At 67.7% G+C, this 360,845-nt stretch carries 332 protein-coding genes, 4 tRNA genes, 1 other RNA gene, 1 pseudogene and 1 riboswitch (1 of these 339 only partly in view); of the genes and pseudogenes, 158 read left to right on the forward strand and 180 right to left on the reverse strand.

The features are described 5' to 3' along the window. Positions 1-1,505, reverse strand: partial view of a chloride channel protein gene (locus ACZ50J_RS20040; RefSeq protein ID WP_464298919.1) — the 5' portion only. Its footprint begins 328 nt before the window's first position; the window shows 1,505 of its 1,833 coding nt (coding positions 1-1,505); the start codon lies at positions 1,503-1,505; its stop codon lies off the left edge, out of view. A gap of 101 nt (positions 1,506-1,606) precedes the next feature. On the opposite strand from ACZ50J_RS20040, the gene ACZ50J_RS20045 reads away from it, so the two are divergent. The 7 genes from ACZ50J_RS20045 to ACZ50J_RS20075 all read left to right on the forward strand — a co-directional run bounded on the left by ACZ50J_RS20045 (position 1,607) and on the right by ACZ50J_RS20075 (position 11,221). Then, the gene (locus tag ACZ50J_RS20045; protein ID WP_464298920.1) at positions 1,607-2,026 is read left to right on the forward strand and encodes a MarR family winged helix-turn-helix transcriptional regulator; all 420 of its coding nucleotides are present in this window, start codon (positions 1,607-1,609) and stop codon (positions 2,024-2,026) included. A gap of 135 nt (positions 2,027-2,161) precedes the next feature. Further along, on the forward strand, positions 2,162-4,789 hold the full coding sequence (gene lanKC / locus ACZ50J_RS20050; protein ID WP_464298921.1) for a class III lanthionine synthetase LanKC: 2,628 nt from the start codon (positions 2,162-2,164) through the stop codon (positions 4,787-4,789). 1 nt (position 4,790) lies between these two features. Continuing rightward, complete coding sequence (locus ACZ50J_RS20055) at positions 4,791-6,569, forward strand: ABC transporter ATP-binding protein (RefSeq protein ID WP_464298922.1); 1,779 nt, start codon at positions 4,791-4,793, stop codon at positions 6,567-6,569. A gap of 19 nt (positions 6,570-6,588) precedes the next feature. Then, positions 6,589-6,723, forward strand: coding sequence for a hypothetical protein (locus ACZ50J_RS20060; protein WP_464298923.1), 135 nt, complete (start codon positions 6,589-6,591; stop codon positions 6,721-6,723). 280 nt (positions 6,724-7,003) lie between these two features. After that, positions 7,004-7,918, forward strand: coding sequence for a D-alanyl-D-alanine carboxypeptidase family protein (locus ACZ50J_RS20065; RefSeq protein ID WP_464298924.1), 915 nt, complete (start codon positions 7,004-7,006; stop codon positions 7,916-7,918). A gap of 269 nt (positions 7,919-8,187) precedes the next feature. Continuing rightward, positions 8,188-9,867 (forward strand): HAD family acid phosphatase, encoded by a 1,680-nt coding sequence (locus ACZ50J_RS20070; protein WP_464298925.1) that lies wholly within the window; start codon positions 8,188-8,190, stop codon positions 9,865-9,867. Positions 9,868-10,057: 190 nt separating this feature from the next. Beyond that, positions 10,058-11,221: a calcium:cation antiporter gene (locus ACZ50J_RS20075; RefSeq protein WP_464298926.1), complete on the forward strand. Its 1,164-nt coding sequence runs from the start codon at positions 10,058-10,060 to the stop codon at positions 11,219-11,221. Positions 11,222-11,395: 174 nt separating this feature from the next. Here ACZ50J_RS20075 and ACZ50J_RS20080 read toward each other — a convergent pair whose 3' ends face one another. The 6 genes from ACZ50J_RS20080 to ACZ50J_RS20105 all read right to left on the reverse strand — a co-directional run bounded on the left by ACZ50J_RS20080 (position 11,396) and on the right by ACZ50J_RS20105 (position 18,574). After that, positions 11,396-12,547: a magnesium and cobalt transport protein CorA gene (locus ACZ50J_RS20080; protein ID WP_464298927.1), complete on the reverse strand. Its 1,152-nt coding sequence runs from the start codon at positions 12,545-12,547 to the stop codon at positions 11,396-11,398. Positions 12,548-12,624: 77 nt separating this feature from the next. After that, the gene (locus ACZ50J_RS20085; protein WP_464298928.1) at positions 12,625-14,037 is read right to left on the reverse strand and encodes a class II fumarate hydratase; all 1,413 of its coding nucleotides are present in this window, start codon (positions 14,035-14,037) and stop codon (positions 12,625-12,627) included. A gap of 130 nt (positions 14,038-14,167) precedes the next feature. Beyond that, on the reverse strand, positions 14,168-16,546 hold the full coding sequence (locus ACZ50J_RS20090; protein ID WP_464298929.1) for a glycoside hydrolase family 65 protein: 2,379 nt from the start codon (positions 16,544-16,546) through the stop codon (positions 14,168-14,170). Positions 16,547-16,549: 3 nt separating this feature from the next. Next, positions 16,550-17,284, reverse strand: a complete 735-nt coding sequence (locus ACZ50J_RS20095; protein ID WP_464298930.1) for an HAD family hydrolase — start codon at positions 17,282-17,284, stop codon at positions 16,550-16,552. 173 nt (positions 17,285-17,457) lie between these two features. Then, positions 17,458-18,288, reverse strand: coding sequence for a Clp protease N-terminal domain-containing protein (locus ACZ50J_RS20100; RefSeq protein ID WP_464298931.1), 831 nt, complete (start codon positions 18,286-18,288; stop codon positions 17,458-17,460). 82 nt (positions 18,289-18,370) lie between these two features. Beyond that, entirely contained in the window at positions 18,371-18,574 is a 204-nt protein-coding gene (locus ACZ50J_RS20105; RefSeq protein ID WP_325551857.1) for an RNA polymerase subunit sigma-70, read from the reverse strand. 167 nt (positions 18,575-18,741) lie between these two features. Between ACZ50J_RS20105 and ACZ50J_RS20110 the strand changes: the two genes are divergently transcribed. After that, on the forward strand, positions 18,742-19,578 hold the full coding sequence (locus ACZ50J_RS20110) for an aldo/keto reductase (RefSeq protein WP_464298932.1): 837 nt from the start codon (positions 18,742-18,744) through the stop codon (positions 19,576-19,578). Positions 19,579-19,640: 62 nt separating this feature from the next. Here the strand turns inward: ACZ50J_RS20110 and ACZ50J_RS20115 are convergent, their stop codons facing one another. From ACZ50J_RS20115 to ACZ50J_RS20130, 4 genes are read right to left on the reverse strand one after another with little or no spacing between them, the layout of a single operon-like run. Continuing rightward, positions 19,641-20,507 carry an ECF transporter S component gene (locus ACZ50J_RS20115; RefSeq protein WP_464298933.1) on the reverse strand — a complete coding sequence of 289 codons (867 nt, stop codon included), beginning with the start codon at positions 20,505-20,507 and terminating at the stop codon, positions 19,641-19,643. Next, positions 20,504-22,099, reverse strand: coding sequence for an ABC transporter ATP-binding protein (locus tag ACZ50J_RS20120; RefSeq protein ID WP_464298934.1), 1,596 nt, complete (start codon positions 22,097-22,099; stop codon positions 20,504-20,506). The genes ACZ50J_RS20115 and ACZ50J_RS20120 overlap by 4 nt, the downstream gene beginning before the upstream one ends. Then, the gene (locus tag ACZ50J_RS20125; RefSeq protein ID WP_464298935.1) at positions 22,096-23,226 is read right to left on the reverse strand and encodes an energy-coupling factor transporter transmembrane component T; all 1,131 of its coding nucleotides are present in this window, start codon (positions 23,224-23,226) and stop codon (positions 22,096-22,098) included. Before ACZ50J_RS20125 ends, ACZ50J_RS20120 begins: the two co-directional genes overlap by 4 nt. Then, the gene (locus tag ACZ50J_RS20130; protein ID WP_464298936.1) at positions 23,223-24,224 is read right to left on the reverse strand and encodes a hypothetical protein; all 1,002 of its coding nucleotides are present in this window, start codon (positions 24,222-24,224) and stop codon (positions 23,223-23,225) included. The genes ACZ50J_RS20125 and ACZ50J_RS20130 overlap by 4 nt, the downstream gene beginning before the upstream one ends. A 75-nt stretch (positions 24,225-24,299) precedes the next feature. Next, a riboswitch (cobalamin riboswitch) is annotated at positions 24,300-24,437 on the reverse strand. Positions 24,438-24,477: 40 nt separating this feature from the next. Between ACZ50J_RS20130 and ACZ50J_RS20135 the strand changes: the two genes are divergently transcribed. The 4 genes from ACZ50J_RS20135 to ACZ50J_RS20150 all read left to right on the forward strand — a co-directional run bounded on the left by ACZ50J_RS20135 (position 24,478) and on the right by ACZ50J_RS20150 (position 27,626). Next, positions 24,478-25,155, forward strand: coding sequence for a nucleoside/nucleotide kinase family protein (locus ACZ50J_RS20135; RefSeq protein ID WP_464298937.1), 678 nt, complete (start codon positions 24,478-24,480; stop codon positions 25,153-25,155). 297 nt (positions 25,156-25,452) lie between these two features. Next, on the forward strand, positions 25,453-25,968 hold the full coding sequence (locus tag ACZ50J_RS20140; protein ID WP_464298938.1) for an RNA polymerase sigma factor: 516 nt from the start codon (positions 25,453-25,455) through the stop codon (positions 25,966-25,968). After that, positions 25,955-26,821 (forward strand): hypothetical protein, encoded by an 867-nt coding sequence (locus ACZ50J_RS20145; protein WP_464298939.1) that lies wholly within the window; start codon positions 25,955-25,957, stop codon positions 26,819-26,821. The genes ACZ50J_RS20140 and ACZ50J_RS20145 overlap by 14 nt, the downstream gene beginning before the upstream one ends. A 154-nt stretch (positions 26,822-26,975) precedes the next feature. Beyond that, entirely contained in the window at positions 26,976-27,626 is a 651-nt protein-coding gene (locus ACZ50J_RS20150) for an FMN-dependent NADH-azoreductase (protein ID WP_464298940.1), read from the forward strand. A gap of 23 nt (positions 27,627-27,649) precedes the next feature. Here ACZ50J_RS20150 and ACZ50J_RS20155 read toward each other — a convergent pair whose 3' ends face one another. Genes ACZ50J_RS20155 through ACZ50J_RS20165 form a run of 3 tightly spaced genes read right to left on the reverse strand, consistent with a single transcriptional unit; the run spans position 27,650 to position 30,401 of the window. Next, entirely contained in the window at positions 27,650-28,051 is a 402-nt protein-coding gene (locus ACZ50J_RS20155) for a winged helix-turn-helix transcriptional regulator (RefSeq protein ID WP_464298941.1), read from the reverse strand. 57 nt (positions 28,052-28,108) lie between these two features. Continuing rightward, the gene (gene glpK, locus ACZ50J_RS20160) at positions 28,109-29,614 is read right to left on the reverse strand and encodes a glycerol kinase GlpK (protein ID WP_464298942.1); all 1,506 of its coding nucleotides are present in this window, start codon (positions 29,612-29,614) and stop codon (positions 28,109-28,111) included. A 4-nt stretch (positions 29,615-29,618) separates the two neighbouring features. Continuing rightward, a complete protein-coding gene (locus tag ACZ50J_RS20165; protein ID WP_464298943.1) occupies positions 29,619-30,401 on the reverse strand; it encodes an IclR family transcriptional regulator in 783 nt (260 codons plus the stop codon). A gap of 177 nt (positions 30,402-30,578) precedes the next feature. Here ACZ50J_RS20165 and ACZ50J_RS20170 point away from each other — a divergent pair, with 177 nt between their 5' ends. The 3 genes from ACZ50J_RS20170 (at position 30,579) to ACZ50J_RS20180 (ending at position 34,987) form a co-directional block, all read left to right on the forward strand. After that, positions 30,579-31,532, forward strand: coding sequence for an MIP/aquaporin family protein (locus ACZ50J_RS20170; protein WP_464298944.1), 954 nt, complete (start codon positions 30,579-30,581; stop codon positions 31,530-31,532). Between the two features lie 57 nt (positions 31,533-31,589). Next, entirely contained in the window at positions 31,590-33,107 is a 1,518-nt protein-coding gene (glpK, locus tag ACZ50J_RS20175) for a glycerol kinase GlpK (RefSeq protein ID WP_464298945.1), read from the forward strand. Between the two features lie 152 nt (positions 33,108-33,259). Further along, positions 33,260-34,987, forward strand: coding sequence for a glycerol-3-phosphate dehydrogenase/oxidase (locus tag ACZ50J_RS20180; RefSeq protein WP_464298946.1), 1,728 nt, complete (start codon positions 33,260-33,262; stop codon positions 34,985-34,987). An 89-nt stretch (positions 34,988-35,076) separates the two neighbouring features. On the opposite strand, the gene ACZ50J_RS20185 is transcribed toward ACZ50J_RS20180, so the two are convergent. Then, positions 35,077-36,207 carry a PQQ-dependent sugar dehydrogenase gene (locus tag ACZ50J_RS20185; RefSeq protein WP_464298947.1) on the reverse strand — a complete coding sequence of 377 codons (1,131 nt, stop codon included), beginning with the start codon at positions 36,205-36,207 and terminating at the stop codon, positions 35,077-35,079. 138 nt (positions 36,208-36,345) lie between these two features. On the opposite strand from ACZ50J_RS20185, the gene ACZ50J_RS20190 reads away from it, so the two are divergent. From ACZ50J_RS20190 to ACZ50J_RS20200, 3 genes are read left to right on the forward strand one after another with little or no spacing between them, the layout of a single operon-like run. Beyond that, positions 36,346-37,068 (forward strand): response regulator transcription factor, encoded by a 723-nt coding sequence (locus ACZ50J_RS20190; protein WP_464298948.1) that lies wholly within the window; start codon positions 36,346-36,348, stop codon positions 37,066-37,068. 29 nt (positions 37,069-37,097) lie between these two features. Continuing rightward, positions 37,098-38,675 carry a sensor histidine kinase gene (locus ACZ50J_RS20195; RefSeq protein ID WP_464298949.1) on the forward strand — a complete coding sequence of 526 codons (1,578 nt, stop codon included), beginning with the start codon at positions 37,098-37,100 and terminating at the stop codon, positions 38,673-38,675. Then, positions 38,672-39,103, forward strand: a complete 432-nt coding sequence (locus tag ACZ50J_RS20200) for a GtrA family protein (RefSeq protein ID WP_464298950.1) — start codon at positions 38,672-38,674, stop codon at positions 39,101-39,103. The genes ACZ50J_RS20195 and ACZ50J_RS20200 overlap by 4 nt, the downstream gene beginning before the upstream one ends. Before the next feature lie 265 nt (positions 39,104-39,368). Here ACZ50J_RS20200 and ACZ50J_RS20205 read toward each other — a convergent pair. Then, positions 39,369-39,459 (reverse strand) — tRNA-Ser (locus tag ACZ50J_RS20205). Between the two features lie 204 nt (positions 39,460-39,663). Between ACZ50J_RS20205 and ACZ50J_RS20210 the strand changes: the two genes are divergently transcribed. Both ACZ50J_RS20210 and ACZ50J_RS20215 read left to right on the forward strand, forming a co-directional pair. After that, on the forward strand, positions 39,664-41,307 hold the full coding sequence (locus tag ACZ50J_RS20210; protein ID WP_464298951.1) for an LCP family protein: 1,644 nt from the start codon (positions 39,664-39,666) through the stop codon (positions 41,305-41,307). A 69-nt stretch (positions 41,308-41,376) separates the two neighbouring features. Then, a complete protein-coding gene (locus ACZ50J_RS20215) occupies positions 41,377-43,287 on the forward strand; it encodes a penicillin-binding transpeptidase domain-containing protein (protein ID WP_464298952.1) in 1,911 nt (636 codons plus the stop codon). A gap of 228 nt (positions 43,288-43,515) precedes the next feature. Here the strand turns inward: ACZ50J_RS20215 and ACZ50J_RS20220 are convergent, their stop codons facing one another. Further along, positions 43,516-43,719, reverse strand: coding sequence for a cold-shock protein (locus tag ACZ50J_RS20220; RefSeq protein WP_325551828.1), 204 nt, complete (start codon positions 43,717-43,719; stop codon positions 43,516-43,518). A 316-nt stretch (positions 43,720-44,035) separates the two neighbouring features. Beyond that, positions 44,036-45,739, reverse strand: a complete 1,704-nt coding sequence (locus ACZ50J_RS20225) for an AMP-binding protein (RefSeq protein ID WP_464298953.1) — start codon at positions 45,737-45,739, stop codon at positions 44,036-44,038. 176 nt (positions 45,740-45,915) lie between these two features. Here ACZ50J_RS20225 and ACZ50J_RS20230 point away from each other — a divergent pair, with 176 nt between their 5' ends. Then, positions 45,916-46,614 carry a helical backbone metal receptor gene (locus tag ACZ50J_RS20230; RefSeq protein WP_464298954.1) on the forward strand — a complete coding sequence of 233 codons (699 nt, stop codon included), beginning with the start codon at positions 45,916-45,918 and terminating at the stop codon, positions 46,612-46,614. Here ACZ50J_RS20230 and icmF read toward each other — a convergent pair whose 3' ends face one another. Next, positions 46,615-49,845 carry a fused isobutyryl-CoA mutase/GTPase IcmF gene (icmF, locus tag ACZ50J_RS20235; protein ID WP_464298955.1) on the reverse strand — a complete coding sequence of 1,077 codons (3,231 nt, stop codon included), beginning with the start codon at positions 49,843-49,845 and terminating at the stop codon, positions 46,615-46,617. A gap of 109 nt (positions 49,846-49,954) precedes the next feature. Next, entirely contained in the window at positions 49,955-50,455 is a 501-nt protein-coding gene (locus ACZ50J_RS20240) for a MarR family winged helix-turn-helix transcriptional regulator (protein WP_464298956.1), read from the reverse strand. 71 nt (positions 50,456-50,526) lie between these two features. On the opposite strand from ACZ50J_RS20240, the gene ACZ50J_RS20245 reads away from it, so the two are divergent. Then, positions 50,527-51,984 (forward strand): MFS transporter, encoded by a 1,458-nt coding sequence (locus tag ACZ50J_RS20245; RefSeq protein WP_464298957.1) that lies wholly within the window; start codon positions 50,527-50,529, stop codon positions 51,982-51,984. Between the two features lie 11 nt (positions 51,985-51,995). Here ACZ50J_RS20245 and selB read toward each other — a convergent pair whose 3' ends face one another. The 3 genes from selB to ACZ50J_RS20260 all read right to left on the reverse strand — a co-directional run bounded on the left by selB (position 51,996) and on the right by ACZ50J_RS20260 (position 55,304). Beyond that, complete coding sequence (gene selB, locus ACZ50J_RS20250; RefSeq protein ID WP_464298958.1) at positions 51,996-53,798, reverse strand: selenocysteine-specific translation elongation factor; 1,803 nt, start codon at positions 53,796-53,798, stop codon at positions 51,996-51,998. A 1-nt stretch (position 53,799) separates the two neighbouring features. Continuing rightward, positions 53,800-55,155: an L-seryl-tRNA(Sec) selenium transferase gene (gene selA, locus ACZ50J_RS20255; RefSeq protein ID WP_464298959.1), complete on the reverse strand. Its 1,356-nt coding sequence runs from the start codon at positions 55,153-55,155 to the stop codon at positions 53,800-53,802. A gap of 53 nt (positions 55,156-55,208) precedes the next feature. After that, positions 55,209-55,304, reverse strand: a tRNA-Sec gene (locus ACZ50J_RS20260). 156 nt (positions 55,305-55,460) lie between these two features. On the opposite strand from ACZ50J_RS20260, the gene selD reads away from it, so the two are divergent. Beyond that, positions 55,461-56,450 carry a selenide, water dikinase SelD gene (gene selD / locus ACZ50J_RS20265; RefSeq protein ID WP_464298960.1) on the forward strand — a complete coding sequence of 330 codons (990 nt, stop codon included), beginning with the start codon at positions 55,461-55,463 and terminating at the stop codon, positions 56,448-56,450. A gap of 113 nt (positions 56,451-56,563) precedes the next feature. Here the strand turns inward: selD and nrfD are convergent, their stop codons facing one another. From nrfD to ACZ50J_RS20300, 7 genes are read right to left on the reverse strand one after another with little or no spacing between them, the layout of a single operon-like run. Further along, the gene (gene nrfD / locus ACZ50J_RS20270; protein WP_464298961.1) at positions 56,564-57,658 is read right to left on the reverse strand and encodes an NrfD/PsrC family molybdoenzyme membrane anchor subunit; all 1,095 of its coding nucleotides are present in this window, start codon (positions 57,656-57,658) and stop codon (positions 56,564-56,566) included. After that, positions 57,655-58,743: a 4Fe-4S dicluster domain-containing protein gene (locus ACZ50J_RS20275; RefSeq protein ID WP_464298962.1), complete on the reverse strand. Its 1,089-nt coding sequence runs from the start codon at positions 58,741-58,743 to the stop codon at positions 57,655-57,657. Before ACZ50J_RS20275 ends, nrfD begins: the two co-directional genes overlap by 4 nt. Continuing rightward, on the reverse strand, positions 58,736-62,005 hold the full coding sequence (gene fdh, locus ACZ50J_RS20280) for a formate dehydrogenase (protein WP_464298963.1): 3,270 nt from the start codon (positions 62,003-62,005) through the stop codon (positions 58,736-58,738). Before fdh ends, ACZ50J_RS20275 begins: the two co-directional genes overlap by 8 nt. 45 nt (positions 62,006-62,050) lie before the next feature. Beyond that, a complete protein-coding gene (locus ACZ50J_RS20285; RefSeq protein WP_464298964.1) occupies positions 62,051-63,421 on the reverse strand; it encodes a hypothetical protein in 1,371 nt (456 codons plus the stop codon). After that, positions 63,418-64,767 (reverse strand): hypothetical protein, encoded by a 1,350-nt coding sequence (locus ACZ50J_RS20290; protein ID WP_464298965.1) that lies wholly within the window; start codon positions 64,765-64,767, stop codon positions 63,418-63,420. The genes ACZ50J_RS20285 and ACZ50J_RS20290 overlap by 4 nt, the downstream gene beginning before the upstream one ends. Before the next feature lie 5 nt (positions 64,768-64,772). Continuing rightward, positions 64,773-65,597 (reverse strand): ABC transporter permease, encoded by an 825-nt coding sequence (locus ACZ50J_RS20295; RefSeq protein ID WP_464298966.1) that lies wholly within the window; start codon positions 65,595-65,597, stop codon positions 64,773-64,775. Continuing rightward, complete coding sequence (locus tag ACZ50J_RS20300) at positions 65,594-66,559, reverse strand: ATP-binding cassette domain-containing protein (RefSeq protein WP_464298967.1); 966 nt, start codon at positions 66,557-66,559, stop codon at positions 65,594-65,596. Before ACZ50J_RS20300 ends, ACZ50J_RS20295 begins: the two co-directional genes overlap by 4 nt. Positions 66,560-66,680: 121 nt before the next feature. On the opposite strand from ACZ50J_RS20300, the gene ACZ50J_RS20305 reads away from it, so the two are divergent. The 3 genes from ACZ50J_RS20305 to ACZ50J_RS20315 all read left to right on the forward strand — a co-directional run bounded on the left by ACZ50J_RS20305 (position 66,681) and on the right by ACZ50J_RS20315 (position 70,793). Beyond that, positions 66,681-67,946 (forward strand): glycosyltransferase, encoded by a 1,266-nt coding sequence (locus tag ACZ50J_RS20305; RefSeq protein ID WP_464298968.1) that lies wholly within the window; start codon positions 66,681-66,683, stop codon positions 67,944-67,946. Between the two features lie 145 nt (positions 67,947-68,091). Further along, positions 68,092-69,468, forward strand: coding sequence for a condensation domain-containing protein (locus tag ACZ50J_RS20310; protein ID WP_464298969.1), 1,377 nt, complete (start codon positions 68,092-68,094; stop codon positions 69,466-69,468). Beyond that, positions 69,468-70,793, forward strand: coding sequence for a condensation domain-containing protein (locus ACZ50J_RS20315; RefSeq protein WP_464298970.1), 1,326 nt, complete (start codon positions 69,468-69,470; stop codon positions 70,791-70,793). The genes ACZ50J_RS20310 and ACZ50J_RS20315 overlap by 1 nt, the downstream gene beginning before the upstream one ends. Positions 70,794-70,831: 38 nt before the next feature. Here ACZ50J_RS20315 and ACZ50J_RS20320 read toward each other — a convergent pair whose 3' ends face one another. Further along, complete coding sequence (locus ACZ50J_RS20320; protein WP_464301376.1) at positions 70,832-72,298, reverse strand: condensation domain-containing protein; 1,467 nt, start codon at positions 72,296-72,298, stop codon at positions 70,832-70,834. Between the two features lie 70 nt (positions 72,299-72,368). Beyond that, complete coding sequence (locus ACZ50J_RS20325; RefSeq protein ID WP_464298971.1) at positions 72,369-73,154, reverse strand: LmeA family phospholipid-binding protein; 786 nt, start codon at positions 73,152-73,154, stop codon at positions 72,369-72,371. A 179-nt stretch (positions 73,155-73,333) separates the two neighbouring features. On the opposite strand from ACZ50J_RS20325, the gene ACZ50J_RS20330 reads away from it, so the two are divergent. Next, the gene (locus tag ACZ50J_RS20330) at positions 73,334-74,845 is read left to right on the forward strand and encodes a purine-cytosine permease family protein (RefSeq protein ID WP_464298972.1); all 1,512 of its coding nucleotides are present in this window, start codon (positions 73,334-73,336) and stop codon (positions 74,843-74,845) included. Between the two features lie 4 nt (positions 74,846-74,849). Next, on the forward strand, positions 74,850-75,395 hold the full coding sequence (locus ACZ50J_RS20335) for a cysteine hydrolase family protein (RefSeq protein ID WP_464298973.1): 546 nt from the start codon (positions 74,850-74,852) through the stop codon (positions 75,393-75,395). 3 nt (positions 75,396-75,398) lie between these two features. Here the strand turns inward: ACZ50J_RS20335 and ACZ50J_RS20340 are convergent, their stop codons facing one another. The 8 genes from ACZ50J_RS20340 to ACZ50J_RS20375 form a co-directional block, all read right to left on the reverse strand. Continuing rightward, complete coding sequence (locus ACZ50J_RS20340; protein WP_464298974.1) at positions 75,399-76,784, reverse strand: alpha-hydroxy-acid oxidizing protein; 1,386 nt, start codon at positions 76,782-76,784, stop codon at positions 75,399-75,401. Next, the gene (locus ACZ50J_RS20345; RefSeq protein WP_464298975.1) at positions 76,784-78,313 is read right to left on the reverse strand and encodes an AMP-binding protein; all 1,530 of its coding nucleotides are present in this window, start codon (positions 78,311-78,313) and stop codon (positions 76,784-76,786) included. The genes ACZ50J_RS20340 and ACZ50J_RS20345 overlap by 1 nt, the downstream gene beginning before the upstream one ends. Positions 78,314-78,591: 278 nt before the next feature. Further along, entirely contained in the window at positions 78,592-79,560 is a 969-nt protein-coding gene (locus tag ACZ50J_RS20350; protein WP_464298976.1) for a DUF2332 family protein, read from the reverse strand. Positions 79,561-79,753: 193 nt separating this feature from the next. Continuing rightward, positions 79,754-80,536: an amino acid ABC transporter ATP-binding protein gene (locus ACZ50J_RS20355; RefSeq protein ID WP_464298977.1), complete on the reverse strand. Its 783-nt coding sequence runs from the start codon at positions 80,534-80,536 to the stop codon at positions 79,754-79,756. After that, positions 80,533-82,002 (reverse strand): ABC transporter substrate-binding protein/permease, encoded by a 1,470-nt coding sequence (locus tag ACZ50J_RS20360; protein ID WP_464298978.1) that lies wholly within the window; start codon positions 82,000-82,002, stop codon positions 80,533-80,535. The genes ACZ50J_RS20355 and ACZ50J_RS20360 overlap by 4 nt, the downstream gene beginning before the upstream one ends. Positions 82,003-82,171: 169 nt before the next feature. Then, complete coding sequence (locus ACZ50J_RS20365) at positions 82,172-83,236, reverse strand: aspartate-semialdehyde dehydrogenase (protein WP_464298979.1); 1,065 nt, start codon at positions 83,234-83,236, stop codon at positions 82,172-82,174. 4 nt (positions 83,237-83,240) lie between these two features. Beyond that, positions 83,241-84,296, reverse strand: coding sequence for an aspartate-semialdehyde dehydrogenase (locus ACZ50J_RS20370; protein WP_464298980.1), 1,056 nt, complete (start codon positions 84,294-84,296; stop codon positions 83,241-83,243). Beyond that, positions 84,293-85,561 (reverse strand): aspartate kinase, encoded by a 1,269-nt coding sequence (locus tag ACZ50J_RS20375; RefSeq protein WP_464298981.1) that lies wholly within the window; start codon positions 85,559-85,561, stop codon positions 84,293-84,295. Before ACZ50J_RS20375 ends, ACZ50J_RS20370 begins: the two co-directional genes overlap by 4 nt. A gap of 219 nt (positions 85,562-85,780) precedes the next feature. Between ACZ50J_RS20375 and ACZ50J_RS20380 the strand changes: the two genes are divergently transcribed. Further along, positions 85,781-86,713 (forward strand): phosphatase PAP2 family protein, encoded by a 933-nt coding sequence (locus tag ACZ50J_RS20380; RefSeq protein WP_464298982.1) that lies wholly within the window; start codon positions 85,781-85,783, stop codon positions 86,711-86,713. 135 nt (positions 86,714-86,848) lie between these two features. Here ACZ50J_RS20380 and ACZ50J_RS20385 read toward each other — a convergent pair whose 3' ends face one another. From ACZ50J_RS20385 to ACZ50J_RS20405, 5 genes are all read right to left on the reverse strand, one after another. Continuing rightward, positions 86,849-87,424: a DUF5063 domain-containing protein gene (locus tag ACZ50J_RS20385; protein ID WP_464298983.1), complete on the reverse strand. Its 576-nt coding sequence runs from the start codon at positions 87,422-87,424 to the stop codon at positions 86,849-86,851. Beyond that, positions 87,417-88,016 carry a recombination mediator RecR gene (gene recR / locus ACZ50J_RS20390; protein WP_325549429.1) on the reverse strand — a complete coding sequence of 200 codons (600 nt, stop codon included), beginning with the start codon at positions 88,014-88,016 and terminating at the stop codon, positions 87,417-87,419. The genes ACZ50J_RS20385 and recR overlap by 8 nt, the downstream gene beginning before the upstream one ends. 90 nt (positions 88,017-88,106) lie before the next feature. Next, on the reverse strand, positions 88,107-88,700 hold the full coding sequence (locus tag ACZ50J_RS20395; protein ID WP_464298984.1) for a hypothetical protein: 594 nt from the start codon (positions 88,698-88,700) through the stop codon (positions 88,107-88,109). A 53-nt stretch (positions 88,701-88,753) separates the two neighbouring features. Beyond that, on the reverse strand, positions 88,754-89,419 hold the full coding sequence (locus ACZ50J_RS20400; protein WP_464298985.1) for a lysophospholipid acyltransferase family protein: 666 nt from the start codon (positions 89,417-89,419) through the stop codon (positions 88,754-88,756). Next, on the reverse strand, positions 89,419-91,761 hold the full coding sequence (locus ACZ50J_RS20405; RefSeq protein ID WP_464298986.1) for a DNA polymerase III subunit gamma and tau: 2,343 nt from the start codon (positions 91,759-91,761) through the stop codon (positions 89,419-89,421). Before ACZ50J_RS20405 ends, ACZ50J_RS20400 begins: the two co-directional genes overlap by 1 nt. Positions 91,762-91,984: 223 nt before the next feature. Between ACZ50J_RS20405 and ACZ50J_RS20410 the strand changes: the two genes are divergently transcribed. After that, positions 91,985-93,598 (forward strand): hypothetical protein, encoded by a 1,614-nt coding sequence (locus tag ACZ50J_RS20410; protein ID WP_464298987.1) that lies wholly within the window; start codon positions 91,985-91,987, stop codon positions 93,596-93,598. 132 nt (positions 93,599-93,730) lie between these two features. Here the strand turns inward: ACZ50J_RS20410 and ffs are convergent. Then, positions 93,731-93,825: signal recognition particle sRNA small type (ffs, locus tag ACZ50J_RS20415), an RNA gene on the reverse strand. A gap of 97 nt (positions 93,826-93,922) precedes the next feature. Here ffs and ACZ50J_RS20420 point away from each other — a divergent pair. The 3 genes from ACZ50J_RS20420 to ACZ50J_RS20430 all read left to right on the forward strand — a co-directional run bounded on the left by ACZ50J_RS20420 (position 93,923) and on the right by ACZ50J_RS20430 (position 96,768). Next, positions 93,923-94,010, forward strand: a tRNA-Ser gene (locus ACZ50J_RS20420). 182 nt (positions 94,011-94,192) lie between these two features. Further along, the gene (locus ACZ50J_RS20425) at positions 94,193-95,821 is read left to right on the forward strand and encodes a purple acid phosphatase family protein (protein WP_464298988.1); all 1,629 of its coding nucleotides are present in this window, start codon (positions 94,193-94,195) and stop codon (positions 95,819-95,821) included. Positions 95,822-95,946: 125 nt separating this feature from the next. Continuing rightward, entirely contained in the window at positions 95,947-96,768 is an 822-nt protein-coding gene (locus tag ACZ50J_RS20430; RefSeq protein ID WP_464298989.1) for a LytR C-terminal domain-containing protein, read from the forward strand. A gap of 3 nt (positions 96,769-96,771) precedes the next feature. On the opposite strand, the gene ACZ50J_RS20435 is transcribed toward ACZ50J_RS20430, so the two are convergent. Next, the gene (locus ACZ50J_RS20435) at positions 96,772-98,331 is read right to left on the reverse strand and encodes a helicase HerA-like domain-containing protein (RefSeq protein ID WP_464298990.1); all 1,560 of its coding nucleotides are present in this window, start codon (positions 98,329-98,331) and stop codon (positions 96,772-96,774) included. Positions 98,332-98,402: 71 nt separating this feature from the next. Between ACZ50J_RS20435 and ACZ50J_RS20440 the strand changes: the two genes are divergently transcribed. From ACZ50J_RS20440 to ACZ50J_RS20460, 5 genes are all read left to right on the forward strand, one after another. Then, the gene (locus tag ACZ50J_RS20440) at positions 98,403-98,696 is read left to right on the forward strand and encodes a type II toxin-antitoxin system VapB family antitoxin (RefSeq protein WP_464298991.1); all 294 of its coding nucleotides are present in this window, start codon (positions 98,403-98,405) and stop codon (positions 98,694-98,696) included. Continuing rightward, entirely contained in the window at positions 98,693-99,217 is a 525-nt protein-coding gene (locus tag ACZ50J_RS20445) for a LytR C-terminal domain-containing protein (RefSeq protein ID WP_464298992.1), read from the forward strand. Before ACZ50J_RS20440 ends, ACZ50J_RS20445 begins: the two co-directional genes overlap by 4 nt. Positions 99,218-99,450: 233 nt before the next feature. Continuing rightward, positions 99,451-99,540: transfer RNA gene (locus tag ACZ50J_RS20450), tRNA-Ser, on the forward strand. 146 nt (positions 99,541-99,686) lie between these two features. After that, on the forward strand, positions 99,687-100,130 hold the full coding sequence (locus ACZ50J_RS20455) for a nitroreductase family deazaflavin-dependent oxidoreductase (protein WP_464298993.1): 444 nt from the start codon (positions 99,687-99,689) through the stop codon (positions 100,128-100,130). Between the two features lie 47 nt (positions 100,131-100,177). Further along, positions 100,178-100,558 carry a thiol-disulfide oxidoreductase DCC family protein gene (locus ACZ50J_RS20460; protein ID WP_464298994.1) on the forward strand — a complete coding sequence of 127 codons (381 nt, stop codon included), beginning with the start codon at positions 100,178-100,180 and terminating at the stop codon, positions 100,556-100,558. Positions 100,559-100,569: 11 nt separating this feature from the next. Here the strand turns inward: ACZ50J_RS20460 and ACZ50J_RS20465 are convergent, their stop codons facing one another. Together ACZ50J_RS20465 and ACZ50J_RS20470 are read right to left on the reverse strand one after the other, a co-directional pair. Next, positions 100,570-101,259, reverse strand: coding sequence for a DUF4232 domain-containing protein (locus tag ACZ50J_RS20465; RefSeq protein WP_464298995.1), 690 nt, complete (start codon positions 101,257-101,259; stop codon positions 100,570-100,572). 140 nt (positions 101,260-101,399) lie between these two features. Further along, positions 101,400-101,924: a mycothiol transferase gene (locus tag ACZ50J_RS20470; protein ID WP_464298996.1), complete on the reverse strand. Its 525-nt coding sequence runs from the start codon at positions 101,922-101,924 to the stop codon at positions 101,400-101,402. A 125-nt stretch (positions 101,925-102,049) separates the two neighbouring features. Here ACZ50J_RS20470 and ACZ50J_RS20475 point away from each other — a divergent pair, with 125 nt between their 5' ends. Continuing rightward, on the forward strand, positions 102,050-103,048 hold the full coding sequence (locus ACZ50J_RS20475) for a family 43 glycosylhydrolase (protein ID WP_464298997.1): 999 nt from the start codon (positions 102,050-102,052) through the stop codon (positions 103,046-103,048). Positions 103,049-103,112: 64 nt separating this feature from the next. Here the strand turns inward: ACZ50J_RS20475 and ACZ50J_RS20480 are convergent, their stop codons facing one another. Next, positions 103,113-104,132, reverse strand: a complete 1,020-nt coding sequence (locus ACZ50J_RS20480) for an SAM-dependent methyltransferase (protein ID WP_464298998.1) — start codon at positions 104,130-104,132, stop codon at positions 103,113-103,115. 171 nt (positions 104,133-104,303) lie between these two features. Between ACZ50J_RS20480 and ACZ50J_RS20485 the strand changes: the two genes are divergently transcribed. The 3 genes from ACZ50J_RS20485 (at position 104,304) to ACZ50J_RS20495 (ending at position 108,096) form a co-directional block, all read left to right on the forward strand. After that, positions 104,304-106,439, forward strand: a complete 2,136-nt coding sequence (locus ACZ50J_RS20485) for an MMPL family transporter (RefSeq protein ID WP_464298999.1) — start codon at positions 104,304-104,306, stop codon at positions 106,437-106,439. Between the two features lie 153 nt (positions 106,440-106,592). Continuing rightward, positions 106,593-107,306: a hypothetical protein gene (locus tag ACZ50J_RS20490; protein WP_464299000.1), complete on the forward strand. Its 714-nt coding sequence runs from the start codon at positions 106,593-106,595 to the stop codon at positions 107,304-107,306. Further along, positions 107,287-108,096 (forward strand): hypothetical protein, encoded by an 810-nt coding sequence (locus tag ACZ50J_RS20495; RefSeq protein WP_464299001.1) that lies wholly within the window; start codon positions 107,287-107,289, stop codon positions 108,094-108,096. Before ACZ50J_RS20490 ends, ACZ50J_RS20495 begins: the two co-directional genes overlap by 20 nt. A 4-nt stretch (positions 108,097-108,100) precedes the next feature. Here ACZ50J_RS20495 and ACZ50J_RS20500 read toward each other — a convergent pair whose 3' ends face one another. Beyond that, positions 108,101-109,399, reverse strand: coding sequence for an MFS transporter (locus ACZ50J_RS20500; protein WP_464299002.1), 1,299 nt, complete (start codon positions 109,397-109,399; stop codon positions 108,101-108,103). 140 nt (positions 109,400-109,539) lie between these two features. On the opposite strand from ACZ50J_RS20500, the gene ACZ50J_RS20505 reads away from it, so the two are divergent. Beyond that, positions 109,540-110,979: a protein kinase domain-containing protein gene (locus tag ACZ50J_RS20505; RefSeq protein ID WP_464299003.1), complete on the forward strand. Its 1,440-nt coding sequence runs from the start codon at positions 109,540-109,542 to the stop codon at positions 110,977-110,979. 149 nt (positions 110,980-111,128) lie between these two features. Here ACZ50J_RS20505 and ACZ50J_RS20510 read toward each other — a convergent pair whose 3' ends face one another. Further along, entirely contained in the window at positions 111,129-113,369 is a 2,241-nt protein-coding gene (locus tag ACZ50J_RS20510) for a heavy metal translocating P-type ATPase (RefSeq protein ID WP_464299004.1), read from the reverse strand. A gap of 94 nt (positions 113,370-113,463) precedes the next feature. Here ACZ50J_RS20510 and ACZ50J_RS20515 point away from each other — a divergent pair, with 94 nt between their 5' ends. After that, positions 113,464-114,276 (forward strand): thioesterase family protein, encoded by an 813-nt coding sequence (locus ACZ50J_RS20515; RefSeq protein WP_464299005.1) that lies wholly within the window; start codon positions 113,464-113,466, stop codon positions 114,274-114,276. Here the strand turns inward: ACZ50J_RS20515 and ACZ50J_RS20520 are convergent. After that, positions 114,199-115,293, reverse strand: coding sequence for a phosphatase PAP2 family protein (locus tag ACZ50J_RS20520; RefSeq protein ID WP_464299006.1), 1,095 nt, complete (start codon positions 115,291-115,293; stop codon positions 114,199-114,201). The genes ACZ50J_RS20515 and ACZ50J_RS20520 overlap by 78 nt on opposite strands. Before the next feature lie 168 nt (positions 115,294-115,461). Here ACZ50J_RS20520 and ACZ50J_RS20525 point away from each other — a divergent pair, with 168 nt between their 5' ends. Next, on the forward strand, positions 115,462-115,788 hold the full coding sequence (locus tag ACZ50J_RS20525) for a DUF4235 domain-containing protein (RefSeq protein WP_464299007.1): 327 nt from the start codon (positions 115,462-115,464) through the stop codon (positions 115,786-115,788). A gap of 55 nt (positions 115,789-115,843) precedes the next feature. Then, on the forward strand, positions 115,844-116,227 hold the full coding sequence (locus ACZ50J_RS20530; protein ID WP_464299008.1) for an ankyrin repeat domain-containing protein: 384 nt from the start codon (positions 115,844-115,846) through the stop codon (positions 116,225-116,227). Between the two features lie 7 nt (positions 116,228-116,234). On the opposite strand, the gene ACZ50J_RS20535 is transcribed toward ACZ50J_RS20530, so the two are convergent. After that, complete coding sequence (locus tag ACZ50J_RS20535; RefSeq protein ID WP_464299009.1) at positions 116,235-117,764, reverse strand: APC family permease; 1,530 nt, start codon at positions 117,762-117,764, stop codon at positions 116,235-116,237. A gap of 74 nt (positions 117,765-117,838) precedes the next feature. Further along, the gene (locus tag ACZ50J_RS20540; protein WP_464299010.1) at positions 117,839-118,357 is read right to left on the reverse strand and encodes an Lrp/AsnC family transcriptional regulator; all 519 of its coding nucleotides are present in this window, start codon (positions 118,355-118,357) and stop codon (positions 117,839-117,841) included. 78 nt (positions 118,358-118,435) lie between these two features. Between ACZ50J_RS20540 and ACZ50J_RS20545 the strand changes: the two genes are divergently transcribed. The 7 genes from ACZ50J_RS20545 to ACZ50J_RS20575 all read left to right on the forward strand — a co-directional run bounded on the left by ACZ50J_RS20545 (position 118,436) and on the right by ACZ50J_RS20575 (position 124,834). Next, positions 118,436-119,548, forward strand: a complete 1,113-nt coding sequence (locus ACZ50J_RS20545) for a thiamine pyrophosphate-dependent dehydrogenase E1 component subunit alpha (RefSeq protein ID WP_464299011.1) — start codon at positions 118,436-118,438, stop codon at positions 119,546-119,548. A 1-nt stretch (position 119,549) separates the two neighbouring features. After that, positions 119,550-120,563: an alpha-ketoacid dehydrogenase subunit beta gene (locus ACZ50J_RS20550; protein ID WP_464299012.1), complete on the forward strand. Its 1,014-nt coding sequence runs from the start codon at positions 119,550-119,552 to the stop codon at positions 120,561-120,563. Next, the gene (locus ACZ50J_RS20555) at positions 120,556-121,995 is read left to right on the forward strand and encodes a dihydrolipoamide acetyltransferase family protein (protein ID WP_464299013.1); all 1,440 of its coding nucleotides are present in this window, start codon (positions 120,556-120,558) and stop codon (positions 121,993-121,995) included. Before ACZ50J_RS20550 ends, ACZ50J_RS20555 begins: the two co-directional genes overlap by 8 nt. 88 nt (positions 121,996-122,083) lie before the next feature. Beyond that, positions 122,084-122,392, forward strand: a complete 309-nt coding sequence (locus ACZ50J_RS20560) for a DUF4333 domain-containing protein (protein WP_464299014.1) — start codon at positions 122,084-122,086, stop codon at positions 122,390-122,392. Continuing rightward, positions 122,389-123,366 carry a magnesium transporter CorA family protein gene (locus tag ACZ50J_RS20565; RefSeq protein ID WP_464299015.1) on the forward strand — a complete coding sequence of 326 codons (978 nt, stop codon included), beginning with the start codon at positions 122,389-122,391 and terminating at the stop codon, positions 123,364-123,366. Before ACZ50J_RS20560 ends, ACZ50J_RS20565 begins: the two co-directional genes overlap by 4 nt. 35 nt (positions 123,367-123,401) lie before the next feature. Further along, positions 123,402-124,097 (forward strand): hypothetical protein, encoded by a 696-nt coding sequence (locus tag ACZ50J_RS20570; RefSeq protein ID WP_464299016.1) that lies wholly within the window; start codon positions 123,402-123,404, stop codon positions 124,095-124,097. A 38-nt stretch (positions 124,098-124,135) separates the two neighbouring features. Further along, a complete protein-coding gene (locus tag ACZ50J_RS20575) occupies positions 124,136-124,834 on the forward strand; it encodes a hypothetical protein (RefSeq protein ID WP_464299017.1) in 699 nt (232 codons plus the stop codon). Here ACZ50J_RS20575 and hutI read toward each other — a convergent pair. The 6 genes from hutI to hutH all read right to left on the reverse strand — a co-directional run bounded on the left by hutI (position 124,767) and on the right by hutH (position 133,316). Then, entirely contained in the window at positions 124,767-126,038 is a 1,272-nt protein-coding gene (hutI, locus tag ACZ50J_RS20580) for an imidazolonepropionase (RefSeq protein ID WP_464299018.1), read from the reverse strand. The genes ACZ50J_RS20575 and hutI overlap by 68 nt on opposite strands. Beyond that, entirely contained in the window at positions 126,035-127,363 is a 1,329-nt protein-coding gene (locus tag ACZ50J_RS20585) for a formimidoylglutamate deiminase (protein ID WP_464299019.1), read from the reverse strand. The genes hutI and ACZ50J_RS20585 overlap by 4 nt, the downstream gene beginning before the upstream one ends. After that, on the reverse strand, positions 127,360-128,541 hold the full coding sequence (locus ACZ50J_RS20590) for an allantoate amidohydrolase (protein WP_464301377.1): 1,182 nt from the start codon (positions 128,539-128,541) through the stop codon (positions 127,360-127,362). The genes ACZ50J_RS20585 and ACZ50J_RS20590 overlap by 4 nt, the downstream gene beginning before the upstream one ends. Before the next feature lie 68 nt (positions 128,542-128,609). Beyond that, positions 128,610-130,028: a purine-cytosine permease family protein gene (locus ACZ50J_RS20595; RefSeq protein WP_464299020.1), complete on the reverse strand. Its 1,419-nt coding sequence runs from the start codon at positions 130,026-130,028 to the stop codon at positions 128,610-128,612. A gap of 4 nt (positions 130,029-130,032) precedes the next feature. Then, a complete protein-coding gene (gene hutU, locus ACZ50J_RS20600) occupies positions 130,033-131,688 on the reverse strand; it encodes a urocanate hydratase (protein ID WP_464299021.1) in 1,656 nt (551 codons plus the stop codon). A gap of 86 nt (positions 131,689-131,774) precedes the next feature. Continuing rightward, on the reverse strand, positions 131,775-133,316 hold the full coding sequence (hutH, locus tag ACZ50J_RS20605) for a histidine ammonia-lyase (RefSeq protein WP_464299022.1): 1,542 nt from the start codon (positions 133,314-133,316) through the stop codon (positions 131,775-131,777). Between the two features lie 81 nt (positions 133,317-133,397). Here hutH and ACZ50J_RS20610 point away from each other — a divergent pair, with 81 nt between their 5' ends. Continuing rightward, positions 133,398-134,168, forward strand: a complete 771-nt coding sequence (locus tag ACZ50J_RS20610; RefSeq protein WP_464299023.1) for an IclR family transcriptional regulator — start codon at positions 133,398-133,400, stop codon at positions 134,166-134,168. Positions 134,169-134,322: 154 nt separating this feature from the next. On the opposite strand, the gene ACZ50J_RS20615 is transcribed toward ACZ50J_RS20610, so the two are convergent. Continuing rightward, positions 134,323-135,417, reverse strand: coding sequence for a flavin-containing monooxygenase (locus ACZ50J_RS20615; RefSeq protein ID WP_464299024.1), 1,095 nt, complete (start codon positions 135,415-135,417; stop codon positions 134,323-134,325). Between the two features lie 104 nt (positions 135,418-135,521). Between ACZ50J_RS20615 and ACZ50J_RS20620 the strand changes: the two genes are divergently transcribed. Genes ACZ50J_RS20620 through ACZ50J_RS20635 form a run of 4 tightly spaced genes read left to right on the forward strand, consistent with a single transcriptional unit; the run spans position 135,522 to position 138,917 of the window. Then, on the forward strand, positions 135,522-136,151 hold the full coding sequence (locus tag ACZ50J_RS20620) for a class I SAM-dependent methyltransferase (protein WP_464299025.1): 630 nt from the start codon (positions 135,522-135,524) through the stop codon (positions 136,149-136,151). 10 nt (positions 136,152-136,161) lie between these two features. Then, on the forward strand, positions 136,162-137,130 hold the full coding sequence (locus ACZ50J_RS20625) for an NAD(P)H-quinone oxidoreductase (RefSeq protein WP_464299026.1): 969 nt from the start codon (positions 136,162-136,164) through the stop codon (positions 137,128-137,130). A gap of 45 nt (positions 137,131-137,175) precedes the next feature. After that, positions 137,176-137,742 (forward strand): bacterial proteasome activator family protein, encoded by a 567-nt coding sequence (locus ACZ50J_RS20630; protein WP_464299027.1) that lies wholly within the window; start codon positions 137,176-137,178, stop codon positions 137,740-137,742. 8 nt (positions 137,743-137,750) lie between these two features. Next, positions 137,751-138,917 (forward strand): hypothetical protein, encoded by a 1,167-nt coding sequence (locus ACZ50J_RS20635; protein WP_464299028.1) that lies wholly within the window; start codon positions 137,751-137,753, stop codon positions 138,915-138,917. A gap of 15 nt (positions 138,918-138,932) precedes the next feature. Here ACZ50J_RS20635 and ACZ50J_RS20640 read toward each other — a convergent pair whose 3' ends face one another. Genes ACZ50J_RS20640 through arsM form a run of 4 tightly spaced genes read right to left on the reverse strand, consistent with a single transcriptional unit; the run spans position 138,933 to position 142,078 of the window. Next, positions 138,933-139,688, reverse strand: a complete 756-nt coding sequence (locus tag ACZ50J_RS20640) for a class I SAM-dependent methyltransferase (protein ID WP_464299029.1) — start codon at positions 139,686-139,688, stop codon at positions 138,933-138,935. A 47-nt stretch (positions 139,689-139,735) separates the two neighbouring features. Further along, positions 139,736-140,143: an arsenate reductase ArsC gene (locus ACZ50J_RS20645; RefSeq protein WP_464299030.1), complete on the reverse strand. Its 408-nt coding sequence runs from the start codon at positions 140,141-140,143 to the stop codon at positions 139,736-139,738. Further along, positions 140,140-141,210, reverse strand: coding sequence for an ACR3 family arsenite efflux transporter (arsB, locus tag ACZ50J_RS20650; protein ID WP_464301378.1), 1,071 nt, complete (start codon positions 141,208-141,210; stop codon positions 140,140-140,142). The genes ACZ50J_RS20645 and arsB overlap by 4 nt, the downstream gene beginning before the upstream one ends. Positions 141,211-141,268: 58 nt before the next feature. After that, entirely contained in the window at positions 141,269-142,078 is an 810-nt protein-coding gene (arsM, locus tag ACZ50J_RS20655) for an arsenite methyltransferase (RefSeq protein WP_464299031.1), read from the reverse strand. Between the two features lie 84 nt (positions 142,079-142,162). On the opposite strand from arsM, the gene ACZ50J_RS20660 reads away from it, so the two are divergent. After that, complete coding sequence (locus tag ACZ50J_RS20660; protein WP_464299032.1) at positions 142,163-142,528, forward strand: ArsR/SmtB family transcription factor; 366 nt, start codon at positions 142,163-142,165, stop codon at positions 142,526-142,528. Positions 142,529-142,543: 15 nt separating this feature from the next. Here ACZ50J_RS20660 and mraY read toward each other — a convergent pair whose 3' ends face one another. After that, the gene (gene mraY / locus ACZ50J_RS20665; RefSeq protein WP_464299033.1) at positions 142,544-143,641 is read right to left on the reverse strand and encodes a phospho-N-acetylmuramoyl-pentapeptide-transferase; all 1,098 of its coding nucleotides are present in this window, start codon (positions 143,639-143,641) and stop codon (positions 142,544-142,546) included. A 247-nt stretch (positions 143,642-143,888) separates the two neighbouring features. Here mraY and ACZ50J_RS20670 point away from each other — a divergent pair, with 247 nt between their 5' ends. After that, complete coding sequence (locus ACZ50J_RS20670; protein WP_464299034.1) at positions 143,889-144,563, forward strand: GOLPH3/VPS74 family protein; 675 nt, start codon at positions 143,889-143,891, stop codon at positions 144,561-144,563. Positions 144,564-144,598: 35 nt separating this feature from the next. Further along, positions 144,599-145,393, forward strand: a complete 795-nt coding sequence (locus ACZ50J_RS20675) for an alpha/beta fold hydrolase (protein WP_464299035.1) — start codon at positions 144,599-144,601, stop codon at positions 145,391-145,393. On the opposite strand, the gene ACZ50J_RS20680 is transcribed toward ACZ50J_RS20675, so the two are convergent. Next, on the reverse strand, positions 145,381-146,037 hold the full coding sequence (locus ACZ50J_RS20680) for a maleylpyruvate isomerase N-terminal domain-containing protein (protein WP_464299036.1): 657 nt from the start codon (positions 146,035-146,037) through the stop codon (positions 145,381-145,383). The two genes, ACZ50J_RS20675 and ACZ50J_RS20680, sit on opposite strands and share 13 nt — an antisense overlap. Positions 146,038-146,727: 690 nt before the next feature. Between ACZ50J_RS20680 and ACZ50J_RS20685 the strand changes: the two genes are divergently transcribed. After that, positions 146,728-147,330, forward strand: a complete 603-nt coding sequence (locus tag ACZ50J_RS20685) for a histidine phosphatase family protein (RefSeq protein ID WP_464299037.1) — start codon at positions 146,728-146,730, stop codon at positions 147,328-147,330. A gap of 119 nt (positions 147,331-147,449) precedes the next feature. On the opposite strand, the gene ACZ50J_RS20690 is transcribed toward ACZ50J_RS20685, so the two are convergent. Beyond that, positions 147,450-147,965 (reverse strand): NUDIX hydrolase, encoded by a 516-nt coding sequence (locus tag ACZ50J_RS20690; protein ID WP_464299038.1) that lies wholly within the window; start codon positions 147,963-147,965, stop codon positions 147,450-147,452. Beyond that, a complete protein-coding gene (locus tag ACZ50J_RS20695; RefSeq protein WP_464299039.1) occupies positions 147,965-149,632 on the reverse strand; it encodes an FAD-binding dehydrogenase in 1,668 nt (555 codons plus the stop codon). Before ACZ50J_RS20695 ends, ACZ50J_RS20690 begins: the two co-directional genes overlap by 1 nt. 105 nt (positions 149,633-149,737) lie before the next feature. Between ACZ50J_RS20695 and ACZ50J_RS20700 the strand changes: the two genes are divergently transcribed. After that, positions 149,738-150,601, forward strand: coding sequence for a hypothetical protein (locus ACZ50J_RS20700; RefSeq protein ID WP_464299040.1), 864 nt, complete (start codon positions 149,738-149,740; stop codon positions 150,599-150,601). On the opposite strand, the gene ACZ50J_RS20705 is transcribed toward ACZ50J_RS20700, so the two are convergent. The 4 genes from ACZ50J_RS20705 to ACZ50J_RS20720 form a co-directional block, all read right to left on the reverse strand. Beyond that, complete coding sequence (locus tag ACZ50J_RS20705; RefSeq protein WP_464299041.1) at positions 150,588-151,214, reverse strand: hypothetical protein; 627 nt, start codon at positions 151,212-151,214, stop codon at positions 150,588-150,590. The two genes, ACZ50J_RS20700 and ACZ50J_RS20705, sit on opposite strands and share 14 nt — an antisense overlap. 51 nt (positions 151,215-151,265) lie before the next feature. Then, positions 151,266-152,201, reverse strand: coding sequence for an alpha/beta fold hydrolase (locus ACZ50J_RS20710; protein ID WP_464299042.1), 936 nt, complete (start codon positions 152,199-152,201; stop codon positions 151,266-151,268). 76 nt (positions 152,202-152,277) lie between these two features. After that, a complete protein-coding gene (locus tag ACZ50J_RS20715; RefSeq protein ID WP_464299043.1) occupies positions 152,278-152,682 on the reverse strand; it encodes a VOC family protein in 405 nt (134 codons plus the stop codon). A 22-nt stretch (positions 152,683-152,704) separates the two neighbouring features. Beyond that, on the reverse strand, positions 152,705-153,922 hold the full coding sequence (locus ACZ50J_RS20720; RefSeq protein ID WP_464299044.1) for a PucR family transcriptional regulator: 1,218 nt from the start codon (positions 153,920-153,922) through the stop codon (positions 152,705-152,707). 93 nt (positions 153,923-154,015) lie between these two features. On the opposite strand from ACZ50J_RS20720, the gene ACZ50J_RS20725 reads away from it, so the two are divergent. From ACZ50J_RS20725 to ACZ50J_RS20740, 4 genes are all read left to right on the forward strand, one after another. Continuing rightward, complete coding sequence (locus ACZ50J_RS20725) at positions 154,016-155,071, forward strand: ferredoxin reductase (RefSeq protein WP_464299045.1); 1,056 nt, start codon at positions 154,016-154,018, stop codon at positions 155,069-155,071. 19 nt (positions 155,072-155,090) lie between these two features. Beyond that, positions 155,091-156,356: a fatty acid desaturase family protein gene (locus ACZ50J_RS20730; protein WP_464299046.1), complete on the forward strand. Its 1,266-nt coding sequence runs from the start codon at positions 155,091-155,093 to the stop codon at positions 156,354-156,356. Positions 156,357-156,448: 92 nt separating this feature from the next. Continuing rightward, positions 156,449-156,739: a hypothetical protein gene (locus tag ACZ50J_RS20735; protein WP_464299047.1), complete on the forward strand. Its 291-nt coding sequence runs from the start codon at positions 156,449-156,451 to the stop codon at positions 156,737-156,739. A gap of 60 nt (positions 156,740-156,799) precedes the next feature. Then, positions 156,800-157,543 (forward strand): histidine phosphatase family protein, encoded by a 744-nt coding sequence (locus ACZ50J_RS20740; protein WP_464299048.1) that lies wholly within the window; start codon positions 156,800-156,802, stop codon positions 157,541-157,543. A gap of 174 nt (positions 157,544-157,717) precedes the next feature. On the opposite strand, the gene ACZ50J_RS20745 is transcribed toward ACZ50J_RS20740, so the two are convergent. Then, positions 157,718-159,511 carry a long-chain-acyl-CoA synthetase gene (locus tag ACZ50J_RS20745; RefSeq protein WP_464299049.1) on the reverse strand — a complete coding sequence of 598 codons (1,794 nt, stop codon included), beginning with the start codon at positions 159,509-159,511 and terminating at the stop codon, positions 157,718-157,720. Between the two features lie 219 nt (positions 159,512-159,730). On the opposite strand from ACZ50J_RS20745, the gene ACZ50J_RS20750 reads away from it, so the two are divergent. The 5 genes from ACZ50J_RS20750 (at position 159,731) to ACZ50J_RS20770 (ending at position 163,834) form a co-directional block, all read left to right on the forward strand. Next, positions 159,731-161,311 carry an ABC-F family ATP-binding cassette domain-containing protein gene (locus tag ACZ50J_RS20750; RefSeq protein WP_464299050.1) on the forward strand — a complete coding sequence of 527 codons (1,581 nt, stop codon included), beginning with the start codon at positions 159,731-159,733 and terminating at the stop codon, positions 161,309-161,311. Positions 161,312-161,470: 159 nt separating this feature from the next. After that, on the forward strand, positions 161,471-161,899 hold the full coding sequence (locus ACZ50J_RS20755; RefSeq protein ID WP_464299051.1) for an SRPBCC family protein: 429 nt from the start codon (positions 161,471-161,473) through the stop codon (positions 161,897-161,899). Further along, positions 161,896-162,228 (forward strand): ArsR/SmtB family transcription factor, encoded by a 333-nt coding sequence (locus ACZ50J_RS20760; protein ID WP_464299052.1) that lies wholly within the window; start codon positions 161,896-161,898, stop codon positions 162,226-162,228. The genes ACZ50J_RS20755 and ACZ50J_RS20760 overlap by 4 nt, the downstream gene beginning before the upstream one ends. 9 nt (positions 162,229-162,237) lie before the next feature. Further along, the gene (ligD, locus tag ACZ50J_RS20765; RefSeq protein WP_464299053.1) at positions 162,238-163,206 is read left to right on the forward strand and encodes a non-homologous end-joining DNA ligase; all 969 of its coding nucleotides are present in this window, start codon (positions 162,238-162,240) and stop codon (positions 163,204-163,206) included. A 13-nt stretch (positions 163,207-163,219) separates the two neighbouring features. Further along, entirely contained in the window at positions 163,220-163,834 is a 615-nt protein-coding gene (locus tag ACZ50J_RS20770) for a hypothetical protein (protein ID WP_464299054.1), read from the forward strand. Between the two features lie 40 nt (positions 163,835-163,874). Here ACZ50J_RS20770 and ACZ50J_RS20775 read toward each other — a convergent pair whose 3' ends face one another. Further along, complete coding sequence (locus ACZ50J_RS20775) at positions 163,875-164,744, reverse strand: dolichyl-phosphate beta-glucosyltransferase (protein WP_464299055.1); 870 nt, start codon at positions 164,742-164,744, stop codon at positions 163,875-163,877. A gap of 11 nt (positions 164,745-164,755) precedes the next feature. Then, positions 164,756-166,906 (reverse strand): ArnT family glycosyltransferase, encoded by a 2,151-nt coding sequence (locus ACZ50J_RS20780; protein ID WP_464299056.1) that lies wholly within the window; start codon positions 166,904-166,906, stop codon positions 164,756-164,758. A 180-nt stretch (positions 166,907-167,086) separates the two neighbouring features. Here ACZ50J_RS20780 and ACZ50J_RS20785 point away from each other — a divergent pair, with 180 nt between their 5' ends. Next, positions 167,087-167,482: a hypothetical protein gene (locus ACZ50J_RS20785; RefSeq protein WP_464299057.1), complete on the forward strand. Its 396-nt coding sequence runs from the start codon at positions 167,087-167,089 to the stop codon at positions 167,480-167,482. Here ACZ50J_RS20785 and ACZ50J_RS20790 read toward each other — a convergent pair whose 3' ends face one another. Continuing rightward, positions 167,483-168,052 (reverse strand): TetR/AcrR family transcriptional regulator, encoded by a 570-nt coding sequence (locus tag ACZ50J_RS20790; protein WP_464299058.1) that lies wholly within the window; start codon positions 168,050-168,052, stop codon positions 167,483-167,485. It abuts the gene before it with no gap. Between the two features lie 101 nt (positions 168,053-168,153). On the opposite strand from ACZ50J_RS20790, the gene ACZ50J_RS20795 reads away from it, so the two are divergent. Next, positions 168,154-169,050 (forward strand): SDR family oxidoreductase, encoded by an 897-nt coding sequence (locus tag ACZ50J_RS20795; protein WP_464299059.1) that lies wholly within the window; start codon positions 168,154-168,156, stop codon positions 169,048-169,050. Between the two features lie 65 nt (positions 169,051-169,115). Here the strand turns inward: ACZ50J_RS20795 and ACZ50J_RS20800 are convergent, their stop codons facing one another. From ACZ50J_RS20800 to ACZ50J_RS20810, 3 genes are read right to left on the reverse strand one after another with little or no spacing between them, the layout of a single operon-like run. Further along, entirely contained in the window at positions 169,116-169,790 is a 675-nt protein-coding gene (locus ACZ50J_RS20800) for an NAD(P)H-binding protein (protein WP_464299060.1), read from the reverse strand. 8 nt (positions 169,791-169,798) lie between these two features. Beyond that, positions 169,799-170,674, reverse strand: coding sequence for an SDR family NAD(P)-dependent oxidoreductase (locus ACZ50J_RS20805; RefSeq protein WP_464299061.1), 876 nt, complete (start codon positions 170,672-170,674; stop codon positions 169,799-169,801). Positions 170,675-170,719: 45 nt separating this feature from the next. After that, complete coding sequence (locus ACZ50J_RS20810) at positions 170,720-173,953, reverse strand: DEAD/DEAH box helicase (RefSeq protein WP_464299062.1); 3,234 nt, start codon at positions 173,951-173,953, stop codon at positions 170,720-170,722. Between the two features lie 185 nt (positions 173,954-174,138). On the opposite strand from ACZ50J_RS20810, the gene ACZ50J_RS20815 reads away from it, so the two are divergent. Continuing rightward, positions 174,139-174,618, forward strand: a complete 480-nt coding sequence (locus ACZ50J_RS20815) for a hypothetical protein (RefSeq protein WP_464299063.1) — start codon at positions 174,139-174,141, stop codon at positions 174,616-174,618. Between the two features lie 62 nt (positions 174,619-174,680). Here ACZ50J_RS20815 and ACZ50J_RS20820 read toward each other — a convergent pair whose 3' ends face one another. Then, positions 174,681-176,723: an NAD(+) synthase gene (locus ACZ50J_RS20820; RefSeq protein WP_464299064.1), complete on the reverse strand. Its 2,043-nt coding sequence runs from the start codon at positions 176,721-176,723 to the stop codon at positions 174,681-174,683. Between the two features lie 96 nt (positions 176,724-176,819). On the opposite strand from ACZ50J_RS20820, the gene ACZ50J_RS20825 reads away from it, so the two are divergent. Further along, entirely contained in the window at positions 176,820-178,007 is a 1,188-nt protein-coding gene (locus ACZ50J_RS20825; protein ID WP_464299065.1) for an MFS transporter, read from the forward strand. Between the two features lie 9 nt (positions 178,008-178,016). After that, complete coding sequence (locus ACZ50J_RS20830) at positions 178,017-178,835, forward strand: alpha/beta fold hydrolase (RefSeq protein WP_464299066.1); 819 nt, start codon at positions 178,017-178,019, stop codon at positions 178,833-178,835. Between the two features lie 8 nt (positions 178,836-178,843). On the opposite strand, the gene ACZ50J_RS20835 is transcribed toward ACZ50J_RS20830, so the two are convergent. From ACZ50J_RS20835 to ACZ50J_RS20845, 3 genes are all read right to left on the reverse strand, one after another. Beyond that, entirely contained in the window at positions 178,844-179,635 is a 792-nt protein-coding gene (locus ACZ50J_RS20835) for a crotonase/enoyl-CoA hydratase family protein (RefSeq protein ID WP_464299067.1), read from the reverse strand. 22 nt (positions 179,636-179,657) lie between these two features. Then, the gene (locus tag ACZ50J_RS20840) at positions 179,658-180,926 is read right to left on the reverse strand and encodes a low temperature requirement protein A (protein ID WP_464299068.1); all 1,269 of its coding nucleotides are present in this window, start codon (positions 180,924-180,926) and stop codon (positions 179,658-179,660) included. Between the two features lie 108 nt (positions 180,927-181,034). Next, the gene (locus ACZ50J_RS20845; protein WP_464299069.1) at positions 181,035-181,490 is read right to left on the reverse strand and encodes a cysteine dioxygenase; all 456 of its coding nucleotides are present in this window, start codon (positions 181,488-181,490) and stop codon (positions 181,035-181,037) included. 346 nt (positions 181,491-181,836) lie between these two features. On the opposite strand from ACZ50J_RS20845, the gene trxA (ACZ50J_RS20850) reads away from it, so the two are divergent. Beyond that, a complete protein-coding gene (trxA, locus tag ACZ50J_RS20850; protein WP_464299070.1) occupies positions 181,837-182,235 on the forward strand; it encodes a thioredoxin in 399 nt (132 codons plus the stop codon). Positions 182,236-182,381: 146 nt separating this feature from the next. On the opposite strand, the gene ACZ50J_RS20855 is transcribed toward trxA (ACZ50J_RS20850), so the two are convergent. The 9 genes from ACZ50J_RS20855 to ACZ50J_RS20895 all read right to left on the reverse strand — a co-directional run bounded on the left by ACZ50J_RS20855 (position 182,382) and on the right by ACZ50J_RS20895 (position 191,171). Then, a complete protein-coding gene (locus tag ACZ50J_RS20855; RefSeq protein ID WP_464299071.1) occupies positions 182,382-182,909 on the reverse strand; it encodes a DUF2599 domain-containing protein in 528 nt (175 codons plus the stop codon). Positions 182,910-182,955: 46 nt separating this feature from the next. Continuing rightward, complete coding sequence (locus ACZ50J_RS20860; RefSeq protein WP_464299072.1) at positions 182,956-183,576, reverse strand: class I SAM-dependent methyltransferase; 621 nt, start codon at positions 183,574-183,576, stop codon at positions 182,956-182,958. Continuing rightward, complete coding sequence (locus ACZ50J_RS20865; RefSeq protein ID WP_464299073.1) at positions 183,576-184,619, reverse strand: glucosidase family protein; 1,044 nt, start codon at positions 184,617-184,619, stop codon at positions 183,576-183,578. The genes ACZ50J_RS20860 and ACZ50J_RS20865 overlap by 1 nt, the downstream gene beginning before the upstream one ends. Before the next feature lie 53 nt (positions 184,620-184,672). Then, complete coding sequence (locus tag ACZ50J_RS20870; RefSeq protein WP_464299074.1) at positions 184,673-185,398, reverse strand: class I SAM-dependent methyltransferase; 726 nt, start codon at positions 185,396-185,398, stop codon at positions 184,673-184,675. Further along, on the reverse strand, positions 185,395-186,660 hold the full coding sequence (locus ACZ50J_RS20875) for a glycosyltransferase family 4 protein (RefSeq protein WP_464299075.1): 1,266 nt from the start codon (positions 186,658-186,660) through the stop codon (positions 185,395-185,397). Before ACZ50J_RS20875 ends, ACZ50J_RS20870 begins: the two co-directional genes overlap by 4 nt. 4 nt (positions 186,661-186,664) lie before the next feature. Next, positions 186,665-188,173, reverse strand: a complete 1,509-nt coding sequence (locus ACZ50J_RS20880; protein WP_464299076.1) for a flavin-containing monooxygenase — start codon at positions 188,171-188,173, stop codon at positions 186,665-186,667. Between the two features lie 105 nt (positions 188,174-188,278). Beyond that, positions 188,279-188,929 carry a LutC/YkgG family protein gene (locus ACZ50J_RS20885; RefSeq protein WP_464299077.1) on the reverse strand — a complete coding sequence of 217 codons (651 nt, stop codon included), beginning with the start codon at positions 188,927-188,929 and terminating at the stop codon, positions 188,279-188,281. Further along, a complete protein-coding gene (locus ACZ50J_RS20890; RefSeq protein ID WP_464299078.1) occupies positions 188,926-190,407 on the reverse strand; it encodes a LutB/LldF family L-lactate oxidation iron-sulfur protein in 1,482 nt (493 codons plus the stop codon). Before ACZ50J_RS20890 ends, ACZ50J_RS20885 begins: the two co-directional genes overlap by 4 nt. Then, entirely contained in the window at positions 190,404-191,171 is a 768-nt protein-coding gene (locus tag ACZ50J_RS20895) for a (Fe-S)-binding protein (protein ID WP_464299079.1), read from the reverse strand. The genes ACZ50J_RS20890 and ACZ50J_RS20895 overlap by 4 nt, the downstream gene beginning before the upstream one ends. Before the next feature lie 124 nt (positions 191,172-191,295). Here ACZ50J_RS20895 and ACZ50J_RS20900 point away from each other — a divergent pair, with 124 nt between their 5' ends. Then, entirely contained in the window at positions 191,296-192,012 is a 717-nt protein-coding gene (locus ACZ50J_RS20900) for a FadR/GntR family transcriptional regulator (protein ID WP_464299080.1), read from the forward strand. Then, positions 192,009-193,163, forward strand: a complete 1,155-nt coding sequence (locus ACZ50J_RS20905) for a geranylgeranyl reductase family protein (protein ID WP_464299081.1) — start codon at positions 192,009-192,011, stop codon at positions 193,161-193,163. The genes ACZ50J_RS20900 and ACZ50J_RS20905 overlap by 4 nt, the downstream gene beginning before the upstream one ends. A 40-nt stretch (positions 193,164-193,203) precedes the next feature. Here ACZ50J_RS20905 and ACZ50J_RS20910 read toward each other — a convergent pair whose 3' ends face one another. After that, entirely contained in the window at positions 193,204-193,782 is a 579-nt protein-coding gene (locus tag ACZ50J_RS20910) for a DUF4190 domain-containing protein (RefSeq protein ID WP_464299082.1), read from the reverse strand. Between the two features lie 5 nt (positions 193,783-193,787). Next, complete coding sequence (locus tag ACZ50J_RS20915) at positions 193,788-195,233, reverse strand: glucose-6-phosphate dehydrogenase (RefSeq protein ID WP_464299083.1); 1,446 nt, start codon at positions 195,231-195,233, stop codon at positions 193,788-193,790. 234 nt (positions 195,234-195,467) lie between these two features. Here ACZ50J_RS20915 and ACZ50J_RS20920 point away from each other — a divergent pair, with 234 nt between their 5' ends. Both ACZ50J_RS20920 and ACZ50J_RS20925 read left to right on the forward strand, forming a co-directional pair. Beyond that, positions 195,468-195,941 (forward strand): cysteine dioxygenase, encoded by a 474-nt coding sequence (locus ACZ50J_RS20920; protein ID WP_464299084.1) that lies wholly within the window; start codon positions 195,468-195,470, stop codon positions 195,939-195,941. After that, positions 195,938-196,417: a rhodanese-like domain-containing protein gene (locus ACZ50J_RS20925; protein ID WP_464299085.1), complete on the forward strand. Its 480-nt coding sequence runs from the start codon at positions 195,938-195,940 to the stop codon at positions 196,415-196,417. The genes ACZ50J_RS20920 and ACZ50J_RS20925 overlap by 4 nt, the downstream gene beginning before the upstream one ends. 3 nt (positions 196,418-196,420) lie before the next feature. On the opposite strand, the gene ACZ50J_RS20930 is transcribed toward ACZ50J_RS20925, so the two are convergent. Continuing rightward, positions 196,421-196,906: an OsmC family protein gene (locus ACZ50J_RS20930; RefSeq protein WP_464299086.1), complete on the reverse strand. Its 486-nt coding sequence runs from the start codon at positions 196,904-196,906 to the stop codon at positions 196,421-196,423. A 99-nt stretch (positions 196,907-197,005) separates the two neighbouring features. Between ACZ50J_RS20930 and ACZ50J_RS20935 the strand changes: the two genes are divergently transcribed. Beyond that, positions 197,006-197,986 (forward strand): ArsR/SmtB family transcription factor, encoded by a 981-nt coding sequence (locus tag ACZ50J_RS20935; RefSeq protein WP_464299087.1) that lies wholly within the window; start codon positions 197,006-197,008, stop codon positions 197,984-197,986. Between the two features lie 16 nt (positions 197,987-198,002). Here the strand turns inward: ACZ50J_RS20935 and ACZ50J_RS20940 are convergent, their stop codons facing one another. Together ACZ50J_RS20940 and ACZ50J_RS20945 are read right to left on the reverse strand one after the other, a co-directional pair. Beyond that, positions 198,003-198,827 (reverse strand): alpha/beta fold hydrolase, encoded by an 825-nt coding sequence (locus ACZ50J_RS20940; RefSeq protein ID WP_464299088.1) that lies wholly within the window; start codon positions 198,825-198,827, stop codon positions 198,003-198,005. A gap of 247 nt (positions 198,828-199,074) precedes the next feature. Continuing rightward, a complete protein-coding gene (locus ACZ50J_RS20945) occupies positions 199,075-199,584 on the reverse strand; it encodes an 8-oxo-dGTP diphosphatase (protein WP_464299089.1) in 510 nt (169 codons plus the stop codon). Positions 199,585-199,730: 146 nt separating this feature from the next. Between ACZ50J_RS20945 and ACZ50J_RS20950 the strand changes: the two genes are divergently transcribed. Further along, positions 199,731-200,753, forward strand: coding sequence for an ATP-dependent 6-phosphofructokinase (locus ACZ50J_RS20950; protein ID WP_464301379.1), 1,023 nt, complete (start codon positions 199,731-199,733; stop codon positions 200,751-200,753). Positions 200,754-200,987: 234 nt separating this feature from the next. Here ACZ50J_RS20950 and ACZ50J_RS20955 read toward each other — a convergent pair whose 3' ends face one another. After that, positions 200,988-201,407, reverse strand: a complete 420-nt coding sequence (locus ACZ50J_RS20955) for a hypothetical protein (RefSeq protein ID WP_464299090.1) — start codon at positions 201,405-201,407, stop codon at positions 200,988-200,990. Positions 201,408-201,495: 88 nt separating this feature from the next. Between ACZ50J_RS20955 and ACZ50J_RS20960 the strand changes: the two genes are divergently transcribed. The 3 genes from ACZ50J_RS20960 to ACZ50J_RS20970 all read left to right on the forward strand — a co-directional run bounded on the left by ACZ50J_RS20960 (position 201,496) and on the right by ACZ50J_RS20970 (position 205,248). Then, complete coding sequence (locus ACZ50J_RS20960) at positions 201,496-202,890, forward strand: MFS transporter (protein ID WP_464299091.1); 1,395 nt, start codon at positions 201,496-201,498, stop codon at positions 202,888-202,890. Further along, positions 202,887-203,450, forward strand: coding sequence for a dienelactone hydrolase family protein (locus ACZ50J_RS20965; RefSeq protein ID WP_464299092.1), 564 nt, complete (start codon positions 202,887-202,889; stop codon positions 203,448-203,450). The genes ACZ50J_RS20960 and ACZ50J_RS20965 overlap by 4 nt, the downstream gene beginning before the upstream one ends. A 214-nt stretch (positions 203,451-203,664) precedes the next feature. Continuing rightward, positions 203,665-205,248, forward strand: a complete 1,584-nt coding sequence (locus tag ACZ50J_RS20970) for a DHA2 family efflux MFS transporter permease subunit (RefSeq protein ID WP_464299093.1) — start codon at positions 203,665-203,667, stop codon at positions 205,246-205,248. 82 nt (positions 205,249-205,330) lie between these two features. Here the strand turns inward: ACZ50J_RS20970 and ACZ50J_RS20975 are convergent, their stop codons facing one another. Beyond that, positions 205,331-205,798: a PPOX class F420-dependent oxidoreductase gene (locus ACZ50J_RS20975; protein WP_464299094.1), complete on the reverse strand. Its 468-nt coding sequence runs from the start codon at positions 205,796-205,798 to the stop codon at positions 205,331-205,333. A 95-nt stretch (positions 205,799-205,893) separates the two neighbouring features. Here ACZ50J_RS20975 and ACZ50J_RS20980 point away from each other — a divergent pair, with 95 nt between their 5' ends. The 3 genes from ACZ50J_RS20980 (at position 205,894) to ACZ50J_RS20990 (ending at position 209,109) form a co-directional block, all read left to right on the forward strand. Then, complete coding sequence (locus ACZ50J_RS20980) at positions 205,894-206,982, forward strand: OmpA family protein (RefSeq protein WP_464299095.1); 1,089 nt, start codon at positions 205,894-205,896, stop codon at positions 206,980-206,982. Between the two features lie 361 nt (positions 206,983-207,343). Continuing rightward, complete coding sequence (locus ACZ50J_RS20985; protein ID WP_464299096.1) at positions 207,344-207,655, forward strand: hypothetical protein; 312 nt, start codon at positions 207,344-207,346, stop codon at positions 207,653-207,655. Between the two features lie 167 nt (positions 207,656-207,822). Further along, the gene (locus ACZ50J_RS20990) at positions 207,823-209,109 is read left to right on the forward strand and encodes an aminoacyl--tRNA ligase-related protein (RefSeq protein WP_464299097.1); all 1,287 of its coding nucleotides are present in this window, start codon (positions 207,823-207,825) and stop codon (positions 209,107-209,109) included. 92 nt (positions 209,110-209,201) lie between these two features. Here ACZ50J_RS20990 and ACZ50J_RS20995 read toward each other — a convergent pair whose 3' ends face one another. Together ACZ50J_RS20995 and ACZ50J_RS21000 are read right to left on the reverse strand one after the other, a co-directional pair. Then, positions 209,202-209,921, reverse strand: a complete 720-nt coding sequence (locus ACZ50J_RS20995; protein ID WP_464299098.1) for an ABC transporter ATP-binding protein — start codon at positions 209,919-209,921, stop codon at positions 209,202-209,204. Between the two features lie 32 nt (positions 209,922-209,953). Next, positions 209,954-211,021, reverse strand: coding sequence for an ABC transporter permease (locus ACZ50J_RS21000; protein WP_464299099.1), 1,068 nt, complete (start codon positions 211,019-211,021; stop codon positions 209,954-209,956). 180 nt (positions 211,022-211,201) lie between these two features. On the opposite strand from ACZ50J_RS21000, the gene ACZ50J_RS21005 reads away from it, so the two are divergent. The 3 genes from ACZ50J_RS21005 (at position 211,202) to ACZ50J_RS21015 (ending at position 213,692) form a co-directional block, all read left to right on the forward strand. Continuing rightward, complete coding sequence (locus tag ACZ50J_RS21005; protein ID WP_464299100.1) at positions 211,202-212,416, forward strand: sensor histidine kinase; 1,215 nt, start codon at positions 211,202-211,204, stop codon at positions 212,414-212,416. After that, positions 212,413-213,033 carry a response regulator gene (locus tag ACZ50J_RS21010; RefSeq protein WP_464299101.1) on the forward strand — a complete coding sequence of 207 codons (621 nt, stop codon included), beginning with the start codon at positions 212,413-212,415 and terminating at the stop codon, positions 213,031-213,033. The genes ACZ50J_RS21005 and ACZ50J_RS21010 overlap by 4 nt, the downstream gene beginning before the upstream one ends. Positions 213,034-213,119: 86 nt before the next feature. Beyond that, positions 213,120-213,692, forward strand: coding sequence for a GNAT family N-acetyltransferase (locus ACZ50J_RS21015; protein WP_464299102.1), 573 nt, complete (start codon positions 213,120-213,122; stop codon positions 213,690-213,692). Between the two features lie 6 nt (positions 213,693-213,698). Here the strand turns inward: ACZ50J_RS21015 and ACZ50J_RS21020 are convergent, their stop codons facing one another. The 4 genes from ACZ50J_RS21020 to recC all read right to left on the reverse strand — a co-directional run bounded on the left by ACZ50J_RS21020 (position 213,699) and on the right by recC (position 222,711). Beyond that, positions 213,699-214,100, reverse strand: coding sequence for an MmcQ/YjbR family DNA-binding protein (locus tag ACZ50J_RS21020; RefSeq protein WP_464299103.1), 402 nt, complete (start codon positions 214,098-214,100; stop codon positions 213,699-213,701). Positions 214,101-214,211: 111 nt separating this feature from the next. Further along, positions 214,212-216,023, reverse strand: coding sequence for an exodeoxyribonuclease V subunit alpha (gene recD, locus ACZ50J_RS21025; RefSeq protein WP_464299104.1), 1,812 nt, complete (start codon positions 216,021-216,023; stop codon positions 214,212-214,214). Continuing rightward, on the reverse strand, positions 216,020-219,343 hold the full coding sequence (locus tag ACZ50J_RS21030; protein WP_464299105.1) for a UvrD-helicase domain-containing protein: 3,324 nt from the start codon (positions 219,341-219,343) through the stop codon (positions 216,020-216,022). Before ACZ50J_RS21030 ends, recD begins: the two co-directional genes overlap by 4 nt. After that, the gene (recC, locus tag ACZ50J_RS21035) at positions 219,343-222,711 is read right to left on the reverse strand and encodes an exodeoxyribonuclease V subunit gamma (protein ID WP_464299106.1); all 3,369 of its coding nucleotides are present in this window, start codon (positions 222,709-222,711) and stop codon (positions 219,343-219,345) included. Before recC ends, ACZ50J_RS21030 begins: the two co-directional genes overlap by 1 nt. Before the next feature lie 119 nt (positions 222,712-222,830). Between recC and ACZ50J_RS21040 the strand changes: the two genes are divergently transcribed. Together ACZ50J_RS21040 and ACZ50J_RS21045 are read left to right on the forward strand one after the other, a co-directional pair. Next, positions 222,831-223,130 (forward strand): Rv0909 family putative TA system antitoxin, encoded by a 300-nt coding sequence (locus tag ACZ50J_RS21040; protein WP_464299107.1) that lies wholly within the window; start codon positions 222,831-222,833, stop codon positions 223,128-223,130. Between the two features lie 168 nt (positions 223,131-223,298). Further along, complete coding sequence (locus ACZ50J_RS21045; RefSeq protein ID WP_464299108.1) at positions 223,299-224,819, forward strand: MFS transporter; 1,521 nt, start codon at positions 223,299-223,301, stop codon at positions 224,817-224,819. Here ACZ50J_RS21045 and ACZ50J_RS21050 read toward each other — a convergent pair. Continuing rightward, positions 224,769-225,290, reverse strand: a complete 522-nt coding sequence (locus ACZ50J_RS21050; RefSeq protein WP_464299109.1) for a hypothetical protein — start codon at positions 225,288-225,290, stop codon at positions 224,769-224,771. The genes ACZ50J_RS21045 and ACZ50J_RS21050 overlap by 51 nt on opposite strands. Positions 225,291-225,493: 203 nt before the next feature. On the opposite strand from ACZ50J_RS21050, the gene ACZ50J_RS21055 reads away from it, so the two are divergent. After that, on the forward strand, positions 225,494-226,174 hold the full coding sequence (locus tag ACZ50J_RS21055) for a class I SAM-dependent methyltransferase (protein ID WP_464299110.1): 681 nt from the start codon (positions 225,494-225,496) through the stop codon (positions 226,172-226,174). Between the two features lie 101 nt (positions 226,175-226,275). Here the strand turns inward: ACZ50J_RS21055 and ACZ50J_RS21060 are convergent, their stop codons facing one another. Continuing rightward, positions 226,276-227,784 carry a M1 family aminopeptidase gene (locus tag ACZ50J_RS21060; protein ID WP_464299111.1) on the reverse strand — a complete coding sequence of 503 codons (1,509 nt, stop codon included), beginning with the start codon at positions 227,782-227,784 and terminating at the stop codon, positions 226,276-226,278. A 113-nt stretch (positions 227,785-227,897) separates the two neighbouring features. On the opposite strand from ACZ50J_RS21060, the gene ACZ50J_RS21065 reads away from it, so the two are divergent. After that, positions 227,898-228,278, forward strand: coding sequence for a DUF1304 domain-containing protein (locus ACZ50J_RS21065; protein ID WP_464299112.1), 381 nt, complete (start codon positions 227,898-227,900; stop codon positions 228,276-228,278). 24 nt (positions 228,279-228,302) lie between these two features. Here the strand turns inward: ACZ50J_RS21065 and ald are convergent, their stop codons facing one another. The 6 genes from ald to ACZ50J_RS21095 form a co-directional block, all read right to left on the reverse strand. Then, entirely contained in the window at positions 228,303-229,418 is a 1,116-nt protein-coding gene (gene ald, locus ACZ50J_RS21070) for an alanine dehydrogenase (protein WP_464299113.1), read from the reverse strand. 89 nt (positions 229,419-229,507) lie between these two features. After that, positions 229,508-230,296, reverse strand: coding sequence for an ABC transporter permease (locus tag ACZ50J_RS21075; RefSeq protein WP_464299114.1), 789 nt, complete (start codon positions 230,294-230,296; stop codon positions 229,508-229,510). Continuing rightward, a complete protein-coding gene (locus ACZ50J_RS21080; RefSeq protein ID WP_464299115.1) occupies positions 230,293-231,030 on the reverse strand; it encodes an ABC transporter ATP-binding protein in 738 nt (245 codons plus the stop codon). Before ACZ50J_RS21080 ends, ACZ50J_RS21075 begins: the two co-directional genes overlap by 4 nt. 211 nt (positions 231,031-231,241) lie before the next feature. Then, a complete protein-coding gene (locus tag ACZ50J_RS21085; protein ID WP_464299116.1) occupies positions 231,242-231,898 on the reverse strand; it encodes a response regulator transcription factor in 657 nt (218 codons plus the stop codon). Then, on the reverse strand, positions 231,895-233,049 hold the full coding sequence (locus ACZ50J_RS21090) for a sensor histidine kinase (RefSeq protein WP_464299117.1): 1,155 nt from the start codon (positions 233,047-233,049) through the stop codon (positions 231,895-231,897). Before ACZ50J_RS21090 ends, ACZ50J_RS21085 begins: the two co-directional genes overlap by 4 nt. Positions 233,050-233,161: 112 nt before the next feature. Further along, positions 233,162-234,085 carry a MurR/RpiR family transcriptional regulator gene (locus ACZ50J_RS21095; protein WP_464299118.1) on the reverse strand — a complete coding sequence of 308 codons (924 nt, stop codon included), beginning with the start codon at positions 234,083-234,085 and terminating at the stop codon, positions 233,162-233,164. Positions 234,086-234,144: 59 nt separating this feature from the next. On the opposite strand from ACZ50J_RS21095, the gene ACZ50J_RS21100 reads away from it, so the two are divergent. Continuing rightward, positions 234,145-234,891, forward strand: coding sequence for a glucosamine-6-phosphate deaminase (locus tag ACZ50J_RS21100; RefSeq protein WP_464299119.1), 747 nt, complete (start codon positions 234,145-234,147; stop codon positions 234,889-234,891). Between the two features lie 20 nt (positions 234,892-234,911). Here ACZ50J_RS21100 and ACZ50J_RS21105 read toward each other — a convergent pair whose 3' ends face one another. Further along, positions 234,912-236,264: a lipase family protein gene (locus tag ACZ50J_RS21105; RefSeq protein WP_464299120.1), complete on the reverse strand. Its 1,353-nt coding sequence runs from the start codon at positions 236,262-236,264 to the stop codon at positions 234,912-234,914. A 283-nt stretch (positions 236,265-236,547) separates the two neighbouring features. Here ACZ50J_RS21105 and ACZ50J_RS21110 point away from each other — a divergent pair, with 283 nt between their 5' ends. Together ACZ50J_RS21110 and ACZ50J_RS21115 are read left to right on the forward strand one after the other, a co-directional pair. Then, on the forward strand, positions 236,548-237,021 hold the full coding sequence (locus ACZ50J_RS21110; protein WP_464299121.1) for an aminoacyl-tRNA deacylase: 474 nt from the start codon (positions 236,548-236,550) through the stop codon (positions 237,019-237,021). 82 nt (positions 237,022-237,103) lie between these two features. After that, positions 237,104-237,760, forward strand: coding sequence for a class I SAM-dependent methyltransferase (locus ACZ50J_RS21115; RefSeq protein WP_464299122.1), 657 nt, complete (start codon positions 237,104-237,106; stop codon positions 237,758-237,760). Between the two features lie 14 nt (positions 237,761-237,774). Here the strand turns inward: ACZ50J_RS21115 and ACZ50J_RS21120 are convergent, their stop codons facing one another. Continuing rightward, entirely contained in the window at positions 237,775-238,761 is a 987-nt protein-coding gene (locus ACZ50J_RS21120; RefSeq protein ID WP_464299123.1) for a GNAT family N-acetyltransferase, read from the reverse strand. 154 nt (positions 238,762-238,915) lie between these two features. Here ACZ50J_RS21120 and ACZ50J_RS21125 point away from each other — a divergent pair, with 154 nt between their 5' ends. From ACZ50J_RS21125 to ACZ50J_RS21155, 7 genes are all read left to right on the forward strand, one after another. Beyond that, positions 238,916-239,326 (forward strand): hypothetical protein, encoded by a 411-nt coding sequence (locus ACZ50J_RS21125; RefSeq protein ID WP_464299124.1) that lies wholly within the window; start codon positions 238,916-238,918, stop codon positions 239,324-239,326. A 141-nt stretch (positions 239,327-239,467) separates the two neighbouring features. Beyond that, positions 239,468-240,241, forward strand: a complete 774-nt coding sequence (locus ACZ50J_RS21130) for a hypothetical protein (RefSeq protein WP_464299125.1) — start codon at positions 239,468-239,470, stop codon at positions 240,239-240,241. A 78-nt stretch (positions 240,242-240,319) separates the two neighbouring features. Further along, positions 240,320-241,000, forward strand: a complete 681-nt coding sequence (locus ACZ50J_RS21135) for a class F sortase (protein ID WP_464299126.1) — start codon at positions 240,320-240,322, stop codon at positions 240,998-241,000. 13 nt (positions 241,001-241,013) lie between these two features. Continuing rightward, positions 241,014-241,688, forward strand: coding sequence for a hypothetical protein (locus ACZ50J_RS21140; RefSeq protein WP_464299127.1), 675 nt, complete (start codon positions 241,014-241,016; stop codon positions 241,686-241,688). A 55-nt stretch (positions 241,689-241,743) separates the two neighbouring features. Beyond that, a complete protein-coding gene (locus tag ACZ50J_RS21145) occupies positions 241,744-243,417 on the forward strand; it encodes a long-chain fatty acid--CoA ligase (RefSeq protein WP_464299128.1) in 1,674 nt (557 codons plus the stop codon). A 77-nt stretch (positions 243,418-243,494) separates the two neighbouring features. Then, the gene (locus ACZ50J_RS21150) at positions 243,495-244,688 is read left to right on the forward strand and encodes an MFS transporter (RefSeq protein ID WP_464299129.1); all 1,194 of its coding nucleotides are present in this window, start codon (positions 243,495-243,497) and stop codon (positions 244,686-244,688) included. Positions 244,689-244,774: 86 nt separating this feature from the next. Beyond that, positions 244,775-246,175 (forward strand): glycoside hydrolase family 3 N-terminal domain-containing protein, encoded by a 1,401-nt coding sequence (locus ACZ50J_RS21155; protein ID WP_464299130.1) that lies wholly within the window; start codon positions 244,775-244,777, stop codon positions 246,173-246,175. A gap of 67 nt (positions 246,176-246,242) precedes the next feature. Here ACZ50J_RS21155 and ACZ50J_RS21160 read toward each other — a convergent pair whose 3' ends face one another. Further along, positions 246,243-247,088: a PhzF family phenazine biosynthesis protein gene (locus ACZ50J_RS21160; RefSeq protein ID WP_464299131.1), complete on the reverse strand. Its 846-nt coding sequence runs from the start codon at positions 247,086-247,088 to the stop codon at positions 246,243-246,245. Between the two features lie 87 nt (positions 247,089-247,175). Here ACZ50J_RS21160 and ACZ50J_RS21165 point away from each other — a divergent pair, with 87 nt between their 5' ends. Beyond that, the gene (locus ACZ50J_RS21165; protein ID WP_464299132.1) at positions 247,176-247,895 is read left to right on the forward strand and encodes a nucleotidyltransferase domain-containing protein; all 720 of its coding nucleotides are present in this window, start codon (positions 247,176-247,178) and stop codon (positions 247,893-247,895) included. A 77-nt stretch (positions 247,896-247,972) separates the two neighbouring features. Then, positions 247,973-249,814: an AMP-dependent synthetase/ligase gene (locus tag ACZ50J_RS21170; RefSeq protein WP_464299133.1), complete on the forward strand. Its 1,842-nt coding sequence runs from the start codon at positions 247,973-247,975 to the stop codon at positions 249,812-249,814. 32 nt (positions 249,815-249,846) lie between these two features. On the opposite strand, the gene ACZ50J_RS21175 is transcribed toward ACZ50J_RS21170, so the two are convergent. Beyond that, positions 249,847-250,995, reverse strand: coding sequence for a lactonase family protein (locus ACZ50J_RS21175; RefSeq protein WP_464299134.1), 1,149 nt, complete (start codon positions 250,993-250,995; stop codon positions 249,847-249,849). A 170-nt stretch (positions 250,996-251,165) separates the two neighbouring features. After that, positions 251,166-251,609: an NUDIX hydrolase gene (locus ACZ50J_RS21180; protein ID WP_464299135.1), complete on the reverse strand. Its 444-nt coding sequence runs from the start codon at positions 251,607-251,609 to the stop codon at positions 251,166-251,168. 182 nt (positions 251,610-251,791) lie between these two features. Between ACZ50J_RS21180 and ACZ50J_RS21185 the strand changes: the two genes are divergently transcribed. The 3 genes from ACZ50J_RS21185 (at position 251,792) to ACZ50J_RS21195 (ending at position 255,422) form a co-directional block, all read left to right on the forward strand. After that, entirely contained in the window at positions 251,792-253,108 is a 1,317-nt protein-coding gene (locus ACZ50J_RS21185) for an HNH endonuclease signature motif containing protein (protein WP_464299136.1), read from the forward strand. A gap of 188 nt (positions 253,109-253,296) precedes the next feature. Next, on the forward strand, positions 253,297-253,992 hold the full coding sequence (locus ACZ50J_RS21190) for a response regulator transcription factor (RefSeq protein ID WP_464299137.1): 696 nt from the start codon (positions 253,297-253,299) through the stop codon (positions 253,990-253,992). Then, a complete protein-coding gene (locus ACZ50J_RS21195; protein ID WP_464299138.1) occupies positions 253,989-255,422 on the forward strand; it encodes a sensor histidine kinase in 1,434 nt (477 codons plus the stop codon). The genes ACZ50J_RS21190 and ACZ50J_RS21195 overlap by 4 nt, the downstream gene beginning before the upstream one ends. Here the strand turns inward: ACZ50J_RS21195 and ACZ50J_RS21200 are convergent. The 4 genes from ACZ50J_RS21200 to ACZ50J_RS21215 all read right to left on the reverse strand — a co-directional run bounded on the left by ACZ50J_RS21200 (position 255,386) and on the right by ACZ50J_RS21215 (position 258,373). Continuing rightward, positions 255,386-255,901 (reverse strand): hypothetical protein, encoded by a 516-nt coding sequence (locus tag ACZ50J_RS21200; protein WP_464299139.1) that lies wholly within the window; start codon positions 255,899-255,901, stop codon positions 255,386-255,388. The genes ACZ50J_RS21195 and ACZ50J_RS21200 overlap by 37 nt on opposite strands. 132 nt (positions 255,902-256,033) lie before the next feature. After that, entirely contained in the window at positions 256,034-256,399 is a 366-nt protein-coding gene (locus tag ACZ50J_RS21205; RefSeq protein ID WP_464299140.1) for a hypothetical protein, read from the reverse strand. 75 nt (positions 256,400-256,474) lie between these two features. After that, on the reverse strand, positions 256,475-257,770 hold the full coding sequence (gene ilvA, locus ACZ50J_RS21210) for a threonine ammonia-lyase IlvA (protein WP_464299141.1): 1,296 nt from the start codon (positions 257,768-257,770) through the stop codon (positions 256,475-256,477). A gap of 105 nt (positions 257,771-257,875) precedes the next feature. Then, complete coding sequence (locus tag ACZ50J_RS21215) at positions 257,876-258,373, reverse strand: pyridoxamine 5'-phosphate oxidase family protein (protein WP_464299142.1); 498 nt, start codon at positions 258,371-258,373, stop codon at positions 257,876-257,878. Between the two features lie 207 nt (positions 258,374-258,580). Here ACZ50J_RS21215 and ACZ50J_RS21220 point away from each other — a divergent pair, with 207 nt between their 5' ends. Both ACZ50J_RS21220 and ACZ50J_RS21225 read left to right on the forward strand, forming a co-directional pair. Next, a complete protein-coding gene (locus ACZ50J_RS21220) occupies positions 258,581-259,231 on the forward strand; it encodes an MBL fold metallo-hydrolase (protein ID WP_464299143.1) in 651 nt (216 codons plus the stop codon). After that, positions 259,228-259,671: a MarR family winged helix-turn-helix transcriptional regulator gene (locus tag ACZ50J_RS21225; RefSeq protein WP_464299144.1), complete on the forward strand. Its 444-nt coding sequence runs from the start codon at positions 259,228-259,230 to the stop codon at positions 259,669-259,671. The genes ACZ50J_RS21220 and ACZ50J_RS21225 overlap by 4 nt, the downstream gene beginning before the upstream one ends. Before the next feature lie 16 nt (positions 259,672-259,687). On the opposite strand, the gene ACZ50J_RS21230 is transcribed toward ACZ50J_RS21225, so the two are convergent. From ACZ50J_RS21230 to ACZ50J_RS21245, 4 genes are all read right to left on the reverse strand, one after another. Next, complete coding sequence (locus ACZ50J_RS21230; protein ID WP_464299145.1) at positions 259,688-260,824, reverse strand: glycoside hydrolase family 3 N-terminal domain-containing protein; 1,137 nt, start codon at positions 260,822-260,824, stop codon at positions 259,688-259,690. An 82-nt stretch (positions 260,825-260,906) separates the two neighbouring features. After that, positions 260,907-261,659: a PhzF family phenazine biosynthesis protein gene (locus ACZ50J_RS21235; protein ID WP_464299146.1), complete on the reverse strand. Its 753-nt coding sequence runs from the start codon at positions 261,657-261,659 to the stop codon at positions 260,907-260,909. Positions 261,660-261,727: 68 nt separating this feature from the next. After that, a complete protein-coding gene (locus ACZ50J_RS21240; RefSeq protein ID WP_464301380.1) occupies positions 261,728-262,453 on the reverse strand; it encodes a GTP pyrophosphokinase in 726 nt (241 codons plus the stop codon). Between the two features lie 136 nt (positions 262,454-262,589). Continuing rightward, a complete protein-coding gene (locus ACZ50J_RS21245) occupies positions 262,590-263,042 on the reverse strand; it encodes a winged helix-turn-helix transcriptional regulator (RefSeq protein ID WP_464299147.1) in 453 nt (150 codons plus the stop codon). Positions 263,043-263,133: 91 nt separating this feature from the next. Between ACZ50J_RS21245 and ACZ50J_RS21250 the strand changes: the two genes are divergently transcribed. The 4 genes from ACZ50J_RS21250 to ACZ50J_RS21265 all read left to right on the forward strand — a co-directional run bounded on the left by ACZ50J_RS21250 (position 263,134) and on the right by ACZ50J_RS21265 (position 265,770). Then, entirely contained in the window at positions 263,134-263,691 is a 558-nt protein-coding gene (locus ACZ50J_RS21250; protein ID WP_464299148.1) for a dihydrofolate reductase family protein, read from the forward strand. An 11-nt stretch (positions 263,692-263,702) separates the two neighbouring features. Next, positions 263,703-263,852 (forward strand): hypothetical protein, encoded by a 150-nt coding sequence (locus ACZ50J_RS21255; RefSeq protein ID WP_464299149.1) that lies wholly within the window; start codon positions 263,703-263,705, stop codon positions 263,850-263,852. Between the two features lie 151 nt (positions 263,853-264,003). Next, positions 264,004-265,509: an amino acid permease gene (locus ACZ50J_RS21260; RefSeq protein ID WP_464299150.1), complete on the forward strand. Its 1,506-nt coding sequence runs from the start codon at positions 264,004-264,006 to the stop codon at positions 265,507-265,509. A 21-nt stretch (positions 265,510-265,530) separates the two neighbouring features. Further along, positions 265,531-265,770: an RNA-binding S4 domain-containing protein gene (locus ACZ50J_RS21265; RefSeq protein ID WP_464299151.1), complete on the forward strand. Its 240-nt coding sequence runs from the start codon at positions 265,531-265,533 to the stop codon at positions 265,768-265,770. 5 nt (positions 265,771-265,775) lie between these two features. On the opposite strand, the gene ACZ50J_RS21270 is transcribed toward ACZ50J_RS21265, so the two are convergent. The 6 genes from ACZ50J_RS21270 to ACZ50J_RS21295 form a co-directional block, all read right to left on the reverse strand. Continuing rightward, complete coding sequence (locus ACZ50J_RS21270; RefSeq protein WP_464299152.1) at positions 265,776-266,168, reverse strand: Rid family detoxifying hydrolase; 393 nt, start codon at positions 266,166-266,168, stop codon at positions 265,776-265,778. Positions 266,169-266,224: 56 nt separating this feature from the next. After that, positions 266,225-266,509, reverse strand: coding sequence for a DUF952 domain-containing protein (locus tag ACZ50J_RS21275; RefSeq protein WP_464299153.1), 285 nt, complete (start codon positions 266,507-266,509; stop codon positions 266,225-266,227). Between the two features lie 61 nt (positions 266,510-266,570). Next, on the reverse strand, positions 266,571-266,768 hold the full coding sequence (locus tag ACZ50J_RS21280) for a DUF7489 domain-containing protein (RefSeq protein ID WP_464299154.1): 198 nt from the start codon (positions 266,766-266,768) through the stop codon (positions 266,571-266,573). Between the two features lie 170 nt (positions 266,769-266,938). Next, positions 266,939-268,231 carry an SGNH/GDSL hydrolase family protein gene (locus ACZ50J_RS21285; protein WP_464299155.1) on the reverse strand — a complete coding sequence of 431 codons (1,293 nt, stop codon included), beginning with the start codon at positions 268,229-268,231 and terminating at the stop codon, positions 266,939-266,941. Between the two features lie 255 nt (positions 268,232-268,486). Next, positions 268,487-269,062, reverse strand: coding sequence for a hypothetical protein (locus ACZ50J_RS21290; protein WP_464299156.1), 576 nt, complete (start codon positions 269,060-269,062; stop codon positions 268,487-268,489). 410 nt (positions 269,063-269,472) lie between these two features. Next, on the reverse strand, positions 269,473-270,756 hold the full coding sequence (locus ACZ50J_RS21295; protein ID WP_464299157.1) for an NADH:flavin oxidoreductase/NADH oxidase family protein: 1,284 nt from the start codon (positions 270,754-270,756) through the stop codon (positions 269,473-269,475). Positions 270,757-270,851: 95 nt separating this feature from the next. On the opposite strand from ACZ50J_RS21295, the gene ACZ50J_RS21300 reads away from it, so the two are divergent. Then, complete coding sequence (locus ACZ50J_RS21300; RefSeq protein ID WP_464299158.1) at positions 270,852-271,436, forward strand: TetR/AcrR family transcriptional regulator; 585 nt, start codon at positions 270,852-270,854, stop codon at positions 271,434-271,436. Between the two features lie 49 nt (positions 271,437-271,485). Here ACZ50J_RS21300 and ACZ50J_RS21305 read toward each other — a convergent pair whose 3' ends face one another. The 8 genes from ACZ50J_RS21305 to ACZ50J_RS21340 form a co-directional block, all read right to left on the reverse strand. Continuing rightward, positions 271,486-273,078, reverse strand: a complete 1,593-nt coding sequence (locus ACZ50J_RS21305; RefSeq protein WP_464299159.1) for a succinic semialdehyde dehydrogenase — start codon at positions 273,076-273,078, stop codon at positions 271,486-271,488. A gap of 11 nt (positions 273,079-273,089) precedes the next feature. Beyond that, on the reverse strand, positions 273,090-274,088 hold the full coding sequence (locus tag ACZ50J_RS21310; protein WP_464299160.1) for an NAD(P)H-quinone oxidoreductase: 999 nt from the start codon (positions 274,086-274,088) through the stop codon (positions 273,090-273,092). Continuing rightward, positions 274,085-274,567: an SRPBCC family protein gene (locus tag ACZ50J_RS21315; RefSeq protein ID WP_464299161.1), complete on the reverse strand. Its 483-nt coding sequence runs from the start codon at positions 274,565-274,567 to the stop codon at positions 274,085-274,087. Before ACZ50J_RS21315 ends, ACZ50J_RS21310 begins: the two co-directional genes overlap by 4 nt. Then, positions 274,564-275,364, reverse strand: a complete 801-nt coding sequence (locus tag ACZ50J_RS21320; RefSeq protein ID WP_464299162.1) for an SDR family NAD(P)-dependent oxidoreductase — start codon at positions 275,362-275,364, stop codon at positions 274,564-274,566. The genes ACZ50J_RS21315 and ACZ50J_RS21320 overlap by 4 nt, the downstream gene beginning before the upstream one ends. Positions 275,365-275,445: 81 nt before the next feature. Next, complete coding sequence (locus ACZ50J_RS21325) at positions 275,446-276,438, reverse strand: alpha/beta hydrolase (RefSeq protein WP_464299163.1); 993 nt, start codon at positions 276,436-276,438, stop codon at positions 275,446-275,448. Between the two features lie 53 nt (positions 276,439-276,491). Beyond that, the gene (locus ACZ50J_RS21330) at positions 276,492-277,205 is read right to left on the reverse strand and encodes a type 1 glutamine amidotransferase domain-containing protein (protein WP_464299164.1); all 714 of its coding nucleotides are present in this window, start codon (positions 277,203-277,205) and stop codon (positions 276,492-276,494) included. A gap of 29 nt (positions 277,206-277,234) precedes the next feature. Then, complete coding sequence (locus ACZ50J_RS21335) at positions 277,235-278,143, reverse strand: acetoacetate decarboxylase family protein (RefSeq protein WP_464299165.1); 909 nt, start codon at positions 278,141-278,143, stop codon at positions 277,235-277,237. Between the two features lie 109 nt (positions 278,144-278,252). Next, positions 278,253-279,185 (reverse strand): NAD-dependent epimerase/dehydratase family protein, encoded by a 933-nt coding sequence (locus tag ACZ50J_RS21340; protein WP_464299166.1) that lies wholly within the window; start codon positions 279,183-279,185, stop codon positions 278,253-278,255. Between the two features lie 632 nt (positions 279,186-279,817). On the opposite strand from ACZ50J_RS21340, the gene ACZ50J_RS21345 reads away from it, so the two are divergent. Next, positions 279,818-280,543, forward strand: a complete 726-nt coding sequence (locus ACZ50J_RS21345; RefSeq protein ID WP_464299167.1) for a GlxA family transcriptional regulator — start codon at positions 279,818-279,820, stop codon at positions 280,541-280,543. A gap of 277 nt (positions 280,544-280,820) precedes the next feature. Here the strand turns inward: ACZ50J_RS21345 and ACZ50J_RS21350 are convergent, their stop codons facing one another. Beyond that, positions 280,821-281,711: an alpha/beta fold hydrolase gene (locus ACZ50J_RS21350; RefSeq protein ID WP_464299168.1), complete on the reverse strand. Its 891-nt coding sequence runs from the start codon at positions 281,709-281,711 to the stop codon at positions 280,821-280,823. 86 nt (positions 281,712-281,797) lie between these two features. On the opposite strand from ACZ50J_RS21350, the gene ACZ50J_RS21355 reads away from it, so the two are divergent. After that, positions 281,798-281,971 (forward strand): hypothetical protein, encoded by a 174-nt coding sequence (locus ACZ50J_RS21355; RefSeq protein WP_464299169.1) that lies wholly within the window; start codon positions 281,798-281,800, stop codon positions 281,969-281,971. Positions 281,972-282,159: 188 nt separating this feature from the next. Here ACZ50J_RS21355 and ACZ50J_RS21360 read toward each other — a convergent pair whose 3' ends face one another. Both ACZ50J_RS21360 and ACZ50J_RS21365 read right to left on the reverse strand, forming a co-directional pair. Further along, positions 282,160-282,681, reverse strand: a complete 522-nt coding sequence (locus ACZ50J_RS21360) for a hypothetical protein (RefSeq protein ID WP_464299170.1) — start codon at positions 282,679-282,681, stop codon at positions 282,160-282,162. Between the two features lie 126 nt (positions 282,682-282,807). Beyond that, entirely contained in the window at positions 282,808-283,563 is a 756-nt protein-coding gene (locus ACZ50J_RS21365; RefSeq protein WP_464299171.1) for a cobalamin B12-binding domain-containing protein, read from the reverse strand. Between the two features lie 420 nt (positions 283,564-283,983). Between ACZ50J_RS21365 and ACZ50J_RS21370 the strand changes: the two genes are divergently transcribed. Beyond that, positions 283,984-284,130 carry a hypothetical protein gene (locus tag ACZ50J_RS21370; RefSeq protein ID WP_464299172.1) on the forward strand — a complete coding sequence of 49 codons (147 nt, stop codon included), beginning with the start codon at positions 283,984-283,986 and terminating at the stop codon, positions 284,128-284,130. Positions 284,131-284,433: 303 nt separating this feature from the next. Here the strand turns inward: ACZ50J_RS21370 and ACZ50J_RS21375 are convergent, their stop codons facing one another. Continuing rightward, positions 284,434-284,994 (reverse strand): TetR/AcrR family transcriptional regulator, encoded by a 561-nt coding sequence (locus ACZ50J_RS21375; RefSeq protein ID WP_464299173.1) that lies wholly within the window; start codon positions 284,992-284,994, stop codon positions 284,434-284,436. A gap of 92 nt (positions 284,995-285,086) precedes the next feature. Between ACZ50J_RS21375 and ACZ50J_RS21380 the strand changes: the two genes are divergently transcribed. Continuing rightward, a complete protein-coding gene (locus ACZ50J_RS21380) occupies positions 285,087-286,502 on the forward strand; it encodes an MFS transporter (RefSeq protein ID WP_464299174.1) in 1,416 nt (471 codons plus the stop codon). Positions 286,503-287,336: 834 nt separating this feature from the next. Further along, on the forward strand, positions 287,337-288,188 hold the full coding sequence (locus ACZ50J_RS21385; protein ID WP_464299175.1) for a DUF2971 domain-containing protein: 852 nt from the start codon (positions 287,337-287,339) through the stop codon (positions 288,186-288,188). A 150-nt stretch (positions 288,189-288,338) separates the two neighbouring features. Here ACZ50J_RS21385 and ACZ50J_RS21390 read toward each other — a convergent pair whose 3' ends face one another. Next, positions 288,339-288,758, reverse strand: a complete 420-nt coding sequence (locus ACZ50J_RS21390; protein WP_464299176.1) for a hypothetical protein — start codon at positions 288,756-288,758, stop codon at positions 288,339-288,341. A 580-nt stretch (positions 288,759-289,338) separates the two neighbouring features. Between ACZ50J_RS21390 and ACZ50J_RS21395 the strand changes: the two genes are divergently transcribed. Together ACZ50J_RS21395 and ACZ50J_RS21400 are read left to right on the forward strand one after the other, a co-directional pair. Then, positions 289,339-290,010 (forward strand): hypothetical protein, encoded by a 672-nt coding sequence (locus ACZ50J_RS21395; RefSeq protein WP_464299177.1) that lies wholly within the window; start codon positions 289,339-289,341, stop codon positions 290,008-290,010. Positions 290,011-290,181: 171 nt separating this feature from the next. Beyond that, the gene (locus tag ACZ50J_RS21400; RefSeq protein WP_464299178.1) at positions 290,182-290,796 is read left to right on the forward strand and encodes a hypothetical protein; all 615 of its coding nucleotides are present in this window, start codon (positions 290,182-290,184) and stop codon (positions 290,794-290,796) included. A gap of 847 nt (positions 290,797-291,643) precedes the next feature. Here the strand turns inward: ACZ50J_RS21400 and dnaB are convergent. Next, the gene (gene dnaB, locus ACZ50J_RS21405; RefSeq protein ID WP_464299179.1) at positions 291,644-293,017 is read right to left on the reverse strand and encodes a replicative DNA helicase; all 1,374 of its coding nucleotides are present in this window, start codon (positions 293,015-293,017) and stop codon (positions 291,644-291,646) included. A gap of 496 nt (positions 293,018-293,513) precedes the next feature. Here dnaB and ACZ50J_RS21410 point away from each other — a divergent pair, with 496 nt between their 5' ends. Continuing rightward, entirely contained in the window at positions 293,514-293,915 is a 402-nt protein-coding gene (locus ACZ50J_RS21410; protein ID WP_464299180.1) for a tautomerase family protein, read from the forward strand. A gap of 33 nt (positions 293,916-293,948) precedes the next feature. Here ACZ50J_RS21410 and ACZ50J_RS21415 read toward each other — a convergent pair whose 3' ends face one another. Together ACZ50J_RS21415 and ACZ50J_RS21420 are read right to left on the reverse strand one after the other, a co-directional pair. Beyond that, positions 293,949-294,392 carry a hypothetical protein gene (locus ACZ50J_RS21415; RefSeq protein ID WP_464299181.1) on the reverse strand — a complete coding sequence of 148 codons (444 nt, stop codon included), beginning with the start codon at positions 294,390-294,392 and terminating at the stop codon, positions 293,949-293,951. A 460-nt stretch (positions 294,393-294,852) separates the two neighbouring features. After that, positions 294,853-295,368: a DUF6318 family protein gene (locus ACZ50J_RS21420; protein ID WP_464301381.1), complete on the reverse strand. Its 516-nt coding sequence runs from the start codon at positions 295,366-295,368 to the stop codon at positions 294,853-294,855. Between ACZ50J_RS21420 and ACZ50J_RS21425 the strand changes: the two genes are divergently transcribed. Continuing rightward, entirely contained in the window at positions 295,289-295,579 is a 291-nt protein-coding gene (locus ACZ50J_RS21425; protein ID WP_464301393.1) for a hypothetical protein, read from the forward strand. The two genes, ACZ50J_RS21420 and ACZ50J_RS21425, sit on opposite strands and share 80 nt — an antisense overlap. A gap of 531 nt (positions 295,580-296,110) precedes the next feature. Here ACZ50J_RS21425 and ACZ50J_RS21430 read toward each other — a convergent pair. Next, positions 296,111-297,175 (reverse strand): C40 family peptidase, encoded by a 1,065-nt coding sequence (locus ACZ50J_RS21430; RefSeq protein WP_464299182.1) that lies wholly within the window; start codon positions 297,173-297,175, stop codon positions 296,111-296,113. 589 nt (positions 297,176-297,764) lie between these two features. Then, positions 297,765-298,541: a C40 family peptidase gene (locus tag ACZ50J_RS21435; RefSeq protein ID WP_464299183.1), complete on the reverse strand. Its 777-nt coding sequence runs from the start codon at positions 298,539-298,541 to the stop codon at positions 297,765-297,767. 425 nt (positions 298,542-298,966) lie between these two features. On the opposite strand from ACZ50J_RS21435, the gene ACZ50J_RS21440 reads away from it, so the two are divergent. Then, on the forward strand, positions 298,967-300,328 hold the full coding sequence (locus ACZ50J_RS21440) for an MATE family efflux transporter (RefSeq protein WP_464299184.1): 1,362 nt from the start codon (positions 298,967-298,969) through the stop codon (positions 300,326-300,328). Between the two features lie 118 nt (positions 300,329-300,446). Here ACZ50J_RS21440 and rplI read toward each other — a convergent pair whose 3' ends face one another. The 6 genes from rplI to ACZ50J_RS21470 all read right to left on the reverse strand — a co-directional run bounded on the left by rplI (position 300,447) and on the right by ACZ50J_RS21470 (position 306,075). Beyond that, positions 300,447-300,896, reverse strand: a complete 450-nt coding sequence (gene rplI, locus ACZ50J_RS21445; RefSeq protein WP_464299185.1) for a 50S ribosomal protein L9 — start codon at positions 300,894-300,896, stop codon at positions 300,447-300,449. Positions 300,897-300,909: 13 nt separating this feature from the next. Beyond that, positions 300,910-301,146 carry a 30S ribosomal protein S18 gene (gene rpsR / locus ACZ50J_RS21450; RefSeq protein WP_123272507.1) on the reverse strand — a complete coding sequence of 79 codons (237 nt, stop codon included), beginning with the start codon at positions 301,144-301,146 and terminating at the stop codon, positions 300,910-300,912. A gap of 126 nt (positions 301,147-301,272) precedes the next feature. Next, positions 301,273-301,878, reverse strand: a complete 606-nt coding sequence (locus ACZ50J_RS21455) for a single-stranded DNA-binding protein (RefSeq protein WP_464299186.1) — start codon at positions 301,876-301,878, stop codon at positions 301,273-301,275. Positions 301,879-301,907: 29 nt separating this feature from the next. Further along, positions 301,908-302,195, reverse strand: coding sequence for a 30S ribosomal protein S6 (gene rpsF, locus ACZ50J_RS21460; RefSeq protein WP_464299187.1), 288 nt, complete (start codon positions 302,193-302,195; stop codon positions 301,908-301,910). 163 nt (positions 302,196-302,358) lie between these two features. After that, on the reverse strand, positions 302,359-303,720 hold the full coding sequence (locus ACZ50J_RS21465; protein WP_464299188.1) for a glycosyltransferase 87 family protein: 1,362 nt from the start codon (positions 303,718-303,720) through the stop codon (positions 302,359-302,361). Between the two features lie 60 nt (positions 303,721-303,780). Then, complete coding sequence (locus ACZ50J_RS21470; protein WP_464299189.1) at positions 303,781-306,075, reverse strand: transglycosylase domain-containing protein; 2,295 nt, start codon at positions 306,073-306,075, stop codon at positions 303,781-303,783. 153 nt (positions 306,076-306,228) lie between these two features. Here ACZ50J_RS21470 and ACZ50J_RS21475 point away from each other — a divergent pair, with 153 nt between their 5' ends. Both ACZ50J_RS21475 and ACZ50J_RS21480 read left to right on the forward strand, forming a co-directional pair. Beyond that, a complete protein-coding gene (locus tag ACZ50J_RS21475) occupies positions 306,229-306,900 on the forward strand; it encodes a PadR family transcriptional regulator (protein ID WP_464299190.1) in 672 nt (223 codons plus the stop codon). A gap of 3 nt (positions 306,901-306,903) precedes the next feature. Beyond that, entirely contained in the window at positions 306,904-307,995 is a 1,092-nt protein-coding gene (locus tag ACZ50J_RS21480) for an inositol-3-phosphate synthase (RefSeq protein ID WP_464299191.1), read from the forward strand. A 232-nt stretch (positions 307,996-308,227) separates the two neighbouring features. Here the strand turns inward: ACZ50J_RS21480 and ACZ50J_RS21485 are convergent, their stop codons facing one another. The 4 genes from ACZ50J_RS21485 to ACZ50J_RS21500 all read right to left on the reverse strand — a co-directional run bounded on the left by ACZ50J_RS21485 (position 308,228) and on the right by ACZ50J_RS21500 (position 311,637). Then, positions 308,228-309,106 (reverse strand): SDR family NAD(P)-dependent oxidoreductase, encoded by an 879-nt coding sequence (locus ACZ50J_RS21485; RefSeq protein ID WP_464299192.1) that lies wholly within the window; start codon positions 309,104-309,106, stop codon positions 308,228-308,230. Continuing rightward, positions 309,103-309,585: a hypothetical protein gene (locus tag ACZ50J_RS21490; protein ID WP_464299193.1), complete on the reverse strand. Its 483-nt coding sequence runs from the start codon at positions 309,583-309,585 to the stop codon at positions 309,103-309,105. The genes ACZ50J_RS21485 and ACZ50J_RS21490 overlap by 4 nt, the downstream gene beginning before the upstream one ends. Positions 309,586-309,667: 82 nt before the next feature. Beyond that, on the reverse strand, positions 309,668-310,465 hold the full coding sequence (locus tag ACZ50J_RS21495; RefSeq protein ID WP_464299194.1) for an SGNH/GDSL hydrolase family protein: 798 nt from the start codon (positions 310,463-310,465) through the stop codon (positions 309,668-309,670). Between the two features lie 203 nt (positions 310,466-310,668). Next, positions 310,669-311,637 (reverse strand): serine hydrolase domain-containing protein, encoded by a 969-nt coding sequence (locus tag ACZ50J_RS21500; protein ID WP_464299195.1) that lies wholly within the window; start codon positions 311,635-311,637, stop codon positions 310,669-310,671. Between the two features lie 85 nt (positions 311,638-311,722). Between ACZ50J_RS21500 and ACZ50J_RS21505 the strand changes: the two genes are divergently transcribed. From ACZ50J_RS21505 to ACZ50J_RS21515, 3 genes and pseudogenes are all read left to right on the forward strand, one after another. Further along, positions 311,723-312,136 carry a Rid family hydrolase gene (locus tag ACZ50J_RS21505; protein WP_464299196.1) on the forward strand — a complete coding sequence of 138 codons (414 nt, stop codon included), beginning with the start codon at positions 311,723-311,725 and terminating at the stop codon, positions 312,134-312,136. Between the two features lie 185 nt (positions 312,137-312,321). After that, positions 312,322-313,410, forward strand: a complete 1,089-nt coding sequence (locus ACZ50J_RS21510; RefSeq protein ID WP_464301382.1) for a PLP-dependent cysteine synthase family protein — start codon at positions 312,322-312,324, stop codon at positions 313,408-313,410. A 138-nt stretch (positions 313,411-313,548) separates the two neighbouring features. Further along, positions 313,549-313,977 (forward strand): annotated as a pseudogene (locus tag ACZ50J_RS21515) (NYN domain-containing protein); the annotation flags it as partial. On the opposite strand, the gene ACZ50J_RS21520 reads toward ACZ50J_RS21515, so the two are convergent. After that, positions 313,965-314,174, reverse strand: coding sequence for a hypothetical protein (locus tag ACZ50J_RS21520; protein ID WP_464301394.1), 210 nt, complete (start codon positions 314,172-314,174; stop codon positions 313,965-313,967). The pseudogene ACZ50J_RS21515 and the gene ACZ50J_RS21520 sit on opposite strands and share 13 nt — an antisense overlap. Before the next feature lie 78 nt (positions 314,175-314,252). Between ACZ50J_RS21520 and ACZ50J_RS21525 the strand changes: the two genes are divergently transcribed. Then, the gene (locus ACZ50J_RS21525; RefSeq protein ID WP_464301395.1) at positions 314,253-314,387 is read left to right on the forward strand and encodes an OST-HTH/LOTUS domain-containing protein; all 135 of its coding nucleotides are present in this window, start codon (positions 314,253-314,255) and stop codon (positions 314,385-314,387) included. An 11-nt stretch (positions 314,388-314,398) separates the two neighbouring features. On the opposite strand, the gene ACZ50J_RS21530 is transcribed toward ACZ50J_RS21525, so the two are convergent. Both ACZ50J_RS21530 and ACZ50J_RS21535 read right to left on the reverse strand, forming a co-directional pair. Then, positions 314,399-315,145: a methyltransferase family protein gene (locus tag ACZ50J_RS21530; RefSeq protein ID WP_464299197.1), complete on the reverse strand. Its 747-nt coding sequence runs from the start codon at positions 315,143-315,145 to the stop codon at positions 314,399-314,401. A 48-nt stretch (positions 315,146-315,193) separates the two neighbouring features. Continuing rightward, positions 315,194-316,237 (reverse strand): alpha/beta fold hydrolase, encoded by a 1,044-nt coding sequence (locus tag ACZ50J_RS21535; RefSeq protein ID WP_464299198.1) that lies wholly within the window; start codon positions 316,235-316,237, stop codon positions 315,194-315,196. Positions 316,238-316,319: 82 nt separating this feature from the next. On the opposite strand from ACZ50J_RS21535, the gene ACZ50J_RS21540 reads away from it, so the two are divergent. Next, positions 316,320-316,802 carry a hotdog fold thioesterase gene (locus tag ACZ50J_RS21540; protein WP_464299199.1) on the forward strand — a complete coding sequence of 161 codons (483 nt, stop codon included), beginning with the start codon at positions 316,320-316,322 and terminating at the stop codon, positions 316,800-316,802. Between the two features lie 53 nt (positions 316,803-316,855). Here the strand turns inward: ACZ50J_RS21540 and ACZ50J_RS21545 are convergent, their stop codons facing one another. The 4 genes from ACZ50J_RS21545 to ACZ50J_RS21560 form a co-directional block, all read right to left on the reverse strand. Next, the gene (locus tag ACZ50J_RS21545; protein WP_464299200.1) at positions 316,856-317,548 is read right to left on the reverse strand and encodes a hypothetical protein; all 693 of its coding nucleotides are present in this window, start codon (positions 317,546-317,548) and stop codon (positions 316,856-316,858) included. Positions 317,549-317,737: 189 nt separating this feature from the next. Then, positions 317,738-318,634 carry an ATP-binding cassette domain-containing protein gene (locus ACZ50J_RS21550; protein ID WP_464299201.1) on the reverse strand — a complete coding sequence of 299 codons (897 nt, stop codon included), beginning with the start codon at positions 318,632-318,634 and terminating at the stop codon, positions 317,738-317,740. Then, complete coding sequence (locus ACZ50J_RS21555; RefSeq protein WP_464299202.1) at positions 318,631-319,680, reverse strand: ABC transporter permease; 1,050 nt, start codon at positions 319,678-319,680, stop codon at positions 318,631-318,633. The genes ACZ50J_RS21550 and ACZ50J_RS21555 overlap by 4 nt, the downstream gene beginning before the upstream one ends. Continuing rightward, positions 319,680-320,672, reverse strand: coding sequence for a substrate-binding domain-containing protein (locus tag ACZ50J_RS21560; protein WP_464299203.1), 993 nt, complete (start codon positions 320,670-320,672; stop codon positions 319,680-319,682). Before ACZ50J_RS21560 ends, ACZ50J_RS21555 begins: the two co-directional genes overlap by 1 nt. A gap of 227 nt (positions 320,673-320,899) precedes the next feature. Between ACZ50J_RS21560 and ACZ50J_RS21565 the strand changes: the two genes are divergently transcribed. Both ACZ50J_RS21565 and ACZ50J_RS21570 read left to right on the forward strand, forming a co-directional pair. Beyond that, positions 320,900-321,691 carry an aminotransferase class IV gene (locus ACZ50J_RS21565; protein WP_464299204.1) on the forward strand — a complete coding sequence of 264 codons (792 nt, stop codon included), beginning with the start codon at positions 320,900-320,902 and terminating at the stop codon, positions 321,689-321,691. An 88-nt stretch (positions 321,692-321,779) separates the two neighbouring features. After that, on the forward strand, positions 321,780-323,822 hold the full coding sequence (locus ACZ50J_RS21570) for a chorismate-binding protein (protein WP_464299205.1): 2,043 nt from the start codon (positions 321,780-321,782) through the stop codon (positions 323,820-323,822). Between the two features lie 81 nt (positions 323,823-323,903). Here the strand turns inward: ACZ50J_RS21570 and ACZ50J_RS21575 are convergent, their stop codons facing one another. Continuing rightward, positions 323,904-324,584 carry a TetR/AcrR family transcriptional regulator gene (locus tag ACZ50J_RS21575; RefSeq protein WP_464299206.1) on the reverse strand — a complete coding sequence of 227 codons (681 nt, stop codon included), beginning with the start codon at positions 324,582-324,584 and terminating at the stop codon, positions 323,904-323,906. Positions 324,585-324,707: 123 nt separating this feature from the next. Between ACZ50J_RS21575 and ACZ50J_RS21580 the strand changes: the two genes are divergently transcribed. The 5 genes from ACZ50J_RS21580 to ACZ50J_RS21600 all read left to right on the forward strand — a co-directional run bounded on the left by ACZ50J_RS21580 (position 324,708) and on the right by ACZ50J_RS21600 (position 330,928). Further along, entirely contained in the window at positions 324,708-326,255 is a 1,548-nt protein-coding gene (locus ACZ50J_RS21580; RefSeq protein WP_464299207.1) for an MFS transporter, read from the forward strand. A gap of 272 nt (positions 326,256-326,527) precedes the next feature. Beyond that, the gene (locus ACZ50J_RS21585; protein WP_464299208.1) at positions 326,528-327,304 is read left to right on the forward strand and encodes an SDR family NAD(P)-dependent oxidoreductase; all 777 of its coding nucleotides are present in this window, start codon (positions 326,528-326,530) and stop codon (positions 327,302-327,304) included. Next, entirely contained in the window at positions 327,304-328,206 is a 903-nt protein-coding gene (locus tag ACZ50J_RS21590; protein ID WP_464299209.1) for a DMT family transporter, read from the forward strand. The genes ACZ50J_RS21585 and ACZ50J_RS21590 overlap by 1 nt, the downstream gene beginning before the upstream one ends. 6 nt (positions 328,207-328,212) lie before the next feature. Continuing rightward, positions 328,213-328,878 carry a DUF3159 domain-containing protein gene (locus ACZ50J_RS21595; RefSeq protein ID WP_464299210.1) on the forward strand — a complete coding sequence of 222 codons (666 nt, stop codon included), beginning with the start codon at positions 328,213-328,215 and terminating at the stop codon, positions 328,876-328,878. A gap of 46 nt (positions 328,879-328,924) precedes the next feature. Next, entirely contained in the window at positions 328,925-330,928 is a 2,004-nt protein-coding gene (locus ACZ50J_RS21600) for a bifunctional phosphatase PAP2/O-acyltransferase family protein (protein WP_464299211.1), read from the forward strand. A gap of 5 nt (positions 330,929-330,933) precedes the next feature. Here the strand turns inward: ACZ50J_RS21600 and ACZ50J_RS21605 are convergent, their stop codons facing one another. Further along, positions 330,934-332,148: a PucR family transcriptional regulator gene (locus ACZ50J_RS21605; RefSeq protein ID WP_464299212.1), complete on the reverse strand. Its 1,215-nt coding sequence runs from the start codon at positions 332,146-332,148 to the stop codon at positions 330,934-330,936. A 95-nt stretch (positions 332,149-332,243) separates the two neighbouring features. Between ACZ50J_RS21605 and ACZ50J_RS21610 the strand changes: the two genes are divergently transcribed. The 7 genes from ACZ50J_RS21610 to ACZ50J_RS21640 are packed head-to-tail and all read left to right on the forward strand — an operon-like array spanning position 332,244 to position 342,803. Then, on the forward strand, positions 332,244-333,101 hold the full coding sequence (locus ACZ50J_RS21610) for a squalene/phytoene synthase family protein (protein ID WP_464299213.1): 858 nt from the start codon (positions 332,244-332,246) through the stop codon (positions 333,099-333,101). 1 nt (position 333,102) lies between these two features. Beyond that, on the forward strand, positions 333,103-333,963 hold the full coding sequence (gene hpnD, locus ACZ50J_RS21615; protein WP_464299214.1) for a presqualene diphosphate synthase HpnD: 861 nt from the start codon (positions 333,103-333,105) through the stop codon (positions 333,961-333,963). Further along, complete coding sequence (gene hpnE / locus ACZ50J_RS21620) at positions 333,960-336,428, forward strand: hydroxysqualene dehydroxylase HpnE (RefSeq protein WP_464299215.1); 2,469 nt, start codon at positions 333,960-333,962, stop codon at positions 336,426-336,428. The genes hpnD and hpnE overlap by 4 nt, the downstream gene beginning before the upstream one ends. Positions 336,429-336,431: 3 nt before the next feature. Then, the gene (gene shc, locus ACZ50J_RS21625; RefSeq protein ID WP_464299216.1) at positions 336,432-338,522 is read left to right on the forward strand and encodes a squalene--hopene cyclase; all 2,091 of its coding nucleotides are present in this window, start codon (positions 336,432-336,434) and stop codon (positions 338,520-338,522) included. Further along, on the forward strand, positions 338,519-339,985 hold the full coding sequence (ispH, locus tag ACZ50J_RS21630; RefSeq protein ID WP_464299217.1) for a 4-hydroxy-3-methylbut-2-enyl diphosphate reductase: 1,467 nt from the start codon (positions 338,519-338,521) through the stop codon (positions 339,983-339,985). Before shc ends, ispH begins: the two co-directional genes overlap by 4 nt. An 11-nt stretch (positions 339,986-339,996) precedes the next feature. After that, positions 339,997-340,992, forward strand: coding sequence for an adenosyl-hopene transferase HpnH (gene hpnH / locus ACZ50J_RS21635; RefSeq protein ID WP_464299218.1), 996 nt, complete (start codon positions 339,997-339,999; stop codon positions 340,990-340,992). Then, positions 340,896-342,803, forward strand: a complete 1,908-nt coding sequence (locus ACZ50J_RS21640) for a 1-deoxy-D-xylulose-5-phosphate synthase (RefSeq protein ID WP_464299219.1) — start codon at positions 340,896-340,898, stop codon at positions 342,801-342,803. The genes hpnH and ACZ50J_RS21640 overlap by 97 nt, the downstream gene beginning before the upstream one ends. Here the strand turns inward: ACZ50J_RS21640 and ACZ50J_RS21645 are convergent, their stop codons facing one another. Further along, positions 342,804-344,339, reverse strand: a complete 1,536-nt coding sequence (locus ACZ50J_RS21645; protein WP_464299220.1) for a CCA tRNA nucleotidyltransferase — start codon at positions 344,337-344,339, stop codon at positions 342,804-342,806. It abuts the gene before it with no gap. A gap of 71 nt (positions 344,340-344,410) precedes the next feature. Between ACZ50J_RS21645 and ACZ50J_RS21650 the strand changes: the two genes are divergently transcribed. From ACZ50J_RS21650 to trxA (ACZ50J_RS21685), 8 genes are all read left to right on the forward strand, one after another. Beyond that, on the forward strand, positions 344,411-344,896 hold the full coding sequence (locus tag ACZ50J_RS21650) for an NUDIX hydrolase (protein ID WP_464299221.1): 486 nt from the start codon (positions 344,411-344,413) through the stop codon (positions 344,894-344,896). Next, entirely contained in the window at positions 344,844-347,333 is a 2,490-nt protein-coding gene (locus tag ACZ50J_RS21655) for a DUF6049 family protein (protein WP_464299222.1), read from the forward strand. The genes ACZ50J_RS21650 and ACZ50J_RS21655 overlap by 53 nt, the downstream gene beginning before the upstream one ends. After that, the gene (gene murJ / locus ACZ50J_RS21660) at positions 347,326-349,173 is read left to right on the forward strand and encodes a murein biosynthesis integral membrane protein MurJ (protein ID WP_464299223.1); all 1,848 of its coding nucleotides are present in this window, start codon (positions 347,326-347,328) and stop codon (positions 349,171-349,173) included. Before ACZ50J_RS21655 ends, murJ begins: the two co-directional genes overlap by 8 nt. Before the next feature lie 181 nt (positions 349,174-349,354). Then, complete coding sequence (locus ACZ50J_RS21665) at positions 349,355-351,169, forward strand: protein kinase family protein (protein ID WP_464299224.1); 1,815 nt, start codon at positions 349,355-349,357, stop codon at positions 351,167-351,169. After that, positions 351,166-351,723, forward strand: coding sequence for an RNA polymerase sigma factor SigM (sigM, locus tag ACZ50J_RS21670; RefSeq protein ID WP_464299225.1), 558 nt, complete (start codon positions 351,166-351,168; stop codon positions 351,721-351,723). The genes ACZ50J_RS21665 and sigM overlap by 4 nt, the downstream gene beginning before the upstream one ends. 142 nt (positions 351,724-351,865) lie before the next feature. Then, positions 351,866-352,582 carry a hypothetical protein gene (locus ACZ50J_RS21675; protein ID WP_464299226.1) on the forward strand — a complete coding sequence of 239 codons (717 nt, stop codon included), beginning with the start codon at positions 351,866-351,868 and terminating at the stop codon, positions 352,580-352,582. Positions 352,583-352,734: 152 nt separating this feature from the next. After that, positions 352,735-353,712 carry a thioredoxin-disulfide reductase gene (gene trxB / locus ACZ50J_RS21680; protein WP_464299227.1) on the forward strand — a complete coding sequence of 326 codons (978 nt, stop codon included), beginning with the start codon at positions 352,735-352,737 and terminating at the stop codon, positions 353,710-353,712. A 59-nt stretch (positions 353,713-353,771) separates the two neighbouring features. After that, positions 353,772-354,101, forward strand: a complete 330-nt coding sequence (trxA, locus tag ACZ50J_RS21685) for a thioredoxin (RefSeq protein ID WP_440282988.1) — start codon at positions 353,772-353,774, stop codon at positions 354,099-354,101. Positions 354,102-354,819: 718 nt separating this feature from the next. On the opposite strand, the gene ACZ50J_RS21690 is transcribed toward trxA (ACZ50J_RS21685), so the two are convergent. The 8 genes from ACZ50J_RS21690 to rpmH all read right to left on the reverse strand — a co-directional run bounded on the left by ACZ50J_RS21690 (position 354,820) and on the right by rpmH (position 360,466). Further along, on the reverse strand, positions 354,820-355,950 hold the full coding sequence (locus ACZ50J_RS21690; RefSeq protein WP_464299228.1) for a ParB/RepB/Spo0J family partition protein: 1,131 nt from the start codon (positions 355,948-355,950) through the stop codon (positions 354,820-354,822). Next, the gene (locus ACZ50J_RS21695) at positions 355,947-357,146 is read right to left on the reverse strand and encodes a ParA family protein (RefSeq protein WP_464301383.1); all 1,200 of its coding nucleotides are present in this window, start codon (positions 357,144-357,146) and stop codon (positions 355,947-355,949) included. The genes ACZ50J_RS21690 and ACZ50J_RS21695 overlap by 4 nt, the downstream gene beginning before the upstream one ends. A 43-nt stretch (positions 357,147-357,189) precedes the next feature. Next, positions 357,190-357,963, reverse strand: a complete 774-nt coding sequence (gene rsmG, locus ACZ50J_RS21700; RefSeq protein ID WP_464299229.1) for a 16S rRNA (guanine(527)-N(7))-methyltransferase RsmG — start codon at positions 357,961-357,963, stop codon at positions 357,190-357,192. 10 nt (positions 357,964-357,973) lie between these two features. Continuing rightward, entirely contained in the window at positions 357,974-358,504 is a 531-nt protein-coding gene (locus ACZ50J_RS21705; protein ID WP_464299230.1) for a Jag family protein, read from the reverse strand. A 100-nt stretch (positions 358,505-358,604) separates the two neighbouring features. Continuing rightward, positions 358,605-359,597 (reverse strand): membrane protein insertase YidC, encoded by a 993-nt coding sequence (gene yidC, locus ACZ50J_RS21710; RefSeq protein WP_464301384.1) that lies wholly within the window; start codon positions 359,595-359,597, stop codon positions 358,605-358,607. 68 nt (positions 359,598-359,665) lie between these two features. Then, positions 359,666-359,944: a membrane protein insertion efficiency factor YidD gene (gene yidD / locus ACZ50J_RS21715; RefSeq protein ID WP_464299231.1), complete on the reverse strand. Its 279-nt coding sequence runs from the start codon at positions 359,942-359,944 to the stop codon at positions 359,666-359,668. A gap of 4 nt (positions 359,945-359,948) precedes the next feature. Then, positions 359,949-360,296, reverse strand: coding sequence for a ribonuclease P protein component (rnpA, locus tag ACZ50J_RS21720; RefSeq protein WP_464299232.1), 348 nt, complete (start codon positions 360,294-360,296; stop codon positions 359,949-359,951). A gap of 32 nt (positions 360,297-360,328) precedes the next feature. Then, positions 360,329-360,466 carry a 50S ribosomal protein L34 gene (rpmH, locus tag ACZ50J_RS21725; protein WP_325549961.1) on the reverse strand — a complete coding sequence of 46 codons (138 nt, stop codon included), beginning with the start codon at positions 360,464-360,466 and terminating at the stop codon, positions 360,329-360,331. Positions 360,467-360,845 lie beyond the last annotated feature (379 nt).

Here is a 360,845-nt window from a genome sequence, read left to right on the forward strand (position 1 = left end):
CCCTCGATGACCGGGTAGAGCATCTGCCGCCGCGTCTCGACGGTCGCCGGCTCGTTGCCGGAGATGACATCGAGCGCCTCGGCCGCCGACAGGTCGCTCTCGTAACTGAGGATGTCGCGGGACATCACCTCGCCGACGAAGTAGATCTCGAGCGGGTCGACGTCATACTCCCGAGTGAGGTGGTAGCCGCGTCGCGCGATCTTCTCGGTCAGCACCGAGCGCTTCAGCATCAGGCTGGAGATCGCGAATGCCGTTGAGGCACCGATGATCAGCGGCAGTATGGCGTCGAAGCGACCGGTCAGCTCCATCGCGAAGATGACACCCGTGAACGGCGAACGCATCACCCCGCCGAGGACTCCCGCGAGCGCGACCAGTGCCCAGAAGCCGGGACCGACGTGCGGGAAGATGTTCGACTCGAGCGCACCGAGCGCGCCACCGATCATGAACATCGGCGCGAGCACACCGCCGGAGGTGCCGGACCCGAGCGACAGCGACCAGATGAGGGTCTTGACGATGAGGATGCCGACGACCAGCCCCAGCGAGATGCTGCCGTCGAGTTCGGCGCCGATGATGTTGTAGCCGACACCGAGTGCCTCCGGCACGATCATGCCGCCGATGCCGATGATCACGCCGCCGATGGCCGGCCACCACATCCAGTGCACGGGCAGCCGCCGGAAACCGTCCTCCGCCGCGTAGACCAGGACCGTCGCCACGATGGCCAGCAGGCCGGCGACGATGCCGGTGACGACACACAACAGATCCGCGACCGGCGTCACGTGCAGCGCGCCGTGCACCGGGAACAGCACACCATTACCCAGCATCGGATGCCGGATGACGGTGGCGACGCACACCGCGGTGGCGACCGGCACGTAGCTGCGCGGCCGCCATTCGAAGAGCAACAGCTCGACGGCCAGCATGACGGCGGCGAAGGGAGTGTTGAAGGTGGCCGCCATACCGGCTGCGGAGCCGGCGACGAGCAGCGTCTTGCGTTCGTCGGCGGTCAGTCGCAGGAACTGCGCGAAGAGCGACCCGATCGCACCGCCGGTCATGATGATCGGACCCTCGGCACCGAACGGCCCACCGGTGCCGATCGCGATCGCCGACGACACCGGTTTGAGCACCGCGACGCGCGGCTGGACCTTGCTGCCTCCGAGCAGGATCGCCTCGATCGCCTCGGGCATGCCGTGGCCGCGGATCTTCTCCGAGCCGTAGCGCGCCATGACCCCGATGACGAGCCCGCCGACGATCGGCGCGAGCAGCACGATGTACCAGTGGGCATGACCGCCGCCCGGCGCGACGATCTCGGTGCTCACCCGCTGATAGAAGACTGCGTTGGTGATCAACCCGATGAGTTTGAGCAGCGCCCAGGCGACCACTGCGGCGACGGCCCCGACCGGGACCGCCAGAGCGGCGATGACGAGCAGGCGCGGGGTGGCGCGGAAGTCACCGAGGTGATGGACATCGCGCGGGACGTCGTGGGGCGCGATGGGCTGGGTGGTGCTCAAGAGGTCACTCGCTTGTCGTTGCGTTTATGTCGTAACACGACTATGTCGTGCGGCGACATGTTATAGGGTTTGACCACCTCTCGCCGAAAGGGTCTCAGCCTGTGGCCACCCGCCCACGCGTCACCAACGCCGACTACGCCCGCCTGCTCCGATTGCGCACGCGGCTGCGACAGTTCGAGCACTGGAGTGCCGAGCAGGCGGCGGCGATGGGTCTGACCTCGAGCCAGCATCAGCTGTTGCTCGCCATTCGCGGTCATGGCGGTCACGAGGGCCCGACGATCGGCGACGTGGCCAGCTATCTCCTGGTGCGGCACAACACCGCGGTCGAGCTGGTCAACCGCACCCAGGAGCTCGGACTCATCGAGCGGCACCGCGACGGCACGGACCAGCGCGTCGTGCGACTGGCGCTGACCGACGAGGGCAGCAAGCGGCTCAACGCGTTGTCGGCCGATCACCTCGAGGAGCTCGCACAGCTCGCCACCGTCGTCGACGAGCTCTTCGCCACCCTGCACACCGCCTGACCCGAGCGCCGGCCCGCACCGTATGGCGGCTGTTCGGGCTTGTTCGGGCTGCTCGCCCTGGCTCGGCCCTCTTGCTCTCATGGGGTTCAGACGTCACCGAAACGTCTGTGGTGGGTGGGAACTCGGAGGGGCACCATGGCAGAGCTGGCATTTCAGGTTGCGCATGCAGACCTGTACCTCCCCTCATACGAGGCGGCGACCGACGAAGCGCCATACCTCCCGAGTGCGACGCTCCCCGGCTGGGAACGGAAGCGCCACGGGGAGTGGACGTCGTGGTCGCCCGCCGGCTTCGACCCGGGGCGCCTGATCGGATCGGGGTGGAAGATCCACGTCAGCTCGACGTATGACGCTGCGCAAGCGACCCTCGACAGCACGGCGCAGGCGTGCCGCGACCATGGTGTCGCGTTCAAGCACCTCGCGGATCCGCTGCAGTTCCTGTTGCTGCATCACAAGCACGGCCCGCGCGTGCAGTCCGGCAAGTTCTGCACCCTGTATCCCGTCGACGTGGACCAGGCGCGTGCCGTCATGGAGCGAATGGCCGAGGACCTCGCCACCAGGACCGGCCCCTATGTCCTCACCGACCGTCGGTACGCACCGAACAGCGTCATCTCCTATCGGTACGGCGCGCGCGTCGGAACCGGGCGGGTCGAGTTGGACGGCACGACGACGCAACTGACGATCGACGAACACGGCGAGCAGGTACCCGACGCTCGGGAGCCCCGGTTCCACCTACCCAAGGGAGTTGCCGACCCGTTCGCCCGCCCCGAAGCAGCGAGCGAGGCCGACGACGACGGCCTGCTGAACGGCCGCTACCGGGTGCTGAGCGTGGTGCAGCACAGCAACGCCGGGGGTGCCTACATCGCGCTCGACGCGACCAGCGGACAGAAGGTCTTGCTCAAAGAGGCGCGGCGCCACAACGGGCTACACCCCGATGGGACCGACGCCTGCGCACGCTTGGCGCACGAGTACCGGATGCTGCGCACCATTCACGCCGCCGACCCTGGGCTGTGCCCCGAACCGATCGAACACTTCACGGTCTGGGAGAACGACTTCCTGGCGATGGAGCTGGTGCCCGGAGTGCCGCTTGTCTCGTGGTACTCCCACAACGGCGTCCTTCAGCGACTCGATGCATCGCCCGCCGAATGCGCCGACTACCTCGACAAGGTCCAGCTGATCCTGACCAGCATCCGCGGCAACCTGGACCGACTGCACGCACTTGGCATCGGCTTCGGCGACGTCAGTCACGGCAACATCCTGGTGGGTGCCGACGACCGCACGACGCGGCTGATCGACTTCGAATCCAGCGGCACCCTCACGACGCTCGCGACCAGCCCCGGCACGCCATGGTTCCGGGCGCCCGGCGGCACAGCGGAAACCCTTGCCAGTCATGACGATTACGGCTACTCGACGTGCGCTCAGCTCTTGTTGTTCCCACTGATGGGCCCTCTCGACCGCGACCCGGCAGGCCGTCTACCGCTGTTACGCCGAGACCTGGAGGCCGTCATACCGGTGCCGGAAGGACTGTGGCGCGAGGCCACCCGTTTCCTGGCACAGGTGCCCACACACAACCCGCTGCTGCCGAGCTGCTCGGAGCTCGACGAGACACCTTCCGACGCGCTCTGCCGGATGACCGGGATGCTCCGCGACGGGCTCCTGTCGATGGCCCGACCGGACCGCGACGACTGGATGTTCCCGCTGCACCCGGACGGCTACCGCCGTGGAAGCCTCGGCCGGGCGTACGGAGCGGCCGGCGTACTGGACGCGCTGCGTCAGGTCGATACGCCCGAGGACCAACTCGCGCAGTACTGGGACCGCTTGGAGCTCGAGACGGTCGCGGCGCTCGGCGATGCTCCGGCGCCGCTTCCGCCGGGCCTGCGGTCCGGGTTGGCCGGCATCGCGTGGGCGCTGGCTGATGCCGGACGGACCGAGGCAGCTGCCGGACTGATGCAGCGCGTGCATGAGCACCCGCTCACGCGGCAACTCCGGCGGATCGCAGCCGATAGGGGGCGACCCGTCGAGCAGCGCTTCACCGCGTGGGCCGATCTCGGCGACGGACTGGCAGGCATCGGCATGGCGCAACTGGGCGTCTGCCGTGCGGACCCGTCGGCGGACAGCGGTGCGGCGGTGGAGATCGGTGACCTGCTGTGCGCGCAGGTGGACCGACTGGCCGCCGCCCGTCGAACTCCCGGCCTGACATGCGGCCTCAGCGGTCTCGCGCTCTTCCTGCTCAGCCTCGCGGACACGACCGGGAAGATGCGCTACCGGGACGTCGCCAACGCTTTGCTCACAGCCGAACTCGCACTCGGCACCGTGGACCCCGACGGCACGATCCGCTTCCACGATCTCGGCGGCCGGCGCACGATCGCCTACCTGGGTTCCGGATCGGCGGGCGTCGCCTGCGCCCTCTCCCGGGCCGTCGCGCAAGGCGGTGACCCTGCCCTGTCGGATGCGCTGCCACACGTGCTCGACGGGATGCGCATGCACCTGTCGGTGCAGCCGGGTCTGGACGCCGGTGTCGGCAGCTGGGTCTACGCATTCGTCGAGCACTCCCGATGGGCCGGGACGGACGACGATCTGCATACCGCGCAACGGATCGCCACGTCGATCACGAAACATCTCGTCCCGTGGGGCGCCGGCCTCGTCCCCCTCGGTTCGCTGGACGCGCGGCTGCATGCCGACCTGACCAGCGGAGCGGCGGGCGTCCTGCTCGCGCTGGCCAAGTCGACCTCACACCCCGAGGCGCGCGCCTGGACGGTGGACTGAAGTGTCCGGACAAGAGCGCACCGACGCGTCGATCGTTCGATTGCTGTGGCCGTGGATACGGCCGAACGCGCGGGTGCTGGGCATCGCCCAACTGATCGGACTGCTCGGAGCCGCTGCCGGCCTGGCCAGTCCACTCGCGACGAAGTCCGTGGTGGACGGTTGGTCCGACCGGCCCTCCCTGAACGGTCCGGTCGGAGTGCTGCTCGGTCTGCTCGCAACGAGCCTGGTTCTCAGCGTCGCGCAACAGATGGTGCTCGCGTGGGTCGGGACACACACCGTCGAGCGGGCCAGGACGCTGGTGGCCGACAGTCTGGTGCGGGTCAAAATGTCCGAGCTGACCGGTCGTCCGCGCGGCGAGCTGGTCTCCCGGATCACCGCCGATCCGCCGTTGCTTCGTGAGGCGACCAGCACCGGGGTCGTCGGCATCCTCACCTCGGTGTGCACGGTCGTCGGGTCGGTCGTGCTGATGGCACGGCTCGATGCGGTCCTCCTGCTGGTGGCATTGCTCGCGATCACCGCGATCGCCGTCCTGATCGCGCTCATCCAGCGACCCGCTGCGCGTTCCTTCGAGCAGACGCAGGTCGCGGTCGCCCGGATCGGCGCCACCTTGGACGGCATCATCGGTGCCTTGCGCACGGTCAAGACGTCGAACGCACAGGACCGCAACGCGGCGCTGATGCGCGATCACGCCAAGGCAGCGACCAAGCACTCGTTCCGCGCCACTCTCGCCGAGTCTGCAGGCGCGGCAGTCGCTTCCGCCGGAATCCAGTTGGCGATACTCGCGGTTCTCGGCGTGGGAGCGCTGCGGGTGGGCGCCGGCGACCTGACCACTGCGACGCTCGTGGCCTTCCTCCTCTACCTCGTGCTCCTGGTCCCGCCGGCCAGCGACCTGGCGCGCAACATCGTCGGTCTGCAGGCGGGGGCAGCGGCGGCCCGCCGGATCAACGCGATCCTGACGCTCGAGCCGGAACGTCGGACGGGCGAGATCGCCCCGTCATCCGGCGTACTGCGGGTGGCGAACGCGAGCCTGACGTACCCGGGCGCCACCGGTCCCGCGCTGCGCGAGCTGTCGCTCGCATTCCCCGAGCGCGGCCACTGCGCCATCGTCGGACCGTCCGGTGCGGGGAAGACGAGCGTGTTGTCGCTCCTTCTCGGCCTCGTCGACCCGGACGACGGCGCGGTCCTGATCGGATCCCGTGACCTCCGCGAACTGTCGTTGACGAGCGTGCGCGATCAGATCGGGTATGTCGAACAGGCCGCGCCGCTGCTGGCCGGGACCGTGCGAGACAACTTGTCCATCCGCCATCCCGGAGCCACCGACGACGAACTCTGGACGGCGTTGGCAGCCGTGGGACTCGCCGACCGGCTACGGATGCTGCCCCAGGGTCTCGACTCCCCGATCGCCGCAGATCTCCTCTCCGGCGGGGAGTCTCAACGGATCGCGTTGGCACGCATGATGATTCGGCCACCGCGAATCTCGATTCTCGACGAAGCGACCGCGCAACTCGACGCCGTGACCGAGCTCGTCGCCGCCGATGTTGTCCACCGCGCGGCACGCCACGGGTTGGTCATCACGGTCGCACACCGTCTGTCGACGGTCCTCGACGCGGATCGCATCTTCGTCATGGAGCACGGTCGACTCCTGGCAGCCGGCCGTCATCTCGAGTTGATGTCGACCTGTGCGCTCTACGTCGATCTCGTGCAGGCCCTCCGGATCGGACCGGACGCGTCCGCGCCCGACACGACTTCCCTGTCGATCAGGGTTGGTTCACACAGATGATGGAAGGAAGGGAACTCAGATGAAGACAGTCATCGAACTCCAGGTCCTCGACACCGAGGATGTCGACAGGCCCGATGAGCTCTTCGGTGCGGGGAGCTGGTTCAGCATCTCGTCCGATTGCCGGATGCCCTACGACCACCGATGCCCGGCCTGACGGAAGGAATGATCATGCAAACGATCTTGGACCTGCAAGCCATGGAGACCGACGAACCCGAAGCGCTCTTCGGCCTGAACAGCTGGATCAGCGTCGACGGCGCCTGCTGGACGCGCCGCCACTGCCAGTACTGACCGCTACTCGTGTCCGGCCGCTCGCATGGCGGGCGGTCGGACACGGCGTGTTTCGCGTGTTGTTCGACATCGGCGACGTCGAACGTCACATCGGCACCACCGGACTCTGGTGAAATGGGAGCGTGATCGCAAAGGGAGGGGCGACCGTGACCACCACACATTCCGACTCTGCGCAGCTCGGGGCCGACGCCGGCGCAGTTGCGCGCTTCGTCGCTCCGGGCATCGACAGCCTGAACGTCCGGATGGGACCGAGCACGGCATACCCGGCGGTCGGCCTGCTGATGCCGGACGCTCGGGTCGTCGGCATCGTGTATGCCGGGTGGCTGCAGATCACCGAGGGACCGCTGGTCGGCGGCTGCGTGAGCACCGACTACCTGATCGCTGATCAGCCGACGACCGCGCCGTCGACCCCGTGCCCCCGCATCATCGGGCGGGTCACCACCGACAACCAGTTCGCCAACATCCGCTCGGGTCCGGACTTCTGTCATCCGATCATCGGCCGGTATGCCAGTCATGAGCAGGTGCACGGGGCGCTGGTCGACGACGGCCCGTGGATCCGCACCGATCGTGGCTACGTCAATGGCGGCACGATCGCGGTCTACGCGACCGACCCGCGGGTGCTCAACGGATGCATCCCGACGCACCTGCTGTCGCCGATCCCGTTGTGCTACAACGCCGAATCCACCTTCGAACCCGGTTACACCCCGAGCACGCCGCGCTATCTGAACGGCTCCGCGCTGGACGCGCTGCACCGTCTGCAGGCCGCGTTCAAACGCAGCTTCGGCCACTACGCGGCGATCGACCTCACCTATCGCTCGTACGACGAGCAGCTCTACTGGCACGAGAAGTTCGGCACTCCCCGCGCTGCCCGCCCAGGAACGTCCAACCACGGACTCGGTCTCGCGATCGACTTCGAGGAACGCGACGACCCGTGGATCTACTCGTGGGGCGAAGTCGCCAACCGGTGGCTGCTCACCCATCAGGCCGACTTCGGCTTCGACAACCCGTTCGCCCCGACACTGCAAGAGGGCGAGGACTACCACTTCAACTTCGTCGGCTGAGTTCTCGGCTCCGACTCCTCGCGGGACTGGGGGTGGCGCCCGCCGAACGAGTTCGGCGGCGCCACCCCCAGTTCCGGTCGTCGTCTCCGCGGCCGTCCCCGTGCCGTCCTGCCGAGTTCGAAAGCTCCACCCCCGGTCCCGGTCGTCGTCTCCGCGGCCGTCCGCTGCCGTCCCTGTGCCGTCGTGCCGTTCTGCCGAGTTCGGCCCACCGGCCGCCGTACGGCAGTAGTGTCGGTGCGCCCGTTCCGCCACATCTTCGGAGATGAAACATGCATCGTCGTGCAGCAACGCTCGCCGCGATCACGGTCGCAGCAGCAGCGCCCGCCTTCGCCCTCTCGCCCGCGGCCGTCGCCGATCCGGGCCATTCGTCCCCGACGACGCAGCTGTCCCACCAGCGGTCCGTCAAGTCTCTGTCGTCGCGGACGGACAAGCACCTGACGCCGCGAACGCACTTCACCATGGCACCCGACGGATCCAGCGGGACCACGGCCGGTGGCGCGGGCATCCCGAACATCGACTCGGTGAAGTCCACGATCCGCACCTACTACAACGCCGACTCCAGCGGTATCGCGAGCAAGACCTCCTCGCCATACATCTCCGAGATGACGTCGATCCTGGCGAAGGAGACCAAGAAGCTGAAGGGTCTCTACCAGCAGAGCCGGGCACACGGTAAGACGCCCGCGATCGTGTTCGACGCCGACGACACGACGCTGATGACCTATGACATGGAAGACGGCGCCATGCACTTCAACTTCAACCCGGCGCTGCAGGACACCTGGGTGCAGGACGAGAAGTTCCCGGCGACGCCCGCGATGGTCACCTTCGTGAAGGCGGCGCAGGACGCCGGCTTCACCATCTTCGGCCTCACCGGTCGCAACGACGACCAGAAGACCGCCACCGTCGACAACCTGAAGAAGGTCGGCTACACCGGCTTCACGAGCGACCGGTTCTACACCAAGTGGACCGGCAAGGGTGACAGTCAGCAGCCGTCATACATCACGTGCGCGACCTCGTCGTGCACGACCGTGGAGTACAAGGCCGGCACCCGCAAGCACATCGAGTCGATGGGCTACGACATCGCGCTCAACGTCGGCGACCAGTTCTCCGACCTGCAGGGCGGGTATGCCGACAACACTCTGAAGCTGCCGAACCCGACCTACTACCTGCCCTCCCCCGACCTGCCCGGCATGAACGAACCGAAGCTGGCGCCGCGCACCCACTTCACCATGAACGCCGACGGGTCGAGCGGGAAAACCCAAGGCGGAGAGGGTATTCCGAACATCGACTCGGTGAAGTCGACGATCCGCACGTACTACGGCGCGGGCTCGGACGGCATCGCGAACAAGACGGCCTCGCCGTACATCAGCGAGATGAAGCGCCTCACCTCCAGCATCACGCCGGTGCTCTCGGCGGCCTGCACGGTCGGCAGCATCTTCGGCGCCAAGCCGGCCATCGTGCTCGACGCGGACGACACGACGCTGATGACCTATGACATGGAGGACGGAGCGATGAAGTTCAACTTCGATCCGGTCCTGCAGGACCAGTGGGTGCAGGACCAGCGGTTCCCGGCCACGCCCGGGATGGTCAGCCTGGTGAACGCCGCGAAGAAGTCCGGGTGCACCCTCATCGGCCTGACCGGCCGCAACGACGACCAGAAGGCCGCGACCATCGGTAACCTCGCCAAGGTCGGTTACACCGGCTTCACCACGCCGAACTACTACACGAAGTGGACCGGCAAGGGAGACAGCCAGCAGCCGTCGTACATCAAGTGCGCGACCGCCAAGTGCACGACGATCGAGTACAAGTCGCAGACCCGGGCGCACGTCGAGTCGCGCTCCGGCGGTGACTACAACATCATCGCCAACTTCGGTGACCAGTTCAGCGACCTGATCGGCGGGCACGCTCTGGTGCCGGTCAAGCTGCCGAACCCGACGTACTACCTGCCGTAAACCGCTGACCCGCGGGTCGAGTGCCCGCAGGAGCGAAGCGGCGGCGGACGTATCGAGACCGCCGAAGAGGCACGGAACACGCTGAGAGGACACGTGGAACGACCCGGTCGGGTCGATCCACGTGCCCTCTCGGTCGTTGTGTTGTCCGCTCGGCGACAAGGCGGCGGTCCGACCCGGGATAATGGCGCAGGTGAACCCGACTCGACTGCGCACCGTACTGGCCCGCTGGACCGTCTGGGCTCCTGTCCTGGCACTGCTCCCGCTCCCGTTCACCTTCGGCAGACACGTCGGCGCCGCCTGGATCGTCATCGTCGCCGTGCTGCTCGGCGCATCCGTGCTGGCCGCCGTCCACCATGCCGAGGTGGTCGCGCACCGGGTGGGTGAACCGTTCGGGTCGTTGGTGCTGGCCGTCGCGGTCACCGTCATCGAGGTCGCGTTGATCGTCACGCTGATGGTCAGCGGCGGTTCCGACGCCAACACACTGGCCCGGGACACCGTCTTCTCCGCGGCGATGCTGACCTGCAACGGCATCGTCGGCGTCTCCTTGCTGGTCGGCGCGATGCGGCACAACACCGTCACGTTCAACGCCGAGGGGACGGGCGCGGCACTCGCCTGCGTGCTGACCCTCGCGACCGTGTGCCTGGTGCTGCCGAACTTCACCTCGAGCGTCTCCGGACCGGAGTTCTCCGGGTCGCAACTGACCTTCGCGGCCATCGCCTCGCTCGCGCTCTACGGCCTCTTCGTCGTCACCCAGACCGTGCGGCACCGCGACTTCTTCCTGCCGGTGCACCGCGACGACTACCAGCCACTCGCTCGCGGCAGCGAGCCGGAAAGGGCTGCTCTCGTTGACGATCCGGCGACACAGGAGTCCGAGGGCGAGCACGCCGAACCGCCCAGCAACCGTGCCGCGGTGCAGAGCCTGGTGCTGCTCTTCGTCTCGCTGGTCGCGGTCGTCGGCCTGGCGAAGGTCGAGTCGAAGCCCATCGAGGACGGCGTCCGGTCACTCGGCCTGCCGCACTCCTTCGTCGGCGTGATCATCGCGGTGCTCGTCCTCGCTCCGGAGACGCTCGCCGCGGTCAACGCCGCACGCCGGGACCGTGTGCAGATCAGCCTGAACCTCGGCTACGGGTCCGCGATGGCCTCGATCGGCCTGACCATCCCGGTCATCGCGGTCGCGTCGATCTGGCTGCCCACCGACCTGCACCTCGGCCTCGGGAACACCCAGATCGTGCTGCTCGGGATCACCGCGGCCGTCGGCATCCTCACCGTCGTGCCGGGTCGTGCCACGCGGCTGCAGGGCGGCATACATCTGCTGTTGATGGCGGCGTTCATCTTCCTCGCCGCGAACCCCTGACGTCGGTCGAGTAGCGATGGAGGAGCGAGTCGGGGTCCCCGCGAAGTATCGGAGGAGCGGAGCGGGGGAGAACTTCGTGGGGTGACGGAGCGGGGGAATCGCGTATCGAGACCTTGCAAGGGTCTCGATAGACCTCCTCCGCTGCGCTCCCCCGGCACTCGACCGACGTGGTGGTCAGAGCCACTTCCGTTTACGGAAGACGACGAAGAGCACACTGCACACGATGAGCATGAGCAGGATCGCGAAGGGATAGCCGACCCGCCAGGCCAACTCGGGCATCTGGTGGAAGTTCATGCCGTAGATGCCACTGATCAGCGACGGCGCGAAGAGGATGGCGGCCCACGCGGAGATCTTCTTGACCTCGTCGTTCTGGTCCATCCCCGCCTCGGCGAGGCGGCGCATCTCCTCGTTCTGGGTCTGGGCGACGAGCGTCGCATTCAGGGTGAGTATGTCGGCGAGCGTGCTGCGGAAACCGTCCACGCGCTCGACGACGCCGGTGACGTGGTCCTGCACATCTCGCAGATTCCGCTGCAGTTCCTCGTCCGTGCCGTACTTGTCGAACCCGGCCTCCAGGTCCCGCATCATCTGCAGCAGCGGCTTGGTCGCACGCTGCAGCTCGGCGACCTCACGGGAGAGCTCGTAGATGCGACGGGACACGGCCGGGTCGGACTCGAAGACCTGGTTCTCGATCTCGTCGATGTCGTTCTCCAGCCCGGCGACGACGGGTGCGTACCGGTCGACGACGAAGTCGATCATCGCGTAGAGCACCGCCTCCGGGCCGCGGGCGAGCAGCTCCGGGTCGCCCTCGAGGCGCTCCCGGACCGGTGCCAGCTTCGGCCGGTCGGTATGCCGGACGGTCAGCACGAAATCCGGGCCGATGAAGATGTGCAGCTCGCCGATCTGCACCGTCTCCGACTCGTCCAGGTAGATGGCTGGGCGCAGCACCGCGAAGAGCGTGTCGTCATACCGTTCGAGCTTGGGGCGTTGATGCGCGACGATCGCGTCCTCGACGGCCAACGGGTGCAGGTTGAAAACCGTTGCGATGTCGTTGATCTGGTCTTCGGTCGGGTGATAGAGACCGATCCAGGCCATCGGCTTGTCGGGCTCGTGCAGCCGGTGCATGGCCTCACGCAGCGACCGCGGGGCCTCCACCCGGCGACCGTTGCAGTAGAGCGCCTTCTCGACGACCGACTCCTCGACGGGCACCGGGTCCTGGTCACGACGAGGCTGCAGCACACGTTCGGGCGCGTCCTCGCTCGGCGACGGGCGACGGCGGGTGCCCAGCACGTCCGTCGGGCGGAAGGCGCGGTTCCTCCAGTTCGGCACCATCCGAGCGTAGTGCCGAGTGACGCACGTGCCATCGACCGACGCACGTGCACGTGCGTCAGTCGGCGTGAACTGCGTCAGTCGGCGGGGCGGGTCATCGCCAGTACGTCGAGCACCCGGCCAAGGTCGGCCTCGCTGATCGCGCCGCTCTGCACGTGTCCGCGTTCGACGACGACCTCGCGGATCGTCCTGCCCTCCTTGAGGGACTGCTTGGCGATCGCGGCGGCCTCGTCATACCCGACGTAGTGGTTGAGCGGAGTCACGATGGACGGTGAGGACTCGGCGAACTCACGGCACCGGTCGACGTTGGCGGTGATGCCGTCGATGCACCGATCGGCGAAGAGCACGCTGACGTTCGACAGGATCTCGATCGACTGCAGCAGGTTGTCGGCGATGACCGGCAGCATCACATTGAGCTCGAAATTGCCGGCGGCGCCACCCCACGCGACCGCCGCGTCATTGCCGACGACCTGTGCTGCGACCTGGCACACCGCTTCTGCCAGCACCGGATTGACCTTGCCGGGCATGATCGAGCTGCCGGGCTGCAGGTCCGGCAGGAATATCTCGGTCAGCCCGGTCCGCGGGCCGGACCCCATCCAGCGGATGTCGTTGGCGATCTTCGTCATGCTGGTCGCGATCGTCCGCAGCACTCCGGACAGTTCCACGGGCGCATCGCGCGCACCCTGTGCCTCGAAGTGGTCCGCGGCCTCCGTGAGCGGCAGGCCCATGTCGTCTGCCAGGCGTGAAATCACTTCACCAGCAAGGCCTTTCGGTGCATTGATGCCGGTGCCGACCGCGGTGCCGCCGAGTGGGAGTGACCCCACCCGCGGGAGTGCGTCCTGCAGGCGTGCGACGCCGAGCCGGATCTGCGCGGCATATCCGCCGAACTCCTGACCGAGGGTGACCGGCGTCGCATCCATCAGGTGCGTCCGCCCCGACTTCACCACGTCGGCGAACTCGGTCGCCTTCCGCTCCAATGCGTCGGCGAAGTGCTCCAACGCCGGGATCAGCGTGCGGACGACCGCGCGCGTCGCGGCGATGTGTATGGCGGCAGGGAACTGGTCGTTGGACGAGAACGGATCGTTGACGTCGTCGTTGGGATGCACCGGTTCACCCAGCGACTCCTGGGCCAGCGTCGCGATGACCTCGTTGGCGTTCATGTTCGAGGACGTGCCCGAGCCGGTCTGGAAGACGTCGATCGGGAACTGCGCATCCCAGTCCCCGCGGGCGACCTCCGCCGCCGCGTCGTGGATCGCCTGTGCCTTGCGCTTGTCGAGCATGCCGCGCTCGCCACGGACGAAGGCGGAGCAGCCCTTGATCGACGCGAGTGCCCCGATCAGCTCCCGCTCGATCCGCCGGCCGGACACCGGGAAGTTCTCCACCGCGCGCTGGGTCTGCGCACGCCACTTGGCATCGACCGGTACCTCGATGTCGCCCATCGAGTCGCGCTCGGTGCGCGTCGCGGAGGTTGAATCACCTTGTGCTGACATAGCTTTCGGCTCCCGTCATGAACGTATGCCGAAGCGTCGATCAGCAGGCCCCGGCCCGTCGACCAGTCTGCCACTCCGTCAGCAGCGCTGGCCGAGGGGCCCATGAGGGACGGGCGGGAGTCTCGAGGTCTCAGCCACCCGACCCGGCCTTGATCGGCGCACGGCCGACGGGCTGCTCCGGTCGAGGCGTGAGTGGCTTGGGTGCCTTCGTCGCGCGAGAGGCCGGCTTCCCGGACCGCAGGATGAACTTGCGGCCGTAGTGCTTGATCGTCGTGTGCGCGTCCGGACCGTCCTCGAGTTGATAGGTCGTCCGCTCGTGCGTGATCTCGACCCGGATCTTGCAGCCCTGCCAGCGGATGGTGAACGCGAGCCGCTCGATGCCCTCGGGCAATGCCGGTGCGAAGCTCAACTGGCCGTGGTGATCGCGCATCCCACCGAAGCCGCAGACCAGGGCCAACCAGGCGCCGGCGAGCGATGCGACGTGCACGCCGTCCTTGGTGTTGTGCTCCAGGTCGTGCAGGTCCATCAGCGCGGCCTCGGTCGCATAGTCGTGCGCGAGGTCGACGTGACCGACCTCCGCCGCGATGACCGCTTGGGTACAGGCCGACAGCGAGGAGTCGCGGGTGGTGAGCGGCTCGTAGTACGCGAACGCACGTGCCTTCTGCTCAGTGGTGAATTCGTCGCCGCACCAATGCATTGCGAGGATCAGATCGGCCTGCTTGATGACCTGGCGCGGGTAGATGTCGACATACGGGTAGTGCAGCAGGAGCGGGTAGCTCTGGCTGTCGTGCGTCTCCTGGAAGTCCCACACCCGATGGTTGGTGAAGTCGGCGTCCTGCATGTGAACGTCGAGCTCGTCGTCATACGGGACGGCGATGGTCTCCACCGCCGCCCACCACTCGGCGCGTTCGGCCTCGGTGACCTTGAGTTCCTTGGCGACCTTCGGCCAGCGCTCAGCGGCTTCCGCGGCGTACCGCATGTTCCGCGCGGCCATCAGATTCGTGTAGACGTTGTCGTCGACGATCGCGCTGTATTCGTCCGGTCCGGTGACCCCGTCGATGTGGAAGCGACCGTCGTTGCCGTGATAACCAATGCCGGCCCACAGCCGTGCGGTGCGCACCAGCAACGGAAGCGCGACCTCGCGGTCGAACTCCTCGTCCAGTGTCCAATGGACGTAGCGTGCCGCGGCCGTCGCGACAGCCGAATTGATATGGAAAGCAGCGGTCCCGGCCGGCCAGTATGCCGAGCACTCCTGGCCTCGGATGGTGCGCCATGGGAAGGCAACACCCTTGAGTTTCAACGTGTTCGCGCGTTCTTCTGCAAGATCTGCGATGGACAACCGCCAGATCAGCGCGTCGCGCGCGGCCTGCGGTGCGGTCGCGGTCAGCACCGGCAGGACGTACATCTCGCTGTCCCAGAAGCAGTGTCCGTCATACCCCGGACCGGTCAGGCCCTTCGCCGGTATGGCGCGACCCTCCGCCCGGGCACCCGACTGCAGCACGTGCCAGAGACCGAAACGCACCGCCTGCTGGATGACCGGGTCACCGTCGACCTCGACGTCGGCGCCGTCCCAGAACTCGTCGAGGTAGGTGCGCTGCTCGGCGACCAGGTTGTCCCATCCGGTGTGCAGCACCGCGGACAACGCGGCGTCCACCTGGTCCCGCAATGCCGGCAGGGTGCGCTGCGAACTCCAGCCGTAGGCAACGTATTTCGTCATACCGACGCTCTCGCCGGGCTCGAGCTCGGTGCCGAGGGTGGTGCGCGTCCAGTCGGGCTGAACGTAGGTGTTGCTGTGGAACTCGGTTCCGTCGTCGCCGTGGATCTCATGGTCGCAGGCGACGGCCACGCGCAGCTTGCTCTTCTTCGTGCGATGGATCAGCAGCGACCGGTTCTCGGTGTTCGAGGCCTCCTCCGGCTTCAGCGGATCCTTCAGCGCAGCCGCCACTCGTGGGTCCTTGGACGCGACCGCGAGCTTCTCATTGGCGACCATCTCCGACTGCATGACGATGCGCACCGGTTTGTTGACGGCCTCGACCGTGTAGCGGATAGCGAGGATCGCGCGCTGGGTGAACGACACCAGGCGGGTGGAGCGGATGCGGACCTGCGTCCCTGCGGTGGTCTCCCAGGTCAGGTCGCGGTGCAGCAGTCCCTCACGCAGGTCGAGCGTGCGCTCCTGGTGTCGCACCACGCCATACCGGAGGTCGAGCGGCTGGTCGTCGACGAGCAGCCGGATGATCTTGCCGTCCGTGACATTGACGATCGTCTGCCCTTCCTCGGGGTATCCGTAGCCCGCCTCGGCATACGGCAGCGGGCGTTCCTCGTAGAAGGAGTTGAGGTAGGTCCCGAGCAGACCGTTCGGCGTGGACTCGTCGTAGTTCCCGCGCACGCCGATGTGTCCGTTGGAGAGGGCGAAGACCGACTCCGACTGCGCGAGATTGCCCGGATGGACACCGAGTTCGCGGACGCGCCATGGCTCGACGGTGAATTCGCTCTTGGCGTTGTCGGTCATCGTTCAGCCCTTACGTTCGATCAGTTCGGCGAGATCCTGCACCACGACATCGGCACCGTTGTCCTTCAACGCATCCGCGTGCCCCACGCGGTCCACGCCGACGACGTAGCCGAAGTTGCCCGCGCGGCCGGCGGCCACTCCCGAGGTCGCGTCCTCGAAGACGACCGCCTGCTCGGGCGATGCGCCGGCGAGTTTCGCGCCGGCGAGGAACGAGTCCGGTGCCGGCTTGCCCTTGATGTGCTGTTCCGACAACGTGACACCGTCGATGCGGCCCTCGATGTACTGCTCGAGGCCGGTGACCTCGAGGACCATCTTGGTGTTGGCGCTCGAGGAGACCACGATCCGGCGCAGGCCCTGCTCCTGTGCCAATTGCAGGTAGCGCCGACTCCCCTCGTAGACCTTGACGCCGTTGCGCTTGATCTCGTCCTGGACCTTGTCGTTCTTCCGATTGCCCAGGCCCCAGACGGTTTCGGCGTCACCACCGTCGTCCGGCGATCCGTCCGGCAGCTGTATGTCGCGGGACTTCAGGAAGTCGCGGACGCCGTCCTGACGCGGCTTGCCGTCGACATACTTGTTGTAGTCGTCATCGGTGAACGGCTGAAATCCCTTGCCGTCCTTGGCTTCCAGGTAGGCATCGAACATCTGCTTCCACGCCGTGCGATGCACGCTGGCGGTGTCCGTGAGGACACCGTCGAGGTCGAAGAGGCAGGTGGTGATCGAGTCCGGCAGTCCAAGCATCGAACGTTCCTCAGTTCCGTCGGCAGTTGGCTCGTCGTGGTCGCACACCTTGTGGGCTCTTTGGCAGATTAGACCCGAACCGGTCGTCGTCAAGGAGATTCGGCGCAGTGTTCGGACACGCGCAACGGCCCGGTCACGTGCAGCAGCACGCGACCGGGCCGAGGCGGCGGCGATCAGGTGGTGGCGTGGCCGGCCAGCGCATCGACCGCTGCGCGCAGCGAGTCGGGATTGTCGGCCGCCTCGACGATGGCGTCCACCGCCGGGTCACCGCACGCGACGATCGCCGCGAGGACGATGCCCGCGGGAGGAGTCCGATCGCGGTCGTTCCCCTGCGCCATGTGCGCGGCCCGCAGCTCACCGCGAAGACCGTGCAGCATGCGCCGCATGCTCGCGGTCACCCGCTCGAACCGGCCGCGTCGCGGGCCCCGGCGACCGCGGCCGCCCGGGCCGAATCCGGCGAAACCTTCACCGAACCCGTCGAATTCCCCGCCCCACGGGCCTCGGCCGTGCGGACCGCCGTGCCACTGGCCACCGCGCCGGTCCTCACGGTCCGCCCGCTCGTCGTCGCGGCCTCGACGGTCATGATCGGAGCGGTCTCCGCGCTCACGGCGCTCACCGCGCCGGCCGCGTCCGCCGCGGTCACGACGCTGACCCCAGCGGTCGGTGATGTCCTCACCGAAAGCCTCCCGGACGGCGTCGCGGACCTTGTCCAGGTCGATACCGATGGCTTTCAGCGCCTCCCGATCCTCGTCGAGGCTGTCCGCCGAGTCGGTCGGCTGCTCGACGTCGTCGTCCTGGCGCCGGTCGTCGTGCTTCTCCGCCACCACCCGACGTGCCCAGTCGTAGGTGACTCCCTGCCCGGCCAGCACTTCGTATGCCGAGCCGCGCACGTTGGCCAGCAGGCCGAGCAGCAGGTGGTCGGGTCCGAGCAGGTCGTGACCGAGCTCGCGGCGCTCCTCGGTGGCCTGGAGCATTGCTATCCGAATCTCAGGATCTCTGAACATGGTGGTCTCTCCTTGAAGTGTGTTGGTTCCCAGTGCGTTTCACGCCTGGGGTGCACGGCTGAGGGCGTCATACAACAGCCCCTCAGGAGTGCTTCTGATGAACGGCCTGCCGGCTGACCTGCAGGACATCGGCGATGGCCTGCCAGCTCCAGCCGCGCTCCCGGGCGTTGCGCACCTGCACGTCCTCCAACCGGTCGGCGAGGACCCGGAGCGCGCGAACCGCCGCCAACCCCTGCGCGGGGTTCGTACTCGCAGCGGCCTCGGTGAGCTTGAGTTCGTCGTTCATGTGTCAATAAAACCTGACAAGAATCGCCTTGTCAACTAAACCTGACACACCCCTGATGCCGAATGACGGCTTCTTCGGCGAGTGACGGCCCGATCCGACCGTCAGTCGCCGAGGAAGCCGTCACTCGCGATGGAGGTGGCCGGGACGGGACGCGTAGCGTGGTGCCGGTGAGCATTCCGACATACACACTCCAGGACGGCACGACGCTCCCGGCGATCGGTTTCGGGACCTACCCGCTCAAGGGCACCGACGGCGTGACCGCCATCGGGTCCGCACTCGCCGCCGGCTACCGATTGCTCGACACCGCAGTCAATTACGAGAACGAAGCCGAAGTCGGCGAAGCCCTGCGCCGATCCGGCATCCCGCGCGACGACGTCCGCATCCAGACCAAGATCCCCGGCCGGCATCATGCGTATGACGACGCGCTCGCGTCGATCCGCACGTCTCTCGAGACTCTCGGCATCGACCGCATCGACGTGCAGCTCATCCATTGGCCCAACCCGAGCGTGGATAAGTTCGTCGAGGCATGGAAGGCGCTGGTGACCGCGCAGCAGGACGGCCTCGTCAGCACCATCGGCGTCTCGAACTTCACCGCCGAGCATCTCGCGCGGATCATCGAAGCGACCGGAGTCACGCCGGCGGTCAATCAGATCGAACTGCACCCCTACTTTCCCCAGGTCGAGATGCGAAAGACCCACGCGGACCTCGGGATTCGCACCGAGGCCTGGAGCCCGATGGGCAAGCGTCAGGCTCCGTTCGACGAGGCACCCGTCGCCGATGCGGCCCGGGCACACGACGTCACGCCGGGTCAGGTCATCCTGCGCTGGCACCACCAGCTCGGCTCACTGCCGCTGCCGAAATCCGCCACGCCGGAGCGACAGCAGGCCAACCTCGACGTCTTCGGTTTCGAGCTGTCCGACGCGGAGATGGCGGCCATCACCGGCCTGGGTCGCGAGGACGGGCGTCTCTTCGGCGGCGACCCGAACACCCACGAGGAAATGTGACAGGGGCCCGGATCTCGATACGCTCGCTCGTCCCTCACGAGCTACTCGGCCACCTCGGGGTGTCAGTTGTCGCTGCGCACCGGGTCGTATGACGCACGCCGCGCGGCCCGGCGCAGCACCACCAGCACCGGCCGACCCAGCAGGGCGATCGCCAACGCATTCGTGATCGCACGTCCGGTGTCCCAGCCACCTGTCGACGTGACCAGCGTGTAGACGCCGAAGCGGTGCAGGTTGTCCAACAGCGAATCCCCTGGCACATAGGCGAGATTCGCGTGCCCGGAGATGTCGGTGCCGGCGAGGAAAGGCCACCCGTAGAGGTTCATCAACGCGCCGAAGAGGTATGCCGCCAGCACGCCATACGCGATGAGCATCACGATCTCGCGCGTGCCACGGACCCGGCGCGGCAGCAGCCCCGCTCCCAGCCCGATCCATGCGGAACAGAGCATCTGGAAGGGCAGCCACGGACCCACGCCAGCAGTGATGAGCGCGGACGCGAAGAGCGACGTACAGCCGAGGACGAAGCCGAAGCCAGGACCGAACACGCGACCCGCGAGAATCAGCAGGAAGAAGACGGTCTCGACACCACCAGTGCCGCCACCCATCGGTCGCAGCGCTGCATCAACGGCAGACAGCACACCGAGCATCGCGAGCGCCTTGGAATCCATTCCGCCGTCGGCGAATTCAGCCAGAACGACGAAGACGAGCAGCGGCAGCGTGGCCGCGAAGATGATCGGTGCGTCGGTGACGTGGGCGCTGCCGGACACGTCGTTGTGCGTCAGCAGTGGCCAGCAGAACATCGCCAGACCGGCGACGCTGATCAGCGCGAGGACGAGTGCCGACCGAGCGCGCAGCGGGACAGCGTGACTGCCCAGCGTCGTCACCAGGTCCGGCCGGCTGCCGGGCGCACCCGGTGTCACCGTCTGATTCACGACGATTTCCCCAAAGAGATTGCGACGTCGTCGACCGTGAGGAACTCGTGCGGCGCGAGGACCTTGGCGACCTGCGGTGCGAAGACCGGCGAGGACGCCACGACCTCCGCCGTCGGGCCGTCGGCGATCACGTCGCCGTCGGCCAGCACGACGACCCGATCTGCTGCCCCGGCGACGAACTCCACGTCATGGGTCGCCACGAGCACGGCATGCCCGTCACGCGCGAGCGCATCCAGTTGTCTCGACAGCAGCGCCTTCGCTGTGTAGTCCAGCCCGCGCGTCGGCTCATCCAGCAGCAGCACGCGCGGACGTCCTGCCAGTTGGATCGCCAGGACGAGCGAAAGACGTTGTCCTTCGGACAGATCGCGGGGGTGCTGGCTCCCGTCGATGCCCGGCGCGAGCTCGTCGAGGAGTTCGCGCGCTGCTGGTCCGGCAGCCGCGCACTCCTCGTCGACGCTCTCCAGATAGAGCAGGTCGGCCGCGCTCTGCGGAACCAGACCGATCCGCGTCGCGGCGTCAGCTGCGTCCCGCCGCTTACCGTCCTTGGCTGCAGTCTCGATGCCGTCCACCAAGACCGAGCCGGAACTACGTGCGCCGCTGCCCTGCAACGCCCACATCAAGGAAGACTTGCCCGACCCGTTGCGACCCATCAGTGCTGTCACCGTGCCGGACGCGAGCTCGAGATCGACCTCTCGTACGGCCACCCGCCGGCCGTAGCGCACCGTCACGCCACCCGCCCGGAGCACGGTCTCCCCCGCCGCCCGGCTTCGCACGGTCGGTGCTTCGAGCTTCTCCCGCAACGGTCGCGCCGCTCGACGAGCGTCCCTGACGGACAACGGGATCGGCGTCCAGGAGCACAGTCTCCCGAGTTCCACCACCGGCGGGGCGACCGGCGCATCGATCATCATCGTCGCCGGATCGCCACTGCGGACGACGCCGCCACCGGGCAGGGTGATCACCGAATCGGCATACTGCACAGCCCTTTCCAGTCGGTGCTCGGCCATCACGACCGTCGTCCCGAGGTCATGCACGAGTCGGGTGATCGCCGCCAGCACCTCCTCGGCGGACCCCGGGTCCAACGCGGACGTCGGCTCGTCCAGGACGAGCACCTTGGGTGCTGTCACCAGCGCCGCACCGATCGCGACGCGTTGCTGCTGCCCGCCGGACAACGTGGTCAGGGATCGAGCCCGCAGCGCAGCGATCCCCAGCAGGTCCAGCGTCTCTTCGGCCCGCTTGCGCATGGTGGCCGGCGAGACCCCCAATTGCTCCATTCCATAGGCAAGTTCATCTTCGACGGTGTCCGCGACGAATCCCGCGAGCGGGTCCTGGCCGACGCGGCCGACGACGTCGGCCATTTCACGCGGCGGGTGGTCCCGAGTGTCCATGCCGGCGACCGTCACGGTCCCGGACAGTCGCCCGCCGGTGAAGTGCGGCACGAGCCCGTTGATCGTGCCGAGCAGGGTGGACTTGCCGACACCGGTGCGTCCCACGACCAGTGCGAGCTCACCCTCTTCGACCGAGAGATCGACGTGCGCCAACTCCGGTGCCCGGTCGTCGGCATACCTCACCGACACGTCACGCAACTCGATCATGCGGGCACCTCCTCGTCCTCGGCCGAGTCCTGCATCGAATCCTGACCCGAATCGCGTATGACGCCGGGTGGCGACACCGCCGCCGCGACCAAGCCGACCACCGCCGCCACCAAGGGAAGCAGGTCCACCACCGGCCACTCCACCGGCGAGGTCGACGGATCCAAGTGGTCCGGCGTCACATGCGTGGCAAGGAGCATCAGCACGCCCGACGCCAGCCCCGCAGCGGCGACCGCGGCAGCGATCACGTCGAACGACTCGGGTCGATATCTGGTCACGGTGCGCTCCCGCGAGGAGAAGGCGAGGCTGCCGGCCGCGAGCACGACACCGACGACGAAGGCGGGCCACCGGAAAAGGGACGGTGCGCGATCGTCGAGCACACCGAAGATGCCGACACACACCGCGATCAGCCCGACAACCGTCACCACTCCGAGGATCCGTCGGGTCCGCACCGGGGTCGGTCCGCGCCGACCGTAACCACGCGAATCCATCGCAGCGGCAAGCAGAAGCGAGCGATCGAGCGCGTCGGCCAACACCGGCACGATCATCCGTCGCACCACGTGCCATTTCTTGCCGTCCCGATCCGGACGCAGCTGCTGTGCTCGTCGCACGCGGCGGAGACTGTCCGCGATCTGTGGGAAGACGGACACGGCAACCACGACGACCGTGCCGATGTCGTAGAGCCCGATCGGCACCACCTTGAGCAGCCGCTTCGGATTCGCCAGCGAGTTGGCCGCGCCGATGCAGATGATCATCGCCGCGAGCCGGAGTCCGTCATACAGGCCGGCGAGCAGATCCGACAGGTGCACCGGCCCGAGCAGGCTGACGCCGGCTGCCCACTCCGGCAACGGGATCGACGGCAGGTCCAGGAGGACCGTGCCACCGCTGGACTCCCCGAGGAGGCACCGGAATGCCACCCGCACCACGACGATGAAGAGCCCGAGCAGCAGGTAGAGCCGCAGCGAGCGCGACCACGGCGCGTTGCCGCGGCGCAGCACCACGACGAAGCAAGCAACGCCGATCAGGAGCAACAACAACAGCGGGTTGGTCGTGAACGACGCCGCCACGGCCAGGCCGATCGCCCACAACCACCAGGCGACCGGATGGACCGACCCAGGCAGCCGACTCACCCGAGGTTGCGCCGGCGGACGATCGCGATGGCGCCGCCGCCGACGACGAGTGCCGCCAGGACGATGCCACCGACGACGGTTGTTGCGTTGACACCGGACGACTTCTTGGAGTCCTTGATCAGGTCGTCACTGTTGGCCATGGCCGCATTCTCCGCGTCGCCCCTCGAACCTCCGGCCGCCCCGGCGGACGAGCTCGACGACGCCGTGCCGTGCTTCGCCTTCGCGGCGCTGCTCGCCGACGCGGAACGGCTGGCCTTCGCCTTCTTCGCGGCAGCCTTCTGCTTCGCTGCCTTCGATGCCTTGGCCGCCTTCGACGCCTTGGCCGCCTTCGTCTGTGCGGCGGCGGTCGTCGACTCCGGCTGCGATCCACCGCCGTCACCTGTGCCCGGCGTCGAACCGCTCTTGCTCGTGGTGGTCTTCGTGCCGTTCGGCGCGGTCGAGCTCGTATGACGCGGCGGTGCCGGCGGCTGCGTGGTGTGTGTCGCCGGCGGTGGCTTCGGCGCGCTCGCCGGACGGGACGGCGCGGCGCCGGGCGCGACATTGGTCGACCCCTGAGTGAACGACCAGCCCTCGAAACCGCCGGGTATGACGGTGCGGTTCGTCAGCCCGTCGGAGCTGTAGGTCCACGAACCACCGTTGGCCGCGTGCCAGTAGCTCCAGTACGCATCCGCCGGAGGCATGCGCGGGCAGGAGCGGTCCGGCTTGCCGTACAACGTGCACACGACGCTGTCGCCATACATGCCCGTGCCGGTCATCGGGATCCCGGCCGCGCGCAGCGCATCGAGCCCGTTGGCGCCGGCACCGACCGGAGCGCAGCGGATCGCGACCCCACCACCGAGTCCACGGAAGTCCACGACGACCGTCACGCCGGAGCTGGTCTTGCAGTAGCCGTTGTAACCGGCCGCCTGTGCGGGCGCGGCCGATCCGACATACGCGAAGGTGGTGGCCGAAGTGGCGAGTGCGAGGGCTGCGGCCGATCGCACCGTGCGGCTGGGCATGCGGGCGGTGTCCTTTCGTGTCGCGACTTCCCGCGCGCGACAGACTCTCGCCCGCGACTGCAGTCCTCGACAGTCGATCCGGTGTTGGGCGCTGCAGGTATTCCGACTCGCGACCGACCGGCCACTCACGGCTGCGGGACAGCGCCGGACTCGCACCGGCTTCCCCTGCTCACACCCCGGCGCCCGACACGGACGCCGTCCCACAGATTAGCAGCGCTTGTGCATGGGACCGGAATGCCGCAGAGTCACGCGGGTGACCTCCGGACCCACCCTCGACACTGCTACCGCTGTCGACGCCATCGCCGAGCTGGCCGGCCGGAACGACCGCGTCGTCGTCGGGCTGACCGGGCCACCCGCGACCGGCAAGTCGACCGCCGCCGACGTGCTCGCCCGCGGGTGTCGCGAGCGCGGCCTCCGCACGGTGATCGCCCCGATGGACGGCTTCCACCTGGCGCAGGCCGTCCTCGACGAACGAGGCTGGAGGCCGGTCAAGGGAGCACCGCACACGTTCGACGCCGTCGGGTATGTCGAACTGCTCGCCCGGATTCGACGCGGCGGCGAGCAGACCGGCAAGCACATCGGCGACGACATCGGGCAGGACACCGTGTGGGCGCCCGCCTTCGACCGGTCGCTGGAGGAGCCGATCGCCGGCTCGATCCCGATCGCCCCGGACACGCAGGTCGTGCTGACCGAGGGCAACTATCTGCTGCTCGCGGACCGGCCCTGGCGCGAGGTGCCAGGTTTGCTGGACGCCATTTGGTATGTCGAGACCCCCGACGAACTGCGCCGCGAGCGACTCATCGAACGACACCGCAGCTACGGCCGCAGCGTGGCGGAGGCGACGCAGCGAGCGCTGGGTTCGGACGAGCGGAACGCGGTGCTGGTGCGGTCGACGCGGGAGCGTGCGGACGCCATACTCCTGCTGCCGTGAGGACCGGCACTCTGTGACCGATCGCACGCGCACGCGGTATATCGCCGAGCGCGCCGAGGCAACCTGACCGCCGGTCGTGCGTCTACCCACCGTGAGGTGCGACGCGATGATCGCTGGACGGCAGCCGGTTCCCGGCCTGCCGCGGTGCGGCGTTCCCTTCCACCACGACGACTGGTTAGGGTCTGGGCGAGGGGTCGGGACGTCATGACACTGACCGCGCCCGCCGTGTATGCCGAAAGGCCGTATCGCTTGGGAGGTCGGGTCCATGACCGTGGCTCACTCCCTCGCCCTGCCACGATGACCGCGGACGAACCGGTCGATCTGGCCGAGCTCTACCGCACGCACCACCTGCAGATGGTGCGGCTCGCGCGCCTGCTGGTCGACGACACCGCGAGCGCCGAGGACGTCGTCCAGGAAGCGTTCCTCGGGATGCACCGCAACCGGGCCGCGCTGCGTGATTCCCGGGCCGCGGTCGGCTACCTGCGGCAGGCGGTCGTCAACCAGTCCAGGTCGATGTTGCGGCGGCGCCGGACCGTGCGCGCCCACCTCAAGGTCGCCGAGCCGGAGATCGCGCCGCCCGCCGACACCGACGTGATCCTCGCCGAGGAGCACCAGGAGGTGCTGCGGGCGGTCGACCAATTGCCGCCGCGGCAGCGCGAGGTGCTGGTGCTGCGCTACTGGTCCGACATGTCCGAGGCGGACATCGCCGACGCGCTCGGCATCAGCAAGGGCACCGTCAAATCACAGGCAAGCAGGGCCATGGCCACACTCACCAAGATCATGCAAGGAGGCGTACCCGATGAATCCGTCTGAGCAACACGACCAGGAGGACCTGGAACGCCGCCTGCGCGACGCGTTCGCCGCGAAGGCGTTGCAGGTCTCCGACGCAGACCTGGACCGGGATCGCGAGGAGCAGTTCGCCGCGGCACTGAACAGCCGACGGCGGACCAGCCCGATGACCCGGATCTTCGCCGGCGTCGGCGCGGCGGCTGCCGCGGCAGCGATCGTCGGCGTCACCGTGGTCGCACTGCACGACGGCGGCAAGCACGAGGTCGTCAACGGACTGTCGCCGGCGATGAGCTCGAGCTCGGCCAGTCCGTCACCCAGCACGACCGGCAGTCCCGCATCGACCGGCGGTTCGAGGACACCGGCGCTGAACGAGCCCGTCACCCCACGCAGCGGGCTGAGCACACAGCTGCCGTCCTCCGACGGCAGCAGCGCCAAATCCTCGGCGGCCAGGTCCGGGACGACGACCTCGTCAGCCAGCGGTCCGTCTGCGCTGACCGGTCCGTCCACCGCACGGTCCGACTCGACCTCCACGAAGCTGTCCGCTGCAGCCGACCAGCCCCCGGCCATGTCACCGAGCCTGCCCCAGGCGAGTCCGCTGAGTGATCAGGAGTACGCCGGCGCGGTGCCGCTGGAGAGCCCGTCCGGCGGACCCCGGATGCTCGCCATGCCGTCGGACCTGACCTGGCAGCGAACGGCCGAGAGCGACAACAGCCTGACGGTCCGGATCACCTACCTGCCGACCGACCTCGAGGCCTACTGGCAACAGACGCTGCCCGGTGAGGGCTGGATCGAGGACGGCTCGGGTTGGAGCTACCCCGGCACGTCATACACGGTGAGCGCGATCAGCGACAAGGGCAGCTTCACCGTCACCTGGTGATCGGCAGCGCGAGCGCTCGCGCGCTGTAGTGCGTTGCGGCGCTTGACGATCGGCCGTCCGACGCGAACATCGAAGTGCCTTTTGTAAGGCCCCTCCGACAGACCCATCATGGCGTTACGAACAAATTGTTCGTATGCCGTGAGAGGAGAACTTCATGTCGTTGCTTCGAGTCGATGCCAGCCTCCGGGTGGAGGGTTCGTACAGCCGGGAGCTGGGTGACATCGTCGAACAGGCCTGGCGGGCCGACCGCCCGAACGGCCACGTCGTGCGGCGTGACGTCGGGCTGTCCCCGTTGCGGGCGACCGCACTCGGTGACGCCATCAGTGCCGGACCACTCGAGCCCGCGCAGCGGACGCCGGACCAGCAGCAGGCGGTCGACCTGGCCGAGACCCTGGGCCAGGAACTTCTCGACGCCGGCGCATTGCTGCTCGCCGTGCCGTTCTACAACTTCGGGGTCTCGCAGCACATCAAGTCGTGGATCGACCTGATCTTCACCCATCCGGCCTTCTACCCGGGCGGCCCGTCGCCGATCGCCGGCAAGCCCGCCGTGCTCGCGGTCGCTCGCGGCGGCGCGTACGGCCCGGGCACCCCACGGGACGGCTGGGATCACGGAACTCCGTGGATCCGCCGCATCCTCGAGGACGTATGGCGGATGGACCTCAACGTCGTCGAGATCGAGTTCACCCTCGCCGGGGTGAGCCCCGGCCTCGACGAGTTCACCGAACTGGCCGCCGAACTGCGCACCTCCGCGCACGAGCGTGCACGGGACCACGGCAAGCTCCTCGCCCGCGGGACGGCGGCATGACCGGGCCCCGGCCGGGTCCGCCGCTACGCCTTCGCGCGACCGACCCCGCTCTTCTCGTGCGCGCGACGACGTTCGGCGATCTCGCCATGGTGGGCCACCGCCCAGCCGGCCAGCGCCATGACGGCGTCCAGTAGTGACGTCCCCAGGTCCGTGAGCTCGTAGACGACCCGCGGCGGCACCTCGGCGTAGGCGGTCCGCGTCAGCAGGCCGTCGCGTTCCAACTCCTTCAGGGTCAGGGTCAGCATCCGCTGCGAGATGCCCGGAACGCTCGCCTGCAGATCGGAGTAGCGCAGCGCGCCCTCGCCGAGTGTGCTGATCACCAGCACCGACCACTTGTCACCGATGCGATCGAGCACCTCGCGGATGAAGGCACTGTCCTCCGGCCATGTGGTGCACGGCCCCGCCACCTGCCGGATGCGTGTCATCGAACTCCCTGATTCCTACGTATTGGCTGTAACCACACCAATGGTAAGCACCTCAGGTCAGCCCCGGTCCGCGCCGAGCGTGCGACTGATCCCTGCGCGCCAGGCGGCATGCTGCGCCTCGCGGACCTGCGGGCTGATCTGCGGGTCCCATTGGCCGGCGCGGTGCCAGTTGCGGCGCAGCACCTTGATGTCCGACCAGTAGTCGACCGCAAGGCCTGCGAGGTATGCCGCGCCGAGGCTCACGGTCTCGCTGATGGTCGGCCGCACCACCGACACGTCCAGCACGTCGGCGACCATCTGCATCATCAGATGGTTGGCCGTCATACCGCCGTCGACGCGCAGCGACTTCAACGGCACGCCGGCGTCCGCCGCCATGGCCTCGACGACGTCGCTGGTCTGCCAGGCGCACGACTCGAGCACCGCCCGCGCGAGGTGCCCGGCGGTGACGAAGCTGGTCAGTCCGGAGATGACACCGCGAGCGCCGGAAGACCAATAGGGAGAGAACAATCCGGTGAACGCCGGCACCACGACGCATCCGCCGCTGTCGTCCACTGTGCGGGCGAGCGTCTCGATCTCCGGAGCCGTCTTGATCAGCCCGAGTCCGTCGCGCACCCACTGCACGAGGCCTCCTGCGACGGCGATCGACCCCTCCAGCGCATAGGCCGTCGACCCGTCCGCGAGCTGATAGGCGACGGTCGACAGCATCCCGTGCGTGGAGCGCACGATCTCGTCACCGGTGTTCATCAGCAGGAAGGCGCCGGTGCCGTAGGTGCACTTGACCTCGCCCGCTTCGAAACAGGTTTGGCCGAACAACGCGCTCTGCTGGTCACCGACGGCGGCGGCCACCGGGACGCCGGCCAGGGCACCGGTCGCGGTGCCGACGACCGCGGACGAGGGCACGATCCGCGGCAGGATCGCCTCGGGCACGTCGAAGAACTCCAACAGCTCCGGATCCCATTGCAACGACTCGAGATTCATCATCAACGTGCGACTCGCGTTCGTCACATCGGTGACATGTATGCCGCCGCTCGGCCCGCCCGTGAGGTTCCAGATCAGCCAGGTCTCCATCGTGCCGAGCAGCAGGTCGCCGCGTCGGGCGCGGTCGCGCAGTTCGGGACGGCTGTCCATCAGCCAGGACAGCCGAGGCGCCGTGAAGTAGGACGCCGGCGGGATCCCGGCCCGCTTCCGGAAGAAGTCGGCACCGGGGTCCTCGAGCAGTCGGTCGGCGATCGACCGGGTGCGCGTGTCCTGCCAGACGATCGCCGGACACACCGGCCGACCGGTCCGGCGCTCCCACAGCACGAGCGTCTCCCGTTGGTTGGCGATGCCGACCGCGGCCACGTCCGAAACCGAGATGCCGAGGTCGGCCAGCGCCTCCGGTATGACGCGACGGGTGTTGTGCCAGATCTCGGCAGCGTCGTGCTCGACCCATCCCGGGTGCGGGAAGATCTGCCGGTGCTCGCGCTGGCCCATGCCGGCGAGCCGGCCGTGCTGGTCGAACAGCATTGCCCGGGTGGACGTGGTCCCCTGGTCGATGCTGAGGACATAGCGCGCGGTGGTCACCGCCCTACCACCGTTTCGCCATGAGGGCGTGGCTGGTGCCGCGCGCGGCTTCGTGCAACGACGAGAGCACGTCGTCGCGGGCAGCGCGGCCGGGCGAGAGCACCTGCGAGACCGTCCCGCGCACTCCGAGTGCAGCGACCACCATCCCGCCGTGGCTGCGCACGGGCACCGCGAGCCCGGCCTGGTCAGGCCGGGACGCAGCGACGTTGACGGCGAAGCCGCGGCGCCGCGTGAGCACTGCTTCGGCGCGCAACCGCTCCAGGGTCTGCTCCGCTCGTATGTCGTCGGCGTCGGGCCGGAGTCCCTCCAGGACGCGGGTGCCGATCGGACTGAGCGCCAGCAACACCTTGCCCTCGGCGGTCGCCGCGAGGTCGACCGGATCACCGATCTCGACCCGCTGCGGAGCCGGCGACGCACTGAAGACGTGATGGGCGGTCACGCCCTCGCCGATCTCGGCGGCCGGGGCGTCCGGCAGGACGACGAGCCGTGCCGACAGTCGGGTTCGTGCGGCCAACGCGTCCACCCAGTTGGTCGCGCGTGACCGCATTTCGTTGATATCCATGGGTTTCAGCCGCGCCGCCAGCACTTCGCCGGCCAGCAGATAGTCGCCGCTGCTCGGGTCCTGCTCGACGAAACCCACCTCGACGAGGGTTCGAACGATGCCGTGCACGGTGCTCTTGCTGAGGCCGAGAGCACCGGAGAGTTCGCCCAGTGGACGGCCGTGTCCGCCGGCGAGCAGTCGCATGATCGCCGCCGCACGTTCGACCGATTGCACACTGCCCGGCATACGTCCCGAGGGTAATCGCTGGCACCCCTTCGACAATGTCAAACGGCTGCATCCCCCGGCATCGGCAATGGATCTACGTTGACGTCGCGCACCGCATTTGTGATGCGGCTCACACTCCTGGAGAGGTACGCATGCCATGAGAAATCCAGCCATCCCGCCCCATGAGGTGGACGCCCGATGAGCGCCGTCACCGCACCGATGAAACACGGCCTCGGGCTCAAGCAGTTGGGCGGAGTCTGGGGTGAGTGCGCGGCCGAGTTCCTCGGCACCTGCGTGCTGATCCTCTTCGGCGACGGCGTCGTCGCGATGGCCGTCGCGGCCCTGCCCGGGTCGGGCCGCGCCGAGAACGCCACGACGATCTTCCTCGCTTCGGGCGACTGGCTCCTCATCACCTGGGGCTGGGCGTTCGCGGTCTGTTTCGGCGTCTACATCGCCGGCGGTGTCACCGGCGCCCACCTGAACCCCGCCGTGACACTGGCGTTCGCGGTACGGCGCAAGTTCCCGTGGCGCAAGGTGGCGCCGTACTGGATCAGTCAGATCGTCGGCGCGTTCGTCGGCGCCGCCCTGGTCTGGTGGAACTACCACGACTCGATCAATGCCTACGACCATGCGGCCGCCAAGGGCGGCGCAACGTTGGTCCACGGGCACACCAACGCGACGTTCTCGATCTTCGCGACCTTCCCGTCACCGGTCTTCAACGGCTCGATGTGGGGACCGCTGCTCGACCAGATCATCGGCACCGCACTGCTGCTGCTGTGCATCGCCGCCGTGGTCGACGCACGCAACACCATCGTCAAGGCCAACCTCGGTCCCGTGGTCATCGGTTTCGTCGTCGCCGCGATCGGCATGAGCTTCGGCGCCAACGCCGGGTATGCGATCAACCCGGCACGTGACCTCGGCCCGCGCATCCTCGCCTACTTCGCCGGATTCGGTGAACTCGCACTACCCGGAACCGTCCACGGCCCAGGCGGATTCAGCGGATACATGTGGGTGCCCATAGTCGGGCCACTGATCGGTGGCGTGATCGGCATCTTCATCTACGACCTGTTCATCGGCAAGGTGCTCGATGCCCGAGCGGCGCTGGGAGTCCCGGAGGACGCGCCCGAGCAAGTGATCGAGGACGACGAATGAGTAGTCGACTCCTGATCACCAACAGCGACAACACTTTTCACTTCTGCAGGAGAAACAATGGCTGATTTCGTAGGAGCCCTGGACCAGGGCACGACGAGCACTCGATTCATGATCTTCGACCACGGCGGCAACGAGATCGCCAAGCGTCAGCTCGAGCACGAGCAGATCATGCCGCAGGCCGGCTGGGTCGAGCACAGCCCGCTGGAGATCATCGACCGGACCCGCACCGTCATGGGCAGTGCGTTGGCGAACGCCAATCTGCAGGCCAGTGACCTGGATTCGATCGGCGTCACCAACCAGCGTGAGACGACCGTCGTCTGGAACAAGAAGACGGGGCGCCCCTACTACAACGCGATCGTGTGGCAGGACACCCGAACCGACCGGATCGCTTCCGCGCTGGAGCGGGACGGCAAGGGCGACGTCATCCGGCAGAAGGCGGGCATCCCGCCGGCGACGTACTTCTCGGCCGGCAAGATCCAGTGGATGTTGGAGAACGTCGACGGGCTGCGCGAGGCCGCGCAGAACGGCGATGCGATCTTCGGCAACACCGACAGCTGGGTGCTGTGGAATCTCACCGGCGGCACCGACGGCGGTGTGCACGTCACCGATGTGACCAACGCCAGCCGGACGATGCTGATGAACCTCGAGACGCTGGACTGGGACGACGAACTGTTGTCGTTCTTCGACATACCGCGTTCGATGCTGCCGGAGATCCGACCCAGTTCGGACCCGAACTTCTACGGCACCACGTTGCGCAGCGGGCCGATCGGCGGCGAGGTCCCGCTCGCCGGCGACCTCGGCGATCAGCAGGCTGCCACCGTCGGCCAGGTGTGTTTCGCCCCCGGCGAGGCGAAGAACACCTACGGCACCGGCAACTTCCTGCTGATGAACACCGGCGAGGAGATCGTCCGCAGCAAGAGCGGGTTGCTGACCACACCGGCCTACAAGTTCGGCGACAGTCCCGCCGTCTACGCGCTCGAGGGTTCGATCGCGGTGACCGGTAGCGCCGTCCAGTGGCTGCGCGACCAGCTCGGCATCATCTCCGGTGCCGCCGAGACCGAGCAGCTCGCCCGACAGGTCGATGACACCGGCGGCATGTACTTCGTGCCGGCCTTCTCCGGCCTCTTCGCGCCCTACTGGCGCTCGGACGCACGCGGCGCGATCGTCGGTATGTCGCGGTTCAACACCAACGCCCACCTGGCCCGGGCAACGCTCGAATCCATTTGCTACCAGAGCAAAGACGTCGCCGACGCGATGGAGAAGGACTCGGGCGTGAAGCTCGACGTGCTCAAGGTCGACGGCGGGGTCACCGCCAACAGCCTGTGCATGCAGTTGCAGGCCGACATCCTCGGCGTCCCCGTGTCACGCCCGGTCGTCGCCGAGACGACCGCGCTGGGTGCGGCATACGCAGCGGGTCTGGCGACCGGGTTCTGGAACAACACCGACGAGTTGCGTGCCAATTGGAACGAGGACCAGCGCTGGTCGCCGGAGTGGAACGACGAGCAGCGCGCCACCGGATATGCCGGCTGGCAGAAGTCCGTGCAGCGCACGCTCGACTGGGTCGACGTGGAGTGAGGTCGCCGTCGACCCGCATCGCGGGGCCGGTTCGGTGGGCTGGATCACATCCACTGCCGACCGAACCGGCCGCGCGAGGCGCACGCCGGACCGGTACCTAGAGTGGAAGACAGCCATCGTCGTCAGGCGATCGGCAGCCAGGAGGAACTTTCATGGTGATGCAGCCCAACAGCGCCCGACTCGGGCCCGAAGAGCGCGTGCAGGCGTGGAAAGACCTGCAGGAGCGCGAGTTCGACGTCCTCGTCATCGGTGGCGGGGTGACCGGATCGGGAGCCGCCCTCGACGCGGCGACCCGTGGACTACGCACCGCGCTGGTCGAGTCACGCGACTTCGCCAGCGGCACGTCGTCGCGCAGCAGCAAACTCTTCCACGGCGGGCTGCGCTACCTGGAGCAGATGAACTTCGGCCTGGTCGCCGAGGCGTTGCGTGAGCGCGAGCTCATGCTGACCACGATCGCGCCGCACCTGGTGCATCCGGTGTCGTTCCTCTACCCGCTGTCCCACCGCGGTTGGGAACGCCCTTATGTCGCAACGGGTTTGGCGATGTACGACCAGATGGGTGGTGCCCGTTCGGTGCCTCGCCAGAAGCACCTCACCCGCGGCGGCGCGCTGAAGCTCTTCCCCAGTCTGAAGGCGGACTCGCTGGTCGGCGCGGTCCGCTACTACGACGCGCAGGCCGACGACGCGCGTCACACGATGACGGTCGCGCGCACCGCTGCGCACTACGGCGCCGTGGTGCGCAGCTCGTCCGAAGTCGTCGAGATCGTGCGCGAGGCGGACCGGGTGGTCGGTGCCGTCGTCCGGGACGTCGAGACCGACGAGCGGATCACGGTCCGCGCGAAGGTCGTTGTCAACGCGACGGGCGTGTGGACCGACGACGTGCAGCGAATGAGCGGCGGACGCGGACGGTTCCGGGTCCGCGCGTCCAAGGGCGTGCACATCCTGGTCCCGCGCGACCGGATCGCCGGCGAGGTCGGGTTGATCCTGCGCACCGAGAAGTCGGTGCTGTTCGTCATACCGTGGGGTCAGCAGTGGCTGATCGGCACGACCGACACCGACTGGACCCTCGACCTGGCGCACCCCGCGGCGACGGCGTCGGACATCGAATACCTTCTGGAACATGCGAATTCGGTGCTTGCGACGCCGATCACCAAGGAGGACATCCTCGGCGTGTATGCCGGGCTCCGCCCGCTGCTCGCCGGCGAGAGCGAGGACACCAGCCAGTTGTCGCGCGAGCACGCGGTCGCCCGCCCGCAGCCCGGACTGGTGTCGATCGCCGGTGGGAAATACACGACCTACCGAGTGATGGCCAAGGATGCGATCGACATCGCCGGCAAGGATCTCGGCGAGATCAAGGAGTCGGTCACCGACCGCGTTCCGCTCGTCGGCGCCGACGGGTATGCCGCGATGGTCAACCTCACCCGCGAGCTCTCGGACCAGACCGGCCTGCCGCCGTGGCGGATCGAGCACCTCCTGGGCCGCTACGGATCGAAGCTGGACGAACTCCTCGCGCTGACCGCTGAGGACGAATCCCTTTTGGAACCGGTCACCTCCGCCGAGACCTACCTGCGAGTGGAGCTGAAGTACGCGGTCACCCACGAGGGTGCACTGCATGTCGCCGACGTGCTCTCCCGACGCACCCGTATGTCGATCGAGACCAAGCACCGTGGCGTCGACGCCGCGCAGGAGACCGCCGACATCATGGCGCCGCTGCTCGGTTGGACCGAGGAGCAGAAGCGCCAGGAGGTCGAGACCTACCGCGAGCGCGTCGCCGCCGAACGCGCCTCGCAGGAGCTCGACACCGACTCCGAGAGCGACGCGGCCCGGCTGCGCGCCCCAGAGATGCGCCAGGGTCTGCGGCAGGTCACCGCCACGAAGTAGCGGGCTCCCCGCGACCGCACACATCGCCACTGTCGTGACTTGTTCGCCGTTTTCGCTTGATTTCGGCGAGTAAGTCACGACAGTAGCGATCACGTCGTCGTGAGTTGTTCCGGATCGACCCGCAGGATCCGGTCGTCACCGGGCCGCGGGTCGCCCCGGGTGTCGGTGTTGTTGGTCAGCACCCACAGCGACTTGTCGGGAGCGACCACCACGTCACGTAGCCGACCGTAGGTCCGCACGAAGTACTGCTTCGACGTCGACGGCCGTGCCACCGGAACCACGATCAACCGCTGTCCGCCGAGTGCCGCGATGTAGATGGTGTTCCCCAGGATCGCCATACCGCTGGGGCTGGCTTCGGAGGTCGGCCATTGCTGCACCGGATTCCGATATCTGGCGGATTGAGTGTCGTGAGGGACGAGCGACGTATCGAAATCCGTCTTCGCGCGGCCCTCGTACACCGGCCACCCGTAGTTATCACCGGGCACGATGACGTTGAGTTCGTCCCAGGTGTTCTCGCCGAACTCCACGGCGAACATCGTGCGGTCCGCGGCCCACGCCATCCCCTGGACGTTGCGGTGACCCATCGACCACACCCGACTGCCGGAGAACGGATTGTCGTCCGGCACAGCGCCGTCGGGCTCCATCCGCAGGATCTTGCCCGCCAAACTGCTTCTGTCCTGGGCCAATTCGCGGCGAGTGCTGTCGCCGGTCGAGATGTACAGCTTTCCGTCCGGACCGAATTCGACGCGGCCACCGTTGTGCACGACCCCGGCCGGTATGCCGTCGAGGATCTGCTGACGCCCGGACAGTCGGACCGAGCCGCCACGTCGGGACCAGCGGTAGCGGACCACCTGATTGGTCTCGTCCTCGGCGGTGAAATAGACGACCAGCCAACCGCCGGAGACCGCCATACCGAGCAGGCCGCCTTCGCCGCCGTGCTTGACGCCCGGCACCGTGAAGACGTCGCGCAGCCGGCCGTCGACCAGTTGCCGGATGTGGGCGTCGTCGCGTTGGCTGATCAACGCCGCCCCGTCCGCCCAGACGACCGACCAGGGCGCCTGCAACCCCGTGACGACGTCGGTTACGCCCGGCCCGGATGTCGCCGACCCGGACGGCGCGGTCGACGGATCACCATCGGCGCCAGTGCTTTTCGACGTGCACCCAGCCATGGCCACGAGCGATGACACGCCCGCCGCGGCCAGCACTGCTCGCCGACTCACGATCGGATCCCGACTCATCGTCAACCACCACCCGACTCCATCGTGCCGCGCGACGACTTTCGCCATACAGGGGACGCACAGGATCGTCATAGACTTGGCCATGGCAGCGCACAGTCAGCCGGAAGAGGGTGGACCACCATGAGCAACACATCTGGCCTCAAGCGACCCGACGGGTCCCCCGTGCGCGTCCTCGTCGTCGACGACGAGAGCAATCTGACCGAACTCCTCTCCATGGCACTGCGCTACGAGGGGTGGGAGATCAAGAGCGCGGGCACCGGGACGAGCGCGGTCCGCACGGCCAAGGAGTTCCGGCCCGACGCGGTCGTGCTCGACATGATGCTGCCCGACTTCGACGGCATGGAGGTGCTGCGGCGACTGCGTGACGAGGACCCGACGCTGCCGGTGCTCTTCCTGACCGCGCGCGACGCCGTCGAGGACCGCGTCGCAGGCCTCACCGCCGGCGGCGACGACTACGTCACCAAGCCGTTCTCCCTGGAGGAAGTGGTCGCGCGGGTGCGCGCGCTGCTGCGGCGCTCCGTCGCGATGACAGAGGACTCCTCGTCGACGCTGGTCGTCGGCGATCTGCGACTCGACGAGGACAGCCACGAGGTCTTCCGCGGAGACACCGAGATCAGCCTGACCGCAACGGAATTCGAGCTGTTGCGCTACCTGATGCGCAACCCGAAGCGGGTGCTGTCCAAGGCGCAGATCCTGGACCGGGTGTGGCACTACGACTTCGGCGGCCAGGCGAACGTCGTGGAGCTCTACATCTCCTACCTGCGCAAGAAGATCGACGCCGGTCGTGACCCGATGATCCACACCATGCGGGGCGCCGGTTACGTCCTGAAGCCCGCCAGTTGAGCGGGGCTCACCCACCGACCGGTTCCGCGATGACCACTCACCCGTCCTGGCGCCCCAGCCGGTGGACGCTGCGCACCAAACTCGTCGCGTGGATGCTGCTGCTGTTCATCGTGGTCACCGCCGCGGTCGGTGCGCTCACCGTGTGGCAGCTCAGCCGGACATTGGGCGGCCAGATGGACAACCAGCTCAACCAATCGGCAGCACGGTTCAACGGCCAGTACAGCGACACCATCGGCGGACCGCCGCCGGTCGCGGGTGAGTCCGTCCGGGTGACCCTGCTCAGCTCCACCGGACAGCTCGCGCCATTAGCGGTGCGCTATCGCGACGGAAGCACCGGTGTCGAGACCGACAACTCCGTCTACGGTTTCAAGACACCACGCGGCCTCAGCACGAAGCAGATCGGCATCCTGCAGAAGGCGGGCATCGGCACGTCGCCGAAAACGGTCGAGCTCGGCGGCTATCTGGGCGAATACCGCATGATCGCGGTTCACTCGGAGGCCGGGGTCGGGGTGGGACCGACACTGCACAACGCCGGAGTCACGACCATCATCGGTCTGCCGATGGATCCGAATCGGTCGACCGTCGTGAAGACCGCTCTCGCGATCGGGCTGCTCAGCGGATCGGGCGTGATCCTCGTGGCGCTGGCAGCGACCTACATCATCCGGCGCAACCTGGAGCCGCTGCGCCGCGTCGCGGCGACGGCGACGCGTGTCTCGAAACTCCCACTGTCCTCCGGCGAGGTCGTCATGTCCGAACGGGTCGAACCGCGCGACACCGACGAGCGCACCGAGGTCGGCCAGGTCGGCGCGTCGCTCAACGACATGCTCGATCACATCGACAACGCACTCACCGCCCGGCAGGCGAGCGAGACACAGGTGCGGCAGTTCGTCGCCGACGCCTCGCACGAACTGCGCACTCCGCTCGCCTCCATCCGCGGGTATGCCGAGCTGTCCCGGCGCGAGACCGAACCGGTGCCGCAAGGTGTGACGCACGCGCTCGGGCGCATCGAGTCCGAGGCCGACCGGATGACCACTCTCGTCGAGGACCTGTTGCTGCTCGCCCGACTCGACTCCGGCCGCCCGCTCAACTTCGAGCCGGTCGAGTTGCCGCTCATCGCGATCGAGACGGTGAGCGATGCACGCGCAGCCGGGCCTGACCACCGCTGGGGCCTCGACCTGCCCGAGGAGAGCATCGAGATCGAGGCCGATGAGGCACGCATCCGGCAGATCCTGATCAACCTGCTCGGCAACGCGCGCAAGCACACGCCCGAGGGCACCACGGTCGTCGCGGTCGTCCGACCGCACAACGGAGGCGCACTGCTGCAGGTGCGGGACAACGGGCCCGGCATACCTCCGGAGCTGGTGCCGCACATCTTCGAACGCTTCACCCGCGGCGATGTGGCACGCACCCGGACCGAGGGATCGACCGGCCTCGGCCTGTCCATCGTCTCCGCCGTCGTCGCCGCCCACCACGGCACGGTGGACGTGACATCGCGTCCGGGTGAGACGGTCTTCTCCATCTGGTTGCCGCGTCGGCAGCCCGCCTCGAACGCGCCGGCGACGAACCCGACCGCGCCGAATCCGACCGCACCAAGAGTGCCGGTATGACGAGTGCGCCCCGCCATACCCGACTGAAACACCAGCTGAGCAGCTTCGCGGTCATCGGCATCGCGAGCACCATCGCGAATGTCGTCCTGTTCTACGTGCTCAACCTCACGATGAACGCGCAGGTCGCGAACGCGCTCTCGCTGATCGTCACCACGGTTCTGAACACCGCCGCGAACCGACGCTTCACGTTCGGCGTCCGGTCCCGTGAGGGTGCCGGTCGCGCCCAGCTGCAGGGACTGGTGCTCTGGTTGGTCATGTGGGCCGCGACCGCACTCGCGCTGTTCCTGCTGCTGCACGCGAACCCGGACGCCTCACACACGTCGCAATCGGTGGTCCAGCTGGCAGGGAACGTCGTGGCGACGATCATCCGATTCGTCATGCTGCGGCGCTGGTTCGCGCCGAAACCCGCTGTCGCCATACAGGATTGACGCCCGGACCCAGAGGTGGCCGAGGAACTCGTGAGGCACGAGCGAGTGTCTCGAGGTCCCGACTCCCAGTGGTGACCGAGGAACTCGTGAGGCACGAGCGAGTGTCTCGAGGTCCCGACCGTGTCGCGCTCGTGGAGGCGGAGGGAACCGTCGCGCTCGAGCCCGCTCGTCCCTCGCGGGATCGAGCGCTCCTCCCAAATCCCCCGTGCCCAATAATCGAAGAAGGACCCCGACGAAAAGCATGTCGGGATCCTTCTTCGATGTGCGGAGGCGGAGGGATTTGAACCCTCGATGGGGTTTTATCCCCAAACCCGCTTAGCAGGCGGGCGCCATAGACCAGACTAGGCGACGCCTCCAGTGCCTCACTCGTGGTGAAGCGTGGCAAGGCTACCCAAGAGGCAGTCCCCGTTCAAAACGGGGTGGCCCGACCGGCAACCGAGGACAAAGGTACGGCGTCTACTGTGACGGGGCTTGATTTGTGATCGGCACGATCCGTCGGTCACACTCGTTCATCGACAATGATCACGGAACGATAACGAACTCCAGGTGAAGGCAGGCGAATGACGGGCAACGTCGGGGGCGTCGGTGGACGACGCCATGTACCGGACCATGACCCGGACGAGACCATCATCGCCACCCGGCGAGAGCTCGTCCGACGTCAGGCCGCGGCACGCCCGGCAGCCGGCTCACGTGCGGATCTCCGCATCGCCCGGGCTCGCGACGTACGCCGTGCTCTCGGCCTGACCGCACTGTCCGTGCTGCTGCCCGGGCTCGGCCTGCTGTGGACCAAGCGCCGGATGATCGGCTACGCCATGATCGGCGTCACGGTGATCGGGGCGATCTGCCTGGGCATCATCGTGTCCAGCGGTGGGCTGATCCACGGCACGGCACAGCTGCTCACCAAGAAGGGCCTGGTGCTGCTGCTCTTCTGCACGATCGGCGGCGGACTCCTCTGGATCGCCGGCATCGTGCTGACCGCCCTGACGACCAGCGGTCGACGCTGGCCGGACCAGACGCGCTGGATGCACCGGATCTTCGCGACCGTGATGTGCCTCGTGGTCGCCGCACCCGCTGCGTATGCCGCGCATGACGTGTGGATCACCCGCAACGCGTTCAACAACATCTTCCACGACCGCTACACCACCAACACCAACGCCGCCACCCCCGGCAGCGGCAGCGACCCGTGGAAGGACACGCCTCGGGTCAACATCCTGCTGTTCGGTTCCGACGCGGGAGCCGACCGCATCAATCAGCGACCCGACTCGCTGATCGTCGCCAGCATCGACACGAAGACCGGCGACACCGTGCTGGTGAGCGTGCCGCGGAACATGGGTCACGCCCCGTTCCCCGCGAGCGACCCGCTGCACAAGCTCTACCCCGACGGCTACACGAAGCTGCCCGGTGAGACCGACAACGCGGCCGGCCTGATGGAGGGTGTCTGGCTGCTCGGCAACGACCACAAGGACCTGTTCCCCAAGGACGACCCCAACCCCGGTCTCACCGCCACCAAGGACGCCGTCACCGGCATCACCGGCCTCGGCATCGACTACACGGCCACCATCGACATGGCCGGCTTCGAGCAGCTGGTCAACGCCATGGGCGGCGTCTACGTCAACGTCAAGGCCGACCCGGGCTCGACGTTCGACCCCAGCAAGGGCATCCCGATCGGTGGTGAGATCGAGAACGGTGCGATCAAGCCCGGTTCCATCACCGGATGGATCAAGCCCGGCTATCAGAAGCTCAACGGCCATGACGCGCTGTGGTACTCGCGCAGCCGGGTCGGATCCGCCAGCGGTGACGACAACCGCATGCGCCGGCAGCGCTGCATGATCAACGATCTGATTTCGCAGGTCAATCCGTTCCAGATGGTCCAGAAGTTCCCGTCGATCATGCAGGTCGCATCCGACAACATCCGGATCGACATCAAGCAGGACGATCTGCCGGCCTGGGCGACACTCGCGCAGAAGATGAAGGGCGGCAACATGCGGACCGTCGACATCTCGGACCCGAAGAGCAACTGGGACCCGGACTACACGAAGATCCACGCACGGATCCAGGCGGCGCTCAAGGCCGGGCACAACAAGAAGGCCGCAACGCCGAACAAGAGCAAGAAGGCCGCCCGCAGCACCACCGCGTCCAGTACGCCGGCCACGCCGTCGTCGACCACCGAGAGCGCGTTCAGCAGCACTGCCGACTCCTGCTGAGCAGCCGAGCGACTCCGTGAGCAACTCCCGCCCCACTGCCGCGTCAGCGCGATGGGGTTGGATGTTGCCATGAGTTCACGGACTGTGTTGGGAGTCACGGCGGGAGCCCTGATCGTCGCGGGCGGCGTCGGCGGCTACATGTACTGGCAGCAGACCGACAGCGTGAACAAGCAGGACTCTGCAGCCAAATCGGCGGCGACCGAGTTCGCGCACGACTGGTCGACCCGTCAGCTCGGAGCGGCGTCATACATCGGCACGAGCGGTGAGGGCGCCGCGGCCAACTTCGCGACGGCGACGGCGGCCCTGGGCAAGGGGCCGATCACGGTCGACGTCGCGAAGTTCAACCGCGACGGCGACACCGCGACGGCGACGCTGCACGTGGCGTGGACGCTCGCCAACAAGCGCACCTTCAGCTGGGACGACCCGATCGACCTGGCCAAACAGGGTCAGGTGTGGGGCGTCAAGGTCGACTCTTCCACGTCCCTCTGGCACCCGAAGCTGCAGGCATCCGACGCGTTCGTGGTGCATCAGGACAACGGCCTGCGAGGAGAGATCAGGGGTGCCGACGACAGCGGCATCATGATCAACCAGAAGGTCTACGACATCTCGATCGACCCGACCAAGGGCACCGACGCCTCGATCGGACAACTCCAGAACGTCCTGAACATCACCGGTCTGGTCGACAAGCTGCACGCGGCGAAGAAGGCACATTCGCAGGCGCTGATCCCGGTGATCACCTACCGGCAGGACGACTACATCATTTATCAGAACAGTGTTCAGGGTCTGGCCGGCGTCGTGGTCACGAGTCGCAAGCAGCCGTTGGCGGCCACCCGGACATTCGCACAGCCGCTGCTCGGCGGAGTCGGTCCGGTCACCGCCGACATGATCAAGAAACACCCGAACACCTACCGTGAGGGACAGGTCGCCGGCTTGTCCGGCCTCCAGGCGCAGTATGACGCGACGCTGCGGTCCACCCCCGGCTTCACCATCACGCCACGGTCCAACACCTCCCAAGTGCTGTTCGGCAGCAAGGCCAAGAACGGCACCAACATCTCGGTCACGCTGGACCCGCGTGTCCAGAACGCCGCGGAGAAGGCGCTGGAGTCGCAGAAGAACAAGCCCGCCGCGATCGTGGCGATCAACGTCAAGACCGGCAATGTGAGCGCGGTGGCCAACTCACCGTCATACGGCATCAACCGGGCGATCTCCGGTCGCTACGCACCGGGTTCACAGATGAAGATCGCGACGACCTACGCACTGCTGACGCATGGTTTCGATCCGAACAAGGTCGTGCCATGCCCGAAGTCCGTGTTCGTCAACGGCTACCGCATCGGCAACTTCGAGGGCGAGACGGCCGGGCGCCCGAAGTTCACCGAGGACTTCGCCAAGTCGTGCAACACCGCGTTCGTGAAGGCCTCGTCCGACTTCAGCGACACCGAGTTGCAGCAGGCCGCCAATACGCTCGGTTTCGGCGTCGACTGGAGCAAACAGGTCGGGGTCGACGGTGCTTTCGCCGGCAACGTTCCGACCGCGAACGGCCCTACGGACAAAGCGGTTTCGGTCTTCGGACAAGGTCGCGTGCAGGGCTCACCGTTGTCCATCGCGGTGATGGCAGGTTCGGTGGCACGCGGGTCGATGATCCCGCCGGCGCTGGTCACCTCGCCGGCACCGAAGGGGTCGCGGACTCCAAAACCGTTGGACAAGAACGCAGTTCGGGAGCTCAAGTCGCTGATGCGCAACACGGTCACCCACGGGACGGCCACGGCCGTCAAGAAAGTGCCGGGTGGCCCGGTCTACGCCAAGACCGGCACGTCGGAGTGGGCCGAGGGTGGCAAGACGGGCGTCAACGGCTGGCTGACCGGCTGGCAGGGCGACACGGCGTTCTGCGTGCTGGTCGAGGACGTGCCCAAGGGCAAGAGCGGTGGCGACACCGCCGCACCCGTCGCCGCGAAATTCCTCACCACCCTTGCCAACAGCTGACTTTCGCTGACGGCCTGGTGCCGTGACGCCGTACCCAAGTCTCCCCAGGGTCAAGCTCGGACCAGTCCCAGGCTCCTTGCTGTACCCAACTCTCCCCAGGGTCGAGATCGGACCGGGCCAACACAGAACGCCCCGGCGGCGCTGCTGCGCTGCCGGGGCGTTCTGCTGGTCGGACTCAGTGCCCGGCCATGGATCGTGCTAAATCTGGGGTGCTACCTCGGTCGTCGATCAGACCGGGTTGACGTTGGCCGCCTGCGGGCCCTTGTCACCCTGGGTGATCTCGAACTCGACGCGCTGTGCCTCTTCGAGGCTGCGGTAACCCTGAGACTGGATCGCGGTGAAGTGGACGAAGACGTCCGGGCCGCCGCCATCCTGGGCGATGAAGCCAAAGCCCTTTTCAGCGTTGAACCACTTGACGGTTCCCTGTGCCATTGGGGGTAACTCTCAATCTATTGTTCTTCGTTGCGCGTGACCACGCACTTTACGAGGCCACAAGACCGCCGAGGCATCCCCCCAATGGGTGAACCGTCCGCTCACAAACTCAGCGCCCAACACACGAAGTCGGGCGCCGCACCAACGAGGAACTGCAACTGCAGTCGAGCAATGACCGTAGCACGCGGAAGGTGCACGGCAGGTGTCCGACAGCTGACCGATCTCACCGGATGAACGGCGGCGTTCCCGGCCGGTTCGGACGGATGGTTTCGCCGTATGCCGGCAGGCTCCCAGCGTCCGTCCGATGCGACTCGGGTCAGGAGCCTTTCAGCTCCGGGAAGTCGTCGTCGCGCCATTCGGGCACCGACCGGTCACCGGCGATCTGCTCCTCCCGACCCCGCAATTCCACGCGGCGGATCTTGCCGGAGATCGTCTTGGGCAACTCGTAGAACTCCACTCGCCGCACCCGTTGGTATGGCGCGAGGTGCTCGCGCGCGAACTTCAGGATCTCGAACGCGGTCTGCTCGGTCGGTTCATGTCCGGGCGCGAGAGCGACATAGGCCTTCGGCACGGCCAACCGCACCGGATCCGGCGCGGGCACGATCGCGGCCTCAGCCACGGCCGGGTGCTCGATCAGCACGGACTCCAGCTCGAACGGGCTGATCTTGTAGTCGGACGCCTTGAACACGTCGTCGGTCCGACCGATGTAGGTGTAGTAGCCGTCGCCGTCACGGGAGGCGACGTCGCCGGTGTGATAGACGCCGTGCGCCATGACGGCGGCGTTGCGTTCCGGGTCGGCCTGGTAGCCGGTCATCAGCCCGACCGGGTGCCGGCTCAGGTCGAGGCAGATCTCGCCCTCGTCCGCGTCGGGCGGCAGCAGCTCACCGGTGACGGGGTCGGCGAGTCCGGACGGCACACCCGGCAGCGGGCGGCCCATCGAGCCCGGCTTCACCGTCGACCCGGGAGTGTTCGCGATCTGCACGCTGGTCTCGGTCTGGCCATAACCGTCCCGGATCGTCACGCCCCAGGACTTCTCGATCTGCCGAATCACCTCTGGATTCAACGGTTCTCCGGCCCCGACCACCTCACGCAGGGCATTCGGCTTGGCACCGAGATCGGCGTTGATCAGCATGCGCCATACGGTCGGAGGCGCGCAGAAGCTGGTCACCCCCTCGGTGCGCAGTTGCTCCAGCAGAGCGGGCGCGTCGAAGCGGGAGTAGTTGTAGATGAAGATCGTTGCCTCCGCGATCCACGGCGCGAAGAAGTTGGACCAGGCGTGCTTGGCCCAACCCGGCGAGGACACGTTGAGGTGAACATCGCCCGGCCGCAGGCCGATCCAGTACATGGTCGACAGGTGGCCGACCGGGTAGGAGACCTGCGTGTGCTCGACCAGTTTCGGCTTGGACGTCGTGCCCGAGGTGAAGTAGAGCAGCAGGCGGTCCTGCGGCGCCGTGCCCGGATGCGGGACGGCGCGCCACTCGGCCCGGAACGCGTCGTCGAACTGCCGCCAGCCCTCGGCCGCACCGACACTCAGTCGCAGGTAGTCACCCGGCACCTCGGCGAACTTGCCCACGTCAGCTGCGTTGCACAGCACCGCCTTCGCAGCGGTCCGCTCGAGGCGGTCGATCAGGTCGCTCGGTCCCGCCGCGGTCGTCGTCGGGACGATGACGGCGCCCAACTTCATGACGCCGAGCATCGTCTCCCAGAGCTCGACCTGATTGTTGAGCATCAGGATCACGGCGTCGCCCTTGCCGATGCCCAATCCGGCCAGCCAGTTCGCGACCTGATCGGAGCGTCGGGACATGTCCTGGAAGCTGCGGCTCGTGCGAGAACCGTCCTGCTCGACGATCACCAGCGCGGGGCGGTCGTTGCCCGCCGCGATCGCGTCGAACCAGTCGACGGCCCAGTTGAATCGCTCGCCGAGCTCCGGCCAGCGGAACTCGGCGACGGCTCGGTCGTAGTCATCGGAGTGCCGCAGCAGGAAGTCCCGTGTCGCCCGGTATGCCGTGGTCGCGTCCATGTTCGTCATCATGGCACTGAGCTCCGGCGCGCGCTCGTGCCTCACCCCGGTTGCCCTGATCTCCGCGAGTGACGGCTTCTTCGCCGAGTGACGGCGGGATCCGACCGTCACTCGGCGAGGAAGCCGTCACTCGGCAAGATGGTGCGGGTCGAGGCCACGGATGAAAGGATTTCACGATGCCCGCTCGCCGTGTCGTGTCTCTCGTGCCGTCGATCACCGAGGCTCTGGCGGCCAGTCGTCCGGAGGCATTGGTCGGCGCGACGGACTGGTGCACCCACCCGGCCGACCTCGACGTGACGCGGGTTCGCGGGACGAAGAACCCGAACCTGGACACGATCCGCTCGTTGCGGCCCGACGTGGTGGTCGCCAACAAGGAGGAGAACCGCGAGCTCGACGTACGCCGGCTGCGGGACTCCGGAGTCAACGTCTGGGTCAGCGAGATCGAAACGGTGCCAGGTGCTTTCGCGGCATACGACGAACTCTTCGACGACGTCATGAGCTGGGAGCGGCCGGCCTGGCTGGAGGAAGCGCGTCGCCTGTGGTCGGGTGCCGTGCCGCCGGTGCATACCCGCGTCGCGGTGCCGATCTGGCGCGACCCCTGGATGGTCGTCGGCTCACGGACGTTCACCGGAGACCTGTTGCGCCGCCTGGGTATGGCGAATGTGTATGCCGACGCCGACGGCCGCTATCCGAAGGTGGAGCTCGCCGACTTGGACGCGCACGGAGCGGACGTCATAGTCCTGCCGGACGAGCCGTACGTCTTCACCGCCGACGACGGTCCGGAGGCGTTCCGCACGCCGACCCGGCTGATCAGCGGTCGGCTGATCACGTGGTACGGCCCGTCGATGATCGAGGCCGCGACGCTGGTCGAGTGATCAGACGTTGCGGCGGTACTGCCCGCCCACCTCGAAGAACGCCTCGGTGACCTGCCCCAACGAGCAGACTCGAGCAGCATCCATCAGCACGGCAAAGACGTTCTCTCCCTTGGTCGCCGCCTCCCGCAGGCGCGCCAACGCAGCCTGTGCCTCGTCCCGGTGCTCCTGCTGGAACTCCTGGACACGGGTGAGCTGTGACTCCTTCTCCTGCTCGGAGGCGCGGGCCAGTTCCACCTTCTGCGGCGTCTCACCCTCGTGCGGGTTGCGGAACGTGTTGACGCCGACGATCGGCAGCGAGCCGTCGTGCTTGCGGTGCTCGTAGAGCATCGACTCGTCCTGGATCTTGCCGCGCTGGTAGCCGGTCTCCATCGCGCCGAGCACGCCGCCGCGCTCCGCGATGCGGTCGAACTCCAGCAGCACGGCTTCCTCGACCAGGTCGGTCAGCTCGTCGATGATGAACGAACCCTGCAACGGGTTCTCGTTCATCGCCAGCCCCCACTCACGATTGATGATCAGCTGTATGGCGAGCGCGCGACGCACCGACTCCTCCGACGGCGTCGTGACCGCTTCGTCAAAAGCGTTGGTGTGCAACGAGTTCGCGTTGTCATAGATCGCGATCAGCGCCTGCAGCGTGGTGCGTATGTCGTTGAAGTTCATCTCCTGGGCGTGCAACGACCGGCCGGAGGTCTGCACGTGGTACTTCAACTTCTGGCTACGGGCGTTGGCGCCGTACTTGTCCCGCATCGCGACCGCCCAGATGCGGCGGGCGACGCGGCCAATCACGGAGTACTCCGGGTCCATGCCGTTGGAGAAGAAGAACGACAAGTTGGGTGCGAAGTCGTCGATGTCCATGCCGCGTGCCAGGTAGGCCTCGACGTAGGTGAAGCCGTTGGCGAGCGTGAAAGCCAACTGGCTCAACGGGTTCGCGCCGGCCTCGGCGATGTGGTAACCGCTGATCGAGACGGAGTAGAAGTTCCGGACGGCGTTCTGGATGAACCATTCCTGGATGTCCGCCATCATCCGCAGCGAGAACTCCGTGGAGAACAGGCAGGTGTTCTGGCCCTGGTCCTCCTTGAGGATGTCGGCCTGCACCGTGCCACGGACCGTCGCCAGCGCACGGGCTCGGATCTGTTGCGCTTCCTCGTCGTTCGGCTCTCGTCCCTGCTCGTCGGTGAACTTCGCCAGCTCCTGGTCGATCACCGTGTTGAGGAAGAAGGCGAGGATCGTCGGCGCCGGTCCGTTGATCGTCATCGAGACACTGGTGCTGGGCGCGGTCAGGTCGAACCCGCCGTACAGCACCTTCATGTCGTCCAGGGTCGCGACGGAAACGCCTGAAGTACCGACCTTTCCGTAGATGTCCGGCCGCAGGTCGGGGTCGCGACCGTAGAGCGTCACCGAGTCGAACGCGGTCGACAGCCGCGTCGCCGGCTGTCCCTCCGACAGCAGCTTGAAGCGCCGGTTGGTCCGGAACGGGTCGCCCTCGCCCGCGAACATCCGCGCAGGGTCCTCGTTGTCCCGCTTGAACGGGAAAACGCCTGCGGTGTATGGGAAGTAGCCCGGCAGGTTCTCCCGGCGCAGGAACGAAAGCAGCTCACCGTCGTCCTGGTACCGAGGCAGGGCGACACGGCGGATCTTGTTTCCGGACAGCGACTCTCGTGCGAGCGTCGTGTGGATCTCCTTGTCCCGGATCGTCACCACCTGCTCGTCACCGCTGTACGACTCAACGACCTGCGGCCACTCGGTCAGGAGTCGCGTGACGGCGCCCGGCACGGGCTCGCCGGCCTCGTCGATCAGCGCGTTCAGCGCCTCGGGAGCCTTGTCCGCCAACGCATCCCGTGCCGCTGTCAGGTGCTGGACGCGGCGTGCTGCCTCGGCATACTTCGCCGTGTCGGCGTGGTAGCCGCGCACCGTCTCGCTGATCTCGGCGAGGTAGCGGACCCGCTGCGGCGGCACGACCTGGCGCAGCACCGACGAGTGCCGCACCGAGACCGGCTCGAGCGCGCCCTGCGGCAGGTCGAGGCCCTTCCGGCCGAGCTCGGCGGTCAGCTCCTGGTAGAGCGCCGTCACGCCGTCATCGTTGAAGGTCGCGGCCGAGGTGCCGAACACCGGCATGTCCTCGGGCTTCTTGCCGAACGCCTCACGGTTGCGGACCATCTGGCGGCCGACATCGCGCAGCGCGTCCATCGCCCCGCGACGCTCGAACTTGTTGATCGCGACGACGTCGGCGAAGTCGAGCATGTCGATCTTCTCGAGCTGGGACTGCGCACCGAACTCCGGCGTCATGACGTAGAGGTTCACGTCGGCGAAGTCGACGATGGCAGCGTCACCCTGGCCGATGCCGGGTGTCTCCACGATGATCAGGTCGTATGCCGCCGCGCGCAGCGCCGTGAGCACCTCGGTGAGCTCCTCGGGCAGCTCGCGGCCTCCGCGCGTCGCCAGCGAGCGGAAGTAGATGCGTTCTCCGTCAAGGGAATTCATCCGGATGCGGTCGCCCAGCAGCGCACCGCCGCCACGTCGGCGGGTCGGGTCGATGGCGACGCACGCGACGCGCAGCTTGTCCTGCTGGTCCATCCGGAACCGCCGGACCAGCTCGTCCGTCAGGCTCGACTTGCCGGAGCCACCGGTGCCGGTGATGCCGAGGACGGGCGTATGACGGTCGGCGCCCGCGGCGCGAAGCTCTTCCAGCAAGGCCGGGTCGAGCGCGCCCTGCTCAGCGCCACTGATCGTGCGCGCGACCGCAGTTCGGTCACCGGAGATGACGGCGTGCGCATCCGGCTTCGCGAGCTCGTAGGTGTTGAAGTCACAGTCCTTGATGACCTGGTTGATCATGCCGACGAGGCCGAGTCGCTGTCCGTCCTGCGGGCTGAAGATCGTCACACCGGACGCGCGCAGCCGGTCGATCTCCTCGGGGACGATGACGCCACCGCCGCCGCCGACCACCTTGATGTGGTCCGCACCCGCGTCGCGCAGCAGTTGCACGAGATATTCGAAGTACTCGACGTGCCCGCCCTGGTAGGAACTGACCGCGATCCCCTGCGCGTCCTCCTCGATGGCCGCGTCGACGACCTCCTGGACGCTGCGGTTGTGTCCGAGGTGGATCACCTCCGCACCCTGGCTCTGCATGATGCGGCGCATGATGTTGATCGACGCGTCATGCCCGTCGAACAGGCTGGACGCAGTGACGATGCGCACCGGGTTCACCGGGACGTGCAGCGCGGGTGCCTCGGACATGGGGTCTCCACTCATCGGGCTCGAGATACGTCTCAATGGTAGGATGTCCAAGTAATTGGGTCCAATCGTCGCACCACCGCCCACCACCCCTCCCGAGAGAGTCGGTGCGCTAGCGGGGCGGGCGCGCCGTCGCGAGCGCCTCGCGGTAGGCGACGACGAAGGTCGCGAGCGACTCCAGGAACTGTTGTTGGTCCGGACCCAGCGCCGACAGCGCGGTGCCCATGATGTCCAGCAACGCCTCGACGTCGCCCTCGTAACGCTGCCGACCACTCGCGGTCGCGGACAACATCGCCGGGCCGGCCTCGGCACCATCGCGGTCCAGATGCCCGGCCCGCAATGCGGCGTTGACCTGACGGTTGACCGTGGACTGCTCGAGGTTCAGCTCAGTCGCGATGTCCCGCTGCGTGCGCGGCCGACCGTCGGAAAGCAGCCACAGCAAACGCAATTCGGCAGCAGTGAGGCTCGTCGCCGCTTCCACCACCCGGCGGTCGACATCGAACGCGTGGAACATCGCGGCGGCGCGGCGCTCCGGTGGGAGCTGCTCGTCGCGGGCGAGGGCGGCGAGATCCCCGGCGACGTCGCCCGCGGCCGGCGCGTCATCTGTCGTCATACCCGAAGTTTGACATGCGCGTCAGTATGCATGCAACATACATAAATACCGAGAAACGTGAGGATCCGATGATGACTCCAGCTGACACACCACCAGCCCCGACAGCGGTCAAACCACAACTGATCGTCGCGGTGCTCTGCTTCGGCGCCCTGTCCGCGGCCCTGATGCAGACCCTCGTTCTGCCCATCCAGATCGAGCTCCCCCAACTGCTGCACGCGGCCGCGAGCGACACGTCCTGGATCGTCACCGCGACCCTGCTGGGCGGTGCCGTCGCCATGCCGGTCGCCGGCCGCCTCGGCGACATCGTCGGCAAGCAACGCGTGCTCGTCGGGTCGTCACTCATCCTCGTCGCCGGGTCCGTGGTCTGTGCGCTGTCCACCAGCGTGTGGCCGATGATCGGCGGACGTTTCCTGCAGGGCATCGCCATGGGATTCATCCCGGTGGCGATCAGCATGGTGCGCGAGGTCGTCCCGCCGCGGATGGCCTCGACCGCGATCGCGACGTTGAGCGCGACCATGGGCGTCGGCGGCGCCATCGGCCTGCCGCTGTCCGCGTGGATCGCGCAGAACTACAACTGGCACGTCCTGTTCTGGGCGTCCGCGGGTCTCGCCGCACTGATGGCGTTCGCAACCGCGTTCCTGGTCCCGAACGTCTCCGACCGCAACCCGGCGGCGATCGACGTCGTCGGTGCGATCGGCCTCGCGATCGGCCTGGTCGCGACCCTGGTCGGGGTCTCCAAGGGCAACGAATGGGGCTGGGCGTCCGGGCGCACACTCGCCACCGTCCTCGGCGGAGTCGTCGTCCTGTTGCTCTGGGGCGCCTACGAATTGCGCCAGCAGGAGCCGCTCGTCGACCTGCGCACCACCGCGCGCCGGCCGGTGCTGCTGACCAACCTGGCCGCGGTCCTCATCGGCTTCGGGATGATGGCGCAGTCCATCGTGCTGCCGCAGTTGCTCGAGATGCCGTCGGCGACCGGATACGGACTCGGCCAGTCGATCCTGGAGGCCGGCCTCTGGATGGCGCCGGGCGGCCTGATGATGATGTTCCTCGCGCCGGTCTCCAGCCGCCTCATGACGACGGTCGGCGCTCGCATCACGCTCGCCATCGGCGCCGGGGTCATCGGCATCGGCTACCTGTTGGCCCTCTTCCTGATGAATGCACCATGGCAGTTGCTGATCGCCAGCTGCATCAGCTGTGCCGGCGTCGGCATCGGGTATGCCGCCATGCCCACGCTCATCCTGGAGAACGTGCCGCAGGCGGAGGCCGGCTCCGGCGTGGGCATCAACACGGTCATGCGGTCCATCGGTACGACGGTCGCCGGCGCGGTCATGGCCAGCCTGCTCACCAGCCAGACCATCACTCTCAAGCCCGGCACTCCCGCCATACCGTCGGCGGACGCGTTCAAGTTGTGTTTCCTGGTGGGCGCCGTCGCCGCCTTCGTCGGTGGCGCGATCGCGCTGACGATCTCCGGACGTCGGCCGAAGGACGCCGCACCCGCGACGGACGACCTCGCGCTGGCGGAGGCCTGAGGGGATTCAGCTCAGTCGTCGTCGACGCCGGACCGCACCACGGTGCGGTGTCCGGCGTCGATGCGTCTGGTCCAGCCCCGCTCGTCCAGGTGCTCCAGCAGCGGTATGGCGACCCGGCGCGTCGTGTTCAGTGCCTTTCGAGCCTCGCTGGTGGTGAATACCTCTGGCAATCGGGACAACTCACGCATCGCCAGGGCAGGGGCCGTCGGCAACAGGATGATGTCGTCGCGCAGCCGTAGGAGACGACCCACGCGCGCCGCGGCCGCCAACTCTCGCGGCCCGAGTCCGAGATCGACCAACTCGTGGGCTTCCGGTGCGTCGAACGGCGCGCTGCGCAGCCGCGCCTCCACGGTCGCGACGACGCTCTCCGCCGGCCCGAGATCGTCTGTCGACCCGTCCGGCACCACCACCGAGCCCCGGATCGACAGACCCGCACGCCCGGCCACGGGCTCGAGCAACGATGCATCGGGCAGTCCGAGCACGGCGGCAGCAGCACCGCGAGAAAGCCCGGCGGACAACGGGTTTCGTGCCCTGTCCTTCTCGACGGCGTCCCGCAGCATCGCCGCCCATTCATCGAGCGCGGCCTCATCGATCCACCATTCGCCATGCCCGGACACGCCCGACGGCGGCAGCTCCGGAACGTGCAGCCCCAGTCGGACCAGCTGCTCACGCGCGACCGCTCGTCGCCGTGTCACCTCGGCCCGCACCTCGCCGTCTGCGGGCCGTTCGGCGAGCTCCTCGGCGCGCCGCCGGCCGGCACCACGGCGCCGCAACGCCGGAGGCTCGACATCCAGCACCCGCACCCCGGAAAAGGCGCGAGATCCACTGTCCCGCAGGATCATCCGATCTCCGAGAGTCAGCGGAACCGCATGGTCGAGCGTCACCCTGGCGGTCTCGTCGTCGAACGGCCGGAGCCGGGCCGGTGCCGCGAGCGTGCCGAGATGCGCAACCAGATGCTCGGGCAGCTCGGTCAAGGACGGCCCGCTCTGCCGTCGTACATCGAAGGTGGTGGTGAGCTGCCACAGGTCGGGGTCGGCCAACGCGTCACCGCGGTGGATCTCGTCGACCCCGACCCCGCGCAGGTTGACGGCGACCCGGCTGATCGGGCGCACGCTGTCGACGGCTCCGCCGTGTTGCTGCAACCCGCGCACGGTGACCTCGACCGGCTCGCCCGCGCGGTGGAGCGTCAACCGATCTCCGACGGCGAGCGAGCTGCCGGCAAGTGTTCCGGTCACTATCGTGCCGGCGCCCTTGATGGTGAACGCTCGGTCGATCCAGAGCCGGAATCGACTGTCACGCATCGGTTTCGGGGTTCCTTCGAGCACCCTGTCCAGCGCACGCAGCACTTCGGGGAGGCCGTCACCTGTCTGCGCGGAGGCGGGCACAACGGGTGCGTCGTGCAGTCCGGTGTCGGCCAGCTCGCGGCGCACCTGCTCGGTGACGGTCGGCACCGCGTCCGGGGCGAGGTCGGTGCGCGTGATGACCACGACGCCGTGTTCGATGCCGAGCGCGCGGACGGCATCACGGTGTTCGGTCGACTGCGCCTGCCAGCCCTCGTCAGCGGCGACGACGAAGCAGACCACCGGCACCGGTCCGATCCCGGCGAGCATGTTGCCGAGGAAACGTTCGTGCCCGGGAACGTCGACGAACGCAATCTCTGCACCGGATTCCGTTGTGGTCCAAGCGAATCCAAGATCGATGGTCAGGCCGCGTCGTTTCTCCTCGGCCCAGCGATCAGGCTCGATGCCGGTCAGCGCGCGGATCAGTGTGCTCTTGCCGTGATCGACATGACCGGCGGTCGCGACGACATACATCTCAGTGGCGACCTCGAGACGGACGCTCGTCTCTCACGACCTCCTCGGCCAACCGTGGTCGGCCAAGTGCGACACGCACTGCTGCGATCACCCGGTCGTCGTCGGATTCCGGCACGCAGCGCAGGTCGACCAGACATTGCCCGCCGTGCACCCGCGGCAGAATCGCGGGGTCACCGACGCGCAGGTCTCGAGCCACAGTCTCCGGCAGCGCGACCGCCCAGCCCGCGAGGGGTACACCCGGAGCTCCGCCTCCGCCGACCCGTCCGTCGTGAGGAACAACCTCTCCCCCGACGGTTGCCGCCAACGCCGCTGCGCGCTGCCGGAGCCGCTCCGGGTCCGCATGCAGGGCCGTGGTCACGGGCGCCTCCGGCCCCGCCAGCGTCGCCTCCAGCGCGGCGAGCACGAGCTTGTCCGCACGGACCGCGCGAGCCAAGGGGTGTTTCGCCATACGGTCGACGATGTCCTTGCGGCCCAACACGATTCCCGCCTGCGGGCCGCCGAGCAGCTTGTCCCCGCTGGCGGTGATCACGTCTGCGCCGTCGGTCAGCGTGGTGCGGGCGTCGGGCTCCTCGGGCACGAGCGGGTCCGGGGCGAGGAGACCGCTGCCCAGGTCCACGACCAACGGGATGTTGTGCTCGGCACCGAGCGAATGCAGGTCGGCAACCGACACCGACGAGGTGAATCCGTCGACTCGGAAGTTGCTCGGATGCACCTTGAGGAGCACGCCCGTGTCCGGCCCGATCGCGTCCGCGTAATCCTTGAGATGTGTGCGGTTCGTGGTGCCGACCTCACGCAGCCGAGCGCCGGTCGACGCAATCAGGTCGGGCAGCCGGAAGCCGGCGCCGATCTCGATGAGTTCGCCTCTGCTGATGATGATCTCGCGTCCTTGCGCGAGCGCGGTGGTTGCCAACACCAGCGCGGCAGCGCCGTTGTTGACCACGAGCGCTTCCTCTGCCGCGGGACACGCGCTCAGCAGGGCCGCACGGGCGGCGACACCGCGTTTCGACCGGGCTCCCGAGTCCAGGTCGAGTTCGACATCGACATACTGCGCTGCGGATGCGAGCGCGTCGATCGCCGCTCCGGACAACGGCGCACGCCCGAGGTTGGTGTGTATGACGACGCCGGTGGCATTCAGGACCGGGCGCAGTTGCGTCGTGCGCCCCTGCTGCAGCGAGGCCTCGAGTTCGGTCTCCACCTGCTCCGGCGCGATCTCGCCGCGGCGGGCACGGTCCTGCGCTGCACCGATCAGTCGGCGTACGACATCCGGTCCGAGCCGGGACGACGCCGCGTCCACCGCCGGGGACGCGAGGAGGACGTCCGTGCGCGGAATGCGGCTGCGGGGGTCCTGCGACGACATCGGCACCTCCGGACGGCGGTTGGTCTGCGCCCATTTTCTCGAGACTTCACGTTTGGCGGAGACGGACGGGAATCGAACCCGCCAGACCGAGATGCTCGGCCTCACCGGTTTTGAAGACCGGGGGGCCCACCAGGAACCCTGACGCCTCCACCGGCCAACCTACCCGCGCCCCTCCACCCACCGCCCTCACCCCGCGAATGACGGCTTCTTCGGCGAGTGACGGCGGGCTCCGACCGTCACTCGCCGAGGAAGCCGTCATTCGGCATGGGTGTCGGTGGGTTGGGAGCGGGGTTAGGGTCGATCAGGTGACCAGCATCGACGCCATCCGTCTGACCGGCTACGCACACGGCGGCGGCTGTGCGTGCAAGATCCCTGCGGGCGAGCTCGAGGACGCCGTGCGCGGCCTCACCGGCCAGGCGGGTCCGGATGTTCTCGTCGGCGTGGACGACGGCGACGACGCGGCGGCAGTCCGGGTACGGGACGACCTGGCCGTGCTCTCGACGGCGGACTTCTTCACGCCTGTCGTGGACGACCCCTACGACTTCGGACGTATCGCGGCCGCGAACGCGCTGTCCGACATCTACGCAATGGGCGGGCGGCCGGTGGTCGCGATCAACCTGGTGGGCTGGCCGCGGGACGTGCTTCCGATGGAGCTGATGACCGAGGTGCTGCGCGGTGGCCTGGACGTCGGGAAGCAGGCGGGTTGCCCGGTCATCGGCGGGCACACGATCGACGACCCCGAACCGAAATACGGTATGGCGGTGACCGGCGTTGCCGATCCGAATCGCTTGCTGCGCAACGATGCCGGTGTCGCCGGTATGCCGTTGACGCTGACCAAGCCGATCGGCGTCGGGCTGCTGAACAACCGACACAAGCAGACCGGTGAGGTTTTCGATGCGGCCATCGCCTCGATGACTGCACTCAACGACGTTGCGGCGAATGACGCTCTGAATGCCGGTGTTTCGGCTGCGACGGACGTGACAGGCTTCGGGCTGCTCGGGCATCTGCACAAGCTGTGCCGCGCATCGGGAATCGGCGCGGTGCTCGACCGGGCTGCCGTCCCCGCCGTCGATGGTGCCTTGGATGCGCTCGCCGAGGGGTACATCTCCGGCGGCACACGACGGAACCTGGAGTGGGTGCGTCCCCACCTGCGTTCTTCGGGGTCGATCAGCGAGGACGACCTGCTGTTCCTCGCCGACGCCCAGACGTCGGGTGGTCTGCTGGTGGTCGGCGAGGTGCCGGGATATCCGATCATCGGCCACACCGTCGCCGAGTCCGGCATCGAGATCCGCTGAATCCGGATCTGTCCCGGGCTCAAACCTCGACCGTCGAAGGTTAGGCACGCACGGACGCCGACTTTCCGTACCCAAACCTCGACCGTCGAAGGTTCGGCACGCGCGGACGTGGGTCAGCGGGCTGTGGTGATGGAGTCGTCGACGATGCCGGCGGCCTGACGCTTCGCGAGCCGGTTGCGTTGCGGCACAACGGTGTAGCGCGGATCCTTGGCGGACTCGAGCCCGGCTTCGAGGATGCCGAAGCGGGTACACGCCGACGCTCCCAACAGGGCAACACCGGACATGGCCGCCAGAACCCGATGGCGGCCGAGCAGCAGGGTGCCCACTCCGCCTGCTACCGCGAGGCGTTCGCTCCACCGCAACAGCTGACCGGGCCGCCCCTGGTGCAACGGCTCGGCCGCGACCGGGTCCATCCGGCTCTCCATGTAGCGCGTCGCGACGAGATCGCCCACGACACCCATGACGGCAAATGCCCTGGCAGGTCCCGTTTCTCGCGTCGGAGTGGTGACCATGGCGAGTCCGCCCGCGGCGAGACTCGCGGAGCTCACGAACACGAACGGCAGGTCGCGGTGCGCGGCATTCCAGGTCGGGTTCGCAGTGTCCGAGAGCAGCACCGCGGTGTAGACCGCCAGCGGCGCGGCAAACGCAGCACTGGCCGCACCTGCAGCCGACTCGATCCGGGTGAGCACCCGACGCAGTGGCCCCAGCGGGAGGCGCCCCCCGGCCAGCCTGTCGACCTCCGACGCGACGGTCACCCCAAGTCCCCCGCTGTATGCCGTGAGGATCCACGAGCCGAGGCTCATCGGAGACGTCAACTTGATCGTGCGCAGCATGTTGTAGAAGCGATCCGGCCGACCCAGGTCTTTGACGAGCGCGGCACCACCAATGGAGACTGCGACCATCGCACCGAGACGAGCGTTGCGGCACAACAGTTTTCGGCCGGTGAGCTGCGCACCATAGGCGAGCAGCCCGGAGCCACCGGCGACCCCACCGAGGAAGAGATAGGCGGCGATCTCCGGGCCCCACGGCGGTGGCTTGACGATCGGATGACCGTAGTAGGAGGTGAATTCCGCCTCGGGCACCATCAGCATCTCCGCAGTGCCGTCGGTACGGCCCTTGCGCTTCGGGCGACGCAGCTTGCCGAAGCGGCGGCCGCCCTTGCGCTCGGGCTCCGGCGGGCGGAACTGGTCGAAGTCGGAGACGGTCACCGGCCGCCTCCCACGAACGCGATGGCCGCGGCGGCGAGCATCCCCGCTGCCGCCATACCGGCGCGGCGGAACATCACCGGCAGATCGGCCGTGGGCACGCGCGGGTCCGGCGGCAGGCCATAGGTCTCCGGCTCGTCCAGCAGCAGGAACATCGCTCCCGTCCCACCGACGCCGTCCAGCTCGTTGACGCCGTACAACCGAGCCTCAGTGAGTCCCTGGTCGTGCAACTTTCGCACCCGATCACGAGCGGTATCAACCAGATCGGGCCGATCGCCGAACTTGATGGACGTGGTCGGACACGTTTGGGCGCAGGCGGGAGTGTCGCCCTCGACCAGCCGGTCGTAGCAGAGCGTGCACTTCTGCGCGACGCCACGCTTGGGAACGTCGGGTTGCTCGCCCTTCTTCTCACCACGGCCGGTCGTGGGTGCCGCAGTGCCATCGCTCCGGCGCTCCACGACGCCGAACGGGCATCCGGCGACACAGGTCCCGCACCCGTTGCAGACGTCGTCCTGCACCACGACGGACCCGAACTCGGTGCGCATCAACGCGCCCGTCGGGCAGACGTCCAGGCAGCCCGCGTGCGTGCAGTGCTTGCACACGTCGGAGGCCATCAGCCAACGGAACTCGGGAGTGTCGGGTGGCGTGGTGTCCTGGTCTCGATACGCGCCCGATCTCGATACGCTCCCTCGTCCCTCGGTCGCTACTCGATCCACTTCCTCACGAGGGCGGAGCGTCGGCATACCGAGATCGACCAGCCGGCGCCCGGATTCGCGTGCCTGCTCGATCTGGGTGCGATCCTGCTCGATGAACGCGACGTGCCGCCAGGTGCTCGCGCCGAGGCTCTGGGTGTTGTCGTAGGACCAGCCGGTGAGTTCGAGATCCCCGTCTCGGGGGTTGTGGTTCCACTCCTTGCAGGCGACCTCGCAGGCCTTGCACCCGATGCAGATCGACGTGTCGGTGAAGAACCCCTTGCGCACCGGTCCTGTCGGCCAGTGCGCATCGGCCACCGGGTCGGTCGGACCGGAGAACTGGTGCGAGACGCCCTGCGCATATCCCGAAACTGATTGAGTGCTCTGGCTACTCATCACTCAGACCCTCCTCGCGCACGTCGGTGACTCGCTGGTTGTCAGTCTGCACCGTCACCCCCGCGCGTTCGTTGTATGACGCGAGCAGCGCATCCGCAGCACGGCCGCGCGGTCTGCGTCCGGCGATCACGTCACACGAACCCACCTTCGACTCCTGGATCTGCACGTTCGGGTCGAGCGCCACCCCGATCAGGTCGTTCGCGGAGTCGCCGGTCACCAGAGCATGATCGCCGACGCCCCAGTGGTAGGGCAGGCCGACCTGATGCACGACTCGCCCACCGATGGTCAGCGGCTTCATCCGCTCGGTGACGAGCACGCGAGCCTCGATGACCGCTCTGGGCGAGACGATCGTGGCCCAACCCTCGTTGACCAGCCCCCGCTCGGCCGCGAGCTGTGGCGACACCTCGCAGAACATCTCCGGCTGGAGTTCGGACAGGTAAGGAAGCCAGCGGCTCATCCCGCCGGCGGTGTGGTGCTCGGTCAGCCGATAGGTGGTGAAGACGAAGGGGTAGATGTCCACGCCTGTTTCGTCGCCGCTCGGTGCCGCCAGGTTGTCCGTGCGCGGGAAGACCAACCTCGCCGGGTTCTGCTGCTGCGGATAGAGGCCGTTGCGGACCGGTGACTCCTGCGCCTCGTAGTGCGTCGGCAGCGGCCCGTCGACAAGACCCTTCGGCGCGAAAAGCCATGCCTTGCCATCGGATTGCATGATGAACGGGTCATCCCCAGTGAGCGCGTCCGGCCCTCCCAAGGCGGGGTCGGGTCTGCTGTGCGGCGCCCGGTCGACCGGGAAATCGGGCACGTCGTCCCCGACCCACTTCTGCTCGCTGTCGTCCCACCACACGTACTTCTTGCGATCACTCCACGGCCTGCCGTCCGGGTCGGCGGATGCGCGGTTGTAGAGGATGCGGCGGTCCGCCGGCCAGGCCCAGCCCCACTGCGACTGACTGACACCGGACCCGCCGTGCGGCGTACGCCGTGCTGCCTTGTTCTGATCGCCCGCGAACACGCCGGAATAGATCCAGCACCCGGATGACGTGGAGCCGTCTGCGGTGAGTTCCGTGTAACCGGAGAGCAATTCACGCTCCCCTGTCTCGGTCGTGCGGTAACCGTTGATCTCACGCAGGACTGACTCCGGGTCGGGGTTGCCCTCGTCGTCGACCGGGTAGTCCCACGTCATGTCCAGCAGCGGCCGGTCACTGTCCTCGCCCGACTCGGCTACCAGCGCCCGGATGCGTCGCCCGAGCTCGTAGAAGAAGTCCAACTCGCTCTGGCACTCGCCCGGCGGCTGCACCGCCTGGTGCCGCCACTGCAACATCCGCTGTGTCTGGGTGAACGAGCCGGCCTTCTCGACATGGGAGGCCGCAGGCATGAAGAAGACTTCGGTGTCGATGTCCTCGGTGCGCACCTCACCGGCCTGGACCTCCGGCGAGTCCTTCCACCATGTCGCGCTCTCGATGAGACTGAGGTCGCGCACCACCATCCACTTCAGGTGTCGCATGGCGTCGCGCTGCAGCTTGCCGTTGGCCGATCCAACAGCGGGGTTCTGGCCGAGGACGAAGTAGCCCTCGACCTCGTCCGCGAGCATGCTCATCGCGGTCTCGTAGGTGCCGTGTGCTCCCGTCATACGAGGCAATCTGTCGAAGTACCAGTTGTTCTCGGCGGTTGCTGCATCACCGAAGTAGGCCTTCATCAGGCTGACGAAGTAGGCGTCGGAGTTGGCCCAGAAGCCCTTCTGCTCCTTGGTGCCCACGGAGTTCAGGTAGTCCTGCAGGTTGTCGTGGCGGCCGGCCATCGGCATCGGCAGATAGCCGGGCAGCAAGTTGAAAAGCGTTGGTATGTCGGTGGATCCCTGGATGCTGGCGTGTCCGCGCAGCGCCATGATGCCGCCGCCGGGGCGGCCCACATTGCCCAGCAGCAGTTGCAATATCGCTGCGGTGCGGATGAATTGGGCACCCAGGGTGTGCTGCGTCCAACCCGTCGCATAGGCGAAGCAGGTCGTCCGGTCGCGACCGGAGTTCTCGGTCACCGCACGGGCGAGGTAGTCGAAGTCCTCTGCACCGATCCCACACATCTCCTGCACCATCTCCGGCGTGTAGCGGGAGTAGTGCCGCTTCAGGATCTGGAAGACCGTGCGCGGGTCCTGCAGCGTCTCGTCACGGTCCACATCGGTCTGCGGCAAGGGCGGTCCGCCACTGCCGAGGGTGTCGCCCGGCGCGGAGTCCGGGTGCCCGTGATGGCCGCCGCTCTCGTGTCCGGCATACGCCCAGGAGGACGGGTCGTACTTCCCCGTCTCCGGGTCGAAGCCGGAGAACAACCCGCCCAGGTCCTCCGTGTCACGGAAGTCGTCACCGACCAAGGTCGCCGCATTGGTATAGGCGACGACATACTCCTTGAACCACAGGTCGTGCGTGAGGACATGGTTGATCAGCGCACCGAGCAGCGCGACGTCGGAGCCGGCCCGGATGGCGATGTGCTTGTCAGCGACCGCCGAGGTGCGCGTGAATCGCGGGTCGACGTGAATCACCTTGGCACCACGGGCTTTTGCCTCGGACACCCATTGGAAGCCGACCGGGTGCGCCTCGGCCATGTTGCCGCCCTGCAGCACGATGCAATCGGCGTTGGCCATGTCCTGGAGCGTTTGGGTGGCGCCGCCGCGCCCGAAGGAGGATCCCAGACTGGGAACCGTGGCGGAGTGTCAAATACGCGCCTGGTTCTCGATCTGTATGGCGCCCGCCGCCGTGAAGAGCTTCTTGATCAGATAGTTCTCTTCGTTGTCCAACGTCGCGCCGCCGAGCGAGGCGATCCCCATGGTGCGTCGCAGGATGCGGCCCCGCTCGTCCCGTTCCTGCCAGGTGTCGCGCCGCGACCGCACGAATCGTTCGGCGATCATGTCGATCGCTGTGTCCCGGTCGAGGCGCTGCCACTCGGTGGCACGCGGCGCCCGGTAGAGGACCTCCTGCCGCCGGCCCGGCGCGTTGACGAGCTGCTCGCTGGCGGAACCCTTCGGGCACAGCCGGCCGCGCGACACCGGCGAGTCCGGGTCGCCCTCGATCTGGACGACCTTCTCGTCCTTGACGAACACCCGCTGCCCGCAGCCGACGGCGCAATAGGGACAGATGCTCCGGACGACGCGATCAGCGGTCGCGGTGCGTGGCTGGGTCGCTCGGGTCTTCGCGGAGGTGACCGCAGGACCGCGCCCGAGGTAGTCCCCGGAGCGGAACTGCCGGAAGACCGGCCACTCCAACGCGCTGAATCGACCCACGCGCCAACCCTAGCCCCGACCGCTGGGCGATTTCGAGGGCTCCGGTCACCAGTTCCCGAGGGGCTGCAGGTCCCAGCGCGCCAGCTCGTCAGCGACCAAGACAGCCAGGCGGTGCCGGTCCGGGATGCGATCGGGGTCGAGCGCCTCCACCGTCAGTGTCACGCGGTCGCCGAACTCCTGGAACCACGTCGTCACCCCTCCGCCCGCTGCGCGCAGCAGATCCGGAGTGATGTTCCGGTGCACACCGCGGCACATCATCGACAGGGCCGGCGGACCCCCGAGCCCGCCACCCGCGGCCGACATACGCCCGACATTGGAGACCGACACCAGCGCCGCGGGCATGTCCTCGACGAGTTTTCGGATGACGGGCCGCGGCAGCAGGCGGGCGACCGGTTCGAGTCGTTCCAGCACGGATGCCTGCGCGGGATCAGCGACCTTCTGCAGCGCGGTCTTGGTCGCCGTGCGGACGCCGCGCAGGTCGGTGTATCGGTCGGCCGTCGCGTGCACGGGGACGGACGCTCCACCGAGCATGTTCGAGCGGTAGTCGTTCTCACCGCGCCGGCGGACCGGCATGGCAACGGGAATTGTGTCGCCCTCCTGCGCGAGGCCTGCCGCGACCGCCAGCCCGGCGGACACCATCAGCAGCAGACTGTTGGCGGTCCCGCCACGACGCTCCGCTGCTGCCCGCCATCCATCCGCCGCGATGTCGAACGCGACGAACGGTGGCACGTATGACGATTCGGGGTCCGCTCGTAAGGAACTGCGAGCCCTCTCCTGCGCTGCCGGGCCTTCATCGGGCCGCGCAGCAGAACCCGAATCACGCACCGCCCGAACTGCATCTGCCAGACTCCGCCCGGCCGCCAGATATTGCCGCACGGCATCCCGCAGGTCGTCCCGCAGCCGCACGGCACCGGCTTCCGGCCGGTCGTCGGGCACCCGAGGCAACCGGGCTCCGGTCACCGCGGCATCGACGGCCTGCACGATCAGTCCGCCGTCACCGATCGTATGGCGAGTGACGAGCGACACCAGTTGACCGCTGCCGGTGACCGGAGTGGCCGACAGCCACCAACTCGGGCCACGCCGCGGATCGATGGGAGCGCTCAATTGCTCGTCACACCAAGCCATCAGCCGCTCGGGAGCGATGGGATCGGACTCGACGCTCAACCAGTCGCCGGCGGGCGCAGGGACCCACCTGCGGCGCGCTCCCGGCACCCGGGACTCCACGGCGAGGCGGCTCAACGGCCCGCGGTGCAGTCCGCGGTGGATCGATCGCAACGTGTCAGCCGAGAGAGGCGTGGGCAGCCACCAGGTGTGTTGTGATGCGACCGGGATCTTCAGCAGGTCCTCGCCGAGGAAGTAGGCGTCGTCTCCGAACGTGAACCGATTGTCGTGCGCCGCCACTGTTGCCTGCCTCACCAGAATGTCGGTTTCAGAGACCATTTCGCCGATTCGGCACTGATCGCGCGCTGCACCGCGGCGCGATCCGGCCACAGGTCCGGGTCCATGCTGAGGACGCTCAGCATGGCCGCTCCGGCGGAGATGGACAGCCACACGGTGAGGCCACCCCTGGCAGCGCGGAGCTGCTCCGCGTCGGCGTTCTGTACCGCCATACGAACGGCGACCGAAGCGGGTGCGACACCACCGAGTGTCGCGACATCCGTCGGGAGCTCCCCGAGATTGGAGCAGGTCAGCACAGCCGCTGGCTGACGTAACGCTATTGACCGCAACACTTTTCGCGGTAGCAAACGGATGACCGGGGTCACCAGGCGCAGCATGTCGTGCTTGTCGCGTTCCGGGTCCGTCGCACGCGCGAGGGCGGCCCGGGCTGCACTCCGGATCGGTCGCAGGTCGTCGTACCGGGCTCGGCCCGTGCCGATCGTCATCGTCGAACCGATCGTCGCGATCGCGCGCCGGTCACCGGGGGTTCGCACGGCGACCGGCATGGACACCGGGATCTCGGCCACGTCGTCGATTCGACCGGCTGATTGCAGCAAGCCGACACCGAAGGCTGTGAGAAGCGAATTCGTCGATCCGCCAGCGAGTTCCGCTGTTCGCTGCCACGCGTCCGCCGGGAAGGCGGCCACCGCGTGTGCGGACGGCTCGACGTTCGACAAAGGCACGACGTCCGGACGCTGCGGCTGCGGTGGTGGCGCGAACCTGGCCGGCGTATCGCGCGTCCGGCGGTTCCGCACCGCCATACGGACCGCGGCCGTCATACCGACGATCGCGGCACGCACCTGACGCAGACCGTCGCACAGATCGTCCAGCGGGCGAGGTGGCGCAGCCTCGTCATCCGGCAGCACGCCGAGGTGCTGTCCGGTGACCGCCGCCTCGAAGGCCGCGTTGACGCCGGTGCCGTCGGAGAGCGTGTGTGGTGCGGTGAACGCCACGACGTGACCACCATCGAGCAGCGGTGCAGCCGAAACAGTCCACGGCGCACCGCTGTCCGACCGGAATGGTCGTCGGACATCGACGTCCGCCCACTCGAGCAACCGGTCCCGATCGATCGGTTCATCGACGCGCAGCACGGGTGCGGATCGCGGTGCCGCGACCCAGGTCGCGCGTGCGAACGGGGCCCGAGCGCGGCGCAGTCGCCTGGTCAACGGCCCATCGCGCAGCTGGTCCACGATCGGCTCCAGCCGCCGGACGTCCAACGGGGTGTCGAACCGCCAGATCATCTGATTGATCACCGGCAGGCCGAGCACCTGCTCGGCGAGCACGAACGTCTCCTCGGCCGAGGTGAGGCGGTTCCTGTCGGTCATCGGCGTCACGTCTTCCGGATGTAGGCGCGCACCGCGATCGGCGCCATGACCAGCATGATCAGCGTCGCGCCGACGAGGGACCAGAGGATGTCCATCCCGACACTGCCGTGACCGGCGAGTTGACGCACCGCAGAGACCAGATGGGACACCGGGTTGATGTCGGCGAGCCACTTGATCCACGACGGCATGTTGGTCGTCGGGACGAGCGCGTTGGAGATGAAGGTCATCGGCATCAGCACGAACATCGAAGCCCCTTGCACCGCAGGCGCGCTCGGCATCCGCACGCCGAGGAACGCGAAGACCCAGCTGAGCGCGAATGCCGTGTAGACGACCAAGAGGCCACCCAACAGCAGCCCGGCCCAGCTGTGCGGCTGGTAGCCCATGAGAGTGCCGACCAGGATCACCATCAGCACTGCGACCACGTAGCGCACCACGTCCGCGGTCAACGCCCCGATCAATGGCGCGATGCGTGCGATCGGCATCGACCGGAAGCGATCGAACACTCCTTGGTCGACGTCCTCGCAGAGTTGGACCCCCGTGTTGACGGCCGCGGTGACGGTGACCTGGACCAGGACTCCCGGCACGAGGTCAGGCAGGTAGGTGCTGACGCTGCCTGCGATCGCCCCGCCGAAGATCCCGGCGAACATCGCGGTGAAGACGATCGGTAGCGCCACGACGTCGAAGAGCCGGAAGGGGTTGTGCCGGATCTTCAGCAGACCCCGCCCTGCCAGGGTGAGCGACGCGGCCGCCGTGGCGGAAATGGTTGGCCTACCGACGGATTGGCGACGCCGCCGGTACTGCGAGCGGGTCGGAGCGGCTGCCTGCGTCATACCGACTCTTCCCGAGGACTTCCGGTCAGCTGGAAGAACACCTCGTCCAGTGTGGGCTTGTGGACGCCGACGTCCGCGATCTCGATGCCGTGATCCCGCAGACCGAGCAGCACATCCGTCACCAGGGCCGCATCATCGACGGGAACGACCAGCGCACCGTCGCTCTCCGTCTCGACATGGTGACGGCTCACCCGACCCATCACCGATGCTGCAACGGTCCGATCCGCCTGATCCCGCAGTTGCAAACGGAGCGTGCCGGAGCCGACCGAGGACTTGAGGTCTGCCGCGGTGCCCTCGGCGACGACCTTGCCGTGGTCGATGACCACGATGTTGTCGGCGAGCTGGTCTGCCTCCTCGAGGTATTGGGTCGTGAGAACCACGGTCGAGCCGTTGCCCACCAACCGTCGGACCGTCCCCCACATCTGCTGGCGAGTGCGCGGGTCGAGTCCGGTGGTGGGTTCGTCGAGGAAGATCAGAGGAGGCTCCGCAATCAGGCTGGTCGCCAGGTCGAGGCGTCGGCGCATTCCACCCGAGAAGTTCTTCAGTGCCCTCCCGGCAGCGTCGGTCAGGGAGAACTCCTCGAGCAACTCGTCACATCGTCTCCGAGCGCCGGCACGGGTGTAGCGCAGGAGTCGCGCAAAGATCAGCAGATTTTCGCGTGCCGTCAACTCTTCGTCGACAGAAGCGTATTGGCCCGTGACGCCGATCACGGAACGCACCCCGTGCGGATCGCGACGAACGTCGTGCCCGAAGATGCTGGCGCTGCCACCGGAGGCGGGCAGCAGGGTCGCCAGCACCCGCACGATGGTGGTCTTTCCGGCGCCGTTCGGCCCGAGCAGGCCGAGCACCGATCCCGTCGGCACGGTGAAGCTGACGCCGTCGACCGCGACGAAATCGCCGAACCGGACGGTCAGATCTCGCACGTCGACCGCTGTTCCACGGTCGGTGATTGTGGGAGACATGGCGGCCATGGTGCCTCATGCGGCAGGCCGACATCACCTTCGATCGGTGCGACGATAATCACCTTTCCTGCGAGCCCGCGATCCTCATGCGGTTGTGCTCATTCGTGATTCGCTACACGGCATGCGCATTCTCATGCCGTTCCTCGGCAGCCGCGGCGACGTCCAGCCCGGGATCGCTCTCGCGCTGGAGTTGCGTCGTCGCGGGCACGACGTGCAACTCGGCGTTCCCCCGAATCTGCGGGATCTCGCGCGACGAGCCGGGATCGACGCACTGACAACGGGTCCCGACTCGGCAGCACTGCTGAAATCAGATCTGGTGCAACACCGCATCAAGTCGGCGAATCCCCGAACCCGGTGGCGCGGCCTCTCCGAACTCGGAACGTTCGGCTGGACCGAACTCGCGCTGAGCCTCGACGACACAGCAGCTGAATCCGACCTGATCGTCACCTGTTTCCTCGGCCAGGAAGTCGCACGCGCCCTGGCCGACAAGCACCGGATCGCACAGGTCGCGATGCACTACTACCCGATCCGCCGCTCGGAATCGGTTCACCTGCTACCGGATCCACCGATCGCTGCAGAGGCGGTACACGGGCTCAGTTGGTGGCTCGCGGACCGTTCGTGGCGGTTGATGACCCGACGTGGCGAGGACGCCATGCGCGCACACCTCGGCCTCGGCCCTTCGCGTACCTCACTCGCGCACCGTATGGCGGGAACGGGTTCGCCAGAACTGCAGGCCGTCGACCCCGCACTGTTCCCGGACCTCGGTCAGGAGTGGGGCGTCCAGCGACCGCTCGTCGGGTTCCTCGACCTCCCCGCGGACACGCGCGCCACACTCGACGGCGAGCAGGACACCACGGAGTTGGACGCCTGGTTGGACGAGGACCGCTGCATCTATTGGGGTTTCGGCAGCATGCCGGTCTCGTCGCCGGACGAGACGCTACAGATGGTGCGCGCCGTGTCCCGTCGCCTCGGTTGCCGGGCACTCGTCGCCGCGGGGTGGTCGACGATGACGGACACGAGTGAGGACGACCTGCGGATCGTGCCGGCTGTCGACCACCGTCATGTCCTGCCGCGGTGCGTCGCTGCTGTTCATCACGGCGGCGCGGGCACCACCGCGGCCGCGCTGCGCGCGGGCATACCTTCGCTGATCACCTGGTTCAACGCCGATCAGCCGCTGTGGGGGCGGCGCCTCGAGGCACTCGGTGTCGGCGCTCACCGCAAGTTCCGCGGGCTGACCGCCGAGGACTGTGTGCTCGCTCTCACCCCGCTGCTGACGAACACGACGCAGGACCGCGCGAAAGCGTTGGCGCACCAGCTGATCAGCCCCGCGACGGCGGTGAACAATGCCGCCGATCTGGTCGAACTCCAAGGCGCGGACACCACCTGAACCGAGGTTGTGCCGAACGGTTACCGTGCCGTAACCTGCGGCGCCGACCCCACCATCCCCACATCGTTCCCGCGCATCGCACCACCTCGGCGCACAGCCTGCATGCCCCGCCTGTGCCGCACCACCGCACGAAGGGAGTCCCGTCGTGGAATACACCGAGCTCGCCGATTACCAGGTGTACGCCGGTTCCGTGGCCCTCTGGCGGGCGACCTCCACGACTCCGCGCATCGATGCCGCCGATGACCGACCACTGTCACCGCAGCACGAGAAACACGTTCGACAGGCGGGTGGCCCGTCCGAACCATCCTGGATCGGAACGGTTTTCGAGATCAGTCGCGAGTTCGACGCGGAGGCCGTGCGGCGCACTCTGCTTGCGTGGCACGCCAAGCACGAGTCGTTCCGCACCATGGTCGCTCGCGACGAGAACGGCCTGCGCCGGTTCACCTACCGACCGGAGAGCCTGCAACTGGCGGCCCGAGACGCCGGCACACACGATTCGGTGGAGCGGGTCTACGACGTCGTGTCACGCTTCTTCGACCACACGGTCCGTGCTGACACCTGGCCGCACCTGGTCGCCGCGACCGTCGTACCCTCCGACCAGGCCGACGGGCCTCGTTTCCTGCTCGCGTTCGCCGCCGACCACTCGGTGATGGACGCCTACTCCCAGCTCATCGCCGTCTCCGAGCTGGACCAGCTGTATGCCGCCGCGCTTGCCGGGGAGCCGCTGGTGACCGAACCCGCGCCCAGCTACGTCGATTTCAGCGTCGCCGAACGTTCCCGGGCAGTCGTCGACCATGCCCACGAGACCACCCTCAGGTGGGAGAAGTTTCTCGAGCCGCAGGAGCCGCGCTTCCCCGCGTTTCCCCTGCCGAACGATTCGGTTGGCGACCTGACTCTCCCCCAACGCAGCATCTCCCGGTGGCTGGCGCCGGCCGAGGTGAGTGACGGGATCCATCGGCGCACGAGGTCACTGGGCCACGGGATGCAGTCCGCCGTGCTGGTCGCTCTCGCCACGGCCATGCAGCGTGTCACCGGCACCGACGGTCCGGTGAAGTTCGTCATGCCGATGCATACCCGAACCCCCGAATACACAACATCCATGGGATGGTTCGTCGGAATCAGTCCCCTGGTGCTCGACCTCTCCGGCGCAACCGACCTGCCCGAGCAGTTGCAGCGTGCCGACGCGGCGTCGGCGCACATCCGGTCCGATGCACAGACACCGTTCGCCTCCATCGCCGACCTGCTGGACATCCGGTCGGCGCCCCGCTTCGTGGTGTCCTTCGTCGACGTCCGCCACCTGCCCGGCGCCGCCCAGTTCGACGCCGCCCGGGCTCGCGCACTGCGGAGCATCCGCTACTCCGACGACGAGTTCTACTTCTGGGTGGTGCGAACCGCCGGCGGGATCAATGTCTCCGTGCGCCACCCGAACAACCCGACCGCGACCCAGAGCGTCGAGCGTTATCTCGATGAATTCACCACTGTCCTCATGCAATTCGCTGATCAGCCGCAGCTGACAGCCTGATGCGCCTGACAACCGCGGCTCGACTCCGGCCGCCTGCGGGCCGCCTGTTGGTGTGCTCCACGAAACCCACCGCATCCGCACGTCCGGTGCTCGACGCACCTCCGTCGTTCAACCAGGTCAATCACGCCCTGGCCCGTGGGGACACGGGAGGCTGGCTGTGCGTGACGCTGCGGCTGCGCGAACCGTCGAACGGAGCTGCGCTAGCCACCGCTTTGCGCGGTCTGCTGGACCGCCATGAGGCGTTGCGCACCGTTGTCGACCTCCGCGGACCCCGCCCGGCCACACTCCGCTTCGATGGCGAATTCGACTGCATTGTCGAGGAAATCGTCTTGCCGGAGGAATCCGGCAGCCGGCACGCCCAGTTGCTGGCGCTGATCGATGCCGCAACACATGCAACCGGTGGGCCAGGGATCTTCTGCGCCCTCGGCGAGGACGACGGTGACAGTCTGCTCGTGCTCGCCGTCGACCACGGTGTCGCGGACGCCGTGTCGATGCCGTTGCTCGGCCGCGACTTCGTCCAGCTGTATGGCGCCGCCCGCCGCGGACACGTGCCCGACCTCCCCGTGGTGGGCTCGTTCCTCGATGCCTGCCGCGCGGAGCACTCGACGAACACCAACCCGCACGACCCGCGCATCGCCGAATGGCATCAGGCCTTCGGCCGCAATTCCGATGGGCTGTCACGCTTTCCGCTGCCGAATGCTGCGCGGCATACCGATGAAGACGCCGCGGTCGAGCTGCGCCATACGCTCACCGCAGCACAGACCGCGGCGGTCGAGCACTGGGCGGGCGGGCACGGCGCCCGCCTGCCGGCCCGTCTGCTCGCGGTATGTGCCCGTTCATGCCACGAACTCGGCCTGGGCGATGAATTTTCGACGCTGATACCGGTGGGCACCCGTAGCCGGCCGGAGTGGGCTGAGGCCGTCGGGTGGTTCGTGAGCAACGGACCGGTCACGATCCCCGGCGACCTACCGCTCGAACGTTGCGTCCTCCGGGCGCAGCAGCAGGTCGAGGCCGCGCAACGGCTGGCAGCAATGCGGCTGGGTGACGTGATCGCCTCGTACACACCAGGATTCGCACACTCCGGCGACGTCGGGATGGTCTCCTATGTCGACTATCGGCGGGTGCCCGGCCACGAACTGCACGACTCGTTGCGGATGACCCAGGCGAGTCCGGACGCGCCGACCACTGACGTTCAGCTGTGGTGGGTGCGCGACGACTCCGGACTGGCGCTGCGCTGCCGACTCCCCGACACCGCCGTGTCTCGGAGCATCGTCGGTAACTGGCTCGACGGGGTCGAGTCCGCCCTGCGCCGACTCACCGGCTGACCGGGACCGACCGACCGGGTCGGGTGGGCTCGGGCAGGTCAGGCTATTGCCGGATGCTCCAGATCCATTGCGATACGTGCGGTTTCGATGCCGACCGACTCCCCGGCGGCGACGGCACGGATCAGCTCGGTGATCGCCCGGAAGTAGCTGTCGATGCTCGCTGCCGCGACTGGGTTGTCCGGATAACTCATCAGCGCGTAGGTGCGATCGGTGCGCCGGTTGATCCACACGGACACGTCGCCGGTCGTGCCGGGCCCGCCGAGCGCATGAGCGTCGTCGACGCCCGGCAACTCGGCTCCGGGCAGGCGCCGCATGTCGAGGTAGGACACCATCGGCGGCACGGCGGTTGCGCCGACCTTCACCCCGCCGAATTTCGCTGCGTAGTCGACGATCGCTCGTGCAGGGACGTCGGTCGCCGCCTTGGAGCGGCGCATCGACTTCTGTGCCTTGCCGACGAGGTCGTCGAACGAGGCACCTCCCGGGACGCGGAAAGCGATCGGCACCAAATTGATGAACCAGCCCTGAGCCATCGCATAGCGCGCGTCCGAGCGCGTCGCGATCGTGTTGAGGACGAGATAGCTTGGCCGTCCGGTCAGCGCGACGTCGATCAGCGCGAGAATGCCGAACAGTCCCGCACTGACGCCGCCGCCGTGAGCCTTGCAGCGTCGTTCGAACGCCTCCATGGTCTGCGCGTCCGCGATGGTGCGGTTCATGCGGGTCGACGGCGCCGTCCGCCCCGGCTCGAGGCCGATGTCCAGCGGCGTGCTGGGCAGTTTGTTGCGCACGGACAGCAGCGCCCGCGCCCACACCCGGACCGCGGGAGTGCGCCAGGTCAGCCGTTCCGACCGGACGCGTTCCTGCTCGCTGAAGTCGACGTAGCTGCCGACGGCCACCGGCGGTGCGCCCTCACCGTGCGCCTCGAATTGATAGGTGCGGAAGATGTCATCGACACCGAGCGCGATCGAGACACCGTCGCTGAACGAGTGGTCGACGCCGTAGAACACGGTGAATCCTTCGTCACCGTGGTCGATCGCTCCGGCAGCGAAGGACGGCCACACGAGCGGGCTCGTCGTCGCCGCGAAGCGTTCGGTGATCGCGGCGCGGGCAGCGTCGGTGTCGGCTGCGGTCCCGGCATCGACCAACTCCAGCTCGACGTCCTCGGCGGCGAGCGCGCGACGGCTGAAGGTGGTTCTGTCGTCGATCTGCTCGTCGTCCGGCTCGAACCAGCTCAGCAGTGCCCCGTGCCGTGTCACGAACCGTTGCATGGTGCGACGGAAGGCATCCCGGTCAAGTCGCTGCGGGACATGGAAGGCGAAGGCGAGCCAGGGCGACCACGGCACACCCTTCGCACGCCGATCCGCGGCAGTCCGGATGTGCGACTCCTGCAGCAGCGACGGCCGCGCCGGCGACACGGCCGCGGAACGGGTGGCGGCCAGCGTTCGCTCGGTGGGTCGGACCTCGAGGACTTCACCGGGTCGCGGGTGCCACGACTCGATCGGGGTCATCTCCACGACAGCCACCCTTCCACGTGCGCCGAGTACGCCCTCTGTTGCGGGTCAATGGTTTTCAGCGGTCTCACCTTCCCGTGCACTTCAGTGGCTGCTTGCCCCGAGGCAAGGTGGTGGGCTGTCCGTGGAAGCGGGTCTCGAGGCCGGAGCCGGTGACCTTCGCAGCCGTCGCCCGGAGGCCGAGCGGCATTCGCGCGAAGCCCGTGCCCGTGCCCGTGCCCGAGTCCGCACCCAGCAGCCGCTGCACCTGTGCCGGCGGCACACGGCGTCCGGCGAAAGACGCGGACACGACGGTGAAACCGAGCTTCCCACCGGTCAGCTTCGGCCGCGCCTGCACACGGGCGAGTCCGCCCAGACCGACGAGCCGCACGCTGTCGGTCGCCGGGTCCAACGTCGCCGTGACGTTCTTCGCGCTCGTCGACGTCGCCAGCAGATCGTTCAGCGCCCGCCTGCTCAACGTGAGTGTGAGGTTCGAATCGCCGATGCGGCCACCGGACGGGGAGGTCGAGACATCGCGGACATCCGCCTGCAGGGAGACGTCATGCACCTCGCACACGGTCGCCCGTTGCGCCGCCAGCGACACCTGATCGATCCGTCCGCGGCTCACGTCGAGCAATGCCGGCGACGAACCGATGCCGACATCCACCGACGAAGTGTGCAGGCCGTCGGCCATCGCGTCCGAGACACTGCTGCGCAACTGATGTCGCGCGAAGAGCTCCCCGCCGGCGACCAGCACGGCCAGCGCCAGGACTGCGGCCACGCCGATCAGCAGGGGTCGACGACGTCGGCGACGTCGTTCCTGCGAGGCCACCGCCGAGGGCGACGGCAAGGCACCATGCGACTGCTCGGTCATCGGTCATCACTCCGGTTTCCCGTTGCGGGCAGGGCAGGTTCACTGTACCTACCGATCGGTAACCATCAAATCCACCGACCACGGACCGACCACCCCCGGCATACCTGCCGCCCTACCCCGCTTGCATACCCGGCCGAATTCGCGGTGCGGAGCATTGCCGTTCTGCCATGATCCCGAGCATGAGCGAAAGCCAGCAGGACGTACGTCGCCTCGGCGTCGAGACGACCGGCATCGAGATCATCGAGGAGTCCGAACGGACCGCGCAGCCGCGGGACCTCTTCTGGCCGTGGTTCGCCGCGAACGTGTCCGTCTTCGGGATCTCCTACGCAGCATTCGTGCTGGGGTTCGGCATCTCGTTCTGGCAGTCGGTCGTCGTGGTGGCCATCGGCGTCGTGCTCAGCTTCGCGCTCTGCGGCATCATCGCGCTGGCCGGCAAACGCGGTTCGGCACCCACGATGATCCTGTCGCGAGCGGCGTTCGGCGTGACCGGTCAGAAGGTCCCGGGCGTGATCAGCTGGCTCACCTCGATCGGTTGGGAGACGTTCCTCACGATCAATGCCACGCTCGCCACCGCGACAGTGATGCGCAAGCTCGGGTGGGGCGGTGGCACGGCGACCAAGATCATCGCGTGCATCGTCGTGGCCGCGCTCGTCGTGCTCGCCTCGGTCGCCGGTTATCACATCATCATGCGGCTGCAGTCCTGGCTGACCTGGATCACCGGCATCATCACCATCGTCTTCATGATCGTCGCCGCGTCGCACATCGAGTGGTCCAAGGTCACCGAGTTGCCGTCGGGCAGCTGGCAGCAGATGGTCGGCTCACTGGTCATGGTGATGACCGGATTCGGCCTGGGCTGGATCAACATCGCGGCCGACTGGTCGCGCTACCAGCGACGGGACTCCTCCGGCGGGCAGATCGTCGCGTGGAACACCTTCGGTGGCGCCGTCGCACCCGTCGTGCTGGTGATCTTCGGACTGCTGCTCGCCGGATCGGACAAGAAGGTCGCGAGCGGGATCCTGGACAACCCGATCGGCGCACTCGCCGAGATCCTGCCCACCTGGTTCCTCGTGCCGTTCCTGATCGCCGCGATCCTGTCGCTGGTCAGCGGCGCCGTGCTCGGCATCTACTCCTCAGGACTCACCTTGCTGTCGCTGGGAGTACGGATCCCGCGTCCGACGGCGGCCCTGGTCGACGGCGTGATCCTCACTCTCGGAACGATTTACGTCGTTTTCGTGGCGGAGAGTTTCGCCAGCCCCTTCCAGTCGTTCCTCATCACGCTGGGCGTGCCGCTGGCGTCGTGGGCGGGTGTCATGATCGCCGACATCGCGCTGCGCAAGCAGTCGTATGCCGATGACGATCTCTTCGATCCGAAGGGCCGCTACGGCGCCTGGGACAGGACCTCGATCGGCATCCTTGTGGTCACCTCGGTGATCGGTTGGGGCCTGGTTGTCAACAACTACGCCCAGGACGCGTCCTGGAACAACTGGCAGGGCTATCTGCTGCACCCGCTCGGGATGGGCACGTATGACGCGAAAACCGCGTCGTGGAGCGGGAACTGGGCCTACGCCAACCTCGGTGTGCTGGTCGCCCTGGTGCTGTCGTTCGGCGCGGCATACCTGCTGAGGCGCGGGACAGTGGCCCGGCAGGAGTCGGTCCCGGCCGCCGAGCCCGCCGCCCTGGTGAAGGACTGATCGCATGTCGCCACAGCGGGATTCGCCCGATCAGGACTGGCTCGTCGTCATCGATGCGCAGGTCATTTTCGCGGATCCGGGCACTTCACCCTGGGGCTCGCCGATGTGGGCGGACGTGGTGCCACGCATCCGCCGGGCCGTCGAGCGGTATGACGGCCGGATCGTCCTCACCAGGTTCGTCGCGGACCCGGCACCGCAGGGCTCCTGGGTGGACTACTACGCGCAGTGGCGCTTCGCCCAGGTCCCGGACACGGACCCGCTCTACGCACTTGTGCCGGAGCTCGCCGAGTTCGCCACGGACGTGCCGATCGTCACCATGCCCACCTTCGGCAAATGGCCGGGACTGGCCGAGATCGTCGATCCCACAGCACGTTTGACGCTCGCCGGGGTGTCCACCGACTGCTGCGTCCTGTCCACCGCGCTCGCGGCCGCCGACGCCGGGGCGGAGGTGCGAGTCGCTGCCGCACTGTGCGCCGGATCGACGCCGGAGAACCACGACCGGGCACTGGCTGCGATGGAGCTCTACGGCCCGCAGATCACCCTTGTCTGAACGTCACCGCGCGAGGCAGTCGCGGGTGATCTGATCGAGTGACGCGACCCCGGAGAGCCCCATCGTCAGGTCGAGCTCGGCGAGCAGGCGCTCCATCACCACTCGCGCGCCGGCCGCGCCGTCCAGGGCGAGGCCGTAGAGCCACGGCCGGCCGACCAGCACCGCGGACGCACCGAGGGCGAGGGCCTTGAAGATGTCCGCACCACTGCGGATGCCGCTGTCGAAGAGCACCGGGACCCGGCCGTCGACCACCGGCGCGATCCCCGCCAACGCGTCGAGCGACGCCACCGCACCGTCGACCTGCCGGCCACCGTGGTTGGAGACCACTATCCCGTCCACACCGTGCTCGATAGCGAGGCGGGCATCGTCCACCGACTGAATTCCCTTCAGTACGACGGGAAGTCGCGTCCACTCGCGCAGCTTCGCCAGGTCGTCCCAGGTGAGCGCGGGGCACGGGAAGACGTCGAGGAACGTCTCGACGGCAGCCCGTGGCAGAGGCGAGCGCAGATTGTCACGGAACGTCCCCGGGTAGTGCCGGGTGATCGATGCGAGGGTACGTATGGCGGTCAGTGTTGGCCGCTCCTCAGGGAGGTCCCTTCGAGACGCCCGCTCGTCCCTCGCGGACTCCTCAGGGAACTCCGCCGACGCCCGCTCGTCCCTCACGGGCTCCTCAGGGAGCTCCACACGTTTGTGGACGAATTCTTGGAACACCGGGTCGGTGACGTACTGCGCGATGCCCTCGCCGCGAGCGAACGGCAGGTAACCCAGGTCGAGGTCCTTGGTGCGCCAGCCGAGCAGATGCGTGTCGAGGGTGACGACGATGGCCTGTGCACCAGCAGCCTCCGCGCGACGCACCAGCGATCGCGCCAGGTCGTCGTTGTTGCTCCAATACAGCTGGTACCACATCAGATTCGCGCCGAGCGCTTCTGCCGTTCGCTCCATCGGCACCGAGCCCTGCGTCGACAGCACCATGGGCAGACCGAGGGCAGACGCTGCCTCGGCCACCGCGAGCTCGGCCTTCCGGTGTGCCATCTCCAGCACCCCGATCGGCGCGAACAGCACCGGCGCCGGAAGATCGTGTCCGAGGAGAGTGACCTCCATCGACCGCTCACCGACGTCCCGCAGCATTCGCGGCACGATCGGATAGCGTTCGAACGCAGCGGTGTTCGCGGCATCGGTGCGCTGCATCCCGGCACTGCCCGCGACGTACGACCAGGCCTGCGGACTCATCCGGCGCCGGGCTGCGTCATACAGGGCGGCCGGCTCGACCGGGACCTTCGGCTTGTGGCCGTAGGCACCAGCTGCATAGATCGCCCCTTGCACGGCGCGGCCGATACCCGCAAAGCGACCGGGACGCGCCAGACGCGGTTCCTCCTCGACCGATGTCATCAATTGACCTGCTTGCCCTCGTCGGACCAGAACGGTTGCCGCAGTTTGAATTTCTGCAGCTTGCCGGTCGCCGTCCGGGCGAGCTCGTCGCGGAACTCGATGCGCTTGGGAGCCTTGTATCCCGCGAGCGACTTCTTCGCGTGCTCGATCAGGTCCTGCTCGGTCACCTCGCCGTCGGCGACGACGAGGGCGGTCACCAGCTCACCCCACTTCTCATCGGGTATGCCGATCACCGCCACCTCCCGCACCGCGGGATGCGACATGAGCACGTCCTCCACTTCGATGGACGAGACGTTCTCGCCGCCGGAGATGATGACGTCCTTCTTCCGGTCGAGGATGACCAGTGCTCCGTCGTCGATCGCGCCACCGTCGCCGGTGTGGAACCAGTTGTCCGCCAACGCTGTTGACGTCGCCTCGGGGTTGTTCCAGTAGGCCTCGAGGTTGTGATTGCTCTGGAAGAGCGCCTCGCCACTGTCGTCGACCGTCATCCGCACGCCGACCGCGGGATAGCCGGCACGGCCCAGTTTGCGGGCCTGCTCCGTAGGTGGCAGGTCCTCCCACTCCGAGCGCATCCGGCTCATCGTGAGCAGCGGTGCCGTCTCGGTGAGCCCGTAGATCTGGATGAACTCCCAGCCCAGCTCCTCCCGGACCCGCTCGATCGTGCGCGTCGGCGGTGGAGCGCCGGCGACCAGGATGCGCGTCCGGTCCCTTCCAGGGATCGGACCGTCCCAGTCCCGCGCTCCGTCCAGCGCGGCAGCCACCACTGCGGGTGCGGCACACATCAGCGTGACGCCGTGCTCCTGCACTCGGCGCAGGATCTCGGTGCCGTCGACCTTCCGCAGCACGACGTGCTTGCCGCCCATGCCCGTGACCGCGAACGGCATACCCCAGCCGTTCGCGTGGAACATCGGCAACGTGTGCAGGTAGACGTCGGCGTCGGAAACCGTTGCCTGCCAACCGAAGACGGTCGCATTGAGCCAGTTGTTCCGATGCGTCAGCTGCACGCCCTTCGGGCGGGCCGTCGTGCCGGACGTGTAGTTGATCGTCGCGGTCGCCCGCTCATCGCCTTCCCACGGCCGTGGTTCTTCGGTCGACCCGAAGACCTCGTCGTCCGACTCGCCGAGGACGAACTTCCGCTCGCAGTCCACTTCGTCCAGCAGGTGCTGCAGCTCCGGGTCGACCAGCAGCACCTCGGCTCCGGAGTGCTGCACGATGTACTGCACCTCGGGCACGGACAGTCGGAAGTTCACCGGCACCAGAATGCGGCCGTAGCCACTCACGCCGTAGAACGACGTCAGCAGTCGCGCACTGTTGTGGGAGACGACTGCGACGCGCCCACCGACAGGGACGCCCATCGCATCGAGTCCCGCCGCCTGGCCGCGGGCGAGCTGCGCCATCCGTCGGTAGGTGATGGAGCCGCCGTCGAACGGCGGTGCCGGCTGGTCCGGCTCGTCGACGACCGCCACCCGGTCGCCGTAGACGGTCTCCGCCCGCTCGAGGAAATCGCGGACGATCAACGGGAATTCCATCAGCTGCCTCCTACACGTCGGTCCCAGCATTCTGGCAACTACAGCTGTATGCCGCCGGGAAATCTCACACCGAAGGTTGTCGAGCGTCGTCCCGAGGAGCCCGCGAGCCGCGCCTTGAGGAGCCCGCGAGGTACGAGCGGGCGTCTCGAAGGGGAACGAGCGGGCGTCTCGATGCCCGGTCTCGATACACCTCCTCCGCTGCGCTCCCCCGGCACTCGACCCGCTTGGTGTTGGCTACTCGACCCGCTTGGTGTTGGCTACTCGACCGGCTTCGGTGACTAGTCGGACTGGATGACCTCGGCGAGCAATTCACCGGCTCGGTAGTGAGCCAGTCGCACCGCGCGGTCCGTCGGCTCGGCGTCGCGCAGCGGGGCAGCGTCGCTGACCGACCGCAACACCCCGACGGCCTCCTCCGAGACCCAGATGCCCTCGGCATGCCGGGCGCGCATCAGGTCGTCCATCTTCCGCCGATCGTCGATCATGCACAGGAACGACGAGCCGAAAACCACTGGCAGTCGGCCGAATCCGAAACCTTCCGCGGCAACGACATCGAACGCGTCACGCCGTGACACCACAATGTCCCGTTCGTCGACCAGCCGCACCGCCCGCTGCACGCGCTTCTGCGCCGCAACCTGCTCCGGCTCGAGTTGGGAGAGCATCCGATCCAAGGTGTCGCTCTCCTGCGGGTGCAGCGGATGTATGTCGAAACCCCGCCGGGACGCAATGTGTTGTCCGGCCAGCAGATCCGGCTCGAACTCGTCGGCGACCAGCTCCAGACCGGCGGCGGCGCCGACAGCGACGAGGTCGATGATCACCGGCTCGGCATACACCGACTGCAGGTGTTCGGTCACCAGCCGCAACATCCGCACGCCGGCCTGCGGGTCGTTCAGCGGCAGCGGCCGCTCCTGCAGGCGTCGCCCGATCGGCCCGCGCCGGTCGCGCAGCAACTCGGTCCACAGCTGATAGGAACGTCCGTCCGGCGGGAGCGTGCCGTTCAACACCGGGAAGTATCCCGCCAGCGGGCGCTGCGGACCGAGGTGGCGCAACTCCTCGCTGGTCGCCCGCAGCAGGCGCTGCGCCGCCTGCCAGCCCCCGAAGTCCAGCCCGTATGACGCAAAGGCCGTGAACGTCCTGTCGTCCGCGGCGATCTCGGCGGCCGCCGTGCTGCACCAGTACCGATAGAGCGGACCGGAGAACTTCGTCGCGGCAGCGGCGAATGCTGCGCGGCGGTCGTCGATATCGCTCAAGGGGTCCCCGCGAAGTATCGGAGCGAGGGACGAGCGGAGAACTTTGTGGGGTGTTCGCTCATGGTCCGGCCAATGTAAACCGTGAGACCGCGCGACGCGGCTCGTGCCCCTTCGAGACGCCCGCTCGTCCCTCACGGGCTCCTCAGGGCACAGCTCACGGGCTCCTCGGGGCGAAGCTCGGCCACCTCTCCCGTCATACCTCCAGCAAGCGGTGCAGGAATGTTCGCGTGCGCTCCTGCTGTGGGTGGTCGAGCACGTCCTGCGGGCGGCCGCTCTCGACGACGACACCACCGTCGATGAAGAGCACATTGTCGGCGACGTCGCGCGCGAACCGGATCTCGTGGGTCACGATCACCATCGTCCGGCCCTCGTCGGCCAGCGCTCGTATGACGTCGAGGACCTCGCCGACCAGTTCCGGGTCGAGCGCGGAGGTCGGCTCGTCGAAGAGCAGCAGGTCGGGTTCGAGCGCGAGCGCCCGCGCGATGCCGACGCGCTGCTGCTGACCACCGGACAGTTGGTAGGGGTACTTGCCGGCGTGCTCGGCGAGGCCGACCTTCGCCAGCAGCGCGCCCGCCTTCTCGTTCGCCTCAGCAGCGGGTTGGCCCTGCACGACGATCGGGCCTTCGGTGACGTTCTGCAACGCGGTCCGATGCGGGAAGAGGTTGTGGCCTTGGAAGACCATGCCGCTGCGGGCCTGGTACCGCCGGATCAGCTCCCGGTCCGCTCCGCGCAAGCGACCACGCCTCGACGCGTGCACGGTCGCGAAATCGACTGTCACGTCACCGATTCGGACGACGCCGGCGTCCGGTCGCTCCAGGGCGTTGAGTCCGCGCAACAGGGTGGTCTTGCCCGACCCGGACGGTCCGATGATGACCGTGACCGAACCCTTCGCGACGGTGAACGACACGTCCTTGATGACCTCGTGGTCACCGAACTTCTTGGCCACCGCAGTGGCCTCGACCAAGATGTTGCTCATAGCGACACATACCTGTTCAGCTGGTTCTCGAGGCGGCCCTGTGCTGCGTTCAGCACGAAACAGATCACCCAGTAATAGACGGCGGCTGCGCAGTAGAGCGCCAGATAGCTGTATGTCGGAGCCGCCGCGTCCTGCGCCTTCTGGAACAGCTCGGGCACCAGGATGATCGAGGTGAGCGAGGTGTCCTTGACCAGCGACACCAGCGTGTTGCCGAGCGGCGGGACCGCGATGCGGGCTGCCTGCGGCAGGACGATCCGTCGCAGGGAGGTGCCGTAACGCATCCCGATCGTCTCGGCGGCCTCCCATTGCCCCTTGGGCACCGACGAGATCGCCGAGCGGACGACCTCGGCGCCATACCCGCCGACGTTGAGGCTCAGCGCGATCACAGCCGACCAGAACGAGCTGAACTTCACGCCGGCCTGCGGCAATGCGTAGAAGACGATGACCAGCTGCACCAGTAGCGGCGTCCCTCGGATGATCGAGATGTAGACCCTGGCCAGCCAGGACAGCACCAACACCGTCGAGCGGCGCATCAGCGCGACGCCGACCGCCAGCAGCAGTCCGAGGACGAAGCTGATCGCGGTCAGCGGGATCGTCGTCTTGAGGGTGGCCTGCAGCATCGGCCAGGCGTTGTCCTTGACCAGCTGCCAATCGCTGGTGGTCGATTTCTTCTCGGCCTTCGCGCCGAAGTATTTGTCGTAGACCTGCTGCAGCGACCCGTCCGCCCGCATGGCGGAGATCTCCTTGTTGATCGCCGGCATATAGCCGCTGCCCTTGCGGGCCGCGAAGACGGACTCGCTCTTGTCGTCGGTCGTGGCGACGATCTTCACGCCCTTGTTGCCGGTGGTGTTGAGGTAGTTCTTCACCGCCAGCTGGTCGTTGACCATGGCGTCGACGCGACCGTCGGTCAGCGCTGCGACCGCCTTGTCCATCGCCGTCACCGACACCACCTGGGCGCCTGCCTTCTTGGCCGTCGCTGCCCAGTTGCTGGTGGTGTTCTCGGCCGCCTTCTTGCCCTTCAGGTCGGCCAGACCCTTGATGGAGTCGTTGGACGACTTGACCACCACCACCCCGGTCGTCGTGATGTATGGCGCGGACAGGTCGTACTTCGCCTTGCGCTCCGGATTCGCAGTGACCTCGTTTGCGACCAGGTCGATCCGCTTCGCCTGCAGCGCCGAGAACATCGAATCCCATGGCGTCTGGACGAACTGGATCTTCACACCGAGGCGTTTGCCGATCTCTTTGATGAGGTCGACGTCATACCCGGTGAGCGTCCCGGACGAGTCGTGATAGCTGAACGGCGGATAGACCCCCTCGGTGCCGAGCCGCAACGTCGACGGCAGCCCGGCCGGTCGCGCCTTGTCCGGTGCGGCGTGGGCAGGCGGGGCGAGGAACACACCGCCGAGCACGAGGAGCGTCGCCAGCAGCGCAGCGACGCGAGTCAGAGATAACCGAACCTTATGCACCCGAAAAAGTGTAGAGGGAGCCGTATCGCACTTAAGAATCACAACAACGAAATCGGGGTCCCCGCGAAGTATCGGAGGAGCGTGTCGGGGTCCCCGCGAAGTATCGGAGGAGCGAAGCGGAGGAGAACTTCGTGGGGTGACGGAGCGGGGGAGAACTTCGTGGGGTGACCTAATGGACGGCGAGTTCGGCGATCTGCAGCGCGTTGAGCGCCGAGCCCTTGCGCAGGTTGTCCGCACAGATGAACAACTCGATCGCGTTCGGGAAACCGTCGATCCGCCGGACCCGGCCGGCGAAGATCGGGTCGGCGCCGACGACGTCCACCGGGGTCGGCCATGCGTCGTCCAGCGACGCGGCCGAATCATCAAGAACCACAACGGAGTTGGACGACTCGGTCAGCACCCGGACCGCATCGTTGCGGTCGGTGTCGGTCGCGAAGGTGGCGTGGATGGACACTGAGTGGGTCCGCACCACGGGGACCTGCACGCAGGTCACGGCGACCGGTAGATGGGCAACCCGTAGGAGCGTGCGCAATTCCTCGCGCACGGTCACTTCGGACACGGTCGCGCCGTCGTCGGCCTCGCCGCCCACCCACGGAATGACGTTGAAGGCGACCGGTGCCGGGAACGGTGACTCGCCCAGGTCGGACAGCATCCGTCGGACGTCCCCCGGCGACTGGCCAACACTCTGGTTGCCGGCGAGCTCCATCGTTTCGTCATACAACCGCAGGGCGCCGGAGACACCGGCGTCGGTGACGGCCTGGAAGGTCGTCGCGACGACCGACGTGAGCTGCCACGAACTGTGCAGCGAGTGCAATGCGCCGACCATCATCAGAGTGGCCGCGCTCGGGCTGGCGATGATGCCGGCCGGGGGGTGACGCGCGGAGTCGGGGTTGATCTCCGGCACGACGAGAGGCACGTCGGGCTGGGCGACGAAGTGGCCAGAGTTGTCGATGACGATCGCACCGGCGCCGACCGCGACCGGGGTCCACTGTGCCGACACGTCAGCCGGCACGGCCATCACGACGACGTCGACGCCGTCGAACGCGGTGGCGTTCAGCTCACGGACCACGGCTTCCCGGCCCAGGATCGACACCCGCCGCCCGACGGAACGCCCTGACGCGATGGGTCGGATCTCGCCCCAGAGGTCGTCGCGCGTCGGCAACAGCGAGAGCAACGACAATCCGACGACGCCCGTCGCTCCGACCACCGCCAGGGTGGGCTTGTCCCCGATCATCACGTCACCGCCCTGCGGCTATGACCTCGGCGATCTGAATCGTGTTGAGGGCAGCACCCTTTCGCAGGTTGTCGCTGGAGACGAAGAGCACCAGGCCCTTGCCGTCCGGCACCGACTGGTCCTGCCGGATGCGTCCGACGTATGACGGATCCTGCCCGGCCGCCTCGAGCGGCGTCGGCACGTCCGTGACCACGACACCCGGTGCGTCGGCGAGCACTGCACGTGCTTCGTCCGGCGTGATGGCCTTGTCGAACTCGGCGTGGATGGCCAGCGAGTGACCGGAGAACACCGGCACCCGCACGCAGGTGCCGGCCACGGCGAGGTCGGGGAGTTCGAGGATCTTGCGCGATTCGTTGCGCAGCTTCTGCTCCTCGTCGGTCTCCTCGCTGCCGTCACCGACGATCGAGCCGGCCATCGGCAGCACGTTGTAGGCGATGGGGGCGACATACTTCTTCGCCGGGCCGAGCTCGACGGCCGAACCGTCGTGCGTCAGCGCCTCGAGATTGCCCTCGACGCCCTGGCGGATCTGGCCGGCCAGCTCCTCCACGCCGGCGAGCCCGGAACCGGACACCGCCTGGTAGGTCGCCACGACCAGCCGGCGCAGACCGGCCGCGTCGGTCAGCGGCTTGAGCACCGGCATCGCGGCCATCGTGGTGCAGTTGGGGTTGGCGATGATGCCCTTGGGCGGGTTCGCGATCCGCTCCGGGTTGACCTCCGAGACGACCAGCGGGACCTCGGGGTCCTTGCGCCAGGCGGAGGAGTTGTCGATCACCGTCACGCCCGCCGCGGCGAACCGCGGGGCCTGGGTGCGGGAGGTCCCGCCACCGGCGGAGAAGATCGCGATGTCGAGCCCGGTCGGGTCGGCGGTCGCGGCGTCTTCGACGACCAATCGCTGTCCCTGCCAGTCGATCTCGCGACCCGCGGACCGCGCCGAGGCGAAGAGTCGCAGCTCGGCCACCGGGAAGTTGCGCTCGGCGAGCAGTCGCAGCACGACGCCCCCGACCTGACCGGTCGCGCCGACGACGCCGATCTTCAGGCCCGCTTCATCGAACACGCTCATCGGCCGGTACCTCCGTAAACGACTGCTTCTCCGTCACTGGAATCCAGCCCGAACGCCGTGTGGACGGCGCGGACTGCGTCATCCAGCAGATCACCCTTGGTGACGACCGAGACCCGGATCTCCGAGGTCGTGATCATCTCGATATTGATCCCGGCGTCGGCGAGCGCCTGGAAGAGCGTCGCGGAGACACCGGGGTGGCTGCGCATGCCGGAGCCGACCAGCGAGAGCTTGCCGATCTGGTCGTCATACTGCAGCGACTCGAAGCCGAGCGCGGCCTTGGCATCCTGCAGCGCCTGCACGGCGCGCTGTCCGTCGGACTTCGGCAGCGTGAACGACACGTCGGTCGTGCCCGTGGCGACGGCCGAGACGTTCTGGACGATCATGTCGATGTTGACCTGCTGCGCCGAGATCAGGTTGAAGATCGCCGCGGCGCTGCCCGGCGTGTCCTTGACACCGACGACCGTGATCTTGGCCTCGCTGCGGTCGTGGGCGACGCCGGCGATGATCGGGGCTTCCACGTCTTCTTCTCCTTCTGCTGGGTGGACCCAGGTGCCCTCGCGATAGCTGAACGAGGAACGCACGTGGATCGGCAGGTTGAACCGTCGGGCGTATTCGACGCAGCGCAACATCAGGACCTTGGCGCCCGACGCGGCCATCTCCTGCATCTCTTCGTTGCTGATGCGGTCGATCTTGTGGGCCGTCGGCACGATGCGCGGGTCGGCGGTGAAGATGCCGTCGACGTCCGTGTAGATCTCACAGACGTCGGCGTTCAGCGCGGCGGCGAGCGCGACCGCGGTCGTGTCGGAGCCACCGCGGCCGAGCGTGGTGATCTCCTTGGTGTTCTGGCTGACGCCCTGGAAGCCGGCGACGATGACGATGTGCCCGTCGCCGAGGGCCTCGGTGATGCGGCCGGGAGTCACGTCGATGATGCGTGCCTTGCCGTGCGCGTCGTCGGTGATCACACCGGCCTGCGAACCGGTGAACGACAGGGCGGAGTCGCCGAGGTTGGCGATCGCCATCGAGACGAGCGCCATCGACATACGCTCACCGGCGGTGAGCAGCATGTCGAGCTCACGCTCGGGCGGCGCGGGCGAGACGGCGTCGGCGAGCTCGAGGAGCTCGTCGGTCGTGTCACCCATCGCCGAGACCACGACGCAGACCTGGTTGCCGGCCTTGCGCGTGTCCACGATGCGCCTGGCAACCCGCTTGATGCTTTCGGCGTCGGCGAGCGATGAGCCGCCATACTTCTGGACCACAAGAGGCACGGTCGAGCTTCCCTTCACGGGTCGACGAACACTGGGACGAACACTGCAGCGGTGCCCCGAGTCTACCGAGCGACCGCAGCCACCCCGGGGTCGCCCGTATGGCGGAACCCGCCGCCGCCTGCCGCTACGGTGCCGCGCACGCCCGCCGCGTGATAACACGAACACTCCGTGAACGGAGGGTGATTTCGGCCCGTGAGAGATCAGTGACAGAATTGAGGCGTGTCGCGTCTTTCGGGCGGGGTCGACGACCTCAACAGCAACGAGCGCCGAGTCGAATCCGGCCCGGCGCTGCTTCCGTTACGGTGGCGCGCCTACCGACCGCCACGCTGGTGGTTCGAGATCGTCGTGCTCGTCGTACTCGACATGGTCTACGAGCACCTGCGCAACCTCGTGCCGACGCGCGAGGGCGAGGCGCTGGCGCGTGGCTGGGATCTCTTCGACTTCGAGCAACGCATCGGGCTCGACATCGAGCTGACCCTGAACCACTTCGTGATGCGTCACGAATGGCTCGCCCAGATCGCCAACTACGACTACTCGTTCTTCCACCTGCCGATCACCGGCGGTGTGCTGATCTGGCTCTTCTGGATGCACCGGCGCGTCTACAAGACCGCCCGGACCGTGCTGGTCTTCACGACCGTCCTCGGCCTGATCGGTTTCTGGATCTTCCCGATGGCGCCGCCCCGGTTGCTCCAGGGCAGCGGTTTCACCGACACGGTCGTCTACTTCAACACCTTCGGGTCGTGGGGCAGCCCGACCGTCGCCGACCACTCCAACCTGTATGCCGCCATGCCCAGCCTGCACTGCGCCTGGGCGATGTGGGTCGGCCTGTCGGTGTTCTTCGTCGCACGCCACAAGGCGATCCGGATCCTCGGTCTGCTCTACGGCTGCTGGACGGTGTTCGTGGTGATGGCGACCGCCAACCACTTCATCTTCGACGCCTTCGCCGGCTACGGCTGCCTGGCGGTGTCGGTCCTGGCCGTGTGGCTGCTCTTCGGGCACAACCCGTGGCGGCCGGCACGTGACAAGGAGGAGCTCGTCGCGAACGAGCTGCGCAAGCAGTCCGCCGCGGCCGACGAGGAAGCGTCCGACCGCGCGAGCGCGAGCGAGGACGTCGAGCAGGACTCCGAGTCGTCCTCGAAGACCTCCGTCTGACCTTCCTCTCCCGGGTGGTTGCCGCGCTGCGCTGCACGGTGTGGAAGTAGCTACTGTTACTCGCCCGAACCGGCCGTTTACGGTGGGCAAACCACGACAGTCGTCACGTACTCGTCCCTGCACGGCGTGTGCCGGTCAGGGGTGCAACGCCTCGAACTCCGCGTCGGCGACCGTCTCGTCGTCGGCGTCCAGCCGCAGGTGCGCGAGGATCGTCTGGACCACGCGCAACGCGGCCGACGACCGCACGCCCCACTGCGACAGGTAGCTGAACTGCCACCACCACAGCGCTTCACTCAACCGGCCGTGGTCGAAGTGCACCAGCCCGTGCTCGAGCGCGCCGACGATGTCGGCCAGATCATCGGACAACGCGCCGCGGGCGGGCTCGACCGAGGTGAGCGGGTCGACCACGTCGGCATAGTCGTCGATGCCGTCCAGCATGTTGGCCAGGCCCATTCGCAGCGCGTCCAGGTTGCTCTCCGGGCCGGGATCGGCCTCGAAGCGCTCCTCCGGCACGACATCCTGTATGGCGCCCAGCCGGGCGCCCGCGACCTGCAACTGCGACAACATCAGCAGCATCAGGGGCAGGGCGGCATCCGGTGCGGAACCGGCGGCCAGCTGGCGCACCGACTCACAGAAGGCACGCGCGTCCTGCGCGGTCTCCGCGGCAAGTGCACCGATCTGCAGGGCTTCGGTGTCAGGTGTCTCAGGCATCGACAACTCTCCGTCCTTCGAATGCGCGGCCGAGCGTCACCTCGTCGGCATACTCCAAGTCTCCACCGACCGGCAGCCCGGAGGCCAGCCGTGTCACCCGCAGCCCCATGGTGCGCAGCAGCCGGGACAGGTAGGTCGCGGTCGCTTCGCCGTTGAGGTTGGGGTTCGTCGCCAGGATGATCTCCTCGATCGGCTCCTCGCCGAGGCGACGCACCAACTCGGTGATCTTCAGGTCGTCCGGTCCGATGCCGTCGATCGGGCTGATGGCACCGCCGAGCACGGCATACCGGCCGCGGAACTCACGGGTCCGCTCGACGGCGACGACGTCCTTGGGCTCCTCGACGACGCAGAGCAGCTTCTCGTCGCGGCGCGGGTCCTGGCAGATGCGGCACAGGGTGTCCTCGGCGACGTTGAAACAGCGCTCGCAGAAGCGGACCTTCTCGCGCACGGTCGTCAGCACTTCGGTCAGCCGCGTGACGTCGGCGGGGTCGGCCTGCAGCAGGTGGAACGCGATGCGCTGCGCGGACTTGGGACCGACGCCGGGAAGCTTGCCGAGCTCGTCGATCAGGTCCTGGACCACACCTTCATACACAGTGGTCGAGCCTAATCCTCGGGCGTGACACCACCCGCATCGACGCACCCGCCCTACCCAAACCTCGACCGTCGAAGGTTGTGCACGCGCTCAGCGGTAGAAGGGCGGCTCCACGTCCGGGTCGTCGCGCACGATGTCGAGACCCTCGATGCCGAGCACCGCATCGATCGCCGCAGCGGTGCCGGCGATGGTCGCGAAGTGCGGGTCGACGTCCCCGGTCACGCACCACGCGTGATCGGCCGGCCAGACGTATGCCGGGGTCGGTAGCTCGTCGCCGTACTTGTCCGGCCATTGCGGCGCACGCCAGGTCTGAAAGTCGGCGGATTCACCTTGCAGCAGCACGAATTCACGGTTCGGCAGCGACCACTTCGACACGTCGAGCTCCGACACCCCGGACGGCCAGCCGTCCCAGATCGCGAAGTGGAGCTCGTCGGCCGTTCGGGTGTGCGGGAGCAGCGCGCTGACGGCCCGCTGCAGGCTCTCCTGCTCGTCCGGCAGGTCGTCCTCCGTCTCGAAGTCGTTCTCCGACATACCCTCGTATGCCGGGTCCGGGATGAACCGCAACCGGGCATACGACTCGAAGCCCAGCGGTCCCCGAGTCACCAGCCGCCACCAGTCCTGCCGGCGCAGCTCGTCGGAGATCCACCGAGCACCGGAGAAGTCCGACGCGAGTTGCAGTGTCATGGCGTCATCGTGACGGCGAAGCGGCCGGCGATGCGACCGAATTTTGCGCCGAGTCAGCCCGGCGGCCGCTCGTTGTATGACGCAGCCCGCTCCTGCCCGGACAGCTCCGCGATGGCGTCCATGATCCGGTCCGTCGCCTGGCGGCGGGCCTTGCCGGCCGGCAAGGCCTTGTAGTCGTCACCGAAGCGCAGCGGCTCGCCGAACTTCACCGTGACCTTCGCCAGTCGCGGGATGTTGGAGCCGATCGGTTGCACGTCCGGAGTCCCGATCAGTCCGACGGGGACGACAGGGACGCCGGCCTCCATCGCCAAGTGGGCGACGCCGACGCGACCGCGGTAGAGGCGGCCGTCCCGCGAGCGCGTCCCCTCCGGGTAGATGCCGAACGCCTCCCCGTCGCGCAGCACACGAAGCGCCTGGTCGAGCGAGTTGACCGCGGCACGCGAGTCGTCGCGTTCGACCGGGATCATGCCCATCGCGTTGAACCAGGTGCGGGACGCGAGGCCTTTGGGGCCCTTCCCCGTGAAGTATTCGGCCTTGGCCAGGAACACCACCTTGCGCGGCGCGACGAGCGGTATGACGACGCTGTCGATGAACGAACGGTGGTTGCTCGCGATGAGCACGCCACCGGTGCGGGGGACGTTCTCCCGGCCCTCCACCTGGGGGCGCCAGATGGCACGCAACAACGGCGCAACGGTCATCCGCGACAACGGGTAGAGCATCAGTCGACCTGCTCGTCGATGACGGTGGCGCCGAGCACCGCCTGCATCACCGGCAGACCGACCTGGCCCGGGTCGTCGACGTCCTCGTCGTCCATCGACTCGGTGATCTCTTCGTCCTTGGGTTTGGTCGGCTCCGCGGACTTGACTGGTGCTGCTGGGTTTTCGGCAGTCGCCCATTCCGGCGGCGGTGCATTGACCGAACCCCAACCACCGCCTGTGTCGTTGCCGACGGACGCCGACGCCAGACCCGCCTGCGCCAGCGCCTCGGCGGCACGGGAGCGACGGGCCGCCTGCGGTGCCGCGTCGGACGACTGCTGAGCAGACGGCTGCTGCGGCCCGGGCGCCTGCGGAGCACTCGGCTCCGTCGCCCGGTCGGTCGGCGGAGCAGGCTGCGTCTGCCGGGTCGGCTGCGGTGGCGCGTCGTATGACGGACCGGACGCCGGTGGCCCGTCGGCCGGCGGCAGGTCTGCGGGCGGCGCATCGGCGGGCGGCGGCCCGGAATCACCGCCGGGACCGTCCGACTCCGGCGGCAGATTGGGCGACGGAGCTCCGGCGTCGGCCCGGGCGGTCACCCGGGCGCGCACGCCGATCGCGTCATAGAGCGCGGCGGAGACGACGTCGGGGTGCGGCGCGCGCTCGACCGCGGCTGCGAGTCCCGGGCTGCTGGTGCCGAGCGTCAGTGTCTCGCCGTCGAAGTCGGCCACGTGCGCGTGCTGGCTGAGCAGCGCCCAGGTCACCCGCTTACTGCGGGCGATGCGGTCCAGGACGTCCGGCCAGGCACGGCGTACGGCGTCGGTCGTCACTGCGCCCGTGGGTGCTGCGGCCGGCTGTGCCGACTCCGGCGCTGCAGGCTCCGGCTCCGCAGGCGTCGGGCGCTGCACGGGCTCGGGTTGCGGCTGGGACTGCGCCGGTGGCTGCGGCGAATCCTGTTGCGGCGCAGGGGTTTCGTATGTCGGCTCCGGGGCCTCGATACGCGGCTCGTCCCTCACCGCTACTCGACCAGCTTGTGGAGTGACCGGGGTCTGGATACGCGGCTCGGGGTCTCGATACGCTCCCCCGCTGTGTCCTTGGCTCGACTCCTCGCGGCCCTGCAGCCGGGGCGCGCTCGCGAGCTCGCTGCGCCCGGCCGCAGAACCGATCGTCGTCTCGCGTTGCTCCTCCGCTGCTCGACCGGCTTGCGGTGCGATGTCCATGCGGCGCTCGAGGCGGTCCAGGCGGGCGGCATACCCCTGCTCGCCGGAGACGGCGGGCAGCAGCACACGGGCGCAGATCAGCTCGAGCTGCAGCCGCGGCCCGGTGGCGCCGGTCATCTCGGACAGGCCGGTGTTGACGATGTCGGCGGCGCGGGACAACTCCCCCGGACCGAACGACGCTGCCTGCTGACGCATCCGCTCCAACTGGTCGTCGGGGACACCGCGCAGCACCTGCGCGGCGCCGTCCGGCACGGCGGCGATGACGATCAGGTCCCGCAGTCGCTCCAGCAGATCCTCGATGAATCGCCTTGGGTCGTGGCCGGATTCGACGACGCGGTCGATCTGCCGGAAGACGGCGCCACTGTCGCGAGCGCCGAGCGCGTCGACGGTCGCGTCGAGCAGCTCGCCGTCGGTGAAGCCGAGCAGGGCGGCCGCCCCGGCATACGTGAGCCCCTCATCCCCCGAACCGGCGATCAGCTGGTCGAGCACCGACAACGAGTCACGCACCGACCCGGCACCCGCCCGTGTCACGAACGACAGGACGCCCGGCTCGACGGCGACACCCTCGGCATCGCACAACTGCTGCAGGTAGTCGGTGAGCCGAGCCGGTGGCACGAGCCGGAACGGGTAGTGGTGGGTGCGCGATCGGATGGTGCCGATGACCTTCTCCGGCTCGGTCGTCGCGAAGACGAACTTCACGTGCTCCGGCGGCTCCTCGACGATCTTCAGCAGTGCGTTGAAGCCCTGCGGCGTCACCATGTGCGCCTCGTCGATGATGTAGATCTTGTAGCGCGACTGCGCCGGCCCGTATGACGCCCGTTCGCGCAGATCACGCGCGTCGTCGACACCGCCGTGGCTGGCCGCGTCGATCTCGATGACGTCAACAGTGCCCGAGCCACCGCGGGCCAGCGCGACGCAGGACTCGCACACACCGCACGGAGTCGGCGTCGGACCCTGCTCGCAGTTGAGGCAGCGCGCGAGGATCCGCGCGGAGGTGGTCTTGCCGCAGCCGCGCGGGCCGCTGAACAGGTAGGCGTGGTTGACCCGGCCGGTCCGCAGCGCCTGCATCAGCGGCTCGGTCACGTGCTCCTGGCCGATGACATCGGCGAAGGTCTCGGGCCGGTAGCGACGGTAGAGCGCGGTGGTCATCCGAAAACTCTATGCGCCTTCACCCACACGCGTTGCGGGTCCGTGGCCCTCATCGCCATACCCGCCGGCCCGACCCCGAAACGAAGCGGCGCGACAGGGCCGTGCAGTGCGATCATGGAGGCGGCCGCCGACCGGTGGCCCACCGTGTCCACGCGTGGCGTTCGCCCCGGGATCTCGGGCTTCTACAGGGGATCGTCAGGTGGCGAAAGGTACGGTGGACGTCATGCTCTCGTCGCGTCGGCTGCGCTCGCCGACGGCGCTGGCGATCGGCTGCGCGGTGGTCTTCGCACTGCTCTACATCATCTGGACCCCACAGGTCCCGGACCTCGCAGCACAGGTCGCTCGCGCGAAGGTTGCCCGCGTCGGCGGCGCTCCGGTCTGGTGGGGCGGCTGGTTCGGTGGCATCACCCTGCCGAGCTACAGCGCGATCGTCCCGTTCTCGATGGCGACCTTCGGGATCCGCCTCACCGGTGTCGCCGCGGTCATCCTCAGTGCGTATGGCGGAGCACTTCTCGTCGAGAAGGCGCCGCGTCCGCGCGCCGGTGCTGTCGCCATCACCCTCGCGCAGGCGGCCGACCTGCTCAACGGCCGCGTGACGTTCACGGTCGGCGCCGCGCTGGGCATCTGGGCGCTGGTCGCGTTGCGTGCACACCGCGAGAAGACCACTGTGCTGATCGCGCTGCTGTCCTTCCTGAGCTCTCCACTGGCCGGCTTCTTCGTCGGCATCATCGCCGTCGTCGTCGCCATACTGCGGCCGGACTATCGGCGTACGGCGGGAATCTGCGCGGCCGCCCTGTTCGTCGGCGGCGTCGCGATGTCGATCCTCTTCCCCGGCACCGGCGAGATGCCGTTCCCGATCAGCGATGCCGCACCGGCGATGCTCGCCTGCATCGTGGTCATCGGGGTGTGCCATCACAAGCTGATCCGGGCGACGGCCGCAGTGCTCGCCGTGTCCTTCCTGCCGTTGCTGATCGTGCCGCTCGCGATCGGCACGAACGCGACCCGGCTCGCCTGGCTCGCGGCCGTGCCGGTGATCGTCGCGTATGCCGAGGTCCGTGACTCGCTGACCTGGTTGTGTGCGCTGATCGTCGCCATCTGGCCGGTCAGCGACCTGGTCAACCAGTTGCATCTGGCCGGGCAGCCGTCCAGCAGCTACGTCTTCTACCAGCCGTTGGCGACCGCGCTGAAGGCCGACCAGAAGAAGCTGGGGCCGGCGGCCATGGGTCGCCGGGTGGAGGTCGTCGACACCAAGAACCACTGGGGTTCGGTCTATCTCGCGTCGTTCTCGATAGCGCGCGGCTGGGACCGGCAGGCCGACCAGGCGGACAACTCGATCTTCTACCGCAAGGGTTTGCTGAACCCGGTCAGCTACCGGCAATGGCTGGATTCACTTGCCGTCGGCTGGGTGGCGGTGCCCAAGGCGCCGATCGACTATGCGTCCCGGGACGAGGCGAAGCTGGTCCTCGGTGGGCTGCCGTATCTGAAGCAGGCGTGGAGCAATTCGGACTGGCAGCTCTTCCGCGTAATCAATCCCGCTCCCCTCGCGACCGGCGGCAAGGTCATCAAGATCGACTCGCACGGCGTCACGCTGAACGCGACCGCGAACAAGCCGATCGACCTGAAGGTGCGCTACTCGACCTACATAGGCGCCGTCAGTCCGACGACCAAGGATCAGTTGACGGCCTGCATCGTCAACAACGACGGATGGTTGCGAGTGACCATGCCGGTCAGCGGCAGGATCCGGTTGACCAGTGACTTCAAGCCGGTCCGCTCCCGTCCGGCGGGTTGTGTGGCGCCGGGCGAGACGCCGTCGCCGACACCGAGCGGTACGAACTAACGGAAACGAAGGACCGGGGCCCCCGCGAAGTATTCGGAGGAGCGCAGCGGGGGAGAAACCTCGTGGGCGCTCTCACCGGGGCCCCCGCGAAGTATTCGGAGGAGCGTAGCGGGGGAGAAACTTCGTGGGGTGTAAAGAACCCCCCGCACACCTGGAAGAGCTCTCCTACCCTTGCTGCATTCCTGCCCTGGGGGAGTTCGGAGAGGTACCACCGCACGAGGGGTCCGGCGCCAACTGTAGATCACCGCGGCCGCGGATACGCAATCGAGGGCGCCGCCGGATCCCGATTCGGTGTCCGAGCGATCAGCAGGTATTCTCCTCGGCGGAGGATTCGCATAGTGGCCTAGTGCGCACGCTTGGAAAGCGTGTTGAGTGAAAGCTCTCAGGGGTTCGAATCCCCTATCCTCCGCCACACGCAGAGAAGGACCGCCCACGCTTTTCGGGCGGTCCTTCTCTGCGTTCCGACGAGGACGTCGCTTCGCAGCAGAAGGGCGTCATCTCACCGGTGGCGCCTTTCGTCGTTCCGCCACGCTCCGCCGCCGGTTCACCTGTATGCCGTGCCCCGGCCAGACCGGCTGGGCAGGGTCGCCATACGTGAGCGATGACCAGACGACAGCAGGTTTCCACGACGCGTCGGATGCGGCACTCTTCGGCAAGCGACTGGGCCGCCGGCAGGTGGTCGCGGGTCTGACGACCGGCGCAGCCGTGGCGGCTGCCGACTTCTTCGAGTCCGGCGCCGCGAGCGCCGCGGCAGCCCCGACGGTCGAACCGTCCGCGAAGCAGCCCCACGAGCCGGGCGCGGCGACACCACCGGTCGCGGGCCTGCACACGCAGTTCGGTTCCGACGCGCGACGCGAGGTCGTCGTCTCCTGGCACACCCTGCAGCCGGTGCGGGGCGCCCGTGTCCTGCTCGGGACCGAGTACGGCTACCGCAAGACGTTCGCAGCGCGAACCCGCAGCTACGTCGACGACAAGTCGGGCACGACCGTCTACGCGCACCACGCGACGATGACCGGGCTGAACGCCGACTCGGACTACCTCTACCTCGCGCTGCACACCGGCGCGGCAGCGGAAGGCGGCACCTTCCGGACTGCACCGAACGGGCGAAAGGCCTTCACCTTCACCAGTTTCGGTGACCAGGGCACGCCGACGGTCGGCAAGCAGGTCAAGAACTCCGACGGCACCGCGGTGATGGCCAACGACAACCTCGGCTCCTTCGCCGCCGGCGACACCACCCTCGGCGTGGAGCAGCTCAAGCCGCTCTTCCACCTCTTCAACGGCGACCTCTGCTACGCCAACTTGGCAACGGACCGGGTCCGCAGCTGGTGGGACTTCTGGGCCAACAACAGCCGCAGCGCCCGGCACCGCCCGTGGATGCCGTCCGCCGGCAACCACGAGAACGAGCTCGGCAACGGGCCGATCGGCTACGCGGCATACCAGACGTACTTCGAGCTGCCGAAGTCCTCGGGGCAGACCGACACCACCCGCGGTCTCTGGTACTCCTTCTCGGTCGGCTCGGTCCGCGTCATCTCGATCGCCAACGACGATGTCTGCTACCAGGACGGCGGCGACAGCTACGTGCGCGGCTACTCCAAGGGTGCGCAGAAGCGTTGGCTGGAGTCGGCGCTGCGCGACGCGAACCGCGACAAGGGCGTCGACTGGATCGTCATCTGCATGCACCAGGTCGCCATCTCGACGGCGGACCAGTTCAACGGGGCCGACCTGGGGGTGCGCGAGGAATGGCTGCCGCTCTTCGACAAGTACGGCGTGGACCTCGTCGTCTGCGGCCACGAGCACCACTACGAGCGGTCGCACCCGATCCGCGGCCAGCGGGACAACGAGACCCGCACGCCCATCCCCCGCGCCACCGAGACCCAGGTCGTCGACACCACCAAGGGCACCGTCCACATGGTGATCGGCGGGGGCGGCACGTCCGCACCGTCGAACGGCCTCTTCTACAACCCGCCGGCGTGCCGGGTCATCACCTCCGTCGGCGCGAAGGGCAGCAACGGCAAGCGGACGCCGCACTACGTGCAGGAGGACGCACCGTGGTCCGCGGTCCGCAACCCCGCGCACTCCTACGGTTTCGCCTCCTTCGCGGTCGATCCCGGCTGGCACGGCGGCAAGACGTCGATCACGGTGACCTACTACGACGTGACCGGTGTCGGTGGGCAGCTCACGGCATACGAGACCTTCCGGCTGGAGCGTCCGCGCCGGCACTGAGTGCCGGATCGTGACCGACCCGCCACCCGGGGTGCTCGGCATACACAGCAGAACGACTCATACTGTGTGCACAAAGATCGTTCGGGGCGCACAGGGCGGGAACCATGGGGCTGACCGGTAGGCGCGTGGCGGGGGCCACCGCCGCCATCGCATTGGCACTACCGCTGCTCGCGGCATGCACCAGCACCAACAAGTCCGGCTCCGTCGGCACGGATGCATGCCTCGACGCACCGGCGACGCCGACGATGAAGGTCGCTCTCAACTCGATCCACGCCAACATCTGGAACGCCGGTGGCAAGACCGGGCAGGCGGCGAGCGTCGCCTCCCAGCTGTCCTGGCGGGGCATCAAGATCATCGACACCGGCAACGACCCGGCGGCCGGCGGGCCCCCGAAGTATGCCGAGATCCGTTACGGCCCCAACGGCAAGCAGATCGCGCTCACCCTCGCCCAGCAGGTCAAGGGTGCGACGCTCGAGGAGGACGACCGGACCAACCCGAGCGTGGACCTGGTGATCGGTTCGAAGTTCGCGCTGACACCCGTTCCGCCGCCGGCGCCGTCCAAGATCACCGTCAACGTCTACAACGCCTACGTGTTGCCGGGCACCGCGTCGTCGCTGGCCACCGAGTTGCGCAAGCGTGGCTTCAAGGTCGACCACGTCGGCAACGACCCGGAGCGCGGCTACTACCCGACGAGCGCGGTCGCCATACGGTATGGATTGCAGGGCGAACCTGCCGCGCGCCGTGCTGCCCTGCAGTTCAAGGGCCCGGTCAAGATGCTCCAGATCCACCGCAACAACAACCAGGTCGACATCGCGATCGGCAGCAAGTGGGTCGACGGCACGCTCCTGTCCGCCAGCAAGGCGACGCCGGCTCCGACCCCGAAGCCGACGACGCCCAGTTGCCGGCCGACCGCCTCCACGTCCAGCGGTTCGGCCACCTCGAAGTAGTGCTCAGCGCCCGCGGCGGGCGGTCCCGAAGATGCCGCGGGTGATCTCCCGGCCGAGCACGGTGCCCGCCGATCGCAGCGCCGACTTGAACGCCGACGACTTGATGACCTGCTCGACCATGCCGGGCTCTTCCTTCTTCTTCGGCTCGGCCTTCTTGGCCTCCGCCGGTGCCGGCGCCTTTCCGTCGGCGCCCTCGGCGGGCGCGTCGGCGAGCTTCTTGTTGAGCATCTCGTATGCCGACTCGCGGTCGACCGCCTCCGAATACTTCGGCGCGAGAGGCGACTTGGCGATGATGCCGTCCATCGTCTCGGCGGACGACGGCGCCATCAACGACTGCGGGGCACGCATCCGGGTCCAGGCGACCGGCGTCGGCGCGCCCTTTTCGGAGAGGACGGTGATGACTGCCTCCCCGGTGCCGAGCGCGGTCAGCAGCTTCTCCAGGTCGTAGTCGCTGGTCGGGAAGGTCTGCACCGTCGCCTTGAGCGCCTTGGCGTCGTCCGGGGTGAACGCGCGCAGCGCATGCTGCACGCGGTTGCCGAGCTGGGAGAGCACGTCGTTCGGGACGTCCTTCGGCGTCTGGGTGACGAAGAAGATACCGACTCCCTTGGAGCGGATCAGCTTCACGGTCTGCTCGATGGCCTGCAGGAACGCCGGCGAGGCGTCGCTGAAGAGCAGGTGCGCCTCGTCGAAGAAGAAGACCAGTTTCGGCTTGTCGGCATCACCGACCTCCGGCAGGTCGTGGAAGAGGTCGGCGAGCAACCACATCAGGAAGGTCGAGAACAGCGCGGGCTTGTCCTGCACACCGGGCAGTTCGAGACAGGTGACGATGCCGCGGCCGTCGTCCGCCGTACGGGTGAGGTCCTTGGTGTCGAACTCCGGCTCACCGAAGAACGCGTCGGCGCCCTGGTCGGAGAACGCGATCAGGTTGCGCAGTATGACGCCGGCCGTCGACGCCGACAGTCCGCCGAGCCCCTTCAGGTCCTCCTTGCCCTCGTCGGAGGTGAGGAACTGGATGACCGCGGTGAGGTCCTTGAGATCCAGCAGGCTCAGGCCGCGCTTGTCGGCATAGTGGAAGACCAGTCCGAGCGACGACTCCTGGGTGTCGTTCAGACCGAGGACCTTGGACAGCAGGGTGGGCCCGAAGGACGTGATGGTGGCGCGGATCGGGACGCCTTTGCCCTGGCCGCCGAGGGAGAGGAACTCGGTCGGGAAGCCGGTCCCCTGCCACTGCTGGCCGACGTCCTTGGCGCGAGCCTCGATCTTGTCGCCGCCCTCACCCGGTGAGGCGATGCCGGACACGTCGCCCTTGATGTCGGCCAGGAACACCGGGACGCCCGCCGTCGACAGCTGTTCGGCCATCAATTGGAGGGTCTTGGTCTTGCCGGTGCCGGTCGCCCCGGCGACCAGTCCGTGCCGGTTCATCATCGAGATGGGCAGTCGGATGGGCGTGTCGGCGTGCGCGGTGTCGTCGATGACCGCAGCGCCGAGCTCGATCACCGAACCCTCGAAGGAGTAGCCGTTCTTGATCTGGTCGAGTTGTCCGCCAGCAGTGGATTCAGTCACATTCACCGAGAATAGTCACGCCACGCCGATGCCCGAAGGGTTCTGCGGCAGCGCGCCGTTAGGCTGACCGGGTGATCTTCAAGGCAGTGGGCGAGGGGCGCCCGTACCCGGATCACGGCCTGGTGAGTTCGAAGGACTGGCGCACGGTCACCCCACGCGTCGTACGGCTGGACGAACTGGTCACGATCAAACGCACGCTCGACCTCGACACGTTGCTGTCGGAGGACTCCACGTTCTACGGCGACATCTTCGCGCACGTGGTGGCATGGCAGGGGGATCTCTATCTTGAAGACGGACTGCACCGCGCACTACGCGCAGCGCTGCAACAACGACCTGTGCTGCACGCACGGGTCCTAGTGCTGTGAGCTACGTCCGCGAGGACGGCGGCCTCGCACAGGCCCGGCGCCGCCGACACCGTCGCTCGATGATCGTCATCGCCGTCGCGGCGGCCATGGTGCTCGGCGCCTTCTTGTATGCCGTGACCTACATGGACCGGCACGGCCAGGCGGCCCCGACCGCGTCGTCGTCGTGTGATGTGACACAGACTCCGCCGCCGCAGTCGATCTTCGTGCTGAACATCTACAACGCCTCCGACCGCAGTCAGGCGAAGGAGACCAGCATCGCGATGAAGTCGCACGGCTTCAACGTCGGCACGATCAGCAACGACCCGTACAAGGAGCACCTGACCGGCGTCGGACAGGTGCGGTTCGGCCCCAAGGGCAAGAAGAACGCCACCGAGTACGTCAAGAAATACGCCGCGGGCGCGACACTCGTCGAGGACGGCCGCACCGACGATTCGGTCGACCTGGTCCTCGGCGACCAGGCACCGACGCTGAAGTCCGCGCCCCCGACGACGAACACCCCGCCGCCCGGCTGCCCGTCCTGAAGCCGGTCGAGTAGCGGTCCTCAAGCTGGTCGAGTAGCGGTCCTCAAGCTGGTCGAGTAGCGGCGAGCCGCTAGGTGAGGCGCGTATCGAGACCACCGAACGGTCGGAAAAGGCGAGGAACGAGCCCATCCGAGGTGGTCGAGTAGGGCGAGGAACGAGCCCGTATCGAGACCTCGGCTGACACGCTGGACCTCGTTTTGGCGTCCGGCGCACCGTCAGGTAGCCTCTTCGGCGGTGGCGTGTCCGAGCGGCCGAAGGTGCAACACTCGAAATGTTGTGTGGGGGCAACTCCACCGTGGGTTCAAATCCCACCGCCACCGCCAAAAAAGTTAGGACCCCGATAGTTTTTTGTCGGGGTCCTAACTTTTTTATTGGAGACAGCGGGATTTGGGAGAAGCGCTCAAACTCGCGAGGTACGAGCGGGTTCGAGCGCGACGGCTCCCATCGCACCGGTCTGCATACTGGGGGTATGGCTCGTCGATACGTCCTGGGACGCGGCCGCAAGGCTGTCAATGCTGTGGCCCGACCACTCCTCACTCTTGGCCTCGGGCCGAAGTCGACATACCTGCTGACCACGGTCGGGCGGCGAACCGGCCAGCAACGCACGACGCCCGTCACGCTGGTGGAAGACGGCGAAGAACGGTGGCTGGTCGCGCCGTACGGCGCGGTGTCGTGGGTCCATAACGTGCGCCGTACGCCCACTGTCGAGCTCCGCCGAGGGCGCCGCCGAATCACCCTGCTCGCCCACGAGGTCGATGCGGCCGCAGCCGGGCCGATCCTGCGTCGCTACGTCAAGCACGTCGCAGTCACCAGACCGTATTTTGACGCGTCGCCCACAGATGATGTGGCAGCGTTCGTGTCCGAAGCCGACCAGCATCCAGTCTTCCTGTTGAGCCCAGCCGCTGCGCAGTAGCTGACTGAGTCGACGGGCGAAAACGAGAGCCGGGTAGCGTTCCAGACATGCGACCCACGCTGCTGTATGACGCCGACTGTGGCTTCTGCACACGGGCTGCCGGGAAGGTGCCGGCATTGCGCTTGGATGTCGACGTCGCCACTCTGCAATCGGTCGATGTCGACGCACTCGATGTGTCGGCCGAGCGTGCCCTGTCAGAGATGCCGTTCATCGGTGCCGATGGTTCGGTCGTCTACGGCCACCGTGCCGTCGCCGCCGCCCTGCGAACCGGCCCGGCGCCACTGCGCGTGGCCGGGCGGCTCATCACGCTGCCCGGCGTCGGCCCGATCGCGCAACTCGTCTACGGCTGGGTCGCGCGACACCGCCACCAGTTGCCCGGCGGGACGGCGGCGTGCGCCATACCGACGTCGCCGCAGCGCGGCGAATAGGGCGGCCGGCCTCAGACGCCGGTGTTGTCCGCGTCGGGCAGGATCGGACCGACCTTGAGGTAGGGTCCGCCGGTCGTGCAGGTCACCTCCGGCAACGCCACGAACGCCGCCTGGTAGGAGTCCGGCGGATAGACACGTATGCCGCGCGCCGTCGCCTGGGCGCACGCACTCTTGCGCGGCGCCGACGAGATGAAGAGCCCCGCAGCCGCAGTTTGGTTGGGAATCAACACGATCGGCTGATGTCCGACGATCCGTTGGGCCGGTTTGCCGAGCTGATGACCGTTGCTGCCGCCGACGTAGGACACCCCGGGAGCACCGGTGAGCTTGCAGACCGTGTTGCTGATGTTCGTGAAGCGCAGCGGTCGGTGCGATCCCTGCATGTCGGCATTGCCCGATCCCAGGGTGATGCGCAGCTGTTTCACGCTGCAGAGCGCGACCGGTTTGTCACCCGCGGACGTGGTGCTCGACGGCTTCGCGGCCGGCGGCGCTGCGGTGGTGGTCTTACCGTGACCTGTCGTGCGCGCCGACGACTTCGCCTGGGACGACGTCGTGTTCGACGAATCCGCTGCGGCCGAGCTGGACGCCTCGGACTCGGCCCCGGTGGAGCTCGCTGTGGAGCCGCCAGCGGCCGGCGACAGCGATGCGGAGTTCGCGGCGGAGTCCGACCCGTTCGAGCCACAGCCCGCGAGCAGCAGCGTCATACCGACGCCGGTTGCGGTGAGAGCGGTAGTTACGGATGTGCGATTCATCGTGGTCACCCCGGCTCACGGTCGATCGCTCGCCGATCGGCCTGTCACTGGGTAGGACGTGTCGGCCGTGGCCGGGGTTGTTAAAGGATTGGTCAGCGTTGCTCCAACAATCCGCGCACGTAGGCGAGCTGACCCCAGTGCTGCGTGATGTCGCCGATGACCGACGTGATGCGCACTGCGGCGGTCACCGGCGGGTCCCAGCGCTCATCGACGACACGGTCGTAGTCGGCGCGAGTCCGCAGTGTTTGCAACACTTTCAGTGTCATCTCGTGCACATCAGCGTAGTAGCCGGCGAGCAACTCGGTGTCACCCACGGAGAAGGCGCCGACCTCGTCGCTCGATTGCCCGTAGCCGATCGCCGACTCGTCATACGGCAGTGCGAACCGCGTGGCCCAGTCACCCGTCCAGACCTGCTCGACCCCGCCGACACCGGCCATGTGGTCGTCCTGGACACGCGCCAAGTGCCAGGCCAGCCAGCCGATCGAATTGGCGTTCGGCGCCGGTCGCCAGAGGACCTGCTCGGCGGTCAACCCCTCGAGCTGCGCGGGCAGCCCCTCCCGGACCCGGTCGAAGGCGTCGGTCAGGATCTCGGTCGTCACATCGGTGGTGTCAGCCATGTCATCCACCCAACCACTCGCCTCCGACATGCGGGTGAGTGCCACCGCAGCGCGATCGCAGTGGAATCGCAGCGCGTGTTCCTACCTTCGGGATCGTCAACGATCACAGCTCCCGAGGGGACGACATGCGAATCACGAACACTCTGCGTGCCGGCGCCGCGATCGCCGTCGTGGCGGCGGTCGGCGCCGCTGCCGTCGGCACGGGCGACGCACACGCAGCCGGCCGGCCCAGCCACGTGTCCCAGGTGATCAGCAAGAACTTCCCGGACCCTGGTTTCGCCAAGTTCGGGTCGACCTACTACCTGTACTCCACCGGTGACGGCTTCCCGGTTGCGACGTCCTCGACGCCGCAGGGCAAGTACGCGAGCAAGGGCTTCACCTCGCCCACCGGCGACTACCCCGCCAGCTGGAACGGCACGGCGCCGCAGTTCGGCCGCCACCACTGGGCACCGCACGTCTTCCGCGTCACCAGAAGCGGAAAGCCGCTCTACGTCATGTATTTCACCGCATGGAACAAGCAGGGCGGCTGGAACAACGACTGCATCGGGATCGCGACATCAACGTCTCCGACCAAGGGATTCACGTATGCCGGCACCCGTGTCTGCACCGCCAAGGGCTACGAAGCGATCGACCCGACGATGTATCTGGCCAAGAACGGCAAGCGCTACCTGGTCTACAAGAAGGGCAAGTACGGCACGCACCCGTTCTTCAGCATCGTCTCGGTCCCGGTCGATGCCGGCACCGGCACCAAGGTGATCGCCGGCGAGCGCAAGAGTCTGGCCTCGACGACGAGTTCCGAGACGATGGAAGCGCCCACGTTCGTCGCGCACGGCGGCAAGATGTGGATGTTCGTCTCCCGTGGCAGCTTCGCGGGCAATGCCTACCGCACCGAGGCCTGGTCGGCGCCGACCTTCCAGGACCCCGGCGGCTTCCACTTCGTCAAGCGTATGACGATGAACAACAGCAAAGGCCAGCCCTTCATCAGCCCAGGTGGCGCCGAGGTGCTGCAGGACGGCGCCACCACCCGCGTCGCCTTCCACGCCACGTTGTCGGGCACCAGCACCCGTCAGGCGTATGTCGGGATCCTCAAGTGGGACTCCGCCGGCAATCCCTACCTCTACTGACCTGGAGTACCGAGGCGAGCATCCCGTCATGCCCGAAGCGCGGCGGTGGCCCCAAGAGGTGGGGTCATCGCCGCGTTGCCACCACGGTCACTTCGTGCCGATTGTGCTGCAGCTGCCGCATGAAGCTCGGATCGTATGCCGCCACAAGCACTTCCAGCGCATCGTCGATCTGCTTCTCGGGGTTGTTGGTGCCCAGTTTCAGCGTGATGACCGCCTGGCCGCCGGGACGCAGCAACCGCGCCGCGTCCACCATCGTGTGCGCCGTCAACTGCGGCACCATGCGCATGTCGTTGACGATCAGGTCGACGGCGTCGCCGTCGTACTCCTTGACGAAGTCGCCTGCCGTCTGCCGGTGATGTACGACGCCGTCGAGTGTCAGGACCCGTTCGTCGAGCGCCGCAGGGTCCACCGCGTGCACTTGCCGAAAACCTTGCGAATGCACGATTCTCGTCCACCCGCCCGGGCTCGCGCCGAAGTCCACCGCGATGTCCCCGGTGGGTGCGTCGACATACGAGAAGAGCTCCTCGAGCTTGAACTCCGCGCGTGAGACCTGCTCGGACAAGGTCGCCAGGCGGATCCGGCCACCGGCCCAGTCACACAAGGACGCGTCGCTCGGATTGACCCCGGCAACGATCCGGTCGGTGCCAATGCACAGGCTGCCGACCGTGTCGGCGCCGCTGGTGACGACGCGAATCCCGTTGTCCATCAACAATTCCAGCAGCGAGCGCCGCACCTTGCCCGGAGCGAAGGCCGCATCGCCGCTGTCCCAGGTGTGCAGGCTGATCTCGTCCCCTACCTCCAGCGACGCCAGCAGGACACTCGCGGCCCACTCGGCGAGCTCGGCCGGGGTGTCGAAGCTGCCGGCGCCGCGGATCGCGTCCGCCCGTGCCAGGTGCCGGACCATCGGGATCTCACCGCCCCAGCACGCATCCGCTGCGTCCTGCAGGGTGCCCGAACCCAGGTGCACCACACCGGCATCCGGACCGACCCGCTGTGCCTTGGTCACATCCAGTGCAGCGCGCAGCTCCGCGACGGCGAAGCGGTAGTAGTCGGGTGCGACGGAGAAGAGGACTGGTGGTTCCACGGGGCCATCGTGTCAGGTCCGTCCGCCGACCCGGTTCGCCGATCTCATACTCAAGACGGAGTGGGTATAGCCATTGGTCCGATGCCCCGCCCTCGGTGGAGCGGCATGATCGAGAGGGAGCCGTTCGCGTCGCGGCCCGTCACCCACATGCGCCCACAGCAGGAGAGAGCAATGTTCGCCAGCCTCGGCCGGTATGTCGTCAAACATCCGTGGCAGATCATCGCGGGCTGGATCGTGGCTGCCGTCGCGATCGTGGCCTTCGCGCCGGCGCTGCCCAACAGCAGCAACGAGAGCGACTTCCTGCCCCGTCACTACGAGTCGATCAAGGCCGGCGACCTGCAGAAGGAGGCCTTCCCGGCCGCATTCACGCCGTCGATGATCGGTGTCTTCCAACGCGACGACGGCAAGCCGCTGACCGCCGCCGATCAGGCGAAGGTGAAGTCGTTCGCCGGTGACCTCACGGCCAAGAAGATCAAGAACGTCCAGCAGGTCATCCCTGCCCCGGCGTCGCCGAAGAAGCTCGTGCAGACGCTGCTGGTCAAGACGCCCGAGCAGTCCAACGGCAACTACAAGGAGCTGAACGACACCGCCAAGGACGTCCGCGATCAGCTGCATGCGATGGTCAAGGGCACCGATCTGAAGGTCGGTACGACAGGGTCGATCGCGCAGAGCCTGGACCAGCAGGAGGCGTCCGGCAACTCCGACGCCATCATCGGTATCGCGACCATTCTGTTGATCATCGTGCTGCTGCTGGTGATCTTCCGCAGTCCGATCATCGCCTTCCTGCCGATCGTGCTCATCGGCATCGTCAGCCAGGTCGCGAACGGTCTGATCGGCTTCGCTGCCAAGGGTTTCGGGCTCAAGGCGGACAGCTCGATCAACCAGTTGTTGATCGTCGTCCTGTTCGGCGTCGGCACCGACTACATCCTCTTCCTGATGTTCCGCTACCGAGAACGGCTGCGTGCGGGTGAGGACCCGAAGCAGGCAATGGTGACCGCGGTGACCCGTGTCGGCGAGGCGATCGCGTCGGCTGCGGGTGTCGTGATCATCGCGTTCCTCGCGATGGCGCTGTCCTCACTCGGGATGCTGCGCGCCATGGGCCCGTCGCTGGCGATCGCCGTCGCGGTCACGCTCGTCGCCGGACTGACGCTCGTCCCGGCCGTCGTATCGCTGCTCGGCACGAAGGTGTTCTGGCCGAGCAAGGCGTGGCAGAAGGAGCCGACCGGCGCCCGGTATGCCGCCATCGGTCGCTCCCTCGGCAAGCGTCCGGCCGTCTTCGCAGCCGTCTCCGGCGTGATCATGCTGGCCCTGGCGGTCAGCGCGCTCGGCTTCAAGCCGACGTTCGACCTGGCCGGTTCGTCGATGCCCAAGACCGCCGAGTCCGTCGTCGCGCTGCACGATCTCGAGCGCGACATGCCGGCCGGCGCCACCGAGCCGACCGACGTCTACGTCCAGTCGAGTTCGCCGCTCGACAAGTCCGCCATGGCGTCATACAAGGCGAAGTTGGCGAAGGTCGACGGCGTGGGATCGGTCGCGTCCCCGACATACAGCAAGGACGGCAGGACGGCCGACTTCTCGGTGATCCTGTCCGACAGCCCGGAGTCCGACCAGGCGCTCGACACCGTGGCCGGTCCGTTGCGGGACGCCGCCCACCAGAACGCTCCCCCGAACTCCACGGCGTATGTCGGAGGCATCACCTCGGTCTACGTCGACATCAAGGCGGCGATGAACCGCGACTACGCGCTGGTCTTCCCGGTCGCCGCGATCCTCATCATGATCGTGCTCGGCCTGTTGCTGCGCAGCCTCGTGGCGCCGTGGTACCTCATGGTGTCGGTGGGCCTGGGGTTCCTGGCCACGCTCGGCGCGACCACGCTGATCTTCCAGGGCATCCAGGGCCAGAGCGGACTGATGTTCATGCTGCCGCTGATCATGTACATGTTCGTGGTGGCGCTGGGCACCGACTACAACATCCTGATGGTGTCCCGATTGCGGGAAGAGGCACAGCAAGGGCTGTCGCCGCGGGAGGCGGCGTCGGTCGCCATCCGGCACGCCGGCCCGACGATCGGCGCGGCGGGTCTGATCCTGGCCGGCTCGTTCGGTTCGCTGATGCTGGCCGGCAACTCGCTGCTGTCGTCGATGGGCTTCGCGCTCTCGTGCGGCATCGTGATGGCGGCGTTCCTGATGGCGACGATCTTCACGCCGGCACTGACCGCGCTCATCGGGCACCTCGCCTGGTGGCCCGGTCACGCGGACGAGCAGGCCCCGCCGGCCGAGTCCGCGGAGGAACAGCTCGTGTCGACCTCCTGATCGACCGGCACGGAACCGCATCGAGCGGCGGGAAGTCCACCAGGATTTCCTGCCGCTCAGTGCATTTCCATGCCGCTCGGTCAGGGGTTGGCGCGGTGGCGGTGTCGCATATGGTGCTTTACAGATAACGTCCTGAAGAGGACCATGTCTGTTATGTCCACGCGGTTCGAGAACGACTACGTCAAGGTTGAGGAAGCTGCCCGCCTGCTCAACGTGACGAAGCGCCACGTCGCCCGACTCGGCGCGCTCGAAGAGATTCGGTACGCCAGCCGCGGCGTGGTTGAGCGCGCCTCCATAGACGCATACCTCCATGAACGCCGGTTCTCACGTACGAGGGCCTGGGACGAAGAGACAGCATGGGCAGCCATCGCCCTCTTATCCGGTCTCAGAGTTGACTGGTTGGGTCAAGTGCAGACGTCCAGGCTGCGAAGCCGACTGCGGCGACTCGCCGCCAATGAGGACGGACCGCTGGAGTTGATCGGTCGTGCACGGAACCGAGCCGTGGTCCGGACATACGATTCGTACGAGTTCCTCGCGCCCAAACTGCGCGAATCACTTGTGATGGTCGACGGTCGACGGCTGGGATTGGTCGATCGCGCGAAGGACCAGATCGACGGGTACCTCGAAGGGACTGCTCTGGCAGTTCTGGAGAAACGGTACGGGCTGCAGAGAAATGACCGCGGCGCCATGACGCTCCGAGCCTCTACTTTCGACATCCGATCCATCAAGCACATCGCGGCCGAAGGGAACGGAGTACTCGCAGCCATGGACGCGGCGACTTCGATGGACGCGCGCGAGCACGGTGTCGGCGTACGGGCGCTTGCCGCCTACCTTGAGGAGTTTGCGCGTGGTCGAGCCTCCGAGTGACCTGGTCAGACGTCCCACCTACAACGTGAAAGCTCCTGCCGGAGGCTGGGGCTACCCCTGGCCAAATGTCGCAGAACTCGCTCGTGTTCTGCCCACCGATCGTTGGACCCTGATCGGCGGCTTGATGACTCAGCTCCACGCGATCCACGCAGGCATCAACGCTGTCAGACCTACGAACGACGTCGACATCGCACTTCATATCGAGACGGCCAGAGGGACTCCGAACAAGACAGCCGATGCCCTCGAGTCGCTCGGCTACGCCCTCAAGCAGAACATCGACCCTCGCAACAACACCGGCCACAGGTTCATCCGCGGAACGGCACGGGTCGACGTTGTCAGCAGCGACCCTGCCGAAGAGGACGTTGTCGATGTCGTCGTCGCGGATCACTCGGCCCCGAGGGTCGAGGAGCAGATGCGTCGTATGGACATGGTCAAGGTCCCCGGTGGGACACAAGCGCTCCGACGAACGGCGAACTATCGGCTCAAGCTCAGCAAGGGTGAGGTCACCACACTCTCGGTGCCGCGGCCGTTCGGGGCTCTAATACTGAAAGTCGCTGCCTACGTCGCTGACAGCCGCGACTCCGACCGCCATCTGCAGAATGCTGCCGTCCTCTTGGCTTGTATCGACGATCCGATCACCGAACTCGATCAACTGGCGGGATCGGACCGAAGCCGACTCGCCGCCCTGAAGCGCAGGCTCGTCGAAACACACAACGCGTGGCGGTTGATGCCGACAGAGGCTTCGGCACGCGGGCAAGCCGTCCTGCGGGTTCTGTGCCCACCTGAATAGGAGCTCAGGGGGTGTGCGCCGGTGCGGGCGTGGTCGGTCGCACCACGCGGTACCGCACGAAGACGGGTATGGCGACAGCCGCCACCACGACGAGCACGATCACCAGCACGCCACCGCCGGCGGCGGCGACCGACGTGCCGACCACTGCGGCGGCGCCACCGTGCACCACGTCGGCGACCCGCGGGCCGCCCGCGACGACGACGGTGAAGACGCCCTGCAGCCGGCCGCGAACGTCATCCGTCGCGGATTCCTGCAGCATCGTGGAGCGGAACGCGGCGGACGCCATGTCGGCCGCGCCACCGATCACCAGACCGACGAGCGCGAACACCAGGAACGCGTCGGCGTGCCCGTCGGCCAGCCCGACGCCGACACCGAAGAGGACCATCGCCGCACCCCAGGCCACAATCGCCCAGATCACGGCGAGGCCCTGACGCTCCACACGGGACACCCAGCCGGAGAAGATCCCGCCCACCACGGCACCTGCGGGTATGGCGGCGAACAGCAACGCGAAGGCCAGGCCGCCGTCCGTCGGACCACCGAAGCTCTCGTGCGCGACCTCGGGGAAGAGCGCCCGCGGCATACCGAAGACCATCGCGATGATGTCGACGAGGAACGACATCAGCAGCACCTTGTGACCGCGTAGATAGATGAATCCGTCGATGACGGAACGCAATCCGGCTTTGGAGGACACCTCGTGCGTCGGCGGCATCGCGGGCAGCGTGACCACCGCCCACAGCGTCGCGAACAGACAGATCGTGTCGGTCAGGTAGAGCCACTGGAAGCCCAGCACCGGGATCAGTGCGCCACCCACGAGCGGCCCGGCGATCGCACCGAACTGCATGACCGTCATGTTGAGCGAGTTCGCCGCGGGCAACTGCTCGAGCGGGATCAGTCGCGGCAGGATCGCCGACCGCGTCGGCTGATTCACCGCGAAGAACGCCTGCTGCACGGCGAAGAGGCACAGGATCAGCCAGACGTTGTCGACGTGTGTCAGGGCCTGCAACCAGAAGAGTGCGCTGCAGCCGATCAGGCCGACGGTCGAGATCATGAGCAATCGCCGACGGTCCATGACGTCGGCGAGCGCCCCGCCATACAGGCCGAAGATGACAAGCGGCACGAGGCCGAAGATCCCGGTCAGGCCGACGTATGCCGAGCTGTGCGTCTCGGCGTAGATCTGGGCCGGCACGGCGACGACGGTCAGCTGGGCGCCGATGACGGTGATGATGTTGGCGCTCCAGAGCCGCCGATAAGCGGGGACCTGCAGGGGCCGGGTATCTGCGAACATCCCGCGCAGATTGCTCACTCTTCTCCTCGTTCGATGCCGAACATTTCGGCCTCCAATGTATGTCGGACCACCGACCGGATGGAACGCGTGCACACCTGATGGACGTCGTTAGGCTGCACACCACAACGCGCGGAGGGGGTCCGGAGGTGACTCGAGGGATGCAACGCACCGACGGCACGGAGGTCGGCGGCCGCTACGTGCTGTCCTCGCGCATCGCGGGCGGCGGCATGGGAGAGGTATGGCGCGGCACCGACTCGGTGCTGGAGCGACCGGTCGCGATCAAGCTGCTGCGTACCAACCTGACCGACGACCCGGAGTTCGTCGCGCGCTTCCGCATCGAGGCGCGCAACGCGGCCAAGCTGAGCCACGGCAACATCGCGCAGGTCTACGACTACGGCGAGGACGACGGCACGGCGTTCCTGGTGCTCGAACTGGTCGACGGTGAGCCGCTGTCGAAGCTGATCGCGCAGACCGCACCGATGCCGGAGGACGACGCGGTGCACCTGCTGGTGCAGGCCGCCAACGCGTTGCACGCAGCACACGCCAAGGGCATCGTGCACCGCGACGTGAAGCCCGCGAACATCGTGGTCGACGACGAATCCGTCGCCAAACTCACCGATTTCGGCATCGCCCGCGCACTCGACGCATCCTCGATGACGCGTGCGGGTGAGGTGATGGGGACACCGCAGTACCTCGCGCCCGAGGCCGCGATGGGCAAGGAGGCGACGGCCCAGTCGGACCTCTACTCGCTCGGCGTCGTGGCGTTCCAGATGCTCACCGGGCACTTGCCGTTCCAGGCCGACACGGCGGTCGGTTTCGCGCTGGCCCACGTCCAACAGCCGGTCCCGACGCTGCCCGACTCGGTGTCCGAGCCGCTGCGTCAGGTGGTGCACGCGACGCTCGCCAAGGATCCCGACGCCCGGCCGCACGGCGCGGTCGAGCTGGCCGAGCAGTTGCAGGCCGCGATCGGGTCGCCGCCGACTCTCACCCATCGGATCTCGCCGGTCCGGGTCGCACACCTGCCCGAATCGGCACCGACGACACCGGTCCCGCAAACCACGTCGCGCCCGCGGCAGGCGGTGTTCACCCTGTCCCGCGGGCAGAACGCCCCGCTCACCGGCTCGTCGCTCTCGCTGCGGATCGAGTCCGCCGGCGACGCCAGCGTGGACCTGATCGCCTGCGAACTCGGTGCCGACGACCGCGCGCTCGGCGACGAGAGCCTGGTGTTCTTCAACAACCGCACGTCTGCGGATGGCGTTGTGCGGCTGTCGGATTCGGGCCGCATCGAGGTCGACACCGCTGCACTCGGAGCCGACGTGCACGCCGTCGTCCTCGGTATGGCGGTCGACCAGCCGGCGACGCTCGGCGAGCTGCCCGACCTGCGCACCACTCTGTATGCCGAAGGCCCGGAGCACCGTGAGGAGTTCCACCTGCCTGCCGAGCTCGGCACGGAACGCGCCGCCGTCCTCGCCCGCATCTACCGACGCGGTGACACCTGGAAGGTCCGCAACGTCTCCGCCGGCTGGGAGTCCGGGCTCTCCGCACTCGTCGACGCCCTCGGCCTCGCAGTCAGCTCCCCCGCCGAGCCGGTCGAATAGTCCAAAAGGGGGTCGTCGAGTAGCAGCCGAGGGACGAGGCTGCCTGAGATGGCCGAGGAGTTCGTGAGGGACGAGCGAACGTCTCGAGGTCCCCTGGTCGCGACCTCGAGACGCTCGTTCCTCGCTCCTCGGCCAGCTCAACAGAGGACTCAGTCCAGCGGCTGAAAACTACGCAACCGCAACGAGTTGAGCACGACGAAGACCGACGAGAACGCCATCGCGAACCCGGCGACCATCGGGCCGAGCCGGCCGCTCATGGCCAGCGGGATCGCAGCGACGTTGTAGCCGAATGCCCACACCAGGTTGGACTTGATCACCCGAAGAGTGCTGCGGGACAGGCGGATCGCGTCCGCCGCGCCACGCAGGTCACCGCGCACCAGAGTCAGGTCACTCGCCTCGATCGCGACGTCCGTGCCGGTGCCCATCGCGATGCCGAGGTCCGACTGCGCAAGCGCGGCAGCGTCGTTGACCCCGTCACCGACCATTGCCACGACCCGACCATCGGCCAGCAGGTCGCGCACCACGGTCGCCTTGTCGGCAGGAAGCACGCCCGCGATCACCTCATCGATGCCCACGCTCGCGGCCACCGCGTGCGCCACCGCCTCGTGGTCGCCGGTCAACAGGACCGGACGCAGCCCGAGCTCACGCAGGTGCGCGACCGCCCGGGCCGAGGTCGGCTTGATCTCGTCGGCGACAGCGATCAGGCCGCGCGGCATACCGTCCCACCCGACAGCGACGATCGTCTCGCCGCCGCGTTGTGCCTCCGCCATGGCGGCAGCGAGCTCATCGGTCAGCTGAATGCCGTTGTCCTGCAACAAGGTCGGACGCCCAACGACGACATCGTGCCCGTCGACTGCACCGGTGACTCCCAGGCCGCCCACGTCCGCCATACGGTCGACCGTTGCCAGCGAACCGCGTTCGGCCGCGGCATCCGCGATCGCCTGAGCGATCGGGTGCGACGAGCCGTGCTCCAGCGAACCTGCGAGCGCCAGCACCTCATCTGCCGACTCCCCCGCCGCTGGTATGACGTGAGACATCCGCATCACACCCGTGGTGACCGTGCCGGTCTTGTCCAGCAACACCGTGTCGATCGTGCGCGTGCTCTCCAGGACCTCCGGGCCCTTGATCAGCAGGCCGAGCTGGGCGCCACGGCCACTGCCGACCAATAGTGCTGTCGGAGTTGCCAATCCGAGGGCGCAGGGGCAGGCGATGACCAGCACCGCGACCGCCGCCGTGAACGCCGTGACCGTCGAGCCGCCGAGGATCAACCAGCCGAGGAACGTCAGCAGCGCCAGCCCGAGGACCACCGGCACGAAGACCGCGGAGACCCGGTCGGCGAGCCGTTGCACCTGCGCCTTCCCGGTCTGCGCCTGCTCGACCAGCCGGCCCAACTGGGCGAGTGCAGTGTCTGCGCCTATCCGGGTCGCGCGGATGACGAGCTTGCCGCCGGCGTTGACCGCCGATCCGGTGACCGCCGACCCGACGCTGACCTCGACCGGGACCGACTCACCGGTCATCGCGGAGTTGTCGACCGCCGAGATGCCCTCGACGACCTCGCCGTCGGTGGCGATCTTCTCCCCGGATCGGGTCACGAAGAGGTCGCCGACCGCGAGTTCCTCGACAGGTACGGTGAATTCGCGCCCGTCGCGCAATACGGTCACCTGTTTCGCGCCGAGCTCGAGCAATGCTCGCAGGGCCGCGCCGGCGGACCGCTTGGAGCGGGCCTCGAGATAACGCCCGGTGAGCAGGAACGCCGTCACCCCGGCAGCCGCCTCGAGGTAGATCGTGCTCGCGCCCTCGCCCGCCGGAGTGGTCAGCGAGAAGCCGTGCCGCATGCCCGGCATACCGGCATCGCCGATGAAGAGTGTGTAGAGGGACCAGCCGAACGCCGCGATCGTGCCGATGCTGACGAGGGTGTCCATCGTGGTCGTACGGTGCCGCAACCCGTTCCAGGTCGCGCGATGGAACGGCAGCCCGCCCCACACCACGACCGGTGCGGCAAGGACCAGTGACAGCCATTGCCAGTTGCGGAACTGGAACGCCGGCACCATCGCCAGGACGATCACCGGTGCGGCGAGCAGCCAGCTGATCAGCATCCGGTGGCGTAGCCCCGCCGTCTCGTCGACCGGCTCCGCCGATTCGCCGTCGGCCGAGGAATGCGGTGGTTCGGGCACCGAGGCGTCATACCCGGCGGCCTGTATGACGCCCACCAGCTCATCGGTGGACACGCCCTCCGGGTAGGCGACCTTGGCCTTCTCGGTGGCGAAGTTGACCGTGGCCTCGACCCCGTCGATCTTGCGCAGCTTCTTCTCGATGCGCATCGCGCACGAGGCGCACGTCATGCCGGTGATGCCCAGCTCGACCTCGTGCGGAGAACTCTCGGTAGTCATCTCTCAACCTCCACTGGCTCCAACTATACCCCCCATGGGTATATTCCGAACCGGGCCGTCGTCCCTGTGTTCCCTCCCTTTACGCTGCTGTCCCGTGACCGACGTGAACACCACCGCCGACCCGGAGACCCCCCTCGCCTACTACGTCCCGGTCGGTCCCGGCGTCTACCGCCCGACCGTCCACGTGCAGGGCGCCTGGCAGGAGACCGAGCAGCACATGGCGCCGATCAGCGGTCTCATCGCGCACGAACTGGCGATCCACGATCAACGGGACGACATGCAGATCGGCCGCATCTGTTTCGAGATCCTCGGGATGATTCCGTTGCAGGAGAGCACGATCCACGTGGAGACGATCCGCCCCGGCCGCACCATCGAGCTGCTCGAGGCGACGCTGACCATCGGCGGCCGCACCATCATCCGGGCCCGCGCCTGGCGACTGGCGGTCGCGGACATGAGCGAGCTGGCCGGCAACGAACTGCCGGCCATGCCGAGCCCGGACGGGACCGAGGAGATCGACGGCACCCTCGAGTGGCCGGGCGGTTACATCCGCTCCCTGCAGCTCCAGGCGGTCCCCGGCGGTCGCGAGGGCCGGCGGCAGGTGTGGATCCGCACCGACTGCGCGCTCATCGACGGAGTCGAGGCGGCACCGATCGCGGCATACACGATGCTGGTGGACACCGCCAACGGCATCGCCACCCGCGTGCGACCGACCGAGCTGATGTTCCCGAACGTCGACCTGACGCTGCACTTCGTGCGTGAGCCGGACCCGGCACTCATCGGCCTCGACACCAGCGTGACCTTCGGGTCCACCGGCCTCGGCCTGACGTCCTCAGTGCTGAACGACGTCCACGGGCCGGTCGGTCGGGTCGAGCAGTGCCTGACGGTGCGGCACTTTCCAACTCGCTAGGACGCCGCGGCCGCCGAGCGTGCGCGGCAGGTGCAGCGGCCTGCGGCGCAGTACCCGCCAGGCCGCCAGCAGTACGAGCGCGTAGACCACGCCGGCGAGTTCGTCGATGACGTAGTGCTCGCCGGAGTAGACGAGCGAGAACGCCATCAGGGCCGGGTAGAGCAGCAGCAGCGGGCGCACCCAGCGATGGACGCCGAACCAGAAGAAGCCGACGACCAATGTCGCGGTCGCCATGTGCAGCGACGGCATCGCCGCGACCGGATTGGATCGGCTCTGTCCGTCGCCGAGCACCTGCGCCGCGCCGTGGAAGTCGAGCCAGGACCAGCCCTGCCCGGAGATGCGGAACACCTGGGTGCCGTCGATGTAGCCCTGCTGGGAGGCGAGCCAGGGCGGGCTCATCGGGAAGAGGAAGTAGGTCGCGATCCCGGCGACCGCCAGCGCGACCAGCAGCGCGGCCCAGGCCCGGAAGCGTTCGCGGGACCGGATCCAGAGCACCGCCGCGACGACGGGCGACACCACGAAATGGCTGCAGTAGCAGAGGGTTACGAAGACCGACCACCACGGCGCCTGCTGCACGGCGCCACTCAGGTGCTCCTGCAGCCACTGGTTGGGCAGGTTGCCACCGAACATCCACCGATCGACATCGATCGGGAACATCACGTGCAGCGGCATACCGACGCCGTTGTGGGCGCCCTCCTGCGGGAAGCCGTTGATGAGGCCGCCGGTGAAATGGGACGCGGCACCGTAGCTGTAGTCGTAGGCCAGCAGAATCCCTTGGAACGGCAGCCAGTCCAGCATCATCCGGCCCCAGGCGTGCCAGCCCTTGCCGATGCAGACCGCACTCAGTCCGGCAACGATCCACAGCGTGAGTCCGACGCGATCCAACGGGACGCCCCAGGTCGCGCAGAAGGCCGCCAGGACGACGACATACAGCCCGATGACCCCCCAGCGGACGGTGTCCCAAGACATCCGGGAGGAGAACGATGTGGGGACGTTGTTCTCCCCCGATGCAACCATTGTTCACATAGTAAACAAACGTTCCGGTCCGAGACCGCCGGTCGCCGAAGCCCGTATGCCGCAGGACGGTCGCGTCTCGCCGCAGATGTGCAGGATGTGGCAGGCTCGGTGCAGGAACAGCGCGGTGCACGACGACCGCGCCGGCTGACGAACGGAGATTGCAAGACTATGGCTGGGATCGCGTACAAAGTGCTTCTCACGGTGTCCGGCATCGCCGCGGGCAAGGCCGCGAAGAAGGCGACCACGGCGACCTGGAAGACCGCGACCGGCGGGACTCCGCCCGTCGACAAGCACGACCCGGAGTACTCCGCGATGCAGGTGGCGGTCTTCGCGGTCGTCTCCTCCGCGATCGCCGGTGGCTTCCGCGCCTACGCTCAGCGCAAGGCGTCGGACTACTACACCAAAACCTCCGGACACGTGCCGCCGCCGGTCGTGAAGGCCCAGCAGAAGAAGGCTGCCCAGCTGAAGGCCGACAAGAAGGTCGGCAAGGCCTGACCCGCGCCGTTCTCGACGGCTTATGCGCACGCCGCGGGTGGGTTAGGGTCACCTTATGAATGACGCGAACCCGGCCGACGCGACAACGGCGGACCACGCCGCTGCCTGTGGTGACCTCGTGCGCGGCGGCGACCTGGACACCCTGCTCGCCAGGCTCGACGGCGGTATGCCGGTCGACCTCGCCGACTCCGGCGGCAACACCCTGCTGATGCTGGCCGCCTATCACGGGCAGGCCGCCGTTGTTTCCGCGCTGCTCGAGCGCGGCGCCGACGTCAACCGGCTCAACGACCGCGGTCAGTCGCCGCTGGCCGGCGCGGTCTTCAAGGGCGAGGACACCATCGTCTGGTTGCTGCTGGAAGCCGGCGCCGATGTCGACGCCGGCTCCCCGTCGGCCGCTGCCACGGCCGAGCTCTTCGGCCGCGGCGACCTCTTGCGCTGAGTCGCCGTCAGCCGCGACCTTCGTCCGCGGTCTTGCCGAGCTCGAGCCCCGGCTTCTTGCCTCGACTACCGCGGGCCAGCGTCGAGTGCTTGCGGCCGTAGGCGAAGTAGACGACCAGGCCGATCGCCAGCCACACCAGGAAGCGCGCCCAGGTCTCGACCGCCAGGCTTGCCATCAGCGCGAAGCAGCACAGCGCGGTGATGATCGGCAGCAGCGGAACCTGGGGCGTGCGGAACGGACGGTCCATGCGCGGCTTGGTCCGCCGCAGCACCGCCACCGCGATCGCCACGACGACGAAGGCGAAGAGCGTTCCGATGCTCACCATCTCGGCCAGTGTCGCGAGCTTGACGAAGGCCGCGATCACGGCGACGACCGCCGTGACGACCAGCGTCAGGACGAACGGTGTCTTGTACTTCGGGTGCGCCCGCCCGACACCCTCGGGCAGCAGACCGTCACGGGACAGCGCGAAACCGATCCGGCCCATCGCCACGATGTCGACCAGGATCACCGAACTCAGGCCACACACGGCCGCGAGTCCGATGAGGAATCCGGCGATCCCGATGTGCGGTTTGAACGCCTCGGAGATCGGCGCGCCCTCGTCCAGGTTGGTGTACTTCACCATGCCGGTGATGACGAAGCACACGGCGAGGTAGAGGAAGGTGCAGATGACGAGGGTGCCGATCAAGCCACGCGGCATGTCCTTGCCCGGGTTCTTGGTCTCCTCACCGAGGTTGGCGACCGCTTCGAAACCGCTGTATGCGAAGAAGACCACGGCTGCCGCGACGAGCACGCCGGCGATGCCGAACGACGAGGGCGAGATGCCGGAAATCCACTGCCAGAGCGGTTGCTTCAGCTCATCGCCGCCGCCGTGCGCCGGGACCGCCTTCGGGAAGAACGGCGTCAGGTTCGACGCCTTGAGGAAGAACAGACCGGCCACGATCACGAAGATGCAGACCGTGACCTTGATGACGACAAGCGCGTTGGTGACCCACTTGGCCTCCTTGATGCCGACCGCCGCGACGGTGCCGAGGACCAGCACGATGAACACGGCGCCGAGGTTGACCGTCGAACCCTCACCCATGATGTGGTCCCAGAACCCCCCGTGCAGGCCGAGCGAACTCTGCAGGTAACCGGACCAGCCACGGGCGACCACTGCCGCGCCCAGGCTGAACTCCAGCACCAGGTCCCACGCGATGATCCAGGCGAAGATCTCGCCGATCGTCGTATAGGCGTAGGTGTAGGAACTGCCGGCGGTCGGCACGGCGGCGGCAACTTCGGCATAACAGAGCGCGGCCAGCATGGCGATGACACCGGCGATGGCGAAGGACACCACGATCGCCGGGCCGGCCTGGTTCTTGGCCTCGACACCGGTGAGGGTGAAGATGCCGGTGCCGATGACGATCCCGATGCCGAAGCCCATCAGGTCCCTCGACGACAGGTTCTTGGCGAGTCCCTCACCACCGGTCTCGGACTCGTCATTCTGATGTATGACGGTGTCGACGTCCTTGGTTCGGACGAGCGTTCGCAACAGTCCCATCGCGGCAGACTACGAGCAACCACGCGGGCGGCGCGGGATCCGGGCCGCAGTGTTCGGGGACCGAGACCGGCCCGTTATCCAGCCCAGGGCGCCCCGGCGCCGCGGATCTCCTCGAAGGCCAGCCAGGTCCGCGTTCCGATGACACCGGGGATCGCCTGTATCCGCTCGAGCACCAGCGCCCGCAACGACTGGTTGTCGGGTGCGTGCGCGAGGGCGAGCACGTCGAACTCGGACCCCAGCAGCGAGATCGAGTCGATGTAGTCGAGCTTCGCCAGCGCCGCGGACACCGAGCGCCAGGTGTTCTGCTCGATCTGCAGGGCGATGTATGCCGTCGTCTGCAGCCCCGCCAGGTGCGGCACGACCCGGGCGGCGAAGCCCTCGATCACGCCGTCGTCCAGCAGCCGTTGCAGCCGGGCGTAGGTCGCGGCACGGGACAGGTGCAGCCGCTCCGCCAGCGCACGCACCGACAGGCGCGCGTCCCGCTCGAGCGCACCGATGATCTGCCGGTCCACCTCGTCGAGGACGCGGTGCTCCGCCGACTGTCCGGTGACACCGCGTTGACGCGCACCGCTTGTGGACGTTCGCTTCGCCATACCAGCAGTATGGCGCCATACGTCTTGTATGACGGCAGCAATCGATGCAATTTGCCCGGCCGGCGTGACAATTGTGTGATGGAGACCACAGCCGAGGCGATGACGGCTGCGCTGCTGCCGTCGCCCAACCCGGTGCAATTGATCGACCCGACCGGCGCGGAGGTCGAGCAGGCCGGCGCACGTCGTGACTACCCGATGCCGAGCGCTGCCCGGCTGCGCGCGATGTGGCACGCGATGGTCGTCGGGCGCCGTTTCGACATCCAGGCGACGGCGCTGACCAAACAGGGACGCCTCGCGGTCTACCCGAGCTCCCGCGGCCAGGAGGCTTGCCAGGTCGGTGCGACGATCTCGATCGGCAGTGGTGACTGGCTCTTCCCGACCTACCGCGAGTCGATGGCCCTCGTGACCCGCGGCATCGACCCGATCGAGGTGCTCTCCCTGCTGCGCGGCGACAGCCATTGCGGCTACGACCCGATCGCGACCAGGACCGCAGCGCAGTGCACGCCGTTGTCGACACAGCTGGTGCATGCGGCCGGTGCGGCATACGGGGAGAAGCGGCGCGGCACCGACAACGTCGCGCTCGCGTTCATCGGCGACGGCGCCACCAGCGAGGGCGACTTCCACGAAGCGCTCAACTTCGCGGCCGTCTTCGAGGCACCGGTCATCTTCTTCGTGCAGAACAACGAGTACGCCATCAGCGTCCCGCTCTCCAAGCAGACCAAGGCACCATCGTTGGCCTACAAGGGAATCGGGTATGGCGTCCCCGCCGAACAGGTCGACGGCAACGACCCGGCCGCGGTGCTCGCGGTCATGGATGTCGCGCTCGAGCACTGCCGCAGTGGCAAGGGTCCGTTCCTCATCGAGGCGCACACCTACCGGATGGACGCGCACACCAACGCCGACGACGCCACCCGCTACCGCTCCTCCGACGAGGTCACCGCGTGGCTGGACCGTGACCCGATCGCGCGCATCGAGGCGTGGCTGCGCGCCCGAGGTGAGCTCAACGACGACATGGTCGCCGCGACGAACGCAGAGGCCGAGGCGAAGGCCGCCGACCTGCGTGAGCGGATGAATGCCGACCCGAGCGTCGACCCGATGTCGTTGTTCGACAACGTCTTTGCCGCATCCACACCCCAGCTGGACGAAGCACGCGAGATGGTCCGCGCCGAGCTCGACGCCGAGGAGGCCTGACATGACAGTCACCATGGGCGGCGCCCTCAACACCGCGCTGCGCGACGCACTGACCGCGGACGACGACGTGCTGGTGTTCGGCGAGGACGTCGGCACCCTCGGCGGCGTCTTCCGCATCACCGACGGCCTCACGCAGGAGTTCGGTGAGCAGCGGTGCTTCGACACACCGCTGGCCGAGTCCGGCATCGTCGGCTTCGCAATCGGTATGTGCCTCACCGGTTTTCGCCCGGTCGTCGAGATGCAGTTCGATGCCTTCGCCTACCCGGCATTCGAGCAGATCACCTCGCACGTCGCCAAGATGCGCAACCGCACCTCGGGTGCCGTCGGGTTGCCGATGGTCATCCGCGTCCCGTGTGCCGGGGGCATCGGCGGCGTCGAGCACCACTGCGATTCGAGCGAGGGCTACTACGCGCACACCCCCGGCCTGAAGGTCGTGACGCCGTCCGACGCAGCCGACGCCTACAGCCTGCTGCGCGAGGCGATCGACGATCCCGATCCGGTGATCTTCATGGAGCCCAAGGCGCTCTACTGGTCGAAGCAGGAGATCGAACTCCCTTCCAAACAACCGGGATTCGGCAAGGCGAAAGTCCGTCGCGACGGCGACGACGTCACGATCGTCACCTACGGGCCGTCCGTGCCGACCGTGCTCAAGGCGGCCGAAGCGGCCGCCGAGGAGGGCTGGAGCGTCGAGGTCATCGACCTGCGCACGATCGTGCCGTTCGACGACGAGACCGTGGTGGAGTCGGTGCGTCGTACCGGCCGTTGCGTGGTCGTCGCCGAGGCGCAGGGCTTCGCGGGCGTCTCCGGCGAGGTTGCCGCTCGGGTCACCGAGCGCTGCTTCCACTCGCTGCACGCACCCGTCGCGCGGGTGAGCGGATTGCCCACGCCATACCCGGCGCCGATGCTGGAGAAGACGTATCTGCCTGGTGTGGAACGCATTCTGGACGCGATCTCCCGGTTGCAGTGGGACGACCAGCCCGACCTGACGTTCGCAGGAGTGGGTGCGCGTGGCTGAGCAGACCTTCAACCTGCCGGACCTCGGCGAGGGCCTCACCGAGGCCGATCTCGTCGAGTGGCTGGTCGCCGACGGCGACGAGGTCGCCATCGACCAGCACGTGGTGGTGGTCGAGACCGCCAAGGCCACCGTCGAGGTGCCGTGCCCGTATGCCGGTCGCGTGCACACCCGGCACGGCGCCGAGGGCGACACCATCGCCGTCGGATCCGCCCTGCTGACAGTCGAATCCGGCGTCTCGGGTGATACGCCGGCCGACGGTGCACAGGACGGCTCGGGTGCCGTACTCGTCGGCTACGGCACGACCGACGTCGGCGGGTCCGGATCGTCCGGCCGCCGCGCCGCCCGCCGTCGCCAGCGCACCGCCGCCACCACACCATCCCGAATGACGGCTTCCTCGGCGACCGACGGTCCGATCTCGCCGTCACTCGGCGAGGAAGCCGTCATTCGGCAGGGTGGTGTGCCGAAGGTCCACAGCGCACCGAAGGTCATCTCGCCGATCGTGCGCAAGCTTGCTGCGGACCGCGGGCTCGATCTGCGCACCGTCGCTCCCGGTCCGGACGGCATCATCCGTCGCAGCGACGTGGATGCGGTCCTACAAGCGGGTCGAGTGCCGGAGGAGCGCAGCGGGGGAGGTGTATCGAGACCTACGGCGGCAACCGTGGAACAAGGTCTCGATACGGGCTCGCCCTTGGGGGCTCCCCCTACTCGACCCGCTTCCGTCGGCACCCCCGGCACTCGACCCGCTTCCGTCGGCGACGAACGCGTGCCGTTGACCGGCATCCGGCGCATGGTCGCGGACAAGCTGACCACCTCCCGACGCGAGATCCCCGACGCCACCACCTGGGTGGACGCCGATGCGACCGGCCTGGTGGAGGCACGCCGCGCGATCGGCCTCGAACGCGGCGGGCTGCTGGCGCTGCTGGGTCGCATCTGCGTCGCCGGCCTCGGCAAGTACCCGGAGCTGAACGCCTCCGTCGACACGGAGCGCCAGGAGATCGTGCGCCACGGCGCCATACACCTGGGGTTCGCGGCCGACTCTCCGCGCGGCCTCGTCGTCCCGGTGGTGCACGATGCCGACCGTATGACGACCCGGCAGCTCGCCGAGCGGATGGTCCAGCTGGTCGATGCCGCCCGTGCGGGCACGCTGGCGCCGGCCGAGCTGACCGGTGGCACGTTCACGCTGAACAACTACGGCGTGTTCGGTGTCGACGGCAGCACGCCGATCCTCAACCACCCCGAGGCCGCCATGATCGGCGTCGGCCGGATCATCGACCGCCCGTGGGTGGTCGACGGTCAGCTCGCCGTGCGGAAGGTCGCGCAGCTCGGTCTCACCTTCGACCACCGGGTGTGCGACGGCGGGGTGGCGGGCGGCTTCCTGCGGTTCGTCGCCGATGCCGTCGAACGGCCGCTGCAGCTGCTCGGCGATGTATGACGGCAGCGTGGTTCACGAGTGACCTACCCGTTCCGGTGGGGCAGCACGTAAACTCGCGCCCGTGATGCGCATGACAGCTGGAGGGTCCATGAAGAACTCTGTCCGCCGCGGTGCGGCCGGTCTCGCCGCAGGCGTCGCGGTCATCGGGCTGCTCGCCGGCTGTGGCGACAAGGTCGTCAAGAAGGGTGACCTGCAGTCGCAGATCAAGGAGAAGGTCAGCGCCGCGGCGACCGGCTCCAAGGTCGGCGACGTCAAGTGCGACGACAACCTGAAGGCCAAGGTCAAGGCGACCACCGATTGCACCGTCGAGATCGACGGCAAGCAGCAGAAGATCACCGCGGTCGTCGACAAGGTCGACGGCGACAAGGTGAGCTACAGCATCAAGCGCAAGGGATGACCTGCGAGCGCCGGACCCGCGTATGGCGGTCCGGCGAGCTGGACCGCAGCGATGTCTCGCTGTCCGACCTGCCGCAGCTGCTGTCGGCGGAGGACACCTTGACGTGGGTCGATCTGGTCGACCCCGAGCACACGGACGTGCGCGAGCTGGCTGCGGCGATCGACCTCGACGAGCACACGGTCGAGGATGCGCTGACGCAGCACGAGCGGCCCAAGGCCGTGCGCTTCGAGTCCTACTTCTTCATCACCTGCTTCACGGTGTCCCAGCTGGCCGATGACAGTGACCTGCACCGAATGTCGATCATCGTGCTCCCCCGAGCCGTCGTCACGGTGCGCCTCGGCGACAACTTCCCGGTGAGCGACGTCGAGGACGCGCTGTCGGACAACCCGGACCTGGTCCGACTCGGCGCCAAGGCGCTGCTGCACACCATCCTGGACACCGTCGTGGACGACTACTTCGACGTCACGACCCGCATCGACGACCAGGTCGACGAACTGGAGGATCGCCTCTTCGCCGAGCAGCACGCCGGACCGCAGATCGCCCGGGAAGCGTTCAGCCTGCACAAGCGGATCGGCCGGATGCGCCGGGTTGCCCTGCCGATGCGCGAGGTCGTCACGACGATCCTGCGACGCATCGGCGGCGAGGACCAACAGCACGATCTCCTGCCGTTCTATGAGGACCTCTACGACCACACCATGCGCGTCGCCGAGTGGACCGAGTCGCTCCGGGACACCATGGAGACAGTGCAGGACACGAATCTCGCGCTCGGTGACGCCGCGCTGAACAACATCATGAAGAAGCTGACCTCGTGGGCGGCGATCATCGCGGTCCCGACGCTGATCACCGGGTGGTACGGCCAGAACGTGCCCTACCCGGGCTTCAACCAGCACTGGGGGTTCTGGTTCAGCACGATGCTGATGGTCGTCCTCGCGGTCGGCCTGTATGCCGTGTTCAAACGCCGAAACTGGTTGTGACTCAGTCGCTTCGATCCACGGTAGGGTCGGGCGCCATGGGGACGAGGGGAGGCCGCGGCGCGGCCGGGATCATCACTGCCGCACTGGTGGCCGGAGCACTCGGCGGCTGCACCAGCGGAGCACCAGAGGTGAGCGCGACGTCGGCAACGTCATCGCGCGCGGTGCCGTCGAGGGCGAGCACGACACCACCGACCGGATCCCCTTCGTCGGGGACGACGGGCAATCAGCAGGATCTCGAGGCGAAGATCGTCGCGGGCGCCCCACCGAAGGATCTGACCTGGCGCTATCCCCGTCCGCCGGCGTCCTGGAAGAAACTGAAGACCGATCGCGGCACCATGCAGTGGCAGGTCGCGGGCCGCTGCGTCATCACGCTGGGACAGCCCGCCGGCCTCGGCACTGCGGCAACGCCGGACTCCCGGGACGTCCTCGAGCACACCGCCGAACAGAACTCCACGGCCTTCCCCGGCAAGCCACAGCCGACCTACCACGGTCGACGGACGCGCCTGGTGACGAACTTCGTCGACGGGCTGCAGGGAACGTCGCAGGTGACCATGCAGGAGTCGTTGGTCCACTACGGCAGGTCCGGCCGGTCCCGGATCGTCGCCTATCGGAGCGGGGACTTCGCGCTCACCGCGGTGAGCGTCTGTGGCACGCGACAACTCTTCGCGTCGGCCTCGAAGTCCGAACTCGACCCGTTCATCAACAAACTGCAGGTGCGCACCACCTACTGATCGCACGTCGCATGACGACGAGGAAGGACCGAGATCCCATGCACAAGAACGTCATTGCCGGCGTCACTGCCGGCGTCGGTGTCCTGCTCGCCGCGTCGGTCACGGGATGTCAGGACGGTGCGTCGAGCACCGTCACGACCCCGTCGGCCACCGTTGCCGGCACGCGCACGGCCGAAGCGGCCGTCCCGACGGCGTCCGCTCCAGCAGCGACAACCGACGATGGGTCGGAGCAGACGCGGGTCCGGGCCTCCCATGATGCGCACAAAGCACCGATCGACCTCATCTGGCGCCTGCCGAAGGACCCCTCGACGTGGACGAAGCTGCCGAAGAAGCAGGACGGGCTGCAGCAGTGGTTCGTCAAACCCGGCTGTTACGTCCGGCTGTGGCAACTCGACGGGGCCGGGGGTGCACACCCGATGACGAACCGGGATGTACTCGAGAAGATCGCCGTCGACAATTCGTCGCTCTTCCCCGGCCATCCCAAACCTGCCTATCGCAGCAGGACGACGACGAAGCTCAACGCCTTCGTAGCCGGCCTCAGCGACGTCGGGCACGTCACCATGGCCGACTCCACCGTCGACTACGGCAAGGCCCGGGCCCGGATCATCGCCTATCGCGACGGCGATCTCGCTCTCGCGTACACCGGTTACTGCCGTACGGCGGCGGACTTCACCAAGGTGGCAACCTCCGACTTCGATCCCTGGCTGCAGGATCTCGCGGAGGAGAGCACCTACTGAGGCCTCTGGTGAGGCGACCGCTCAGTCCGTGGTCAGCGATTTTCGCGATCGGCACGCCCGGCCGGTAGGGGATGTGCAGGTAGGAAGGCGCATCGAGCACGGTCAGATCCGTGCGGGCACCAACGCGTATGACGCCGATGTCGTTGCGGCGCAGTGACTTCGCCGCACCGGATGTTGCAGCGAGCAACGCCTCCGCGGGCGTCATACCCATGTCCCGGACGGCGACCGCAATCGCGAACGGGATCGAGCTGGAGTAGCAGGTCCCCGGGTTGCAGTCGCTCGCCAACGCGACGCTCACGCCGGCGTCGATCAACCGACGCGCATCGGGGTATGGCGACTTCGTCGAGAACTCCACACCTGGCAACAGTGTTGCCACCGTTGACGATCCGGCCAATGCGTCGACATCGGCGTCGCTGAGGAAGGTGCAGTGGTCGACACTTGCCGCGCCGAGCTGGACCGCGAGACCGACACCGGGTCCGTGTCCGAGCTGGTTGCCGTGCACGCGGAGCTCGAGACCGGCATCGGCGCCGGCTCTCAGCACGCGCTCGGACTCCTCACCAGTGAAGGCGAAGGCGCTGTTGGGTTCGCAGAACACGTCGATCCACCGGGCGTATGGCGCACAGGCCGCGAGCATGTCGCCGCAGACCAGGGCGAGGTAATCACTGCGTCCGGAGTCGCCGTCGCGGAACTCCGGCGGGACAACGTGGGCGCCGAGGAACGTTGTCTCATCGGTGAATTCAGACGCGATCCGAAGTGCACGTGCCTCGTTGTCGATGTCGAGCCCGTAGCCGCTCTTGATCTCGACGACACCGGTCCCCTGCGCGCGCATCTCGGCGATCCGGCGCGCAAGCAGAACGCGCAGCTCGTCGTCGGTGGCGGCCCGAGTCGCCTTCATCGAGACCGCGATGCCACCGCCGTCATACGGCTCACCGGTCATCCGAGCGGCGAACTCCGCCGACCTGTCGCCGGCGAACACCAGGTGGCTGTGGCTGTCCACGAAGGAAGGGATCACCGCACAGCCACCGAGGTCGCTGCGCTCATCGGTGGCCGAGACGGCGGACGAGCGGCCGACCCATGCCACCTTCCCGCCCTCGACGACCACTGCCGCATCACGGATCAGACCGAGCGGCGAACCGTCGCCCTCCGGGTGCGTCGGGTCGTTGGTGACCAGCTCGCCGATGTTGGTCAGTGCAGTGGCGGTCATCGGTCCTCCCACAAGGTGTCGATGGCTTCGTTCAGCAGGTGCCCGACGTCACCGAGCCGATGCTGTCGGTCGGCGACCACCACCTCGCCGTCGCGGATCACGTCGGTGACGTCCGCAGCCGTTGCCGCAGTGTGCACGAATTCCGCTGGCACGCCTGCGGTTCGGGGAGAGGTGAGATCGACGGCCACCAGGTCGGCCTTGGCACCCACGCGCAGCGCTCCGGCCTCCGCCCACCCGATCGTGTCGTGGGCCGTGGCTGCCGCGAGCAGCTCGCCCTGGCCGATCCGGCCACGGTGCAGGCTGCGCAGCCGCTCGTGCGACTCCAGACCGCGGATCTCCTCGAACGGGTCGATGACCGCGTGCTGGTCGGAGCCCAGACTGAGACGCGCACCGGCGTCCAGCAGCTCGCGCGCCGGGCCGATGCCGTCCGCGAGATCCCGCTCGGTCGTCGGACAGAACGCGGCGGTGGCGTGCGCACCACCCAGGACGGCGATGTCCGCGTCGGTCAAGTGCGTGGCGTGCACCGCGGTGAACTCGCCGTCGACGGCGCCGGCCTCGGCGAGCAACTGCACCGGCGTCATCCCGTAAAACGCTTGGCACGCCTCATTTTCCGCCGGCTGCTCCGAGACGTGCGCGTGCATCGTCTGCCAGGTCTGCCCGAAGTGCGTGTATTGCACGAAGTCTCGCAACTGCTCGCGGGGCACAGCGCGCACCGAGTGGATGGCGGTGCCGACACGGCTCGTGGCGTCGTCCCACAACCGGGAGACCCGCTCGGCCCACCGCGAGACGTCCCCATCGCCGAACCGGCGCTGCTCGGTTGCGAGCGGCTGGTGCCCGTCAGCGGTCAATCCCCCTGCGAGATAACAGGTGTCGAGCAGGGTGAGCCGCACACCGGCCTCCCGGGCCGCCTGCTGCAGCGCCTCACCCATCGCGTTGGGATTGTCGTAAGGCGTGCCGTCGGGAGCGTGGTGCACGTAGTGGAACTCCCCCACGCTCGTCACCCCGGCCAATGCCATCTCGGCATAAGTCGCCCGGGCAAGAGCCAGGTAGTTGTCCGGGTCGAGACGCCGTGCTGCGTCATACATCCGGGACCGCCAGGTCCAGAAGGTGCCACCCTCGGAGTGTGTGCGGCCGCGCAGCGCGCGATGGAACGCGTGACTGTGCGTGTTGGCCAGACCGGGCAGGACGACTCCGGGCAGCCGGTGCGAATCGCCCTGCGGCTGCCCGGTCTCGATCCGGTCGAAGACATCACCTTCGATGTGGAAGGCAACGTCTCGCGCCAAACCACCTGGGAGTATGGCGAATTCGGCCCAGTAGGTCGTCATGAGGACAATTCCTGCACCACCGTGGTCAGCGCCTCAACTCCCTGCAGGCAGTCGTCCCGCTCCGCGAACTCCTCGGGCGAGTGCGACACACCGGTCGGGTTGCGGACGAAGAGCATCGACGTCGAGACCCCGGCCGTCGCCAGCACACCCGCATCGTGACCCGCACCGGTGCCGAGCATCGGCGTCTGCTCGCCGAGGATCTGCCGCAGCCGCCCAGACAGGTCGTCGTCGAACCGGGTCGTCTCGGTCCAGGACTCCTCGGTCATCGTTCCGCCACAACGTTCGGCGGCCTGCTCAACCGCGGAAACCGTTGCCCGCACGGCATTCTGGTCCGCGCCGCGAGCGTCCAGCCACAGCCGGACGTGCGAGGGTATGGCGTTCACCCCGCCCGGCTCCACCGCGATCTTCCCGGTGGTCGCGACGCAACCGTTCCTGGTCGCCGCTTCGCGGGCCGCAAGGACGACCTGCGCCGCGGACAGCATCGCATCGTGCCGATCCGCCAATGCCGTGGTGCCCGCGTGATTTGCCGTGCCGGGCAGGTCGATCCGCCACCGGCCGTGCGGCCAGATGTCGGTGCCGATCGCGACCGCCGACGTCGCCGGGTCGAGGTCGGCGAGAGCTCGACCCTGCTCCACGTGCAGCTCGACGAACTGGCCGATGCGGCGCAGCGCCTCGGGGTCCGGGCCGATCGCTGCAGGGTCGCGCCCCGCTCTGCGCAACGCCTCCGCCATGGAGATGCCGTCCGCGTCCGTCAGGCCGAGGGCTCGCTCCGCGGTCATGGCTCCGGTGATCACCCGTGATCCGGCGCAGGCGACGCCGAACCGCGCGCCCTCCTCGTCGCCGAAGTTGACGACCGCGAGAGGCCGTTTCGGAGTGAATCCCTTGTCCCGCAAGGCGTCCAGCGCTGCGAGCGCGGACACGACACCGAGCGGACCGTCATACGCTCCGCCGTCGGGGACCGAGTCCAGGTGCGAGCCGATGACGATTCCGGGGCCGTCGGCGTCCGGGTCTCCCCACCACGCCCACTGGTTGCCCATCCGGTCCTCGACCAGGTCGAGGCCGCGCCCTGCGCACTCTCCCGCGAACCACTCACGCAGCGTGTGGTCCTCGGCGGTCCAGGCGAAGCGCCGGTAGCCGCCGGACTGCGCACGGCCGACCGGGTCGAGGTCGCCCCACATCCGGTCGAACCCCAAGCTGGTCGAGTAGGGCGAGCCGCTAGGCGAGCCCGTATCGAGACCCTTGTCACTCATACGAGCTCCTCCTCGAGATCCGCCGGCAGGATCGAATGCTCGGGTGGCCGTGAGGTGGCACGCGCCCACGGGTAGTAGACCGCAGCCGTGATGACCAGGCCGACGATCCACGAAACGTCAGCACCATCAATCGCTTTCGCGATCGGCCCGGTGTAGAGACTCTGCGACAGGAACGGAATCTGCACGACGATGCCGATCAGGTAGGTCACCAGCCCGCAGACGTTGTAGCGGCCGTAGCGACCGTTCTCGTCATACAGCGCGGGGACGTCGACACGTTCCTTGGAGACCAAGTAGTAGTCGACCAGGTTGATCGCGCTCCAGGGGATGAAGACCGTCAACAGCAGCAGCACGAAGTTCTTGAAGTTGTCCAGGAAGTTCGCCGAGCCGGCCAGTGCGACCACGACCGAGCAGGCGAGGAAGCCGAAGACGAACGCGATCCGGGCCGCGGGTCGCACTGTGTCTCGGCGAGTGAATGCCGTTGTGGTCGTGAGCATCGTCATCGATCCGCCGTACGCGTTGAGCGTGTTGACGGTCAGTTTGCCGACCACGATGACGATGTAGATCACGAACGCGATGGCGCCGCCGCCGGCCAGGTCGCCGACGAAGCCGACCTGGTTGTCCAGGAACGTCGACTTCGGGATCGAGGCGATCAGCGCGCCGAGAGTCATCGACCACATCGAGCCGATCACGCTGCCCCCGAGGGTCGCCCAGAAGGTGCTGGCGATGGTGGTGTCGCGCGGCAGATAGCGGGAGTAGTCGGCGACATACGGGCCGAACGTGAGCTGCCAGCCGGCGCCGAGCGCGATGGCCAACAGGAACGGTGCGGCGTCGAAGTGCGGCGTACCGAACAGCGTGTGCGCACTGTTCTCGTGGAAGACCCGGAAGGTCAGCCAGGCGAAGCCGAGGAAGCCGAGCACGGTGGCCAGTCGCCCCAGCTTGTGGATCCACCGATAGCCGAAGGCCGCCACGACGAAGGTGAGGATCCCGAAGATGATGATGCCCACGGGTTTCGCGTCGATGTGCAGGATCTTGTTGATCGCCTGTCCGGAGAGGACGGTTCCGGTGGCCGCGAAGCCGAGGTACATGACGATCACGAGGACCAACGGCAGCGCAGCGCCGAAGACACCGAACTGCGCGCGGCTGCTGATCATCTGCGGCAGACCCAGGTGCGGGCCCTGCGCGGAGTGCAGCGCCATGACCGCACCGCCGAGCAGGTTGCCGATCAGCAGTCCGATGATCGCCCACATCGCGTCCGCGCCGAACACGACCGCGAGGGCGCCGTCGACGACCGCAGTGATCTGCATGTTCGCCCCGAACCACAGCGTGAACTGATTGATCGGTGAGCCGTGCCGTTCATGGCCGGGCACGACCTCGATGCTGCGCTTCTCGATCTGCGTTGCGCCGCCGACGGCCATCGCCTCACTCCTCCCGCATCGGAACGCGCACGCCGCGCTCGGTCGCCACGTCCTCGGCCCGGTCATAACCGGCGTCGACGTGCCGGATGACGCCCATGCCCGGGTCGTTGGTCAGCACGCGGGCCAGCTTCTGCGCGGCCAGCGGGGTGCCGTCGGCGAGGGAGACCTGGCCGGCGTGAATCGAGCGGCCGATGCCGACGCCGCCGCCGTGGTGGATCGACACCCAGCTCGCGCCGGAGCTGGTGTTGACCAGTGCGTTCAGCAGTGGCCAGTCGGCGATCGCATCGGATCCGTCTGCCATTGCTTCGGTTTCGCGGTATGGCGAGGCGACCGAACCACAGTCGAGGTGGTCGCGGCCGATCACGATCGGTGCGCTGACCTCGCCACGAGCGACCAGGTCGTTGAAGGCCAGACCGGCCTTGTCGCGTTCGCCGTAGCCGAGCCAGCAGATGCGGGCCGGCAGACCCTGGAAGGCGATCTTCTCCTTGGCACCACGCATCCACTTCTGGAGGCGGTCGTTGTCGGGGAAGAGGTCCATCACGGCCTTGTCGGTGGCGTAGATGTCCTTCGGGTCCCCGGACAGCGCCGCCCAGCGGAACGGGCCCTTGCCCTCGCAGAACAGCGGGCGGATGTATGCCGGGACGAAGCCCGGGAACTCAAACGCTCGCTCGTAGCCACCCTTGCGGGCCTCGTCGCGGATCGAGTTGCCGTAGTCAAAGACCTCGGCTCCGGCGTCCTGGAACTCGACCATCGCCTGCACGTGCTTGGCCATCGAAGCACGCGACCGGTCGGTGAACTCCTCGGGCTTCTTCGTGGCGTAGTCGTGCCAGTCCTCCGGCGAAATGTCTTCCGGTAGATAGGAAAGCGGGTCGTGTGCGCTGGTCTGGTCGGTGACGATGTCGATCGGCACGCCACGACGCAGCAGCTCGGGGAAGATCTCGGCGGCATTGCCGACGACGCCGACGGACCACGCACGGCGGTCGTTCTTGGCGGCGACGGCCTTCTCGATGGCGTCGTCCAGGTTGTCGGCGACCTCGTCGAGGTAGCGGTGCTCGACACGACGCCGCAGGCGGGACTCGTCCACGTCGACGATCAGGCAGGCACCGTCGTTCAGCGTGACGGCGAGCGGCTGGGCGCCACCCATGCCACCGCAGCCTGCGGTCAGCGTGAGGGTTCCGGCAAGGGTGCCGTTGAAGCGCTTCTCGGCGACGGCGGCGAAGGTCTCGTAGGTGCCCTGCACGATGCCCTGGGTGCCGATGTAGATCCACGAACCGGCGGTCATCTGGCCGTACATCGTCAGGCCGAGCTGCTCCAGACGACGGAACTCCGGCCAATTCGCCCAGTCCGGAACGAGATTGGAGTTCGCGATGAGCACACGTGGCGCCCACTCGTGCGTCTGCATGACACCCACCGGGCGTCCGGACTGCACGAGCATGGTCTCGTCGGCCTTCAGCTTCTCCAGCGTCCGGACCATCGCATCGAAGGATCGCCAGTCGCGTGCGGCGCGTCCGGTGCCGCCATACACGACGAGCTCGTCGGGGTGCTCCGCCACCTCGGGGTCGAGGTTGTTCATGAGCATGCGCATCGGGGCTTCGGCGGCCCAGGACTGCGCCGTGAGGTTCGTTCCGCGCGGGGCGCGTACCGGTCGTGCACCTTCCATGATCGTCAGATCCTTTCGTTGTCAGTCAATTTCGTTTGCTGGTCGAGTAGCCCGTGAGGAACGAGCGGGCGTATCGAGACCCGACGTCAGCGCAGCGCGCCGGTGACCCTCTCGGCAGCCGCAAGAGCTGCACCGGAGGCGACGAACTCGACGGCCTCCTCGATCTCGGGTGCGAGGTAACGGTCGGGTCCGGGGACGCCGACGTTCGGCAGCGCCGTGAGGACGGCGCCCGTCGCCGCGGACGGCTGCAGCGGCGTACGCAGCCGGATACCGCGCGCGGCGGTCAGCAGCTCGATCGACAGGACCCGGCGCAGACCGTCCACCGAGCGGCGCAGCTTGCGGGCACCGGACCAGCCCATCGAGACGTGGTCCTCCTGCATCGCGCTCGACGGGATGGAGTCGACCGAAGCCGGGTTTGCGAGCCGTTTGAGCTCGGAAACGATTGCTGCCTGGGTGTATTGGGCGATCATGTGCCCCGAGTCGACGCCCGGGTCGTCGGCCAGGAACGGCGGCAGGCCGTTATTGCGGGCGACGTCGAGGAAGCGGTCGGTGCGCCGCTCGCTGATGCTCGCGAGATCCGCGGTCACGATTGCGAGGAAGTCCAGGACGTAGGCGACCGGGGCACCGTGGAAGTTGCCGTTGGACTCGACTCGGCCGTCCTTGGTGACGACCGGGTTGTCGACGGCCGCGGCCAGCTCGGCGTTCGCCACGCTCGTGGCATGCGCGATTGTGTCCCGCACACCGCCGGCGACCTGCGGCGAACAGCGCAGCGAGTAGGCGTCCTGCACACGGGTGCACGCGGCGGGGTCGCGGTGACTCTCGCGGATCTCGCTGTCCTTCAAAAGGATCCGCAGGTTCGCGGCGCTGTCGGCCTGGCCGTGCTGCGGGCGCAGCTCGTGCAGGTCGGCGGCGAAGACGTCGTCGGTGCCGAGCAGGCCCTCGACGGACATGGCGGCCGTGATGTCGGCGACCTTGGTCAGCTCGGCCAGGTCGGTGATCGCCAGGCAGAGCATCCCGAGCATGCCGTCGGTGCCGTTGATGAGGGCCAGGCCCTCCTTCTCCCGGAGCTCGACCGGCGTCAGGCCGGCGGCGGCGAGCGCGTCCGCCGCGGACTGCTGCACGCCGTCCGCGTTGCGCACCTCACCCTCGCCCATCAGCGCCAGCGCACAGTGGGCCAGCGGCGCGAGGTCACCGGAGCAGCCGAGCGATCCGTATTCGCGGACGCACGGGGTGATGCCGGCGTTGAGCATGCCGACATACGTCTGCAGCACCTCGGGACGGACACCGGTGCGACCGGTCGCCAGTGTGCTGATGCGCAGCAGCATCAGTGCACGGACGACCTCACGCTCGACCTCGGGGCCGGAGCCGGCGGCGTGGGACCGGACCAGGGAGCGCTGCAGTTGAGCGCGCGACTCGACGGGGATGTGCTTGGTCGCGAGCGCGCCGAAACCGGTGGACACGCCGTAGTGCGGGATCGGGTCGTCGGCCAGCCGCTCGATGATCGCGCGGCTGCGCTCGACCTCCGCCAGGGACTCCGCGGAGATCTCGACCGCGGCGTCATGGCGGGCGACGGCGACGACATCGGCGATGGAGACGGCACCAATCCCTACGACAACTGTTTCGCTCATGTGACCCATTGCATACCCGCCCCCGGATCGGCGGTAGCGCCTGACGACTCTTACCGTCTCGGATCTGAGACACTGCGAGGTATGGCGAACGCACCCGCCGCGGCCTCCGCCGTCGCCCTGCTGCAGTTGCTGGCACGCCATGCCGAACCGATGCCGGCCGCGGCGATCGCGCGCGAGCTGGATCTCCCGCGATCCTCGACCTACCACCTGCTGGCCGTGCTCGCCGACTCCGGATTCGTGACGCACCTGTCGGACGACCGCCGATGGGGCCTCGGCGTCGCCGCGTTCGAGCTGGGCACGGCATACGTCCGACAGGCGCCGTTGCAACGGATCGCGCGGCCGGTGCTGACCCGCCTGGTGGAGGCGACCACGCACAACGCGCACCTGGCAGTGCTGCACGGGCGGGATGTGTTCTACGTGATCGAGGAGCGCGCCCCGCGCCGGCCGTCACTCGTCACCGACGTCGGTGTGCGCCTGCCGGCCTCCGTCACGGCGTCCGGGCTCGCCATGCTGGCGGCGCTCCCTGCGTCGCAACTGCGCGCGCTCTACCCGGATCGGGCGTCCTTCGTGCAACGCAACGGTCTCGGACCGACCTCGCTGACCGTCCTCAACTCGGAGCTGGCGCAGGTACGACGTCGTGGGTATGCCGTCGAATCGGGTTCGGTGTCAAAGGGTTTCGCGTCCGTCGCGGTCGCCGCCCTGGACCACAACGGTGGACCGGCCGCCGGAATCGCGGTGACCTACCCGGCCGAGGACCCACCACCGGCCGGGCCCCTCGTCGCGGCGGTGCGCTCCGCCGCGGCAGAGCTCAGCCGCCGCCTCGGCCACCGCCCACAGATGCTGGTCGAGTAGTCCGAGCCCCTGGGCAAGGACGTATCGAGACCGCCAACCTTCCCGAATGACGGCTTCTTCGGCGAGTGACGGCCCTATACGACCGTCATTCGCCGAGAGAGCCGTCATTCGGCGTGAAGGGGGTTGTGCGCCGGCACTCGTCAGCTCGGCCGGATCAGGCCGCGGCGCGGTCGGCGACGACCCGCAGTGCGCCGCGTGCTGCGCGGCGGCCGGCGCGGGTCGCGCCGAGCGTCGAGGCGCTGGGGCCGTAGCCCACGACGAACAGCCGCGGCTCCTTGATCACCGACACGTCGTCGTCGGCGACGAGCAGCCCGCCGCCGGGTTCGCGCAGCTTCAGCGGCGTCAGGTGACCCAGCGAGGGTCGGAAGCCCGTCGCCCACAGGATCGCGTCCACGTCCTCGTGACTGCCGTCGGTGAAGTCCACGCCGCGCTCGGTGAGCCGGTCGATCCCGCCACGACTGACGAGGGTCCCGCGCGCGATGCCGGCGTCGTACTCAGGGCGCCGCAGGAGTCCGGTGTTGGAGACAACGGAACCGGCCGGCAGTCCGGCCCGGGTCTTGGCCGCCACGCGCCGCTCGACCTCGGCGCCCCATCGCGGGCCGACCGGCCGGTCGATCCATTCGGGCGGGCGGCGCGTCGACCAGAGGGTGGCGACGTCATACCGCTCGAGCAGCAGGAGGAACTGCACGGCCGATGCTCCGCCGCCGACGACGAGGACGCGCTTCCCGAGGAAGTCCTCCGGGGCGTGGAAATCCTTGGTCGTCAATTGGATCCCACCGAATCGCCCCGGGTATGACGGCACGTACGGCCGGTCCCAGGTGCCCGTAGCGCTGATGACCGCGTCGGCGACGTACCGCCGTTGCTCACCGTCCTGTTCGGCACGGACAACCAGCGGGTCGCCCGCACTCTCGACAGTGCTGACCCGCCAGGGTCGCTGCACCCGCAGGCCCTCGTGCTGCTCGTAGGCGCCGTAGTAACGCTTGACCACCTCGCGCGCCGGCTCGGTCGGATCGGGAGCGCCGAGAGGGAAATCCGGCAGATCGTGGATGCCGTGCACGGTGCCCAGCGTGAGCGCGTCCCAGCGATGGCTCCACGCCCCGCCCGGCGTCGGGTTGGCGTCGAGCACATCGAAGTCGACACCCGGCTGCAAACCCGCCTTGCGCAGGAAGTGGCCCGCGGACAGCCCGGCCTGGCCGGCACCGATGACCACCACGTCCCGTCGTAGCGTCGGCACGGGTGCGGAGGTCATACCGAGGTGAACGATGGCGCGGAAGCGCTCATTCCCGCGGTGACGGGACCTCGAGACGCTCCTTCGTCGCTCCTCGGCCACCTCTGCCTGGAAGGATGCACACCATGCCGACCAGCCGCGCCGAACGCGAAGCCGACCTGCGCACCTACTACGACAACGAAGCGCGCGACCGCCGCGCCAACGAACTCCCCACCGAACGCGTGCAGCGTCGCGACGACTTCATCCGGCTGGTGCAGCACGAAGGTCGCACGTCCGTGACCGAGATCGGCACCGGCCCGGGTCGCGATTCGATCGCCTTCCGGGATGCGGGTCTCACCTTCCGCGGCCTCGACCTCGCACCCGAGAGCGTTGCCCTGTGCCGACAGGCCGGACTCGATGTCCAGGTCGGATCCGCGCTCGAACTACCTTTCGACACAGCCGAATTCGATGCGGCATACACGGCCAGCACGCTGCTGCACGTCGCCAACGAGGACCTCGACACCGCCGTCGCCGAGCTGGCCCGTGTCGTGCGGCCCGGCTCGCCCGTCGCGATCGGCGTGTGGGGTGCACCGGCAAGCCGCGAAGAGCGCTGGGGCAGCTCGGCATACGGGCCGCCGCGCTTCTTCTCGCTCCGGTCCGACGACGATCTGCGGACAACGCTCGCCCGGCACGGCACGGTCGAGACCTTCGAGACGTGGCCGGCCGGCGACGACTCCGACCTGCACTATCAATGGGCGGTCCTGCGCACCGACTAACGTCGGTCCCATGCGTGCGATCACCCTGCCGAGCTTCGGCGACGAGTCCGTGTTGACGCTCTCCGACATACCCACACCGACGATCGGCGACGACGAGGTGCTCGTCGACGTCGCCGCTGCGGGCGTCAACCGCGCGGATCTGATGCAACGCCAAGGGTTCTACCCGCCACCCAAGGGCGAGTCCGAGATCCCCGGCCTCGAGGTCAGCGGCACGATCAGCGCCGTCGGCTCGGCGGTCACCGGGTGGTCCGGCGGCGACCAGGTGTGTGCATTACTGGCCGGCGGCGGGTATGCCGAGCAGGTCGCCGTCCCCGTCGGGCAGCTGCTGCCCGTGCCCGCCGGCATCGAGCTCGTCGACGCCGCGGCTCTGCCGGAGGTCGTCTGCACCGTGTGGTCCAACGTCTTCATGACCGCACGCCTGCAGCCCGGCGAGTTGTTGCTCGCGCACGGCGGGTCCAGCGGCATCGGGACGATGGCCATCCAGCTCGCCAAGGCGTTCGGTTCACGGGTCGCGGTGACCGCCGGATCCGCCGAAAAGCTCGACCGCTGCGCGGAACTCGGCGCCGACATACTCATCAACTACCGCGAGCAGGACTTCGTCGAGGTCATGTCCGCCGAGGGCGGTGCGGACGTCATCCTCGACGTGGTCGGCGCGAAGTATCTGGCCCGCAATGTTGCCGCCCTCGCCAAGGACGGCCGGCTGGACATCATCGGCATGCAGGGTGGCCGCACCGGCGAGCTCGACATCGCGGCTCTGCTGGCCAAGCGTGGTTCGGTGATCGCGACCGGCCTGCGGGCACGGGACCGCGCCGACAAGGCGCGGGTGGTCACGAGCGTCCGCGAACACGTGTGGCCGCTGTTGGAGAGCGGCGCCGTGCGCCCTGTCGTGCAGGAGACTCTGCCGCTGGACCGTGCCGCCGATGCCCACCGGGCACTCGCCGAGTCGCAGCACATCGGCAAGCTGCTGCTCACTCCCTGAAGCGGCCGGGGACCGGATGGATCTCGGTTTGGCACTATGGGTGCCATGACGCCGGACGAGAACCAGGACGAACAACAGCGCATCGTCGTCGTGACCCAGGACGGCATGGGGGTCGCCTCGCCACCGAGCGATGCCAAGGACGACGACGGCGACGCCGCAGCGACCGAGGCCACGGTCGAGGAGAACCCGGCCGACCTGGTCGAGCGTCCCGCGAAGGTCATGCGGATCGGCTCGATGATCAAGCAGTTGCTGGAGGAAGTGCGCAACGCACCGTTGGACGACGCGGGGCGGAAACGGCTGGCCGACATACATCACCGGTCGATCGCCGAGCTCAAGGAAGGCTTGGCACCCGAACTCGTCGAGGAACTGGACCGGATCGCCCTGCCGTTCAGCGAGGAAGCTCCCAGCGACGCCGAGTTGCGCATCGCCCAGGCACAGCTGGTCGGCTGGCTCGAGGGGCTCTTCCACGGCATACAGACCGCGATCGTGGCGCAACAGATGGCATCGCAGGCACAACTGCAGGCGATGCGCCGCGGGCTGCCGCCGGGCCACGGGGTCGACCCCGCGCACGACGGTTCCGGGCCGGCGGGCCCGACCGGGCAGTACCTCTGAGTCTCGCGGTGCCGCTCCGCCGTTCCCGCTGGGCGGGTCCGGCGACGCGGTCCTGGCTGCTCGGGTTCGCCGCGTTCGTGGTGGCGCGAGTGGTCGGCCTCTGCTGGCTGCTGTATGTCGGACATCGCAATGACAAGTCGCTGCACTCCATGCTCGCGGCCTGGGACGGCCAGTGGATGCTGGCGCTCGCCGGTCGGGGCTACGACCACATCCCGGTGGACCTCACGGACGCGCACGGCCGGCTGACCTCCGACACGTCATACGCGTTCTTCCCCGGATACCCGATGGTCGTTCGTGCCGTCGGTGCACTCCCCGGAATGAGCACGTATGCCGCCGCGATCCTGACCAGTGTCGTCGCCGGCGCCGCCGCGACCGTTGCGGCATACCGGATCGGTCGCTGGTGCGCGCTGCACAGGTGGCCGGAGGACGAACGCCGCGGCGACCTGGCGGGAGTCATCATGGCGCTGCTCTTCGCGGCGACCCCGATGAGTGTGGTCCTCACGATGGCCTACACGGAGGCGATCTACTGCGCCTTCGCCGGCTGGGCACTGTGGATGATCCTCGAAAAGCGTTGGATCGCAGCGGGATTGCTTACGATGTGCGCCGGGCTCACCCGAACGACCGCGGTGGCGCTGATCGCCGTGCTGGTGATCGCGGCGTTCATCTCCCGGCGCGACGGTTGGCGACCCTGGGTCGGTGCTGCGCTCGCTCCACTGGGCTGGCTGTTCTGGATGGTGTTCGTCGGGTTCCACGTCGGCGCGCCGACCGGGTGGTTCCGGGTGCAGAGCAACGGTTGGGGCACGCGCTTCGATGCCGGCGCGGCCACCGTGCGGTATCTGGTCGACACGCTGTCGCTCAACCAGACCGCCGGGGATGTCATCACGGCGTGGGTGATCCTGGCGACCGTCGTGCTGATCGCATTGACCTTCGTCACCCGATTGCCTTGGCAGGTCAGCTTTTACGGTGCCCTCGCCGCCTCGACCGTGTTGCTGTCGACCGGCCTGATGAACTCCCGGGTGCGGCTGCTGTTGCCGGCCTTCGTGCTGCTGACACCCGTCGCCCTCGCCCTGGCGCAGCGCTCCCGCACCACGCAGGTGACGGTGGGCGCCGCGGCTACCGTCACCAGCGCGTGGTTCGGCGCCTACATGCTCGGGATCTACCCCTACGCGATCTGACGCATCGGGCCGCGCTCACACCCGGCGAGCCAGGTGCACGGTGATGTCCGCACGCAACTCGACCACATCCGGCAGAACCTTCGCGATCGCGGCGAGCGCGGCTGCGCGCTCATCCTCGCTCAGCACGAGGTATGCCGAGACGGTCGACAGCAGTCCGACATACTCCGTCGACGTCAGCTCGAAGAGCTGCTCCACCACCGTCTCGCGCACATCGGTGAACCTCGCATCATCCACGAGTTCCGTTGCCGGCCAATGCAGGTCGCTGTCCGGTGCATGCCCCATGTGCGGCGCGGAATCATCGGCGAGCCACGGTTGATGCGCCAGCCGAACCGCCTCGACCAGACCTTCGTCAGCGAGCTCGGGCTGACCACCGAAATTCGCGAACACCCCACCCGGTGTCAACAGCCCGGCGATCCGATCCCACCGGCCGGCCGGCTCGGTCCAGTGCAGCGCGGCCGCGACGAAAACCAGATCGAAGGGTCCGAGCACCGGCAGTTCCTCGAGCGAGGCGTGGACAGTCGCGACCTCGGGCAGCCTGCGGTGCAGCGCGTTTAACATGCCGCCATCCGGCTCACTCGCCGTCACTGAAACTCCGCGCCGCACAAAGATGCTGGTCGCCTTGCCGGTGCCGGCTCCGAGCTCCAGCGCAGTCCGGACGGGGCCTTCGGCATACTCCACCACCAGCGCCGCGACCTGATCCGGGTACTCCGGCCGATACCGGTCATAGGCCGCAGCCGCCGCGCCGAAGCTGCGGGATCGCTCTGTGCTCACCCGATGACTATCGTCGCGAGGCACCGCAACGGGCAACCGAGTTTCCCTCAGTCCGGGAGGAGTTCGGCCACCAGCAGTCCCACTCTGTCGCGGATGTCGTCCCGCACCCGGCGGACGACCGAGAGCGGCCGGCCGGCCGGGTCGGTGAGCGGCCAGTCCTCGTAGCGCTTACCCGGGAAGTAGGGGCAGGTGTCCCCGCAACCCATGGTGATCACGACGTCGACACCTTGGACGAGCTCGGGGGTGAGCAGGCGCGGCTGCGCCGCGGTGATGTCGATGCCGACCTCTGCCATGGCCTCCACCGCGACAGGATTGATGCCGTCGGCCGGCTCGGTTCCCGCGGAATAGATGTCGATCCGGTCATCGGCGAGTTGGCGCAGCCAACCGGCGGCCATCTGCGACCGGCCTGCGTTGTGGACACAGACGAACAGCACGCCCGGCTTGCCCGCGCTCATGCGATCTCCTCCCCGGTGACGGCCACCGGCTGGGTGTTGTTGGAGTAGAAGCGGTTTCGCACGGCGAGCGCGGCATACACGAGCGCGACCAGCACCGGCACCTCGATCAACGGCCCGACGACTCCGGCCAGCGCCTGTCCCGAGGTGGCGCCGAAGACACCGATGCACACGGCGATCGCGAGCTCGAAGTTGTTGCCCGCGGCCGTGAACGCAACCGTGACGGCCTTGGCGTAACCGAGCCGCAGCCGATGCCCGAGCGCGAAGCTGGCGGTGAACATGACTGCGAAATAAGCCAATAGCGGTATGGCGATGCGCACGACGTTCCATGGCTGCGTGGTGATCGTGTGCCCCTGCAGGGCGAAGAGGACGACGATGGTGAAGAGCAGCCCGTAGAGCGCGACCGGTCCGATCCTCGGCAGGAAGCGCTGTTCATACCAGGCGTCGCCCTTGGCGCGTTCGCCGATCGTGCGGGTGAGGAAGCCCGCCACCAGGGGTATGCCGAGAAAGACGAGCACCGACACCACGATCGTGCCGATGGAGAACGCCGCGTCCACCCGGTCCAGGCCGAGCCACCCGGGAAGGAGCTGCAGGTAGAACCACCCGAGGAGACCGAACGCGAGGATCTGGAAGACCGCGTTGATCGCGACGAGCACCGCGGCCGCCTGCCGGTCACCGCAGGCGAGGTCGTTCCAGATCAGCACCATCGCGATGCAGCGCGCCAGACCGACGATGATCAGCCCGGTCCGGTATGCCGGCAGGTCGGGCAGGAACACCCAGGCGAGCACGAACATCAGCGCCGGCCCGATCAGCCAGTTCAGCACCAGGGACGTCACCAGCATCCGCCGGTCGGCGGTGACCCGGCCGAGCCGGTCGTACCGCACCTTCGCCAGGACCGGGTACATCATCAGCAACAGACCGACCGCGATCGGCAGGCTGACCGATCCGACCTGCACCCCGTCCAGCCGGTCTGCGAGCGACGGGACGACCCGTCCGAGGACGAGGCCGAGCGCCATGGCCGCGATGATCCAGATGGGGAGGAACCGGTCCAGGATCGACAGTTTCGCCATGACCGGCTCGCCCCCGGCAGGCGTCGAGGTATGGCGCAGAGCGGTATCCGGCACCGCGTCAGACCTGCCCGGGCTTGCTGGCTCGGACCAGCGCGGAGTGCATCCCCGGTGCGGCCTCATGGGTGAAGGTGACCTCGGCGTCGACGAATCCGGCGGCGGCCAACCCGTCGAGGTACTCGGAGCGGGACAGGGCTCCGGCGATGCAGCCGACATACGACCCTCGCTCGGCGCGATCGGCGGGGCTCAGGTGGTCCTCGGCGACGACGTCGGACACACCGATGCGACCGCCGGGCGTGAGGACCCGGAACATCTCGGCCAGCACGGCCGGCTTGTCGGTCGACAGGTTGATCACGCAGTTGGAGATCACCACGTCGACCGCACCGTCCGGCAGCGGAACGTCCTCGATGGTGCCCTTCAGGAACTCCACGTTGGTGGCCCCCGCCTTCGCCTTGTTGGCGTTCGCGAGATCCAGCATCTCGTCGGTCATGTCGACGCCGTAGGCGTGACCGGTGGGTCCGACGCGTCGCGCCGACAGCAGGACGTCGATGCCGCCTCCCGAGCCCAGGTCGAGCACCTTCTCACCCTCGTGCAACTCGGCCACGGCCATCGGATTGCCGCAGCCCAGGGAGGCGGCGATGGCCTCGGCCGGCAGTTCGCCCTGCTCGTCCGCGGAGTAGAGGGCGGCGCCGAATGCGTCGTCCACCTCGCCGGAACCTCCGCAGCAGGAGGCGTTCTCCGTGGGACCGCAACACGATTGGTCGGCATCGACCACGGCCAGTGCGTCTCGGTTGCCGCGTGTGACGGCGTTGGCGGCAGCGGCATACCGCGTCCGGACCTGCTCCCGGACCTCGTTGTTCGTGTCAGTCACAGCAACCTCCGATTGATGAATGTCGATATGAGCATCGTGCCTCACATATCGACGATCGTCAATGCATGGGCGTAGGGTGGTGGCATGGCCACCAGGACCGAGCTGCCGATCACACCCGTGGGCATCGCCGCGTGCTGTTCCCCCTTGACCGGTGGTGCAATGGACGAAGCTGCTGCCCAGCAGTTGGCGCGCGTCTTCAAGGCACTCGGCGATCCGACCCGGGTCCGGCTCATCTCGCTGATCGCGGCGGCCGACGATGCCGAGGCGTGCATCTGCGACCTGACCGATCCGGTCGGACTGAGTCAGCCGACGGTGTCCCATCACATGAAGCTGCTCGCCGAGGCGGGGCTCGTCACGCGCGAACAGCGCGGCAAATGGGCCTACTACCGCATCGTCGACGACACCTTCGACGAGCTCCGGCGGGCCGTCAGCCTGGACCGCCGGCCGTAGCCGACAAGCCCTCCGTCATACGCCGACGACCCACTCGGCGTAGAAGACGCCGATTCCGGCGGCCACGCAAATGCCGCAGATGATCCAGAACCGCACGGTGATGGTGACCTCGGCCCAGCCCAGCAGCACGAAGTGGTTGTGGATCGGCGACATCCGGAAGAGCCGCTTGCCGACCCCGCCGTTCTTGCGCTTCGTCGCCTTGAAATAGCCGACCTGCAACATCACCGACACCGTCTCCAGCACGAAGAGTCCGCCGAGGATGATCATCAGCAGCTCGGTTCGCGTCATGATCGCCAGACCGGCCAGTGCTGCGCCGAGCCCGAGCGAACCGGTGTCGCCCATGAAGATCTTGGCGGGCGAGGCGTTCCACCACAGGAAGCCGAAACAGGCACCCATGACACACGCGGCGACGACGGCCAGGTCGAGCGGGTCGCGCACGTCGTAGCACTGCGAGGAGGTCACCCACTGGCAGTTCTGGTTGAACTGCCACACGCTGATCAGCACGTAGGCGCCGAAGACCATCACGCACGCACCGGCCGCCTGACCGTCCAGTCCGTCGGTGAGGTTCACGCCGTTGCTGGCGCCCGCGATCATGACGTTGGCCCAGAGCACGAAGAGGATGACGCCGATGACCGTCCCGGCGAACGCCAGGTTGATCCAGGTGTCGCGGACGAACGAGATGCGGTAGCTCGCCGGGGCGATCCCGCCCCTGCCGAAGCGGGTGGCCAGGACGGCGAACACGACCGACACCACGGTCTGCCCGATGAGCTTCTGCACCGACGTCAGGCCGAGCGAGCGTTCGTGGGTGATCTTGGTCCAGTCGTCCAGGAAGCCGACGAAACCGATGCCGACCATCAGGAAGAGCACGAGCAGCCCGGATGCGGTCGGCGCGTCCCAGGTCAGCAGGTGCGCGAGCAGATAGCCGACGACCGCACCGCCGAGGATCACGATGCCGCCCATCTGGGGCGTGCCGCGCTTGGTGTGGTGGCTGGTCGGTCCGTCGTCCCGGATGAACTGACCCCAGCCCTGCCGCTTGGCGAGCTCGATGAAGTATCGGGTGCCGATCAGGCCGACGAGGAGCGCGACGAGGGCTCCGATGAGGACGAGCTTCACCGGAGCGCTTCCGGTGGCAGTTGTGGCGTCGCCGGTGCGACCGAGGTCCTACGCATGCGTCGGTCCATCTTCTTGCTGAGACTCCACCTTGTGTCGACCGTGATCCGGCCCGTCCGGGCAGCGCGGATCACACCATCACTCCAGATGTATGACGCCCGGCGGCGCCCCGGGTTGCATCACGACCTCACGCTCTTGGCCGGAGATCGGCACGGATCGCCCATCGAGGCCGCCGCGTAGGCTCGACGACATGCTGATCTCGGAGGAATTCCTGCTGTTGGTCACCACCGACGAGGGCAAATGGCTGGCGAGCAGCCAGGCGGTGCCGATCGCACTGGCCGGCGGCCTGCTCGCGGAACTCGCGGCCAACGGCCGCGCAGCAGTCGACGACCGCGGGCGGCTCGCACCGCCGCCGACACCCGCGCCGCTCGGCGACCCGACGCTCGACCGTGCGCTGATCACCTTTCAGCAGAAGCTCGGCAAGAAGCCGAAGGACGTCCTCGGCAAGGTCGCCAAGGGGCTCGGGGACGAGCTGTACGACCGCCTCGCCGCGGCGGGGATCGTCGAATGCCAGCGCGGCCGTTTCCTGCGGCCGAACCGTTTCCCGGTCCGCAATCCCGCCATACGCAAGCAGACCTGGAACGACGTCGCCGCGGTCCTATCCGGCACCTCGACGCCGGACATGCGCACCGGCACGTTGCTCGGGCTGACGCTCGCGGCCGGAGCCGTCCCCGGCGTCTTCCCGCATGAACAGTTCGGTATGACGAAGAGGGACCTGACCCGACGGGCGAAGCAGATCACCGACGGCGACTGGGCTTCGGGCGCTGTCGGCCGCGCGGTGCATGACGCGCAGGCTGCCGCCATGGCGGCGACGATGGCCGCCGTCACCGCAGCGACCGCGGCGAGCACGGTCACGACCAACTGACCCGCGCCGGCGCCCGAGGTGCTGGACTGGCCGGTGTGAGCCTGCACATCGATCATCAGGGCGACGGCGAACCGCTGGTCGTACTCCCGGCCTTCGGCCTCGACCACGGGGCCATGGCTGCTGCGGTCGAGCCGGCCTTCGCCGCGGACAGCACCTGGCGGCGCTGGTATGTCGACCTTCCCGGCACCGGGCGCTCTCCTTCGGGTGAGCCTTCATCGGATGCGGTGCTCGACGAGTTGGTCGCAACCATCGAGGACCGACTCGGCACGGATCGCTTCGCCCTCCTCGGCTGGTCCTACGGCGCGTACCTCGGAGCCGGCCTGATCCGGCGTCGGTCGGAGCGCATCCTCGGCATGATGATGGTCTGCGCCGGCTTCAAGATCCGGCCCGCAGACCGCGATCTGACTGGCACACTGCGCTCGCGCCCCGAACCCGATTGGCTGTCGGCAGTGCCGCCATACCTGCACGAACACTTCGAGGAGGCGATCGGTCACCAGACTGTCGCGGCCGCCCGCCGTACGTCTGCCGCAATCCTTGCCAACGGCCCCTCCGATGATGCCTACCTGGACGCGCTGCGCGGCAACGGTTTCGCCCTGTCCGACGAGGAGGAACCCACCACACTCGACGCGCCGGCCTGCCTGGTCACCGGTCGACGCGATCGAATCGCGGGCTACCGCGACGCGATGCTCGGCGCGCCGTATCTGCCGCAGGCGGACTATGTCACTCTCGCGGACGCCGGCCATTACCTACCGTTCGAGCAGCCGGAGGTCTTCGCGATGCTCGTCCGGACCTGGCTCAGCCGGTGCCGGCCGAGCGATCAACCGAGGTAACGGGGAATCTTGGCGACCTGCGCGCCGAGTGCGTCGGCCTCGGCATCGGTCGCCACCCGTCGTCCGGTGCCGACGAGCAGTGCGTCCGCGTCGGAGAACGACAGCGGGAATGCCATGCCGAGGATCTTCTCGAGCATCGCTCGCGACTGCGCGAGCCCGTCCGCCGGTGGCTCGGGTGCGTTCGGCAGTTGGGCGATCAGGTCGAGGTGATGCAGCGTCCACTCCAGAACGTATGCCGTGAGGTAGTCGGCCGCCGTGAGGACCTGCCCCTGCGTGCTGACCACGGCTTCGGGATCGGCGAGCACGGCGGCGCGTCCCGCTGCCGAACCGAGGTCGTCGAGGTGGAAGGTGAGCAGTGACGGCTGCTCGTACGCGGCGGCAAGGCGGACGATCAACGCATCCAGCGGGTCGTCGCCGGTCGGCGGCTCGGCGGCGACGGCCCAGTAGGTCAACGCGTCGTGCGTCGGCGGACCATCGGCCGGCGTTGCGAGCGTGATGAGTACGTCTTGCGCGTCAATCACCAAGTGGCACACAAGATCTCGCACCAACCACCCGGCGCAGCCGGACGGCTGCGCGAAGTCCTCGTCCGCGAGCGAGGCGACCGCGCCGCGCAGAGCGGCCCACGACGTCGTGAAGGGTTCCACCGTCGCAACGTAACAGGATTCCGTCGCGGCGAAGCGATGGCCCGGGGCTGCCTGCGGGTCGGGATCGAGCAGAGCCACGGCACGCCATTTCATAATTTTGCTCGCTGAATCTACAGCCATTGGTGATCTTCGCCAGTAGGCAGTCAGTAGACGAAACAGCAAGCAGGGCAGGGTGATCCGCACCATCGTCACCGATCCAGTCATGTTAATGACACCACCGCCGAGCCGAGGAAACGAGTTCAGGCCTCACCGGCACCGATGCTGGCGGCTCAGCATCGGCTGGTTCCGGCGATCCGGTGCGGGATGAACGCTCCCCCGGCAAACGCCGCGTCGACGCACTCATGGACCTCATCGACGCGGAGCTGCCCGCCGCCTGGCCTGCACCGCAGATCTGATCCCTGTCGTCCTCGGCGGACCCAGCGAACCCCTCGATGTCGGACGCCGAGAACGATTCACCGCAACGGCTACACCGCGCTGGTCCGTCCCGACAGCGTGCACTGGAACCTCACACCCAGCCGCATGCCGGGCCACCACACCGCCGCAGCCTGAAAAGACATCAACCTCAGCAATATTCATCTCGCAGGGTTACTGAGAAGGTCGCAACGTAGTCACCCGGGCGCGGCCGCAACCCCGAGCCTGTCAGGCCACCAAACACGGAGTGATCTCATCCGCGCTGGCTACGGTGCATGTATGACGTCGAAAGCGATCACGACACGCGTGCTCCTGGCCCGGCATGCGGAGGCGGCATACGAATCCGACGGCAGCGGAGACAGCGGCGGCAGCCTGACTGCGCCGGGCCGGAGCCAGGCACGCCGCCTCGGCGAGCGGCTCGCAGCCCATCATCCGACAGCCGTCCTCTGCTCCGAACTGTCCCGCGCGGTGCAGACGGCAGAGATCGCAGCGAGCGTGCTGTCACTACCCGTCGAAGTCCGAGTCGGGTTGCAGGAGTACGACGTTGGCGATGAGCGCGGGCGCCCGTACAACCCGGCGGTGTTCGAGCCGGTGCAGCTGCACTGGCTGCGCGGCGAGCTGTCGGCCGGCATACCCGGCGGCGAAGACGGCCACGCAGTCGCGCGGCGCATGTTCGCAGTGCTGGAGACGATCTGCGCACACGCGCCCGGCGAGACCGTCGCCGTGGTGAGCCACGGGGGCGCGATCATCTCGGTGCTCGGGAGCATCGCCGCCGGGCATCCCGACCTGCCGGCCGACGGCAACGACATGCCCGGTTGCGACCTGTACATCCTGGAGTACGACGGCGATCGGTGGCGACTGACCCGCCGGGACCGCCCCTGAGGACCCGGACGGCGGCCCGCTCACCAAATCGTCCCGAGTGACGGCTTCTTCGCCGACTGACGGCGCGATCTGACCGTCAGTCGCCGAGGGAGCCGTCATTCGGCAATGCCTGGTCCGCGTCAGTCGCCGCTCGACGGGCCGAGCACCGACCCGAACCGCGGCTCGTGGTGCACGGCACGGACGGCATGCAGCACGCGCGCGGTCGCCTTGTCGATATCCGTCCACTCATCAAGCGGCAACCACTCGAAACCTGTCGCCTCGCTGGCGACCCGGACGTCGGGCTCCTTTTCGCAGACGACCCGGAAGAGCACGTCGATGTGCCGCAGTTTGGTCTCGTATGTCGTGGCGATGACGTCACCGGGATCGATGCGCAGCCCGGTCTCCTCCATCACTTCCCGCGCGACGCTCTGCGTCGGGTGCTCGCCCTTCTCGACCAGGCCTCCGGGCAGGCTCACCCCGTTGCGATGAGTTTGCCTGAGCGCCAACAGCTTTCCGTCATACTCGATCAGCGCGACGGCGCCGACCGTGAACGTCGGCGACGCGACCCGGATGAACGGCCACAGCACCTTCGCCGGCGTCAGCCGGAAGAGTGCAAGCCCGAGACGCCGCAGGGAACCCGGCCGGTCGTGGGACATCAGCCCACCTGCGCGGCCGCGGCTCGTCCGGCGGCACGACCGGAGAAGATGCAACCACCGAGGAAGGTGCCCTCCAGCGAGTTGTAGCCGTGCACGCCACCTCCGCCGAAGCCGGCCGCCTCACCCGCAGCGAAGAGACCCTCGATCGGCTCCCCCGTCGCGTCCAGCACACGCGACTGCAGGTCGGTCTGCAAGCCGCCCAACGACTTTCGGGTCAGCACGTGCAGCTTCACACCGATCAGCGGACCGGCCGCCGGGTCGAGGATGCGGTGCGGCTTCGCGACCCGGATCAACCGGTCCCCGCGATACCGCCGCGCTCCCTGGATGGCGGTCATCTGCGCATCCTTGCTGAACGGATTGGCGACCTCCCGGTCCCGTTCCCGGATCTGCTTCTCGATCGACTGCGCGTCCAGCAACGGCTCCGGCGTCAACGCGTTCATCCGATCGACGAGCGTCGAAACATCATCCGCGACAACGAAATCCGCGCCCTTCTGCTTGAAGGCCTCAACCGGACCCGGCGCACCCTTGCGCACCCGCGACGCGAGCAGCTTCAGGTCCTTGTTCGTAATGTCGGGGTTCTGCTCGGATCCCGAGAGCGCGAACTCCTTCTCGATGATCTTCTGCGTCACCACGAACCACGAGTGGTCGTATGGCGCGAGCTCCGGCGTGGTTCGCAGGTAACGCAGGGTGCCCAGCGTGTCGAACCCGGGCAGGTACGGGTGCGGCAGTCTCCGACCGAGGGCGTCGAACCAGAGCGGCGACGGCCCGGGCAGGATCCGGATCGCGTGCTGCGGCCACACCGGAGCCCAGTTCCTAATGCCCTCAACGTAATGCCACATGCGGTCGCGGTTGACGGTGCGCGCGCCGGCCTGCTCGGCGATGTCGATCATCCGGCCGTCGACGTATGCCGGCACCCCCGTGATCATGTCCCGTGGCGCGGCGCCCAACCGTTGCGGCCACCACTTGCGCACCAGCTCATGGTTGCCGCCGATGCCGCCGCTGCTGACGACCACGGCCTGCGCGGTCAACTCGAAGTCCCCGACCTCATCCCGTGACGACTGCTCTCCACGAGGGGCATTGTCGTCCTTGAGGATTCGACCACGCACGCCAGTCACTGCGGCGCCGTCGCGAACCAGCTCGTCGACCCGGCGCCGATGCAGGAAGCGCACCTGCCCGGTCTCCGCGGCGGCGAGTGCCGCGTCGACGAAGGGTTTGACCACGCCGGTGCCGGTGCCCCAGGTGACGTGAAAACGCGGCACGGAGTTGCCGTGTCCGCCCGCGCGACCGTCACCGCGCTCGGCCCAGCCGACAATGCCCAGCCAGCCCATGCCGCGCTCCTTCAACCAGGAACGTTTCTCCCCGGCGGCGAACTCGACATACGCCCGCGCCCACTTGCTGGCCCAGCTGTCCTCGTCGTCCAGACGGTCGAACGCCGCACTGCCCTGCCAGTCCTGCCAGGCGAGGTCGACCGAGTCCTTGATGCCCATGCGGCGCTGCTCGGGCGAATCGACGAAGAAGAGTCCGCCGAAGGACCACCACGCCTGGCCACCGAGATTCGCGGCGCTCTCCTGGTCGACGATCACGACCTTCTTGCCGGCGGCGATGAGTTCGCCGGCCGCGACGAGCCCGGCCAGGCCGGCTCCGACGACGATGACGTCAGCGTCCATGAGTGCACCTTTCGAAGTCGCGAAGCACCAAACCTACCCGCCGGTACTCGCGGCGGTCGCGCGCGACTCCAGCGAACCTGCCCACCGGTGCTGTTGACTGTGACCATGCCCGCCGACGAATTCGAGCGAACCGTCGAGCAACTGTATGCCGGGCCGCCCGACCAGTTCATCGCCCAGCGCGACGCTGCGGTGAAGCAGGCCCGCGCCGCCGGGGACAGGGAGCTGGCCGATCAGCTCAAGGCATTGCGCCGCCCGACCGTCGCGGCCGCGCTCCTCAATCAGCTGCACCGCCGGGACGACCACGGCGGGTTGGACGAGCTGCTCGCACTCGGTGAGAAGCTGCGCGCGGCTCAGAGCACACTGGACGTCGCCTCGATGAGATCGCTGAGCACAGAGCGGAATTCGCTGGTCTCACGCCTCGTCTCACAGATCGCGGAAACGGCCGACGAGCCGCCGTCGTCCGCCGTGCAGGAGCAACTGTCCGACACCTTGGTCGCGGCCGTGGCCGACGCCGAGGCCGGGCGCGCGGTCGGCAGCGGTCGTCTGGTCAGCGGCCTGCGCTACAGCGGTTTCGGCGATGTGGACCTGCAGGACGCCGTCGCCATACCGCTGCGCTCGACCTCGGGGTCGACTGCGGAGACGGACGGAAACGAGACCGCGGGGACAACGCCGGAGCCGGGGCAGGACACCGGGCCGAGCAGCGAGGCGGACGCCGAACGTCGACTGGCCGAGCGGCGCGCTGCCGCCGAGCAGCGACTCGCCGAGGCATCGGCGGCGCTGGAGGCCGCTCGTCGCGCGGAATCCTCGGCACAGCAGTCCGCTGCACTCGCCGAGCGGGCACTCGACGCTGCGCGTCATACGGCGCGCAGCACCCGAGCCCGCGCGGAGCAGGCCGCCGCAGCGCGATCGGCCGCCGAACAGGCGGTCGCAGCAGCAGAACAGGACGCGGCGAGTACTACCCGGTCGTGAGGACCTTCTGGCAGAAGCTGCGCAGCGTCTCGGAGTCCGAGTTGTACTTCGACGGGTCGACCGTCTTGCCGGCGAAGCGATCCGTGGCCATCTGGTCCAGGTCGGCGGCGACCGCCTTGACGCGCACCGTGAAGCTCTTGTTGCCGGCCTTGGCGGGCAACTTGCGCAAGGCGCCGGAGACGGTGCGGAAGTTGTGCGCAGCGGAGTCCAGCTTGCTCTTGGACTGCGAACTGACCGCACTGTTCCACTGACTGATCGCCTGGTTGCTCTTGCTGTTGGCGGTCTTGCACGCGGCGACCGGGTCCGGCTTCGGGGTCGCCTTGGTGCTCTTGCTCGCCGGCGCGCTGCTCGACTTCGTGGCGGAGGACTTCGCGCCGGACGACTTCGACGACGTGGCCGCCTTCGAGGACGAGCTCGCGGCGGAGCTGCTCGTGGCGCTCGTCGACGGCGAGCTGCTGGTCGAGGTGGCCGTCGGCAGGGTGCTCGAGGCGGTGCCGGCGGACGATGCGGAGTCCGAGGAGCTGCCGCCGGAGCAAGCGCTCAATCCGAGGAGACCGCATGCTGCGACCGCGACGACACTCAGACGGCGGGCGTGTACCTGGGTAGTGCTCATCGATCCAGAATGCCCGGGGCGTCGGCGAGTCTCCAAATCGCGTGACGACCGTCACGCACCGGCGGACAGCGCTCCACGGCTGCTCAGGGCCGGGTGCGCATCGACCCAGCTGAGCACTTGATCGGCCACCCACTCGGGGTAGTCCAGCATCGGCGTGTGTCCCTGATCGGCACCCTCGACGTAGCTCCAGTGCGGGTTCGCCGCCGCGAGCGCGCGCGCCGTCCGGACGTGCACCAACCGGTCGTGCGCGCCGTGCAGCAACAGCACCGGCTGAATGATCCGGTGCATCGTCCGGGCGTATCGACCACGCCGAAAGAGTTGCCAGAGAAGCGATTTCGTCGCCGCAAGGTATTGCGCGTCGGCGTTCCCGACCCGTTCCGGGCGCTGTATGGCGTCCTCCAGGTGCAGCTTGTAGAGCTCCGGGCTGATGCGATCGAAGTTGGAGGTGACCAGCCGCATCGTGAAGTCGACCTGCTTCTCGATCGACACGCGCTTGCCCTGGCCGGCGAGCGCCCGCGGCCCGACGACCGGCAGCGAGCTGACGCCGAATCCGACGAGCACCATCGGCTCCGGTCGGCTCACCGGCGTCGGAGGTATGGCGGGATCGATCAACACGGCGCCCGCGACAACGCGCTTGTCGAGCGCGGCGAGCTGGCCGGCCAGGAATCCGCCCATGGAGTTGCCGACGACGATCGCCGGGCGTCCGTCGCAGGTGCTCTGGACGAAGCGCTGCAGCAGCTTCAGGTTCGCCGAGACCGTCGACTGCTCGGGCGTCGCCTGGGTGAGTCCGTGGCCACCGAGGTCGAGTGCGACGACGCGGCCGTGCTCGGCGAGCAGCGGCATCACGTCGGCCCAGTTGGCCCAGGACCCGCCCAACCCGTGCACCAGCACGAATCGCGGACCGTCCTTGGGGCCGTCCTCGGTCACGTAATGGACGCGGATGCCGTCGAGTTCGACATACCGCTCACGCAGCTTCGCAGTCGTCACCCGCACAACTTACGAGATGGAAGGTTCCGGTGGACGGGATCCAGGGTCACAGTGCCGTCACGGGGGGTCTCCGGCGTCAGCGATCACGCGCACTGAGCACACAGAACTCGTTCCCCTCGGGATCGGCCAGGACGGTCCACGGCAGCTCGTCGCTCTGGCCGATGTCCGCATGCGTCGCTCCCAGGTCGAGCAGCCGGGCGATCTCGGCGTCCCGGTCGTCGGACAGGTGCGGTGCCAGGTCGAGGTGCAACCGGTTCTTGACCTGCTTGCCCTCGGGCGCGGTCCCGAACACCAGGACCGGCCCGAGCTGTTGCCAGTCCGTCGTCGACAACGGGCCGGAACCGACCGCGTGCGGCGGTGCGATGACGGCATCGTCGTGGGATTCCTGCACGACCTGCCAGCCGAGCACCTCGGCCCACCAGCGCGCGAGCGTCCACGGGTCGCGGCAGTCCACGACCACACTGTCCCAGCGCAACGACATCGGGCTCCTCCTTACCTCTCGGTCACTCGGCGTCCGGGCGATGGCCGGCGCGCAGCACCAGCTCCAGCTCGAACCGCCGGTCGGCATCATCCAGGTCGTCGGCGAAGACATCGCGCAGTTGCCCGAGGCGGTAACCGACGGTCTGCGGGTGCACGTGCAGTTCGGTTGCGATACGACCACGCTCACCGCGGTGCTTCAGCCAGACCAGCAGGGTCTCCGCCAGTCGATCGCGTTGTTCCGGGCGCAGCTGAGCCATCGGCCCCAGGCAGCGGGCCGCCAGATCGGTCATCACCAACGGATCGGCGTGCAGCGCGATCGCCGTGAGATGGTCCTCGACCCAGCGGACACCAGGGCCGTCATACGCCAGAGACGGCGTCGCTGCGGCCACCGCCGCCATCCGATAGGACTCCTCGGCCTTGTCCCACGTACGCACCGGACCGACCCAGGCCGGTCGATCACCGAGGGTCGCCGCGAGCTTTCCGCGGTCGGCGTCGGTCTCCGGCGCGCGCACCAGGACGACGACCTCACCGGTGCGACCGCTGACGAGCGCGTCCTCGCCGACCGCCGCACGCAGCCCCTCACCGTGCTCGGTCGGCACCACGACGGCGACGAGACGGGCCGGGATGGTCCAGCCCGCCCGGCCGGCGAGCCGGCGGCCCTCGACCTCCGGCAGGTTGCCGGCCAGCATCCGCCGCAGCAACGACTCACGACGCCGGTCCCGCTCCCCGACCTGCCGCGACTGCTCCTCGGTGAACCCCTCGATGCTGGCCGCCGAGATCTCGTCGATGTAGACGAAGATCGACTCACCGAGCGGCAGCATCAGCCGCGGCTCGAGCCCGACCCGGTCGGCGATCGCCGACACCGCGCGGAACGTGACGCGGGCGCCCAGCCGGTATGCCGACAGGAGCGCCTCGAGCGACCGACCGGTGCGCGCCTCGCCCACCCCGATCTGCCGATAGACGGCTCGGGTGTCCGGCATCAGCGCCGGCTCGTCGCGGCCGGGCAGGTCGATGAACAGCCTGCCGAGGGCTATCTCCACGCCGCGGCGGACGGCCGTGCCGAAATCGCCCTCCAGCGGCCGGGAGTACTCGGGGACCTCCTGCGGGATCCGTGACACGATCTCCTCGACGAGCTCCGGCAGCGAGTCCTGCAGCAGCGTGCTGACATCCCGCGGCAGCTCGGCCCACGGCAGTTCGGAGCCGATCATGGTGGCCTTGGCGGGTCGCGCAGCGCTCGTCATACCAGACCCTTTGTTGTCGGACGATAAAATGATGCTCTCCATTGTAGGCGTGAGGCGGATGAATGAGCGTCGCGAGCCAATTACAGTGGACACATGGGTTTGAAGTCGGTTGCGCTGCGCGCTGCCTCGGTGTTCACGCATCCCGCGCCGCCGCATGATTTTCTCGCGCTGATCAACCCGCTCTCCTCGTCCCGGCAACTGCGCGGTGTCGTCACCGCGGTCCGCCCGGAAACCGCGCAGTCGACCACGATCGCGTTCCGTCCCGGCGACGGCTGGTCACCGCACGACGCCGGCCAGTGGGCCCGGATCGGTGTGGAGATCGACGGTGTCCGGCAGTGGCGTTCCTACTCGCTGTCCGCTCCCGCCGGCGGCGACCCGGAGATCACCGTGACCGCCTGCGGCAAGGTCTCCTCGCACCTGGCTCACGAGACACGGGTCGGCGACATCTTCTTCCTGGCGCCGCCGCAGGGCGAGTTCGTGCTGCCGACCGGACCCCGACCGTTGCTGATGCTCACCGGTGGCAGCGGCATCACCCCGGTGATGTCGATGATCCGCACGCTGCTGCCGAAGCGGTCGGACGCCGACGTGGTCCTGATCCACTCGGCACGCGACGCCGAATCCGCTTTGTTCAGTGAGGAGCTCGCCGAGCTCACCGCCGAACACGGCGGCTTCCACGTCATACACCGCTACACCGCGGACGAAGGCCGGATCGACTTCGGCTCGATCGACGACCTCGACGCACTGTGCCCCGACTGGCGCAGCCGCAAGACCTACGTCTGCGGTCCGACCGCCATGTTGGACGACGCCGAGCGCCTGTGGCGCGGCGCGAACCTTCCGGACAGCCTGACCGTTGAACGCTTCGAGACCGCCAAGCTCACCGAAGTCTCAGGCAACGGTGGCACGGTGATTTTCGAGAAGTCCGACCGCGAGGTAGTAGCCGACGCGAGCACCCCCTTGCTCGAGGTCGGCGAGGAGGCCGGTGTGTTGATGCCGAGTGGTTGCCGGATGGGCATCTGCCGCACCTGCCTGACCCCCCTCCTGTCCGGCCAGGTGCGTGACCTGCGCACCGGAGAGATCAACGACACCGAAGGCGACCTCATCCAAACCTGCATCTCGGCCGCCGCCGGGACCTGCCACCTCGATATCTGATCAAGGATCCTGAAAGATCGTGACTCTGACATCCGAACTGACCACCGAAACCACCGCGACCCCTGCCGCGCCGAAGAAGCGCACCGGCGTCCTGCCGACGACCGGTGCACCATTGGCCAGGCCCGACGCAGCGGCACATCTGACGGATGAGCAGGTGCACCAACTCGGTGTCGAGTTGGACGCGATCCGCGACGAGGTCATCGCCGACCGTGGCGCCGCGGACGCGGCATACATCCGCCGGGTGATCCGCGTCGCCCGCGGGCTGGACGCCGGCGGCCGCATCACGCTCGCCTTCAGCAAGAGCAAGCTCGGCTGGACGCTGGGCACCGGAGCGATCGCGCTGTGCAAGGTCCTGGAGAACATGGAGATCGGGCACAACGTGCTGCACGGTCAGTGGGACTGGATGCGCGACCCGGACATCCACTCCACGACGTGGGAGTGGGACTTCGTGGCGCCGGCCCGCGGCTGGCAGCACACCCACAACGACATCCACCACACCTGGACCAACGTCCTCGGCAAGGACCGCGACGTCGGCTACAACATCCTGCGCGTGAGCGACGACCAGCCGTGGCAGCCGCGCGACGTCTTCAACCCGATCGTCAATGCTGCGCTGTCGCCGCTGTTCGAGTGGGGCATCGCGTCCTACGACCTCGAGTGGGACATGGTCAAGGCCGGGCTGAAGACCAAGGAGGAGTTCGACAGCGACCTCTCGGCGCTGAAGAAGAAGGCCATCCGGATGGTCGCCAAGGACTACATCGCGACCCCGGCGGCCGGTCTGCTGGCCGGCAACTCCTTCAAGCGCGGCCTGGCCGGCACCGTCGCCGCCAACTGCATCCGCAACGTGTGGGCGCACGCAGTCATCTTCTGCGGGCACTTCCCGGACGGTGTCGACGTCTTCACCGAGGACATGATCGACGGTGAGACGCGCGGCGACTGGTACATCCGGCAGATGCTCGGCTCGGCGAACCTCTCCGGGTCCAAGCTCTTCCACATCCTGACCGGCAACCTGTCGCACCAAATCGAGCACCACTGCTTCCCGGACCTGCCGTCCAACCGCTACATCGAGGTCGCGCCCAAGCTGCGCGAGGTATGCCGCAAGTACGGCCTGCCCTACACCACGGGTCCGCTGCCCAAGCAGCTCTTCCAGACCTGGAAGAAGATCTGCCAGCTGGCGCTTCCGGACGAAAACCGTTGGGAGACCATCAAAGCCGTCTACTCCCCCAACAAGGAGAAGCGGCGTCGGGCTCGACTCGCCCTGCCGAAGCCGGTCGAGCGCACCGCCTGATCCTTCGTGTGCCGGGCTCTGTGCTGATGCCCATCGCATCGGCATAGAGCTCACACAGGATGGCCATACCGGCCGGCGGTTGAGTGGTCCCCATGAACACCACCACCGCACTCCTTCACTCAGAGGCAGATCAGGGTTCCGGATTCCTGCGCCGGGCAGGGCGCACCCTGCTCGGCAGCGCAGCGATCCTCATCGTCGGCACGGGTGCCATTCCGGCTGCCAGCGCCACCGCAGCCGGTGTCAGCACCGGGCTGAAGCACACCTCCGCCCAGCACGCGACGCACGACGCGGGCGTCAGCCCCAGTGCCCTGCCGAGCGAGAACCGAGCGTCCGCGGCCCGGTTCCGCGTCGACGCGGACGGCACGTTGACCCGCCTCGACTGAGCCGGCGGCCGTCCGGTCCCGGACGTGTGGGCGTCTCTCCCGGACCACTAGATTGATGCCATGACCCGCTCGATCCTGCTCGTGCGCCACGGTCAAGCATCGTTCGGCAAGAGCGACTACGACCAACTCAGCGAGCTCGGCCGCACCCAGACGCGACTGCTCGGGCAGTTCCTGAGCACCCGTGGGGCGACCCCGGACCGGATCGTCAGCGGCAGTCTCAACCGGCAACGCCAGACCGCCGCCGGCATCTGTGTCGCGGCCGGCTGGGTCACCCCCACCGACGTCGACGACGCCTGGAACGAGCTGGACCACGTCGAGATCATCAACACCTTCAAGCCGGCATACAAGAACATGCTCGTGCTCAAGGCCGACATGGTCCGCACGTTGCGGCCGCGTGCTGCGTTCGAGGACATGTTCACCCAGGCGATCGCGCGCTGGGCGAGCGGCGAGCACGACGAGGACTACACCGAGACCTTCTCCTCCTTCGACCACCGGGTGCGCACCGCGATGTCGGCCCTGCTGGAGCACGAGGCCGAGCGCACGCTGGTGGTCTCCAGCGTCGGGCTGATCTCCTGGATCGTCGCGCGGATCCTGGTGCGCGAACCATGGGACCGCGACGTGCGCGACCCGGACCGGCCGGACACCAACGACCTGGCGATCGAGAGCATCTGGCGGGAGACCTCGATGGCCGGCTACAACACCGGCATCACGCGCCTGCAGCTGGACAAGGAAGGCCTGCCGCAACTGCTGACCTACAACGAGATCGGGCACCTGCCCGAAGCCAAGCTCGTTACCGCGCGCTGATCGCGGACAGAGGTGGCCGAGGAGCGACGAAGGAGCGTCTCGAGGTCCCTCACGCGACCCTTCGAGACGTCCGCTCGTGCCCCTTCGAGACGTCCGCTCGTGCCCCTTCGAGACGTCCGCTCGTGCCTCACGGACTCCTCAGGGCGCGGCTCACGCGCTCCTCAGGGAGCTCGGTCAAACGCGGGGGTACTTCCCGGAGATCACGTCGTCCGCGTAGCCGTCGTACAGCGGCACGTAACCGCCCACCTGGTCGGTCAGCACGTAGACCGCATCGTCGCCGGCCTTCCGGAAGCCCTGGTTGCGCAGTTCGATCTTGCGGCTCTTGAACGTCGACGTGTGCTCCAGCGAGTCGGTGACCCGGACGAACAACGGCAGCGCGTATACCGGGAGCGATGACGCCAGCGACGCGGCCAGCCCGGGTCCGTCGAACTCCTGGCCCTCGTGCAGGACGACGGCCGCCATACCGGCCTTGCCGTCGGTGCCGGGCACCTCGACGCCGTAGACGGTCACGTCGTCGACACAGGGGAATTCGCTGACCGCGCCCTCGACCTCGGTCGTCGCGACGTTCTCACCCTTCCATCGGAAGGTGTCGCCCAGCCGGTCGACGAAGGCCACATGGGTGAAGCCCTGGTCGCGGACCAGGTCTCCAGTGTTGAACCAGACGTCACCGTCCTTGAACCCGTTGCGCAGCAGCTTCGCCTCGGTGGCGTCGTCGTCGGTGTAGCCGTCGAACGGCGCGCGGTTGGTGACCTTGGCCAGCAGCAGGCCGACCTCGCCCTTCTTGACCTTGCTCAGCCGGCCCTTGCCGTCGCGGGTGGCCGCGCCGGTCTCGACGTCATACGCGACGACCGAGTAGGGCAGCGGGCAGGTGCCGGCGGTCTGGTCCAGGTTGTAGGCGTTGATGAACGCGATGTTGCACTCGCTCGCGCCGTAGAACTCCGCGATGCGCGCGATGCCGAACCGGCTCTGGAAGTCCGCCCAGATGTCCGGCCGCAGGCCGTTCCCGACGATCACCCGCACCTTGTGCTGGCGGTCGATCGGCTTGGCGGGCTGGGCGAGGAGGTAACGACACAGTTCGCCGATGTAGACGAAAGCCGTGGCGTCATACCGGATGCAGTCGTCCCAGAACTTGCTGGCGCTGAACTTCGGTGCGATCGCCATCGACGCCCCGCTGACCAGCACCGAGCTGAGCGCGACCGTGACCGCGTTGTTGTGGTAGAGCGGCAGCGCGCAGTACATCGTGTCGCTCGACTTCAGCCGCACCCCGAGCGCGCCGAGTCCGCTGTAGGACTTCAGCCAGCGGAAGTGGCTCATGACCGAGGCCTTCGGCATACCGGTCGTGCCGGAGGTGAAGATGTAGAAGGCCTTCTCGTGGGCGACCGTCTGCGCGCAGGCCGCCGGGTTGTCATCGCTCTGGGCAGTGGCGGCGTCCGCCAGCTCCGAGAAGGTCAGCATCTGCTGCGCGTCGGCAGCGTCCCCGGCGGTCGCGAAGCCTTCGGTGCAGGAGTCCTCGACGACCACGACGCGCGCACCGAGCACACCCAGGCTGTGCGCGAGCACGTCGGACCGCTGGTTGTAATTGAGCAGGCCGGCCACGGCGCCGAGCTTCACGGTCGCCAACATCACCAGCAGGTTGTCGATGCCGTTGTGCGCCATCAGCCCCACGACGTCGCCCCGCTGGACGCCTTGGACCTGCAGCACGTGGGCATAGCGGTTGACGATGGAATTGGCCTCTCCGTAGGTGAGGGTGCGGACGTTGCCGTCGTCGCCCTCGCCCTTGACGAAGTCCCGGTCCGGGTGGCGGGCGGCGTTGTTCTGGAAGATCAGACCCAGCGAGTTCTTGGCGGTGGGTTTGCGCAACAGCAGCCCCGGCGCCTCCTTGGCCAGCAACGGCAGGTCGGGCAGGATGCCGAGTGCACCCTTGCCGAGGTCGAGCAGGCTCACGCGCTGACGGGTCTGTGGACTCATTGAAACTCCTTGTTGCTGGTGCCACGGCTCCCGGGACTGCTCCACGATACCCACGAGTAACCTCACGTTTGCCCGATCGCATCGATTAATCGGATTGCCCCGTCCGCGGCCTCCCTGTCAGGCTATCCCCGCCATGAAGAACTGAGACCGCCACCTGCTCGCGTCCGTGGAAATCTGCCCGGCGAGCTCTTCCCATGCCCTGTGGAACGGATCTCTCGCATGTCTCTTCAGATCACCGATCTCGTCTTCTCGTATGCCGACCGGCGCGTGCTGGACGGTGTCAGCCTCTCCGTCATACCCGGCGCGACCGTGGGTCTGGTCGGCGAGAACGGCTCCGGCAAGTCGACCCTGCTGCAGATCGCGGCCGGCCTGCGTGAACCCGATGGCGGAGGCGTGCGGCGGCCGGACGACGTCGGCTACTTCAGTCAGGACTCGGGGCTTGACCCGGCGGCGACCCTCGCTCAGGTCATGTACGACGCCCTCGCGCCGTTGCACCACGGCGTCGAGCACCTGGCGGCCCTCGCCGCACAGCTCGACGACCGCCCGGAACTCGCCGACGACTACTCCCGGCTGCTCGAGTGGGCGACGGCGCACGATGCGTGGGACGCCGACCGTCGCGCCGAGGTGGCCGCGCATCGACTCGGCCTGGGCGCACTGGACCCGTCGCGGACGGTGCGCTCGATGTCGGGTGGGGAACGATCGCGACTCGCACTCGCTGCGTTGCTCACCCGACGCCCGGAGGTCCTGTTGTTGGACGAACCGACCAATCACTTGGACGACGAAGCGTTGGATTTCCTTGAGCACGAAGTGAATTCGATGGAGAGCGCCACCTTGGTCGCCTCGCACGACCGTGTCTTCCTGGACCGGGTGTGCACCGCGATCGTCGATCTCGACCCGTCGCACTTCGGCACGGACGGACGCGGTGGGCGGCTCTTCTCCGGCAACTTCACGGACTACCTGGCGGCCAAGAACGCGTCACGGCAGCGGTGGCAGGAGGAGTTCGAGGCGCAGCAGGACGAGCTGACCGAGCTGCGCGCGGCGGCCCGGACCACCAACCTGGACATCGCCCATGACCGAGGACCCCGGGACAACGACAAGTTCATCTACGGGTTCAAGGGGCAGCGCGTCCAGGCCACGGTGAGCCGGCGACGGCGCAACGCCGAGCAGCGGATCGAGCTTCTCGAGCGCGAGCGAATCCCGAAACCGCCTGCAGTGATGCAGTTTTCGGGTTCATTCGACCGGCAGCCGATCGCGGCGGTTTCGGTCCGGGACGCACGCGTGCGTGGTCGGCTGCGCTGTGACCGACTGGACGTCACACCCGGCGAACACGTGCTGGTGACCGGCGTCAACGGTGCCGGCAAGTCGACACTGCTCGACCTGATCGCCGGCCGTCGCATGCCGGACACCGGGCAGGCCGACGTGCGGGCGAGACAGATCGGGCTGCTCACCCAGGACGTGTCCCTGCCCGATCCGGAAGCGTCGGCCAGCCGGCTCTTCGATCAGTCCGATGGCCGAATCTCGTTGTCGTCATTGGGTTTGTTGCATCCGCGCGATCATGGTCGACCGCTCCGCGAGCTCAGCCTCGGCCAACAACGACGGGTCGAGTTGGCGTTGCTCATCGCGCGGCAACCGGACCTGCTGTTGTTGGACGAGCCGACCAATCACCTGTCCCTGGCCCTGGTGGACGAACTGGAGAACGCGCTCGCCGCCAGTCCGGTCACCGTCATACTCGCCAGCCATGACCGGTGGATCCGGAAACGCTGGGAGGGCCGCGCCATACGGCTGCAGCCTGCGGGATGAGCACCGGCCCCCGCTGACAAGTCCCTACCGTTGGGAGTTGTTGACACCCATCGCCCGCAGCGAGTGTCGAATCCGAGACAAATGCAACCCTGGGGTTGCGTTTGTCTCATCCGATGTGCAACCGTTGAGTTACACCACCGAGACAGCCAAGGAGCCGCCATGACCGAGAAGACGCAGTTGCCGGACCGCATCGAGAACGTCGTCGAGATCCAGGCACCACTGGACCGGGTCTGGACGCTGGTGAGCGCCCCCGGCTGGTGGCTGGGGGACGGACCGGACGGCATACAGGCCCCGCCGGCGGCGACGCGTGAGTGCTATCCCGTGCGGGCCGTCGACAGCCAGCCGCAGGACTACTGCTCGTTCCGCTGGGCCCCGACGACGCCGGACACTCCGCTCACCGACGACAATTCGACGCTCATCGAGTTCTTCCTGGCCGAATCCGACGACGTGGTCACTGTGCGCGTCCTGGAGACCGGGTTCGCCGCACTGGCCGTCAGCGAGGAGACGCGGATTGCCGGCCATCGGGACAACACCGAGGGTTGGCAGACCCAACTCGGCGCGCTCCGGGAAGCGGCTGAAGTTGCGTGAGTGCCGAGGACGTCGCCACGAAGGTCTTCGCCGCACTGACCGACCCGAGTCGTCGTGCGGTGCTGACGGTCGTGGCGCGGCAGGGCGGCGGGTCGGCGAGCGACGTTGCCCGCGTTCTACCGATCAGCCGCCAAGCTGTGATGAAACACTTTGCGGTGCTTGAGGATTCGGGGCTGGTACGACGCGAGCGGGTCGGCCGCGCCATACGGTATGTCGCGGTGGCTGATGCTCTGTATGCCGCATCGACGTGGCTCCGCGACCTGGCCGGGTCCTGGGACGACCGGCTCGCGGCGCTCCGGACGGCAGCGGAGGACGACACCGCCCACTAGGTTTGCGATATGGCAGCCAAGGGCAGCACACCGGCGATCGAGCTCGAGGCCGGCGAGCACACGGTGCGGATCTCCAACCCCGACCGGGTCTACTTCCCCGAGCGGGGCGAGACCAAGCTCGATCTGGCGCACTACTACCTGTCGGTCGGCGACGGGATCGTCCAGGCGCTGCGGGACCGACCCTGCATGTTGCACCGCTTTCCGACCGGCGTCACCGGAGAGAAGGTGCATCAGAAGCGAGTGCCTCGCGGTGCGCCGGATTGGCTGGAAACAGTCAACATTCACTTCCCCCGGTGGAACCGCACGGCCGACGAGCTCTGCGTCACCGAGATCGGCGCCGTGATCTGGGCCGTCCAGATGTCGACCGTCGAGTTCCACCCGTGGAACTCCCGGCGGTTCGACGTGGAGCGCCCCGACGAATGGCGCATCGATCTCGACCCGATGCCGGAAGCGGGGTTCGACCGGGTGCGTCGTACGGCACGGGTCGCACACGAACTGCTCGACGAGCTCGGCATCACCGGCTATCCGAAGACCTCGGGTGGCTCCGGGCTGCACGTCTACGTCCGGATCGAGTCGGAATGGGGATTCCAGGACGTTCGCCGGGCGGCGCTGGCCTTCGCGCGGGAGGTCGAGCGCCGCGCACCCGAGGACGTCACCACGACGTGGTGGCGCAAGAATCGCGACCCGCGAATGGTCTTCGTCGACTACAACCAGAACACCCGGGACCACACGATCGCCGCCGCCTACTCGGTGCGTGGCAACGCCGCAGGCACCGTGTCGACTCCGTTCACCTGGGACGAACTCGATGACATCGAGCCGCAGGCCTGCACCATCGCCACCGTCCCCCAGAGGTATGCCGAGCGCGGCGACCCCGCTGCAGGCATCGACGACGAGGCATTCCGCCTCGACACGCTCCTCGACTGGGCCGAACGCGACGAACACGCAGGGGCCGAAGACCCACCCGAACCGGCCGAGTAGGCACACTGGAGGCATGGGGCGCCGAGGGGGAACAACCAGACTGGATCTGGACGCGCTGCCCGAGGATCTGCGCGCATCGCTCACAGCCGCGATGGACGGCGCCGAGATCACCGTGGTCAGCGGCGACCGCGAGCTCGGTCAACTGCTGTTCCGGCCCTCGGTCCTCGAAGGTGTTGTCCTCCCGGAGTCTCGCACCTCGGCGCCCGAGGTCGAGACGCCGGAGGGCGTCACTGTCGTGGCGACGGCGATGAAACTCTCGGACGTCGCGCGCCGTCGCCTGTCTGACGAATTCGGCTCGGAATACATCGTTCTCGACCTCCACGACGCACCGCCGACCGCGGACGTGCTCCTCGTCAACCCGGTGAGTCCGCAGTTGCTGAACATCTTGCGCGGCTCCTTCCCGGACGCCCGCCTGATCGTCACCGAGATCGAGGACGACGAGCTCGAGATCAGCTATCCAGGTCCGGTCAGCCGACTACTCGACGCCGGCGCGTCGGCATACCTGCCACCGCGTCCGGTCGCAGAGATCGCCACAGCTGTCGACGCCTACCTGACACAGGAGAACGCGCCGGCGCTCGAAGCACCGGCGCGCTCAGCCCCGCAGTTGCCCGCGTCGGATCGGGACTGATCTCTCCCGACGTATGGCGGGCTGCAATCCACATTCGCCGTCAGTCGGCGAGTTGCACCTCGGGAACCCTGTGGTCTGACAATGCCGACGTGTCGATCCCCAACCGCCCCAGTGCTTTCCGCAGTTCCTGGATCTGCGGATCGGCCTCGCCCCGCGACCAGCGAAGGCGCCATACACCGCGCAGGTCGTCGCAGGCGGTGCTGGTGATGTGCACTCGACTGTCCGGGTCGTCATACCAATCGACCGGGACCTCGTGGATCCGCAGCCGACAGCGCTCGGCGAGCACCAGCAGCTCGGTGTCGAAGAACCACGTCTCATCCTCGACGAGTGGCAACAGCGCCCGGGCGACGTCGCTGCGTATCGCCTTGAAGCCGCACTGGGCATCGGTGAATCCGGTGCGCAACGACCACCGCAGGATGAAGTTGTAGCTGCGAGAGATGAATTCGCGCTTCGGACCCCGCACCACGTGCGACCCGCGAGCCAACCGAGACCCGATGGCGACATCGGAATGACCGGACAACAGCGGCGCCACGAGCGGGAACAGCCCGCCGAGATCGGTGGACAGGTCGACGTCCATGTAGGCAAGCACGAGGGCGTCCGAAGCGAGCCAGGCGTGCTTGAGGGCCAGCCCACGCCCCTTGCGATCCATCACCTGCACCCGCACCTCGGCCAGCCTCGACGCCAACCGGCGAGCCACCAGCAGCGTGCCGTCGGTCGAGGCACTGTCGGCGATGGTGATGCGGAACGGGTAGGGAAACTCCGCATGCAGCAGGTGCCACACGGTGTCGACGCTCGCTTCGAGGATGTGCTGTTCGTTGTGCACCGGGATGACGACATCGAGCACCACCTGCGGTGATCCTGCGTGGTCCCGGGTCAGCGAATCATTGTCTTCCGGAATGGTTTTCATCATCCGTTTCCTTGTCAGCCGTTCGACGACGAGCCGGAGGTGCTGGTCGGTTGGGTCAGGTCGTAGAAGGTCGATCCCCCGATCGTCACCTTCTTGTAGTGCGCCGCGACCCAGGTGGAGATCTGTTGCGCGACGTTCGAGCCACCCGACTGGCCGCCACCTCCGACGCCACCGGCGACGAAGTAGTGGATCTTGCCGGACGCCACATAACTCTTGAACTGCGCGAGGGTCGGCGACGGATCGCTCCCATTGAAACCACCGATCGGCATCACCGGCTGACCGGTCGCGAGCTGCAGCCCTGCGGCATTGTTGCTGCCGATCGCGGCGGCAACCCAGGTGTAGCTGCCGGCGTTCGACTGGAGCGCACTGACGATCGCCGTGCTCGGCGTGCTGGCGTCCAGCAGGCCGCCCATGCCACCGCCGGTGGTCCCGCGACCGGTGGTCGTGCCCTGCCCGGTCGCTGCACCCTGTCCGGCCGCCGTGCCCTGTCCGCCACGAGCGGCTCCGGTGGTTCCCTGCCCGGGCATGCCCCCGCGAGTTCCAGTGGTGCCACCGGGCGGCGTGCCGCCCATGCCGCCACCGCCAGGTGCCCCACCTCCACCGAACCCACCGCTACCGGCAGGTCCAGCGGTCGGGATCGAGCCGGTGTGGGCCGAGTTCACCGTGCTCCAGGTGTATGCCGCCGGCCCGGCCAGACCGGCCGCGATCGCTCCCGTGAGAACCAGTGGAATCGCCTTGCGGTGCAACCAGTTCAGCGCCAACAGCAAGAATGCTGCCGCCATACCGACCGCGAGAATCGAGCCGCGCAACCAGTCGCCGTACGCAGTGACCCGGGTGAGCAGGATGAAGGACCAGGTCGCTGCCGCTGCAGTCGCCACGGCCAGCGTGATCGATCCGATCGCGTCGTGTCTACGGTCCCACGCCTCCTTCGCACCCATGCCGACCACCGCGGCGATCGCCGGAGCGAGGGCGACCGTGTAGTACTGATGGAAGATGCCGGCCATGAAGGAGAAGGTCAGCCCGGTCACGAGCAACCAACCGCCCCAGACGAGGTAGGCCGCCCGCCGACCGTCCGTGCGGGGCCGCCGACCACGGAGGGCGACGCCGACACCGAGCAGGATCAGCGCGGTCGGCAGCAGCCAGGAGATCTGACTCCCGACCTCGGAGCCGAACATCCGGGTGATGCCGGTGACGCCCCACATGCCACCGCCGTTGCCGCCGCCGGGCCCGCCACCACCACCGACCGAACCGGTCTCGTTACCGCTCAACCGGCCGAAGCCGTTGTAGCCGAAAGTGAGGTTCCAGAACGAATTGTCCTGGCTGCCACCGATGTAGGGGCGCGCACTGGCGGGCACCAGTTGCACGATCAGCACCCACCACCCACCGGCGACGACCATCGCGCCGAGGCCGGCAAGCAGCCCGATGATCCGGCGGCGGAGGCTGGTGCGCGCCGCGACGAGATACGCGATCCCGAAGAACGGTATGACGAGGAAGACCTGGAACGTCTTGGTCAGGAACCCGAAGCCGAGGAACACGCCGACCAGTGCCATCCACCGGACGGAGCCCTTCTCGATGGCCCGCTGGGTTCCCCAGGCGCCGAGCGTCATCAACAGGACGAGCAACGCGTCGGGGTTGTTGAAGCGGAACATCAACGCTGCCACCGGAGTCAGGGCGAGCACCGCTCCGGAGAGCAGGCCGGCGCCGGCACCGAAATGCCGCCGAACCATCGAGTAGACCAAGCCGACGGTGGCCACGCCCATCAGGACTTCCGGCATCAACATTGCGAACGAGTTGAGTCCGAAGATCCGGACGGAGAGAGCCATCATCCACAGCGCGGCCGGCGGCTTGTCGACCGTGATGGAGTTCGCGGCGTCCGAGGAGCCGAAGAAGAATGCCTCCCAATTGACCGAACCGGCCTGTGCTGCAGCGGAATAGAACGAGTTCGCCCAACCGCTCGCAGTCAGGTTGTAGAAGTAGAGGACGGCCGTTGCGACGAGCAGGCCGAACATCGCCGGCCGGGCCCACGCCGGGTCGTGCGGATGTCCCCGCCACAGGTGCGCGAGTCGGCCGCCGCCCGCAGCAGCACCGGGGCGCGTGGCGTCGCCCGGGCTTTCCCTACGGACAGCCTGATCTGAGGTCCGCAAGTGTGCGGTCGCTGAATCCATGAGATGAACCGTGCCGACCACGTTTATGGCAATCCTGTGGAGGTCACCTGGTCCGCCCGTGAACGGTCAGGCGATGTTCAGGCTTTGCCAGGATTCGCAGCGGCGCCGCAAAGGACGGGCACAGCCGTCCGCGCAATCTTCGTGTCCGACAACGCATCTCGGCACGAAGGACGCATAACCATGACGCAAGAGAACCCAGGACTCCCCACGCCGCCGGACCCCCGGCACGACACGACCGCTCCGGTCCTGCGGCAGCCGCGTTGGTCCGGCAAGAAGACCGCCGTGGTCGCCGCACTCGCCATCGGACTGTCCTCGGCGGGTGCGATCACCGCATCGGCAGCTGTCGCCAGCGGCACCGGTGGCGGCGACGGACGGTTCGGCGGTGGCATGCGCAACATGCGGACCTTCGAAGGCGGATTCGGTTCCCAGCAAGGCAACGGGACGACGGGATCCTCTGGTACGACTGGCAATTCACAACAGAACGGTTCGAAGAGCAACGCACCGGGCGGCTCCGTCCCGGGTGGTGCACCCAACGGGGCGCCCGGCTCGGGCGGGCGGCCGGGCTCCCGATCCTGATCAGCCGGTGGCCGTCAGCGCCGCCATCGCGTCGAGACGCTCCCGGGCGATCTCGGACATGCTGCGTTCTTCTCCACTCGAGATCCATTGCTGGAAGGACAGGTGGAAGATCGTCACGCCCGTCTCCGCCGCCAGTGTCGCTGTCGGGTCGGCGATGCCGCGCCGGAGGAGCAACTCACCGAGCCGAACCTTCAGCGTCGCCAGCTTTGCCAACTCACGCTCCTTCAGGGCAGGCTCCGCGTCGATGATCGACGCACGCACTCGAGCGAACGCCCGGCGCTCGTCCGGGAAGAACTCGCCCGCGGCAGCCAGCGAGCGGGTGATGAGTTCGTATGCCGCCGTGCCCGCCGGTGCCGTCTCGATCGGGTCGGTGAACAACTGCAGGAAGTCGTCCTGGCCGGCGAAGAGCACTTCCCGCTTGTCCGCGAAGTGCCGGAAGAAGGTCCGCTCGGTCAGCTCGGCAGTACGGGCTATCTCGGCAACGGTCGTCTGCTCGAATCCCTGATCCGCGAAGAGCCGCAGGGCGACCTCCTGCAGTCGCTCCCGTGCTCCCGGTTGCCATCGCGCCATACCGACGATCCTACTGATGACAGTCACTGACATCCAGGTGTACGGTGAGTGATGTCAGTCAGTGACATCACTGATTTCCCCGCTTTCCGGAAGGACACACCATGCGCGTATTCGTCACCGGAGCCACCGGCTGGATCGGCTCCGCAACCGTCGACGACCTGCTGCAGGCCGGACACCGCGTCACCGGCCTCGCCCGCTCGGACTCATCCGCAGCGCAACTGGAGTCGAAAGGTGCCGCGGTCCTACGTGGCGACCTGGACGATCTCGACTCCATCCGCAAGGGTGCCGATGACGCAGAGGGCGTCATACACCTTGCGAACAAACACGATTGGACGAACCCGGCCAACTCGAACGCTGCCGAACGGGCTTCGATCGAGGCCATCGGAGAGGTGCTGGCCGGCAGCGACCGGCCCTTCGTCTTCGCTTCGGGCGTGGCCGGCCTGGCCGCCGACCGACCCGCGACCGAGGACGACGCCAGCCCCCATGTCGGCCCGGACTCGCTGCGCGGTGGCGGGGAGAACCGTGCGCTCGACTTCGTCGATCAGGGGGTCCGCGCCATTGCCGCCCGGTTCGCCCCGACCGTCCACGGTGTCGGCGACCACGGTTTCATCGCGCTCATCGTTGCCGCGGCACGCAAGGCCGGCGTCTCGGGCTATGTCGGCGACGGCAGCAACAGCTGGGCTGCGGTCGCCCGCAGTGACGCTGCCCGCCTGGTACGGCTCGGACTCGAGAACGCCCCGGCCGGAGCACGGCTGCACGCCACGGGTGAGACCGGCGTCCCGACGAAGGCCATCGCCGAGGCGATCGGCGCCGGACTCGGACTGCCCGTGACATCGATCGACCCGGACGACGCCATCGAGCACTTCGGTTTCATCGGCGGCTTCTTCGGTATGCCGGGCGCGGCGTCATCCGACGCCACTCGGGCCATGCTCGGGTGGGAGCCCACCGGTCCGACGCTGCTCGAGGACATCGCGGCAGGCGCGTACTTCGAGGCCTGAGTCGGTATCGAGACGCGCGGTTTCGATACGCTCCGCCGCTCCGCTCCCCCGCTACTCAACCCGCTTTATTCGACCCGCGTAATGGCCGTGATGGCGTCCGCGATCGGGGTGGCGCCGTTGTTGAACTGCACGAACGCGCCGACGGAGTTCTCGGCCGGGAGCAGTGCCGCGACGACGGCCGCGACATCGGCCCGCGAGACCGATCCGGACGCCAGGTCGTCGCCGTCCTGACCCTTGACCTCGATGCGCCCGGTCGGCTCGTCGTCGGTGAGCCGGCTGGGTGCGGCGATGGTCCACTTGAGGCCGGTGCCGCGCAGGTATTCGTCGGCAGCGGCCTTCGCTTCGGCATACGCGAAGAACGAATTGTCCTCGGGCACACCGTGATCCGTCGACGCGCCGAAGTAGGACACCATGATGTAGCGCTCGATGCCGAGCTCGGCGGTGGCGTTCATGCTGCGGATGGCGGCGTCGCGGTCGACGGCGTAGGTGCGTGCCGGACTGCCACCGCCTGCACCGGCCGACCACACCACGGCATCGACCCCGCTGAGGAGGTCGGAGAGGGAGGGGACGTCGAGGTTCTCGACGTCGGCCACGACCGGTGTCGCGCCGGTCGCGGCGACCTCGGATGCGTGGTCCTCGTTGCGGAACAGGGATCGCACCTGATGCCCCTGCTCCACCAGCTGCTTCGCGAGCAACAGGGCGACCTTCCCGTGCCCACCGATGATGGCGACCGAGCTCATGCCGGACCTCACTTCCTCTTCGCGCCGAGGGCCTGCAGCTTCTCGACGATCTTCGGTGTCGCTGTCTTGCCGGTGCCGACCTGCTTGCCGGCGGCCTTCATCGCCCGGTCGTAGACGGGACGCGCGTAGCGCTTGGCGGCATACGCGATATGCCCGTCACGGTCGGTCAGGATGATGTGCTTGCCGGCTTTCATACCCGAGAATGCAACGGCGGCAACCTGATCCGCCGACCTGGGCGCCTTGTTGATCATGTCGACACCGTTGGCCTCCATGTCGACGTCCTTGCCGCCGAACGACGAGGCGAGATTGGTGCGGAAGAACGACGGGCAGATCACCGACACGTCGATGTTGTATGGCGCGAGCTCCGACCGCAGCGTCTCGCTGATCGCGACGACGCCCGCCTTTACCGCGTTGTATGACGCCATCGCAGGTGCGTGGACCAGCCCGGCGAGCGAGGCGGTGTTGACGATCTGCCCACCGGCCTGCTGCTTCATCATCGGCACGAAGGTGTGGCAACCGCGGGCGACGCCGATCAGGTTGATGTCGGTGATGCGGCGCCATTCGTCCATGTCGGCGACGTCGATCCGGCCGCCCGCCGCGATGCCGGCATTGTTGATCAGCAGGTCGAGCCCGCCGTAGTTGCCCTCGACCCAGTTGCGCGCGTTGTCCCAGTCCTCGTCGCGGCTGACGTCCAGCCGCAGGTAGTCCACGCCGTCCGGCAGCGAGCCCTCCGGCGCGATCTCGTGCACGTCGCCGACGAGCACGCGCGCGCCGTCGGCGACCAGCAGCTTGACCAGGGCCTGGCCCAGGCCGGAACAGCCTCCGGTGACGAGGCACCGCGCTGCGGCATACGACCGGGTGGGCTTGGTGGAGAGAATGCGCATAACGCCACCCTAGACATTCCTACTGTCAGGTAACCAGCTTCGGGGTCACTCCAGGAGTGCCCGGATGTCGTCCGGCGTGATGGCGCCGCCGACGCCGCCGTCCCCGTCGACGACCTTCTCGAACAGCTCGCGCTTGCGCTCCTGCAGCGCGACGACCTTCTCCTCGATGGTGCCGGCGCTGACCAGGCGGTAGACCATCACCGGTTTGTCCTGCCCGATGCGATGCGCCCGGTCGATCGCCTGCGCCTCGGTGGCGGGGTTCCACCACGGGTCGAGCACGAAGACGTAGTCGGCCTCGGTCAGCGTGAGCCCGACGCCGCCGGCCTTGAGTGAGATCAGGAATGCCGGGTCGTCGCCGGTCTTGAAGCCGTCGATCACCTTCTGCCGATCGCGGGTTCGCCCGTCGAGGTATGACGAGGACAGCCCGGCCTTGTCGAGCGCGTCCCGGGCGAGCCCCAGGAACGACGTGAACTGGCTGAAGACGAGCGCCCGGTGTCCTTCCGCGGCGAGTTCGCCGATCTGCTCGACGAGGAGGGTGATCTTCGCGGAGTTGTCGGCGACGCCCGGGATGTCGTCGACCAGCCGCGGGTCGAGCGCCAACTGCCGCAGCCGGGTGAGGGCGGCCAGGATCGCGACGCGGTTGCCGTCCGGGTCCTCGAGCAGGCCCAGCACCCGCTGGCGTTCGCGTTGCAGGTGCCGGTCGTAGGTCTGCCGATGCTTGGCGCCCAGCTCCACGGCCTGCACCTGGACCTGCTTGGGCGGGAGGTCGCTCGCCACCTGCTCCTTGGTGCGACGCAGCATCAACGGCCGGATCCGGCGCCGCAGCTGGTCCAACAGCTCCGGTGCCTCACCGCGCTCGATCGGCTTGCGGTAGCGCTGCCCGAACGCCTCGGGGCGCGGGTAGAGGCCGGGGGCGGCGAGCGCGAGCATGGACCAGAGGTCCATCAGGGAGTTCTCCAGCGGGGTGCCCGTGACCGCGAGCGTGAACGGCGCACCGATGCGCTTGGCCGCCTGGAACGTCTTGGAGGCGTGGTTCTTGACCCACTGGGCTTCGTCGAGCACCAAGCCGTTCCAAGCTGTTTCGGCGAACTGATCGGCGTCCAGCCGCAACACGGCGTATGACGTGACGACCACGTGTGCATCGCCGATGGCCTCCCGCACGGTATTGCCCCGCCGCTTGCTGGTCTCGGTGAGCGCGACCACACGCAGGTCCGGCGTGAACCGGGCCGCCTCGCCGACCCAGGTGCCCACGACGGAGCTGGGCGCGACCACGAGCACCGGCACGTCCAGCTCACCCTCCTCGCGGGCACGGGCCAGCAGCGCCAGGGTCTGCAGCGTCTTACCGAGACCCATGTCGTCGGCGAGGATGCCGCCGAGCGCGCAGTCCCACAGGGCGGCGAGCCAGGTGAATCCTTCGAGCTGATAGCTGCGCAGCGTCGCGTGCAGCGACTCCGGCACGGTCGGCGCCGAGAACCGGTCGAGCGCTCGCACCCGCTCCAGCTGGCGGGTCCATCGCTCGCTCTGCTGGTCGACGACGCCGAGTTCTTCCAGCTCCTCCCAGAGGCCGACGTGAAACCGGTTGATCGACAGGCCTTCTCGCTGCTTGTCGGCGATCTCACGCGCCTCCGCGATGAGGCGCTCGAGCTGGATCAACTCCGGGCGGTCCAGCGAGAACCACGTGCCGGAGGCCAGCAGCATCGCGTCGTCCTCGCGTGCCAGTGCCGCGAAGAGCTCGGCGAACGGCACCTCCTCGCCGTCGATCGTCACGGTGACATGCAGGTCGAGCCAGTCGTTGTCCTCGGAATCGGCGGCGCCGATCGTGATCAGCGGCGCGACCGTGCTCTCCTCGAAGGTCGGCAGCTCGCCGTCGACGACGATCTCGATGTCGTCGTTGTCGGACAGCTCGTCCATCGCCTCCGCGAACCGGACCGCCGGCCAGCCGCGGAGGATGCTGTCGGACACCGGCCACCAGCCGAGCCCGCCGATCAGCTCCATCAGGCCCAGCTCTCGCAGCGCCGGGTCGATCCGGCCGACCAGCTCGTGCTCGCCGACGCGGTCGCGAGTGCGGTCGTAGACGTCGAGGGCGACCGGCTTGGGATGCTTGCCGGCATACAGCATCCGGGCGGTGACCTGGATCGCCTGCGACTCCGGCGAACTGACGACCAGCCGCAGGCGCAGCGGGTCGGGCACGGTGATCCCGTCGCTGGAGACCAGCCGCAGTTGGCGGGTCAGTCGCGGGTAGTAGAGATCGCGGAACTCCTCGGCGTCCTCCGGCGGCACGGTGAGCGGACCATCGAGCAGCAGCGCCCGCGTCGCCGGGCTGAGTGCGGTCTCGAGCTGTGCGAGCGTGATGCTGCCGTCGTGTCCGACCATTGCGAGCCCGTGGCCGGGGTCGCCGAACAGCACGATCTCACCGGGAGGGGCGCTGAGCCCGACGACGTTCGCGGTGCCGAGCAGGGACCCGTCGTCCTGCTCACCGAAGTCGGCGGCCACCTGCAGCGGGTCGGGCAGCAGCCGGATCTGCTCACGGCTGGTGTATGCCGGCAGCAGCTCCACACCGGTCGCGATGCAGTCCCGCAGGGCCGACCAGACGCCGGCTCCGGCCTCGTCGAGGTGCAGCTCCGAGGGCGCCAGGGCGTATTGGTGGGTGCGACCGACGATGACGTCGCGCAGCGCACTGATCGCGTCGGCCTGCGCGAGGTTGAAGCGTCGTCGCACCCGGTTGAGCGCGATCTCGTCCCAGGACGACGTCTTGGACCAGTTCCTGGTCTTGGTGAGGTGCGCGGGCCGGACCGACACCCGGGTCACCCGCCGCCTGCCGCGCAGTTCCTTGCTCGCCTCGACCCGCAGCCCGAGGCGGACCCCGTCATCGGTGTGATCGACCGGCGGATCCTCCAACTGCTCCTGCACGAACCTGCGCCACGCGGGCAGCTCCGGTGCGCTGCCACCGAGATGGTCACGCGCGGTCAACAGGGTCGCGGCGACGTGTTTGCACTCGGTCGCGACCGGACAGGAGCACCGCGAGTGCCAGTCGGGCAGCCCGTCGCGGTCCTCGACCCGCGTGATCATCACCGTGTAGGGGCGGGCCCGGTTGCCCTCGACCGTGGCCAGGAGCAAGCGGCCCTGGTCGCCGGTGTTGATCGTCTGCACCCGCTCGGAGTCGACATACAGCTCGGCGCGGGCAAGCGTCAGCTCGCCCAACCTCGCCGCGAGCTGCTCGGGCCCGACGCGCCGCACCCACTCGGCGCCTCTCAGCTGATGCTCGGGCGGGTTGATCACGCTTCGACGGTAGCCGCCGGGGCCGACACTGGCGAACACCACGTCAGCCCCTGTGTATGACGCACCGCCGGGGCCCGGGATGTGGGCGGTCGACAGCTGTCAGTAGGGGCTGCGGATGCTGCGACGCGGGTACGAATCCTGGACTCGACTTCACGAAAGCACCCTGTCCGACGAATACTCGGACCATGCGTCGGATTCAGAGCATCGTCGGACTTGGCCTGGCGATCATCGTCCTGGCGGGGGTTCTCGGGCTCTGGCTGTGGGGCAAGCCCCGTGAGACGGTTGCCCGCCCCGACGCGACCACGTCACCGGCCGGCGTCGTCCGAACCTTCGCCACGGCGCTGAACGACCGCGACTACTCCGCCGCCAAGGCAGTGGTCGTCGGCGACCGCGTCGGCGTCGACGCGGGATGGTGGAGCCTGCACGGTCCCCGGGTGGAGGATTTGCGCATCCTCCGGACCGGACCGGTCACCACCGGCGCCCAGTGCGAGGCGCGGGAGGCGACCAAGTGGAAGAAGTGCGTCCAGGTCGACACCTCGGCGACCTTCCGGCACGTGAAGGGCATGACCAAGGGCGGTAAGCCCGACCACGAGGCCTGGTCCTATTACCTGGTACGGAACAACGGCTCCGAGAGCTGGCGGATCCTCGACTGGGGCAAGGGGTGAGCCGGCGGGGTCTCGATACACCCTCCCCCGCTCCGCTCCTCCGGCCACTCGACCAGCTTTGGCTACTTCTTCGGGACGTTGCGGTCCAGCTCACGCAGCCAGACGTCCGCGTTGCCGTCGCTGGGCGCCCGCCAGTCGCCGCGAGGTGACAGTGCGCCGCCGGCGACGACCTTCGGGCCGTTGGGCAGTGCGGACCGCTTGAACTGGCTGAAACCGAAGAACCGCTTGATGAAGAGTTCCAGCCAGTCGTGGATCTCGGCGAGCGAGTACGCGTTCCGGCGGTCGTCCGGGTAGCCCGGCGGCCATTCGCCCGAGTCCGCGTCGTGCCAGCCGTGCCAGGCCAGGAAGGCGATGCGGCTCGGTCGCATGCCGTGCCGCAGTGTGTGGAACAGGTTGAAGTCCTGCAGCGCGTAGGGGCCGATCGTGTCCTCGGTGGACTGCGGCTTCTCATCCGCGCCGGCCGGCACCAGCTCGGGACTGATCTCGGCGTCGAGGATGGTCTGGAGCGTGCGCGATGCCGCCTCGTCGAAGTGGCCGTCGCCGATGACCCACCGGATCAGGTGCTGGATCAGCGTCTTCGGGATGCCGGCGTTGACGTTGTAGTGCGACATCTGGTCGCCGACGCCATACGTGCACCAGCCGAGCGCGAGTTCGGACAGGTCCCCCGTGCCGAGGACGATGCCGTTCTCCTTGTTGGCGATTCGGAAGAGGTAGTCGTAGCGCAGGCCGGCCTGGACGTTCTCGAACGTCACGTCGTAGACCGGCTCCCCGTCTCCGGCGGGGTGCCCCATGTCCTTCAGCATCTGGGTCGCGGCAGGGCGAATGTCCAGCTCCTGGAACGAAACTCCCATGGCCTGCGCCAGGTCTGTCGCGGCCGACTTGCTCGCGCTGCCGGTCGCGAAACCCGGCATCGTGTAGGCGAGTATGTCGGTGCGCGGCCGCCCCAGCTCGTCCATGGCGCGCGCCGCGACGAGCAGGGCGTGCGTCGAGTCGAGACCGCCGGAGACACCGATGACGATCTTGGGCCCGCCGATCGCGGTCAGCCGCTGCTTCAACGCGGTCACCTGGATCGTGTAGGCCTCGAAGCAGTCCTGCGCCAGGTGCTGCGCGTCGTCCGGGACGAACGGGAAACGCTGGATCTTGCGGAGCAGACCGATGTCGTCCCGTGGCGGGTCGAGCAGGAAGTCGATGGTGCGGAATGCACTGGCCTCGTTGAAGGTTCGTGCGTTGTCGGCCAGCGAACCGTCCCGCAGCCGCTCCTGCCGGATGCGGTCCAGATCGACGTCGACGACGGTGCGCGCTGCGGCGCTCGGGAAGCGCTCGCCCTGGCCGAGCAGGCTTCCGCACTCGTGCACCATCGTCTGGCCGTCCCACGAGAGGTCGGTGGTCGACTCGCCATACCCCGAGGCGGCATAGACGTATGCCGCAAGGCATCTCGAGCTCTGCGCCTTCGTCAGCGACCGGCGCTCGGCGGCGCGTCCGACGGTGATGGGGCTGCCGGAAATGTTGACCAGGACGTTCGCACCGGCGAGCGCCGCGACCGAGGACGGCGGGATCGGCACCCACATGTCCTCGCACACCTCGACGTGCACGGCGAGCGAGGGCAGGTCCTGCGCAGCGAAGATCAGATCCGGGCCGAACGGCACGGTCGCGCCACCGACCGTGATCGACTCCCCGCGCTGGTCGTCGCCGGGTGCGAAGTAGCGCTTGTCGTAGAACTCCCGGTAGTTGGGCAGGTAGCTCTTCGGCGCCACGCCGAGCACGACGCCGCGATGCATCACGACGGCGCAGTTGTAGAGCCGCAGTCCCTTCCGCAGCGGAGCACCGACGATCACCATGGGTAGCAGATCCGCTGTCGCTGCTGCGATTTCACCGAGCGCGGCCTCGACGTCCTCGAGCACGGCATCCTGCAGGACCAGGTCGTCGATCGCGTATCCGGTCAGGCTCATCTCCGGAAACGCTGCCACCGCAACCGCGTCCGCGGCGCACGCACGCACCTGCTCGATGATCGTCGCGGCGTTGGCCCGTGGGTCGGCGATCGCGGTCGGGACGGTGCACGCCGCAACGCGCGCGAAGCCCTGGTCGTATGCCGAGAAGAAGTTCATGTCAGCCAGTGTCTCAGCCGGACCGGAATACCTGTCGGTCCAGGCCACACGACACTTCGGGGCAGCCCGAAACGACGTGCTGCGATGATTCTCGGTGTGACGATTCCGCCGTGGTCCCGTGTCGCCGCCGGAATGTTCGTGGTGGGCTGGGGCGCCAACCAATTCACTCCGCTACTGCTGGTCTACCGCGCCACCGACCACTTCTCGCAGACGCTGGTCACGGCGATGTTCGCGGCATACGCGCTGGGGCTGATCCCGGCGCTGCTCGTGTCGGCCGAACTGGGCAGCCGCTTCGGGCACCGCGCCGTGCTGCGGCCGGTGATGATCCTGGCCGGCCTGTCATCGCTGCTGCTCGCCGTGGGTGAGTCGTCGCCGACGCTGCTGTTCATCGGGCGGGTTCTGTACGGCGTGTGTACCGGAGCCGCGATGGCGCCCGGCACCACCTGGGTCAAGGAGCTGTCCGCCGGTGAACCCGCAGGCACGGGAGCGCGACGAGCGGCGATCGCGCTGTCGGCCGGATTCGGCCTCGGGCCACTGGTTGCCGGGCTTCTCGCGCAGTGGCTGCCCGGTCCGAAGGTGCTGCCGTACATCGTGCACATCGCCCTCACCATCGCGGCCGGACTGCTGGTGTGGAACGCGCCGACGACACACGTGCCGCGCAGCGAACGCCCGGCCCCTTCGCGCGAGCAAGCGGTCCGGCATCACACGTTGAGCGGCCACTTCTGGGGCCGCGTCGCACCCATGGCGCCCTGGGTGTTCACCGCCGCCAGTGTCAGCCTGGTGATCCTCCCCTCCCTCATCCGCGGCCAGACCGCATCATTCTCAGTCGCTTTCGCCGGGATCCTCTCCGGCCTGACACTCGGGGTGGGCGTCCTCGTGCAGTCGCCGGCCCGCGCACTGGAGACCCGGCGACCCGGACTCGTCAGCGTGCTCGGGATGGCCGCCGCCCTGGTCGGCGTGTTGCTCACGGCCGCGGTCGTCACGCACCGGTCGATGCCCATCGTCCTCGTCGCGGCCGTCGTGCTCGGCGCCGGCTACGGACTCACCCTGGTCGGAGGCCTCACCCGCATCGAGCACAGCGCACCGGGCACCGAACTCGCGATGACCAACGCCGTGTTCTATTCGCTGACCTACCTCGGGTTCTTCGTCCCGACGATCGTCTCGATGCTCAGTGCGCACATCTCGGAGACAGCCGTCCTGCTCGGTCTCGTCGCCCTGGCCGCGGCGAGCCTGATCGCCGCCACCCTTTCGCAGCGCGCGGCACGCGTCGCCGCTGCCGATTAGAGTCGGGTCATGCGAGTCGAGACCCTGCAGGACCCGGAGGGCGTGCTCGCCATACCCGAGAAGCATTGTGGGACAGGCATTCTCACGATCGGCGGATCGAGTGGGCGGGTCGACGATGCGCGGGCTCGGCTCCTGGCGGAGCAGGGTGTTCTGGCGATGTCGATCCGGTGGTTCGGCGGACCGGGTCAGCCGAGCGGCCCACGGCTGGTGCCGCTCGAGACGTTCACCCGGGCGCTGGACCGGCTCGCACCGGCGTGCGACCGGTTGGTCATCGCGGGTATGTCGTTCGGTGCGGAGGCGGCGTTGCTTGTTGCGTCATACGACGAAAGGGTCAACGGCTGCATCGGATTCGCACCCAGTCCCTACGCATGGAGCTTCATCGACCCGGACGGTTCCCAGGTCTCGCACTGGTCGTATGGCGGCGAACCTCTGCCCGCCATACCGTTCGACACGACGTGGCGGCCCGACACCGATCCTCCGGCATACGTGGGGATGTATCAGCAGAGTCTGCGCGTCGCGGACCCGGAAACCGTTGCCAGCGCGACGATCCCGGTCGAACGCATCGGTGACCTGCTGCTCGTGGCTGGCGGTGACGATCAGGTCTGGCCCTCGGTCGACTTCGCGCAGCAGATCGTCGCACGCCGCCGGGAGCACGGACTCGAGACCGAGCTCTGCACGCTGCCGGCAGCGGGTCACCGCACGATGCTGCCCGGCGAGGAGCCGGTGGTCGCGGGTCAGTCGATGCGCCGCGGCGGCACCGACGACACCAACCGGGAGCTGGGCCTGCTCGCCTGGCCGGCGGTGCGCCACCTGCTGCGCACCCCCTGATTGAGCGGCTAGCGGCGGGCCTGGAAGACCGGCGTCTCGCGCTTGAGGCCGGCGACGCGAGCGATCTGGGAGTTCTTGCCCAGCAGCAGTTTCGTCTGCTCCCACCGCTCGCGGGCGAAGGTACGCCGCGGGGAGGACCGCCAGGTCGTGTCGAAGAGTCGCTTGGCCGCGACCAGTGCGTCCGGCGACCGCTGCTGCAGCGACTCGGCGAGCTCGCGCGCCGCGCCATACGGCTGGTCGTGCACCTGACCGACCAGCCCGAGCCGGCCGGCTTCCTCGCCGGAGAAGACCTCGGCCGTCATCGTCAGTCGCTTCGCCGTCTCGATGCTGACGAGCTCGGAAAGGGCGCGAACGCCGGACATGTCCGGTATGAGTCCCCATTTACCTTCCAGCACAGACCATTTCGCGTCCGGGGCGGTGACTCGCAGGTCGGCTCCGAGGGCGATCTGCAGCCCACCGCCGTAGCAATGGCCGTGGACCGCGGCGATCACCGGCACCGGCACGCGCCGCCACGCCCAGCACGCCTCCTGGAAGACGTTGGTCCCCCGCCACGGCCGGGGCAGCATGCCGAGCGGCAGCTGCTTCGGATCGGCGGTGACGGTCTTGAAGTCGAGGCCCGCGCAGAACGAGTCGCCCGTGCCGGAGAGGATGACGGCCCGGACGTCCCGGTCACCGCGCAGTCGCCGCGCGGCCGAGGCGAGATCGCGCAGCATCGGCAGGGTCAGGCCGTTCAGCTTCTCCGGGCGGTCCAGCCGGACATCCGCGATGCCGTCGGCAACGGTCACGTCGATGTTACTCATGGGTAGAGCCTAGACGTCGGAGTCAGGAGTCGGCCGCGAGGCGTTCCAGCTGCGCCTCCTGCCACCGATACGCACCCGCCTCGTAGGCGACGACCGTCACGAACGGCGCCGCCATGATCAGCAGCAGGCTGATCGAGATCGGTGCCCCGGTCACGGCGAGTACGACGGCGACAGCCAGCAGGACGAAGGTGACGACCGCGTTGATCAGGTGCAGCGGATCCAGCCGACCGATGAAGACGTCGTGCAGCGCATAGATCGCGGCGAGGTAGATCGCGACCGGCACCGTCAGCAGGATGACCGCGGTCGCCTCGCTCAGTTCCGACTCGTGCTCCAGGTAGAGGCCGAGGATGTGCAGCCCGGCACCCGTGCCGGCGATCGCCATGAAGACGAGCACGTGCCCGTAACCGAAGAGATAGCCGTATGTCGGCCGGTGTTCGAGGAAGGCGCCGAACGGCATCATGAAGTAGACCCACCAGAGGCCGAAGGTGAGACCGACGCCGGTGATGACGACCGCGATGGCGTTCCAACTCCAGTGGTCCCCCGCTTCTCCACCGAGCAGTCCCTGCGACGAACCGATGGTGCCGACGATGCCCTCGCCGAGGGTGATGATCGCCAGCAGGCTGTAGCGCTCGGCGATGTGCCGGGGATGCCACGGCGTGCCGTTGGCGCCGCCTTGCGCCAGCACCGGGATCAGCAACTCGCAGATGCCGAGGCAGACTCCGATCACGACGGTCAGCGACAGCGGCATCGGGACGAATCCGAAGACGACCCAACCGGTTTGCACCAGCAGCATCCACCGGATGTTGCGCAGGGCGACCAGCCGGTAGTCGGCGGACTGGCGCGCGGCCCGCCACCATTGCGCGGCGAGCGGCACGCGCATCACGACATACCCGATCACCATCAACCGGGTGTCGACATGGTGTCCCTCGTCGATCGAGTGGAACATCGGCGCGAGCCCGAGCGCGAAGATCACGACACCGACCATCGTGAGCATCGTCAGGATCCGGTAGAGCCAGTCGTCGGTGTCGAACGACGACGCGAACCAGGTGAAGCTGATCCACGCGACGCAGATGGCGAACATCGCGAAGAGGAACGCGAGGACGCCCTTGGCGATGTGTCCTTCCGCGGCCATCTCGGCGAAGCGTGCTGCCGACGTGCCGACCGCGACCACGAAGATCAGGTCGAAGAGGAGTTCGAGCGGCGTGGACGCCCGCTCACCTTCCCCTGGGTCGCGCCCGCGCATCGGAGTGAGCCGACGTTTGAATTCGGAAGGCGACGGGCTGCTGCTCATACCCGACCCCTCGTCCCTCGGGTGCGGGTATTCGCCCTGGTGCCTTCTGGTCGCTCGCTCCGCTCGCTCATGCCCGGCATCCTCGCAGCAGGGCCGTGCCCTTCGGGCTCAGGACGCGTCGATGGCGACCGGCTGGCCGTTCTCCCAGGCGTATGGCGTCATCTCGGCGAGCCCCGGCGAGTAGGCGTGGATGGTGATCGCGACGTCGTCGCCCACGTTGGTGAGGTTGTGCGCGGTCCGCGGCGCGATCGCGATCTCGTCGCCGACAGTGAGGTCGCGCCAGTGTTCCGAGCCGCCCTTCCACAGGCGGTCGATCAGCTCGCCCTGGACGACGACCATGGCGCCGGCCGCAGCGCCGTGGTCGTGCCAGTCGGTGGTGGCACCCGACGGCCAGGTCATCAACCACACCTCGAGGTGCGGATTCTTGGTCAGCTGGTGGCGCTGTCGCTCGGCGCTGGTGCGACTGCTCGCAATCGTGAGATCGGCGTCGTGCGCGAAAAGCCGTGCCACACGGGCGAGTTGGTCACTGGTGAAATCCCGGATGCCGGGCGAAGCGGTCGTCATCGAAGTCTCCGTGAAAAATGGCGGGAGCGCCCTGGGCGCTGCGGTCTGCGGGGTGAGTCGGGCGTTCGATCGGCTCAATAGCGGCAGACATGCCACGTCGCCATACGACGCCGGTCGGCGAGTCGCATGGGAGGCGTGACGTGCGAAGACATGCCTCCAGCAGAACATGGGCGCTCGGCATTCGCCAAACACAATTCGCGTCGTCTCGTATGACGAGACTTGAGTATCGCTATTCGGACGAGGTGCAGGGCACGATCGGAAGGATCCTGGCCGCCCGGTCGTTGGGTGGGATGAGCGGCGTCATACCTGCCGCAGACCGCCACCGTCGATCAAGGAGTTCACCACGATGGCAACCAAGACCCTCACGACCGACACCTTCGCCGACGAGGTCCAGTCCGACGGCATCGTGCTGGTGGACTTCTGGGCGGACTGGTGTGGCCCGTGCAAGATGTTCGCGCCGATCTTCGAGGACGCCTCCAACGAGCACCCGGACCTCACGTTCGGCAAGGTGGACACCGACGCCGAGCCGGCGCTGAGCCAGGCCCTGCAGATCACCTCGATCCCGACACTGATGATCTTCCGCGACGGCATCCGGGTCTTCGCCCAGGCCGGCGCGCTGCCGGGTCCGGAGCTGACGTCGCTCATCGACCAGGCGCGCAAGCTGCCGATGGACGAGGTCCGGGCCCAGATCGCGGAGGAGGAGGCCAAGCAGCAGGGCGGCGAGAAGGGCACGCAGGCCGAGTAGCCCGCCCCGGGTCTCGAGACGCCGCTCGTACCTCACGGCTCCTCGACCAGCGTGAGTCAACGCACTATGCCGAATGACGGCTTCTTCGGCGAGTGACGGTCGTATTGCACCGTCACTCGGCGAGGGAGCCGTCATTCGTCGTCTGGTCAGACCTCGGCTCCGCCGGGATTGCAGCGGGTGTCGTACATCTGCTGGGCGGACACGACCGGCCGCCAAGGTTCGAGATTCCAACTGGGCTTGTTGGGCTCGGCCAGCCGAGCGAAGACCCAGTGGCATTCGAATTGTGCTCGCATTCCTGGGGTTCCGGCGCCGGGCGCCTTACGCAAGACCTCGCGCCACGCTTCACCCTCGGCCGAGTCACCGGTGACGGTGCGGCCGTTCGCGGTCGGGTAGATCTGCAGGCTGCGTCCGCTCGGCAGACTGACCCACACCACCCTGCTGATGTATGGCGGTGGCGCGCTCACCGGTTCGGACGAACTCGTAAACGGCGCAGTGGTTTTCGTAGCAGAGGGACCTCGAGACGTTCCTCCGCTGCGCTCCCCCACTCCTCGGCCACCTTGTGAGGATGAGTTGTCCGAGTGCATGGTCGGCCCGTCGCTGCCGGAACTCGTCCCACACGCGGCGACGGCACCGAGCAACAGCACCGTCATACCGGCGACGCGGACCCGAGACATGCCGCCATCCTCTCAGCAGCCGGACCCAACCCTCGACCGTCGAAGGTCAGGAACGTGGCGGCGCGGTGAGCACCCGCAGCGAACCGTGCTGCGCGATCTCGGTGAAGCCATCGGCGAGCGCGGACTGCACGACGTGCCAGGGAGCTTGGCCACCGTCGGCGGGGTCGGGGAAGACGTCGTGCACCAGCAGCACCCCGCCGGGAACGAGATGCCGGGCGAACGCACGGTAGTCGTGCTGCGCCGTCTTCTCGGTGTGGTTGCCGTCCAGGAAGAGCAGCTCGATCGGCGAATTCCACCAGCCCGCAACGACTTCGGTCTTCGCGACGACCGCCGAGCAGACATCGGACAAGGCGTCGAGCACGGGCCGGAAGTGCGGCAGTGTGTCCAGCAGTCCACTGCGCGGGTCGACCATCGAGCTGTCGTGCCACTCCCAGCCCGGTTGGTTCTCCTCCGAGCCGTGGTGGTGGTCGACGGTCACCAGTCGCACGCCGACCGCGCGAGCCGCGGCTCCGAGCAACAGCGTCGACTTGCCGCAGTAGGTGCCGATCTCCAGCCAGGTGCCGGCGCGGGCACCCAGCGCGACGTCATACAGCGCATTGCCCTCGTCGACCGGCATGAAACCCGTTGTCGCAGCCACGGTTTCGGCGAGTTCCGGCGGAACGGGCATCAGCCGACCGCCTCATCGCGCGCCAACGGAGCAGGTTCGACCGACTCGTCGCCGGGCCAGCCGGCATCGCGCCACAGCCCCGCGCCTGCCGTCGTCTGCGTCACGACGTCGGCCGCCAACAGCACCGCACCGGCGGTCCACGAGGTCTGCTCCCGCGGCCAGAGCACCATGTCCGGCAGGTTGCGACCCGTCCAGTAGCCGCCGGTCTCGCTGTCCCGCAGGCCCTGCAGGTCGTCCAGCACGGCCACGGCGCGATCGGTGTCACCCATCGCATCCAATGCGGCCACCAGCTCCGCGGACTCGGCCGAGGTCACCCAGGGCTGATCGTTAACGCAGCGCGCACCGTGGCCCGCTCGGACGAAGTCGGACCAGCCGTTGTCGATCCGCTCGACCGCTGCCGACCCGCGAATGGCGCCGGCGAGCACCGGGTAGTACCAGTCCATCGAGAAGCGGGATCGATCCGCGAACGAGTCGGGGCGTTCGCGCAACGCCTCGGCCAACCGGTTCCCGGCCCAGCGCCACCGCGGTCGGTCGTGCCCGAGGGTCGCCGCGATCAGGCAGGCGCACTCGATCGACTGCAGGGCACTCGCGCTGCCGGTCAGCAGGGCGAAGTCCGCGACGCCGCCGTCGGTGCCGACGGCCCAGCCGAGCTCGCCGCCCGGATGCTGGGCGCGGATGACGAAGTTGATCGCCGCCTCGACGGTCGGCCACAGCCGCGCCAGGCCGTCGGTGCGACCGGTGACCAGGTAGTAGTGCCACAAACCGACTGCGAAATAGGCGCACTGGTTGGTGTCGGAGCCCGCGTCCTCGACACCGTTGTCGCGCAGCACCATCGGCCACGAACCGTCCTTGCGCTGGTTCGCGGCGGACCATTCGAGCGCCCGCCAGGCCGCCGACCAGTGCCCGGCGACGGTCAGTCCCATGGCCGCTTCGATGTGGTCCCAGGGGTCGAGGTGGCTGCCGTCATACCACGGGATCGAGCCGTCGGCGCGTTGCTGACGAAGCACGAACTGCGCTGTGGCAGAACATTGTTCGGCAGTCATCACGCCAGGCACCGACAGTGCACCGACGCGCCCGACCGGTCGCTGCACCCCCATTACGCGGCGATCTCCGGCTTGCGGAGGTAGACCACGAAGCTCTTCCCGGCCACGGGGTTCAGGGCGTTCTCGGCGGCACGGGTGACGAACGGTGCCTTCATCATGTCCCACACCAGCAGCCGGTGATAGGCCTTGACCGCGGGGTTGTCGTTGTTGTCGGGGCCGACGGCGCACTTCAGCCACCAGTACGGCGCGTGCAGGGCGTGCGCGTGATGCTGCTTGTATGGCGCCAGGCCCGCTCGCTCCAGGCGCTCCACCAGCTCCGACGCCCGGTAGATGCGGATGTGACCGCCCTCCACCTCGTGGTAGGAGTCCGACAGCTTCCAGCAGACCTTCTCCGGCCAGGAGCGTGGCACCGAGACCGCGACCAGCCCGCCCGGCTTCACGACGCGGAAGATCTCGGCCATCACGGCTTCGTCCTCGTGCACGTGCTCGAGGATCTCCGAGGCGATGACCCGGTCGAAACTGTTGTCCTCGAAGGGCATCGAGCGAGCGTCACCGTGCAGCACGGTCCCTGACGCACCCTCCGGAACCTCACCCTCGAGCTCCATCGCGCCGAACATGGTCTTGATGTCGGCCAGATCCGACTCGGACTGGTCGAACGCGGTCAGCACGGCACCACGGCGCAACGCCTCGAACGAATGCCGGCCCTGACCCGCGCCGACGTCGAGCACGCTCATCCCGGGTGCGACCGGGAACGCCGACTCGAAGTCCATCGTGATCATCGTGCTGACTCCTTGGTTCTCGTGGCCTCCGGCGGCGCGGACACGGTGGTGTCCGCAGCGATCACCTCGGCATAGACATCGGCGGTTGCCTGCGCAACCGCGCGCCAACTGTAAGTCGCGACCGCTCGGTCCCGACCGGCCGCACCCATCCGTGCGGCTTCGGCCGGTGACGCCAACACCTCGGCGATCGCCGTACCCAACGCACCCGCGTCACCAGCGGGCACCAGCCGGCCCACACCGTCGGCGAGCAGCTCGGGAAGTGCGCCGACTGCGGACGCCACGAGCGGCGTGCCACTCGCCATCGCCTCGATCGCGGGGATCGAGAAGCCTTCGTACCGGGACGGGATGACCTGCAGCGACGCGGAGGCGATCAGCGTTGCGAGTTCCTCGTCGGTCAGCCCGCTGCGGAAGGTCACCCGGTCCACCAGGCCGGCATCGGCGAGCCGTTTGCCGGTCGACTCGCTCGGGGTGCCGACGACGACGAGTTCGCTCCAGGCGTCCCGCGGCAGCTCGGCGAGGGCGTCGACCAGCACCGCCATACCCTTCAGCGGGACGTCGGCGCTCATGATCGACACGATCCGGCCGGGCACCCGCGGCTCGGGGCGCGGCCGGAAGCGGTCGACGTCGACACCGACCGGCACGATCCGCATCCGGTCGCGCGGCACGCCGAAGTCGGTGGCGATGTCCTGCGCCGACACCTGGGACACGGTGAGGATGTGCCTGCTGCGCCGGGCGACCCGACCCTGCATCTGCACGAAGCCGTACCACCGGCGCTTGGTGACGCGACCCCAGCCGGTCGCCGCCTCCAGCTCGAGACGACGATCCCGGCTGATCGGATGATGGATGGTCGTCAGCAACGGCAGACCGCGGCGCTCCAGCGCCAGCAGGCCCGGCGCCAGTGTCTGGTTGTCGTGCAGGATGTCGAAGTCGTCCAACCGGTCCTTGAGCAGCCGGGACAACCGCATACCGAATGTCCGCGGCTCCGGAAAGCCCGCGGTGCACATCGTGGCGAACTCGAATACGTCTATCGCAGAACGGAATTCGCTGCGAGCAGGGCGCCGGAACGGGTCGTCGGCCCGGTAGAGGTCCAGGCTCGGCACCGGAGTCAGGCGGACGCCAGGGTCGAGCACCGGGTAGGGCTGGCCGCTGAAGACCTCGACCTCGTGCCCGAGCGCCACCAGCTCGCGGGACAGGTTGCGTACGTAGACGCCCTGCCCGCCGGAGTGCTCCTTGCTGCGGTATGACGCGAGCGCGATCCGCATAGGTCTAGGCGACGCTCGGCTGAGCGGCGGCGTGCAGGTCGTCGTTCGGCGACCGGGTCTCGCCGGGGCGCACGAAGGTCATGGCGTCGGTGATATCGGCCCGTCGGGCGTCGCGACGGTCCGAGAAGTAGTTCTGCCGCAGGAACCACGGTTTGCGGTCGCCCTGCTTCGGCAGCGTCGCGATCGAACGCTGGATGTACCCGGCGGCGAGGTCCAGCGCCGGCGACGCCGGCATCTCCTGCTCCACGGTCGGGTAGCCGTAGGCGTACCCGCCGGACCGCACATGGTTGACGAACCGGCAGAAGAACTGCGCCGACAGGTCGGCCCGCAGCGTCCACGACGCGTTGGTGTAGCCGATGCAGACCGCCGCGTTCGGCACGCCCTCGAGCATCAGGCCCTGGTAGATGTAGCGCTGTCCCGGGTCGCACTCCTGCCCGTCGACGCTCAGCGTGGCGCCACCGGCCAACTGCACGTTCAGTCCGGTCGCGGTGACGATGATGTCGGACGGGATCGACACCCCCGATCCGGTGTGTATGGCGCCGTCCTCGACCCGGTCGATCGTGTCGGTGACGACGTCCACGTCGTGTTCCCGGATCGCCTTGAAGAGGTCGGAGTCCGGCACGATGCACAGTCGCTCGTCCCACGGCTTGTAGCGCGGGGTGAAGGCTGCCATGTCGACGCCGCTGTCCTTGATCTGCCGGGCCACCCCGCCGCGGAGGACCTTGGTCGCCGCACCCGGCGCGCGCCGGCAGAACTCGTAGAACCCGACGGCCGTGGCGGCGTTCTTCAGCCGCACGGCGGCATACGCCTGCTTGGCGGGCAGCACCTTGCGCAGCGTCTTCGCGATGACGTCGCGCGACGGCAGGGTGATGACGTAGGTGGGCGAGCGCTGCAGCATCGTCACGTGCGCGCCCTGCCGTGCGAGCGCCGGCACCAGCGTCATCGCGGTCGCGCCGGAACCGATGACGGTGACCTTCTTGCCCTGCACGTCCAGGCCCTCGGTGGGCCAGAACTGCGGGTGGATGACCTGCCCGTCGAAGTCGTCGATGCCGGGGAAATCCGGTCGATAACCCTGCTCGTAGTTGTAGTAGCCCGAGCACAGATAGACGAAGTCGGCCGTGACCTCACGTTGCCCGTCGGGCGTCTGCAGCGTCAATGTCCAGCGGGCATCGGTGCTCGACCAGTCGGCGCGGATCACCTTGGTGGAGTAGACGATCCGCTCGTCGATGCCGTACTTGGCGGCCGTGTCCTTCAGGTACTGCAGGATGTCGGCGCCGTCGGCGATGGACTTCTCTCCGGTCCACGGTTCGAACGGGAAACCGAGGGTGAACATGTCGGAGTCGGACCGGATGCCCGGGTAACGGAACAGGTCCCACGTGCCGCCGAGGCTCTCGCGCGCCTCGAGGATGGCGTAGTCGGTGCCGGGGCACATCGTCTGGATCCGGTAACCGGCGTCGATGCCGGAGAGACCGGCCCCCACGACCAGCACGTCGTAGTGATCCTGCAAGGGCATCGTGTCTCCTCGGCTCGCGATCGGGGTGTGGTCCGAGGGTCCAAGTTACCCGCCGGTCACATGGCACGCCAGATCGACCGCTCGCCCGGTGTCCCGGCCGGTTGCTCAGCCGGCGACGACGATCACATGCAGGTGCCGCGGTCCGTGCACTCCTTCGATGCGGTTGAGCTCGATGTCGCTGGTCGCGCTGGGCCCACTGATCCAGGTCAGCGCCCGGTGCGCCGCGATGGCCGGCCGCAGCAGCCGGATGGCGCCAGGGACGTCCGCCACCACCTGACTCTCCCGGACGACACAGACGTGGACGTCCGGCACGAGGGTCACCGCGCGCCGGCCCTGGTCGGGCGTGTGGTCGAGCACGATCGTGCCGGTCTCGGCGATGGCCACGGCGGCCGCGGTGACGACGGCGTCGCACCGGTCCAGCTCTGACACGGCCACCTCGGCACCGTCGTGGACCAGGTCCGCTCCGGACCTGGTCATCCACTCACGCTCCAGCCCCGCCGGTATGACGACCCGGCCGGCATGATGCGCGCGCAGCGCGGCGTCGACGTGCGCGGAGATCTCGCCAGGACCGCAGCGCTCCACGACTGCCCGGTAGTCCGCGGTCATCGCCACGAAGCGCTGCACCAACTCCTCGTGCTGAGCCGGGTCGGGTGTCGGCCGCGGCGCCATACGACCCGGGGCGGGTTCGTCGGGAGCAGGGCTCTCGCCGAGTGCCTGCCGGATCCGGCCGAGGATCTCCTCGCGGGCTCCGCTCATGACCGACCCTCCTCGTGGGTGCGCTTCCACCACGAGCGGAACGACTCCTTCGCCGGAGCGGGCGCATTGCGCGCCTGTGTCCACGCCGACGCCGGCCAGGGCAGCCGACCGAGGGTCGTCCGGTTGCCGAGCAATCGGGCGCCGGCGGCTGCGCCGGACTGGACGGCCTCGAGCCGCTTGTGGTTGCCGAAGACCCAGGCGGCGGCGCGCATCCCGGCGGCCTCCGCCGAGGGCAGGCCGCCGCGGTGCTGGTCGACGACCTGGCTGCGCAGCTCGACCAGCAGCCGCGGTATGTCGATGCGTACCGGACACGCCTCGAAGCAGGCACCGCACAGGCTGGACGCGTAGGGCAGCGACTGGTCGATCTCGCTGGCGGTCCCCCGCAGTTGCGGCGTGAGCACCGCGCCGATCGGGCCGGGGTAGACCGAGCCGTAGGCGTGCCCCCCGGCGCGTTCGTAGACGGGGCAGACGTTCAGGCACGCGGAGCAGCGGATGCACCGCAGCGCCTGGCGGCCGAGCTCGTCCTCCAGGACGCGGGTCCGGCCGTTGTCCAGGAGTACGACGTGCACGTCCTGCGGACCGTCGTCGGGTGTCGCGCCGGTCCACATCGTCGTGTAGGGGTTCATCCGCTCGCCGGTGCTGGACCGCGGCAGCAACTGCATGAAGGTGCCCAGGTCGTCCCAGGCCGGCACGACCTTCTCGATGCCGACGACGCTGATCAACGTCTCGGGCAGGGTCAGGCACATCCGGCCGTTGCCCTCCGATTCCAGCACGACGAGCGTCCCGGTCTCTGCCACCGCGAAGTTGGCACCGGAGATCGCGACCTTCGCGCGCAGGAACTTCTCCCGCAGGTGCTTGCGGGCGGCCTCGGCGAGCTGCGCCGGCTCGTCGGTCATGTCGTCCGGTGCCGGGCGGCCGACCGTGCCCATCTCGCGGGCGAAGATCTCGCGAATCTGGCTGCGGTTGCGATGAATTGCGGGGACCAGGATGTGTGAGGGCCGGTCGTGACCGAGCTGCACGATCAGCTCCGCGAGGTCGGTCTCCCAGGCACTGATGCCGGCCGCCTCGAGCGCCTCGTTGAGCTCGATCTCCTGGGTGGCCATCGACTTGACCTTCACGACCTCGTCAGTGCCGGCGGCCTGGACGAGTTCGGTGACGATGGAGCACGCCTCGGCTGCATCACGGGCCCAATGGACGGTGGCGCCGGCCGCCTGCAGGTTGCGTTCCAGCTCCTCGAGGTGCTCGTCCAGGTGGTTCAGCGCCGCATCCTTGGCGCGCGCGCCGTCGACCCGCAGCTCCTCCCAGTCGTCGACCTCCGCGACCACGTGGGCTCGCTTGTCGCGGATCGTGTGCGTCGCCATCTGCAGGTTGTGCCGCAGCACCGGGTTGCGCAGTTCGGGCGCGGCCAGCTTCGGGAACTTCGGCATACCGAGGAAGGTCGCGGTCGTCGCGCCGACCGGATTTCGTGGGGTGCTCATGCCGGGTGCTCCTCGGTCGATGCCAGGATCTGCGCGAGGTGCAGCGACCGTACGCCGGAACGGCCCCGGTCGAGCAACCCGCCGATGTGCGCGAGGCACGAATTGTCCCCGGCGACAACGACTTCCGCCTCCGTCTCGCGGATGTGCCGGACCTTGTCGGTGCCCATGGCGACCGAGATGTCGGCGTTCTTCATCGCGAAAGTGCCTCCGAATCCACAGCATTCGGTCGCTGCTGGGAGCTCGACCAGGTCGATGCCGCCGACGGCACGCAGCAACTGCAGCGGCCGGTCGCCCACGTGCAACATGCGCAGCGAGTGACACGTCGGGTGATAGGTGACCCGGTGCGGGAAGTACGCGCCGACATCGGTGACACCGAGGACGTCCACCAAGTACTCCGACAGCTCGTGCACCCGCGGTGCGAGCCGATCGACCTCACGAGCCAACCCTGGATCACCGGACCGCTCGGCGATCCAGTGATGCTGCTCGCGCACCGACCCGGTGCACGACCCCGAGGGCGCGACGATCGCGTCATACGAGCCGAAGACGTCGACGAACGACCGGACGAGCGGGACGGCCTCGTCGACATACCCGGTGTTGGTGAACATCTGCCCGCAGCAGGTCTGCGCCATCGGGAAGTCGACGGTGACGCCGAGCCGCTCCAGCAGGGCAACCGTCGCGCGCGGCGTCTCGGGCCAGACCGTGTCGTTGAAGCAGGTCGCGAAGAGCGCGACGCGGGGAGCTGCGGGCGATCGATCGGTCGGCATGCGTGACGACTCCCTACGAAAAGCGGTGCACCAGAATTAATGGTCTGACCATTAGATACGACTCGAGGCTACCAGCCGACCCGTCCGCCCGTGGCTCGCCGGGCGAGGCCGTAGGCTCGCGAACGTGCCCTCAGCATCCGCCCCGAAGAAGGCCTGGGAGCTCGTCGTCGAGTGGGTCGAGGAGCGCATCCTGGGCGGCGAATACAGCGTCGGATCGCAGCTGCCGGCAGAGCGCGACCTCGCCCAGCAGGTCGGGGTGAGTCGATCCGCGGTCCGCGAGGCGGTGCGCACTCTCGAGGCGTCCGGCGTGCTGCGATCGTCGGTCGGCGCCGGCGCCGCGGGCGGGACCCGGATCACCGGTGTGCCGCACACGGCGCTGACCCGGCTGCTGCGCCTTCATGTGGCGCTCGCCAGCTTTCCGGCCGACGACGTGACCGAGGTGCGGGTCGCCCTGGAACGGTTGTCCACCCGGCTGGCCGGCCGGCAGGCGAGCGTCGAGGACGTGGCGCTGATGCGGGAACTGGTCGACGCGATGGACGACGACGCGCTGACGATGGCGGAGTTCAACAACCTCGACACCCGGCTGCACGTGGCGATCGCGGAAGCTGCCGGGAACCGGCTCGCCAGTGACCTGACGATCGCGATCCGCGAGTCGATGCGGCAGCCGATCCTCGCCGGCCTCGCCGCGCTCGACGACTGGGCCGCGACACGTTCCGTCCTGCGCGCCCAGCATCGCGCCGTGGTCGGCGCCATCGAGCAGCGCGACCCGGACACCGCCGTCGCGCTCATCGAGGAACACATCCGGACCGCGTATGCGCGGATGACTACCCTGCACCCGTGAACCAACGGCCCGAGATGTATGACGTGCTGGTCGTCGGCGCCGGACCGGCCGGCAGCCGCGCCGCACATGCCGCGGCGCAGGCGGGCGCGCGAACACTCGTGCTCGACCGGGCGGCCTTCCCGCGCTACAAGACGTGCGGCGGCGGACTCATCGGACCGACGCTCGCATCCTTGCCGGATGGCTTCGAGGTGCCCGTCCAGCAGCGAATCACGCAGGCGTCCTTCACGTTTCGCGGTCGATCGCACGTCGAGCGACAGGCCGGGGACCGCATCCTCAGCCTGGTCAACCGGGCCGACTTCGACGCCGCGCTGCTGGACGCCGCCGTCGCGGCCGGCGCCGAGCTGCGCACCGCGACCGTGACCGGCGTGCACGAGGACGAGGACGGCGTCGTTACCGTCACCACATCCGAGGGCGAAGTGCGCGCACGCGCCGTCGTCGGTGCCGACGGATCGGCCAGCCGGATCGGCCGGTATGTCGGGGTCGACCTGCGGCAGGTCGACCTCGGGTTGGAGGTCGAGCTGACCCCTGATGCCGCCGCGAGCGCCGCCTGGGCCGGTCGCGTCCACCTGGACTGGGGCCCCGAACCCGGTTCGTACGCATGGGTTTTCCCCAAGCAGGACGTGCTCACCGTGGGCGTCATCATGGCGAAGGGACACCCTGCCGAGACGAAGCGATACTTGACGGATTTCGTGGCGCAGCAGGGACTTTCATCTCTTCCGGTGGTGCGCGACTCCGGGCATCTCACCCGTTGCCGATCGGCGGACTCACCGCTGGGTCGCGGGCGGGTACTGGTGGCCGGCGACGCCGCCGGACTGCTGGAACCGTGGACCCGCGAGGGCATTTCGTATGCCGTCCGATCCGGTGCACTTGCCGGGGCAACTGCTGCCCGGGTCGCCCTCGGCGAGACCACTCCTGCGGACGGCTGCGCGTCATACCGCCTGGAAGTGGAGCGCGAACTGGGCGCGAAAATGGCCGTCGGCGAGCAGACATTGCGGGCGTTCGAGCGTCACCCGCGCGCGTTCCACGCGATGCTGCGCACGCGGCCGGGATGGCGGGTGTTCACCAGGATCACAAGGGGCGACACGACCCTGGCGCACGTTGCGCGGCACCGCGTGGTGCGGGTCGGGCTGGCGGCGATGAACCGCTGGTGACCGTCGCTCCGGACGGCGCCCGGTCAGGCGACCCGGAGGGTCAGGCGGTGGCGATGATCAGGACGATGTAGCCGAGGCTCGCCACGACCTGCACGGCGCCGATCGCCAGGCCGGCGATCGCCATACCGCGGCCGGTGCCGCCCAGCTCCTTGGCCTTGTTGATGCCGAGGACACCCAGGACGATGGCCGCGACACCGGCGATGAAGCAGAGGACGAAGCCGGCGATGCTGGTGATGAGCGCCGCGATCGCCAGCCCGTTGGTCGAGGTCGGCTGGTAGCCGGCGTACGGCGAGCCGTAGGGGGCGTAAGGCTGCTGGCCGTACGTCGGATACTGCTGCCCGTAGGCCTGTTGCCCGTACTGCTGTTGGCCGTACTGCTGTTGCCCGTACTGCTGTTGCCCATAAGGCTGTTCGCCGTAGGGCTGTTCGCCGTAGCCAGCCTGGGGGTAGCCCTGGGGCTGGCCGTATTGCTGCTGGCCGTACTGCTGGTCCTGGGGCGGCTGACCGTACTGCGGTTGGCCGTACTGCTGCGCCTGGGGGTCGACCGCCGGTTGCGCCGTGGTCTCCTGTTCGTGGAACGCCCGGTCACGGGAGGAGTTGCCGCCATACGGATCAGACATGCGTCTCATCGTAGGGTCGCGGCACCGGCCGAGCCGAATCCGTCTCGGCAGTGACCCGGCTCCTCGGCCACGGAGTCGGCCGGCAACCAGCCGGCCGGACCGGCGGAACCCGCCGGGTAGGTCTCCATCGGGACGCGACCGGCCTTCCACGCCTTCAGCACCGGATCCATGATCCGCCAACAGGACTCGGCCGCATCGCCACGCACGGACAGCAGGGTGTCGCCGTCCAGGACCTCACGCAGGACCTCGCCGTACGGCAGCATCCAGCCGGGCGCGAGCTCGGCGCGCAACGTCTTCTGCTCCAGGTCCATCGGGCTGCCCTCGGCATTCATCGTCAGCACGAAGGACACCGCGCCCGGGGTGAGATCGATGATCAGCTTGTCCGGCGCCGCGGTGTTGTCGAAGCCGTTCGGCAGGTGCGGGACCGGACGGAAGTAGGCGATGACCTGCTTGCGCGGCGTGCCGAGTGCCTTGCCGCTGCGCAGCGTGAAGGGCACACCCGCCCAGCGGTTGTTGCGCACCTCCACCTGCACCTGGGCGAGCGTCTCGGTCTCACGCGCCGGGTCGACGCCCTTCTCCCGGGTGTATGCCGGGATCTTGCGCCGGCCCAACTGGCCCGCGGTGTAGCGCGCCCGCTTGCTGGAGCGCTTCGGGCTGCCGCCATACAGATGCGTCGAGCGAAGGACCTGCGCCTTCTGGTCCTGCACCTCCTGTGCGGACAGGTCGGCGATGGACTCCATGGCGAAGACCGCGAGCACCTGCAACAGGTGCGACTGCAGCATGTCGCGCAGCGCACCTGCCCCGTCGTAGTAGCCGGCGCGGCCCTCCAGCGCCAGGTCCTCGTCGTAGATGATCTCGACGCGCTCGATGTGCTCGGCACTCCAGATCGGTTGCAGGATCCGGTTCGCGAACCGCAGGCCGATCAGGTTGAGCACGGTGGACCGACCCAGGAAGTGGTCGACGCGGAAGACGTGATCCTCGGGCACCACCTTGTGCAGTTGTGCATTGAACGCCCGCGCGGACTTCTGGTCACCGCCGAACGGCTTCTCCAGCGCGAGCCGGGTGTCCGGTGGGAGGTCGATGTCCTCCAGCAGCTTGCACACCTTCATCGACACCGACGGCGGCAGCGCGAAGTAGATGACCAACGGGCCGGTGCAGCCGGCGATCAGGTCGCCGAGTTGCTCGGGGTCGAGCAGGTCGGTCTGCCGGTAGCTCGTCTTCGCAAGCGCGGATCGTGCCGGGCGGGCGGGCACGGGGACGGTGCCGAACGACTCCTCGACACGCTTCTTCCATTGCGCCGCAGTCAGATCCACCCGGTCGGCACCGATGATGCGGACCTTCCGGGACGGCTCGATCTTCAGCAGGCTGCCGACACCGGGCAGCAGTAGCCGGTGGGTGAGGTCACCGCCGGCACCGAGGATGAGCAGGGTCACGGGAGTCTCAGCAGCCATGGCCCGAGCATGGCACGACAAGCCGCAATGGTCGCGATATGGACCACGCCGGTTGTCACGGTGTGATGCGTTGTGTAACTTGACGTTATGCAATCCATCATCACACGTGATTCGAGCCTTTCGATGCACCGCGCGGTCATGTGTTGCTGTCTGTCGGCCTGACACGGCTACGTGTCGGCCAGATCCGCTCTCCCCTAACACGATTCGACAGACAGCTTCGAAGGATGCACTCCCATGACCACGATCACCCGTCACCTCGCGCCCACCATCGGCCCACGCGACCTCGATGCGATCACTCAGCTGCATGCCGCAGCAGCCGCACAGTTCGCGTATGACGAGACCCGCCTCGAACGCCAGTGGACGGTCCTGTCCGGCGCCGACGACCACGTGCAGATCTGGGCCATCGCCTGGCCGCCCGGATCCGCCACCGGCTGGCACGACCACGGCACCGCCAGTGGTGCTTTCCGCGTCGTGCGCGGGACGCTGCGCGAACACGTCTGGGTCGGGTATGACGCAGCCAGTGATCTCGCCGTCGGACGCGGCCGTCACTTCACCGACAGCCACGTGCACGACGTCCGCAACGAGACCGGGCAGTGGGCGGTCTCGGTGCACGCCTACCACCCGGTGCTGCAGAGCATGACCCGCTACGAACTGCGCGACGGACATCTGGTGATCTCCGGCCTCGACGAGGAAGGTTCCTCCTGGTGACCAGCTACGCATCCGAAATCACTTGGCAGTCAGAGCTTTTCGCATCACCCTCGATGTCGCTGACCGAGGACGGCCTGCCCAACTCGCGCTTCGCCGGCGTCGACCACCAGCTCGCCGACGCACGCAGCCGGCTGCTCCGTCTCAGTCCGCGTGCTGCGTACCAGGAGGTCTTGTGGCGGCGCGCGGTGCTGGTCGACATACGACCGGCCGCGCAGCGTGCCGCCGAGGGTGCGCCGGCCGAGGCGCTCGGGACGATGACCATCGAGCGGAACGTCCTCGAATGGCGACTGGACCCGCGCAGCGACGCCCGGTTGCCGATTGCGGCGCCGGACCTGCACGTGATCGTGCTGTGCCAGGAGGGTTATGCCTCGTCGCTGGCCGCGGATTCGTTGGTGAGTCTGGGAGTTCGCTACGCGACCGACGTGATCGGCGGCTTCGCGGCCTGGCGGTCGCTCGGGCTGCCGGTGCGGGACTGAGCGTCAGAGATTGACCGACGCGACATCCTCGCCGTCGATCACGAACCGCGCGTCGATCGTGATCCGCGAGCGCAGTGAGTTGGCGATGAAGCACTCCTGGTGCGCGATGCGGGTCAGTCGCTCGAGCTGGTCGAGCCGACTGCCCGGGGCGAGAGTGACCACGGGACGCAACACGATGTCCGTGATCGACATCGGCGAATCACCTTCCGGCATCGTGCCTTCCGCCGCATCGACGTAATCGACGACATCGAGTCTGGCACGCGCGGCCACGGCCAGGAAGGACAGCAGCTGGCAGCTGCTGGCCGCCATCACCATCAGGTGCTCCGGGTTGGGCAGTGCCGCATTGCCACCGAAGTGCGGGTCGGCGGACAGCGTGACACCGGGCAACTCGGCCGGCGCGACCTGGTGCTCGCGCGAGTAGGCGGCATACCCCTCGCCGGTCGAGCCGTGCCAGCTCAAAGCCACTGGGTACGAATGGTTTTCCGCCATGCCCGCATCGTATGCCGGTCCGGTCGACCCTACGTCGACGAGGCCGCTGCTGGTCCGCGACAATGGGGCGTCGGACCAGAACCCAGAAGGGAAGCAGCGATGATCCGCGTGCGGTGCTCGACCGGCGATATCGCCGCGATCAAATTCGTGGTCGATCCGGCCTGGAACATCCTCTCGAGCATGTCGCTGTTCGTGCAGCCGTCCTCCCGCTCACTGCACGCGCCGCTCGCCGCGGCGCTCCGCGACCAGGAGGCGCCCGGCGTCGCGACCCTCCGCCGCCTCACCACGAACCCGGCCGCGCCCTCCCTGCTGGTCGTCCCCGGTTATGCGTATGACGTGGAGAACTCCCCGGCCGCCGTCACCGAACGCCTGCGGTCATTGGTGGCCGGCATCCCCGACCCCGACGTACAGGGCGTCGGCGAGCAACTGAGGGAGCAGGGTTCGCCCTACGGCGACGAGGACGTGACCGGACTGCGCCGGGTCGCGCAGGAGGCGCTCGTCGACTACTTCGAGGGTGTGCTGCAGCCGTTCTGGGATCGAGCGCACGCGATCGCGTTGCGCGACCTGTCGATGCGCGCCGAGCACATCGTCAAGGACGGGATCGGCAGCGTCCTGAACGACCTCGACGAGCAGATCTCCTTCGACGGGCAGGTGCTGGAGCTGCAGCACGCCTTCGACATCGACATCGCCGTCCCACCGGGCGGGCTCGTCTTCACCCCGGTGGTGTTCAAGGCCTCCGGCTTCATCGTGCACGGCCCCGACGAGAACGACGCCCCGGACATGCCGGTGGCCATCGGCTACCCGGCGTGGGGCGCCGCCACGCTGTGGCTGCAGGAGCCGGAGCAGTCGGCGGCGGGCAGTCTGGAGCAGCTGATGGGCAGCACCCGCTCACGGATCCTGGGTCGGGCAACGGTGCCGGTCAGCACGACCGACCTCGCGCAGCAGTTGGACCTGCCGAAGCCGACGGTCAGCGGTCACCTGAAGGTCCTGGAGCGGGCCGGGCTGCTCACGCAGTTCCGCCGCGGCCGCTTCGTCTACTACCAGCTCAGCCCCGCGGGCGTCGCGCTGCGCGGCGCCTGAGCGACCGTCCGGACGCTCAGGCGCCGGTGAGATGCAGCAGCGGTTCGCCGGCCCGGTCGGCGGCCTGGACGACCGTCTGCACGATCGCGCCGGCGACCAGCTCCGGGTTGTCGACCATCGGCACGTGCCCGCAGCCGGGCAGGGTCAGGTGCGAGACGGTCGGCAATGCTTCCCGCGCGGTCGTGGCCTGGGACGGCAGCAGTAGCCGGTCGTTGGTGCCCCAGGCGATGGTCACCGGGACCAGCGGCTGCCCGCGGAATCGGGCCCGCGAAACGTGCCAGGCCACCGGGAAGAAGCCGGGCGAATTGCGCAGGTTCAGCGCCTCGTCATACGCGACATCGGCCGGCACCCGCTCGGGGTGTGAGTAGAGCGGACGCAGGCTGACCTTGCGCAGGAAAGCCTTGTCGGAGAAGACCTTCAGCACCGGCCGGGGCACGTAGGTCGACGCCTTCAGCATCGCCAGGTTGGCGACCGCGTTGACCAGACCGAGCGGACCCCAGAAGCCGGATGGTGCGATCGCGGTCGCGGTGCGCACGGCCCCGCGGGCGGCGAGCTGGAGCGCGAGCATCCCGCCGAGCGAGTTGCCGGCGACGTGCGGGCGATCCAGGCCGAGTTCGGCGAAGAACTCCTCGAGCTGGTCGACGTAGCTGTCCATCCGATAGCTGTGCGGTCGCGCCGGAGCCGGCGACCGACCGAAGCCCGGCAGGTCGATGGCGATGACGTCGAAGTCCTCCGCCAGCAGCTCGAAGGTGTCGCCCCATGCGGAGCGCTGGTGCCCGATGCCGTGGATGAGCACCAGCGGATCGCCGGTGCCCTCACGTGTGTAGGTGATGTCGCTCATCGTGCCTCGCCTCGTCGCCCGCAGCGCGGACGCGTCATGTCAGATTCGGAATGGTCAGCGTGATGGTCAGCGTGCAAAGGTCACGCTTGGATGGTCGGACTCGGACCTGCCCCCGAGATGCGCATGTAGCAGGACTCTCCACACTACCCACAGGTAGCTCGTGTGTGGGCGCTTCCGGGGTGGTGCCGAATGACGGCTTCCTCGGCGAGTGACGGTCGGATACGACCGTCACTCGCCGAGGAAGCCGTCATTCGGAAGGGGGTGTGCGCGGTGGCGCGTGTGCGGTCAGTGAGACGCCCGCGACGAGGGCGCCTGCGGCGTCATACGTGATGTCGGCCGTGATGGCCTCCCCGCGCAGCACGTGCGGCAGCCAGATCCGCGAGTCGTCCCACATCTCGCCGGTCGGCAGCGCCGCCACCGGATGCCATTGCGGGTCGAGTTCGTCGGAGGCGACGACGTCACCGGTCCAGGTCGTGCACCGGTAGAGCGCCACCGACATGTCCGACGCGGGCGCGCTCGGGAACCGGAAGGTGATGCGTCCGGCGTCATACAGCTCGGTCGGTATGACGTGCAGGCCCGTCTCCTCGAAGGTCTCCCGCACGGCCGCCTCGAGATCGGTCTCGCCCGGCTCAACATGCCCGCCGATGCCCACGATCCGCCCGGTGCCGAAGCCGCGCTGCTTCAGGCCGAGCAGCACCTCCCCGCCGCCGGCGGGATCGCCACGCAGCAGGAACACCAGACACATCGGTTTCGTCATCAACCGCCAGCATGCCCGATCGGACCGGCCACCCTGGGTGCGGCCCTCGGCCGACGGCCCTCCTCCGACTCGCCGATGAGACAACATCGTGGACATTTGCCCGCCGGTCGCCGCGAACCACCACCATGGACCCCGTGACCAACGGCATGACCATCGGAATCCTGACCAGTGGCGGCGACTGCCCCGGCCTCAATGCGGTGATCCGTGGGGCGGTGATCAAGGGCGACCGCATCCACGGCGTGTCGTTCCTCGGCATACACGACGGATGGCGCGGGCTCATCGAGGACGACATCGTTGCGTTGCCGCGCAACGACGTTCGCGGCATCTCCCGAGCGGGCGGCACGATCCTGGGCACCTCACGCACGAACCCGTTCGAGCACGGCGGTGCCGACCGGATCCGTGAGGTCATGGACTCCCGCGGTATGACGGGACTGATCGCGATCGGCGGCGAGGGCACCCTGACGGCGGCCCGGCGACTGGCCGACGAGGGCATCCCGGTCGTCGGCGTTCCGAAGACGATCGACAACGACCTGTCCGCGACCGACTACACGTTCGGCTTCGACACGGCGGTGTCGGTGGCGACCGAGTCGATCGACCGGTTGCGCACCACGGCCGAGTCACACCACCGCTGCATGGTCGTGGAGGTCATGGGCCGGCACGTCGGCTGGATAGCCCTGCACGCCGGCATCGCCGCCGGCGCGCACGCCATCCTGATCCCCGAAGTGGACGTGTCGATCGACGACATCTGCGGCTGGGTGCAGGACGCCCGGGACCGCGGCCGCGCACCGGTCGTCGTCGTGGCCGAGGGCTTCGTCCCCTCCGGTGAGGAGCACCTCCACGCGCCGCGCGGCCTGGACGCCTTCGGCCGGCCGCGACTCGGCGGCATCGGCGAGCGGCTGGCACCGCAGATCGAGGAAGCCACCGGCATCGAGACCCGCGCGGCGACGCTCGGTCACCTGCAACGTGGTGGTGTGCCCTCGGCATACGACCGGGTGCTGGCGACCCGATTCGGTACGGCGGCGGTCGACGCAGTGATCGAAAAGCGTTGGGGCACCATGGTTTCGCTGATCGGCACGCAGATCGAACGCGTCGACCTGCACTCCGCGACGACGGTGCTGAAGACGGTGCCGCAGGAGCGCTGGGACGAGGCCGCGATCCTCTTCGGGTGAGCAGCCGGGACCTCGAGACGCTCGTTCCTCGCTCCTTGGCCATCTCAAAGAGAGCTCCTTGAGGAGTTCGTGAGGGACGAGCGAACGTCTCAAAAGGCAGCGACGTCCGCGGTCTCGATACACCTCCCCCGCTGCGCTCCTCCGGCACTCGACCCGCGTTGAGGGGTCACGTGAGCAGGGTCTCGATACACCTCCCCCGCTGCGCTCCTCCGGCACTCGACCCGCGTTGAGGGGTCAGGTGAGTTCGGCGAGCACTTCGGCGACGTATGACGCGACGGCGTCGCTCGCGCGGGACGTGCCCTCCAGCGGCGGGCCGACGTACTCCGGCGCCAGCAGCCCGGCATCGGCGAGCGCGTGAACCAGCGCGTGCTTGACCTCGGGGCGCGGCAGGGCGGGCGGGACCGGGAATGCGAGGACATCCGCGGCCTCGGTCGCGATCTTCGGGAACCGCTTGCGGATCCGGCCGATGTCCCGGTCCTTGGAGTGCAGGTGCAGGTACGTCCGCAGCGCCGGCGGCATACCCGTCGTGCCGACATACAGGATGTTCGCGCGGGGGTCCGGGCTGTCCGGCAGCCGCCAGACGTAGACCCACGAATCCGGGCGATCCCCAAGGAGTTCGCCGTCTCTCACATGCCAGACCTGGTTGCCGTCCACGGCACTATTTTTACCCCTGACCAGGTCTCGATACGCTCCTTCGCCGCTACTCGACCGACGTCAGGGTGCAACCGATACGTTTGCACGTATGACGCAACCGCGCCGCTCGGACGGTCCGAACCTGACCAAGCAAGAACCCGCCGCGGTCGTCGATGAGAACGACCCGCTGGTGCGCAGCGCCGTACGGCGATCGGTCCGCCGGCTCGTGCCGTTCGTGGCGCTCCTCTACTTCGTCAACTATCTGGACCGCACCAACATCGGCTTCGCCGGACCCAACGGGATGAACGACGACCTGCACCTGACCGGGTCGATGTTCGGTTTCGCGTCCGGCATCTTCTTCCTCGGCTACCTCGTGCTCGAGGTGCCGAGCAACATGGCGTTGCACAAGTTCGGCGCACGTCGCTGGATCGCGCGGATCCTGGTCACGTGGGGCATCGTCGCCGCTGCGATCACCTTCGTCCCCAACGCCGGCAGCCTCTACGTGCTGCGGTTCCTGCTCGGAGTCGCCGAGGCCGGCTTCTTCCCGGGCATCGTGCTCTACCTGACCTTCTGGTTCCCGCAACGCGAACGCGCAAGGATGACAGCGCTTTTCATGGTCGCCGTCCCCCTCTCGACCGCGATCGGCACACCGCTCTCCTCGCTGCTGATCGAGCACGCACACGGCTGGCTCGGCCTCGAGGGCTGGCGGGTGATGTTCCTGCTCGAGGGTGTGCCGGCCGTCATCCTCGGTGCGGTCACCTGGTTCTTCCTGACCGACCGGCCGGAGAACGCGGCCTGGTTGCCGCCGGCCGAACGCGACGCGCTGCAGCGGGTGCTCGACGCAGAGGACCGCAGCCGCAGCCGCACCTACCAGGTCAGCATCCTGCAGTCGCTCACCCGGCCGCGGGTCTGGGCGCTGGCGTTCGTCTACTTCGGCGTCGTCTACGGGCTCTACGCGCTCGGGTTCTTCCTGCCGACGATCATCGCCGGATTCGCCGACCAGTACGGCGCCGACTACTCGATCGTGCAGCGCGGACTGATCAACGCCGTCCCGTATGTCATCGGCGCCCTGGTCATGATCCCGTGGGCACTGCACGGCGACCGGACCCGCGAGCGCGTCTGGCACGTCGCCGGACCGAGCATCGTCGGCGGCATCGCCATACCCATCACGCTCTACCTGGGCAGCCCGTTCGCGGCGATGGTGGCGGTCACCGTCTGCGCCGTGGGGATCATGTGCGCCCTGCCGACCTTCTGGGCGCTGCCGACCAATTTCCTGTCCGGCGCGGCGGCTGCCAGTGGCATCGCGTTGATCAATGCGGTCGGCAACTCGGCGGGCTTCTTCGCGCCATACTTCACCGGCTGGCTGAAGGACGGAACCGGCACCGAGAAGACCGGCCTGTGGCTGGTCGGCATCGTGATGGTGCTCGGTGGGCTGCTCGCCGTACTGATGCGTGCGGCGCCGCCGCCCAAGGACGAGAATATGGCTGAGGTGATCACTCGATGAGCACGATCTTGCTGCTGCACTCGGCCCTCGGGCTGCGCCCGGCCGTGATCCGGTTCGCGGATGCGTTGCGCGAACGCGGACACGACGTGATCACCCCGGACTACTACGCCGGCAGCATCTTCGATGACACGTGCGCCGGCCTCTCGCACCGCGACGACGTCGGTCCGGCGCAACTGCTCGCCCGGGTGCGTCCGGTGATCGACGACCTGCCCGCCGACACGGCACTGGCCGGTTTCTCCCTCGGTGCGGCCTTCGCGCAACGCCTTGCGGCGGACCGGCCGGAGGCGGCCGCCGTGATCCTCATGCACAGCGTCGCGGCGCCCCGGAACGGCGCGTGGAGCGGCCAGCCGGTCCAGGTGCATCGGTATGCCGAGGACCCGTTCGTCGACCCGGCCGACCTGCACGCCCTGGCCGATGCGGTGCGCGCATCGGGCGCACGGTTCGACGATTTCGTGACCGCGGGCTCGGGGCATCTGTTCACCGACACCGACCTGCCGGAGGGCGATGCGGCCGCGACCGCTGCCACGATCGACCGGATCGCGGAGCTGTTGTCGGCGTGATTCGGCGTCGTCGCCGGGCCGATCAGCGGTGACGACGCAGGCCGAGCGGCCGAAAATTCTATTTCCGGAGACAGCCTCCGAGTAATACGCTGGGTGGGTCGCCCGGGGTGCATCGTTGTGTTCTGCCGCAAAGGTGCCGGTGAAACCGCTGTGAAACCGGACCCGGTCAGGCTATGACCACAGCCTTCAGAAATGTCCCCTAGGAGGACAAAGCGTGTCCACCGCTGCACCCACCGAGTACCCAGAAGAAATAGACGGAGCCGTCCTCAAGGTCGCCGGCGTCGTCGTTCTCGGCGCAATCATGTCGATCCTCGACATCACTGTCGTCAACGTCGCGCTGCCGACCTTCCAGCGCGTCTTCGCCGACGGTGGCGATCCGATCGCCTACTCCACCGTCGCCTGGACGGTGACGGCATACACCTTGTCGCTCGCCACCGTCATCCCGCTGACCGGTTGGGCCGCCGACCGGTTCGGCACCAAACGCCTCTACATGCTGGCGATCCTGCTCTTCACCATCGGCTCCGCACTCTGTGCGACGGCAGGATCGATCGAGATGCTGATCGGATTCCGCGTGTTGCAGGGTCTGGGCGGCGGCATGCTGATGCCGCTCGGTATGACGATCCTGACCCACGCCGCCGGCCCGAAGCGGATGGGCCGGCTGATGGCCATCCTCGGTGTGCCGATGTTGCTCGGCCCGATCGGTGGGCCGATCCTGGGTGGTTACCTCATCGAGCACGCCAGCTGGCACTGGATCTTCCTGATCAACGTGCCGATCGGTGTCATCGCGATCGTCTACTCGTGGTTCGCCCTCGAGAACGACAGCCCGACCCCGTCGGAGTCTTTCGACTTCGTCGGCATGCTGATGATGTCCCCCGGTCTGGCGCTGTTCCTCTTCGGTGTCTCCTCGATCCCGACCGATGGCGTCGGCTCGGCGAAGGTGCTGATCACGGGCATCCTCGGCCTGATCCTCATCGCCCTGTTCATTCGGCACACGTTCAAGCCGAAGCACCCGCTGCTCGACCTGCGGCTCTTCAAGAACAAGCTGCTGTCGATGTCCACGATCACGATGTTCCTGTTCGTGGCGGCCTTCTTCGGCGGTCTGCTGCTGGTGCCGACCTACTTCCAGGCGGTGCGTGGTGAGTCGACGTTCGACTCCGGCCTCCTGGTGGCTGCACAGGGCATCGGCGCCATGATCACCATGCCGATCGCCGGCGCCCTGGTGGACAAGATGCCGGTCGGCCGGGTCGTGCCGTTCGGTCTGGTCGGGATCATCGTCGGCATGTTCATGCTGACCCAGATCGACGAGCACACCAGCTACTGGTACATCCTGCCGGTGCTGTTCCTGATGGGTCTGGGCATGGGCGGCACGATGATGCCGATCATGACCTCGGCGCTGAAGACGTTGAAGTCGCACGAGATCGCGCGCGGTTCGACGCTGATCAACATCGTCCAGCAGATCGGTTCGTCGGTCGGTGTCGCGGTCATGTCGACGGTGCTGACCGACCGCCAGAAGTCCTCGCACTTCGTGAAGGTCGGCCAGGCGCTGCAGGAGCAGGCCCAGCACAAGCCGCACCCGCTGCCCCCGACCAAGGAGCAGCTGCAGGTCATCGCCGAGGCCGGCGGTCAGAAGCAGTTCATGGCGCACGCGTTGCACGACCTGGCCGGGTCGTTCAGCACGACCTTCTGGGTCGCCGCGGTGCTCTGTCTGCTGACGGTCATCCCGGCGCTGATGCTGCCGCGCAAGCCGTTGCCGGAGCCGGCAGCCGGTGAGGACGCCGCGCCGGTCATGATGCACTGACCTCACCCCGGTTCTTCGGCACCGACATACAGAAGAAGGGCACCGGCACTCACTCGAGTGCCGGTGCCCTTCTCGTATGTCGTCAGCCCTTCGCGGACTCGGGCGGGAAGCCGCCGGTCGCGATCGGGCCCCACTCCGTCACCGTCACGGCGATCAACGACTTGCCCTGATCCCGCATGGCCTGGCGGTATTCGTTCCAGTCGGGATGCTCACCGGAGATGCACCGGAAGTATTCGACCAGCGGTTCGACCGAGTCCGGCAGGTCGATGACGCGGGCCGTGCCGTCGAGTTGGACGTAGGCGTCATTCCAGTCGTCGGACTGGATCAGCAGCGACACCAACGGATTTCGCCGGATATTCGCGACCTTCGCGCGTTGCGGGTAGGTGGAGATCAGCACCTCGCCGCTCTCGCCGACGCCACAGGTGACGAGGGAGAGCTGCGGTGCGCCATTGCGTTTGTGGGTGACCAGCGTGGCTCGATGCCGGGTGCGGACGAAGTCCAGCAGCTCGTCGCGTCCGACCCGGTCTGCCGTGGCGATGCGTGGTGACATGGTTCGATCGTAGGCACGGGAACGGGGATGGAGCGAAAGACCGAGTCGTTGCGTCATACCGAGCGACCCGGGCGAATGCGGAAGGATCAGGGGACATGAAGCGAATGAAGTCGTTGACCACGGCCACTGCGGTGCTGGCGGCCGCCACCTTGTTGGGTGCGTGCCAGCAGCAGGAGGAGGGACCGTCCGTGTCGGGCGGTGGCTCGACGGCAGCCGCCACGAAGTCGGCTGCGCCGCACAGCTCGACGGCTTCGACCTCCTCTTCGCAGGCAGGTTCGTCGGCAGGTTCGTCGGCAGGTTCGTCGGCCACGTCGAGTTCGTCCGCCGCAACGTCGGCGGGCGACGCGCAGGGCGCCCAGAACGCCACCCGCACCGGCGCACTCACCAGCAACGGCGGTTGGTATGCCGAGGGCAGCAAGGTGACGTTCGTCTACAACAACGGCATCCGCTACACGGTCGACACCGGCGCGACCATCACCGACCTGCAGCACACCAAGAGCCGCACCGCGAAGGGTTCGCTCACCCTGACCACCGGGCAGGCGACCTGGCTGGCCGCCAATGGCGTGCCGTCCACCGTCGACAGCAAGGGCGCCGGCGTGATCGCCGACCGCTCCGGGGTCATCGGCGTGCTGCCCGACGGCTCGGTGACCTGCGCGAACCAGAAGGGTCTGCAGTTCGTCGGATCCGACGGCAGCAAGGGCGCCGCGTCCAAGAGCGGCCTGTTCTACGTCGACAAATCCGGCAAGAAGACGATCGCCGGCAAGCCGCCTCAGGGTGCCAAGCTCGCCGGCCGGTATGTCGTGTGCAATGTCGGCGACACCTCGACGGTCGACCTCAACGCAGACGTGCTGTTCGCGTACGGCAGCGCGAAGCTGACCGCCTCGGGCAAGCAGGTCATCGACCAGACGGCCGCGAACATCAAGTCTCATGTCACCGGCAAGACCGTCTCGGTCGTCGGCAACACCGACTCCAAGGGCAGCAACGCGTTCAACCTGAAGCTCGGCAAGCAGCGGGCCGACGCCGTCGCCAAGGAGCTGCGCGCCAAGCTGCCCGGTGTCGACCTGAAGATCTCCAGCAACGGTGAGTCCCAGCCGATTGCGGCCAACACCAAGGCCGACGGCTCCGACAACCCGGCCGGTCGTGCCAAGAACCGTCGCGTCACGATCTCCTGGGCCAACAAGTAGTCGGAGCACCCTGAGGAGCCGGTGAGCTGGCGCCCTGAGGAACCGGTGAGCTGGCGCCCTGAGGAGCCGGCGAGGGACGAGCCGGCGTCTCGAAGGGGTACGAGCCGGCGTCTCGAAGGTCGCGCGGTGGTTTCGAGACGCTCCCCCGCTTCGCTCCGCCGCTCCTCAACCACCTCAACCGAGATCCTTGAGGAGTTCGTGAGGCGGTGCCCTGAGGAGCCGGTGAGCTGGCGCCCTGAGGAGCCGGCGAGGGACGAGCCGGCGTCTCGAAGGGGTACGAGCCGGCGTCTCGAAGGGGACGAGCGAACGTCTCGAAAGGTCGTCGCGACTGTCCTCAGACACGCCAATTACAGTGCCTCACATGGCTCTTCGTAACGCGACCGACGTCCGGACCGCGCCACTGGCAGCGCTCGGGTTGCTGGGCGGCTACCTGACCGCGCGGGAGACCGGCATTCGCCCGCTCGGTGGTGTCGTCCTCGGCGCAACCGGTCTGTATGCCGGTCGCACCTGGCTGGCCAAGTCCGGTCCGGTCGGCACGGCCGCGCTGAGCGCGATCTACGTCGGATCGTTCGGCGCTTCGCATCCGCTCGCGAAGAAGATCGGCGCCTGGCCGTCGGTGCTGACCGCAGCCGCCGTGAGCGCCGGTGCGGCATATCTCGTGGCGGATCGCTGACCTGCCGAGTACGCTTCCTGCCATGTATGACGCGCAGCGCACGACGACGCCGGACCCCTCCGGCGACGCCGCGTTGCGCTGACACACCTGCCAACCACCCGCCCCGGAGTCGTCGCCGGGGCGTTTCTCGTTGCGGGGCGAGCCGGGCGTCAACCTCGAGGACCGCCATGAAACACCCTGACAATGAAGGATTCTCACCGAACGACCACCGGGCGCTCGGCCGGGACCTGGACCTCTTCGCCGGCGATCCGATCGTCGGCTCCGGGCTGCCGTTGTGGTTGCCGGCCGGCTCGGTGATCCGTGACGAGCTGGAACGCCTGGCCCGCGACATCGCCCGCACCGACGGCTGCGTCAGCGTCCACACTCCGGTGCTGGGCAAGCGCGCCCTCTTCGAAAAGTCCGGCCATTGGGCCAAATTCGCCGACGACATGTTTCCTGCGATGGCTCTCGGGGAGGAGCTACCTGGCGACCAGTTGGTGCTGCGGCCGGCGAACTGTCCGCACCACGCGATGGTCTACGCGTCCCGGCAGCGCTCCTACCGCGAACTGCCGCTTCGGCTCAACGAACTCGCGCCGATGTTCCGCGCCGAACGCTCCGGGGTCGTGTCCGGACTGACCCGGGTCCGGCAGATCAACCTGGATGACACCCACGTGTTCTGTCGGCCGGATCAGGTCGCGGACGAGGCCGAGCGAGCGCTGCGGTCCGCGCTCCACGCCCAGCGCGTGCTCGGCATGCCGGTCGACTACGTGCGGCTCTCGCTGCCGGACGACGGTCCGGGTTACCTCGGCGATCCGGCCGTGTGGGCACACGCCGTGGACGCCCTGCGGCAGTCCGCCGGCGCGGTCGACCTCGCGTCATACGACCTGGAGCTGGTGGAGGCGCCGGGTGAGGCGGCCTTCTACGGGCCGAAGCTCGACCTGCAGGTGATCGACGGGAACGGCCACGAGGAGACCATCGCGACCGTGCAACTCGACTTCGTGCAGCCGGAGCGCTTCGACCTCGTCTATGACGGACCGCACGACCGCAAGGAGCGCGTGGTGATGATCCACCGCGGCACCGTCGGGTCGATGGAGCGCGTCACTGCCGCGCTGCTCGAGCGGTATGACGGACGAATGCCGTTGTGGCTCAACCCGATCCAGCTGTCGGTGCTGCCGGTGTCGGAATCCGTCGACGGGATCGCCCGACAGTTCGTCGACGGTCTGGTGACCCGCGGTCTGCGTGCGCAGCTGGATGCTTCCGGGTCACTGGGAGCGCGGATCCGCAACGTCCGCGAGCGGCGCCACTACGCGTTCGCGGTCATCGGTGAGGCGGAGGCGGCCGACGGGTCGGTCCAGATCAATGACGTCTTCGCGGGCTATCGCGGATCGCTGCCCCGGGAGCAGGTCGGCGACATACTCGCCGCAGCGTATGCCGCCCGGTCCTCCCCCGCCTGGCCACCCACCCATGCCGAATGACGGCTTCTTCACCGAGTGACGGTCCAATTGGGCCGTCACTCGGTGAGAGAGCCGTCATTCGCGATAGGGGGTGGTCGATCAATGCGCGTCGATCAGTGGGCCGCCGCGGCGACCGGTTGCTCGGCCAATCGGCCATCGACCAACCGGACGATCTCGTCGTCCGGGGACAGCGTGCCGAGGTCGTGCGTGACGACCAGTGTGCCGAGGTCACGTTCGACGGTCAGCGTTCGCAGCAGGTCGATGATCCCCACCCCGCGCTCGTGATCCAGGGCCGAGGTCGGCTCGTCGACGAGCAGCAGCTTCGGGTCACCCATCAGCGCACGCGCGATGCCGACCCGCTGACGCTGGCCGCCGGACAGCGACGACGGACGCTTGTGCATGACGTCGCCCAGGCCGACCTGGTCGAGCAACTCCTTGGCGTGCTCGACGCTCGCCTTCGACCGGTCACCGTCCAGCCGGGCGGCCATCTGTAGTTGCTCCAGTGCGGTCAGCGACCCGAGCAGATGTGGCTGCTGGAAGACGAAGCCGATGTCGCTGCGCCGCAAGTCGGTTCGCGTGTTCGGTTTGTCGTCGGTGACGTCCTGGCCGGCCAGTCGGACGGTGCCCTCGGTCGGCGTCAGCAGCAGACCGGCAACGGCGAGAAGTGTGGACTTGCCGGAGCCCGACGGCCCCGTGACGGCCAGGAACTCACCGAGCGCGAGGTCCAATGACACGTCGCGCAGGGCATAGGTCCAACCCTCCCCGTCGCGGAATCGGACTGTCACCTGGTCGAGTTCGAGCGCCTTCATGTCGGACTCCTGTCCCTTCGTCATACGCTTCGTCACTTCCGTCGTCGCTCGCTGCTTCATCGCGCACCGGCCAGAGCCGTCATCGGGTCGACCGTCACGACTCGCCGCAGCGCTGCCGTCGCACCCAGCAGGCCGACCGCGACCATCAGGCCGAACGGGACGAGCACGGTGCCTGCGTCGATCACCACCGGCACCTGGCCCTCCGCGAGCACTCCGAGTCCGAGCGCGGCGAGCGTGCCGACGCCACCGCCGATCAGCAGGGTGAGCAGCGCCTGCCCGAGCGCGTCCCGCAGCAGGTACCCGGTGCGTGCACCGATCGCCTTCAGCACCGCGAGGTCACCCTCCCGCTGCACCGTCCAGACGGTGAAGAACGCACCGATCACCAGCGCGGAGATCGCGATGAGCAGGACTCGGATCATCGTCAGCGAGCCGTTCTCGGCGGAATAGGACCCGATCGCCGACAACGAGTCCGCGCGGGACTTGGCGACCAGTCCGGTCGCGTCGTCGAACGCCGTCGCGTCGAAGGCCTTGGTCGTCTGCAGCGCGACGATGCTGCCCGCGCCCGCGGCAGACCCTCCGGTATGGCGCCACAGCGTGTTCGTGACCCAGACGACCGGGAGATGGCTGAACGATGCATCCTCCACGACCCGCGCGACCCGCAGCCTCTCACCGTTGACGGTGATCGACTGGCCCACCCGCACCGAGTGGTCGTCGGCGAGCTCGCTGCTCACGACGACACTGTCGGAGCTCAGCCCCTTCGGTGCCGCAGCGGCGTCGGGGTCGATGCCGAAGAGGGTCGCAGGGGCCGGTGTCGATCCGATGGTGACGCGGGTCGAGCTGATGCCGATCGGGTCGGCGGCGCTGACACCGGGCTGCGTTCGTGCCTTCTGCAGTGCGCTGTCGGTGATCCGGCTGGTCGACATCGACAACGTCTCACCGGAGGCCGGCCGCTCCATCGCCACCTGGTTCGCCTGCAGCGACGTGATCGCCGAGGTGCTCTGCCGGCCGAGGCCTTCGGTCAGGCCGCTGAGCATCACCACCAACAGCGTGATCAGCGCGATGGCACCCGCCATCAGCGCGAACCGGCCCCGTGCCCACCACAGATCCCTGATCGCCAGGAACAACGTCTTCTCCTTCGTCGCAGTCGCGAATTCCTCGTGTTCTCAGTCCATCGCGAATCCCCTTCCAGCACATCGGGAGAACGGTCGAACCCGGAAGCTCGCTTCGATGGACCCCGACCTCAACCGAACGATGGATGCGGTGGACGCGACATACGGGTGCTCGATCCCATAGCGTCGGGGGTGATGCTCGAAGACCACGCCCAGACGCCCGGCGCGCCAGTGATCCGAACACTGCAACTGGCCATGCACGGGCTCTTCGTGGTGCTGCTCTCGATCGGGACGATCCGCGGCGTCCAGGAGTCGAGTCATCCGTACTGGTTGCTCTCCGGCTGCCTCGCCCTCTTCGCCTGGTACCTGCTCGGCCTGGCGCTCACTCCCGGACACGTCGGTGATCGCCGATCGATGATCGGACGCGTCTGGTTCGTGGTCCTCTTCGTCGGCTGGGCGACATTGCTGGCCGCCAGTGCCGACCTGATCTGGGTCGTCTTCGCGCTGTTCTTCCTCGGGCTGCACCTGCTCCCCCGCTGGGCCGGGCTGGCGGCCGTAGCCGTCGGCACGGTGCTGGTGATCGTCGCCCAATTGCATCGACCGGACACGCCGACCGTGCCGTCGATCCTCGGCCCCGTGCTCGGGGCGCTCGTCGCCATCGGGATCTCGTGGATCTACTCCGGCCTGCGGCGCGAGAACGAGCGACGTCGCACACTGAACGCGGAACTCGTTGCGGCACAGGAAGATCTGGTGGCGACGCACGACGCACTGGCCGGCGCACAGCGTGAGTCCGGTGTGTTGGCCGAGCGGGCGCGGTTGGCCCGCGATGTGCACGACACGGTCGCGCAGTGCTTCTCGAGCATCCTGCTGATGTCCCGTGCCGGACTGGCCGGTGAACCGGACCCGGAGCGGCTGGTCCAGGTGCTGCGCCAGATCGAGGAGTCGGCGGCGACCGGGCTGGGCGATGTGCGGTCCGTCGTCCATGCGCTGACCCCGACCGACCTGGAGAAGTCACCGCTGTCCGCCGCCCTGCAGCGACTGGCCGACCGGCAGGAGGGATCACTCGCGGTACGGCTCGTCGTGGACGGTGCCGAACGGCCCCTGCCGACGGCGATCGAAGCCGCGTTGCTGCGCATCGCCCAGGGTGCCTTGTCCAACGTGCGACAACATGCCGAGGCCGAACACGCAGTCATCACACTGGGCTTCGGCGATGACATGACGCTCGACATCACCGACGACGGGGTCGGCTTCGACACAACGGTGGAGGTCGTGCCCAGCGCAGCCGGCGGTTTCGGGTTGCGCGCCATACGGGAGCGGGCGCGGGACGCCGGTGGTCTGGCATCGATCGAGTCCGTCCCCGGAGAAGGCACAAGCGTCCATGTGCAGATCCCGACCGGGGCTGTGCGATGACCCGTGTGCTGCTCGTGGACGACCACCCTGTCGTGCGTACCGGACTGCGAATGCTGTTGACAGCGGCGGGGATCGATGTCGTCGCCGAGGCGGCGAACGGCCAGGACGCGGTACGTCTGGCGAGCGAGTATGACGTCGACGTCGTGCTGATGGACCTGCAGATGGGTCCGGGCATCGATGGTGTGGCCGCCACGGAGCAGGTGCTGGCCCAACCCGATGCGCCGCGCGTGCTCATCCTGACGACATACGACACCGATCAGGACATCCTGCGCGCCGTCGAGGCAGGCGCGTCCGGCTACCTGCTCAAGGACGCACCGCCGGACGACCTGGTCGACGCCGTGCACCGGGCAGCCCGCGGCGAGACGGTGCTGGCACCCGTGGTCGCGGACCGACTACTCGCCCGCCTGCGAAACCCCGCACCGACGCTCAGCGCTCGGGAGTTGGACGTCCTGCGCCAGGTATCCCTCGGACGCTCCAACCGTGAGGTCGCCAAGGAGCTCTTCCTCAGCGAGGCGACGGTCAAGACGCACTTGGTGCACGTCTTCGAGAAGCTCGGGGCTGATTCCCGGACGGGCGCCGTCGCCCGGGCTCGTGAGTTGGGGCTGTTGCGCGACTGACGGCCCTGCGGTGGACGGTGTCCGCCATTCTGTGAAGGGGTGATTCCTGGGGACGGCGTGCACAGTACGTCGGTACGGTGACTCGAGTGGAGCACGACATCACCCTCACCGACGGCCCGGTCACCCTGAACCCGCTCAGCGAACGTGACGGTCCGCGGCTCCTCGCGGTGGTCGACCGCGAGTCGTGGAACGGGATGAGCACACCGCTGCCGGCCACCGGCGAGGAGATGAGCCGACAACTGGCGACCTTGATCGAGATGGACGGGGCGATGGCGTTCGCCGTCGAGTATCAGGGACGGTTCGTCGGGCGGACCCTGCTGTACGACCACGTTCCCGACCTGCGGGTGGAGATCGGCAACACGATCTACGACCGCGCCGTGTGGGGATCGGTCGTCAACCCGACCGCCAAGCTTCTGCTGCTGACCTACGCCTTCGACACCCTGGGCGTAGGGCGGGTCGGACTGCGATGCGACAGCCGGAACACCCGATCCCACAACGCCATTCGACGGCTCGGGGCGACATTCGAAGGGACCCTCCGCTGGTTCCGGCCGGCGGCCGACGGATCTGTCGCCGACGTGGACTACTTCAGCATCCTGACGTCCGAACGGGACGCGGTGTGCGACCGGTTGCGGGATCGCATCGGGTCGATGACGAACTGACGGCGACTATCCGAGACGTTCGGACCGCGCAGCGGTGGAGAGTCGTGCGGGTGCCGTCAGCACGTATGACTCGAGCAGTAGTTCGTTCACCTCGGTCCAGTCGGTTTCCTCGCCGAGGTCGATCCCGGTCCATCCGGAGGGTCCGAGGTAGGCCGGGACGAACGACCCGGACAGCTCGCGTATGGCGGCGCGGTCCGACTCGTCGGCCTGCACGGCTATCGCGTGTGCGTGCTCCAGCCACTCACCGTCAACCTTTGTCGAGGCACCGTAGTAGGCGAACACCTTCGTGGTGTAGAACGCCGGTCGGCCGTGCGAGACCTTCTCGGCGGCCTCTGGCAGGGACAGTGCGAGCTCGCGGACCTGCGCCAGAATCGGATCGTCATCATCGAACATTTTCGGATGCGACATGAGTGCCTCCCGCTCGGTACCGGCGTGGGTCCACCGTCCCACATCGGCCGCGACAGCTGAAGCCGCGAGCGGGTACTGCGGTCGCCGTGCATACGACGGCAGGTATCGCCGTCACTCGGTGGCGAGTCGTTGGCGCAGGCCGCTCGCCCGGCTGATGCGACCCTGGATGGCGCGGCGCACCGTCTGCTCGCTACCGACCACGGTCACGTGCTGCCGGGCACGAGTGACCGCTGTGTAGAGCAACTCCCTTGTCAGCAAAGGGGATTCGTCTTCGGGGAGCAACACGGTGATGCGGGTGGCCTCACTGCCCTGGCTTTTGTGCACGGTCATGGCATACATCGTCTCGATCTCGGACAGGCGACCTGCGGCCAGCCGCAGGACTCCCGCCGAGGTCTCTATCGCAGCAGTCGGCAGCTCTTCGGTGCGTATGACGACGCCACTGTCACCGTTGTAGACACCCAGCGAATAGTCGTTGCGCGTGACCAGCAAGGGGCGGCCGACATACATCGGCTCCCACAGTGGATCTCCGGTCGCCTCCGACAGCCAGTCCTGAATCTGCCTGTTCCAGAACGTGATCCCGCGCGGTCCACGGCGCTGCGCGCACAGCAGACGGTGCTCGCCGAGGATCCGGAGCGCTGCCTCGACATCACCGGCAACCGCCGCATCACGGAGCCGGGTCGCTCCGTCGACCAGCGTCGCTCGCAGCGCGGCGCCCGGGTCCTCGTCCTCCACCCAGCTGATCCCTGCCCCGCCGGCTCGCAGCGCCGCGATCGCATCATCGGCCTGTCCGTTCCGCACCGCGGCTGCCAAATCCCCGATCTGGGCATCGAACCGGTGCGACGTCGACAGCCGACAGACCGTCTGCGGTGCCAACGTGTCGAACCCGTCCACCAGGTCCGCAAGCACCGCACCCGCGTCGACCGATGCCAACTGATCGGCATCGCCGACGAAGACCAGCCGGGTGGACGCCCTGGTCGCGGCGAGCAGGCTGGCCATCATGCTGAGCGACATCATCGACATCTCGTCGACGACGATCACGTCATAGGCCAGCCGATTGCTGGCGTTGTGCCGGAAGACGTTGCGGTTACGTGGGTTCCAGCCGAGAAGGCGATGCAGCGTCACCGCCTCCAGCCCGCCGATACGACCCGCGTCCTGCGGCTCCAGTCGTGCCGCAGCCTCGGCGACGGACTCCTGCAGCCGTGCCGCGGCCTTGCCGGTCGGCGCGGCCAGGGCAACTCGCAACGACCGGCCGGACCCGGCCCGGTCCCATTGCTCCCCGAGCAGCACGAGCAGCCCGGCCACGGTGGTGGTCTTGCCCGTGCCGGGCCCACCGGTCAGCACCGTCGTCCACTGCCCCGCGGCGGTTCGTGCAGCGGTCCGCTGCTCGGCGGACCGATCACCGGGGAAGAGTCGCTCCAGCCCCAGCTGCAGTGACCCCTCGTCGACCTCGGGCGGCGCCTGCGCGATGCGGGCGCGCAGCCCGTCGGCGACCTGGCGCTCCTCGCGGTGATAGCGATCGAGATAGACCAGCCCTTGCTCCACCCGCAGAATCCCGGCGGCAGCGAGCGCGCTCGCACCGACCGCCGCAACCCAGGCAGCACCATCCGTCGGCCAATCGGCGGCCATCGTCGCCCTGGCCGCTGCGACTCCGTCGTCGGAGTCGCCGTCCTCGGCCTGCACGAAATGCTCCGGATCGGTCGAATCCCGCAGATCCACACAGATCGATCCGCGCCGCACCGCGCGCACGACCAGAGCCATCGCGAGCACCACCTGCTCGTCCTGCTCCTGCACCAGATCTCTCAATCGTCGGGCCACGTGTACGTCCGACGGCTCGAAGACGCCCGCCACATTGCCGGCTCGCAGTATGCCGTCGGCCCGCAGCGCAATGCGGCCGGTGAAATCGATCGCCTCGTCGACACTCATGCAACGCCCCCGTCCAGCAGATCCGACAGCTCGAGCACGAGCGCCGTCGGTGGCTTCCATGAGAAGACCCCGGTCGGATTACCGTCCACCACAGGGGTCTTCGCGCCTGCCATCCCCCGCAGGTAGAGGTAGAGAACCCCACCGAGATGCTGCTCGGGGTCGTAGTCGGGCGACCGCCACCGCAGGTAGCGGTGCAGCGTCGCGGCATACAGCAGCGCCTGCAGGGGGTAGTCCGAATGGCCCATCGCGCCGGCCAACGTCTCGGGGCCGTAGGCGGCCAGCAGCAACGGCTGGTCTACCGGGCCGAGCCAGTTGGTCTTGTAGTCGGCGACGAGGTAGCGGCCGTCGACGCGCAACACCACATCGATCGAGCCGGTCAGATAGCCGCGCAGCACCTGCCCGCCGAGTTCCTCGTGGCGCAGCAGGTCGGCGTAGGGCAGCAACGGATCTCCCGGCGGCAGATGCCGGCGGAGTATGTCGCCGAGCTGTCCCAGCCGCACCGGCCGGAGCACGTCTGATCCGCCGAGCGGCAGCTCGAACTCCAATTCGGCCAGCTTGTCCCGGCCGATCCCGCGCAGGGTCGCACCCGGCGCCAGCGGACCCAGCGGGGTGTCGTAGACGGACACCAACGCATCCACCAACACAGCCGTGTCGAGCTCGACGGGCCACTGGATCAGCTCGGCCCGAACCCGTTCTGCGATCTCGGCTTTCAGGTCCGTCGCCGACGCGTCGACGGTCTCGAGCACCGCGTGCACCAGGGATCCGAAGGTCGCGCCGACGGGGAGGTCGGCCATGGGTGACAACTCGTCGAGCTCGGTTGCCACGCCACCCTCAGGCGGCGTCACCACGATGTCGATCTCATCGGTGGTGCCGGTCTGTTCGGGCTCACTGCCGACCCCGTCAGCGACCGGGATGTTGTCCAACGCCCTGCTCAACGCGGAGTATGACGTACGCCGCCAGTCCTCATCGATGGCGCGATCGAACGAGCGGACTGCCAACTCGCTGGTAGCAGAAGGTATCTCGACGTTCGGGGCGGCGACCTTCTCGACCTGCTCCCACCGCGGACCGCTCCCGGCGGACCATCGCTCGAGCAATTGGACCGAGGCGGCGCCGTCCAGCCGCCGGCACGTGTCGGCGATCGCGCCGTCCTCGGTGCGCACCGTCGGGTCCCGATCGACGAGCAACCGGTGCAGTGCCGATGCCTCGACATTGTTGGTCTGACCCCACCACACCACGACCTGCGAGCGGGCGCGGGTCAGGGCGACATACAGCAGGCGGAGCGACTCACCCGCGCTTTCGTGTCGGGCCGCGACCGCCACATCGCGGTCCGGGTCGCCGACGTAGATCGCACGCTGCGGAGGTTGACCTGGCAGATGGAAGAGCGGGTTGCGTTCGGCCGTGCCGACATGGCGGTCGGCGACGAACGGCAAGTAGACGATGGGGTATTCGAGCCCCTTGCTGCCGTGGATCGTCGACAGCTGGACGGCTTCGGCATCGCTCGCGAGTCGTCGGGCCCGGGCGTCGCCGGAGGCCGGCCGATCCGCGTCGGCCTGCTCGGCCAGCCAGCCGAGGAGGGCGGGCAGGCCCGGTGGGAGCCGCAAGGACGCAGCGTGCAACGACTCCGAGATGTGTCGCAGATCGGTGAGCTCCCGCTCGCCGCCGACGAGTCGAAGGACGCGCCCGGGCAGACCATCCAGGTTGCACAGCTCGAAAACCGCTGCAACTCCACGGTGTCGGTAGACGTCGGCGAAGTAGCGCAACCGGGACGCGGTGGCATCGGTGAGCTGGTCACCGAGCTCGTCGAGCTCAGCGGCGGTGCGCCCGAAGAAGGGTGTCAGCGCCGCCGCGCGCACCAGGGCCGAGCGGTGCGGCTGATCCATCGCCTCCAGCAGGGTGCGCCAGTCCGCGGCCGACCGGGTGGCGTAGACGCTGCCACCGGCACCGAGGACCGCCGGCACACCGACCGCCCGCAATTGCTGCTGGATCAACTGCAACTCGCTGTTCTTGGCGGCGAGGACCGCGATGTCGCTCGGGGTGACCGGCCGAGAGCCACCGGACTCGTCATACGTCGCACCGGAGGTGAGCAGCTCGGCGATGTCGCGGGCGGCATCGGCTGCCACGACGGACCGCCACGGGCCCGCGAGCACGGCGTCCTCGTCCCGGTTGAGCCGATGGGGTGCGGCGTCGATGCCGGCGAAGCGAAGCCGTAGCGGGCCGGACACGGGCGCCCCGTGCAACCGTCCCTGCTGGTGCTGGGCCACGACCGGCTGCACCCTTATCTGCGGATCGCCGAGCGCGGCGCCCTCCAGCAGCCGACCGAGCGCGTCCACGAGCGGTGCATCGGAGCGCCAGTTGGTCGCCAGGGTCCGGCGTTGCCCGGCAGTCGCGGCGGCTTGCAGGTAGGTCGCCACGTCGCCGCCACGGAAGGCGTAGATCGCCTGCTTGGGGTCCCCGATCAGCACCATCGTGGCGTGTCCGCTGAAGGCTCGGTCGAAGACCTGCCACTGGGTCGGGTCGGTGTCCTGGAACTCGTCGATGAGCACCACCCGCCAGGCCCGGCGCATGCGTTCGCGTGCGGGTGCGTCCTCCTCCTGCAGCGCGTCGGCGACCTGGGAGAGGAGGTCGTCATAGGTCAGAATGCCCAATTGCCTTTTGCGCGAGTCGAGTTCGGCGCGCACCGCCTGCGCAAAGCCCACCCGACGTGCCCCAGCGCTGCCGGGCGCGGCATCGGTGGGCACCAGCACTGCATCCGGGTCGCCGGCCACCTTCCGGGCGATCTGGCGCGCCTCGGCATGATCGAACTCCGGTCGGGTCCGCTGCCCGGCGAAGCCGCGCACGTAGAGGTCGTCGACGATCTCCATCAACAGGTCGTCGATGTCCTCCACGAGTTGTGCGCCCGGATCGGAGTCACCGGCGACGCCGAGTCCGGTGAGCACCTGGTGGCAGAACTGATGGATGGTCGCGATGGTGGCTTCGTCGAACGCCGCCAGTGCGGTGCGCAGCCGGCGGGCGCGCGTGGCGCGTTCGCCCGGCGACACGTCGCACAGCGCAGCGAGCAGCGGGTCGTCGGAGGTGCCGCCGTCCTCGCCGAGTGCCTCCGCAGCAGCGACGAGGTGCTCGCGCACCCGCTCGCGCAGCTCCTGGGACGCCGCCCGCCCGAAGGTGACCACGAGCAGCTCGTCGAGGGTGTGCACGCCCTCGGCGACATACCGCGTGACCAGGGCGGCGATCGTCCAGGTCTTGCCGGTGCCCGCGCTGGCCTCGAGCACGGTGGTGCCGGTCGGCAGCGGTCCGAGCACATCGAAGGGCTGATCGGTCATCAGGTGGTCCCCGATCGTTGAGCGTCCAACAGCGGCGGCCAGACTCGCAGGGCGTATTGCCCGAGCCGGCTCGTCGCGGCGTTCCAGGTCTCGTCGTCGCGCGGCTTCTCGCGCGCCAGGGTCGCGAAGTCGATCACGTCGCCGTGGATGAGGCGCCGCGCTGCGTCCTCGGCCTCGCCGGGGAACTTGCGGCTCTCCCAGTCCTGCGCTGCAGCGTATGCCGCGGCACGAGTCCGGTCCGGAGAGCGACGCAACGCCCCGGCATACGCCAGTGACGTCTGCAACGGCAACGGGATCGGCTCGTCCATGCCGCGCACGAAGACGTCCACCAGCTCGGCCAGCCGGGTCCTTGCGACGTCCACCTCGAGCGGACCGGCGGTGTAGTAACCGGCCTGACGTCGAGCGCCTCCGCGCAGCCAGCCTGCGGTGACAGTGCACCACGGGCGCTCCGGGGCTCCGGCAGCCAATGCCAGCAACGTGATCCACGACTGCAGCCGCTGCTTGGCCTTGAGTGTCGAGTAGCCGACGGCGAGGTGTATGTCGCCGCGCAGGCCGCCGACGGTGCCGGTGAGTCGACGCCCACCGGGCAGTGCGATGTCGAGGTCGATGCTCGTCACCTCGATGCCGAGCAGGGAAGCGATCGGCGCCCGGACCGCCTCGACACCGTCGACCGCCCACTCGACGGTCCCGGCCCCCAGCATCCCCGGAGGTATGGCGCCCCGAAGCGTCTCCATCCGGGAGATCTCGTCCCGACTGATGCCGCGCATCGAGTCCGCGAGCGCCCGGTCACCGATCTGCCATTTCTGCAAGCCGTCCAGCTCGATCGGCATGGTGTCGGGCACCTCGTCCACCTCGAACGGCAGCGCGACGTCCAACCTCTGCCGGACGAACCAGCGGGCAGGGTCCTCGAAGAACTTCAGCAGGTCCGCCAGCCCCACTTCGTCGACCGACGGTGTGTGCAGGGGCGCCGGGAGCAGTCGCGGCTCGCGGGACGACTGGTGCTGGGCCGCACGCGCGCCCGCGAGGGACAGACGGTCGAAGCTGAAGGGGCCGGCTGTGCCGAGCTCTCCGGGCACCAGGTTGCGAACATCGAACGGTTGCAACGGATGTCGGACGACGACATCGCGTCCCTCGGGCCAGGTTGCGGTGCGCCGAACGGCGTCGATGAGCTCGCCCAATGGTGCTGCCGGTGGCCGTTCCTGACCCGTGTGCTCGCCGGCTCCGCTGAAGGTCACGACGAGGTGATCGGTAGCTGCCAGCACGGCGTCGAGCAGCAGCTGCCGGTCCTCGCTGCGGATGTCCCGCTCACCCGTCATCGGGCGTCGGGCCAGGACATCGTCGCCATCGGTGCCGTTCCCACGCGGGAAGACACCGTCGTCCAGTCCGAGCAGGCAGATGACCCGGTGCGGCACCGATCGCATCGGCATCATCGTGCAGACGGTCAGGGTGCCGGTGCGGAAGTTCGCGCGCGTCGCCCGGCCCTCGAGGTGGCTGCGCACCAGCTGGCGTATGTCGCTGACCTGCAGCTGTGTGCCGGCGGCTGCCAGAGTGCGCACCTGCTCCAGCTCCCGGTCGAATTGTGCTTGCTGCCAGAGGCTTTCACGGTCCACCAGACACAACGCCGCGACGCCCCCACGCAGCGCACTCATCCAGGAGTCGGCCGTGCGCGCGGTCGCGAGCGCGTCGACTGCGGCTTCGATCCGGTCGACACACTCCACGAACCGACCGACCAGATCGATGTCACCACTGGCGACGTCGTCGACCGGAAGCACCGAGCCGACCGTCCCGCTGTCGCCCGTGGTGGCGACACCGAGCAGCAGCCGGCGGAGTCCGAACTGCCAGGTGTTCTGGTCGTATCCACCCAACTGGAAGCGCTGCCGGTGCTCCGCGTCCAGGCCCCACCGGATCTCCGCCGCGGCGGTCCAGCCGGCGATACGGGCGAGGTCGTCCTCGTCCAGTTGGAACCGGCGACGCACCGGATCGGTGCTGAGCAGAGCACGCAACTCGCTCACACGCACTCGACCGAACGCGAAATCGATGAGGACAGAAGCGATCTCGAAGAGCGGGTTGGTCGCCGCGAGGGACCGGTCGGCGAGTTTGACCCGCAGTTGATGAGCCGGGTGCGCGGCCGCCGGCGCATGCCCGCTGGACTCCCCGAGGCCGAACGCCGCCTGGATCAGCGGCGCATAGCCCTCGATATCCGGGCACATGATCAGGATGTCGCGCGGCTCGAGGGTCGGGTCCTCCTGCAGCAGTCCGGTGAGCACCTCCCGCAGCACCTCGACCTGGCGGGCCGGCCCGTGGCAGGCATGCACCTGCACGGATCGGTCGTCCGCCGCGACGACCCGCTCCGCCCGCTGGGCATTGTCCGGGGCTGCATTGTCGTGCAGGTCCTGCTGCAGCCGGCCGAGCACCGTTGTCGGCTCAGGTGAGTCGCCGGGGAGCTCGGTGCGGTCCTCGTGCGGCGGGATGCTGCGTTGCAGCTCACGGGCATCTCGACCGAGTGTCGCCAGCAGGGGGTGACGCACGGCCTCGGCGCTGTCGTCCGAACGACGCGGCACCGCACCCGATCCATGCGACTCCAGTGCTGCCCACAGTGCGCGGGACGACTGCGGCAACCAGAGGTGCACGTCCCGGTGCTCGCCCATGGCCGCGAGCAGCTCCAGTTCGGTGACCGGCATACGGGTATGCCCGAAGAACGAAAGCCGCTCTGGCAGCATGTGATTCGGCGAGGGGTCGGCGCCACTTCGCAGCGCCTCGACGGTGGCACGATGCCGCTCGTGTGGCGGCGGCGCGTCCACCTGCGGCAGCAGAGCGGCCCAAAGCCGGGCCTCCCACTGCAGGTCGTCGTCGAGCGGTCCGCCCGCGCCATCGGTGAATTCGCCTGCAGCCCAGTCGCTCAGCAGTTGCGGCCGCTGCGTCGCGTAAGACGAGAAGAGCGCGGCCAGGCGACGCGCCACGGCATACCTGCGGCCGGCCCGATGCTCGGCGAGCCGATCGGTCGAGCGATGCCCGAGGTGGGCGGCGAGCACGGCGCACCACGGCTCGTCGAGGCTGGCGTCGATGGTCTCCAGCAGCGGCCAGACCAACCGGTCGGGGTGCCAGGGATCGTCCCGCTCGCGGCCGGTCAGCAGGGCGACCAGCGAGTGCGGTGCGACGAAGCGCACCCCGGCGCAGATCCCGTCACCGCCGCGCGGACCGACGCCGAGCCGGCCGGCCAGCGACTGCGCCAGCCAGCGCTCGACACCGCGGGTCGGCACGATGACCAGCTCCTGCTCGAACGGGTCCTCGAGGGGGTCGATCAGCAGCCGTGCGAGCCCGTCGGCCAGGGCGTCCGTGCGCTCGGCGCGGTGCAGGATCAACGTCACGGGCACGACTGTATGACGCCCGACCGACGTCGACGCGGCGGCCGCGCGACGGAACGCATCTTGCGATGAGGGCGTTTGAGTTCAATAGTTGAAGGTCCATCCAGCAAGGGAGATCCACCGTGCCGAACAGCGACGACATCAAGAAGAACGCCGGGGACGCCGCCCAGCAGGCCAAGGAGAAGGCCGGGCAGCTGGCGCACGACAACAAGGACAAGTTCGCCGGGATGCTCGGCAAGCTGACCTCGAAGATCGACGAGAAGACCCAGGGCAAGTACCACGACAAGCTCGAGAAGGCACAGGACGCCGCCCTGAAGGGCGCGGACAAACTGGCCGAGCAGCGCCCCGGCGCCGGTGACGGCGAGACGGGCGACACCCCGCCCCCGCCCGCGCCCGGCCAGACGCCGCCTCCCGGAGTCTGAGCAGACCGTTCGAGCAGACCGAACGAGCACAGCGCCCTTCCGGCATCGCCGGGAGGGCGCTTTCGGTGTGATCACCGGAACCGCGTTGTCAGCCTGGCGACCTAGAGTGGAGAACCTCTCCGGTCCGCCTCTCGGGCGGCCCGCACACCGTCGAAGGACACACACTCAGTGGAGTTGCAGCAGGTCAATCCATGGCGCGCGTTGATCGCGCTGTGCGTCGGGTTCTTCATGATCCTGGTCGACTCGACCATCGTCTCGGTCGCCACGCCCGCCATACAGGAGGGGCTGCACACCGACATCAACAGTGTCGTGTGGGTGACCAGCGCCTACCTGCTCGCGTATGCCGTGCCGCTGCTGGTCTCGGGCCGATTGGGCGACCGATTCGGTCCGCGGCGGCTCTACCTGACCGGGCTGTCCGTCTTCACCATCGCGTCGCTGCTCTGCGGTCTGACCGGCAGCATCGGCGTGCTGATCGCGGCACGTGTCGTGCAGGGTCTCGGCGCGGCGATGATGACCCCGCAGACGATGGCGGTCATCACCCGGACCTTCCCCGCGGAGCGACGCGGTCAGGCGATGAGCCTGTGGGGCGCGGTCGCGGGTGTCGCGACACTGGTCGGACCGGTGCTCGGTGGCATCATCACGACCGGCTGGGGCTGGGAATGGATCTTCTACATCAACGTGCCGGTCGGCATCATCGGCTTCGTGCTCGCCTGGTGGCTGGTGCCGTCGTTGCCGATCCACACGCACAGCTTCGACTGGCTCGGTGTCGCGCTCAGCGGGATCGGGCTGTTCTGCCTGGTTTTCGGCATCCAGGAGGGCGAGTCCTACGACTGGGGCACGATGTGGGGCTTCGTGTCGGTCCCGCTGCTGATCGCGGTCGGTGTGGTGCTGATGGCGGTCTTCGTCTGGTGGCAATCGCGCATCACGTCCGATCCACTGGTGCCGCTGGTGCTGTTCCGGGACCGCAACTTCACGCTGGCCAACATCGCGATCAGCATCGTCGGCTTCGTGATCACCTCGTTCGCGCTGCCGACCATGCTCTATGCGCAGGTCGTCCGGGAGCTGTCGCCGACGAAGGCGGGTCTGCTCTTCGTGCCGATGGCGCTCGTCAGCGCGGTCCTCGCTCCGTTCGTCGGGCAGCTCGTCGACCGCTACCACCCGGCGCTGATCGCCGGCTTCGGCCTGAGTTGCCTGACGGTGTCGCTCTTCTGGCTGGGCGCGATGATCGACCCGCACACGTCGACCTGGCAATTGGTGCTGCCGCTGATCGTCCTCGGCGTCGCCAACGGTTTCATGTGGGCACCGCTGTCGGTGACCGCCACCCGAACGCTCCCGCCGCAACGGGCCGGCGCGGGTGCCGGCGTCTACAACATGACCCGCCAGGTCGGTGCCGTCATCGGTAGCGCCGCCATCGCCGCGGTGATGGAGGCCCGGCTGCACTCGCACCTCGGCGAGAGCGCCGGGGCGGTCTCCCCCAGCCAGGGCAGCCGCCATACGGGGCACCTGCCCGAGCTGGTCGCGCACGGCTTCGCCCGCTCGATGGGTGAGGCGGTCTACCTGCCGGCCGGCATCGCGATCCTGGCCGTGGTCGCGGTCGTGTTCTTCCGCAACCCACACACCGCAGGAGGCAGGCGTCCCTCACATCTCGGGAAAGACCAGATCCCGGCCGGCAGCGTCGACGGGTACTGAGCCGTCCGCCCGCGCGTCGATCGCCACCCAGTACTTCTTGAGTGGATAGTGCACACGACTGATCGTCCGTGCCGGAAGACGCCGCCCGTCCTCGGTGAGCAACGCTGCCGTCGTCGGAGGCAGGGGTCCCGCCTCGAGAACTTCGCCATCAGGCAACTCGAGCTGAATGGACGTGCTCGGATCGTCGCCGGCCACACCGAATCGGCACTCACCGGTCGAATTCGCTGCGGTCTCCGGGCCATCCACTTCCGCAGCTGTCAACGGGTGTTTTGCGTATGCCGCCTCGAGGCACACCGAACCCGCTTCTCCGAGGCCCGTGGTCACCGTCCAGTAGACAGTGCCGCTACGGCCGGTCGCGATGCTGAAGGTTTCGTAATTCCAGTCCCTGTGCGGGCGCAAACTGTCGACGGCGTTCCACCCGGTGGCAACGACGGCGGACAACACGAGCAGTGCGGCGAATGCAACGACCACACGCGCTGCCGGAGACCCGGGGAGCCGACGCGGCGACCACGTACCCATGATGCGACCCCTCCCAGTCCGTGCACGGTGAGCACACCGTAAAGCCGACGGTTCGCCGCGGTACGCAGATCGAGGAAGTCCGACCGTCCGGAGTCCGATTTGCCAATTCGGCAATTGCATTTCACACCGGGCCCGTTCATTGTCACGCTGTTCTCATGCACACCTCCGCCGATGACTCCGCGCACGCACACGACCACTCGACCGAGGGCGGCGGCGCCGACCCGAACTACTTCGAGGCCGACTCCTGGGATGAGCGGTATGCCGGGACCGATGCGGTCTGGAGCGGCAACGCCAACCCGCAGCTGATCACCGAGGCCGGCAAGCTGCAGCCCGGCACCGCGCTCGACGTGGGCTGCGGTGAGGGCGGCGATGTCATCTGGCTGGCCCAGCAGGGTTGGCGGGTGACCGGTGCCGACTTCTCCCCGAAGGGTTTGTCCCGCGCAGCGCAGCACGCACAGGAGGCCGGCGTCGCCGACCGGACCGACTGGTGGCAGATCGACGCGCGCGAGTTCGACGCCGACGGCCGCTCGTACGACCTGGTCACCAGCCACTTCCTGCACCTGCCGGACGGCCGCATGGTCGATGCCGTCACCCGGTTCGCCGCCGCGGTTCGGCCGGGCGGTCACCTACTCGTCGTCGGCCACTCGCCGGCGGCGCACTTCACCGAACTGACCAAGAGCAAGCGGGACGCGATGTTCCTGGCGGCGGACCTGCTGCCGGGCCTGTCGGACGACTTCGAGCCGGTCGTGGTGGAGCAGCGGCCACGGCGGGTCACCCGCGACGGCGAGACCTTCGACATCGACGACTCGACGTTCCTCGCCCGCCGCCGCGCCTGACCCACCGGTCGCCGATGCCGAGTGACGGCTTCTTCGGCGAGTGACGGTCGGATACGGCCGTCACTCGCCGAAGAAGCCGTCATTCGCGAAACACCGGGCGGTCAGGGCTGTGCGGGCAGCGGCTTCGGGGTCTTCTTCGCCGTCAGCCAGGTGGTGATGTAGGGGCCGGCCTTGGGTCCGAGCGCCTTGTTCATGTATGCCGCGAACTTGGTCCGGTTGCTGTTGCCGTACTTCGCAGTCGCCGGCCAGCCCTTCAACGCAGCATCGAACCTCGTTGTGCCATACGCCTTTTCCAGGTTGTGCAGCATGAGCGCACCGGACAGGTAGACGTTCAGATCGCCGAAGTCGCCCTTCCGGTAAGCGCCGGGAGGACCCTGGCTGTCACGGAGCTCCTGGTCGCCGTACGACTGCAGCTCGGCATACGTTCCCCAGGCGGGCGGCAGGTCGAAGTCCTCCATGTAGCGGTACTGCATGAAGAAGGTCAGGCTCTCGTTGAGCCACATGTCCTTCCAGTCGGTCGGCGTGATCTCGTCACCGAACCATTGGTGGAACAGCTCGTGTGCATAGTCGGATCGATAGATGTCCCGGTCCTGCATGGCCGAGACGTCCTGGCTCATGGTGACCAGTGTCTGCGTCTCCATCGCCGAATTGCCGGGCACCAGGACGGCGCCGGCACTGGCGAACGGGTAGCGCCCGATCTGCTTCTCGGCCCACGCGATCATCTGCGGCGCCTGCCGGACGATGCTCATCGACGGGGCACCGGCGGGTGTGTACCAGTAGTTGATCGGCAACCCGTGCGGCCCGGTCGCCTGCTCGTGCCGGTAGTTCCCGAACGCAATCGTCGTCAGGTATGACGCAGCCGGCTTATCGAGGTGGAACGACGTCGTCGTGTCATTGCCGGTGACCGTGGTGGACTCGACCTGACCGTTGAAGACCGGCTTCTGCCCGTCGTGCCCGGTCAGCTTGGCGTCGTAGTAGGCCTTGTCCGCGGGCTGGTCGCTCGTGGGATACCAGGTGAACGCGCCGAACGGCTCCTGGAACGCCCACACCTGGCCTTTCGCACCGATGTGGAAGCCGTCCTTCTGTACGTCGGACCGTTGCGCCGGCTCCTGGATCAGCGCCGGCGTGCCGGCATACGTGATGGCGACCGTGTGCTGCGAATTCGCCGTGATGCCAGAGGTTTTGATCACCACGTTGTTGCCGGACCTACTCGAGGCGACCGGCTTGCCGTCAAGCACGACCTTACTTACCTTCAGCGGTGCACCGAGCTCGAAGCGCACGGTCTGCCGGTCCGTGGTGACCCGGAAGTCGATGGTCGCCGTCCCGGACAACCGCTTGCTCTTCGGCTGCCAACCGAGGTCGAGTTGATAGTGCAGCGTGTCGAGGTAGGGCACGCCGTGCTGCGGGTAGTAACTGTCGGCCTCGGGATGCGAGCGTGCGAGTGCGTATGACGGCTCCGTGGCCGCCGTACTCGCTGTCGTCGTACTCGCACCGGCCGACTGCGACGATCGAGCACCCGAAGGTGGCCCTGCCGGGTCCGTGTCGTTCTGGCACGCCACAAGCCCGACGGCGCCCATGGCTGCCACGGCTGCGATGAATCCCCGACGCATGTGTTCCCCTCCGAATGCTTCGCGGCGCCCCACCCGCGCCACGTCGAATCTCGCACACCGACAGGGATGCTTCAAGCACTTCCCGATGAGCCACGCGCCCGTAGGATCTCGCCATGGTGATCGTCGCGTCGGTGTTGCTCGTCCTCGCGGGCCTGTTGCACGTCTACATCTTCTGGCTCGAGTCGTTCGCGTGGACCGCTCCGCGTACCCGGGCAGCCTTCGGCGTGAGCGCCGAACAGGCCGAGCAGACAAAGCCGTTGGCGTTCAACCAGGGCTTCTACAACTTGTTCCTGGCGGTCGTGGTGTTCGTCGCCGTCGTCCTGCGGGCGACGGGGCCGCACGCCGCGTCGGTCGCACTCGCCGGCGCGGGTGCCGGCTCGATGGTCGCCGCCTCACTCGTACTGGTCGCAAGCGACACCTCGAAGGCACGCGCCGCCGCGACGCAGGGCACGGTTCCGCTGCTCGCGCTCATCGCGCTGGCGTTCGCGGGCTGAGCAAGGTCTCGATACGCTCCTCCGCTACTCGACCAGCTTGACGGGGTCGGCATACTCCAGGCCATGCGCCTCGGCCACCGGTTGGCACACGACCTTTCCGGCATAGGTGTTGAGGCCCAGGCCGAGGGCCGGGTCGTTGCGCAGGGCCTCGCGCCAGCCCTGGTTGGCGAGTCGCACGACATACGGCAAAGTCGCGTTGGTCAGCGCCCAGGTCGACGTATTCGGCACTGCACCAGGCATGTTCGCGACACAGTAGAAGACGCTGCCGTGCACCTGGAAGGTTGGGTCGGCATGCGTCGTGGGGTGGGTGTCCTCGAAACAACCACCCTGGTCGACGGCGATGTCGACCAGCACCGAGCCGGGCTTCATGTTCGCGACCATCTCGTTGGTGACCAGCTTCGGTGCCTTTGCGCCGGGGATCAGCACCGAACCGATGACGAGGTCGGCACCGAGCACCTGCTCACGCACCGCCAGGGTCGAGGTGGCGATCTGCCGAACCCGATTGTCGTAGCGCCAGAACGTCATCCGCAGCTTCTCGAGATCGGTGTCCAGGATCGTCACGTCGGCACCCATGCCGAGCGCGATGTTGGCGGCGTTCTGACCGGTGACGCCACCACCCAGCACGACGACCTTGGCGCTGGCCACGCCGCCGACGCCGCCCATCAACACCCCGGAGCCACCCTGCGCCTTCATCAACGCATGCGCGCCGACCTGCGGTGCCAGGCAACCGGCGACCTCGCTCATCGGGTAGAGCAGTGGCAACATGCCCGATGGCAATTGCACTGTCTCGTATGCGATTCCGGTGACTTTGGACCGCAGCAGCTCGTGGGTCAGTGTCTCGTCCGCAGCCAGATGCAGATAGGTGAAGAGCGTCAGGTCCTCGCGCAGCCGGTGGTATTCCTCGGCGATCGGCTCCTTGACCTTCATGACCAGGTCCGCGTCACCCCAGACGTCGTCGGCCGCCTCGACGATCGTGGCGCCCTCGGCGACGTAGTCCCCGTCGGCGATCGAACTGCCCTCACCGGCACCGCGCTGCACGAGCACGTCGTGGCCGTTTCGGACGAGTTCGTGAACACCGACGGGAGTGATCCCGACCCGGTGCTCCCCCGCCTTGACCTCTGTGGGGACTCCGATCTTCATAATGCGTGGCTCCTTCGAGTGGTGCGGTCGCTTGTCCTGGATCGGCGCTCCGGGCACCGGCTCCGTTTCGACCGTAGACCCGTCGGGCGTCAGGAGGTCTTCACCTCCGTCCGATTGACCCGCCATACGCCGATCGCAAGCGGCACCAGCACCCAGATCGATAGGGCGACGAGCAGTTGCAACCACCCGGTGCCGGTCATCTTGTCGTTGTAGAAGTTCCCGGTGGCCTCGCTCAGGTCGACCCATGCTTCGGCCGACTTCAACCCGCCCACCGTCGAGAACACGGCACTCCACACGTTCGGAAGGACGTAATAGACGACGATCGCCGCGGGAGTGGCGAGGAGCGCCATACCGAATGCCATGCCTTCGATCAGACAGATGAGCATCACCAGGGTGATACCGCCGAACCCGGGGAGTCCGAACGACCAGCTGCCGTCGCCGCCCCGGAACGTCGCGCCAAGAATGTTCCCGACAGCGCAGGCCGCGAACATCACTGCAGTTGCTGCGATCCCGAGACAGAGCGTCGCGACGAACTTTGCCGTGAGCACCCGGCCGCGGCGCGGCACCAGCGTGAACGTGACCAGACCGGTCCGCTGGCTCCACTCGCTGGTCATCGCCAGGATCCCCAGCGCCGGCAACAGCATCTTCTCCGGCGTAGACGAGAAGTCGACCAGCTTGTTGAACGTGAGGTCCTTCGGCGAGAGCGCGACGACCAGGACCGCGATCACGATCGGGGTGAGCGCGGCGAGGGCGATCAGCAGCCAGCGGCTCGCCCGGGTGTCGTACATCTTGCGCAACTCTGTACGGACCAGCCGTTCGAACGGTATGGCGCTGTCGCGATCGGCGAGGGCCGGCGTGATGGTGGAAACGGTGCTCATGACGTGACGTCCTCCCGTGCATCCCCCGCGGTCAGGGTCAGGAAGAGGTCTTCCAGGTCCCCACCGGCGGCATCGATCAGTTGTTTCGTGCGACCCGCGGTGACGACCCGACCGCGACCGATGATCACCAGATCGTCTGCGACTGCTTCGATCTCGCGCAGCAGATGCGAGGACAGCAGCACCGCGCCACCGCTGTCGGCGAAGTCGCGCAGCAACCCACGCATCCACCGGATGCCCGCCGGATCGAGTCCGTTGGCCGGTTCGTCGAGCACCAGCACGTCGGGGTCGCCGAGCAGGGCGGCACCGATACCGAGCCGCTGGCGCATGCCGAGCGAATAGGTGCCGGCGCGCCGATCCGCCTCCGACGCGGTGAGCCCGACGCGATCGAGCATCTCGGGTACGCAGTCCAGCGGCAGACCCATCACCATGGCGCTCAGGCGCAGCACTTCGCGGCCCGTTCGGCCGGCATGCTGGGCCGACGCGTCGAGGAGCACCCCGACACGACGACCCGGGTTGGGCAGGTCGGCATACGACCCGCCGAGCACGTGCGCGGTGCCCGACGTCGGCGGTGTCAGACCGACCAGCATGCGCAGCGTGGTGGACTTTCCGGCGCCGTTCGGCCCGAGGAAGCCGGTGACCGACCCGTGCCGGACGGTGAAGGACACCTCGTCGACCGCCCGGTGCGTCCCGTAGTCCTTGACGAGTGCCGAGACGTTGATCGCGGGCGCACTCATCGCGGCACCCTTCCCCGTTCACGCCACCCGAGTGGTGCCTTGCCGTGCAGTCCGCTCATGCCCGACTCCCATGTATCGCGCTCCAACGGCGTTGGAGACTCATGGGATTCAGCCTTCGCGACACCGCGTCTCACGTCGTCCGCTCCAGTACGTATCTTCCGGATACGCGCACTGGCGCAGGCGCAACGTCGGACGCCGTGCGGCGGGACTGCTACGCGGTGACGAGTCCGGACTGGTAGGCGAACACGACGAGTTGCGCACGGTCGCGGGCGTGCAGCTTCATCTTGGCCCGGCCCACGTGAGTGCGGGCAGTCGCCGGACTGACGACCAGTTCGTCGGCGATCTCGTCGTTCGTGAGCCCGTGCGCGACGAGTGCGACGACCTCACGCTCCCGTTGCGTGAGCTCCTGCAGCTCGGGCGGCACCAGAGTCGGACGTTCGAGTCGCGCGACGAACTCCGCGATGAGCCGCCGGGTGACACTCGGCGACAGGAGCGCTTCCCCGGAAGCGAGCTCGCGAACCGCGCGGACGAGATCAGCGGGTTGGGTGTGCTTGACCAGGAATCCGCTCGCCCCGGCACGCAACGCCTCGAAGACGTACTCGTCCAGCTCGAACGTCGTCAGGATCAACACCTTCACCTGCTCGAGCTGGGGCCACGCCACGATCTGCCGCGTCGCCTCGAGGCCGTCCATGCCCGGCATCCGGATATCCATCAGCACCACGTCCGGCACCTGCGCCGCCACCAGCTCGACGGCACGCACGCCATCGTCCGCCTCGCCGACGACGCACACGTCCTCCTCTGCGTCGAGCATCATCGCGAATCCTGCTCGTACCAAAGGCTGGTCGTCGACCAACAGCACCCGGATCATGTGGTCCGCCGCCAACTCGCATGCACCGCGAAACCACCGGGTTCGGTGGGCCCGGCGGTGAACCGGCCGCCGGTCGACGTGACACGTTCGCGCATTCCACGGATCCCGACACCGGAACCGTTCGCACCGTCGAGGCGGGCCGGCCCGGCGTCCAGGACGTGCACCTCGATCGCCGCTCCGGGCTGCGCGCAGATCCGGACCTCGGCCCGCCGGGCGATCGAATGACGCAACACATTGGTCAACGATTCCTGCACCACCCGGTAGGTCGCCGTGCTGATCGATGGCGCCAACCGCTGTGGCGGCGCATCGACGCTCAGGGTGACCGCGAGTCCGGACGCCGCGGTCCCGTCGACGAGCCGCGCCACGTCCCACAGCCCCGGGGTCGGCACCCGGTCTGCACGCTGGCCCTCGTCGCGCAGCACGTTGAGCATGACGGTGAGCTCGGCCAGCACCTCGCCGCTCACCCGTTGTATGACGGCCAACGCCTCCGCGGCCACCTCCGGCCGATGAGCCACCACGTGCGCGGCCGCGCCCGCCTGCACGTTGATCGTCGTCATCGCGTGCGCCACGCCGTCGTGCAGATCCCGGGCGATCCGTAGCCGGTCCTCCGCGAGCCGACGAGCCACCTCTTCCTCGCGACTCCGCTCGGCGGCGGCCGCACGCTCCCGTCGCTCGGCGAGATAGCGCGCACGACTGCGCACGCCGTCGCCGAGGAAGATCGCCGCGACGCCCCACCCGATGTAGAGGGCGGACTCGAGCAGGCCGCCGCTCGCGAAGGCGGCCGCGGTCAGCGAGAGCGCGGACATCATTGCGGTGACACCGACGATCGCCGTTCGCCGGTCCGTGCGCCAGGCCAGGACGACCAGCACCACCCACCCGGTGATCCAGATGGGACTGTTCGGGTAACCCCGCGCGATGAAACCGCAGAGCGCCAAGGTCACCGCAACGGTCGCAGCGCGCGGCCGGCGCCGACACACCCCCATCGAGATCCCGGCGACGGCCAGCAGCACCACCGCCATCCAGTCGATGCGACGGGTGTGCGAACCGACCGGGATGTGGCCGGACAGGGCGATCATCACGGCCGTGACGGTGGTCGCCACGACTGCGTCGATCGCCCATCCGCGAGCGCGGGATCCGGCGGGGAGCGTCATACCTCCATGGTCGGGTCGCCGCCTCGTCGTGTCGTCAGCGTCGTGACGACATTGCGCCCTACGCTCTACGACGTATGTCGAGGCTGCTGTCGCAGAGCCGGTGAGTATGCCGTCAGTCGGTGGGGCCGCTGCTGACGCGGTGCGGCCGCACGACGCGGATCATCCGGTCCGCGGCTACCTCTTCGTCGTGCGGCGCCGCTGCGAGCAGCCCGAGGTAGAGCAGGTCCACGACATACAGCTGGGCGATCCGGGACGCAGTGCCACCGGAACGTGCCCGCGGCTCGTGCGCAACAGGTCGCAGGGTGTGCGTTGCCGTTCTGCTCAATGCGGAGCTCGCGGCGGCGGTGATCGCCACGACCGTGACGCCTGCCTCGGTGCCGGCCTGCGCGACTTCGAGGCATTCTTGAGTGTCCCCGGAGTGGCTGACGATGATCACCACGGTGCCGGCTGCGGCACGCGCGGTGATCTGCAGCGCACGGTGGACGTCGGTTGTCGTGGTGACCGCCACACCGACCAGTCCCAGCTTGAAGTCGAGGTCCGCGAGCACGGCTCCGGCAGCGCCGACGCCGAATCCGATGACCAGACGGGCTCCGCTGATCGCCTCGATCACCCGGGCGGCCACCGCGATGTCCAGTTGCGCGAAGGTGAGGTCGATCGCGTCCACATGCGCGTTGCGGACGGCTCGTGCGATCGTTCCGAGGTCGCTGCTGCGCTGCACGTCGGCGAGCGAGACTGCTGCAGGCTGCGGCCCGCGTGCGAGTGCGACCGCGATGAGCGAGCGCAGCTCGGGGAATCCGGCGACGTCGATGCTCCGGCAGAAACGCGAGACGGCGGCATCGGACGTGTCGGCCCGACGGGCGAGTTCGGCGGTCGACATGTGCACCACCTCTTCCGCATCCCGAGCGATGGTGTCCGCAATTCGCTGCAGTGTCGGGGACAATTCCTCGCGGCGGGCAGCCACCAGCCGCAGCACATCGCCGTTCGGGGTCACCGACGGGTGTTGCACGCGGACCTCCGGATCGAGATGGAGTGGCACTTCACGATGGAACGGATAGACTGAAATTCTATTACACACACGCGAAAGGCACCCTGACGATGCATCTCGAGGTCGTGGCCGACGACGCGGCTCTGGGCCGTGTCGCCGCCGATCGGATCCTGCAGGCTCGCGCGAACGACGCGCTGCACGTCCTGGGTGTCGCGACCGGCGGCACACCGGCCAGCACCTATCGCGAACTCGCCCGTCGCGCGGACGGGCAACTGGCCGACGTGCGCCTGGCCGCGCTCGATGAGTATGTCGGGCTGCCCGCCGAACACCCCGGCAGTTACACGTCTTTCGTCCGGGAGAACATCGCCGAGCCGCTCGGCATACCGCTCGAGCACGTCGCTGTCCCGCGCGCGGCGGCCGATGACCTCGCAGCCGCAGCCGCCCTGTTCGAGCAGCAGGTGCGCGAGGCGGGCGGCGTCGATCTGCAGATCCTCGGCATCGGCTCGAACGGCCACATCGGCTTCAACGAGCCCGGCTCCCCGGCCGATTCGCGCACCCGCGCGGTGACCTTGGCCGAACGCACTCGTCAGGACAACGCGCGCTTCTTCGACTCGATCGACGAGGTGCCGCACGAGGCTCTCACGCAGGGCATCGGCACGATCCTCGAGGCGCGCAGCATCGTGCTGCTGGCCTCCGGTTCGCGCAAGGCCCATGCCCTGGCCTGCGCGATGGAGCAGCCGCCTTCGCTCGATTGCCCCGCGTCGTGGCTGCAGCGTCACCCCGACGTACTCGTCATCGCCGACGAGGCTGCGGCATCCGCCCTCTCGGACCGCTCACTCGCCAAGCAAGGCGCCTGAGCCGAATTCCGTTCGTGCCGTTACTTCTTCGGACAGGTTGACCTGGCCTTCTCGCCCGCCATACGGGCGTTGAGCCAGGGCAGTCCGTCATCCATCGCGTTGATGACCTCGGCGACGTGCCCCTTGCCGTTGTGGTAAACCCGCCGGTCGACGGTCCAGCCGATCGTGCACATCCGGTCGAACATCACCTTGCTGAGGAAGACGGGCACGACCTCGTCGTCCGCGCTGTGCAGGATCAGCAGCGGGGACTTCGGCGCCTTCTCGCCGTACTGCGCGGGATTGCTCCTGCCGAGCAGCGTCTGCCACGTCGTGTTCTTGGTGAAGCCAGGTTTGACCAGGGTCGACAACGGCTTGCCCCGCGCTGCCGTCCGGAACGCGTTGCAGCTCGCCTCGAACCGCTTCATCACCTGTATGCCGGTCGGCGTCAGCACGTCGGACGGGTGCAGCTGCGGGTATGCCGCGGCATACCCGGCGACGATCATGAAGAGCAGGCTCGGCTCCATCGTGGTCGTGGCGAGCGTGTTGGCGACGAGGTTCATCTCACTGACCGGGCCACCCGCGACGGTGCCGACCAGATGCAGGTCCGGCGTCCAGCTCGCCGCAAGGTCATTTGCCCAGGCGGCCGCATGACCACCCTGCGAATACCCCCAGATCACAAAGGTTTTCCGCACTGGAGTGTGCGGCAGCTGGCGCGCGGCGCGCGCCGCGTCCAGTACGCCTCGGGCTTCGCTCGGGCCGACCAGATAGGGGTGGACGCCGGGCGTGCCGAGGCCCTCGTAGTCGGTCATCGCCATGACATACCCGGACTTGAGGTAGCCCGCCTGCGGCATCCGGTCGAAATTGACGCTCCCGATCTGCACCGTGTAGGGCAGCTTCTGGCCGGCCGGCCGCGGCAGATCGGTGCGTGACGGTGCGCAGTCGTCGGCGATCCCGGTGGTGCCATGCGCGACGGAGAGCAGCTTCCAGCCACCGGCGGGCGCCGCGCCGTTCGGGACGATGACCATCCCCGTGACCGCGATCCGCTTGCCGGTGAGGGCGGTGCTGGCGTACATCACCTTCCACACCGTCGCGCCGGACACCTTCATCGGCGAACGTTCGTAACGCAGCAGCGTGCCGTGCGGCACCTTGGGCAACGGATCGGGTGGGGTGTAGAACGCGGTCTGCGAACCGTGGAACTGCTGCGGACGGTATGCCGCGGGCGAGGCTGGGGTCGGCTTACCCGCAGACGTTGACGCTGTCCGATGCGCCGCCGACGTCGCAGTGGACTGCAGCGCAGTGGAGCCGCCTCGCGGCGCCGTCGAGTCGGCGCCGGAGCAGCCGGCCACCAGCAGCATCGACACCATCGCCAGGAGCCGGCTCGTCACGGAATGCATGCCCTGACCATTCATTCTGAACTATGCGTTTGTCAACTACCGAGAGGTCCCCTGAGGAGTTCGCGAGGCACGAGCGTTGAGCGTGCCCTGAGGAGCCGGTGAGCTTCGCCCTGAGGAGCCCGTGAGGGACGAGCGGGCGTCCCGAAGGGGAACGAGCCGGCGTCTCGAAGGGTCTCGAAGGGTCGCCCTGACGCGTACCCGGACACAGCGCCACGAGCGCGTCGATCGGACGGTCGGGCATGATGGGCAGGCAGACGGGCGGCGAGACGGCAAGGAGGCACACGTGACGAGCACCGGTGCGGAACGGGCGGCACGGGCCTTGGAGACCTCCGGCATCCCCCACCGGATCGTGCGGCACGGACCGGTCGGCTCGCTGGCCGAGGCGGCCGCCCTACGCGGCATCGAGCCGGCACAGATCGCCAAGACGATCGTCGTACGCCGCGGCGACGACGACTACCTGTTCGTCCTGGTCCCCGGCGACCGCCGGATCTCCTGGCCGAAACTGCGGGATCTGCTTGGTGTCACACGGCTTTCGATGCCCGATGCGGCGACGGCATTCGAGGTCACGGGCTACGAGCGCGGGACCATCACGCCGTTCGGGGCGCTGCGCGCCTGGCCGGTCGTCGCCGACGAGCGCGTCACCGGAACCATCTCGATCGGCGCCGGCGGGCACGGCGTGTCCGCCACGCTCGCCGCCGACGACGTCATCACGGCGCTCGAAGCGAGCGTCGCCGATGTGACGGATCCGCTGGATTAGCAACAGTTTCGCTCGGCCCGGCAGCGGGCTGTCGGTGCTCAACGGTTGACTGGTCGCTCGCCCCCGAGAGGAATGAGCCGCCATGACCGTTCGCCATCCCGCCGACCTCGAGACCGTCCGTGCGTCGTACGACGCGGTCGCCGACAACTACGCGCGCATGGTGACGACCGACGGGCTGGGCGACATACGTCAGGAGCCGTGGCTGTGCGCCGCGATGGACGTCTTCGCCGGCGCGGTCACCACGCTCGGCCCGGTGCTGGACGTCGGCTGCGGGCCGGGCACCGTCACGGCATACCTGCAGGAACGCGGAGTCGACGTCTCGGGGATCGACCTGTCACCGCGCATGATCGACAACGCCCGCCGATTGCATCCGGAGTGCCGTTTCTCCGTCGGATCCTGGACCGAGCTCGACCTGCCGGCTGCGTCATACGGCGGGATCCTCGCGTGGTGGTCGATGTTCAACCTGCCCAGAGATCTTGTGCCGGGCGTCCTGTCGCACTGCGCGCAGGCGCTGAAGCCCGGCGGCCAGCTGGTCCTCGCCACTCACGTCGGCGACGAGGACGTCCAACGCACCGAGGCGTATGGCGACGTGCCCGTCCGATGGACCACGCATCGCTGGCAACCCGAGCAACTCGTCGAGCTGCTGACCGCCGCCGGCCTGATTCCGACTGCGGAGCTGCGACTCACCCCGGCAGTCGGCTCCGGGCGGGCCGTGGTGATCGTCGGGCAGCACAGCTGAGTGGCTTCGGAGTCCTACTCGCGAGATCGGCGCTCGCCGAACTGCGCGGCCAGATTGACCCACGTGTTCGTGATCTGCATGCCGAGCCCGGTGTAGAGCCCGAGCGCCCCGGTCCGTGAGTCGGTCGACAGCTCGGATCCGGTCGCTCCCCGCTCCCGGCCGAGGGCGAACACATCCGCCAGCAGCGCCCGGGCATGACCCTGCCGTCGGGCGTCGGCGCGCACGGCGAGCCGGTCGACATACAGCGTGCCGTGGTGGGTGTCGACGACCGAGAACACCGCACCCACGACCTCCTCGCCACGCGGGATGTCCCGGCACAGGATCCGCATGTGCCAGTCCTCGAAACCCGGTCGCTCGTACGTTTGCGCGGCGAAGTCCGCGAACGTCGCCTTGTCGCGCACGGACCATTCCAGGAAGGCGTCCTCGATGACGTCGTATGCCGCGATGCGATCCTGCCTCGACATGGCGTTGCGGATCCGGTGTCCTTCCGGCAACTGCGGCGCGCCCAGACTCGTTGTCGGCGGCAGCTGCAGGACCCAGGACGTCCAGCGTTCAACGAAGCCGAGCCCGCGCAACAGCCGCTCGCCGTCCGAACCCTGCGGGACCGGCATACCGACGGCCGCGACCCCGGCGTCGCGCGCCCGGCGGACGATCCATCGGGCCAGCGCGGTGCCCAAACCCCTTGTCCGGTAAGCAGGTTGGACCGTCGCGTCGTATCGGTCACGACCGGGATACTCCGCGTATGCCGCGAGCTCACCCTCGGGCGTGAAGACACCGATCGTGCTGCGCTCGACGTCGAACGACGGCCGTTGCCAGTCGCCCACGATGTCCGCCTCCTCGACGCCGACGTCGCCGGTGTCGTGCAGCTCGGAGGCAGCCATCGCCGTTGCGACCGCGCCGGCATCGGCGAAGCGCAGCGCACGCACCTCCCAGCCCGGGAAGGCTTCGGGGTCCAGGCCGAGACCGGCGAGATCGGGCGTCGCAGGGCCGTCGTGCGTCATACGGGCATCCTGGCCCTGACCGTGGCGGTCGCGCACCGCGATTTTCGCCTGTCACCAGGGTCACCGCCGGCAAGGGAGCCCGATCCGAAAGGGCGCCGGCGACGAACGACTCGTAGGGCGAGCAGCCGTTGCTCGCCGATGCGAAGGAGTCGTCATGCTGAATCGCGTTCTTGGCCCCGCCGTGAGTTCTCGTTTCCGGCCCCTCGTCGTCGCGGCGGCGCTGGTCGCCGCGGCCGCGCACGTCCCGGTGATCGCGCCGCACCTGGACGAAGCGCCATACATGGGAGCGTTGTTCATCGTGCTGACGGCCGCCTGCCTGGTGCTCGCGGCGACCCTGACCGTGCACGACGGTGAGCGGGTCTACGCACTGTCCACACTCACCTGCGGCCTGGCGATCATCGGGTATGCCGCCACCCGCCTGGTCGCCTTCCCGATGCTCGCGGACGACGTCGGCAACTGGTTCGAGCCGCTCGGAATTGTCTCTTTCCTCAGCGAATTCGTCGTCGTCGCCGGATCCTGTATGGCGATCCGCGGTCGGCATGCCCAGCGGTTGGCGTGGTCGTAGCGCGAAAATTCCTGCCGATCCGTCCCATCCGATCCGGCAACGGCCACGAACCACGGGGGTGACCGTGCTCACAGCGGCACGGCGAAACGGTCGGAGTTCACGTGTGCGCCGACCTCTCTCCGAAGGAACAGAGGAAGTCTCATGAAGAAGCAGGCTCTACTCCTTGCCCCCGCTGCCGCGGCGGTGTGTCTCGGCCTGGCTGCGGCTCCCGCCGCACATGCCGCGGACAGTTCGACGACCTACCAGGCGACCCTGAACTCCATCAACGGTTCCGGTGCCTCTGGCACGTTCTGGCTCAAGCTCACCGGCAACCAGGCGGTCATCACCGAGAAGACCAGCGGGTTGGCGGCCACCTTCATGGGCGGCCCGTACCCGCACGTGCAGCACATCCACGGTGGCGCGATGGGCATGTGCCCGGACATGTCCGCCGACAAGAACGGTGACGGGGTCATCAGCACCACCGAAGGTGCACCGCACTACGGCGGCATCGTGACGACGTTGTCCAAGACGGGCGACACCAGTCCGGCGTCGGGCACCAACGTCAAGATCGCTCCCGGTGGCTCGAGCTACACGTATCAGCGCACCATCACACTGGATTCGAAGACCATCGCCGACCTGAAGAACGGCACCGCGGTGATCGTCGTGCACGGGCTCGACCCGTCGAAGCTGTCCAAGAAGGCCCAGGGTGAGAAGAGCGACCTGGTGCCGTCCCTGCCGCTGGCCGCGACCTCACCCGCCCTGTGCGGCAAGGTCGTCAACTCGCAGATGTCGGGTATGCCGACCGGTGGCGTCCAGACCGGTGGCGGCGGAACCGCCGGGGTGCAGAATGCCGGCCTCTTCTACGCGGCCGGTGCAATCGCCCTCGGCGCTGGTGGCGCCCTGGTCGGTCGCCGCAAGTTCGCCAAGAAGCACTGATCGCAACCTGATTCATCAGTGATGTCGTCCGAACACCGCAGCCATCATGGTGGCCACACGCGTGGGATCCTCTCCGCGGTGGCTGCGGTGCTCGTCATCGCTGCCGCGATCGTGCTCGTCGTCGCGGTGCGTGCCCAGCGGCACGCGCCGCAGCCACCCGCATCGGCGGCACACCCGGCCGCCGAGCAGAACGCAGTGCCCGAGCCGTCCGGCAAAAGCGCTGCACCGTCGAACAGTTCGCCCGGGTCGGCACCGCGGTCGACGACGCCCCACATCGTCGGCCCGGTCCTGTCGCGGTCGAAACCGGTCGCGCTCGACGTGCCGAGCATCGGCATCAAGAATGCGAAACTCGTGCGCTACGGCCAGGATCGGGCGGGCGCCATTTCCATCCCACCGTCGCGCGCGGGCACTCCGGCCGGCTGGTACACCGGCTCGCCCACTCCCGGCGAGGCCGGTCCCTCGGTCATCGTCGGCCACGTGGACTCCGACAGCGGACCGTCCATCTTCTTCAACCTCGGCAAGCTGCGTGCCGGCGACCGGGCCTCGGTCACGCTGGCCGATCACAAGGTGGCCGTCTTCGAGGTCGACAGCGTCGAACGCTTCAAGAAGGCCGACTTCCCGACCCTGCAGGTCTACGGGAACATCGACCACGCGGGGCTCCGACTGATCACCTGCGGCGGCCCGTACGACACCTCGGTGCACCACTACACGGACAACATCGTCGTCTACGCGCACCTCGTCTCGAGCCATTCGGTATGACGGAGGACATCTCATGACTGCACGTCTCACGACCGGTCTCGTCGCACTGTCGGTGACGGGTCTGTTGCTGGCCGGTTGCGGCGGATCCGGGAATGCGGAATCCGCCGGTAGCACAATGCAATCCGCGCCCCGCACGACATCTGCACCGGCATCGACTTCGGCATCCACCTCCACATCGGCGTCGTCCGCGGCCCCCACCGACCAGGGAACGAAGACGGCGACCAAGCAGGCACCCGCGGAGGAGGCTGCGAACCTCGCGAGCGCTCCGGCACCGGCCGCCATGGTCTGTTCCACAGAAGTCCGGGAGAACATCGCCAAACTGCTCGCCCTGCCCACGCCGCCCCGGGGCAAGGCCACCTGGGCGAACCACCGCTACACCTGCGGCTACGACCTCGCCGCCGGACACCTGGTGCTGACCGTGCAGGAGTCGTCCAGCGACGCTGCCGCCAAGCGGTATCTGACGACCGCTCGGGCGTCATACGCCGACACCCGGACCATCACCGGCCTGGAGTCGTTCGGCCTACCTGCCTTCGAGAACTCCACGGGCATCACCGGATTCGTCAAGGACAACTTCACCCTGGTCGTGGACGCCAGCCACCTGACCGGTCGCCTCGGACCGCACGGCCAGAGCCGCAGTGGCTTCTCCTACGCGCTCGCATCCGACGTCATCGCCTGCTGGAGCGAATGAACGACATCGGCCCGGACCCCTTCCCGCGCGAGTCCCCGAGTGCCAGAGTGCACCCATGAAGAGCACCATGCAGGAGACCCCGCTGCTCATCTCCACGCTGCTGCGGTTCGGCACCACGGCCTACCCGCGAAGCGAGGTGATCTCGTGGACCGACGACGGGCCACGCACCACGACCTACGCGGAGCTGGGCGAGATGTGCGCGCAGCTCGCGCATGCGTTGCGGGGCTTGGGGATCTCGGGTGACAAGCGGGTCGGCACGTTCATGTGGAACAACGCCGAGCACCTGGCCGCCTATCTCGCCGTCCCGTCGATGGGATCGGTGCTGCACGCGCTCAACATCCGGCTCTTCCCCGAGCAACTCGTCTATGTCACCAACCACGGCGGCAGCGAGGTCGTCATCGTCGACGACACCCTCGCCGAGCCGTTCAGCAAACTGCTGCCGCACCTGCCCGCGGTCAAGCACGTCATCGTCAACGGGACCGTGCCGGATGCGTTGCGGGACAACCTCGCTCAGCATGTGCAGGTCCACGATTGGGCGACCCTGCTTGCCGACCAGCCCACGTCATACGACTGGGTGACGGACATGGACGAGAACGACGCCTCCTCGCTGTGCTACACCTCCGGGACGACCGGCAACCCCAAGGGGGTTGCCTACTCGCACCGCTCCAACTACATCCACGCGCTGGCCGGGGCCGGCACGTTCCACTGGTCGGCCGCCGACAAGCTGCTGGTGGTGGTGCCGCTCTTCCATGCGAATGCCTGGGGATTTCCTTATATCGCAATGCTTTCCGGCTCCAGCCTGGTGATGCCCGGGCGCTACCTGCAGGCCGAGCCCCTGGCCGCGATGATCCAGCAACTGGGGATCAGCGGTGGCGCGGGCGTGCCCACGATCTGGGCCGACCTGCTGCGCTATTTCACCGAGCACGAGGACGCCGACGCCTCGACCGTCAAGCGGCTGATCGTCGGCGGCTCCGCCGCACCGGAGTCGATGATGCGCCGCTATCAGGACGAACTCGGGATCGAGATCATTCACGCGTGGGGTATGACGGAGACCTCGCCGATGGGCTCGGTCGCCATACCTCCGCCGGAGCTGGAAGAGGGCTCCGACGACTACTGGCGGTCCCGCTCGTCGCAGGGTCGCCTGCTGGCGTCCTTCGAGGGGCGCATCATCGGCCCGGACGGCACGGTGCAACCCTCCGACGGGGTCAGCGTCGGTGAGCTGGAGATCCGGGGGCCGTGGATCGCGGCGTCCTATCTCAGCAACGAGGGGGACGCGCAGGCGGACATCGACGATCGCGCCTCCCGGTTCACCGACGACGGGTGGTTCCGCACCGGCGACGTCGGTGCGCTCACCGCCGACCGGTTCCTGAAGCTCACCGATCGGTCGAAGGACGTCATCAAGTCCGGCGGCGAGTGGATCAGCTCGGTCGAGCTGGAGAACCAGATCATGTCCCACCCCGATGTGGTCGAAGCGAGTGTCGTGAACATCCCCGACGAGAAATGGGGCGAACGCCCGCTGGCGACGGTCGTCCTCGCGGAGGGCTCGACGACGACGCCGGCCGATCTGCGAAAACACTTGGCGGACAAGGTCGCTCACTGGCAGCTGCCCGAACGGTGGGCGATCATCGACGAGGTCCCGAAGACCAGCGTCGGAAAGTTCGACAAGAAGCGGCTGCGTGAGCGGTATGCCGCCGGCGACCTGTCGATCGAGCGACCCACCGACGGCTGAGGCACCGGATCGTCCGCCGGAGTGCGGACCACACCGGTTCGTCCCCGGGTGACTCCTTGCGGCATACACTGCGAACAATGGTGTCCACGCGGGGAACTCGGTCGGTCCGGGAACGCGCCCGCACCTCCCGCCCGACGCACCTGGGGTCGCTGATCCTGCTCGCGGTCGGCGTCTTCTTCGCCATCTGCACCGAGATGCTGCCGGTTGGTCTCTTGCCGGATATCGGTGCGGGGCTTGGGGTTTCGGATGCTCGGACCGGCCTGTTGGTGTCCCTGTACGCCGTCCTTGTCGCGCTCGCCTCGGTCCCGATCGCCGGGGTCGCCGAGCGCTGGCCGCGTCGGATCGTGGTCGCCGTGCTGCTGGCCGTGTATGCCGTGAGCAACCTGATCTTCGGCCTGGCGCCGAGCTACCCGGTCGCGATCGTCGCGCGGGCGATCGGTGGGCTGGCGCATGCGGGGTTCTTCTCCGTCGCGATCGCGGCGGCGGTCGCACTGGTCGATGCCGCGCACACGGGGCGGGCGCTGGCCTTCGTGATGATCGGCAATGCGCTGGCGCTGGTGTTCGGCGTGCCGGTGGGAACGCTGCTCGGCGGCGCGTTGGGCTGGCGGTGGGCCTTCTTGGTGCTGGCAGCTGTGCTGGCCGCCCTGGCGGTCGCGGTCTTCCGGGTCCTGCCGGCGCAGCCGCCCCCGCGGGCGACACCGGGCGGGTCGGTGTGGGCGGGCATCCGTCGGCCGGCCGTCATACTCGTGGCCGCCGTGGTGATCCTGCTCGCCCTGGGACACTTCACGCTCTACACCTATGTCACTCCCCTGCTGCTGCACGACGGCATCAGTCACTCCAGCGTCGGCGCGGTCCTGTTCGGTTACGGCTGTGGCGGATTGGCCGGCCTGGCGATCGGCGCCGCGGTCGTCAACCGGTGGTCTTCGGCCGCCCTCGCGGCGGACATCGTGCTCATGGGCGTGTGCCTCGCGGCCGCCGCGTCGATCGCGTCAACCTTCGGCATCGTCACCGTCGTGGTCGTATGGGGTATGGCGTTCGGGGCCTTCCCCACCCTGACGCAGATGGTCATGCTGCGCGCGGCGGGCGATGCCACGGGTGCGGCGACCGCGCTGACCAACGCGACCACCAATGTCGGCATCGCCGGCGGTGCACTGCTCGGATCCCAGTTGCTCGACGTGATGGCCGTGCCGGGTCTGGGCTGGGTCGGCGCCGGGCTCGTCGCGGTGTCCCTCGCGCTCTACGCCACCCGACTCCGGCGAGCCGCGACCTGACCCGGGAAACCGCGGGACCAGACCGACAACCTGTTCGGCCGCTGTGACGTCCTACCGAGTGGAGCACTCATCGAGGGAGTCACATCATGAAGGCATTCGGGGGACGTCCACTGGCGATCGGCGCCGCAGTCGCCATGGCCACGGGAGGTATGTCGCTGGCGATCGCGCAACCATCGCACGCGGCGGGGACGAAGGCGGCCGCAGCGACGTGCACCACGCATCCGGTCATCTACCAGGGCTCTCGGGGCGCCTGCGTGCAACGAGCCCAGCAGTTGCTGATCAAGCACGGCTACTCGGTGGGCTCCTCCGGCGCCGACGGGATCTTCGGGGCCGCGACGACGAGCGCGGTCAAGCGGTTCCAGAGCGCTCGGCACCTGGACGCGACGGGTGTCGTCGACCACCTGAACTGGAAGGCGCTGGAGAGCTTCGGCCCGACGGGTTCGGCCTGCGTCACCAAGAAGTATGGCGAGCTGTCGCAGGCGCAGCGGGTCGGTCAGCTCTTCATGGCCGGGATGCAGCAGAACGATCAGACCTACGTCCATGTGCTGATGAAGTACGACCACGTCGGCAACATCGTCCTGCTCGGCGGCTGGAGCGGCGACGGCACCATCGGCCGGACCACTGATGGGACACAGGGACTGACGTCGACGGCATACACCGGCAACATCCCGATGATGATCGCCGCCGATCAGGAGGGCGGCTACGTCCAACAGCTCACCGGGACCGGTTTCAGCAAGATCCCGACGGCGCTGACCCAGGGCGGCTGGTCGTCGTCCCAGCAGCAGAGCACGGCGGCGACGATCGGGCAGCAGATGCGGGACGTCGGGGTGAACGTGAATCTCGCGCCCGTCACCGACACCGTCCCGCAGTCGCTCGGCACCGGCAACGGACCGATCGGCCACTACTACCGCGAGTACGGCTACACCCCGACGACGGTGGCCCGCGGGGTGACCAACGTAGTCACCGGGCTGAAGTCCCGCGGTGAGATCGCCACCGTGAAGCACTTTCCCGGGCTCGGCCGGATCAAGAACAACACCGACACCTCGAGCACCGGCATCACGGACAGCACGATGACGACGACCGATCCCTACCTGTCGCCCTTCCGGTCGGGGATCAAGGCCGGCGCGGGAATGGTGATGGTCGGGCTCGCGTCATACCCGAAGATCGACTCCGCCAACCAGGCGGTGTTCTCGTCCAAGACCATCACCACGCTGCTGCGCGGATCGCTCGGCTGGAAGGGCGTCGTGGTCAGCGACTCACTGAGTGCCGTTGCGGTGCAACATGTTTCGGTCGGCGACCGAGCGGTGCGGTTTATTGCCGCCGGCGGTGACATCGTGCTGACCGGCGCCCCGCACGACATACCGACGATGGAGGCCGCGGTCCTGGCGAAGATGAAGTCGAGCTCGACGTTCGCCGCGCAGGTCAGCGCGTCGGTGCACCGAGTGCTGACCCTGAAGTCCCAGCACGGGTTGCTCTACTGCTCCTGACGTGACCCTGGCCGGCCGCCCGAGGGCGCGCCCAGGCTCGAGGTCATTACCGTGCGCTCCGGACGTCTCAGCCGGGGAGGCGCACGGCGTTGCCGCTCACCCTGGCGCGATCCGCCAGGGCCAGCACATCGAGCGTGCTCGGGCGTCCCATCTCGACGCCCTGGTTGATGGTCAAACTCTCGCCCTCGGCGAGTTCGCCGATCAAGCGCAGGTATCCCGTGAAGGCCGCTGCCGCGGATCCGGTGGCCGGATCCTCGGCGACACCGCCGTACGGGAAGGGGTCCCGCGCCCGCCATACTCCCGGAGCTTCGGGCGCGATCAGTTGCGTGGTGATCCACTCCCGCAGACGGCACAGTCGCTGCAACTCCGGGAAGTCGTAGTCGAAAGACGCCAGACAGGCGACGTCGCGAACGACCAGCACCGGGTGGTGGTTGCCGGCTGTCCCGATCGCCGGCCGGTATGCCGGATGGAGCACCTCGGGCGACCAGCGCAGCGCCTCGAGCAGCGCGCCGAGTTGCTCCGGTGGCAAGGGCAGGGCGCCGGTCGCCGGACTGTCCAGGCTGCCACGCGGACCGGACTCCGACCGATCCGCGGTGATCCGCACAGCGCCCACCCGGGTCGACAACTCGTAGTCGCCGGGCGCCACGAACTCGGCGAATGCCGCGGCTGTGGCGATCGTCGCGTGTCCGCAGAACGCGACCTCACCCTCCGGGGCGAAGTACCGGATGGAGATCGGTTCGTCCGGTCGGATCACACCCGTGACGAACGCCGACTCGCTGTAACCGACCTCGGCCGCGATCGCCTGCATCTCCTCGGGAGTGAGCGCACTCGCATCCAGGACGACACCGGCGCGGTTGCCGCCGCTGGCCGAAGTGGTGAAGGCGGTGTAGCGCAACAGTTCGGTCGAACGCATGGTGCTCATTCTCCGTGTCCGGGAACCCGGCCGGCCACGGCCAATTCGGATCGAGTGGCCCATTCGCGGGTCGCCTAGGTTGATCGCATGACCGACGAAACCCTTGACTGGCGGGTGCAGGGAAGCGCCGTTGCCGCTGCGTGCCGGCAGTGGTTGCCCGGGCTGATCGGGGTGTACGTGCATGGTTCGGCCGCACTCGGCGGTATGACGGACCGCTCCGATCTCGATGTGCTGGTCATCAGCGAGTCCGCGGCCGGCGTGGACGACCTGGCTCGATCCCTGCTCGCCGAGGTCACGTCCCCGAGGCCGCTCGAACTGTCGGTCGTCGCGAGCGCGGCCGCCGTACAGCCTCGACGACCGTGGCCGTTCCTGCTGCACGTCAACACCGCCGAGGAACGAATTGTCGTGGACGACGGCACCGGTGACCCCGACCTGATCGCGCACTACGCAGTGACCCGTGCAGCCGGAATCGGACTCAGCGGGCCGGAACCGGCCGACGTCATCGGGCGGATCGAACGCAATCAGCTGCTCATGTACCTGCGGGACGAAATGCGGTGGGGACTCGAGCACGGCGACCAGCGGTATGCCGTGCTCAATGCGTGCCGGGCGGTCGCATATGCGCAGACCGGACAGCTCCTCTCCAAGCTCGGCGGTGCAACGTGGTGGACCGACACGCATGGCGCCCGCGGTCTGGTCGAGCAGGCGCGTGCTGCCCAGGTGGCCGGGATCGATCAGGGTCCGGCGACCGACGGCGCCCGGGCGTTCGTGAACGCCTGCATCTCGGAGCTGACCGCACAGTCGCAGTGACCAAAGTGCGTCGTACCGGCGCGTGACCGCCTAACGTTGTCCCTCATGACCGTCGAAGGACCAGAGGCGCCGCGCCGATGATCGAGCGGCACAAGATGTTCAAACCCGCCACCGTCACCGAGCTGGACGGCGGGCCTGAGGCGCGCACCTTCCCTCGCACCGGACCGCGGGCCGTGGACTGGATGGCCGAGGTACCGGACGCCGTGGTGCTGCTGCTGCCGCCCGACGGCGACACCTCTGCTCCGGCGGAGCGCTGGACCGAAGTCACCGCGAGGGGCTTCCGGGAGCGGGTCCGCCTGCTCGCGCGCGGTCTGATCGGACTCGGCCTACGGCCTGGTGAATGTCTGGCGATCATGTGCCGCACCCGCTACGAGTGGACGCTGCTGTCGTGGGCGAGCGCCTATGTCGGGGTTGCCGTCGCACCCATCTACGACACGTCGTCCGCGCTGCAGGTCCAGTGGATCCTCACCGACTCCGAGGCACGACTCTTCGTCGTCGAGACCGTCGAGCTGCGCGCCGCCTCCGGTGTCGACGCGCTCGCGGACGACATACGACCCGAGGTGCTGATCGTCGACGACGGGGCGCTGGATCACATCGAGCAGGCCGCGACGTGGGTCGGCGACGTCACGCTGGACGCGCGTGCCGCCGCGGTCAGCGAGTCGGACCTGCACGGCATCATGTACACCTCCGGCACGACGGGCCAGCCGAAGGGTTGCGAGATCAGCCACGCGGCGTTCCTCTGTGGCACCGACGCGGCGCTGACGACACTGCGGCCCGCGGTCGAGCGCAGCGAACGACCGCTCACCGTGCTGATGCTGCCGCTGGCGCACGTCTTCGGTCGGGCGATCGAGGCGGCGAACCTGCTCGGCCGCTACGTGCTGGTGCACGAGCCCGACATGCAGCATGTGGCGGAGGCCTTCGTCACGCACCGGCCGACGTATGTCGGGTCGGTGCCACGGGTCTTCGAGAAGGTCTACGCGGCCGCGGCCGCGAAGGCCCAGGCGAAGGGCCCGCGGGCGGCCCGCATCTTCGCGGCTGCCGAGGAGACGGCGGTCGCGTTCGCCGAGACACCCGAGCCGGGTCCGGGACTGCGGATGAAGTACGCGATGTACGACCGGCTCGTCTACCGCAAGCTGCGCGACGCGTTCGGCGGCAGGTGCCAGACGATCATCTCGGGCGGCAGTGCGCTGAGCCCGCACCTCAGCCGGTTCTTCGAAGGTGTCGGCTTCGAGATCCTCGAGGGCTACGGGCTCACCGAGGTCGGGATCACCAACGTCAATCCACCGGGCGGGGCACAGATCGGCACCGTCGGTCCGCCGATGCCCGGTGTGCGGATGACGCTCGGCCCGGACGGCGAGGTGCTGATCGAGGCGCCGCAGGCGATGTCCGGCTACCGCGGTGACCCGGAGGCGACCCGGCTGGCGCTGACGACCGACGGCTGGTGCCGCACCGGTGACCTCGGCAGCTTCGAGGGCGGGCACCTGCGGATCATCGGCCGGTCCAAGGACCTCATCGTCACCTCCGGCGGCAAGAACATCGCCCCCGGCGTACTCGAGGACAGCCTGACCCAGCACCCGCTGATCGGACAGGCACTCGTCGTGGGCGACAACCGCCCGTTCGTCGCGGCACTACTGACGCTCGACGCGGAGGGTGCGGCCTTCTGGGCGCGCAACCACGGCATCTTCAACGGTGAGGACCTGCTGATCCACCCCGACGTGCTGGCCGCGATCGGGGAGCAGGTCGCCACCACCAACAAGCTGGTGTCGCGCGCGGAGTCCGTGCGCGAATGGCGCCTGCTCCCGACCGAGTGGACCGTCGAGTCCGGCGACCTGACCCCGACGCTGAAGATGAAGCGCAACGTCATCACCGATCGTGCGGCCGACACCATTCGCGAGATGTATGGCGAGAAGCGGGCCTGACCGCGACGGACCGCCAGGGCCGTGGCGTCGGCTCAGAGTGCGACGATCCCTTCGGCGCCGACCGCGTTCGGGACCACCACGGACCCGGTCCTGATCAGCGACCCGTGTGGCTGGATCCGGAAGGCGTCGACCGTGCCGGTCGCACCCGTCTGGACGTAGAGGTACTGGCCGTCCGACGAGGTTGTCGCGTCGACGGTGCCGGCGTCGGTCGCCGTCAGGCCCCGGCCGGTGAGCCCACCCGAGCGTGCGGTCGTGTAGCGGGACAGGTTGCCGCTGCCGGCATTCGAGGCGAAGACGGCGTCACCCGCAGTGGCGATCCAGCAGGTTGCCGCCTGACCGGTGGCCGCCGAGTCGATCGGCGAGATGGTGCCGCGGCGCGAAACCGCAAAGGTGGCAACGCTGTTCGTCCCCGCTTCGCTCAGCACGAGGTGGCCGCTGCGGTCGAAGGCGAAGCCGAACGGGACGGCGCCGGGCAGGTTCGTCGTGACCGGACGAAGGGACGGTCCGAACAGGCCGACGGGGAACGTCTTGAGAGTGTTGCCGCCGTTCTTGGTCGACACGATCAGGTTGCGGCCGTCCGGCGTGAAGCCGATCTGCCCTGGCGTTGAAGTGAATTCATCAGATTGGCCCGGTGCGGAGGTGTTCAGGTGCAGCGCGCGGTGCCAGGCGGGGATCGGCAACAGGTGGCTGCCGACTCGCAGGTATCCGGAGACCGACCCGCCGTCGCGAGCGTTCAGTACGAAGACGAGATTCCCGTGTGTGGCGACGCTGACCGGGAAGTCTCCACCGGTCGGGACGACCTGCCGGCGTACCAGCCGATCACCCGAGACGCCGTATGCCGTGAGGGTGTTGCTGCCCGCGTTGACGGCATACAGCGAACGGGACGAGCGGTCGTACCCGAGGGACCCCTGGCTGGCCAGGTGATCGACCACTGAGCCCGACAGCACGCCGCCGCGGCCGCCGGTCGGATAGGAGCCGGCCTGGCGCAGGCCACCCGATGCCATGCGGTCGTAGGTGATGACGGTGTTGCCCGCCGGGTCGTCGTTCTGCACGAACACGACGCCGTGGGTGAACCCTGAGCGGTGTGCGGTCGAGGGTGTCGTGGCATTCGCGGGTGCTGCGAATACTGCTGCGGTTGCTACCGATCCGGCGATGGCAAGAACCTTGGGGAAGGACTTCATGGCAGTTCCTTTGTCGTTGGTGAGCGGATGCTCCACTCACGTCGCGGAACCGCAGGCGTCTCACACGACCGCGTGATCCCGGCGACCTGTCGAGCGTCGTCCTCCGCCCGTCGTCGCAGGATCGTTCTTACAGAACCGTTCGTTTCCTGAAGGGGACGTGGGCACTGGGATCAGACGCTGAACGACCATGTCGTCACACGCCGGTCACCATGCAGGTAAGCGATGGCGGGCGCCCGTAACGGCTCGTAGGGCAACCGGGCGAGCGCCGCAATGGCGGCCGGCACCGGGAACCACCGAACTTCTTCGATGAGCTCGTCCGGATCGTCTGACTGCAGACTCGAATCAGCGACACGGACAACGTAATTCCACGCAAGGGTGCTGCCGCGAGCAGAGTTGGTGATCACCGTCGACACCAGCTCGAGATCCTCGATTGCTGCGTGAATGCCGGTCTCCTCACGCAGCTCACGGACAGCGCCGTGCTCGGGTGACTCGTCCACCTCAACCGCGCCGCTCGGCACGTTCCAGTAACTGCCGCCCCACGTGGGATAGGACTCGCGAACCAGGGCGACGCTCTCGCCATACAGCGCGAGCACGCCGACGTATCTGTTCCCCATGCAACGACGGTATGTCGACGCCGGCCCACCCACGCGATTCCAGATCGATCGCACGTCGGATGCGACGGGCGATCAGTATCCGAACTTATCGAAATATGTTCGAGGAATTGCTAGTCGTTGTCAGTGCCTTCCGGTAGATTGTGAATAGGTGAAAAAGCAAGCAGGGGAAGGGGATTCACGTCATGAGCATCACCCAGCCTGCGATGTACGACATCCCCGCCGAGCCCGGGCGTGGAATGGAATTGTTGGCCGCCGCGCAGACCTTTGTGGCGTTGCTCGATGAAGTCCCTGGTGCGATCCATCAGCTGGGTGACGACCAGGAAAGCGAACTGGTCTCGGTGTTACTGCGGCTGCACGGGCGGACAGCCCAAGTGACGACAGTCGTGACCGCGGATGCGGTTGATCGAGGCGCCGTCGACCGGTCCGATGCTGCGACCACCGGCCAGTGGTTGCTGAATCACGTAGCCGTGGAAGTGCCGGTCGAGCCGAAGACACTGCGAGTCATGGCGGCCGTGGCCGATGCCTGCCGAGAGCGGAAGAACGCGGTCATCGCGGCCGCGTTGAGCGATGGAACGTGCTCGGTCGAATCTGCCCGCACCGCGTTGACCCAGGCGGACAAGGTCGCACCCGTCATACCCACCGCTGAGCGCGACGAAGTGCTCGGCTGGTTCCTGCAAGTCGACCCGGCGCTCGGTGCGGCCGGGCTGACCCAGCTGACCCGGCGGATCATCGACCGATTCAACCCGGACCGGCTCGCCCACGATGACGACAAACTCGAACAGACCGAATCCCTGAACTGGTCCATGACACCGACCGGGATGACCCGACTCGTCGCAGAACTGGCACCGGGCAACGCGGCCATCCTCAAAGCAGCCATCACCGCGAAGTCCGCACCACGACCCGCGGAACCCGGTGAGGGTGTCGACGATTCGGCCTCTGAACCGGTGCGCGACGAACGCTCCCCCGGCAAACGCCGCGTCGACGCCCTCATGGACCTCATCGGCGCCGGCGCACGCGTCGCTGCCGGTGACGGAGTCCAAGCCGGCGCAGCCACCGTGCTGTTGACGATGGGTTTGCAGGAACTGCTGGACGGTCACGGCGCCACCACCACCGACGGTGACGTCATCGACGCAGGAGCCGCCCGCCGCCTCGCCTGCTCGGCCGATCTCATCCCCGTCGTCCTCGGCGGACCCAGCCAACCCCTCGACGTCGGCAGGCGAGAACGCCTAGCCACCAAAGCAATCCGAGCCGGAGCAATCCTGCGCGACCAAGGCTGTTCCTTCCCCGGCTGCGACCGACCACCCGGCTTCTGCGAAGTCCACCACATCAACCCCTGGTGGGCAGGCGGACCAACATCCCTCATCAACTCCGCACTGCTCTGCGGACGGCATCACCAGATCGTCCACCGCAACGGCTACACCGCGCTGGTCCGTCCCGACGGCGTGCACTGGGACCTGACACCCGGCCGCATGCCAGGCCACCAGAGCGTCGCAGCCTGAACGCAACCCTGGGCGGACGCGGCGCTCAGCAGTCGCAGGAGAAGCAGGCGGCCCGAACGTGTCCGCCTCCGCCGAGGCGGCGTAGCCACGCCGGTGCACCGTCGAGTGCCAACGCCTCGACGCCTGCATGGTTCGCCTCCTGCGCACGATGGTGCTCGCGCAAAGGTCCGCGGCCTATCGTCGGTTGTATGACGAGTCAGCCGGAACGTGGCCTGGTCGTGGTCGCCGAGGACGAGGCGCCGATCGCCGACATCATCCGACGCCACCTCGAGCGTGCCGGGTATGCCGTTCATCACGAATCCGATGGCATCGCAGCAGAATCCGCGATCCGTGAGCTACGGCCGGTGGCGGTCGTGCTCGACATAGGGCTGCCGGGACGCGACGGCATCGAGGTATGCCGCAGGCTCAGAGGCGAGGACAACTGGGTGCCCGTGCTCTTCCTCAGCGCCCGCGACGACGAGGTCGACCGGATCGTCGGGATCGAGCTCGGGGCGGACGACTATCTGACCAAACCCTTCTCCCCCCGAGAGCTCGTAGCCCGCATCGGCGGCGTCCTACGCCGCACTCGACAGGGTGAGCCGACGACCACGATGCTCTCCGCGGGCAACGTGCGGCTCGACGAGAAATCCCGGCGCTCATACGTCGGCGACCACGAATTAGAGCTGACCGCAACGGAATTCGACCTCCTTGCCTTTCTGATGCGCCATCCGGCACAGGTCTTCAGTCGCTCCCAGCTGCTGGACCACGTCTGGGGGTATGGCGAGGGCGTCACCAGCCGAACCGTCGACGTCTACATCGCCCAGCTACGCGCGAAGTTGGGCGATGCTCGACTACTCCGCACCGTGCGCGGCGTCGGCTACTCGATCGAGAAGGACCCGCAATGACGTCCCATCCTCGCCCTCGCACCAAGTCCGGCGGATCTCTCTACGGACGGATCCTCCTACTCGCCGCTGCCATCGGCCTCGTCACCGCCGCCGTCGCGGGAGTCCTCACCGCAAGCCTGGTGCGCGCGAACGAGCAGGACCGGGCACGGCACACCTTGTCCCGACTGGCCGACTCCGCAGCCGCAAGCGCGGACCTGGCGGTGAATCCGAGAACCGGCGAGCGCCGGGCGGTCCAAACCCTGAAAGCCCTACGAGTGCAATCGGTTTCGGTGTCCAGGGCGGGCGCCACCAGTTCGACGAGTGGCAGACTCGCGGCCGCCGTACAACCCGCCGACATACGGCGCCTGCTCGACGGCCACAAGGTTGCCGCCACTCGTGACGTCGATGGCACCACCGTCCTCGTGCAGGGCAGACCCACTCGTGCGGGTGGCGTCGTGCTCCTCCAACGTCAGAACGACGCCGTCGGGACGGTGACTACTGTGATTTGGCGAACCCTGATCGCCTTCGCGATCGCCTTCGTGATCGCTGCCGTGATCGCCCTGATCTTCGCCTGGCGCATCGTGCGCCCGCTGCGGCGGACGGCGGCTGCGGCACATGCACTCGCCCACGGTGAGCGCGCCGTCACGGTGACGGCCGGCGGACCCGCCGAGGTCGCCGAGATCGCGGACGGGATCAACTCCCTCGCCGATTCACTGGCCCGATCCGAAGCCAGACAAAGGGATTTCGTGCTTTCGGTCTCTCACGATCTGCGTACGCCACTGACCACCATTCGCGGATACGCGGAGTCGCTGGCCGATGGCGTGATCCCGGCCCACGAGGTACCGACCGTCGGCGCGACCGTCCTCGCCGAGTCACTGCGGCTGCACCGGATGGTGGACGACCTGCTCGATCTCGGCCGGCTCGATGCCGGCGAACTGAGGACGCGGTTCGACGCCACTGATCTCACAGCGCTGGTGACCGACATCGCCGCCGTATGGCGCGACCGCGCCGCGTCGGAGGGACTGTCGCTACGACTGACGGCAATGCCGGTCGCCCCGGTCCGCACCGACGCAGCGCGGTTGCGTCAGGCCCTGGAGGGCCTACTGGACAACGCCGTCCGTGCCGCTCCCCCGGATGCGCTGGTCGTTCTCGACCTGCGCACGGAGCGTGGCGTCGTCATTCTCGAGGTCCGTGACAGCGGCCCCGGCCTGACCGACGCGGACCTCCCGGTCGCCTTCCAGCGCGGCGTCCTGCACGACCGCTATCGCAATGACCGCCCGGTGGGCAACGGCCTCGGCCTCGCGATCGTGCACGGCATCGTCACCGCGCTCGGTGGCCGGATAGAAGCGGGCCACGCGCCCGAGGGCGGGGCCCGCTTCACGATCCGGCTGCCACTGTCCGGTGGACCCGGAGATCAGCCGGCCGACGAGTCCGAGGACGTGTCCGGCTGAGACTTCTTCGGCACCCAGAAGTGCACCGAGCCGGCCGTGGGCTTGTCGGCGGGCCCCGTCCCGACGACCGTTGCCATCAGGCCGGGGCGCACCTTCGAGATCGACGAATTCGCACCCTTGGTCTTGTCCGCGCGGTCGTGGACCTTCGTCGACTTCGCGTCGATCCGGTAGGTCTGGGTGAATCCGTCCGCCGCCTTCACCGTGATCGAGGACGACGACGCGGAGGTCACCGTCCCGCGGATCTTGTCGTGGGTGATGAATTTGTGGTCGACCTTCTTGCCGCCACGAGTCACCCAGGTCGCGTGCGCGGCACGGGCCAGCGGTCGCTGGTGACGCTCCTGCTTCGCGGTCGTGCCGTGCGTCGTACTCGGTGCGCCACTGTCCTGCGCCAGGCTCCCGGTCGCGTATGCCGCGGTGCCCGCTCCGAGCAGCACCGTCGCCGATGCCACGCCTGCTGTGATGATCGAACGCTTCTTCATGGGTCGTTTCTCCTTCTCGGATCGTGACGACTCGAGGGCTCGGCCCCGATGACACTTCCCACCCTGAACCGGGCGCGTTTGCCCGTTGCGAGGTTCGTGTCAGAGTTTTGTAAGCGTTCCGTCGCACGCGAGCTACGGCTGTGCTGCCTTGAGCTGTGGCCAGTCGGTGGCCGTGGTGCCTTCACGGACATAGACGCCGTGCCAATGCGTTCGAACCACCGTGATGGCAACCCGCGGATCCACCCCACGGATCTCGTGCACGTCGACGTGGTCCACCGGGTCGAGGTCACATCCGACGACATCTCCGCCGCCCAACGGCTGATCCTCCGCCGGCACCGACTGTTTCGTCTGGTTGTTGAGGCGAAAAACGTTGTCCCGGAAGTGGATCCGAGCGTTGCAGTCGCCGTCGAGCGGGCCGGGTGGCTCCGAGCCACATCCGGCGAGAAGCAGCGCCGCGGCCGCCAGTGCGCCACCACCGAGGCGAGCTCGAGTCGTCATACAGCTCAGTGTCGACCCACGAGGGTCGTGTCCGCCGCGTCCGTCACCGAATCGCAACGTCGGACGCGACGTGCCTCAGACGAGGTACCGCAGCATCGGGCTGTCCAGCGGAAGCGGCTCGACCGTCAGGGGTGACGCCTCGGCCCGCCCGAGCAGATCGTCGTACGACGACGGGTCACCCAGCTCGACGCCGACCATCGCCGGCCCGAACTCGCGGTTGTTCCGCTTCACGTATTCGAAGAAGGTGATGTCGTCATCCGGCCCGAGGATGTCCTGCAGGAAGCGGCGCAGCGCACCGGGCTCTTGCGGGAAGTCGACCAGGAAGTAGCGCTTCCGGCCCTCGTGCACCAGGGCACGCTCGATGACCTCGGCATACCGGCTGACGTCGTTGTTGCCACCGGACAGGATCGCGACCACCGTCGCGCCGGGTTCGATGCCGCGCCGATCGAGGTCCGCCATCGCCATCGCACCGGACGGCTCGGCGATGATGCCGTCGACCTGATAGAGCCGCAGCATCTCCTGGCAGATCGCACCCGCCTCGACCCCGACGACCTCGACCCCCGAGTCGCGGATGATCTCGAACGGCCGGTCGCCGACCTTGCGCACGGCGGTCCCGTCCGCGAACGTGTCGATCTCGCCGAGGTCCAGCGGCTGCCCCGCTTCCAGGGCCGCTCGCAGGCTGTCCGCACCGATCGACTCGACCGCGATCACCCGGCACCGATCGGCACCGAACTCGGCCGGCGCCTCGGCGAGCGCCAGCAGCGCACCCGCCAACAGGCCGCCGCCACCGACCGGCACCAGGAGTATGTCGGGAGCCCGACCGAGCTCCTCCAGAATCTCGCGCGTAACGGTGCCCTGTCCGGCGATCACCCGCGGGTCGTCGAACGCCGGCGCCAACGTCGCGCCGGTGCGGGACGCGTCCAGGATCGCGGCCTTGGACGCGTCGTCATACGTGTCGCCGTGCAGGATCAGCCGGACGCGTTCGCCACCGAATGACGCAACCCGGTCCCGCTTCTGCCGAGGAGTGTTGCGGGGCAAGTAGATTCGCGCGTCGACTCCCAGCTCGGCACACGCCAGCGCGACGCCCTGCGCATGGTTGCCGGCACTGGCACACACGATGCCCTGTGCGCGCTCCTCCTCGCTGAGCGCGCGGATCAGGTTGACCGCTCCGCGGATCTTGTAGGACCGCACCGGCTGGAGGTCCTCTCGTTTCAGCAGCACCTCCCCGTCGACCAGCCCGCCGAGCCGGTCGTTGCGCTGCAGCGGCGTGCGCACCGCGAAACCCTCGATGTCCCGCGCGGCCCGTGCCACGGCACCGGTCTCACGCAGCGGTCGCGGAGCCTCCTGCTCGCGCGGTGCGATGGCTGACACGCGGTCCCTTCCCGATCGTCGACACGTCCGTCTCAAATCTACGCACTGAGACGGATGGTGAGACGATGTCTCGCTGAGTGGACCGGCATCGTGAGCCTGCAGGGGTCAGTGCGGCCCGTCCGATGGACCCTGCTGGGCGACGAGCTCGGCGACGGCCTGCGGGATGGTCGTCTCGAAGTCGAGCAGCTTCGCCCAGTGCGGCGTCACCGTGATGACGGTCATCCGCTCGTAGAGCGCCCGCACCCCGGCCTCCCAGTCCGCCATCATCTCCGGAGGCATACCGCCACGACTGGCCTCGATGAAACCGTCCGGCACCCCCTCGACCGTCTCCATAGTGGCGATGCCGCGAAGGAGCAGGACACGCGGCGGCATACCGGCCGTGTCGATGGTGATCGCAACCCGCGGATCTGCCTGCAGCGCCTTCACTTTCGGCGCATTCGGCACGGTGTAGAGCTTGACCGTGCCGTCGGTCCACAGGAAGCCGATCGGTATGACGCGCGGCGCTCCGTCCAGGCCGGTGTAGGCGACGCGGGCGATCGCGCTCTGCAGCAACTGCTGGCTGTAGTCCCGACCGAGAACTTCGGCAAGCTCGGTGGCGTTCATGAGGTGCTCCTTGGCTCGGGGACGGTGCCTCGTTGCACCGTCGTCACACCAAGGGACGGCGCCGGCGCCGCGATCTCGACATCGTCGCCCGATCGATGCCGTGACAGAGACGTCCGCTCCGCAGCGCGATGAGGTCGCAATACAACTATGTTGTATTATTTATACAACGTAAATTTATACAACGTAGTTGTGTAACAAGGAGAACCAGTGCTACTGACCAAACACACCCACGCGTGCGTCCGCATCGACACCGGCGACGTGTCGGTCGTGGTCGACCCGGGCGCGTTCACGCCCGAGGCGAAGGCATCGCTCGACACTGCGGACGTCGTGCTGGTCACGCACGATCACTTCGACCATCTCGACGTCGGCGTCGTGTCCGCCGCGATGGCGGATCGGGCGGAGCTGCAGGTCTTCGGCCCGGCCTCGGCGGCCACGGCGTTGCTGGACGCGGGCGCGGACGCCGCGCGCATCCACGCCGTGGCCGGCGACGAACGCCTCGACATCGAGGGCGTCGAAGTGCGCGCTTTCGGGGCACCGCACGGCAGCATCCACGAGGGGATTCCGGTGCCGGAGAATCTCGGCTACCTGATCGGCGGCCGGGTCTTCCACCCCGGCGACTCGTATGCCGTGCCGGCGTTCTCGGTCGACACGTTGCTCGTGCCGACCAGCGGTCCGTGGACCAAGGTCGGCGAAGCGATCGACTTCGTCACAGCCGTCGCGCCCCGACAGACCGTGCCGATCCACGACGTCATGCTCAGTGAGATCGGTAGTCGTTCCATGACGATGTTCCTCGGGCCCGACGGGCTGACCCGCACCCCGTTGCATCACCTCGCGCCGGGCGAGGAGCTCTCGCTGTGAGCAGGCGCATCGAACCGTCGAACGCCGATCTCGAGCTGGCCGAACAGCTCCGAACTTCCATCGGCCGGCTGGTGCGTGCCACTCGCGCACAGGCGGACGCCATACCCCGAGCCCGCGCGGAGCTGCTCGGACGCCTCGACCGCGACGGACCGCAGACGATCGCCCGGCTCGCCGCCGGCCGTGGCGTGCGGCATCAGGCGATGAGCCGGGCGATCAAGGAGGTCGAGGCCCTCGGGCTGGTCGAGCGTGGACCCGACCCGAGCGACGCACGCGCCCAGCTCATCCGGATCACCGCGGCCGGCAGCACGGCGATCGCCTCCGACCGGGCGGCGCGCCGCGATCTGCTGTCCACCGCCATCCAGGAGCGGCTCGACGACACGGAAAGGCAAGTGCTGCAACAGGTCCCGCGCCTGCTGGACAAGCTGACCGGCCCGGCCTGAACGGGCCCGCCGCCGGTCAGTTGAGGCTGTCCCGCAGCCGCCGCACCCGGGTGAGGGCGATCTTGAAATGACCCGGATTCAGCCGGCCGCTGCGCACCGCCGCCGAGACGGCACTGACCGCGTCCTGACCCTGGCCGACGTCGCGGGCGGAGCAGAGCAGCACGTCCATGCCGGCCTCGGCCGACAGGACGGCACGCTCGCCCGTGGCGCCATACGGCGTGAGCGCACCGGCCTCCAGGGCGTCGGTGATGGTGACGCCGCCGAAGCGCTGGCGACCGCGCAACTCCCGCTCGACGAAGATCTTCGACAGGCCGGCCGGGTAGTCCGCGTCGATCGCCGGGTAGGTCGCCCAGGACGTCATCACCAGCTCGACACCGGCGTCGATCACCGGCCCGAACGCTGCCTCGTCGACGGTCCGGATCTCCGCGGCCGACTGGGTCAGCGTGACGACGCCGAGGTCGGTGTTCTCCGCGCGGGTCGCCCAGCCCAGACCGGGATAGTGCTTGGCCGTCGCGGCGACGCCGGTCGCCTGCTGCGCCCGCACGAACGCCGCCCCGAGTGCGCCGCAGACTGTCCAGTCGGAGCTGAAGGAGCGGCCGAACTGGTCGTCGAAGTTGCCTTCCTCGCGGTAGACGTCCTCGACCGGGGCGAGGTTGACGTTCATGCCGACCTGCTTGAGGATCAGGCCCGCACCGTTGCCGCCCTTGGTCGCCTCGGCGACCGGATCCGCAGCGGCACCCATCTGTTTCGCGGACAGCAGCGGCTCCTGGCCGCGCAGTCGTCGTACGACGCCACCCTCCTGATCGGTCGTCAGGATGAGCGGGGTCGCGCTCGTCGGGCTCTGTGCGTGCGCGGCGTTGAGTTCGCTGACGACGTCGGTGATCTGGTCCAGGCTGAGGATGTTCTCGCCGAAGAAGATCACGCCGCCGACCAGCCCGTCCTTGATCAGCTGCAGCAGCTCGTCGGACGGTGTCGCTCCCGGGTAGGAGAAGATGACCCGCTGCCCGACCTGCTGCTCCGTGGAGAGCTTGGCGAACCACGGCGGGTCGGCGAGCGCTGGCTGCGTCGACAGGGCGCCGAGGGCGAGGCCGCTGCCGATCACCCCTCCCGCGCGAAGAACGGTGCGTCGACTGATCGGAAACTGCTGAGCCATCACTGCCTCCAGGTCGTGCGGGCGCCAGGGGTGCGCCCGGACGTAAACGAGTATCGTCCTCCGGCGGCTCCTGCGGTGCTGTTTACCTCACGCGATCGAGGCCCTCGCGGACGTCTCGCACGAGTGCCTCGATCGCCGCCGGCACCGGCTCCTCGACGCACCGTCCGCCGAGCTCGACGACACCCTCCCCGTGCGGTGTCACCCGTATGACGCTGCGGCCCTGCCCGTGGATCACGGTCAGCGCCCGCCCGAGCCGATCGGCCAGGATCATCGACGCACTGCCGCACGCCTCGTCCTCACCCTTGTTGATCCGCGGCGCCCACAACCGGGCTCGGATGACGCCGGCCGGCTCGTCGATCCAGGCCCACACTTGGGTGAAGTCCTCCCCCGCCGGCAACTCGGTGAGCCCGTCGATCGTCTCCGGAGCAGCCAGCTGCAGGTGCCGCCACGGCTTGGACCAACTCGCCGGAGCAGTGACGTGGACCATCCCGGTGCCCGAGTCGCGCCGCGTGCGGACCTCACCCGCATTGGGCCGGAGTGAGGTAACGTCAACGCCCCATCGATGCAATGCCTCCACCGTCGCGAGCGTCGGATGACCGCCGAACTCGATCGGCAGCCCGTAGGAGCCGAAGATCCGGATCCGCGGTGCGACCCGATCGCCGCCATCGGCGATGAAAACCGTTGCAGGAACACCATTTTCGACCGCAACCCGCATTCGATCCTCATCGTTCCAGCCATCGCCGGCACACTCGCGTATGACGAGCGCCGGGTTGCCGCCGCCTCCGTCCTCCCCGACGAACGCCCGCATCAGCGCAATCACCGCACCGTCCTCCATCCGAATATCTCGATATCAAGACACTATCGGACGACGCGCAGCCGGGACCAGAGTCGCCGCCGGTTGACTCATTGGCCTGCGTCGTCCGGTGCGCGCAGCGCCCCGAGCGCGTGCAACTGCTGCAACAACGAGTCCGGGACCGCGGGAACGCCGACACGTTCACCGACGCCCGGCTCGCCGCGTGTCTGCACGTGCAGGCGTTCCATCCGCACGTCGAGGGAGGCTGCCGTCTCGGCCGCATCCTTGAGGTCGGCGAGCAGTTCCTCGGGCACCCGGGCGCGGTACTTGTAGTAGATCTTGTGCTCGAGGCTCGCCCAGAAGTCCATCGCCACCGTGCGGAGTTGGACCTCGACGGTGATGGGCAGGATCCGGTCCGACAGGTGCACCGGAACCTGGACGAGAAGATGCAGGCTGCGATAGCCGTTCGGCTTGGGCTCGGCGATGTAGTCCTTGGTCTCCACGACGTCGATGTCCGGCTGGTCTCCCAGCAGCTCGGCGATCCGATAGACGTCCGAGGTGAAACTGCAGGTGACCCGAATGCCGGCGATGTCGGTGATGGCTTCGCGGATCGCGTCGAAGGCGAGCGGGATGTCGCGGCTGCGCACCTTGTCCAGCAGGCTCTCCGGCGACTTCACCCGCGACGAGATGTGCTCGATCGGGTTGTAGTCGTGCAGGTTCGCGAACTCCTCGCGAAGGATGGACAGCTTGGTGGTGACCTCGTCGATCCCGAACTTGTACTCCAGCAGAAATCGGGTCAGTCGCTCCCGCAACTCGCGCAACACGGCCCAGTCCACCGGCTGGGCTTCCGGATCGGCCGACGCCTCGTCGCGGGCCGTGCGACGGATCGACTCCTCGGGTTCGAGCACCACCTCATCGTCTCACCGGAGCATGATCGGCGCTCTGGGCCGCCATACATTCGAACGGCCCACCTCATCGAGCCGATCCCGGCCCCGGTAGGACGTCGACGTCGCCGGCGTGCATCGGCTCGCCGCACCTGCTGCACCGTGCGTCGACCTCGGCGATCTCGCCGCACGCGTGGTGCCGGTACAGCACCGGTGGGCCCGCCTCCCCGGCCAGCCAGTGATCGCCCCAGCGCACCATGGCCATCAGCACATCGAGCAGTTCGGTGCCCCTTTCCGTGAGGTGGTACTCGTAGCGCGGGCGGGCGCCATACGGCCGGCGTTCGAGTACCTCGCACTCGACGAGGTGATGGAGGCGCTCGGTGAGGACCTTGCGGGAGATCGCCAGGTCGGCCTGCAGCTGATCGAACCGGCGGATGCCGACCCAGACGTCGCGCACGATGAGGGCCGACCAGGGCTCACCGATCACGTCCCATGTCCGGGCGATCGAACAGGCCATCTCTCCGAATTGGGTGCGCTGCATGAGCTCAATCTACCAATTGGGGTTCCCTTACGGAACTCAGCGCGGTAGCGTGCCGTCATAGTCTCCTCAAGAAACTCCGAAGGGAAACGACATGAGCAAGGTCCTCGCCGCGCTGGCCGTCTCGGTCGACGGCTACATCACCGGCAGCGATCCCCGACCCGGCCATGGTCTCGGCGACGGCGGCGTGCTGTTCGATTGGTATGGCGACGCAGCCAACGGCGCCACCTACCAGCAGCTCAGCGATCGCGTGGGCGCGGTGGTGACCGGGCGCACGACATACGACGACTGCGAGGGATTCGGCGGAGGCAGTCCGCACCCGACTGCTCCGATGGTCGTCGTCAGCCACCGCCCGCAGCCGACCGAGTATGCCGCCTCGCCGCGTCAGGTCTTCGCGGGCTCGATCGAGGAGGCTGTCGCCCGGGCGACCGAGCTCGCCGGCAGCAAGGACGTAGGCATCCAGGGCGGGGTCACCGCCACTGGGGCCCTCGAGGCCGGCCTGGTCGACGAGGTGATCCTGCATCAGGTGCCCGTCCTGCTCGGTGCCGGCCGGCCATTCTTCACGCAGCTGTCCCGGCAGATCCCACTCACGCTCATCGACGTCACATCTGGCGCCGGCGTCACCCACCTCCACTACCGGATCAACAAGTAAGGATTGCAACGATGCTCAGCAACGACCTTCGCTCCGTGCTCGACGGCACCCCGATCGCGCACCTGGCCACGACACTGCCCGACGGCTCGCCGCACTCGGTCCCGGTCTGGATCGCCACACTCGACGACCGGGTCGCGATGTCGAGCGAGTCGTGGGCCTGATCGAGGTCGACCATCACCGCATCGGGATGTGATCCCGGGTCAGCGGATGCGGGTGTTGTAACGTCAGCGATCGTTCCCGCCGTCCCGGCGGGCTCGGGTGGACCTGCCTGCCGTACGTCCGCCGCTGCCCCGGAGACCCCGCCGAGAATCGATGACCAGCGACACCGCCACCCCCGAGGACGCGATCGCCCAAGGCGATCCGGAGCTGCACCGGAAGCTGACGCCGCGTCACCTGAACATGATCGCCATCGGCGGCGCGATCGGCACCGGGCTGTTCGTGGCGTCCGGTGCAACGATCAGCGGCGCCGGCCCGGGCGGTGCTCTCGTGGCGTATGCCGCGATCGGCTTCATGGTCTACCTGCTCATGCAGAGCCTGGGCGAGATGGCGACCTACCTGCCGGTCGCCGACTCGTTTGAAACCTACGGAACCCGTTTCGTCTCACCATCATTCGGCTTCGCGCAGGGTTGGAACTATTGGTACAACTGGGCGATCACGGTGGCCGCCGAGCTGGTCGCGGCCGCACTCGTGATGGGCTATTGGTTCCCCGACGTACCGTCCTGGATCTGGTCGCTCGGGTTCCTGGCGATCCTCTTCCTGCTCAACGCGGTGTCGGTCAAGGCATTCGGCGAGAGCGAGTTCTGGTTCGCCTCGATCAAGGTCGTGGCCGTCGTGGCGTTCCTGGTCATCGGTGTGCTGATGATCTTCGGCATCCTCGGCGGCCACTCGCCCGGCTTCTCGAACTGGACCGACGGCCAGGCACCGTTCGTCGACGGATGGCAGGGCCTGCTGTCGATCTTCATGATCGCCGGTTTCTCGTTCCAGGGCACCGAGATGGTCGGCGTCGCCGCGGGTGAGGCGGAGGACCCGGAACGCACCATTCCCAAGGCGATTCGCTCGATCTTCTACCGCATCATGCTGTTCTACATCGGCGCGATCGCGATCATCGGCTTCCTGCTGTCGTATGCCGACCCGCGCCTGCTGAACGCCGACGAGTCGCACATCGCGGTGGCACCGTTCACGCTTGTCTTCGACAAGGCCGGCATCCTGGCGGCCGCGACGATCATGAATGCGGTCATCCTCACCGCCATACTCTCGGCCGGGAACTCGGGGATGTACGTGTCGAGCCGGATGCTCTTCGCGCTCGCCAAGTCCGGCAAGGCGCCACGCCTCTTCTCCCGTACGACGCGGCACGGCGTGCCGTTCGCGGCGGTCGTCGCGACGACGGCGATCGGCGCGCTGTGCTTCCTGACCTCACTCGTCGGCAGCGGCGGCGCCTACACCTGGTTGGTCAACGCATCAGGCCTGGCCGGTTTCATCACCTGGCTCGGAATCGCCTGGAGTCATTACAATTTTCGCCGCGCGTTCCTCGCACAAGGACACGACCTGTCCGAGTTGCCGTTCCGGGCACGGTGGTTCCCGCTCGGCCCGATCGTGGCGTTCGTGATGTGCGCGGTCGTCATCGTGGGCCAGAACTACGAGTCGTGGCTGACCGGCACTCCGGACATCAAGGGCATCCTCACGGCATACATCGGGCTGCCGTTCTTCCTGGCGCTGTGGTGGGGGCACAAGCTCGTCGTCAAGCCGAAGCGGACCCCGCTCGAGCAGGCCGACCTGACCCGGCCGCATCACAGCTCGAGCGCGAACCAGCTTGACTGAAGGCGGCTAGCCTTGTCGCCCATGAGCCCTGAGTCCTCCGACCAGCCCGTCGACATCGAGATCCGCGACGAGAGCATCCGCCTCGGGCAGCTGCTCAAACTCGCGAACCTGGTCGACGACGGTGCGATGGCACGTGAGGTCATCAACGCGGGTGAGGTCACCGTCAACGGAGAAGTGGACACCCGCCGCGGTCGACAGGTCCGCCCCGGGGATGTCGTCGCATTCGCCGGCCAGCAGGTACGGGTGGCGGCGGGAGCCTGACGGCTTCAGTCGGTGGACGTGCCGCGGTCGGCGATCATCTCGATCTCGACCCGCGCGCCGAGCGGCAGTCCGGCGACGGCGACCGTCGTCCGCGCCGGGCGCGGCTGCGTGAAGTATGACGAGTAGGCCTCGTTCATCTCGGCGAAGTCGTCCATGTCGGTCAGGTAGATGTTGCACTTGACCGCGTCGTCGGACGAGAGTCCCGCCTCGTCGAGCACCTGCATCAGGTTGTCCATGCAGCGACGGGTCTGCGCGATGATCCCACCATCGACGACCGTGTCGCTGTCCGGCGCCACCGGACTCTGGCCCGACAGGAAGACGAGCTGCCCGGTGTCGATGCCGGGCGAGTAGGGCCCGATCGAAACACCGTGCTCCGAACCGACAGCCTTGCGCGGCATACCGAACTCCGATCCGCTTGTGCGAGTGGGGTGTTCATCGTTGCAGACGAACCTCTTCAGACAACCGGCTCGACATCGATCCGACGGATGGGTCCATGGACGTGCGGGAACCGCTCGGGCTCGCCCCTCGAACCGGGCTCGTAGCGCGTCTCCGCTTCGAGCCGAGTGGGATCGAGCCGAAGCGTGACGAGGTCGGCGTCCTGCGGGAAGAACGCTGCCCGGACACCGGCGAGCTGGCTCTCATCGCAGCAATGGACGAAACCTTCCGGTCCGGGCGTCGCCACAACGGTGTCGTCGCGCACCCGCTGCCACTCGTCGGCGGTGAGCAAGTAGTAGATCACGACTGCAGATTACGGCTTCGCCCGTGGTTCGCTCGCGACGCCATGGCGCGGACCGAAGCGGTCACTCGCGGCGGATTTCGCCGTCCGGTGTCTGGACGACGATGTCTCCTTCTTCGACCGCTGCCCACAGCTCCTTACTGACCCGGACTCGCTTGGTCGTGCCGTCGGTTTGCCGAATCTTGAGCCTGCGGTACATGTTCGAGCCATCCATCAGTCCGCGGCGCTTGCTCACCACGGTGCCTCTCCACGAGTCGTTCATCGACTCACCTCCTGTCGTGACGAACGAAGGACGCGACGCCCACGGCGCCGATCCACAACATGTTCAGTCCTTCGATACTGGCAGTACTTCCCCAACCGTTGGCCGCACAGAAGGGCCGCGATCAAACAGCGCCCGTCGGCGTAGGAGATGCCGTCGAGCGACGACGGAGCTCAGTGGAACCAGCGGAGCGGGACGGTGTCGGCCATTACCTCGTCACCGAGATCGTTGGGGTGCAGGCTGTCGGCGGTCTGGCACTGGGGTGCGCCCGTGGCGTTGTAGCTCGCGTTGAAGTATCCGGGGTCGTAGGGGCTGGCCGTGGCTCGGTCGAAGTCGATGACGCCGTCGAAGGCGTGGCTGGTCCGGATCCAGTGGTTCACCTCCAGCCGCACCGCTTCACCCTGGGGCGTGCCGTAGACGTGGCCGTAGCGGCAGTTCGAGCCGAGGAAAGGTGTGAGCGTTCCGCCGTAGATCTTGACGCCGCGCGCGTGCGCCATACGAATCAATTGGCGGTAGCCGCTCTCCAGTTGGGCGGCGGTGACGGGATCCGTGTCGCTCTGGCCGATGTCGTTGATGCCCTCCAGCAGGATCACTGCCTTGACCCCGGGCTGCGACAGCACGTCGCGCTGGAAGCGGTGCAAGGCGCTCTCTCCGCTGCCACCGGAGTCGTTCAGCACCCGGTTTCCGCTGACGCCGGCATCCACGACGGCGGGTGCGTGATCTCCGACTGTCGCGTCGAGGCGCCGGGAGAGGTAGTTCGGCCAACGGGCTTCGGAATCGACCTCGGAGTGCCCGACGTCCGTGATCGAGTCGCCGAAGGCGACGACGGTGCCGCCCGAGGCACGGTTGTGTACGTCGAGACCGTCCACGAAGTACCAGGACGAGGTCTGGGTCGTGTAGTCGCTGCCCGTCGAGTCGCCGGCATGGTCGCCGGACGCGACGTAGTTGGTCTCCCACGCGAGCGGATGACCGGTGGCGGGGCCGGTGGGACCTGCGAGGTACAGGTCGACGGCCAGCTTCGAGAGGCGTGGCACTCGTATGGCGATCGGGTCGCTCACGACCTCCTTGCCGACGGGAATCGTGACCGACGATTGCCCGTCGAAGGTCACGGAGCGGCTCGTACCGGGGGCCAGCTGGGCGCCGTCCAGCACGACACCGACACTGGTGGCATCCACCTGAACCGGCTGGCTACCGAACGTGTTGCTCAGCCGCACGCGGACCTGGTCACCGCCGACACTGCTGTAGATGACGTTGCGCACCGTCTGGTCGTTGAACGCGGTGGAACCCACCACCGGGCTGGCTGCCCAGCTGGCCACCCACCCGTGATCCGGTCGCGCCGGACCCGCAGGGTGGCTCGGCGACGCCCACGCACGAAGGCCGGGCGAGATCGTGAAGAGAGCAAGGATCAGGGCCGCCACGCCGACCACCACGGTGGCCCGGTTCATGGTTCGTTGACGTGTTCTCACGATGACCTCCTGGGGACATGCGCATGCGTCGGAGATGGTGATGGAATCGGCCGCACAGCTCAGGACAGCGCGCGTCCGCCGCTCGTTACGAATCTCGATGCCGCGTCGCGCAACACCTGAAAGGGACGCTAGCCAGTTCCCCTGGACCAAGGACGCTTCGGCGGCGCTGGCTCGACGAGCGGTCGCCGGCAGGCGATGAACGGCGGATGTCCTGCCGCTACGAGCAGCGCGGCGGCGCGGTCGCTTGAAGCCGGGCTACTTCGGCAGGTGGGCCGGACCGGACGCAGTCACGAACTGTCGGATCTGTATGGCGTGAGCGGTGGTGTGACCCACCAGGCTCGTCACGATCGACGAGTACGGCCTGCTGGCGTAGCGATGAGCGCGCGGAACGGGCGTTGCGGCCTTCTCGTCGGTCAGGTCGACCAACGTGTCGTGGACGCGCCGACGGCAATAGTCGGCGTACTCGCCGATCTCGGTCTGCGACCACGGCTCGGGCAAGGTGGAAAATGTCTGCCAATGCGGGTTGCCGGCGAACGGAGCCGGTGGGGCCCAGGCGTCCAGCTCGGCAGTGAGGTCGTAGTCGAGGACCTCCAGGGCGTGCCACGCCATACTCCACGGCGTCGACCATTTCTGGACCAGCGCCTCGCGTTGCGCCGGGTCTGCGACCGGGTTGCCGTTCACATCACGTGTCTCCACGACGATCTCGGCCGGATCGACCCACCACATGGGCATCCGCCAGAACTCGTCCGGACAGTCCCGCACCACCTGGGCCAACAGCTCCAGCGCCTCATCGAGGCTCTGCCGGACGCTCACGCCCCACACCGAAGACATGGGGTCCAGGCTATGACCGCGAACCGCCCTCAGCGACGACGTGACTTGGCCAGCGCGGGCGGATGTTGAGGTGCAGCGAACATGCCTCGCGATCAGCCTTGTATTGTCGCAGGTCGCGGCGATTGACCGCTGGTGTGACAAGTAGGAATGGCGACTCGGGGGTGCCGGCCCGGGGTTAGAAGGTCCAGCCTTGATCACTGGTTATCTGGACCAGGGTGAGGCAGTCGATCTCCATGGCTTCGAAACCGTGGGCTTTTTCGGGTTGCGAGCCGCCTTGTGTTCTTCTGTCACCACGGCCCCGGTGAGCGTGATCGCCAACACAATCACAAACGGATCAGTGTGGAGATCCTGAAGGACCAGCGGCGTCGTTCGGTGGGTTGTGAGCCGGCTCCCTTGCGGCAGTACGTGCGTTATGCCGCCTGTTGATCCTGGCGTGTCGCCGGGTCGATTCGCCGGTTGAGCCACGCGCCATACCGACGCAGGGCCCTGCGCTGCATGCGCTGGTCGGCGACCATTGCGGTTTCTGGTCGTGTCCTCAGGCGGGGCTCTTTGCCGGCGGCGAGGCGGCGCATCTGGTGGCGCACGAGAGACATGCCTGCCAGGGACGCCAGGGGCTTGTTCGACCAGGTGACTGGACGCAGCGTCCTGGTCGCTTCTTGCCCGTCTTGCCATCGCTGTGGCAGGTCCGGGTTGACCGCCAGCCCTGTGGCCATGCCGACGACCGCCACATGGTGATCGAGCACCCGGCGTGCGGTGTCGAGCCGTGAGATGCCTCCGGTCAGCATCAGCGGCACTGAACTGGTGTGGGCCAGGTCGGCGGCGAGGTCCAGGAAGTATGCCTCGCGTGCGCTCGTGCGGGAGTCGGCGGGACGCCCCGACATCGCAGGGCTCTCGTAGCTGCCGCCGGACAGTTCGACCAGGTCGACACCGAGGGGGGCCAGCAGCTCGATCACCGCGCGAGCGTCACCGGCGTCGAACCCGCCACGCTGGAAATCGGCGGAGTTGAGCTTGACCGCGACACCGAAACCGGCTGTGACCTCGGCGCGTATACCTCGAACGATCTCCAGCAGCATTCTCGCGCGATGCTCCAGGGACCCGCCCCAGCCGTCGGTGCGATTGTTGACCAACGGCGAAAGGAACTGGGACAGCAGGTAGCCGTGCGCGGCATGCACCTCGACCCCGTCGAAACCGGCCTCCTCCGCCCGGCGAGCAGTCGTCACGAATCGGGCGATCGTGTCGGTGATCTGGTCTTGCGTCATCGCCGTCGGTCGCGCGAACCGCTTCGACAGGCGTGGACCGACGTCGACGGGTATGTCGGACGGGCCCCAGGTGACACCGGGCATGTGCGCCTGGACCTGACGCCCCGGGTGGCTGATCTGCATCCACATTGAAGCGCCGTCGGCCTTACCTGCCTGCGCCCAACGGCGGAACGGCTCCAGTGGTGCGTGTTCGTCCAGCACGACACCTCCAGGGCCGGTCAGCGCCTCGGCGTGAACCATCACGTTTCCGGTGATGAGCATGCCCGCACCACCGGCACCCCACCGGCGGTACAACGAGATCAGTTGCTCGTCTGGGAGCTGGCCCGGCCCCGCCATACCCTCCTCCATCGCGGCCTTCGCGACCCGATTACGCAGCAGCAGCCCGGACCGAAGCCGCAGCTCGGAGAAGACGTCGGCCGGTGTCTCGGTGGCCATAGGAGAAACCCTCCATCAGATGTGAGCATTGATAACTACGAAAGTAGAAGGTAATGTAACCATTGTCAACATTTGCGGATAGATACGGTGCGGACATGGTTGAAAAGGCAACATCGAGCTACCACCACGGGGACCTGCCGGCCACGATGGTGCGCTCCGCGATGGACATGCTCGACGAGGACGGCAGGGCGGAGTTGTCTGTTCGCGCTGTCGCCCGCAGGGCCGGCGTGTCGAGTGCGGCGCCGTACCGGCACTTCCCGGACCGGCTCTCGTTGCTGTCGGCGATCGCGGCCGTCGGGTACCAGGAATTGATGACTGACCTCGCCTCCAGGCATCCGGAGCCGGGCACTGCCGACGAGCTCGCGGAACTTGCTGTCGGCTATGTGGAGTTCGCCCTGGCCCGTCCCGGCCTGTTCCGGGTGATGTTCGCCGAAGGCTGCGACCGCACCAGTGCGGACCGGGTCGCCGCGGTGGAAGCCATCCACGCTTACCTGGGCCAGGCCGTCGGGCGGATCTTTGACACCGACGACTCGGCTGCGTTGGCGACAGGTCTGTGGTCCGTCGTCCATGGCCTGGCCTTCTTGCACCTGGACGGGAAGCTGGACACCGCGTCAGACATCGACGTCAAGGAACGAGTGCGCCAGACGATCACGGCACTCGTGTCGGCCCGGCTTGCCTAGCCGGGGTCGGCGGCCAGCCAGTGCCGTGATCGCGTGCGAGGACGACCGGTCATTTCACGCCGGGCAGCCGCTTGAGTACCCGCAGGCCGCGGGTGACGATGCGGGCATACCGGGCAGGATCCCAACCGTCTGGTACCCCGACGGGCAATACCCGTTCGACGGCGATCGTCTGGGATTCGGTGTATTTGAGGATCCCGTGTTCACCGTGCCGACGCCCTAACCCGGATGCCTTCATTCCGCCCATCGGCGCATCGACTGATCCCCATGCCGGCGCGTAGGCGTCATTCACGTTCACTGTCCCGGCCTCGAGCTGCGCCGCGACGCGACGACCACGTCGGGTGTCCGAGGTCCAGACACTGAAGTTGAGTCCGTACTCGCTGGCGTTGGCCTCTCGGATTGCCTCGGCCTCGTCTGCCACCCGGTACAGGGACACCACGGGGCCGAACGTTTCGTGCGCGAAGACCTCCATGCTGTCGTCGACGTTCGTGAGGATGGTGGGCTCGTAGAAGTACGGGCCCAGGTCGGGGCGTGGTCGGCCACCAGCAAGAACCGCCGCGCCCTTGCTGACGGCGTCATCGACGTGACGAGCCACCGTCTGAAGCTGCTTGTCGGAGATGAGCGAACCCATCTGTGCGGAGTAGTCGATCGCCGCGGAGAGGTGCAATGCCTTGGTCGCCGCCGCGAACTGCCGGGTGAAACGGTCCCAGATCACATCGGGGACGTAGATGCGCTCCATCGAGATGCACAGTTGGCCGGTGTTGGAAAAGCATGCTCGTACCGATCCGGCGACGGCCTTGTCGAGGTCGGCGTCGTCGAGCACGAGCAGCGCGTTCTTGCCGCCGAGTTCCATCGAACAGTCGATGAGGTTCTCACCGGCTTGTGCTGCGACCGTGCGGCCGACGGCGGTCGAACCGGTAAACATCAGGAAGTCGGAGCTTTCGATGATCGACGACCCCAGTTCGGCGCCGGAGCCGGTGACGACTTCGACCAGGCCCTTCGGCATGCCGGCCGCCTCCAACAGCTCCACCGCCCACAGCGCACCGTATGGTGTTTGCGCGTCGGGCTTGGTCAGGACCGCGTTGCCGGCGACGAGGGCGGGCAACGCATCACTGATACCGAGGGTGAGCGGGTAGTTCCAGGGAGAGATGACGCCGACCAACCCCTTGGGGTGGTGCAGCTCCCATACCTGTGTGAGCACCGGTTGGGCACCTTGGCGACGTTTGGGCGCGAGATAGTCCTTCGCGGTGTGTGCGTAGTAGCGGGCGTTGAGGCACACGTCCATGATTTCTTCGAATGCGTGCCGGCGCGCCTTACCGTTTTCGAGCTGGATGAGGTCGAGCACCTCGTCCTGGCGTTGGAGGATCAGGTCGTGGAATCGCAGCAGTACCGCGGCACGCTCTTCTACTGGCCGCTCGGCCCATGCAACCTGGACCTTCCTGGCCCGCTCGGCGGCTGCCCGGACGTCGTCGGGGGTGCAGCGCGGGACCACCCCGAGCGTTTGGCCGGTCATGGCATTGGTGACTTCGACCTGCTTGTCCGGGTCCGTGGCGCGCACCCGCGCCGAGAGGGCCTGCAGGTGGCCTCGGTCGACGTGTGGGCTCACCCGGTGCGCCGCGCGGGCGATCGGTGTCGATGTGGTCATGGTGGTCTCCTTCAATCAGCGACGCGTAGAACGATCTTTCCGATGTGTTGGCCGGACTCCATGAGGCGATGAGCCTGGCCGGCCTCGGTCAGCGGGAATTCGGCATGCACCAACGGGTGGCAGCGGCTCGCCGCCATGGCGGGCCAGATCTTGTCTTCCAGCTCCCGGGCGATGGACGCCTTTTCGGCCGCAGTGCGTGAGCGCATGGTGGAGCCGGTGATGACGGCCCGTTTGAGCGCCAACTGCAACAGGTTGAGCCCGTCACCCACTTCACCGCCGAGATACCCGATGGTCAGCAGCCGCCCCCGTTTACCGAGCGCTTCGACGTTGCGCGACAGGTAATCACCGCCGACGATGTCGAGGATGAGATCGACACCGGCCCCTTCGGTCCAGTCGGCGACTGCCTGCACGAAATCTTCGACGCGGTAGTCCACCACTCGCTCCGCGCCGAGTCGTAGTGCCGCGTCGCACTTTTCGCGGCCGCCGTCGGTTGCCATCGTTCGCAGGCCGAGTTCACTGCCCAGCATCAGGGCGGTCGAGCCGATCCCACTGGTCCCGCCGTGGACCAGGAGCCGATCACCGGGGCGTGCCCCGCCCATGTCGAAGACGTTGGCCCACACGGTGAAGAACGTTTCCGGTATGGCGGCTGCCTGGATGTCGGTGACTCCGTCCGGGGTGTGCAGTGCCTGTGACGCTGGTACGACGCAGTATTCGGCGTAGCCGCCACCTTCTGTCAGACCGCACACTCGTTCTCCGACGCGGAAGTAGGTGACGTCCGAGCCGACCGACACGACCTCACCGGCCACCTCGAGCCCCGGGATCGGGTTGACGCCGGGTGGCATCGGGTACTCGCCCCGGCGCTGCATGACATCCGGGCGGTTCACCCCTGCGGCGCTGACACGGACGAGGATCTCTCCGGGGCTCGGAGACGGCACGGCGGTGCGTCGCAGTTGGAGGACTTCGGGCCCTCCGGGCTCGCTGATCGCCACCTGGGCCATCGTGGTCGTCATGGGCTGTCCTTCCTCGTGGTCCGGGCCAGTTCGTTCAGATGCGTCCGCAGCCGCGTCATGGTCCGGGTGTTCTCCTGGCGAATCGGCGCCATCACGATCGGGTGGAGCCAGCGCAAGACACCGCAGGTGGTGATGGTTCCGGTGCGTTCGATGAGTGAGCCGTCGTCGGTGGCGACCACGTCGTACGTGATCGCGATGGTCAGGTGCCGCCGAGATGTGCTTTGCAGAAAGGAGATTCGCCGGTCAGGCACCCGTTCTGTGACCGTCCCGGTCAGGGAGCCGAAGCCGGTGTGGTCGACGTAGTCCTGTGCCGATCGCGTGCCGGTTCGGGCCGATGTCGCGCGGTACGCGAGCGACTTGGGCAACCAGTCGGAGTAGCCCGCCAGGTCCGCCAGGACGACGAAGGCTTGATGCGCGGTCGCGTTCGTCCGGACACTGGCCCGGCTGGTGCTGGTGCGTGGCCGGCCTTGGGTGCTCATCGCATGGCGCGGGCAGCAGCGCGCAAGACAAGTCGACGCGGCAATGCGCCGACCAGGGTGGCGGTAGCGGCGTTCAGCCGGCCAGAGACGACGCTCGGGCGCGGATGGCTCGTGTCGAGTTCGTGCAACGCAGTGCGGACCACCTGCGCGGGTGTCTGGAAACGGCCGACCGCCGCGTCCTCGGTCCCGACAACATCGAAAAACTCTGTCCTGGTGGGTCCTGGGCTCAAGGCCAGCACTCGTAGCCCGCTGCTCTTGGCCTCGTGGCCGATAGCCTCGGTCAACGACAGCACGTCGGCCTTCGACGCGGCGTAGGCGGCCATCCTGGGCGTGGGTTGGTAGGCGGCGGTGCTCGCAATATTGATCAGGACCCCGCGGCCCGAGCGCATAAGTTGCGGTAGAAGTGCTCGGGTCAGGTCCGTGAGCGTGGCCACGTTGACTGCGATCATGTCGTGCAGTTGCTGCGGCTCTGCGGTGACCAGGTCGCCCGACATGCCGAAGCCGGCGCTGTTGACCAAAGAGTCCACCTGAAGGCCCCGATCAGCCAGTTGGGCTGTCAGAGAAGATGCTGCGCGCGGCGTTGACAGGTCCGCTTCGACGACCGTGGTGTGCACGCCGTGCGTGGCCGAGAGCTGCTCTGCAAGCTCGGCCAGTCGATGCTTGCGCCGCGCCACCAACACAACATCGGCGCCCCGGCGCGCAAGCTGCGTCGCGAACTCCGCGCCCAGCCCCGAACTGGCGCCGGTGATGAGTGTCGTGGTGCCACGGTATGCAACAGGTCGCAACCTACGAGACACGCCCACTCCTCTCTTGGCGTTGTGTGCTCGGCGCTGCCGGGTGGAGCGCCGTCATGGTGGCGCCCCACCCGGTCACGTTGATCAGCTCGTGAACGGCTCCCCGCCACCGTTGAGTGCGGTGTGCAGGAAGTCGATCGCCAGCTTGCGGGCGACATTTGCGGCCTTGGTGTCGCGCAGGCTGTCCAGCAGCAGGAAGTCGTGGACCATGCCGGCGACGCGCACCGAGGTGACGTCGACGCCTGCTTCGCGCAGCTTGTTGGCGTACTGCTCGCCCTCGTCACGCAGCACGTCGGCCTCGTCGGTGATCACCAGGGTGGTCGGCAGCCCCTTGAGCTCATCGAGGGTCGCCTGCAGCGGGGAGGCGTACTTCTCGGCCCGCTTTGCCGGGTCGGTGGTGTAGGCGTTCCAGAACCACTTCATCCCGTCACGGGTCAGGTAGTAGCCGTCGGCGAACTGGATGTATGACGGGGTGTCGAAGTCGGCGTTGGTCACCGGGTAGAGCAGTGCTTGTGCCTTGAGGTCCAGGCCGCCACGGTCCTTGTTCATCAACGCGAAGACAGCCGACATGCACCCACCGACGGATTCGCCGGTGACCGCCAGACGCGAGGTGTCGATGCCGTGCTCCGCGCCGTGCTCGGCCACCCACTGGCCGACGGCGTAGTTCTGCTCGACCTGGGTGGGGTACCCCTTTTCCGGTGCCCGGTCGTAGACCGGGAAGATACCGGTCGCGCCGGCACCGACGGTCAGTTCGCGGAACAGCCGGTCGTGGGTGTGCTCGTCGCCGAACACCCAGCCGGCGCCGTGGATGTAGAACAGGCCGGGCAGTGCACCGGTGGCGCCCTTGGGCCGGATGATGCGGGTGCGGACGGTGCCCCATTCGCCGGCGTCGACATCGACCCACTCCTCGTCGACGTCCGGGCGGGGCACGGACTGATCGCTCTGCAGGTCGGCCAGGATCTTGCGGCCCTGCTCCGGTGGGACCTCGTAGATGCGCGGGTGCGGCGCGGTTGCCTCGGAAAGGTCCTTGGCCGCCGGCTCCAGGTAGGGCGTGATGGGTGCGGGAATCTCGGACATCGTGTTGCTCCTTCGTGGGATGGGTGAGGTAGCGCTCAGGGATGAGGCGCCGGTCAGTCAGACGCGGCCGGAGCTTGCAGTTCGGTGATGAGTCGCCGCGCGAGTTGCTCTGAGGACTGGGGGTTTTGGCCGGTGTAGAGGTTGCGGTCGACGACCACGTGGGGACGTAGTGGTAGGCCCTTGGAGTAGTCGGCGCCGGCTTCCTTGAGCCGGTCTTCCAGCAGCCATTTGGCCTTCCAGGCGAACTTGTTGAGGCGTTCTTCGCGGTTGGACAGGCCGGTCATGTGGTAGCCCTGGAACGGCCAGCTGCCGTCCGGGTTTTTCGCGGCCAGGGAGGCTGCGGGTGCGTGGCACAGCAGCGCCAGCGGACGGCCGGACGCCAGGCGTTTGGTGAGCAGCGCGCCGGAGACCTCGTCGACCGCCAGGTCCTCCATCGGGCCGTGGCCGCCGGAGTAGAAGACCAGGTCGAAGTCGCCGGGATCCATGTCGGACAGGTTCGCCGGATGGTCCAGCACCGGCTGTAACCGTTCCACCTCGGCAGCGACCTTCTTGGTCTTGGACGGCAGGCCGCCTGAGATACCGAGGCTGAGCTTGTCGATCACCGGCTGCTTACCCTCGGGGGTTGCGACCGTGACGTCGAAACCGGCGTCGACGAAGAGCTGGTAGGGGACGGCGAATTCCTCGGCCCACACGCCGGTCGGGTGCAGCGTGCCGTCGTTCAAGGTCCAGTGACGTGCCGCCGAGAGCACCATCAGTACAGATGTCATGACTCAATCTCGTTTCGCCGCAGGGAGTCTCATCGCGTGGGAAACGACACGGGCACGGGGATGTGGAGGGCGTTCTGGCACTCGGTGAACACGTCCAACCGCAGCGGTCGCTTGGGCTTGAGGGATCGGATGTCGTCGCTCAACCTCCCCGATCCCAGCTCAAGGCCCACGTCCTTGGGCAGCAGGTCGCTGCCGAAGACCAGGTTGTTGGTCTGGCTGAGCGTCTGGTTCCACCCGCCGTTCAGTTCGGTGTATGACGTGAGAGTCGACACGCTCTCCCCGCTGGCGACCTTCTTCTGCTTCGGGGTCGCCACCGACAAGGCAATGTCGGTGCCCCCGTCGTCGTTGGCGACCCGGCCCGTGGCGCGACGTGCGTCGATGTCGACGTCAATGTCGGTGACCCACTTGGGGAACCCGTAACCGTCGTGCCCGCGCACCTGGGCGATCTCGGTGTTCACTGGAAGGGAGAGCACGTAGGTGTACAGGTGGTCGTTCCCCAAGGCGGCCAGCAAGTCGACGGGCGGGAGGTTGCCGTGTCGCACTTCCTTGACCGCGATCCCGACGGTGGCCTCGGTGTAGAAGTCGATGTCGCACACGTCGTAGCGGAAGAAGATGACGGAGAACAGCCCGAGTCCGGGCGCGACGGTCAGCGGGTCCAGAGCGTCCGGCAGCCGGCTACGCAGCGCCTTGGTCGGTGCGACGAAGCTGATCTGCGCCTTCGACATGGCGTAGTAGAAGTTCGGCGTGCTCGTGGTTCCGATCGCCGACTCGACCTTCGTCTTCGGCAGCGTGCGGAAGAAGTCGACGGTGCTGACCCGCGGGTCGGCCTCCACGACATCCAGATCGGTGTCCATGCGGTACCGGGCAAAGAGCCCGTCGGCCGGCACGCTCACCTTCCTGCTGCCGAGCTCCACCTCAACAGTTTGTGTATCCGTCATCATCCATGCCCTTCTCGCGATGGCCGGCAGGGTCTCTCCCACAGGCAATGTAATCAGTGCTAACATTAAGTATATCGAAGTACGGCGCGCCGCGGAATGCCGCAGCGACTCAGCCTTTCCCGTGCTCGGCCCGCAGGGCGGCGACGCCTGAGCGGTACGTGGTGGTCTCGAAGCCGGGGAAGGCTTGCTTGAACTTGTCGGACACGAAGATCGTGTCGACGGCATACCGCGGCAGGAGTGCCCGGAACTCGCGAGCACCCTTGTTGACGAGACTGCCCACGAAAAACGCGGGCTTGGACATCACCGCATAGTCGGCATCGCGACCCCACTCCTCCGAACACAGCTGCACGAGCTGCGCGTAGGTCGGGTGATCGTCGGCACACGGCAGATGCCACGTCTGACCGAATGCCGAGGGAGTGTTGCCGATCAACGCCATCCCCCGGCTGGCGTCCGGGGTCCAGATCAACGTCCTTCGGGTGTCGTCCCGCAACGGAACCCGTGCCTTCTTGCCCTCGGCCAACCTGTCGAAGACCAGCGTGTTCGTCAGGCTCTGCGTCTTGCCCGGGCCGTAGAACTCCGGCGCGCGACAGATGGCAGCCTGGACCCGACCGGCATCCATCGCCTCCAGCAGCATGGTCGCGATCCGCGCGCGAGTGACCGCCTTGCTGCCCACCGGCTCGAACGGTGTCTGCTCGGTCTGTGGCTGGCTGGTCATCGGGTACATGTAGGTGTTGTCGAAGAACACCAGCTTGGTCCCGTGCTTGGCGCAGGCGGCGATCGCGTTCTGCATCATCACCGGGAACTGCTCCGCCCAGAGCTTGGCGTCGGGCGGCAGCCCAACGGTGAAGTACGCCACGTCGCTGCCGGCCACGGCGGCCTCGGTCGCTTCGGGGTCCATCAGGTTCGCTGCCACCAGATCGTCGGAATCGTGCAGACGCTTCGGACTCCGACTGACCAGCCGTAGCTCACTCGTGTAGCTGCGGTGCAGCTCGTGGGCCAGCTCCGACCCGATCTGTCCGTTCGCGCCCAGAATCGTCTGCACGGCTTGGTCCTCTCGATTGCACGATGCTCGCCCTTGGAGCCGAGGCACACGCACACTGCGCCGATTGCCCCTGGCCCGTTCGCACCGAGCCCTCAAGATCGAGCATGTTAACGGTGCTCGCATTACGGTACGAGGCAATGTATGCAGTGTCAACACTGGGTTGGGCAGTGACGGGTGCCGCTCGCCCGGAGCCGGCCGCGGCCCTTGTTGTCGATGCCCGCATCGACGCCGTGGAGGACACGGCCGGACGCAGAGTCGCTCGTCTCTCATTCGGGACCCCACCTCTCATTCCGGATGCGTAATCGATCGGTCGTGTCGACCGTAAGGCGAGACGTAGGGTGTTCACCATGGTCACGAGCGACTCGGATGAGGTAGATCACGACACGCGATCGCGCGAGATTGCGATCGTGCAGTACCCGGATTGCCAACTCGCGGCCGTCTACGGCCTGACCGACGTCTTTCGCATAGCGACTGAGCAGATGGCACTTGCGGGGCGGTCGAACGAGCACATCCGGGTGAGTCACTGGGTGTGGTCCGAGGAGGCCGTCACATGCAGCTATGACTCACACCCTGGGACACCGCACAAGCCTTCGCACGTGCTGTTCCCGCCCAGCTTGATACCTCCCGAGCGGATGAGCACCGTTCGGACGCTGCGCGATTGGGCACTTGAGCAGCGCTATAACGGTGCCACGCTCTGCGCACTGTGCGCCGGCGTCTTCGTTCTGGCCGAGACGGGGGTGCTGGAACGCCGGCACGCGACAACGCATTGGGCCTTCGTCGACGAGTTCAAGAAGCGATTCCCGGGCGTGCTTCTCGACGCCGAGCAGATGGTGATCGACGAAGGGGACGTCGTCACCGCGGCCGGGATCATGGCGTGGCTCGACCTGGGGTTGTCAATCGTCGAGTCGATGCTGGGGCCGAGCATCATGCTGCGTACGGCGAAATTCATGATCGCCGACGCCCCACGGTCCCAACAGCTTCCCTACATCGAATTGCTGCCCTCGACCGAGCATCACGACGAAGTGGTGCGGCTCGCGCAACAAACACTCGATCTGGAGTTGGCCTCGGCGCCGTCCCTCGCCCACCTCGCGAACGTGACAGCCACGCATCCCAGAACATTGCAGCGACGATTCCTGCAGGCGACCGGGCTCTCGATCACCCAGTACGTGCAACACCTGCGCATCGAACGCGCCACGTACGCTCTTGCCACGACACAAGATTCATTCGAGAAGATTGCTCACTCGGTGGGGTACGACGACCCGACCACCCTTCGCCGGCTCATTCGGCGCGAGACCGGCATCAGCCCGGCCGAACACCGGCGCAAGTTCGGCACCGCCAGCGCAGGCAGTAGTAAGTAACGCCCCCACGAACCATAACGAAATCCGCATCTTTCGGCCTCATCCATAGCATTTTGTTTATGACTCATACTGGACTCGATTTGTCGAGATGCAGCGAAGTTTGAACGCAATGCGCGGTGAAAGCTGCCGGATTCGGCCGCCCGAAGGAGGGTCGCACCGTCTCTCTGTACGACGCCCCTGGCCCGGAGAAGATGTCCGGTCGGTTCCTACGGGTCCGGCCTCGGCACGCCCAGGCCAGACCGCGTCCTGTCGTGCGGGTTCACCGTTGGTGGCAGATCTATCGTGACGCGGTCGCGTGCAGGAATGTGGTGAGCACGTTCGCAAGTTGTTCGGGGTTGTTTTCGGCGACGTGGTGGGTGCTGTCGAGAGCGGCGGTGTGTAGGGGCGCGTTGACCCAGGACCCCCAAATCTCGGGAAGGTTTCCGAAGAGTTCGTGAGTGTCGTCGTGGATGGACCAGGCGACCAAGGTGGGGCACTGGATGCGGTGACCGGCAGCGCGGTCTTGGCGATCGTGTTCGGCGTCGATGGTCAGCCCGGCGCGGTAATCCTCCAACATGGCCCGCACGGTGTTCGGGTCATGCAGTGCGGCGGAGACGTAGGCGAAGTTTTCCTCGCCCATCGCGGCACGCTTGGCATCGTCCAACCCGTACCAGGCATCGACGTCGGCGTTGATGACTCGCTCGGCGTGCGGGCTACCCGCGAAGAAGAACCAGTGCCACCACTCGGTCGCGAATCGTGCGCTGACCCGCTCGACGGCCACGTCGCGCGGCACACCATCGATGACCGCGAGGGCAGTCACCCGGTCGGGGAAATCTAGAGCGGCACGGTAGGCGACACCTTCGCCGCGATCATGCCCCACGATCGTGAAGCGATCATGCCCCAGCATGGTCATCAATGCCGCGACGTCGCCGGCCATGGCACGGTTGCTATGCGCGGCATGTTCTTGATCAGGTTCGGGGGCGCTGGATCGCCCGTACCCGCGCAAGTCCGGGCAAACCACGGTGAATCCCGCGGCCATCAACAGTGGTGCCACCACGTGCCAGGTGGTGTGCGCTCTGGGATGACCATGCAACAACACCACCGCCGGACCATGCCCACCCGAGCGGCCATGCACACTCACTCCGGTCGGCAGCCGATGGTCCCACTCATCAAAACCCTCGAAAAACATGATCGCCACTCAACCAGGACGCTCCGACACTGACTGTTGTCTCGAGTGACGATCGTCCATCGGAACGGCGCTGTGACACTTTGCTCGTGGATCGTCATATCTACCTCGCGGTCGTGTTCGCAGCGATCGCGGCGATAGGTGCGGAGGTCCTGTGCCGCGTCGTCCTCGACCTCGGCGACGGAGTGACGCCTCTGGTCGTGGTCCCGGCAGCCCTCGGGGTGTACTGGACTACTGCTTTGCTCCTGCGTCGCCATGAGTGACAGAGCCCGCGACCGCGGCCGGCGAGTGTCTCGGTAGCCACACGGAGCGTGACCGTACACCGATCCGCAATCGGCGACGCGCGTCTTGGGTTGCTCCCGGTTGCCAACGCCAGGCGTCGGCCGTGGTGATGCCCCTGCGTATTCTCGATACCAGGCGGCGTCCGGAGGTGAGGTCTCGAATCTGCCGATCACTTCGACCCGCCACTGTTAAACGTTCTTCGCAGAAACCGCACCAGGCGGAAAATCGCGGCACATAGGACGCTGAACCACAGCACCGACGCGACGATCAGCACTACTGGTCGGTGGATGAAAACAAAGATCAGCGTGAGGTAGGCGAGTCCCGAGGCGATCACGGCGCCGTACCACCAGAAGAAGTGTCGGCGACGTCTGACAACGTCGACGCGAGGCGATGGCGTGGCCGGATCAGTATCTGGGACTACCTCGAGGTAGTCGTCAGGTCGCACGATTCCGCCGACCAAGTCCAAATGCCGTACGAGTAGCCGGGTCGGCTCATCGCCGACTACGCCATGCCAGGGCTGCGATCCGGTCCAGTCCACTCGTGCCTGCACCGCGACGGGACCATCAGGTACTTGAAGCCGTACCGAGCGGCCACTGCCGATCCGAGCCCGCTCTTCACCGTCGACCAGCAGGCGGTAGTTCCGCAGCACACCGGCCCAGCCGCGTGCCCGCCGGACAATCAGTTCCCCCACAGCCATCGACCCTAATAGCGGGCTCTCCACCGCACGGCCAGTTTGGCAACGATCAGTCTCCACGTGGTCGAGGCAGCCACGATCAAAGACCGCAAGTTCCGATAGCCGATCGTCTATTGAGACCGGTTAGACGGCGGTATTTGGTTGTTTGATTGTGGTGCTGGTCGGGCTGTGTGGTGTTGCTGCGGTGGTCACCGTGGTGGCCGCTTGTCGCCAGTCGTTCGATAGGGCCCTGATTCCGGGGATGCGGTGCGCTGTGATCGGCCCCGCCAGCAGCACTGGGGTGGTGGCATTGAGTGTCGTCAGGACCGTCGTGTAGCGGCGGATCAGTCGGGGGTTGATCCCGGACACGATGCAGGCGCCGCAGCCGGTGGATCGTGCAGCAGCGGCTAGTGCCTTCCAGGGGGTGTTGGCGCCCAGAACGATCGGTGCGAGGCCTCGATCGAGCAGCATCAGCGAGAACAAGTGGTTCGGTAGGTCGTGCAGCTCGCCGGGTGGGCACGCCAAAATGACAGCCGGTGCCGTCTTGTCAGTGAACGCGGGCCGGCGGAACGTGCCCACGACGGAGCGGATGATGTTGGAGGCGTGGTGTTCGTGCAGGACGCCGAGTTTGCCGCTTTCCCACATGTCGCCGACGTGCCGCAGGACGGGGATCAAGATGTCCGCAACGAGAGAATCGCTGCCGTACTGATCGTGGTAGCGCAACAGGTGACCGTGCAGGAGGTCGCCATCCAGTCCGAGGATTGCGTCGAAAAGATCGGCCCGGGTATCGAGTATCGTCTGCGCGCCGACTGACTCCCCCGTGACTGTCACCTCTGCACCATAGATGAGCAGCCCGACTGCGCGGCCGGGGTCGGTTCGCTGACTAGCTCCGCGCGCCACCACCGGTCGATGTGATGCATCAGCTGATCACCGTCCGTGGCACGAATCGACCCACTGGGGCGACACCGATCACAGTCAACGTCAAAAGCACTGGCATGGTGACGAGGGCTGGCAAGGCTAGTGATCCGCGCATGGGGCGTTTGCATAGCAACACCATGCACCACGTAGTGCACCACCGCTTGATCGCGCGGGTAATGACACCGGACTGTGACGCCGTCCCGCGCGCAGCGTGCGCGTAGCGACCGCGACGGCGGGTAAGAATCTGAGGTCGCTAAAAGCAGCCTTGAGTGGTTGACGATGCGTGCACGCAGGAGACCTGTACTGTCAGGTCGCTGTGCGCCTGCGCCCGGCCACCCGCGCGCGTTCTCACAACGCGCGGTCACCCCATGATGGACACACCCCTTTTAGGAGCTCTGCCCCATGATCGTGCTCGGAATCGTCTTGATCCTGCTCGGCCTGCTGGTCGCCAGCATCAAGTTCTTGCTCTGGCTCGGCATCGTCGTTCTGATCGTCGGACTCGTGCTGAACTTCCTGCCCATCGGAGGATCACGCCGCCGGGTCTACTAAACCCCCGAGGGATCTCTGCGAGGTCAACAACACCGGGTAGCAAGACGGTGGATACGCACACGCGTATCCACCGTCTTCGCGGTCGCAGCGGGTTTCGCCCGCTAGCAGACCAACACTGTCTCGATGAGCGATCGTCTAACGGCACAGTTCGACGAAGCACCAGTCTCGCGCGTTGATCGTCTCTGTTATGTCGCAAGACATCGTGGACAGTTCGGCATCAGGACATCGGCGACGTTCGCGGCTGGGCTGGTGGTGACATTCTGCGGCTTTGGCTGGCTCGCGAGTAGTGCTGGCGTTGTACGGCTAGCGGGCGAGGAACGAGGCTGCTTGGCGTTGAGGGTCGAGCTGTGGCGCGTCGGGCTGTGGATGCGTGATCGCGAGGTAGACGACCGGTCCGACCAAACCAGCAATAGTGTCTTGATCTGGTGTGACACCGGGAATGCGGTCGATCACCCGGGTGGCGCTTTCGCCCAGGACGTCGTGCTCGGCAAGTAGGGCGGCGACTTCGTCGTCGTGTTGTGCCTCGCCAATGAGTGCGCGATATGCGGCTCCGGCGGGTGACTGCGTCAAGAACTCGATGAGCGCCTGGTAATAGTTCGTCACGTCGTCTACGGGGTCGCTGCGTGGCGCGGTGGTCAACGCTTCGCGGGCGTCGTCGATGCATGCTTCGAGCAGGATCGCCGCCTTGTGGGGCCACCAGCGATAGATCGTCATGCGTCCAACGCCTGCCCGGTCTGCGATGCCCTTCATTGTCATTGCCGAGTAGCCCACCTCGACCAGCAGATCGTCGACGGCATGCAGCACGGCAGCGCGGGCCGACTCGCTACGTGGTCGACCGCCATGAGTCCCGCTGGAGTCAGTCACGGGACCAGCATAACTAGACATCGTGCATCGAAACCAGTAGGTTTCGAGACATGATGACTCGTAATAGTTCTGGGAGTGAGCAGGCCGAAAGGGTGCTGGCGGCGGTCTCGGTATGCACGATCCTCGTGGTTGGATTCGTGGCGTCCATCAATCTCGCGGCGCCGAAAATTGCGTCTGGTTCGCTACATCCGTCATCGGCGCAGCTGTTGTGGATCGTCGACGCTTATGTCGTTTTCTTCGCCTGTTTGGTGATCCCTGCGGGTGCGGTGGGCGATCGGTTCGGTCGCAAGCGGGTTGTCCTCGCCGGTCTGGTGACGTTCGCGGCAGGCGCAGCGGTGTCAGCTGCCGCGCCCACTGTGGCTGTCATGTTGATTGGCCGCGCGGTGACCGGAGTCGGTGCCGCAATGGTGCTACCGAACGGTCTGGCCCTGTTAATCCACGCAACTGCTCCCGCTCAGCGTCCGAAGGCCATCGCGGTCTGGGCCGCGATGACCGGAGTCGGTGGCGTCGTGGGCAACATCGGTGGGGGTGCGGTCCTGGCCGCCGGCTCATGGCGGTGGTTGTTCGTGGCTGTCGTGCCGATCGCGTTGGCCGCTGCGGGCTGGTTGGCCGTTGTCGCTCCCGTGACGGACACCAGGGATGAGCCGCTGAATCTGAAAACAGCAGCGTTGCTCACGGCGGCCACAGTGGCGCTACTTCTCGGAATCATCGAGGGACCGCAACACGGATGGGACAGCGCCGCCGTTGTCGGCGCGTTCATCGCAGCAGTCCTGCTGCTCGCAATGTGGGCAGTATCGGAACTGCGCGCTGCTCATCCCATGCTTGACCCTCGCCTCTTCGCTATACCCGCTTTGCGATCGGCGAGCTTGGGCATGATGGTCTTGTTCTTCGGCCTGTTCGGGTTGTTCTACCTGAACGCATCTTTGATGCAGTACGGACGTGGATTCAGCACTCTGCAAACAGGATTCGCTGTCATCCCTCTGTCGCTTCCGCTACTGATCGGCGCCAGGTTCGTGCCCGGACTCGCTGCGCGTCTGGGTGCGCCCGTCACGCTCGGCGCCGCGTTCGTCGTTACTAGCGTCGGCCTGTTCGGCCTGGGCACCGCGATCAACGATCGCTATCTCATCTACGCCGCGTGGCTGGTGCTGATCGGCATCGGAATCGCACTCGGCCTGCCCGCACTGACGGGCACCATTACGGCCAGCATTCCGCCCGAACAGGCAGGCGTCGCCGGCGGACTGCAATCGACCACGCGTGAACTCGGCAGCGCCCTCGGCGTCGCCGTGATCGGCACGCTGACCGCGGCCCAATTCGGTAACAACCTGCACACTCATACATCCCGCACCGTCGCACAGGTCCTCGCTGCCGCCCATGGGAACAGCGGAATCGTGCTGCAGGCCTACACCGACGCTGGCGCAACTACGCTCAAAATAGTCGCTGTAGTCGTGCTCATCGCCGGGATACTCGTCGCGACTGAAAGCGTGTGGTCGGCCAAGCCACGTGGCTAACCGGACCAGAACCAGACCAGTCATGCGGAACCTGCCCAGCAAATCGGCGCACTCTCACCATCCCAAAACCAAGTGACCGCAATAGATCCTGTCGTGCGGCTTGCGATCTCGCAGTGGCCCGATGATGCACCCCGCGGCGCGGTGACCACGTTCTCTGCCGAGCACTGCATTTCCCGCCAGTCGTTGTTGAGGGAGAGTCGCTCGGTGAGCGCCTCGGTTCCGTCCTTGGACGCGCGGGTGCGCCCGCTGACTATGTTCCGGTTCTCGTGCTGGATTGGCCCACTGGGTTCCCGGCGGTGGACTATGGCCGCTTGACTGGGGACCTTTCACCGCCGCTGCCTGATGGTCGAGTGCCGCTCTATGTGTGCGCGGAATGTGGTGACCTCGGATGCGGTGGAGTGACCGCAGTGATCGGGTGGACTGCGGAGACCGTGGTGTGGCGTGAGTTCGGATATCAGAACAACTACGAGCCGTTCGCAGCTGATGACGTACTGCCCGGTGTTGGTTCGATCGTGTTCGATCGGCATGGCTACCTTGACGCGTTGACGGGATTTAAGGACCGCTGGCCCATTGCAGGTCGCGGGTAACGGATCTCTATCGACGGTGGCCGGACGCCTCGGACACCACACCGATAGGACGAAGGGCGACCGTCTGGGCACCCGGAGCGCAGCCGACAGGAGTGAAAGCACTCTTCGTTAGTCGCGACCGTCCCGTTTGTGGAACGTCTATTGAGACTCGCAGGTGACCCGGATTCCTCGGTACGACGCCGGTGCAGCTCATCGACGCTGGCCGTCAGCAGCCCATCTCCGCCCCGTTGGTTTAGCGTTCCGTTGTATGACGAGGAGTCCGGAGATCCTGTATCACTACACTGATACCGTCGCAATGCTCAACATTCTCCAACGGGGCGAGCTGTGGGCGACAGACGCCAACTATCTCAACGACTCCAACGAACTCCAACACGGACGCAACGAGCTCTACTCGGCGCTCACAGCGAAGCAAGTCGAACTCGGCGAGCACGTAACGCGGGGTGGCCACTGGCGCGGGACCGACCTTGGGATCCTCCGCGCTGAACTCGAGTATCACGCCAAGGGAGAGTCGCTTCAGCTCGCCACAGGGGGTCCCTTTGTCTCCTGCTTCTGCGAGGACGGCGACCTCCTTAGTCAGTGGCGTGGTTACGCCGGAGGATCCGGCTGGGCTATTGGCTTTGCTCGCGAATGGTTGGAGTCGGTGTGCTACAGGCGAGGTCGACCTCAAGCACTACGTCAGGTCGTTTACGGCGTTGCCGGTATCGGGCCCATGGTCGAACGGGTACTGGCAGAGCAGACGATCGACCCGCTCGCCAGAAAGGGTCCGAGCTGGGGGCAAGCTCGTGAAATATGTGACACAGGACTCGCGGGAATTAAGGATGACGCCTTTGTTGAAGAGCGCGAATGGAGGCTCATCCTCCAAGGCGCCCCAGGCGGTGAGCAGTTCCGCCCGGGACGGGTTGGCCTCACACCGTATTTGAAGGTTCCGTTCCCCAAGGAGGCGATCAAAGAGGTTGTGATCGGGCCGAGTGTCTACTCCACGCTCCAATGGCGGGCCGCAGCCCGCTTGCTGGAAGGCATCTTCGGCCTCACGCGGTCGGAGGACGGCGACGTTGGTCGCGCCGTCAAATTGCGCAGCTCCGCGGCGCCTTATCGATAATCCAACCGTTGCGACGGCCACGAGCTGATGTCCTCGTAGAGAGCCATGACGCGGTCAGCGTGCCTCGAGCCCTCAGTATCGATGCTTAGCCAGCGTCAGGCGTCGGTCGCGCACTCGCATGACGATCGGCTCGCGGAGCGCGCCGATCGTCTACTGGGCAGGTCTAAAGTGACTTGCCCAGCGGCGCTGGTCAGGGGCGGTGCGCGTGTGCTGGATCGCGTCGTGCAGATGCCGAAGGGCAAGGTCGGGCATTGTCGGCCGTGGATCATCTTTGTCGTCGGTCCACAGGTCGTGAAGTAGGACGTCGACCCAGACGGCGACCTGTGTCTCGGTCGCGAGGTCTTGCCATGATGTGGCGCTCTTGCGGTCGCGGCGACGGGTTGTCGCGCAGACGTTGTCGGCGAAGCTGTCTGCGATCAGATCCAGCACGTCGGGCCACGCATTCACCGGCGGATGGACATCGGTCAGAGGGATGACACCGCAGAACCAGTCACTCACCACCGGATCCTCGACAGCCGCGCGCAACATCGTGCGCAGGCCGTCCCACTCCAACGCGGATGCTTTCGCCATACCTGCTTCCTACACCCTTGACCGTCTTCACAGAACGTGTCAGACGCTGTCCCACAACCCGATCCCTAGTGACACGGCGTCCGGTCGCCGATCAGCCAGTCGAGCTCAGATACTCCTGGAGTTCTCGGCGTCCGCCGACTCTCCCGATCCAGCGATGTAGCGCGGCCACGTATTCAGTGCTGTAGCCGTCGCTGGCGCGTCCCACAACGACTTCCCGGTGCGAGAGCAAACACATGCGCAAATAGGACCGCCCCTGCGGAGTCAGCAGACACCACAGCCTCGTCGAAAGCCGCCGGAACGACAGGTTGAAGTGAGCTTTGTCCCCAGAAATCCGCACCAGGGATGTCGTCTCGGTGAACGACCCGCTCCGACTGGCCATAGTTCTCCGTTCAAACCCTGAGCACGATCTTCGACCCACGCCCGCCGGTCGCGGATCGGGACGGTGATCCGGCTCGGCGGTGGTGCAAGTCATTGTCTAGCAGCTACAACGACAAGCTGGACCCAGATCTGCTGTCCGCTTGCCGATCGGCGATCGGGACGTCATACCGCGGCGGCTTCGGGAACAGTTCACAATGCGGGGATGGATCTCTTGATCTCACATCGGATCTGGTTGATGGGACAGGACGAGCAGCTGCTGCGGCCCCGCGCGGCGGGTCTGCGCACCGCGGTTACTGCCGCCGCGCTGCTCGACGTGATCAGTTCGGGTGCGGCCTCGTGGACTGAGTCCGGCACTCGGGTGCGGACATGCCCACTGCCGGATGGACTACCCGCCCTGATCCAGCACAGGGCCGAACGCCTCGAGAAGGCCGCTGGAGGCAAACCGTTGGACACGGTGTACGCCATTGATGCTCTCGCGCCTGGTGTATGGGACGAGGTGGGATCGGATGCCGCACTGTGCGGTTTCGCGACCGAGGTGCCTCGTCCGATTCGGCGATGGATGTCGCCACGACACCGACCCGACACACGACTCGCCCGGACACTGAAAACCCACTTGCGTGAGGTGATTCGCAGCACCGACGCAATCACTGACCCGGTTGATGAGGCGGTGCTGGCGGTGGGCTGGTCGGCAGGTGTCCTGGATGACTTACTCAGCCTCACCGCGTTTACCGATCCCGACGTTGTCGACCCTGCGAGAACTCATTGCCAATCCAGCGAGCTCGTCAAGCGGCTCGATGGGCCAGTCACCTTCTTGTCGAGCGCGCGTATCCCGCCTTCGAGTATCGGTGCAGGGAACTCCGGCTCGCCAACGTAGGAAGACACGCTTCAGGGAGACTGCTGCGCGATCGTGCTCCCACAACTTCGTCAGGCGTTCCGTATGCGGTTGATCGAGATAGGTTCCGCCGTCGTTGGCGTGTCGTAACGTCACGGTCTGGTGTCATTACAGTCAACACAGCATCGCTCACGGTTGGCGATCGTGAGTCTGATGAGTGTGCAAACAGAGAAGATCCCGGTGCCGCCAGGCCTTGAAAATGAAGTGGCTGCTCTAACGCGCCGAGCTCGTCGCCGGTACCTGGCGCGTCTGATCCCTGCGCTTGCGGTTGTCGTGGTGCTTGAGGTGTTCATCGTGCCGCACTCCGCACGTCACCGACGCGAGCACCACGTGGATCGTCCGTGGTGGGTGGTCGGACTGTTTTTTCTCATGTCGCTGGTGGTTTTGGTGTTCGCCGTTTGGATGTGGCGACGGTTGATCCGCCAGCGCCGCCGGGTGGGGTGGACGCCGTTACCGCTGGGGTTGCCGCGCGCTCAACGCAAACAACTGCGACGCCATGTGCGTGAGGGTCGGCCCAGCGGGGATCCGCTGCTGCGATACGTCGAGACGCGCGCCGCACAAACGATCTGCGATCTTCGCAGTAACCAGAGGTGGGCACTGCCGATCGCAACCGTCGGCATCACCGGTGCAGTCATCACGTTCTGGAACACCCAGCGCTGGTTTTCGATCGTCGCCATCGCCCTTCTGATGTTCGTGATTGCTACGTTGCCTCGGACGCGTCAGCTGTACCGCGGTGCGAGCAAATACTTGAGCGCAGTCAACCCGTGATCGACCAACTAGAGCCGCGCTCACTTCTCGACAAAAGATGTCGGGTTGCCGACGAAGAATGAAGAGACTCACATGCTCCTTGGATTTGCCGCTGGGCCGACGTCAGGGTCTAGTGGCCCGCTGTGGCTCTTCATCCTCGCGGTCACCGTCGTCGGTCTGGTGATATTCGTGCGGTCCCGCCGGCGCTAGCTTCAGCCCGGGAACCCGAAGGCCCGCTTCTCAAACCAACGAATTGCCCCGCCGCCACTTGGTCCCGGATCAATCGACAGACTTCCGCATGCGGTCCCACCAACGGCCAACCCGCGCGTCGGGGCGCGGTCCCGGCCCCCGGCGTAGCGGTGCCGGTCCCGTAAGACCCGTCCGGATGTCTCACCGGGACAGGAGCATCGTACGAAACACGGTGCGATGGCCCTTACACACAGCGGATCAATCTGTCCTCGCTGCACATGACGTGCGGTCCTAGCTGCATCCGAAGTCTGTCGGCGACCTCCAAGTCACCGGCGCCCGGACACGGCGAAGTCACACGTTTCGTTTCACAGGCTGTACGCGCAAGTAACTTGTGAGATGAGAATCGTTCTCACGGCCCAGCGCGCTGAACTGCGCTGATGCCACATCGAAACCGCCGGCGGGATGCGCCGTAGTTAAAGTACCGAGCTCTCCGTAGCGTCATCGAGCCGCTCACGCACCCCCAAGTCACCCCAAAAGTACTCGGTACTTTAAGTACCAGGCCGACATTTCAATCTTCAGTGCATCTCGACAAAAGTACTCGGTACTTTAAGTACCACGCCGAAATTTCAATCTTCGGTGCATCTCGACAGACATTTACGCTGCATCTCGACAATGATGATCAGAAGTTCTGCGCCATATTAGTGAAGCGTGAATAGTGACCCTGGAAGGCAACGGTGATCGTGTCGGTCGGGCCGTTACGGTGCTTGGCCACGATCAGGTCGGCCTCGCCGGCGCGTTCGGACTCGCGGTCGTAGGAGTCCTCGCGGTGCAGCAGGATCACCATGTCGGCGTCCTGCTCGATCGAACCGGACTCACGCAGGTCGGACATCTGCGGACGCTTGTCGGTGCGCTGCTCAGGACCACGGTTGAGCTGGGAGATCGCGATCACCGGGACGTTGATCTCCTTGGCGAGCAGCTTCAGCGCACGGGAGAACTCCGACACCTCCTGCTGGCGCGACTCGACGCGCTTACCTGACGTCATCAGCTGCAGATAGTCGATGACGACCAGCTTCAGGTCGTTGCGCTCCTTGAGCCGACGGCACTTGGAGCGGATCTCCATGAGCGACATGTTCGGCGAATCATCAATGAACAGAGGCGCATCCGCCACTTTGCCCATCGTGGTCGCCAGGCGCGTCCAGTCCTCGTCGCGCATGGTGCCCTTGCGCATGTGCTGCAGCTGTATGCCGCCCTCGGCCGACAGCAGACGCATGGAGATCTCGGTCTTGCTCATCTCGAGCGAGAAGATGGCCGACGCCATACCGGCCTTGATGGAGCATGCCCGGGCGATGTCGAGGCCGATCGTCGACTTGCCGACCGCGGGTCGGGCTGCGATGACGATCATCTGACCCGGGTGCAGACCGTTGGTGAGTGCGTCGAGGTCGGTGAATCCCGTTGGTACGCCGACCATTTGACCGTTGGTGCTGCTGGCGGCGTCGATCTCGTCGGCCGTGTCGGCAATGATCTCGCCGAGCCGGACGTAGTCCTCGGCCTCCTTGCCGGCGGTGACGCCGAAGACCTCGGCCTGTGCAGCGTTGATGACGTCGACGACGTCGCCACCTCCGTCGGCATACCCCATCTGCACGATCCGGGTGCCGGCGGTCACCAGTCGGCGCAGGACCGCTCGCTCGGCGACGATCTCGGCGTAGTAGCCGGCGTTGGCGGCGGTCGGCACGCCCTGGATCAGCTCGTGCAGGTAGGCCTGCCCGCCGATGCGGCTCAACTCGCCGCGCTTGGTCAGCTCGTCGGCGACGGTGATGGCGTCGGCCGGCTCGCCGCGGCCGTAGAGGTCGATGATGGCTTCGTAGATCGACTCGTGTGCCGGGCGGTAGAAGTCCCGGCCGTCGACCGACTCCGCAGCGTCCGCGATAGCGTCCTTCGACAGCAGCATGCTGCCCAGCACCGACTGCTCGGCAGGCACATCCTGCGGCGGGACCATGCCGCCCCCGTGCCCACCTTCGTCGGTGTAGTCCGGGGGAAGTTCAGCAATCGCCACGCACGCTCTCCTTACCACCGTTTTCGAACATGTGTCGACTGCACCACAAGGGTGTGACAGTGAGGCCTGACGAGGGTGCGCGACACGCGAAGACGCCACGCTAGAACCTTCCGGCGCACCCTGCAAACATCCGCTCAGATGGGCTCTGGACAACTTGTGGACAAGGTGTGGAGAGGTGCGGCTCGGCGTGTGCACGCCCTGGGGACGAAGCTGTGGATATCTTCACCGGGCCACTGCCGACAGTCCTCTGAACTGCGTAAACGCACGATGACGGCTGTGCACAAGAAAAAGTTTCGGCGCAGCTGTGGCGTGAGTTACCCACAGGCCGGGAGGCGCACACAGCAGATGTACGGCTCCCATCGGCCGGTGGCCGGCGGGCTCGGTGTCACGTTCGGAGGCGCTGTGTCGTCGTACACACACGAAGCGATCGGAGATGCATCCCCGGCGGCAGCACGTCTTCGATCTCGTCATCGTCGCCGCCACGGAGGAGCCTGCTATGCCCATCGTCAGAATCGACGTCAACCGCGACCGCGATCCGGAGCAGCGACGGGCCATCTCCGACGCGGTGCATCGCGCGTTCGTGACGGCGGTCGGCATCCCGGAGGGCGACCGATTCCACCTTCTGACCACGCACGCGGGCGATGAACTGATCGCCGATCCGACATACCTCGACGTGGCTCGACGGGATGTCGTGTTCATCCAGATCACCTTGATCCGCGGACGCAGCGACGAGATGAAGCAGCGGCTGTACCGGGCCATCCGGGATGGCCTGGTCGCCGTGGGCGTGCGTTCGCAGGACGTTGCGGTGATCCTCACCGAGAACGGTCCGGCCGACTATTCGTGGGGCGATGGTGAAGCGCAGGTGCTCGCCCTGGGGCCTGTTGCCGGTACGACGTGAGCTCGAGGCCCCAGGCGTCTCCCGGACTCCGGACTACCGAACCAGTCTGCCCTTCGCCTCAAGGACCTGGATCGGTTGCGCGGGACCGGTGATCGTGGCCGTGCCGGGGAGATCGGTGAACCGGCCACCGTCGACCGCGAACTGGCCACCGTAGACCGTCGTGACCGAAGCGCCGAAGCTTCCGCGCTTGAGGTAGGTGTGCTTGACGTCCCCGTTCGGGTAGCCGCCGCCCCGCGACACGGTCGGTCCGAGCGAGGCACCGTCGCCGAAATGGAAGGTGTTCGACTTGAGCACCGGCTTGATCCGAACCTTGTGGCCCAGCAGCGTCACGGTCCGCACCTTGTCAGGCCCGTACCCGGGACCCGAGAAGTCGGCAGTGAAGTAGTTGGGCAGATTCACCAGCGTCCGGTTGCCGACAGGTTCCATCGTGGCCTTCGGCTTGACGAACGGTGTCTTGATGAAGGCCGAATTGATCATTGCGACTGTGAGATGCGGCTTGGACTTGGCGCTAGGTACCAAATTGGGCCAGCACGTCTCGCCAGCGTACTGCCATGGACCGAATTTATGTTTCGGGAGTTTCGCACGGAACTCAATCCGCACAAGGGGCCCGACGGCGTTTTTGACATTAACGCAGGTCTTGAACGCCTTTTCGCAGCCCACCTCAGTCTTGTCTGGATCGGTGTTTGCCGGGCATGCCATCGGCGTCCAGTATTCATACGGGACTACCTTGATTGTGACTTTTCCATGCTTTCCCGGGACTGGCTCGGGACCATGTCGTGGCAGTTGGCTAGTTTCTCGTGCGGTCCGGCCCGTATAGGTCGCTCCGCCGTCTTCTACGCACTTGGTTTCAAACTGCCCACAGCCATATGCCGGGCTACGCAAAGCGGGGGCAACAAGCATAGCCGCGACAATGACGAATACTCCGCCACTCGCACTTCTACCCTTCATTCTTTTGAACCTCGCCTGTGCGCCAACCCTCATTTGTCCAATTTAACTCGAAGACAACGTTCATCGAGCTGGTCTTCCCGCGAACTGTGATCGCCTTGCTTTGAACTTTTCGGATGTTCGCAGCCGATTGCTTGAGGGTGAAGAACAAGTGGTACGTGGAATCGTCAATCTTTAATGGGCGCATTTTTGGCGGAATGCCAAATACTGGTGCGTCATAATGCGTTCCGTCTTTAATGAGCGTCGTAAATACCTCGGCCCATTCCGCACAGGTCTTGCAATTTGGCTCCGATATCGGTGCAAGCGGTTTGGCCGTTGGCTTCTCGGCAGCTTTGTTCATGACGTTCAAGTAGTGGACCACGAACGCCTGGGCTCCTGCCTTCGTGTGTTGCCTGGCCCGCTCCGGAACACCGGGAGCGCCGGCAGCTGTGCCGCTGGACGTCGGCGTTGCCGACGTACTGCTGGCCGATGAACTCGGCGAGCTCGTGGTCGAGGTCTGCGGTGGCATGGATTCCCCGGACGCGATGCCCTTCGCGGTGTGCGATGCAGTCGACGACGTGCCCCCACCACTCGATCCGCCGCTGCATCCTGCCGCTGCCACGACGGCGAACAACGTCGCAGCAGCGCCCATGGCACGTGTTGTGCGCATTGGTGAAACCCTCCCCTGTGTGGAACCTGAGTGCCCCGTGATTATGGGTCACCCATCACGGCGAAAGTGAGCCGCTTCCTTAAAGGCTTGGTCAAGAAGGGTGGCTCACCCGGCATACCGACTCCCGGATCATGTCGCATCTCATCGTCCGGACGCAGGAGTTATCCACAGGGCGTCGGATGAGTCCGATCCAGCCAGAGTGTCGGTCGTGGCGAGCGGTCAGTGGATGCTGCGAGGAGCAGCTCTCGCGACACCTGTCGACCTCTCAATGTGCGTATCGGGACCTCGAGACGTTCACTCGTACCTCGCGATCTCCTCGGCAACCTCCCCACAACCTCTCGGTGTGCGTGTCGGGACCTCGAGACGTTCACTCGTACCTCGCGATCTCCTCGGCCACCTCCCCACGGCTGCTCGGCCACCTCGGGATGTGGTTCCTCACGCGCTCTCAGGGACAGAAACGTGGTGGTTTCGAGACGTTCGCTCGTACCTCGCGAACTCCTCAACCACCATCGGCTTCATCAACCATCCGTTGGCATGCAAAGCGGCCACGGCCACTCGAGGAGTGACCGTGGCCGCCGGGACCGGATGCGTGAACCGAAGATCAGCGCAAGGTGCCGTAGTTGGTCGGCGTGGTCCAGATGCTCTGCAGCTTGACGACGTCACCGGGGACCGGCGCCGCGATCATCATGCCCGGGCTCACATAGATGCCCACGTGGTACGCCGGCGACCCGAAGAAGACCAGGTCTCCGGGCTGCGGCGCGGTCGTGCGCTTCATGTACGCCTGCTGCTGGCTGGCCGTCCGTGGGATGGACAGGCCCGCCTGCTTGTAGACGTATGACGTGAGGCCCGAGCAGTCGAAGCCCTGCGAGGGCGTCGAGCCGCCCCAGACGTACGGAACGCCGAGGTACTTCTTGGCGATCGACACGACCTGGGAAAGACCGCTGCCGTTCGACGGTGGCGGAGTCGGGTTGGTACCGCACTGGTAGCCGCCCAACGCGCTCCAGGTCAGCGGGCCGACGATGCCGTCGGCAACGAGACCCTTGCTGCTCTGGAACGACTTCACGCGCGACAACGTTGCGGCGCCGAAGACGCCATCCACCGCGACGCCACCCAGTTTGCTCTGGGCACTGGACACGGCGGATCCCGTTGCGCCATACCGCAACACCGTCACCTGGCAGGTGGGCGGTGTCGGCGTCTTGGGCGGCGGCGTGGGCGTCGGCGACGAGCCCGGGAAGCCCCCCAGAGCCGTCCAGGTCAACGGACCGACGATGCCGTCGGCGACCAGGTGATGCGCCTGCTGGAAGGCCTTCACCTTCGCCAGCGTGCGCGTCCCGAACACGCCGTCGACCGTCAGTCCGCCCAGCCGCTGCTGCACGGTCTTGACATAGGTTCCTGTTGATCCGTAACGCACCGTCACCACGGTTTTCGGCGACGCCGTTCGTACGGCGCTCGTCGTTGCGCTGCTGCGCTGCCCCGACGCTCCGCTCGTGCCGCTGCCGGGATCGGCGTACGACGGAGCGGCCTGCACGAGGCTGGCTGCGGTGGCCGGCACGCTCAAGAGCGTTCCGGTCACCACCAGCCCCTTGCGGGAGGTGATCGCCGGGGCGACCTTGGCGGACAGCCCAGGCCGTGGTTTGCGATGTCTCGGAGTAGTAATCGTGGTCATGTGACCCTCTCGGTGCTCGTCCAGTCCTGAAACGCGCGCAGGGGGATGACACGCGTGCCGTGTCATCCCCCGATGTCGCCTACTCCTTCCCCGAAGAAGGCGCTGCACGAGCACTGACTATGCCGGTGCGTGAATACCTGTGAAAGACGCGAAATATGGGCTCGAATTGGCCCTTGTGACAGGTGTTACTCGTGTTACTTGAGTGAATTGGCGTGGCTGGCGGAGCAGAAGTGCTCTAGTGTTGCAATTTCAACGATCCCCGGGATCGTGACCGGCTTGTAACACTTCGAACGCCCAAATCATTCGAACGACACGCCGAACCGAAACTTTTTGGCGAAAATCTCATATGTTGAGACCCGGGCGCGTCGTCACGCGGGCTCGACGCTCTCAGCGCCGACTGCGGACAAAACGGCGGGCGCAACTCCGCCCCGCGATCGACCGGCCGGCCGGCCCCACCGGGCCGCTCGCATTCCGTTGCCGCACAGGAGCGTTCGAGCGCCGGACCGCCGCTGACGGCCCGTAGCGCGGCAGCGAGAAGCCCCGCCGGCCACGAGGGCCGACGGGGCTCGTCGGAAGTGCTGAACTGCGGTCAGACGCGACCGTAGTAGGGGCTGCCCCACACGCTCTGCACGTGGACCACGGTGCCCGGACGGCTCGCGGCGATCATCTTGCCGCCACCGAGGTAGATCCCGGCGTGGTATGCCGGGTAACCCCAGAACATCAGGTCGCCCGGACGCGGGCTGGACACGCGGGTCGCACGGGCGGCCTGCGCCGACGCCGTACGCGGGATGCTCTTGCCCGCCTGGCGGTAGACGTACTGCGTGAAGCCCGAGCAGTCGAAACCGCCTCGCGACGCCCCGCCGTAGCGGTAGGGCGTGCCGCGCAGGCTCATCGCGATCGACACGACCGAGGAGTTGGAGGTCGGAGCCGGCTTCGGCGCGGGCGATGACCCGGAGTACCCACCGAGCGCGCGCCAGGTGAGCGGGCCGACGATGCCGTCGGCGACGAGTCGGTGAGCGCGCTGGAACGACTTGACCTTGGTGCGGGTGCGCGGACCGAAGATGCCGTCGACCGCAAGGCCGTGCACCTTGCGCTGCACGGTCTTCACCGCGGTGCCGCGGGAGCCGTAGCGGACGGTCGGACCCACCCGGACGGTTGCGGCGACGTGACCGGCGGCCTGGACGTGTCCGGCGGCCTGGACGGAGCTTGCCTGGACCGCGCCGCTGCTGGGAGCGGCAGATGCGCTCTCCATGCCGGCGAGCGGTACGACGACGGCGCCGGCGGCAGCAACTGCAACGCCTCGGCGACCGACCTTGTTCAGAATCTTCGGCTCACGCTTCAGGTGACGCGGGGAGTACGAACCCATGAATCAAGGGACCCTTCAAATGGACTGCAGTGACAAGCGGGTGCGGGCGCCGTTGCCCCGGGACCATTCGCCCCACCCACGTTGTGCACTCGACTCCCCGAAGCCGGTGGCACGGTCATCGACTATGACGCATCGGAACCCCTCCCCAAAGTCGTTCCGAGATATCTGTGGACAACCGTCCACCACCGGACCGGGGTCCGACCACGCGCGCACGCGCGCGTCAGTCGTGATCATTCCGTGATATTCCGCGGCGTTCCGCGGTTGCTCCGCCGCCCGCCGAAACCCGCTCAGTGCCACATCTGTCACACGAACAGGGTTCCTGGATGAGACGCTGGTATCTCACATTTCGGGACGAGCCTTACGTGTCCGTCAACGACGGACGCTCGCGGCGGGTATGGCGGGAGCCGCCCCGTACCCTGAAGGGCGTGTCCGCCAGCCCTCCGTCGCAGCGCAGTGCTGCGACGGTCTCGACACATCGGCAGATCCTCTCGCTGGCGATCCCGGCGTTCCTCGCGCTCGTCGCGGAACCCCTGTTCCTGATGGCCGATTCGGCGATCGTGGGACATCTCGGCACCGACCAGCTGGCCGGCCTCGGCGTGGCCAGTGCGGCCCTGCTGACCGCCGCGAACATCTACGTCTTCCTTGCCTATGGCACGACCGCGCTCGTCGCCCGTCGGCTCGGCGCCGGAGAGGACTCGGCGGCCGTCGGCGCGGGCGTCGACGGCATCTGGCTGTCGCTTCTGCTCGGTGCGGTCACGACCGTCGTCGTCGCGATCTTCGCGGCGCCGATCTGCGACCTCTTCGGCGCGTCACCCGCGGTTGCCGACGAAGCGACGACCTACCTGCGGATCAGCGCGTTCGGCATACCCGGGATGCTCGCGGTGCTCGCGGCAACGGGTGTCCTGCGGGGCTTCCAGGACACCCGGACGCCGTTGATCGGCGCCACCACCGGATTCGCCACCAACCTGTTACTCAACATCCTCTTCGTGTATGGCGCAGGGCTCGGCATCGCCGGCTCGGCGCTCGGCACGGTGATCGCTCAATCCGCTTTGGCCGCAGGGCTTCTCGTGGTCGTGCTGCGTCGCGCACGACGCCTCGGCGCACCGTTGCGACCGCACCCCGGGCGCGTGCTGGCGGTCGCCCGGTTCGGGGTCCCGCTCCTCGTCCGCACCCTTGCCCTGCGGGCCGCGATGCTGGCCAGCACCTGGGCGGCGGCCGAGCTCGGTGACGTGCCGTTGGCGGCCCATCAGGTGGCGATGACGATCTTCGGTTTCCTGGCCTTCGCCCTGGACGCGCTCGCCATCGCCGCGCAGGCGATCACCGGGCGAACGCTCGGCGCACACGATGTCGCCGGCACCCGCGCCGCCACCCGGCTCATGCTCTGGTGGGGCTTCTGGATGGGCGTCGGCCTGGGCATCATCGTCGCGGCCGTCCACACGGTGCTGCCGCTGCTGTTCACCGGCGACGGGTCCGTTCGTGATGCCCTGTCGGTCGCGCTGCTCGTGCTGGCCGTCGGGCAGCCGATCGCCGGGCTGGTCTTCGTCCTGGACGGCGTGCTGATCGGCGCTGGGGACGGTCCGGCGCTCGCCTGGCTGCAGGTCGCGGCGCTGGCGGCATACCTGCCGTTGTTGTGGCTGGTGCACACCCACGCGGCGGCCCTGCGCGACGGCGGCCCGGGGCACGCGCTGCTGATGCTCTGGTGGGCGTTCACCGGGTTCATGGTGTTCCGGCTGATCGGCCTGGGGCTGCGCGCGCGGTCCGGTCGCTGGATGGTCACCGGCGCCTGAACGGCCGGCGTCGCGTCCCCAACCGGCGACGGTCGCCGGATATGCACAGGAGCCGGCCACCCCTCGCAAGGGATGACCGGCTCCTGTCGAGCTGAGTCAGCGCAGAACGCTCAACGCGTCACTTGGCAGCGACGACGTCCAGCTTCACCGTGGCCTCGACCTCCGGGTGCAGCTTGACGCTGACCTGGTGGGCGCCGAGGGTACGGATCGGGGTCGCGACCTGAACGGTACGACGGTCGATCGAGCCGACACCGGCAGCCTTGACCGCGTCGGCGATCTCGGCGGTGGTGACCGCACCGAAGAGACGGCCCGAGCCACCGGCGCGTGCGGGAACCCGCACGACCGTCGACTCGAGGTTGCCCTTCAGCGAGGTGGCCTGCTCCAGCGACTGCACCGCACGGGCGGCCCGCGCCTTGGTGATCGCGTCGACCTGCTTCTGGCCGCCCTTGGTCCACGGCGTGGCCAGGTGGCGCGGCAGGAGGTAGTTACGGGCGTAGCCGTCCTTGACCTCGACCACGTCACCAGGAGCGCCGAGCGAGGCGACCTCGTGGGTCAGGATGATCTTCATAGCGTTACTTCTTTCAGCGAGCCGAGGACGAGTAGGGCAGCAGGGCCATCTCGCGGGCGTTCTTGACCGCCGTGGCGATCAGCCGCTGCTCCTGCACGGAGACGCCGGTGACCCGACGCGCGCGAATCTTGCCGCGGTCGCTGATGAACTTGCGCAGCAACGCAACGTCCTTGTAGTCGATCGTTTCGACCTTCGCCAACTTCAGCGGGTTGGCCTTCTTCTTGGGCTTGCGAATGACGGGCTTAGCCATCGTGGTGCTCTCCTTCTTCATCGAGAGCCCGAGTCGTGACTCGGGATGGGGTTGAACGTGTTGTTGTGTGAGTGGTCGTGGTCTCGATACGCGGCTCGTACCTCACCGCTACTCGACCCGCGAAAGTTAGAACGGGGGCTCGTCGTATGACGGGCCGGTGCTCCAACCGCCACTCTGCTGGCCGCCACCGGGCTGCTGGGCCGGCTGGCCCCCGCCCTGCTGGCCGCCACCTTGACCACCGGTGGCCCACGGGTCGGACTGCTGTCCGCCGCCGAAGCCACCCTGGCCACCGGAGTTTCCGCCGAAGCCGCCACCCTGCTGGCCGCCACCGCCGAAGCCACCCTGGCCCCCGCCGCCACCGCGCTGGGTCTTGTTGACCTTCGCGGTTGCGTAACGCAGGGACGGGCCGACCTCGTCGACGTCCAGCTCCATGGTGGTGCGCTTCTGGCCGGTCTCCTTGTCGTCCCACGAACGGGACTTCAGGCGACCGGACACGATCACGCGCGAACCGCGGGTCAGCGACTCGGCGACGTTCTCGGCCGCCTCCCGCCATACCGAGCAGCGCATGAACAGCGTTTCGCCGTCCTTCCACTCATTGGTCTGCCGATCCATGAATCGCGGCGTCGACGCAACGGTGAAGTTGGCGACGGCAGCCCCGGACGGCGTGAACCGCAACTCCGGGTCCTGGGTCAGGTTGCCGATGACTGTGATGACGGTGTCGCCTGCGGCCATGTCGGAACTCCCTTGCTAGGTGTCGAGTCTCAGGCGTCCACGCGCAGCAGCTTGGTGCGCATGATCTGCTCGTTGAGCGACAGCTGGCGGTCGAGCTCCTTGGCGGTAGCCGACTCGACGGTCATCGTCACAACGGCGTAGATGCCCTCGGACTTCTTCTTGATGTCGTATGCAAGACGACGACGACCCCAGATCTCGGTGTTGTCGACCTTGCCGCCATCGGTGGTCACGACCTTGAGCAACTTGTCCAGCGTGGGCTGGATCGTGCGCTCGTCGAGCTCGGGGTCGATGATGATCATCAATTCGTACTGACGCATGCGTTAACCCACCTCCTTCGGTCTCAAGCGGTCACGGTGTCTCCGTGACAGGAGGGTTGCAGCGTGGCCCGCACCCCCGGTCGCACCACTTCCGGTGTCTCCGCGAGTATGCCGCCAACCCCCGACAGGAGTGGCGGCAATGGGCCGAGAGCGAGTTTATCGGTCAACCGGCGTCGGGCGTTAATCGGTCGTCCGCCGTCACGGGCTCGACGCGTGCCCAGCCGTCGGTCGTCGGCGGGACGTACGGATCAGCGGGATCGCGCGGCAGATCCTCCGAGGACTCCCACGACGCCCACGCGATGCCGACATACGCGATCATCCGGATCAGCAGGAAGAAGGCGTATGCCGCGCCCGGCATCGCCTTCGCGGTGTTGCTCGGGCCCGCGATGAACATCCAGGTCATCACGAAGTAGACGACCTCCGCGCCCGCCCACAGCAGGTGTTCGCGCCACCGCAGCGCCACCAGCGCCATCAGCGGCAGCACCCACACGCAGCTCTGCACCGACATCGACTTGCCGGTCAGCAGCACGATCACCAGCATCGTCAGCGCCACCGGTGCCAACTGGGTGCGCATGCCGGGCCGGCCCGTCAGGTAGAGCCCGATCAGGAACGCCACCACCCAGCCGAGCACCGCGATGATCGACGCGGACGCCGCCGGCAGCGGGTGGTGGGCGATGGTCAGCAGGTATGCCGGTGCGCCATACCCGGCGCGCTGGTTCCACCAGGCGCGGTAGGGGTCCAGCGGGTCGCCGCCCATGGCGTAGGCGATGCCTAGGCAGACCACGATCGCCCCGGCCGCGCCGGCCAGGAAGCGGACCAGCGGCTCCCGCACACCGTCGCGCAGCGTGATCAGGACGATCGCGCCGATCAGCACCAGCGGGTAGGTGCGTGCCATCACCGCGGCGCCGAGCAGGATTCCGGCGGCGGCCGGGTGGCGGCGGGCCCACAGCGCCATACCGACCGCGGCGAGCGCGACACCGAGGGCGTCGAACGACACCAGCGCAGCGGTGATCAGCACCGGGCTGAGCGCGACGTGCGCCGCCAACCACGGGGTATCGCGCAGCATCGACGCGGTCGCCAGCGTGGTGAGGGCGATCAGCAGAACGATGATGACCGTGCCGATCGCGAAGTAGACCTGCTGGGTGGCCAGCGCGTTGCCGCCGGGCGTGAGCTGCTTGACCAGCCAGTCCAGGATCGCGGTGAGCACCGGCTCGTTGTGCCCGGCGCCGCCGACGCTCCACGGGGTGCCACCCTTCGGGCCGCCCGACCCGACCGGCAGGTCCGAGTAGCAGGCCCGCCACAGCGCGCCCGGCGAACCCCAGCCGTCCTCGACACAGTGGTTCTTCTGCAGCACACCGAGCGCGACCAGCACCGAGGCGAGCGCCGACAACATGGCCGCGACATACGTCCAGCCACGTCGGCCGATGGCCGCGAAGCGACCCGTCGGCCCGCCGATGATCTGCGTCGCGAGCGCCGCGGGCTCCTCGCCGCGGCTGGGTGAGGTCAGGCGGGTGGGCACAGGCACGACCGCGAGCCTAACCCGCGAGCCTGCGTCGCGGGACGTGCCTGTATGACGTCAGGCCACCTACGGGGTTGCCTTCGGGTCGGATGCCTTCGGCTGGGGGCCGCCGAGAGTCGGTGGCGGCGGCAGCGGCACGGTGCTCGTGGGCGTCGCCGTCGAGGTCGGGCTCGGCGGCTGCGTCGTGGTCGTGCTGCTCGGCGTGCTGGTCGAGCTCGACGAACTGCTGGACGAGGAGCTGCTCGACGAACTGGGCGTGGACGACGGGGTCGCGCTCGTGCTGGTGCTGGTCGGCGCCTCCGACGTCGAGGTCACCGGCGGCGGCGAGTAGGTCTTGGTCGACTTCACGTCCGTGGCCTTCGGCAGCTTGGCGACCGGCTGACCCTTGAGCGCGGCCTGCATGAAGTCGCGCCAGATGGTGGCCGGGATGTCACCACCGTAGAACGACGAGTTGTGCGTCGCCTTGTCCAGCCCGACGGTGCCGGCCTTCGTGCCATTGCCGGCATACATGCCGACCGAGGCCGTCAACTGGTCGGGCGTGAACCCGGTGAACCAGGCGGACTTGTAGTAACTCGAAGTACCGGTCTTGCCGGCCGCTGGCCGCTGGAGCAGGCCGGCCGTCTTGTTCGCGGTGCCGTCGGCGTCCTTCAGCGGACCGGTCATGCCGTTGACCAGATTGGCGGCGACATCCTTGGGCAGCGCCTGCGTCGTGTTCGGGTGTGCGTCGTAGCTGTAATCACCGGCCACGCTGCTGACCTTCTTGATGAAGTACGGGTCGGCCTTCTTACCCTCTGCACTGATCGTGTTGTACGAGTTGGCCATGTCGATCACTCGCACGGCGACGCTGCCAAGGACGTCGGTTGCGACCGGCGCATTCATCCCCTTCAAACTCGACGGGATGCCGAGCTGCTGCGCCGCACCCAACGTCTTGCCGGTGCCGAGGGCCTGATTGAGCCGGACGAAGGCGGTGTTCGAGGACACCGCGAACGCACGCTCCAGAGTGAGCATGCCGAAATGCTCACCGTTGTCGTTGACGATGGGCTGGGAATATCCCTTCAGCTTCAGGGGCGATGCTCCGCTGAACTGCGTCTGCATCGTCATACCGTCCTGCAGCGCGGCCGCCAGACCGAAGGCCTTGAAGCTAGAACCACCCTGCAACTGCGCATCATTCGCGGCGCTGATCTCCTTGGACGCGTCCTCGCCGCCATACATCGCGACGACGGCGCCGTCGGGCTTCTCGGCGACCAGACCGGTGTGCAGGGCGTCGAGCCGCGCCGTCTGCGACGGGACGTTCTTGTGCACGGCGTCGACGGCGGCCTTCTGGGAGTTCTTGTCGATCGTGGTGGTGATGCGCAGCCCGCCGCGGTCGATGTCCTCGGGCGTCAGCTTCAGCTTCTTCTCCAGCTCGGATCGCACCGCCGAGACGATGTAGCCGTTCGGACCGGAGACCTGCTGGGCGTTCGGGTTGTACTTCTTGAAGACCGGCATGTGCGCCTTGGCACGCTCCGCCGGCGTCATCCAGCCCTCCTTGACCATGCCGTCGAGGACGTAGGTCATGCGAGCGTTGGCCCGTGCCTCGGCAGCCGCGCCGTACTGCGGGTCGTAGAGACCGGGGGCGTTGATCACGGACGCGAGGAAGGCTCCCTGGCTGCCGTCCACCTTGTCGATGTCGACACCGAAGTACGCCTGCGATGCGGCCTGTATGCCGTAGGCGCCGCGACCGAAGTAGATGTTGTTGAGATAGGCCTCGAGGATGTCGTCCTTGGACATCTTCCGGTCGATCTTCAGCGCGATCATGATCTCGTTGACCTTGCGCTTGACCGAGCGGTCCTGGGTCAGGAAGTAGTTCTTGACGTACTGCTGGGTGATGGTCGAGCCACCCTGCTCCTGTCCGCCGGACAGTGTGCTCCAGGCCGCGCGCAGGGTGCCGCTGACCGAGACGCCGGAGTTCTTGTAGAAGTTGCGGTCCTCGGCCGCGAGGAACTCGTAGCGGACCTGCTTGGGGACCTTGTCGAGCTTGACGTCCTCGCGGTTGACCGTGCTGAACCGCCCGAGCTCGGTCTTGCCGTCGTTGTAGTAGACGATCGACACCTGCTTGGCGGCGTTGGCCTGCGGCTGCGGAATGGACGTGCGCAGATAGATGATCACCAGCGCGACCACGCCGATCAGGCCGAGCGCGACGAAGCCGAGCACGGTGCGCCAGAAGATCTTGAAGGCCAGCCCGTGTTCCTTCTTGGTACGACGCCGGCCGGAGTTCCCACCGGCACCGGCTGCCGCGGTACGGCGCGCGCGACGCGGCCCGCCGGACGTCGAGGAACCGCCGGCTGCGCCGCGACCGGCCCCATCCTGCTCATCTGTCACTGATGAAGGGTAACCGCCGAGTCAGTGAACCGGGAATCATGCAACTACGACTCGCCCTATTTGCACGATGTATCGATTCGATACATCGTACGGTATGCTCCAGGACACACCCGGCAAGCCCGACAGCCCCGCGAGATCACCAGGAGGTAGCTCATGTCACGACGTGGCGCCATCCTCGAGCTCGCGATCCTGGGCCTGCTGCACGATCAGCCGCTGCACGGTTACGAGTTGCGCAAGCAACTGTCCGGCGTGCTCGGCGCGTTCCGTGCGGTGTCGTTCGGCTCGCTCTACCCCTGCCTTCGCGGCTTGGTCGAGCGCGGCTGGATCAGTGAGCGCACCGCCGGCGACGACCAGGACCGCCAGAACCACCAGGGTCCCGGCCTCGCGGGCAAGCGCGGCAAGATCACCTACGAGCTGACCGCGGAGGGCAAGGAGCAGTTCCAGACGCTCATGGCCCAGACAGGGCCGGCGTCGTGGGAGGACGAGAACTTCGACGTCCACTTCGCCTTCTTCGGCCGAGCCAGCAGTGATGTGCGGTTGCGCATCCTGGAGGGTCGCCGCAGTCGGCTGGAGGAGCGTCTCGACGACTCGCGGGAGCAGTCCCGGCAGCGTCGCGAGCGCACCGACAAATACACCGCCGAGCTGCACCGTCACGGTCTGGAATCCACCGAACGTGAAGTGCGCTGGCTGTCCGAGCTGATCGAGACAGAGCGATCGGCATACCGCACCACCAACCCCGGCACGGCGGCCGCCGCCGACCAGCCGGTCGATGGGGAGATCTCGGAGCAATCCTCCGACCCCAGCGAAGAATCCAACAAGGAGTAGGAAATGGGATCCATTCGCGTCGCCATCGTCGGCGTCGGTAACTGCGCGAGCTCGCTCGTGCAGGGCGTTGAGTACTACAAGGACGCGCCGGCCGACTCGACCGTGCCGGGCCTGATGCACGTGAAGTTCGGCGAGTACCACGTGCGCGACGTCGAGTTCGTCGCCGCGTTCGACGTCGACGCCAAGAAGGTCGGCTTCGACCTGGCCGAGGCCATCACCGCCAGCGAGAACAACACCATCAAGATCGCCGACGTCCCGCCGACCGGCGTGACCGTCCAGCGTGGCACCACCCTCGACGGCATCGGCAAGTACTACGCCCAGACCATCACCGAGGCCGACAGCGAGCCGGTCGACGTGGTCCAGGCGCTCAAGGACGCCCAGGCCGACGTGCTCGTCTCCTACCTGCCGGTCGGCTCCGAGCAGGCCGACAAGTTCTACGCCCAATGCGCCATCGACGCGGGCGTCGCCTTCGTCAACGCCCTGCCGGTCTTCATCGCGTCCGACCCGGAGTGGGCCGCGAAGTTCGAGGCCGCCGGTGTCCCGATCGTCGGCGACGACATCAAGAGCCAGGTCGGTGCGACCATCACCCACCGCGTCATGGCGAAGCTGTTCGAGGACCGCGGCGTCACGCTGGACCGCACCTACCAGCTGAACGTCGGCGGCAACATGGACTTCAAGAACATGCTCGAGCGCGAGCGCCTGGAGTCCAAGAAGGTCTCCAAGACCCAGGCCGTGACCTCCAACCTGACCGGCCCGCTGGCCGGCATCAAGGACGGTCGCAACGTCCACATCGGCCCGTCGGACTACGTGCAGTGGCTGGACGACCGCAAGTGGGCCTACGTCCGCCTCGAGGGTCGCGCCTTCGGTGACGTTCCGCTGAACCTGGAGTACAAGCTCGAGGTCTGGGACTCCCCGAACTCCGCCGGCATCATCATCGACGCGATCCGCGCCGCGAAGATCGCCAAGGACCGTGGCATCGGCGGCCCGCTGCTGTCGGCCTCGTCCTACCTGATGAAGTCCCCGCCGGAGCAGCGTGAGGACAACCTCGGCCGCGCCAAGCTCGAGGCCTTCATCGCCGGCGACGAGCAGCGCTGAGTCTTCTGCTGAGTCTTTTGCTCTGACTCCTCGCAGAACGGCGGGAGCCCCGGACGAACTGGTTCGTCCGGGGCTCCCGCCGTTCTGGTCGTCGTCTCGCGGGCGTCCGCTTGTCGTTCCCTCGGTTGGTCTTGCCTGTCACCTTGGCCGGCTTCTCGGCCGGTCGGCTTGAGCCTCGCCTCTCACCCGGCCATCTTCGTTCGGTCGCCTGATCCTGATCGGCGGGCCAGGCTCAGTCCTTCGGGTATGGCGGCAGGGGGCGGCTCGGTTCGAAACGACCGGCATTGGGCTGCGGTTGCGTGCCGTCGAGGTCGGTGACGCCATACTCCAGCGCCAGCTCCCCGACATCCACGACCTGTCCACTGAAGCGCTGGACCTCCGGGTCGGTCGCGAGCGCCACCATGACGCGGGCGGCATACCGCGGCGTCTCGGTGTTGCCGGCGAGTTCCTCGGCCGGGACCTTCGCCTCCATCAACTCCGTGCGCATCCAGCCGGGCGCGACCGCGATCGCCGGGATGCCCTTGGGCTGCAGGTGATAGCCGAGCGCATAGACGAGCCGGTTCTTCGCGGCCTTGCTCGACTCGTAGGGCAACCAGGCCGGCGGCTCGGGCGTGTGCCAGGTCGAGGTGAGGATGAGTCCCCGGCCGGCCGGTGCCATCGCGAGCTTCAGCGTCAGCATCGAGGTGACGAAGTCCGAATACGCACCGCCGAGCAGCATCGCCCGGAACTGGTCCATCGGCTCGTCCCACACCTCTTCGCCACCGGGCTGCTCGTGGTGATCGTGCCCGCCCCACGCGTTGTTGACGAGTATGTCGATCCGGCCGTGTCGCTCGACGATGTCGCGAACGAGATCCTCGACCTGCACGGGATCGGTGTGGTCGCACCGGTGCCACTCCCCGGACCCGCCGGCGGCCTCGACCTCCTCGACGGTGCGTTCCAGGGTGAGGTCGGCGGGCTCCCGGTGGGTCGGCGCATCGCAGGTGCTGCGGCCGGTGCACACGACATACGCGCCCGCCGCTCCGAACTCGATGGCGCACGCGCGCCCCAATCCGCGAGATGCACCGGCCACCAACACGATTCGCCCGGCGAGCGGCGCGTCCACAGTGCTCATGCCACGTCCCCCAGCTCCGCTGCCACCCGTGCGGCGGCAGCCAGCACCTCCGGCTCCGGTGCTGCCTGTTCGACCGCGTCGACCAGATGCCCCGGACCCTCATGTGCCGATGCCCGCCACCACGGGATCAGCCACACGTGGAAGTGCTCGTATGCCGCCATGGTCGACCACTGGTAGACGCGATCACACCCGAGCGCGCCGCGTATCGCCGTGAGCAGCTGCCCGAGAGCCGGCACGAAGGTGATGGCCTCCCGCGTGTCGAAGCCGGACTGGTCGAGGACGTGGCGCCGGGACTCCAGGACGACGGTGCCGGCCGCCGTCATACCGACCGGTGCTGCGCCCGCCCGCCAGATCCCGTCGTCGAGCAGCCAGCCACCGGGCGGCGATCCACCGCGTTCGGCGTCGTTGCAGAACCAGCAGTCCGCCTGCCCGGCGACGTCGGGGATCACGCTGGTGGGAGCCGTTCGTGTCGCGTCCATGCGTCCACCATCCCGCGACGGGGGCGGCGCCACTTGATCGATTTCGGCATCTTGCGCCGAACCGGTCGCCGTGTCCGCGTGCTCAGGCCTTGGCGGCGAAGACCGGCAGATACGCGTTGGCGTGGCCGTCGGCGGTCGGGTGGTAGGACTCCTCGATGTCCAGGAAGTTCACCGAGTGCAGCCAGCGGTTGCTGTCGCAGATCTCATGCCCGTCGAAGGCGCTGCGCACGTCGGCATACGTGAAACCGGCCTTGGCCGCGGCGGTGCTGGTGATCGAGTCCAGTAGGTCGATGCCGCCGTTGATCGCGACGCGCGACTCCTGGGCGATGCCGGTGCAGTTGTTGTTCAGGTCGTAGAAATCGGGGTACCCGAGGACGACGACGTGCGCGTTCGGTGCCTTGGACTTGATCGCGCTGTAGACCGAGGCGAGCTTGCCCGGCAGGTTGGCGCTCGCGTCGGCCTTCGCGGCGTTCACCTCGTTCACACAGGTGCTGGAGCCGTCCAGGATGCAGTCCTGCATGATGCCGCTGAAGCCGACGTCGTTGCCGCCGATCGTGATGCTGATCAGGGTCGTGCTCGCAGACAGTCCGGAGAGCTGATTGGCAAGAACGTCAGTGGTTTTCGCGCCCGAGCAAGCAACCGAGCTGTATGACGCGGGGCTGTGCTGCTGCGCCCAGAGCGCCGAGTAGGCGTTGGGGCTGCGATCGCAGGACCCGCTGCTGCCGATGTAGTCACCCGCGCCGACGCCCGAGGAGTAGGAGTCGCCCAGCGCGATGTAGTTGACGCCGGATGCGGCGCGGGCCGACATCGCCGGGACGAACGTGAAGGCCAGAGCGGTGGCTCCGACGCCGAGCTTGAGGGTGAGTGAAGCGCGTGACATGTGGGCTCCTTCGCAAGGGTGGCATCGGTCGGTGCCACCACGGATTGAAGTCCTGTCCGCGGTGCGGTGGGCGATTCGGTTCCGTCCCGGGGGAAAGGTTTGCCGTCCGCTTGCCGAACTCGTACCGCCGCGAGGGAAAGTGTTTACACATCGCTCGCTTGCGGGGTGACATCACCACATCCATGCCGGCGGTGCCGGGTAGGTCAGGCGGCGAACGCGTCGATGGCCTCCGCCAGGTCGTCCCCGGTGGCTCCGAGCTGTATGTCGCTGAGCACGCGCGCGATCGCCGGTAGGGCACCGGCGTCGTTCGCGAGCGCCACGGCAGCGGTGCCGGTTTCGGGCAGCGCCAGCAGTGCGGTGCGGTAGCCGGCGAGGCGGCCGTTGAGGTACAGCTGCCCCGAGGGGCCGATCGCCCAGCCGAAGCCGTACCGCATCGGATCACCGTCCTGCGTTCGGCGTGTCGAGATCGTCTCGATCAGCTCCCGGTCGGCCAGGAGGTGCTCGACGAAACGCAACAGGTCGTCGACGGTGGAGGTGAGACCGCCACTCGGGCGACGCGCGCGTGGGTAACCGTCCTCCGGGACGAGGGAGCCGTCGGCATACCCGGGCACGAGGCTCGCCGGAGCCGCGAACGACGTCTCGCGCAGGCCGGCCGGCGTGAGGACGAGTTGCTCCAGCGCGTCCTCGAAACTGCACGACATCAGCTCCGCGGTGACCGCGCCGGCGAGGAAGTAGTTGCCGTTGTAGTACTCCCACCGGGCTCCTGGTCGGCGATCACTTCCCTGGGCCACGACCAACCGACAGGCCGCGACCAGCGCATCGTCACCTTCCCCGACCGTTGCCGCATCGGCGCCCGTCACCGCCGGAGTGAGGCCGGATGTCTGGGCGAGCAGGTGCTCGATGGTGATGTCGGTGTCGGCGACCCACCCGTCGACCAGGCCGGGCAGGACCCGCCGGACCGGCGTGCTCAGCGCCACGTCCGCGGACCGTGCGGCACGCAGGGTCGCCACGGCGGTGAAGGTCTTCGTCAACGACGCGATCCGGAAGACGGAGTGCTCGTCGACGTCACCCGAGGTCGCCGTGCTGCGCCGGCCCGAGTCACTGACGCCGAGCGCTGCCGCGGGGGCCGTGTCGGTGAGCGCGGACAGGTCCGGGATCGCGAATCGAGTCACACGACACAGCTTTTCATGGACGCAGTGGTGCACCGCCGGCGAATTCACTGGCAGCCGTTGCAACCACTGACCTACCGTCGCCGACATGAGGTCCGTGCAGCTCGTGCGATCCGACCGGTTGGCCCCCGCCCCCTATGCGTATGCCGCAACGGCTCCCGCCCTGAGCCGGGTGATCCACTTGGCGGGGGCGTGCCCGCTGCATCCCGACGGCACCACTGCGGCCATCGGCGATGTCGCCGGGCAGGCTCGAATCTGCCTGGAAAACCTGGAGATCGCGCTCGCAGCTGCCGGTGCGCGGTTGACCGATGTCCTCAGCACGCGAGTCCTCGTCGCGACGCAGGACCGGTCCGAGCTGGTTGCCGCATGGGACGTGGTGGCTGCACATTTCGGCGACCACGATGTGCCGAGCACACTCGTCGGTGTGGCGGTGTTGGGCTATCCCGACCAACTGGTGGAGATCGAGGCTGCGGCAGCGGTGGCGGGCGACCCACCGGCCTGAAGGAGCACCTCGCTCGCCTCAACAAAACATAACTAAATGTGTCATTCAGACAAACAATTGCGTCATTGTATTATGATTTCGTCCAGAGCTATCGACTGGGCGCCCGTAGTTCGACACACCAAGGAGCGGCAATGTCGTTGGCAGGAGATGCCGCTGTCCCGACCGGGGTCGCGTCCGGCATCGAGATGATCGACCGGTGCGACACGTCTGAACGCGCCTGGCTCGATCGGGCCGTCGCGGCCGTCACCGCCGAGGCCAATCGCTCGGCCGACACCCACCTGCTCGCGATGCCGCTGCCGGAGGAGTGGGGCATCGACCTCTATCTGAAGGACGAGTCGACCCACCCGACCGGCAGCCTCAAGCACCGGCTGGCCCGCTCGCTGTTCCTCTACGCGCTGTGCAACGGGCAGATCCGCGAGGGCACCACGATCATCGAGGCGTCCAGTGGCTCGACTGCGGTGTCGGAGGCGTACTTCGCGCGGATGCTGGGGCTGCCGTTCGTCGCCGTCATACCGCGCTCCACCAGCTGCCAGAAGATCGCGTTGATCGAATCGTATGGCGGCAGTTGCCATTTCGTGGATCGTGCCGACCAAGCGCACGAGGTGTCCTGTCGGCTCGCGCGGGAGACCGGCGGGCGGTTCATGGACCAGTTCACGTATGCCGAGCAGGCCACCGACTGGCGCGGCAACAACAGCATCGCGGCGTCGATCTTCGAGCAGATGGCGTTGGAGCGTCATCCGATCCCGGAGTGGGTGGTGGTCGGTGCCGGCACCGGCGGCACCAGCGCGACGATCGGGCGCTACTTGCGCTATCGCGGCCACGAAACCCGTTTGTGCGTGGCCGATCCCGAGCACTCGGTCTTCTTCGACGCCTGGAACGAACGCGACTGGCAGCGCACGTGTTCGGAGTCCTCGCGCATCGAGGGCATCGGCCGCCCGAAGGTCGAGGCGTCGTTCATCCCGTCGATCGTCGAGCGCATGGCGCGTGTGCCGGACGCGGCGTCCATCGCCGCGATGCGCTTCCTGGAGGGGCGGATCGGCCGGCACGCCGGAGCGTCGACCGGCACGAACCTGTGGGCCGCGCTGCATCTGGTCGCCGAGATGCGCCGGGCCGGGCGACGCGGCAGCATCGTCACGCTGCTCTGCGACGACGGAAAGCGGTATGACGACACCTATTACAACGACGCCTGGCTGCGCGAGCAGGACTTGGACATCGCACCGTATGCCGAGGCCCTCGAGCGCTTCCTGTCCACCGGCGAGCTCCACGTCGACTGACCCACGGCCCACTAGGGTCGAAAGATGAGCGAGCGCAGCGAGCGACCCACGGGCACAGGCGAATGACAGAGCCCGACGCAGGAGGGACCTGTCATGAGTGATGACGCGCGGGTCGCGGTGTATGTCGACTTCGACAACATGGTGATCTCCCGGTACGACGCCGTGCACGGGCCGGGTCGCTGGCGCAAGGACGATGCGCGCGACCACACTCCCGCCGAGGCCGACAACGAGGTGTCGCGCCGGCTCATCGAGGCCGAGGTCGATCTCGGCGCGATCATCGACTACGCGTCGTCGTTCGGCACCGTCGCGCTCACTCGGGCGTATGCCGACTGGTCGGTCCCGGCGAATGCGGCATACAAGCGGCAGTTGATCGACCGGGCGGTCGACCTCGTGCAACTCTTCGCCACCTCGGGGACCAGGAACGGCGCTGACATACGGCTGTCGATCGACGCGGTCGATGATCTCTTCCAGCACGCCGACATCACGCATGTCGTTGTCGTCGGCGGGGATTCGGACTACATCGCGCTCGCGCAGCGGTGCAAGCGGATGGGTCGCTACGTCATCGGCATCGGCGTCACCGGCTCGACCAGTCGCGCCCTGGTCGCGGCGTGCGACGACTTCAGCTCGTATGGCGACCTGCCCGGTGTCACCGACGTGCCGTCGGCGGACGACGAGCCGGAGCCGCCCACCAAACCCGCCGCCAAGAAGACCGCGGCCAAGCGCACCCGGAAGTCGACGAAGCCCCAGGAGCCGGCCGCGACCACCCTGCTGCGCCGGGCGATCCAGATCGGCGCCGAGAAGAGCGACGACGGCTGGCAGCACTCGTCCAGCCTGAAAGCCAGATGCAGCGGCTGGATTCGACGTTCAAGGAGAAGTCGCTCGGGTTCTCGTCGTTCCGCGCATTCGTCGAGAGCCACGACGACCTGGTGGAGACCAAGCTGCTCGACAACGGTCAGCTGGCGGTCCGGCTGCGCTGACCCGCGGCAGGTCAACGACGCTCCCTGCCGGTCAGGCCCACGACCCTCGGCAGGACCGCCGGGACCCGGGCGGCGTACTCGTCGTAGTGCGCACCGAAGTCGCGCCGCAGATCACGCTCCTCGCAGCGGATGCCGACGGCGATGTAGACGGAGGCGGTCGCGGCGAAGAGCAGATGCGAGGCACCCATGTGCGGGGTCGCCCAGAACGCGACGAGCAACCCTGTCATGAGCGGATGTCGTACGACGCGATGCAGGCCGGTCACCCGGAGATCGAGTGTCGACGATCCGGCGGATTGCGCGCACCAGCCCGCCTGACGCAAGCCCATGAGTTGGTAGTGGTCCACGGCGAAGGTGGCCGTATAGGCCAGCAGCCAGCCGGCGGCATACAGGGTCCACAGCACGGCAGCACCCGGACCCTCGACCCGCCATACGACTCCGCCGAACGGCTGCCAGCAGACGAGCACCAGCGCCAGCACGAGATCCGTGGCGAGCACGTAGCCGGTTCGCTCGAGGGATGCCGGAACACGCCGACGCAGCCGAGACTTGAATCGACGGCGGGCCATCACCGAGTGCTGCACGGCGAACACCGACAGCAGCGCCAGATCGCAGAGGACGGCGGTCGCGGTAGTCATCCGCGCGTGACCGTCGACCGTGCGCGGGACCCCGGTGTCGGCCAGGAACAGCATCGACCACCCGCTCACCAGGTGAAAACCGGCCCAGCCGAGCCCGGACAGCAGCAGTATCGGGATTCGTCGCACCCTGCCATGGTGTGTGGGCTGTCCGCTGCCCGCAGCAGTGGAACTACGTCACTTCGTGGTGGAGCCCGTGCGGTCCTGGGCCGCGAACCACACCGCCAGCTGGGTGCGGGACCGCAGACCCAGCCGCTGACGGATCCGTTCCACGTGCGACTCGACGGAGCGCTCACTGATACACAGCCGCTCGGCGACCTCCCGGTTCGTCAGGCCCTCGGCGACGACGGCCGCGACCTCCGCCTGGCGAGGGGTCAGGCCGGTCGGCGCCGCCTGCCGCAACCGGCGCAATCCCAGAAAGCGGCGCACTTCGTCGACCACTGCCCGGCAATCGCCCATCGCCGGCAGATGGCTGCGGCCGGTGAGTTCGACGAAGCGAGCGCCCGGGATCCCCTGCGCCACGAACCTGCCCTGGGCCGGCGGCGCAGCTCGATCGCGGTCGCGATGCAACACCAAGGTCGGCGCCGCCACTCGCCCGAGGGACTCGGACACGTCCAGTCCGTAGGCGAGTTGGAGCATTGCGCCCGCCGTTTCGGCCGACGAGGCGGCCCGCTGATACCTGCCGAGCACCCGACGTGTGCCGGCGTCGGCATCCGGCGCGAAGACGTCGGTGAGCAGATCGGAGCCCAGGCCCCAATGGCTCGCGAGCAGACCGAGGACATGGGTTCGGCCGGCGGCGTCGCCGATCATGGCGCCGGACGCCCACCCGCCGTACAGGACGAGCCGCGAGACGGTCGCGGGCCGTTCGGCGGCCCATCGGATGGCCACGGGGGCGCCGAGTGACCAGCCGAACAGGTCGAATCGCTCCAGCTGCAACGCATCCACGACCGCTGCCAGGGTGGCCAACTCGTGCTCCATCGTTCGCGGCCCGTCGTAGGAGCCGGACAGGCCGCAATCGGGCCGGTCGTAGCGGACCAGGGTTCGCCCCGAGGAGAGCGACTCGTGGAAGAGCCGGATGGCGGGGATGGACCAGTCCAGCTCGAGGTGGCTCAACCAACCGGGCACCATCAGCAGCGGCGGTCCGCTCCCGGTCACGGCATACGCCACCGGGGTCCCGTCCGTCATCGACGTCGTACCCAGGCGTTGCTCGCGTCTCGCCACACATTCAGTCAACAACTCCACGCCACAAAGTGCGGTAATTCTCCGGATGTCGACCCGGCCGTGACACAGCAGCCTGTACGGCATGAAGCAGATACACGAAGCACCGAACGGTGCAGACGCCGACGACGTCCCCACGATCGAGCACGACAGGATCTGGCACGGTCGTCCCGATGTGGCCGCGGCCAACCGGATCAGTGCGGAGTGCGCGATCGGCCACCTCGGCATCGAGTTCACCGAGGTGGGGCACGCCCACCTGTCCGGACGGATGCCGGTGGACAGCCGCACCCGACAGCCCCTCGGGCTGCTGCACGGCGGTGCCTCAGTGCTGCTGGCCGAGACGCTCGTCAGCTTCGCCGCGACGTTCGTCGCGGGTGAGGGTATGTCGTGCGTCGGGACCGAGATCAACGCCAACCATCTGCGGCCGGTCCGAACCGGCTGGGTCGTCGGAACGGCGCGACCGGTCTCGTTGGGGCGCCGTATCCAGGTGTGGCAGACCGAGATCCGCGACGAGGCGGGCACGATGGTCTGCGTCTCCCGTTGCACCGTCGCGGTGCTGCCTGCGTGATGCGCAAACGTATGGCGCGGCTCCCCCGAAGGGCCGCGCCATACACCCGTCGCTCAGATGGTGAGCTGCGAGTCCCCTCCGGTCCCGAACTTTTCGGTGAGAAAGCGGTGGTTGGCCAGCAACTCGTCGCTGCCGAGCCGGGCCGCGCGGTGCAGGTGAGCCGCGACCTGGGCGAGCAGCAGATCCAGTTGCTCGACGATGAGCTGGTGCCCGGTCTTGCCGTCGAGCACCTCGTCGGTGTCGGCGGTGCCCGGTGCGAGCGCCAGGTAGGACCGCAACGCCTGCGGGCCGAAGTCGGTCTGGATCTGCTCGACCTCGAAGACCTGGGCGGTGGGCGCACCGTGCTCCCGCAGGTAGGTCAACGTGCTGACGCACTCGCTCTCCAGGCGCTGCGCCCGCTGGCGCACGTCAGCGGGCAGGTCGGACAGCGCAGCCAGGCTACTGAGGGTGTCCGGCTCCTGCTTGGTCAGGTCCACCCGCGCGACCGGCTGCTCGGCCGGCCCACCGTGCCACTGCTCCCACTGCGCACGGCGCGCGTCGAGCTGCTCCTGCCGCCGCTTGAGCTGCTCCCGGCGCCGATCCAGCCGCGCGGACCGACCACCGCAGCGCGAGAGACCGCCGCCGCCGATGAACATCGTCACGAGCACCATCGGGAAGACCAGCCAGTGGCCGACGATGCCGACCAGCATCCAGCCGGCAGGGATCAGCAACCACCACTGGGACCGGTGCAGCCGGATCGATGACATTGCGCTCGCCTTCCTGGAAAGTGTCCTCCGCGATGACACTCACAGTAGGTCGGCGTCCGACCGTGCGCCCGTGCCGAATGTCACGACTCGGATCGTCGTTCGGTCATGGGCCGACTGACGCAGCAAACACCGACTGACGCAGTTGCAACTGCGTCAGTCGGTGGGAAGTGCGTCGGTCAGCGAGGCGCGTCAGGCGTCGGCGCGCATCTCGTGCGCCAGCTCGGCGAGCTCGTCGCCGCCGGCCATCTGCTCGGTGAGCTGCTCGACGGTGATGTCCTCCCGGGCCGCGTCGAGTGCCATCTCGCCGAGCTTCAGGATCACGAAGTGGTCGCCGACCAGGTATGCGTGGTGCGGGTTGTGCGTGATGAAGATGACACCGAGGCCCGAGTTCGCAGCCCGCGCAACGTATTTCAGCACCACACCGGACTGCTTCACTCCGAGCGCAGCGGTCGGCTCGTCGAGGATGAGCACCTTCGCGCCGAAGTAGATGGCCCGCGCGATCGCCACGCACTGGCGCTGACCGCCGCTGAGCGAACCGACCGGACGGTCGACGTCCGACAGGTCGATGCCCATCTTGGCCAGTTCCTCCCGGGTGATCTGCTTCATCCGGTCGGTGTCCAGCAGGCGCAGCGGTCCCGTGCGCAGTTCGTTGGCGAGGAAGAAGTTGCGCCATACCGACATCAGCGGCGCGAGCGCGAGGTCCTGGTAGACCGTCGCGATGCCCGCCTCGACGGCCTCGCGTGGGCTGGCGAACTTCCGCGGCTGCCCGCTGACCAGCATCGTGCCGGACGTGTGCTCGTGCAGTCCGGCCATGATCTTGATCAGCGTCGACTTGCCGGCGCCGTTGTCGCCGAGCACGCAGGTGACCTCGCCGGCGCGCACCTCCAGGTCGATGCCGGTCAGCGCGCGGACGGTGCCGTAGGTCTTGCCGACGCCCTTCAGTTGTATGACGGGAGTCGTCTCGTCGGTGTCCGGGGTCTCGATACGCTCCGGTCTCGATACACCTCCCCCGCTGCGCTCCTCCGGCACTCGACCCGCAGCTCCGCTGCGCTCGCTCGCTGATCGACCCGCTTTTGGCTCAGTCATCGGCGTTCCGCCTGTCGTCGTACCCACATATTGATCAGCGTCGCCAGGACCAGCATGATCCCGAGGAAGGTCTTCAACCAGTCGACGTTCCAGCCGGCATACGTGATGCCGAGGTTGGTCATGCCGTAGATCAGCGCACCGATCGAGGCGCCGATGACCGAGCCGAAGCCGCCGGTCAGCAGGCAGCCGCCGACGACCGCGGCAATGATGTAGATGAACTCGTTGCCGACGCCCTGGTTGGACTGCACCGTCTCGAAGTTGAGCAATGTGTGCATGCCCAGCAGCCAGGCGCAGAAGCCGACGAAGAGGAACAGCCCGATCTTGGTGCGCACGACCGGGACACCGCTCGCCCGGGCCGAGTCGGCGTCACCGCCGGCCGCGAAGATCCAGTTGCCGGACCGGGCTCGGGTCAGCACGACCGCCGCGATCACGGTCAGCACGATCCAGTAGAGGACCGAGATGTTGATGTTGACGCCCTCGAACGAGTCCGACTTGAAGAACGTGTGACTCGAGGCGAAAACCGCGTGCGCAGAACTGAATCCGGCCATGTCGTCGATCCTCGGCGAGGTGACGTTGTTGTCGATCAGCCGCGGCACGGCGAGGTTCGCACCCTGCAGCACGAAGTAGGTGCCCAGGGTCACCAGGAAGCTCGGCAGCTTCGTCCGGTAGAGCAGCCAGCCGTTGGCGAAGCCGACCGCGAGCGAGATCGCCAGGGCGAGCAGGATGCCGACCCAGACGTTGAAGTTGAACTCCCAGGCGAGCATCGAGGCCGCGAGCGCCGAACTCGTCACGGCGACACCGGCGGACAGGTCGAACTCCCCGCCGATCATCAGCAGCGCGACGGGCACGGCCATGATGCCGATCGCCGACGACTGGTAGAGGATCGTGCCGACGTTGGCCAGGCCGCGGAACGCGGGTGCGACGGACAGGAACAGTGCGCAGATCGCGACGGCACCGATCAGGGCACCGACCTCGGGCTTGCCGAGCAGCGCCGCGATCGGCGACTTCGGCGCCGTTCTTGTGTCGGTGGTGGCGAGGCTGGACATCAGCGCGTGCCCTTGCTCGCGTAGCTCGCGATCTTGTCGACGTTGCTCTTGTCGACGAATGCCGGACCGGTCAGCGTCGGCTTGCCACCGCCGACCGTGTCGCCGTTGTTGCGGTAGAACCACAGCGCGTCGATCGCGAGGTAGCCCTGCAGCCACGGCTGCTGGTCGACCGCGAACTGCACGGTGCCGGACTGGATCGCCTTGACGATGCCGGCGTTGGTGTCGAACGTCCCGACCTTCGCCTTCGAACCGGTGCTCGAGACCGCCTTCACGGCATTCAGCGCGACATCACCCTGCAGCGCCATGACCCAGTCGATCTTCTTGTCCTGCTGCAGTTTTGCGGTGATCGTCGAGCGGACCGAGGGCAGATCGGCGCCGTTGACGTAGACGATCTGCGTGCTCGGCACCATCTCCTTGACGCCGTTGCAGCGGTCGTTCAGGCCGACGTTGCCCTGCTCGTGGATGATGCAGATCGGATGCTTGGCGCCGTCCTCCTTCAGCCGCTTGCCGGCCGCCTCACCGGCGACCTTCTCGTCCTGCCCGAAGAAGCCGATCAGACCCATCGGACCCATCTGGTCGGTGCCCGAGTTGAGCCCGTCGACGGGTATGCCGGCCGCTTCGGCGTTCTTGACCGCACCCTTGAGAGCCGACGGCTTGGCGAGCGTGACGGCGATGCCGCCGACCTTCTTGTCGACCGCGGCCTGCACCAGACTGGCCTGCTTGGAGGCGTCCGGGTCGGCGTAGTACTGCAGCTTGATGTTGTCCTTGTCAGCGGCGGCTTGCGCACCCTTGCGAACCATGTCCCAGAAGGTGTCGCCCGGCGCCGAGTGCGTGATCAGCGCAGCGGTGAACCGTGGGGTGTTGGCGTGGCCGCCCTTGCCGTTCTGCTCCTCGGTCGCCTTCTTGCCGCCGGTGCTGCTGCAGCCGGTCAGGGCCATCGCACCGATGACCACCACCGCCGCGAGCCGCGCGTGCCTACCGTTCGTCCTCACGAGTCCTCTGCCTTTCCTGGCATGCCCTTGATTGGCATCCGGCTGGTTCACCGGCATGTATCGAGTTGATATATCTGGTTGATACTAGCTGGCAACGCCCATCAGGCGTGAGTATGCCGAAAAGCCCGCGCCATACCGCGGTGCCACGGCGGACCGGTCTCGATCCAGCTCCTCTGCCGCGCTCCCTCGGCACCGGACCACCATCGGTCTGTGCTACTCATCAAGCCATGACATCCACGTCCGCCGGGTCCGGCTGCGCGCTCGTCACCGAGCGCACGGTGCTGGACCTCGCCCGCGCCGGGACGATCGTCCTCGACTCCTGGCACCTGTATGACGGAGCGGGCGTCGCGATCGACCGGCATCGCTCGCGGTTCAGCGCGCACGTGCACGAGGTATTCGGCGTCGACGAGCAGGAGTCGGGCGCGGCATACGATCACGCACTCGCCCACCTGCCGGCCGAGGGGTCCTGGTTCCCGGCGTTCGTCTGGACCGACGGCGGCCTCCGCTTGCTGGTCCGGCCGTTTCCCGTGGAACGACTGCACGACACGACGACGCTCCTGCTGGTGCCGACCACGGATGCGCGAAAACGCCCTGATATCAAGGGATTCGACTACCTGTCGCAGACCTACGCGCATCGGCAGGCCACCGACGCCGGCTATGACGACCAGATCCTGACCACCGCCGACGGAAAGATCACCGAAACGGTCTTCGCCACCGTGGTCGTCGCGCGGAACGGTGAGCTGCTGGTCCCGGACGCACCGCGTCTGGACAGCGTCACGTTGGCGGTGCTGCGAGAACGAGCCGGTCGTCCCGTGCGCCCCGTGGCTCTCACGGCGTCGCACCTGTTGACCGCGCCGGTCGTCTTCACCCTGTCCGCACTGCACGGCGTGCGAGTGGTCGAGCGCGTGAACGATGGGTCATACCAACCGAATCCGCAGCTTCGCGAGTCGCTGCAAGCCGTGCTGGAAACCGCCCGCAAGCCGGTCGCGGACATCCTCCCGGACGGAGAGCCGCGGTGAAATCGATTCGGAACAGGCACGAGAGGCTCCTCATCCGTAGGCGTTGCAGGGAGCTCGCGACCAACAACGCCAAGGAGGATGAGCCTTCGTGCGCGTGCTGCTGATCGACAACCACGACAGCTTCACCCACAACCTGCTGCAACTGTTGCGGGAGGTGCCCGGGGCGACGACCGAGGTCGTCCGGAACGACGCACCACTGCCGCTCGGCTGGATGGCGCGCTTCGACGCGGTCGTGATCTCACCCGGTCCGGGACATCCGGGTGTGCCGGCCGATGTCGGGTCGTCCCGCGAGGTGCTCGAACACAGCGAACTGCCGGTGCTCGGTGTCTGCCTCGGGCACCAGCTCCTGGCGCTGCTGCACGGCTGTGAGGTCGGGCCCTCCGACCACCCGATGCACGGCGAGAGCTCGGTGATCACGCATCGGACGGACCCGTTGTTCGACGGCATACCAACGGAATTCACTGCTGTCCGCTATCACAGTCTCGCGGTGGGTTCGGTGCATGACCCGATCGTCCCGCTGGCGTATGCCGCGGACGGCACGCTGATGGCCCTGCGGGTGTCCAACCGCCCGCGGTGGGGCGTGCAGTTCCATCCCGAGTCGATCGAGAGCAGCTTCGGCGCGACACTGATCCGCAACTTCCTGCGCCTGGCGGCGGCCGCGGACGAGCCGGCCGACCCGCCGGTGCCCTCCCGGCAACGGTCGGTGCTGCTCGACCGGCCGCTGACGGTCGAGCAGGTGCTGGACCGCTGCATCACCGAACCGGCCGTCGTGCTGGACGGCGTTGCCACTGAACGGGACTCGGGCTGCACCCTGATCGGCTGGGCCGATCCACGGTGGTCGCACCGCCTCCTCGGAAGCTGTGGGGAGGGTGCCCAGGTCGTGACGAACGGCGCCGCAACGGTGCTGCCGACCGGGATCGTGGACACGCTGCAACGCCGACTGGCAGCGGTCCGGGCCGAGGTCCAACGCGTCGGGGACGATCCCGGGATGACGCTCGGGTATGCCGGGTACTTCGGCTACGAGCTCGGCATCGAACTGCTCGGCCTGGCCGAACCGCACCCGCGGACCGCCGCCGACTGGCCGGATGCGTGGTGGCTGCTGGTGTCCCGCGCCGTGGTCGTGGACAGCGAGAACCGTTGCCATGTCGTCGGACTCGACGATCCTGCCGACCCCGCGTCGGTCCGAGCCCTCGACGACTGGACGACCGAGGTCATGGCGGCCTTGGACCGTGCGGAGCCGGGCAGTCCCCGGCAATCTCGGGAGACCGGCCGGCCGCCTGCCGTCGTACCCGGCGTCGACCGGGACGACTACCTGCGACTGATCGGTGACTGCCGGGCGGCGATCGCACGCGGCGAGTCCTACGAACTGTGCCTGACCAACCGGCTGCGCGGCTCCTTCGACGGTGACCCGCTGCAGCTCTTCCGCGCGTTGCGGTCCGGGGGTCGGGTGCCGCGGGCGGCATACCTGCGCATCGACGAGGAGCGGACCGTGGTGTCCGGGTCGCCCGAGCTCTTCCTGCGGGTCGACCCGAACGGGCACGCGGTGAGCGCCCCGATCAAGGGCACCCGGCCGGCGACCGGCGATGCCGCGCGGGACGCCGCGAGCGCCACCGAGCTCGCCGGATCACGCAAGGACCGCGCCGAGAATCTGATGATCGTCGACCTCGTGCGTAACGACTTCAACCGGGTCGCCGTACCCGGCAGCACGACCGTCACCGAGCTGTATGGCGTGCGCACGTTCCCGACCGTCATCCAACTGGTGAGCACCGTCGAGTGCGACCTGCCGACCGGGACCGATGCGCTGGATCTGGTGCGGGTGGCGTTCCCGCCCGGGTCGATGACCGGCGCTCCCAAGGAGCGCTCAGTGCAATTGCTCCGCCACTTCGAACCGGAGCGACGGGGTGTCTATTCGGGCTCGATCGGGCTGCTCGGGATCGACGGTGCGGCGACGTTGAACGTCGCGATCCGGACGATCCAGCTGACCGGGGGTCAGTTCGTGTTGGGTGTCGGCGGCGCGATCACGCAACTGTCCGACCCCGAGGCGGAGTGGCAGGAGACGCTCGACAAGGCGCAGTCGATGCTGCAGGCCATGGCAGAAACGTCGGTCGAGCAAACCAAGCGGGTCGAGTAGCGACGAGCCGCTAGGCGAGACGCGTATCGAGACCACGTGAGCGTCGTACTTGGTCTCGATACGGCTTCGCTAGCGCTCCGCCTACTCGACCCGCGTACCCGGCGCGCCGAAGCGCAGGCCGTCGTAGATGAGGTCGACGACCGCGAGTGAGGTCTGCTGGCCCTCGGGGGTGGACGAGGCCAGGCAGACACCGCCGAGTGCTCGGGTGAGCTCGGCGGGTGTGGCGTCGGGTCGGACGGCGCCGGCGTCGATGGCCGGCTGCAGAACGCGCTCGGCGGACTCGCGCATCCGGCGACGCGCCGACTCGAAGGTTTCTGGGTTGCCCTGCATCATCGAGCGCAGCAGGTTGATCAGGCCCATCTTGACCGCGTAGTAGCCCACGAAACCGCGCATCCACTCGTGCAGCGCCTCGCCGGGCGGCAGCTCCTTGGGCAGGTCGTAGGACCGCTGTTCCAGGGCGGCCACCTGGTCGCCATACACGGCGAGCACGAGGTCGCAACGGGTCGGGAAGTGCCGGTAGAGCGTCCCGATGCCCACGCCGGCCCGCTTGGCGATCTCGTCCAGCGGGGTGTCGACGTCGTCGGTGAACGCGGTCGTCGCGACATCGACAAGTTTTTGTCGATTGCGTGCCGCGTCAGCGCGCAGGGGCTTGCTGCATGCGTCGCCGGTCGCCGAATCCTGTGCCTGCACAACGGGTTTCCCGTCGTCCTGCACAGCCTTCACCGAACGTTTCGACGCCGTTGCCGAGCCGCTTGTGGCCATCGTTCTCACACCTCTTGGGGTCTCCCGGTTGCAAAACCGGAGGATACCTCCGTATAGTTCTAAACGGAGATCAACTCCGCTTCCATTTCATGGTACGCCTCGCTCTCGCGAAGGACACAACTCGTGACCATTACTACCAAGTCTCGCCGCTCCACGGCGTCCACAACTCACAACTCTTCGGCCCAGCCCGCGGCTGGACCGACCACCGGGGCATCGAAGCTGGTGCTCGCTGCCGTCCTGGTGACCCAGCTGATGCTCGTGCTCGATGCCGCGATCGTGAACATCGCGCTGCCGGACATCGGCACCGAACTGCACATGAGCTCCACGTCCCTGTCGTGGATCGTCAACGCCTACACACTGGCGTTCGGCGGCCTGCTGCTGCTCGGTGCCCGCGCCGGCGACATCCTCGGCCGGCGCACCACCTTCCTCGCCGGTATGGCGATCTTCGTCGCCGCATCGTTCGCCGGTGGCGTCTCCCAGGGAGAGGGCCTGCTGCTCGCGTCCCGCGCGCTGCAGGGCGTCGGTGCCGCGTTCGCCGCACCGTCCGCACTGGCGATCCTGATGTCGCTCTACAAGCCCGGCCGGGAACAGACCCGTGCCATCGGCTGGTACACCGTCGTCTCCGCATCGGGCGCGGCCACCGGCCTGCTGGCCGGCGGCATCCTGACCTCGATCGCCTCCTGGCGTTGGGTCTTCTTCGTCAACGTCCCGATCGGCATCGCCGTACTCGCCGCCGGCTACCGGGCCCTGTCCCGGGACAAGGGTGTGCGCGGGTCCGTCGACGTGGCCGGCGCCCTGCTGGTCACCGTCGGAATGACCTCTGTCGTCTACGGATTCATCCGCGCGGCGTCGGACGGTTGGACCGAGTCCGGGACACTCGCGGCCTTCGGTGCCGGCATCGTGCTGATCGCGGCCTTCCTGGCGGTCGAACTGCGCGCCAAGTCACCGGTGATGCCGCTGCGGCTCTTCGCCGACCGCGACCGCGCCACGGCATACATCGCCCGCCTCATGCTGGTCGCCGGCTCACTCGGCTCGTTCTTCTTCATGAGCCAGTACATGCAGATCGTGCTCGGCTGGACGCCGTGGCAGTCGGGGGTCGCGTTCCTGCCCTTCCCGGTGACGATCTTCATCGCCTCGCAGGTCGTCGCCCGGGTGGTGTCGAACCACTACTCCACGCGCACCATCGCGGCAGTCGGCACGTTGCTGTCGGCCATCGGCATGCTGATGCTGACGACGCTGTCCGCGCACACGAGCTACCTGCAGATGCTGCCGGCGTTCGTGGTCTTCGCGCTCGGCAACGGCATCGCGTTCGTGCCGCTCACGACGGCCGGCATCTCGCGGGTCGCGTCGGCGGACATCTCGGTCGCGTCGGGCCTGGTCAACGTCACCCAGCAATTGGGTGGTGCGCTCGGCCTCGCCGTGCTGGTGACGGTCTTCTCGACGGCCGGCAAGGACCCGGCCGTCTCACCCGGTGCGAGCTCGCACGCCATACACACCTTCGTGACGGGTGCGGACCGCGGTTTCCAGGTGGGTGCACTGATGCTCTTCGTGGCGTTCGCGCTGGTGATGCTCGCGATGCGCCGTCCGGTCAAGGACATCGCACAGCGCGACGCCGGTGCACCGGTCGAGCGGCTGCGTGACACCGAGGAGATCGCCCTCGAGGTGGGCTGAGTCCTCTGGCTTCGCTCCTCGCGGGCGGGTAGTGGGGTCGCGTCACTACGTTCGTGCGACCCCACTACCCGCCCGGTCGTCACTGCGCCGGCCGTCGGCTTGTCGATACCGTCACTCTTTCCCGGCGGTCACCTCGACCCCAACGCAACTGCAATACCCGGTGTCGCGGAGACATAGGGAACAAATATGGTTGATCTCGTGGCGGATTCGCCTCGGCCCCGGACAGACCACCTGACGCGACGACGCGGTGGCCCGGAAAGCCGCGTGCCGCGATGAGGCTGCACGGCACGTTCGCACTGGTCACCGGCAGCAGTGGCGGTCTGGGTGCCGCCATCGCCCGGCAGCTCACCGACCGTGGGGTGCAGGTCGTCGTCCACGGCCGCGACCCCGAGCGCACCGCAGCGCTGGCGCGCGAGCTGCGCGGCGGCCGGGTGGTCGCCGATCTGGCCGATCCGACACAACATCGGCGGCTGATCGACGAGGCCACCGCGATCCACGGGCGGCTCGACCTGATCGTGCACAACGCCGGCATCGGCTGGCAGGGCAGCTTCGACTCCATGCCGCCCGAGCGCATCCCGGAACTCGTCGCGACCAACCTTACCGCGCCCATCGCGTTGTCCCGCGCCGTGCTGCCGGACCTGCTGGCGCGCGGCCGCGGACACCTTTGTTTCGTCACCAGCATCGCCGGTCGCACCGCGGTCGCCGGCGAATCCGTGTATGCCGCAACGAAGTCCGGGCTCGACGCGTTCGCGGAGTCGGTGCGCCTCGAGGCCGCCGGCACCGGGGTCGAGATCAGCACCTTCGTCCCGGCCATCGTCGACACCGACTTCTTCGCCCGTCGCGGCACGCCCTACGCCCGGAAGTCACCCCGACCCAGGAACGCCGAAACCGTTGCCCGGCAGGTGGTTTCGCTGATCGCTTCCGGGTCCAGCGAGCGCTGGAGCGACCCGGCCCTGCGGGTGGCACCGGTCGTTCGGGCGGCGTGGCCCGCGGCATACACCCGGCTCGCCCGGCGTTGGGGTGAACAGACGAGGTTGGGAGGCGACTGATGCTGTGGCTGGTGCTGTTGCTCGCGTGTGTCGCCGCCTTCGCGTTCGCGCTGTCGGCGATGCTCGAACAGCGCGCCGCGGCACAGGCCACCCGGTCGCACTCGCTCGGCACCGTCCACGGGTTCTCCACGTTCGTGCGAGCGCTGGTGCGCCGCAAGCTGTGGCTCACCGGTTTCGTCATCAACAATGTCGGATTCGTGGTGCAGGCCGCCGCGCTGCACCTCGGCAGCGTCGCCCTCGTCCAGCCGGTGATGGTCAGCCAGGTCCTCTTCGCGCTGCTGCTGACCGGACTCGGCAGCCGGCTCCGGCCCGGACCGAAGGACTGGGCCTACGTCCTGTGCATCTGTGCCGGCCTGGTCGTGCTGCTGTCGGTCAGTGGTGCCGCGCCGCTGCACGGCACCCCGAACCGCGAGCAGGTCGTGTGGGTGCTGCTCGCGATGGCGGCCTCGGTGGTGGCGCTGGTCCTCTTCGCCCGTGAACAGGACGACCCGCGGGCGGCCAGCCTGCTGCTCGCCATCGCCGCCGGCGTGTGCTTCGCCGGCAACGCCGTGCTCACCAAGCTGACCACCGAGGACCTCTTCGGACCGGGCATCCTGCACACCGCGCTGGACTGGCCGGGCTACAGCCTCGCGGTCGCGACCGCCTCCGGGCTGCTGATCGAGCAGGCTGCGTTCGCCAACGGCTCGCTGCCATGGGCCGTCGCGGCGATGAGCATCACCAACCCGGTCATCAGCTATCTGGCCGGCATCTTCGGTTTCCACGTCACCGCGCCGCACACCGCAGGTGCCCTGGCCGCGGTCTCGGTGACCGCCGTACTCATCGGCATCGGGATCAGCGGTCTCGCGCATTCCCCACTGACTCGTACCCAAAGCACGGCCGAATCTCAGGTGGCGGTGTCATAGTGAGGCATGCCTTCGCGACCGGTGGCACAGCAAGGCGCCTGTGCCCTGATCATCGACCGGGAGTTCGTGCGCACCTCCGCGTTACGGGCGGGACGCATGTTGCTGGAGGCGGTCGTCATACCGGCCCTGCTGCTGTATGCCGCACTCGCCACCGTCGGCCAGCTCTGGGGGTTGATCTCGGTCCTGGTGTGGTCCGGGCTGATCGTCGCCGTCCGACTGAGGACCCAGTCGACCGTGCCGCGCACGCTGCTCATGGCGGTGCTGATGCTGGTCGGGCGGACCTCGCTCTCGCTGGCGCTGTCCAGCGTCTACATCTACGTGCTCCAACCGATCGCCGGGTCGTTGCTGATGGCACTGATCTTCCTGGGCAGCGCCGCCATCGGCCGGCCGATCACCAAGCACCTGGCCCGCGACTTCATCGCCCTGCCGCAGATGCTGATGCACGACAAGCGGGCGCACCGGATGTTCACCCAGATCTGCATCCTCTGGGGTGCGTCCCGACTGATCGACGTCGGCATGAGCATGGGCTTCCTGCAGTTCGGCGCCCGCGACGCGCTGTTGTCCCGCGGCGTCTTCAGCACCGCGCTGACGCTGCTGACCGTCGGGGTGTGCATCGCGTGGGGCTGGAGCAGGTTGCGCCGGATGCCGGACTTCAGCATCTCGTTCGCCTAGTAGCCCCGGCGCCGGAACGGCGACCCTCTCCTGCGGGAGGTGGCCGATGAGCGCCGTCCACCCGCACCATTTCCATCTGCACCTGCCGTCGGTGCACCTGCCGGCCATGTCGCGGGACCGACGTCCCAGGCTGCTGACCGAGCTGCTCGGTGGTCTCGCTCTCTTCGCGGTCTATCTGCTGGTCGACGCGCTGCACGGCTCGTCGCGGACGGCCATCGCGCGGGCGCACGGGGAGCGCGTCATACAGCTGGAGCAGTGGCTGCACCTCGACGTCGAGAGCTGGCTGAACGGCTGGCTCGCCGGGCATCCGGGGCTGATGACGGCGGCGAACTACGAATATGCGACGACCTACATCCTGTCCGCCGCACTGCTGCTCGTGATCACCTACGTGTGGACGCCGGCGCTCTATCGGCAGGCCCGCAACTCGTTCCTCGTGCTCAACCTGATGGCGTTCGCGTGCTTCGCGGTGCTGCCGCTGATGCCGCCGCGGATGATGCCCGGGTTCATCGACACCGTCTCCACCGGCGGCACCGTCGGGTCGTGGGGTTCGCCGCTGGTGGCGAGCGCCAACCAGCTCGCCGCGATGCCGTCGCTGCACATGGCCTGGGCGCTCTGGGTCAGCGTCATGCTCGCCCGGATGTCGCACCGGCGCTGGTTGCAGGTGACGAGCGCCATACACGTGGCCGTCACGCTGTATGTCGTGCTGGCGACCGCGAACCACTACGTCCTCGACGCGGTCGGCGCGGCCGTGGTCGTGGTGGCCGCCGTGGCGGTGACCGAGTGGTGGGGCCGGCGGCGTCCCGGGGACCCGCTGCCGACGTCCGACGGGTTCTTCCTGGACGTCGAGTCGCCCGGGCACGCGCAGAACGTCGGGGGCCTGGTGGTGCTGGGCGCGCCGTTGCCGGACCGCGCGCAACTGCAGGCGACGCTGGCTGCGCACCTCGACGAGTTGCCGCACTTCACCGACCGGCTGGCGGCGCCGGATGCGTCGCGCTGGGTCCCGGCCGGACCGATCGACTGGTCGCACCACCTGACGGAGCTGTCGCTGCCGGAGGGTTCCGGACTGGCCGACCTGGATGAGCTCGTCGGGCAGCTCACGGCACAGGAGTTGCCGCGGGACCGGCCGCTCTGGCGTGCCTGGCTGATCCGGGGCGTCGGCGACGAGGTGTCGTTCTGCATCGTCATGCACCACTGCATGGCCGACGGCATCGGCGCCGTCGCGAAGCTGCTGCACCTGCTGGAGCCTCCCTACGAGCTGCCGATCCCGTCCCGGGCCGGTCCGTCCGCGGCGCAGCGGGGCGCCGGCGTCATACGAGGGCTGGCGCAGTTGGCCACGGACGGCAAGCCGGCCGCCGTGCTCCAGTCGGGAGGGACCCGGCGTGGATTCGCGACGTTCGAGATCCCGCTCGACACGGTCCGGTCCGCTGCGCGTACCTATCGGATGCGGGTCACCGAATTACTGTTGGCGGCAACCGGATCCGCGCTCGCCACAGCCGACCCCGACCTCGCGCGCGACTGCGCGGACCGGCTGCGTGTCTCCGTGCCGGTCATGCTGAGAGCACCCGGCGCGGACGACGGCGGCAATCTGACCGGCGCGGTCATCCTGGACGTCCCGGCGCGCCAGGCACCCGTGGCAGACCTGCGCGACGAGGTATGCCGCCTCAGCGGTGCACTGCGCACACCCACCCGAGCGCTCGCCTCCCGGTGGGTGATGGCGACCGCACTGCGCGCGGTGCCCCATCCGGGGCGACGCTGGTTCGCCCAAACTGTCTACGGTCCCAAGTATTTTCAGGCGATCGTGTCCAACATGCCCGGACCCGATCAGGCCTTCACGTTGGCCGGCAGTCGGGTCGGGCGGGTGCACCCGATCCTGCCGCCGGCGCCCGGCATACCGCTGACGGTCGGTGCGCTCAGCTGGAACGGCACGCTCGGCATCACGATCGTCACCGACGCCGAAGTCCTGGATGCCCGGGCGTATGCCGAGGAACTCGGGGCTTGCTTGCTGCAGCCGAACCGACAGCCGGAGAGCGACCCCGAAGTGGTGGGCTGACCCGCTCAGTTCTTGGGCGGTGCGCCCCAGACCAGGGCGAGGAACAACTGGGCACGCTGATCGGGGTCGTCGAGTGCGTCGCCCAGGATCTCCCGCAACTGGTCGAGGCGATAGCGGACGGTCTGTGGGTGGATGTGCAACTCCTCGGCCACCGCACGCCGCGAACCGAAGTGCCGCAGCCAGCTGGTGAGCGTCTCCAGCAGCCGGTCCCGCGTGGCCGCCGGCAATCGATCCAGTGGCACCAGTACGCGAGAACGCAACGCTGCCAACAGTTCGGGGGTGCGATGCACCAGCAGGGTGTCGATGTGGTCGTGCACGAAGATCAGCCGGCTCGGCAATGCTCCGGCGTCCTGCAGCCGGCGCGCGCTGCGGGCGACCCGCATGCTGCGCCGCGCTTCCGTGACCGGCACCGACGGACCCACCACCGCGGGGACGTCGGTCAGCGCACGCTGCAGCCGCGCCTCGATGCCGGCGACCCACGGCACCAGCCAGCCGACGACGTCACCGACGTGCACGACCAGCCACTCCGGATCCAGCCGCGGGCGTGCGGTCAGCGGTGGGTCGTCCTCGTCGCGCAACAACACGAACGCGAGCTCATCGGGCACTGCCCAGCCGGCCTGATCAGCCGCGAGCCGCACCCCGTTGCGATCCGGCATCGTGGACATCAGCAGACCGGAGAGCTCGCCCCGCGCACGGTGCGAGACCAGCCCCCGCTCGGACTGCTCGCGCACGTAGCCGTCGGTCGTGCGCGCCGAGATGTCGTGCGTGAGCATGAAGAGTGTCTCGGCGAGCCGGGAGAGCCGGCGGGCATCGAGGCCGACCTGCATGGCCTCCTGCGAGATGTGTGCCCACGCGACGCGGGCGCCCGCCTGGTATGCCGTGAGGATGCCGTTCAGGTCGCGGCCCTGCTGGAACTGCACACGCCCCAACTGGTCGAACAGCGCGACCAACAGCGGATCAAGGTCCGGGACGGTGGCCGGATGCGCGAGCGCATCTGCCTCGACGGTCGCGAGCAACCGCGGCACCACCTGATCGGCGGTGTCGGCCAGCTCGGTCCCACGTTCGGCCGCGAACTCGACGCACGCCGGCCAGAGCACTTCGAGTTCCTGCGCGACGGCCAGCATGATCTGCGGGAAATGCGCCACCAGGCGCGCCTGTAGGAGGCGTAGCTCGGGCCGCTGGCTCCCGGGCACGTCGGCAACGCTCAACGTGGACCCCACACATCAGGTCTATCACTTGGTGACAAAGGAAGGCGGCCCGCTCCACACTTTTCGGTGCAGCGCCTGCGGATTCACCCGGAGGAAGCTGGAGTCAAATGATTGGCGCAACCTCTCCCTCGGGCGTCACGGCTCCTGAAGTCACACCCACCGCCGCAACCGAGAACTTCCCGGTCGCGCTGCGCATCCTGCCCGCGCGCAGGCGCCACGCGCTGTTGTCCGTGTATGACGTCGCCCGCCACATCGACCAACTCGGCGACGCCGCGCCGGGAGATCGGGTGGCCGCGCTGGAGGCGTTCCGCGGCGACCTGCAGACCCTGCGATCGGGTGGGCGACCGACGGAGCAGGTGCTGGTCGGCCTTGCGCCATACGCACGTGAGTTCGCCTTGCCGCTGGACGCTTTCGACGATCTGATCGAGGCCAACCTGCGGGATCAGCGGGTCACGCGCTACGCCGATTTCCCGGCCCTCCTGGACTACTGCGCGTTGTCGGCACACCCCATCGGCCGACTGGTCCTGGCCGTCTTCGAACAGACGACCCCGCAGCGGGTCACCTGGAGCAACTCGGTCTGCGCCGCTCTCCAGGTGCTCGAGCACTGCCAGGACGTCATCGAGGACCACGTCGCCGGGCGGGTCTATCTCCCCCAGGACCAGTTGCGTGCCGCAGGTCTGACCGACAGCACGATGCTGCTGCCGGATCACGCACCGGCGTTGCGCCGCGTCGTCCTGAACCAGGTGGCGGCAAGTCGCGAAATGCTCTCCGTCGGAACACAACTCGTCGCCGAGCTGCGCGGCTGGGCACGTATCGCGGTGGCTGGTTATGTCGCGGGTGGACTCGCGACAGCGGATGCCCTGGAGCGCGCCGGCGGTGACGTCACGCAGGGCGAGGAACTGCGTCCTCGGCGAATCACAGTGTTGCGTCATGGAATTCGACTGCTACTGATCAGGGGACGATGAGATGACGGTGCAGGAAGCCTACGCGGCAGCGGAGAACGTCACTCGCACGGAAGCCCGGAACTTCTACTACGGCATTCGGTTGCTGCCCACGCCGAAGCGCCAGGGCCTCTGCGCGCTCTACGCACTCGCCCGTCGGATCGACGACATCGGCGACGACGACGCGCCGTTGGAGTCCAAGCGGACGGCGCTCGGACTGGTCCGCAAGCAGCTGTCCGACCTCGACGCGTCCACCGACCCGGTGATGGTTGCCGTCGCCGAGACCGCCCGCCGCTTCCCCGTGCCGCTGGACGCCTTCGAGGAACTGCTCGACGGCGTCGAGATGGACCTGCGCGGAGCACGTTACGAGACGTTCGACGAGCTGCGGGTCTACTGTCGCTGCGTCGCCGGATCGATCGGGCGGCTCTGCCTGTCGATCTTCGGGAAGGGCACCGACCCTCGGGCGCCGCTCTTCGCCGATCAGCTCGGGATCGCGTTGCAGCAGACCAACATCCTGCGCGACATCCGTGAGGACCTGCTGCTCGGCCGCGTCTATCTGCCCGCCGAGGAGCTCGCGCAGTTCGGGGTGCAGTTGCGGCTCGACGACGGCGGCGCGCTGCACGATCCGGACGCACGGCTGGCGGCATACATCAGCTTCGCGGCGGAGCGCGCCGAGCACTGGTACGACCTGGGGCTGCGCCTGCTGCCGCAACTGGACCACCGCAGCACCGCCTCCTGCGCCGCGATGGCGGGCATCTACCACCACCTGTTGGTACGCATCCGGAACAACCCAACGGCCGTCTACGAACGACGAATGTCGTTGCCACCGCACGAGAAGGGTCGTGTGGCGATCGCCGCACTGGCCAAGGCGGTGCTGCCCGTATGACGGGCCGGCAGCGCGCCTCGGTCTGCGTGGTCGGTGGCGGCCTCGCCGGGATCACCGCGGCACTGGAGCTGGCCGACGCCGGTGTCGGCGTGACGCTGCTGGAGTCCCGCGCCCGCCTCGGTGGGCTCACGCACTCCTTCCAGCGAGGCGACATGTGGGTGGACGGCGGCCAGCACGCGTTCCTGCGCTGCTGCACGTCCTACCTCGGGTTGCTCGACCGGCTCGGCGTACGCCACCTGACCTACCTGCAGGAACGTCTCGAGGTGCCGATCGCCAGTGAGGCGTCGGACCGACGAACCCGGTTGATCCGCAACAGCCTTCCCGCACCCCTGCACCTCAGTGGCTCCCTGCTGCGGCACAGCTGGATGCCGCTTCGGCAGCGGCTGCTGGTCGGTCCCATCGCCCTCGCACTCGGCCGGGTCGATCCCGCCGACCCGGCCGTCGACGCGCAGACCTTCGGGAGCTGGCTCCGGTCCAAAGGAGCGGACGACCGGTCGATCGAGGTGCTCTGGGAGCTGATCGGCAAGGCGACCCTGAACGCCGACGCCGACAACTGCTCGCTCGCTCTGGCGGCGACGGTGTTCCAGCTCGGGCTGCTCGCCGACAACGGCGCATCCGACCTCGGGTGGTCGCGAATCCCGTTGCAGCAGTTGCACGGTGACGCCAGTGAACGGGCGCTGGGTGACGCCGGCTGCGCGGTCCACCTGCGCACCAAGGCCCGCGAGATCGTCCCGGATGGCGACGGGGTGGAGGTGCGCACGTCCCGCGGCGATGCACGGTATGACGCCGTCGTGCTCGCGGTCCCGCCCGCCGCACTCACCCGGATCATCGATCCCGCGTCGCTCGGCCTGCCGGCCGACATCGCCGAGCAACTCGGCGTCTCACCGATCCTCAACGTGCACGTCGTGGTCGACCGGCCGATCCTCGACACGGAATTCGTTGCGGCTGTGGACAGTCCGTTGCAGTGGGTCTTCGATCGGACGGCTGCAGCCGGTCTTCAACACGGTCAGTACGTCGCCGTGTCCATCTCCGCTGCGGACGACCTCATCGGCCGGACCAACGCCGAACTCCGCGACTGGGCGCTGCCGCACCTTCGCCGCCTGCTGCCGCGGATGGTGGACGCACAGGTACTCGACTTCTTCGTGACCCGCGAGCCGGAAGCGACGTTCCGTGCGGCGCCTGGCAGCGCCCGGTTGCGGCCGTCCGCCAGGACCGCTCAGCCGGGCATCGTGCTGGCCGGCGCCTGGACCGACACCGGGTGGCCCGCCACCATGGAAGGTGCTGTGCGCAGTGGGCATTCGGCTGCGGAGGTGGTGCGTGCAGACCTCGGTGCTCAACTTGAGGTGGCCGAGGAACGAGGAACGAGTGTCTCGAGGCCCCAGCACCTTTCGAGACGCTCCTTCGTCGCTCCTCAAGGTCCTTCGGTACTTTCGAGACGCTCCTTCGTCGCTCCTCAAGGAGCTTCGGAGTTCGGCAGGGCGCAGGAGCTGACCCGGGCGTTGGTGACGCCGGCGCTCCGCAAGGCGGTGGACACGCTCGACGGGCAGGATCGCCTGGTCGTGGCCTACCATCTCGGTTTCGTTGACACCCAAGGAAATCCGGCGCGCGAGGACGGTGGCAAGAAGCTGCGGCCGATGCTGGCCCTGCTCGGAGCGCAGGCCGTCGGCGCCGACCCGTCGCACGCCGTGGGCGGTGCCGTCGCGCTCGAGCTGGTGCACAATTTCTCGCTGGTCCACGACGACATCATGGATCGGGATCGCACGCGCCGGCACCGCGAGACGGTGTGGTCGGTCTGGGACGAGCCGACCGCGATCCTCGCCGGCGACGCGATGCACGCGTTGGCCTTCGAGACACTGCTGGCCGATCCGAGCGAACACACCGCCGAGGCCGGCCACCTGCTCGCAGCGACCACCCGCGAATTGATCCGTGGCCAGATGCTCGACATGGATTTCGAGAAACGTGAACGGGTTTCACTCCATGAGTGTCAGGCGATGGCAGCCGCCAAGACCGGAATCCTGCTCACCTGCAGCACGGAACTACCCGCGGTGCTGACCGGTGCAACCCGTTCGCAACGGACAGCGCTGGCGACCTACGGACGCAACCTCGGGCTCGCGTTCCAGGTCGTCGACGACCTGCTCGGCATCTGGGGCGACCCGGCGGTGACCGGGAAGTCCAACCATTCCGACCTGCGAGCGAAGAAGCACTCACTGCCGATCTGCTGGGCACTGGAGCAACCCGGTTCCGCCGGGATTCGCCAATGGTTCGCCGCCGGCGACACAGAAGATGCCGAACTCGACCGCATCGCAACCGAACTCGATCGACTGGGCGCCAAGGACTGGTGCCGGTCGAGCGCTGACGCCGCCATCACGAGCGCCGTCGCAGCATTGCACGGGGCCGACCTCGACGAGGCGGCCGTTTCCGGACTGACCGCGGTGGCGCGTTACGTCGCCGGAAGGGACATGTGACACATGACGCACGTCGCGACACCACCATCGACGGACGCCACGGCGGGCCGGGCCCGCGAGACGCTCGATCGGGCGGTCGGTCGGCTGCTCGACCTGCAGTTGCCCAGCGGCGCTTGGAAGGGAGAGCTGGAGACCAACGTCACGATGGATGCCGAGGACATGATGCTGCGCGTCTTCCTGGGCATCGACACGGCCGAGACGCGGGAGCTGACTGCCCGGTGGATCCGGAGCCAGCAGCGTGCTGACGGCACCTGGGCGACGTTCGCCGGCGGCCCCGGTGACCTGTCGACCACCGTCGAGGCCTGGATCGCACTGCGTATGGCGGGGGACAAACCCCGCGCCGAACACATGGTCGCCGCACGCGAATTCATCCTTTCCGCAGGCGGTTTGGAAGAGACGCGAGTCTTCACCCGGATCTGGTGCGCGCTGTTCGGCTGGTGGGACTGGAGTGACCTGCCGGCGATGCCACCCGAGCTGATGTACCTCGGCAAGAAGGTGCCGCTGAACATCTACTCGTGGGGTTGCTGGGCCCGGCAGACGATCGTTCCGCTGACGGTCGTGTGCACGCTCCGCCCCAAGCGGCGGATGAAGTGGGACCTGTCCGAACTGAGCGGGTCGAGCTCACAAGCTGGTCGAGTGCCGGAGAAGCGAAGCGGGGGAGGTGTATCGAGCGACGTCCTGAGTAGGCCGGAGCGTGCGGAGGCCGTATCGAAGGGACCAGGCGAGCAGAAGGTCTCGATACGACCTCGCCCCAGGGGGCTCGGCCTAGTCGACCAGCTTGGCTCGAAGGGGTTCTTCAGCAAGCTCGACGCCGGACTGCACGTCTACCACCGGCACGCGATCGGACCGGTCCGGCGCAACGCGCTGCGTCGCGCGGCCGAGTGGATCATCGCCCGCCAGGAGGCCGACGGCGGGTGGGGCGGCATACAACCGCCGTGGGTGTATTCGATCCTGGCCCTGCGCACCCTGGGTTACCCGCTCGATCACCCGGTGTTGAAGTCCGCGATCGACGGTCTCGAGGGTTTCGTCGTCAGCGAAGACACTCCGGACGGACCGGTTCGCCGACTGGAGGCGTGTCAGTCGCCGGTGTGGGACACCGGACTCGCGCTGAACGCACTGCTGGATGCCGGTGTGGATCCACGGGATCCGGCGTTGCGCCGCGCCGCGGACTGGCTCATCGACGAACAGATCACGGCACCCGGCGACTGGGTCGAGCAGCGGCCGAAGCTGCCGTCCGGCGGCTGGGCCTTCGAGTACGCCAACGACAACTACCCCGACACCGACGACAGCGCCATCATCGTCATGGGCCTCCAGCGCGTCATCACCACGAGGGGTCCGATCCAGGAGCAGGCCGTTTCCCGTGGAACCGCCTGGACCGCGGGCATGCAGTCCAAGGACGGCGGCTGGGGTGCGTTCGACGCCGACAACACCAGCACCTGGCCGTCGAGGCTCCCGTTCTGCGACTTCGGCGCTGTCACGGACCCGCCGTCTGCCGACGTCACCGCCCATGTGGTGGAAATGCTTGCTGCCGTTGGCCGTTCGCGTGGTGCGCGTTGTCAGCGTGGCGTGCAGTGGCTGCTCGACCACCAGGAAGCGGACGGCTCCTGGTTCGGCCGCTGGGGCGCCAACCACGTCTACGGGACCGGCGCGGTCGTGCCGGCACTCGTGGCTGCCGGGGTCGATCAGGGTGCGGGCCCGATCCGTGCCGCGGTCCACTGGCTGGAGGATCACCAGAACCCCGACGGGGGCTGGGGTGAGGACCTGCGTTCGTATGACGACCCGGCCTGGATCGGCCGGGGCGACTCGACACCGTCGCAGACCGCCTGGGCGCTGATGGCTCTCGTCGCCGCCGGAGAACTCGGCCCGACCCTGGCGCGCGGCATCGACTACCTCGCGGAAACCCAGCAGCCGGAGGGTGGTTGGGCCGAGGACCGCTTCACCGGCACCGGTTTCCCCGGCGACTTCTACATCGCCTATCACCTCTACCGGTTGATCTTCCCGGTCTGGGCCCTCGGCCGTGCCGTGCAAGCTCTCCGCGGCGGCGAGCAAGGGCACAGACCGAGTCTGTCGCTGACGGCGAAGAAGACGTCATGACCGCCCAACTGCTGACGCCGCTGCGCATCGAACGAATGGCGCTGGAGCACGGAATGCGCGTCACGCCATACGTTTCCGGCCGGGGGCCGGACGGGCACGCACCCCGCACCGACGCACCGACCGTCATAGCGGGCGTCGCCGGCGCTCTCGCCCCACAGGTGCGCCCCGGTGACCTTGTCGTGGCCGACCGGCTGCACACCGACGGGGTCGACGTGGCGCTGCCGGCAGCGCCGCTGCTGGCAGGGGCGCTGCGCCGCGCCGGACTGACCGTCCACGTCGGGACGATCGAGAGCAGCGACCACGTGGTGACGGGCGACGAACGTCACCGCCTCGCCGCCGCCGGCGGTATCGCCGTGGACACCGAGTCCGCCTATCTGGCAAAGGGTCTCGAGCCTCGGCAACTCGCCGTCGTACGCGCGGTGGTCGACACGGCGGACGATCCGCTGGTCCACCCCGGGACACTACGACGTGGCATCACGGCGCTGCGGTCATTGCGCCGTGCGGCGCCGGTGCTGCAGGAGTGGATCGACGCCTGCGCTCGCCGCACGATCCTGCGGGCCGAACCCCAGTCCTTCTGCGCCGGCGTCGAGCGAGCCATCGAGATCGTCGAACGTGCTCTCGCACAACATGGTCCGCCGGTCTACGTACGGCGACAGATCGTGCACAACAGCCACGTCGTCGCAGAGCTCGAACAGCGTGGCGCGATCTTCGTGCAGGAGTTGGACGAGGTTCCCGAGGGCGCGACCGCGGTCCTGGCGGCGCACGGTGTCGCGCCGTCGGTGCGCGTGCAGGCGGAGGAGCGCCGGCTGCGCATCATCGACGCGACCTGCCCCTTGGTCGCCAAGGTGCACCAGGAGGTGCGCCGGTTCAGCACGGCGGGTCGCACGGTCTTCCTCATCGGCCACACCGAGCACGAGGAGGTCGTCGGCACCCGCGGCGAGGCGCCGGACAACGTGGTGGTCGTGGAGAACGTCGACGACGCACGAACAGTGGAAGTGCCTGATCCGCACCATGTTTCGTACGTCATGCAGACGACGCTGTCGGTCGAGGAGGCCGACGTGATCGCAGCCGAACTGCGCACCCGGTTCCCCGCGTTGCAGGCGCCGCGCCGAGACGACATCTGTTACGCAACCAGCAACCGGCAGCACGCCGTCCGGGAGATCGCCGCCGACAGCGACTTGGTCCTGGTCGTCGGATCGGCCAACTCCTCCAACTCCGTCCGGCTCGTCGAAGTGGCCGCCGCGGCCGGCACCGCCGCCCACCTGGTGGAGGACGCCTCCGACATACACCTCGACTGGCTGCGCGACGTGCGCACCGTCGGGCTCAGCGCCGGCGCGTCCGCGCCGTCCGTCCTCGTCGACCAGCTGATCGACGCCCTCGGCGCCCTCGGGGACCTGGAGGTCACCCGTCGCGGAGGCGTCACCGAGAACATCCATTTCACCCTTCCTCGAGAGGTCGTCTGACCATGCCGCACATGCCTTTTCGCCAATCCGTCCGCCTCGGCCAGTACCTGATGAGGCAGAAGCTCGCGCACCGCGACAAGTACCCGCTGCTGGTCGAACTGGAGCCGCTCTTCGCCTGCAACCTCAAGTGCGTCGGGTGCGGCAAGATCCAGGAGCCGGCCGCGATGCTCAAGCAACGCATGCCGGTCGAACAGGCCGTCGCCGCCATCGAGGAATGCGGTGCGCCGATGGTCTCCATCGCCGGCGGTGAGCCGCTCATGCACCCGCAGATCCACGAGATCGTCCAGGAATTGCTGGACCGCAAGAAGATCGTCTTCCTGTGCACCAACGCGCTGCTGATGGCCAAGCACATCGACAAGTTCACCCCGCACCGTGACTTCGCCTGGATGGTCCACGTCGACGGCATGAAGGACCGCCACGACGCGTCGGTCAGCCACGAGGGCGGCTTCGAGGCGGCCATCGACGCGATCAAGCTGGTGCAGTCCCGCGGCTTCCGGGTGATGACGAACACCACTGTGTTCAACAGTGATTCGCCGCAAGACGTGATCGACGTGCTCGACTATCTGAACGACGAGATCAAGGTCGACAACATGCAGATCGCGCCGGGCTACGCCTATTGGAAGGCGCCGGACCAAGAGGGCTTTCTCGGCGTCGAGGAGACGCGAGCGCTCTTCTCGAAGGCGTTCGGTGAGGGACGGCGCAAGAAGTGGCGGCTCAACCACTCCCCGCTGTTCCTCGACTTCCTCGAGGGCAAGGTCGACTACGAGTGCACGCCGTGGGCGATCCCGTCATACAGCCTCAAGGGCTGGCAGCGACCCTGCTACCTGCTCGACGACGGCTATGTGTCCACCTATCAGGAGCTGATCGAGGACACCGACTGGGATGCCTTCGGACGCGGTAAGGACGAGCGGTGCGCGAACTGTATGGCGCACTGCGGCTACGAGCCCACCGCGGTGATCGCCACGACCAACTCGTTGCGCGAGACGATCCGGGCGGCGGTGGCGTGATGGCCGCGCCGGACCTGCTGCGGCACGTCACCTCCCCCGGTGACCTCAAGGTGCTGCCGGACTCGGCGCTCCCTGAGTTGGCTGCGCAGATCCGGCGGCGGTTGATCGAGGTGGTCACCCGCACCGGTGGTCACCTCGGCCCCAACCTCGGCGTCGTCGAGCTGACGATCGCCCTGCATCGGACCTTCGACGCACCGCACGACGCGATCATCTGGGACACCGGTCATCAGAGCTACGTCCACAAGATGCTCACCGGACGTGACGACCAGCTTGGCCAATTGCGTTCTGCTGGAGGACTTTCCGGCTACCCGTGCCGCAGCGAGAGCGACTGTGACATCGTCGAGAACTCGCACGCCTCCACGGCACTGTCGTATGCCGACGGGCTGTCCCGCGGATTCGAGCTCACCGGCCGCGGCCGGCGGGTGGTGGCGGTCATCGGCGACGGCGCACTGACCGGGGGTATGGCGTGGGAGGCACTCAACAACCTCGGCGCCAGCGATCGTCCGGTGGTGATCGTGCTGAACGACAACGGGCGCTCCTACGATCCGACGGTCGGTGCGCTCTGCCACCATCTGGCCGAGCTGCGCGCCGGAACGGCCGACTCGAACCTGTTGGAAGCACTGGGTTTCGGCTATCTGGGACCGGTCGACGGACACGACCTCAAGGCCCTGCATCGCGCCCTCCACACTGCGCGGGAGCGCACCGGTCCGGTCGTCGTGCACGTCGTGACGCGCAAGGGCAACGGCTATTTGCCTGCGGAGCAGGACGACGCCGACCGGATGCACAGTGTCAGCCCGTCGAGGCCGCCGACGGCGGTCACCGCGACAACCCACCCGCAGCCCCGAACGGAAGCGTGGACAACGGTTTTCGCGAACGAGCTGGCATCAGTCGGCGAGGAGCGCTCGGACGTCGTGGCACTCACCGCGGCGATGCGCCTGCCGACCGGGCTCGGTCCGTTCGGCGAGCGCTTCCCGCACCGGATCGTCGACGTCGGGATCGCCGAGCAACACGCGGTCACCTGCGCGGCCGGCCTCGCCACCGCGGGACTGCACCCTGTCGTCGCGATCTACTCGACCTTCCTCGGACGGGCCTTCGATCAGGTGCTGATGGATGTCGGATTGCATCGACTACCAGTCACTTTCGTGCTGGACCGGTCCGGGATCACCGGACCGGACGGTCCGTCGCACCACGGCATCTGGGACGTGTCGTTGCTGCGCGGCGTGCCCGGAATCCGCATCGCGGCACCGCGGGACGCCATCCGCCTGCGGGAGTTGTTGCGTGAGGCGCTGGCGCACGAGGACGGTCCGACCGTGCTGCGCTACCCGAAGGGCAGCGCGCCCGCACCTGTCTGCGTGCACAGTCGCGTCGGTTCGGTCGACCTGCTCACCCCGCATCGCACGGACGCGCAGGTGCTGCTGGTGCCGACCGGAGCGTTGGCGACCGTGGCGGTCGAGGCGGCGGACCGGCTCGCCGGCATGGGCGTGTCCGCGACGGTCGCGGACCCGCGGTGGATCCACCCCGTCGCACCCGAGCTGATGGCCCTCGTCGCCGAGCACCGGGTCGTGATCACGTTGGAGGACAACGCGATCGGCGGTGGGCTCGGTGCGGCGCTATCGATGGCCGTGCACCGCGCGGGGCTGTCGACCCGCGTCATACCGCTGGGTCTGCCGGTGGAGTTCGTGCCGGTCGGTGACCGGGCGACGCTGCTGTCCGACTACGGTCTGGACGCCGACCATGTGGTGGACGAAGTGCTCGCGGCCCGGTGGCGCCGCGGGGCGAAACAGCCCGCCTCCACCCTCGTCGGCAGCTGATCAGTCTGCTGCCTGCTCCTGCTCGGCCCACCAGCGCAACAGTTCCTCGCGCGCGGCATCCGCGCCGACCGGGCCGTGGTCGAGCCGGAACGCCAACAGGTGCTTGTAGGCGCGGCCCAGCACCGGACCCGGTGTGATGCCAAGGGCTTCGGCGATCTGATTGCCGTCCAGCTCGGGACGCACCGCGTCGAGTTCCTCCTGCTCTCGCAGCGCCGCGATCCGCACCTCCAAGCTGTCGTATGCCGCCGAGAGTGCTGCCGCCTTACGGCGATTGCGGGTGGTGCAGTCCGACCGGGTCAGCAGGTGCAGTCGGGACAGCAACGGCCCGGCATCGGTGATGTAGCGCCGCACGGCCGAGTCGGTCCAGGGCGAGTCGATGTCGTCGGCGGTGCGGGTCGTCGGCACGCCGGGTCCGCCATACCCATGGAACCGCAGGTGCAGCTCGGTCAGCCGGGCCACCTGCTTGATGGTGTCCTTGTCGAACCGCAGGGCCCGCAGGCGCTTACGCACCAGCTTGGCGCCGACCATCTCGTGGTGATGGAACGAGACGCCGCCGCGCTTCTCGAAACGACGGGTGGCCGGCTTGCCGATGTCGTGCAACAGCGCGGCGAGGCGCAGCACCAGGTCCGGCCCGGGCACCAACTCCGGCGACTCCAGCCCGGGCACCACCCGCTCGCCCTCCAACGCCATCGCCTGCTCGAGCACGATCAGCGAGTGCTCGTAGACGTCCTTGTGTCGGTGGTGCTCGTCGACCTCCAGCCGCAGCGCGGGCAGCTCGGGCAGCACGTGGTCGGCGATGCCGGTGTCGACCAGCAGGGTCAGCCCGGCCCGCGGGTCGGGCGCGAGCATCAGCTTGACCAGCTCGTCGTGGACCCGCTCCGCCGAGATCATCTCGATCGATCCCGCGAGCTCGGTCATCGCCGCCACCGCTCGCGGATCCACCGTGAAGCCCAACTGTGCGGCGAACCGCGCAGCTCGCATCATCCGCAGCGGGTCGTCCCCGAACGAGATGTCCGGGGCGGACGGAGTCATCAGCGTCCGGGAGGCGAGCGCGACCATCCCGTCATACGGGTCGACGAACTCGAGCTCGGGCAACCGCAGCGCCATGGCGTTGACGGTGAAGTCGCGTCGGACCAGATCCTCGGTCAGCGAGTCACCGAAACTGACGATCGGCTTGCGGGTCTGCCGGTCGTAGGCGTCCGCACGGTAGGTCGTCACCTCGACGATCGCGTCACCCTTGCGAGCGCCGATCGTGCCGAAGTCCCGCCCGATGTCCCAGGTCGTGTCTCCCCACGGCTTCAGCAACGCCTCGATCTGCTCCGGGCGCGCGTCGGTCGTCAGGTCCAGGTCGGCCGAGGTGCGGCCGAGGAACGCATCACGCACCGGACCACCGACGAGGGCGAGCTCATGACCGGCAGCGGCGAACAGGGCGCCGAGCTCCTGGAGCAGCGGCAGAACCGGCGCCAACTGTGCGACGGCGCGGCGCTGCAGCCCGTCGTGGGACGGGGAATCTTCGGGTCGTGGGGGCGTCGGCACCACCACAGGGTAGGTGAGCCGAATGACTCGAACGGCTGGGTGTCGCGGCGGGCTCGGTTTAGAGTGTCAAAATGACGCTCCATCCACCACGCACCGACCGCCACGTGCGGCGGCTGCCTGCTGTGGAGGAGACCTCGGCAGGTGGCGTCATCATCGACGTGGCGGGCGGTTTCGCGTGGATCGCGCTCATCGCCCGGCACAACCGGGCCGGCCGGCTCGAGTGGTGCCTGCCCAAGGGGCATGTCGAGCCGGGCGAAACACTGGTCGAGACCGCAGTTCGCGAAGTCCAGGAGGAAACAGGCATCATCGGACGTGCCCTGGTGACCCTGGGCACGATCGATTATTGGTTCAGCACCCCGCAACTACGCATTCACAAGCGGGTCCATCACTACATGTTGGAGGCACTCGGTGGCGAGATCAGCATCGACGGCGACCCCGATCACGAGGCCGTCGACGCGCGCTGGTTCCGCCTGGACCGTGTGCAGCGGAAACTGACCTTCCCCAATGAGCGACGCATCGTCCAGACCGCCTGGCAACACCTGGCTCCTTCGGCATAACCAGGCTGTCGGCGCAGCACTGCTCGGGCTGCTACTCGCGTTCTTCTCGCTGAGCTCCACCCTCGGCACCCCTCACGCGAGCGCCGCCACCGCCTCGTCCGCCCGGATCAGCCTGGATGCCAACCTCCCGGCCGTCTCGGCGTCCGATGAGGCCGTCACCGTCTCCGGCACCATCACCAACACCGGCACAACCGACCTCGCGCACGCCGTCGCGCACGTCTCGGTCGGCAGCCAACTGCTCGACACCCGCTCCGCTGCCGCCGACTGGATGGCCGGCCGACTCGACATCACGACGACCCAGGTGGCCACGAGCACCGTCGGCGCGCTCAGCTCCGGCAGCAGCACCCACTTCTCGGTGACCATCCCCGGCAAGAAGCTGAAGTTCGCCTACGGCCTGGCGTCGCTACCGCTGACCGTCACGGTCACGGACGGATCGTCGTCCAGCGCCTCCGCCATACGAGGTATGGCGCGCAGCACCCTCCAGTTGCAGAACACCACGGTCGCCTCACCCCTGCAGGTCTCGGTCGTCATACCGCTCACGCTGCCGGCGGACCCCGATCTCTTCGGTCCGAGCGGGACCGCTCGAGCTGCCGCGTGGGAGCACGCGATCGGGCCGGACTCGCAGGTGCAGAAGACGCTGGACGCGTTCGCCGGCAAGCCGGTGATCTTCGCCGTCGACCCGGCGCTACTCGAGCCGCCGGCCGCAGCCGAAGCGAACGTGCCGGCCCTCACTCCGAGCGAGTCGTCGTCGGGATCCTCACCGGGATCCTCGGCGAAGTCGTCGAGCGCGAGCGGCTCCGCCGGGTCGAACGGCGGTACGTCCTCCGGGGGCTCCGGTGGCACCCCCGACCCGACCAGCACCTCATCGACGGACCCGACCGACGGCAGCTCCGGCACCGACTCCGGTCAGGGCACGGGTGACACGACCGGCGGCGCCACCGACCAGTCGCCGAGTTCGTCCTCGAGTTCGTCCTCGGAGTCGAGCACCTCGCCCACCACACCGGAGGGACGCATCGACGCGGCGGTTGCCGATCTCACCACGCGGTTGACCGCACTGGACCCCTCCCAGTCGGTGTGGTGGCTGCCGGCCGACGACCCCGACCTGACGTCGCTGCAGCGGCAGGGCGCGCCGGGCAAGGAGTTGGCCACCCGCGACTTCGCGCGCACCCTGCCCGACAGCGTCAAGGCACTGGGCGACACCCGCGTGATCTGGCCGACCGGCGACCTGGCCGGCGCAGCCGTCACGTCCTTCAGCAAGGACCTGGCCGCCCGCAGCAAGAGCCCGACCATGGCGCTCCTCCCGGGCCGCGCCATCAGCGAGCCGACGACCCTGACCGCGACGCACCGCGTTGCGGGCACCTCCGGTGTTCTCACGTATGACGAGGGCCTGTCCAAGGCCTTCAGCACGTCGTCCACCTCCCCGGGCACCCAGACCAGCCGCCTGCTGACACAGTCGCTCGCGCTCTACCAGCAGTCACCCGGGACACCCCGGTCCGTCGCGCTCGTCGCTCCGCGAACCGGTGGTGCCAACCCGACTCAGCTGGCGGCGCAGCTCGACGCACTGGACACGGCCGACTGGGTCCACCTGCGCTCCGGCACCCGGACCGCGACGGCGCTGCGCTCCGCACCGAAGGCGTCGCTGCTGAAGACCCCGAGCAAGGCAACAGCGACCACCCCGAAATTCCCGAACGGTGCGATCACCAAGGCCGAGCTGGACGACCTGGCCTCATCCCGCCAACGCCTCAGCGCCCTGCAGAGCGTGCTGGTGGACGGCGATGACGTCATACCGGATCGGAAGCGGGCGCTGGACATCATCGGCTCGACCCGCTGGCGTGGTGTCTCGGCCAAGCTCGCCGCGGTCGCCGACCGCAACAACGTCGCAGTCAGCGCGATGCTGCACAAGCTGACCGTCCGGTCCTCGACGATCAACTTCTTCGCCGACTCCGGCGACATCAGCATCACCGTCTCCAACGAGCTGAACCGGCCGGTGCACAACGTGCAGCTGGACGTACAACGTCACAACTACCTCATCCGGGTCACCGAGCCGGTCAAGAAGGTCGACATCGACGCCGGTTCCCGCGCCACGACCAACTTCCACATCGAGGCGGTCGGCTCCGGCACCGTGCCGCTGGACGCCGTGCTGCGCGCTCCCGACGGCACCCCGCTGACCGACGCGGACGCGCCGTCGCAGGTGAAGATCAACGTTCACCCGACGTCGGGGTGGATCATGTGGGTGCTGGGCGTGCTCGCCGGACTGATCCTGGTGATCGGCCTGTGGCGCGCCGTACGACGTGGCCCGCGGACCGCGTCCGCACCGGCGGCGGCCGACAGCCCGACGCCGAACGATGCGATCGTCGACGCCGGACAGAAGCCGGCCCGGCATACCGAAGACCGCACGACACGCACCGAGGACGAGGGCACCGACACCGATGACTGACGAGAGCCGACCCAGCCTGGGCCAGCTGTACGCCGAGTCCGACCTGCGTTCCCGTTCCCAGCAGAACTCGCCGGACAACCAGGGCAGCCTGGGTTCGATGTATGCCGCGTGGATAGGCGAGGACTCCGGCTATCTGCCACTGCCGGACCCCGATGTCATCGCGGCCCGCAAGGACGCCATCGCCCGCGGCGAGGACCCCGACGCACTACCGGACGTCGCCGTGCCCACGGAGGCACCCGCCGCCGGAGGTGGCATCGGCCGGGCCAGCGCCGTCATGGCGGTCGGCACGCTGGTGTCGCGGGCGCTGGGTTTCCTGCGGACCATCCTGCTGGCCTCGCTGGTCATCGGTGTCGCCGGAAACGTCTGGGACAGCGCCAACACACTCCCGAACCAGATCTACCTGCTGCTGGCCGGCGGCGTGATCAATGCCGTTCTGGTCCCACAGATCACCCGGGCGCTCAAGCACGAGGACGGTGGCCAGGCCTACACCGACCGGGTGATCACTTTGGCCATGTCGATCCTGCTCGGCGCCACCGTCGTCTTCATGGTCGCGTCGCCGTTGATCTTCAAGCTCGGCTTCCTCAGCGCGACCGGCGACACCTGGAAGCTCGGCATCGCTTTCACCTTGCTGTGCATCCCGCAACTGTTCTTCTACGGCCTCTACACCCTGTTCGGCGAAGTGTTGAACGCCCGCAGCAGATTCGGTGCCCCGATGTGGTCGCCGGTGCTGGCGAACATCTTCGCGATCGCCGGCATCGCCTGGCTGCTCATGCAGTATCCGGACCACCCGATCACCGACCCGTCCGACTGGACGATGTCGATGATCCTGGTGCTCGGCGGCTCCACCACACTGGGCATCGTCGCGCAAGCACTGGTGCTCGTGATCCCGCTGCGCCGGTCCGGTTACACGTGGCGACCGAACTTCTCGTTCCGCGGCGTGGGGCTGCGCAGCACCTCGACAGTCGCCGGGTGGGCGTTCGCCGCGGTGATCGTGCAGCAGATCGGCCTGTACCTGGTCAACAGCAACATCCTCACCGCGGTGCCGTCGGCCAAGCTCGCCCAGACGAACGCCTTCCTCTTCTTCATGCTGCCGCACTCGCTGGTCACGCTCAGCCTGATCACGGTGCTGTTCACGCGTATGTCGAGGGCGGCACACGAAGGCCGAACCCGAGCGGTCACCGAGGACTCCGAGCTCTCGCTCCGGCTGTCGTCCGTGGCGACCATTCCGTCGACCATCGGCATGCTGGTGCTCGCCGGCCCCCTCACCGGCTTCTTCTACCCGGGCATCGCGACCGCCGTGGAGCGACAGACGATCGCGCTGCTGATCGGGTTGGTGCCGTTCACGGTGTGCGTCGTGGTGCAGCGCGCCTTCTTCGCCTACGAGGACGCACGCACGCCGTTCATGATGCAGGTGTGGTGCACGATCATCACCGCCGTCCTCGCGTTGCCGTGTCTGGTCCTGCCGGACGCCTGGGTCGGCTTCGGTGTCAGCCTCGCCGGCTCGATCGCCTACTTCGTCGAGGCCACGCTCGGCTACCGCTGGCTCCGCGACAAACGCCTGCCGCAATTGCGGATGATCACCGTCGCTCAGACCTGGGCTCGCCTGGTCGTTGCGTCGGCACTGGCCGTGGGTGCGTCGTTCCTGGTGCGCTTCCTGCTCAGCGAACTGATCGGCACCGACTCACGAGTCACGAACTTCGCCATCCTGCTCGTGACCGCCGTCGTGTTCTGTTCCCTGTATGTCGTCATCTCGCGTCGCCTGCACGTCAAGGAGGTCGAGGAACTCGTCGACGCCATACAGAGCAGACTCGGTGGTGCACGGCGGCTGATCGGCCGCTGAGCCGGCCCGGCGCGAGGCCCGCCGGCGACGGCCGATCAGGTGCTGCGGAGCGTGTCCCTCACAGGACTCCACCGGAAGCCTCCTAGTATGTGGCCGATGTGTGCTCGCCAGAGGTGGCACACGTCCCCATCGGCGCCGCACCCGGGCGGTGTCCGTACCGCGAACAGGGAGCCAGGTCCACGTGCGAGCCATCGGCGAGAACACCGTTCTGGCACAGCGCTACACGCTGACCCGCAAACTGGCGGGTCGGACGGACCATGGTGCGGCCGAGGGACGGACGTCGGAGTCGGCTTCCGCCCGCCAGGAACTGTGGATCGCGACCGACGCCACGCTCGGGCGCGAGGTGACCGCGACCGTCTTCCCGGCGGACTTCGATCACGCCGAGGCCGCTCTCGACAGTGCCCGCCGTGCGGCCGGCGTCGAGGACCGGCACCTGCCGCGAGTGCTCGACGTCGGTCGGGAGAACGGCACGGCATACGTCATCACCGAGGCCCTGCACGGGGCCGAATCCATCGCCGCCGCATTGCAGTTCGACCCGCTGCCGGCCGAAGAGGTACGCCGGATGGTCGGCGAGGCCGCCAGCGGCCTGGGCGCCGCCTCGGCCCGCGGCCTGCACCATCTCCGACTCACCCCGCACGACATCGTGTCGTCACCGGACGGCGCCGTGTCCGTGCTCGGCCTGCCGACCGACGCGGCCCTCGCCGGCGCGGACGACCTGTCCTCGGAGGAGGCGTCCCGCGCGGACACCGTCGCCCTCGTCCAGATCGTGTATGCCGGGCTGACCCGCCGCTGGCCCGGCGAGGAATCGGTCCCCGGCCTGCAGGACGTGACGCGTCGGGCCGACGGCGAACTCCCGGCACCGAGCGAGCTGGTGCCGGGTGTGCCCGGCGACCTCGACACGCTCTGCCGGACCACGCTGGGCGCGGACGAGGGTCCCCGCACCCCGGGTGAGCTGGCCCGGCAGTTGGCGCCGTGGTCGTCCGAACGAGTGACGACCTCCACCCGGCGCACCACCGGCGCCGGCGGCAAGTCCGCCGCGACCTTGCAGGCCGTTCCCGGAGGGGACCGCGGTGCTGCGGAGTTCGGTGATGGCGAACTGGACAGCGACCTGGACAACGACGAGACCGACGCGTCGGGACGCACCACTGCCGGCGCAGCGCCGATCAAGGCCGCGCTGCCCAAGGTCGGGACCGCGGCGGCCGGCGCGACCGAGGTCGACGGCTCCGACGAGACCGCGCAGATCTCCCAGTCGGCGCTGTTGCAGGCGCGCGAGCGGACGACCATCGCACCTGAGGAGGAGGACGACTACGACCCGTCGTTCACCGATCTCGAGCCTCCGGTCCCGGGACTCGGCGGGCACTCCTACGAACCCGATCACCAGAGCAGCCGGCTGGCCCTGCTGCTGGTCGCCCTGCTGGTGATCGTCGCCGTCATCTTCGCGGCCATCGGGCTGCACGGCATCGGCGGATCGTCCAGCCCCGGCGACGCAGCGTCCTCCGGCGCGTCCTCGTCCGCAACTGGGTCGAAATCCAGCTCGAACGCACCCAAGTCCAGCAAGCCCAAGGCGACCGCGAAGCCGCTGACGATCGACCGGACCACGTCATACGGCGTCAACGGCGGCGAAAACCCCGGCCTGTCCAAGAATGCGACCGACGGCGACCCGAGCACCTACTGGAACACCTACGAATACAACAGCGCAGACGGTCGCGGTGGTGGCCAAGGCACCGGAATCCTGCTCAACCTCGGTAGCGTGAAGTCCGTGAAGAACGTGAAGATCACCACATCGGGTGGGCCGTCGACGATCAAGTTCTTCGTCAGCGACTCCATCGAGCCGGTGAGCACGCGCCAGCCGGAGACGACGCTCACCGGGTCGGGGGCGCAGACCGCGCACCTGAACGCACAGGCGCAGTACATCACCATCTGGGTGACCCAGCTCAGCAAGCAGGACAACGGCACGTTCCAGGAACGCATCAACGACGTCAAGGTGTATTCGTGACGGACCTGGCGGAGACCAGTGACCGCGAGTTGCTCGCGGCACACTGCGCGGGAGACCCGCACGCCTTCGGCGAGCTCTTCAAACGGCACAAGGACCGCATGTGGGCCGTCGCCCTCCGCACCACCCGCGACCCGGAGATCGCCGCGGATGCCGTGCAGGACGGGTTCATCTCGGCGTTCCGGCGCGCGGACTCCTTCCGTGGCGACGCGCAGGTCACGACCTGGTTGCACCGCATCATCGTCAACGCCTGTCTCGACCGGCTGCGCCGGATCAAGCCGACCTCCGAGCTGCCGGAGTACGACCTGGCCGACCGGCACGACGTGCACGGCAGCACCGTCATACGGCTGGACGTGCAGGAGGCGCTGGGCAAGATCCCCGAGGGGCAGCGGCTCGCGCTGACTCTCGTCGACATGCAGGGCCTCCCCGTCGCCGAGGCCGCCGAGGTGCTCGGTGTGGCCGAAGGCACCATCAAGTCCCGGTGTGCGCGCGGTCGCTCGGCACTTGCCGAGTTGCTCCGTGACAAGCACGGGGACGGTTACGTCGGCGGATCCTGATGTCGGATGGAACCGATGGGCCCCGGTGTTCGTCGGACCCTCGACTGATGTTGGTGTCCCCTTCACCGAACTGCTCCGCCGCAAGACGGAACCACCACCTGGCATTCGTCGTCTCAGCTACTGAACCCGATTGGAGGAAGCCGTGACGACACCTCCCGATGACCTCGAGAACGACTTCGAGAACGACCCGACCGGGATGCGTGACCTGCTGCGCTCATTGCCCGACCCCGGGCCGATGCCGCAGGACGTGACCGACCGGATCACCGCTGCACTGGCGCAGGAGCACGCCGGTCGCGCCGGCGACGATCGCAGCAACGTGACGCCCTTGGCGCGCACCGGCCGCCCCGCGGGCAACCGCAGTGGGCGGCGCTGGATGCAGGCCGTCGGTGGTGTGGCCGCCGCTGCAGTCGTCGCCACGGTCGCCGTGGTCGGCGTCAACGAGTTGAGCAACAACGCTCCCGTCACCGCGAACCCGTCGAGCGCGCCGCATCATTCGGCCAGCACCGACGAACTCGCCAGCCGGGTGCAGGTCGCGAGCACGGGCACCCAGTACTCCGGCGCCGCCTTCAACACGCAGGCGGCGAGTATGGCGTCCGACGACAGCACCCAGCTGCCGGACCCGGCGACCGTGGCCAAGTTCGGCTCGATGACCAACCCGCGGTCCATCGTCGAATGCGTGCGCTCGATCGGCGGCTCGCTGCTGGACAACCCGTCGCACATCAAGGTCGACCTGGCCACGTATGACGGCAAGCCCGCTCTCGTCGTCGTGGTGTCCAAGGGCAGCACGCAGACCGCGTTCGCCGTGTCGTCGACGTGCAGCAAGGGCACTGCGCCCTACGCCGCACCGCGCTCGGTCTAGGCGCAGATCGGGTCCGCGGCGCGGCTGTGCTGCCGCGCCGCGTCCGGCGACTCACACCTCTGCGTGGGTGTGGAACATTCGCCGCATACGATCTGTTGTGCTCTACGAGCCCGCCGTGAGCCGGGCCCTCAGTCGACCTCGAAGGACCACCCGTGAGCGAGCCTCGCAACCTGATCATCATCGGTTCCGGCCCGGCCGGCTACACCGCTGCCGTGTATGCCGCCCGTGCCAACCTGCACCCTCTGGTGTTCGAGGGCTCGGTCACCGCGGGCGGTGCGCTGATGAACACCACGGAGGTCGAGAACTACCCCGGTTTCGCCGACGGCATCCTGGGTCCCGAGCTGATGATGCAGATGCGTGAGCAGGCCGAGCGGTTCGGTGCCGACCTGGTCCGTGACGACGTCACCGCGGTCGACCTGACCGGCCCGATCAAGCGGGTCACCGACGGTGAGGGCAATGTGCATGAGGCGCATGCGGTCATCCTTGCGATGGGCTCGGCATACCGGGAGTTGGGCCTGGAGGACGAGAAGCGGCTGTCCGGCCACGGCGTCTCCTGGTGCGCGACCTGTGACGGCGCGTTCTTCCGCGACCAGGACATCATGGTCGTCGGTGGCGGCGACTCCGCCATTGAGGAGGCGACGTTCCTGACCCGGTTCGCCAAGAAGGTCACCCTCGTCCACCGCCGCGACGAACTGCGCGCCTCGAAGATCATGGCCGACCGGGCATTCGCGAACGAGAAGATCGACTTCGCCTGGAACAGCCAGGTCACCGGCATTCAGGGCGACCCCAAGGTCAGCTCGGTCACCCTCACCGACACCGAGTCCGGCGAGACCCGTCAGGTCGACACCTCCGCGGTGTTCGTCGCCATCGGTCACCTGCCGCGCAACGAGCTTGTCGTGGGTCAAGTGAACACTGACGACGAGGGTTACGTGCTGGTCGGCGAAGGCACCACTGCGACCAACCTGCCCGGCGTGTTCGCCTGTGGCGATCTCGTCGACCACACCTACCGGCAGGCCATCACCGCTGCCGGCACCGGTTGCGCGGCAGCCCTCGACGCCGAGCGTTTCCTCGCCGCTCACGCCGAGGCCGGCGCTCCCGCCGAAGCTGCAGCCCAGACCGCAACAGTCTGAATTCCCTTCCCTACCAACGCCTTTCGGCATACATCCACACAATGAAAGGAACATCCGACATGGGTGCGAACACCAAGGACACCTCCGACGCCACCTTCGAGGCCGACGTTCTCAAGAGCGACAAGCCGGTGCTCGTCGACTTCTGGGCACCCTGGTGCGGACCGTGCAAGATGATCGCTCCGATCATCGACGAGATCGCCGAGGCCAACGCTGACAAGTTGACCGTGGTGAAGCTCAACACCGACGACAACCCGGCGACCTCCGCGAAGTACGGCATCACCGGCATCCCGACCCTGAACGTCTACCAGAACGGCGAGGTCGTCAAGAGCATCGTCGGCGTCATGCCCAAGCCGAAGCTCGTCAAGGAGCTCGAGCCCTTCATCGGCTGAGCGCCCACCGCTTCACCGGCGGCGTCCCCCAATTCTGTTGGGGGGCGCCGCTTTTCTTGTGCCCTTGGCCTCTGCTCGAGTTCTCGTCGGGCTGGGTTGGGGGTGCTGGCTACGCCGCGTCGCCGGTCTCACTCCGTTGCTCTCCGCTAGCGCTCCGTTCCACTGCATAGGCCCGGCGCCACGACGCACCCAGCAACCCTCTTCGGTCGCCGAAACCCGTTGGCCCGCAGACATATTCGGCGACTTGCCCTGTCGCTCGGTCGGCCGGATCCGATCGGAGCACGGGGTCTGACCGCTCCCGATTCCGGTGGGGTCAGGGCCTCTTGTCCGCACCTAAGTGCCGACGTCGCCTCACGAATACCTGACGAGGGCATCTGGGTGACCACAAGAACGCTTCGCCCACCCACAAGCCAACTCTCCTGCCCAGATCGGGTGCGGGGCCACGTGGAGACCCCATCGTCCGAACGACGAGCAAGCAACAGATGCTGTCAACAGAAGCAGTGATCAGGCGACGATCCGGAGTGGCGGGTGCGTCGTCGACCCGGGCCTATGCAGCGTAGTGGAGCGTTAGCGGAACGAAGCGGAGTGAGACCGGGGCGGCGGCGTAGCCGCCACTCACCAACGCGACCGAGGCAGGGCACTGATCCACGTGAAACACGTTGATTCACAACAGGTTTCGATACGGGCTCGTACTTCGCCCTACTCAGCCAGCCCGGGCTCAGGAGCGTTGGACGCCCAGCTGATCCATGATGCGATTCAGGTCCTCGACGCTGGCGAACTCGACGGTCAGCTTCCCGCGGCTCTTGCCGAGCGAGATCTTGACGCGTGTGTCGAGCTGGTCGGACAGGCTCGAGGCGAGCGAGTCCAGCTGCGGGTGGTGCTGACCGGCGCGCGGTGAGCGACGCACCGCCTTGTCCTTGTCACCGCCGAGCGCGACGATCTCCTCGGTGCTGCGAACCGACAGGCCCTCGGCAACGATCCGCTGCGCCAGCCGTTCCATGGCCGCGGCATCCGCCAGGCCGAGCAGGGCGCGTGCGTGGCCGGCCGAGAGCACGCCGGCGGCGACGCGACGCTGCACCAGAGCGGGCAGTTTCAACAGACGCAACGTGTTGCTGATCTGCGGGCGGGACCGTCCGATCCGTCCGGCTAGTTCTTCGTGGGTGCACTTGAAGTCGTCGAGCAACTGGCCGTAGGCAGCAGCCTCTTCGAGCGGGTTCAGTTGTGCGCGGTGCAGGTTCTCCAGCAACGCGTCGCGCAACATGTCGTCGTCGTCCGTGCTGCGGATGATCGCGGGGATGGTCTCCTTCTCCGCACCCTTGCTGGCGCGCAGTCGACGTTCACCCATGATGAGTTCGTAGGCGACTCCCGCGTCAGCAGCGTCCGCCGCCGACAGGCGTCGCACGACGATCGGCTGCAAAACGCCGATCTCCCGGACGCTGTGGACCAGTTCGGCGAGCTCGTCCTCGTCGAAGACACTGCGTGGCTGACGCGGGTTCGGGCGAATCTGGTCGACCGGCAGTTCCGCGAAGGTGGCACCGGGAACTTCCTGCAGTTCCTCGGCGTCGTCCGACTCACGTGCTGCAACGGGCTCGGCCGGCTCCGTCTTCTCTGCCGCGTTCCCCGCGTTCTGCGGCGATCCGGCCTTGGTGGCATCTGATCCGGCGGCGCTGGTGTCAGGACCAGTGTTTCCCGTGAAACGTTCGGTGTCCTCTGCGTCGCGAGTGACGGTGGTCGCCGAATTTCCGGGGAAGAAGACGTCGGACGGTCGCGGACTTCCGGGGGTCTGGGCCGGTGCAGTCGGGATCAGTGCGCCCAGGCCGCGCCCGAGTCCGCGTCGTTTTTCGCTCACTGGTCGATCTTAGTGCCTTGGGCGGCCAGCTCTTTCGCGGCCTCGGAATAGGAGAGCGCGCCGCTGCTCGACGGGTCGTAGGTCAGCACGGTCTGGCCGTGGCTCGGGGCCTCGGAGATGCGCACCGATCGCGGAATGGATGCCTTCAGCACCTGGTCGGTGAAGTGTGACCGGACCTCGTCGGCCACCTGTGCCGACAGACGAGTCCGGGCGTCATACATCGTCAACAGGATGGTGGAGACATGCAGTCGTGGATTCAGGTGCGCCCGGATCAACTCGATGTTCTTGAGCAGCTGACTCAGACCTTCCAGCGCGTAGTACTCGCACTGGATCGGGATGAACACCTCTTCAGCAGCCACGAAGGCGTTGACGGTGAGCAGACCGAGGCTCGGCGGGCAATCGATCAGGATGAAATCAAAGCGCCCGGCGTCCCCGGGGTTCTCCTGGTAGTGGTCGATCGCGCGCTTGAGCCGTGATTCACGTGCAACCAACGAGACGAGCTCGAGTTCCGCACCGGCCAGATCGATGGTGGCGGGCGCACACCAGAGCCCGTCGATGTCGGGACATTCCTGCAGCACGCTGCCGAGGTCGCCGTCCTCAACCACGACGTCGTAGACGCTGGGGACGTCCTCGTGATGCGGTATGCCGAGCGCAGTGCTGGCATTGCCCTGCGGGTCGATGTCGATGACCAGCACCTTGAGACCGAACGTTGCCAGTGCAGCAGCGACGTTGACCGTCGTGGTGGTCTTCCCGACACCACCCTTCTGATTGGAGATCGTCAGGATTCGGGGCTGTGCCGGCGGGACCACGGATCCCTCAGCCAACTTCGCACGGCGCCGTGCCTGCTCGACGAGTTGATCGGCCAAGGGCGAGGAGACAGGAGTCTCATCGACCAGAGGCACGCGGTCGGCCTGGTCGGACGGCGATGTTTCACGGGAAACCGGCGTCCCGGCCGCGGGAGACGAGCCCGTAGACTCGGCATCATCGGTTGCAGCACCGTCTGCCGACACCGCCACCTGCCGTGGGCTCGCATCCGGCAGCGCCGAGGGCGGAATCGGATTCAATGCGCCCACCACGACAGTCGGCGCGCACAATGCCGCGTTGCGCCAGCCGACCGGCTCGCCGGTGGACGCCCCGACTGCCGATCCTTGCCACCCGGTGGGCAGCGACGTTGTGCTCACGTTCGCCTCTTCCATTCGTGATTGTGGTCGGACGGTCGGTCGCACACCGACCGCATGATCACCGTCGCGGACGATTGTGACCGCGGGCCTGCACGGACTGTCGAGGTCCGGATTTCTTGGCCTTCTTCTTGGCACCATTCTTACTGAGCCGTCGAGGCGTGCCGATTGCCAGCCGCGCAACGATCGTAGGCTCATCCAGGACGCCGGCACCGCATTCGAGGACGTCGATGTCCGTCACACCCACGGACGTGAGCAACTCCCGACTGGCCTCGATCTCATCGGCGACCGAGGCGCCCTTCATCGGCAACCACCAGCCGCCCGGTCGAACCAACGGCACCGACCATACGGCGAGGTTCTCCAGCGCGGAAACCGCACGGGACGTCACGACATCGGCAGGTGCGACGTCGTCCCAAAGCGTCTCGGCTCGTCCGCGCGCGACCGTCACATTGTCGAGGCCCAGCTCATCGACCACCTCATCGAGCCAGCGCACCCGGCGCAACAACGGTTCGATCAGCGTGACCTTGACGTCGGGACGACGTATGGCGATGACCAGACCGGGGAGGCCGGCGCCACTGCCGACGTCCACGACTGTGCTGTCCGGATCGATCAACTCAGTGATGACGGCACAGTTCAGGATGTGGCGCTCCCACAGGCGCGGTGCCTCGCGTGGGCCGATCAGGCCACGGATCACACCTGAACCGGCGAGCAGCTCGGCATACTGCTGGGCGACCGGCAGTCGGTCCCCGAAGATCTCCTCCGCCTGGGCAGGGGCAGCGGGGACATCAGCAGTCTCCAAACCGTCCGTGCCGGGCTCCGAGGGATCGTGTTTCACGTGGAACGCCTCAGTCGGCGGCGGGCAGAACCACCACGAAGCGTCGCGGCTCGGCGCCCTCCGACTCGGAGCGCAGGCCGCCGGCGAGGACCGCGTCGTGCACGACCTTGCGCTCGAAGGCGGACATCGGGTCCAGCGCGACCCGCTCACCATCGGCCTTCACGGACGCCACCGCGTCCTCGGCGATCTTCACGAGCTCAGCGCGACGATCCGCCCGGAAACCGGCGACGTCGAGCATCAGCCGGCTGCGGTTGCCGGTCTCGGCCTGCACGGCCAGGCGGGTCAGCTCCTGCAGAGCATCCAGCACCTTGCCGTTCTGTCCGACGAGGCGGCGCGGCACGCGGCCCTCCTCGGAGTCGACGATTGAAACCGATGCCCGGTCGCCGTCGACGTCCACGTCGATATCGCCGTCCAGGTCGGCGATGTCCAGCAGTGTCTCGAGGAAATCGGCGGCGATCTCGCCTTCGCGGTCCAGATCGATCGTCTTCCGCGGCTCGGCCTCGTGCGCGGATGCCTCGTCGTGGGTGGTCACGTCAGTCATTCTTCACTCCCGGTGCTTGTCAACACAAAGATCAGGTGGGCCGGCCGCAGCACAGCGGCCGTTCAGGCGGCGAGCTGCCGCCGAATACGAGCAGTGGTGGTCAGCGCTTGCGCTTCTTGTTGGTGCGCTTGGGCTGCACCCGCTGGCCGCCTGCCTTGCCCGCGGTGCCGCCATCGGCCGTGACGAGGCCGGGCGTGCCGGGCGGGGTCTTGGACTTGGCGAGCTCGACCGACGGGTCCGTGGACTCCTCGTCGTCGCCCTTGTGCAGGCCCGGGATGCTGAGTTTGGTGATCGGCTTGCCCTTGGCGGCGCGGCGCTCCTCGAGAGCCTTCTCGGCAGCAGAGCCGGGGGCCGGCATCCGGCGGATCGTGTAGAACTGCTGCCCCATGGTCCACAGGTTGGTGGTCACCCAGTAGAGCAGGACACCGATCGGGAAGTTCACGCCGGAGATGGCGAAGAACACCGGCATGATGTACATGATGTACTTCTGCTGCTTGGCCATCGGGTTGTCGAGCGCCGAGGCCGGCATGTTCTTGCGCATCAGCTGGTGCTGAGTGGTGAACACCGTGACCGACATGATGATGATGAGGACGACGCACAGGGTGCGGACCGCGCCGGCCGGCGACTCGCCCGGGTGCAGGAACGCCGACGACAGTTGGGCACCGAAGAGCTTCGACTGCTCCGCCTGGGCGGCCAAGTCTCGGGTCATCCAGCCGATCGGGTCGTGCTTCCCGGAACCGATGTCCTTCAGCCGGTTGAGCACCCGGAACAGTGCGAAGAAGAACGGTGCCTGCAGCAGCATCGGCATGCAGGAGGAGAAGGGGTTGGTGCCCGCCTTGCGGTAGAGCTCCATCGTCTCCTCAGTCATCTTCTGACGAGACTCGGCGTCCTTCTTGCCCTTGTACTTCTTCTGGATCTTCTGGATCTCGGGCTGGATCAGCTGCATCCGGCGGGACGACTTGATCTGCTTGACGAACAGCGGGATCAGCAGGATGCGCAGCACGATCACCAGCCCGGCGATCGACAGGGCCCAGGTCCAGCCGCTCGCGGCCGGCAGACCGATGGCGGTGAAGATCTTGTGGAACCCCACCATCACGAATGCGACGAACCATTCGAGTGGGTAGAGGATCGTGTCGAAGAAGTTGTAGATGGCGCAGTCCTTCAGTTGAGCGGCGCAGGCACAGGATTGCCCGCGTCGTCTGCGGTAACAAGAGGCGGAACGTGATCAACGCCGCCAGGGTTCCACGGGTGGCAGCGAGCCAGCCGACGAATGGTCAGCCAGCTCCCCTTGAACAACCCGAAACGGTTCAGGGCCGTGATCGCGTATGCCGAACAGCACGGGGTGAACCGGCAGCTCGGCGGAAGCAGTGGAGAAATCAGGATCTGGTAGCACCGAACCAACCAGACGAACGGCCGCGCGAGCATCCGAGTGAGCGACATGTCGTCACCGACGCCGTTCGATCGCGGTCGCGAGCAGTCGGTCCAGGTCCGTCCGGAGCTGGTCGGCGCCCGCGGTGCCCGCCGCCGGTGTCGCCCGGATCACCACATCGGTGTGCTCGGGCATCGACGGCAGGAGTGCGGCCATCCGGTGCCGCAACACACGCTTGGTGCGGTTGCGGACCACGGCGTTGCCGACCGCCTTGGACACCACCAGACCCACTCGATGTGTGGGTACCGACGAGCCGGCGACCGTCACGACCAGTCGTGGCCCGGCCGCTCGGCCGGAACGACGACTGCGCAACACTGCGGAGAAATCCGCACTGTCGCGCAGTCGATTGTTCGTCGGCAGCACTGTCGCCTAACTGGCGGTGGGCCGGTGGTCCCTCAGGCCGAGATCTTGCTGCGACCCTTGGCGCGACGCGCCGACAGGATCGAGCGGCCCGCACGCGTGCGCATCCGCAGGCGGAAGCCGTGCACCTTGGCGCGGCGGCGGGTGTTGGGCTGGAAGGTGCGCTTGCTCACTGTCGTCTCCGTCGAAATGTGCGGACCCGCGGTGGGCCCGATCGTGCGTTGGTCATGGGAATCTTCGCTTCGGCCCGCCGACGTGAGGCGGACCGCTGCCGGAAGGAACCGTGCTGGTCCAGGCAGGCGTGAGCGAAGGAGGCTCGCAGCTACGATACGGGCCGCCGGTGGACAGGGTCAAACCGAGCGGTATGGCGCGGATCGCAAGACCGAACCCCTCATCCAAGAGCGTGGATCCACCGCATGCCAGCCGCCACGCCGCACGGCGCCGAAAAATCTTCGTCGCTCGGCTTGCCGGACGCCAGCTCGGGTTGTTAGCGTCGGCCTCTTCCAGATCGGGTCCCCGCGTCACGCGGTCATCTCGTCGTCACTGCCCACA

It is taken from the genome of Flexivirga sp. G2 (assembly GCF_055397625.1).

Excerpts from the sequence above, each read along its gene's own strand:
- lanKC (WP_464298921.1), top strand. The coding sequence starts at position 2,162 with ATGGCAGAGCTGGCATTTCAGGTTGCGCATGCAGACCTGTACCTCCCC.
- ACZ50J_RS20060 (WP_464298923.1), top strand. The coding sequence starts at position 6,589 with ATGAAGACAGTCATCGAACTCCAGGTCCTCGACACCGAGGATGTCGAC.
- ACZ50J_RS20070 (WP_464298925.1), top strand. The coding sequence starts at position 8,188 with ATGCATCGTCGTGCAGCAACGCTCGCCGCGATCACGGTCGCAGCAGCA.
- ACZ50J_RS20085 (WP_464298928.1), bottom strand. The coding sequence starts at position 14,037 with ATGTCAGCACAAGGTGATTCAACCTCCGCGACGCGCACCGAGCGCGAC.
- ACZ50J_RS20090 (WP_464298929.1), bottom strand. The coding sequence starts at position 16,546 with ATGACCGACAACGCCAAGAGCGAATTCACCGTCGAGCCATGGCGCGTC.
- ACZ50J_RS20095 (WP_464298930.1), bottom strand. The coding sequence starts at position 17,284 with ATGCTTGGACTGCCGGACTCGATCACCACCTGCCTCTTCGACCTCGAC.
- ACZ50J_RS20100 (WP_464298931.1), bottom strand. The coding sequence starts at position 18,288 with ATGTTCAGAGATCCTGAGATTCGGATAGCAATGCTCCAGGCCACCGAG.
- ACZ50J_RS20105 (WP_325551857.1), bottom strand. The coding sequence starts at position 18,574 with ATGAACGACGAACTCAAGCTCACCGAGGCCGCTGCGAGTACGAACCCC.
- ACZ50J_RS20120 (WP_464298934.1), bottom strand. The coding sequence starts at position 22,099 with ATGATCGAGTTGCGTGACGTGTCGGTGAGGTATGCCGACGACCGGGCA.
- ACZ50J_RS20130 (WP_464298936.1), bottom strand. The coding sequence starts at position 24,224 with ATGCCCAGCCGCACGGTGCGATCGGCCGCAGCCCTCGCACTCGCCACT.
- ACZ50J_RS20140 (WP_464298938.1), top strand. The coding sequence starts at position 25,453 with ATGACCGCGGACGAACCGGTCGATCTGGCCGAGCTCTACCGCACGCAC.
- ACZ50J_RS20145 (WP_464298939.1), top strand. The coding sequence starts at position 25,955 with ATGAATCCGTCTGAGCAACACGACCAGGAGGACCTGGAACGCCGCCTG.
- ACZ50J_RS20150 (WP_464298940.1), top strand. The coding sequence starts at position 26,976 with ATGTCGTTGCTTCGAGTCGATGCCAGCCTCCGGGTGGAGGGTTCGTAC.
- ACZ50J_RS20155 (WP_464298941.1), bottom strand. The coding sequence starts at position 28,051 with ATGACACGCATCCGGCAGGTGGCGGGGCCGTGCACCACATGGCCGGAG.
- ACZ50J_RS20165 (WP_464298943.1), bottom strand. The coding sequence starts at position 30,401 with ATGCCGGGCAGTGTGCAATCGGTCGAACGTGCGGCGGCGATCATGCGA.
- ACZ50J_RS20170 (WP_464298944.1), top strand. The coding sequence starts at position 30,579 with ATGAGCGCCGTCACCGCACCGATGAAACACGGCCTCGGGCTCAAGCAG.
- glpK (WP_464298945.1), top strand. The coding sequence starts at position 31,590 with ATGGCTGATTTCGTAGGAGCCCTGGACCAGGGCACGACGAGCACTCGA.
- ACZ50J_RS20180 (WP_464298946.1), top strand. The coding sequence starts at position 33,260 with ATGGTGATGCAGCCCAACAGCGCCCGACTCGGGCCCGAAGAGCGCGTG.
- ACZ50J_RS20190 (WP_464298948.1), top strand. The coding sequence starts at position 36,346 with ATGAGCAACACATCTGGCCTCAAGCGACCCGACGGGTCCCCCGTGCGC.
- ACZ50J_RS20195 (WP_464298949.1), top strand. The coding sequence starts at position 37,098 with ATGACCACTCACCCGTCCTGGCGCCCCAGCCGGTGGACGCTGCGCACC.
- ACZ50J_RS20200 (WP_464298950.1), top strand. The coding sequence starts at position 38,672 with ATGACGAGTGCGCCCCGCCATACCCGACTGAAACACCAGCTGAGCAGC.
- ACZ50J_RS20210 (WP_464298951.1), top strand. The coding sequence starts at position 39,664 with ATGACGGGCAACGTCGGGGGCGTCGGTGGACGACGCCATGTACCGGAC.
- ACZ50J_RS20215 (WP_464298952.1), top strand. The coding sequence starts at position 41,377 with ATGAGTTCACGGACTGTGTTGGGAGTCACGGCGGGAGCCCTGATCGTC.
- ACZ50J_RS20220 (WP_325551828.1), bottom strand. The coding sequence starts at position 43,719 with ATGGCACAGGGAACCGTCAAGTGGTTCAACGCTGAAAAGGGCTTTGGC.
- ACZ50J_RS20225 (WP_464298953.1), bottom strand. The coding sequence starts at position 45,739 with ATGGACGCGACCACGGCATACCGGGCGACACGGGACTTCCTGCTGCGG.
- ACZ50J_RS20230 (WP_464298954.1), top strand. The coding sequence starts at position 45,916 with ATGCCCGCTCGCCGTGTCGTGTCTCTCGTGCCGTCGATCACCGAGGCT.
- icmF (WP_464298955.1), bottom strand. The coding sequence starts at position 49,845 with ATGTCCGAGGCACCCGCGCTGCACGTCCCGGTGAACCCGGTGCGCATC.
- ACZ50J_RS20240 (WP_464298956.1), bottom strand. The coding sequence starts at position 50,455 with ATGACGACAGATGACGCGCCGGCCGCGGGCGACGTCGCCGGGGATCTC.
- ACZ50J_RS20245 (WP_464298957.1), top strand. The coding sequence starts at position 50,527 with ATGACTCCAGCTGACACACCACCAGCCCCGACAGCGGTCAAACCACAA.
- selB (WP_464298958.1), bottom strand. The coding sequence starts at position 53,798 with ATGTATGTCGTCGCGACCGCCGGTCATGTCGATCACGGCAAGAGCACA.
- selA (WP_464298959.1), bottom strand. The coding sequence starts at position 55,155 with ATGTCGTCGCAGGACCCCCGCAGCCGCATTCCGCGCACGGACGTCCTC.
- ACZ50J_RS20275 (WP_464298962.1), bottom strand. The coding sequence starts at position 58,743 with ATGAGTAGCCAGAGCACTCAATCAGTTTCGGGATATGCGCAGGGCGTC.
- ACZ50J_RS20290 (WP_464298965.1), bottom strand. The coding sequence starts at position 64,767 with ATGACCGACAGGAACCGCCTCACCTCGGCCGAGGAGACGTTCGTGCTC.
- ACZ50J_RS20295 (WP_464298966.1), bottom strand. The coding sequence starts at position 65,597 with ATGACGCAGGCAGCCGCTCCGACCCGCTCGCAGTACCGGCGGCGTCGC.
- ACZ50J_RS20300 (WP_464298967.1), bottom strand. The coding sequence starts at position 66,559 with ATGTCTCCCACAATCACCGACCGTGGAACAGCGGTCGACGTGCGAGAT.
- ACZ50J_RS20305 (WP_464298968.1), top strand. The coding sequence starts at position 66,681 with ATGCGCATTCTCATGCCGTTCCTCGGCAGCCGCGGCGACGTCCAGCCC.
- ACZ50J_RS20315 (WP_464298970.1), top strand. The coding sequence starts at position 69,468 with ATGCGCCTGACAACCGCGGCTCGACTCCGGCCGCCTGCGGGCCGCCTG.
- ACZ50J_RS20320 (WP_464301376.1), bottom strand. The coding sequence starts at position 72,298 with ATGACCCCGATCGAGTCGTGGCACCCGCGACCCGGTGAAGTCCTCGAG.
- ACZ50J_RS20325 (WP_464298971.1), bottom strand. The coding sequence starts at position 73,154 with ATGACCGAGCAGTCGCATGGTGCCTTGCCGTCGCCCTCGGCGGTGGCC.
- ACZ50J_RS20330 (WP_464298972.1), top strand. The coding sequence starts at position 73,334 with ATGAGCGAAAGCCAGCAGGACGTACGTCGCCTCGGCGTCGAGACGACC.
- ACZ50J_RS20335 (WP_464298973.1), top strand. The coding sequence starts at position 74,850 with ATGTCGCCACAGCGGGATTCGCCCGATCAGGACTGGCTCGTCGTCATC.
- ACZ50J_RS20340 (WP_464298974.1), bottom strand. The coding sequence starts at position 76,784 with ATGACATCGGTCGAGGAGGAACCGCGTCTGGCGCGTCCCGGTCGCTTT.
- ACZ50J_RS20345 (WP_464298975.1), bottom strand. The coding sequence starts at position 78,313 with ATGGAATTCCCGTTGATCGTCCGCGATTTCCTCGAGCGGGCGGAGACC.
- ACZ50J_RS20355 (WP_464298977.1), bottom strand. The coding sequence starts at position 80,536 with ATGAGCAACATCTTGGTCGAGGCCACTGCGGTGGCCAAGAAGTTCGGT.
- ACZ50J_RS20365 (WP_464298979.1), bottom strand. The coding sequence starts at position 83,236 with ATGATCGGGGACAAGCCCACCCTGGCGGTGGTCGGAGCGACGGGCGTC.
- ACZ50J_RS20370 (WP_464298980.1), bottom strand. The coding sequence starts at position 84,296 with ATGAGCGTGTTCGATGAAGCGGGCCTGAAGATCGGCGTCGTCGGCGCG.
- ACZ50J_RS20385 (WP_464298983.1), bottom strand. The coding sequence starts at position 87,424 with ATGCCTGAGACACCTGACACCGAAGCCCTGCAGATCGGTGCACTTGCC.
- ACZ50J_RS20395 (WP_464298984.1), bottom strand. The coding sequence starts at position 88,700 with ATGACACTGCAACTCGCGTCGGACTTCTCCGGTGCTCGGTGGATCTCC.
- ACZ50J_RS20400 (WP_464298985.1), bottom strand. The coding sequence starts at position 89,419 with ATGCTCTACCCGTTGTCGCGGATGACCGTTGCGCCGTTGTTGCGTGCC.
- ACZ50J_RS20405 (WP_464298986.1), bottom strand. The coding sequence starts at position 91,761 with ATGACCACCGCGCTCTACCGTCGCTACCGGCCCGAGACCTTCGCCGAT.
- ACZ50J_RS20410 (WP_464298987.1), top strand. The coding sequence starts at position 91,985 with ATGCTCTCGTCGCGTCGGCTGCGCTCGCCGACGGCGCTGGCGATCGGC.
- ACZ50J_RS20455 (WP_464298993.1), top strand. The coding sequence starts at position 99,687 with ATGGCTCGTCGATACGTCCTGGGACGCGGCCGCAAGGCTGTCAATGCT.
- ACZ50J_RS20460 (WP_464298994.1), top strand. The coding sequence starts at position 100,178 with ATGCGACCCACGCTGCTGTATGACGCCGACTGTGGCTTCTGCACACGG.
- ACZ50J_RS20465 (WP_464298995.1), bottom strand. The coding sequence starts at position 101,259 with ATGACGCTGCTGCTCGCGGGCTGTGGCTCGAACGGGTCGGACTCCGCC.
- ACZ50J_RS20470 (WP_464298996.1), bottom strand. The coding sequence starts at position 101,924 with ATGGCTGACACCACCGATGTGACGACCGAGATCCTGACCGACGCCTTC.
- ACZ50J_RS20475 (WP_464298997.1), top strand. The coding sequence starts at position 102,050 with ATGCGAATCACGAACACTCTGCGTGCCGGCGCCGCGATCGCCGTCGTG.
- ACZ50J_RS20485 (WP_464298999.1), top strand. The coding sequence starts at position 104,304 with ATGTTCGCCAGCCTCGGCCGGTATGTCGTCAAACATCCGTGGCAGATC.
- ACZ50J_RS20490 (WP_464299000.1), top strand. The coding sequence starts at position 106,593 with ATGTCCACGCGGTTCGAGAACGACTACGTCAAGGTTGAGGAAGCTGCC.
- ACZ50J_RS20505 (WP_464299003.1), top strand. The coding sequence starts at position 109,540 with ATGCAACGCACCGACGGCACGGAGGTCGGCGGCCGCTACGTGCTGTCC.
- ACZ50J_RS20510 (WP_464299004.1), bottom strand. The coding sequence starts at position 113,369 with ATGACTACCGAGAGTTCTCCGCACGAGGTCGAGCTGGGCATCACCGGC.
- ACZ50J_RS20520 (WP_464299006.1), bottom strand. The coding sequence starts at position 115,293 with ATGGTTGCATCGGGGGAGAACAACGTCCCCACATCGTTCTCCTCCCGG.
- ACZ50J_RS20525 (WP_464299007.1), top strand. The coding sequence starts at position 115,462 with ATGGCTGGGATCGCGTACAAAGTGCTTCTCACGGTGTCCGGCATCGCC.
- ACZ50J_RS20530 (WP_464299008.1), top strand. The coding sequence starts at position 115,844 with ATGAATGACGCGAACCCGGCCGACGCGACAACGGCGGACCACGCCGCT.
- ACZ50J_RS20535 (WP_464299009.1), bottom strand. The coding sequence starts at position 117,764 with ATGGGACTGTTGCGAACGCTCGTCCGAACCAAGGACGTCGACACCGTC.
- ACZ50J_RS20540 (WP_464299010.1), bottom strand. The coding sequence starts at position 118,357 with ATGGCGAAGCGAACGTCCACAAGCGGTGCGCGTCAACGCGGTGTCACC.
- ACZ50J_RS20545 (WP_464299011.1), top strand. The coding sequence starts at position 118,436 with ATGGAGACCACAGCCGAGGCGATGACGGCTGCGCTGCTGCCGTCGCCC.
- ACZ50J_RS20550 (WP_464299012.1), top strand. The coding sequence starts at position 119,550 with ATGACAGTCACCATGGGCGGCGCCCTCAACACCGCGCTGCGCGACGCA.
- ACZ50J_RS20560 (WP_464299014.1), top strand. The coding sequence starts at position 122,084 with ATGAAGAACTCTGTCCGCCGCGGTGCGGCCGGTCTCGCCGCAGGCGTC.
- ACZ50J_RS20565 (WP_464299015.1), top strand. The coding sequence starts at position 122,389 with ATGACCTGCGAGCGCCGGACCCGCGTATGGCGGTCCGGCGAGCTGGAC.
- ACZ50J_RS20570 (WP_464299016.1), top strand. The coding sequence starts at position 123,402 with ATGGGGACGAGGGGAGGCCGCGGCGCGGCCGGGATCATCACTGCCGCA.
- ACZ50J_RS20575 (WP_464299017.1), top strand. The coding sequence starts at position 124,136 with ATGCACAAGAACGTCATTGCCGGCGTCACTGCCGGCGTCGGTGTCCTG.
- hutI (WP_464299018.1), bottom strand. The coding sequence starts at position 126,038 with ATGACCGCCACTGCACTGACCAACATCGGCGAGCTGGTCACCAACGAC.
- ACZ50J_RS20585 (WP_464299019.1), bottom strand. The coding sequence starts at position 127,363 with ATGACGACCTACTGGGCCGAATTCGCCATACTCCCAGGTGGTTTGGCG.
- ACZ50J_RS20590 (WP_464301377.1), bottom strand. The coding sequence starts at position 128,541 with ATGTGGGGCGACCTCGACCCGGTCGGCCGTGCGCAGTCCGGCGGCTAC.
- ACZ50J_RS20595 (WP_464299020.1), bottom strand. The coding sequence starts at position 130,028 with ATGGCCGTCGGCGGCGCAACGCAGATCGAGAAGCGCAGCATCGAGGTC.
- hutU (WP_464299021.1), bottom strand. The coding sequence starts at position 131,688 with ATGGAAGGTGCACGACCGGTACGCGCCCCGCGCGGAACGAACCTCACG.
- hutH (WP_464299022.1), bottom strand. The coding sequence starts at position 133,316 with ATGAGCGAAACAGTTGTCGTAGGGATTGGTGCCGTCTCCATCGCCGAT.
- ACZ50J_RS20610 (WP_464299023.1), top strand. The coding sequence starts at position 133,398 with ATGGCGAACGCACCCGCCGCGGCCTCCGCCGTCGCCCTGCTGCAGTTG.
- ACZ50J_RS20615 (WP_464299024.1), bottom strand. The coding sequence starts at position 135,417 with ATGACCTCCGCACCCGTGCCGACGCTACGACGGGACGTGGTGGTCATC.
- ACZ50J_RS20620 (WP_464299025.1), top strand. The coding sequence starts at position 135,522 with ATGCCGACCAGCCGCGCCGAACGCGAAGCCGACCTGCGCACCTACTAC.
- ACZ50J_RS20625 (WP_464299026.1), top strand. The coding sequence starts at position 136,162 with ATGCGTGCGATCACCCTGCCGAGCTTCGGCGACGAGTCCGTGTTGACG.
- ACZ50J_RS20630 (WP_464299027.1), top strand. The coding sequence starts at position 137,176 with ATGACGCCGGACGAGAACCAGGACGAACAACAGCGCATCGTCGTCGTG.
- ACZ50J_RS20645 (WP_464299030.1), bottom strand. The coding sequence starts at position 140,143 with ATGAGCGCGGGCAAGCCGGGCGTGCTGTTCGTCTGTGTCCACAACGCA.
- arsB (WP_464301378.1), bottom strand. The coding sequence starts at position 141,210 with ATGGCGAAACTGTCGATCCTGGACCGGTTCCTCCCCATCTGGATCATC.
- ACZ50J_RS20660 (WP_464299032.1), top strand. The coding sequence starts at position 142,163 with ATGGCCACCAGGACCGAGCTGCCGATCACACCCGTGGGCATCGCCGCG.
- ACZ50J_RS20670 (WP_464299034.1), top strand. The coding sequence starts at position 143,889 with ATGCTGATCTCGGAGGAATTCCTGCTGTTGGTCACCACCGACGAGGGC.
- ACZ50J_RS20685 (WP_464299037.1), top strand. The coding sequence starts at position 146,728 with ATGACGTCGAAAGCGATCACGACACGCGTGCTCCTGGCCCGGCATGCG.
- ACZ50J_RS20690 (WP_464299038.1), bottom strand. The coding sequence starts at position 147,965 with ATGTCCCACGACCGGCCGGGTTCCCTGCGGCGTCTCGGGCTTGCACTC.
- ACZ50J_RS20695 (WP_464299039.1), bottom strand. The coding sequence starts at position 149,632 with ATGGACGCTGACGTCATCGTCGTCGGAGCCGGCCTGGCCGGGCTCGTC.
- ACZ50J_RS20700 (WP_464299040.1), top strand. The coding sequence starts at position 149,738 with ATGCCCGCCGACGAATTCGAGCGAACCGTCGAGCAACTGTATGCCGGG.
- ACZ50J_RS20705 (WP_464299041.1), bottom strand. The coding sequence starts at position 151,214 with ATGAGCACTACCCAGGTACACGCCCGCCGTCTGAGTGTCGTCGCGGTC.
- ACZ50J_RS20715 (WP_464299043.1), bottom strand. The coding sequence starts at position 152,682 with ATGTCGTTGCGCTGGGACAGTGTGGTCGTGGACTGCCGCGACCCGTGG.
- ACZ50J_RS20720 (WP_464299044.1), bottom strand. The coding sequence starts at position 153,922 with ATGACGAGCGCTGCGCGACCCGCCAAGGCCACCATGATCGGCTCCGAA.
- ACZ50J_RS20725 (WP_464299045.1), top strand. The coding sequence starts at position 154,016 with ATGGGTTTGAAGTCGGTTGCGCTGCGCGCTGCCTCGGTGTTCACGCAT.
- ACZ50J_RS20735 (WP_464299047.1), top strand. The coding sequence starts at position 156,449 with ATGAACACCACCACCGCACTCCTTCACTCAGAGGCAGATCAGGGTTCC.
- ACZ50J_RS20740 (WP_464299048.1), top strand. The coding sequence starts at position 156,800 with ATGACCCGCTCGATCCTGCTCGTGCGCCACGGTCAAGCATCGTTCGGC.
- ACZ50J_RS20745 (WP_464299049.1), bottom strand. The coding sequence starts at position 159,511 with ATGAGTCCACAGACCCGTCAGCGCGTGAGCCTGCTCGACCTCGGCAAG.
- ACZ50J_RS20750 (WP_464299050.1), top strand. The coding sequence starts at position 159,731 with ATGTCTCTTCAGATCACCGATCTCGTCTTCTCGTATGCCGACCGGCGC.
- ACZ50J_RS20755 (WP_464299051.1), top strand. The coding sequence starts at position 161,471 with ATGACCGAGAAGACGCAGTTGCCGGACCGCATCGAGAACGTCGTCGAG.
- ligD (WP_464299053.1), top strand. The coding sequence starts at position 162,238 with ATGGCAGCCAAGGGCAGCACACCGGCGATCGAGCTCGAGGCCGGCGAG.
- ACZ50J_RS20770 (WP_464299054.1), top strand. The coding sequence starts at position 163,220 with ATGGGGCGCCGAGGGGGAACAACCAGACTGGATCTGGACGCGCTGCCC.
- ACZ50J_RS20775 (WP_464299055.1), bottom strand. The coding sequence starts at position 164,744 with ATGATGAAAACCATTCCGGAAGACAATGATTCGCTGACCCGGGACCAC.
- ACZ50J_RS20780 (WP_464299056.1), bottom strand. The coding sequence starts at position 166,906 with ATGGATTCAGCGACCGCACACTTGCGGACCTCAGATCAGGCTGTCCGT.
- ACZ50J_RS20785 (WP_464299057.1), top strand. The coding sequence starts at position 167,087 with ATGACGCAAGAGAACCCAGGACTCCCCACGCCGCCGGACCCCCGGCAC.
- ACZ50J_RS20790 (WP_464299058.1), bottom strand. The coding sequence starts at position 168,052 with ATGGCGCGATGGCAACCGGGAGCACGGGAGCGACTGCAGGAGGTCGCC.
- ACZ50J_RS20795 (WP_464299059.1), top strand. The coding sequence starts at position 168,154 with ATGCGCGTATTCGTCACCGGAGCCACCGGCTGGATCGGCTCCGCAACC.
- ACZ50J_RS20800 (WP_464299060.1), bottom strand. The coding sequence starts at position 169,790 with ATGAGCTCGGTCGCCATCATCGGTGGGCACGGGAAGGTCGCCCTGTTG.
- ACZ50J_RS20805 (WP_464299061.1), bottom strand. The coding sequence starts at position 170,674 with ATGCGCATTCTCTCCACCAAGCCCACCCGGTCGTATGCCGCAGCGCGG.
- ACZ50J_RS20815 (WP_464299063.1), top strand. The coding sequence starts at position 174,139 with ATGCGTCGGATTCAGAGCATCGTCGGACTTGGCCTGGCGATCATCGTC.
- ACZ50J_RS20820 (WP_464299064.1), bottom strand. The coding sequence starts at position 176,723 with ATGAACTTCTTCTCGGCATACGACCAGGGCTTCGCGCGCGTTGCGGCG.
- ACZ50J_RS20830 (WP_464299066.1), top strand. The coding sequence starts at position 178,017 with ATGCGAGTCGAGACCCTGCAGGACCCGGAGGGCGTGCTCGCCATACCC.
- ACZ50J_RS20835 (WP_464299067.1), bottom strand. The coding sequence starts at position 179,635 with ATGAGTAACATCGACGTGACCGTTGCCGACGGCATCGCGGATGTCCGG.
- ACZ50J_RS20840 (WP_464299068.1), bottom strand. The coding sequence starts at position 180,926 with ATGAGCAGCAGCCCGTCGCCTTCCGAATTCAAACGTCGGCTCACTCCG.
- ACZ50J_RS20845 (WP_464299069.1), bottom strand. The coding sequence starts at position 181,490 with ATGACGACCGCTTCGCCCGGCATCCGGGATTTCACCAGTGACCAACTC.
- trxA (WP_464299070.1), top strand. The coding sequence starts at position 181,837 with ATGGCAACCAAGACCCTCACGACCGACACCTTCGCCGACGAGGTCCAG.
- ACZ50J_RS20855 (WP_464299071.1), bottom strand. The coding sequence starts at position 182,909 with ATGTCTCGGGTCCGCGTCGCCGGTATGACGGTGCTGTTGCTCGGTGCC.
- ACZ50J_RS20860 (WP_464299072.1), bottom strand. The coding sequence starts at position 183,576 with ATGCCCGTTCCGCCGGAACTCGCCGAAACCGTGGCTGCGACAACGGGT.
- ACZ50J_RS20865 (WP_464299073.1), bottom strand. The coding sequence starts at position 184,619 with ATGACTGCCGAACAATGTTCTGCCACAGCGCAGTTCGTGCTTCGTCAG.
- ACZ50J_RS20870 (WP_464299074.1), bottom strand. The coding sequence starts at position 185,398 with ATGATCACGATGGACTTCGAGTCGGCGTTCCCGGTCGCACCCGGGATG.
- ACZ50J_RS20875 (WP_464299075.1), bottom strand. The coding sequence starts at position 186,660 with ATGCGGATCGCGCTCGCGTCATACCGCAGCAAGGAGCACTCCGGCGGG.
- ACZ50J_RS20880 (WP_464299076.1), bottom strand. The coding sequence starts at position 188,173 with ATGCCCTTGCAGGATCACTACGACGTGCTGGTCGTGGGGGCCGGTCTC.
- ACZ50J_RS20885 (WP_464299077.1), bottom strand. The coding sequence starts at position 188,929 with ATGAGCGGAGCCCGCGAGGAGATCCTCGGCCGGATCCGGCAGGCACTC.
- ACZ50J_RS20890 (WP_464299078.1), bottom strand. The coding sequence starts at position 190,407 with ATGAGCACCCCACGAAATCCGGTCGGCGCGACGACCGCGACCTTCCTC.
- ACZ50J_RS20895 (WP_464299079.1), bottom strand. The coding sequence starts at position 191,171 with ATGCCGACCGATCGATCGCCCGCAGCTCCCCGCGTCGCGCTCTTCGCG.
- ACZ50J_RS20910 (WP_464299082.1), bottom strand. The coding sequence starts at position 193,782 with ATGTCTGATCCGTATGGCGGCAACTCCTCCCGTGACCGGGCGTTCCAC.
- ACZ50J_RS20915 (WP_464299083.1), bottom strand. The coding sequence starts at position 195,233 with ATGGCTGCTGAGACTCCCGTGACCCTGCTCATCCTCGGTGCCGGCGGT.
- ACZ50J_RS20920 (WP_464299084.1), top strand. The coding sequence starts at position 195,468 with ATGACCACGATCACCCGTCACCTCGCGCCCACCATCGGCCCACGCGAC.
- ACZ50J_RS20930 (WP_464299086.1), bottom strand. The coding sequence starts at position 196,906 with ATGGCGGAAAACCATTCGTACCCAGTGGCTTTGAGCTGGCACGGCTCG.
- ACZ50J_RS20935 (WP_464299087.1), top strand. The coding sequence starts at position 197,006 with ATGATCCGCGTGCGGTGCTCGACCGGCGATATCGCCGCGATCAAATTC.
- ACZ50J_RS20940 (WP_464299088.1), bottom strand. The coding sequence starts at position 198,827 with ATGAGCGACATCACCTACACACGTGAGGGCACCGGCGATCCGCTGGTG.
- ACZ50J_RS20945 (WP_464299089.1), bottom strand. The coding sequence starts at position 199,584 with ATGACGAAACCGATGTGTCTGGTGTTCCTGCTGCGTGGCGATCCCGCC.
- ACZ50J_RS20950 (WP_464301379.1), top strand. The coding sequence starts at position 199,731 with ATGACCATCGGAATCCTGACCAGTGGCGGCGACTGCCCCGGCCTCAAT.
- ACZ50J_RS20960 (WP_464299091.1), top strand. The coding sequence starts at position 201,496 with ATGACGCAACCGCGCCGCTCGGACGGTCCGAACCTGACCAAGCAAGAA.
- ACZ50J_RS20965 (WP_464299092.1), top strand. The coding sequence starts at position 202,887 with ATGAGCACGATCTTGCTGCTGCACTCGGCCCTCGGGCTGCGCCCGGCC.
- ACZ50J_RS20975 (WP_464299094.1), bottom strand. The coding sequence starts at position 205,798 with ATGTCACCACGCATCGCCACGGCAGACCGGGTCGGACGCGACGAGCTG.
- ACZ50J_RS20980 (WP_464299095.1), top strand. The coding sequence starts at position 205,894 with ATGAAGCGAATGAAGTCGTTGACCACGGCCACTGCGGTGCTGGCGGCC.
- ACZ50J_RS20985 (WP_464299096.1), top strand. The coding sequence starts at position 207,344 with ATGGCTCTTCGTAACGCGACCGACGTCCGGACCGCGCCACTGGCAGCG.
- ACZ50J_RS20990 (WP_464299097.1), top strand. The coding sequence starts at position 207,823 with ATGAAACACCCTGACAATGAAGGATTCTCACCGAACGACCACCGGGCG.
- ACZ50J_RS20995 (WP_464299098.1), bottom strand. The coding sequence starts at position 209,921 with ATGACGAAGGGACAGGAGTCCGACATGAAGGCGCTCGAACTCGACCAG.
- ACZ50J_RS21005 (WP_464299100.1), top strand. The coding sequence starts at position 211,202 with ATGCTCGAAGACCACGCCCAGACGCCCGGCGCGCCAGTGATCCGAACA.
- ACZ50J_RS21010 (WP_464299101.1), top strand. The coding sequence starts at position 212,413 with ATGACCCGTGTGCTGCTCGTGGACGACCACCCTGTCGTGCGTACCGGA.
- ACZ50J_RS21020 (WP_464299103.1), bottom strand. The coding sequence starts at position 214,100 with ATGTCGCATCCGAAAATGTTCGATGATGACGATCCGATTCTGGCGCAG.
- recD (WP_464299104.1), bottom strand. The coding sequence starts at position 216,023 with ATGAGTGTCGACGAGGCGATCGATTTCACCGGCCGCATTGCGCTGCGG.
- ACZ50J_RS21030 (WP_464299105.1), bottom strand. The coding sequence starts at position 219,343 with ATGACCGATCAGCCCTTCGATGTGCTCGGACCGCTGCCGACCGGCACC.
- ACZ50J_RS21055 (WP_464299110.1), top strand. The coding sequence starts at position 225,494 with ATGCACACCTCCGCCGATGACTCCGCGCACGCACACGACCACTCGACC.
- ACZ50J_RS21060 (WP_464299111.1), bottom strand. The coding sequence starts at position 227,784 with ATGCGTCGGGGATTCATCGCAGCCGTGGCAGCCATGGGCGCCGTCGGG.
- ACZ50J_RS21065 (WP_464299112.1), top strand. The coding sequence starts at position 227,898 with ATGGTGATCGTCGCGTCGGTGTTGCTCGTCCTCGCGGGCCTGTTGCAC.
- ald (WP_464299113.1), bottom strand. The coding sequence starts at position 229,418 with ATGAAGATCGGAGTCCCCACAGAGGTCAAGGCGGGGGAGCACCGGGTC.
- ACZ50J_RS21075 (WP_464299114.1), bottom strand. The coding sequence starts at position 230,296 with ATGAGCACCGTTTCCACCATCACGCCGGCCCTCGCCGATCGCGACAGC.
- ACZ50J_RS21080 (WP_464299115.1), bottom strand. The coding sequence starts at position 231,030 with ATGAGTGCGCCCGCGATCAACGTCTCGGCACTCGTCAAGGACTACGGG.
- ACZ50J_RS21085 (WP_464299116.1), bottom strand. The coding sequence starts at position 231,898 with ATGATCCGGGTGCTGTTGGTCGACGACCAGCCTTTGGTACGAGCAGGA.
- ACZ50J_RS21090 (WP_464299117.1), bottom strand. The coding sequence starts at position 233,049 with ATGACGCTCCCCGCCGGATCCCGCGCTCGCGGATGGGCGATCGACGCA.
- ACZ50J_RS21100 (WP_464299119.1), top strand. The coding sequence starts at position 234,145 with ATGCATCTCGAGGTCGTGGCCGACGACGCGGCTCTGGGCCGTGTCGCC.
- ACZ50J_RS21105 (WP_464299120.1), bottom strand. The coding sequence starts at position 236,264 with ATGCATTCCGTGACGAGCCGGCTCCTGGCGATGGTGTCGATGCTGCTG.
- ACZ50J_RS21115 (WP_464299122.1), top strand. The coding sequence starts at position 237,104 with ATGACCGTTCGCCATCCCGCCGACCTCGAGACCGTCCGTGCGTCGTAC.
- ACZ50J_RS21120 (WP_464299123.1), bottom strand. The coding sequence starts at position 238,761 with ATGACGCACGACGGCCCTGCGACGCCCGATCTCGCCGGTCTCGGCCTG.
- ACZ50J_RS21125 (WP_464299124.1), top strand. The coding sequence starts at position 238,916 with ATGCTGAATCGCGTTCTTGGCCCCGCCGTGAGTTCTCGTTTCCGGCCC.
- ACZ50J_RS21130 (WP_464299125.1), top strand. The coding sequence starts at position 239,468 with ATGAAGAAGCAGGCTCTACTCCTTGCCCCCGCTGCCGCGGCGGTGTGT.
- ACZ50J_RS21140 (WP_464299127.1), top strand. The coding sequence starts at position 241,014 with ATGACTGCACGTCTCACGACCGGTCTCGTCGCACTGTCGGTGACGGGT.
- ACZ50J_RS21145 (WP_464299128.1), top strand. The coding sequence starts at position 241,744 with ATGAAGAGCACCATGCAGGAGACCCCGCTGCTCATCTCCACGCTGCTG.
- ACZ50J_RS21150 (WP_464299129.1), top strand. The coding sequence starts at position 243,495 with ATGGTGTCCACGCGGGGAACTCGGTCGGTCCGGGAACGCGCCCGCACC.
- ACZ50J_RS21155 (WP_464299130.1), top strand. The coding sequence starts at position 244,775 with ATGAAGGCATTCGGGGGACGTCCACTGGCGATCGGCGCCGCAGTCGCC.
- ACZ50J_RS21160 (WP_464299131.1), bottom strand. The coding sequence starts at position 247,088 with ATGCGTTCGACCGAACTGTTGCGCTACACCGCCTTCACCACTTCGGCC.
- ACZ50J_RS21165 (WP_464299132.1), top strand. The coding sequence starts at position 247,176 with ATGACCGACGAAACCCTTGACTGGCGGGTGCAGGGAAGCGCCGTTGCC.
- ACZ50J_RS21170 (WP_464299133.1), top strand. The coding sequence starts at position 247,973 with ATGATCGAGCGGCACAAGATGTTCAAACCCGCCACCGTCACCGAGCTG.
- ACZ50J_RS21175 (WP_464299134.1), bottom strand. The coding sequence starts at position 250,995 with ATGAAGTCCTTCCCCAAGGTTCTTGCCATCGCCGGATCGGTAGCAACC.
- ACZ50J_RS21180 (WP_464299135.1), bottom strand. The coding sequence starts at position 251,609 with ATGGGGAACAGATACGTCGGCGTGCTCGCGCTGTATGGCGAGAGCGTC.
- ACZ50J_RS21185 (WP_464299136.1), top strand. The coding sequence starts at position 251,792 with ATGAGCATCACCCAGCCTGCGATGTACGACATCCCCGCCGAGCCCGGG.
- ACZ50J_RS21190 (WP_464299137.1), top strand. The coding sequence starts at position 253,297 with ATGACGAGTCAGCCGGAACGTGGCCTGGTCGTGGTCGCCGAGGACGAG.
- ACZ50J_RS21195 (WP_464299138.1), top strand. The coding sequence starts at position 253,989 with ATGACGTCCCATCCTCGCCCTCGCACCAAGTCCGGCGGATCTCTCTAC.
- ACZ50J_RS21200 (WP_464299139.1), bottom strand. The coding sequence starts at position 255,901 with ATGAAGAAGCGTTCGATCATCACAGCAGGCGTGGCATCGGCGACGGTG.
- ACZ50J_RS21205 (WP_464299140.1), bottom strand. The coding sequence starts at position 256,399 with ATGACGACTCGAGCTCGCCTCGGTGGTGGCGCACTGGCGGCCGCGGCG.
- ACZ50J_RS21215 (WP_464299142.1), bottom strand. The coding sequence starts at position 258,373 with ATGAACGCCACCGAGCTTGCCGAAGTTCTCGGTCGGGACTACAGCCAG.
- ACZ50J_RS21230 (WP_464299145.1), bottom strand. The coding sequence starts at position 260,824 with ATGGCTCAGCAGTTTCCGATCAGTCGACGCACCGTTCTTCGCGCGGGA.
- ACZ50J_RS21235 (WP_464299146.1), bottom strand. The coding sequence starts at position 261,659 with ATGGAGGACGGTGCGGTGATTGCGCTGATGCGGGCGTTCGTCGGGGAG.
- ACZ50J_RS21245 (WP_464299147.1), bottom strand. The coding sequence starts at position 263,042 with ATGCAGCGCACCCAATTCGGAGAGATGGCCTGTTCGATCGCCCGGACA.
- ACZ50J_RS21250 (WP_464299148.1), top strand. The coding sequence starts at position 263,134 with ATGAGCAAGGTCCTCGCCGCGCTGGCCGTCTCGGTCGACGGCTACATC.
- ACZ50J_RS21255 (WP_464299149.1), top strand. The coding sequence starts at position 263,703 with ATGCTCAGCAACGACCTTCGCTCCGTGCTCGACGGCACCCCGATCGCG.
- ACZ50J_RS21260 (WP_464299150.1), top strand. The coding sequence starts at position 264,004 with ATGACCAGCGACACCGCCACCCCCGAGGACGCGATCGCCCAAGGCGAT.
- ACZ50J_RS21265 (WP_464299151.1), top strand. The coding sequence starts at position 265,531 with ATGAGCCCTGAGTCCTCCGACCAGCCCGTCGACATCGAGATCCGCGAC.
- ACZ50J_RS21270 (WP_464299152.1), bottom strand. The coding sequence starts at position 266,168 with ATGCCGCGCAAGGCTGTCGGTTCGGAGCACGGTGTTTCGATCGGGCCC.
- ACZ50J_RS21280 (WP_464299154.1), bottom strand. The coding sequence starts at position 266,768 with ATGAACGACTCGTGGAGAGGCACCGTGGTGAGCAAGCGCCGCGGACTG.
- ACZ50J_RS21290 (WP_464299156.1), bottom strand. The coding sequence starts at position 269,062 with ATGTCTTCGGTGTGGGGCGTGAGCGTCCGGCAGAGCCTCGATGAGGCG.
- ACZ50J_RS21295 (WP_464299157.1), bottom strand. The coding sequence starts at position 270,756 with ATGGCCACCGAGACACCGGCCGACGTCTTCTCCGAGCTGCGGCTTCGG.
- ACZ50J_RS21300 (WP_464299158.1), top strand. The coding sequence starts at position 270,852 with ATGGTTGAAAAGGCAACATCGAGCTACCACCACGGGGACCTGCCGGCC.
- ACZ50J_RS21305 (WP_464299159.1), bottom strand. The coding sequence starts at position 273,078 with ATGACCACATCGACACCGATCGCCCGCGCGGCGCACCGGGTGAGCCCA.
- ACZ50J_RS21310 (WP_464299160.1), bottom strand. The coding sequence starts at position 274,088 with ATGACGACCACGATGGCCCAGGTGGCGATCAGCGAGCCCGGAGGGCCC.
- ACZ50J_RS21315 (WP_464299161.1), bottom strand. The coding sequence starts at position 274,567 with ATGAGCACCCAAGGCCGGCCACGCACCAGCACCAGCCGGGCCAGTGTC.
- ACZ50J_RS21325 (WP_464299163.1), bottom strand. The coding sequence starts at position 276,438 with ATGTCCGAGATTCCCGCACCCATCACGCCCTACCTGGAGCCGGCGGCC.
- ACZ50J_RS21330 (WP_464299164.1), bottom strand. The coding sequence starts at position 277,205 with ATGACATCTGTACTGATGGTGCTCTCGGCGGCACGTCACTGGACCTTG.
- ACZ50J_RS21335 (WP_464299165.1), bottom strand. The coding sequence starts at position 278,143 with ATGACGGATACACAAACTGTTGAGGTGGAGCTCGGCAGCAGGAAGGTG.
- ACZ50J_RS21345 (WP_464299167.1), top strand. The coding sequence starts at position 279,818 with ATGAGCACCGTTCGGACGCTGCGCGATTGGGCACTTGAGCAGCGCTAT.
- ACZ50J_RS21350 (WP_464299168.1), bottom strand. The coding sequence starts at position 281,711 with ATGTTTTTCGAGGGTTTTGATGAGTGGGACCATCGGCTGCCGACCGGA.
- ACZ50J_RS21370 (WP_464299172.1), top strand. The coding sequence starts at position 283,984 with ATGATCGTGCTCGGAATCGTCTTGATCCTGCTCGGCCTGCTGGTCGCC.
- ACZ50J_RS21385 (WP_464299175.1), top strand. The coding sequence starts at position 287,337 with ATGACGAGGAGTCCGGAGATCCTGTATCACTACACTGATACCGTCGCA.
- ACZ50J_RS21390 (WP_464299176.1), bottom strand. The coding sequence starts at position 288,758 with ATGGCGAAAGCATCCGCGTTGGAGTGGGACGGCCTGCGCACGATGTTG.
- ACZ50J_RS21395 (WP_464299177.1), top strand. The coding sequence starts at position 289,339 with ATGGATCTCTTGATCTCACATCGGATCTGGTTGATGGGACAGGACGAG.
- ACZ50J_RS21400 (WP_464299178.1), top strand. The coding sequence starts at position 290,182 with ATGAGTGTGCAAACAGAGAAGATCCCGGTGCCGCCAGGCCTTGAAAAT.
- ACZ50J_RS21410 (WP_464299180.1), top strand. The coding sequence starts at position 293,514 with ATGCCCATCGTCAGAATCGACGTCAACCGCGACCGCGATCCGGAGCAG.
- ACZ50J_RS21415 (WP_464299181.1), bottom strand. The coding sequence starts at position 294,392 with ATGATCAATTCGGCCTTCATCAAGACACCGTTCGTCAAGCCGAAGGCC.
- ACZ50J_RS21420 (WP_464301381.1), bottom strand. The coding sequence starts at position 295,368 with ATGCCACCGCAGACCTCGACCACGAGCTCGCCGAGTTCATCGGCCAGC.
- ACZ50J_RS21430 (WP_464299182.1), bottom strand. The coding sequence starts at position 297,175 with ATGACCACGATTACTACTCCGAGACATCGCAAACCACGGCCTGGGCTG.
- ACZ50J_RS21435 (WP_464299183.1), bottom strand. The coding sequence starts at position 298,541 with ATGGGTTCGTACTCCCCGCGTCACCTGAAGCGTGAGCCGAAGATTCTG.
- rplI (WP_464299185.1), bottom strand. The coding sequence starts at position 300,896 with ATGAAGATCATCCTGACCCACGAGGTCGCCTCGCTCGGCGCTCCTGGT.
- rpsR (WP_123272507.1), bottom strand. The coding sequence starts at position 301,146 with ATGGCTAAGCCCGTCATTCGCAAGCCCAAGAAGAAGGCCAACCCGCTG.
- ACZ50J_RS21455 (WP_464299186.1), bottom strand. The coding sequence starts at position 301,878 with ATGGCCGCAGGCGACACCGTCATCACAGTCATCGGCAACCTGACCCAG.
- rpsF (WP_464299187.1), bottom strand. The coding sequence starts at position 302,195 with ATGCGTCAGTACGAATTGATGATCATCATCGACCCCGAGCTCGACGAG.
- ACZ50J_RS21475 (WP_464299190.1), top strand. The coding sequence starts at position 306,229 with ATGTCACGACGTGGCGCCATCCTCGAGCTCGCGATCCTGGGCCTGCTG.
- ACZ50J_RS21480 (WP_464299191.1), top strand. The coding sequence starts at position 306,904 with ATGGGATCCATTCGCGTCGCCATCGTCGGCGTCGGTAACTGCGCGAGC.
- ACZ50J_RS21485 (WP_464299192.1), bottom strand. The coding sequence starts at position 309,106 with ATGAGCACTGTGGACGCGCCGCTCGCCGGGCGAATCGTGTTGGTGGCC.
- ACZ50J_RS21490 (WP_464299193.1), bottom strand. The coding sequence starts at position 309,585 with ATGGACGCGACACGAACGGCTCCCACCAGCGTGATCCCCGACGTCGCC.
- ACZ50J_RS21495 (WP_464299194.1), bottom strand. The coding sequence starts at position 310,465 with ATGTCACGCGCTTCACTCACCCTCAAGCTCGGCGTCGGAGCCACCGCT.
- ACZ50J_RS21505 (WP_464299196.1), top strand. The coding sequence starts at position 311,723 with ATGAGGTCCGTGCAGCTCGTGCGATCCGACCGGTTGGCCCCCGCCCCC.
- ACZ50J_RS21510 (WP_464301382.1), top strand. The coding sequence starts at position 312,322 with ATGATCGACCGGTGCGACACGTCTGAACGCGCCTGGCTCGATCGGGCC.
- ACZ50J_RS21525 (WP_464301395.1), top strand. The coding sequence starts at position 314,253 with ATGCAGCGGCTGGATTCGACGTTCAAGGAGAAGTCGCTCGGGTTCTCG.
- ACZ50J_RS21540 (WP_464299199.1), top strand. The coding sequence starts at position 316,320 with ATGAAGCAGATACACGAAGCACCGAACGGTGCAGACGCCGACGACGTC.
- ACZ50J_RS21545 (WP_464299200.1), bottom strand. The coding sequence starts at position 317,548 with ATGTCATCGATCCGGCTGCACCGGTCCCAGTGGTGGTTGCTGATCCCT.
- ACZ50J_RS21550 (WP_464299201.1), bottom strand. The coding sequence starts at position 318,634 with ATGACTGAGCCAAAAGCGGGTCGATCAGCGAGCGAGCGCAGCGGAGCT.
- ACZ50J_RS21555 (WP_464299202.1), bottom strand. The coding sequence starts at position 319,680 with ATGTCCAGCCTCGCCACCACCGACACAAGAACGGCGCCGAAGTCGCCG.
- ACZ50J_RS21565 (WP_464299204.1), top strand. The coding sequence starts at position 320,900 with ATGACATCCACGTCCGCCGGGTCCGGCTGCGCGCTCGTCACCGAGCGC.
- ACZ50J_RS21575 (WP_464299206.1), bottom strand. The coding sequence starts at position 324,584 with ATGGCCACAAGCGGCTCGGCAACGGCGTCGAAACGTTCGGTGAAGGCT.
- ACZ50J_RS21585 (WP_464299208.1), top strand. The coding sequence starts at position 326,528 with ATGAGGCTGCACGGCACGTTCGCACTGGTCACCGGCAGCAGTGGCGGT.
- ACZ50J_RS21590 (WP_464299209.1), top strand. The coding sequence starts at position 327,304 with ATGCTGTGGCTGGTGCTGTTGCTCGCGTGTGTCGCCGCCTTCGCGTTC.
- ACZ50J_RS21595 (WP_464299210.1), top strand. The coding sequence starts at position 328,213 with ATGCCTTCGCGACCGGTGGCACAGCAAGGCGCCTGTGCCCTGATCATC.
- ACZ50J_RS21600 (WP_464299211.1), top strand. The coding sequence starts at position 328,925 with ATGAGCGCCGTCCACCCGCACCATTTCCATCTGCACCTGCCGTCGGTG.
- ACZ50J_RS21610 (WP_464299213.1), top strand. The coding sequence starts at position 332,244 with ATGATTGGCGCAACCTCTCCCTCGGGCGTCACGGCTCCTGAAGTCACA.
- hpnD (WP_464299214.1), top strand. The coding sequence starts at position 333,103 with ATGACGGTGCAGGAAGCCTACGCGGCAGCGGAGAACGTCACTCGCACG.
- hpnE (WP_464299215.1), top strand. The coding sequence starts at position 333,960 with ATGACGGGCCGGCAGCGCGCCTCGGTCTGCGTGGTCGGTGGCGGCCTC.
- shc (WP_464299216.1), top strand. The coding sequence starts at position 336,432 with ATGACGCACGTCGCGACACCACCATCGACGGACGCCACGGCGGGCCGG.
- ispH (WP_464299217.1), top strand. The coding sequence starts at position 338,519 with ATGACCGCCCAACTGCTGACGCCGCTGCGCATCGAACGAATGGCGCTG.
- hpnH (WP_464299218.1), top strand. The coding sequence starts at position 339,997 with ATGCCTTTTCGCCAATCCGTCCGCCTCGGCCAGTACCTGATGAGGCAG.
- ACZ50J_RS21650 (WP_464299221.1), top strand. The coding sequence starts at position 344,411 with ATGACGCTCCATCCACCACGCACCGACCGCCACGTGCGGCGGCTGCCT.
- ACZ50J_RS21655 (WP_464299222.1), top strand. The coding sequence starts at position 344,844 with ATGAGCGACGCATCGTCCAGACCGCCTGGCAACACCTGGCTCCTTCGG.
- murJ (WP_464299223.1), top strand. The coding sequence starts at position 347,326 with ATGACTGACGAGAGCCGACCCAGCCTGGGCCAGCTGTACGCCGAGTCC.
- trxA (WP_440282988.1), top strand. The coding sequence starts at position 353,772 with ATGGGTGCGAACACCAAGGACACCTCCGACGCCACCTTCGAGGCCGAC.
- ACZ50J_RS21695 (WP_464301383.1), bottom strand. The coding sequence starts at position 357,146 with ATGGAAGAGGCGAACGTGAGCACAACGTCGCTGCCCACCGGGTGGCAA.
- ACZ50J_RS21705 (WP_464299230.1), bottom strand. The coding sequence starts at position 358,504 with ATGACTGACGTGACCACCCACGACGAGGCATCCGCGCACGAGGCCGAG.
- yidC (WP_464301384.1), bottom strand. The coding sequence starts at position 359,597 with ATGGTGGGGTTCCACAAGATCTTCACCGCCATCGGTCTGCCGGCCGCG.
- yidD (WP_464299231.1), bottom strand. The coding sequence starts at position 359,944 with ATGTCGCTCACTCGGATGCTCGCGCGGCCGTTCGTCTGGTTGGTTCGG.